The organism is Bacillus sp. FSL K6-2839 (assembly GCF_038003365.1).
Lineage (GTDB): Bacteria > Bacillota > Bacilli > Bacillales > Bacillaceae > Bacillus.
The window spans coordinates 173,015-634,387 of the sequence record NZ_JBBOOZ010000002.1 but is presented as its reverse complement, the minus strand read 5'-3'; the positions used below and the strand labels follow the sequence as shown (position 1 = coordinate 634,387).

Genomic DNA, 461,373 nt, shown 5'->3' with positions numbered 1-461,373 from the left:
TTTGTTTTTCTCCATTGGTTAAACGAACAGCCATCAGTTCATCTTCGTCACGAAGACTGAGTGCAATAAGACCGTTGTTTCGAATGTTAGCAAACTGAGACAATGTCGTCCGTTTTGATACACCGTGTCTTGTTGTAAAGAAGAGATACGAATTTTCATCAAATTCGCTTACTGGAATAATGGCGTTAATCCATTCTCCCTTTTCTACTTCAAGAAGGTTAATGATCGGAATCCCTTTCGCTGTCCGTCCGAATTCAGGAATCTCATACCCTTTCGCACGATAAACCTTCCCTTTATTAGAGAAGAAAAGAATCGTATCGTGGGTCGATGTTGAAATCAACTGTTCAACGAAATCATCTTCGTTGGTTCCCATTCCTTGGACACCTTTACCGCCTCTTTTTTGACTGCGGTATGTTGATGCAGGGAGACGCTTGATATAACCATTATGCGTCAGCGTAATCACGATGTTCTCAACAGGAATCAAATCTTCGTCTTCAATTGTTTCAATACCCGCTGTCACAATTTCAGTCCGGCGCGTATCATTGAAGCGTTCTTTAATTTCTGTTAATTCTTCTCTAATGATTTCAAGTACTTTCTCATTGTCTGCTAAAATGGCTTTTAATTCAGCAATCAAATCAACAAGTCCTTTATATTCATCTTCTATCTTTTCTCGTTCTAGGCCAGTCAAACGCTGAAGTCGCATATCAAGAATGGCCTGTGCCTGTTTTTCAGACAAGCTATAGTTTTCCATCAAACCATTTCTCGCAATTTCCGCAGTTTGAGAGCCTCTAATTAAAGCAATGACTTCATCTAAGTGATCAAGTGCAATTCTGAGGCCTTCTAAAATGTGTGCTCTTGCTTCTGCTTTACGCAGCTCATACGCCGTTCTTCTGCGAATGATCACTTTTTGATGCTCTAGATAATACTCAAGACATTGTTTGAGGGACAAGACTTTCGGCTGTCCATCAACAAGTGCTAATAAGTTGATACCAAATGACGTTTGAAGTGTCGTTTGTTTATAAAGATTGTTTAATAGAACATGGACGTTTGCGTCTCTTCGCAGTTCAATGACAATACGCATACCATTACGATCTGATTCATCACGCAAATCTGTAATGCCATCAATCTTTTTATCACGCACAAGATCAGCAATTTTTTCAATCAAACGGGCTTTGTTGACTTGGTACGGGATCTCATTGATAACAATGCGCTGTTTACCGCTAGATGTTTCCTCAATATTCGATTTTGCTCTTAATGTAATAGAGCCGCGCCCTGTTTCATACGCCTTTCGAATACCACTTCGGCCAATGATTTGACCTGCTGTTGGGAAATCTGGCCCTGGGATGATATCCATAAGCTCCTGTGTTGTCATTTCCGGGTTTTGACTGATGGCCAATACCCCATCAATCACTTCACCTAATTGGTGCGGCGGAATATTGGTCGCCATTCCTACAGCAATTCCTGTCGCTCCGTTGACCAATAAGTTCGGGAATCTTGCAGGCATCACCATTGGCTCTCTTTCACTGCCATCATAGTTATCTTGATAATCAATGGTATCCTTTGTGATATCACGGAGGATTTCCATAGAAATCTTCGATAGACGTGCCTCGGTATAACGCATCGCCGCTGCTCCGTCTCCATCGACTGAACCAAAGTTTCCATGACCATCAACTAACATATAACGATAGTTGAAGTCTTGCGCCATACGAACCATTGCTTCGTATACAGCGCTGTCACCGTGAGGGTGATACTTACCGATAACTTCCCCAACGATACGTGCAGATTTCTTAAATGGTTTATCACTTGTCATACCTAGGTCATTCATCGCATACAAAATTCTTCGATGCACGGGCTTTAATCCGTCTCGCACATCTGGTAATGCACGCGACACAATCACACTCATTGCATAATCTAAAAAGGACGTACGCATTTCTTGACTAATATTCACTTCGCGTACATTTGGTGTATGTTGTTCACTCACTATAAGAACCTCCCTTTACGTATCACATGAAATAAATTATGTGGGAGTAAAATATGTATTTATCTTCACAAGACTATTCTCCATTATATCAATAATCTCGTCTTTATACACATTTATTTACTAGAAAATCAACGAAAACACGGAAAAACAGGACATTGGTTATACGCCCCTATTTCTTGAAAAACAACCTTATTCCAAACAAGAAATAAGGTTGTTCTCAGTAAGGATCTATCTAAATATCGAGGTTTTTCACGTATTGCGCGTTTTCTTCGATAAAGTTTCTTCTCGGCTCTACTTTATCTCCCATGAGCATTTCAAATGTCTCATCAGCATCGATCGCATCCTCAAGTGTGACTTGAAGAAGTGTTCTCGCATCAGGGTCCATTGTTGTTTCCCAAAGCTGAGTAGCATTCATCTCTCCAAGACCTTTATAACGCTGAAGTCCAGGTTTTGGTGTTTGAGGAAGTGTTTTTAACAGCTCATCTAGCTGTTTGTCGTTATACACGTACTCAACACGTTTTCCTTGCTGCACTTTATATAAAGGCGGCTGTGCAATATACACATAACCGTTTTCAATAATTTCACGCATGTAGCGATAGAAGAATGTTAAAAGCAGCGTTCGAATGTGCGCTCCATCCACATCGGCATCCGTCATGATTACAACTTTGTGATAGCGAGCTTTCTCTAAAGTGAAGTCTTCTCCGATTCCAGTTCCTAATGCTGTAATCATTGAACGAACCTCGTTGTTCGATAGAATTTTATCTAGTCGCGCTTTTTCAACGTTTAGGATCTTCCCTCTTAACGGTAAGATCGCTTGGAAGTGACGATCACGGCCTTGCTTAGCAGATCCGCCCGCAGAATCTCCCTCTACGATATAGAGTTCAGAGATGGAAGGGTCTTTAGAAGAACAGTCCGCCAGTTTCCCCGGTAAGCTGGAAACTTCCAGTGCACTTTTACGTCTTGTCAGCTCACGTGCCTTTTTGGCAGCCATTCTTGCACGAGCTGCCATCACACCTTTCTCCACAATTTTCTTTGCAGCATCAGGATTCTCTAAGAGGAATTTCTCAAGTGCTTCAGAGAAAAGGGAGTCGGTAATGGTTCTTGCTTCTGAGTTCCCAAGCTTTGTCTTCGTTTGTCCTTCGAATTGAGGATCTGGATGTTTGATGGAGATAATGGCTGTTAAGCCTTCTCGCACATCTTCACCGCTCAAATTCGAGTCTCCATCTTTGAATACGCCATTCTTACGAGCATAATCATTGATAACACGCGTCAAACCTGTTTTAAAGCCTGCTTCGTGCGTTCCGCCTTCATACGTGTTGATATTGTTGGCGAAGGAATAGATGTTGCTTGTATAGGAATCGTTATATTGTAATGCCACTTCAATCGTGATTCCGTCTTTTTCACCTTCGATGTAAACGGGTTCTTCATGAACAACTTCTTTTGAGCGATTTAAATGTTCTACATAGCTCTTAATACCGCCTTCATAGCAGTATTCATTTCGTCGTTCTTTACCTTCACGTAAATCTTCAATAATGATGTTTACACCTTTTGTTAAGAAAGCTAACTCACGTACACGGTTGGCAAGTGTGTCGTAATCAAATTCAATGGTTTCAGTAAAAATTTCTGGATCTGGCACAAAATGAGTGGTTGTCCCTGTAACATCTGTTTCACCAATGATCTCTAAATCTCCAGCTGGAACACCGCGTTTGAATTGTTGATAATGAATTTTCCCGTCACGATATACGGTCACGTCTAAGGTCGTAGATAACGCATTAACAACAGATGCCCCTACGCCATGCAGACCGCCAGATACTTTATAACCGCTGCCGTCAAATTTACCGCCAGCGTGAAGAACAGTCATAATGACCTCTACAGCAGGACGCCCCATTTTCTCATGAATCCCAACCGGAATCCCGCGGCCATTATCTTTCACTGTAATGCTATTATCCTTTTCAATTTGCACCGTAATATCTGTGCAATATCCAGCTAAAGCCTCATCAATACTGTTGTCGACAATTTCCCATACAAGATGGTGAAGTCCTTTTGCACTGGTTGACCCGATGTACATTCCTGGACGTTTTCTAACAGCTTCTAGTCCTTCGAGCACCTGTATCTGATTTTCATCATAACTATTATGTTGCTGTTCCATTGCCACGTACATTCACCTACACTTTTCTTAAACGATATATTTATATGAATTGAGCTTTTAGACTTCAATTTCAATCACAAATGAAGCACGTTTTTTGAGCGTGCTTGAGGAAAGAGGAGAGTAATAAACAGATTCAGTTGTGACGACGATGGATTTGGGTGTTCCTTGTGATAACGAAATGATTTGTTCTTCTTGTTTTTGGAGAAACTCTTCTACAACAGAAGACGACCTCATTTTGTAATCAACAATTGCGACAATCTCTCGTGTAGAAACAACACAATCATCACCTAAATGAATATACAAGACTCACACCTCATTTATCAGTCAATTACTTTTCCACTGGCTACTCTGAAAATTTCCGCTTCTTTCAAGGTGGCGTGATCGATGCCTTCAACACTTGTTGTGGTGACGAAGGTCTGTACACGTCCCTGAATGGTATGGAGCAAATGAGACTGTCTGTAATCATCAAGTTCAGATAAAACATCATCGAGTAGAAGAATGGGATATTCTCCGATTTCTTCATGTATCAGGTCGATTTCTGCCAGCTTTAGTGAAAGAGCTGTTGTTCTTTGCTGCCCTTGAGAGCCATATGTCTGAACATCCCGACCATTCACAAAGAAAAGAAGGTCATCTCTGTGAGGCCCCCACAGTGTCACTCCTCGGTCTATTTCTCTGTCTCTTAGTTTCTGAAACGATTCATCATAGCTATTCTTTATTTTCGACAAGTCTGACGCTTCTGATACCTCTATCGCCGTCTGGTATTGGAGCGTGAGTGTTTCTAGCTCTCTAGAAATGCCAAAATGCAACGGCTGCGCCCATTTCTCGAGCTGTTTCGTAAAAGTCAGTCGTCTTTTGACAACTTTCGCTGCCGCATCAATCAACTGCTCTGTTAAAACCTCCAGCATCGCTTGATCCGTTTGCTTTCTTGTCTGCAATTGTTTCAAGTAATGATTCCGCTGAGAGAGGATTTTTTGATAGAGCGATAAATCATGCAAGTAGACAGCCGAAACTTGTCCAATCTCCATATCGAGGAATCTTCTGCGGATTTGCGGGCTGCCCTTCACAAGACTTAAGTCCTCTGGTGCAAACATGATGGTGTTTAACGCACCAACATAATGACTGAGCTTCTGTTGTTCAATGTGATTGACCTTTCCCTTTTTCCCTTTTTTTGAGATCACGAGCTGCATTGGGAGTGGACCATTTTTTTTGATGACTCTACCTTCTATTTTAGCATAGTCTTGGTCCCATCGGATAAGTTCTTTATCATTTGACGTACGATGCGACTTTGCCATCGACAATACATAGATCGCTTCCATCAAGTTCGTTTTACCTTGGGCATTCTCACCGATCATGACATTCACCTTGTTGTCGAATTGAAGCTCGGTGTGTTCATAGTTTCGGTATGAAGTTAACGCCAGACTTTGAATGTACATGTATTGTCACCCGTTTCTAATTCACAACTTGAAATGTGCCATAACCTTCTATCTCGACAACATCTCCTGGGTATAGTTTGCGTCCCCGTCTATTATCTGGCTCTTGATTAATGAACACCTCATGTTCACTTAAAAACCATTTCGCCATTCCGCCAGATTGGATGACTTCGGCTAATTTCAAAAACTGCCCTAATGTAATCATTTCTTTCTCAATGGTTATAAGATTAGGCATTATATCGACCTCTTTCAATATCACTAATATCTAATTGTACTAAAAAACAAGACAAGAAGGAAAGGGGGAAAGCGAACTAGGATGAAAGAAAGCATGGTAAACGAGAAGAAAAGCTGCTGTGCACTCACACAGCAGCTATTTTAGATTGGATTAATATGTTCTCACTGGGAGAATCAACTGCAAGATTGAATCATCATTTGGCGTGCGCAACAGGAACGGTCTCATGGCACCAGTGAAGCTTACATGAATTTCTGTTCCCTCTAATACTTTTAACGCATCCAGCATATATTTTGGACTGAAGGAGATTTTGAGGTCCTCCCCTTTAATGTCATCCGCTTGAACCGTTTCGACTACTTTACCGATTTCAGGTGAATTAGAAGAAATCTCAAGGCTTTGTTCAGGATCAGCTGACAGCTTTACAACATTATTGCGTCCTTCTCTTGCCAAAAGTGATGCACGGTCAATAGCTTGAAGGAATTCCTTCGTGTTGACCACGACATCCGTTTTACTTTCTTGCGGGATCAGGCGAGCTGTATCTGGATAATTACCATCCAGCAATCTTGAGAAGAACAACACGTTTTGTGCTTTAAAGAGAACTTGCGTTTCTGTAATCACGATGCTCACAAGATCTTGTCCGTCATCAAGGATTCTACTTAGCTCTGTTAAACTCTTCCCTGGAATTACGACATTGTATGAGCTTTCCTCGTCAATATCCAACTTCGCTTTTCTTAAAGCAAGACGGTGGCTATCCGTCGCTGTGCATATTAATTCACCTTTCTCTACCTTCCAGTTTACACCTGTCAAGATAGGTCGTGTTTCTGAGGTGGACACTGCAAAAACGGTTTGACGAATTAAGTTTTTAAGCAAATCTGTCGGGACTTGAAATGCATGATGCTCTTCAATTTGCGGCAGATGCGGATATTCCTCAGCATCTAAGCCGTTTAAGTTAAATTCCGCTGAACCAGAACGGATGATCGTGAGGTGATTTTGTTCTACTTCAATTTCGACAGTAGCCATTGGCAGTTTCTTCACAATTTCACTAAAGAAGCGGGCCTGAAGCACAATACTCCCTGGACGGTCAATCGTGATTACTTCTAAATCTCCATCTCTTTGAGGAATAAAGGATTCAATTGAGATATCAGAGTCGCTTCCTGTTAGAGAAACCCCCTCATCAGATGCAACAATTTTAATCCCTGTCAAAATAGGTATCGTTGTTCTAGAGGATACGGCCTTTAATACATCTTGGACACTTTCGACAAGACGATCTTTTTGAATCGTGAATTTCATAGTGGTCCTCCTAAATTTTCTTAATGACATGTATATATATTTTATTAATAAAAATCGTAGAAGTAATAGTAGGGCTTGTGAATATGTGGATAAGTCGGTAAAAAGAAAGGAAAGACAGCCTATCCACATGTGGACAGACTGTGTATGACTATGCTCTAGTTATTCACATTTTCCCGTACTTATTATATCAGCTTGGTTATTTTAATTGTTCTTTGATTTCTTTCACATGCTGCTGAAGCTGTTCATCCTCAACCATTAATTTCGAAATCTTCTCATGAGCATGAATGACAGTCGTATGATCACGACCTCCAAATTCTTCTCCTATTTTAGGCAGAGAGGAATCGGTCATTTCTCTAGAGAGATACATGGCAATTTGTCTTGGATAAGCAACTGACTTCGTACGTTTCTTCGCTTTGAAATCCTCTAAGCGAATATTAAATTGCTGCCCTACAATTCTTTGAATATCTTTAATTGTAATGACTCTTGGCTTCGATGAAGGAATGATGTCCTTTAGGGCCTCAGCTGCTAGATCCGCATTGATGTCTTTATTGATTAAAGAAGAGTAAGCAACGACACGAATCAAAGCACCCTCCAGTTCACGAATGTTGCTGTCGATTTGATTGGCAATATAAAGCATGACTTCATTCGGAATGTCTAAGCCTTCTGCTTTTGCCTTTTTTCGCAAAATTGCAATACGTGTTTCTAAATCTGGCGGGGTAATGTCTGTGATTAAGCCCCATTCGAATCGAGAGCGTAATCTGTCTTCAAGTGTCGGAATTTCTTTCGGCGGCCGGTCACTAGAAATGACGATTTGCTTACTTTCTTCGTGAAGTGTGTTGAATGTATGGAAAAACTCTTCTTGTGTTTGTTCTTTTCCTGCTAAAAATTGAATATCATCTATCAAAAGCACATCTACATTCCGATAGCGATTACGGAAATCGACAGCTTTGTTGTCTCGGATTGAGTTGATAAATTCATTTGTAAATTTTTCAGATGATAGATAGACCACTTTGGCTGATGGATTATGGTCGATGACATAATGACCAATCGCATGCATCAAGTGAGTCTTTCCTAAACCAACGCCCCCATAAATAAAGAGCGGGTTATATGCTTTTGCCGGTGCTTCCGCAACTGCAAGTGAAGCGGCATGCGCAAATCGGTTGCCTGAACCAATAACAAAAGTATCAAATGTATATTTTGGATTCAGCATATTTTGTGGAATATCAACGGCCTCTTCTTTAGACATTTTTTTAATTGGAGACTTTGGCATGGCTTCCACTTCATCCTGATTTTGAGGAATAATAAATTTAATGCTGAGCTCTTCACCTGTCAGTTCGTAGATGGTATCAGCAATTAAGTGGAGATATCTTGATTCCAGCCAGTCTCTAGCAAATTCATTAGGTGCCGTAATTGTAAGCGTATCGCCTTGAAGAGAATGGGCTTTTGTCGATTTCATCCATGTCTCAAAACTGGGTTTGCTCAACTTTGTCTCTATTTTTTGAAGTGCTTTATTCCACAGATCCAAAATATTTTCCATAAGGCTTCTCCCCCCTCCTTTTCTTTATAAAATGACCAATATCAAACTGTTATAGAACACGAAAAAGAGCAAATGGTCATCACCATTCGTGCACATACGTTGTTGAAAACAAATAATATAGTAGAAAAACGTCTTTTCGACAAATTACACAGTCTGTGGATAAATAATTCAACAGCCTGTGTAATATCTTTCCACAGCTTATCCACAATTTGTGGATAACGCAAATAGGTCAGATAAGTAATTAAGAGTTAAAACACAAATATAATATCAAAATAAACAAGATGGTGCAATGGGTGTCACAAACTTATCCACACACTTTACATCCTGTTGAAAAATAATTATCCACATCGGTTATTTGTGTGAAAAAAATGTCGATAATGGATGTGGATAGTCTAAATATGCCGGAAAAATATCCACACCCTTGTTTTGCAGGCCTTTTAGGAGGAAAAAAGAATAAAATGCTGGAAACTGAAAAAGAAGGTTTCTTCGTTTGATAAATTATGTTATGCTTATAAGGTTGATAATAAGAGTTTTATCATTGATATTGACAATCGATGGGTTACACAAATATAATGAGTTAGACTGTCTTAAACAGCTATTCCTCAGGGAGGTGTCATAAATGAAAAGAACGTTTCAACCAAATAACCGTAAGCGTAGTAAAGTTCATGGCTTCCGCAGCCGTATGAGTTCTAAAAACGGACGTCTAGTTTTAAAGCGACGCCGCAGCAAAGGTAGAAAAAAATTATCAGCTTAGGCCACTGAATAATGTCAGTGGTCTTTTTTACATAAAATCGTAAATGAACTGTCAGTTTTTATCGGAGTGGAAGAAAACATGAAGAAGCGAAACAGGCTAAAAAAAAATGAAGAGTTTCAAAAAGTGTTCAGAAAAGGTCAATCAATGGCGAATCGTCAATTCGTTATTTACCAGCTGGATCAACCAAATCAAGATGAACTGCGTTTGGGATTGTCTGTCAGTAAGAAGATTGGTAATGCAGTGATGAGAAATCGAATTAAACGACTGATCCGCCAGGTGTTTTTAGAGGAAGGTCATAAGTTAAAGCAAGAAAAAGACTACATTGTCATTGCAAGAAAACCAGCAAGTGAATTGACCTTTGAAGAAACAAAGAAGTCTCTCCAACATTTATTTAGAAAATCCGCTGTTTATCAACAACAACCGAAAAAGTCTTCGTAATAGAAACTTTCGTTGAATCAATTTTTAAAAGCGCTTCCTTCATCTAGTGAATTAAAATGAAACCACCACTTTGTAATGAAAAAATGTTACCATACTGATTAGGTGAGTCACTTTCGTAATCAATTCCAACTTAAATAAAGTTTGAAGTAATGGGAGGAATCTTGTTGAAAAGGCGATTATTACTAATATTTAGCTTGATTGGCGTGTTGGTTCTATTGGCAGGATGTACACAAATCAATGAACCAATCACATCAGATAGTAAGGGATTCTGGAATTCTTATATTGTTTACCCGCTATCTCAATTAATCACGTACATGGCAAATTTGACTGGTGAAAACTACGGGGTTGCGATCATTATTGTGACACTGTTAATCCGCTTGCTCATTTTACCATTAATGATTAAGCAGTTAAGAAGTACAAAAGCAATGCAAGCATTGCAGCCTGAATTGAAAAAGCTTCGTGAAAAATATAGCTCTAAAGACCAAAAAACTCAGCAGCAGCTTCAACAGGAAACAATGGCCCTTTTCCAAAAAAATGGCGTCAATCCATTGGCTGGATGTTTCCCGATTTTAATTCAGATGCCAATCCTAATTGGTTTTTATCATGCGATTATGAGAACAGCAGAAATTAAAAAGCATACATTCTTATGGTTTGACTTAGGCAGTCCAGATCCATTGTTCCTATTACCGATCATTGCGGGGGTAGCTACTTTCATTCAGCAAAAACTGATGATGGCTGGAAATCCTTCGGACAACCCTCAAATGGCTATCATGCTATGGGTTATGCCGATTATGATCATTGTATTTGCCATTAGTTTCCCAGCAGCACTTTCATTGTACTGGGTTGTAGGTAACATTTTCATGATCATCCAAACATTAGTGATTAAAACTCCTCAAGTAAAATTGGATACAAAAGAAAAAGCTGGCGGGAATAAAAAATGAAGGAAATAACTGCTGTCGGTCGCACAATCGAAGAAGCAGTAGATTCCGGACTTAAACAAATTCAACTTCTAAAAGAAGAAGTAGATATCACAATAGTTGATGAAGGAAATAAAGGTTTCTTAGGATTATTTGGCAAAAGACAAGCTGTAGTCAAGTTGATAGAAAAGAGAAATGCTCTTAAATTAGCTACACAGTATTTAGATAATATTGTTAAATCAATTGATCCTAAAGCGAAGATTGTTTCCAAAAAGGAACCGAAAAAGATTTCTTTCCACATTGATGGAGATAAAACGTCATTAATGATTGGAAAAAGAGGACAAACTTTGTACTCTTTAGAAACATTGGTACAGCTAGTATTTAATCGCTATTCTGATCATTATCATCATATTACCATTGATATTGGAGATTATAGGAAGAAGCGACAAGAAGCACTTGAACAATATGCCGTCAAGACAGCAAACAGAGTTTTAAAAACGAAGAGAAAGGTTCATTTAGAACCAATGCCTTCTAATGAACGAAAAGTAATTCATGATACGATCGCCGCATTTTCTAAAGAACTTGCAACGGCATCGGAAGATACAGGCAGCAAGCGTCATGTAGTGGTGCTGTATAAAAAATAACAGAAAGGCTAGAATTCAGCAAAGCTGGATTTTAGTCTTTTTTTATTGAAAAATTGTCTTTCTATAGAAGATTCATCCTTTATTTCTAAAAAATTAGTGTGTGATATGAGTGGAAAACGCCATTTTTACAAGTAAGCAAAGGGATCAGGGCGTTTAAATTTATTGGATTTCGGTGTAAGATGTGAAGATAAGTTTAGAACGTCGTTATTCACATGTGGATAAGTTAAGTGTTAAAATAGATAGGATGCAAAGCTGTGGATAATTAGATAGAGGATACTTTCACTTCGCTTTCATTTATGGTATCTTTAAATTTTGGATTAAGCGTTTTTGATATAGAGATGGACAACGTCCATATAATAGATAAAAGACTGTCTATTAAGTAGAGAAAGAGGTGATTGAGCGATGGATACAATTGCAGCCATTTCGACACCGATGGGTGAAGGAGCAATTGCGATTATTCGTTTAAGTGGGCCTGATGCGGTACAGATCGCTGATCGGATGTATAAAGGGCCTAAGGAGAAAAAACTTGTATCAGTGGATTCTCATACCATTCATTATGGTCATATTGTGGATGCAAGGACTAATCAAGTAATAGAAGAGGTCATGGTGTCAGTACTTCGAGCGCCAAAAACATTTACGAGAGAAGACGTTATTGAGATTAACTGCCATGGCGGAATTGTAACGGTCAATAAAGTATTGCAGCTTGCTTTAAGAGAAGGAGCAAGATTAGCGGAGCCAGGTGAGTTCACAAAACGTGCTTTCTTAAATGGAAGAATAGATCTTTCGCAAGCAGAGGCTGTCATGGACTTGATTCGGGCAAAGACTGATCGTGCGATGAACGTAGCAATCACTCAAATGGAGGGACGCCTCTCCGGTTTGGTTCAGCGACTGCGCGGCGAGATCCTAGAAACACTGGCGCATATTGAAGTCAATATTGACTACCCTGAGTATGACGATGTTGAAGAAATGACACATCGCGTCTTAGTGGAAAAAGCGACATCGGTCAAAAAAGAAATTGAGTCGCTGCTTTCGACTTCTCAGCAAGGGAAAATCCTTCGAGAGGGCTTATCCACTGTGATTATAGGAAGACCGAATGTTGGAAAGTCTTCCTTGCTGAATAGCCTTGTACAGGAAACAAAGGCGATTGTCACAGATATTCCTGGAACTACGAGAGATGTCATTGAGGAATATGTGAATGTAAGAGGTGTACCTCTTCGTCTAGTCGATACTGCGGGTATACGTGAGACTGAGGACATTGTTGAGCGTATAGGGGTTGAACGATCTAGACAGGTCTTAAAAGAAGCTGACCTGATTTTACTTGTGCTCAATTATAGCGAAGAATTATCAGAAGAAGATATGAAGCTTTTTGAGGCTGTCTCAGGTATGGATATCATCGTGATTGTGAATAAGACAGACCTTGAGCCTAAGCTTGATGTAGAAAAGGTCAAGCAGTTAGCGAAGGATCGTCCGATCGTCACCACATCATTATTACAAGAAAAGGGCATTGATGAGCTTGAAATGGCGATTCAATCACTGTTCTTCACTGGATCAATTGAAAGTGGAGATTTAACGTATGTAAGTAATACAAGGCATATTGCCCTCCTTCAGGCAGCAAAACAATCAATTGAGGATGCTCTTGAAGGCATTGAAATGGACGTACCGATCGACATTGTTCAAATAGATTTAACACGCTGCTGGGAACAGCTCGGTGAAATTATAGGAGATGCTGTTCATGAAAGCTTGATTGATCAGCTATTCTCTCAATTCTGTTTAGGAAAGTAAAGGGAGGAACATAAGAAATGGGTTATGAAGCTGGCAATTATGACGTAATCGTCGTGGGTGCCGGTCATGCTGGGGTTGAGGCTGCTCTTGCTTCTGCAAGACAGGGCGCCAAAACACTTGTATTGACTATCAACCTCGATATGGTTGCTTTTATGCCATGTAATCCGTCCGTAGGCGGTCCTGCAAAAGGGATTGTCGTTAGAGAAATTGATGCACTGGGCGGAGAAATGGCACGAAATATAGATAAGACGCATATCCAAATGCGCATGCTGAATACGGGGAAAGGACCTGCTGTCCGTGCGTTAAGAGCGCAAGCAGATAAGTTCCAATATCAGCATGAAATGAAAAAAACAATGGAAAATGAACCGAACCTGACAATGCTTCAAGGTATGGTGGATCATTTAATTGTAGAAGATGATGAATGTAAAGGTGTCGTTACCCAAACAGGAGCAAACTATCGTGCGAAGTCTGTTGTATTAACGACTGGGACTTTCTTAAAAGGCCGCATTATTTTAGGGGATCTATCGTATTCAAGTGGTCCTAATAACCAGCAGCCATCAATCAAATTATCGGATCACCTAGCAGAGTTAGGATTCGATTTGGTTCGCTTTAAAACAGGAACACCTCCTCGAGTGAATAGTCACTCGATTGACTATAGTAAAACAGAAATTCAACCAGGTGATGATGTTCCGCGGGCGTTCTCCTATGAAACGGTTGAATATATTACAGACCAACTGCCATGCTGGTTAACATATACGAGTTTAGAAACACATCAAATTATTGATGAGAATCTTCACCGTTCTCCAATGTATTCAGGTATGATTAAAGGAACTGGCCCTAGATACTGCCCTTCCATTGAAGATAAAGTGGTTCGTTTCAATGACAAACCGAGACATCAAATTTTCTTAGAGCCAGAAGGTCGTAATACGCAGGAAGTGTATGTTCAAGGGTTATCTACAAGTCTTCCAGAGGATGTACAGCAGCGCATGCTTTCCACCATCCCAGGGCTCGAAAATGTACAAATGATGAGAGCGGGTTATGCCATTGAGTATGATGCAATTGTGCCTACTCAGTTGTGGCCTACACTTGAGACGAAGAAAATTTCTGGATTATATACAGCCGGCCAAATTAATGGTACGTCTGGCTATGAGGAAGCAGCAGGTCAAGGAATTATGGCAGGTATTAATGCAGGAAGAAAAGCATTGGGTAAAGAAGAAGTCATTTTAAGCCGATCTGATGCATATATCGGTGTTCTCATTGATGACCTTGTCACAAAGGGAACAAATGAACCTTACCGTCTTTTAACATCCCGTGCAGAGTATCGTTTGCTTCTTCGTCATGACAATGCGGATTTAAGATTAACTGAACTTGGCTATCATATTGGATTAATTTCTCAAGAAAGATTCCAGACATTCCAGCAGAAAAAAGAAGCCATTGAAGCAGAGAAAAAACGTTTATATTCTGTCATCATCAAACCTACAGCAGAGACACAAGAATTTATTCGTTCACTTGGTGGAAGTGAGCTGAAGGACGGTATTCGTGCAAGTGATTTGATGAAGCGTCCAGAAATGAACTATGAATCTGTTGTGACGTTAGCTCCTGCTGAAACACCACTTCCTTCTGATGTGTGTGAACAGGTAGAGATTCAAATTAAATACGAAGGATATATTGAAAAGTCACTCCAACAAGTTGAAAAGCTGAAAAAGATGGAGAACAAAAAGATTCCTGATCGTATTGATTATGATGCCATCAAAGGGATTGCAACTGAAGCGAAACAAAAGCTGAAAGAAGTCCGACCGCTTTCTGTTGCACAGGCTTCTCGTATTTCAGGCGTTAACCCTGCTGATATTTCTATCCTTTTAGTATATTTAGAGCAGGGACGTATTGCGAAGATAGCAGAATAGAAAGGATGTCGGCATGAACATTGAACAATTTACAGCAGCACTAGAGGAGAAAGGGATGACTCTTTCTCCTGTGCAGCTTGAACAATTTGAAACTTACTTCCGCATGCTTGTAGAATGGAACGAGAAAATGAATTTAACGTCCATTACTGAAAAGGAAGAAGTGTATTTAAAGCATTTTTATGATTCAATTTCAGCAGCATTTTTTATTGATTTTCACAAAGTGACGACGATTTGCGATATTGGAGCTGGTGCTGGTTTCCCAAGCATTCCTCTTAAAATTTGCTTCCCTCATCTACATGTAACCATTGTTGATTCTCTTCAGAAACGAATTACGTTTCTCAATGAGTTAGCAAAAGGGTTAAACTTACAAGATACTACTTTTTATCATGATCGTGCGGAGACGTTTGGACAACGTAAGGAAAAGCGTGAAAGCTATGATCTTGTCACTGCTAGAGCGGTTGCGCGTTTATCCGTCTTGAGCGAACTATGTCTGCCCCTTGTAAAAAAGGAAGGATTGTTTGTTGCATTAAAAGCATCTGCCGCTGATGAAGAAATGCAAGCAGGGAAAAAAGCTGTTACTGTCCTCGGAGGAGAGGTTGTTGAAAAGCATTCCTTTGTTCTTCCTTTAGAAGAAAGCGAACGGAACATCATTGTCATTGAAAAGAAAAAGCAAACACCAAAAAAATATCCTAGAAAACCAGGAACACCTAATAAATCACCAATAGAAGGTTGATCATGTAAAAGGTCGGTTTTTCTTCAATATTTAAGATTTTACAGAAGGAAAAAACATGAGAAAATAGAATTATAAAAAGGTAGTTTTTAAAGGTGGTGTAGGTTCATGAAGCATTCACTCTCACGCTTCTTCGGGCTTGGTGACAAAGAACATCCTGAGCGTGAAACCGAAATAGAGGCAGAGATTGCTGAGCATGATACATTAAAGGAAGAGATACAGGAGCTCCCGGTCGACACAATTATGCCAAACCGTTTTCAGCCACGCACCATTTTTTCAGAAGAAAAGATACATGAGCTGGCCACGACGATTCATACCCATGGCATTATCCAACCTATTGTTGTCAGACCAACAGAAGAAGAAGGTAAATATGAACTGATCGCCGGCGAAAGACGTTGGAGAGCGGTACAGACTCTTCAATGGGAGAAAATCCCCGCTATTATAAAAGACTTTACTGATACGGAAACGGCATCTGTGGCTTTGATTGAAAATTTGCAAAGGGAAGAGCTGTCTGCTATTGAAGAGGCTCATGCTTATGCACGTCTTTTAGAGCTTCATGATTTAACACAGGAGGCGCTTGCTCAGCGTTTAGGCAAGGGACAATCAACTGTTGCAAACAAATTAAGACTTTTAAAGTTGCCCGAAGAGGTACAACAGGCCATTTTAGAGAAAAAAATCTCTGAAAGGCATGCACGTTCACTTGTACCCCTAAAGCTTCCAGAATTACAAATCGCGCTATTACAGGAAATCATCGAAAAGCAGCTGAATGTAAAACAGACTGAAGAGCGTGTAGTGAAAATGCTTGAACAAAAAACAGATCGCAAACCGAAGCCAAAACGTAAGGCGTTTAGTCGTGATACACGAATTGCGATGAATACCATTCGTCAGTCTCTCCATATGGTAGAAGACAGCGGGCTTAAAATAAATACCGAGGAAGAAGAGTTTGAGGAATATATCCAATTAACGATTCGGATTCCTAAATAGAAAAAAGCTGATGAGAGCTACTCGTCAGCTTTTTTTATTGGTTCCACATCATATTTACTTATTATTCATAAATTGGTAAAATATGATTTTCATAGAAGAAAGGAGGTGACATGACTCGATGAAAATGAAAAAGACGAAATTTGTTATTATTTGTTATTTACTATTTTCTTTTTCTCTTTTTACAAATGTAACAACCATATTTGCTGTGAATTCGCCAACGGCTCCTGCAGAAGAAAGCCCGCTGGCCAAAAAAGAACTGAACGTTCTGAAGAAACAAGGTGTTGTTTCTAAGGAGGTCACTTTACAGCAATTAAATCATGAGCATGAGTCTCAGGACGACACAATTGACTTGATTTCAGCTGAGGATGATTTGAAGGACTATGGCTTACAACAAAACAAGCAGGATGAGTTGGTAACGGATGAAAAGCCGCACACCATCAAGCACCTTTTAGGAAAGCCGTATCCTGGTACCGATATTATGCCTAAAAAAGGAGATATATTGGTGACAAGTACTGATGCTTTGAAGGGTATCGTTGGACATGCAGGTATCGTCATTAATGAGAAAAGCTTTGCTTCTATTCCAGGGTTTCGACAGCATCCTCAGCTTGATTCCATTCTTAACTGGTTTCGCTATAATGCCAATACAAAGGTAATTCGAATTAATCAAGAGGAAACAGCAGACCTGGCAGGGGAATGGGCGCACGATTATGTGAAAACTCATCCAAAGGCTCGATACTCCATCACCCTGTCAATTCAATCACTCGATCCGACGTATTGTTCAAAGATTGTGTGGCAGGCCTATGCCAAAACAGGTGACGCTTTGGGACATGCGACATATACCATTAAAACCCCCTACGGATTCTTAAAAAAGAGAAGCTATCATACAGTGACTCCTAAAGTCATTGTGAACGAAGGCCGTAAAATTGGTGGATTACATTTTTGACATGTGCCCCTCACTTTTGATGAAAGTGAGGGTTTTTTATGTTTGTCTTTTCCACCAAAAAGATATATTGATATATTTTTTAATGCGTTTTGGTTCGTCCTTTCATGTACGAAAATAGACATTTGCTGACGAATATATAATGGAGAAACAAAAAAAGCAAACGTTTCATACTTTTTTTGATAGAATAGGAAGTATGAATAAAATGAGAAACTTGTTAAGTTGAAAGTGGGTGACATCGTGGGAAAAATCATAGCGATTACCAACCAGAAGGGCGGCGTCGGGAAGACGACAACTTCTGTTAATTTGAGTGCGTGTTTAGCATACATAGGTAAACGAGTGTTGTTAGTTGATATTGATCCGCAGGGCAATGCCACGAGTGGTATTGGGATTGAGAAGGCCGACGTAGAGAAGTGTGTGTATGATATTTTAGTTGATGATGCAGATGTCCTTGATGTGATTAAGACGACAGAGGTCGAAAATCTTGATGTCATTCCTGCGACGATACAGCTTGCAGGGGCTGAAATAGAGCTTGTGCCTACGATTTCACGTGAAGTGAGATTGAAGAGAGCACTTGAATCTGTTAAGCAAAATTATGATTATATGATTATTGACTGCCCGCCATCACTCGGATTACTGACGATTAATGCGTTAACAGCATCCGATTCCGTTTTAATTCCGGTACAGTGTGAATATTATGCGCTTGAAGGATTGAGCCAATTGTTAAACACAGTTCGTCTCGTGCAGAAACATTTAAATACTGATCTTGCCATTGAAGGTGTCTTGCTGACAATGCTTGATGCACGAACAAATCTTGGGATTCAGGTCATCGAAGAAGTGAAGAAATACTTTAGAGATAAAGTCTATCAGACCGTAATTCCGCGAAATGTGAGACTGAGTGAAGCGCCTAGTCATGGGAAACCGATTATCTTGTATGATCCACGTTCACGAGGTGCAGATGTCTATTTAGACTTAGCAAAGGAAGTGGATGCGAATGGCTAAAGGTCTTGGAAAGGGTATTAATGCACTATTTAACCATGTAGACTCAAATGAAGAAACGGTCGAAGAAATCAAAATAAAGGATTTGCGTCCGAACCCGTATCAGCCAAGGAAAACGTTTGATGATGATGCATTGTCTGATCTGAAAGAATCAATTCAGCAGCACGGAGTTTTACAACCGATCATTGTCCGTAAATCGATTAAAGGATATGACATTGTAGCAGGCGAACGCCGTTTCCGTGCAGCACAACAAGCTGGTCTGACAACGATTCCTGCGATCGTCAGAGAATTTTCAGAAACGCTGATGAGAGAGATTGCCCTTTTAGAAAACCTGCAGCGCGAGGATTTATCTCCATTAGAAGAAGCGGAAGCCTATGCTTCCTTGCTAGATCACCTCAGTGTGACGCAAGAGGAATTAGCGAAGCGATTAGGGAAGAGCAGACCGCATATTGCGAACCATCTTCGTCTTTTGACTTTACCGGATGAAGTACAAAAGCTGATTGAAGATGGAACGTTGTCGATGGGACATGGAAGAACATTGCTTAGCTTGAAAAACAAAAATAAGCTAGCGCCATTGGTAAAGAAAATCGTGGATGAGGGGTTAAACGTACGCCAGGTTGAGAAACTTGTTCAGCAGTTAAACGAAAATGTTCCACGTGAAACAAAGAAAAAAGAAGCACCAAAGGATCGAGTGTTGAAAGAAAGAGAGTCTTTCTTACAAAACTACTTTGGCACTTCAGTGACGATCAAGAAACAGAAGAAAAAAGGAAAAATTGAGATTGAATTTCTCTCCAACGAAGATTTAGAAAGAATCCTCGAATTGCTTTCTACGAGAGAATCATCAGAGTGACCATCTTGATACGAGATGGTCTTTTTTATATTCTGCCGGTGATATTTTGAATAGGAGCGAAAAGGGACCGATTTTTTTCTCTTGTCCAATCCATTTGATCAATGTGAGATAGACTTTCAGAAAGTGTATTGGCCATAGACATGACAAGATGAAGACGTGTGTTTTGGAGAACGAAGTATTCCATAAAACCGCTCACATTGACGATTCCATTAATATGAATATCTCCTACCTCTGGCAGATCCTTTTGTACACCCGCCCCAGGCTTTAACGGGCCATCTCCAATTTGGAAGGAGCCTACACTTTTCACTCTTCCTAAACAGGCATCAATTGCTACAATAAACGGATGTTTATGAGCTTGTTCAATTTCAGCGAGCTTTTCTTTTAAATTGACCGCATGAACTGGGTCAGAGAGCGTTCCATATACATGAAGCTTTTTCAAATCCAGACCTGAAAGCTTTGTACCAACAAGTGGACCTAGAGAGTCGCCAGTTGAGCGGTCTGTTCCAATACAAACGATGGCAACGGGTCTTTTTCCTGCTTTCTGAAGATGCGAGAATAAAATACTTTTAAGCTGTTGAATGGCATTTGTATCCGTATGGGACACGTATTCTTTCACCCTATTTCTAAAAAAAAGACCGTTCTTGCTATTCATAGGTCTCACTTCCTTGTCATAGTAGTTAGTAACAGTATACGGAAACAAGCTTAATTCTATACCTATGAGGTGATGATTGTGTGGAAGGCTGGTTCAAGGTGGACGCTTTTAATTTTAGGAAGCTTAATAGGAGCGGGGTATGCTTCCGGCCAAGAAATTTGGCAGTTTTTTGGCATTGATAGCGGACTAGCCATTCTACTGTTTACATTGATGTTTATGCTGTCTACCTATGTGGTGTTGAAAATTAGTTATGAGGTACGTGCCGATCACTTTGTGCCAGTGCTAGAGCGGCTTGTCGGTCCATGGCTGGCTAAAGTGTATGACGTTTTAATTGTCCTTTATTTATTCACGACAACGACAGTCATGATTGCCGGTGGCGGGGTGACACTCGAGATGTATCATGTACCATTTTGGATTGGCATCGGTGCATTTTGTCTGTTTTCATTTATGATTTTTTTCTGGGATGTGAAAGGGCTCTTATCTGTGAATGCTTTCATTATACCAATTTTGGTGGCGGGGCTCATCTATGCGTTTGTTTTTTATTATATGAACCATGATCATATGTGGCGGATTGATTTTGGGCAGCAGTACAATTGGCCTGCCAGCATTGTCTTTGCCTCTTTGAATATATTATCTGTGGTGGCAGTGCTGTCTTCGGTTGGGAAAGAAATGAAGGGGCTTGGAGAGGCCAAAGTGGCGAGTATATTAAGCGGCCTGATTTTTGGGGTCATCTCGTACGTGTATAACGAAATACTGGTTGATATTTCTGGGAGTCTATCACCAGAAGGCATTCCTTTGTTTACAGTATTAGAAGGAGCACCGACATCATTGTTTGTGTTTATGACGGTTGTCCTTTGTCTAGCTATTTATACGACGACAGCTGCAGGTTTATTTGGTCTATCCAGCCGGATGCTCTCTTTTGTACCCTTGCCTCGCTGGCTGGTTGTGCTGGTGATGCTTCTTTTGATGGCGCCTTTAACATCTCTTGGGTTTGCCGATTTGATTGCTTTCTTGTATCCGATATATAGTTTGCTGAATCTTTATTTGCTTGTCTGTTTAATGCTATATCCGATTTTAAGTAAAAAGATATTTTCTCGCTCTAAAAATTATATTGATAAAATAAAATAAGCACCTCTCTTTGTCAGAGCGGTGCTTATTTTATCCGAATAGAATCAATGGCGTCTTTGATATCATCATAGACTGGCATTTGCTTGAGACGCTGAAGTCGTTCCTCTAATTCTGAAATGGCTTGTCCCTTTAAATGCTGGGAGATGTGTTGTTTGACAATGGTCGTCTGGTTGATCATGTCTTCTGTTTTAGACAATTGATACTCCAAGTGCACGCGAGTGTTTGCTAATTCGTCATGAAGCCGCATTTTGAGCAGCCGTTTTAGATCCTTTCGCTGTCCTTCTCTGCGTATGGCTCTAATTGCGGCCATTTCTTCGGGGGACTGCGTCTGTGTTTGCGGTGCCGATTGATTTTCAAATACAGACATGGAGCGGCGGGCACTCACATTTTGCAAGAAACGCTGGGCGTCACTAGGAGGTTTATTTTGATTGATCATGCGATGACTCCTTTCTTAATGAATACCCATTTGCATCGCAAGGCGTCTATCTGCCTTGGCGTAGTCATCACCCATTGTGTACATATGTCTTGAAAGGGTAGAAAGTTCTTGTTCGTAATCTCTCAGGGTGTACAAGGCATTCAGCTGTTTTTCGTGTGAATAAAAGGAGGAATGATGTTGTTCCATCCTCACTTCCTCTACTAGTGCTTCCACATCACTAGGACTTAGTAAATCATAGTGACCAAAGCCGACGAGTCCTTTGAGCTCCTGTTTTACATGCTGGACGGCGTCTTTTACACTTTCATCGATCCCATCGATTTTCTCAAATATAGTGTGTACTTCATGTTCAATCACACTTTGGAGATCGTAGGATGAATTTTTCAGTAAATGGGATTTTATGATAATTTCAAGGCCGCTTTGTGCATATGCACGTCCAGAATGGATTTCTTGCAACAGCATGGCTGTAAAACTTGTATTATGATCAAGCTGTTCATCTAAAATACGGGCAGACCCATCTGTGTGGAATGAATACCCATTTACTTTGTAACTCCCAGAAATAAGAGCTAAAAAAGCATTTGTATCAAAGGATTCGTTCCATTCTATATTCATAGAAGCAAATGCTGATTTTAAAAAGGTGTCAATTTCTCTTTTTTTGTATTTAACGAGTTCTTGGACGGCGTCTTGCTGCCGTGGCGGTACAGTATACTTGACTTGACCAACCCCATGATCATGACGATTGAGTAAACCTACATAATGACTAGGTTGAATATATTCAGTCAATATCCGTGTGTATTGACCTTGCTGTGCTTTCTGCTGAATCGCAGGCGACAGACTGCTCCATATATTTGGGCTATCAAAGGTGACGGCTTTTTTGACAGCTGGCTGTTCTGTTGCAACATAAGCACAAACAGCACCGGCAAGGGCTTGTCCAGTGAGATAGATACCTGCATTTGGATGCTGCTGACAGACTTGCTCTATGTATTCCTTTCCTTTAAAAAAGACATGATCTTGATTGCCATCAAGGGACTTCCTTTCAATGGGATAGGCATAATCCGTTTTGAGCAATGACTGTGCCGCGGTGTGTACATCTTGTGGCGAGGTCACCGGCATTTGATTTGGCTGCGGACAGTGAAAAGCGACGATGAACTCGTCTGATTGTTCCGGCTGCATCGTTAAACCATATAATTGATGATCGACCTTGAGAAAATCATGGACAGTGAGCGTTTGCTGACCTATTTCTATCGTATGGTGCTGCTGGTAATTGTCTATGTTTCCAGCATGATCGGATATGATTTTATATTCTTTATCAGTTAATCTATCCTTTCGATTGACCATCGTACCTGCTCCCTCACATAACATTTATGCAGATATCATAAATCAAAAAATATGGAAAAACCACAGCGTTCTACCAATAAAAACCTTTTGACCTACAGTGTTTGTGACAATATTGAAAAAAAGCGGAGTTTAAGTAACTATTGGTCACAAATAAAATGATCTAAAAGAAGGGTTTTTTCTATAAAAAAGAATAGGATGAATGATTGAAAGAGGTTCTTTGTTTTGTACATTGCTCTTCATCGCCGTTTTTTTGTACAATAGATTCAATGAAGTGAGCAAGAGAGGTGAAGGCTGATGGCAGACAAAGCGTTTGGGTTACATGACGTCGTTGAAATGAAGAAACCCCATCCATGTGGTGTCAATCGGTGGAAAGTTATTCGATTGGGCATGGATATTCGCATTAAATGTGAAGGCTGCGGGCACAGCGTGATGATCCCAAGAAGAGACTTTGAACGAAAAATGAAGAAAATTCTCGTCAAGCATGAGGAGCCAACTGCTTAAGTAGGCCTCATGCTTTTTTGATGAAATTCGTCTTTTGTATAGAAGAAGCAGGTGTAAATTCGCGTTTTAAAGCACTGATTAATCCTTTTTGGCAATGTTTCTTCTATTGATAATGCATAACGGTTAGCTTGTCTTTTCATGTAAACCTACTTATAATTGCTCTAGGTTCATATTACGCAGTATAACGAGCACGTTTGATATAGAGGAGATGAAAGAATGGCTTTAACAGCTGGTATTGTTGGCTTACCTAACGTCGGGAAGTCAACGCTATTTAATGCAATTACACAGGCTGGAGCGGAGTCTGCTAACTATCCGTTTTGTACCATTGATCCAAACGTCGGAATTGTAGAAGTTCCAGACGAGCGTTTGCAAAAACTAACAGAATTGGTGCAGCCGAAAAAGACAGTTCCGACTGCTTTTGAATTCACAGATATTGCCGGTATTGTCAAAGGGGCTTCTAAAGGTGAAGGTTTAGGGAATAAATTCCTTTCTCACATTCGTCAAGTAGATGCGATCTGTCACGTGGTGAGAGCTTTTGCAGATGATAACATCACACACGTATCAGGTAAGGTTGACCCTGTGTCAGATATCGAAACCATTAATTTAGAATTAATTTTGGCTGATTTAGAAACAGTTGAAAAGCGTTTGGCTCGTGTGAGTAAGCTTGCAAAACAAAAGGATAAGGAAGCGGTAGCTGAATTTGATATTTTGTCGAAGCTAATGGACGCATTTGAAGCTGGGAAATCGGCAAGATCTGTAGAATTTACAGATGAGCAGCAGAAGCTTGTGAAACAGCTTCATCTACTCACATCTAAACCAGTTCTTTATGTAGCAAATGTGAGTGAGGATGAAGTAGCGGATCATGACGGCAACGAATATGTGCAGCAAATCCGTGAGTTTGCTTCTGGTGAAAACGCTGAAGTCATCATCGTTTGTGCGAAGATCGAGTCTGAAATTGCAGAGCTTGAAGGAGAAGAGAAGCAGATGTTCCTTGAAGAGCTTGGCATCAAAGAGTCAGGTCTAGATCAGCTGATTCAAGCATCTTATTCGCTTCTTGGCTTAGCTACTTATTTCACAGCAGGTGAGCAGGAAGTACGCGCTTGGACGTTTAAAAAAGGAATGAAGGCACCGGAATGTGCTGGAATCATTCATACAGACTTCGAGCGTGGATTTATTCGTGCTGAAACGGTTGCATATGAGGATTTACTTGCTGGCGGAAGCATGTCTGCTGCAAAAGAGGCTGGAAAAGTCCGTCTAGAAGGTAAAGAATATGTAGTGAAAGATGGAGACGTCATTCATTTCCGTTTTAATGTATAGGTTCTTGTCATAGGCCAAGTAATTTGTTATAATATACAATTGTGAGTAATATAATTTATTGCTCCTTGCCCGTTTAGGGCCGCTTAGACCAAAAGGAGGTGCAATCAGATGAGAAAGTACGAAGTTATGTACATCATCCGCCCAACAGTTGACGATGAGGCTAAAAAAGCAGTTATCGAGCGTTTCAATAACGTGTTAACTTCTAACGGTGCGGAGATCACTGGAACAAAGGATTGGGGTAAACGTCGTCTTGCATACGAAATCAACGATTTCCGTGAAGGCTTCTACCAAATCGTAAACGTTCAATCTGACGCTGCAGCAGTTCAAGAATTTGACCGCTTAGCTAAGATCAGTGACGATATCATTCGCCACATTGTTGTTAAAGAAGAAGTATAAATCATTGAAATATATATTTAAAGGTGGTCTTTCAATATGCTAAACCGTGTTGTATTGGTCGGAAGACTAACAAAAGACCCTGAGCTTCGCTACACGCCTAATGGTGCGGCTGTAGCCACGTTTACTCTAGCTGTGAATCGTACGTTTACGAATCAATCTGGAGAGCGTGAAGCCGATTTCATTAACTGTGTTACTTGGAGAAGACAAGCCGAGAACGTGGCTAATTTCTTGAAAAAAGGAAGTCTTGCCGGTGTAGACGGTCGTTTGCAGACAAGAAACTATGAAAATCAGCAAGGACAGCGTGTCTTCGTGACAGAGGTTCAAGCTGAAAGTGTTCAATTTCTTGAGCCTAAGAGCGGCGGTGCTGGTTCAGGTGGATACAGCGGCGGTGGCAATAGCGGAGGCCAGTATTATGGCGGTAGCCAAAACGATCAGAATCCATTCGGAAATGAACCAAATCAAAATCCATATGGCAATCAGAGCAACCAACAAAATCGTAATCAGGGAAATAGCTTCAATGATGACCCATTTGCGAATGATGGTAAACCGATTGACATCTCCGATGATGATTTGCCATTCTAATTGATCTGAAAAATTGACTAAAGGAAAGGTGTGAAAACAAATGGCAGGTGGACGCAGAGGCGGTCGTGCGAAACGTCGTAAGGTATGTTTCTTTACTTCTAACGGTATCACGCACATCGATTACAAAGATGTTGATCTTCTTAGAAAGTTTGTTTCTGAGCGTGGTAAAATTTTACCTCGTCGTGTAACAGGAACTAGCGCTAAGTATCAACGTAAATTGACATTAGCGATTAAAAAATCACGTCAAATGGCATTACTTCCATACGTTACTGGTGAGTAAGTCGTTGACTTAAAAGCGGAGAGCCTCGAGCTCTTCGCTTTTTTTATTTGTCTCACTAAGAATCTCATCCGAATTGGCTAGAGCTGTTTTTGGCGGGCATCCTAGGGGAAGTATGTAAAAGAGAGAGAAAGTGACAGTTTGTTCTATACAAATACGGGGTCAATCTGTCATATTGATAGTCTAGAAAATAATTGCAGTCAGGGCGTGGGAAGATGATTGAATTTAAGAAGGTATCGATGCAATTTTCTGATGAGCGCTATGCCGTTCAATCGGTTGATTTAGAGATTCAGAAAGGTGAATTTTTTGTATTTATTGGACCTAGTGGAAGCGGGAAAACGACGACATTGAAAATGATCAATCGTCTCATTTCTTCTACAGAAGGTGAGATTTACATAAAAGGTCAAAAAATAAATGATTATGATATGTATGAGCTGCGCTGGGATATTGGGTATGTTCTGCAGCAAATTGCTCTTTTTCCTCATATGACCATTGAAGAAAATATCGCCGTGGTGCCAGAGCTCAAACAGTGGAGCCGGAAAAAGACCAATAAGCGGGTGGATGAATTGATGCAGATGGTTGGGCTTGATCCTGCTATGTATCGACATCGAAAGCCATCAGAGCTATCTGGTGGACAGCAGCAGCGTGTCGGTGTGGCACGTGCACTTGCAGCTGATCCTGAGATTGTCCTGATGGATGAACCCTTTAGTGCGTTAGATCCACTAACGAGGGAGAAATTGCAGGATGATCTGCTTGATTTGCAGCGCCGTATTCAAAAGACCATTGTCTTCGTGACGCATGATATGCAGGAAGCGATGAGGCTTGGTGATCGAATTTGTATCATGAAGGAAGGGAAAGTGGTGCAGATTGGTCGTCCAGAGGAATTGGTTCAACACCCAGTCAATGCCTTTGTTCGGGAGTTTGTGTCAGGGGCTGCTCGCCATGTGGAGCATCAAGCGTTTGAGCTAGAGGCCATGGCTAGACCAATGGCTCATGAGGCTCTTTTAGGCTATGAAGCGATCACAGCCCATGCCACGCTGGATGATGTCTTATCCCAATTGGCAAAGCATGAGGAATTGGCTGTTGAAAAGGATGGGGAGCGAATTGGACTAGTGAATCGTCAAGCGGTGATTCAGTTTTTAGCTGATTCTCCTAGAGAGAGGGGCGAGTCACATGAATGATTGGATCAGTGTGTTATTGGACCGAAAAGAACAATTGGGACACGCCTTACTTGAGCATATTCAAATTTCTTTTATTGCTTTATTTTTAGCGATTTTGATTGCCATTCCATTAGGTATCTATTTAACGAGGGTGCCAAAGCTTGCAGAGTGGGTGATTGGGGTGACGGCTGTTTTGCAAACAATTCCGTCGCTTGCGCTGCTTGGCTTGTTGATTCCTCTCGTTGGGATTGGGCAAGTGCCTGCCATTATTGCACTTGTCGTCTATGCCTTACTCCCTATTTTAAGAAATACATATACAGGCATTCAGGAGGTCGACCCTTCCCTGAGAGAAGCGGCGCTTGCCATGGGAATGAATCACCGCAAACGGTTATTAAAGGTGGAGCTGCCTTTGGCCATGCCAGTCATCATGGCAGGTATCCGAACTGGGATGGTTCTCATTGTGGGTACTGCCACTCTTGCCGCATTGATCGGAGCTGGGGGGTTAGGAAGTCTGATTTTGCTGGGAATTGATCGAAATGATATGTCGCTCATTGTCATTGGCGCTATACCAGCTGCCTTACTCGCACTCTTATTTGATGTGGTGCTGCGCACTTTTGAGAAAATCTCTTTTAAAAAGACTGTGATCTCTGTGACGGTTTTTGCTGTGATTGCAGGAGCAGTTGTCGCGGGCCCATTACTGTTTCAACAAGAAAAGAAAGAAATCACCATCGGTGGAAAGTTAGGATCAGAGCCTGAAATCCTGATCTCGATGTATAAGCTTTTAATTGAACAGGATACGGATATTCAAGTCAATCTTAAGCCTGGTCTTGGCAAGACGTCCTTTGTTTTTCAAGCTTTACGGTCTGGTGATATTGATATTTATCCTGAGTTTACCGGTACTGCGATTTCTGAGTTCCTCAAACAAACAGCGAAAAGCACAGATAAAGAAAAAGTGTATGAGCAAGCGCGGCGTGGATTGGAATCATCATTTCAGCTCCGCCTTCTTGAGCCGATGGCTTACAACAATACGTATGCTTTAGCCGTGCCTCAGTCGCTGGCTGATCAATATGATGTATCCAATATTTCAGATCTAGGCAAGATCAAGAATCGCATAAAGGCTGGCTTCACGTTGGAATTTTCTGATCGACAGGATGGGTATCTAGGTATTCAAAAGACCTATCAATTTTCCTTTGACGATGTGGTGACGATGGAACCGAAGCTTCGGTATCGAGCGATTCAAAAAGGAGATATCAATTTAGTCGATGCGTATTCGACAGACAGTGAATTGAGGGAATACAAATTAAAGGTGCTTGATGATGATCAGCATGTTTTCCCGCCATATCAAGGAGCACCGCTTCTAAGACAGGAGACATTAACTGAGTTCCCTGAGATCGAGACCTCTCTCAATAAGCTTGGTGGTCAAATCACAGATGATGAGATGAGAGAAATGAATTATGAAGTAAATGTGAAAGGTAAGGATGCATTTCAGGTTGCGAAAGCCTATTTAAAAAAGAAAAAATTACTGCAATAATCAAGGAAGAGCAGGTCTGTTATGTAAAAAGCAGACCTGCTTTTTTAAAAGGGAAAACAAAAACCGTTGACATTTATTTAAAAACATCATATCCTTAATTCGAGATAAATATATTTTTTTGATTTAATATCTCGAATTCGAGATAATATAAAGGCGTCAGTAAAGACATAATGAATAGAGGCTTGTACTTCATGATGAGGAGGTCATTAGAAGTGAAGAAAACAGAAGGAATTCACCATATCACAGCAATTGTAGGGCATCCTCAGGAGAACGTTGATTTTTATGCAGGTGTTTTAGGACTTCGTCTCGTGAAGAAGACCGTGAATTTTGATGATCCGGGTACGTACCATTTATATTTTGGAAATGAAGGAGGATCTCCGGGGACGATTATCACGTTTTTCCCATGGCCAGGTGCACAAAAGGGACAAATTGGCGCAGGTCAAGTGGGCGTGACGACATATGTCGTACCGCCAGGCGCTTTCTCTTTCTGGAAGGAACGTCTTGAGCAGTTTGATATTTCTTATGAAATGGTTGAACGTTTTGATGAAGCCTTTCTCTCATTTGAAGATCCACACGGCTTGTTGATTGAGCTAGTAGAACGTGCGGAGGGAAAACAAAATGAGTGGACTTTTAACGGGGTCACACCAGATGTCGCGATAAAAGGATTTGGCGGAGCTGTTTTGTTAACATCACAGCCGGAGCAAACGATGCAGCTGCTAGAACAAACAATGGGTTTTGAACGAGTTGGAGCAGAAGAGGACTATGTGAGATTCCGTTCGTTTGGTGAGATAGGCAATGTGATTGATGTGAACAAGACACCTGTTGCACGCGGACGTATGGGTGTTGGGGTTGTGCATCATATTGCATGGAGAGCGACAGATGATCAGGATCAATTAGATTGGCAAAGACATATTGCGCAAAGCGGGTATCAAGTGACACCTGTGCAAGATCGAAATTACTTCAATGCTATTTATTTTAGAGAGCTTGGCGGCATATTATTTGAAATTGCGACTGATCCTCCAGGGTTTGCACACGATGAATCAGTGGAAACAATGGGTGAAGCATTGAAACTGCCACCGCAATATGAGGCGCAGCGCAGTCAGATTGAACAAATTGTGCTGCCAATAGAAGTGAGAGAGATTAAAGGGAAAGGAGATTCATGATGAAGCATCTTTTTCGAAAAGGAAAGAATGAACAAAGACCTGTTTTGTTATTACTGCATGGTACTGGCGGGACGGAAGAAGATTTATTGCCGCTTGCCGATTTAGTAGATGCTGACGCATCCGTTCTTAGTGTGAGAGGAAATGTGTTGGAAAACGGTATGCCGCGCTTTTTCAGGCGTTTGGCAGAGGGTGTATTTGATGAGCAGGATTTAATTGAGCGTACAGAGGAACTATATACATTTATCGGAGAAGCAGCAGATGAATATGGGTTCGATCGTCACAATGTGGTGGCTATCGGATATTCTAATGGGGCAAACATTGCTGGAAGTCTTTTATTCCATTACGAGGATGCGTTAAAAGGAGCTATCCTGCATCATCCAATGATCCCAAGACGCGGGGTTTCATTGCCTTCATTAGCGGGGAAACAAGTCTTTATAGCAGCTGGTAAAAATGACCCAATGTGCCGTCCAGAGGAATCACAGGAGCTCGAGCAGTTGCTGCAAGGCGCAGGCGCTTCAGTTACGCTTCATTGGGAAAATCGCGGACATCAGCTAACGAGAGAAGAAGTCGATGCTGCGGCATTATGGTATCGTCGTCAATTTTAATGAAGGTGGGGAATACAGGTGGGATTTTTACAGAAGCTTTTTGGGCAAACCAAACAAAAGGAGATGGCACAAATGGAAAACGTAAAATTAGCGATTATTTATTATAGTTCAACAGGTACAAACTATCAGATGGCAAAATGGGCTGAAGCTGGAGCGAAAGAAGCTGGCGCAGAAGTGAAGGTATTAAAGGTTGCTGAATTGGCACCAGAATCAGTTGTGGCATCAAATCCAGCATGGAAAGCACACTTAGACGAAACAAAGGATGTCCCAGAGGTTCAATTAAGTGATTTAGAGTGGGCAGATGCCATCATCTTTAGCATGCCGACACGTTTCGGTAACTTACCGGCTCAAATGAAGCAATTCTTAGATACAACTGGCGGCTTATGGTTCCAAGGAAAATTGGCAAACAAAGCAGTGAGTGCGATGACCTCTGCACAAAACCCAAATGGCGGGCAGGAACAGACCATTCTTAGCCTTTACACAACGATGTTCCACTGGGGAGCGATTATTGCCGCTCCTGGATACACAGATGACTCATTATACGGTGCAGGGGGCAACCCTTACGGCGTGAGTGTCACTGTTGACCAAAATGGAAAGATCCAAGAGGATGCAGAAGCTGCTGCAAAACATCAGGCAAAACGTACGGTCAATGTAGCAGAATGGATCAAAAAAGGTCAAAACGCTTAATCGATGGATACAAAAAAAATGCAGCCTAGGCGCTGCATTCTTTTTTATTTAATAAGGATCTGAAGGTGTGCTGTTGTTAATCGCTTCGTTTACGGCTTGTGCGGCGCCTGTAGAGCCTATAGGTCCGCTTGGCTGTTCTTGTTTGAAGGCTTTTAAGCCGTCAGCGACACGCTTTCCGTAATCAGGGTCAGCCTTTGTAAAGTTTTCGATCATTTGCTCTTGAATGTTCTTTTGACAGGTCGCAAGGGTGTTGATTAAGTTCTTAATCAGTTCCTCACGTTCCCAATCATTGAAGCGGCGATACGTTTCTCCGGCTTGGCCAAAGTTGTTCGGGCGGTCAATGGCTTCTCGTTTGACGTCACCCTCTACAAAAGGCGTATGATCTTTTCCATCCTGCTTGGCTTCTTTTAATCCGCCGAGGATCGATGGTTCATAATTCACATGAGGGTTTTGCTCTTTGCCTTGATCGACATGGTATTCCATTTGCCCATCTCTTTGATTCGTGGCCACATGCTTTTTCGGTGCATTGATCGGCAGCTGTAAATAGTTTGGCCCCACACGATATCGCTGCGTGTCAGAATAGGAGAAGGTGCGCCCTTGAAGCAACTTATCATCTGAGAAATCCAAACCGTCTACGAGAACGCCAGTCCCAAAGGCGACCTGCTCGACTTCTGCGAAATAATTTTCTGGATTTTTGTTTAACACCATTCGTCCAATCGGTTTCCATGGATAGTCATCCTTGTACCAAAGCTTTGTCGGATCAAGTGGGTCAAAGTCAAGGTGAGGATGGGCATCATCTTCCATGATCTGCGCATATACCTCCCATTCAGGATGATCTCCTTGCTCAATGGCTTCATACAAATCCTGTGTGGCATGATTAAAGTTTTCTCCTTGAATCGCTTGAGCTTGTTCTTGCGTCAGGTTGCGAATGCCTTGCTTCGGTTCAAAGTGATATTTGACCAGCACTGCTTTTCCTTCATGGTTCACCCATTTGTAGGCATGGACACCTGAGCCTTGCATGTGCCGATAGGTTGCGGGGATGCCCCATGGTGAAAAGAGAAATGTCACCATATGCGTCGCTTCAGGTGATTGCGAGACGAAGTCAAAAATACGCTCGCCGTCTTGACGGTTGGTGACAGGATCAGGCTTAAAGGCATGAACCAAATCAGGGAATTTCAAAGCATCTCGGATAAAGAAAATTTTGAGGTTGTTCCCCACGAGATCCCAGTTGCCTTCTTCTGTATAAAATTTAATCGCAAATCCTCTAGGGTCACGCAATGTTTCTGGTGAATGACCGCCGTGAATCACAGAAGAAAAACGAACGAAAACAGGTGTCTTTTTTCCTTTTTCCTGAAATAATTTTGCCCTTGTATAAGTGGAAATGGGTTCGTCACCGAATGTGCCATAGGCTTCAAAATAACCGTGAGCTCCGGCCCCGCGCGCATGGACGACACGTTCAGGAATGCGTTCACGATCAAAATGACTAATTTTCTCTAGGAAATCGTAGTTTTCAAGCGTAGTTGGTCCTCTATTCCCAACGGTTCTCATATTTTGATTGTCTGTTACGGGATGACCTTGCCGATTTGTTAAAGTGTCTTCTGACTCTGAAGATGGTTTAGGGTGTTGTTCTTCTTTCAATTAAATCCCTCCTTCAATATTTCCCTAACAATATGGTCATCATGCTCCCTATTTCATACAAGGATTGATATAATGATTGAAAACTTTCACGAGGAGCGAACCTGATGATTCGATTACACTGCCTTCACGCCCATCCGTCCAATCAGTCATATATAGAAAATGTTTTTGGCGATACCGATATTGCGCTTTATCACACGGTCGATTCATCATTTATAGAACGCGCTACACAAGATCCCACTTTTGATCAACACAAGCAGCAAGCCTATGCTATCAACAGGCTGATGCAAGAGGGTGAAGCCGATCTCATTCTGCTCACGTGTACACAATACATTGCCGCTTTGGGAGATCAGCAGCATCTTTTTAAACAACCGATTGTTCCGATCGATGAACCGTTATTTGAGCTGATTTGTCAGGGAAAAGGGCCTCTTCAACTTGTGTTTTCAAACCCGGATACAGTGGAAGGGACGATGAAGCGGCTTAAATCATATGCAAAAGAGCACGGCAAACAGATTGATGCAGAAGTTATGGTGATGGAGGATGTCTTTCACCTTTGCCTAAATGGTGATATGCAGGCTTATGAGGAGCAAATCAAAAAGCAACTTAGAAGATGTATGAAAAAAAGCGGAGATATTTGCGTGATGCAGCTATCGATGGTCCATGCGGCACAGCAGATGGAAGAGGAGACAGGCGTTCCGATCATTCATCCGCTTTCTCCACTTAAACAGTTTGTCCATCAAACAATATCTGCTTTGAAAGAGTGAACCTGTCTGGTTCGCTCTTTTTGTATAGAAACGGAAATGGGATGACATGTTAAAAAAATAACCGAGCGCAAACTATTTTCCAAAGGCGCGCGTCTATCCATTGTAAGAAATAACCGATGCGCATTTAAGATAAAGGAGCTCTTTGTAAAATGAAGAAACGAAAGATTGAGGATCAATTTGCTGATTACGTAATGGAGCATAAACACAGTTTTTATCGATTGTCCTATAGTTATGTCAAAAACCCAGAGGATGCGATGGATGTCGTTCAAGAGGCGATTCATAAAGCACTCAAATCTGTTCACCGATTAGAGGATGCGACCAAGATGCATAGCTGGTTTTATAAAATCGTGGTGAACGCTGCCCTAGACTTTTTACGAAAGAAGAAGCGGGTGCAAGTGACAGATGATGACACACTCGAATTCTTGTCAAAGGGTGAGTCAGATGTCTATGAGGATCAAGATGTCAGACGAGCCCTAGAGGATTTGCCTGAGATGTACCGGGTTATCATCATTTTGAGATTCTTTGAAGATTTAAAATTAGAGGACATCGCCCATATTCTCGAAGAAAACGAAAACACCATCAAAACAAGATTATATAAGGCGTTGCGGCTTTTAAAAGTAGAATTATCGCAGGAGGAAATATAAATGGATAAGCATTTGGAACAGTTAAAAGAGGAATATTTAGAAATCCCTATTCCACCGGAATATGATGCTATGGTTGAACGGACATTGAAACGAAAAAATAAAAAACCTCATTTTCAGCAATGGACCATCGGACTTGTTGCTGCGGCTGCTCTATTTGTCACGACAGTTAATGTCAGTCCACAGGCGGCAAGAGCCATTTCAGAGGTGCCTGTCATTGGCGAGCTGGTGAAAGTCGTGACATTCACAGAATTTAAAAAGAGCGATCAAGGAACGAATATTGACCTTAAAACACCACACGTTTCAGGGCTTGGGGACGGAAAATTACAAGACAGCCTGAATCAAAAATATTTAGCTGAAAACAAAAAGCTGTATCAAGATTTTGAAAAGGAAACAAAGGGTTATAAAAATGGTCATTTAAGTGTAGAGAGCGGATATGAAGTGAGAACGAACAATGACCAAATTCTCTCACTAGGTCGATACAAGGTGACGACTCAAGCTTCTGCGGCAGAGGAAATGACGTATGATACGGTGGATAAGAAAAATCATGTACTGATTACATTACCAAGCTTGTTTAAAGATGACCGGTATATAGATGTCATTAGTGAAAATATTAAAGATCAAATGAAGAAACAAATGAAAGAGGATTCAAATAAGATTTACTGGATTGGCAAGCAAGATATGGCGGATCCATTTAAGAAAATTAAGCCGGATCAAAGCTTCTATATCAATTCAAAAGGCAAACTGGTGATTTCCTTTAATGAATATGATGTGGCACCTGGTTACATGGGTGTAGTTGAATTCACGATTCCAACAAGTGTGCTAAAGGATATTCTTGTCAGCGATATGTACATTCATTAAAAGAAGAAAAAAGACTGCTGAACATGTCAGCAGTCTTGTTGTATTGATTAAGAAAGTGCATCTGTTAGTGCAGGTACCACTTGTTTCTTTCTTGATACAACACCTTTTAGTAAAGCGGTGTTGTTTTCAAGTGTGACGTTAAATGCTTTTTCTACTTTTGCAGCTTCTGCACCGAGTGCAAGAGCAAGGGAGTCATTTTCTAAGATGTCTGTGATCACTAGAACGAATAGATCAAGACCTTTCGCTGCGATGACTTCATTGATTTTCGCTTCAATGTCAGCCTGTCTTGCTGTTACTTCCGCGATATCTACTGTATTAACTTGCGCAATTTCCACTTTGCTATTGCCTAGTGCAAATTCTTTTGCATCAATTGTAATTAATTCTTGAACCGTTTTTTGGCTTAGGTCAGCGCCAGCTTTCAGCATGTCTAGGCCGTAAACTTCTGGATCTACCCCTGCAATTTCAGCTAGCTCATGCGCAGCATCAATGTCTTGCTGTGTGCATGTTGGGGATTTGAATAGCAAGGAATCAGAAATGATTGCAGATAAAAGCAAACCAGCGATTTCTTTTTCAATCTTCACTTGGTTCTCTTTGTACATTTTGTTTAAGATTGTTGCTGTACAGCCAACAGGCTCAGCGCGATAGTAAAGAGGTTCACTTGTTTCAAAGTTGGCAATACGGTGATGATCAATAACCTCAGTCACTTGTACTTGATCAATATCGCTTACACTTTGTTGGAATTCGTTATGATCGACAAGAATGACTTGCTTTGTTTCGTTTGCAGCCGTTTCAATGAAACGAGGTGCTTCTTGTTTAAAGAAATCTAATGCGTATTGTGTTTCTCCATTGATTTCTCCAAGTCTGACCGCTTCTGCCTGAACGCCGATTTTGTTTTTCAGATCAGCGTAAGCGATAGCAGAGCAAATCGTGTCTGTGTCAGGGTTTTTGTGTCCGAATACGAGTGTTTTTCCCATGTGAATTCTCCTTCTTACATTTATTGATGATGTTTCTATTCTAACAGCTTTTGACCTTGAATTCAGGGTTTATAGCTAAGAATAATCTAAAAAATTGTAACATGCTGATTGAAAAGTTGCATGTACGAATCTATATTGGTGTTCCACGTGAAACTCTCCTAAGATAGCCTGCATTTTACTTGCGATTTGCCGCTATGGTAAAATAAAGGTTGGGGTAAGACATGGTGTAGCTTACATCGTACGTATACATAGAAGGACACATTGAGCAAGATATAGAAAAAGGATTGGATAGAGGTGAAGGTGTGAAACAAACAAAAGCGTTAGTAGAGGGCGCTATCATGATCAGTATTTTTTCTGTCATGATGCTGTTTTATTTGTATGTGCCGCTATTATCCATTATTTTCTTTCTAGCTGCTCCGATACCGATTATCCTCTATACAATCAGGCACGGCTTGAAAAAAGGAATTGCTGCTGGCGCTATTGGGATAGTGATCAGCTTTTTAATTGGGTCTCTTGCTGGACTCATGAGTGCGCCAATTCTGATTGCTGCCGGATTAGGCATGGGTGTTTTCTACAGCAGAAGGCAGCCTGGGAATGCCATCATTACAGGTGCGCTGATCTATTTATTCAGTTTTCTTATCTCCTTTATTGTCAGTGTTCAGCTTTTTCAAGTCGATATCATGGGTATCGCGAAAGAGTCGGTTGAACAAATGATTCCGATGTTAGAGAGTGTCTTAAAGCAATCCGGCGCTTCTGAGCAGAACATTGCGAAGCAGCTGAAGCAGTTCAGAGAGATGCAGGATGCTGCATTGAGTGCTTTGCCTGTAGCGCTGTTAATTGGTGTCACATTGCTGGCGTTCGTGAATCACTGGTTCGTGCAGCCTCTGATCAAACGGTTTGTCAAAGACATGCCGGTCTTGAAGAAATTTAAGGATATGCGGCTGCCAAAAAGCATGGTATGGTATTATTTACTCACACTGCTTTTGATGCTGATTCAGACGGAAAAAGGCAGCTTTTTATGGCTTGTTCAAACGAGTGCTTTTCAAATTTTATTTATACTGGTGCTTATTCAGGGATTTTCCTTTATCTTCTATTATTGCCACGAAAAAAGCATCTCAAAAGCGGTGCCCATTTTCGCTATCGTGTTAGGGGTTCTCTATCCGCCAGTCGGTGTGATTGTGCGTATTATAGGGATTGCTGACATAGGCTTTGATTTAAGAGAGAAAGTAAAAAACAAATAATTCACTCTGAATGTTGAGGAGTTGATATCAGTGCCAAGCTTCTATAGAAAACCTGTCATCAAGTATCCGATCATCGCTTTGATTGTCCTTGCGGTGGTCACAGTCCTCCTCAACCTTTATTATAATTGGATCATAGGAGCGGTTGGTCTTTTCGTTCTTGCAGGTGTGCTCTACTTCTTAAAGTGGGCAGATACGCAAGTGCAAAAAGAGATTGATTCATATATTTCAACATTATCCTATCGAGTCAAAAAGGTTGGAGAAGAAGCATTAATGGAAATGCCAATTGGTATTATGCTGTTTAATGACCAGTATTATATCGAATGGACAAATCCATTTCTCGCTTCGTGCTTTCATGAAAGCACGCTTGTCGGCAGATCCTTGTATGATACATTCGAGTCCGTTGTGCCTCTTATTAAACAAGAGGTCGAGACAGAAAATGTGACGCTGAATGACCGGAAATTCAAAGTCATTATTAAACGGTCAGAGCGCCTTTTATATTTCTTTGATGTCACGGAACAGGTGCAGATTGAAAGACAGTACGAAAATGAACGAACGGTGTTATCTTATATCTTTTTAGACAATTACGATGATGTCACGCAGGGTCTTGATGATCAGGTGCGCAGCACCATTAATAGTGAAGTGACGTCGCTGTTAAACAATTGGGCACAAGAATATGGCATTTTCCTGAAGCGAATTTCGTCTGAACGATTTATGGCGGTTCTAAATGAGAGCATCTTAGCAGAGCTTGAAGCGTCGAAGTTCTCCATTTTAGACGAGGTCCGTGAGAAAACAGGGGCGCATAGTGCGACACTTACTCTGAGTATCGGGATTGGAGCGTCCGTTCCTTCTTTAAAAGAGCTTGGGGCACTTGCGCAGTCGAGTCTTGATCTTGCCCTCGGACGAGGCGGGGATCAGGTAGCCATTAAGCAGCCAAATGGAAAAGTGAAATTCTACGGCGGGAAAACGAATCCAATGGAGAAACGGACACGTGTACGCGCACGAGTCATTTCTCATGCTTTAAAAGAAATTGTATCTGAAAGCGGAAATGTCATGATCATGGGGCATAAGTTCCCAGACATGGACTCGATCGGTGCATCGATTGGAATTTTAAAGGTCGCCCAGGCCAATGGGAAAGAAGGCTATATTGTCATTGATGCCAACCAAATTGGTGACAGTGTTCAACGCTTGATTAGTGAGATTAAGAATTATGAAGATCTTTGGTCACGTTTTATCACCCCAGAGGAAGCCATGGAGCTTGCAGAGGATGATACATTGCTTGTGGTCGTGGACACACATAAACCGTCTCTCGTCATGGAAGAACGACTGCTCAATAAGATTGAAAATGTCGTGGTCATTGACCATCATAGACGCGGCGAAGAGTTTATCCGTGATCCATTACTTGTCTATATGGAGCCGTATGCTTCATCCACAGCAGAGCTTGTGACAGAGCTTTTAGAGTATCAGCCGAAGAAATTGCGTATTAACATGATTGAAGCTACTGCGCTTCTCGCTGGGATCATCGTGGATACGAAGAGTTTCTCGCTGAGAACGGGATCAAGAACGTTTGATGCAGCATCCTATCTTCGTGCGAAGGGGGCAGATCCTGTCCTTGTGCAAAAATTCCTAAAAGAGACAGTTGATCATTACATCAAACGGGCAAAACTCATTCAGCATACAGATTTGTATCAAAATCAGGTGGCGATTGCTTCATTGCCGTCAGACAGCTCGGAGTATTATGATCAAATTACGATTGCCCAGACGGCTGATTCTCTGTTGTCAATGAGTGAGGTAGAAGCGTCATTTGCTGTCGCTAGACGAGATGACAACACGGTGTGCATTAGTGCGAGATCATTAGGAGATATCAACGTCCAAATTATCATGGAAGCGTTAGATGGCGGCGGTCATTTGACTAACGCTGCCACCCAAATGTATGGTATAACCATTGAAGAAGCGGTAGAGCAGTTAAAAGCTGCCATTGATGAATATTTCGAAGGAGGGGTTCAAAGATGAAAGTCATCTTTCTAAAAGACGTAAAAGGCAAAGGGAAAAAAGGCGAAGTCAAGAATGTAGCTGACGGATACGCTCACAACTTTCTCATCAAACAAGGGTTAGCGGTTGAAGCAAATCCAACGAACCTAAGCGCATTGGAAGGGCAGAAAAACAAAGAGAAAAAGAATGCCATCCAAGAGCTTGAACAAGCGAAGCAACTAAAAGAGACACTTGAGGCGTTAACAGTGGAGCTCACTGCAAAATCAGGTGAAGGCGGTCGTCTGTTTGGATCGATTACAAGCAAACAAATCGCTGATAAATTGCAAAAAGATCATCAAATCAAACTCGATAAGCGCAAAATCGAGCTGAATGACGCCATCCGTGCATTAGGTTACACAAATGTACCGGTGAAGCTTCATCCAGAGGTACAAGCAACGTTAAAGGTTCATGTGACAGAACAAGCATAAAGCAGAAAAGAACCCGTCTCACGAGGAGGCGGGTTCTTTTTTTATGATGGATCTGAAATATAGACGCTTCGTCCGGCTCGCATACCGGATAAAAACATGAAAAATAGGATGATGATAAAGATGATAATGGATGGCGTCCATGTATGTGTGAGATCAAAAAGGATACCGATCATGAACGGACCAACGGCGGCTAATAAATAACCGAGAGACTGCGCCATTCCGGAAAGGGCAGCGGCTTGCTCCATATTGGTCGTCCGTAATCCGATAAATGTGAGCGCCAGACTGATGCTGGCACCTTGTCCAATACCGATCAATAAAACAGAGATCACGAGAATAGGCGTCGATCCTCCGAGAAGAAGTCCGATCATGCCAAGTAAATACACAAGGACAAGTCCGAAGACAAGCGGTCTTTGTGTTTTTAATTTTTCTGCAAAAACAGGCGTTAAAAAGGTGGATGGCAGCCCAGCAAACTGCATAATGGACAGCATCCAGCCGGCTGTCGACAGGTTCATTCCATGTGATGTTAAAATATCAGGAAACCAGGCGATGCTGCTATAGAAAAGGAATGACTGCAACCCCATAAAAAAGGTCACCTGCCATGCGACACGTGAACGCCATATCGGCTGCTCTGTGAGCGAAATGCTTTTGACGGCCGCTGTGTTCTGATGAAGAAGCTGTGGCGCCCAGACCATCATCGCGAGAAGAGCAAGGCCAGCCCATACGAGGAATGATGTATTCCAGCCGCCAGGCATCGTATGACTGAGTGGAACACTGATACCTGATGCAAGTGCCGCAAAGACGGACATCGAGGTCGTATACACGCTCGTCATCAATCCAGCATGTGCAGGAAATTTATGCTTCACGAGCCCCGGTAAGAGCACATTACATATTGCAATCCCGACACCGACAAGCGCGGTTCCAATCATTAAGAAGGTGATCGTGCCAAACGAGCGAATCACAATCCCAAATAAAAGGACAGCAAGCCCAAGCCAAAGGGTTCGTTCATTGCCAAGACGTTTTCCGATTTTAGGTGCAATTGGAGAAAGCAATGCGAATGAGAGCAGTGGTAATGTTGTGAGAAAACCCGCAAGTCCATTTGAAAGCTGTAAATCGGAACGAATGGCGCCGATGAGAGGCCCCACGGACGTAATGGCAGGCCGTAGATTAAATGCAATGAGTAAAATCCCAGCAATCAGCAGGATGGTTTGTCCTTTACTGCGAGGATGTAATGTTGATTGTTCTAGATGTTGTTCCATGAATGTAAACTCCTTTATTTCTTTAAGAAGAACGATCTTTCTTCTGTTCAAGTTCTGCTAGTTTAGCGATTAAGATATGCTGCGGCATATGCATGATTTGTTCAATGGGTACATTGAGTGATGCCGCAAGTTTTTGTGCTGTATCGGCTGAGATTTGTAAAGGTCTCATGAGCAAATCCCTCCTCTTTCAATCTATACGTTCCAATATATCATATCGGCTTTGTACCATGTTGATAAAAAATTAGAGTTCTCTTTTATAAAACCACTTTATGGCCGATAAGAAATTTTTTTGAAATTGTTTCAGATGATGGCCCTCCCCTTGTTCGATGTGATATTGCAGCTGCCAATCCTGCATCCCTTTCTGTAATAAAAGGTCATGTAGTTGTTTGTTGAATAAAGGCATGTGCTGTTGAGCAGATGTTTTGCCTTTACCTTCTTCACTGCCTACAGATAAATAGACAAGGTGCTCCACACACTGAATGCTTTGTTGTTTAGCAAACGGTAGAAAATCTTGATACCAAAATGACCCAGAGATAGATGCGATGTTTTTAAAAAGGGCAGGGTGCATCAATAGGGTATAAATAGCAAATAGTCCACCTAATGAAGCACCTACGTGACTATGTTGATGACAGGTCTGCTTGACTGGATATTCTCTTTTGATATAAGGGAGCAAGTCATTTGCTAAAAATGACATATACGTCTGTGCCTCGCCATTAAAGTCAGGAAACTCAGAACGCAGTGATGACGCCTTCCATGGTGTATATTCATCAAGTCGATTGAAGGGGTGTATGCCGACAATGATGATTGGCGAGATGGTATTGGCTTCGATCATTCTTTCGATCTCTAGCAGGTGTGTTCTAAACAAAGAAGAGCCATCTTGTACAAAGACAGCTGGAACATCAATAGAGGTGTCCTGTGGAAGGTAAATATCAAGCTGACGCCCATTAAACTCGTCATATAGAAACGTTCCGTTCATGTGTATTCTCTCCTCAAGGTTTTCAACTACGCTGAAAAGAAGACAAAGAGCTAAAAATAAAGATCATTTTAGCCCTTTGTCAACAATCTGATCGCGCAAATTGGCGCTTCTTTTTTTAGTTGTTTTTCTCTAACCATTTGACAGCTTTATCAAGGAAGGTTGTTTTGCTTAGTGCTGTTCCTCCTTGAAGCATAGGATCAACGACATTTGCATTGATGTGCCCATTTTTCACAGCTTTTAGGCTTGTCCAAATTTTATTTTGCTCTAAGTCCTTCAATGCGTTTGGATTCGATGAGTTTTCCGCTTTAGAGAACTGAACAAAAATATAGTCAGGATTTAGTTCGCCCAGGCGCTCCATCGAAATCATCGCTTGTGCTTTGGCTTTTTTGATATCACTTGGTGCTGAAAATCCTAAGTCCCCATATAAGGTTGAGTTGAAGTATACGTCTTCAGGATACACGTACAGGTCGCCCTGTCTAATGCGCAAAATGACAGCTGTTTTGTTGTTGCTTTTGTCTTTCAGGGTTTCTTTCGCTTGTTTGAGATCTTTCTGATAATCAGAAATGATGTTTTTGGCTTCTTCACTCTTTCCAGTCAGTGTACCGAGCAATAAAAGATTGCTTTCCCAGTCAGAAGAGACATGGGATACTGGGATCGTCGTTTGGACTTTATCCAGTTTTTTAATTGTTGCAGGCGGGAACTTTGTTGATCCGAGTATCACGTCTGGTTTTAGTTTTAAGATTTTTTCTAGGTTTGGTTCTGTTTTTTCACCGATGCCTTCTGTTTTCGCTGTGATGTCTTTAAATAATTCAGGGAATGTGCCGCCTACGGTAGAAGCACCAATAGGTTGGATACCAAGTAATTTTGCATCTTCCATTGATTCTAGGCTTCCAGCAATGACGATTCGTTTCACTGGTGTTTTGAGCTTGTACGTTTGATCTAAGTAATTGATTTTTGTTTCTGTTGCTTCAGCTGACTTGCTTTTGGCTGTGTTTGAAGCAGGTTTATTTTCTGTAGCACCACAGGCTGCTGTGGTGATCGTCATGATACAAAGGGTAAGCAATGCTAACCATTTTTTCATTTGTTTTCTCCTTTAACTGATAATTGTTCTCAATTAAAGATTGTATTAGGCTTTCGTCCTTTTAGCCATAGACAATTCTCTATCAAATGATGGACTTTTTACGGAAAAAAAGATAAAAGGTCCTGAATGACTCGTTGATGACTGGCTGCTGTGTATTCACGCCAAGGGTCAGAAGCGAGTGGATAGACTGCTTGTTGACTCACAGCCTTGAGATTTTGCCAAGCCTCCTGTTGCTTTAACTTTTGATAAAATGCAATGGTTTTTGGCTCCTTATGCAAGAAGAGGAAGATGGCGTCTGGGTCTAGCTGTTGTATGGAGCGAATGCTGATTTTTTTTTCTATTAGCTGACCATCATTCTGAAAAGCTGGCAGAAGACCAATGTCATAAAAAATCACTTCTGACATGGTGCGATTTACAGACAAGTAGAGCTGATCTTGAAAGATACGAAGAGGCAGGACGGTTTTTGGTGGATGATCAACAAGGCATGCCTTTTTCGCTTGAATGACGATTTCCTCGTAATGAAGCAACCATTCTTCTGCTTCCTTCGCTTCGTTCAGGAACATAGCTGTTTGTCTGAATTGAGCGCGCCAATTCAATTGTGTGAATGGAACAAAGTGAACAGGACAGATGGTTTTCAACACTTGTTTTTCTTCCTCTGTCACATGATCATTGGCAATGATCAGCTCAGGTTTTGTTTCCTTTAATTGCTGTAAATTGGCTTCAGCGTGCTCGTTGATACGATGTGCACTCAGGTGAATCGGAATTTCTTCTGCATGATGCTCAAAATCATGTGCTGTCCATTTAGGATGAAGAGGGGCAGCATATGGGATGATATGAATTGGTGTGAGCTGACCGAGTATGGAATGACCATAGGCTGCAATTTTCCGCTGACGGCTTTTCATATAAGCAGAAGGGGTCATGCCAGTTTTTTTCTTAAAGATGCGGCTAAAGTAATAGGGATCTTGATAGCCGATTTCCAGTGCAATGTCTTTGAGCTTTGCATTGCTTTTTGCCATTAACTGTTTGGCTCTTGCCATCCTTTTCTTGGTGATATAATCAGTGACACTCACATCAAAATGCTTTTTAAATAGCTCACTGTAATGATTGGCGCTGATGCCAGCCATATGAGATAGACTTGTAAGGCTGAGGGGTTCTTCGGAATGTTGATCAATATATTGTTTTGTTTTGAAAAGGGCATGTGCCGTGTCACAAATATCTTCTTTATGCAGTGTGAAAAGCTGCATAATGAGCTGTTGAAAAAGAGTTTGGCTTCTAAAAAAGCTAATGGATTCAGGTCTTTTCCATTCCTCTGTCATTTCAGGCAGTAAAGAATGAATTTGTTCAATCGAGCTAATATCGATAAATTGCCATACATTCAGTAAAGAACGGGCATGTTCAGTTGATACTTCTCCTATGTTTTGATCTTGCAGTGTGTAGAGCTGAAAGCGAAACAGATAGAGCTCGTGTTTTCGATAAGGCTCTGTTTTCAACATAAATGTTTCCCCAGGCATGATCGTATAGAGTGTCAGATTTTTCAATCGCCATTTTTGATCGTTCAATGTGAGTAAACCGCTGCCGCTTATGCTGAAGAGGAGGCAGAATGTATCTGATAGCTGTTGCTCCGTATGCGGAAGCTCTGCATTATTTATTTTTTCAGTATATGTTAATCGATAGATGAATTGTTCGGCATTTGCCATTGTACGTAATTGATTGTTATTTCCCATAAAACCACCTGATCTCTTATTGATTGATAAACATTCTCAATTAAATTGTAGCAGAAAGGGCTGGAAAGATGGTGATGTTTATTCTGTCAAAAAAGCACCCTGAGTGAGATCAGGGTGCGATGATTTATTCCGTTTTTCCATGTGCTAGGGCAGGTTCTTTTGTTAAGCTTAAAGGCCGTAAGTCCTGCCAGTGTGTCTGGATGTAATCGATGCAGGCATTTCTAGTGTCTTCACCAAAGACCTTTTCCCATCCATCTGGTACGGGTGCAAATGATGGCCAAAGTGAATGCTGTCCTTGTTCATTGACAAGCACAAGAAAGACACCGTCTTCACGATCAAAGGGATTTGTCATTTGTCATCTCTCCTTTATTCTTAGTGCTTTTGTTTGACCCGATGCAGTGTGTTGTCTAAGATGACACCAATTTCTGCTAGGGGTTTAGGCTGGCACATGTCTTTGTGCCGGCAATGAATGTCGTGCTGTTCAATTTTTCCGTTGATATAAGGTGCCCATGCTTCGGGATCAATTGGTGTAAACCAATCTGGGATAATGGTAGATCTAAAGAATAATATGTCTCCATGATAAGTTTTTGGCTGATATTCTCCGAGCAATCGAACTGAATTGACATAGGTTTCTTTTAGATTTCTAATGGCATCTTCACTTAAGCTTGCTAGTGCACTGCCATCTTTTTTCAAGATGTCGACGGCACTTTTCATTGTGAGCGGTTCATCTGTTAAGGTATCTGGATCATAACCGCCGAGCGCAAGAAGAGCGATTAGTGCTTCTTCTTCATCAGGTGCTTCTTTAATCGGTAAGAAATGGTTCGGATAGGCATCCAGCATCGCAACGAGTGAGATTTCTTCACCTTGCTGCTGGAGCTGTGTAGCTATTGCCTGTACAACGTTTCCGCCTAGTGACCAGCCAAGAAGATGATAAGGGCCTTTTGGCTGAATCGTTTGGATGTGCTTGATATAATCCGCAGCCATATCATCTAGTGTGCGCGGGTAGTCATCTTTTCTTGCGATTCCTCGTGCCTGTAATCCATAAATAGGGAGGTCTTTCTCTAATGTATTCAAGAGACCTGCATAGCACCAGCTAAGACCACCTGCTGGGTGAACACAGAAGAGAGGATATCTTTCTCCATTTGTTCGTAGTGGCAGCAAGATTTCTAGTGCGTTTTCATCGCTTCCATTTTCTAGTTTCTCTGCCAAACTTGCAACATTTGGTGCTTCAAACAACGTTCCGATGCTTAGTTTGACACCAAGTGCATCACGAATGCGGCTGATTAAACGAACCGCAAGTAAGGAATGCCCGCCAATGTCAAAAAAGCGATCGTCAATGCTGATTTTTGGCAAATCAAGCACCTCTTCAAAGAGATGACATAGGATTTCCTCCTTCGGATTTCTTGGGCCGCGGCCATCCGTTTGCTTTATATGCAATTGAGGTGCCGGCAGTGATTTTTGATCAAGCTTCCCGTTTGCTGTAAGTGGCATGGTATCAATCTGTACATATGCCGCAGGCACCATGTAATCAGGAAGACTGGCTGCGGCAAAATGACGAAGGGTCTCTGTATCGAAACAGTCTTCTTCAGTTGTTACGATATATGCGACTAAGCGTTTGTCACCAGGCTGATCCTCTCGCATAATGACGGCAACTTGTGCAACTGCATCGTGGCGTGCCAGAACGGCTTCGATTTCTCCAAGTTCAATCCTAAACCCGCGTATTTTAATTTGATGATCAGCTCTGCCAATGTAATCAAGTGCCCCTTCTTCTGTCCAGCGTGCGAGGTCACCTGTACGATACATCCTTGTGCCAGGTGCTCCATAAGGGTCGGCAGGGAATCGATCTGAGGTCAGGTCAGGCCTGCTTAGATAACCTCTTGCCAAGCCAGCTCCAGCTACATACATTTCACCTGTCGTCCCAGGGGGAACAGGTTGTAGGTATTCATCTAGTACGTAAACGTGTAGATCAGGAATCGGTTCGCCTATTAAGCTACTGGATTTCTTTGCGATCATGTCTCGATTGAGTATATTGTACGTAACGTGTACGGTGGTTTCTGTAATGCCGTACATGTTAATTAGCTTTGGCTTACAGTCTGAGTGACGGCTGTACCAATCTTCTAATCTGCTAAGCTCTAATGCTTCACCGCCAAAGATGACATAGCGGAGTGATAATGCTTGACCAAGTGTTTGTTGTTCCTTGTCTATCTGCATGAGCTGATAGAAGGCAGAAGGTGTTTGATTAAGCACAGTCACACCTTCCTCGACTAGAAGCTGCAGCATCTCTTCTGGAGAGCGAGAGATGGTATGAGGTACAATGACAAGTCGACCTCCATATAAAAGTGGTCCCCATATTTCCCATACTGAAAAATCAAAGGCATACGAATGAAACATTGTCCAAACATCTTCTTCATCAAAATGGAACCAATGTGCAGTAGATGTCAGAAGACGGATGACATTTTGGTGTGGGATGACCACTCCTTTTGGTTTCCCTGTAGAACCGGATGTATAAATAATATAGGCCGGATGCAGAGAAGATAGTGGCTCAATTCTGTCTATATCAGCCGGATTGTGATTTGGCGTAGTCAGCAATTGATCGCTCGTTTCTTTTTCGTCTAACAAAATCAAATCGCAATCAGCAGGGAGATGCACTGCATCTGCTTTTGTTGTGATGCTGCAAACGGGTTTGGCATCTTGTATCATGTATGCCAGCCTGTCTGCTGGATAGTCAGGATCAAGCGGAACATAGGCTGCGCCTGCTTTATGAACGGCTAATAAGCTTACGAGCATATCGATTGATCTAGGCAGGGCAAGTGCAACGAACTGTTCTGGTCCAACGCCTCTTTCTATTAATAAATGAGCAAGTCGATTGGCTTTGTTGTTTAACTCTTCATAGGTAAGCTGTTGATTGCCATCCGTTACAGCCACTCGATCAGGGTATTGCTGCGCCGTTATTTCAAATAAGGCTGGGAGACTAGGTGCTTGGTCTAACTGAGCGAATGTCTTTTTGTCAGGGAGAAATGTTTGTCGTTCTTTATCCGACAAAATGTTCACTTGACCAATCGGCAGGTGTGGGCGCTCAGCTACTTCTGTTAAAAAGCGCTTCATTCTGTCAGCGATTGCTCGAATGGTGCTTTGTTTAAATACATCTGTACTGAATTCAAACAAACCTGTTAATCCTGCTGCTGATCCAGTTTCAGTTCTTTGTTCTGTCAATTCGATGGTCAGATCAAATTTAGCTGACCCTACTGGTTTCACGTAGAGATCTGAGTCAAGTTGTGTCAGCTTCATTTCCGCCTTCGGTGTATTTTGGAAGGCAAGCATGACCTGGAACAATGGATTGCGTGATCTGGATCGGGTTGGATTTAGGATTTCGACTAGCCGTTCAAATGGCAGATCCTGATGCTCATAGGCTGCTAAGTCAACGTCTCGAACTCGCTTCAATAGCTCACTAAAGGTTGGATTACCAGCTGTATTTGTACGTAATACTAGTGTGTTCACAAACAATCCCACAATGTCGTCAAGTGCATCGTCATTCCGTCCAGCAATTGGACTGCCAATTGGGATATCTGTCCCCGCCCCAAGGCGTGTCAGTAATGCTGCAAGTGATGCTTGAAGCACCATGAACAAACTCACTTGATGCTGCTTTGCAAGCTCAAGGAGCAGCTGGTGTAAAGCGGGCTCAATCGTAAAGTCTATCGTAGCACCGTTGAAGCTTCCTTCCTGTGGACGCGGGAAGTCATAGGGAAGCTCCAGTTCTTCTGGCAGGTCATGTAAGGCACCTGTCCAATAGCTTAGTTGCTTGGCAAATAGACTATCCGTCTCTTCTTCACTGCCCAACAGCTTCTGCTGCCAAATAGCATAGTCAGCATATTGAACAGGTTCGGCTGGCAAGGAGAGTGATTTCCCTTGTATACGTGCTTCGTAAGCAGCAGCTAAGTCTCGTGTCAATGGTGCAAGTGACCAGCCGTCACCAGCGATGTGATGCAGCAATAGAAGCAGTACGGATCGATTTGCATCAAGCATGAATAAATCTGCTCGCAGTGCGGGTTCTTCTTCAATCTTAAAGCTATAGCGAATGGCTTCGTTTAACTGATTCTCAATTTGTTGATCGCTTGAAGCTGTGACATGGAGTTCAGGCTGAACACTTTTTGGATGTAAAATGACCTGTCTTGGCATGCCGTTCTTATTTGGAAAAATGGTTCTAAGGGTTTCATGTTTTTCAGTGATATCTGCCAATGCACCAATTAGAGCTTTTTGATCTAGTGTACCTGTCAGCTGAATGACAAGTGGGATATTGTAAGTTGGACTTGGCCCTTCAAGGCAATGAAGGAACCAGAGCCGTTTTTGGGCAAAGGATAACGGAATCTCATCTGGCTTGTTTTCTACCTGAAGCGGCGGCCGAATGTCCTTCGCTTTGTCAATGTGCTGCGCAAGCTCAGCAACTCGAGGTGATTCAAAAATGGTACTCATGCTTAGGTCTGCACCAAGTGTATCGCGTATACGTCTAAGCAGACGAGCGGCGAGTAAGGAATGTCCGCCTAAGTCAAAGAAACTATCATCTATGCCAATTTGAGATAGGCCAAGGGTTTCTGCAAATAAACTACATAGCATGTCTTCTTGGGGTGTTCTAGGTGTACGCTCAGAACTAACTAAAGACATATTTGGTGCTGGTAATGCTTTGCGATCGATTTTGCCGTTTGGTGTAAGTGGAAGTTCTGGCAAAACGACAACAGCAGAAGGCACCATGTAATCAGGAAGTGATGCAGCCACAAACTGCCTGAGCTCTGAAGGGTGCAGAGAAGTGCCATCTGTCAGCACAACATACGCACAAAGCAGCTGTTGTCCAGGTTGATCCTCACGAACGATAACAGATGTATGCTTTATGGATTGGTGTTGCATAATCACGGTTTCGATTTCACCTAGTTCAATACGGAAGCCGCGGATTTTAATTTGATGATCGGCACGGCTGATATAATCAATTGAACCATCCTCACGCCATCTGGCTAAATCACCAGTACGATACATTCTCGTGCCTTTTGTACCGAATGGATCAGCCACAAAACGTTCAGCCGTTAAATCATATCGTCCAAGATATCCTCTGGATACTCCTTCACCTGCAATATAAAGTTCACCGATTGATCCTGCTGGGACAGGGTTTAGCCCTTCATCTAAAATGTAAATACTCGTATTCCAAATGGGTTTGCCAATTGGCGGCCCGCTGTTCTCTTGATGTGCTGTGACATTTTCCATCGTAGACCAGATCGTCGTTTCTGTAGGTCCGTACAAATTGGTAATGTCGCATTGAAGAGATTGCAATGTGTGCAAAAGGGAAGCAGGGAGTGCTTCTCCTCCAACAAGAACACGCATACCTGTTATCACGTCAGGGTATTCATCTGCCAATACCTGCCACAACGTTGGTGTTGCCTGCATGATTGTGACATGATGAGAACGAATCATGTCTGAAAGCTTTGCTGGCTCTTGTATGATTTCTTTTTTTGCCAATAAAAGAGCAGCCCCATGTAAGAGTGGGAGGAACATTTCTAGCCCGGAAATATCAAAGGCAATGGTCGTTACCGCTAAAAGCTGGTCTCCTTGATCTAATAAAAATGAATCTTGCATGGACAATATAAAGTTGATCACATTTCGTTTCGTTACAACAACACCCTTTGGTTTGCCTGTCGATCCTGACGTGTAGAGGATGTAAGCCGGGTGATGTGGAGAGCCTTCGCTCCAGGTCGGATTGAGATGCGGACTGCCTACGATCTCCTGATAAACAGTTGAATCATCCAGTTGAACGATGTGTGGATGGTCCAAACGGTCTGCTGTCTCTTTGACTGTGAGCAAGCACGCTGGTTTGGCATCATTTAGCATATAGGCGACACGATCGCTAGGGTAATCAGGGTCTAATGGCAGATATGCGGCTCCTGTTTTGACGACGGCCAACAGACTTACGACCATATCGATGGATCGAGGCAGAGCAATTGCGACAAATTGTTCTGGTCCAATGCCATGCCTTTTCAAATAATGAGCTAATTGATTTACCCGTTGATTTAACTCTTCGTAGGTCAAAGTGGTTCCTTCAAACTGTATTGCTTTTGCTTGTGGTGTTTTGCTGACATGTTTTTCAAATAGTTCCCGTAAAGATTCTTTTGGTAATTCTCGTTTTGTATCATTCCAGTGCTTGAGGATGTTCTCTTTTTCTTTAGACAAAAGAAGGTTGAATTGACTGATTGTCTGATCTTGTTCTAGTCCAGTTATTTCCTCGAGCAATTGAAGAAAACGATGCTGATGAGCGTCAACTGCTTGCTCTTTGTAAACGGCAGGGTTTGCATCAAAGTCGATTTGAAATCCGTTCCCGTCCGCGCGGTCGTATATGTTGATCGATAAATCATCTACGGGTCCTGCTGAAAGATTATGTGCTTGACCAATGCTCTGATCGAACATGAGATCATAATCAAATGGCATGATATTGATCTGTGGGCCGAATAATCGTTTATTTCTTCCGATGAGTTTAAAGTCTCTCCGCATATCTTCGTGACGATATCTTTGATGAGGCCGAATGGCTTTCAGTTCATCAGATACTTGGCGAACAAGTGCTGAGAGCGTCATTTCTGGTTTGCATGTTAAACGAAGCGGTACTAGGTTCATGACCATTCCGGGTGTTTGCAAGGCGCAAGATCCAAGGCGCATCATAACAGGCAATCCTAAAACAATATCGTGTGCACCAGTCATACGATGCATATATAGAGCGGATGCGGCAAGAATCATTTCATGCCAGGTACAACCGAAAGCTTGAGCAATTTTTTTCATTTTGCTTACCTTTTCGGCATCATAGCTAGCGGTTTTTCGGATAAAATCATCTGAAGTTCTTGGGGCAAGCTCAGCAAGGCTCACAATTTCAGGTTGATCAGCAAAGCGATTTTTCCAAAACGCTCGATCATCTTCATACTGATTGGACTGTTGATAGGTGATCTCCTCTTGGACTACGTCATGTAAGGCTCCAAATGTTTGAGGAGGCACAGGTGTCCCTTTCGATAGGGCTGAATAGACCTCAGCAACACGGCGTGCAATGAGCGAAATGGCGAATCCATCAATGGCAATGTGATGAATGCGCTGATACCAGATAAATCGGTCGTCAGCAAGTTGAAAAAGTACTTCACGGAATAATACATCTTTCTCTAAAGAGACTGGTGTTGAAAGATCTGCATTCATCCATGCTTTAGCCGCATCAAGCGGCTGTTTTTCATATTGTAAATTGATATATTGAAATGGAATCTCTTTCTTAGATGTAAACCATTGCTTTGGACCGTCAGTATCCTCAACGAAGCGCATATACAAGGAATCTGCTTCTAAGACAGTCTTTCTAATGGCTGCTTCAAAGTGTATGGGGTCAATATAACCTTTAATATCTATATACTCAGCTGTATTGAAAATGGGATTAGATGGATCAAGCTGCTGCGCATACCATATGCCTGATTGGGCACCGGTTAGTGGGAATGAATCGACTGACTGGATCGACAAGAGTCTATACCTCCTTTACATGTAATCGATATTTGGGATAGATGGCTGTTTTTCTGGGAAAAGAAGAGTTCGCCAATGAGTGAGCGTTGGATTTGCTGCAAGCTCAACGAAATTGACTGTCATTCCTTGCTGTCTCCACTTTTCCGCTAGGCTCATCATTCTAATAGAATCAAGCCCAAGGTAGACGAGATTCTCGTCAAGCGGTATTTCATTCGGCTCGATTTCGAGATACTCAGCTACTTGGTGAAGGATGGCCTCAAAAGATAGGTCATCGTCTGCTTCCTGTCCTGTTAAACGACTAATGATTTGGTTTGTCGTTGTGGTGACCGCACAGCGTTCAGCTGCATAGGTCATTGCCATTTTGTGATGCTTAAGTGAAAAGTCAGCAACGGCATCGGCGACAAAAAAGGTTTCAATATCGAGCATGAAAGCTTCTGCGGCTGTCAGCATACAGCCAATATGTGCATATACGCCAGTAATGATCAGTTGATCACGCCCGCCTTCTTGAAGAATATCTAAAAAATTGGATTTTTTGAATGCGCTATAACGCCATTTTGTCAGCATTGTATCTGCTTCAGATGGAGCAAGCTGATCAATGATTTTTGTCAATGCTTCATCATCACCAAGTCCAGGTCCCCAAAAATCTGTTAATAAGGCACGATCCTTCGGGTCTTGGTCACCAGGTTGAGCTGTATAGACGACTGGAATTCCAAGTTCATTGCATGTATTACGTAATTGTTCAATATGTTGAACTAACTCTGTGATTGGTGATGTATCTTGTTGAAATGCATTTAAAAAATATTGCTGCATGTCATGTATCAGCAGAACAGCACGTTTCGGATCCGGTATCCAGTTCACTTTATTTTCGGGTAAATCTTGTGTGCTCGGCATTGGATACGCAGGAATAGTAGGGATTGCCATGGTTTTCACTCCTCTTTTGTTATACGTTGGCAGTATGGATTGCAGCTAATTCTCTTAATGCTTTTTTACTGACTTTGCCTACACCTGTTTGTGGGAACGCATCGATCCATTCAATGCGGTCGGGAATTTTATAGGCAGCGAGCCCGCGTTCTCTTAGAAATGACTTTAAGGCGTGTGGTGCAGGCTTGTTGTTTCCTTTCGCAATAACAAAGGCACATGAGCGTTCGCCAAGAAACGGATCTGGCATGGACACCATGGCGGCATCATGAATGTCAGCATGCGCAAGTAAATGGTTTTCGACTTCTTCAGCGGCAACCTTTTCGCCACCACGATTGATTTGATCCTTGTCTCTGCCTTCTACAACAACATTTCCTTCTTTGGTTAATCGCACGATGTCACCTGTTCTGTAAAAGCCATCGGGTGTAAATGCTTTTTTGTTTTGTTCATCAGCTTTATAGTAGCCGCGAATCGTATAAGGTCCTCTTGTTAAAAGATGTCCAGCCACTTCATTCGGGACGGGCTTGTCCTCATCATCTACCACTAGTACCTCATCATATTCAGACATCGGGCGTCCTTGTGTATGAATAATCACATGTTCAGGATCATTTAGTCTGGTATAGTTGACCAGACCTTCTGCCATGCCAAAAACTTGCTGTAATTTACACCCAAGGGCAGGCATCACTCGTTTTGCTGCCTCAGCACTTAATTTAGCACCACCGACTTGTAAGACCTCAAGACTCGATAAGTCATCTGATCGATGAGGAGCGGCCTCTAGCCAAATCAATGCGATAGGTGGAACCACAGCGGTAATGGTCACTCGTTCTTTTTCAATGAGTGGAAAGACTACATCAGGGCTTGATCCAGGTGCAAGAACGACTCTTCCACCTGCGTATAACGTCCCAAGGACTCCAGGCGAGCTTAATGGATAGTTGTGTGCAACTGGAAGTGTAGCTAGATACACACCATCTTGTGTAAGCTCGCACACCTCATTGCTTTTCCAAAGACTATAAATATAGTCATCATGTGTGCGAGGAATGAGCTTTGAAAGGCCTGTGCTGCCTCCAGATAACTGAAGAAACGCAATTTCGCTTGCCTCTACATGAATTTGAGGATCAAGTGATGGGTCCTTGCGCAGATCATCCAAGTCAAGGAATTCCTCAGCTTCCCCTGCAACAATGACATGAGGTAATGAGGGAAGCTTTTCTTTCACTTGACGTGCGAGTGATCGATAATCAAAGCCGCCATCGATATCTGGTATGACATATGCGTCTGCTTCGGCAAACTCAATAAAATAAGTGATTTCGCTGCTTCTATGAGATGGTAGCGAGAAGACGGGTAAAGCACCGATTCGAAATAAAGCGAAAATGACTTCAAAAAAAGCAGGAATGTTAGGAAGCTGAACGACAACTCGACTTCCCTTTTGAATTCCAAGCTGATGAAAACCGGCGGCAAGACTGCTGACGCGCTCATCAAGTTCTTGGTAGCTCATGTGCGTATCAGCGTATGTAATTGCTGTTTTATTCCCTAACGATGCGGCGCGTTCACGAAGCATGCCGCTAAAGGTTTCCCCACGCCAACAGCCGTTTTCACGGTAGCGTTTTGCAAATTCTTCTGGCCATGTAGGTGGTTGAACAAACATGTTTTGTCATCTCCTATGTATTTTTATAACTGATGGATGCCCATCGCATGAAGCATCGTGTTGAATTTTGCAGATGTTTCGGCTAGCTCTTCTTCTGCCTTTGATCCTTTGACCACTCCTGCACCAGCAAAGAGGCGAAGGGAGTGTCCCTCAGCTTCTGCACAACGAATGGTGACAATCCAATCACCATCACCATTTGCATCTGACCAACCGATCATTCCTGTGAAAAATCCTCGATCGAAGGGTTCAATCGCTTGGATTGCTTCACGAGCATCTGCTGTAGGTGTTCCGCATACTGCGGGTGTTGGATGAAGGCTAAGCGCTAAATCAATTGAGGATACACCTGCATCTGCTAATTCACCTTTAACGACAGTAGATAAATGCCACATCGTTTCTGTTTGTATGACGGATGGTGATGCAGGCACATCTAGTGTATGACAGTAAGGAGCAAGCGCTTTAGTGACAGCATCGACAACCACTGCATGCTCGTGTAAATCCTTCGCTGAAGTAAGGAGTTCATCGTGACGACGCTGGTCTTCTACTGGATCTGAACTGCGTGGCCGAGAACCAGCAAGTGGATTGGAAATAACAGTTGAACCAGTTTTTGAAAGAAGCAGCTCAGGGCTTGCCCCAAGCAGTGTGCGCTTTTGGGAAGATTCCGGGTCAGCTACATTTGCAGCAAACGTATAGCCAGTCGTATTATGACGAGCAAGTCGTTCAAGTATTGCTTTCGTATTAATTTCTCGATTTGATTTGAGATGGAGAGATCTAGAGAGTACGATTTTGCTAAGCTCTCCTTTCTCAATTTTAGCTAACCCTTCGTTCACACCATTCATGTAGACATCTGGAGAGGGGACAGGTGTCACCTCATAGGATGGAGCTGCCACTTCCGACTCCTCATCTCCTTGATGAAATTCGAGTGGATCACTAAACTGTACATGGATTGGAACACTTAAACGAACGGGTTGCGCCGGATCAAACGGAACAGCACCAGCAACAATCGGTGTTCGAATACCAGCTTGTTTGGCAGCGTCAAATACGTGAGCTACCCTTGTGGATAGTTCATTTAGCTGATTGGTTTCAATATGCTGGAAAATCCCTTCTGCCAGTATCGTACGTTTAGGGGAAGCAAGGAAAAAAGCGCCTGGCTGATAGTCTTGAATCAACTGTACTTTTTCTTCTGACGACAATAATGAATGTTTCATGAAAAGGCCTCCTTTTTGATGAAATGCTAGATTCCGAGTGTTGCGCCACCATCAATCGTGAGATTCTGCATCGTAATATGACTGGATTGCTCAGATGCAAAGAAGATTACTGCATCAGCGATGTTTTGAGGATCAGCGATTTTTTGTAAAGGAATACCGGTTTTATACGTCTCTAATGAACCTTTAATCACCTGATCTGCTCCTTGTTCATCAGACCATAAAGCCCATTGCATAGGTGTTGCGGTAGAGCCAGGAGAGACGACATTGCATCTGATTCCATAGGCTGCTAGCTCTAATCCAAGCGTTTTTGTAAAGGAAGTAGCTGCGGCTTTTGATGCGGCATAGGCAGCCATATTCATTCTAGGGATGGCACCTGCGTTAGAGCTGACGGTCACAATGACCCCTTCTGATCTTTTCATCATGTATTTGGAGACAGCTTGAGATACGTAAAAGACACCATGTGTGTTGACTGCGAAGGTTTGGTGCCAGTCATCTGCACAAAGCTGGTCAATAGAACCGACTCGAAGAATGCCTGCTACATTGACTAGTAAATAAATGGATCCGAGCTGCTTTTCAATTTGATCGACAATGTGCTGAACAGAAGCTTGATCGGTAATGTCACCTGGATAGGCAAAGGCGCGTATGCCTTCATCATTCATTTGTTGGATGGTGCTTTGCAGCTGATCTTCATTTGCGTCAACTGCTGCAATGATCGCACCTTCTTCGGATAGTCTTTTTGCGACTGCTTGCCCAATACCTTGTCCTGCGCCTGTAATAAGGGCAATCTTTTGAGATAGACCACTATGTTTCATGTGTTCACTACCTTTCTTTCATGTCTGTGGTTGTTAAAGGATCATCATGATAGAGTGCAAAACGGAAAGCGTAATTCATCAGCACCGGTAAAACGGACGTATGTCCTTCTTCAGGGAACTCATGATAGGCCGTATGTAAGCCATATGAGGATAAAGGCAACATACGATTTGCTAGTGACTTTGCATGATCATTCATTTGACATGGATGATGTTTTTCTAGCTCACCTACACCTACAAACAGCCTTACATCCATAGGCACCTGACGTATACGGTTGGTGAATTGGTATTCTTTTTCTAGAAATAATTTTTTATTCCAGTGGATAGAAGGACTGCCCGCAATATATGTCTGATAAGCATCAGGGTGCTCAAATAGTGTGTGTAATACAAAAAGACCGCCAAGAGAATGCCCAAACAGTGTTTGACGACTCAGGTTGATCGGAAAGCGTTGCTCGATATAAGGCTTTACAGTCTTTTCTAAAAAAGAAAAGAAAGCAGAGGCCCCGCCATATGTATGGATGGAGAAGTCCTTTCTTTTGCCCCCAATGGAAGCATCAGGGCTGGTAAGAGTGAGATCATAATGCCTGAGCGGATGATAGGGCGCTTCTGTCTGATAGCCAATTCCAACAATGATGGCAGGTACGACACCTGTTTTTTCAGGTCTTCTTGACTGTAAACGAATGGATTCGACCATTGTGCCAAAAAGTGAATTCCCATCAAGCACGTACATGACTGGAAAACCAGCCGCTGGAGGAGTAGTATTCGGTTTAAATATAAAAAGTCTGTATGGGTGTGCTGTGATATCCAGTTGCTCCGTCCCAGGTATAAAAAAAGGACGGCTTTCTCCGAAAAGTGAATCCTCAGTACCCATTCCTTCAGGGCGTTTGGACATATGTAAAAAATCTCCTTCCTCAAATTCGACCCTCATACGATGATAAAAGCAGGCTTGCGGATATTGGATGAGTGTAGTAATTGAAGAATGGTTCCTCCAAATGAAAATGATTCTCAACTATCACGCAAGCAAATCAAATGATAATGGTTATCAATTATGAAGTCAAATGTTCATTAAGTTGTGTATTTGATATTTTAATCTTAATATTCAGAAAATAACGGACTAACTCACTAACAAATGATTTGATATAGGGAATACCGGACCTTGTCATTTAAAAAGAGGAGAAATGTCAAAAGACCTTGACTGCCTCGGAATATTTACCATTTTCTTCTGTTTGATTCAGGAATAAATATAGGTTTTTCTTCTCGAAATAATTTTGAGGAAAAATGAGTCTATAGACCCTCTTATATTTTTAGGCAAAAAGAGGAGGGTTTTGCAAAAAGCTGGTGATCATATCTCACAACTTATTCAATATCATGCGTAGCTGTTTTAAAAGTGGCGAAGTATAGCATCAAAAATGACACAATTAAAAAAGTAAGGGAATGTACCCTTACTTTTTGATCAATTGGTGAACATGTCTGTAAACACCATTAAATTAGAATCCATCTGTGACATCATATTCGTAACGGATATCGGCTTTGACATTGCTCATAGTAGATCTCGCTGTAGCTTTTGCGTTGTACTTAAAGTTCCATTTTTGAGCGACTTTTAATTCATCTTCAAGAGAAATACGGTAAGAACCGCTTGTTGCAGAAGAAAAAAGTGATGTGTACCAAATATTACTTTCACTAGCCATCAGTTTGTGTGTGACATTCCCTTGGTTGGGTGTTTGGGTACTAGTTGTCGTAATCGATTTAACTACAGCACGTTTAGGAACTGTGGAATTATTAGTTAAATCCATTGTAATGACTGAAGAATCAACTCCTAAAAAATTTAAAGAAGAATTCCCCAAGTTGGTAGAAGTCCCCGTAAAATTGAATGTCCCATTCCCAGATTTAATACGATCTTGAATGGAAACAGTAAAGTACATATTCCCTGTATATGTACCACGGGTCACTTTCACAAAATAAGTCTCTGAAGTTGATGTAACTTCACCAGTATTAGCAAAAATAAAAGGCGTTACTGAATCAGGATTAATAACTTCGGACCCTGTCCTAGAATATTTAGAATTATACACCTCGATATTCATCCCTGTATATTGCTTATTATAAGAACTTCTGACATAAACTCTTTCACCTTTATTGATCGTAAACTGATAATACGCTTCATTTTCACCTTCAGGTAAGATTGTTGTATCTGGACGACTATTTTTCCAATATCCCATTGAACTTGCTGTGTTAGGACTGTTATTCCCTGTAATAGCTGCTTCCGCAGAATTAGGTGCAAAAAAACTAGTAACAAGCACTAATACCAATGCAGGTAATAAAAAACGTTTGAAGATAGTATTTGTCATATTTTAACCCTCCTTGTAATAATTACTATATCGGATCAAAACTAACAAATTTTAACTGAATTGCCGATATATTTAATAATCACTATTTTTTTAAAAAGGAGAATCAAAATGAATATTAATACGTCATACACGGCAGGTGCTTCAAACAATCAGAACCGAATCGACTATAAAGGTCAATCAGCTATTAAAAGTGCAAATGAGGTGATGACCGAAGCTGATAGACGGATGAAAATACTAGATGAAAAATACGAAAAAATAAATGAACAAAATAAACGATTCAAAGATCCTCAAGACCATATATATAATAAGTATAGAAACCCTTATTCTTCTTATTTCAGAAGTGATCTAACAAAACCGGAAAGAGAAGCTGCTTACATTATGGAAATGAGTTGGGCAAGGAATAATAAAGGAGGTCAATATGACTTTAATGACGCCATCTTCCGTAATGAAAAACGGTACGATCCTACCCAAGAAAGCGTAGAGAAAAAAATATTCAATCGGCAAAAGGTCAACGAACAATTGCAAGATTTATTCTCTAAAAACGGTATAACCATTCCTAAAAACACAAATTTAACTTTTACCATTGACCCAAATCATTTCAAATTATTGGTGAGTGGTTCAACAGACGAATCGCTGACCAAACAAATAGAAGACCTATTAAATACAACCAACAATACAAGAGAATTATTTTTCCACATCATGAAAAGCAGATCTGACGATTCTACTCAATTCACGCCTGATTCTCTTGCCAAATTCCACCTTGTTAATCAAATCAAAACGGTCACAGGCTACAATTTAAAAGATTTAAGCATTGTAAACGGTCAATTTGTAACGGATAACGGGAAGAATATTTTTGATATATACAAAGAAGAACTCCTGAAAAATCCATACACAGCAGAAAATGCACGCATTGCCGCTTCACATTACGGAGCACAGTTATTTGATCTAGCCAAAAACGGGTTTGATTCAATTCCCGATTTGGTGCTATCTATTGGTTATCAAAACGGGTCTTTACAAGACATTGGGCAAAAAGAAAATTATGGAGTGAAGAAAACGATAGATTAAAAAAACGCATTCGAACATGCCATGTTGGAGCGTCGATCACATGTGTGAACTACAACAGATAAAAATCCGATACAGAAGGACTCTATAACAATTTATGTTACAGAGTCTTTTCTATTGAAATGCGTTGGTTGGCTGTTCAACGAAACATCCTCATGGTAATTTTGACTATAGTCGATGTTTTTCACTTTTTTATTGATGAAAATGTTAAAATGATGAGTAGCGTATTTTTTTATGAAAGGACGGTGCTTGGCATGACGGAACTTCTCGATGACCGGCTGCCGCCGCAAAATATAGAAGCCGAGCAGGCCGTATTAGGTGCTGTTTTTTTAGAACCATCTGCGCTCACGCTCGCTTCTGAGGTATTAATTCCAGAGGATTTCTATAGAATGTCGCATCAAAAGATTTACAATGCGATGCTTGTACTTGGTGATAGAGGGGAACCGGTCGATCTTGTCACGGTGACTTCTGAACTTGCCAATACAGATTTACTAGAAGAGGTAGGCGGGATTTCGTATTTAACCGATATTGCGAACTCTGTCCCAACTGCCGCAAACATTGAATACTATGCAAAAATTGTAGAAGAGAAATCAATTTTAAGACGTCTGATCCGTACGGCGACAACCATTGCACAGGATGGGTACACGCGTGAGGATGAAGTAGAGGATCTGTTGAGTGATGCTGAAAAGACCATTATGGAAGTGGCGCAGCGTAAAAACTCAGGAGCTTTCCAAAACATTAAGGACGTTCTTGTTCAGACATATGATAATATTGAACAGCTTCATAACCGAAAAGGCGATATCACAGGGATTCCAACAGGTTTCTCCGAGCTTGACCGGATGACAGCTGGATTTCAGCGAAATGACTTAATTATTGTCGCGGCTCGTCCATCAGTAGGGAAAACGGCTTTCGCATTGAACATCGCACAGAATGTTGCGACCAAAACGGACGAAAGTGTCGCCATCTTTAGTTTAGAAATGGGAGCTGAGCAGCTAGTTATGCGTATGCTTTGTGCAGAAGGGAATATCAATGCACAGAACCTAAGAACCGGTAATCTGACAGAAGAGGACTGGGGCAAGCTGACAATGGCGATGGGCTCGCTATCAAATAGTGGGATTTTCATTGATGATACACCAGGAATCAGAGTAAGTGAAATTCGCTCAAAATGCCGCCGTTTGAAGCAAGAAAACGGTCTTGGCATGATCTTGATTGACTACTTGCAGCTCATTCAAGGGAGCGGACGATCAAGCGATAACCGTCAGCAAGAGGTTTCTGAAATCTCTAGGGCATTGAAATCGCTGGCAAGGGAGCTTGAAGTTCCAGTTATTGCTTTGTCTCAGCTTTCACGTGGAGTAGAACAGCGTCAGGACAAACGTCCGATGATGTCTGATATTCGTGAATCAGGAAGTATCGAGCAGGATGCCGATATCGTGGCATTCCTTTATCGTGATGATTACTACGACAAAGAATCAGAGAATAAGAACATTATTGAAATCATCATTGCTAAACAGCGTAACGGCCCAGTTGGTACAGTATCACTGGCGTTCGTCAAAGAATATAACAAATTCGTCAACCTGGAAAGAAGATTTGACGATGCGGGTGTTCCGCCCGGTGCTTAAAGCCCAGCTCAAGAAGCTGGGCTTTTTTTTGATGGATCTACATCGAAAGAATGATTGAAAAACGATCGAAATGAGGAGGAGAGAAAGACAGAGAAATCGTATACTAAAAGAAGAAAAGGAGTGATGACTGATGAAATTTCAACAGTTCGAAGCCGCTCAATTACGCATCGCACGTCCAACCGTCAACATGGAAGAGGTTGTTTCTTTTTATGAAAAAGGCTTAGGGCTCAAACGAATAGGTTCATTTGATCAGCATGAAGGATACGATGGTGTGATGCTGGGGCTTCCTCATCAGCATGTTCATTTAGAAATCACCAAACATGAAGAAGAAGAGAGCCTGCCCGTTCCGCATCCAGAACAGCTGCTTGTTTTTTATATTCCTGATGAACAGGAGTTTCAGCAGATGAAAGAGAGACTGATCTCATTTGGCGGACGGCAAGTCACCTCTACGAACCCATACTGGGATCGAGGAGGGGCAACCATTGAAGATCCAGATGGATATCGCATTGTGCTCATGAACACAGATGGAATCACCCCCGTTTAAAAGGAAGACTCCCATGCCCGGGAGTCTTTTCTGTTATGAACGCGGCGTGACACGCAGCTTCAGCTCTTTCAGCCCATACATGCCGCTGTTTGTCATCGGCATATAGGAGAGGAGCTCTAGTGACTCATATCGGTCCAATAAGGCCTTGATGGCAGTACATGCTTCCAAGCGGGCAAGTGGTGCGCCAAGACAGAAATGGATACCGTGCCCGAAACCAATATGAGGATTAGGGTGGCGGTGTATATCAAATTCATGTGCGTTTAAAAATTGTCGCTCATCCCGGTTGGCAGAAGCAAGAAACACAATCACATTGTCTCCCTTTTTCAGCACTTTTCCCCCAAGCTCTGTGTCTTCTGTGACATAGCGGACGATCGTAGGAGCGGGTGCACGGAAACGGACGGCCTCCTCCACAGCACGCGGGATGAGCTCAGGTGATTGAGCGAGCGCTTCATACGCACCCGGCTGTTCTAACAAGCTGAAGATCAGATTGGAGATCAGGTTGGTGGTTGTTTCGTTGCCAGCTAAAAGAAGAAGATTACAGAATGGAATTAATTCATCCGCTGACAGTTTGTCTCCATTCTCCTCCGCTTGAATGAGGAGGGAAATCAAATCATCACCGAGGTTGTGACGTTTCGTTTCAATGATGTCTGCAAAAAACGCCATCATATCAGCCTCTCCTTGGTCCCGAATTTTCTGCCATTCAGCGACATCCTCCTCATCTTCACTTTTAGGCATACTGACGAGAATATCAGACCATTCTTTAAAGGATTGTTTATGCTCTGAGGGCACACCTAAAAGCTCTGCAATGACAATGACAGGAAGCGGATAAGAGATGGCTTGCACTAGGTCAATCTCGTTTTTTCCTTCTATTTGTGCCATGAGTTCCTCCATCAATTCTTGAATACGCGGCTCCCACAATTTCATGACTCGAGGTGTAAAGGCTTTGCTCACAATGGAGCGGATTCGAGTGTGTTTGGGAGGGTCCATCATCACCATTGTTTTCATCAGTGAATGCTTCCGCTGGTCTTTAGGAGGCTGACTAGAAAAGGTATCTTTATCGATTGTCACACGTTTTGCTTCCTCATAGGTGAATACACTCCATGTTCGGCTGGCTTCGTCAAAATGAACAGGTGATGTCTGACGCATGTTGGCATACCAATCAAATGGGTTATACGGATCCTGCTTGTTTTTTCCTCTTAATAACGCTTTTTGCACGGCAGTTGGTGTAGTTGTTTCCATGATCATCACTCCTTATAGGTTGTCAGATGCTTCCTTTTTTTCATTGTGTTAGATTAAAGTTAATTCATCAGCCTTGAGGATTCAACCAACAGAAAAGCGGAATCTGTTGAAGTTCATAGGAAGGGGAGAATGGCTTGTGGCGGACTGCTACAGAGGGGATAAGCGTGCAACGGAATCGAAGCAGCAATTAAGAAAAGCGTTATTTCAGTTATTAAGAGAAAAAGAGTGGGAGAAGATTTCTGTACAGGATTTGACGAAAGTGGCGGGCATCCACCGCACCACCTTTTATCAGCATTATGAGGATAAATTTGATCTTGCCCAGCAGGTGATGGATGAGATGTTTGATGTGATGAAATGTGCCATTTTTGCTCCTGTACAAGAAGATGATGTGAAAAAAGAGCATGCGGCATATGTGTATATTTTTCGATTTTATCAGCATTTGCAGGAGCATGAAGAGGAGTATCAAATTCTTTTGAAACGAGGACGAGAGCTCAATATTCATGAAACGGTTCGTGCTTTTTTTGAAGAAAGCTTTTCTATGGGGTTAGAGGAAATCGCAGGCTCAAAGCCTCATCCACATCTCGTTCCAATCGACATGCAGCAGCAATTCGTCATTTCTGCTTATGTTGGAACAGCAGAATGGTGGTTGAGGACAGGGAGACCGTACTCACCTGATTTTATGGCAAGCTCGATGATTCATTTAATTGAAAATCAATAGAAATTAGGAACCATCAAAATAGTTGTTTTTACTCAAAATCTCCCTTTTTAAGCGCTGAAGAAGTGATTAAAGCGCTTTTTCTCATAATTAAAACGAACAAAATTTGATTTCGAGATATTAATGTTCGGATTTCACGTTGACTTTTTCGTTTTGCATTGATAAAATAAATGTGTTTGAAAGAGATAACGTTTTGAAAGGTTAACGGAGGTGCACGATATGTCTTCAGTAGTCGTAGTAGGTACGCAGTGGGGTGACGAAGGGAAAGGGAAAATTACCGATTTCCTTTCAGAAAATGCAGAGGTGATTGCCCGTTATCAAGGGGGAAACAATGCAGGTCACACGATCAAATTTGATGGAGTGACTTACAAGCTACACCTCATTCCGTCCGGTATTTTTTATCAAGAGAAAACTTGTGTCATCGGTAATGGAATGGTGGTTGATCCTAAAGCGTTGGTCACTGAGCTTGCGTATCTTCACGAACGGAATGTGAGTACAGATAACCTCAGAATCAGCAATAGAGCCCATGTGATTCTGCCTTACCATTTAAAATTGGACGAGGTGGAAGAAGAGCGGAAAGGGGCTAACAAGATCGGTACGACGAAAAAAGGAATCGGACCAGCTTATATGGACAAAGCAGCTCGTATCGGTATCCGTGTCGCAGATCTATTAGATCGTGAAGTGTTTGAAGAGAAGCTTGCACGTAATCTAGAAGAGAAAAATCGTCTTTTAGAGAAAATGTACGACACAGAAGGCTTCAAGATTGAAGATATTTTAGACGAGTATTATGAATATGGCCAGCAAGTGAAAAAATATGTCGTGGACACATCTGTTGTCTTGAATGACGCACTAGATGAAGGCCGCCGTGTGCTATTTGAAGGAGCACAAGGCGTTATGCTTGATATCGATCAAGGGACATATCCATTTGTCACGTCATCTAACCCAGTAGCTGGAGGAGTGACGATTGGTTCTGGCGTAGGACCAACAAAAATTCAACATGTGGTCGGCGTGTCAAAAGCGTACACAACACGTGTTGGAGATGGCCCATTCCCGACAGAACTCCATGATGAAATTGGCGATCAAATCCGTGAGGTTGGCCGTGAATACGGTACAACAACTGGACGTCCGCGCCGTGTTGGCTGGTTTGACAGTGTCGTTGTCCGTCATGCTCGCCGTGTGAGCGGGATTACAGATCTATCTCTTAACTCAATTGATGTACTGACAGGGATTGAAACATTGAAAATCTGTGTCGCTTATAAATTGAACGGAGAAATCACAGAGGAATTCCCAGCAAGTCTAAATGAACTAGCGAAATGTGAGCCTGTCTACGAAGAAATGCCAGGATGGACAGAGGATATTACAGGCGTGAAGAATTTAAGCGAACTGCCTGAAAATGCCCGTCATTATTTAGAGCGCATTTCACAATTAACAGGTATTCCACTTTCCATTTTTTCAGTCGGACCAGATCGTTCCCAAACGAACGTTGTCCGCAGCGTGTACCGTCCATAATAATAGACTGATCAGACACCAGTAAAATTGCACATTTTACTGGTGTCTTTTTGTTTAAATATTTCTTAATTTCAGTAGAACAGGCTTCCGATCATTACCAAAATATGATAACTGTATAGGGGGAAGGAGCGTTCTAGTGAAAGAAAGAATAAGATTATTAGATATTTTACGAGGTTTTGCCATATTAGGCACATTGGGAACAAACGTCTGGTTTTTTGCGTATGCAGGGGATACCTTTGCGACAGATCAGATTGCAGATGAATATGAACATGGCAGTTTTCTAGAAAGCCTTGTCTTCATGTTTGTTTATGGGAAAATGCTCTCACTGCTCACAATCATGTTCGGTGTAGGGCTAGAGCTGAAATATCAGCAGGCCAAAAGAAAAAACACGCCTTGGCCGGGTACATATTTATGGATTCTTTTATTTTTATTTATCGAAGGCTTTGTCCATTTTGCACTTGTGATGGAATATGATGTGCTCATGAGTTACGCTGTGACCGGTTTGCTTGTGGCATTTATTGTACGAGGAGGGAGCAAGCGCATCAAAAGAGGCATGATCTTCTCTGGAGTCATTCATCTACTTTTTCTGTCCTGTCTGATGGTGTTCTCCCTCTCTGAAATGGAGACAGAATCGTATGATCAAAGCAGTGAACCGGCGCTGGAAGAGCAGCTGCCAGAGACATGGATCTCGCAGGTTCAAGAACGATTACAACACTTTTTCATGTACCGTGAAGAAGCGATCTTTATCATTCCAATGAACACATTTCTGTTTTTATTAGGTGTGCGGATGATGAGAGCCGGTGTTTTTTATGCAAATGAACGCGGGCAATCTCTACGGAAAATATTATTCCGAGTCGGTCTGTGGGTGGGTCTGCCGCTGAATGCACTTGTCTTCGTTCCGAACGAACTAGTGGAATTCGTTGTGCGCTATGCGTTTTCGCCATTCCTCTCTCTTTTCTATATCGCTGTCATTGCGAAGCTCCTGACTCACACGGAGTCATGGTTCATGTGGAATTGGTTTGAGTATGTAGGGAAAATGGCACTCAGCTGTTATATCCTGCAAAATATCATCTGCTCGATTCTTTTTTATAGCTGGGGATTGGGTCTTGGCGGACAAATCAATGCCCCTCTTATCGTATTGGCATGGCTGCTCATTTCACTTCTGCAAATCGCCATATCAGCATTTTGTCTAAAGGTTTGGAGAATGGGTCCAATGGAATATATTCGTTCGCGGGCACTTCGCCGGGTGACGATGAAGAAAGCAGGATAAAGGGGAATCGTTGCAATGTTTTTCAAAAAAAGTATGAAAAGAGATGAAAATAACACAAAAAGAGTGGCTGTGCTGGCATTTGTCTTTTATTTTTGCCTACATTGGCTATTCAACAAAAAATAACGAAAATAACCAATTTGAATCTCACACATTAATTAAGCTATGAAGAATAGGATAGCTGCACAGGAATTACATCTAATTGTATCTATCCTTTTTGTCCAGAATTTGTCCATCTTTATAATAATAAATTTCATCAAAAAATCACAAAAGGTTGCGCCTTTAACAGAAATACAAAGATAAAACCTCAGCCTTAAAATTCGCCATTTTGTTCTTTTACTAATGCATTCAATAATAAAAAAATTTATACAGATTTCCATTAATTATGTTTAAAGTTTATAATTGTAATTATAATATGGAGGAAATAAAATGACTAATATTGGGACATTAAATGATCAAGATATAATCGATTTTTGCAATGATGGAAAATTAATTACAGAAAATTTTTCTTTAAAAAATGTAAAACAAGCTTGCTATGAATTAACTGCTAGCAATATTTATTATGACATTTCTAACGCTCATCAAAAACACACTTTAAAAGAAAATGAATACATACTTATTAAACCTAAACAAATTGTAGTAATCCTAACAGCAGAATCCTTATACCTACCTAATGATATGTTAGGCAGAATATTAACAAAAGGAAAACTTTTTTCAGTGGGGCTTTTACCAGTCAACACTTATGCAGATCCAGGTTTTCAAGGGAAATTAGGAATTGTGTTTTCCAATATTTCAAATAATTATTTAAAGATTACTCAGGGAGATGCAATTGCTAAGATTGAATTTAACAAATTAGAAATGGCTGTTTCTAGACCTTACTCTGGACAACATGGATTTGAAACAGGAGTTTGGCCAGTTTTAACTGAATATATTCTGAATTCAGAAGAAATTAAATCTGATAAAAGAATTCAAAATACTTCAACAGAGATTGAACTCTCATATGGAAAAAAATTCACAAGTGTAATAAAAAGAATAGAGCAATACGAACGGAGATTTTTACTTGCTACAATCCTTTATTTAATTATTACATTAGTATTAATTGGAGTATTTTCTGGAACGGAATGGCTTAATACGATCGCAACAGTAGCAATCGGATTAGGAGTGAATATTATTTATGGTCTATTGGCATTTTTCTTAACTCAATTTAAGGAGTGAGTAGTTTGGATATTTCTAAAATAGTAGCTTTACAAAAAGAGTTTGATGAAAACCATGGATGGAGTCATAACAGCCCCTCTACATCTGAGAAAATAGATTTTATAAATAAGGACATAATAGGTTTAATTGGAGAAATTGGGGAGTTCTCAAACTTAATAAAAAAACTAAATTTATTAAATAATCGTTTCTCAGATGACGAATTAAATAAAAATTTTAATGAATTTTATCCCGACCTTCAAGAAGAATTAATAGATGCATTTATTTATGTTATTAGAATATCCTCACATCTCAATATGGATATAAGTAAAGAATATTTACGTAAATACAATATTAATAAAGTGAGATTTAAAAAATATGAGAATAAATAATTTAGATATGCCTAAAAATATTTCTTATGACTTTAAAGGGATCGAAATCCCTTCTCGTTTCTTTTTTGCTCCTATAAATACTGGATTATGCGAAAATGGTTCATTAAGTGAAGAGTTTTTTGATTTTTATAGAGAAAGATCGCACAGTTCAATAGGAATAAATTATATTGGTAATGTAGCAATTGATCCAAAGTATGTAACAAATCCCAATACTGCTTATTTTACTAAACAAACTGATCAGTGGGAGATGCTAGTAAAATCTATACGTAAACAAGGTTCTGTTCCAGGTATACAAATCGCCTGTCGAAATTCATCAATAATCCCTATTCGCAAAATGATTAACAATAATATAAAAGCTTATTTAAATACGGTAAGAAAAGATATAGTCAATATACCCAAAGAAGAAATACAGGATATTGTTAAGAAATTTATAGATGCAAGCATTAAAGCGAGTGATTTAGGGTTTGAAGTAATTCAGATTCACGCAGCACACGGCTATTTTTTGTCTCAACTTATTAGTAAAAGCTTAAATATAAGAGATGATGAATACAATGCTTCAGATTTATTTTTTTTAAAAACAATTATTAGTGGAATACGTGATAAAAAACCAAATATAGTTATAGATTTGAGAATCTCATTTCTAGAAGGTATTAAAAATGACATACAAGAAAAAGTAGATAAAGATGAATTGATTAATAAATTAATTGATTTAGATATTGATATTATCAGTTTTTCTAATGGTATATATGATATCAATAAACAGTTAATATATCCCCTTGAACAATGGGGGCATGCTTGCTTTTTAAATAATATATTAAAATACGCTGACCAATACCCAAATATATTATGGAATTACTCAGGTAATATATGGGATTTGGATGTGTTGCGATTAGAAGAAATTCCGAATAATTTAAGTTTTTCCCTAGGAAGAGCTTTAATAGCTGATCCATTATTTGTTGAGAAAAGTTTGAATAATAACAATGAATTAATTAATAGATGCGAATTTAAAAATAAATGCCATTACTATTCTCTCAATCTAAGTCATATAGGTTGCCCAATTTATGAATTGAATAAAAATGTGCATTTTTAACAAGCTCTCTAATTCATTGTAAATTAAAAAGAAATATTTTATTTTTGTGGAGTTGTTTATTATGAGGTCAAAAAAATAAAAAGTACATCTCTAATATATTAGTGATGTACTAACTACGGTATAATGTAAGTCCTCTTTTTATTTCACGCTTCTATATTGGCCTTTTAAGTTTTTGCGGATGTACTGAATGATTTTGCGCAGTTCGTTGGCATGCGGTCTGCCAAACGGACTTGTTTGTCTTTGCTGATAGAGGACTTGGCCCTTTTCATTTAATAAGAAATAGGCAGGTTCCCCGTGCACTCCGTGATCTTCATAAGGAGCATCTTCTCCGTGATAGTGGACTTCATATGCTTTTAATGAAGTAAGATCCTGGTCAGACATGATCGGGAAGGACAGCCCCTCTTTATCCGCAAAATCTTTCAAGTCATCAGGGTTATCCGTTGAAATCGTCATTAAGTGGATATCCTTGTCTTGAAAGTATGATTGCTGCTGTTCGAGCTCTTTCAATTCTTCTACACATACTGGGCACCATGAGCCTCTAAAGAAGACGATGAGGTGCCAGCTTTGATGCTCCTCTAAATGTTTGTGAAAATCAATATGTTCGCCCTGAATGGTTGGAAGTGAAAAATTGGGCATTTTATCTCCTAATTTAAATGAACTCATACTGCTTCCTCCTTTTTCAATCACAATGTCACTTGTTTCATGTATAACCATTTTTGAGCGGTCTAAAACGTTTCTATGTGTTTGAATAGGCAGTGGTCATGAAAAGGTGAATCAGAAATGAAGGCGGTTGCAAATAGAAGGGCTTTGGCAGGAGATTTCAAATCCGACACTTTTTTTAAAAAAATGTCGAAAAACGTATTGCCATATGTAATTACTCTATGATATTATAAATCTCGTTGTTGCAAAGGTCTCTGAAACTTGTTAGGATGCGATGTTCCAGCTTTTTTAAAGCGATTGGTTTGACGCAATACGGCTTCTTCAGATTCACTTTTCACAAACCGAGAGCCATTAGCTCAGTTGGTAGAGCATCTGACTTTTAATCAGAGGGTCGAAGGTTCGAGTCCTTCATGGCTCACCATGTATTGGCCCGTTGGTCAAGCGGTTAAGACACCGCCCTTTCACGGCGGTAACACGGGTTCGAATCCCGTACGGGTCATTGATTTACTTTAGCGTTAAGCTAATTTTTCCTCACTTGCTTGAAGGAGCACCACGATTGCTTTTTCGGGCAAGTTACTGAGGTCCGGTAGTTCAGTTGGTTAGAATGCCTGCCTGTCACGCAGGAGGTCGCGGGTTCGAGTCCCGTCCGGACCGCCATTTATACATATTCATCTTTTGATGATGGCTCGGTAGCTCAGTTGGTAGAGCAACGGACTGAAAATCCGTGTGTCGGCGGTTCGATTCCGTCCCGAGCCACTTCCAAACGCATCTGCAATCGCAGGTGCGTTTTTCTTATGAAAAGAAGGCATAAAAAGGGAGAAGCCGGGCCTAGGTAGGGCCCGGCTCCATAAGAAGAAGACGTTACATCTATATAGACGATTGGTGACTGGAAAAGTTTCGATAAAAAAGGAAAAAAGCCATCAATTTTTTTGAGAGGTGACTTCCTATTCAACGTTTACTAGAAAAGAAAGCCGTTATTATTTTTATCTTTGCCACGTAAAACGTTATAATAGACAGTGAGCCTTTTTTGCTCAAACGAAAAGGCCTGATGAGAGATGCAAAATGGAATGACATAGATGCTAAAAATGCAGGAGGAAATCACAATGGAAAAAAAGATTCTTGTCGTAGATGATGAAAAACCGATTGCTGATATATTGGAGTTTAACTTAAGAAAAGAGGGCTATGAGGTTCATTGTGCATATGACGGAAATGAAGCCCTTGAAATGGTAGAAGAAATCAAACCGGACATCATTCTGCTCGACATTATGCTGCCGAACAAAGATGGCGTTGAGGTATGCCGTGAAGTGAGAAAAAAATATGACATGCCGATTATCATGCTGACAGCAAAAGACTCTGAAATTGATAAAGTCATCGGTCTTGAGCTTGGCGCAGATGATTATGTGACGAAGCCATTTAGCACGCGCGAGCTGCTTGCCCGTGTGAAAGCGAATTTGAGAAGACAAATTGCTGCGCCGCAGACAGAGGAAGAATCTGAATCAAATGATATTGAAATTGGATCACTTGTCATTTATCCAGATGCATATGTGGTGTCTAAGCGTGAGGAAACAATTGAATTGACGCACCGTGAGTTCGAATTGCTTCATTACTTAGCGAAACATATCGGACAAGTTATGACACGTGAGCACTTGCTGCAAACCGTATGGGGCTACGATTATTTCGGGGATGTGCGTACAGTGGACGTCACAGTCCGCCGTCTTCGTGAGAAAATTGAAGACAATCCTAGCCACCCGAGCTGGATCGTGACACGACGAGGCGTTGGCTACTATTTAAGAAACCCAGAGCAGGACTAAGATTCTTATGAGTAAAGTAGGTTTTTTTCGCTCGATTCACTTCAAATTGACCTTAATTTACGTGCTGCTGATCATTGTCGCCATGCAGATCATTGGCGTGTACTTTGTGAAGCAGCTAGAGCAGTCCTTAATTAATTCCTATGATAATTCCTTGAATCAGCGAATCTACTCGTTATCGTATTACCTAGAACAAGATTCATCGAAAAGCAAGGCAGAATTAAAAGAGGATGCTCAAAAGATATTAAACGACTTTAACAACAAAGATGAGTCTAATGAAATTTCTGAAGTCAGCTATATTGACGAAAGCAGAGAGGTCATTGCCTCTGTGAATAATGGCAGTCAGGAGATTGCCGGGAAGAAAATCACTGATCAAATCATTAGCCGTATTTTTGCGGTCGGCAAAGACTATGAAAAGAAATTCTATGACCCAGAATCCAATAAACGGGTGCGTATTTCTGCGACAGCCGTGAAAAATGAAAACCAAGAAACCGTCGGTGTGATTTATGTTGTGTCTTCGATGGAAAGTGTGTTTAATCAAATGCGAACCATTAACACCATTTTGGCGACTGGCACACTGATCGCACTTGGGACGACCGCACTGCTTGGTATCTTCATCTTTAGAACAATCACTCATCCTATTTCGGATATGAGAAAGCAAGCGATCGAGCTTGCCAAAGGGAATTTTTCCAGGAAAGTCCGAAAGTATGGACATGACGAGATTGGTCAGCTTGCGACAACCTTTAACCATCTGACGAGAGAGCTGGAGGAAGCGCAGCTGATGACGGAGGGTGAGCGGAAAAAGCTTTCTTCTGTCATTGCCTATATGACGGATGGCGTCATCGCCACGAATCAAAACGGTGCGATTATTCTATTAAACAGCCCCGCATTAGAGCTGTTAAATGTTTCACGTGAAACAGCTCTAGAGATGCCGATTACGTCCTTACTGGGCCTCGAGGAGACGCATACATTTGAAGATTTAGTCGAAAATCAAGATTCCATGCTGATAGAAATTGAACGCGAAGATCAGCTGTCTGTTTTGCGTGTGAATTTCTCAGTCATTCAGAAAGAGCATGGGAAGATTGATGGTTTAATTGCGGTCATTTATGACGTCACAGAGCAGGAGAAAATTGATGCAGAACGCCGTGAATTCGTCGCAAACGTATCACATGAGCTACGCACACCGCTGACGACGATGCGAAGCTATCTTGAGGCACTGGCTGAAGGGGCAATTGGTGATAAAGAGCTTGCGCCAAGGTTCCTCAGTGTCACGCAAAATGAAACAGAGCGCATGATCCGGCTTGTTAATGACCTGCTGCAGCTGTCTAAGTTCGACAGCAAGGATTATCAATTCAACCGTGAGTGGACGAATTTTATCAGGTTTATCTCATTGGTCATTGATCGTTTTGAAATGACGAAAGAGCAGCATGTCGAGTTTATCCGCAATCTGCCGCAGCGTGAAATATACGTGGAAATTGATCAAGATAAAATCACACAGGTGCTCGATAATATCATTTCCAATGCCATGAAATACTCCCCAGAGGGTGGACATATCACGTTTACCGTTGATCTGGATGAGGAGAATGGCCTTGTGTTATTCAGCGTCAAAGATGAAGGGATCGGTATTCCGAAGAAGGATATGGATAAAATCTTTGAACGTTTTTATCGAGTGGATAAGGCGAGAACAAGAAAGCTTGGCGGAACCGGCCTAGGACTTGCGATTGCAAAAGAAATGGTTCAGGCTCATGGCGGAGATATTTGGGCTGACAGCATTGAAGGAAAAGGAACAACGGTGACCTTTACCCTTCCGTACAATGAAGAACAAGAGGATGATTGGGATGAAGCGTGAGACCTTTAAAACCATAATATTGACAATCCTAATTGCGATCAGTCTTGTGTTTACGTGGAATATTTGGATGTTCCAGCCAGTCATGCAGGACCAGGCAGATGCCGGCACAAAGGTCGTGGAAACGAAGAAGATTTCAAGCGACGAGCCTAGAAGTCTCATTGAGGTCGTGAAGCCGCGCGAGATGTTCATCCATTCAAATGGGGAGCATTTTAAAGTCGATCAAAAGGAACTCTTTCAAAACTTCTGGAATGATGTGAGCCTTTGGGATGTCAAAGAGATTTCGGATGTGTCGGATCAATATTCTGAGCAGAGATTTAAGAATTTCTTCTATGGAAGCGGAGGACAGGGGAAGACATTGGATCTTGTGTTCAATGACTCGATTCCGATTGATATTTTCCAAGCGCTGTTTAAATGGCCGAATAAGTCCATTGAATACAACTCGTTTGATCGGATGATTGTGCCGTTCTCCCAGCAGGACAAGGCCAATAAGAAAGTCTATTTGGTTTCATACAGCAAGGAAACGGTGCTTGAGCTGACAATAGAATCCGCTAACTATCGGAATCTAATGGACAGTATCGCAGCCGCTCAAAACGAGATGCCGCACTATGATCTCTATACATTCTCAGCGAATTCGAAACGAGATTTCCTCCTTCCGAGAAAGCAAAAGCAGCTTGAAGCAAAAATGTTCTTTATCGAAACGATTAAGACAAACAAATTCAAGGACGCTTTGTTTACGGATCCGAGTCTAGTCGGTGAGGAGTCTAATTTAAATCGGACAGTGTACACAGATGGCACAAGCCGTCTTGAAGCCAATCAAAAAGACCACCGCATCCAATATCAGCACCGCAATATCAATTCCAGCACCGTTTTCCAAACGGGGGATTTGATCAAGCGAAGTGTGAAGTATTTCAATGATACGGGGAGCTTTACCGATGACTATCAATACTTTGGCATCAACAGCAACCAGCAGCTTTCCTTTAATATGTTTATGGATGGTCTGCCGATCGTCAACAGTACAAAGCATCCATTTGGGATGACCTCTCTTGAAGTACAGTGGGCGAATGATGACATCTTGAATTACAAGCGTCCAAACTATATTCTAGGCAACAAAGCGAGTCAGAGTGAACAGGTCAAGCTGATGAACGGGACAGAGCTGAAGGACTTAATCGTCAAGCAGACGAAATATGATGACCTGGAGAAAATTGAACAAATTTTCCCAGCCTATCAAGCTGCTTCAACCGCATCAGATCAAGATCAAGCGATGTTTGTCTGGCTGGAGCCAGTATGGTGCATGAAATATAACGGCAAAACCGTGATACTATCGCATGATTTGTTGAAAGAGGGGAGCGAGAATAATGGAGTGGAATAAGACCAAAACGATCTTTATCCTAGCCTTTCTCGTTCTCGATATCTTTCTAGGTTTTCAATACTTTGAAAAACGATCTACCGATCATTTTGCGATTATCGAAAAAACGGATACGCTGGAAGAAATGAAGGCAGATGGGATCAAATATGGCAATCTATCAGATGAAGCGAAGATTGGATACCGCATTACAGCTGAAAAGAAGCAATATACGAAAAAGGATGTCGACGGATTAGCTGATCAAAAGGCGAAAAGCACATTCCCGAAAACAGACAAAGATGATCCTGTCACGTTGCTTGAAATGACCTTCAATAAACCCGTTGCCTTGCCGAAAAAAGATATGAAAACAGCGGCGTCAAACCTTGTGAACCAGCGTTTACTGGATGGGAAGAATTATAAGCTGTGGAGTATTGATGAAGAGACAGGGAAGATCGTCTTTTTCCAAACGTATAAAGGGAAATACATCTTCCAAGAAGGCCTTGATGACATCGAAACCATCGGAAAAATCACCCTGGATGTAAATGATAAAAACGAGGTCGTATCGTATCAGCAGTCGATGGTGACGTCGATTAATGAAGTGAGAAAAGAAACCCTTGTCCCAGCGCTTGAAACCGTGAAGGACTTATATACACAAAACATGCTGAGCCAAAACACGACCGTGAAAAAGGTAGAGCTTGGCTACTATACGCAATACCCGGGTGCAAGCACGCAGGTCATGGTGCCTGTATGGCGAGTCGAGCTTGAAGGCGTATCAGTTAGTTCAAAGAAAAAGACAGAAGAAGAATATTTGATCAATGCCATTGATGGCTCAACACTTGATCATATAGAGAAAGATGACAAATCTTCAATGGAGTGAGAGAACATGAGCTTGCAGTTCAGTGTACTAGCGAGCGGAAGTACGGGGAACGCTTTTTATTTAGAAACAGACGAGCATGCCTTTTTAGTGGATGCTGGATTAAGCGGCAAACAGATGGTCGAGCTGCTTGGTCAAATCGACCGCAAGCCTGAAGACTTGGACGGCATTTTTGTGACACACGAGCACTCAGATCATATTAAAGGGCTCGGTGTCATGGCAAGAAAGTACAAGCTCCCTGTCTATGCAAATGCGAAAACATGGAAGGCGATGGAGTCTCATATCGGGAAAATTGACACAGAGCAAAAATTCCACTTTGATATGGAAACCGTCCAATCCTTTGGCGGTCTCGATGTTGAGTCCTTTGGCGTCTCACATGATGCGGCTGAGCCCATGTTTTACGTGTTCCATTATGGAGGGCGTAAACTTGCCCTGATGACGGATACAGGCTATGTGAGTGACCGTATGAAAGGCATCATTCAGTCAGCCAATACGTTTGTATTTGAGAGCAATCATGATGTCGGTATGCTGCAAATGGGCCGATACCCGTGGAGCATTAAGCGCAGAATCTTGAGCGATGTCGGACATGTATCAAATGAAGATGCCGCTCTTGCGATGACAGATGTGATTGGAGATGCCACCTCACGCATTTATTTGGCTCACTTGAGTCAAGATAACAACATGAAGGATTTAGCCCGTATGGCGGTCCAGCAGACGCTTGAGATGAAGGGCTTTGTTGTCGGGGATGGCTTTGATTTATATGATACGGACCCGAAAAAAGCAACCCCGCTTTGCGCCGTATGATTTTTACAATCGTATGATTAAGATAAGAGCTTCTTACCAACACTATATACATCATCTATTCACTGAAAGGAAGGAAACATAGTGGATTATCGCGATGTAGAGTGGAAGCCGAGACGAAGCAGAAAAGGATATTTCCTATCTGGTCTGATCGGTGTATTGGTAGGAGCTTTTTTAATGGGATTCTTTTTCCCCTATGTGTCAGGACAGAGCGGCAGTCCCTTTGGGTGGCAGCAGAACGGAGATGAGCAATCAGCACAGGCCCCTTTAAAGACCGTCAATGTGAACGTCAATGATGCGGTCACGAAAGTCGTATCTAATATGTCGGATACGGTTGTCGGCGTCATTAATATCCAAAAGTCGAGCTTTTGGGAAGAAGGTGGGGAGGCAGGCAGCGGGTCAGGTGTGATTTATAAGAAAAAGGGTGATACCTTTTATATCGTGACCAACCACCACGTCATCAAAGGCGCCAACCAGCTTGAAGTGAGCCTTCAGGATGGGACAAGAATTGGTGCCAATCTTGTTGGCAGCGATCAGCTGATGGATTTAGCGGTTCTCACTGTCAAAAGTGATAAGATCAAGAAGACCGCCGCCTTTGGTAATTCAGATCATGTGAAGCCCGGTGAGCCAGTTATCGCCATTGGAAATCCATTAGGGCTTGAGTTTGCAGGTTCTGTCACACAAGGTGTCATTTCGGGAACGGAACGTGCGATTCCTGTAGACTCGAATGGGGACGGACAGGCGGATTGGAATGCGGAGGTACTGCAAACAGATGCCGCCATCAATCCAGGCAACAGCGGTGGTGCCTTGATCAATATGGACGGAAAAGTGATCGGCATCAACTCAATGAAGATTGCTGAATCAGAGGTAGAAGGCATCGGGCTGTCTATCCCGGCGAATCTAGTCATCCCTGTCATAGAAGATTTAGAGCGCTACGGAGAGGTGAAGCGTCCGTATCTAGGCGTTGGCATGAAATCATTAGCAGATATTGCGAGCTATCACTGGCAGGAAACGTTGAAGCTGCCATCTAAAGTCACATCAGGGGTTGTCGTGATGAGTGTCGAGTCTTTGTCTCCAGCAGGAAAAGCAGGACTAAAAGAGCTGGATGTCGTCACCTCCTTTGATGGCAAGGGTGTACAGAATATCGTAGATCTTCGTAAGTATTTATATCAAAAGAAAGTCGGCGACAAGGTAAAGATGGAGTTTTACCGAAGCGGAAAGAAAAAATCAGTAGAGATCAAACTTTCTCAAACCGACCGATTCGGCGGATGACCAGTTCCTTGATGGGACTGGTTTTTTTTGCATGCTCATCATATGATGGAGGAAAGGGGGCGATGCGATTGGTTACACTACAACCAATGTCACAAACGGATTACGATGTATTGATGGAGAAGGCCATTCAGCGGTACGCAGAAGAAAAGGTACTCGCAGGGACATGGGAAAAGGAAGAATCACTTGCGAACGCAGAAGAACAATTTGATCGGCTGCTTCCCGAAGGTCTGCAGACAGAGCATCATGAGCTATGGAATTTCTTGAACGGGGAAGAAGCGATTGGCTGGGTTTGGCTTTGTTATGACCCGAATCACCCTCAGCAGGAAGGATTCATTTATAACTTTATTTTATTTGAAGCTTATCGAGGAAAAGGCTTTGCAAAGCAGGCCATTGCTGCATTAGAGGAGCAGGCAAAGTCATTAGGAGTGCAAAAACTCTCGCTCCATGTCTTTGCTCACAATCAGATCGCCCGTTCACTGTACGAGAAGACGGGATTTGCAGAAACCGGAATCTATATGAGTAAACCTTTATAAAAAAGAAGAAGCACCGTGCGGATCGCGTACGGTACTTTTTTATGAGGTGCTCATGGCATCCTGAGCCGTGACTCTATATAAATCAACTTTGCATTTCACGAAAGCGCGGATGATCGATGGGACTTGGGCTTCTGAACGAATCAACAATGAGGTCTCGTCATCACTGATCACAAGATCTGTTCCAACAGTTTGTAAGTACTGCGTGAGAACAGGTTTCACCTCATCATCAATCCACGCATGCTTGAAGGTTGCACGTATGTTTGAGGATGTGATGGTTTTTTCTTGAGGATGAGTATGGGGGGACACTAATTTTCCTTCAGAAATGAATGCCGTTTTGGTACAAATACTATTTGTGAACCTTGGGCGGTCAGCCGTTAAAAAGACGGTTTTCCCTTCATGTTTTAACGTTTCAATGACCTGCTGAATGTGTAAGATCGAATCAGCATCAATATCGGCAAAAGGCTCGTCTAGTAAAATAAATTCGGGCCGATGGGCGATGGCCTGCGCCATTCCGAGCCGCTTCTTCATACCAGGTGTGAAGGTACCGACTTTTTCCTGATGATAGTGATCTAAACCGACAAATTCGAGCAGTTCTTCATAATCACTCGTTTTCTGGCGTGTCCCGGTGATTTTGGATAAGTAGGCAATATGTTCAAGTGCCGTGAGCCCTTCATATAAATCCGTATATTCAGGCAGAACACCGATATGCTGCCTCACCTTTTTTAATGAAGGCATATCCATCATCGTAAACGTACCAGAGGTTGGCCGGGAAATTCCCGTAATGATATTGAAAAACGTCGTCTTACCAGAACCCTTAGGTCCAATGAGTCCGAAGATATCGCCTTGATTGACATCAATGGTAATGTGATCTACCGCGACTTTTGTCCGATATTTTTTTGTGAGCTCTTTTGTATGCAGCATTTAGACATCCCTCCTTTGAAATAGGAGTGCTGTTCCAATGAGTAATACAACGGTTAATGCTGTATTCATGAGTACATAGGTCAGCGGTTCACTCAAGCGCGCATAATAATAAGGCGTCATATATTGGAACCAATGAATCAATCGTTCTGAAGAAAGAACAGATATCATACTGACGATCGGGAAAAGAAAGGAAAACAACATCCCAACAAACATTGATTTCTGCGGTGTTGGAAAGAGCATGGACAAAAATAAAGTACATGAGATACCAACACTGATAAAGGTTAAGATTTTAAACGCATCAGAGAACAGAAAACGATGTGAAATCACCATATTCAGTACGTATGTCGTCATAATGCAGCTAAGCCAAAACAGCATCAGCCCAAGATATTTTCCGATAATAATGTTCAAACGGGTTGTTTTACTGACTAGAAAACGAATGGTTTTTAAATGAATTTCGCGGCTCAAAATATCATGAGACAATAAAAAAATAAGGAAGAAACCAAATAACGACATCACCAGTTCATTCCCAATAGAATAAGGATCCTTTGCCTGCTCCCATTTGTCCTGATGAGCAGCAATAAACGGAAGAGTTGAAACAAAAGTAGATAAAATGAAAATAATAACAATTGTTAAAATGGATTTTGTGCTTTTGAAGAGCTGCTTAAACTCATTCATACAGATGGTCCACACACGCTGTACCTCCCTTCATCTTTATTATACAGCTAGAAAGGAAAGACACCATATCTCGCTCTTTAACATTTGTTTAAATTTTATAAAAAGAAGACTCTTCCAGCATCAGTTGACTCACTTTTGAAAATGTTCAGAAAAATATCTTGATTTATCAAAAAACATCATGTATGATAGCTTTAATTCAAGATAGTTAAACAGGCAATGACGAGAGAAAGTACAATCATCAATTTTTCCACAGAGAGCTTCGGCAGCTGAAAAGAAGCAAAAATAATGATTCGAAAAATGGTCTCTGAGCCTCGTGCTGAACATATCTATGATATTAGTAGGACACGACGAGAGTTGGTACTCGTTATCAAAACCACAGTATATGAGCCAGATTGGAGCTTTGTACTTGTAGAGGCTGTTTAGCGCGAGCAAACAGTAAATAAAGGTGGTACCACGAGACAAATACCTCGTCCTTATGATTCAAAGATAAGGATGGGGTATTTTTTATTGTCCACTTTTTTCATACAAATGTTCAAATGTTCCACGTGAAACACCACATCCATTTTTTCAAATGAAAGGGAGATTGACATGAGTGAACATGCATTGGTTTTACAATCAGATTTCGGCATTGATGATGGAGCAGTCAGCGCCATGTACGGAGTGGCAAATACGGTGAGCAGCAGCATCCGCCTTTTTGATTTAACACACAATATTCCGCAGTATGACATTTGGGAGGCATCTTACCGCCTGCTCCAAACCGTCACATACTGGCCGGAAGAGACGGTTTTCGTTTCCGTTGTTGATCCAGGCGTTGGGTCAGAAAGGAAGAGTCTTGTCGTCAAAACCACAAGCTCGCACTACATTATTACCCCAGATAACGGGACACTCACGCACGTCGCGCAGGATATTGGCATTGTGGAAGCCCGTTATTTAGATGAAACCATTAACCGGCTGCCCAAGTCGGGAAAATCACATACTTTCCATGGGAGAGATATTTACGCGTATACAGGGGCGAGAATCGCTTCAGGCGTGATTTCTTTTGAAGAGGTGGGACCAAAGGCGAATATTGATGATATTATTCACCTTCCAGTCGTACAGGCGTATGCGAAAGAAGAGGTCATCACAGGAACGATTGATATTTTAGATGTGAGGTTCGGAAACCTTTGGACAAACATTCATCACACGTTATTTGAACAGCTTTCAATCAATTATGGGGATGCAATAGAAGTTACCATTGCCAACGGGCCGAAAAATGTGTATAAAAATATCATGACCTATGGACGATCTTTTGCCGATTTAAAGGTAGGCGAACCACTCGTATATGTCAATTCACTCGACCATTTAGGCGTGGCGATCAATCAAGGGTCATTTGCAAAGGCTTATAACATCGGTACAGGCACAGGCTGGCGCCTTTCGATTCGCAAAGCTCCGCGCATTATATACGAATAAGAGGAGGATACATCATGGCAGGTAAACAACTTTCAACGAAAACTGTCGTTGCCATCGGAATTGGCGCAGCCGTCTTTGTCATTTTAGGACGCTTCGTCTCCATTCCAACTGGGATTCCGAATACACAAATTGAAACATCGTATGCATTCCTTGCATTAATGGCCGTTCTATTTGGTCCTGTTGCAGGCGCACTGATTGGGTTTATTGGTCATCTCATTAAAGATGCCACCACATTCGGCCCTTGGTGGAGCTGGATTATCGTTTCAGGTGTTGTTGGGTTATTGATCGGCTTCATTTCTAACCGTTTAAAAGTAGAAGAGGGCGACTTTGGCTGGAAGAAGATCACGCTTTTCAACGCCGTACAAGCAGGTGCGCAGGCATTAGGCTGGTTTGTCATTGCCCCGGTACTCGACATTGTGATCTATGCAGAACCTGCGAACAAAGTATTTGTTCAAGGCATCGTGGCAGGGATCTCGAACATCATCACAGTCGGTGTACTAGGAACCATCATCATTGCGGCTTATGCGAAAACGAGAAGCAAAAGCGGCAGTCTATCGAAAGAAACATCATGAAGCAAGGTGGAACACATAAATGAAGAAACCGATGATTCAATTCGAACATTTCGGATTCCAATATCGCAGTCAGGCAGAACCGACATTGAAAGATATCAACCTGACCATCTATGAAGGGGAAAAAGTCCTCATCGCAGGCCCGTCTGGATCGGGAAAAAGCACACTAGCCCATTGTATCAATGGGCTAGTTCCTGCGTCTTATAAAGGTTCTATGGAAGGAAGTCTTCACATCGGCGGGAAAAATGCAGAGAAAGAGAATATTTTCTCCCTCTCACAGCTCGTTGGAACGGTATTGCAGGACCCTGATGGACAATTTATCGGGCTGACCGTTGGAGAAGACATCGCGTTTACACTTGAAAATGATCAAGTCACACGCGAAGAAATGAAAACACGTGTCGAAGAAGCGGCAAAATTAACAGAGGTAGACGGCAAGCTGGCATCGTCCGTACATGAGCTGTCAGGCGGTCAAAAACAACGTGTCGCTATTGCGGGCGTACTTGTCAACGATGTCGACATTTTGCTGTTTGATGAACCACTTGCAAGCCTTGATCCGTCTACAGGCAAAGAAGTGATCGATCTTATTGATCGACTGCAAAAAGAAACGAAAAAAACGGTCGTGATGGTCGAGCACCGGTTAGAGGACGTCCTCTTCCGTCATGTGGACCGCATCATCGTCGTCAATGACGGAACGATTGCGGCGGATATGACACCAGATGAATTGCTCGCCTCAAATGTATTAGAAGCGGCATATTTGCGCGAGCCTTTATATGTAAAGGCCATGAAATATGCAGGCATTCCAGTTACACCGGGAGATCAGATAGCTAATTTACAGCATCTTACCTTAAATGAAGAGGCAAAAGTGAAAATCGAGCAGTGGATGGAAGCGTCTGAGCCGTCAGTCGAGCAGTTTGTATCGCAGGATTTGCTAGAGGTGCGTGAGCTGAGCTTTGACTATCCGACAAGACCAAACACGCTGAGCAACATCTCCTTTACCGTCAAAAAAGGAGAAATGATCAGCATCGCAGGAGCCAATGGCGCAGGCAAGACAACACTATCTAAGGTGCTCTGCGCATTTGAAAAGCCAACAAAAGGAACAATTCATCTAAATGGCGATGACATCACAGGAGACACAATCAAACAGCGCTCCGAACGAATCGGCGTCGTCATGCAAAATCCAAATCAAATGATTTCAAAACAAATGATCTTTGACGAAGTCGCACTTGGTCTCGTTTTAAGAGGGGTAAAGGAAGACGACATCAAGGAACGGGTGGAGCGGGTTCTGAAAGTGTGCGGCTTATATCCATTTCGGAACTGGCCGATTTCAGCTCTCAGCTTTGGTCAGAAAAAGCGCGTCACCATCGCATCAATTCTTGTATTAGAGCCAGAAATCATCATTTTAGATGAGCCAACCGCCGGACAGGATTTTAGACATTACACAGAGATGATGACGTTTTTAGAGCAATTAAATCAGCAGGGTGTCACGATCTTCATGATCACCCATGATATGCATTTGATGCTCGAATACACGACAAGAACCATTGTCATTTCAGATGGAGAAAAAATCGCAGATGATACCCCAGCCAAAGTGCTGACAGATCAGCTGCTTGTCCAAAAGGCGAGCTTAAAGGAAACGTCGCTGTATGAACTGGCGCTGAAAGCAGACTGGCCGAATCCAAATGAACTCGTGGATCGCTTCATTGAGGTTGACAGAAAGGAACGAATGACATGGCTGTAGACATGCTGTCCTATATCGATCGCCCGTCGCCGATTCATAGGCTGACAGGGGCAACCAAACTCATTTGCTTTATCCTCTGGTCATCCGCAGCGATGCTCACGTATGATACAGGCATTTTAGTCTTTATGCTAGCCGCCAGTATCGTATTCTTTCAGCTATCGAACGTGCGATTTCGTGATATCTCCTTCGTGGTGATCGTCCTTGCGATCTTCCTAGTGATTAACAACATCGCCATTTACATCTTTGCGCCCCAGCAAGGAGTCGCCATCTACGGAGCAAAGCATGAGCTGTTTCATATTGCAGGCTGGTACAACGTCACACTGGAACAGCTTTTCTATCAATTGAATATTACGCTGAAATATGTGACCGTCATGCCAGCAGCGCTTTTGTTTATCGTCACAACGAATCCAAGTGAATTTGCCTCATCGCTCAGCCGAATCGGGGTCAGCTACCGGATTTCCTATGCTGTCGCGATTGCCTTACGCTATATTCCAGATATTCAGCGGGATTTTCGAACGATCGCGATTTCTCAGCAAGCAAGAGGAATTGATTTATCGAAGAATGAAAAACTGGAGAAACGGATTAAAAATGCGCTGTCGATTGTGATGCCGCTGATTTTTTCCAGCCTAGAGCGGATTGAGACGATCAGCAATGCGATGGAGCTGCGCGGATTTGGAAAGCATAAAAAGCGCACATGGTTTACGGCGAAAGACTTTCAAAAAGCAGATTATGCCGCGTTAATATTTGTTGGTGTGGTGCTCATCGTGTCGCTTGTGATTACATTTGTTAGAGGAACGAGATTTTATAATCCATTTCTATAGAAAGAAGCCTTCACAGAAGTGGAGGCTTTTTCGTTTGGTTTGTGGATAAAAGGTGTGGAAAATGGTAAAAGACTATTAACATGTGAATAAATCGGTTATATTGAACAATGAGCAAAACACTTGTGAATAACCAGACAACATATTGGAGGAATAAGAAACTTATGAACAAAACATTATATGCTTGTGCAGAACACATAGAAACCGTATTAGACATGTACATAGATGATCACGAACTGCCACCAGAATTCAGAAAAATCGAACATACACACAGTTTATCCACAACCTGTGAATTGTGCGATGAACCAGCAATATATATAGTGGGGAACGAATGATCGGACACAAAATACACAAATTTTATCCACAATTGTTGATAACTTATATGAATAACTTGTTCTTAAGGTGGGGATGACCTGTGAATATATCAATTATCACAGTAGGAAAATTAAAAGAGAAATATTTAAAACAAGGCATAGCCGAATACACAAAGCGATTACAAGCCTATGCGAAAATCGACATCATTGAGCTCGCAGACGAAAAAGCACCCGAACACCTCAGCGATCAAGACATGAAAATCATCAAAGACAAAGAAGGCGAACGCATCCTAAGCAAAATCAACCCAGACGCCCACGTCATCGCCCTCGCCATCGAAGGAAAAATGAAAAGTTCCGAAGAATTAGCCGATACAATAGATAAGCTGGCAACATACGGAAAAAGCAAGGTATGTTTCGTCATAGGCGGATCCCTTGGCTTAAGCGACGCTGTCATGCAGCGTGCGAATGAGAAGCTTTCATTTTCGAAAATGACGTTCCCGCATCAGTTGATGAGGTTGGTGCTGGTGGAGCAGATTTATCGGGCGTTTCGGATTGTGCGGGGGGAGCCTTATCATAAGTAAGTGAGGAATGAGATGGGTAAATTTAGCTGAGGGTCGACTAAACAAGCAGCAAAAAAGTACTCTAATCCTTTCCCATCAAACACCTCCATTGCCAGCAGGAAAGAAGCTATAGGGGTTTTCTCACCACCCCGCAAAAAACCGCGATTAAGCCTAAAGCGGCGAGAATGACATAGGAAAATAGAAAGTTTTAAGGGATCTCAAACAATACATGTTGACATATCGTTATTTATCGATATAATGGTGTGTATGGAGCCGATAGAAGTTTTCAAAGCCTTATCCAATGAATCAAGACTGCAAATTTTACAATGGCTAAAGGAACCTGATCGTCATTTTACACCCCATGAAGGGATTGATATGAATACTACAGGGGTATGTGTTAGTCAAATAACAGATAAATTGAAAATGACGCAATCAACAGCATCTCAATACCTTTCAATTTTACTACGAGCTGGATTAATTACGACAGAGCGTATAGGTAAATACACGTATTATAAAAGAGATGAAAATGCCATAAAAAAAATTGCTAAGATTCTAGAAAAAAATATTTAATAAATGAACTGAATTCATACATCAGAATTCAGTTTCATTTATTAAATACAAATCGACTTATCGTAATATATTTTTTTGTTCATACATATTAACAATTCTAGATATGTAAATACATTATATATAAGGAGTGATCTACATTGTCAAACACTGTAAAGGTATACATTTTAGCTATTGTAAGTTTTTTAGTTGGTACATCAGAGTATATCATCTCTGGTATTTTGGATAATATTTCTGAATCATTAGGGATTACGATAGCTGCAGCTGGCCAGTTAATTACGATTTTTTCTCTTGTGTATGCCATCTTCACCCCAGTATTAATGGCTTTAACATCGGGAATGAATAAACGCAAGTTAATGTTATTTTCACTTAGCATTTTTATTCTAGGTAATATTCTTGCATTCGTCCTTCCTGGGTATAAATTATTTATTGTTTCAAGAATTATTATGGCTCTTGGGGCGGGGATGGTCGTCGTTACTGCATTAACAATTGCTGAAAAAATCGCACCAAAAGGTAAGCAAGGTAACGCTATTGCTACAGTAGTAATGGGATTTACAGCATCATTGATCATTGGAGTCCCACTGGGCAGAATGACTAGTGATTTCTTCGGTTGGAAAGCTGTATTTGGAGGAATAGCCTTACTCGGATTATTAGCAATGGTGATAATTTCTCTTACGATTCCAAAAATCCAAGGGGATAAACCTGTACCTTTAATTCAACAACTCGCTCTTTTTAAAAAACCAAAAGTAGTGTTGGGATTAGCCATCACCTTTTTCTGGCTTGGTGGTTATTCAATTGCCTATACCTACCTATCCCCTTACCTTTTAAATATATCAGGTGTAAGCAACAAATTGCTGAGTGGAGTTCTCCTCGTATTCGGGATTGCTAGTCTAGTTGGGTCAAAGTTTGGTGGATTTAGTACCGATCGATGGGGTGTGAATTTTACTCTGATTAGCGGAATGACATTACATGTCATCATGCTCATATTGCTCTCACTAGTTACGCATTCTTATATTGGAGTATTGCTCATTTTAATATTATGGTCATTTGCTGCATGGTCTTCTGGCCCGACTCAACAATATCACCTAGCTACAATGGAGCCAGAGTCATCAGGTATACTATTAGGTCTCAATCAGTCAATGATGCAATTGGCGATGGCTGCAGGTGCAGCTATTGGAGGTATCTTTGTAGAGAGAGTTTCTCTATCTTCCATTACTTGGGTAGGGGCTTTGGGTGTTGCAATCGCGATCATTGTAACAATATTGGCTTCACGTGCTACTTCGAGTAATGGAATTCGAATTAGTAAACCGCACTTATAATATTGAAGGACAAACCGCATCATAAACAGCGGAACGATGGTAAAAAACGTGATTCGATTTAAAATATAATTATAGAAAGGAGGAAGCTACCTATGCACTCAATTAAAAAAATAGGTCAGAATTTTTGGTACATCACACCTATATCGCTTACTGACCGCCCCATTCTAGGTATGGTTGTGGGCAGTAACAAGACATTAATGATTGATGCTGGTAACTCGAAAGAACATGCCAAGTACTTTATCAAAGAAACGTTAAAACATGAGAACTTGACTCCTGATATGGTTGTCCTCACGCATTGGCATTGGGATCATATCTTTGGTCTGCCAGCGCTGCCTGATTCGCTTTCGATTGCTTCTGCAAAGACAAGAAGTGAAATGGAGAAGCTGCTTCCGTTTTCGTGGTCAGATGAGGCGATTGATGAGCGGGTGAGGGAAGGAACGGAGATTGAGTTCTGTGCGAAGGCCATCAAGGAAGAATATCAGGATCATCGAGATATTAAAGTGGTTTTACCGGATGTGACATTTGACCGTCGGATGGAGATCGATCTTGGCGGGGTCACGTGTGTCGTGCAACTTGTTGGAGGCGATCATGCCGCAGATTCAGTCATCGTGTATGTGAAAGAAGAGAAAATCCTTTTTCTTGGTGATTGCATTTATCCGAAAATGTATGCCGAAAAAGTACATTATACGATGAAGGAAACATTGCGACTTTTAAATGAATTAGATGGTTTTGATGCTGATATGTATATTCCTTCACATCAAAGACCGTGGACAAAAGAGGAGTTTCGTCAGGAAACAAACAAGCTTAGGATGATTGCGAAATATACCGATCTTTGTGGTGGAGATAAGCAGAAAATCACGATAGAATATCAAAATTACGTGAACAGAGAACTGAAAGAAGATGAATTAGAAACCATTGCTTACTTTGTAAATGGTTATTAAATAATTGCTGAAACTAAACAAAAAAGTCTCATTTGAGTGATTTCCCTCAAACGAGACTTTTTTATTTTCTATGGCAAACCTACAACATATTCTGCATCACAAACTGTGACAGACATTTTTCATAGTTCCTCCTTTTATTCACTGATAACATTACTATACTTATCTAGTGATGCTTTGCGTGAGGGAATACCTATTTTCCAAGCCATTCTTACTTCCCTTATTAGCTTTAGCAAAAGGTGTTGTAGCAGAAGAAAAAATTAGTATATGTGATTAAACATATGAATCTCAGTTCCTTTATTCGATTACACACCAAAAAAGTCCCCTCCACTTAATTTCGAGGTGGCTTTTTTGGGTTAAACTTAGGCATTTAACCAAATGTAAATTGAAGATAACTTCTGATGTCATGTTCAGTTGGTAGATGATCGGAATAAGTCTTATATAATGATATTGAAGGGTGTGAAAAACATGATCAATATGAATTTGAAAAAAATGCGAAAAATACACAGGTTTACACAAGAAGAAGTGGCTGAGAAAATTGGTGTTTCAAGGCAAGCTGTTGCGAAATGGGAATCGGGAGAAACTGTGCCGGATATCAACAATTGTAAGGCTTTGGCTGAAATATACGGCGTTGCTTTGGATGATCTCGTGAATAATGTGGATGGTACAGAAGAGGCAGGGGTGAAACCAAAAGGAAAACACATATTTGGACTTGTAAAGGTTGGTGAACGCGGGCAAATTGTCATTCCTAAAAAAGCGAGGGAGATATTCAGCATCAGTCCTGGAGACAGCCTGTTGATTTTGGGTGATGAAGCTCAAGGAATCGCCATTGTAAAAAATGAGGCCTTCCTGCAGTTTGCTGACGATATATATAAGGCGCAGGAAGATCAGGAGGATGAGGAATGATTGCTATTCAAACAAAGAATCTAACTAAGAAATTCGAAGAAAAGATTGCAGTCGATTCTCTTAATCTTTCAATTGAACAAGGCGAGCTTTTTACTTTACTTGGAGTGAATGGTGCAGGTAAAACGACAACGATCAAGATGTTGACCTGTCTTAGCATCCCTACTACCGGTGATGCAACGATCCTTGGTAACAGTATTGTTTCTAATCCCTACGCAGTAAAAGAACAGATTAATGTTTCACCACAGGAAACGGCAGTAGCTCCTAATTTATCCGTTAAAGAAAATCTTGAATTAATCGCTCAAATATACGGGTTCCACAATAAAACGGTGGATATAAAAGTGGAGGAAATGCTTCATACGTTTAGTTTGACTGAGGTATCTAAAATGAAGGCTAAAACCTTATCTGGAGGAATGCAAAGAAGACTTAGTATTGCAATGGCACTCATTACAGACCCCAAAATCCTTTTTCTTGATGAACCTACTCTCGGTCTCGATGTCATCGCAAGGCGTGAGCTATGGAGTACTATTGAGAAATTAAAGGGGAGCATGACCATCATTCTCACGACACATTATATGGAGGAAGCAGCAGCCCTTTCGGATCGAATAGGGACGATGGCGAAAGGAAAATTAAAGGCAGTTGGAACAGCAGCTGAATTGATGGAAATTACCAACACCAAATCACTTGAGGATGCCTTTATTTCGTTAGCTACCAATGAGGAGGTCACCAGATGAAGTCACTAGCCTTTGCTGCACGTAATCGTAAAGAGATTTTGAGAGATCCTTTAAACTTAGCATTTGGTATAGGCTTCCCGTTAGTTATCTTATTTTTGCTTCATGCTATTCAAGCGAATGTTCCAACTGATTTATTTGTCATTGATAAACTAATTCCTGGCATAGCCGTCTTCGGGCTTTCTTTTATCTCACTATTCTCTGGAATGTTAATAGCTAAAGATCGAAGTACATCATTTTTGATGCGATTGTTTACTACACCTCTTTCTGCCTCAGACTACATTGTAGGGTATATTGTCCCACTCATACCGATAGCAATTGTTCAAGTTATCATTAGCTTTATCGCAGCACTTTTCTTAGGATTACCTTTTAATTCCAATGTTTTGTTATCCATTCTTGTCCTTTTGCCAACATCTTTACTATTTATCGGCATAGGGCTCTTAGTGGGGAGTATATTTAACGACAAGCAGGTTGGTGGTATTTGTGGAGCGCTACTAACGAATATGAGCGCAGGGTTAAGTGGTACATGGTTTGATTTGAATTTAGTTGGAGGCTGGTTCAAAGATATTGCGTACGCACTTCCATTTGCTCACGCAGTAGACGCTAGCAGAGCCGCACTTTCTGGAGACTATGCATCAATTTTACTGCATCTTTGGTGGGTGATTGGATATACAGGTGTTATTGTAGCTATCGCCATTTTTGCTTTTAAAAAGAAAATGAATGGGGAAAACGCTTAGTTTGATACAGTTTTTGGTGAAGAAATTTACAGCTGGGTTATCTGTGCCTTTTTCTGTATGATAAACTTTAATGAAGTTGTCATTTAGTAGAGGGAGGTACATATGAAACAGCTTTACATGAAGCAGAAAGTATTTAGTCTGAGCGGCAAGTTTACGGTAAAGGATCAGCAGGAGAACGATGTGTATGTGGTCGAGGGCAGCTTTATGAAGATGCCGAAGACGTTCACCATTCTGAATACAGAACGAGAAGAAATCGCCGTGATTACGAAGAAAATGTTTAGCTTTTTACCAAAGTTTTTAGTAGAAGTTGGTGGGCAAGAGGTATTGACGATCAAAAAAGAGTTTACGTTCTTTAAAGCAAAATATTCAATTGATGCTGCTGGTGTAGAAGTACAAGGCAACTGGTGGGATATGAATTTCCAAGTGCTGCAGAACGGCGAAGTGATCGGTCAGGTGAAGAAGGAATGGTTTACTTGGGGTGACAGCTATAAGGTTGATATTTTGAAAGAAGAGATGGAGCCTGTAATGATTGCGTTGGTTGTTGCGATTGATTGTGTGAAGGCTGATGAGGCAGCGTCTAGGTCTTCGTCGTCGGCAACGACGAATTAAGATCATCATTTTTTAGAAATAGATGAATAACAATGGAGGGTTTAAAAAGTTGGACAACCTAACCCGCATATTAAGATTAAGAGACGCAGAAATATGGGAGTATGAATTTCTCGATAAAAAAGAAATCACCATTTATTTCTCCATTACAGATTTAAATAGAAAAGCAACGACTCACGATAATCCCCTAGCTACCCAAGAAGAACTGGATGAAAGAGATAATTACATTTCAATTGATGTCCATAGTAATCTCGATCTCAAAAAAACGTTTGAAGAAGAAACATTCGATGATTTTATCACCACGATCTCTTCTTTAATAGAGCATATGCACTATTTTCACAATGCTCATGTTTTTATTAAAACTCATGTTCATGACAAAATGGACTTAACTGATTTTCAGTTAGAGGAAGATGAAGATGTGCATGGTGATGAAAAAGAACAACTAGACACGCATAAACGGTCATTGATTCAGGAAAAATGTTTTCAGTTGGTAGAAAGCCATTTAAATCGAAAGATCAAAGATATATCGAGCAGTAGGCTTTGCCAAGATTTAATGTGAGATTAACATATGAGATAAGCAAACTGATCACATTCCAATCCAAAGTATTTCTAACAGTCGTCGAATCCGGCAGTTTTAAAAGCCGAGGAGAAACTTGGGCTGACACAGTCTGGCGTGAGTCATAACATTGTGAAGCTCGTATCCGAATTAGGGATTGTATTGCTGCGGCGGAATCAAAACGCCTTCATTAACTGATGAGGTGAGCGGGTGATGCCTCATATTCGGCAAAACATTCATCATGCGACATTTCTTCATACGACAAAAAAGCTTCCTGATTGTCTCAGGAGGCTTTTTCCATCCATCACCCATAATAATTATTCGCTTGAATAAAAAACTGGGATTGCATGTAGTTATACGTGATTTTCGAGAAGTCGAAGGGCTGTCCGTTTGTAAGGTGAAAGACCGTCTCGACGCGGAGAGCGGGATCGTTTTGTTTGAGGCCGAGGTGTTTTGCTTCGGTTTCGTTTAGTTTGCCTACTTGTAAGTACATATCGGAAAAGCCTACTTTGAGTCCAAGACCTTCACTGATGAATTTAAAAACAGAATCGGCGGCAATTTCTGTGTTGAGATAGGGAATGATAGTTTTTCGATAATAGGATTCTTCTAAACATAAGGTTTCTCCATTGATGTAACGAATACGTTTGAGGTAAAAAACATCCTCTTCTTGTTCAATGTTCAAATTAAGCGAAGCTTCCTCGGGCGGTTTGATGGTGTCTAGCATTAAAACCTCTGATGTCAGTTGAAATTCCTCTAAATCTTTTTTAAACCCTTGGTTGGATAAAAGGCTGATGTAGCCCTTGCGCCGGTGTCTTCTAACAAAGATGCCGCTGCCCCTCACTTGATAGATAATTCCTTTTCTTTCGAGTAAGTCTAATGATTTGATAATTGTACTTTTGCTCACAGTAAATTGGCTCATGAGGGTTTCAAGTACAGGGAGTTTGTCCCCTTGCTGCAGCTCATGGGTGACAATATATTTTTCAATATCGCTCGCAATTTGTTGATACTTTAACATAGCCATTCCTCTTTGTTTTCACGATTTATTGTCTTTGATTATAGCACATACCGATTTTTCTTTGATATGCTAATCAAAATTATATATGTATTGATATATTGTACCGGTATAATTATAATATACATATACTAGTAGTGATAATGGGGGGTTTTATATGTCAAAAGTGAGGGATTATCAAAAGCTTGCAGAAGACATCTTAGAGGCAGTTGGCGGAGAAGAAAATGTGGTGAGTGCCGCAAGATGTGCCACGCGGCTGCGATTGGTACTAAAACGTTCAAATCCAAAGGCCAAGGAAGCAGTAAATGCGATGCATGGCGTCATTACCGTGGTGGAAAACGGCGGTCAATTTCAGGTCGTCATCGGCCAGCATGTTGGGGAGGTATACGAGCATTTTTCAAGCCTTGTTCAACTCCAATCGTCGGATGATGACCAGTCTAATGAAAACAAGGGAACGGTACTGAACCGTGTCATTGCGACCATGTCCGCTGTGTTTGCGCCTTTTGTGTATATTTTGGCTGCAGCTGGTATTTTACAAGGTGCACTTATCCTCATTAATTTGTTATTTCCAAGCTTTTCGAAAACGGGAACATATGAAGTCTTTAGTTTCATTTCATGGGCACCGTTTACATTTTTACCAATCTTTATTGCCATCACAGCAGCTAAGCATTTTAAAACGAATATGTATATCGCAGTAGCGTGTACAGCAGCGCTTGTCAGTCCAGCTTGGACAGAAATTGCTGGGCGTGTGGCTTCAGGTGAAGGCGTTACCTTTTTAGGCATTGCGTTATCTGAAACTGTTTATACGTCATCTGTTTTGCCTCCGCTGTTCTTGGTATGGATTCTTTCATATGTAGAGAGATTTTTAAATAAACGGATTCACGAGGTAGTAAAACCGTTATTTGTACCGTTTATCTGTATGGTCGTCATGGTTCCGTTAACCATTCTATTAATTGGTCCTCTTTCAACAGCAGGTGCAAATGGGATTGCAAACGGATACAATATCTTAGCAGAAAATGTACCGGCTTTAGCAGGCGCCATTATCGGTGGATTCTGGCAAGTACTTGTCATATTCGGCGTTCACTGGGGCATTACGCCAATGGTGCTCGCCAACTTTGAACAATATGGACGTGACTCCTTCCAGGCATATCAAACCATCGCTGTTATCGCTCAGGTCGGCGCAGTATTAGGAGTTATTTTAAAAGCAAGAAACCGTGAAACACGGAAAGTCGGAGTCTCAGCTGGAATCACGGGATTCTTCGGGATTACGGAGCCTGCGATTTACGGTGTTACCTTACGTTTTAAAAAGCCGTTTATTTTCGGATGTATTTCTGGAGCAGCCGGTGCCATCGTTGCTAGCTTCTTCACACCTTATTACTTTGCGTATGCAGGTTTGCCTGGTCCGCTGACAATTGTGAACGGAATTAGTGCAGATTATCCAACATCGATCATCGGTATTTTAATTGGTGTCGCAATTGCGCTGATCTTACCAGTTGTACTCATTCAAATGTTTGGTTATGGGGAAGATACAGTAGAACAGACAGCCGGTGCAACACCTGTCAAAGATCAAGATGGAGAAAAAATGAATGCTTCGATGAACAATGAGGAAACAATCACTGCACCACTTGCAGGAAAAGTGCTCACATTATCTGAAGTACCGGATGCCGTATTTAGCTCCGGGGCGATGGGCAAAGGCTTTGCCATTGAACCGACAGACAATAAGCTGTATGCACCGTTTGACGGCAGTGTTGTCATGCTCGCACCAACAAAGCATGCCGTTGGACTTCGTTCAGAATTTGGTGTGGAGTTACTTGTTCACGTAGGAATTGATACGGTTTCCTTAGATGGTTCAGCATTTACACTTAACATCAAAGAAGGTGACAAGGTGAAAAAGGGTGGCTTGTTGATGACATTTGATCAAGAAGCCATTGAAAGCAAAGGATTAAAAACAGTCACACCAGTCATCATCACCAATACACAAGCGTATGAAGATGTGATCGTAGAAGCACAATCGACATGTCAGCCAACGGACGTCATGATTACAATTGTAAAATAGGAGGAATCAATAATGACAATACCAAAAGATTTTCTATGGGGCGGAGCATTAGCTGCACATCAATTCGAAGGTGGATGGAATGAAGCAGGAAAAGGCCCAAGTGTTGTAGATGTGATGACAGCAGGTGCTCACGGAGTACCGAGACAAATTACTGAGACGATAGAAGACAGCAAATTTTATCCGAACCATGAAGCGATCGATTTCTACCATCGTTACAAGGAAGATATCGCGATGTTTGCCGAAATGGGTTTGAAATGCCTGCGTACATCCATCGGCTGGAGCCGAATTTTCCCAAATGGAGATGAAGCGGAACCGAATGAAGCTGGTTTACAATTCTATGATGATGTATTTGATGAACTGCTCAAGCATGGCATCGAGCCTGTGATTACACTGTCTCACTTTGAGATGCCGCTTCATTTGGCAAGAGAATACGGCGGGTTCCGAAGCCGAAAAGTCGCTGAGTATTTCGCGAAATTCGCAGAAGTGTGCTTCAATCGATACAAGGACAAAGTCACATACTGGATGACATTTAATGAAATCAATAACAAAATGGATGTCAACAACCCACTGTTCCTTTGGACAAATTCAGGGGTATCAGTCAAAGAAGGCGAAAATGCCAAAGAAATCATGTATCAAGCAGGACATCATGAATTACTTGCAAGTGCGTGGGCAGTAGCAAAAGGAAAAGAAATCAATCCTGCTTTTCAAATTGGAGCAATGGTTTCTCACGTACCAATCTATCCATATTCCTCAAATCCAGAGGATGTCATGCTTGCTGAAGAATATATGAGACAACGCTATTTCTTCCCAGATGTACAAGTTCGGGGCTACTATCCGAGCTATGCACTTAAAGAATTCGAACGCGAAGGCTACCATATTCCGTTTGAAGAAGGCGATGAAGAAAGCTTAAGAAAAGGGAAAGTAGATTATCTTGGCTTTAGCTACTACATGTCGACAACGGTTAAAAGTGATGCAGTGTCTGATAACAACGGAGATATTGTCAACGGAGCCCTGCCGCATGGTGTAGACAATCCTTATATCAAATCAAGCGACTGGGGCTGGTCCATTGACCCGACAGGCTTAAGATATACATTGAATCGTTTTTACGATCGCTATCAAATCCCGCTATTCATTGTAGAAAATGGATTTGGTGCCATAGATCAAGTGGAAGAAGACGGTTCTATTCACGATCCAGAACGTATTCAATATCTCGCTTCTCATATCGAAGCACTGAAAAAAGCCATTGAATACGACGGTGTTGACCTTATTGGCTACACACCTTGGGGCATCATTGATATCGTGTCATTCACAACAGGTGAAATGAAAAAACGCTACGGCATGATCTACGTTGACCGCGACAACGAAGGCAACGGCTCGATGAAGAGACTCAAAAAAGATTCTTTTACTTGGTACCAAAACGTCATTGCCACGAACGGTGAAGAAGTGTAACAAAGGAAAAGAGAAGCCCGGATGAGCGAAGTATGTGCTTGTTCGGGTTTTTACGTTCTTTGGGGAAAATTGGTTTGTATATCCTTTTGTTCACTAGATATAAGTCTTATAATTTAGTAAGAAAGAAGAAGATTGGAATGGGAGAGATCGTAAATGACGAAATGGTGGATGGTGCGTGCAGGCGACCAGAATGATTTAATTCCGATTTGGGAAGAGAAAGGATTAGCATCAATCGGGTGGCCTAAATTAGGTAATCCAAAACAATATCAAACAAAGCAAGAGATGAATGCTCGAGCTGATGTCATATACGCCGAGAACAAACCTTTTACGAGAAGAAGCTGGGTTAGTCAGGTATGGAGGTTTAGTAGAGAAATTCAAAAGGGAGATCGAATTATTACATACATAAAAGAAAGCCGTGAATATCGAGTTGGTACGGTGACTGCTCCACATTTTTTTGATGAAGCAGCAGGGGATAAAATGTATCCAAATCATATTCAAGTCAATTGGGAACCAATCCCAGTGAAACGAGATTCTCTTAGCCAATCAGCTAAGAACAGCCTCGGTTCTATATCAACTGTTTTTCGTGTAGATAATTGGGGGATAGAAATTGAACACCTACTTAAAAACCCTACTTCTATACCAGTATTCGAAGATGAGGCAGAAGAAGATGAAATCATTGAAGATTTAGTCAGCAAAGCAACTGTCATGATTGCAGATAAGGTGGATAAATTGGATCCGTGGAAGATGCAAGACTTAGTCGGAGGCTTACTGCAAGCTATGTCATACAATGTTCGTGTGAGCCCAAAAGGTCCTGACGGTGGTGTAGATGTATTAGCTTATAAAGATGCATTTGGATTTGAAAAGCCTATTATTAAAGTACAAGTCAAGCATCGAAAAAATTCAGCCAGTGCACCAGAAGTGCAGCAATTATTAGGAGCCAACCCCATGAATGCAAATAGTTTATTTGTTTCTACTGGCGGATTTACCTCTCATGCAAAAGCTGTTGCGAAGCATAATGAAGTTCATCTATTGGACTTAGAAGAACTCGTCAATCTTATTATACATTGGTATGAGGATATGCCCACTGAGACAAGATCTTTATTACCTTTGAAAAAAGTGTATGTGCCTGAGTAATTTTTATTGCTTAAATTTTATTAACGCCTGAATACATAGAAAAAAGAGGGTAATGGCGACAAAATAGTTCATTGGATTCTGAAAGATCTCAATGTTCAAGGATATTTGAAGAAGAATCCAAAGGCCGAATATCACCATAACAGCAGGAATGATTCTTTTATACACATTGATTCTCCTTATAAGAGTAGTCTATCTTTTAGTTGGCATTGTCTCATATCTTTGCAGAGGTTGAAAAGAGATAAAGATATTAATAGGTTCTATTACATGATTTGGTATAATTGATCTATAAAAACGATAAATGGTAGATAAAGTTTAGGAGTTGTTGAAATGAATCAAACTCTGCAAATGGGAGCCAATACCTTACTAAGTTCTCCAAAGGGACATGTATCCATCAGCTATGAAGTGTCATCTGCAATTGATATTTCTTTAACGGCGTTTCTTTTAACAGATTCAGATCAGGTTGAAGGAGATCATGGCATTATTTTTTACAATCAACCAGAGAGTGCTTCGGGTGCAGCGTCACTTTTACCAGCAGAGGTATCAGGTCAATTGAAAAGGCATCAATTGAATTTTGATATGAGCAAAGTGCCTGCTGGAATCACAAAGATGGCTATTACATTAACAGAAGATCAAGGAACGGGCTTTTCCCAAGTGAAGCATTTGCAAGCAGAAATTCGAACAGGCGACGAGGTGTTTTATCTAACACCAGTAAACGTTACAAATGAAAAGGGCATTGTCGTAGTAGAGCTATATATAAGAAATGGTGACACGAAAGCACGCTCAATTTGGCGTGGTTTCGATTCTGGACTGGTAGGTCTATGCAATCTTTATGGTGTGGAGGTTGAACCTGATGAACAAGATATTTCTACACATCAAATGGCTCCTGAAAAACAACCAATTAAAGACCCTGCTCAAACGAAGACAACTGCTAAAGAGAAAGTCGCTGCACCTATCAGTTTAGAGAAAGTTCAGGGTAAAATTAATCTAGACAAAGGTCATAAACCGATCATAATCGAGAAAACGCCTGAGATCACAGCTACAGTATCCTGGGAGTCCGGCACCGATTATGATATTTATGCATTGGTCTACACAAAGTCAGGAAAGCAAGTAGATGTGGCTATGTTTGGTGCGAAAGGAATTCCTGCTCTCAAAAGTTACGGCAGCGGAGCTGTTGAGCATATGGGAGATGTCGGTAGAGACCATGAATCAATGAAAACAGAAGTTATTAAACTACGGTTAAATGACGATATCCTTGCTGTCGTTCCGGTTGTTTATTCTGCCCAATCAAACGGAACAGGTTCCTTTTATAGATATAGAGTATCTATGAGTATAGATAATCACCAAGGAACGTCTGTGACGATTCATGCCAAACATGCCAATGACAATGATCGTATTTATTCTTGTGTGCCAGGTATACTTCAAAATACAAATGATGGTGTGATCATCCGCCCACTTGAGCTTTACAGCAAACCAAACTCTGAGCGCAGACCTAAATTAAAAATGAAGTCTTCTAATGAAATTGAGGTTTTGATGGATAAAGGACCTGTCAATGATTATAAATAAAATGAATGTATGGCTAGACAGAGCAAAGCGCATTGTCTAGCTTATTTTTTAGCCCGTTAAATAGCGAGTCTATCCCATTTTTTGTGTCAATTAGCCTATTTTTCCGTTTTGGTGGACACGGTAAAATAGACTTTATGATCAATAATGGAGGGAGTGACTTCTTCTGGGCAAGATACTTGATGCAAAAGCACTAACAAGTGCCACAGACACAAGGGCAAAACACTACCAGGAACTCCGTGAACAAATGGTAGATTTAAAAAAGGCACTACAAGGTGTGGCGAATCTCGGTGATGATTTCACTGGAAAAGGCGCCGACAACATTAAAAGCTTTTATAAAGAGCTGGCTGGAAATGTAGACATGTTTATCAGCTTCATTGATAAGCAAAAAGCCTTTCATGAAGGTGTTTCTGGGACACTCGATGATACAAACTTTGGCGGCGATACCTTCGTAGAAGAACACTTTTTAGACAACGCTGTACATATGGGCATCAAAAATGCCAAAAGCATTGTAAAAGATCAAAAAAAGGCACTCAAAACGATTTTTCAAGACATTGATGATCTCATTTCTCTAGAGGTATTTGATAGCCAAACCTTTGATGAAAAAATAGAAGATGCGGAAGATGAACGAAAAAAGACGGTCACAGACCTAAGAGAGCTTGATCAAAATTTAAAAGATGAATATGCTTTGTCAGAGACGGAGCAGCAAGCTACAATGGCATTGTATGCAGAAATGATGAATGCCACAAATGACGGAAAAGCGATTTCACCTATGAATTTTGACAAGAAAGCGTATCAAAATAGCGAAATCTACAAGGCAAAAATCGATATTGAGAAGCAAACTTCTGAATATCTCAAAATCAAAAAAGAACAAGAAGAAGCCCGCGAGATCGCAAAGGAACAAGAAGCCCTCGCCAACCGTCCTTGGTATGAAAAAGCACTCGACTATGGCGGAAATATCGTGAATGAACTGACTGGCGTGAACGATGCAAAACGCGCCGCAACAGGCGTTGACCCGATCACAGGCGAAGAGCTCACCGCAGGTCAGCGAGTCGCCGCAGGCGGCATGGCAGCGGCAGGCTACATTCCAATAGTCGGCTGGGCAGGGCGCATTTTCAAAGGCGGAAAGGCTGTCTATAAAACGACTCAAGCCACATCAGCCGCAGTCAAGGCAGTCGACGTCTACAAGACGTCACAAAAGTCCTTTGACGCCTTAAAAACATCACAAAAAGGTTTATATGGCATCACCGCCACTAACGGTTTCAGCGAAGCGATTACGGGGCGAGATATGTTTGGGAATAAGATCTCGAAAGAACAGCAGGAAGCGAGTATGAATGCGGCACTTGGAATGCTTTTGCCGTTTGGTAAAAAGAGTATCAATGGTAGTGTGGGGATTGGTGAACAAAAAGTTGCTGAGAAAGTAATAGCAGAAAGAACCAAGGGATTAGATTTAAGGAAGCACCCTATACAAAGAAAGCAGTTAAGCGCTAAGAAGATGAAAGAGCTGAAAGAAAAATTTGAGAATAGGACGATTACGAAATTAGAATATGAAAATTATAAATGGAATAAAAAGTTTGCTAAACATAGAAACACGGGTGTGAATGAGTTTTGGTATCAGGAACGTCAAAGGATATTGAATAAAGAGGATCCAACCAGGAACTGGGATAAGCAGCAATTAAATGATATTCTAAATGGTAAGAAGCCTAAAGTAGATGGAAAAACTGTGCAAGGGCACCATTCTTACAGTGCATCACAATATCCACATTTAGCGAACAAAGGTGAAATTATATATCCAGCTACACCAAATGAACATTTTAATGGTTGGCATGGAGGTAATTGGAAGAACAGTCTGCCTGGAGAAAGAATTAAACCTATTGACGATTTCTAATCTATGGAGGAGAAACTAAATGCCTAAAATGAAAATGCGAATAGAAAAAGATGATGAACAAATCAAATATATCACGATTCTAAGAAAACATACGGATAAAAGTATTTCTGAAATAAAAGAAGTAATGGATAAAAATGATTTTATTTTATCTTATAATCTATTAGATATTGATGAATTGAAAGAGATGAAAAACATTATAAGTTTACTAGAAAAAGCTGGAGCTAAAATGCATATTTATGAAGATAATCGAGAGGTTAGTGTCGAATTTTTAGATAATCTGATTGAATCTTATTTAGATACAGAAAGATATCTAGAAGAGGTTGATGAGCAAATAAATGAAGATTAAATTTTGAGGCTTTTGAAACAGATGACGAGCTGGACCGAAGTATAAATGATGCAATGCGTAAAATAGGAGGTGTTTGGTGCTAAAAGATCATCAGCCAGTTGTTCAAGATTTTTTCTCTTTTTTGAAGAATGATTTACTTGAGGTATTAGAGTGTTTATCTAATAGAGAACCATGGCAAGATCATATAATAGGGTATGAACTTCCAGAGCATTCAGAGGATATTGAATTTATACTGGGGTAATGATATTTATGAACACGGCGTCTTATCATGAAATCATAATGGACACTCCAGATTTCTATAGTGCTTGGAAGAGATTTGTATGGAGTATGTTGCTGAAATTCCAGAACAGAAGACTCAAGTTTATTTACTTATGGAAAAGGTAAAGACTATTCTGAATTTGTGAAAAACTTTTACTAACTGAGTAAACCTGCTATGAGATTAAAGTTAATTTATCTAATTAGCTCCGAAAAGCACTTAGTTGTTTATTAAGCAACAAGTGCTTTTTTGTTATAAACACGAAATTGGAAGATGTACAGTATACCACTATATAAAAAATAAGAAAACCAAGAAGGTGACCCCGTATGAGTGATAACCAAAAATCGAAACCTTAAAAAGAAAAAGCAGAAGAAAACACTTAATGAACGAATTAAGCTATATGACACTTCCAGAAAATCCATTTTTAGTATAGAAGAAAATCAATTATATTGTCAGAAGGTATTTACTTTCCTTCAATCGAGAGAAGATAAAATTCAAATACACGGAAACCACTATCGAGAGCATATTGAGAAGTCTACACACATGTTAAAGGAAATGGTCAGCCAGGTGAAAGTAACTCCTACACAAGGTAGATTAATATTTTTTCGAGAGCATGAAATTGAAGCGGTTTTATTGAACTTGAATGAAGTTTTTAGCCATTTAAACCAGCTTCTTGAGCAAACGAAATTTTTAAGTGGATACGGAGATTTTATTTTAGTCGCAGAGGATTTTCGTTTTGGTTTATGCATAGAGAGAACGGAATATTATTACGAGTTTAGTACGTGGGGGCTAATATCATGAATTTATTTATGATGCCTCCAAAACGACAATGATTAAAAACTATATCCATTATTAATAATCCCTCTGCATTTCCCAGGGAATATTCGCTACAGCATTCCCCTCAAATTTAAGCAATTCACTATCATTACCTTTCACATTCATATAAAATAAGAGCAGTGAAAAATTGAAGAAATGCTTGATACATGAAGGGCATGTAAGCTGTGAGCTGCATGACATGATGAGATGTATGAACGTGAAGGCTGCAAAGCTGTTCTTCCTCACATATGAGATCTTGTAAGCGTAACCATTATTTGTCACTTCATTGCGATGGTGTTGAGGGGTGTGTCAGGATGAGGAATCCGTATGTGAGAACGGCTTCTAGTCTTTATATCAATTATTTTTTATTAGGTATGGTCAATATTATTTTGGCTTCAAATATGCCATTTTTAATCAAACAGTTAGATACCAATAGTGCGGGAATTAGTTATATGATTTCGGCGCTCGGCATTGGCAGGGTGCTCACGTATGGTCTATCGGGCGTTCTGTCAGATCGTTTTGGGCGAAAGCCGGTCATTTTGGTTTCGGGTGTGCTGATGGCGGTGTTTCTCATCGGAATCCCATTGTCTCCGAATTATCAAATTGCGTTTGCGTTTGCGATTTTGGCAGGGGTGGCGAATTCGGCGATGGATGCAGGAACGTATCCAGCGTTAATGGAGGCTTTTCCTCAAAACTCGGGATCTGCGAATGTGATGGTGAAGGCCTTTATCTCGATTGGGGCAACCATTTTGCCACTGGCGATTTTCTTTTTAGCAGAGCATGATTTGTTTTATGGAATGGCATTTTTTGTTCCTGCTCTGATCTATCTTGTGAATGTCTTGATGCTGTGGAGCTTGCCATTTCCGAATCATCGCAAGGTGGAGCAAGTCCAGGTAACGGAGCATGACGGACTTCCGCGCTTCTCGACAGAGCCTACGTTTTGGAGAGAAGGGATTGCACTCATTGTGATCAGCTTTACGTCAAATGGGCTGTATGCGTTGCCGCAAATTTGGCTGCCTACTTACGGTGAGACCATATTGGGGATGGCTTCAGGGAGTGCTGTGAAGCTGCTTAGTTACTATAGCATGGGCGGGCTGCTGTCTGTCTTATTGCTCGCATTTCTTTTGCGACGTTTTGTCCGTCCAGTCACTGTGCTGCTGATCTATCCAATCATTACACTTGTCTCCATCTGTGTCCTATTGGTCGTGAAATCCCCAGTCATCGGAACCGTCAATGCCTTTGTATTGGGATTCTCCACAGCCGGTGTTTTTCAGCTGACGTTAACGGTGATGGCTGAATTCTTCTGGAAGAACAAAGGAACGATGACAGGGATTATCTCCACAGCCGGCGGGGTGTCGGCTATTGTCATTCCGGTCGTAACAGGTTTAATTGAAAGTCACTCGACCATTTTACAAATCTTTCTGTTCGATGCGGTGGTGGCAGTTGTCGCTATTATCGGTGCACTGTATATTCTGTATCGATACCGCCAAATCATGGTCTATGAATAAAAAAGACGACCTCCGCTCAGGAAGTCGTCTTTCTTTTGTTTAGAAACGGTCATTTTCAAAAAGAATTTGTTTCACTTGATCAACTGGCATATCTTCACCAGTAAAGAGTTTGTAAGCAAGTGCACCTTGCCATAGCATCATGCCAAGACCGTTAATGGTTTTGGCACCAGCTTCCTGTGCTTGCGCAAGGAGCTTTGTTTTTTGCGGGTTATATACGACGTCTGTCACGATTAAATCTTCACGCAGGACATCAAGCGTATCATCGATGATGCTGAGCTGATCTAGTGGTTTCATGCCAAGGCTTGTCCCATTTGCTAAGATTGCACTTTCAGCTACTTCACGGCGGAAAGCATCTTTGTCTTCAAGTGGGAAAATGTTCGCTTTGACACCAAATGATGTCATTTCGTTGTTGATGTAATTTACATTTTCTTCTGCTTGAACAAAGTATTGATCATTACGAGCAAAAATACTAATTTCACGAATACCTGATTGTGCAAGCTGAATGGCAATCGGTGTTGCAGCTCCGCCAGATCCGACTAGTGTGACCTTTTGTCCAGCTAATTCAACGCCATGTTCAATCAAGTTTCTCACGTAACCAAGACCATCTGTGTTGTAGCCAATCAGTTTGCCATCTTTGTTTACGACGGTGTTACTTGCACGTGTGTATTTTGCAGAATCATCTAGTTCATCTAAGTAGTCTAGCACTTTCATTTTGTTCGGCATAGAAACGTTAAACCCAGCTGCACCCATTGCTTTCATACCGTTGACAGCTGCTTCTAGTTCCTCATTCCCTACTTCAAATGCGAGGTAAGCGTAGTTGATCCCTGTGAGTGTATAGCCAAGGTTATGCATACGTGGTGACAGGCTGTGTCCGATTGGTGTAGCAAGAAGGCCTACTAATTTTGTTTTTCCATCAATATTACGTTCATGTATATTTGTCATGATTGACATCTCCTTTAATTATCTAAACAATTTTTTCATGCGTCCAAGAACAAAGACCGCTAACAATACGCTAATAACCGCAATGATCATATCGAAAAATAACGTCATTTTAATATCGTACGTGCTGACCAACCCGCTTGTAATGAGCGGCACAAGAATAAACGCTGAGCTTGCCGCAATGTTGACGTATGATGAAGCCGTTGCTTTGTTTGTAGGGAATAATTTCATCATAATACTCATCGCTAGCTGGAAGATCCCTGCTGTAAATAATCCTAAGAAAAAGGTGCTGACAATGACAATGCTATACGTTTCAATTTGAAATAGTGAAAGCATGGCAAGAAATGCTCCAACTGGATAAATGATTGCGACCATAATCGGCGAAATGAATTTATCTAATACAATTGAGAGCAGTAGAACTGACACAAGGGCACCAATACTAAAATAAGAAAGAAGCTGTGTCGCTTGTCCTGCGCCAAGCCCAATCAATTTCAATCCGAGCTGTGGAAGCCACGTTTGCCATACGACAAACAATGCAGTAGACGTGAATCCCATGAGCACGACGGCTAAGCCTTCACCCAACATTTTAGGTTCTTCCTTCATTTGTTCCTGCACTGGAAGGTCATCTTGTGAAGAGACTTGCTTATGGTTCGGGAACGGCATAAAGATCAAGTAAATCCCTACAAGTAAATAAAGAAGTCCTAGTCCAAAGAACGCCCAGCCCCAGAAGATGTCATGTGCAATAAGGAACGCCAAGATAAATGGAAGAACAGTCGCTCCAATTGAAACGGACGCCTTCACTAAAACAGAAGCTGAACTTGCCTTTTTAGGAAACGATTCTGTCAAAGCAGGATATGTTCCCGAATCAAGTAATGAGTTTGCAATCCCGGCTGAAATCGCAAAGATAAATGCCAATGTATAATTCGTTGTCGTTGGAATACCGATTAAGAATAATAAGTAAAGAAAGTTCCCTGTAATAATGACAGGCTTACGTCCCCAGCGGTCTGCTAACCGGCCAGAGAAAAAGAGAGCAATCAGTTTACCAATTCCGATCGCCGATACAAGCAAGCTGATTTTCGTAATATCCACATGGTAGCGTTCAGATAAGCTATCCATATTGGACGCTACAATGATATTGATCATGCCGAGCATGAAGTAATTTAAATACATGCCGAGTGACGATTTAATATAAGGATTTTCCATGTTCCCACTCCTATATTTGCAACCCTTTTAGGGTTAAATTCTTTGTATGTCGGTTGTTCTTTCTATGAATGTACATAAAGCCCATCACAACACCCCTTATGTGATTGATGAAAAAATAATGAATATTCATCTGTTCTTCAATTAAGTACATCGTTCTACTAAAATATAAAAATAAAAACAGCCTTGATAAGAAAGTGAATCTTCATAATTTGATCAGAATCAGAAAAGTCCACTTTTAACTGATGTTGAATAAAAAAAACGATACACAGAAATAGGTATAACGATATACTAAAAGAAGCAACGAGATAAATATACTCCTGTGTTTAAAATGTGTCAAGTTTATGACTTTGTGATTTAAAAAAAGAAAAATGAAACAAAGAAATGATTGACTTGCTCAATAAAAAAAGAGAATTGCTGTACACAATTCTCCTTTTCACGATGAGGTAGAGGTTTCTCTAATATGAAGTTGAGGCTTTAAGATCAATCGCTGCAGCTCTTCATCCTGCTCGTTCATTTTATGATATAAAAGGTTCGCTGCTTTTACCCCGATGGACCGTGGGAATGAAGAGACAGTGGTGAGCGGCGGGTGATACATTTCCGCTTCAGGGATGTTATCGAATCCAACTACATCGATATCTTCACCAGGCTTGATGTCACGTGATGACAGTCCTTGAATGACCCCAAACGCAACTAAGTCACTAAAACAAAAAATAGCAGTAGGAGGATCGGGCTGATCGATGACTTGGGCGAGTGCTTCTTTCCCGCCTTCACGAGTCGGTTCCATATCAATAATAAGAGATTCATCAATTGTTAGGTTTGCCTCGTCGTGGGCTCTTTTGAACCCTTTCATTCGGTCGATCCAAGTCGAGGAGGTCTTGATGCCGCCTAAAAAGGCAATGCGCCGATGTCCCTTTTGAAGAAGATGATGGACCGCCATCCAAGCGCCTTGTTCATAATCAGCACCGACATAGTCACAATGCACATCTGCTAATTCACGATTTGCCAGTACTTTTGGGGTGCGAATTTGATTTAATTGTTTGACCGTCCGAGCAGAGCTTTTCGAAGCTGGGTTTAAAATGATCCCGCCAACTCGGTGCTCTACCATGGTGGAAATGAGCCGTTCCTGCTTATCGACACTGTCAAAGGTTGTCCCAAGTAAAACGGTATAGCCCAGTGATTCAAGTGTGGTTTGCACGCCGATTAAAAACTCAGAAATAAACGTGTTTGAAATATCCGTGACAATCACACCTACAATATTTGAACTTTTTGACCGCATGTTAGCAGCGACGCGGTCATACACGTATCCTAATTCCTCCATAGATTGCAGGACCTTTTTTCGAGTGGCTTCAGAGATTCTTGGGTTATTTCGAACAACGAGTGAGGCCGTTGAAGTCGATACACCGGCATGACGGGCGACTTCCTGTAATGTGACACGCTGTTTGTTCATTTTTTTCATTTATCTTCACCAACTTCAATGGATTGCCTAACTTGCTTCATGGTCAGGATGGATTTCTCCATCAAACGAGCCGAACATCTTTTGATTTATTATACCTTAATGAGGGGTATTGATGAAGTGAAGTCAGCTAGAGTGACAGAAATCATAAAAGATTTCCATTGACAGCTTTCTTCTAGAGGCGTAAAATATGAAATTATTCAGAAATAGCAACATTTTAAGTAAATAACGAAGGCTATGATTGCTGTGGGTCACACTATGGCAGGAGCAGCTTCTGGAGAGACCGCATGTATGTGCGGCGCCGAAGGGTTCACAATCTCAGGCAAAAGGACAGAAGAGTACGAAATATTGTATTTGTAATGCATGGATGACGCCGTGTATTGCTTTTCTCTATTTTGCTATTCTTTTATGACCGTGAGATTGGAGCGCATCCAATCTCTTTTTTTATGGACTTTTTGAGGGTTCATTATTTCAGTATAAGATCGTGTCGTAGGAGGGCGTTAGCATTGGCACAACAAGAATTAAAACGAGATTTATCAAACCGCCATGTTCAGTTGATTGCAATTGGCGGAACCATTGGAACTGGGCTGTTTTTAGGCTCTGGAAAGGCCATTCAATTGGCAGGTCCATCGATCATTTTTGCTTATTTAATTGTCGGAATGGCGATCTTTTTTGTCATGAGGGCACTTGGTGAATTACTCTTATCGAAGGCGGGCTATCAGTCATTAACCGATATTGCAGAGGACTATCTCGGACCTTGGGCTTCCTTTGTGACAGGGTGGACGTATTGGTTTTGCTGGATTATGACAGCGATGGCAGATGTCATTGCTGTCGGAGTGTATGTGCAGTATTGGTTTGACATCCCGCAATGGATTCCTGCCATCATTTGTTTGTTGATTTTACTAGGGTTTAATTTATTAACGGTGAAGCTTTTCGGAGAAATGGAATTTTGGTTTGCACTCATTAAAGTGATTACGATTCTATTATTGATCGGCGTAGGAATTGTCCTTTTAATCATTGGTTTTCAAACAGATGCAGGTCCGGTGACGGTAACGAATCTTTGGTCACACGGCGGACTATTCCCGCATGGTGTCACAGGCTTCTTACTGTCATTCCAAATGGTAATCTTTGCGTATGTGGGAGTGGAATTGGTCGGTGTGTCCGCAGCAGAAACAGCCAATCCGCAAAAAAACATCCCGTCTGCGATTAATAAAATTCCTTTAAGAATTCTATTTTTCTATGTGGGTGCCATCTTTGTTTTACTATGTATCAACCCATGGACTGAGCTCAGTGCATCAGAAAGTCCTTTTGTAAAAACATTTGGGCTGATTGGGATACCAGTAGCAGCGGGACTTATTAATTTTGTTGTCTTAACGTCTGCGGCTTCAGCTTGTAATAGCGGTATGTTCTCAACAAGCCGTATTTTATATAATCTCAGTCATCAAAAACAGGGACCAGCTTCCTTTGGACGTCTGAACAAGCACGCTGTTCCAAGTAATGCACTTTTCGTTTCAACGATTGTGGTATCGGTCGGTGCTCTTTTAAGCAAGCTGATTCCCGAACAAGCCTTTGGTATTGTCACAACCATCAGCGCCATTTGTTTCATTTGGGTATGGAGTATTATTTTAATTTGCCATTTGAAATATAAAAAAACACGGCCTGAACTGCATGCGGCATCTACTTTTAAAGCACCGTTCACACCTTTTGTGAACATTTGTGTTCTTGTGCTCTTTGCTGCCATTCTTGTGATCATGCTGTTTGCGGATGCAACACGTCCGGCGCTCTTATTAACACCGGTTTGGTTTGGTTTCTTATTATTGATTTATGCACGAAAGAAACGCCGTGCGTCATAATGGACGGAAAAAAGCACAGACTTTGCATTAGGCTGTGCTTTTGTTCATTTAACGATTTCTAATCCTGAACATATAATTTGCATTCAAAATGATTAAAACAAGTCCAATCACCATGATTGAGAAGAGCTGAGAGTGATTGGCCCCAAGGGAATACACAATCAAAATAAACATGGCACCGATCAACAGGATATTCATCAATTGATATGTGTGAAACAGTCCGCCAAGCATCACATGCTTTTCACCTTCGTCAGAAATAGCGAGCAGCTTTTTACTATAATCTTTGTCAGATGGGCTTGGTAGGTTGCGATTAGGGTAGACAAGCTTTAGAACGGATATCGCTACATAAGAACTGATAATGGTGACGATAAATAAAGTAACATTGACCAGAATCAGCCAAATAGGCTGCTCGGTTACGATGGCCATACCGATGGCAATAATGGACAAAATGGTACTCACCGTATTGGCTAACGTCAAATCAGTAAAGGTTCGATACTGTTTTGCTTCCAGTTCATCCTCCTCATCACCAGATACCGAAAGTGATACTCTTTTTTTCATACGTGAAATCCCTGAAAAACAATAAATAATCAATAGAATCGTCAATCCGCTGATGACAAGAGTCGCTTCGAATGCAACATCAAGAAGTGTCATCTCAAATTCGGCTGCCAGCAGACAGTAAGCGCCGAGAAAGCCAAGGAGAGCACCTAAGAGCATTTTGTATACAGTTTTCATGTGAGTTCATCCTCCTCGAATAGAAAAATACGTTCAATGGGTTCCTGAAAAATTCGTGAAAGCTTAACAGCGAGCAAGAGAGACGGCATTAATTCATCTCGTTCCATCAAGCTGATGGTCTGACGAGAAACCTTTGCACGCTTTGCAAGCTCAGTTTGGTTCAACCCATCACGCGCACGAAGCTCTTTTAGCCGATTTTTCATTCTGTCACCTCAACTTTGATCGAAATCTTTCTTTAATTGTAAAGTATTGTATTCAATTTGACAAGTATAGTTGTCAAATTGATAAAAATAATTGTCAGAAAGATCATCTTTAATCAAAAGGTGAACCATGATACGCTAAAGGAAAGAGAAACAGAAAACAGGTGATGTCCGTGTTCATTGACCAATTAAAAAATGACTTACATCAATCACAACCGTTATTTATTGGAGAAGAGACAGCGTTCAAAGCTGCGGTCCTTGTCCCTTTGGTGCAAGTAAACGGGGAATGGCATATATTATTTGAGGTGCGATCGCTGACCATGAGAAAACAGCCGGGTGATATTAGCTTCCCTGGTGGCAAACTCGACGGCAGCGAAACAGCACAGGAAGCTGCATTGCGGGAAACATATGAGGAGCTGGGCATTCCGCCAGAATCGGTGGAGATTCTTGGACAGCTCAGTCCTTACATTGCTTCTCCATCCTTCGTGGTCTACCCATATGTCGGGATCATTGATGAACAAAAAGTGAAACACTCCTTCAATCAAGAAGAAGTAGAAGAGACCTTTACCGTGCCTCTATCATGGCTCAGCCAATATGAGCCGTACTTACATCATGTATCCGTTCAGCCAACACCAGGTGAGGATTTCCCTTATGAAAAAATCATGAATGGTGAGAAGTACCGCTGGGGGAGCCGATCGATAGAGGAATGGTTTTATGATTATGAAAACTACACCATTTGGGGATTAACAGCCCGCATATTAAAGCATTTTGTGACCGTTGCAAAAAGAAATTCCTAGAGATTCGCTCTCTAGGAATTTGTTGTTTTCAGCCGTTCTTTCGCTGTTTGTTTTCCTTTACCAATTGGAATAGGAGCTCTCGCTTGGCTCAGTCCGTAGGAAGGCATGTTCATATAGACGGATTCATACGAGCCGGCTTGAATTTGATAGGTTTCATGATAAATGCCCACTGCGTCATTGTTCTGAGCCTTCTGATGGAAGTTCTTCCAAGCCGCCAAATGTTTTTCCATCTTCGCATAGGCAAGGAGGTCATCTGTTGATTTCCAATATTGGATCATCGCTGTCGTGCGTAAGCCAAAGTAATTCTCTGTCCCGAGGAAACCAAGCTCATCTTGATGGGTATACAGCTCTTTGATCATGCCAGGCATCGCCATGAACACAGGCAGCCATTGATGAACTGCCCAGCGTTTGTTAATCCGCATGCCGATAATGAACACAACAATCGAGTCAGAATTCTCTGTTGTAAACCTGCCAGTACGTATGTCTTTTTTCATTCATTTACCCTTCCTTCTTCATCAAATGGGATGTTTCCACGCACCAATCAATTCCCGCTTGAGCCACTCTTTTTCCGTAATCTAAAGTAAACAGCCAATACTTCGCATCCGCTTCATCTGGATAAAGCTCTTGAATGTTTTCTTCAATCGAAACATAGGTCTCATAACGGATACGAAGCTGCCTTTCATAATCCTGTAGAAGCACCAGCTTTTTCTCAAACGAAAGATATTGTCCAAAGAATAACTTTAATAACACTTCATTTCGTTCTGTTGGTAACTGATCGAGCGGCTGCGCTAACCACTGCCTTAACGTCTTCAGCCCTTTTTCAGTCAAATGATATTCCCGCTTGTCTGAGCGGCCAGACGTAGAAGCGGGTGAAACCTTAGCAAGACCTTCCTCGACTATAAACTTTAAAGCTGGATAAATTTGTCCATAACTAATTTTCCAAAAATGATGCAAGCTCTTATCAATTAATTGCTTCACTTCGTACCCTGACTTACAATCTGTCGTTAAAATACCTAAAATTGCATACGTCGTATCATTGTATTTTTTCATATCAGCACACCTATCTAAAAGATATATCAATTAGATATATAATAAATTTGAAATGAATAAAAAGCAAGAAAATAATAATTGATAGATTTATATTTTTGAAATACAGGAGATAAATCATAAATATGGTAATATATACTTGATGTGTAAAGTGCTTGCGCATCTATTCATAAAAGAATGGAGGGTGTACAAATGAAGTTGAGGAACATAGGAATATTGTTCATGATTGTTGCACTATTGATTGGTGTTGGAAGTTTTGGAGGAAACAAAGCATCTGCTAAAAAAGAATCACTGAATCAATCTTATGCATATGCTTATAAAACAAAGGACAATGTCAGTTGGCTGAAGGTGACTGAAAAGAAAGGCAAGGTCACGGGTTACCTAAACGGTAAGGGTGTTAAGATTGATCCAATTGAACCTTTTATGGTGAAAACAAAATACAAACTAACCGGGAAAACCACCAAAAAAGGATACAAACTTAAAGTCCAACAAAAGAAGAAAACAATCGTATATGACATCTATTTTTCTGGAAAAGATCTCATGGTCAAAAAGCAAGGAGCAAAGAAAAGTAAACGCTATCAAGCTGTTGATGAGAAGAAATTAAAAGAATACAAAAAAGCCATAGATAAGCGCTATGATGAGTACGTCGATACAGCAGAAGACCGTTACTATGAGATCATAGGGAAATACACAGATAATTTAAATAAAGCCTACGGCTATCTGTATACAGCAAAAAACAATTCATATCAAATTTTCCTTGATATCGAAGAAGCCGTTTTTGAAGGGGATTTTTCAGGAGCTATTACAATCTCCAAAGCCACAGGGAAGAAAAGTAAGCCATTGAAAAAAGAAAAATATCAAGCAGTTGGAACCACAGGTTTTAAAAACTTTTGGGTATATCCCACACCAAAAATAAAGGGTGGCTTGTCTAAGATGATAGGGTCATCTGATGTAGAGGCTTCCTATATTGAGTTACCGATTTGGAAAAAGAATGAAAAAATGAAACTGAAAGCTGTGAATAAGAAACAATATCAAAAGCAAGAAGAAGCATTTAAAAATGCCGCAAAGAAAAAAGCAAAGAAAAAATAATGATAATAATTAAGTCAGATAGGACATTTGAGACTATCTGACTTTTTCGATTTAAATTTCCTCTAAAGTAAAATGAGGTCGTTTTGATGACATTAGACTTGTAAAAAAATATTTTTTAAATTCAAAAATATATGTTGACGCTTACATTAACTCAATATATACTAAAATCAAATCCAATATTGATAAATTAGACATGTGACTGGTCATGCAGGCAGGATCTAAAAACGATGAATTTCTTTAATTTGTCGTTTTAGGTCCTTTTTTTATTGCTGAAATATAGGTCTCATGTATGAGAAAAGGGGGAGAAAAAATGGATTACACACAGGTTGCCAAAGACGTTTTACAGCATGTAGGTGGCAAAGAAAACATTGCGCACCTTGAGCACTGTTCAACAAGACTTCGCTTCACACTGATTGATCAGAAGAAGGCAGATGTACCGGCTCTAGAAAAAACGCCAGGTGTCATAGCTGTCAGAATGTCAGGTCAATGCCAAGTGGTCATTGGGAATGACGTCATCGAAGTGTATCAAAAGTTAACAAGTTTAATAGGTAGCAGCTCATCAGGGAAAGACGCGCCTTCCAATCAACCAAAAGAAAAAAGAAAAGCAGGCACAGTTCTGTTAGATTTCATTGTAGGTGTCTTCCAGCCGCTTGTTCCAGCTATCGCAGGCGGAGGGATTTTAAAATCATTTCTTCTCCTTTTCTCTTTATTAGGCTGGATGGATGCAAAGGGCCAAACCTATCAAATATTGAACATGGTAGGGGACGCACCTCTTTACTTCCTCCCTTTACTAGTCGCTGTAACGACTGCCAATAAACTAAAAGTAAACCCACTGGTCGCATTATCAGCAGTCGGTGCGCTCCTTCTTCCGAACATGACGGCTATGCTTACTGAAGGTGCGCAATTGATGACATTCGACGTAAAAAATATAGCTTATGCGTATCAAGTGTTCCCAGCAATCCTTTCTGTATTGCTTTACGCTCAAATGGAAAAATTCTTTACACGATTTTCACCAAAACCAATTCGGATTTTCTTTGTCCCAATGATGTCATTGGTCATTACTGTACCAGTTACGTTACTTCTATTAGGACCGATTGGTTTTACAGCAGGACAAGGTTTTTCATCCATCATTCTTGCAATGTTTAATACAGTAGGCTGGGTAGCTGTCGCAATTTTAGCAGCAGTCCTCCCATTCATGGTCGCATCAGGTATGCACAAAGCAATGGTCCCTTATGCAGTCACAACAATGGGGACCCTTGGGAAAGAAGCGCTTTATTTACCTGCATCACTTGCACATAATATTGCTGAAAGTGGAGCGTGTTTCGCTGTGGCACTACGCACAAAAGACAAGGTACTCAGATCAACAGCTATTTCGGCAGGGATTTCAGCATTTTTTGGCATCACAGAGCCTGCTTTGTATGGTGTGACACTTCAAAATAAGCGGGTCCTTGGAAGTGTCATGATTGGTTCGTTTGTTGGCGGAATCTTCATTGGATTAGTTGGTATACAAGCCTTTGTACTTGTTGGCCCTGGATTAGCAAGTATGTCGATGTTTATCTCAGATGAGCTCCCGCGAAATCTGATGTTTGCTGTCATTGGAGCAGTCATTTCGTTTATTGTCGCCTTTATCGCTGCTTTTGTATTAGGTAAGGATAAAACAGGAGAAGAAAAGACAAATGATCAAGCTGCATTTGCTGAACAAATTGGGGCAGGTGAAACATTCAAAAGCCCTGTGATTGGTCAAATGATCTCTCTATCTGAAGTAAAAGATGATATTTTCTCTTCAAAGGTCATGGGTGAAGGAATTGCCATAGTACCTTCAAAAGGAGCGCTTTATGCACCAGTAGATGGCGAGGTGACCTTGCTGTTCGAAACAAATCACGCACTTGGTATGAAAACGGACCAAGGGGTTGAAGTATTATTCCACATTGGCATCGATACCGTTCAGCTGGAAGGACAGTATTTTCATCCAAAAGTGCAGGCAGGAGAACGTGTTCAAGCAGGAGATTTACTGATTGAATTTGATGTAGAAAAAATCATAGCAGCAGGATATGATCCAGTTACACTTGCTGTAATCACAAATACAGATCAATATGATATTAAGGTACAGCCATTACAAGAGGTCAATCGTCAAGATACATTGATGGTTGTCACACAATTAGGAGGCTAATCATATGACAACAATTAAAGGTTTTCCAAAAGGATTTTTATGGGGCGGCGCCATTGCCGCCAACCAGGCAGAAGGCGCCTGGAATATAGATGGAAAGGGACCATCAGTTGCAGATATTGCAATGTATCGTTCCAATTTAAGTGTAGAAGATTATGAAGGACATCTTGCTGTTACTTCTGAAAATATAGACCGTGCAATAAAAGATCCAGACGATAAAAAGTACCCAAAACGCAGAGGTATTGATTTCTATCATCACTATAAAGAGGATTTGGCTCTATTTGCTGAAATGGGCTTTAAAACACTTCGCATTTCTATTGCATGGAGCCGTATCTTCCCTACTGGAGAAGAAGCTGAACCGAATGAAAAAGGGCTGCAATTTTATGATCGTGTATTTGCCGAAATGAAAAAACTCAACATAGAACCGATTGTGACACTCTCTCATTATGAAATGCCTTTAGCCCTTAGTGTGAAATATAACGGCTGGGTTGAAAGAAAAGTGGTCGATCTCTTTGTGAAGTTCGCCAATGTTTGTTTCGAACGTTATCAACATGATGTGAAATATTGGCTCACTTTTAATGAAATTGATAGTATACACCGCCACTCATTCATTACTGCAGGAATTATTCCTGATCGTTGCCCAGAAGGAAAAGTAGAAGAGACGGTGTCTCAAGCGCTTCATCATCAATTTGTCGCATCTGCTCTTGTAACAGCAGATTGCCATCGTATTATCCCAGGCAGCCAGGTTGGGTGTATGCTGACAAAATTGACAACGTATCCGCATACATGTCATCCGAATGATGTGGAACAAGCCTTGAAACAAAACTTAGAAAACTACTTCTATGCAGATGTTCAGGTGTTTGGCGAATATCCGCCACTGATTACACGTATGCTTGAGAGAAAAAATATTCATATTCATATGGAAGCAGATGATCTAACCATTCTAAAAGAAAACACAGTAGATTTTATCTCATTTAGCTACTATATGTCTTTAACTGAATCAGCCCAAGAAGGATTAGAACAGACAGAAGGGAATACGATTCGTGGAGTCAAAAACCCTTATCTTCCTTCAACTGACTGGGGCTGGCAAATTGATCCGGTTGGTCTGAAAATTTCTTTAATCGAATTGTATGATCGCTATCAAAAACCTCTTATCATTGTCGAGAACGGAATGGGTGCAAAGGATGTAGTTGAAAGTGATGGCTCTATCCATGACGACTATCGTATTAACTATTTTAAAGAGCATTTCCGTCAGATGAGAGAAGCGATTGAAGAAGGCGTCGATCTCTTTGGATATACGAGCTGGGGCTCAATTGATATTATTAGTGCAGGTACATCACAAATGTCAAAACGCTATGGCTTCATTCACGTAGATCAAGATGATGATGGCAACGGAACCTTAAAACGATCTCGAAAAGACTCATTTTATTGGTACCAAAAAGTCATTGAGACAAATGGTGAATCGCTTGATTGAACACCACAATCATGAAAACAGGTGATGACGATGTTTAAAATCAAAAAAGTTTTAAACTCGAGTGTGGTCCTGGCTGAAGATCAGAACCACCAGGAGATGGTTTTGTTTGGCCGAGGGATTGGCTATGGACAGAAACCGGGTCAAATGATAGAAGAGAAAAAAGCGGACCAAGTCTTTATGTCAGTCGATAACATGAGAGCAAAAGAATTTCTTCAACTGTTAGATTCAATGCCTCAAGAGTTTATCGATTTAACTCAGCACATCGTCCAATATGCAGAAAAACGGTTAAATTCAAATCTAAATTCAGGTGTTTATTTTACCTTAATGGATCATTTGAATTTTGCTGTCGAACGACATAAAAAGAATATTAATATTACGAATCGCGTGTACTGGGAAATCAAAAATTACTATACTGAAGAATTTGAAGTAGGGAAGTACGCACTTGAGTTAGTCAATGGTACATTGGGCATACAATTACCAAAAGAAGAAGCCGCCAATATCGCCTTTCACTTAATTAATGCATTAGGTGAAGAATCTGATTCGAAAGATGGCATGAAATATGCCAAAATGATCGGGAGTATTGTCAATCTTGTGCGCTATACATTGAATATGAAAATGGACCAAGAGAATATTCATTACAGTCGGTTCATTACACATGTGAAGTTCTTTGTAGAAAGATTTTATGCAAATAAATTACTCTCAGATCAAGAAAATGAGTTGTTTGAACAAATTGCACACTTGTATCCTCAAGCGATGGATGTTGCTTTTAAAATCAAAGATTATATTAAACAGGTGCATAGTATCGTCATTCCTAATGATGAGCTTACTTATCTTGCGGTACATATACACCGCCTCATATCTTATCAGCAATTAAAATAATGGTGGAACCACTTGCCTTATGATCAGGCAAGTGGTTCTTTGCTATGACCAATTTTTATATTAAGTTCCGATAGGTCGTTCTGTTGTACCAGCATTCGTCTCATTTAACGAATTGAAAGACGCTGTTTGTCCAAAAACAACGATGGTTAAAGCGATGATCAATAAACTCATTTTTTTCATTAGAATTCCTCCAGTCAAGTATAGGATGGTTCCTGTGATAGGCTTCCTTTAAAAAGAGATAGGCTTGATGAATGTCACCCAATTCCTCAAAGTGTTTTGCAGCTAGAGCACTTAATTCACAGGCACCTTCAGCATCCTTTAATTCTTTTAGAATGCTGATTTCATCGAAACAGGCTTGAGCTTTTTGAGCCATATCTTCAGTAAAATATAGATGGTAAAGCAAATTCATTTTTGCTGTATAGATGGGGCATTTCTCTGATTCATGTTTTTGGTTGACCAATTCGAAGTAATAGAGAGCTTGTGTTCTTTCATCAATAGAGAGCAGCTCTTTGATTAACATAAACATGGAGTGATGGAAATAGCACGATGAGAGGTAGTTTCCATCACTTAGAGCCTTTTCTAGGGCATCGATACATTTTTTCGATTCTCCAGCTTCGGCATACAGAATACTGATATTATGAAAAAGCTGTGAAGTTAGAAAATGATCATTTAGACTGTCAGCGATGTGTATTGCTTTTTTGTAGTAGTTTTCTGCTCTTATGAAGTCGCCAATGTCCATATAATTAGCAGCGGCGATGACAAAGGCTGTCGCTAGTCTTCTTTCATATCCTTCATGACTTTTGAAAATATCTATAGCATTCTGAATATAGTGAAGAGAAATTAGGCTTTGACGAAGTAGCATATATAAGTTTGCGATTTTCGTATGAAATTCTGCTACTTCTATTTCATCCGGAATGTTTTGCAGTTTTTTCTCGGCAATTTTAAACAGTCCAATGGCTGATGCATAGTCCCTGTTATATGAAGCGTAAAGGGCTTTGTATAGGTAAAAATAGTATTCAATTAAATCGTTTGTTTTAGAGGGGCAATCTAGCTCTGTCTGTTCATTCAGTTTTTTACCTCTCCGTTCATATAACATGAGTTTATACTTGCCTTCTAGCAATGAATAATAAGTCAAGACCTCCTGATTCTCTTCCATTTCTTGAAGTAATTGCTTTAATTCTGTGTACATTGCGTTAGCACTGTGTACATCATGCTTGCGAATCGCAATTCGCCAATCATTTAAACGGTTCCCCACCTGTTCAGCAGAAATGATAGCCATGAAATTTCACCTCTTTAAGATCCTTTCACCTGTTTCACTAAAAAACAATATCGCAATTTTTGGAAGAATATAATCATTTCTGCGAGGTGATTGCCAAGAGGTAATAAAAAGGACCTAAGGTCATGTGATGTACGAAATTGTAATGGTGATTGAATGTTTTCACAAATGATTAAAATCTTTTTTTAGTCGTCTAAAAAAGGGATATATACATTGGGTTTTATAATTATGTTCGAAAATATCACTGGTATATTACAAATAAAGTGATTTTAGGTAAGGAATAGAGAAGTTGGAAGGTCGATCTATTAAAGAAAATCAGTTATGATGATGCTAGATCAAATTTGGAATAGAAACTGATAGAAGCAGACAAAAATAAATGCCAATCACAAACACTAGTCTATTAGAAAGGACGTTGATATGAAAAAAAGATTTCAAATCTTAAACTGGCAAATCACAGTGATCATGACGACGCTGTTACTCGTTTTAGTGACTCTGTATATGTCAAAGAGATACTTTTATAGCAAAGAAATAGAGTTGCTGACAGAATCTTGTCAACAAGTAGGCGGCAAAATCATATTAGAAACAAATCGTTTTTCGATGGATTATTCGTTTGAGTGCCAGAAAAAGTAGAACAGGCAGCTTTCTGCCTGTTTTTACTCCAATTACAAACCTAAATTTTGCAGCCATTGATTTAATCTAAATTCTCGATTCTCGGCAGTTGAGTCATCATATCTCCCTAAATGTAAGCTGGCTGTTATTTCTCCGTCATTCATAAACATGATTCTTTCAGAACGAAGAGCAACCTTTGGGTCATGTGTGACAAGCAGTAGTGTTGCTCCTTCAGAATGGATTTTCGAAAATATATTCATCACTTCCTTCGTTGCATTAGAGTTAAGAGCACCTGTTGGTTCATCAGCGAAAAGAATGTCTGGTTCATTCATAAGCGCTCGACAGATAGAGGCCCTTTGAAGCTGACCTCCTGATACTTCTGACAAATATCGATCTGCTAAATGATCAATATCAAGTTTTTCCATTAAATATCTAGCTCGTTCATTCACTTCTTTTCTTGGCTTTTTCTTTGTTAAGTAAGCGGCAGCAATGATGTTGTCAAATAGATTAAGATTTTTTAGTAAGTGGCTGTGTTGAAAGACAAATCCCATATCTGTTAAGCGCAGAGCAGTTAACTGTTTGTCTGTCATTTCTGATAGTAATCGGCCTTTATATTTGATCTCACCTGTTGAGGCTGTTTCTATCCCGCTAAGTTGATAAAGCAAGGAAGTTTTCCCGCATCCGGAAGGCCCCATAATGGTCACAAATTCCCCAGGCTTTATCGATAAATGGATATCTTTAAGAATGATTTGTTTCTGTCCTTTTAAAGAATCGATTTGCAAAGACAATCGCTTTGTTTCAATCAAGTGTTCCATGTGAAACATCTCCTTATGAAAGTGTATGACGTGTAGTTTGATTAGTAAAAAACGTCTTCAATAACGAAGCGGTTAAAGCTAAGCTGACAATCAACAGTGTGATTGGGTACACAACTGACACCCATTGTGGTGCCAGCCACTGTAGGCTTGATGCCCCTAGGGAGGCTCCACCTACACTCATCAAAGCTGGTCCAATCGTATGGACAGCGATCGTACCAATAAAGGTGCCCAAAGAGATAACGACGATAAAACTTGTGATATATTGTGCTGTTACATCTTTTTTAGAAAATCCAATCATTCTTAACATGTGGTTTCGACTTGAATCTTTCGTTTTTAACATGTGCAGAAACATGAATAGCATCAAACTGGCGGTTCCAAAAGCAGCTAATGTAGACAAAAATGCAACGATTTTTACTAAAGAGGCTGTGCTGCCGATTGTTTGATGAACGTATTCTTTCATATCTGTCACTTTTGCAGGAGATATCCCTTTTTCAAATACTGTCTTTTTCTCCGCAATTTCTACTCCTTGTTTTAGTTGGATTTGAATGGTTTTCCAAAGGGCTGATTGGGAAAATGGCTGTGATATTGCTTTTGCTGTTTTGCCGCCGTTGGTGACATCCTGATAAATGCCAGTCACTGTTTTTTGGATTTCATGCCCGTTTGTTACGAGAGTGATTTTTTCTCCCACCTTTTTCTGGAGTGAATCTGAACTGAGCACTGATAAGGCAATTTCTTTATTCTTTAAAGGTTGTCGCCCTTGTAAATAGGTGAGAGGAAATGCTGAGAGATTACCTGTTTCTAAATAGAGTGTTTCTAATGTATTCTCCTTTGCTTTTGCCTGAAGAGAAGTTGTTTCATATATGGCTGATGTATGAATATCCCGATCTTCACGAATTATTGATTTTATTTCATTTGTATTTTCCTCTAGATGATTTCCTTGTCGTATATCAATTCGAAGGTCACTTTGACCAGAGCCAAGATATGTGATGAAATCCGGCGATTGTAAGGTGTGCCATAGCTGAATAGGCAGCAGCATCAAAAATGTACAAAGCGCGATAATACAAGTAATCGTTGTGTACAACTTCTTTCGTGATAACAGATCTTTTAAACCAAGCCAAATATTGACCGGTATGAACCTGTTTTTCTTGAGATGTAGGGGTATTTGTTTTTTATCATTCGTTGAAATGGCGCCGCCTTGAAGTGCTTGAGCGGCTGATACTCGACCAAACTTTCTTAGGACAGCATAGCTGCAAGAAATGACGATCATTGCTATCACTATAGAAACACAAAGCGGGATGAACCAAGAAGTAAAAGAAGGCTGACTCCCCATGTATCGCTGAATATTGGCCGTAAACATATCACCAAATATAAGCGTTAACCCATATCCTGCTATACACCCTACACAAGCAAGCACGGCATACTTTCCAACGTATAATTGCTTGATTCTTGTTAAAGGAATCCCAAGCACCTTCAGTATTCCAATTTCACGTTCATCCTCTTCTATAGAAGCTGTCATAGCAAGATGGAGAGAGAGGAGGGCTATACCGATAAGTAGCATGCAAACAAGCAGGAGAATGGCAATCACCATTCCATCTGTCAATGCATTCAGCATACGGAGCAAAGGTAATGTGACAGCTGGACCTTGCTGTGGAAGCTGTGATGACTGGTAGATTGCTTGAAAGGCATCTGCCTGAGCGGCATCATGCAGTAAAAATTCAATTAAATATTCCTTTTTATGAAACACTTGATTCATTGCGTCCCAATCCTTGTGATGAAGAAGGAATCTTTTCGAACTAACAAGACTGGGGTTCATTTGTGCATCTCGCAAGAACGCTTTGATGCGGAAAGAGAATTGATTAGACCCTTTCCCAATCAGTAACGTTTCTCCTATCTTGAGATGATACTTTTGTTGAAAATAGATAGGGACAGCCACTTCACCTTTATTGACAGTGAGCTTTTCATTTTGTTCATTTAAAAGAAAATCAAAATGACGATTTTGTTTCACAAATAAATGATCCATCACACCTGCTTTGGCGGGTTCATGTCCGAACTTGATGTTTGCATGTTCAATTGGAATCATTGGGACGATTTGATGTGCTTTTACCATGGACTGCTTGTTTGAAAATGCTTCAATGTCTTTTTCATTTAGGCTGCCGTCATGCATTTGGACAAAATCTGGTGCCTTGGCTGAATGGAGCAGATTAGAAATGGAACCATTCAGCTGTACTGTCATTTGAGCGGCGTTTGTTGCGAGAAATGATGTCAACATAATACAAATGGTTAAACCGATGGAAATGAGACGGTGGCGGGTTAAGTCTTTCTTTATAAACGTCAGTCTCATGAGGCTGATTCTCCTTCATGTTGAAGCATATTTTTTGTTAAGTAGGCAAGGGCAAACATGAAAGTACTGACTATTAGTACTGTCACATACATGTTGGCTGAAAACGTGTTGAACAAGAACCCATACATCATTTGACCAAGCGGGGCAGCACATTGAGAAACCATTGTCAGGTTTGCCATCACTTTTCCTAATTGACTATTTGGCGTTTTCTTTTGAACATGTGAAATCACAACGATTGAGATCATTGTAAGCAGCATAGCAATTGGAAGACATCCTGCTAGAAAGAGAAAATAAGCTGGATAAGTGCCAAATTGAAGAGCTGTGTTGGATGTTGAGAATGCGACAGGTAGCAAGATGATCGCGATGACGATCAGCCAGCGATATAAAGTAGGTATCTGCCAATGCTTTGCTACAAGTCCAACTAGCAGAGCCCCTGCGATCACAGCGAACTCAATCAAGCCCATGCCTATTCCATACATGATGTCACTGCTTTTCATTGTGACCCTTAAAATGATTGGACCACCCACGATAAAAAATGGCGTGAGGATGAAATTTAACATTGCAGCAAGCAGCATGGCTCTTTTTAAAAATGGCTGACTGCCAATATAGGAAAATCCTTGTTTCATATCTTTTACGAGCACTTTGCCCATAGTTTCCGTTAGCGGGCTAGGTGAGAAGGATATGTTTAACCGTAAAAGCATGCATGCTGATAGAAAAAACACGATAGCACTGGCACCTATGATGGATTGACTTCCAATCAGTCCGTACAGAACCCCGCCGATAATAGGAGCGAGAACACCTGAAAGTGCCTGCACGCCATTGACGATTCCGTTTGCTTGTTCTAATTGTTCCTGTTTTACTAACTGTGGAATGCTGGACATCACAGCAGGAGCATAGAACGTACTCATCACACCAAGAAGCACCATGACTGCTCCGATCATATAGAGTGAATCATTTCCTGAGAATAACCAAAAATAAAAAGCCAGAATCATGATGCCGGTGAGAACATCAAATAAAATCATCAAGTTCCTTCTGTTAAACCGGTCAGCGATTGCGCCTGCTAAGGGAGAAAGAAGGAGCGGGACATTGGATAAAGCGAATAGTAAGGCATATAAGTCAACACGCTGCGTCATATCCAGTACGTGTAAAGATAGAACAAACCGAATTAAGGAAGAACCAAAAACGGAAATAATTTGTCCGAGAACGAGGTACATAAAGTGGGATGAACCTCTTTTGGATAATAAAGACATGGGTATCACTCTCCTTTTAGACCGACCGTCAGTCTATAATGTATGCAGGATTGGTATGGAAGTGACCAATCACTGATTCTTTTCATCCAGCTCTCCAGTTAATCGCTTTAGAAGAAAGGAGAAGCTTCCCTTTTCTGCATGTAATGAGGATTCGAGGATATCGATAAAAGCTAGAGCGCGTCGTATACTTTCTTCGGCTGTCCATTGAAAAAGGCCCTCATCAAATATGACCTGTGCAGAAGCAAGAAGGAATTCCACCGTTTCTTGCGGGAACTTTGTTTTGAATGTTCCTTCTTCCACCCCTTGCTGAATGACGTCTGCCAATACGGGTGATAGTTCTTTAATCGCTTTGATTAAGCTTTTTTGGTGCATCTCCGCATTAGAAGGCTGATGGAATTGTTCAATCATCCCCTGTTTATTGCTTCCTTGCTGAGGCGATTGTGCCATGATGATACGAAATAGTTTGTCGACGACTGGAAGGTCTGGCTCAGCCGCAATACGCTTTGCCACGATGATATCTGCTTTGATGATCCTGTCAATAATGGCATCCATCACTTCTTCTTTGGATGAAAAGTAATAATAAAAAGTGCCTTTTGCAATGCCAACAGCTCTCAGAATGTCGATAATCGTTGTTTGCTGATAGCCTTTGGTAGAAAAAAGCTCTTCTGCTGCATTTAAGATGTCATTTTTACGTTCTTCAGGATGTTTAACGGTTCTCATAAAGCCATCCTTTCTTTTGACTAGACTGTCGGTCGGTCTCTTGATTTGATTAAACACTTTTCAATGTACCTTTGTCAATGCCTCATTTTTAAACAGATTGCATTTATTGTGCAATGACACTATGATACATTGAATGAAAACACTTTCAGGAGAGATGCCTCATGCAATTTTTAACCACTGAATTGGCACAAGAAATGGTTGAACGTACGATGCGTATTTTAGATAAAAACATTAATGTGATGAATGCGGATGGTGTCATAATTGGTTCTGGTGAACGAAACAGGATTGGTCAGAAACATGATGGAGCACGACTTGTGCTGACAAGCGGGAACAGTATGGAAATTGACCACGAGGCGTCCTTGCGCTTAGTAGGAGTGAGACCTGGAATCAATTTGCCTATTTGCTTTCGTGAACAAGTAGTTGGTGTGATTGGCATTACTGGTGAGCCAGAGGACATTCGGCATCATGCCGAGCTGGTGAAAATGGCAGCTGAGCTTGTGTTAGAGCAGTCTTTTCTGCTTGAACGAATTCAGTGGCGGCAAAGAATAGAGAGTGAAATTGTCAATCAGTTAATTTCTGATTCGGACGTTGGTGATCATCAGCTAAAGAAACGAGCTGCATGGCTGGGAATGGATTTAGATAAGCGCCGAATGGTCATCGTTTTTCAGCCAGTTCCATCCTCGGAAGACGCTGTGCATAAAATGATGCATGCGATTCAATACGATAAGAATGCGGATGATTTGCTTGGCATGACCTTTCGTCATGAATTGGTTCTTTTAAGGCAGCCAATCCCTGATCATCGTTTAAAGCATGTGGCAGGGCAGCTGCAAAGAACAATGGAAAAAGCAGTAGGAGGTCAGGTGCTGGTGGGGATAGGGACTGTCGCCGACGACATAAGCCGGCTGTCATTGTCCTTTGAGCACGCAAGAGATTCCTTGCGGTTGGGGAAGGCTCTTCATCCGGAGGAAAGTATTTATTTTTTTAAATCTTATCAGTTGGAAAGGCTATTCCTCACTGCAGGAGCTGTTGAAGAGGAGATTAGATGGACTGACTTTTACAACCCATTAACACAGGAAGCGGAGCTCGCCCAAACATTAAGGATTTACATTGAAGAGGGCGGTGATTTACAAAGAATTGTTGATCGTTTATTTATTCACCGGAATACTTTGCGATATCGTTTAGATAAAATTCAAGCATTGACCGGGAAAAATCCCCGTCATGTGAAACAGTTGATGGAGCTTTATATGGCGCAGTTGATGAGTCAACTATCTTGATTGTGCATATGCACAATGGAATGAAGGGATAAATTAAAAAAATTCATCTAGATTCACAACCCGATCTCCACTAGTAAACGCTTACAATTGGAGAAAGACATTTTTGGGGGAGATCGAGGATGAGTGGAGATGTGACAGTAAGTACACTGGGAGCCGTGACGGCGCTTGTGATAGCGATTGTTCTTATTCTAAAAAAAGTATCACCTGCATATGGCATGCTGGCAGGTGCCTTCATAGGCGGCTTGGTAGGCGGTGTAGATATTGTTCAGACCGTCAACGTCATGATGGAAGGCGCTAAGGATATGATTCCGGCTGTCCTCAGAATTATGGCGGCAGGTGTACTAGCTGGCGTTTTGATTGAGTCGGGTGCAGCTTTAACTATCGCCGAGGCTATCGTGAAAAAGCTTGGAGAGGCGAGGGCGTTATTAGCACTCGCACTGGCAACCATGATTTTAACAACAGTGGGCGTTTTTGTAGATGTAGCTGTTATCACGGTAGCGCCCATTGCACTTGCCATTGCCAAACGGGCAAAGCTGTCGAAAACGGGGATTCTACTTGCCATGATTGGAGGCGGGAAGGCAGGGAATATCATGTCACCGAATCCGAATGCCATTGCCGCTTCTGATGCTTTTGGTGTACCGCTTACTTCAATGATGGCTGCGGGTGTCATCCCGGCTGTGTTTGGATTGGCTGTTACATATGTGTTAGCCAAAAAGCTTGCAAAAAAAGGGACACCTGTTCTTGAAGAGGAAACTGCGCAAAGCAAAGTTCAAGTGCCAGCTTTTTTTCAAGCACTTGCGGGTCCGCTTGTCACCATTTTATTGTTGGCTTTAAGACCGCTTTTTCAAATCAATATAGACCCAATGATCGCCTTACCGATCGGAGGCATTGTAGGCGCTCTTTTCATGAAAAAAGGGAAGTTTCTCAATGATTATGCGATGTCGGGGCTTCATAAAATGTCGGGTGTAGCGATTATGTTATTAGGGACAGGCACACTAGCAGGAATTGTATCGAATTCTTCCTTAAAAGATGTGTTTATTCAAGCACTCGATGCATCGGGATTACCTCCGTATTTACTTGCACCAGCTTCAGGGATATTTATGTCAGCCGCCACCGCTTCGACAACAGCAGGAACGGCGGTAGCGAGTGGCGTATTTAGCGGTACATTAATTGGCCTTGGCGTATCTGCTCTTTCAGGAGCAGCCATGATTCATGCTGGGGCAACAGTGCTAGATCATATGCCGCACGGGAGCTTTTTCCATGCCACAGCAGGAAGTGTTCACATGGACATCAAAGAGCGGTTGAAACTCATGCCATTTGAATCGTTAATTGGTTTGACATTAACCGTCGTATCGACCATTATATACGGCGTTTTCCAGTTGTTTGGCTGATGACATTTGATAAGAAACGAGGGGCTTTAGGATGAAAATTGTGATTGCGCCAGATTCATTTAAAGAAAGTTTATCTGCATATGAGACAGCATGTGCCATTGAACGAGGATTTCATGCGATTTTGCCAAACGCTGAATATATCAAACTTCCAATGGCAGATGGAGGAGAGGGAACTGTTCAATCGCTAGTTGATGCGACGGGCGGGCACATTGTCAATCAAGTGGTCACAGGCCCGCTTGGGGAGCCTGTTGATGCCTTTTTTGGCATGTTAGGGGACGGTCAGACTGCCGTCATAGAGATGGCCGCAGCCTCTGGGTTACACCTTGTTCCGCAAGAAAAACGCAATCCCTTATTCACGACATCGAGAGGAACAGGGGAATTAATGCTTGCGGCACTGGATCAAGGAGCGAAGCATGTCATCATTGGGCTTGGCGGAAGTGCAACAAATGATGGCGGCGTTGGGATGATGCAAGGATTAGGTGCGGCTTTTCTTGATAATGCAGGACAGGATCTGTCGCCAGGCGGTGGAGCCCTTCATCAATTAGCTTCTATTGATCTATCTGGACTTGACCCAAGACTGCAATCCGTTCGGCTGGAGGCAGCTTGTGATGTGGACAATCCTTTAACGGGTGAAAGAGGAGCATCTGCTGTATTTGGTCCTCAAAAGGGTGCTGATAAAGAAACGGTTCAAGTGTTAGATAAAAACTTAGCTCATTTTGCACAAGTAGCAGAAAAACAGTTCAATGTATTTTTTGAAGGTGTAGCAGGGGCAGGAGCGGCTGGAGGACTTGGTGCGAGTTTATTAGGCTTTTTACACGCCGATTTGCAACGAGGAATTGATATTGTGCTGAAGGCAGTTCATTTTGATGATGTCATCAAGGAGGCAGACCTAGTCATTACTGGGGAAGGCCGGATTGACCAGCAGACCATTTATGGAAAAACGCCAATTGGTGTAGCCAAAGCAGCAAAGCAGTATAACCTGCCTGTGATTGGTATTGCGGGCTCCCTCTCAAAAGACAGTGCAGTTGTACATGAGCATGGAATTGATGCACTTTTTAGTATCGTTCCAGGTGTAACTTCTCTTTCTGAGGCGATGAGAGATGGGGCTCTTCATGTAGAGAGAACCGCTCGGAATATTGCGGCTGCTATATCAATTGGAAGAAATAAGTAAACGTTGAAAAATGTTTCCTTTTCTATCACATTCCTTTCTATAGAAATGTGGTAAAATTGTATGAAATAAAATAGAAAGTTGGAGGAAACACAAATGTCTAATCTACCGAATTGTCCTACATGCAGTTCACTGTATACTTATGAGGATGGCAGTCTGCTGGTTTGTCCTGAATGTGCGCATGAATGGTCGCTAGAACAAGAAGAAGCGGCAGAGGAGCAGCTTGTTGTCAAAGATGCAAATGGAAATCTGTTAAGTGACGGGGACACGGTCTCTGTCATCAAAGATTTAAAAGTAAAAGGTTCTTCTTCCGTTTTAAAAATAGGGACGAAGGTCAAAGGCATTCGTTTAGTGGAAGGCGATCATAACATTGATTGTAAAATTCCTAGCTTTGGCGCAATGAAGTTAAAATCAGAGTTTGTGAAAAAGGTATAATAACGAAAGGAGGCTGTCAGTAAGAGGCCTCTTTTTATTTCTTTATTTATAGGTGAAAGGAATAATCTTAAACAGAATTCCATACATATATACCTGTTGAAAAAGGTTCATTTTTTAAAAAAATCAAGCCTCTTTTCACATAAAAAATTGCTGTTTTCTTAACCCTACCTTAAAAAAGGCAGATGATTCGCTAAATTTTGCCTAATCCCCTTCACAACTTTTGGGCATTGCTGTACCATATGGAAGTGTTCTTCTATTTTTAACGGATCATGGTGTTTATCAGGAAATAGATGATAGATGATACTTAGACAAAGAAGGAGAGGTAACGTGACGAACGTTTTAGAACTGCATAATGTATCTAGGCATATTCACGGGAAAAAGATCGTTCAAGACTTGAGCTTTTCTGTCCAAGCAGGCGAAGTCTTTGGCTTCTTAGGACCAAACGGCGCAGGGAAAACAACAACCATTCGTATGATGGTCGGTCTTTCTCCTATTACATCTGGCGACATTCTGATTAATGGTCATAGTATTCAATCCTCATATCAGCAGGCCATCCAAGATGTTGGTGCCATTATTGAAAACCCAGAAATGTATAATCACTTAACAGCCAGACAAAATCTTGTTCACTTTGCCAGAATGAATGGGAAAGTGGATGAAGGGCGAATTGATGAGCTGCTAGAGCTGGTCAGCTTACAGCACGTGAAACATAAGCGTGTCCGTACGTTTTCATTAGGAATGAAGCAGCGTTTAGGCATTGCGCAGGCTCTTATACATAGACCGAAACTGCTGATATTAGATGAGCCGACCAATGGACTTGATCCAGAGGGAATTCGCATGATACGAGATTACTTGAGAAGGCTGGCAAAGGAAGAAGGGCTGGCTGTTATTGTTTCAAGTCACCTCATGTCAGAAATGGAATTGATGTGTGATCGTTTTGCGATTATCCAAAAAGGAAAGCTGATTGCGATTGAGGATCAGCGTACAGAGACGAATCAAGACGAACTGGTCAATTATCGAATGAAGGTCGCATCCGGTGAGCTGGAAGAAGCGCAGAAGCTCATTGGTGTATTTGAGGAAGGCACGACTGTAAGAGAAGAGGAGCAGTATTTATTCTTCTCCTTGCCAGAAGAGAAAATGCCGGAATTGATTCGTCATTTGAGTGACGCGTCCATTCATTTGTACGAAATCAAAATAGAAAAACAAACCTTAGAAGATAAGTTCTTAAGCTTAACAGGTAAAAAGGAGGCAGACGTATGATTCGCCTCATTCAAAACGAGTGGATGAAGATCAGTTATCGTGTTGGAACTTGGATTATGGTTGGACTTCTTGTTTTGGGTATGATTGCCACACTGATCTTTGCACTTAAAACAAATGACGAAGATCAATCATCCGGAGCTTGGAAAGACCAACTAGAAATGATGAATACTGAGAACAAGAAGGAACTCAAAGAAACAGAAAATGGTTTCTTTAAAAGAAGCCTTGAAAAAGAGATCGCTATTAATGATTATCGAATCAAGCATAACTTACCGCCAGCTAATCAGTTTAGTGACAGTGTATGGGATTATGTGAAAACAAACGCCAATTTACTTCAGCTTGTAGGTGTGTTTGTGATCATTATTGCTTCCACCATTGTCTCGGCTGAATACAAGCATGGTACAATTAAATTATTATTGATTCGCCCACCATCAAGGCTAAAGATCCTAATATCTAAATATATTACGGTGCAGCTATATGCTCTTTTACTTGTTGTGGTACTGTTTATCTTGTCATTTATATTGGGTGCCATTTTCTTCGGCCTCAACACTGATTATGTGAATTTGGTCTATCAAAATGGTGAAGTGATTGAACGTTCGCAGTTTGCAAATATGGTCTTTTATTATCTTGCTCATTGTGCAATGTTTGTCGTACTGGGAACACTTTCGTTCGCCATTTCTACAGTATTTAGAAGTGAAGCTATCTCCATCGCTATTAGTGTGTTAGCTTATATTGTGGGTGGATCAATTACAGGTATTTTAATGCTCTTCTTTGATTGGGCAAAATATTTGTTATTTGCAAATGATCCATCTCAATATTTTATGGAAGAGGTTACTCTTATCGAAGGTATGTCTCTCGGATTCTCATTAACAGTCCTAGTCATCTATTGGGCTATTTTCTTGGCCATTGCCCTGATTGTCTTCCAAAAGCGAGAAGTGAAAACAGGCAGTTAATGTTAATTTAACTTTTTAGGAGGTTTACACATGATTAGACGTAAAGGTGAAAAAATTATGGGGATTATTAGTATTGTCCTCAATGTCATTGGAGTTGGATTTGGAGCATTAATTCTCTCCTTAGGTCCATCATTTTATGATGAAATCAATGAAGTGTTACAAGAGGAAGGAGAAACATTGCCGATTGAAACGCTTCAAGCTTCTGTCAATGCATTTGGTACGCAGTTCATGGTCGTTTCCGCAATTGCGGCTGTGCTATCGATTGTCGGTGTGATTTTCTTGAAAACAGACCGCCGTGCCGTGCTTTCAGGTATTCTTTTCTTGGTGTCTGCTGTGACTCTTTTAATTGGAACAGTCGGCCTTGCATTTGCTCCAATGGTTCTATTGTTTATCATTGGATTGATGTCTCTTATTAGAAAGCCGAAAACAGACATTCACACGAGTGAATATCCTTCATAAATACAAAGAAAAAGACATGCGTCGTTGTACGCATGTCTTTCTTTTTTAAATGATACCGATCAGCATCGCCACGAACAGAAGGATAATACTGAATCCCCACATCCAAAAGAAGGAGTAGCGGATATGTTTCCCCATATCGACTCCCGCAAGACCTATCGCAAGCCAAACGGCTGGAGCGAGTGGACTGACAAAGGTTCCGATGATGTTTCCAATCATCATGGCATACGCAGCGGAAGTGCCCGACACGCCAACCTCAGATGTAATCGATTCGACAATTGGAAGTAGAGCATAATAATAGGCGTCTGTGCTTGTCAGCATATCCAGCGGTACCCCAAACATCCCAACAATGATATGTAAAAATGGAAGCAGGAAAGCAGGTAGAATCTGAATGCTGTCCACAGCAATAGCTTTTAGCATGCCCGTTCCTTCGAGAATTCCTAAAAATGAACCTGCGGAGAAAATAACGGCAGCCATCATGAGTGCACTAGGTGCATGCGCCTTGATTCTCTCCATTTGTACATCCACTTTCGGATAGTTAATTAATAGTGCGAGAGAAAGACCAATCATAAACATATAACTAGCCGGAATCACGTTGAGCACAAGAAGGACAACAACGGCTACAAACAGAATGAAATTCACCCACATCAAGTGATAACGTTTTAAAGCGGCATCACCTGTCTCGCTAATGGATTGAATAGCCCGGTCCCAATCTGCGCCTTCTAATTGAACAGCAGCGATTTCATTTGCGGCGATTTTGACCCGAATGCGTTTTTCTTCTCTTTTTCCTAAAATAAATGCCATTCCTAATACGAGAACGACCCCAATGAGCTGAATGGGAATGAGCGGCACCCAAAGTTCAGATGGGTCCATATTAAGGACACTCGCTGCCCGTCCTGTGGGGCCAGCCCACGGCACCATATTCGTTAAGCCGGCACTTGTTCCGATCAATAACAGCAATAAGTACGGACTCATATGTAATTTTTTATAAAGTGGAAGCAGTGCAGGTACAGTTAATAAAAATGTAGTCGCTCCTGCTCCGTCTAAATGAGCGATGACTCCTATTAGAGCTGTTCCCATCGCAACCGTGACAACATTTCCCTTTGTCAGTTTAATCAGTGTTTTTATTACAGGTTCAAAGAACCCTGTATCTTGTAAAATACCAAAAAATAAAATGGCGAAGATGAACATGGTCGCCACTGGCAGTACTTTGATAATCCCCTCTTCAAAGAAAGATTGAATGTCATTGATTCCAAATCCTGCGATGAATGCCCCGATTAAAGGCACCATGACCATGGCAACAATTGGACTTGTTTTCCCCCAAATCAGCAATACAACAATCGTTAAAATAATCAATAATCCAACAAACGTTAACATAAGTCCCTCCCCCTACAATAAACCGTTTACATTTTCTTGCTCTTTTTATGACAATGCAGTCCCATATCTGCATTGAAAAAAAGGGTATCAAAAATATGAGTATTAGGCAACCGCTTTCATACCTATACAATGGTAAAAAAGGATGGTGAATCCATTCACGGCGCGGTATCAAACATGTCAAAAAATTTAGATAAAATATAACGATTCAAGGGCATTTCTACAAGTGAATATATTTATATAGGTGTTTAGAATCATTAAAATAAAAGAAGCGTCCAATGAATGAACGCTTCTTTCAAATTATTTTTTCAAGATGACGTACTCGTAAGGGTCAAGCTGAAGCTGGTCTGGCACCTGCTCTTCAGTCAGCATATTTTCATAGCTTTCCGCTGAATCTAGTGATATGTTCTGCAGCTCTTCTGTAAAATTCATCATAAATACATAGTCCTGCGACCCATCTGTTCGTTTTTGTACACTAACTCCCTCTGGAATCACAGATGATAGGACGGGCTGTATACCCATTCCTGCGATGAGATCCTCGTAAAACTCATCATAAAAAATCTGCTCATTTTCGGAAGCCATATAGTATGCTTTTCCATCTCCAAAAGGATGGACAGTAAGGGCTGGCTGTCCTTCATAGCAGCCATTCTCAAAATGCCCTAACACAGAAGCCGTTTCAGGATGAATGGATTCGCAATATTGCCCGACATGGTAGGTGCGTCCATTTCCTGTGGTTATTAACACATGTTCATCTGGCATCAATGTGTTGATTTCCTCAGCCCATATGCCAAGTACATGACGGAGAGGGCCGGGGAAACCACCGAGGAAACATAGGTCATTTTCGTCGACCATGCCGCTCCAATATGTCGCGATAAAAATACCGCCCTTTTTGACAAAGGCTTCGATTTTTTCTGCGACGCCTGGTTTGATCATGTAGAGCATTGGAGCAACCAGCACACGATAGGATGAGAAATCCTTTTCCATGCCGACAATGTCAACAGGGATGCCTTTTTTCCAAAAGCTTCGATAGTGAGTTTGACAAGCCTCTACATAGCGTTTGTTTGTATTATTTAAGCCTTGTGCATCATCAATGGCCCAGTGGTTTTCCCAATCGTATATGATGGCGACTTCTGGTTGTACGGACGTGCCCGCAATGGGCTGCAGCTGCTCCAATTGTTTCCCTAGATCAGCGACTTCTTGAAACACGCGCGTATGTTCATGCCCGGAATGATCGACTACGGCGCCATGGAATTTCTCGGAGGCACCTCGGCCTTGGCGCCACTGGAAGTAAAGCACGGAGTCTGATCCGTGGGCAATCGCCTGTATGGCAGAAAGGTGTGCCATTCCTTTGTGTTTGACCTTATTCACTTCATGCCAGTTCACAAGGCTCGGTGTACTCTCCATAACGAGAAATGGCTGACCGTCCTTTAATGAACGATATAAATCGTGAACGAAGGCGACGTTTGACGCTAATTCGGCGGTTGTTTCCCTGCCGCTATGCCATGCTGGATAGCTATCCCATGAAATCACGTCGACCTCTTTTGCAAATTGATGATAATCCAGCCCAAGGAATGGGCGCATATGCGGGTAGTCGCCCATAAAGTTGGTGGTCACCGGGATATGAGGCGTCAATTCCCGCAGCGGTTCAATTTCATTTTGATAAAAATTGATCGTTTGCGCTGTGACAAAGCGCTTCCAGTCTAGGTTCATCCCGTGAATCATGTGCTCCCCGTGCGGTGCAGGTGATTCGATTTGTGACCAGTCACTATACGTGTGGCTCCAAAAACCCGTCCACCATGCTTGATTCAAAGCTTCAAGGTCATGATTGTATTTATCTTTCAAATAGTCCCGAAATGCTTCCTGGCAAAGATCACAATGACATTCGCCGCCGTACTCATTCGAAATGTGCCACATGATCAGTGCTGGATGATCCTTGTAGCGTTCAGCCAGCAGCCGGTTGAGTGTATTCGTTTTTTCTCGATAAACCGGTGAGGTGAAGCAATGATTATGGCGCAGTCCATGTAAATTACGCTGACGGTTCGCTTCGACGCGCAATACCTCTGGATATGCTTGTGACAGCCAAGCAGGTCTTGCCCCGCTTGGCGTTGCGAGAATGGCGTGAGCCCCCTGAGCTGCCAAGCGGTCCATGATGTCATCCAGCCATGCAAAATCATACTGCCCTTCTTTTGGCTCTAGCTTACTCCATGCGAAAATGTTGATGGAGAATGTTTGACAGTGTGCAAGCTTCATTAATCGAAAATCTTCGTCAATGATCTCCGGCATATGGAGCCATTGATCTGGATTATAATCGCCACCATGCAAAAAGCCTTTCACATTTGGGTGAACGAGTGGGTAACGCTTTCCCATTTTGTCACGTCCTATCCTTTTAATTACGGTGTCATTTGTTTAAATACATCAAGAGAAGGCAGTGCTTTTCCGTTGAAATCAAACATCGCTTGATTTTCCCAAGCATTTCCGACTGTACCGGTTGTTTGGATATAAGCCAGCCCGTATTGACTAGACCACGGAGCGCCTTTCGCTGGAATCCAAAGCGGCTCCCAATAAAAGAACCCTTTTCCGCAATTGTTTTTCACTTGTGAAATTTTCTCTGATAGATCTCGTATAAAAGATGCCTGACCTTGAGGTGAAGCCGGGTAGCCGGCTGTTTTGACAGAGTCTTGATTAAATGAATTCTCTAGGTTGTCGCCATTTGCTGTCGTAAACCCATAGGCGGTTTCCACAACAATCACGTCTTTGTGATAGCGGGCACTAATATCATTCATATTAGACGTCAGACCATTAAATCCACCGTCCCAATACGGGTAATAAGATAGACCGATCGTATCGAATGAGACGCCTCGTTTTGTGATTTCATCAAACCACCAGCGGGACGCACCATTGTCCCCTCCGTGTGCAAGGTGAAGCATGATTTTGATGTTAGAATCGACAGAGCGGACAGCATTTGTGCCAGCCTTTAGCAAAGCGGCGAGCCGGTCAAATTCCCCGCCGCCTTCACCCCAGCTCTTTCCATTTGGCCACAGCATGCCTGAGTTCAGTTCATTCCCAACCTGAACCATGTTCGGAAGGGCATTTTGTGCTCTCATCGCTTTGAGTACATCCCCTGTGTAAGTGCCGACCGCTTTTACTAAATCGTTTTGTGAAAGAGATGCCCACACTTTCGGTTTGAACTGTTTACCAGGATCAGTCCAGAAATCACTGTAGTGAAAATCAAGCAGCACTTTCATATTTTGTGCTTTTGCACGTTTCGATAGAGCGATGGCTGTGTTTAAATCATTTGTCCCGCCGTTATAGGAACGGCCTTGGTTGTCGAATGGATGGTTCCACAGTCTAATGCGCACATAGTTGACGCCTTTTTCCTTTAATAGCTTGAGCGGGTCCACCTGTTTTCCGTTCTGGTCGAAGTATCTGCCGCCGCTTCTCTCTACTTCTGCAAGCATAGAGATATCGGCTCCTTTGATGAAATCACCTTGCAGTCCATTGATCGGCTGAACAGAAATCGTATCGGCTTTTGCTTCAGGCAAAATACCTAACCCCATAAAAAAGAAAACGACAACCGTGACGAGCATCCTTTTTTTCATCAAATCTCCCCTTATCCTTTTGTCCCGCCTTGTGTGAGGCCGGATACAAATTGTTTTTGTAAAACAAGAAACAATAAAGCGACTGGAATCGCAATGAGTAAAGCCCCGGCTGCAAAGGTCGTGTAGCTGGCCCCCATTTTGTCTGACACAAGATTGTACAGACCGATCGGGAGCGTATACATTTCGGGTGAGCGGACAATGACACTGGAGATGATGAAATCACCCAGTGGTCCTGTAAAAGAGTTGATGGCGACAACCGCCAAAATCGGCTTAGCAAGCGGCATAATAATTTGGATGAAAATCCGGAAATGCCCTGCGCCGTCCATTCTGGCTGATTCATCGAGATCCTTCGGAATCGCATCAAGATAGCCTTTCATTAAATACGTATTCATCGGAATTTGCCCGCCTGCATAAATCAAAATCAGTGCAAGGTGGCTGTTAATCAGTCCAAGCATTTGAGCCAAAACAAAAATCGCAATCAGCGCTGAAAATTGCGGAATCATTTGCAGCAGCAAAAAGAGCATCAGCCCATTTTTCCGTCCTTTGAAACGGAATCTGGAAAAGGCATAGCCTGTAAAGCTGACAAGAATTAACGTTAAGAGCATAGTCGTAATACTGATCTTCATTGAATTCCAATACCATTTTGCATAAAGTGCTCCCTGACCGAAAAAGAGCTCGGTAAAGTGGCTGAACGTTGGATTCTTCGGAAACATACTTGTACTCATGAGGCTGTTTCCAGGATTAAAGGAAGCACCGATTGTCCAAAGCAGTGGATATAGAATACAAATGGAGGCAATGAAAAGGATAAAATAAGTAATGCTCAGGCGAATGAGCTTGTTTTGTTGTGATCCCATATCACATCATGTCCTCCTCTTTGAATGAATTCGTTCTCTTAAACTGCCAGAGTGCAATGGCGATGACAAAGATTGAAAGTAAAATCGTGACAGCCGCAGCGAGTGCATATTGAGAGGACTGCATCGTAAGTTTATAAATCCAAGAAACCAAGATGTCCGTTCCTCCAGCGGTTGACCCCGCAACAGGCGGTCCCCCGCCATTAAATAAGTAGATAATATTAAAGTTGTTAAAGTTAAACGTATATTGTGTGATAAGGATGGGTGCAATGGAATAGAGAACAAGCGGTAACGTGATGGACCGGAATTTCTGAAAAAAATTGGCTCCATCGATGGTCGCAGCCTCATATAAATCCTCGGGAATCGCCTGCAAAACGCCTGTTGTCATAATGAAAACAAAAGGGAATCCAAGCCAAGTCTGCATCGCAATAAGGGCAATTTTGCTCCAAAATGGATCTGTGAGCCATGGTTTTGGATCAATCCCTATCGATGCAAAAAGTGTATTGTTAATGGCACCAAAGGTATCATTGAACAGTCCAGCAAACACCAAAATGGTCACAAAGCCCGGAACAGCCCAAGGAAGAATCAAAATCGTTCTAAAAAACCGTTTTCCCTTTAAATCCTTCTGATTGAGCAGAACCGCTAAAAAGATGCCGATGGCACATTGAAGGGTCGACGCAGCCAAAGTCCATACGACGGTCCAGCCAAGTACATCAATGAAGGTGTCTCTCCAAATATCAATGGAAAAGATATTTTGAAAGTTCTTGATTCCTACCCAGTCGATCAGATTGGCAGGAGGCGAGTGGTATAAATCATAGTTCGTAAAGGCAAGCGCAAAGCTGAACATAATAGGAAAGACAACAGAAAATAGAAGTAAAAAGAAAGCAGGAGTGCTCATTAAGTAAGGGAAGCCTTGATCGATGAGCTGATGATATTGAGCACGGATGGAATGAAGTGGTACCCCTTGATCCCGTTTCTTTCCATTCATAAAAGCATCACGCATCATGAGTACATAAAAGCCGATACCAAAACCAGCTGTTAACAGCGCAATAATCCCTTTGGCTAAAAGAAAAACAGAGTTGTCACGAGGCAGCATCGTCCCCAGTGTGAACAGTCCCCAAAAGCCAATATTGAATAAATCATAAAATACAATCAAAAAAGAGACGCCAAACAGGAAAAAGAGTGCCCCTATGCCGTATTGTTTGTTGTATATCTGCCCCATCCCGGGTATAAAGGAGAACATTAGCGCCCGTCTCCGGTGTGTCTTTGATTCCACTGTGTGTGTGCGGTCTAGTTCAAGGTTACCCGTCACGTCTAACACCTACTTCATATGAAATTAGATCAACTACGGGCAGCTTGATAGACTACCCGCATTTGATGGTTATTTGGAGTGATTTGCTTTAATTTGAGAGTCGATTTGATTGACCGCATCATCAAATGCCTTTTTCACATCTGTACGACCAGTTGCAATGAGACCTAATGCACTATCAATCGGCTTCCACACTTCTGCCATTTCAGGATTGTTCGGTGTCAGCGTGGCATATTTCGTTTGTTTTGAAACAGCATCCGCATTAGCGTTTTCCGTAATGATTGGATCTTTCATCAGTTTTTTCACTGGTGGAATTTCCTCTGTCAATTCAAAGCGCTTCTTCGAATTTTTTTCGTTCGTGATAAACTCAACAAATTTCTCAGCAAGTTCTTTATTTTTAGAATAAGAGGAGACGTTGTAGCTCTTTACACCTAAGAATGAGCTCATATGTTTTCCGTTAGGGAGTGTTAGCAGCTCGGCCACGCCATAGTCAATACCCGCCTCTTTATATGGACCAAATGACCATGGACCAGAAATGACAGCTGCCGCCTTTTTCTCTGTGAATAAGGAGTTGAGGACATTGATTCCTTGTTCACCAATGATGCCTTTCGGGAAAAGCCCTTCGCTAAAGAATTTTTGAATGTATTCTCCGCCTTGGATGGCGCCATCGTTGTTCAGACCAATGTCATTAACATCATAAGAGCCATCGCTTTTCTGCTTGAAAATATAGCCCCCAGATCCGCCTAAAACACTTTGCGCATAGTAAATTTCATCCCATTTCGCAACAAAGCCGTACTTTCCGTCTTTTGTCAGCTTTTTCGATAGATCATACCAGCCATCAAGTGTCGTTGGTGCCTTTTTGACAAGGTCTTTATTATAGAAAAGCACCGTCGTTTCAACGGATTTAGGAAGACCATACAGCTTGCCGTCTACCGTTTGTGATTGAATCGATTCGTCTGTGAAGGAGTTAATCACTTTTTGATCTGGTTTGATTTCCTGTAATAGCCCCTCAGTGACAGCTGATCCAATTTGATCGTGAGGCATCGTGATGACGTCTGGACCTGTCCCAGCTGCGCCATCTAGACGTAGAGCTTCAATTTGGTCGGCATAAGCTTTTTCGACCACTTTGATTTTCACATCATTTTGTTTTTCGAATTCTTTTACAGCGTCTTGAATCCCATCAGACTTTTTGACATCCTCCCACACTAGCAAGGTCTTTGTACCTGTAGATGCCGGCTGTGTACCGCTTGAATTGTCATCTCCCGGTCCGCAAGCTGAAAGCAGAAGCACAGCAGTACCAACGACTGCTGATAATGTCGCCCATTTTCCCTTTTTCATTGGTAATCCCCTCTCGTTCTATTTTCACAGATGATAAGAAAACGCTTTCTTAATGTGAGAATATCAACTTAAGTAAAAAATGTAAACATATTTCATTAAATTTATTAAGTAAAATTTTTTACTCATATAGAGAGAAAAGAAGCCCTCCACATTGGACGGGGCTTCTAGTTGTTTATATCGTACTTTTTCGAAAGACAGGTTCTGAGGCAATCAGCACAGTTTTAGGTAATGTTCTGCCGTCCACAAGTCTTTCTAACAGTAAATCGACAGCTGTTTCACAAAGTAAAGACGTGTGGATATGATACGTGGTGAGCGGTGGTGACACATATTGAGACACATGAATATCGTTGATACTAAAGACGCTCACGCGGTTCGGCAGAGAAAATCCGCGCTCGTTTAATGCTTGTAAGCAGCCGATGGCAAGAGGATCACTAGCGACACAAAAAGCGGTGGGCAGGTCATCACCAAGCTCATCAATCGCCTTCATCATCAGCGAATACCCTTCATCTACTGAGAAATGATGACCGACATAGACCAATCGCTCATCAAGGACATTGTGAGCCATCATATATTCACGGAAAGTCGTTTCGCGAATATCTGGAATATGCACATTCGTATTCAGGTCAAGGTCTGTGCCGCCAATGAATCCAATAGATGTGTGCTCTTTTTCAATAAAAGAATCGATGATCTTTTCAACAATTCGTTTCAGGTTTGGCTTTACAGAATCAAAACGGTCTTCATCCGGTGACGTATCAATAAAAACGATATGCTGGGTGATTGCATATAATTGATCAAGCTCTGACGTTTTAAATCGGCCGATGGCGATGATCCCTTCTGTAGAAGGATCAATGGAATGAAGCCCATCAGATGGATTGTAAGCGGTGACATTTAAACTCCGAGTATTGGTCAGTTCCTCAATGCCCAGTCGAATGGATTTAAAATAAATATCTTCAAGCTCTTCCTTTTCGGTCATCCAATAGAGAAAGGCGATTTTTTTTAATGAATGTTTGAATGTTTTCTTTTGATAGGACAAAGCTTCTGCGGCGGCGTATACTTTTTCGCGTGTTTGATCCGTGACAGATAGGTTGGGATCTTGGTTCAGTACGCGAGATACAGTCGCAATGGATAATCCAGCTTTTTCAGCAATGTCCTTTATTTTAGCTGCCAAATCAGCACCTCCTATAGAAAATATCTCCTCCTAGTATAGAGTCTTTAAAAAAGTTAGTAAATATTTTTATTAAATTGTTTTCAGTAAGCGCTTCTTTACGCACTGGGAAGGAATTAGTAAGATATATATATGAAAGGTTTTGGATTAAGATTTCTGATAGGAGAGGGACCGATGTATTACGATGCACTGAAGACATTTGTGACAGTTGTGGAAGAGAAAAACTTTACAAAAGCAGCCCAAAAGCTGCGGATTTCTCAGCCGAGTGTCAGTCTTCATATTAAGAACTTGGAGCAGGAATTCCAGACCGTTCTGCTGAATCGTTCGCCAAAGCAATTAACGGTTACACCAACTGGGGATATGCTGTACCATCGATCAAAACAAATTATTCGTTTATATGAACAGGCGAAGCAGGATATTTATGAGCATCATCATCTGGCAAGAGGGAAGCTGACAATCGGGGCGAGTTTCACCATTGGAGAGTACGTGCTGCCGCAAATATTGGCAGAGTTTCATCAGCTCTATCCGCATGTTGATATTGAGGTGGTCATTGATAACACAGAGGCGATCGCCAGACATGTCCGCTTATTCCATGTCGACATCGGTTTAATCGAAGGACAGACCAATGACAAAGAACTAACTGTCGAAACTTTTCTAGAAGACGAGCTCTATATTGTGGCGCCATTAGATCACCCCTTTGCTAAGAAAAAGGATGTCACGATTGATCAACTGCAGAACGAAACATGGATCACAAGAGAAGAGGGATCAGGTACCGGAGAATACTTACAGCACGTCCTGAAATCAAATGGACTGAAAGCACGGACCTTTGTGACATTTAGCAGCAATCAAGCGATTAAAGAAGCTGTGATCCACGGAATGGGGCTTTCCGTTTTATCTAAATATGTCCTCCAGCGAGGCAGCATTGGCGGTGAATTGGCTGTCATTTCTGTGAGAGGAATGGATTTCAAACGAAAATTCTCCTATGTCGAGTCACCCATGACAGGGGGAAATAAAAATAAAGAATTGCTCGTTGAATTGTTAAGGAAAGAGAGAAAAGACGCTTCTCCTCAGTAGGAGAAACGTCTTTTTTTATAATCCTTTGATTTTGATTTCATCAACTGGAAGGAAGATTTCACCTGTATCTGTGTATTTCATGGTGACCTGATCGCCTTCTTTTAAATAAATGACAAGAGGTTCTTTTTCAGATGACATGGTGTAGCTTTTCCCATCGTCTAGCAGGAAGGTGACGGTTGTATAATCACCGGTCTTTTCTTTATAGACTCGTTTGACTTTTCCTGTAGCTTCTTTCTTTTCCTGCTTAGATGAACTGTTGACGGTGCCGCCGCCTTTTTGAAGAGCTGTCTTATAGGCTCTCAATGCTTCGTTTGGTGTTGAAGCGTACGCAGCGATTTCAGGATTGGCTGCAGAAACGATAAAGTAGTTTTGCAGGAATCCATTTGAATCGAGAACCGGTGTGAGCCAGCTGGCTTCTCCATAGAAATTATAGAGAATGGGCATGCGCCCTTTCCATTTCTTCTCGATGAATCGTTTTTCAATAATTTGCAGAGCACCTTGAGAATCCATGTAGGACTCTTCAAGATTACCGGTATAGTAAGTCGCTTTTCCTGTCCGGGCATTTGTCAGGGCATACCCAAGCATCGAATCAACGCCCTCTTTCGGACTTGTGAAATCTGTGAAGTAATACATATCTCCTTTTGAATCAAACACTGGACTTACATTGGCTTCTGTTCCTTCATCTGAAGGTAGCTTCACATCTGATTTTCCAAACATACTGTTCCAGAACCCGTGAATATAGTTTCCGAAATAACTGTTTTGCAGACTGACCGCTTCTGGTGAAACAGCACCATCAATAAAAGCAGGTACTTGATCTAGAGCATATTTCTTCGTTGCACCTGTTTTGGCATCAACAACGACTACGCCGGAAGCTTTAAAGCCGTTTCGGGCAGAGATAAAATCTCCATACGTGCGAATGTAATAAGGCTTACCATCATCATTGATTTCCAGCTGGGTGTCGCCGTAGAAAATCAAATCAGGGTACTGAAGCCGGATATGCCGCTCAATTTCTTTGTTGAAATAAGAGGAAGGCGTATAAACCATCTCTGTTTTTACAAACTTTGGATTAGCAGATGAGTCGGTCGCACTTAATGTAAAGTAACCCGGCGTACTGCCCGAACGAATCCATTTAAAGAAGTCCGAGAATTCCACTGGGGCGATGTACACATACTCACCGTTGACCTTCTGGATTTGCAGGCTGCCAAGCTCATAGTAGCTTGTGTTCGGAACCTGTCCAAACGATTTCTTCATTTTGTTCCGAGCGAATTGAGGCGGTACACTTGCAGGTGTTTCCGTCTCATCAAACGCTTTGATTTCCACTTTTTGTTCCATTTTGGAGACATCAAATTTCTCATTCGCATTGAATAGAAAAGCTGTCGCCATATAAACCCCGAGCAGTAATAGAATAAGAAACAGCACGCCTTTGATCTTACGCTCCAATCCAACTGACAAAAAGGCGCCTGCTGCTGTCACAACAAGTCCAATCAACCATAGGGATGAAGGGTTACGATCTAAATTGGTGATGTAATAGAAAATAAAAATACCGACCATGAACAGCAAAGCAAGGCCTGCAATCCACACAAGCGGAACCTGCTGTTCTGTTCCTTTCTTTCTAACGAACAATCTGAGCGGTGTGAGCAAAAGGGTCAAAATCAGACCGATCACAACCGAAAATAACAAAATATATCCCACAAACAGATCTCCTTTCAAATCAATCACTCTTTTAGTATATACGAGTGAGACGGGGAAAAGATTCATAAGAATCATACAGATAAGGTTTATAAAAAAATGAGTTTAAAAGACACTTATATATCGGAAGTTTAGATGAAGTTTTCCTTGCGCTATATGATTAGATTATAGTGAATATTTTGTTATGTCATTCAAATATATCATTTTCCTTTTCTAATTATTTTTACTTTAATTGTATCGTTATTCTCACCGTCTGTAACATTCCATATTAATCGAGAGGCTTCTTCAAATGACAAAAGTGTACAAATTGGTTATAAAGGAGCCGATGCTGTATGGGGTCTTGTCATCCGCACTATTTTTGTAGACTAAAAAAGTTACAGTAAATAATAAAAAATTGTTATCGGAGTTAAAACAGATTGAAGGAGGGACTTGGAAAAAAGTATATAAAGATGGATATAAAGACGGAAAAAAGGTTTCTGTGCATTATTTTCAAAGTAAATCTGGTTTGGTGTATGATGTGAAAGGTTGGAGTGTGAAATGATTGATGAATAAAATTGAACTCAAATATTCTTCATATGAAGATTTAGATAGGATCATTGTTATAAATATTATTGGTGTAATAATATCGCTAAAAGAAGGATTAATCACTATAGAAGCGGAAAAGCTTATGTTCAGTTCGCGAACTATCGATATTTTAAAACAGAAAGGAATAAATGAAGAACTGATAAATATACTTCATTTGGGAACAGAACTTGAAGATGTAGAAAGTTTAATACCACATGAATTAAGTGATAGTTTAGAAGAAATAAGGGTAAAATGCTTAAAATTTCTAAAAAGAAATATAGAAAATGTAGTTGAAGATAATGTAATAGATTGCTGAGTTAAAGTGTGTAGTATAAAATTTGGAGGAAGCCAACTGATTTATTAATCAAAACGATGAATGCTTAGAAAAGAAGTCTGTGCAAACAGGCTTCTTTTTTATAAGATGGGAACATGAGGAAATGTATGCGTTCACATCAATAAGGGAGGAGTGAAGTCATTTGGCTTCTGTTAGTTTAAGTAGTATTGAAAAAATACGAGCAGCAAGCAGGGGATTGCCGCCAAAGCTGAAAGGAATTGCAGAACATATTACGAGTGAGCCCCGCGACATCATCCATTTGTCTATTGTAGAACTTGCGAAAAAGACAGCGAGCTCAGAGGCAACGATTTTTCGTCTTTGTAAAAGGCTTGGATTTGAGGGCTTTCAAGATTTGAAGATTGCTATTGCCCAGGAAATAGACCAAACAAAGCCTAATTATGTAGATGAAGAAATGAGTCTTGATGATGATACAGCGATTTTTATGCAAAAGGTTTTTCAGGCGAATATATCCGCTTTAAAGGATAGCTTTCAATTGTTGAATCCAGAGGATGTAGAAAAGGCCATACAAATCATACATGAAGCGAAACGCTTAGAGTTTTATGGGAGTGGTGGGTCTGGACTCATTGCAACAGACGCTTTTCATAAATTTATGAGGACAGGTATCAACTGTATTGTTCACACAGATTCTCACTTTCAAGCGATGTCTGCTGGTCTCCTTGACCAGCACAGTACAGTGATCGGTATATCTCATTCTGGACGTAATAAAGATTTACTCGATGCGATGAAAACAGCAAAGGGAAAAGGAGCCAAAACCATCGGCATTACAAGCTATCAGCGCTCTCCATTGAGTCAGCTTGCAGATGTCACGTTGTATACAGCGACGCAAGAAACGGCTTTTCGAACAGAAGCGATGTCTGCAAGACTTGCTCAGCTGACTGTCATTGACGTTCTATATTTTGCACTTGCTCACTTAAGGCAGCAGGAAACAATAACAAATTTAAAGCAAATGCGAGAAACCATATCACAAAAAAGGGTGTAATGATTCCAAAAATAAATTTTTCTGATGATGAAAAATGCTGCTATGGTAACGATTGTGAGCTTTTGGATGAAAATAATTTTCTTTTCGGTCGTTGAATGTCGAAAAAAATATTTTTATAATGGGATTTAACAGGTATATCAAAAACTACATATCTGATTTCAAATCAATGATTGGGCGTGATACAGATGAAGGGAAACCAGGCGGTAATTGGTTTGGATATTGGAACAACAAGTACAAAGGCGGTTCTGTTTGGACCACAGGGGAAAGTAATAACGAAGCATTCAGTACCTTATGATCTCATTCAGCCCCAGCCAGCATGGGTTGAGCAGGACCCTGAAAAGATATTAGAAGCCGTCATTGCGAGTGTAAGAGGTGCATTGACGACAGCAGCATTTGATGTAGCAAATCTCATTGGCATCGGGATTAGTACTGCGATGCATTCCTTAATTGTGATGGATGAGGATGGCAAGGCGTTAACGAACAGTATCATTTGGGCAGATAACAGAAGTGCAGAACAAGCGAAACGAATCTTATCAGATATGGATGGCTTCCACATTTATAAAAGGACAGGTACACCGATCCATCCAATGTCACCGCTTTCAAAAATACGTTGGATCAAGGAAATGACACCTGATCTCTTCAAGAAGGCAGCGAAATTTATTTCTATCAAAGAATATATTCTTTATCATTTCTTCGGTCAGTATGTCGTCGATTATTCAATCGCTTCAGCAACAGGTCTGTTCCATTTGGAAACGCTTCAATGGGATGAACAGGCGCTTCGTATTGCTGGAATTGAAGCCAGTCAACTGTCTGAACTTGTCCCAACGACGTATCAGCTGAGAGGACTTCAGCCTGAGATTGCACTGCGCATGGGCATTAAAGAAGATACACCATTTGTGATTGGTGCGAATGATGGCGTTCTAGCGAATTTAGGTGTTGGCGCGATTGGAAAAGGAGAGGTGGCTGTTACGATTGGGACAAGCGGTGCGGTCCGTACGGTTGTAGACAAACCAATCACAGATGAGCAATCAAGAACGTTCTGCTATGCGCTGACAGATAAACATTGGGTTGTGGGAGGACCGACCAATAATGGCGGAATCATGCTGAGATGGCTGAAGGATGAATTTGGATCTTCAGAGGTGGAGGTAGCAAAGCGCCTTGGTGTGGACCCTTACGATTTAATGATGGATATTGCGGAAAAGATTCCAGCAGGCTCAGAGGGACTGCTGTTTCTGCCATTTTTATCGGGTGAGCGTGCACCTTATTGGAATCCAAATGCGAGAGGCACCTTCTTTGGGATCGGTCTCCAGCATAAGCGGGAGCATTTTATTAGAGCTGTGTTAGAAGGCGTCATTATGAGTGTTTTCTCGATCGGTGTTGCTTTAAGAGATTTAACCGGTTCTGCAAAGGATGTCAGAGCTTCGGGCGGATTTGCACGATCTCCGCTGTGGCGGCAAATTTTAGCGGATACGATGGGCAGAGAAGTACTTGTTCCAGAAAGTTATGAAGCGTCAGCACTTGGGGCGGCTGTCCTCGCACTTCATAGTTTAGGTCATATGGAAGAGATAGAAGAGGTTCAAGAGTGGATTCGAATCTCTGCTCGTCATGAACCTAATATGAAGAACAATGAAACTTACATAGAGCTGTTTTATTTATATGAGCGTCTCTACGACAAACTGAAGGATGAATTTGATGTCATTAGTGCGCTGCAATTAAAACAAAATCGTTAAACATCAGGGAAAAGGTGGGAGAACATGCTTTTATTCATCGTGATTGCGGCGATTGTCCTTTTACTCATTCTCATTACAGTCGCTAAGCTGAATCCATTTGTGAGTTTAATTATTACTTCGATGCTAGTGGGCTTTGCTACTGGAATGGATTTGCAGGAAATCATTCAATCGATTAAAACGGGATTAGGCAATACGTTATCATTGCTGGCCATTGTTCTAGCGCTTGGTACAATGCTTGGGAAAATGATGGCTGAATCAGGGGGAGCAGAGCGGATAGCTCAAACTTTAATCGGCCGGTTTGGGACGAAAAATGTGCATTGGGCAATGATGTTTGTTGCCTTTATCGTGGGGATACCTGTCTTTTTCCAGGTCGGTTTCGTTCTTCTCATTCCTTTACTTTTTACAATTGCCATTGAAACAGGCATCTCACTCGTGACAATTGGGCTCTCGTTAATTGCTGGCTTGTCTGTCGTGCATGGACTAGTGCCGCCTCATCCAGCGGCAATGGCAGCCGTTGGCATCTATCATGCCAACGTGGGGAAAACCATTTTCTTTTCTATAATTGTCGGATTGCCGACAGCGATTATTGCTGGACCGCTGTATGGTAAGTGGATTGGAAAACGGATACATAAACCAGTTCCGGAGATGCTGAGGAAGCAATTCACTGAACGAAATGAAGATCGAAGGCTCCCCGGCTTTGCGAATACGATGTTTACCATATTGGTGCCGGTGATTCTGATGCTTCTTGCCACATTGGCGGACATTATCTTACCAGAGGACAATATGTGGTTCCAGGTATTCAAGTACATCGGGGATCCAATTACAGCACTGCTGATTGCAACGGTGTATTCTTTCTTCAGTCTTGGCTTTATGCAAGGAATGAGCCGTGACCGAGTGCTTTCATTTAGCAACGAGTGCTTAGGACCAATCGCTTCCATTTTGCTTGTCATTGGAGCAGGCGGGGCTTTCAATAATGTGCTCATTGATTCGGGCGTTGGTGATTATATTGCAGATGTAGCCAAACACTCGCCGATTTCACCGATTTTGCTAAGCTGGCTAATTGCTGCGGTGATTCGTGTAGCAACAGGATCTGCGACGGTCTCTATGATGACGGCAGCAGGTATTGTAGCCCCAATTGCTGCAACTATGCCGGATGTGAGCAGAGAGCTGCTTGTGTTAGCCACAGGAGCGGGTTCGTTAATTTTATCTCACGTCAATGACTCTGGTTTTTGGCTGATCAAGGAGTATTTTGGTATGACCATTAAAGAGACGTTTTTGACATGGACGGCTATGGAGACGATCATTTCCGTTAGTGCTATTGCATTTATTATGATCATTAATATGTTTATATAGCGAACAACAGCCTGGTTCTTTGGAATTGGGCTGTTTTTGCTTGTTGTGATACCACTTTCTTCAGATTGGGGTAAAATAATGATATTGAGATGTGGGAGGCGGACACGATCGAACCATTAAAACATGTGTACCATGAATTATTTATTCAAGAATTAGCGGAGAAACTTGTACAGGCTTCGACTGTATTTGATGCTGAGCAATTCCAGCGGCTCGTGCTTCAAGAGGATTGGCAGCAGCTTGAGTTAAAAGGACGGATGAGAAGAGTCACTGAATCGATGCATGCCTGTCTGCCTGAGGATTATAAGCAGGCAATTGAGGTACTGCGTCAGGCAGCCCCGCATTTTTCAGGGCTTAGTGCGCTCGTATTTCCAGACTATGTCGAGACATATGGCCTTGCACATTGGGATCTCTCGATCAAGGCGCTCGAATTCTTCACGCCTTTTTCCACTTCTGAATTTGCCGTTCGGCCATTTCTGATTCAAGATCAAGACAAAATGCTGGCGCAAATGCTCGTATGGTCTCAGGATCAAAATGAGCATATACGGAGGCTTGCTAGTGAAGGCTGCAGACCGCGTCTGCCATGGGGCTTATCTGTTCCTTCGCTTAAAAAAAATCCTTCGGTCACACTGCCGATTTTGGAAAATTTGAAGTCTGACTCGGCGCGGTATGTGCAAAAAAGTGTAGCGAACCATCTAAATGATATCTCAGCAATTCAGCCTGATCTGATGAAGCAGACAGTTCAAAACTGGTATGGAACTAACAAACATACGAACTGGATTGTCAAACATGCATCCCGTACTTTACTCAAAAAAGGAGATCCAGATATCATGGCTTTGTTTGGCTATGGAGACGATCCATCCGTTCAGGTAACGGATTTGAAGATAGTACAAGACCCTATTCGGATCGGTGAGAAAATGACTTTTCATTTTACACTTCAGGCCGATAAGCCGCTAAAGCTGCGTGTAGAGTATGCCATAGACTACGTCAAAGCTCGGGGGACCCGCAATCAGAAGGTATTTAAAATTACAGAGTTTGAAACAGGCTCAGCGTTACATAGAGAATTCGTCAGGTCACAGTCTTTTCAAAATATGACGACGAGAAAACATTATGAGGGAACCCATACTTTATCGATTATCATCAACGGTATCCCAAAAGCGTCGGTTGATTTTGAAGTGACAGAAGCCAGCAGCTCATGAAAAAAACCCGCCTCAATGGTGGGTTTTAGCGTTTAAGCCTTCTTTTTCATTAAGAATGAAGCAATGATGGCTGCGACTAAGAAACCGATGCTGATAATCGAGCTAGGCAAGTTTTCTGGTCTGAATAGAAACATCACAAAACTCACACTTAGTACAAGACCTGCAAATAAAGTCAAATACGGAAACAGCCACACCTTAAAATACGGCTCCTGTGGATATTTCGGGCGAAGTTTCAGATGTGCCATGCAAATGCTAATCCAAATGAGTGAAACAGCAAAACCAGGAATAGCCAGCATATAGCTGAAAATTTGCTCTGGATATAAGTAAGCAAAGAATGTTCCGATGAGAAGAAACAGAACGGTCACCCATAAACTCAAAATGGGTACGCCTCTTTTATTGACCTGTGCCAGCTTTTTCGGACCGCCATCTGATTTAGAAAGAGAATGCATCATTCTCGTCGTTCCATAAATGCCAGAATTGGCCGCAGATAAAACGGCTGTAATCAATACAAAATTAATGAAGTGAGAGGCGCCTTGCATACCGGCTGCTGAAAAGACTTGAACAAATGGGCTGTTATTTGGATCAATTTGATTCCAAGGAATGAGTCCGCAGATGATCAAAATCGGCAAAGTGTAAAATAAGATAATACGCCACATCATACTTTTAACAACACCAGGCAAGACCTTCTCGGCATCCTTTGTTTCTGTAATGGTCAGCCCGATCAATTCAGAGCCCCCGTAAGAGAAGATAACGACTAATAAAGATGCAAAGATCGCACCCCATCCGTTCGGGACGAAGTTTTGATAGTTGGTGAGTGCAGGTGTGCTTTGTTCGTTCGGAATGATCCCAAATAATAGGGCTGCACCAAGAATAATAAACACAATAATAACGAAAATCTTCATTCCAGCGAACCAAAACTCAATTTCACCAAAGTATTTTACATTATTTAAGTTAATTCCGATGACTAAGAGTGAGCAGAGTAAACATAGTGACCATAGCGGCACGTTCGGCATCCAGTATTGAAGCAAGCTGCCTGCCGCGATAATCTCAATGACACACACAGTGAGCCACATGAAACAGTAAACCCAGCCGACGACAAATGAAAAACGTTGACCAAGCGCAATCTGTATCAGGTCACGAAGGTTATTTCCCGGATAGACAATCGCCATTTCAGCTAAGGCTGCCATCACGATGAGCAATAATAATCCGGCAAATACATAGGAAAAGATGACCCCTGGACCTGCTAAACCGATTGTATCGGCACTTCCTTTAAAAATTCCTGTACCAATGACCCCGCCCAATGCAATCATGCGAATGTGACGCGGTGATAAAAGCTTTTTTAATTCTTGTTGTTCCTGATTCGCGCTCATGACGTTCTCCTTTTTTAAAAATGCTTATGTTCCATTTTCTTTTTTCGGGAAGTCAGTGTCAATATAAAAAAAGAGATTTTTTAGACAAAAAAGGCGGTTGTTTCTTTCAAACGAGCCGTTTTTTTCCATAAATCCTTTCCATCATCCATCACCAAAATATGAAACTTCGTGAAAAAATGAACATTTGCCTTCATTATGACATAAACAATTTTCAGTTTTTGTCGATATATCTTTTGTGATACTAAAGTCCTAATAAAGAATTGTTTATAACTGTAAAATATTTCAAAAATGTAGGAAGAAGTGAAAGGAGTTATGAAAGATGTTTATGAGAAAAGCGAATGATTCATCGTTGGGAACCCTTTTAAATGAAAGTAGTCAATTAGTAGAACGAATTGAGAAGGGAGACCTTTCAGCAAGAATAGATACTGCTGCATTCTCTTCAAGTCAAACGATTGAAGCAGTAGCCCAAATAAATGAAGCTTTGCAAAAGATGCAGGAAGTAAATGAAGATATTCAAATGCGGATGAATTTAGTGACAAAAGCCATTCAAGTTGGTTTATGGGATATGATCGTTGTCGCTGGAGATCCGGTCAATCCAAAAAATGAGTTCACATGGACGGATGATTTCCGCAAAATGATCGGCTTTCAAAATGAGCACGATTTTCCAAATGTATTAGACAGCTGGGCATCTCGAATCCATCCGGATGAACAAGAATATACCTTAAATGCATTCTCTTCGCATTTATTGGATCATTCGGGACGTACACCATATGATATCGAATATCGCTTGAAGTTGAAAAACGGAGATTATCGCTGGTTCAAAGCAACTGGCACGACCATTCGTGATCGAAATGGCGTCCCTCTTCGTGTAGCGGGAGCTCTTTTTGATATTCATGATCAGAAATTGAAAGAAGAAGAGCTGCAAGCATTCGTGACGAGATATGACTTGATCAACCGTGCGCTTGTGGAAGCTCCTTGGGACATGGTCGTAGAGGCCGGCGATCCAGTCAATCCGAATAACGAGTTCTGGTGGTCCCCGCAGTTCAGAAAAACGCTTGGTTTTACGGATGAAAAGGATTTCCCGAACGTGTTAAGCAGCTGGAGCGATCGCCTGCATCCTGAGGATCAAGAAAAGGCTCTCCAAGCTTTTGCAGATCATTTAAATGATCACTCTGGACGCACACCATTTGACATTGATTACAGATTGCAGAGCAAAAATGGCGAGTATCGCTGGTATCATGCTGGTGGTGAAACCATTCGTGATGAAAAAGGTGTTCCTCTTCGTGTGGCTGGAACCATTCGTGACATCACGTTAGAAAAAAACAAAGAGAAAACAGCGAATGAAATGGCTTCACAAGTAGAACAGCTTTCAAGTTCGATCAGCGAGATGGTATCAGGCATCAGCTCTGTGACAAACCAAGCGCAAGAGCTTGCTGTCGCACAAGAGCAGTCAACATCTGCTGCCAATCTAGCAAAAAATAGTGCAGATGAGACGAAAAATATTTCTGACTTGATCAAAGAAGTAGCGAACCAAACGAACCTGCTTGGTTTAAATGCTGCGATCGAGGCAGCGAGAGCTGGTGAGCAAGGAAGAGGATTCTCAGTCGTTGCAGATGAAGTGCGTAAGCTGGCGCTTCATAGTGCCAATGCAACGGAGAATATCGAATCTAGTTTAACGGAAATGAAAACGCAAATTGATGAAATTCTTGAAAATATTTCGAACATGACAGCTCTTACGCAAACACAGGCTGCTTTAACAGAGCAAGTAAATGCTTCAGTCGATGAAGTGAACCACATGTCTCAGCGCCTTGTGGCCTATTCAAAGAGTATTTAATCATCAAGAACCGCCCTCTCGCATAGAAGGCGGTTTTTTTGATTAAAATTGATCTGCTGGGAAAACAATACCTGCATCTTTTCTTGCAGCTTCAAGGACTTTCATTACGGAGAGACTTTCATCAAGCCATGCATAGCACTGTTCATAATTTTTTGTTTCAATGATGTGCTGAAAAGCTTCTGTTTCATAAAACAGACGGTTTGAATTTGTTTGTGCATTGAGTGAGGTCACCTGATCATTCACATGAAGTAACACTTCCTCGCAGCCATTCGCCCCATTTTTCACATGAATGAAGCCTTTTTCTCCTTGAATCAATGCAAAATTCATGCTGCTTGTATCCTTACTGCCGACACTTGTCGCAATGAAATCATTGTAGGTGATAGTCAAAACACCAGATGTATCGATGCCATTTGGGTGACGGTTTGCCTGGTAGCGGACCTGTTCTGGTGATCCGAAGAGGTTCATGATGAAATGGACATTATAGATATTAATATCCATCAACGCTCCTCCGGAGAATTCAGGGTTAAAGACATTTGGCGTTTCGCCGGCTAGCAGCTGATTATATTTGCTTGAATATTGACTATAGTTGCATTGAACCAGTTTGATTTTACCTAATTGATGAAGGTGCTTTTTAATCAAATGATAGTTTGGCATATGAACGGTCGTAATGGCTTCAAATAAGAGAAGCTGCTTTTCCTTTGCGAGTGCGATTAAGGCTTCCAGCTCTTTGACATTAGAGGTGAAAGGCTTTTCGCAAATCACATGTTTTCCGTGTTCCAATGCAGCTGCGGCATGCTCGCTATGTAAACGATTCGGTGATGCAATATAAACGGCTTCAATGTTCGGATCTTCTAGCATAGCCGTTAAGTCCGTATAAGTTGTTTTCACACCAAATTGGTCTGCGAGCTTCTTTGCCGTTGCTTCCTTTCTTGAATAGACGGCATGACAAGAAGCGCCTTCAAGCTGTTCAATCGCTTGCAAGAAGCTTTCCACAATCACACCTGTTCCAATGGTTGCAATGTTCATTCTACTCAAAACCCCTTCCACTCGTTTGATATCAAGTAAAGCTGTCTCTAGTATAACTGATGTTTGAATTACACGTGCACTTGAGGCCTGGGCGGAGAGGGGTGCCAGTGGCAAACACCGGCACATTTTTGGCAGCCCTTACAATTAGCTGATGTCCGCTAATGTTTGTTTTGTTAACAATTGAATGGCAGCCTTCCTCTTCTTTAACTCTTGAATGGAGTGTTGAATATCCTCAACTTTTTGTTCGAGCAGCTGTTCAGCTTCTGTTTTTGATTGTTTTTCAAATAGTGATTTGATAATTTCGCTAATTTCTTTGAGTGAGAAATCTAGCTTTCTTGCTTCTGTGATAAAGGAAAGCATGAGTACATATTTTTTATCATATAAACGATAGCCGTTATGTGCTCTCTTTGGTTCGGGGAGCACACCCTCATTTTCGTAAAAACGAATGGTTTCAATATGCACACCAGACAGTTTTGACAATTTACCTCTAGTAAACGTAATCATTCCCTGCACCTCCTTTCTTTGCTATCCATCATACAATTAGATTTGCTAGTTTCAAAATGTTCAGTCGTGAACATTTGTTTTCATTTTCCCATTGGAAAAGGGCACAAACTCTGTTTAAAGCAGGATGAATAGAATACGATATAATAGAGTAGGCAGATGACAATTTTGTTACAGGTGAGAACAAGTAGACAGCGTGATGAAAAAACGATAGGCTAAAATAGGTAAATAGTAATGATATAACCTGTCATCATATAGATGATGGCTCAAAATAGTGACAGCACGTTTTTTGCTGAGAAAAGGGGACCAGTGAATGTATAAATTAGTTGCAATTGATATGGATGGTACGTTATTAAATGATCAACATATGGTGACAGCTGAGGTGTTTGAGGCCATTCAACAGGCGAAGGCAGAGGGAGTTAAGATTGTATTATGTACAGGACGACCTATTGGTGGAGTGAATCGCTATCTAGATGATCTTCAGCTCAATCAAGAAGGAGACTATGTGATTGCCTACAATGGGGCGCTTGTCCAAAACAGTCATACAAATGAAGTGGTGTCAGAACTGACGTTATCCTATGATGATTTGACTTCTTTATATGAGCTGAGCCGTGAGCTCGATACACCGATGCATTATTTCGATTCCGCTCATTTGTACACACCGAATCGTGATATTAGTGAATACACAGTACTTGAATCTTATTTAACAAAGCTGCCGCTTAAATATTTACCTGTTGAAGAGGCAGATCCTTCAATGAGACTTCCGAAGATGATGTATATTGATCAGCCAGAACGGTTGGAAAAGACGATACAAGCCATTCCATCTGAAGTAAAAGACAAGTACATGATGGTGAAAAGCACAGATTTCTTCCTTGAAATCCTGCATCCTGAAGTCAGCAAAGGAAACGCCGTGAAGCTGCTGGCGAAAGAGCTGGGAATTGCTCGTGAAGAGGTCATGGCCATTGGTGACAATGGGAACGACGTATCGATGCTGGAATTTGCGGGCTGCGGCGTTGCCATGGGAAATGCCATTGATGATGTCAAAGCCGTAGCGGATGTTGTGACAAAATCTAATAATGAAGCCGGAGTAGCACATGTCCTGCATGAGTTAGTTTTAGGAAAATAAACAAAAAAGCGGTCTACCAGTGAGGTAGCCGCTTTTTTATATGTGAGAGAAAAAGTAAACAAGCATCCGTCTGCTGCTCAAATTTGTCTTTTGCAGCATCGCCTTCACATGATCATGGACGGTATGGGTTGAAATAAATAAAGTACTGGCGATTTCCTTTGTAGACTGTCCCTTTAATAAGCAGTCGAGGACGTTCATCTCTCTTTCTGTCAGCCGGTACGTTTTTGCCGCATAAGGAAGAATATCATTTGTTTGGGCTCTCTTGATGTGAATCATGACAGCCTCTTCCTGCCCGTCTGCCTGCGCTAATCGAAATGCTTGAAGAGAGAGGAACAGCCCCGTAGGCATTCTCGTCATGCTTGCCGCTGTTTGGTCGATACCTCCGTATAAAAGTTTAGCCCCTAATGCTCTGAACGGGCGCGGCATGGTCGCCTTGTCATGGATTTGTTCAAAGGCTTGAAATGTATGAAGCCAATGAAGCCCTGTCTCATTTCCATAAAGAAGATTGTAATCGTGTGAGAGAATGAGGAAACCTTGCTGCTCCGCTGCGTCATCCTCTTCAGTATCTCTTTTCTTGAAAAGTTCATCTCTTAGCTTGGCTGCGAGTCTGGGCGTCTGTTCGATGACCGCTCGGATATCTTGTTCTTGAAAAGGTTCCTTGTCCTTTAGACGATATAGGCTGGCAATACCCCAGCATTCTCCTTGAATCACAAGGGCTGCCCGCAATTCATCAGACCATCCTTTAGGCAACAAAATGTCTCTGTAGCGATCACTGTTGAGATATTCCCCGCTTTGGACTAAGCTCGCAGCATGAATAGGGCCTTTGGCTAGAGACTCATGTTGATGCACGTCCTTTTTTAAGAACTCATTTTGAAACAGCTGATCATGAATTTCTTCAATCGGTTCATCTGTGAAGGAACCTGTCGAGAGGAGAGTGGCTGGATCAATGGTCGTGATACAGGCGGCATCAAAATCAAGGACGGCAGCAAGCTCGTCCCGAATGTGTTGTCTCAGCTGCTGAAAATGAGTGGCTGGATTGGTCACATGATCTCCTCCTCAAACAAAAATCCCCACTTTTAGGGATCGTGTTTTTTGATGTCTCTTTTTACAATAAAGATGTCATACCGTTAGTGTACAGGAAACGATGTAAAGCGGAAAGGAACTGGAGGAGAAGGACATGAAAGGAACCCAGCATTGGCACGATCCCGTAGCTGAATCATACGCAGCCACGATTGCTCATAAAGTACCCGGCTATCAGCTATTGCATGAGTTGGCAATAGACGTATTAGAAACTGAAGTAAAGGGAGCGGCTTCTCGCATTTTGACTGTTGGAGCGGGCGGGGGCGAAGAGATCATCAACATGCTTCAAAGAAAAGAAGACTGGCTCATCACAGGAATCGATCCGTCACCTTCTATGCTGGATATGGCGAAACAGCGAGTTGGACAGCTTCAGATGGAGGCGCGTGTTACATGGCATGAGACCGTATTAGATAAGGTTTCTGCTGAACCTGTTTACGATGCAGCGATGAGTTTGCTTGTGATTCATTTTATAGAAAAGCGCCAGCCCTTTTTAGAGGAGATTGCCCGCAGGCTTCAACCAGATGCACCGCTTGTGTTGGCATTTATACAGGGAGAGATGAAGTCCCATACATTTCAACAGGAGCTTTTCATGCTTTCTCTTTTCATGCAGCGGCAGGGTCTAGAAAAAGAAGTGTTTACATCCTTTAAAAACAGGCTGGGACACGCGACACACCCTGTTCCTGAGGAAGAGATAAGAGAGCATTTAATCAAAGCGGGATTTGAAGACATCAGACCTTATTTTCAGGCAGGAATGATCAAAGGGCTTGTTTGCAAGCGAGGTCGAAGAGAGGCGGATGAGAAATGAGATCACAGGTGATGGTGATTGGCGGCTATGGACATGTTGGACAGCAAATATGTCTACAGTTAAGCGAAGTGTATCCCGGGCAAATTGTTGCGGCAGGCAGAAGCTATGAGAAGGCAGAGAAATTTTCACGCCACACAAAAGGGAAGGTTCGTCCTTATCAACTAGATGTCAGTGAGCCGTTATTTTCGGACTGGATGGATAAAACAAAGCTGGTGATCATGTGCCTTGATCAAGAAGAACCGTCATTTGCTGAAGCAGTTCTGCGGTCAGGCATTGATTATATAGATATCTCCGCAAAGGGAACGTACATGGAACAGGTGGCAAAGCTGGATCAGCGGCACATCGGTGCAACAGCTTTGCTCAGTGTCGGGCTTGCGCCTGGCCTTACGAATTTATTGGCAGCGAAAGCAGCATCTATGCTCTCATCAGTGAATCAAATAGATATAGGGATTATGCTTGGGTTGGGTGATCAGCATGGAAAAGCCGCTATTGAATGGACGCTTGATCAAGTCCATACTGACTATGTGCTTACTAAGCATCATCAGCGTAAAAGAGTCAAAAGCTTTACTGGAGGTAAACGGATAGACTTTGGTGGAAGTCTTGGAAAGCGGCATGCCTATCAGTTCCCCTTCTCTGATCAGCAGACATTGCCTTCGACGCTCCGCGTGCCTTCTGTGACGACAAGGCTCTGTTTTGATTCCCGCGCGGCAACGCGTGCATTTGCCTTCACAAGGAGTCTCGGAATGACGTCCCTTCTCACTGTGCCGAAAATCAAGAAACGAGCCATTTCCATGATTCAATCTGCTCAAATGGGAACAGATCAATATGCAGTGAAAGTGGAGGCTACAGGAATGGATGGGAACAAGATTCATCAAGCAGCGCTTGGAATAAAAGGGCGCGACGAGTCTCAAGCAACAGCTCAAGTCGCCATTGCAGCGGCTCTGCATTTATTGAACAGGCGGTTTCAGACAGGTGTTTTTCATATCGAAGAAGTATTTTCTCTAGCGTATGAGAACGGTGATTTTGCTTTGGTGGATCAAACAACGAAGGAAAAGCGGGTGTTAGCGGTTAGAGCCATCCTTTTGACGGAATAAAAGAAGACTAGCAGAATGCTAGTCTTTTTATGATGAAGATGACACATCTCCTTTTTTCTTGATGCTCGCTGTAATGAGATGTGTCAATGTGTCAGAGCCTTTTGTTGAAAGGTGAACACCATCAGGCTGAAAATAAGAGGGCTGTCCGGTAGCGGCTGAATGCCAATCGACAAGGGTCACATTGGAATGTTGATCGGCCACTCGCTGAATGACTGCATTCACATCATTTTCCCAAGACCTTGGGACTCTCGTGTTCACAAGGAAAATGTGCGCCTTTGAAAATTGCTGAATGAATGCTGTCAATGTGCCCTCAGTAAAATAGCCATTCGTGCCAAGTTCAATAATAACAGCGGCATCAGATTGATTAAATGAAGCATATTGAGGAGCGATGCTGACGGCTTCGTTCATTTGTCTGCCAACCTTTGCATCGATGGTGATTTGTGCATATGCCTTTTCAAGATTTGGCGCAATGTCCAGCATGACGGAATCACCAATAGCAAGAATTTGGTGAAACTGCTTCTGATCTGCTGCTTTCTTCTCGTGTTTTTCTTTCTTTTTATTAGCTTTTGGTTCCGCAGAGTCTCCTGCTTTTTTCGGTGCCGTCTTAATTTGTGTCACTTCCTTGGCATGTGGGGACGTATGGGACGAACTGGACATGCCAATGGTAAATAAGATCAAAAGAGCTGCTGCGATTCCAAGGAACACTTTATGAGACGTAGACCATTGTTTGAATCCCTTTTTCCAAATAGACCAAGAGGCAAAATATTGTCTGAAGCCAAGCCGGCGAATCGGCTGTTCGATGAAGCGGTAAGAGGCCTCTGCAATGAGTAAAATGGCCATGATCTGCAATGCGACACGCCCCATAGAAGGCTGTCCAATTTCAATGACAGGGGTGGTCAGCACGATGATGGGATAATGCCATAGATAAATACCATAAGAACGCTTTCCGAGCCAGACGAGCGGCTGATAGGAGAGCCATTTTCCCAAAAGACTTGCAGGGTGGCAGATGCACGCAATTAAAATCGCTGCATTTAGACAGAATAAAAGCATGCCGCCCTGATAGAGAAAGCCGTCAAATTCGTCCACTGCATAAACACACAAAAGAAAAACCGCAAACGAACCAAAACCAGCGATATGTAAAATACGTCTGCCAACAGGAAGTAACTTTTTGCTGGACAGTCTTTGCATGGGCCATACAAATGCCAGGCTGCACCCAATCAGGAGCGCAAATGCACGAGTATCTGTTCCGTAATAAACTCTGCTTGGATCGGTATCTGGTGAATAAAGAATCGCCATCCATAAGGCGGAAACAAGTGCAAGGCCAAAGGTGATCATTGGCAAATGGGATCTATTTTTCACCCATTTTAGTCCTGCAATCAATAGAACCGGCCAAATGATATAAAATTGCTCTTCTATCGCCAAAGACCACAAATTTTTCAGTGGAGATACAGCGTTGAAGCTATCAAAATAAGACAGCTGATGGAAGATGTACCACCAGTTACTGACATAAAAAAAGGACGATAAGGCATCGCCACGAATGGACAATAGTGCATTCGAACCCGCAATCGCACACCAGCTGACGGTTAAAAAAATCATCACGTAAGCAGCTGGAAGAAGCCTTCTGATCCGGCCCATCCAAAATGGTAAAAGCTCGTGATAGCTCAGATCCTGCTTATGTAACAAGATCGTCGTAATCAAGTACCCAGAAATCACAAAAAACAAATCAACGCCAAGAAACCCGCCGCTCGCAGGTCCGATATGTAAGTGATAAGCAATGACTGCCAATACAGCAACAGCCCGTAGCCCATCTAATCCTAATATATAACGTAAACGATTTTCCTTGCTATTCATGAAAGTGAATCCCCCATTTATGTCAAAACGCTTCTTTTTTGTTGTCACTCCAAAAGAACAACGATTCTTTTATTTTATATAAGATTAGACGAATCAGCATCACATTTTGTTGGCGAATTTCTGTCTTTTTTTAAAATTTTTATATAAAGAAAGAATTGATGGTCTGGAAGGCTGTTTTATTTCTATACTCAAAACCAAAATCCCTGTCATAATAAAAGAAGAAGGAAAGGGGATGTGTGGAATGAGAACGATTGAAAATGGTCAGTTATTGATTCAGGTCAATGAGAGAGGTGCTGAGGTCAGAGAGGTGCTTCACAAGGAAAGCGGACGTCACTATATGTGGTCTGGCGATCCTGCTTATTGGGGCAGGGTGTCGCCAGTCTTATTTCCAATTGTCGGACGATTAAAGAATGACCAATACAAGATAGGTGATCAAACCTATGAGCTCGCGCAGCATGGATTCTTGCGGGATGTTGATTTTGATTTATATGAAGAAACGAAACATACGGTGACCTTTCAATATGAATCAAAAGGCCGCCACATCGAGCAGTATCCTTATGAATTTACCGCCCGTATTCGATACGAGCTGTCGGAAAATGGTCTGACGATTTCCTGGGAAATTGATCATGACGGAGATGACACGATGTATTTCTCCATTGGAGGGCACCCCGCATTTCATGTCCCGCTTGTTGAAGGTGAGCGCACAGCAGATTACTACCTGACATTGACCCCTTCCACTGAGTATCTTCCTGTCCAATATGAACTAAAAAATTCACTTGTCAGGGAGAAAGAAAAAGGCATTCAACTTGAACCGATTCAGCTTCGACCAGAGCTTTTTCAGCATGATGCGATGATCTATAGTCATATCAATCGAGTGTCATTGATTTCTCAGGCAGGTCACGGGGTTGAGGTTGATCTCACTGGTTTTCCGTTTGTTGGTATTTGGTCACCTTATAATAAAGAAAAAGGCACAATGGCTCCATTTGTATGTATTGAGCCTTGGTACGGTATTGCCGATGTTGAAGGGGCGAATGGGCAGTACAAGGAAAAGTTCGGTATTCAAACTTTAGAGAAGAATGAAACCTTCCAAGCCGCCTATACGATTTTCTTCAAATGAACATTTGTGCATGATAAGATGAACATTTTGTTATGATAGAAGAAAAAAGGAGGCGTACGAATGGATCGGGAGAAACAACAACTGAGTATTGAAGCGGCAAGGCTTTATTATTTATCGGATTACAGCCAGCAGGAAATTGCCAAACAACTCGACCTGTCGAGACCAACTGTGTCTCGGCTGCTTCAATATGCGAAGGAGAAGGGGTACGTCCAGATAACGGTAATGGACCCATTTGAAGACTTAAATGAGCTATCTTCATTGCTCAAGGAAAAATATGACCTGCTCGAAGCTCATGTGGTGTTTTCGCCCAAAGATGATTATCCAACGATTACCGAATACTTGAGCCAATTTGGTGCCGAGTACTTGCAAGACACAGTGAAAGACGGTGATATCGTTGGTGTGAGCTGGGGAACCACCATGTATCAAATTGCCCAAAAGATGCAACCTAAACAGGTCAAAGGTGTGGAGGTTGTCCAGCTGAAGGGTGGGATCAGCCACTCCCATGTGAATACATATTCTGCGGAAACCATCCAGCTGTTTGCTGAGGCCTTTCAAACAGCACCGCGCTATTTGCCGCTTCCTGTCGTATTTGACAGTGCTGCCGTCAAGGAGATGGTTGAGCAGGACAGACATATTCAGCGCATCATTGAAATGGGGAAACAGGCGAATATTGCTGTGTTTACTGTTGGAACGGTAAGAGATGAAGCACTTTTGTTTAGACTTGGTTATTTCCGTGAAGAAGAAAAAGCGCTGCTCAAAGCATCCAGCGTCGGAGACATCTGTTCGCGCTTTTATGATCAGGAAGGGCGCATTTGCAGTGAAGCGATTAACAACCGCACTATTGGTGTGGAGCTTGATGATTTAAGGACAAAAGAACGCTCCATTCTTGTTGCTGGTGGACATCGCAAGGTTGCTTCTATCCACGGGGCACTAAGAGGAAAATATGCGAACGTATTGATTATTGATCAGCATACAGCAAAGGCTCTTTTAAATGTCACAAAATAGATGAACAAAATTTCATAACTATGTTTACAAATGTTCATTGGTCATATATGATGAAAGTATCATAATTAAAAGGAAGTGTAAGCATGACGATAGCAAAGCTCATTGATCATACAGCACTAAAACCAGATACATCTAGAGCTGCCATTATGCAGTTACTTGAAGAAGCAAAAACTCATCAATTTGCATCCGTATGTGTGAATCCAACTTGGGTATCTCTTGCAGCAAAGGAACTAGCAGGAACAGGCGTTGATGTATGTACAGTCATCGGTTTCCCGTTAGGTGCAAACACAACAGCAGTGAAAGCATTCGAAACAAATGATGCAATTGAAAACGGTGCAACTGAAGTGGACATGGTCATCAATATCGCGGCATTGAAAGACGGCGAATATGATGCAGTTGAACAAGATATTCGTGCAGTTGTAGACGCAGCAAAAGGCAAAGCCTTAGTGAAAGTCATCATTGAAACTTGTTTATTAACAGATGAAGAGAAAGTCAAAGCTTGTGAGCTTTCAGTAAAAGCTGGCGCTGATTTTGTGAAAACTTCGACTGGATTTAGTACAGGCGGTGCAACAGTTGAGGATATCGCATTAATGCGTAAAACAGTTGGACCTGACATTGGTGTAAAAGCATCAGGCGGCGTGAGAACAAAAGAAGACGTTGAAGCCATGACAGCTGCAGGCGCTACCCGTATTGGTGCCAGTGCAGGCGTTTCCATTATCAAAGGGGATCAATCAGCTCCTTCGAAAGACTATTAATTCATACGATCCTATGGTAGGATAACATTCGTGACTCATAAATGATGAAAAAGTCATAAGCGGAAGGATCTCACTTCTGGGAATTTCTTCCGCTCTTTGTTTACGAAATAGGGTTTGTTCCATACAATCGCATTAATGTAAACGAATTCATTCGAGGAGGAAAAACATGAAATACTTGATTGGTATCATCGGTTTGCTGGTGATTCTCGCCATTGCATGGCTGGCTAGTAACGGGAAAAAACGAGTAAAATTCCGTCCAGTATTTGTCATGATTGTACTGCAATTTATTTTAGGTTATATTCTGCTCAATACAGGTGTTGGAAACTTCCTAGTCGGCGGCTTTGCAAAAGGATTCCAAATGCTTCTAGGCTATGCCGGCGAAGGAATCAACTTCGTATTTGGCGGGTTAATGAATGATAATGCGTCAACTTTCTTCATCAACGTCTTACTGCCGATCGTCTTTATTTCGGCATTGATCGGTATTTTGCAGCATTGGCGTATCCTTCCGCTTATCGTACGCGGAATCGGTTATTTGCTTAGCAAAGTAAACGGTATGGGGAAACTAGAATCTTACAACGCAGTAGCGTCTGCGATTTTAGGACAATCAGAAGTGTTTATTTCTATTAAGAAGCAGCTTGGATTGTTACCTCAGCAGCGTCTTTATACATTATGTGCATCTGCGATGTCGACAGTATCGATGTCTATTGTCGGTGCGTACATGCAAATGATTAAACCAGAGTACGTGGTCACAGCACTTGTGCTGAACCTATTTGGTGGATTTATTATCGCGTCTATTATCAATCCATATGAAGTAGCTAAGGACGAAGACATGCTCGAAGTCGTTGAAGAAGAAAAGCAATCCTTCTTTGAAATGCTTGGCGAATATATTATGGATGGTTTCAAAGTAGCGATTGTTGTCGCTGCGATGTTGATTGGATTCGTTGCATTAATTGCGATGATTAATGGAATCTTTACAGCTGTCATCGGTGTTTCTTTCCAAGATGTACTTGGATATGTGTTTGCTCCATTTGCTTTCCTTATCGGTGTACCTTGGAGCGAAGCCGTACAAGCAGGAAGCATTATGGCAACGAAAATGGTATCTAACGAATTTGTGGCAATGCTTGCTCTAAATGGAGATAGTTTGCATTTCAGTGCTCGTACAGAAGCGATCATTTCTGTATTCCTTGTGTCATTTGCGAACTTCTCTTCTATCGGTATCATTGCTGGAGCAGTCAAAGGCTTAAACGAAAAACAAGGGAACGTTGTCGCACGCTTTGGATTAAAGCTGTTATTCGGTGCAACACTTGTCAGCTTCTTAACAGCAGGCGTTGTCGGTTTGATTTACTAATTTAAAAAAAGGAATGGTGAAAACAATGAGAATGGTAGATATCATTGCGAAAAAACGTGACGGAAAAGAATTATCTTCAGAGGAAATTTCTTTCTTTGTCAAAGAATATACGGACGGAACAATTCCTGACTACCAAGCAAGTGCCTTGGCTATGGCAATTTTCTTCCAAGATATGACGGATCAAGAACGTGCAGACTTAACGCTCGCTATGGCGAACTCAGGAGACACGATTGACCTGTCTGCCATTGAGGGCATTAAAGTAGACAAGCACTCAACAGGCGGTGTAGGTGATACAACAACGCTTGTACTCGCTCCTCTTGTGGCTGCACTGGATGTACCTGTTGCGAAAATGTCTGGCCGCGGCCTTGGACATACAGGCGGTACAGTGGACAAGCTTGAAGCGGTAAAAGGCTTCCACGTAGAAATTACAAAAGACGAATTCATCGAGCTCGTGAACCGTCATAAAGTAGCGGTCATTGGGCAATCAGGCAACCTGACACCAGCGGATAAAAAGCTTTATGCCCTTCGTGATGTGACAGGTACCGTTAACTCGATCCCGCTCATTGCAAGCTCTATTATGAGTAAGAAGATTGCTGCTGGTGCAGATGCAATCGTACTAGATGTGAAAACAGGCGCAGGTGCTTTCATGAAAACCCCTGAGGATTCTGAGAAACTTGCAAAAGCAATGGTTCGCATCGGAAACAACGTAGGCAGACAAACGATGGCTGTCATCTCTGATATGTCTCAGCCGCTAGGATTAGCGATTGGAAATTCCCTTGAGGTGAAAGAAGCGATTGATACACTCCGAGGCGAAGGTCCTGAAGACTTAAACGAGCTTGTGCTCACATTAGGAAGTCAAATGGTTGTTCTTGCGAAAAAAGCAGAGACACTTGATGAAGCAAGAGAAAAGCTAATTGAAGTCATGAAAAACGGCAAAGCACTTGAGAAATTCAAGGAATTCTTAGAAAATCAAGGTGGAGACGGCTCGATTGTGGATCAGCCGGAAAAACTGCCGCAAGCCCCTTACCAAATCGACGTTCCTGCAAAGGAATCAGGTGTGGTTGCTGAAATCGTCGCAGACGAAATCGGTGTTGCAGCGATGATTCTTGGAGCAGGACGTGCAACAAAAGAGGACGAGATCGACCTATCTGTCGGCATCATGCTGAACAAAAAAGTCGGCGATCGTGTTGAAAAAGGAGATTCACTCGTGACACTTCATGCAAATCGTGAAGATGTTGCGCATGTCATGGAAAAAATTTATGACAACATCCGCATCGCAGATCATGCTGATGCACCAACTCTCATTCACACTGTGATCACAGAATAAAGGAAAAAGGACAAAAGTGCTTCGTCGCTTTTGTCCTTTTTTTGTTCATTTCTTTTTCTATTGAGATAAAAAATTTCACTTTATGAAACAAACCTCTTGCAATCATCAAATAATGGGTGTATATTAGTTGACGAGTCAATGATTGATATATCAACTAATTGATCTGAATAGAAAAGAGGGGATGGCATTGACTGCATTTTGCTCTGAAGAAGCAGAGGTATTATACCGTTTGCAGTGCGTGAACCGTATGATGGGTGTGAAGTTCGAAGCATGCACGGGCATCAGCCAATCAAGACTAGAGTTGCTATCACTGTTATTCCAAGCCGACGAAATCAGCCAGTCAGATTTGCAGAAAAAAGTGAATATTGACAGTGCGGCTGTGACGCGTCACTTAAAACAGTTAGAAACAAAAGGAATGGTTACGCGCAGAAGAAAGCCAGAAGATAATCGAGTCACACTTGTTCGTCTGACAGAAGAAGGTAGAACGAGAATCGAAGCTTCTAAAAAAGAAAAAGAACGATTTATCTCAGAAATGCTTGAAAACGTAAGTGACGAAGAACGAAAGCTTCTCACTGATGTGCTCATGCGAATACAACAAAACATCGAAAAGATTCAAACAACCTAAAGGAGTGTTTCAACATGGCTACAACATTAAAAACAAACGATTTTATGGAAATTATGAAAGGGCGCCGCTCCATTCGTAACTATGACCCAGCTGTGAAAATCAGCAAAGAAGAAATGGCAGAAATTCTAGAAGAAGCAACAACGGCTCCATCATCAGTGAATGCACAGCCTTGGCGCTTCATGGTCATTGACAGCCCAGAAGGAAAAGAAAAGCTTGCACCACTTGCAAAATTTAACCAAACACAAGTGTCAACATCAGCAGCTGTCATTGCAGTATTTGCAGATATGAAAAGCAATGAATACTTAGATGAAATTTATTCAAAAGCAGTAGAGCATGGCTACATGCCGCAAGAAGTGAAAGAAAGACAAATTGCTGCACTAACTGCACACTTTGAGGTTCTTCCAGAGCAAGTGAATCGCGAAACAATCTTAATTGACGGTGGAATTGTGTCTATGCAGCTTATGCTTGCAGCACGGGCACACGGCTATGATACAAATCCAATTGGCGGATTTGATAAAGAAGTCATCGCTGAAACATTTGGCTGGGATAAAGAACGTTATGTACCAGTGATGTTGCTATCAATTGGGAAAGCTGCTGACGAAGGTTATGCATCTTACCGCTTACCGATTGAACGCATTACAGAGTGGAAATAATATCTTTTCAAAAGGAGACGATCATATGATTATTATTCATGCTGGGATGACGATCCATCCAGAAAAAGAAAACGTATTTCTAGAAGAAATCAACGCGTTAATGAAAGCTTCACAAGCGGAAGAAGGCAATGTATCCTACAAGCTGTTCAAGGATACAGAAAAGGAAAATACCTTTTTAATGGTAGAAGTGTGGAAAGATGACGCTGCGGTTCAGAGCCATAATGCAAGTGCACATTTCCAAGCTTTCGTAGCGAAGGCAAAAGAATTCTTAGCCGCTCCACTTGACGTTGTTGCCTTTCAAGGCCAGCAGCTTTCATAGTAAAACAACAAACACCCTAGGCGGTTATCGTCTAGGGTTCTTTTATTTTCGACACCTTGTTCCACCCATTTCATTCCCGTATTGTGCATTTTCCACAAAGTTTCTGAAAATAAAATGTTTTTCGACTTAAGTATATTGGAATATGCTAGAATGAGATATTATTTATTACCAAATTAGGGAGGAACTAATATGAAAAAAGGGAAATGGACGAGCATTGCACTAACGGCTGTCCTCAGTTTAGGCACATTGGCAGCTTTCAGCACCCCTCTATCTGCCCACACCACAGAGAAATCAACATCCTCAGATGGCGGTCATTATTCAGGTATTCCATTTGACGCAAGTGTCGTGAATGAAGACCGTCTCATCAAAGCCTTGAAAAAACAAGGAAAGATCAAAAAGAATGCCAATGAGGCAGAAACCCAAAAAGCATTAAAGAAATATCTAAAGAAAAAAGAAGAATCTGCCATGAAACAAAGTGCAAGCACCTTAACAGAAGAGCCTGGATTTCTGAAAGAATACAAACAAGAGGTACATAACAAATTAGCCAACAAGAAAAAGTTAAAGAAGCATAAAGGAAAAGAAGGGAATCATGTAAAACCGGTCAAAAAGGAAAAGTATAAAGGCGATGTTCGCAATGATAAGGTATTGGTTTTATTAGTAGATTTTAAAGATTATAAGCATAATAGTATTAAAAAAGAAGAGACTGATATGTACTATGACAAGTACAATCAACAGCACTATCAAGATATGCTTTTCGGAAAAAATGGCTACATCGGTCCAGATGGTAAACGCAAAGTATCCATGAAGCAATATTATGAAAAGCAGTCCGGCGGTAGTTACACAATCAGTGGAACAGTTGCAGGATGGTATACAGCTAAGCATGAAGCAGCCTATTACGGTGGAAACGTACCAGACGAATCAGGCAGTGACGGCAAACCGCGTGAATTGGTGAAAGAAGCACTCGAAGCAGCAGCAAAAGACCCGAACATTGATCTCGGTGAATATGATCAATGGGACCGCTATGATATGGATGGAGACGGCGTTTATAACGAACCAGACGGCATCATTGACCATCTGATGGTCGTTCATGCTGGCGTAGGTGAAGAAGCTGGCGGCGGACAACTTGGCTCTAATGCGATTTGGTCGCACCGCTGGTCACTTGGTGATGTATTTGAAATTCCAAACACTGAATCTGAAGTCGGGCAAGGCGGAAAATTAGGTGCGTTAGATTACACTATCGAGCCTGAAGATGGCGCGGCAGGCGTGTTCACACATGAATTCGGACATGACCTTGGTCTTCCTGATGAGTACGATACACAGTACACAGGCGGAGGCGAGCCTGTTTCATACTGGTCGATCATGTCAAGCGGAAGCTGGGCAGGTAAAGTCCCTGGAACGGAACCAACAGGCTTTAGTCCATATGCGAAAGAAATGCTTCAAAACTTGCATGGCGGTAACTGGCTTACTGGACAAACCATTGATGGTAAAACATTAAAGAAAAGCAAAACAGTGCTAATTGATGAAGCAGCAACAAAAGGAACGAACCATGATGCGGTTCGAGTGGATTTACCAGATAAAGAGATTGTGGTCACAAAACCTGCTCAAGGACAATATTCGTACTTCAGCGGAACGGGTGACAATTTGAATGCGACCATGACGACAACAGGTATCGATTTGTCGAAGGGGAGCAAAGCAGAGCTTACATTTAAAGCATGGTATGATATCGAAGAAGATTATGATTATGCGTATGTAGAAGTACGTGAAACAGGAACTGATCAGTGGAAGACCATTTCTGGTAACATCACGAATGATCGAAATGAAGCAGGTGCGAACGAAGGCAATGGAATTGACGGAAAATCGGACGGATGGGTAGATGCAGCCTTTGATCTTTCTGCTTATGCAGGGAAGAAAATCGACCTGCAATTCCGCTATACAACCGATGCAGGCTATTCACTGCCAGGCTTATTTGTAGATGATTTAAACATCACAGCAGATGGGACGAAAGTGTGGTCAGATGATGCCGAGGGCACGTCTAAGTTCACCTTTAACGGATTCTCAAAATCTAATGGAAAACAATATGCACCCCAATATTATTTGCTAGAGTGGCGCTCTTATGCTGACGTTGATAAAGGCTTAAAGCATATCAAACGTGGGGCAAGCCTCATGAGCTATAATAACGGTTTGGTCGTGTGGTATGTCGATCAATCCTATAGTGATAACTGGGTAGGAAATCACCCAGGGAACGGTTTCCTTGGGGTAGTAGATGCAGATCAGCAAGTATTGAAATGGAGTGACGGCTCCATTGCTGCCACAGGCTTCCAAGTACATGATGCAGCATTTTCTTTGAATCCAAGTACGAAGCTGAATATTGATTATACAGCGACAACAGGCTTAACGTTGGCAGATCGCTATATTCGCCCGACTCGTACATTTAGTGATAAAAAGAATTATGTGAATCCAAATAACCCAGATGCAGGACGTGATGTACCAACATATGGTCTATCCTTTAAAGTCGTTGGACAAAGTAAGGATCGTTCTGTTGGAAAGGTATTAATTTCTAAAAGTAACTAAACAGAAGGCCGGATTTTACCATTGAATCCGGCTTTTTGATATGGTAATAAACTGTTTTTGATGAAAAGGACGGCTTTTTGGTCGAATGTCTGTTCTCTTTTATTTTGATATCCGAATGAAACCATTATATAATAGAGACTGGAAGGTTTTTCTTTCATTCATGGTTCTTTTTTAGCTGTTAAAACAAAGGAAAGGATGAGCGTTACCAATGAGTTGTGTCACTGCTAAGCAATTAAAGGTGATTAGAGGGACGATGCAGACTTTTTGCAGCCATTTGGAGTATGATGGTCACGGTAAGCTTCATATCAATACCATCATGGCTTTTATTAAAAAGGAATTCGGTGTGAGAAAAATGAAAGACATTCCACAAAGCCGGTTTACTGAAGCGCTTGAATTAATACAAGACTTTGATTTATACACGGATAAAATAGAGATTCGTGATCGTCTATCAGAAAGGAATTAACTAAATTGAATATTTTAGCAATGATATTAGTAGGAATTGTCGCATTAGAACACATTGTCATTATGTTATTAGAAATGTTTTTTATGGAATCAAAGATGGCAAAGAGATCCTTTAAGCTGCCAGAACACTTGCAAAAGGATCCAAATGTAAAAGTGATGTTTGCCAATCAGGGGCTTTATAACGGGTTTTTAGCTGCAGGACTCATTTGGGGGCTCATTCTCGGATCGAATACTGTTGGATATATGATTCAGCTATTTTTCATTCTTTGTGTGATCATCGCTGCGGTATTTGGCGGTGTGACCTCTAATAAATCAATCATCATCAAGCAAGGAGTACCAGCGCTGCTTGCATTAATTGCGCTTATCCTGGCAATTTAACCATAAATAAAGCCGCCCTAGTGAGGGCGGCTTTTATCTTTTTCGAAGACCCATCAGACGAATAATGGATGTCAGACAAAGAGCAACGGCAACAGCCAAAATAATTTTTCCATACATGACCCCTGTTAGGTTCATCAAAAAGACGGCCAATATGATACAGAGCGTGATGATGATCATCACAATCGAATAGGTTTTCATCTCTTTTCCACTCCTTTTAAAGTCCCCTCACATCCGAGAGGTCTATCCATCTTACCTCATATGATATCACTCAATGACAATTTTACATGAAATGCCCTACCAATAGAATGTGACATATTGATTAGATTTGATGTCATGCCATATTTTTTAGAAAATCGGGTATACCATAAAGAGCTGCATTGAAGTTTAATTGCTTGATATTTAATTGTGCAAAATATAAAATAACCATATGATATATCGAAAGGATGATCAAGATGAGTAAGAAAGTGTTATTAGTATCGACAAGCAGTTCGGAAATGAACGGACATCCAACAGGCTTATGGCTAGAAGAATTGGCAGAGCCATTTCATATTTTTAAAGAAAATGAACTAGATGTCCAAATTGTCTCTATTCAAGGAGGCACTGTCCCTATTGATAAAAATTCCATTCCAGAAGGTGTTCCAGCGCAATATGAAGATGTATATGAATTACTTCAAGACACAAAGGCGCTTACAGATGTGAACCCAGCTGATTATGATGGCATCTTCTTTGCGGGAGGACACGGCCCAATGATCGACTTTGCATCTAATCAACTGGTAGCCGATGCAATCTTAGCCATTTCAGACAAAAATGGTGCAGTCGGAGCTGTTTGTCACGGCGTTTCAGCATTCGTTGATGTGAAGGATCAAAATGGCAAATCTTTTATCGAAGGCAAAAAAATCACAGGCTTCACAAACGAAGAAGAGGAAGCTGTTCAGCTGACATCAAAGGTTCCATTTTTATTGGAAACAAAACTTCGTGAGCAAGGGGCAGCGTTTGAAAAAGGAGATGCCTTTGCACCATTCGCTGTAGTTGACGGGCAAATCATTACTGGACAAAACCCAGGTTCCAGCGCAGAAACAGCACGCCTGTTTGTTAAAACCATTTCATAAAATGATCAAAAACCAGTCGTAATATATGCGGCTGGTTTTTTTGTCATAAAGATGTCCTAAAAAAGACCAAAACAATGAATAGAATAATGGTAAAATATTAACAGGGCAAAAAACCCAATTAAGGAAAAAGGGGATGTTCCTGTGAGAGCATTTTATGTGAAAATCACTGCAGCTTTATTGTCTATTTTACTTGTCACAACAGGTTTATTTTCACCAGCATTAAAAGCAGAAGAAGCACCGAAATCAGATGGGAAATTGTCACCACTGACGGAAAAAGCTATTCAGCAAGTGCAAGAGTCGTTTTTGAAGCAGGATGAAGGAACCGCTATCCAACAGAAGCAACTGAAAAAATCTTTTAAAGTAGATAAGAAAAATGGAATCAGTATCAAACGAAAAGCCGCTAAAGATGGCAAGATGCGTACATCTGCCATTCGCTCCATTGATGGACTAGCAATCAACCAATCTGTTGTCTTATCAGAGGACGACCCAGTTGATTTATGGTTTTTAAGCACATCTTCACCTCAGGCACTCATCAGCCGGATTACCTCTTCAAATCCCGATTATTTCGTTCAATTATTTGTTGTTGATTATGAAACAGGACAAGCGTACCCGACAGACCTGATTCAGCCCGCAGGCAGTCTCCTTGGTTTGACCAACTTACCAGCAGGTGACTACGCATTCGGTATCACAAGCGGTGGAGATTTCGGAGACTCTTACACGTTACAGGTGAATGCAAAAAACCCGCCCAATTTCACAGGGGCTGTATCCCTATCGTCAACCTTACAATACTTTGTAGCTGCGTATGCAAATGGGGATGTATTTGCAAATGGCGCAAAAGTATACAACAAGCAATCGAAGACAGCAGATTATGAATGGGAGCGTGTATTTTATTTCTCTTATGATGGTAAATACGAACAAAGAACCCACTCAATTTCAAGTGTAAAAGTGAAAAGCATTTCCGCTCCAGTGTCGTACTCAGCGCCTTATGCAAGCTCCTCAGAGGCCATTCTCGTCTACTTAGATGTGGAGACATTGTTTATGTACCATCAATCTTCATATGCAAGCGGTCAATATTACCACGATACCTTTGTAGATACACTTGGCAAGAAAACGCCAAGGTATTTAGATATTGATGATATGACAAATTACGGTGATCATATTTTAGCTGTTGATTTGAAAACAGGAAAGCCAATTGATTTCTTCAGTGTCCTTAATTTTTACTATGCCGCAGGGATCGAGAAGCTGCCAACGATCAAAACATTGAATTAAGAAAGGCGGTTGACATAAAATCACCACATGTGTAGAGTAAAGATAATTAAATGATATAAGTCCACTAGGGGAGTCATGTATGACTGAGACAAGAGGAAATCTTGGACCCTTTGAACCTGATCTAGTTCGTACTAGCGGAGGGAAGTGGAGCTGGACCTTGTCTTATTCATGATTGAATCGATAAGAAGGCCGCTCCATTTGGGGTGGCTTTTTCATTTATTCAACTGAAGAAGAGGAGGCTTTTTTATGACATTTTCAGCGCAATTAAGAAAAGAAACAGAACCATTATTTGAAGCCATTTATCAGCATCCGTTTGTCAGAGGCCTGGCAGCAGGAAAGCTGGAAAAGGAACAGATCATTCATTACGTCAAACAAGATGCAGAATACTTACATGCATTTATTAAAATTTATGCAGCGGCTCTAAGCAGATGTACAGACAAAGAAGATATTGCCTTTTTCCATCAACAGATTGCGTTTGTACTAGATAGTGAGACGCACCCTCATCAAAATCTTTGCCGAGTGGCAGGTGTATCGTATGATGAGCTCCAAGGAGCTTCATTGGCTCCGAGTGCTCATCACTATATTCATCACATGCTGCAAGTCGCCCAGGAAGGCACGCTTGGGGAAATCATTGCTGTCCTGCTTCCATGTCCTTGGACATATTGGGAAATTGGAAAACGAATGCTCTCAGACGTGCAGCCTGACCCGTCACATCCGTTTTATGAGTGGATCACGTTTTATGGAGGGTTAACCGACTCTATTACAGTGGAGCTTTGCAAGCGGCTCGATCAGCTGGCGGAAGGAGCAAGTGAGAAGGAAAAGGAAAAAATGAAACAGCACTTTATCTTAAGCTGTCAGCTTGAGTACAAGTTTTGGGAAATGGCGTTTACGGTGGAAGAGTGGCCAGTTCCATTGCAGGTGCATTCATCATGACATGGAAGATGAAAGAAGTCGTCCTTGCTGTCATTTTATCCGTTGCGTGCGGTGTCATCTATTTAGGATGGTCCACACTTTACTTACCAATTACAGCACTTGTTGGCCCAGCAGGAGGCAACATCATGTTTGGCATTTGGGTGATTGCCAGTCCAATCGTCGCGTATATCATCCAAAAGCCGGGAGCTGCCCTGATTGCAGAAACAGCCGCTGCCGCTGTGGAATTACTGACAGGCAGCCACTTTGGTCTTTCAGCCCTGCTGATTGGTGTATGCCAAGGGCTTGGGGCAGAAATCGCCTTTGCTCTTTTTGGTTATAAACGATATCGCATGTGGACACTGATGCTGTCAGGTGCCTTTGCAGCTGTTGGAGCAATGGCATATAGCCTCGTTGCAAATGGCTTTGGTTATTACACGCCTCAAGTTTTACTCATCACACTGATGACTCAAATCATCAGCGGGATGATACTGGGCGGATGCTTAGCGAAAGTTGTGGTGGACGCATTATCCAAAACCGGTGTACTGAATCAATATGCCATCATGAAAGAAAAACGAAATAAAGGTGAACAGCATGGATTCATTTCTCGCGTGCAATAATCTCACTGTCCGTTTTTATGAACAGCCTCAGCCTGTTTTGCATCAAATCTCTCTTTCCATTCAAAAAGGAGAAAAGGTGCTTATTTTAGGACCAAGCGGAAGCGGTAAATCCACACTCATTTCAGTTCTGGCTGGGATTATTCCAGAACATATGGAAGCTGACATGCAGGGCGAAGTGATATTGCAAAGACATACAGGCGTCATGTTTCAAGATCCTGATTCCCAGTTTTGTATGCACCGCGTCAATGAAGAAATTGCCTTTAGCTTAGAGAACCGTTCCGTCCCTCGTGAAGAGATGGATGACATCATTCAGCAGCTCATGCAAAAAGTCCAACTCGATGTCGATCCGGATACAGACATTCATACATTATCTGGCGGCATGAAGCAGCGATTGGCACTTGCTTGTTTACTAGCGTTAGAGCCAGATGTGCTGTTCTTTGATGAACCGACCGCACAGCTTGACCCAGCAGGCAGAATGGAGGTTTTCCAGCTGCTACAGCAGCTTGCAGGTGAGCAGCGACAAACCATGATTTTTGTAGAGCATGTGCTAGATGGTGTCATCGAATGGATGGACCGGGTGATTTTATTAGACGATCAAGGCAGCATTTTAGCAGAGGGGCCTCCAAAAGATGTGCTCGCGACATATGAAGAAGAAATGAAAGAGGCAGGGATTTGGCGGCCGAAATTATTTCCCGAGAAATGGTCCGCAATTATTCAAGACCCATTTCATCCAATGAGTCAAACGCTTATGCAAACCTTTGAAGCAAGAAAAGAGCAGCGTAAAAAAGTGCCGTCGACTGAGCGAGAGACCATCATTCGCACAGAAGATCTTCAATTAAGCTACGGGAAAAAAAGGATTATGAGTGACCTTCAGCTGGATATCAAAGCAGGGGATTGGGTGGCGATAATTGGGGAAAATGGAAGCGGGAAAAGCACATGTCTCAAACATTTAGTCCGTTTAGAGCCAACGAAAAAAGGCAGCATTTTCTTAAAAGAGACACCCCTCAAAAAGTGGTCTGACCGACGACTATATGAAAAAGCAGGCTTTGTGTTTCAAAATCCGGAGCTTCAATTCATACAAGATACAGTCTACGATGAAATCGCATTTGGTGGAAGACAGCGAAATTGGCCAGAATCCGTTGTGCAAGAAAAAACAGTTCAGCTATTGGAAGAGTTCGGTTTAGAGAAGCATGCAAAAGCGCATCCTTTCACCTTAAGCTTAGGTCAAAAAAGAAGATTGAGTGTGGCCACAATGCTCCTTTTTGATCAGGATGTACTATTGTTAGACGAACCGACTTTCGGGCAGGATGAAAGAACGGCGAAGGAATTAATGAGGCGTTTGAAAGAGCGTCAATGCCAAGGCACCACCATTTTGATGGTCACACATGATATGGACCTCGTCGATAAGTGTGCCGATCAAGTGCTTCTTTTTCACCAAGGAAAGCATGTGTATGATGGCACGCCTTATGATTTATTTTCAAATCAGGAACTTGTCGATGCTTATCAGCTGAGAGCCCCTTTGCATTATCGCTATGTGGCTGAAAGAAAGGACGTGCTGACGATTGCAAAGTAATCACTCCTTTCTTTCCACTGTGAATCCAGTCATCAAATTACTCGCTCATCTGCTTGCGATGTGTTGTCTCATGGCGATATCTGACCCTAAAACAACCTTCATCATCTGGCTGTTTGCACTTGGTATTGGACTTGTCTTAGGCGGATGGAATATGAAGTATCTTTTCACAAGACTTGTCCCTTATCTGCTCTTTTTTATTCTCGTATTTTGGATGATGGCGGCCTTTGGCAAGGGGGATCATACTGTTTGGAAGTGGGCATGGTTTCATATCACAGAGGAGAGTTTGAAAAATGGCCTTACCATTTCTTTCAGAATGCTTGGCTTTGTGACATTCGGTCTCCTTTTTACGTCCACAACAGATTTGACGGCCTTTATGATGAGCTTAATACATCAATGCCGAATGTCCCCAAAATGGGCATATGGGATGCTTGCCGGCTTCCGGTTTATCCCGTTATTTCAAAGTGAATTAAAGCAAATGAAGGCAGCACATAAAATCAGAGGCTATAAGCAAAAAAACAGCTGGAAAGCCTTTATGCGTTATGCACTTCCTCTTTTTACGCAGGGCGTACGAAAATCAGAGCGCTTAGCGATTGCGATGGAAGCACGAGGTTTCACGGGGGCGAGGGAGCGGACGTATTATCATGTCATCAGCACTTCGTGGATCGACTATATGTATCTTTTGCTCATCGGTATCAGTGTCTTGATGTGCATGTCCTTTTTTTAAAAATACCCACATTCTCTTGGTAGAATGTGGGCTTTTTATATGTATTAGGTCATTTGATTGATATTAGTGCACATTACAGGCTGTAATAGACCTTATAACGAACCGATAAAGAGGATGTACTGAGAAAAAGAGAGGATGAACGTGAGCGAATGTCACAGAGAATTGATAACATAATAGACGCTTTACCAATCATTGGACTAGCTATGAGAGAGCAACTAACCTTTTCTGTTTTAGGGAAAGAGAAGGTTCTTTATTATCAGCAACATGGGAACATTGACTTAGGGTTTAAAGCTGGGGACATAGTAGCTCCAGGGTTCGAAAACTTTTCTATGTTGAAAAATGGGAGAGAGCCATCGTTTATCCAAATTCCGAAAGAGGTATACGGGATTCCAATGGATATTGTAGCCGTTCCAATTAAAGATGAGACGGGTCAAGTAGTCGCTGCTTTCTGCGTGGCCTATGACCAGACCAATCAACAACGATTAGATCACATCATGACGGAGAGCAACCAAGCTTCCGAAAAACTAGTCGCAATGGTACAGCAAGTTGCCGCACATTCAGAGGAACTACAAGCGACAAGTGAACAAATTCTACAAAACACGAAAACCACTGTAGAAAATTCCTCTAAAATCAATCAAGTGTCCAATCTTATAAAAGGTATCTCTGATCAAACGAACTTACTTGGACTCAACGCATCAATTGAAGCTGCAAGAGTAGGTGAAGCAGGAGCAGGCTTCGGAGTGGTCGCAACGGAAGTGAGAAAGCTGTCAACTCACGCCAAACAAGCGACGACGGATATTGAAACAGCGCTAAAAGATGTGCAGGGATCGATTAAAGGAATGGAAGAAGAAATAGCACAAATTGTCGCTTCCTCTGAGCATCAAGCAGAGCTTGTAGGCACGTTCACAAAAATTATTGAAGGTCTTCATGAAACAAATGAAACGATGAAATCACTGGCAGAAGACTTAGTGAACTATCAAGTGAAATAAAAAATACCGACCAAAACCTCCAGATGAATCGGAGGTTTTTTTACGTTTTAAGGTGGGCAAGTTGTTCGGATAATGACCGATTTATCGCTGACAGGCAGGGTACACTTCTGTATGATAGAAAAGAGATACTAGTCTGGTCAGTAGACCTATTCATAAGGAGGAAGACCATCGTTACACAATCAGCGAAGCTGCAAGAAATAATAGCACCTTACCGTACAATGTTAGATCAAACTGAACAACCAATGATTCAATTACAGATGAAACTAGGAAAAACAGGACCATACGACAGCAAAATTGCAGGCGATCCTTACTTCCCAAAAAACGACGAATATCCAGTTGATGGTGAAGGACACCCTATGAAGCTTTTGGCACAAATAAATTTTGGACAGCTGCCGAAGCTGAAGGATTATCCAGAAACAGGACTTTTGCAAGTCTTTATTTCTGTGCATGATGATCTTTATGGGATGAATCTTGACCATAAAACAGAGCAAAAAGATTTTCGGATCAAATTTATTGAGGAACCTTTCTTGGCCGAAGAAGAGTTGTTGACTGATTTTTCTTTTGTGAAAATTCCAGACGACTTTTATTTTCCTGTGACGAAGGAAGGCGCAATTACAGGTGAACTGGCAAGCGAAACGGTCAGTGTAGGAGATTTTCGCTTTGAAAAAGTCACAGGTAAGCGAAGCTGGGACCTATTCGAAGATGTAAAAGGCATTGTTGGAAATGAAGCTGATGCCCTGCTGGATGAATTTTATGAGACAGAGAGTGGCTTTGGTCACAAATTGGGCGGATATCCAGGCTTTACACAAGAGGACCCGCGTACCTACGAAGACCAGGAACATACCGTTCTGTTATTACAAATCGACTCAGATGATGAAGTAGATCTGTTGTGGGGAGATTGCGGAATCGCCAACTTTTTTATCAAACCAGAAGACCTCAAACGAAAAAATTTCGAGAATGTCGTCTATAATTGGGATTGCTCCTGATTTTGTAAAATAGACTTTTTAAACACTCTTAATAGAGTGTTTTTTTGTATGTTTTTAGACTTTTTTGCCCCTATTTCGTCATTTTTGAGAGGTAATATGTCATTCTTTCTAGTTGACCGTATCAAAAAAAAATGTAAAATCATCTTAAAGTCCTCTTTTTTGAAAATAATAATAAAATGACATATCAATCAACGATAAATTGCTCGAAAAAGTGGAATGTACTGGGGGGTATCAATTGATCATTTCGAAAGTAATCAATAATAATGTGGTCAGTGCGTATGATGACGAGCAGCATGAGCTGGTCATTATGGGCAGAGGGATCGCTTTTCAAAAGAAAAGTGGAGATCCGATTGACGAAGAACGTATTGAAAAAGTATTTTCCATTCAAAATAAAGATATATCAGAAAAATTCAAAACCCTGCTTTATGATATTCCAATCGAGTATATGCAAGTGTGTGAGGCGATTATTGATCATGCGAGAACAACCCTTAATAAAAATTTGAATGACAGCATCTATGTGACGCTGACGGATCATATCACCTTTGCTATTGAACGTCATCAAAAAGGAATGGACATCAAAAATGCCTTGCTCTGGGAAATCAAACGGTTGTACAAAGAAGAGTTCATGTGTGGTGTAGAAGCGATCCGGATTATTCAGGACAAGCTTAACATTCATCTTCCTGAGGATGAAGCCGGTTTTATTGCCATGCATATTGTCAATGCAGAGCTCAATGAAGAAATGCCAAACGTGATTCAAATTACCAAACTCATTCAAGATATTTTAAATATCGTCAAGTATCACTTTCAAATTGATTTAGACGAGGAATCATTAAATTATTTCCGTTTTGTCACGCATTTGAAGTTTTTTGGACAGCGTCTGTTTAACGAAACACAAATGGAAAATCAAAATGAATTCCTGTATGAAGTAGTAAAAGAGAAAAACACCGCGGCTTTTCAATGTGCTGAGAAAATTAATGATTATGTTCAAAAAGAATACAACCGAAGTCTCATAGAAGATGAGATGCTATATTTAACTTTGCATATCGACAGAGTGGTAAAAAGAAAATAAATTCAAAAAGAAAGCGTTGACATCATAAAATTAACATGATAATTTATAACTATAAACAACATAACTCACAATCTTTTAGGATTGTTACTGGTCAAGCAGGCAAAACCTAAATCATTGTCCCTATCTTTGATAAGGCGTGATTTAGGTTTTTTTATATCTAAAGACTTATAAAAATTAAATAACGATCAATCGCTATGAAGGATTGTTACTGGTTAAGCAGGCAAAACCTAAATATCGATTAATGTCTGAATTGCTATTTCTCGGACATTAATGGATGTTTAGGTTTTTTCTATATCATGATTTAATCAACGATTGGAGGGTAATACAATGAACCACAAACAAACAGCAAAAGAAGTTCTAGAGCTTGTCGGCGGTGAAAAGAACGTCAAGCACGTCACGCATTGTATGACAAGACTTCGCTTCAACTTATACGATGAAGGCAAAGCGGATAAAGAGAAGCTGCAATCAACAGACGGCGTCATGGGTGTGAATCAAAGCGGAGGCCAATATCATGTCATTATCGGCAATGATGTTTCAAATGTCTATCAAGCGATGATTGCTGACTCAGGACTGTCAACAGATGTAAAGTCAGGCGGTACAGAAGAAGCATCAAAACAAAATGTGATATCAAAGCTTTTCGATTTTATCTCTGGTGTCTTCACGCCGATTCTTCCAGCCATCGCTGGAGCCGGTATGATCAAAGGAATATTGGCACTCATGCTTACGTTCCAGTGGATATCAGATAAAAGCAGTACGTATGCAATTTTAACAGCCATCGGAGACGGAGCCTTTTACTTCTTACCGATTCTACTAGCTGTAAGCGTAGCCAAAAAACTTGGCACAAATCAGTATATTGCCGCTGCCATTGCAGCAGCAGCACTGCACCCGCAGTTAACTGCTTTACTAGGCGCGGGAAATACAGAATTTCTAGGCTTGCCAGTGGTTGCCGTTGTGTACTCTTCATCGGTGATTCCAATTCTACTCACCATCTGGCTTGGCTCATATGTTGAAAGATTCGCAGAAAAATATAGTCCGAAATCATTAAAGATCATCCTTGTTCCAACGGTTACACTTCTTGTCGTTGTACCAATTATGCTCATCGCGGTTGGACCGCTTGGTGGGATTATCGGAAATGGTCTTTCAGGTGGAATTGATTTATTGTTTAAACATGCAGGTATTTTGGCCGGACTCTTGATCGGCGGTTTCATGTCACCATTGATCATTACGGGTATGCACTATGCACTACTTCCAATTATGATCAACAACATTACGTTAAACGGTTTTGACTACATTCTTCCAATGATGTTTGTAGCGAATATGGCACAAGCAGGCGCAGCATTCGGTGTCTTCTTAAGATCAAAAAACAAAACATTCAAATCATTGGCGATGTCTACAAGTATCACAGCATTAATGGGTATTACTGAACCTGCTATGTATGGTGTGAACATGCGATTGAAAAAACCGTTCTTTGCAGCCCTCATTGGTGCAGCAGCAGGCGGCGTGTTCATGTCCATCTTCAAAGTAAAATCATATGTGGTGTCTGGATCTGCAGGTATTCCAGGTATCCCAACATTCATTGGACCAACGTTTGTCTATTCAATCATCGGTTTAGTGATCGGCTTTATCGTAGCAACCATCATGACACTTGTTCTAGGGTTCAAAGATGTACCAGTGAAAGATGATACAAAGGCAGACAAACCAGAAGAAAAGAAAGATACAGCAACGCTTCAAAATGAAGTGGTACAAAGCCCGCTTGAAGGTCAACTAAAGCCGCTAAATCAAGTCAATGATGCAACATTCTCTAATGAAATCATGGGTAAAGGTGCAGCCATTGTCCCAACAGTTGGACGTGTTGTAGCACCGTTCAACGGTAAGGTTGAAACCATTTTTCAAACGAAACATGCCATTGGCTTAAAGAGTGACCAAGGCACAGAGCTTCTCATCCATGTTGGAATTGATACAGTGAAGCTTGGCGGAAAGCATTTCACCAGTCATGTGCAGTCAGGTGATCTTGTTCAAGCAGGAGATGTGCTCGTTGAATTTGATATCGAGGGCATTCAGCAAGAAGGCTATGATGTCACGACACCAATTATCGTCACCAATACAAATGATTTCGCACAAGTTGATGCGAAAACAGATGGCACGATTACAGTGAAAGAGACACTGCTCACAGTCAGTGTAGAAGAAAATGAGGAGGGCATTCAACATGAACAAGTTAGAAAAAACATTTCCTAAAGGTTTCTTATGGGGCGGCGCTGTTGCAGGCAACCAAATTGAAGGTGCTTATAATAAAGATGGAAAAGGCTTATCGACAGCTGATGTATCACCGCATGGTATTATGCATCCATTTGATGAATCAATGAAAGATCTTAATTTATATCATGATGCAATCGACTTCTATCATCGCTATAAAGAAGATATTGCACTCTTTGCAGAAATGGGATTCAAGTGCTTCAGACTATCCATTTCTTGGCCGCGTATTTTCCCAAATGGCGACGATGCTGAACCAAATGAAGCAGGCCTTGCTTTTTATGACAGAGTATTTGATGAACTGCATAAACATGGAATTGAACCAGTTGTCACGATTTCTCATTATGAAATGCCGCTTGCACTTGTGAAAAACTACGGCGGTTGGAGAAACCGTAAGCTTGTCGATCTTTATGAAACATATGCGAAAACGTTGTTTACTCGCTATAAAGACAAAGTGAAATATTGGATGACCTTTAATGAAATCAACGTCGTGTTACATGCGCCTTTCACTGGTGGCGGACTTGTATTTGAAGAGGGTGATGACGAGAAAAGCATTCAATATCAAGCAGCGCATCACCAATTTGTTGCAAGTGCTTTAGCTGTCAAAGCAGGACACGAAATCATTCCTGATGCGAAAATCGGCTGTATGATTGCAGCGATGACGACTTATCCGTACAGCTCAAGACCAGAAGATATGTTTGCTGCAATGGATCAGGATCGTAAAACATTGTTCTTCTCAGATGTACAGGCAAGAGGCTACTACCCAGGTTACATGAAACGATACTTCCGCGAAAATGGAATTCATATTGAGATCCAAGATGGTGATGAAGACATCCTAAGAAACCATACAGTGGACTATATTGGCTTCAGCTATTACATGAGCTTTGTGACAAGTACAGATCCAGAGATTCTTGGACAAGTGACTGGTGGTAACCTATTTGAAGGCGTGAAAAACCCTTATCTAGAAGCAAGTGATTGGGGCTGGCAAATTGATCCAAAAGGACTTCGTACAACACTAAACCAGTTATATGACCGTTACCAAAAACCATTGTTTATCGTAGAAAATGGATTGGGAGCTGTCGATCAAGTAGAAGAAGACGGGTCCATTCAAGACGATTACCGAATTGATTACCTCAGAAGCCATTTGCTAGAGGCGAAAGAAGCCATCGCAGACGGAGTGGACTTGATGGGTTATACAAGCTGGGGCCCAATTGACCTTGTCAGCGCATCAACAGCTGAAATGAAAAAACGCTACGGCTTCATTTATGTCGACCGTGATAATGAAGGAAACGGTACATTAGATAGAAAGAAAAAGAAAAGCTTTGATTGGTATAAACAAGTGATTGCTACGAATGGTGAGCATTTAGATGCTTAAAAGAAAAAGACAAACCGCTCATACTACGGTTTGTCTTTTTTTCGTCAAAGAGACTACGAAGTCCACACTTGATCCGCAATCTCAATTACATGACGAAGCTTTTCCCATTGCTGCTCTTCTGTTAACAGATTGCCTTCCTCCGTTGAGGCGAACCCGCATTGTGGACTCAAACAAATTTGATTAATGTCCACGTATTGAGCCGCTTCCTCGATCCGCTTTTTAATCTGTTCAACAGGCTCAAGCTCACCGTATTTTGAAGTGACAAGGCCTAGTACGATTTGTAGGTTAGGGTTCTTCACATAGCGAAGGGGTTCAAAACCGCCAGAACGATCGTCGTCGAACTCTAAAAAGAGACCATCCAGATCTAAGCCGGCAAAAATCGTTTCTGCCGCTGCTTCATAACCGCCTTCAGCTGCCCACGTCGATTTAAAGTTACCACGGCAAATGTGCATGGTGATCACCAAATCCTCTGGACGATCGGCAACCGCTTCATTGATTGTTTTCGCAAATGACTCACGAAGTTCATCTTCTTCTCGGCCAAAGGCTTTGATTTGTTCATGACCTTTTTCAGAAAAGAACACGGCCCATGCGGTATCATCGAGCTGTAGATAACGGCAGCCTGCATCATAAAAAGCACGGATGGCTTTCTTATACGCCTGTGCCACATCATGGTGGAATGCCTCTAGGCTGTCGTATACTCCTTCTTCAAGCTTTCCACGGAAAAAGAGCATATTCGGACTTGGAATCGTCATTTTAGCTGTATGATCACCAGCGATGCTGTGAAGGAAACGATAATCCTCCAGCATTGGATGATCTGTAAAATCAATCTTGCCTGTTACCTTGATGCCACGCGCTTTTGTCGTCGTATTGTGGAATTGAATACCTTGATCCGCTTCAAATCCTTCGACTCCATCTAATCCCTCAAGAAAGTCAAAATGCCACCATGCACGTCTGAATTCTCCATCTGTGACAACCTCTAATCCAATTTCTTTTTGCTTCTCCACAATGCGTGTAATTTCTTCATTTTCAATTTGTCGGAGCTGCTCGGCTGTCAGTGTGCCGTCTGCTTTTTGCTTGCGTGCTTCCTTGATACGTTCTGAACGAAGTAAACTGCCTACTTGATCTGCGCGAAATGGCGGTTTCGTTGTTTTCTTTCCAATGGTTTGTACTTGTGTCATGCTGAATCCCTTCTTTCTACAGGTTAAAAATCAAATAAAAAAGCTCTTCCTTGGATAAGGAAGAGCATCATATACTGAGAGAACTCTGCCTTATCTTCAAACAAGCATCTGCTTGCCTAAGGAATTAGCACCATTCTGTTCCTAGGAACAGCGGTTGCCGGGTTTCACAGGGCCAGTCCCTCCACCACTCTTAATAAGGTTACCTTTTGATTCAATTTTCTTAATATACACAATTATTCAACCTTTTCGAGAAAAAGTCAATGGTTTTTACTGTTTAATTTTCTACATAAACAAATAACGGTAAACAAACCCGATGTGAAAAAAGGAAGAATAATATGGAAATAGCGCTTCTTTTGGTTCTTTTGTCATGGTATACTCAATTGGTAATAGACAAAAATGGGGGTTTTTACTATGACGATGAAAAAAGGCCTAACGATCAGTCTGCTCATTTTTTCGCTGATTGTTTCGTTGTTTGCACCAGTTGGATCGGCGGATGCCAAACAAGCAAAAAAAGCAAAAGTAAGCACACACTATTATAAAAAGAAAAAAACGTTCAAATATGCACAGGTGAAAAACCTAAGCAAGGCGCATATGAAAACCATCAATCGTGATTTGAAAAAAGATATTTCCTTCTCCTATTCTACGTACTTGTTCTTAAAGGACGAAGCGAAAAAGGAAGGCTTTGGGAAGATCACGTACGAAAGATCGTTTAAAACGAAATTTAACAATGGGAAGAAGCTCAGTATCTTAAACTATGACTACATGAATGATGGTGGAATGCATGGGGATACGATGGTTTCCAGCATGAACTATGTGTTAACAAAGAAAAAGACAAAGCAGCTGTTCTTGACAGACGTTGTGAAAACAAAGAAAAAACGTACGAAAGTAAGAGATTATATTTATAACTACACAAAGAAACATAAAAGCAAATTCTATGCGAACCTGAAAAAAAGTGACATTGAAATCAACTACAACACGCAGTATTACTTCACGAAAAAGGGAATTGCTGTTGTCTTCCAGCCATATGAAATTTCACCTTATTATGTAGGAATTCCTATGATTCAAGTTCCTGCGAAGGTATATAAATAAAAAGAAAAACGGCCAATGAATCTGGTCGTTTTTTGTTATTTACTCAAACAAAAAGAGCCCCTCATGAGGCTCTCTCTTTAGATTTATACTTGTTTAGGTGCATCGTTTAGTGGATGACGGCGTTTTCCGTTGTAGTGGCGGCGCATACGAAAGATTTCAAACTCCGAAAGCTCTGCGCTTTTTCGTTTTGGTGTGCGGTTATCTTTTTTGAAAGAGAATAGTAAGTAGCAGCAAAGTGAAGCGATAATCAATAAAATCATCATATGACATTCCTCCAATTCATCCTATTCTTTAGTGTAGACAGGGTGAGTGATGTTTATAACTGAAAATAAGCAGCAGAATCGGTTTAGTTCTTAAGGTTTAGTTGATCTGCTAATTTAGGTCTAAAATACTGGTTGTTTTTAACTATTATATTTCCAGTTATTGCACTCGTCAAGAAGAATTTTTCTGGTGTTGTCTCTATTAGTACGAAAAAGTGTCATAAAAGTTTCAGAAAATTGTAAACTTTTATTAAAAAACCGTTCCCGAACAGGAACGGTTGTAAACATATCTATGCTTTTTCTTCAAATAAACGTGCGATTTCAACGATGACTTCTGTTGCTTTCACCATGTTCTCGACAGAAATAAATTCATATTTACCGTGGAAGTTTTCCCCGCCAGTAAAGATGTTTGGCGTTGGAAGACCTTTATATGAAAGCTGGGAGCCATCTGTACCGCCGCGGATGGGTTCGATCACAGGTGTCACTGAGCGGTTTTCCATTGCTTCATGGGCAATATCCACAATATGTTTCACCGGCTCAATTTTTTCTCTCATATTATAATATTGATCTTGAATGCTGAGATTTATGCTGTTTTCTCCGTAGATGGCTTTTAAGTCATTTGCTATTTTTTCAAATAGTGCTTTGCGATCGTTAAATTTGTCTTTATCAAAATCACGAATAATATATTGCAGCTCTGCTTCTTCGACTTCTCCTACAAACTTCGTGAGATGGAAAAAACCTTCGTAGCCTTCTGTATATTCCGGAGATTCATCAGAAGGAAGTTTGTTATGGAAGAGCATCCCAATCTTCGCAGCACTGACCATTTTGTCTTTTGCTGTCCCTGGGTGGACATTGTTTCCTTTAATTGATACTTTCGCACCTGCTGCGTTGAAGCTTTCATATTGCAGCTCCCCGAGCGGTCCTCCGTCAATTGTATAAGCATAGGAAGCGCCAAAGGCATCAACATCAAATTTGTGCGGCCCTCTGCCAATTTCTTCATCTGGTGTAAAGGCGACGCGAATTTTTCCATGCTTGATTTCTGGATGCTCAATCAAGTAATGCATAGCGGTCATAATTTCTGCGATACCTGCTTTGTTATCTGCACCAAGCAGGGTCGTGCCATCTGTTGTGATCAGCGTATGTCCTTGATACTTTTGTAAATTTGGAAACTGTGCTGGAGATAAAACGATATGTAGATTTTCATTTAAGGTGATGTCGCCGCCTTGATAGTTTTCATGAAGCTGCGGTTTCACATTCTTGCCGGTGAAGTCAGTGGCTGTGTCGATATGAGCCAGGAAGCCAATGGTCGGCACTTCTTTGTCAGTGTTAGACGGGATCGTTCCCATGACATAGCCGTTTTCATCCATTGTCACTTCTTGAATCCCGATGGACTTCATCTCTTCAACTAGCTGTCTCGCTAGGTTCAACTGTCCTTCAGTAGATGGGCAGCTTTCCTTTTCTGCATCTGACTGCGTATCTACCTTCACATAATTTGTGAAACGCTGAATCATTTCCTTTTTCATCTATACGTCACTCCTTTTGTAGAATACGTCCATTTTATCACGTCTTGAATGCGCTTCATAACAAGAAAGGTTTTCTCTGGAAATTAGAGAGGAAAAAGACCTACTTTCATTAGGCGGTGTGTTGAATGGTTCTTTAGGGTGATTTTTTTGGGTGTCTTTTTATTTATAATGAGGACATATAAAATCATCCATTTGTACGTTAAATTGGGAGAAAGGGGTGCGAAAGTTGGATTCTAGTCAAACGCTGGCACTCGCTCAAAAGTTTCAGGAAGCAGCTGATGAGATTCGGCAGTCAAAGCAGCTGCTGGAGAATCGGCTGAAGGCAGTAGGATCAGGCTGGCAGGGAGAAGCAAGGAATAAATTTGATCAAAGCTTTGAGGAAACAACGTCACGCTATGATCAATTTGAAAAGGACTTGCTTGAAACAAGTCAGGAACTGCGCGACGCAGCGGTCAAAATCGAGGAACGGAAAGCTGAAATTACCAGAATGGAAGAGCTTGAGCGAAAGAGACGAGAAGAACGGAGAGAAAGAAATCGAGAAGGGAGATGATGTGATGGCACGTGACATTGTGGTTGATCCAGATCAGCTGACAGGACTGGCGAATGATGTTGTAGGCGAATTGTCTGTCATTGAAACGAAGCACCGCGATTTACATAGTGAACTGGATGGTCTCATTTTAGGCTGTGATCCTCGGTATAGAAGCTGTTTTTCAGGTGTCGGGGATGCATGGGGAGCAGGACAAGCATTGATCAGTAAATTGAGCAGTGATGATATTGCGATTCGTCATGCAAAAGATAAAATGGTCGAAGCAGACGATATTTTACGGAAAATGTACAGCATCTATGATCAATATGGTACACTCACGAGCTTAGCTGGTATTGTGATGATGCAGGCGAAATACTACGGGCTTGGGATGACGACCTTCATTAAAGACAATGGCCGGTATGCAGCGCAGCATTCAAAGCTGCTGCTTGATCTGACCAGCCGGGTAGAAGGAACGAGATTTGACCGGCTAGCAAGGATTTGGCTGAGTAAAAAAGAATTATTAAAACGATCAAACTGGTCGATGGCTGACTTGGTCCATAAGAAATTCACAAAATTTTATCCTGACGATACGGTTGCCTTTACGAATAGCGTTCGTGATTTTACAAAAGGAAGTATCAATTGGAAGGACACGGCTGCTATCAAGTCTGTTCTGAAAAATGGGTCAAGATTCGCGAAAGGAAATGCCATCATTGCAACGGTTGTCACTGGTGCAACGGAAACGGTCGGCTGTGGTTTGAAAATTGCCGAGAACTATGCAGAATTCGGTGATCAGCCAGAAGTCCTCAAGCGTGAAAATGCGAAGGCTGTTGGAAATGCAGTGAACAATACGGTCTTTATCGCTGGCGGATCTGTCGCAGGTGCCGTTGTCGGAGGAGCTCTAGGAAGTTTTGCAGGACCGATTGGAACCGTTGTCGGAGGAGCCATTGGTTCAGCAGTCGGTGGATTTATAGGAGAAAAAGTCGCCAAGCTGACATCAGGCTTTGCTGAACAGGTTGCAGTGAAATTAAAGGACCCTATTCATGCGGTCGTCGATAAAGGGAAACAAGCATTCGAGCTGGCGGGTCAAGGTGTGAAAGCAGTCAATGACACCATTGATCAGGCAAATCAGGTGATACATAAAGGGATAGAAAAAACAAAAGAAACCGCTGATTCGCTCATAAAAGGTGCAGGCGATTTCTTTAAGGGTGCATTTTCTTTTGGATAAGGAGAGATCAAGTTGGATCAGCTAAGTCTAAGTATTGAGGAACTCATCTTTAGTTTTTACAGTGAAGGCTATTTTGAACAGGGCATGTCCTTAAAGGAAGCTTATTATCCTGATGTAGAGGACGAACGCCTTGGGTTTTTATTTGAAATTGCGTGCCGCTCTTTGCTCGCAAAAGGTGTACTTGAATTTCGAAACAGACAATACCGTTATAAAGGGGAATACCGTCATTTCATCCAGGCGATGAATGATGCATCTCACACCATCAAAGCGTCTCGATTTGCGGATGTAGATGAAGAAGTCAGTATCTCCTTGCATACGACACAGACGGGCGTATATGCGCACCACACGCTTTATGATCAACAAGTCCATCAGATTCAAAAACTGAAAGATGATCAGCTGGCAGAGGAGCAAGTGACTGCCTTTTTCAACATACAGATGAGTGATCACCCTGCACCTGTCATCACCCTGCAAGCAGAGGAATTTGAAAAGCTATTAGAGCAAGCAAGTGAGGCGAAAAATGAGTGGCCCTCTTTCCTTCATCGAGCAGAGAACGAAGAACTCATGCAGTCATTTGTTTCTGATGTACAGACGAGAAAAGGAAAGATGGACTCCCTGATGAAGGTCGTCTACGACAAAAATAATACGCCTGATGTGGAATCCATGTTATTTGTTATTCCGGGTGAGAAACAGTCGTGGCTTGTGTCGGGAATAAAAGAAAATGAATTTCGCGTGGAGACGGCTCACAGAGACGGATTACGTTCTATATTCTAATGGAGAAAAGGAGAATGACGCTTGAATCCAAGTGAAGTAATAGAAGTGAGGAGCAGGACCTTTTTAAGGGTATGGGCATTCTTAGCAACAGGCGGCTTCGGTATCATCGGTATTTGGTTGTTTTCAGAAGCTCTTACATTTGAATCGAATTATACATTGTTTTTATTTTTAGGCGGACTACTAGGCAGTGTTTATGGCTGGATCTCTTTCTTGATGATTTTACCGGCTTTTACGAAGAGAGGAAATGTGATTTTTCGCATTCAGCGCGGGAAGAATGGCGCGGTTTTACATCGCGGGCAAGCGATCCCTTTTCAAGACATTCAATCCATCGATATGCGCAGGCATCGGTACAGTGTACGGGGTTTTCTCTTCATGGATGTGTTGATTCGGAAAATAGACGGGAAATTGATCAAGATTCCAGCGTACAGTATTTTAGATGAAGAAGTATTCGAGCAAGCCGTCAAACAAGAGATCTACCCATATTTAAATCAGTCAGCCCAAGAGAACTGGAGACAGCAGCATGGTCAGGTCGAAGAGCAGATCGACTAGGATGTATTTTCCATGATTCCGAAGGATGAGGTGCCACTTTTTCGAAGAAATCGTGTATGATGTCAGTAAAGACTGAACACTCGGAGAGGTGATGAGAGATGGATAAAGAGATGGTAATCGACCTCGTCACAGAACAAATGGCACGGATTCGAAAAGAAAAGAATTATACGCAGGACCGCATGGCTGAGGTACTTGGTCTATCGAAACGGCATTTGCAGCAGGTTGAAAAAAATAGGCTGCGCCTCAACTGGACGCAAACTGCGGCCGTATGTGCATTATTCAGGGATAGTGACATTTTAAAAGGGACACTTGGGGATGATCCGCTTGAGATTCTGGAAGTCGTGGCACATGATGAATTGCATCTATCGGTGGAACGTACGATTGGCGGAAAGGTTTGGTGGCGGACGTCTATCAAAAAAGGCACATTTCGTCTTCAGCAAAATGTGCTTAGTCAGCATTACCGCATCTTAGATGATGAGAATTATCGCTATTATAGTTCGTTTAATAAAGATGAAGCGAAGCGGCGGTTAGAGGAATTAAGTCAGCTTTCTTCTCCTTATTCATAAGCAGCTGATAGGAAAAAGGAAAGAGAGGCACCCGATTGATAGGGGCCTCTCTTTTCTGTGTTTATACTTTTAGAGTGTTTTTCGCCCGAATAAAGGCAACAAGCTGTTTGATTTCTTCATCATTTAGGGGAACGCCGTCGACAAGGATGGTTCCTTCTTTTGCTTCCGTCAGTTCAATTTTGATATCAGAGATTTTGCGTTGTATCTCTGGCTCGTCCGTTCTACCAAGTAAAAAATCAATGGACGTATCATACAAATCAGCCAGCCGCTTCACTGCTTCAAGCGAAGGTCGTCGGTACCCAGATTCGTAACCGGCATAGGTGCTTTTGGCGATACCTAGGCGATCTGCCGTATGCTGGAGAGACCATTTTTTCTTTTTTCTAAGGGTGGTTAAACGATCGAGTATCATTACATGAACGCTCCTTTATATACAACAACAGTATATCATATTTTGACATGGAATGTACGCGTTATGCGTAATAATTTCTTGATTAATTCGCGTTATGTGACTATAATGGCAATGAAGGTACGCGTAAAGCGTATATTATAGAATAGCACAAGCTAGCTTATAATATGTGTGACAAACGAAGTAATTTTATTGAAAGAGGTGGACCTGTTGAAGAAATTATTGCTTTTAACCACTGGTGGGACGATTGCATCTGTAGAGAGTGAAAACGGTTTGGCTCCAGGTGTTAAAGCTGAGGACCTTTTAAGCTATTTAAACGAAATTAATGCAGAGTATACAATGGACACAAAGTCCCTAATGAGTATAGATAGTACAAATATGCAGCCTGAATACTGGGTGGATATTGCAACAGCCATTTATGAAAATTATGATCAATATGACGGTTTTGTTGTCACGCATGGTACAGACACGATGGCCTATACATCAGCAGCTCTTTCTTATATGCTGCAAAATCCGGATAAGCCAATTGTCATTACAGGCTCACAAATCCCGATTACGTTTAAGAAAACAGATGCGAAGAAAAACATCACCGATGCGATTCGCTTTGCATGTGACGGCGTAGGCGGCGTGTATGTTGTCTTTGATGGCAGAGTCATTCAAGGAACACGCGCAATCAAACTAAGAACGAAAAGCTATGATGCATTTGAAAGTATTAACTACCCATATATTGCATCGATTGAAAACCATCAAATTGAATACAATAGCAAAGTAAAAAGATCGTCAATGAAACCGCTTAAATTAGACGCATCTTTAAACACCGACGTTTGTCTCTTGAAATTGCACCCAGGTCTAAAGCCTGAGTTCTTAGATGCAATCAAAGGCGTCTACAAAGGAGTCGTGATCGAAAGCTACGGCAGCGGCGGTATTCCTTTCGAAGGAAGAAACCTTTTAGAGAAAATCAACGAATTGCTTGAAGAAGGAATTTCTGTTGTCATCACAACTCAGTGTCTTGAAGAAGGAGAAGACATGAGCGTGTATGAAGTAGGACGCAAAATCAATCAAGAACTGGTGGCACGTTCACGAAACATGAACACAGAAGCCATCGTGCCGAAACTTATGTGGGCATTAGGTAAAACAACAGACCCAAGAGAAGTGAAAAAGATTATGGAAACGCCAATCGCAGAAGATTTAGTGATTTAACTATTCTATAGAAAGCAGGTCATATCAGATGGTTCAAGCAACTTATCGCTATGAGAAGGATTTTCTTGGTGAAAAAGAAATTCCGGCAGACGTGTATTATGGGGTTCAAACCCTTCGTGCAAAAGAAAATTTCCCGATTACAGGATATCGCATGCACGAGGAACTGATCAGAGCCTTTGCCATCGTGAAAAAAGCAGCAGCTCAAGCCAATATGGAAGTTGGACGTTTATATAAAGGAATTGGAAATGCCATCGTACAAGCCTCTGATGAAGTTATTGAAGGCAAGCTGCATGAATACTTTATTGTAGACCCAATCCAAGGCGGCGCAGGAACGTCGATGAATATGAATGCCAATGAAGTGATTGGAAACAGAGCGCTAGAAATCATGGGGCATCAAAAGGGTGAATACATCCATTTAAGCCCAAACACACATGTAAACATGTCACAATCGACGAATGACTCGTTTCCAACAGCTATCCACATTGCTGTATTGAAGCAGTTAGACATTCTGCTTGAGACAATGCAAACGATGCAGGACGTATTCCAAAAGAAAGCAAAAGAATTTGATCATGTGATCAAAATGGGACGTACGCATCTGCAGGATGCTGTTCCAATTCGTTTAGGACAGGAATTTGAGGCATACAGCCGCGTGCTCAGCCGTGATATTAAACGGATCAACCAATCAAAGCAGCATTTATATGAAGTGAATATGGGTGCAACAGCTGTTGGGACAGGCTTAAACGCAGATCCTCGTTATATTGAGATCGTTGTGAAGAAGCTAGCAGATATTTCTGGTCTTCCGCTTGTAGGCGCAGAGCATCTCGTGGATGCGACGCAAAATACAGATGCTTACACAGAAGTGTCCGCCGCATTAAAAGTATGCATGATGAACATGTCTAAGATTGCCAATGACCTTCGCCTAATGGCTTCTGGACCGCGTGCAGGTCTTGCTGAAATTGCATTGCCAGCTCGTCAGCCAGGATCATCCATTATGCCTGGGAAAGTCAATCCAGTCATGGCAGAGCTCATTAACCAAATCGCATTCCAGGTCATTGGGAACGACCATACCATCTGTCTTGCTTCTGAAGCAGGCCAGCTTGAGTTAAATGTGATGGAGCCTGTTTTGGTCTTTAACTTGCTTCAATCTATTAGTATAATGAATAACGGATTCCGCTCATTCACAGATCATTGTTTAGTGGACATTGAAGCAAATGAAAAACGTTTGAAAGAATATGTGGAAAAAAGTGCAGGCGTCATTACTGCGGTAAACCCTCACTTAGGCTATGAAGCCGCGGCTAGAATCGCAAGGGAAGCCATTTTAAGTGGAGAATCCATTAGAGATCTTTGCTTGCAAAATGATGTGTTAACAGAAGAAGAACTTGATATTATTTTGAATCCATATGAGATGACAAAGCCTGGTATTGCAGGACAAGAACTGCTAGAACGGGAATAATATCAAAAATTTTATTTTATTAATATGTCGAATTGCCTGTGAAATAGAGAAAAACAGGCAATTCACTTTCTTTCGAATTGACACACTTTTTTCACAATATTTTGAAAACGCTTAACGCACTCACAAAGGGAGGAAACACAATGAAATCACCACGTCTGCCGTCTATGTTAGAAGTCGTGTCTGTACTTGGCTTATTTTTAGCAATTGTTTTATCTTTTACTCTTTATTTCAAATTAGATATTCAACTAGCATTGTTTATCTCATGGTTTATAGTTATCGCATTAGGTATTCGATTGGGGCATTCATATAAGGATCTTCAAAATGCGATCACAAAAGGGATATCGAATGGTCTAGAAGCCATTTTAATTTTAATTGCAGTAGGTGCACTTGTTGGTACATGGATTGCAGGTGGAGTTGTACCTACGTTAATTTACTACGGTCTAGAGTTTATTCATCCTAATATCTTCTTATTAGCTACACTTGTCATCTGTGCACTCATGTCCATTGCAACAGGAACCTCTTGGGGGACGGTTGGAACGGCAGGGATTGCGATGATCGCAATTGGTGAAGGGCTAGGTATTCCACTTCCGATCGTGGCAGGTGCCGTCTTATCTGGTGCTTATTTTGGAGATAAATTATCCCCATTATCAGATAGTACAGTGCTCGCTTCCTCTCTTTCAAAAGTGGACGTGCTGGCACATGTTCGAGCGATGATGGTTTTATCCATACCAGCCTTTGTCATTACGGCCATTATGTTTACGGTTACAGGCTTTATGTATGGTGGACGCAACATTGATCAAAATAAGGTAGAATTTTTGAAAAATGCCCTGCATGATACATTTACCATTAACATTTGGATGGTCATCCCAGCAGTAGTGGTTGTATTACTGCTCGTATTTAAGAAACCTTCAATGCCTGTCATTGCCATTGGTGCTCTTTTAGGATCTATTTGGGCGATGGCTTTCCAAGGAATGAATCCAGCAGATGCGATTGGTTCAGCATACAATGGCTTCTCTATTAATTCAGATGTAGATTTCTTAAATACGCTGTTAAATCGTGGTGGTATTGTGAATATGCTTGGATCTTTAGTGGTCATTATTCTCGGGCTTGGTTTTGGAGGCGTACTTGAATATCTCGGCGTCTTAAAAGTGATTGTCGCTACTTTCGAGAAGAAATTATATAATGCAGGAAATGTAACCTTATCTACACTTGTTGTTGCATTCTTCGCAAATATTTTTGGCTGTGCAATGTACGTTTCATTAATTCTTACACCGAAAATTATGGAAAAAAGCTACGATAAATTGAAAATAGACAGACGCGTTCTATCTAGAAACGCTGAGGTCGGTGGAACAATGACGTCTGGTATGGTTCCGTGGTCAGATAACGGAATTTACATGGCTGGAATTCTAGGCGTCTCGACATTCTCATATTTACCATTTATGTGGTTGAGCTTTGTTGCCATTGCTCTTGCCATTATCTACGGATATACAGGGAAATTCATTTGGTACGTCAAAAATCAACAAGACTCAGAAGAATCGGCTTCATAAGCCGTTTACAAAAGCCGCCTCAATTAGGCGGCTTTTGCTTGTCCTAGGACCGAGAGACTACATATGATATAAAGAAGATGATCGGGAGTTTAGACCCTTTATAAAAGAGGTCTAAAGAGGTAATGTGAAGCAGAGCGAAAGCATATTTATCCCATAAAAAGGGTACAAATCCCTATTCAAACATGAGTCTTTGAACCTTATAATAACAATATTGGAAAAAGTGCTATTCACCTTACGCTCGTTTAGAGGAACTCTAAGCAGCGTTTTTATTTTTTGACAGGAGGAGGAACCCATAATGAGCTTGTCGGATATGCTGTCTGCCCTAAACGGTGGCATTACAAGTAAAAAAGCAGAAATTGAAGAGAAAATCGCTCGACTTAAAAAGGCGAAAAGTAAGGTCGAACGTGAACAAGATGCGGCAGAAACAGACCTGAAGCAAATCAAGCAGCCAAAGCTTGGGGCCTCTTGGAAAGGTGAGCGAAGCAAGGATTTCAAATCAGAGCGGAATGAAGCACATGATGCGCTGCAAACAATCGTGAACGACAAATACCCACGCTACGTGAGCCGCATCGAATTCAAAATCAGTACATTAGAAGCTGAACAGGCTACGTTATCCTTTGCCAGTTCTTTAGCTGAAGACGCCGCACGTCTTGCTGAAAAAGGAGAAGACGCAGTAGAGGACGCCAAACGCTTGATCTCAAAAGCATGGAGCAGCTTGTAAAGCTGCTTTCATGCTGAACAAATCTGGAGGATATCACGATGGGACAAATTAAGTTAAACTACCAAACAGTTATGAATCAACTAGATGAAGTCTCCCAAGCAGTCGAAGATTTAATGATGAAAAAAGCAGCAGATAAAGCGGGTGAAAACAGCCTTGAATTTGTGACCAAGTGGACGGCACGTGAGGCAGAGGTGAACGAAATGGTCTCAAACTTTAAAGAAGCCTTAATCAAAAATGTCCAGGACACGCGCTCGAATGTGAAAACCTTAAAAGAACAGGACGAAGCGATTGCGGCAAAATAATTGGCATTCGGTTTCTTTGGGACTTAATGGAATTATATGAATTATAGATCTAAGTACCTATATATAATTCAGGATTTACGACCCTGTATTATTCCGTTTTTCTTCCAAACGCGTCACTAAAAGGACACCTTTTCCCTATTTAAGACTGAGGCTTTTCACCTTATACTATACTTAATGAAAGCGAAACGATAGAAATGTCAGGATTGGAAAAATCAAGAGAGTCGATAGCTTCCAAGGCTCTGACGCTGTGCTTTCGTATGAGGTCCGATAGAGGTGGATGACATGAGTTTATCCGAGATGCTACACCATCTGCATATGGGAATTGAAAACAGACGTGCAGAATTTGATGAAATGATCTCTCGGTTAAAGACAGCCAAAAGCAATATTCGAACAGAACAAGATCTTGCGCAGTCAGACATAAAGGAAATTAAGAAGCCTGCTCTAGATTCGTCATGGAAAGGTGAGAGAGGAACCGACTTTCATCGCCACCGAAAAGACGCCTACCATGTAATGCACGACATCGTGAACAATGAGTATGAAAAATATATAACCGAGCTTGATCAAAAAATCTTGCACTTTGAATTAAAAAAAATGGAGCTGGCTGTTGCCAGTAATTTTGCCGGAAGAGCCCAGGACGTGATGGAAAAGGGCGAGGATTTTGCAAAGGATGTTAAACATTTGATTGAACGGGGCTGGAAAGCTCTTTAAAATAAAATATAAAACAGCCGTCTTATAAGCGAGCGGCTGTTTTTTTGTTTAGTCACATCCACCACCGCTATCGCCTGAATCTCCCCCGCAGGAGGCATCAGAAGCGTGATGAGTATATGAATCAGTATAGGTACTTGTCGTTGAACTGTGATGTGAAGAACGCTTAGCAGATGTACGTTTATCCTTTGATGTGAACAGGTGGGCAATGATTGCTCCTAAAGAAGCCAATATGATCATAACAACAAACATAAAAGAACCCATGATGTATCCCTCCTCTTGTTTCATCATCATACGATTGAGCCATATTGAGGTTCCCGATTTGTAAGAAAAACTGGGCAAAGAGTTCTATTTTCGTTTATGATGATAGGCAAAAGTAAATGCCAAGGGAGGAGAGCCCATGCTATCTTTACGTCAGGAGGAGCTCCTGAAACGCTTGATGCAAGCGGAGCAGGAACTGACAAGTGAAGAAATTGCCCGCATGATTGGCGTCACATCACGAACCATCCGAACAGATATGAAAGCGCTTAAATCTATAATAGATGAACATGGAGCCGCACTACATATCAAACGCGGGGCAGGGTATTCATTGACCGTCGAGGATTATGGGGCATTTCGTACATTTTTGAAAAAGTCGCTGAGAGAAAGAAACGAAAAAAAGGAACAGGTCATTCCCAATCAGCCTAAAGACCGTGTGGCGTATCTATTGAAAAGGCTGCTTCTCTCTGAAGACTATATCAAATTAGATGGGTTGGCAGAGGAACTATTTGTGAGTGAATCGACAGTGAAGAATGATTTGAAAGCGGTCAGACATTTGTTTTCATTACATGGACTTTCTGTAGCACATCGCCCTAAATATGGATTGCGGCTGACAGGGGATGAAATGAAATTAAGATATTGTATGGCTGAGCATGTGTTTCAGCAAGAGCATGCGAACTCTGCGCTGTTACCTGAAGAAACGTATCAATTGGTTCAGGACATTGTGCGTTCACGTACAAAAGCAAACGGACTTCATCTGTCAGAGATCGGTTTAAGTAATTTAGTCACCCACATCGCCATTGCATGCAAACGAATTGAAGAGAAAAAACTAGTCATGATGCCAGAAGCGGAATTGAAAGACATTCAAGTGCAGCCTGTTTTTCAAGTGGCTCAACAAATGGCAGAAGATATTCGGCATGTATTAGCTATTGATTTTCCGTTATCTGAAATGGCGTACATTGCGATTCACTTGATGGGAGCCAAGATGATGGCATACGGAGATGCTGGTCATACATTATTTCATCTTCTAGAAGAGGATCATTTTCGCTTCACCCACCAATTGCTTGCTTATGTAGAAGAGCACATGTCACTTGATATTCAATTTGATAAAGAGTTAATCGTTGGATTAAGTCTTCATTTACGTTCCGCTATTCATCGTTTTAGGTACGATATGAACATTCGTAACCCCTATTTACCGGACATTAAAAGGCATTATCCCATTGCATTTGAAGCGGGTGTCTATATGGGCAGATGGCTGAAGGAAAAAGAGGGGGTCGAGATCCATGAGGATGAGATTGGGTATTTGGCGCTCCATATCGGTGCTGCAATCGAGCGGACAAAATCACAGCATGTGAGAAAGAGATGCCTTATTGTGTGTGCAACGGGTGTCGCCAGCAGTCAGCTCCTTCTTCATAAGCTGACGGCGGCTTTTAGCGGAAGGCTGGAGATCGCTGGAACTGCAAGTGTTGGGGATATTCCTTCGTATGATTTGAGAAGCATTGATTTTATTATTAGTACCATTCCGCTTCAGAACACATTGCCAGTGCCAGTGATTGATGTACATACGATTTTAAGTGACGATGATATTGTACGGCTGAAACGTTTTGTGCAGGATCGACAGGATACAGGGGTTTTGCGGTATGTCAGTCCGGCGCTGACATTTTTTCAGCAAGACCTTCAATCAAGAGAAGAGGTTCTTCAATTTTTCGTGAACGTGCTAAAGGAACAACATCGCATCCCGGACGAGTTTGAACAATTATTGCTGGAAAGAGAGCAAGTGTCCCCGACATCGTTCGGTCATTTGGTCGCGATTCCTCATCCGATGAAGCCGGCAACAGATGACACGTTTTGTGCGATCTGCACGTTGAAAAAACCGGTGCTGTGGGGTGAAGATCGAGTACAAGTCGTTTGTTTGTTGAGTATCCAGAAGACGTATCAAAAAGAATTACAGTCGCTTTATCAATTTCTTGTGCGGCTGACAGAGCGGAAGGAAGTGGTGGAACAACTCATCAAGGCCGCTTCATTTGAGGAACTGACGGCGGCGCTTCAAGTATTGGAGCATCCGAATGAAAAAACGGGACACCCATTTCCGCATCTGTGAGGAAAAAGATTAGATGTTAATGAAAACGCTTTTAAAATAACATCAAAAAGGAGGATGATCACGAGTTTTTGCAAAGGGGGAGACGGATCATGAGCTTCAAGGAGAAAGCGGCAGACGTCATGGGGAATGTGGCTTATCGCATCACGAATCAGAAATATATTATGGCGATTAAACAGGCATTTGTCACATTGATGCCAATCATCATTACAGGGGCTTTTGCTGTATTGGTGGCAAATATGATCATGAGCCCGGAAACAGGGCTTGCTCATTTTGAGATATTCAGATTTTTAGCGGAGCTTCAGCCAATTATGAAGGCAATCAATTATGCCACGCTGAACTTTTTAACGATTGGGGCTGTGTTCCTCATCGGGATAGAGCTTGGGAAAATCAACAGGCACAAGTCCCTGTTCCCAGGGCTGATGGCATTGATTTCATTTATATCTGTTATTCCAACGACACTTCTTCTTGAAGTTGATGGATCGATGCGTGAGGTTGTAGATGTACTGGCAAGGCAATTTTCTGATCCAAAAAGCTTATTTTTAGGGATGATCATTGCGATCATATCTGTGGAAATCTTTTGTAAGCTGACCGAGGTGAAATGGCTTCAAATCAAGATGCCAGATTCTGTTCCATCGAATGTTGCGACATCTTTTTCGTCACTTTTTCCTTCGATCATTACGATTACGATCATTAGTTCATTCGGCTTTGCATTTCACCGTTTGACAGGCATTTATTTGCATGAAGCAGTGTATAACGTGGTGCAGCGCCCGCTAGAAAGTGTTGTACAGGGTCTGCCGGGGATTTTAACGTTGATGTTTGTGGCGCAATTTTTCTGGGTGATCGGCATCCATGGCAACCAAATGATCAAACCGATCCGGGAGCCGCTCTTATTAGGGTCGATTGCAGTGAATATGACAGCATTTCAAGAGGGAAAAGAGATTCCGAATATCATCACGATGCCATTTTGGGATGTGTATATGAGTATCGGTGGTTCAGGTGTGACCATTGGGCTTTTGATTGCGATTTTTATTGCTGGAAGAAGGGAAGAGATGCGAAGCATTGCTAAGCTCTCATCTGGGCCGGGCCTCTTCAACATCAATGAACCCGTTATTTTTGGATTACCCGTTATGTTAAACCCTGTGATGGCAATCCCATTTATCGTCACACCGCTTGTGACAGGGACGATTGGTTACATTGCGACAGCTACAGGGTTTGCTGGAAAAGCAGTCGTGATGGTGCCGTGGACGACACCGCCGATTGTGAATGCATGGCTGTCAACCGCTGGCAGCATGGGAGCTGTCATTACACAGCTCATCTGTATTGTAGTAGCAGTCTTCATCTATTTGCCATTTGTTCTCTTGTCTAACCGCAAACCAGAAGCGGCACCAGATTCAGAATAAAAGGAGGGGCATGAATGAACATGCAATTTAGGTGGTACGGAGAGGACGATCCTGTTTCACTCGCACATATACGTCAAATTCCAGGCATGAAAGGCATTGTGAGTGCCGTCTATGATGTCCCAGCTGGTGACCTGTGGCCTGAGGAAAGGATTGCTCATGTAAAAGCACAGATTGAGAGACATGAACTTTCCTTTGAGGTCGTGGAAAGTCTTCCTGTCCATGAAGATATTAAACTTGGAAAGCCGAGCAGAGACGTCTATATCAAGCATTATCAAGAAAATATCCGACGATTAGCGAAGCACGGTGTGAAGGTCATTTGTTATAACTTCATGCCTGTCCTCGATTGGACACGAACGCAGCTAGACCTTCCATTAGCTGATCAATCCACGACCCTTGCCTATTTTCAGCATCAACTAGAACACATGGATATAGAGACAGATCCATTTTCGCTGCCAGGATGGGATATCTCTTATACACAGGAGGAAATGAAACAATTGATGACTGATTACAGGGAGCTTGGGGCAGAAAGGCTATTCGAGAACCTGTCTTATTTTCTACAACATATCATTCCGGTGGCAGCGGAAGAAAAGATCAACATGGCACTCCATCCAGATGACCCTCCTTGGGATATATTCGGACTGCCTCGTATTGTCAGTAATGAAAAACAGTTGGATCGTATTCTTGAGATCGATGGACGTTCTCAACATGGCCTCACCTTTTGCTCTGGTTCACTCGGCTGTGATGCGAAGAACGATGTTACGTCACTTGCGCGTAAATATGCGGAAAAAGGGCGCATCCACTTTGCCCATTTGCGAAATGTCATCGTGTATGAAAATGGTGATTTTGAAGAGTCAGCGCACCTTTCGTCAGCAGGAAGTCTCGATATGGGAGCTATTGTGAAGGCTTTGTTTGAAGAGGGATTTGCTGGCTATGTCCGCCCGGATCATGGACGTATGATCTTTGGCGAGACAGGCAGACCTGGCTACGGTTTATATGATCGGGCGCTTGGGGCTATGTATTTGCAAGGAATTTGGGAGGGGCTTCACGTTCAAACGAGGAAAGGGAAGATGGCGACATGAACAGAATCGAGATTCCAAGAGATTTTATCCTAGGTGCTGCGGCCTCTGCTTGGCAAACGGAGGGATGGAAGGGAAAGCAAGCGCATCAGGACTCGTACATCGATTTATGGTATAAGAACGGGTATCACGTATGGCACGAAGGATATGGCCCGGCTGGTGCGACGAACTTTTACGAGCGCTATCCAGAAGATGTAGCCCTCATGAAAGAAATCGGACTGACTCACTATAGGACATCGATCAATTGGTCGAGGTTTCTCATAGATTACGAGAAGGGGATTGTGGATGAGACCTATGCCCGTTACATTGATGACTTGATCAATGGATTAATTGCAGCAGGTGTAGAGCCGATGTTTTGCTTAGAGCATTATGAGCTTCCTGCCGTTTTGCTTGAGAAGTATGGCGGATGGTCATCAAAGCATGTCGTCGAGCTGTTTGTTCTCTATGCGGAAAAAGTGTTTGAGCGCTACGGGGACAGGGTCAAACATTGGTTTAGCTTTAATGAACCAATTGTTGTCCAAACACGTGTTTATCTAGATGCCATCCGTTATCCCTTTGAGCAAAATACGAAAAAATGGATGCAGTGGAACTATCATAAAGCGCTGGCAACAGCAAAAGTGGTGAAGCTGTTTCGGGAGATGGGATTGAAGGAATCGACAGGTGCAAAAATCGGGGTGATTCTCAATCCAGAAGTGACGTATGCAAGATCCTCTGCCCCGCATGATCAAGAAGCGGCACGGATGTATGATTTGTTTTTCAATCGAATGTTCTTAGATCCCTCCATCAAAGGGGAGTATCCAGAGGAATTGCTCGATGTGTTGAAAAAGCATGATATTCTTTTTGATGCGACAGAGGAAGAGCTTCAGGTCATCAAGAATCATACGGTCGATGTCGTCGGGCTCAACTTATACTATCCGCATCGTGTCAAGGCGCCGAGTAAGGCGTGGAACGAAGGGACGCCATTTCATCCGTCTTATTATTACGATATGTTTGAGCTTCCAGGGAGAAAAATGAATCCATTCAGAGGCTGGGAAATCTACCCAAACATTGTCTATGATATGGGGATGAGAATAAAAGAAGAATACGGAAATATCGAGTGGTTTGTAGCCGAAAACGGGATGGGTGTAGAAAAGGAAGAACGGTTTAAAAGTGAAGACGGTATCATTGATGATCAGTATCGCATTTCATTTATCAGCCAGCATTTGAAGCGGGCACTTCAAGCGAAAGCAGAAGGATCAAATTGCACGGGCTATATGCTGTGGGCTTTTACGGATAATGTCTCACCGATGAATGCCTTTAAAAACCGCTACGGATTAGTCGAAATCCAGCTGGAAAATGAACGGAATCGCCAGTTGAAAGCATCAGCGTATTGGTACCAGACATTAATCAAAACAAGGGAACTGAAGGGTGAAACAGAAGTCATCTATCGATAGGAGTGATGGAATATGAAACGAATCATTCTCGCTTGTGCCGCAGGAATGTCGACGTCCATTGTAGTGTCCAAAATGAAGGCTGCTGCAGAAGCTAAAGAGCTGGATTATGATATCTACGCCATACCTGAAGGGGCCATTGCAGATGAATTAGAAGAGCATGGAGGAGATGTTCAGGTGATTTTACTTGGACCGCAAGTAAGCTTTATGAAAAAGGCAGCAGAAAAAACCGCTGCACCTTATCAAATACCTGTCGATGTCATCAATGTGAGATTATACGGAACAGCGAACGGGGAAAAAATACTAGAGCATGCTCTGAAACTAGCAAATGAATCTTAAGTAATTGGAGGAGAAGCAGATGACGGTATTAGAGGAAATGCAGGGAGCAGCCTTTCAAATCATTGCTCATGCAGGCGAGGCAAGAAGTCATTATGTCGAAGCGATTCGTCTAGCAAGAGCAGATGATTTTGAAAAAGCACAGCAGTTGATTGAAAAAGGGGAGGAAGCGTTTCGAAGCATCCACAACCTGCACTTGTCGCTGATCCAAAAAGAGGCGGCAGGTGAGCAGCTTCCCTTTTCTTTACTGCTGATACACGCAGAAGATCAAATGCTCACAACAGAGACCATTCATCTGCTCGCCATCGAAATGATCGAAATGTGTAAAAAAATGAACGCCCTGTCAAAATAGATATCAGCTATTAACCAATTTCTGTTATAATCATTCGGTAGATAAAGAGAAAGCAGGATTGGTGGATGAAGAAAACATGTATGTTGATTGCAGTTGGTCTTTTGGCGCTGCTCATTTCGGGCTGTACGGGAATGAAGGAGCAAACGGAAGGAAACCAGCAAGTAGTCAAAGAGGAAAAGGGTCCATTACTAGCAAAAGAAACAGAAGAGATTCAGCAGACAAAAGAGGAAGTGATTGATACACAAAAATGGATTGAGCAAAAGGAGCCGATAGAGCTTCCAATTTTGATGTATCACAGCATCTCCAGCGGCAGCTCGCTGCGTGTACCAAAGAGCGAGTTTGCGGCTCATATGAAATGGCTGAAGGACAACGGCTATGTCACGCTGTCGCCAGAAGAAGCGTATCGCGTCTTCACAACAAATACGAGGCCAAGTGAAAAGTGTGTCCTCATTACATTCGATGATGGATATACCGATAACTATACTAAGGCATTCCCGATTTTAAAGCAGTATGGAATGAAGGCAACGATTTTCATGATTGCGCAATCCATTGGCCGCCCGAACCACTTAACGGATGATCAAATGGATGAAATGATAGCAAATGGGCTTTCGATTGAGAGTCATACAATTCATCATTTAGAGCTCAATCGTTTATCAAAGGAGCAGCAGAAAGAGGAATTAAAAGGATCAAAGGCATTCTTTGATCAACGATTTTCTCAGCATACGAGAATGGTCAGTTATCCTGTTGGGCGCTATAACGAAGACACGCTGAAGCTAGCGAAGGAAGCCGGTTATCAAATGGCTGTCACCACTGAACCAGGACATGCGAAAAAGGAACAAGGCATGATGTCCTTGCATCGTATCCGCGTGTCACCGGGACTTTCACCCGAAAGCTTTGGAAGACTTGTAGAAGGGAATTAACTATAAATGTTTCACATGAAACATTTTATGACAAGTTTCACGGTGATGATTAGTGAATCGACATTTGGGTGGTTCAAAGGCGAAACAGAACTTTCATGAAGATGGAAGTTCTGTTTTTTTATCATTCATCAAAAAATTCCATATGAGCTTTTTCTTGCTTGTAATAATCGATTCGATCTTTCATGGTCCCGGTATGAAACTCAAATTTATGTCCATCAGGGTCCGTAAAGTAGATCGACTGATGATCTTTTTCATCTCTCGGACGGCCTGGCAAGATGTTGACGTTCAAATGTTTTAGCTTGTTGTACATGTGATCTACATCCTCTTCATCAATTGAAAAAGCGATGTGCGTGTAAGAGTGCTGAATGTCTTGACGAGGAATGTCTTTTTCCACATTCAGGGCAAGCCATAGCCCGTTCAAATCAAAGTAAGCTGTCTTTTTTCCTTTTACTAATAAAGTGGCGTCAAATACGTTTGTGTAAAAATCAATAGAGGTTTCTAAATCAGAAACAGAAAATAACAAATGATTGATTCCTTTTATCGACATCACATTCACCTCAAAACATATTTGAAAAAAAGCCTGTAGATGGGGTCTACAAGCTTGTTTATTGATAAACAGGATAGCCCGTTATTTTGATATCTTTCCCTAGTGGTTCTACTGAGAGTTGATCCAATTCAATGGCATCACTCATGAGGCGTATGCCTTCGCCTCCAAAAAAGGAAGGGGACAGCCGACCGCCAATGAGTTTAGGTGCCATATAGATGACCAATTTATCTACAAGCTGCTGTTCTAAAAATGAGGCATTGACCTGGCCGCCGCCTTCAATCATGAGGGAGGAGACATTTCTTTCTCCCAGCACTTGAAGCACTTCTTGCAGGGGCACCCGTGTGTCGCTATCTGTTATAAAGACACTGACGCCAGCTGCTTCTAAAGCGGCTCGTTTTCCCTCATTGGCTTGCTTTGTCGTAAAGATCCATGTAGGTGCCGTCTGATCAGTGACGATCTTTGCTGTCAGCGGTGTTGACAGCTTAGAGTCTAAGACAATTCGAATCGGATGATGCCCATTTGGAATCCGTGCAGTTAGTGAAGGATCGTCATGAATAACGGTTTGAGCACCGACCAAAATCGCATCATTGATACTGCGGATATGATGAGCATCATAACGAGATGTTTCAGATGTAATCCATTTACTGTCAGACGTAGCAGAGGCAATTTTTCCGTCTAAGGTAATACCTGCCTTGAGCGTCACGAAAGGTGTTTTTTTCGTAATAAAATGATTAAATACTTCATTCATGAGAATGGATTCCTGTTCCAGTACGCCTGTAATCACTTGGATGCCAGCATCTTGTAAGATGGCAATCCCGCGGCCTGCGACAAGCGGGTTCGGGTCAAGCGCTGCCACGACAACGGTTTCGACGCCTGCTTTCACAAGTGCTTCCGCGCAAGGGCCTGTGCGGCCGTGATGGGAACAAGGCTCGAGAGTCACATAAATGGTGGCTCCTTTTGCCTTGTCTCCAGCCATTTTAAGTGCATGAATTTCAGCATGCGGTTCACCGGCTTTCATGTGAGCACCGACACCAACAATTTCATTCTCTCGCACAATCACAGCCCCGACGAGCGGGTTTGGAGAGGTCTGACCTTTCATTGCCTGTGCATTTTCAAGGGCTAGATTCATATATCGCTCATGATGTGGCAATCGTACGCACCTCTTGCTCCGCCTTCATGTGACCTGAGCGGTTGATTTTTGTCTGCAAGTATTTTTCATTAAACTCCGAGACATCACCCCAAAGCGGAATACGTCCAGAAAGAGATAGACCTGCATGGCTGATGGCATCTGTCTTTTTCGGATTATTGGTAATGAGTCTGACTGGCTTTGTACGAAGTGTTTGAAGAACCGCGATGGCTTCTTCATATTGACGCGTGTCATCTTCAAAACCGAGTGCTTCGTTCGCTTCTACTGTATCGTAGCCGTTTTCTTGAAGAATATAAGCCATGGCTTTACTGAAAAGTCCAATACCGCGGCCTTCATGATTGGCTAAATAGAACAGTGCACCTGCACCATTGTCTTCAATCATCCGCATGGACTGCTTCAATTGGAACCCGCAGTCGCAGCGCTTGCTTCCGAAAATATCACCAGTGTGGCAAATGGAATGCATGCGGATAAGGGCTTCGTCAGCGTGCTCGAACTCCCCATACACTAGCACGCTTGACTGCTGATGATCGGCAAGCTGGCGGGACGAGAGGCTTTCAATTAAAGCGTCATCTGACAATGGCTCTTTTCCATCGTCTTTTAACCATGAATACCAGTTGAACATCACGGTTCTGCCGTCTAAATTCACTGGCAATTTAATGGGTCCAGTGATATATATATACCCGTCTTCTTGCTGTACTCGTTTGATTTTATCTTTTAAAATGGCTGTTTTAAGATCTGTGTGTTTGTCCATATTCTGCACCTTCTTTTTTGTCTGTTTCTTCAATCTGTAAACGAACGAGAACGCCAAATGGATCAACAAATTCGTTACTTTTCCCTGTTGTTTTCACTTGAGTGCCTGCTTTTGTCAGACGCTCGACAACGGACTGTCTGTCTGCTTCTTGTGGGAATACCAGTGTATAGCTTCTAATTCCTGAAAAACGTGGATCAATGGCTCCTTTTCGTCCCCGTCCCCATGCATTAAAGGCAAGGTGATGGTGGTACACACCAGCGGCGATAAACAGGCTTGCTGGTGGAGCCATTCTGATGTGAAAACCGAGCGTATTGACATAAAAAGAATCAGCTTCTTCTGGGTTAAGATGGAAATGTAAGTGTCCCATAACTGTACCAGCGGGAAGTCCTTCCCAAGTTGTATCAGCGGCTTCTTGCAGGAGACCATCTCCATCAAGAGGTGCATTTCCGCCACCTTTCAGTTCTCCATGCTCACCTACCCAAACGTCCTCAGGGCGATCAGCATATATTTCTACGCCAATGCCGTCAGGGTCACTTAAATAAATGGCTTCACTGAAAAAGTGATCGCTTGCTCCAATTAAAGGATAGCCTTTTTTGATCACATGTGCCAGCCATGTGCCCAGGTTTTTTCTGGTAGGTAATAAAACAGCAAAATGATAAAGTCCTGGCTCATGATCAGGCTTCTCCTTGAGCTGTGCATCCTCTTTTAACAAAAGAATGGGTTCCTTTGCATTGCTTCCAAGAGTGACGGTGGATTCCGTCTGTTCTACTATTGTAAATCCTAAAATGTCTGTATAAAAAGGTAAAGAACGCTCAAAGCTGGACACATGTAACTCTGTTACACCCAATCTTAGCTCCTCAATTGTCTTCAAGCTCGGTCAGCTCCTTCATGATATATGCATCGGCATGTTCAAATGTTTTTGAAAATCTATAAAAATGAATACCTTGTTACTTAAAGTAACTAAACTATATAATAGTTAGTGACTTATTTCAAGTAATTAATTGTGCTATAATGAAAAAAAAGAGAGAAAAGCGGGAGGGAGTAAGGTATGGCTCAAGTAGATGGCTGTCCAATCACAGATGCCATGGAGATTCTAGGCAAGAAGTGGGTCATTCTCATCATCAATCAGCTTCTGACAGGCCCTAAGCGTTTCTGTCAGCTTGAAAATAAAATGGACATCAGCGGACGATTATTATCAGAAAGGCTGAAGGATTTAGAGGCTGAAGGACTCGTTGAGAAAAACGTATACCCTGACATTCCAGTACGGATTGAATACGAATTAACAGCGCAAGGGAAGAAAATTGAGCCGATTATTCGTGAAATGTATGCTTGGTCTTTAGAACGTAAAAACAGCAAAAAAGGGGAACATGTCCCTTCCTAATCGATTTCGATCAGTCTGTCTGGTCGAAATTTTTTTTGTGCGATTTTCCAGAAATCTAAGTCAATAGTATGAAAAATGATGTTGACAATAAATTCATTCATCATATAATATCAAGGAGAAGAGGGTTCTTTTCCCTGTAATGGAATGGAGGTTATGCCATGGTATCATGAATGGGACAGATTACCTAAAACACGTTTCAAACCATCATTTAGAAACAGACATCTTTGGCTTTTAGGAAGCAAAGATTTATTTTTTCAACTCAATTGATAATGATTATCATAATCATCTATAAGTGTGATCCAGCGCTTATGAAGGTTATTTTTTTTATTATCTATTGAGAATAATTATCAATATCATTTAGGAGGGTTCACATGAAAGCCATTCGTTCAGCATCACACGTATTATTGTTCTTTAGTTTTGTTCTATTATTTGCCCTAGCCCCAGTTAGCTCAGCCTCAGCAGCAGGCTTAGCAGATGGTCAACATTCAGCACAATATGTGGTATGGAAGGCAGATAGCGATTCGACTTCAACAGCGAATACGTATTTTGAAAAACCAGCCAAGCTTGTCGTGAAGAATGGAAAAATCAAAGCACAAGTCACGTTAACGAATAGCTCTTGGATCACAAGCTTTAAAACACTTGATCAAGGTGTGTACAAAGATGCGAAGGTGATCAGTACAAATACAGCTGCAAATAAGAGAACGGTTGAATTCAACGTGAACAGCCTGACAGAAGTCGTACCAGCAAAAGTGAGCGTGACTGTACCGGTCATCGGATATACAGGCAATTACGACATCCGCCTCAAGTTTGATGCAGCATCTGTTCAATAGAAAGGGAGGAAATTCGCTTGATGAAAAAAATGATGAGGCTATCAGTCTTCATGACCGCTTTATTATTGGCACTTATGCTGCCTTTTTCAAACGCACAGGCTGCCACGTTAAAGGATGGTACATACTCCGTCAACTATACTGTGCTGAAGGCTGAAGGAAATGCGGTTTCCATGGCAAATGATTACTGGCTGAAGCCAGCAAAAGTGATTGCAAAAAATGGGAAGCTGACTGTACAAATGACCATTAAAAATAGCAGCTGGGTGACGGAATTTAAAGTGCCGGGAAATGGCAGCTATGTCGATACAACGGTTCTCTCAACCAATAAAAAAGCCAACACAAGGCTTGTTCAGTTCCAAGCTCAGAGCTTGTCTAAGCCAATCAAGTCAAAAATTCATGTCACTGTTAAATCTGCTGATTATGATCATGATTATACCATTCAGCTGAAATTCGATGAGAGCAGCATGAAATCGCTTTCGTCTAACAGCACAAACAAATCAGCGGGTGCAGCAGAAGATCAGCAGCCATCAAAAGAATCAACTAAAACATCTGATTCATCCACGACAAAACAAGAAGAGAATCCTCAAACTGGTGATACAAACCAGACAGGGTGGCTCCTTGTGCTTGCTCTATGCTCAGGCGGGTTTTTAGCAAGAAAGTGGATCATCAAGCATTAAGGAAGGAAGTGTCACCATTTGAAACGTCTTTTTCATCTAAAGGCAGCCATTCTGCTCGTTTTATTCAGTTTATTGACTGCGTTTCAGATTCCTCAAGGAACGGCTCAAGCGGCATCATTTGTTGATGGTGAATACACGGCCGGATTCACCATTTTAAAGAATGGCAGCACAGAAGCGTCCATGATGGATACCTATACAGAAAAGCCAGCTAAGCTGATTGTGGAAAATGGCAAGACAACAGCCTATGTCACGCTGAAGCAAAGCAAAGAGATTACAGATTTCAAGGTTGAACAAAATGGTGCTCTTGTCACCACTGAAACCGTCAGTGAGGATGAAACAGCCAATACACGTGTGATCAAATTTGATGTTGCTGACTTATCTGCCAAATTAAACGGCTGGGTGAAAATTTACTGGGATTTAGGCGGCTTTATTTATGACGAAGCGTATGACGTACAGCTTGCATTCGATCAAAGCAGCCTAACACTCGTTACACCTGCAAAGCCAGACGATAACGAAACAAAACCGGATGACCAAAATGGCACAAAGCCAGACGATAACGAAACAAAACCAGATGACCAAAATGGCACAAAGCCAGACGATAACGAAACAAAACCGGATGATCAAAATGGGACAAAACCAGACGATCATCAGGCAACACCTGGCAATAACAATGGATCAAAACCAGATGATTCTGCGCAAAATCAATTAAAAGATGGCGAGTACCGCATCAATTACAGTGTGCTGAAAGGGGATGAGAACGAGGCATCTCGGATGAACCAATACTTCTCACATCCTGCATCCTTAACTATCAAAAATGGAAAACAAACCATTTCCTTTACGGTGAAGGATCATACGTCTGTCGCTTCCTTGAAAACAGAGAAAAACGGATCTTATCAAGAAGTGAAGACTGTCAGCACAGATAAAGCAAAGAACACAAGAGTTGTGTCATTTGATGTCGCTGATCTGAAAAAAGCGGTCAAAGGGAAAGTACACATCGTGGTAGCAGCTGCTAACTATGACCAAACCTACGATATTCGTTTTCAATTCGATGCAAAGAGTATCGCTCCACTTAAGAACGGGCAGGTAGAGGAAGAAACACCGGCTGCACCAGAAACACCAAAACCAAACACACCATCACCAGAAACAAATAACGGCGGAGCTGCTCAAGAGACGGCTAAGCTTAAAGATGGTGTATACAAGCTGCCTTTCTCAATGAAGAAAGCAGACAAGGATGAGCCTTCTCGTATGAACGATTACGTCGTGAGCCCTGCGACATTGGTCGTGAAAAATGGCCGCCATTTCGTTTCATATACAGTGAAGAACAGCTCAGCCATCACATCCTTCCAAGTAGGGACAGGCGGGAAATATGAAGAGACTCTTGTCGCTAAAACAGATCAAAAGGCAGACACACGAGTGATTCAATATGAAGCCAAAAGTTTAAGCACTGCTCAAGCAGCACGCGTAAAAATTGATATTCCGGCTGCGAATTATCATGAGCAGTACGATGTCAAACTTGTCTATGACACAAAAGGAATCACTCTTGGTGAAGGAAGCGGCATTGCTACGGTAATCGGAGACGATGAGAGTATCGGCTTTGTCAAAAATCCAAATGATCGCGATTCTCAAACAAATCAGCTTGAAAATCTAGCGCCAGAGGAAACAGGCGCAGAGCAGATGACATTTACTCCATCAGATGACCAAACCAAGTCTGAGACTGGACAGTTGAATCCGAAAACAGGAGATACCTCTCTTCTTTGGGTGTATATTCTTTTATTCGGCGGGTCATTATTCGTACTCGTAAGAAAGTATCAAACAAGAACAAGATAGATGGATTAGTTTAAGTGAGATGCGCAATTTCTCTCGGCGCATCCACTCTCTTTTTTCGAAAGGAGGCTTCTGTTTTTGAAGCATCGAATGATATGTACCCTGATCGCTGCTCTTAGTGTGTGCGTGATCTTATCGGGCTGCTCACAGTCAGCCGAAAGTTCAGCGAAAGGCAAAAAAAGCGCAGAATCAAGTGCGCGCATTGTGGCAACGACTGTTGCTGCTGTGGAGATGATGGATGCTTTAGAGGTGGATCTTGTCGGGGTGCCAACAAGTCAAAAATCCTTGCCAGCTCGTTATAAAGGACTGCCGGAAGTCGGTAATCCAATGAGCCCGGACATGGAAATCATCCAATCACTTCAACCGACAGATGTCCTGTCTGTCACAACCCTTCAATATGATTTAGAGACACCCTTTCAGCAAGCAGGTGTCCCTGCCACATACTTAAATCTCGAGAGCCTTGGCAGCATGGAGAAGGCGATCACGAAGCTCGGAGCTCAGTATGACAGAAAGAAACAAGCCGAGCGCATCGTGTCTGACTTTGAACAAAAAAAGAAAGACATACAAGAGAAAACGAAGGGAAAGCGCAAGCCGTCCGTTCTGATTTTGCTTGGTGTACCGGGCAGTTATTTGGTGGCAACAGAGAATTCATATATTGGTGATCTTGTACGTATCGCAGGCGGAAAGAACATTGTCCAAGGTGAGAAAATGGAGTATTTGGCATCTAATACGGAGTATTTACAAAAAGCCAATCCAGATATCATACTCCGGGCCGCACATGGGATGCCAGATGAAGTTGTCCGCATGTTTGATCAAGAATTTAAAACAAATGACATCTGGAAGCATTTTCATGCGGTCAAACAAGACCGGGTGTATGACCTCGAAGAAAGCTTATTCGGGACAACGGGCAATTTAAAGGCAGCAGAGGCATTAGATGAACTAACGCGTATGCTGTATCCGTCATAAGCGGCGAATCTTAATGATAAAAGGACGTTCAAGATGAAAAAAACAGGGATTTTATTTCTGATAGTCAGTCTCTTACTGGTGTGCGTGTTTATTTATTCCGCCATTACTGGGAGCATTCATGTCACCCCGATTGAATTATTGGAAGGGCTCATCACCGGTCAACATGCACAGGTAGACATCATTAAAGATTTGAGAATTCCCCGCATGCTCATCGCAATGTTTACAGGGGCCGCCTTATCTGTCTCCGGTGTACTGCTGCAGTCGGTCATGAGAAATCCATTAGCTGATGCCGGCGTCATTGGAATTTCATCAGGAGCCAGCTTCTTTTCTTTAATGGCGATTACAGCGCTTCCTCAATTTTATTTCTACTCTCCTTTATTTTCGGTATTAGGCGGAGCCATTGCATGTTTCCTCGTGTACGTTCTGTCTTGGAAGGGTGGCTTAAGCCCAATCCGTATGATTTTGGTTGGGATCGCCATCAATGCCATGTTTACTGGAATGGCTGAAGCATTTGTGACCATTTGCAGCTATTTCAATATCACGATCAATCAGTCAGGACAGTCAAATCTCACGATGAAAACGTGGGGAGATGTCCGTTTAATCGGAGTCTATGGCGTCGCCGGCCTTGTCGTAGCACTTTTCTTCAGCAGATGGTGTAACCTCTTGGCTCTTCAGGACAAGACAGCGAAAAATTTAGGGTTGCGTGTGACCAGAATGCGCCTTTTGATTTCCATCACAGCGGTATTACTCGCGGCGGTGACAGCTGCGGTAGCGGGCGTGATTGCCTTTGTCGGTTTGCTCATTCCGCACATTTCAAGAAGGCTTGTTGGCTCGGATCATCGGGTACTCATTCCATTTTCTGCGTTAAGCGGGGCTTTGCTGATTTTGACGGCTGATACGCTCGGCAGGACGCTTGTAGCGCCAAATGAGATTCCTGCCTCTACGATCATGGCCGTGATTGGCGGGCCGTTTCTGATCTTTTTATTAAGAAGGGGGGACCGTCTCCATGGACATTCGTGAGGTGTCATTCTCATATGACCAGCAGAAGGACATCGTTCAATCGGTCACAACACAGATTGAAAAGGGGAAAATCACAACCATTATCGGTCCAAATGGCTCGGGGAAATCCACACTGCTTTCCTTGATGGCGAATAATCATTGTCCAAACAAAGGGCAAATTCACTTAGATGGACAAGCGCTGAATGCATTTAAGCCAAAGGAGCTGGCAAAAAAGCTGGCTGTCGTCCATCAGCAAAATGAAGCGCCGCTTGATTTAACGATCGAACGGGTCGTGGCATTCGGTAGAACGCCGTACCAGACGATGCGCGGGGGTGACAAGGAAGAGGATGAGAGAGCGATAGAGTGGGCACTGTCCAGTACAAAGCTAACGGAAAAACGAAAGGTGCCGCTCGCCTCACTGTCAGGTGGTGAGCGTCAGCGTGTATGGATTGCGATGGCACTTGCGCAAAAAACACCGATCCTTTTCTTAGATGAACCGACAACCTATTTGGATATCTACTATCAATTTGACATTCTTGAGCTGATCCGTGAGCTCAATGTCGTGCATGGACTCACGATTGTCATGGTGCTGCACGACATGAATCAGGCTGTCCGCTACAGTGACGTCATCATTGCGATGAAGGATGGACGAATTATCAGTGAAGGACAGCCAAACGATGTGTTAACAGAAGAGAATGTGCGGCACATTTATGATGTGTCCGTCACGATTAGACAGGATGCAGAAACAGGAATGTACATCGTGCCTGTTGGCATATAAAAGCAGGTGAGACAGTGTGAAAAGAGGAAAACGGGTCTGGCAGCGTCTGGTGACGATCGTCTGTTTAGGAGTATTCATTTATAGCGGTACAGCCATTGGCTTAGAACTGTTCGGCTATTATCAAAATCGTCAGGTGCTTGCAAAGGCTCAGACGATGTATGGTCAAGAGCAAGGAATGACTGAAAGCCGGGAACCGGGAACCACCCGTACATCATTTGATGAGCTGCGGAAGGTGAACAACGACATTGTCGGCTGGATCAATATGAAGGACACGATGATTCAGTACCCAATCGTTCAATCTCGTGATAATGCATTCTACTTAACCCGTAATTACTTAAAAAATGACACCCGGGCAGGCAGTATCTTTATGGATTATCGCAATGACGTCTTGCATGAAAGCCCGAATACTGTGGTGTACGGGCATCGGATGAGGGATGGATCCATGTTCGCTGGACTCACAAACTATTTAAAAAAGGATTTCTTCCATGATCATCGGACATTTCAGTACGATACGCTGTATCAAAGCTATGAGGCGGAGATTTTTGCCGTGTATGAAACAACGGTGGATTTCGATTATATTCAAACCGATTTTCAAGATCTTGGCGAATATGCGCACTACTTGCAAGCTGTGCGGAAAAAATCAATCTATCAAACGAAGACAGACGTGTCCACAGATGACCTCATCCTCACTCTATCGACCTGTGATCATGTGCTTGCACCTAAAAATGGGCGTCTCGTGGTACAGGCAAAGCTAAAGAAAGTTTACTAGAAAAGGAGAGACAGACGGTTGAAATTTTCACATGTAATCTTCGCGGGACTCGTCTTGATGCTTCTCCTCGGCGGATGCAGTCAGGCAGCACCTGTAGAGAAAGGAAGCGGGCAAGGTGCGCTGAAGATAAAGGATTTTACTGGCAGAACGCTGTCGTTTGAAGAATCACCTCAGCGTATCGTCGCATTATCGACTGGAGACATGAGCATCCTGTATGCCTTAGGCGGTGAGGTAGTTGGCCGTCCGGCCGCCGAATTACCAGACAGCTTACAACAGGCAAAGTCCGTCCAAACGATTGGCACAACGCATCAATTTGATGTAGAGATCATCACAAGCTTAAAGCCCGATGTTGTGCTTGGGAATGAACAATTAAACAGTAAGGACATCTCTACAATAGAAGGAATTGGTTCACAGCTTCTTTTGACAAGTGCCAATTCAGTGAAGGATATTCAGCGTCAAATAACGTTATTCGGGGATTTGCTCGGAAAGCAGCAAAAGGCCAAAGCCCTCAATGAGCAAATCGATCAGAGGAAAAAGCAGGTCAAGCAGCCTCAGAAAAAAGTGAAGACACTCGTTGTATACGGGGCACCTGGCACATATATGGCGGCACTTCCTCAATCCTTAAGCGGAGATTTACTGCACATCGCAGGAGGGACGAACATCGCTGAGAATGAACCGGCACTCGAGAAATTCCCTCAATACGCTCAAATCAATGCAGAAAAGGTCATCGAAGCCGATCCTGATCTTATTCTGCTTATGACACACAGCAATCCTGAAGATGTGAAAGCGGGCTTTATGAGTGAAATGAAACAGAATGCCGCTTGGCACGATGTGTCAGCTGTGAAAAATGGACACGTCGAGATTCTGCCGAGTGATCTATTTGGGACGAACCCAGGCGCGGAAGTGATGAGAGCGATTGATGAGCTAGAGAAAAGATTGAAGCGATTGTCATCATGAAAATGAATGCAGAATTAGATTTTCAAAAAAGACAGTCGAGACGAAAATGGCTGATACCCGTACTATTTCTCTCGTTAGGTGTGGGCGCATGCCTAGGGCTTGCATTAGGTTCTGTTCAATTATCGCTGCCAGATTTGGTCGCTGCTTTGATGGGATCAGGCCAGCCTGTTCATGAGAAAATTGTGATGGATTTACGCCTGCCGCGAGTTCTAATAGGTTTCATCGTTGGGGCCTGTCTCGCAGCATCAGGGGCGATTTTACAAGGAGTCGTCCGAAATCCACTCGCTGACCCTGGCATCATCGGTGTGACTGCTGGCGGCGGATTGGCTGCTGTGCTCAGCATGATTGTGTTTCCGCAATTTACGTATTTGCTGCCAGCTGCTGCTTTCCTTGGCGCTTTATTAGCGGCACTTGTGGTGTATATGCTCTCATTTGATCAAGGTGTTTCACCGCTGAAATTGATTTTGGCGGGAGTGGCAGTCAATGCCCTCCTTGGGGCGGTTATGAATGGGTTTATGGTGCTTTATAGTGAGCGTGTGCAGGCTGTTCTGCCTTTTTTATCCGGAGGATTAAATGGACGGAGCTGGCATCATCTAAGCTTCGTGTCGCCATATGCGCTCGCTGGGTTGTGCCTTTGTTTTTTTGCCATCAAGCCGGCAAACCTTCTTTTGCTTGGTGATGAATCGGCGCAGTTACTCGGCCTTAGAGTAGAGCGCACCCGGTTTTTCTTAATTGCGCTGGCGGCGCTTTTAGCTGGTGCAGCTGTAAGTGTGAGCGGCTTAATTGGATTTGTCGGCCTGGTCGTTCCTCATTTTATCCGTCTTTTAATTGGAGATGACTACCGGTACCTGCTGCCGATCTCAATGCTGGGCGGAGGCGTACTTGTGGTTTTTGCAGATACAGCGGCACGGGTGTGGTTTACACCGGTTGAACTGCCTGTCGGTATCCTGCTTGCCTGCATCGGTGCACCTTTCTTCCTCTATTTATTAAAAAAGAAAGGGAGGGGTTAAGTTGGAAGTGATAGCTATGGATGACGTGAGTCTCAGTCAAGGAGGCTTTCGGCTGTCGTCTATTTCAGCAGCTGTTCCTAAAGGAAGTGTGACAGGAATTATTGGACCAAATGGATCAGGGAAGTCGACTTTTATTAAAGCAGCCGCACGTCTTACATCGATCGAAAGCGGCATCATATACATTCACGATATACCGCAAAAAGAGATGACAGCTCAGGAGATTGCAAAGGAAATCGCCGTCCTCATGCAGACGAGAACAGCCATTCCATCTATGACCGTACGGGAGCTGGTCGCACTTGGACGCAGTCCGCATCGTTCGATCTGGAAAAAGAGCTCGAAGACAGATCAAGAAGCGATTGAGTGGGCGCTTGATGTGACCAATAGCCGCATCAATGAAAACAGAATGCTCCATACATTGTCAGGCGGAGAAAGACAAAAGGCGTATATTGCGATGGCGCTCGCTCAGAAGACAGAGACCTTGATTCTGGATGAGCCGACGACTTACCTAGATATTGCACATCAGCTTGATTTACTAGAGCTGCTCAAACAGCTGAATAAGACGCATGGAATCACCCTTTTAATGGTTCTTCACGACCTGCAGCAGGCAGCAAAATATTGTGACCGCCTCATTGCGATGAAGGGTGGTCAGGTTTATCAAATAGGGACACCAAACGAAGTATTAACAGAAAGCTTTTTCAAAGAAGTCTTTGGGATTCAGGCTGAGGTTCACTTAGACGGTGAGCATCCGCTCATTATCCCAATCGCTTCAATCCAACAACAAAAGGGAGATGAACAAAACATGATCATTGTCAACAACCAGGTAAGAGTAGAAAAAGGCAGTGCCGACCACCTCGTCAAGCGCTTTAACAAGCAGGGACAAGTAGAATTCATGGAAGGATTTTTAGGCATGGAAGTATGGGTCACGCAGCAGACAACCGATTACGATGAAGTGACCATTCATACCCGCTGGAATCGAAAAGAAGACTTTGTGAACTGGACAAAATCTCAGGCATTTGGTGATGCGCACGCTCATGGGAAAGCGAAACCTGAAGGACTATTAAAAAACAAAATTACGTACTACGAAGTGCAAGTCACTAGACCAGCTTTACAGAAAAAAGCCTAAAAAAGAAACATAGCGCTGCGGTTCATGTGCAGCGCTATTTTTTTGCGTTTTTTTACTTTCTGTCACATATCTTTGACAAAGTATTCAAACAACTGACACAATACCATCCAATTTTTAGGTAAAATTTACTTTATTTTTGAAGCGCATGGGTGTAAAGTACAGGTATAAATAACTAACCGAATGAAAAGCAAGAGTAAAATTTCACCGATTAAACCAATTCAAACAGGCTATTATTTGTGAATCATTGAACAAATAGTGAATATTTTGTGAAGTGGTGAGCATAGATGTTTCGAATCATTCGGCATGTGAAAGTAAGGGAGGATGTAATGCTGTGAGTGAGCTGTTTTTAGCAAGATTTCAATTTGCTTCAACGACATTATTTCATTTTATTTTTGTTCCTATGTCAATAGGTTTGGTGTTTATCGTCGCCTTGATGCAGACCCTTTATGTCGTCAAGAAAAAAGAGATTTATAAAAAAATGGCGAAGTTTTGGGGTCATCTATTCTTACTCAATTTTGCAGTAGGTGTGGTGACAGGGATTTTGCAGGAATTCCAGTTTGGGATGAACTGGTCAGATTATTCAAGATTTGTCGGTGATGTGTTTGGTGCACCGCTTGCCATTGAAGCGCTGTTGGCCTTTTTCCTTGAATCTACATTTATTGGACTTTGGATATTCGGCTGGGATCGTCTGCCGAAGAAGATTCATTTATTGTGTATTTGGCTTGTTTCTCTTGGTACGATCTTTTCGGCGTTTTGGATTCTACTCGCCAACTCATTTATGCAAGAGCCAGTTGGATTTGTCATTAAAAATGGCCGCGCAGAAATGAATGATTTTGGCGCTCTTGTAACGAATCCGCAGCTTTGGGTTGAATTCCCGCACGTTCTGTTTGGTGCGCTGGCTACAGGTGCATTCTTTATTGCAGGAGTTAGTGCCTATAAAATGATCAAAAAACAAGAAATCGCCTTTTTCAAAAAATCATTCCAGATTGCCATGGTCCTCGCTTTAATTTCTGGCTTAGGTGTGGCGTTCTCTGGACATGATCAAGCGAAGCACTTAATGAAATCACAGCCGATGAAGATGGCAGCAAGTGAAGCCCTTTGGAAGGATAGTGGAGATCCAGCGGCTTGGACACTATTTGCCAATATTGACACAGATAAAAAAGAAAACTCTTCGGAGATCAATATTCCGTTTGCTTTAAGTTACTTGGCTTATCAGAAGTTCAGTGGAGATGTGCCAGGCATGCTGACACTTCAAAAAGAATATGAAGCAAAGTTTGGCCCTGGAGACTACATTCCGCCAGTGAAAACAACCTTCTGGAGCTTTAGAATCATGGTTGGTGCCGGAATGCTGATGATTTTTGCCAGTATGATTGGCTTGTACTTGAGCTTTAGAAAGAAACTCGAAACGAACAAATGGTTTTTACGCTTCATGGTAGGGATGATTGCGTTCCCGTTTATTGCGAACTCAGCTGGCTGGATCATGACTGAAATTGGGCGTCAGCCGTGGACTGTCTTTGGTATGATGACGACGGCTCAATCGATTTCGCCAAACGTATCGTATGGCATGCTGTTATTCTCAGTCATTAGCTTTACGACGATTTATCTGATCCTTGCCATCTTGCTTGCCTACCTATTCATTCGAGAAATTAAAAAAGGTGCACATTCGGAAGAGGATACAGATCAAAAGGATGAAACGGACCTGTCTACAGATCCATTTGATGGAGGCGCATATCATGGCATATCTTAACGAGATTTGGTTTATTCTTGTCGCAGTATTGTTTGTTGGATTTTTCTTCTTAGAGGGATTTGATTTTGGTGTTGGGATGTCCATGCAGCTGCTTGGAAAGGATGCGCACGAGCGCCGCATTTTAATTAATACGATTGGCCCTTTCTGGGATGCGAATGAGGTCTGGCTGATTACAGCTGGGGGCGCTATTTTCGCTGCTTTCCCTCACTGGTATGCCACGATGTTCAGTGGATACTATATACCATTTGCGGTTCTCCTCTTAGCGCTCATTGGGCGCGGAGTCGCCTTTGAATTCCGAGGGAAGGTTGAGAAAGCCTCTTGGATCAAAGCATGGGACTGGGTCATCTTCTTTGGCAGTCTGCTGCCGCCGTTTTTACTCGGTGTGCTATTCACAAGTATTTTACGCGGGATGCCAATTGATCAAGACATGAATATGTATGCTGGTTTTACGGATTTTGTGAACCTTTATTCAGTGATTGGCGGGTTAGCTGTGACGGTTCTTTGCCTTCTGCACGGATTGATTTTCGTCACACTACGTACAGAGGGTGATTTAAGAGATCGTGCAAGAAAGCTTGGCAAGCGTGTCCTGCTTATTGCGCTGCCAGTTCTTGTCCTATTTGTCGGTGTATCTATCATGGAAACAGACATTTATACGGTACGCCCGATCATCACCATTCCGTTAACTGTCCTGATTGTGGTTTGTTACGTCGCGGCTCTATTCTTTATGAGAAAAGAACGTGATGGCTGGACATTCTTATTCACAGGTGCAGGCATCATGGTGACAGTGACGATGCTTTTCACTGCATTGTTCCCGCGCGTCATGATTAGCTCAATCAACCATGCGTTTGATCTTACCATTCAAAACGCTGCATCCGGATCATATTCACTGACGGTGATGACGATTGTTGCCATTTCTTTGCTGCCCTTTGTGCTTGGGTATCAAATTTGGAGCTATTACGTCTTCCGTAAACGTGTAAGCGGTAAGGAGCCAATGACCTACTAATGGACAAACGTTTGCTTCAATTAAAAGGAATGAGGGGGCTTCTCGCCCTCTTAGGTATTGTGTCACTCATCCAAGGAGCAAGTATTATTTTCCAAGCACAGTGGCTGGCACATGCCATTACTACGCTGTTTGACGGGAAAAGCCTTTCGCAGGCAACGCCTTATGTCCTGCTGTTTCTTGCTGCCTTTCTGGTGCGGCACGGTCTCACCTTGATTCGGGAGAAGGTCATGTTTACCTACTCTTCCCGAATTGGAGCAGACGTCAGAAAACAGCTGTTAGACCAACTCTTTCGTTTAGGTCCAGCTTTCACAAAGAAAAAAGGTACAGGAAAGCTTGTCACATTAGCGATGGAGGGGATTGCTCAATATCGTCAGTATTTACAGCTATTTTTACCGAAAATGGTGAACATGGCAGTGATACCGGCTATGGTTCTCATCTATGTTTGGACATTAGACGAAACATCTGCCGTCATTTTAATCGTGACGCTGCCGATTTTAATTATTTTTATGATTTTGCTAGGCCTTGTCGCTCAGCGTAAAGCGGCCAAACAATGGAGATCGTATGAGAAATTATCCAATCATTTTACTGATTCTCTTCGCGGCCTTGAAACGCTTCGTTACTTAGGCATTAGCAAAAAACATTCCCGCAATATCGGGGAAGTGTCAAAGCGATATCGAAAGGCGACCATGAGTACGCTGAAGGTTGCATTTCTTTCATCATTTGCGCTTGATTTCTTTTCCATGCTGTCGATTGCAACTGTCGCTGTCTTTCTTGGCTTGCGATTAATTGAAGGAGAGCTTCTGTTATTGCCGGCTCTGACCGCGCTCATGCTGGCACCGGAATATTTCCTGCCAGTACGTGAAGTGGGAAATGATTATCATGCGACGCTAAATGGAAAAGAAGCGAATGAGGCGATGCAGGTCATTTTAGAAGAAAAGGGCTTCCGCGCGCAGGAGACACAATCCGTGCAACTAGATGAGTGGAATGAACAGTCTGCGCTCACCCTGCAAGATGTTAGTGTCCAGCATGATGAACATGCCCCTTATTCGATTCAGGATGTAGACCTCACTGTCAAAGGGAAGAAAAAAATCGGAATCATTGGTGCCAGTGGTTCAGGGAAATCGACGTTAACCGATGTGCTCGGCGGCTTTGTTGAACCGACCTCAGGTCAAATCACGTTAAACGGCAAGCCGCTTGTTCATTTACAGATGAAGGAATGGCAAAAGGAAGTCGTCTATATGCCGCAGCACCCTTATTTATTTCACATGACATTAAGAGAAAACATTCGTTTTTATGAACCGCATGCAACAGATGAAGAAGTGGAAAGAGCTGTCTGTGAAGCTGGATTATCTCAGCTCGTAGCGCAGCTGCCAAATGGTCTCGATGAGGTCATTGGAGAACAGGGAAGAGGGCTAAGCGGCGGACAGGCGCAAAGAATTGCGCTTGCGCGAACGGTGCTGGGCCAGCGGTCAATTATGCTGTTAGATGAACCAACGGCGCATCTCGATATTGAGACAGAGTATGAATTGAAGAAAACAATGCTTCCGCTGTTTGAAGATAAACTTGTGTTCTTAGCGACACATAGGCTTCATTGGATGCCAGACATGGATGAGATCATTGTCATGGATCAAGGAACGATTGCAGAAATGGGTACACATGAATCATTGATGCAAAGAAAAGGCGTGTATTATCAATTGGTACAGGAGCAAATGGGGGCGGTCACACATGGTCAGTAAAGGCTGGTTTATACCTTATATCAAGGAGAATCAAAAGCTGTTTGCGCTGGTTTTGTTTCTAGGGGCAATTGCAGTATTCTCTGCTTCTATGCTGATGTATACGTCAGGATTTCTCATTTCAAAAGCTGCCACAAGACCTGAGAATATACTTATGGTCTACGTTCCAATTGTAGCTGTACGGACCTTTGGTATTTCACGCTCAGCTGCCCGCTATGCAGAAAGACTGGCGAGCCACCAGCTCATTTTGACAATGATTGAAAAAATGCGTGTCCGTCTGTATGACATGGCTGAACGAAGTGCGAAACAGACAAAGCTGGGTACAGGTGAAATGCTTGGGCTCCTGTCAGATGATGTCGAGAGACTGCAGGACGCCTATTTAAAAACCATCTTTCCATCCATCGGGGCGCTGCTTTTATATGCCGCATCCATTGGGGCACTTGGTCTATTCTCGTGGCCTTTTGCTGGACTGATGCTGCTTTATATGGCACTTCTCGTATTTGTTTTCCCATACGTCACAGTGCTAGTGAACCGGGCGAGACAAATTCAAATGAAAAAAGGCAGAAATGAACTGTACAGCCATTTAACAGATGCAGTCATGGGCGTTAGTGACTGGCTGTTTAGCGGCAGGCAGAAAGATTTTGTTGATGAATATGAACAGAAAGAAGCGAAACTGTTAGCGCTTGAAGCAGCCAAGCACCGGTTTATCCGTCTGCGCCAGTTTTTTGCCCAGCTTATGATTGGAGGAGCTGTCGTGTTTGTCGTGTATTGGAGCGGTTCGGTCGTTCAGTCAGGCTCGATGTCACACACCCTGATTGCAGCCTTTGTGCTTGTGCTATTTCCGTTAACAGAAGCCTTTCTTCCACTCTCAGATGCAGCAGGTGATATTCCAGTCTATCAGCATGCTGTCAGCAGATTAAATCATTATGAAAAGCTTTCGTATGAAGGAGAATCTGAGCGCAAGACAGTGGATCAGTCAACCATTTCTCACGATCAAGCTGTCTGTTTTGAACAAGTATCCTTTGGGTATGATTCGCACCAACACGTGCTAAAGCATCTCTCATTTTCACTGAAGCAAGGTGAATCACTTGCTCTCTTAGGAAAAAGTGGTGCAGGAAAATCGACTATTTTGAAATTGTTAGAAGGAGCTGTCGTGCCAAATCAAGGAGCTGTCAGTATCCAGGGGAAACCAGTAGAAAGCATTCGAGAAACCATGTCCACCTATGTGTCAGTGCTCAATCAACAGCCGTATTTATTCGATACCTCTGTTTTAAACAATATTCGCTTAGGCTCTCCAGAGGCGACAGAAGAGCAAGTAAAAGAAGCAGCGAGACAAGTGCAGCTGCACGATATCATCGAATCCTTGCCAGAGGGTTATCACACCGGTGTGCAGGAGACAGGGATTCGTTTCTCAGGTGGAGAAAGACAACGGATGGCGTTAGCCCGGATTTTGCTGCAAAACACCCCGATTGTTGTATTAGATGAGCCCACCGTCGGACTTGATCCGCGCACAGAGCGTGAGCTGCTTGAAACCATCTTCCGTGTGTTAAAAGGAAAAACGGTCATTTGGATTACCCATCATCTCACTGGCTGTGAGGCATGTGACCGCATTATGTTTATTGAAGATGGACAAATTGAGATGCAGGGGGAGCATCAGGATTTACTGAAAGAAAACCCGCGCTATCAAAAATTGTATGAGATGGATCGTCCATTTTCTAAAATATAAATAAACGAAATAACAAGAACGTTCGGACAGAAATCTCTGCCCGAACGTTTTGTGGTTTTAAGGGTTTACCTTTCCAACACCAGCATTTGATACCACTTCTGATTTGACATTGTTTACGTTAAGCAAAGAGTAGTTATAAGGAGGGTTGTACGTAACTGTTGAAGACGTTGGCAGACTGCCTGTGCTGTTAATAAATGAGTTGTTGATGACATGCCATGTACCGACTTGACGGCTGTCCCAGCTGCCGATCGCATTATTTGTATTTTCAAATACGTTGTGCTCAATTCTCATCTTCGCGCCCATACGAGAGTTGATCGCTGTGGTATGAATGCCTTTATAGTAGTTGTTATACACATGACCTTCCCCGTAGCGCATAGACGGTACACGAGAATTCAGGTTTTCAAAACGGTTGTTATGGAACGTAATTTTTCGGTTGTAGTTGTCGTTATCAGAGCTGCCCATGAGCATCGTTTTCCAGCTGTCATGTACATAGTTCCATGAGAAGGTAATATAGTCGGAGTCTTTTTTCACATCAAATAATCCATCATAATCATCTTTCCCAGAGTTTAATGTGTTGTACAGCTCATTATGATCGACCCATACGTTTTTAGAAGCGCCTTCGATTCCGATGGCATCCTTGTCACCGATGTTACTGTGATGGATTTTCAGGTTGCGGATAATGACGTTATTGGAACGCCATACTTTGATACCAATTCCATTAAATTCACCTTTCGTGCCTTTGCCGACGATCGAGACATTGTTTGTATCTTTCACATCGATTTTATTGGCAGATGTATTAGAAGGGGCAATCGTCCCGTCGACAACAATTTTTAATTTTTCGTTTGTTCCTTTACTTTTGAGGGCAGCCAATAGTTCATTTCCAGTTTTGACTGTGACGGTTTTACCGCCTTCACCACCTGTTGTACCGCCATTTAATGTGGAGAATCCTTGTTGATTAAAATTGGCCATAATAGAAGGGCTTTCTGGATACTTGGCTGCCGCTTTTGCCTCCCCATTAGGTGCAAATAATGAAGTCACGAGACCAACCGCTAACACACCAGCTAACATTGGAACTTTTTTCTTCAAAGTCAACATCTCCATTCTATTTTGTTTTAATGTAAACGTTTCCAAAAATAAGCTGCAATTCAACTGCTCCCCCTTTCTTCGCCAGTATCGCCTTTTTCGGAATGTAGGAAGAGCATAGCACGCAAAAAGGTATCATCGGCTAAGAATTGGCGCTGTGTATTCCGTGATTTTCTAGGAAACTAAGGCCATGATTATTTTATTTTCATCTAAATGAGACAAGGATTATTGACGATAGGTATTGGGATGACCTAGTGATTATGAGGGAGAGGCTCTTCGCTTGATAGAAAATCAAGATGATTACGAACGCACCATTTTGTTAGGGACGAAAGAATGCCATAATCATTACATAAGAAAAAATTGGATATAAAATGAATCAAATACTGGATCAACAGGGAGAAAAGGAGCCAAGTTAAAAAATAAAGTCTATTTTGAACGATATCGTTATCCGTGTCGTCTCATGAATAAGAGAAGAAAAGGAAGGAGGGGTGTGTTTGGAGCAGACAGAAGAGACATTATTGATTCAGCGGGCAAAACAGGGAGATGATGCTGCATTTACAGCCCTTTATCGTCATCATTATTCCTTTCTTTACCGTTATATAATGAAGCTCACCCTTCAACAAGAGCTGGCAGAAGAAATCATGCAAGAAACGATGCTGAAAGCGTACATGAAACTTTCTTCATTTAGAGGAGATTCCTTATTTTCAACATGGCTCATTTCCATTGCATCTAGACAATTTTTAGATCACCAGAAGAAAAGAAAACGTGAACAATTAAGAGAAGGGAAGGCGAATCAAGAGACCATACGCCGCTTCAAATGGGACATTCAGCAAAAGGGCCACACATGGCATGAGATGTGGGATGCTTTAAACGAATTGAAGGCTCAGGAGAGAGCACCGATTATTTTGCACTATTATTATGGCTTTACTTATCCAGAGATTGCTTCAATGCTCGGTATGAGAGAAGGCACTGTGAAGTCGAGGGTTCATCATGGATTAAAGAAAATTCGAAAGGAGTGGTCTCAATGAAGGAAGATCAGTTCACCGAACGTTTAAAGGAAGAGTTACAGCAGCTAGATGAACAAATTGAAGTGAAAGAGCCAAGTGAACAGGCTGTCATGATGATGCTTAAGCAGGCAAAGGAACAAGAGAAAAGGCGTTTTAAACAAGAAGTACTGGCGTACGTTCTCATCAGTCTGACCATTCTGGCACTATTTGTCGCTGCCATCACCCATTTGCCTATCATCTTCATTCTTCTTCAAGTAGTGAGTGTGCCGCTCTGCGTCGTTGTCGGCATCAAGGAATATCAACACATTAAAGGAGGGTCTTCCTTATGAGTCAGACGGAGATGATCATCCTATTGTGCGCATTGCCGTTATTGTTTGCGCAGGGGCTTCTTTTATTTATGGATGCAAAGAAAAGAGGGCGCTATAAGTGGTTTTGGGGCATTGTCGGTTTAATTAATTTCCCATCGTCTTCTATTTTATATTGGCTTTGTGTCGTGTACCCTGATCGAAAGAAAGATGAGAAGATCCGAAAAGATTGAGCGGACGGCCTATAAAACTTTAGGCCTTTTTTTCGGGTTGAAGATCAACTAGAAATCATTCATGATTCATCTATTTGTCAAAGAGTGCGGGATATATAACGTCTAAATCATCATTTCTAGCACAATAGTCATTCTGCAAGAGATACTTTCTAAAAACGATTGCTGCGGCTGCTTGATCCATCTCAAATCGGCATCATTTTCATCTGTTATCAGTATTGATCAGATTTTACAAATGGTGTTAAATTAATCTCAATATGCGTTAGAAAATCTAACAGGATAAATGTGTGAAGATATACAAAGGAGGCAGAAGAGACATGTTGACCTTAGATCGAGCAGCACAAACAGCACAAAGCTACATCGACCGTGTGTTAGAGAAGGTGGAAAAACGAAATCCTGGTGAGGAGGAATTTCAGCAAGCCGTAAAAGAAATTCTAGAATCACTCGTTCCTGTTTTTGCAAAACACCCAGAGTATGAAAAACAGGGCATTTTAGAACGACTCATTGAGCCTGAGCGGCTTGTGGTATTTCGTGTACCTTGGGTAGATGATGAGGGGAAAGTACAAGTCAATCGGGGGTTCAGGGTTCAATTCAATAGTGCCATCGGTCCTTATAAAGGAGGCATTCGATTCCACCCATCTGTCAATGCAAGCATTATTAAGTTTTTAGGATTTGAACAAATCTTTAAAAACGCACTGACTGGTATGCCGATCGGCGGGGGAAAAGGTGGATCAGATTTTGACCCTAAAGGGAAATCTGATGGAGAAATCATGCGTTTCGTCCAAAGCTTTATGAGTGAACTCAGCCGATATATTGGACCTGATCAAGATGTACCAGCAGGTGATATTGGCGTAGGGGCACGCGAAATTGGCTATATGTTCGGACAGTACAAGAAAATGCGCGGTGCTTATGAGGCGGGTGTGCTCACAGGGAAAAGTCCTGGATTTGGAGGCAGCTTAGCGAGAAAAGAAGCGACAGGCTATGGACTGGTGTACTTTATGGAAGAAATGTTAAAAGCGCATGGACTGCAATTTGAAGGGCATTCAGTTGTTGTGTCTGGATCAGGGAATGTGTCTATTTATGCGATGGAAAAGGTCATGGAGCTAGGCGGTAAGGTCGTTGCTTGCAGTGATTCAAGCGGAGCGATTTATGATCCTCAAGGCATTTCACTTGAGACCGTGAAGCAGCTAAAGGAAGTGAGCAATCAACGGATTGGGGCATACATAGACATTCACCCGCATGCCGAATTGATTGAAGATTGTGAACAAATTTGGTCTGTTCCTTGTGATATTGCGCTTCCATGTGCAACGCAAAATGAAATATCTGAGATGCAAGCGCAGCAGCTCGTGGAAAATGGTGTCATTGCGGTAGGAGAAGGAGCTAATATGCCCTCTACTCTTCAGGCAGTCAAAGTGTTTGAACAGAATGATATTCTATTTGCGCCGGCAAAAGCGGCGAATGCTGGCGGGGTAGGTGTCTCAGCACTGGAAATGGCACAAAATAGTGCAAGAATGTCTTGGACATTTGAAGAAGTAGATGATCAGCTGAAACAAATGATGCAGACGATTTATCGTCGGTGTACAGAGACAGCAGATGAATATGGACACTCTGGAAACTTAATCGTAGGAGCAAATATTGCAGGATTTCGCAAAGTGGCAGATGCGATGATCGCACAAGGCGTGATTTAACTCCTGCTCTCCCGCACCTGTTTATTTCATGACAAGATGGGGAATCGTCCTTGTAAGAATGACAATAAGGAGGCGCGGGAGAAATGAAAAAATGGCTGAAACAAATTGTCAAATGGGCACCAGTGATTTATCCAGTGGTGAGGAAAATATTTAAAGAGCGAAAAGCATCTAAAAGTCGTAACGTATCAGCCGGATAATCCGGCTTTTTTTATGCAAGCATTACCGATTGTGCCCTGAACGAAAAAATAATAGATTTGAATGATCCAAGTCATGCCTCACTCCGTTAAGTACATAACAAACGGAAAGAGGAGGAAAAACAGATGAACATGAAAAAAGCGATTTTAACCATTCCACTTAGCGCAGCATTACTATTTCCGGCAGCTCATAGCGCAAGTGCACACGAAGGACATATGCATGGAGAGGCAAAGAAGACATCTTCGTCACAAGAGGTGTCAAACAAAGCAACCGATCTTCGAGCAGCACTAGACCAGTTATTTTCGGAGCATGCCTACTTAGCAGTCATCACAATGCAAAAGGGAATTGACGGTAGCAAAGATTTTAAACAAGCAGCGGCAGCGCTAAATGACAACACAAATGACTTATCGGAAGCCATCGCTTCTGTGTACGGAAAAAAAGCAGGGAAACAATTCAAAGACATTTGGTCAAGTCATATCGGCTACTTTGTTGATTATGTACAAGCAACGGCAAAGAAAGATGAAGCAGGTAAAAAGAAAGCAGTTAAGCAGCTTGACCAATATCACAAGAAACAAGCCGATATGCTCGATCAAGCAACAGACGGCAGATTGAAAGCTAGCGAACTAGAAGAAGGCTTAAAAATGCACGTCAATGAACTGTTAAAAGCCTTTGATAGCTACACTGAAAAGGATTTTGATACGACCTATGAAACGGTTAGAAAATCCATTCATCATATGTTTGAAGTCGGTAAAGGCGTATCGTGGGCGATCAAAGATCAATTTCCTGGGAAATTTGATCACAAATCAGTCGACACACCAGCAGCAGACCTTCGTGAAGATTTAAACTACTTGTTCTCAGAGCATTTGGCGCTTGCGGTCGTTGCTATGCAAAAAGGAAATGATGGCAGCAAGGACTTTGATCAAGCAGCGGCAGCTTTGAACGAAAACACAAATGATTTATCAGATGCGATTGCCTCTGTTTATGGCAAGGATGCAGGAAAACAATTCAAAGACATTTGGTCAAGCCATATCGGTTACTTAGTTGATTATGTCAAAGCGGATGCATCAGGAGATAAAGAAGCGAAAGAAAAAGCGGTGAAAAACTTAGATGCGTATCGAATGAAGCAAGCGAAATTTTTAGATCAAGCGACAAATGGACGTTTGAAGGCAGCAGATTTAGAGGCTGGCTTAAAAATGCATATTGATAAGCTGATCAAAACATATACGTCATACCATAAAGGCGAATATGATCAGCTTTATCCAACAGTGAGAGAGGCGTACGGTCATAAGTTCAAGGTCGGTCAAGATGTCACAGCAGCAATTGTTGATCAGCATCCTGAAATGTTCAAATCCAAGATGCCTAATGAAATGCCTAAAACAGGTATGGGAGGCACAGCCGGTCCTTTAGGTATGTCATATGAAGCATTTGCGGGAATGATCGCAAGTTTGATCCTAGCCGGCGGTGCAGCGGGTGCGTTCTTCCTTACTCGCCGTAAGACATAAAATTAAGCTCGTATAAAAAGGAAAGGGGAACGTGCACAATCGTGCCGTTCCTTTCTTTAAAAGGAGGCAGACTGACTTGAAAAGGTGGTTGTTTGGTCTTCTGATGCTTCTCATCATCACGGGCTGCGCATCACAATCTAAGGATGATTCGTCATCCTCTAAAACAACCTCATCTCCTGAAAAAATGACAACAAACCAAGCCGCAAAACAGTCTCATTCACAAGACATGTTAAAAGACGAACCGTCTGGTATTGTCCCGGCTGAAATTGCGATTCCGGCGATTGATGTCAAAGCAAAGTTGGAGAAAACAACTTTATCAAAGGATGGCAGTATGGGCGTCCCAAAAAATACGGACAACACAGCTTGGTTTAAAGATGGTCCAAAGCCAGGAGATAAAGGAAATGCCGTCATGAATGGCCATGTTGATAATAAATGGGGACCTTCTGTTTTTTATCGATTAAAGGAGCTAAAAAAGGGAAACAAGGTAATCGTGACGTCCTCGTCAGGAAAAAAGCGAACTTTTGAAGTGATCAAAGTGCAAAGCTATCCGCGTGAAGAAAAGCCGAATGCGTTTTTCGGGTACGCTTTTACACGGAATCTCAATTTCATTACGTGTACAGGGACATTTGATCATGCAGCAGGGACTCATGAAAAGAGACTGGTTGTCTTTACCCAGCTGATCCCTTCATAAAAAAGGCGATGACACGGAGGTGTAGCGCCTTTTTTGATGGTTTCTGCCAGAGTCCTACAAAAAGATTCATAGGTCATTAGATATGGTTTGTTGTATAAATAGGGGCGTTTGTCATATAAATGAATTGGCAATTTTTATTTCTTTTCAGTAGAATATGAGTAATGAAGAGAACTGCAAGCGTATACACCCTGTCCAGACAAGGCAGATTCTCCACCCTTACATAAGGAGGCCGATCTGATGCTGAGTAAAAGACTGGCGCACATCTTAAGTCAGCTCATGGCAGCGGAGACCCCGCTCACAAGCGCTGCGCTTTCTGTCAGCTTACAAGTGACAAGCCGCACCATTCGTACAGACATCAAGGAACTGAACGACCGTCTCGCTCCTTATCAAGCGGCTGTATCAGCTGTTCGAGGAGCTGGCTATGAGCTGTTGATCAACGATGAGAATGCCTTTCGCCGTTTTATGAAAGAGGAGGTCGAACAGGAAGAGCCACTGGCTGTTCTGCCGGAGGAGCGCGTTCGGTTTATTTTAAAGAAGCTGCTTCTAGCAGAGTCTTATGTGAAACTGGAAGACTTACAGGACCAGCTGTTTATTAGTAAATCGACGATGAGTAACGATATGAAATGGGTCAAACGCAAGCTTGAGCCCTTTGATCTGAAGCTGGATGCGAAGCCGAATAAAGGCTGCCGAATCAAAGGATCGGAGATGAAAATTCGTTATTGTATGTCAGAATATTTATTCAATGAACGCCGTTCCTACCAAACGATGCTGAACACAGCAGTCACCATTTTGCCAAAACATGAATTGGAATTGATTCAGAAAACAATGATTGATTATATCAATGAAGAAAGAATGAATCTATCAGACATTTGCATGAATAATTTAATCGTTCATGTTGCGATTGCCTGCAAACGGATTAGACACGGAAACTATGTATCTGTTTTGCCAGAGGAAATCAATGAGATACCACAGGCAAAGGAATATAAGGTCGCTAAAAAAATGGTGGAATGCCTTGAAGGACTGCTGGACGTCTCTTTTCCACAAGAGGAGATCGTCTATATCGCCATTCATTTATTAGGAACAGCCAAAATGGTACAGTCCTTTTCATCGAGTGGTCAAAAACAAATTGTGGATGATGACACGAGCCGTCTTGTTCAGCTTATGCTCCAAGCCATTGATCAAAAACTGCAGCTTGATTTAGCCGGCGATGCGGAATTAATGATTGGACTGAGTCTGCACTTAAAGCCAGCCATGACACGGTGTAAATATGGAATGAACTTAAGAAATCCGATGCTTGATGAAATAAAGGCGGGGTATCCACTTGCTTTTGAAGCAGGTATTATCGCCAGCAGGGTCCTAGAAGAAGAGGAGGGGCTGAGTATTCATGAGAATGAAATCGGATATATGGCGCTTCATTTTGGTGCGGCTTTAGAGCGGAGGAAAATGGAGATTCCGCCGAAGCGATGTCTCATTGTCTGTGCATCTGGTGCAGGGAGTGCAAGGCTGCTTCAGGATCGTTTGCGGTCACAATTTGGGTCAAAACTGACCATTTTAGGAACAGCAGAGCTTTATTCGCTTCCGCATGTGTCTTTACATGCCCTGGATTTGATTATTACAACGGTCCCGATTCAGATGGATTTACCGATTCCAGTCATACAAGTAAACACCATTTTAGGAGGCGGCGACTTTTTAAAAATTGAAGAAGCCCTGACGAGTGAAACAAGGGTGACATTGGCCTCTCAATATATGAAAAAGGAATTGGTCTTTACAAAATGCGCCTTTCAAACAAAGGAAGAGGTCATCACCTTTCTCACGGAAAAAATCATCGATATGGGTTTAGCACCAGCAGAGCTTACACCTTCTGTGATGGAAAGAGAAGAGGCTGCTCCTACATCCTTCGGGCATTATACAGCCATTCCGCACCCTATGACGCCGCTGACAGAAGAGACGTTTTGGGCGATATGTACATTAGAAAAACCGATCATATGGGGAGAGAAAAAAGTTCAATTTGTCTGCTTGCTTTGTGTCGAAAAAGAGAATGCCAAAGATTTAAAAGGGATGTACCGTCTGCTGGGCGAGCTTGTGCATAATGTGAAATTCATTCAGCATCTCATCGCCTGTGATACATTTGAAGACATGCTGGATACCATGTATAAAAAGGTCCCTTCGTACAAGAACTAACAGTGTGATCTTAACTTTTTCCGCTTCCTAAAGGAAAAAGTATAGGTGTTTATGAAAGCGGTTTCATAATATGATGAATGTGTAAAGAAAAGCTTCACAATTTCAAAAGGGGGCGTTTACACATGAACATCTTATTGGTTTGTGCAGCAGGTATGTCAACAAGCTTACTAGTCACAAAAATGGAGAAAAGCGCACAAGAACAAGGAAAAGACTATCGTATTTGGGCAGTATCTGGAGATTCAGCGAAAAGTCATATTGATCAAGCCGATGTGCTTTTATTAGGACCACAGGTTCGATATTTATTACCACAAATGAAAAAGCTCGGAGAAGAAAAAGGAATTCCAGTCGACGTCATTAATACCGTGCATTATGGCGTATGTAATGGGGCTGAGGTTTTAAAATCTGCTGAACAGTTAGTGAACGGATAAAGGGGGCGGAAGGGATGAATGGATTCAACCGATTTCTAGAAGAGAAGGTCATGCCGTTTGCAGGGAAGATTGCCGCTCAAAGACATTTACAAGCATTGCGTGACGGAATTGTTTTAACCATGCCTCTCATTATTGTCGGTTCACTGTTTCTCATTTTAGCCAACCTTCCGATCCCAGGATACAGCGATTTTATGGCAAGTATCTTTGGAGCTGAATGGGCCACGAAACTATCCTATCCTGTTAATGCAACCTTTGACATTATGGCACTTGTTGCCACCTTCGGGATTGCCTACAGGCTTGCTGAAAAGTATGCAGTGGATGCCCTATCATCTGGTGCGATCGCTGTTGCAGCTTTCCTTTTGGCGACACCATATCAAGTTCCTTTCACACCTGAAGGCTCAACAGAAGCCATCCTAGTAGGTGGGGGAATTCCAGTCACATTGATGGGCAGTAAAGGGTTATTCGTTGCCATGATTATTGCCATGCTTTCAACTGAAATTTACCGATTCATTGTCCAGCGGAATATCGTCATTAGGATGCCTGATGGTGTACCGCCAGCAGTGAGTAAATCGTTTATCGCACTTATTCCAGGTTTTGTGGTCATCACGCTGATCTGGGTCGTTAGACTTGTGATTGAGATGACACCATTTGAGAGTATTCATAATATCATCACGGTCTTAATTGGCACACCGCTTTCCATTCTTGGTGGAAGCTTAGGCGGAAGTATTGTCGCCATTGGTGTGCAAATGCTCCTCTGGGCATGTGGTATTCACGGAGCAACCATTGTCGGCGGCGTCATGGGCCCAATTTGGCTCGGTGCGATGGATGAGAACCGTCTCGCATTCCAAGCAGGAGAAGTGCTGCCAAATATCTTCACAGCGCAGTTCTTTGAAATCTTCATCAATGTCGGCGGAAGCGGTGCAACGCTTGCTTTAGTGCTGACGATGATCTTACGTGCCAGAAGTAAACAAATGAAACAGCTTGGCCGACTTGCCATTGGGCCAGCCATCTTTAACATCAACGAACCGATCATTTTTGGAATGCCGATTGTCATGAACCCAATGCTTCTCATTCCGTTTATCCTTACGCCAATCATGATGATCATCACCACGTATATCGGAATGAGCACAGGACTTGTAGCAAAACCGGCGGGGATTGCTGTCCCATGGACGATGCCGCCCATCATTTCAGGCTATCTCGCCACAGGAGGCAAAATCTCTGGTGCTGTCATGCAGCTGATTAACCTGGCGTTGTCATTCGCTTTATACTACCCATTCTTTAGAATGTGGGATAAGCAGAAATTAAAAGAAGAAAGTGAGCTAGAAACAAAAGCATCAACTGATGAAAATGTCGTCAGCATGTAATAGAGGAAATAAGGGGGATGCGGCCGATGGAAATGGAACAAATTGTGTTTCAACTCATCTTACATGGCGGGAATGGCAGAAGCTCTGCGATGGAGGCCATTACAAGTGCAAAGCAAGGAAACTTTGATGAGGCGAAGCAAAAATTGCAGGAAGCACAAGACGCGTTAAATGAGGCGCATCACGCACAGACAGAGCTGATCCAAGGAGAAATTAGAGGAGAAAAGACCGACATCAGTCTCTTAATGATCCATGCGCAGGATCATCTCATGAACGCAATGACCGTCAAGGAGCTCGCAGCGGAAATCATCGAGCTCCATGAAAAAATGAAGCAACTCGGAGGTGTCAATTCATGAAAGATGGAATCAAAATTGTCACAATAGGCGGAGGATCGAGCTATACGCCTGAGCTTGTCGAAGGGTTTATCAAACGATATCATGAATTGCCTGTAAAGGAATTATGGCTAGTGGATATTGAAGCGGGTCATGAAAAGTTAAACATCGTGGGCGCTCTTGCGAAACGCATGGTTGAAAAAGCCGGTCTGCCGATTGAGGTACACCTGACGCTTGACCGCCGGGAAGCCCTGAAGGACGCAGATTTCGTGACGACACAATTTCGTGTAGGACTGCTGGAAGCACGGGCAAAAGATGAGAGAATCCCGCTTAAATACGGCGTCATCGGTCAGGAAACGAACGGACCAGGCGGTTTATTTAAAGGTCTTCGGACCATCCCGGTCATTCTAGACATCGTGAAGGATATGGAAGAACTTTGTCCAGATGCATGGCTTGTGAACTTTACAAATCCGGCAGGCATGGTCACAGAAGCTGTGCTGCGCTACACAAATCTAAAAAAAGTAGTCGGTCTATGCAATGTACCAATTGGGATCAAAATGGGGATTGCCAAGGCGCTTGATGTGGATGTTGAACGGATCGAGGTACAGTTTGCGGGCCTCAATCACATGGTCTATGGATTAAACGTGTATTTAGACGGGGTCAGCATTATGGATCAAGTGCTCGATGAATTGGGAAATCCGAATAGTCAGTGGTCTATGAAGAACATTGAAGCGAAAAACTGGGAACCTTCTTTTGTAAAAGGCTTAGGGGTGATCCCATGTCCGTATCATCGCTATTACTATAAAACAAAAGATATGCTGGAAGAAGAGCAAAAAGCAGCCCAAGAAAAAGGAACAAGAGCAGAGGTTGTACAGCAAGTCGAGCAAGAATTATTTGAGCTTTATAAAGATCCTGATTTATCGATTAAACCACCGCAGCTCGAAAAAAGAGGCGGGGCGTATTACAGTGATGCGGCATGTAACTTAATCAGCTCCATCTATAATGATAAGCATGACATCCAACCTGTCAATACAGTGAACAGAGGGGCGATTGCCAGCATTCCGGCTGAATCAGCGGTTGAAGTGAACTGTATCATTACGAAGGACGGACCAAAACCAATTGCGACGGGCGATCTGCCTGTAGCTGTGAGAGGGCTCGTTCAACAAATCAAATCATTCGAGCGTGTGGCAGCAGAAGCGGCTGTAACAGGAGATTACGAGACGGCTCTTGTGGCGATGACGATTAATCCGCTTGTCCCATCTGATGAAATTGCAAAGCAAATTTTAGATGAAATGCTCGAAGCGCATCGTGAATATTTACCGCAATTCTTCAAATCAGTCAAAGCGTAAAACAAAATGGCCCCTTTATGGGGTCGTTTTTTATCATTGCCCCATATGGAAATTCGAGAAAGAAGTGTATGATAGAAAAAAACAGCATGTATGGCTTCAAAGAAAGGACTGTTTGAATATGGTTGCAATTGGTTTAATGCTTTACGGCTTTATCGTTCAACCACTGATGAGTTACGGCACAGTGGTCTTGTTTTTGTATGGCATCATTGCTTCATTTATTGGTCTTATTCGTCATAGACAGTATGTGTGGATTTATGTTCTCCGCCTGCTCGTTTGTTTTACCATTCCAGTGACCAACCTGTTGATGTATTTCGCAACGATTGGTGGAGATGAAAGAGACTTTGATTTCCAGCCCATGCCGCTTGTTTATTATCTTGTCTTTATCCTAGAAATCATCATCGTCTTTTTACCAGAGATCTTTTTACTGATCGAAAGAAAGCGGAGCATAAAAAGGAAACAGTGGATATATGCAGGGGCGATTGTGGGGGTATCGGTCTTGTTTTGGTGCACGATTTGATGGGCGGCTGACTGGACATCTGAGTCTATTTCGCCTTTTTGTTGTGTAGCCTCTTTCGTCTAACCTTTACAAAAGTAATGGAAAGAACAAGGATAAAAATCCCGAGAACCTTAAATAGAAACCGGGTGAGGAACGGTGAATCGTCGAAACCTGTAGCTATGATCATCGATCCGATGCAAATACCTAAGAACGCTAGTAGATAAGTAAAAAACATACCATCACTCCTTATACGTATGATTACCATTATAAGGTATATTGGAGGGGTAAATAAACAAAAAAAGAACCCTTCATGACTGAAAGGTTCTTTTACATGCTTATGCCTGCTTGACGACCGAGTCGACTTCTACTGTCCAGCCGAAGATATCTGGCTGTGTTCCTTTTTGAATACCGGTAATGGCCTCATACAATTTCTTCGATACTTCACCTGTTTGACCATCTTGAATCACATATGGCTGATCGTGATAAATTAATTCCCCGACAGGAGAGATGACGGCCGCCGTTCCAGTTCCAAAGATTTCTTCAAGCTCACCTGATTGATGTGCTTCAATTAACTCATCAATCGAAATTTTACGCTCTGTCACTGGAATACCCCAATGTTTTAACAGCTCAAGTACAGAGTTACGGGTGATGCCTTCTAAAATGCTGCCGTTCAATTCAGGCGTCACGATTTCTCCATTGATTTTAAAGAAGATATTCATACTCCCGACTTCTTCAATGTACTTTTTCTCGACTCCATCAAGCCAAAGAACCTGTGAAAAGCCTTTGGTTTCAGCGACTTGCTGTGCCTTGAGGCTTGAGGCGTAGTTTCCAGCTGTTTTGGCATTTCCTGTCCCGCCCTTAACGGCACGGACAAATTCGTTTTCAACTGCAATTTTGACCGGGTGGATGCCTTCTTTATAGTAAGATCCCACTGGAGATAAGATAATCAGCAGCTTATACGTGCTTGACGGCGCAACGCCTAAATACGGCTCAGTGGAAATAATGAATGGACGGATATACAAGGAAGTGCCCTCTGCATCAGGTACCCAATCCTTATCAATGCGAATGAGTTCATTTAAGCCCTCTAAAACCGTTTCTGTATCAATTTGCGGGATACACAGGCGGTCATTGGATCTGTTTAAGCGTTCCATGTTCTTTTCCGGACGGAATAAGAGAATTTTCTGATCCTCAGAAACATAAGCTTTTAAGCCTTCAAAAACAGATTGCCCATAATGGTAGACCATCGAAGCTGGGTCCATTGGAATGGCCTGATAAGGTATAATTCTGGGATCGTACCAGCCTTGATCAATGGAATAATCCATCACAAACATGTGATCTGTGAAGATTTTTCCGAATTCAAGTTGATCAGATTGAGGTTTTGGTTTTTTTGTTGAACTAAGTTCAACGCGGATGGGTTGTTTTGGCATCGTAAATCTCCTTGCTGTTTGATTATTTGAAAATTCTAATAATATGAAATAATTATGATTCTATTCTATACCTTCACAAAATATTAGCAATAGGTTTTCTGGAATTCAGATAAGAAAAATCTGTTAAAGCGCTTTCCTTCTCTCTGCCGTCAGTCTGCCTCATGTCACCCCTTTTTAATAAAGAAATAAAATCCAAATGCATTATTAACTGATTAATCTGACAATTTAAAAGCGGATGATTTTCCTGTAAGATATTCTTTCAACCATACACCTTTTGACTAGTACATTGCAAGGGGCATTCTCATATTTTAATCCCCTTTTTTTTAACCGATAAAGGAAGAAGAGAAGTGAAAGGAGCAAACAACAAGATGAAACGAGCGATACTAGGCATTTTACTTATTTTATTCATGACCGTGATCAGCTTCGGCTGTCAAGCGATGACAGAGGAGGCTGGCGCCAAGCAGGGAACTACCTATTACGTGGCGCCAAACGGAAACGACAAAAACCTGGGAACGAAGCAAAAACCTTTTCGCACGCTGAAAAAAGCGGCAAGTATGGCGAAAGCCGGGGCAACCATTTACATGAGAGGCGGCACATACAAAGAGAAATTGATTGTCCGCCATTCAGGTACAAAGAAAGCACCCGTTATCTTTCAAGCTTACGGAAAAGAAAAACCTGTCATTAGCGGGGCTTCTCTTAAGGGAAATCAAGCAGATGGCGGTCTTGTCACGATCGATCAAAAAAGCTACATCACCCTCAAAGGTCTGACGGTGGGACATCTCAAGACGAATAAGGAAGATGTGACACCAGTCGGTATTTTCATCAAAGGAAGCGGCAAAGGCGTCAAACTGCTCAACAACCGAGTGTATGACATTCAGACGACACACAAAAATGGGAATGCGCACGGTATTGCGGTCTATGGAACAAAAGCTCCTGCGGCCATTGAAGACATTGAAATCAAAGGAAACACTGTTGAAAAATTAAAGCTTGGCTTCAGTGAAGCGCTTGTGCTAAATGGGAACGTCAAAAAATTCCGTGTGACACATAACACGGTTCGCCACACAGATAATATAGGCATTGATTTAATTGGTTTTGAGAACGTAGCACCTTCTAAAAAGTACGATCAAGTCAGAAATGGTGTCGTATCTAAAAACAAAGTATATGAGATTACGAGTGCAGGGAATCCAGCCTATGGCAAAGACATCTCCGCTGGCGGAATTTATGTTGATGGCGGAAAGGACATTGTGATTGATCATAACATCACACATCACAATGACTTGGGGATTGAAGTCACAAGTGAACATAAAGGAAAAATGGCAGATCGCATTCGCATCGAACACAATCAAGTGTATTTGAACCGTTATACAGGTATTTCAATTGGCGGCTATGATAAAAAGCGAGGCGGAACAACAAATACGACGATCTCACATAATATTTTGTACAAAAATGACACAGCCGGCTTAGAAGGCGGTCAATTGTTGATGCAATATCAAGCGGTGAACAATCGAATCACGAATAATATTATGACAGCGAGTGCGTCGCATTACTTAGTCGTGAATCTTTATGGATTGAATCAAAAGAATACCTTCCAGAAGAACGTGTATGACGACCGAAAAGGTGCAAAGGCATCACAGTGGGTATGGCGCGGGAAATGGATGGAAGGCTACAAAACGTATCTCTTGAAAAGCGGCCAAGATAAAGGATCAGCACACCTCAATCCACAATTTGTGAATGAGAAAAAATATGACTTTCGCCTGAAGAAATCATCACCTGCTAAGAAAATCATCGGAAGTTAAGCATGTATGAACCACAAATGTATTGTTTTAAATTTTCAAAAAAATCATTGACATTGTTGTCACATCACATTAAGGTAAAGAAGACATTTTAACTAAAACAAAATTTCATAACGGATCTCTTATCAAGAGAGGCAGAGGGACTGGCCCTATGACGCCCGGCAACCGTTTCTACTATAGAAATTGGTGCTAATTCCTGCAAAGCTGTTACAGCTTTGACAGATAAGAGAGGAAGATTTCCCGATACATGTTTCATGCAACGGTGATCAAGCCTCTCTTTCCAGGAGAGGCTTTTTTCGTCTCTTTTTCAAATGAAAGAACAGTTTACTGGCGTTTTCCCACTGTTTTACCTAGTTTTCCGATGTGAAAAATAAAAACAACTTGAGGAGGAACAGCAATGAAGCGTAAGCATTTTACATCATGTCTTATATTATTAATGGTATTGACAATCCTATTAACGGGCTGCGGCACTGGATCAAGTGCAGGCTCAAAGGCAAATGCGAACGAAAAGGTCTCCTTTGACAATGTACCGAAGCGATTTGCAAAGGGACAGGGAGCAAAAATTAAAGTCATCCGTAAAATCGGAGGAGATGATCATACAGCGCAGTTTTTAGCTGGGACGAAGGCAGAAGGTGAAGCGCTTGGCTTTACGGTAGATGTCTACACCGCAAACGGGGATACAGCGAAATTCCATGATGCGATCTCTCAGGCGCTGGAAGAAAATTATGATGGCTTTATCATCTCTCATGGGGACGACGAGGCGACCGTCGCTGACGTGAAAAAGATCACAGCGAAGGGCATTCCAGTCGTAGCGTTTGATTCGAATCCTAAGCTGAAGGACATCAAAGGGGTCACAGTGACGTCTCAAGATGACGAACAATTAGCGAAAAAATCACTAGACGCACTCGTGTCTGATTTTAAAGGAAAAGCAAATATTGCATACCTCTGGGTAGATGGGTTCCCGCCAATGGTGAGACGAAACAAGGTCTATCAAGAAACGCTCAACCAACACAAAGGGATCAAGGAACTTGACCGCTTTGGCATTGCTTCCTCTGATACGTCTGTTCAAACGCAAAATGCAGTAGCAGCCATGCTGAATAAATATCCAAAGGGTAAACTTGACGCTATTTTTGCCACGTGGGATGCCTTTGCCATTGGCGCAGCAAGAGCGCTAAAGGAAGCAGGAAGAACAGAGGTGAAGATTTACGGGATTGATGTGTCAAATGCTGATCTTCAAGAAATGACAGCGAAAGAAAGTCCATGGAAGTACACAGCAGCGGTTGATCCGAAGCTCATCGGCGCTGTTGACGTGAGAATTCTTGCGAAGAAAATAGCGGGCGAGAAAACACCATCTTCCTATGACCTTGAGGCCTCTCTCATCTCGCAAAATCAGCTTCAACAAGCAGGAAAAGCCATCAATATGGTCAATCTTGCAGACGAAGTGAAGGGGTTCGGCTCATCGACTGCTTTTGAAGAAGATTGGATGAAGACCTTGAAGAAGCATTATACAAAATAAACGACGTGCACTCTCTTCCATAGAGGGTGTTTCGTTTTTCAGATGATGATCATGAGAAGGAGGACACCTATGACTTCACCGCTTGTTTGTATGAAACATATTTCGATTGAATTCCCAGGAGTAAAAGCGTTAGATCAAGTGAATTTTACATTAAAAAAAGGGACGGTTCATGCGCTGATTGGAGCGAATGGTGCTGGGAAGTCCACGTTAATGAAAGTTCTTTCTGGCGCTCATTCGCACTATGAAGGAAGCATCCATATCAATGGTCAGGCGGCATCCATTCAAACCCCAAAGGATGCGGCCTCATATGGTGTGCAGACGGTACATCAAGAAGTGGATACGGCGCTAGTTCCCTACTTAAGTGTTGGTGAGAATATGATGATGCATCAGATTGAGAAAAAAACATTTGTCGGCTGGAAAGAGCTGCACCGTAAGGCAGCTCAACTATTAAAAGAAATGGACATCGACATCTCCACAAAGCGCCTTGTGAGTGATCTGACCCTTGCAGAAAAACAGATGGTGCTCATTGCCAAGGCCGTTTCGATTAAATGCAGCATTTTAATCTTAGATGAACCAACGGCTCCTCTTAGTCATACAGAAACAAGCAAGTTATTCTCAATGATTGATCGGCTGAAACAGAATGGAACGGGCATTGTGTTTATCTCCCATCGCATGCCTGAAATTTTCACCATCTGTGATGAACTGACAGTGATGCGAAATGGAACCGATGTCGCAGCTCACCTCGTTCAAGATACAAATCCGCAGCAGATCATTGAAGAAATGCTAGGCGCGCCATTAGAGGAACAATTCCCGCTCCGTACACCTTTGAAGGATGCATCTATTGTGCTTGAAGTGAAGCAGCTAAACGACCAGCATAAATTACGCAACATTCATCTTCACGTGAAAAAGGGAGAAATTCTCGGAATTGCAGGCCTTGTCGGTGCTGGAAAAACGGAATTGTGTAAAGCCCTTTTCGGCGCCTCAGAAAAAAAGACGGGAACTGTGCAGCTTCATGGTCAAACCGTTCGCATCACATCGCCTCATCAAGCCGTGAGAGCTGGAATGGCCCTTGTGCCGGAAGAACGTAGAAAGGAAGGGGTTCTGACAGAAGAGAGCGTGGGATGGAACTTAACGGCTGCAAGTCTTCGTTCATTCTCACGGGTGTTCAGCTTCTTACATCGTTCGAAGGAAAAGCGGGAAGCAGACGTAATCGTCAAACGGCTTGGTGTCAAAACGCCTTCTCTTGAAGCAAAGGTGAAGCATCTATCCGGTGGAAATCAACAGAAGATTGCCATTGGAAAATGGCTGCTGGCTGAGGCGGATGTCTATCTCTTTGATGAACCAACAAAAGGCGTTGACGTTGGAGCGAAAAAAGATATTTTCACCCTGATTGCAGAGCTTGCCGCCCGCGGGAAATCTGTGATTTATGCGTCAAGTGAGCTGTCGGAGATTGCAGGTATCGCAGACCGAGTCTACGTGCTGTATGATGGCAGCATTGCCCGGGAAATGACTGCGCCAACGACTGAGGAAGAGCTTTTATATCATTCAACAGGAGGACAATCATGAGTGAACGACAAATTCCAGCCCCTGTGCAGCAAATGAAAAAACAGCGGCCATCCTTTCATCTATTTGATTTCTTTTATCGATATGGCACGATCTTAACCATTGTCGTATTGATTGTGGTATTTGCGGCAGCGAATCCAGCGTTTTTGCAATCAGGGAATATCATCAATATTTTACGGTCTATCTCCATTGTGACCATTATTGCGGTGGGCCTTACCATCTCATTGGCAGTAAACGGCTTTGATTTATCAGTCGGATCAGTCGCAACGTTATCGAATGCAATTGTTATTTCTATGTTCGTGTGGTTTTCGCAAAACCCGCTGATTGCGATCCTCTCTGCGCTAGCGGCTGCCCTTATTGTTGGTTTACTCAATGCCTTGATGATTGTCAAAATGAAAATTCCAGATATGCTCATGACATTAGCTATGATGTTTATCATTCAAGGACTGGCTCAAACGTATACGAAAGGGGCGACCATTTCTGAAAACATGGTGCTGCCTGACGGTACATTCTCAACGGGCACAATCCCCGCCTTTTTCAGCAAAATCGGCCAGGTGCCATATATCATTCTCTTAATGGCAGCCATTGTGCTATTTGCACATGTTTTCATGACCTACACAAAACACGGCCGATTCATGTACATCATTGGAGGGAATAAGGAAGCGGCTCGATTGTCCGGTATTCATGTAAACAAATATAAAATCGCAGCATATCTGCTCTCGGCTTTATTTGCAGCAATCGGTGGTATTGTGCTGGCATCAAGGGTGATGACAGCGGAAATAAATGCTGGCGCACCTTATTTAATGGATGGCGTAGCGGCAGCTTTTATCGGTTTTTCCGTCATGGGAGCAGGAAAGCCAAATGCATTTGGTACGTTTATTGGGGCTGTGCTCATCGGTATTTTGCAAAATGGACTTGTGATGATGTCTGTCCCTTATTACGCGATGGATATTGTGAAAGGCTCTGTACTCGCGCTTGCGCTTGCGTTAACGTATTACAAACAGCGAGGCTGACGACGTATTTTTTAAAACCTTTTGAGTCCTTTCTCCGTCTAGTAAACGGAAAGCGGTGCAGCCGCCGTTTCCCAAAAGGAGATGACAAAAAGAAATGAATATGTCAGCAACTCATGTAGAAGATTTGAAAAACGTCATGGAAGACTGGAAAAATGAATTATTAGTATATAAATTTGCATTAGATGAAATGGATACAAAGTTTTCAATTATCAGCCAGGAATATAATTTAATCCATGGACACAATCCAATAGAGCATACAAAATCACGAATCAAATCCTTTGAAAGCATTGTAAATAAATTAGCAAGAAAAGGATGCGACATCACAACACAATGTGCCAAGGAGTATATCCATGATATCGCAGGTGTCCGTATCATCTGCTCCTTTATTCAAGATATCTATAATATTATGGATGTATTGAGGCAAAGAGAGGATCTAAAAATCCTTGAAGTGAAGGATTACATTCAACATCCAAAACCAAATGGCTACAGAAGTCTTCATTTAATTGTGGAAATCCCTGTGTACTTAACGAATCGTGTGGAGCATGTGAAGGTTGAGATTCAGGTGCGGACCATAGCGATGGATTTTTGGGCGAGCCTTGAACATAAAATCTATTATAAACTGCAAAACGATGTCCCTCATCAGCTGACCGATGAATTGAAGGAAGCGGCAGATATCGCCCATTACTTAGATGAAAAAATGCAAAATATTAAACGAGAAATTGATTAGCGCATAGAAAAGAGCAGCTGTTATATTCACAGCTGCTCTTTTTCATTTTTAAGGGTTGGTGCCGCGGTCTCTCTTTTGAATGATATCTTGAGATTGTGCAGATTGGCTGTCTTTTTGGATTGAAGCGCCAATGGAAACACCTGTTATCAAGAGCGTCAAAATCGCACTTGTGATAAGCCATTTTTTCATCATACATCACTCCATATTCTTAACAAGTTTTTAAGGACAACGCCTTGTTCCAGAAATAAGTGGATTCTTCATGAAGTCCAAGATCCGTTAAGTAAGCAGCTGCATCCTGACAGATGGCTTCAAGATCGACAAGGAAATTCATAGATTCTAATTGATCACAATAAGGTTTGATTTGCTCCATCATGTTGTCTGGCTGAAGCATAAGTGTTTCTAAAATGGATAATTTAAGTGAAATGTTTCGTTGTTTTAAATTTTCTGCTTTTTGTAGTGAAAGCTGTACATAATAGTGGAACAAACCAGGCTTTTTCAGCTTGAATAGTGCTTTTGTATAGGCATACATGGCAAGTAAGTAGCCGCCTGGAGAAGACGTTTCAAATGTCTCGATCAATAAAGCTTTTTCTAGGAGCGGCACAGCTTCACTGTATTCATTTCTAAGACTTTTAATAAAAGCTGCATTGCAATACGCGTGACCAAGTAAATCTGGGTCTTCCATTTGTTCTAGTGAATGAATCACTTCTTCAAATAATGACTCTGCCTCATCATATTTCGATTGATCAGCATAATTCAAAGCGAGCATCATTTGACAGCTGATTGATTTTTTCACATAACATGGATCTGCGTCATAAATAGATGAAGCCATCTTTAAGTGGTGTATGGAGAGAAGCGTGGACCTTATATTATAGTAAAGACACCCTGTTTTATAATGAAATTCTGCTTTTTCAATGTCATCGTGCACGAGATCTAATTTATCCTCGGCCAATTTTAAAAGGTGAAATGCCGTATCCTGATTGCCTCTGCGCATTTCATACATCCCTTTAAAGAAATAGAAATAGTAACTGAGCATGTCATCTGTACGGATCGCATTTTCATCAACAAAAAGACTATGATCCAACGAAGCTGTATCTTCGATGAGATCCTTAAAACGGTACTCTAGCAATTGATAGTAAAGTAAGACGTCTTGATTCTCTTCCATTCGATCAAACGCTTGAAGAATCTCTTCTTTTAGCTGGATCGCGCCTTGTATTTCTCTTTTTTTCATCATGACATACCAGTCATTTAACATATTCGCTACATCAACGGACGACAAAACACCAGTTTCGGCCAATTTATATCCTCCTTTCTTCATCTATCCATCTAGTTCGATTTCCATTCATCTGAATTCACTTTCCATATTCAGTATCTTCTTATATTTTAAGCGCTCTCTTGCAATTTGTAAAACATGTTTTTTGATGTAAATTCAACCAGTTGTGAAAGAAATAGGGATCATCCACCTTTTTGTATGTGTTTACATATTTTTAGGTAAAAAGAGGGTTTTGGAAAAAATATATTACGATATCAATAGAGAGAAGAAGGTAATTCAAGAGTCTGTTTTCGTATGTTAGAAAAAACGGAGATTTTCAAGGTGATGTCTCGTTTTTTCGTAAGATTATCTCACATCATGATTGTGAATCACTCTTCTTTTAGAATAAAATGAGTTATTCGCAAAAAAGTAAAATTTAAAGAGACTATTGATCTAGTATTGTATGGATCTTTGGTATTGATAAAAAATATCACACGCTATAGATTTAGCGTGGTATAGTATTATTGGTATTGCGAATATTTAGACAAAACTGACAATAGGGGGTCGTGTTTTATGAAAAAATCGATGTTACTGATCATGGGACTCATTGTTGTGCTCGTCATGGCAGCCTGTGGATCAAAATCGGACAGCGGTTCGGGAGAAGGCAAAGGCACATATAAAATAGGGATAGATACAACATATCCGCCGTTTGAATTTGAAAAGGGCGGTAAATATGAAGGAATAGACGTTGATCTGATTAACGCAATCGCGAAAGACCAAGAGTTCAAAGTGAAACTTGAAGCTATGGACTTCTCAGGCATTATTCCAGCAATGCAGGCAGGCCAGCTTGATGTAGGAATGGGCGGGATGAGTATTACAGATGAACGTAAGAAGAAGGTAGATTTCTCAGATCCATACTTCGACGCTGGACTGACAGTTGTTGTGAAAAAGGACAGCAGCATTAAATCAATTGATGATTTAAAGGGGAAAAAGCTAGCTGTTAAAAATGGGACGACAGGTGCAAAATTTGCATCAGATAACGCAGATAAATATGGGTATGAAGTTGTTCAATTTAATGACAGCCCATCGATGTTCCAGGAAGTTTCAAACGGAAATGCAGATGCCTTAATTGAGGATTATCCTGTCATTACGTATGCAATCGCACAACAAGATTTAAAATTGAAAACAGTTGGAGACCGCTTGAATGGAGACCAGTATGGTATCTCTGTGATGAAGGGGAAAAACCAAGACCTATTGAAGAAGATCAATAAAGGTCTAGAGAACCTAAAGAAAAACGGTGAATATGACAAAATTATTGATAAATATTTGAAGTCATAACACAAGCGAGGCGCGCTCCGAGCGCGCTTTCTTTATGATGTGCCGTATGTGAATTAGGGAGGGAGAAACATGGACACGATTATTAATGCATTTCCATATTTAATGGATGGTTTGCAAACCACTTTATATATCTTTGTTGTTGCCATCATTTTAGGATTTATTATCGGTTTAATAGTGGCATTATTCCGTCTGTCACCTTTTAAAATCTTAAATTTCATCGCACTCGTCTTTGTCAATGCCATTCGAGGCACACCATTTATCGTTCAGCTATTCTTCATTTACTTTGGTTTGAATACACTTGAATTCATATCGCTTGATCGAGTGCCGGCAGGGATTATTACAGTAGCGATTAATGCAGGGGCTTATTTCTCAGAAATTATTCGTGCAGGAATTCAGTCCATTGATAAAGGACAAACAGAAGCTGCACGTTCCTTAGGTTTTACAGGGGGACAAAACATGCGCTTTATCGTCCTTCCGCAGGCATTCCGCCGCATGCTTCCAGCGATTACAAACCAAGCCATCATCAGCTTGAAGGACACGTCTCTCTTATCGATTATCGGAATCGCCGATATTATGCAGCGGGGACAAGTACAAGCATCGGCAACATTTGATCCTTTGAATGTCTGGCTCATTGTCGGTATCATTTATTTCGTGATCATTTATTTACTTTCTCTACTGGCTAGCTACGCAGAAAGGAGATTTGATATCAAATGAGTATGATTACGGTGAAAAATTTAAAGAAATCCTTTGGCGATCACGAAGTGTTAAAGGACATTAATGCAGTCATCGAGGAAAAGGAAGTAGTGTGTGTGATTGGTCCTTCTGGATCAGGCAAAAGCACGTTTCTAAGATGTCTCAATAAATTAGAAGATATTACGGCTGGCGAAGTCGTTGTCCATGGACATACGATTACAGATCCAAAGGTGAATATCAATAAAGTACGACAAGAAGTGGGGATGGTGTTTCAGCACTTTAATTTATTTCCTCATAAAACCGTTTTAGAAAACATCACGATCGCACCGATGAAGGTAAAAGGCGCCGACAAGAAGGCGGCAGTCGATAAAGCAATAGACCTGCTTGAAAAGGTCGGCTTAAAAGACAAAGCCAAAAGCTACCCTAACCAATTATCTGGTGGACAAAAACAGCGTGTCGCCATTGCAAGAGCCTTGGCAATGGACCCGAAAGTGTTATTATTCGATGAACCGACATCTGCTCTTGACCCTGAAGTCGTCGGGGATGTATTAGCAGTTATGAAACAATTAGCCGTCGAAGGCATGACAATGATTGTGGTCACACATGAAATGGGCTTTGCGAGAGAGGTAGGAGACCGCGTGATCTTTATGGATGGCGGATATATTGTCGAAGAAGACAAACCGGAGGCTCTCTTTGGAAACCCGCAGCATGAGCGGACAAAATCATTTCTTAGTAAGGTGTTATAAAAAAAGAGTAAGGGCATATGGATGGATGCTCTTACTCTTTTTCTTTTATGGAGCCTAAGAAATATCGCAGTTTATATGATGATAAAGGTAACCGGCCCCATTTCCTAGGAAATATTAGCGCTGGAAGAATTCGATCCATTCTTGGTCTGGGCCTCTGAAAAAGAAGTAGCAGTATCCATTTGGTAACGTCGTAATTTCTTCATCAATTAATTCAATTTGCAGCTTTTGAATACGATTGAATTCAGCATGAATATTGTCTGTTGTAAAGGCAAGATGGTGAACCTTTCCTTCGGATGGCAGGTCGCTGCTGTACCCTTGGATGAGCTCAATTTCCGTTTCTGTCTCATCTTTAAAGCCGAGAAATGCAAGTTCAATGACTCCGTTTGTATGAGTGATGCGATCCTTTAATTTCATGCCCACGACCTTTTCATAAAAATCAATGGACTGATCAATATTTGTGACCATAATACCTGTATGATCTAATCGTAATGTCGTCAAAAAAAGAGCCTCCTCTATGGTGTGTTGATATTTTTCTCCTCATCTTATCATAATAGAAGTAACGTATACATTCATATGATAGGATAGAGAGAGTCAATTTAGGATAAGGATGACACAAATGAAAAAAATCTCATTAAAACAAACATTTGCAGAACAAGTGAAAAAGGGATATCCGCTCATTTCCAAAGATGCTGTATCTCATGTAAGCGGTGTGAAAGAAGGCGAGCTGATTGAATGGGTGGATGAGCGAGGCGCCTTTTTAGGAAAAGGATATTATGGTGTACAAAATAAAGGAATCGGCTGGGTACTCACATTTGATGCCAACGAAAAAATAGACCAAGCCTTTTTTGTCTCCAAGCTTGAGCAGGCAGCGAAAAGCAGAACGCATTTATTTCGTGATGCGCAGACGACTGCTTTCCGTGTGTTCAACGGAGAGGGAGATGGCATTGGCGGCTTCACGATTGATCATTATGACGGTTTCTATCTCATCCAATGGTATAGCGAAGGAGTTTATACATTCAAGGCGGAAGTATTGGCTGCACTTGAGCACGTATATCCAGACTATAAAGGCATTTATGAAAAGAAACGATTTGATACGTCTGGACAGTATATAGAAGATGATGATTTTGTGAAGGGAGAGAAAGGTGAATTTCCTCTCATCGTGAAAGAAAATGGCATGAACGTAGCGGTTTACTTAAATGATGGTGCGATGACAGGCATTTTTCTTGATCAACGTCATGTGAGAAAAGCGATTCGAGATCGTTATGCAAAAGGAAAGACCGTGCTTAATACATTTTCTTACACAGGCGCTTTCTCCGTGGCAGCAGCGCTTGGCGGAGCGAGCCGGACGACAAGTGTAGATGTCGCAAACCGCAGTTTGAAAAAAACAGCTGAACAGTTTGAAATCAACGATATAGATGTGGACGGGCAGGATATGAAAGTCATGGACGTCTTTAAATATTTTCCGTTTGCAGCGAAAAAAGGATGGACTTATGATCTTGTCATCTTAGACCCGCCATCCTTTGCACGCACGAAAAAGCACACATTCAGTGCGGCGAAGGATTATAAGAAGCTATTAAAAGAAGCCATCCAAATCACAGCTGAGAACGGCGTCATTGTGGCATCAACGAATAGCAGTGCATTTGGTATGAAGAAATTAAAAGGATTTATTGCGCAGGCCTTTAAAGAAACAGGGCAAACCTATCGTATCCTTGAAGAATATACACTTCCTGAGGATTTCCGTACAACGAAGAATTATCCTGAAGGAAATTATTTAAAGGTTGTCTTTATCCAAGCATAAGAAAAAGCCATTTTCCGATAAAGGAAATGGCTTTTTTATAAGGCAAACGACATGAGGAGAGGCGCTGCACATAATGTAATAATAGCTGAAAGAATCATCGACACACTTGAGATCGTCCCTGAGACGGAGCTCATTTCAAATGCCTTCGATGTTCCTGCCCCGTGTGCACCTGTTCCAAGCAGGACGCCCATGGCAATGTCATTATCAATACGGAAATAACGAATGACCATTGGACCGATGATTGACCCAAACAGTGCGGTTAAAATGACGAATACAGCCGTAACGGACGGCATGCCGCCAATCATTTCTGACACACTCATCGCCACTGGTGTTGTGACCGACCTTGGGACAAGACTTTCAATAAGTCCTGTATCCAAATGAAACAACTTGGCGATAAATGCTGTTGATAGGATCGCAATGACAGAACCGCAAGCCACATTCAAAATAATTTCCACTGCATGCTTCTTCAGAATGTGAAAATACTTATATAAAGGAATGGCAAAAGCAACAGTCGCAGGCTGAAGCATATTCGTGAGCCATTTACCGCCTTGATTGTATGCATCGTAAGGAATGTTGACGATTAACAGCAAGACGACAAGGACAAGCGGCGTCACAAGTAATGGGGAGACATAGACCTTCGGATGCCGTTTATACACCGCTTTTGATCCGAGATATAAAAGAACCGTTAAGATCAGAAATAGTGCGCCAACTAACATAGCTTTTTTCGCTCCTTTCTTTTTGCAATCATTTGCGTCATGATACCAGTCGAGAGCATGACGACAAAGGTACTAAGTAAGACGACAAGTACAATACTTGTGCCAGATTGAGAAAGCAATGTTCCATAATCAATGACACCAACTGCTGACGGGATAAAGAATAGCAGCAGTTCTCCAAGCAGCCATACGGCGCCAAGTTCAATCCATTTTAATTGAATAATTTTAAAATGAAGTAATAAGAAAATGACCAGAATGCCTAAAATCGTGCCCGGAATTCTTAAATGCAAAAAGGCCGCGAGCACATTCATCAATTTCGCAAAAACAAACAAAGCCATAATCTGAAGGACAGCGATCAGCGGCGTTTTGAGCAATCTCACTTTCTGTTCACTCCTTTTTCTATATAAATTGTTCACTGTTTCACAAAAACATGACAACGTTCCAATTGATTAGCTTACTTTAAAGTGTACAGCACGTTCAGTTATAGGTAAAATACATATATCGAATAGTTAGTATTCCTTTTGTCTATAGGAAGGGTGAGTCATGTGGACATTAGACATTTAACATATTTCTTAGAAGTGGCGAGGTTAAAAAGCTTCACAAAAGCATCACAATCTCTTTATGTGTCGCAGCCTACCATTTCCAAGATGGTCAAAAATCTCGAGGATGAGCTGGGGGTGCAGTTGTTTTATCGAAATGGCCGGCAGGTTGAAATGACAGATGCTGGACAAACGATGTATACACAGGCGAGTGAAATCACACAATCATTTCAGAATTTAACGAGCGAGCTAAATGATTTAATGAATGTCAAAAAAGGACATATTCGCATCGGGCTGCCGCCGATGATTGGATCGAGTTTTTTCCCGAATGTCATGGGAGAATTCCGCCAACAGTATCCAGATGTCACATTTCAATTGGTGGAGCACGGCTCTATTAAAGTAGAGGAAGGGGTCGAAGATGGTTCGTTAGATATTGGTGTCATTGTTCTGCCTGCAAATGATAAAATTTTTCATACGTACACCATTATTAAAGAAGACATGAAGCTCGTGACGCATCCATTACATCCGATGGCAGGTCGTGATAAGGTTGATTTAGCTGATTTAAAGGAAGAGTCCTTTATTTTCTTTCGGGAAGACTTTGTTTTGCATAGCCGGATATTGAATGAATGTATGAATGCGGGCTTCCGGCCCAATGTCATTTATGAAACGTCTCAATGGGATTTCATTAGTGAGATGGTAGCCGAGAACTTGGGAATTGGTCTTCTGCCTGAGCGGATCTGCCGTGATCTTGATCCTGAAAAGGTGAAAGTCATTTCCTTAAACACGTCGATCCCGTGGCATTTAGGAGTCATTTGGCGAAAGGATCGCTATTTGTCGTTTGCGGCAAGAGAATGGTTAAAGCATACTAAATCCTATGTGTGGGGAGCAGAGTAAAAGGGAGGACGATACGGATGAAAACAAGCTGCGTGTCTCATTTATTGGAGAGGGTTCGAGCGGAAAATCCACTCGTTCATAATATTACCAATCAAGTCGTGACGAATTTTACAGCGAATGGTCTGCTTGCTTTAGGCGCTTCGCCAGTCATGGCAAATGCCAAAGAAGAAGTGGCTGAAATGGCGCAGTTGGCGGATGCACTTGTGCTCAATATCGGCACATTGACAAAGGACACGGTGGAGGCCATGGTTCTGGCTGGACAAGCTGCCAATGAAAATGGTGTACCTGTTCTATTAGATCCTGTCGGCGTCGGTGCGACAACGTTTCGAACGAAAGCGGCAAAACAGCTGTTAGAGCAAGTGAACATGACCGTTGTCAGAGGAAATGCTGCAGAAATGGCTCATTTACTTGGAGTAGATGGCTGGGAGTCAAAAGGCGTTGATGCGAAAGCAGCAAACGGAGATGTATCGGCACTAGCCAAACAAGCGGCAAGGACACTTCAGACCGTTGTGGTGATCACAGGAAAAGTCGATGTGGTGTCAGATGGAGAGGACGTGTTGTCTATTCATAATGGACATGAATGGCTCACCAAGGTGACGGGAACCGGCTGTTTACTGACGTCTGTCATCGGGGCATTTTGTGCAGCAGGTGAACGGCCGCTTCATGCGTCGGCAGCTGCACTACTGTTTTATGGTGTCGCAGCTGAAAGGGCAGCTCAGTACACAAAGGATAAAGGACCAGGAACTTTTCAAATGGAATTGTTAAATGCACTCTCACAAACAAATGGCGATGATGTGTTGACATTGGGGAGAATAGGGGGAATTTCACATGACAAAGGCTGATCAACAGCAAATCAAACAGCAATTATCGGTTTATTTTATTATGGGAACAGCGAATACAAGCAGACCGCCGCTTGATGTCGTAAAAGAAGCCATTCAAGGCGGAATCACCATGTTTCAATTTCGAGAAAAGGGCGAGGGAGCCTTGCAAGGAGGAGAGAAGAAACAATTGGCTCGTCAACTTCAAGTGCTTTGCCAAAAAGCAAATGTTCCTTTTATTGTGAATGATGATGTACAGCTGGCGATAGACCTTGATGCAGATGGCGTTCATGTTGGACAGGAAGACACAAATGCAGAAGACGTCAGACAACGGATCGGGAATAAAATATTAGGTGTGTCTACGCATAACCTAGATGAAGTGAAACAAGCCATGAAGGACGGCGCAGATTATGTCGGCATGGGCCCAGTTTATCCAACAGAAACGAAAAAGGATACACGCAGTGTCCAAGGAGTATCTTTGATCACTGAAGTACGTCGTCATGGTCTTCATATTCCAATTGTTGGCATCGGGGGTATCACATACGACAATGCTGCACCAGTCATCCAAGCAGGGGCAGATGGTATTAGCATCATTAGCGCCATTAGCCAGAGCGCTGATCCAAAAAAAGCAGCAGAAAAATTGAAAGCACTTGTTGCATCAGAAAAAGCATCTCTTTAACCTGTAGGAGACATGGATTGACTCAATTCATGTCTTTTCTGATTTCAGGGAAAATAGACAGGTGAGAAACAATTGTGTACAATTAAATTGTTCGATTATTTTCGAAATGACAGGTAAATAAAGGAGAATGAATAATGGAAGTGCTCGATACGTATTTTCGCCGATACGATGAAGCGGGAAAAGGGCAGGAGCAAATGAATGAATTGCTAGCATTGTTTTCTGACGATGTCATGATTGTCTTAAATGGTGCCGAGAAGCCTGGTATTCAAGCGTTTACACAGTTTTTAAACACATTTTTCCACGTGCATGAAGACATCAAGCATATGTGGGATGGATGGAAAAAAAGAGAAGACGGAAAGTATGAAACGAACTGGGCTGTTTGCGGGAAACTTTCGGATGGCCGTGTCTATACAGCAGAAGGAATTGACATTGCAGAACTGGACGACAAAGGAAAGATCATTTATTTAGAAAACGTTCCGAAAAATCCAGAGTTATTTCAGCGCTATTAAAAAGCCGGCTCACTGCCGGCTTTTCCTTATGAATCAGTATCCATATGCATGCCTGTATGTGCCTTTACTTGAATTTCCGTAAAGGTGTCTTCATCTGCTTTTTCAGAGGAGAATATCGTGCCTAAGTAAGCGGCAAGGAATCCGAGTGGGATCGAGATAATTCCAGGGTTCGACAGCGGGATGAGCGGGTCTCCTGTAAAGATGGCGGCTCCCGATGGGTCCCAGACGCTTGGGCTGAGCGAGACGATGATCAGTGCGCTCAGCAGTCCTACTAAGCTCCCTGCAATGGCACCCGTAGAATTAAATCGTTTCCAAAAGACAGTGAAGATAATCAATGGTAAATTTGCACTTGCTGCCACGGCGAAGGCAAGTGACACAAGAAAAGCGACGTTTAAGGATTGGGCAAATAATGCAAGAATGATGGAAAGAATGGCCACGCCGATGGAAGCAAAGCGTGCCGCCTTCACCTGTTCCCGTTCACTCGCTTTCCCTTTGCGGATGATCTGACTATAAAAGTCATGGGCAAAGGCAGACGCTGCGGATAAGACGAGACCAGTTACCACTGCCAAAATGGTCGCAAAGGCAATAGCGGAAACAAAGGCAAATAATAAATCACCTCCAAGGGCTTGTGCGAGCAGAGGAGCGGCCATATTTCCTGCTGCATCTGCTGCTGTGATCGCTTCTGTTCCAACAAAGGCAGCAGCACCGAAGCCAAGGAAAACCGTCATTAAATAAAAAATACCGATGATCCACGTAGCGGATAGAACAGATTTACGCGCAGAAATGGCATCCTTTACCGTATAAAACCGAATCAAAATGTGCGGCAAACCTGCTGTCCCAAGCACTAAAGCAAGGTTCAAAGACAGGGTCTCTAAAGGCACATCATATTTATTTCCCGGGTGAAGAAATGCCCCACCAAGCGGGGTCGCTGTTTTCATCTCCTCAAACATCTTCAGCAGACTAAAATCAAACTTTGCAAATACAAGCAGTGAAATAATCAGGGTCCCAAGCATGAGAAGCACAGCCTTTGTGATCTGTACCCAGCTGGTAGCGATCATGCCGCCAAACACTACATAAATGGTCATCAAGACACCTACGACCAGCACAGCAATCCAGTAATCAATGCCAAGAAGCAGTTTGATTAATGCACCTGCCCCAACAAGCTGTGCAATCATATAAAAAGTAGAGACTGTGATTGTGTTAAACGCGGCAACCCCTCGAATGGCAGGACGCTTAAATCGTGCAGCAATCATATCGGCCATCGTATATTTCCCTAGATTTCGAAGCGGTTCGGCCACAACGTAAAGAACGACAAGATACGCCACTAGAAAGCCAATGCTATAGAAAAATCCGTCAAATCCATTTAACGCGATCATTCCAGCGATCCCTAAAAATGATGCGGCAGACATATAGTCCCCGGCGATGGCAAGGCCGTTCTGAAACCCAGTCAAACCTCCGCCTGCCGTGTAAAAATCGCTCGCATTGCTCGTTTTTTTCGCAGCAAAATATGTGATGACCAATGTGAGCCCTACGATCGCTATGAATAAAATAAAAGCGGTCATGCTCATTCGTCATCACCTCTTGATTCAGTTTTTAAAGCGCTTACATATTTGTCGAACTGAGCTGCTTTCCTCGCATAAAGTCCACATAATACCCAGGTCATGACAAATTGTGTGAGGGCGAATAACCAAGCCCATGAGATCGCGCCAATTGCCGGCGTGTTCAAAAAGGTGAAGTAGGATGTAGCAACCGGAAGTGAAAAGTAAAAGAGAAAAAAGAAAATCGTCATCGGTACGATAAATCTGCGTTTTTCCTCGAGAAGTTTTCGAAAATCCTCTGAAGCGGCAACCTTCTTATAATGAACTTTTTTGTCTGCCATTGTTTCCTCCTTTGTACGAATTAGGGACAAGGTACTCCAATGCATATGAGACGATCTGGTTGTTTATGACAGTATATCATAAAAAAGGCACCCGAAAAGGGTGCTTTCTACCGATAATTCGCAAGAAATGTTTGTCTCGCCTTTTCATATGTTTCTGCATCAAAATGATCTCCGCATTTGTGGATACACCAAGGCTCTTCTTGCCTCGCAATTCCAACCTCATAGCCCTGCTGGACGAATTCAAAGGACTGCGAAACATCATAAAAATGAAAGCCATCAAAGAGATCCTCACGCCACTTCACATCATACTGCGTCGCCATGAAAAGACCATCAATCGCCGAAGCGTTGATATAATCTTGTGTTTCCGCCTGTTGTTGACGACCTCTTTCAAACGAAAGCAGCTGATAGGTGTCGTGACGATATTCAATGACTTTCCCCCTGCAATGAGAACTCTCCCACCAAATCCCATTGTCAGGCACGCTTTCTGCACCTATGACCCCAACCATCCCAAGTGATGGATGCTGTAAAAAAAGCGGGATCAACTCAAGCAGCATATGCTGTTTGACAATCAATGTATCTTGATGAAGATAAATTTTAAACTGAGCTGGATGGGTGATCGCTTCATTATAAGCAGAGGTCATACTGGATGCATGTCTAATCGGCAAAACCTCTACATGATATCCATGGGGAGCAGGAAGTGAAGCGAGCTGCCGAAAGCAAGCCTGAAACATGGACTCATCATTTACACATAAAACAAACAGGATGGTGGGGTTACTCATGAAGCTGAACCGCCTCAACCACATACTGATAGGCGGTAGCGGCCTCGTGAAAATCTGAACGAATGCCATGCTTCATGAGTAATTCATGTAAATCACTCATCACGCTTGCATAGGAAGGATGCTGTACGCGAATGGTTTCGAGTTCGCGAATACGAAAGCCTGCTGAATGAAAGAGTGCATGAATTTCATGAAGGGTGAAGAAACGTAAATGTGTTTGATCCATTAATCCTGCATCTGTATAAGTGAATCTGCCGGCTAGTAATTCTAAAACTGTTGATATGTGACCGATATTCGGAATGGATGACAGGATGGCTCCTTCTTTTTTAAGGAAGGGTTTGACCTTCTTTAAAACGGCCCACGGATCCAATAAATGTTCAAGGACATCTCCGAAAATGATGCAGTCAAAGTGTTCATGTTCGTAAGGGAGAGTCATCTGTTCAATATTTCCGCATAGAACATGATCTAGCTCTTGCTCAGCCTCTTTTGCTGCATCCTCAAACGATTCAATTCCATAAATGGTCCGGCCCTTTTGTTTCAGGACTTTTCCAAGTTTGCCTGTGCCGCATCCGATATCCAATAAAGACGTCCATTCCTCACGAATACGGCTGACAATGACCGGGTTCAAGCCATGATAATACTGATCCTTTTTTTGGTGATAATAGGAAAGGGAATCTGAACTCACGCTCTACCCACCTTTCTGCTTTCTCATTGTTTTCATGCTTAATATATGGGTGGGGAGCTTGGTTTTATAACGTGAGAATGACAATTTTCATGAATAGCGGCTATAAAGGGATCATATAAAGAACGGGAAACGGACTGTCCTCCTAATATAGAAAGACAGAACCCCATGAGTGGAAGGGATTGGTATGAAGGGGTGTTCAATTACTGTAGCGTATCGTCATGAAAGGATTTTCAAAAGGTCAATTGACAAGTCAGAACTTTTAGCCAAAGCAGTCTGAAAGACAAAGGATAACGGCGTTGATTTACGGTTTGTTTATCATCTTCTGATCACCGTTGGATGTTAAAAAAGCTTGTATTTCTTCGATGCCTAGTCCAATTTTTTTCGCTTCCTGAATCAAATAAACCCACTCTTCGTCAACTCTTCTTTTCACTTGCGTATCCATAATATCCTCCAGTTCAATAAGACATATTCATCTGCAACCAATGACTTGAACAAACCGTCTAGTAACTGTACGTGTGGATGAAAACAGCGCAAAATAGATTTTGTCGAAAAATGATGACATTTAACCTATTTTGTAAAATCTATCACCTACCACGTTCCTAAAAAAATGACTAAAAAACCCATAAATATTGATTTCTTACTTCTAATAATAAACAATTGTAAAGTCAGTTAAAAGATTATAAATTAAAATAATGAAAAAGACCTAAATCATTTGGCTTATATAAACCGATTAGGTTGACATTTGCCATCAAGTAGAACAAATTTCATCTGTGCAGGACGTACATATTGTTCGTTTGGGAAGTTCTTCTCAAGATGGTATTCTAAAAGAAACAGAAACCACCAAGAAGGAATGAAGAAAGACATGTATAGCCTTTTTCAAAAGTATCAAGAAGTTGTCATGTATCTTGTGATGGGTGTGTGTACAACCATTGTCAACATAGTCAGCTTCTACTTATTCGTTGAGATGTTTTCCATGGATTATAAAACAGCTACAGTTGTTTCATGGGTATTTGCTGTTCTCTTTGCTTATATCACCAATAAGAAGTATGTCTTCAAGCAAAAGGCTCGTGATACGAAAAGCCTTATGCGTGAGCTTTCTTCATTTTTTAGTGTTCGTCTCATGTCTCTAGGTGTAGATCTGGGGCTGATGATTTTATTTGTGAGCCAAATGGCGCTCAATGAAACCGTCGCAAAAATTCTTGTCAACTTTGTGATTGTGGTCGTGAATTATGTCGCCAGTAAATGGTTCGTCTTCAAGAAAACAAAAGAAGATGCGATTTAACACATGAAAAAAGATAGGTGATGTGAAATGAGCAGCAGGCCAGACGAATTATATGATGTCATATATCAGCAAACAGAAAAGCAGCATGAACAAGTGCTGAGGCTAGTCAAAGAAATGACCGCACATCCAGAAGCGTTTTCGGAACAAGAAAAGGAAAAGATCAACCGAATGGACATTGCGCTTCAAACGGCAACGGACATTTTAGAAAACTTAATGACACCTGACACGCAAATGACCATTGTTTTAAGACAAGGGAGAATTCATGTTGACCTGACGAAAGCGTAAAAGAAGCAGCCAATTGTGAAAGCGGCTGCTTTTTATTATGCATCGCTTGTTTCCCGCAGTTGCTTTGGAGACATGCCGATTTTCTTTCGAAAGACTTTATTCAAGTAATTCGCATTTCGGTAGCCGCACTGTATGGCGATTTCTTCAATCGAGTATTTTGTTGTTTTCAGTAACGTTTCCGCCTTTTCTAACCGGATATTGGTTAGATAGTGAATAGGTGTGAAGCCAGTGGCCTTTTTGAATTCCCTCGTAAAATGACTTTTGGATAAACGTGCCGCAGCTGCCATATCGTCCGGGCCAATTTCCTCGTGAAAATGATGGCTGGCAAACAAGGCAGCTTGAACGATGGGCTCGGGCCATTTCTCCATTTGTCCCTCAAGCTTTGGCAAATATGAATATAGTTCCATGACAAATTGATAAGCAAGGCTAGACCCCTCAAATGGATTGGTAATCCGTCTTTCACTGGCTTCATCATAAATGTTCTTGAGCAGGCGGATCGGTCTGGAATTTGGATGAAAACGCATGACCTGCTTTCCTTGGTCAATAAATTGGTCAAAGCAAAGATCGCAGGCTTCCCCGTAAAGCGTTAAATAAAGGAATTCCCAATGCTCACTGTCCTCTGGAAAATAATATTGATAGGCACTTGGGCTTTTCACGAGAAAGGCCTGACCCGGCAACACTTTGAAACGTTTCTCTCCGATTTCAATCATGCCATGTCCAGACAGTGTGAGCTGAAAGATGCACTTGCCCTGATCTTTCCGCTCCACGCCATTCCAGCTATATAACGAAGATGATTGTACTTCCCAGCCAACAGACCATATTTGCGCCGGCAATGTCACATCAGAATGGTGAAAACGAAATGCAAATGCTTCCTTCTTCAAATTGGAAACCCTCCTTCACAGCAAAAAACAACCTTTTTCTATTTAGAATCATGTTACACCTCATATCACATCGTACCATTCACAGCAAAAAAAGGGTATTTTTTAACGGTTTTTTTACCATTGAACTGATGCTGCTGGGACAACTAAAATAAAAGTATCAGAAGAGAAAAGGGGAATGGATATGATCGATACGTTACGCGCGGCATTTCACCAGCAATTTGGAGATAGAGAAGAACTTCGCTATTTTTTTGCCCCAGGAAGGGTGAACTTGATTGGTGAACATACAGATTACAATGGAGGCCATGTGTTTCCATGCGCACTTACTCTCGGAACGTATGCTGCTTGTGCAAAGCGTTCAGATGGCCGCGTGAGAATGTATTCCTTGAACTTTGATAGCGATGGTGTGAAAGAATTCAACCTTTATGAAATCGCTTACGCGGAATCGGATGGCTGGGCGAATTATCCGAAGGGTGTGTTCAATCAGTTTATAGAAGCAGGGATGAAGATAGAAGAAGGCTTTGACATTGTGTACAGCGGCAATATTCCAAATGGCGCAGGTCTGTCTTCCTCTGCCTCCATTGAGCTTGTCACCGCTGTTCTCATCAACGAATGGCATTCATTCAGCGTTTCAAATGCCCGTCTTGCCCTCCTTTCACAGCGTGCAGAAAATGAATTTATTGGCGTCAATTGCGGGATCATGGATCAGTTTTCGATTTCCCTTGGAAAAGAAGATCACGCCATTTTGCTCAATTGTGACACCCTTGCCTTTGAATACAGTCCGTTTCGGCAAGAGGGACTGGCGCTTGTCATCGCCAATACAAACAAAAAGCGGACACTGGCTGATTCCAAATACAATGAGCGCCGGGCAGAGTGTCAATCAGCTTTAAATGATCTTCGGAAAAAAATCGACATCACCCACTTATGTGAGCTCACTGCGGATGAATTTGCAGCACATGCCCACTTGATTGAAGATGACATATGCCTTAAACGGGCAAGACATGTCGTGACGGAAAACGAGCGGACGATGAAAGCAGTAAATTTTCTGAAAGATGATAAAATGGAAGAACTAGGTGGGCTCATGAAGGCTTCTCATCTTTCTTTAAAGAATGATTATGAAGTAACAGGACTTGAACTAGATGCACTGGCTGAAGCAGCTTGGGGGCACCCGGGGACGATTGGCTCCCGTATGACAGGTGCAGGCTTTGGCGGATGCACGATCAGCATTGTGAAAGAAGAGCTGCTGAGTTCATTTATAGAAGAAACTGGTGCGATATATCAAGAGAAAACAGGCATTCAAGCCTCTTTTTACACAGCTGGAATTGGAGGCGGCGCAAGAGAACTCACAAAGGGGGAAGGTTGATGACAATTTTAGTTTGTGGAGGAGCAGGGTACATAGGCAGTCATGCGGTGGCGGCTCTTCTAGCGAAAGGCGAACGAGTAGTGGTAGTGGATAATTTGCAGACAGGCCACAAAGAAGCTGTTTTGGAAGGAGCTGTCTTAGAAGAGGGAGATTTACGGGATCACGTCTTTTTAAGACAGGTTTTCAAAACGCATCAAATAGAAGCGGTCATGCACTTTGCGGCAGATTCACTTGTCGGGGAGAGTGTGACAGACCCGCTTAAGTACTATGACAACAACGTCGGCGGAGCAACCGCTTTACTACAAATAATGAATGAATTTGATGTGAAACACATCGTCTTTTCTTCAACTGCTGCTGCATACGGTGAACCGAAGCGCGTGCCGATCGTTGAAACGGATGAAACGAACCCAACGAATCCTTATGGAGAAACAAAACTAGCGATTGAAAAAATGCTGAAGTGGTCTGAGCAAGCGTATGGAATAGAATACGTAGTGCTTCGGTACTTTAATGTAGCTGGTGCCCATACAGAAGGACTTGTCGGAGAGGATCATCAGCCTGAGACACATCTCATTCCAATTATTCTGCAAGTTGCTTTAGGAAAACGGGATCAGATCATGATTTACGGTGATGATTATGAGACAGAGGACGGCACGTGTATTAGAGATTACATTCATGTGATGGACTTAGTAGAGGCACACATCTTAGCCGTTGATCGGCTGCGTGCTGGAAAAGGCAGTGCTACCTACAACTTAGGGAATGGAACAGGTTTCTCCGTGAAGCAGGTCGTAGAAGCTGTCAGAAAAGTCACGGGGCATGCCATCCCGGCACAAGTGGCAAAAAGACGCGCGGGAGATCCAGCAAAGCTGATTGCTTCTTCTGAAAAAGCGCTGCAAGAATTGGGATGGACACCTCAATATGCTGACCTTCACACGATCATTCAGAGCGCGTGGGATTGGTTTCAGAAGCATCCAGATGGCTACCAAAGTGAATAAAGCGTAACAGGCAGGCAAGAGAGGGGACAGAGGGAATGGCGATTGATATTTTTGAAAAATTGGAACAGCTGATTCAATACGGGATCAATAAAGAGCTGATGACATCACTAGATATCGATTATACGAGAAATCGGCTGCTTGAGGTGTTCGGGCTCGATGACGCTGAAGCAAGAACAGTCTCAGGAGAAGGAGACCTTGAAGACATTTTAATGCCGATGCTGGATTGGGCAGTAGAAACAGGCCTTATTCCTGAGGGGACGGATACGTATCGTGATTTACTAGATGCGAAAATCATGGGCTGCTTGGTGGCACCTCCAAGTGTCATCTATGCGAAGTTTGAAGAAAAACGCCAGCAGGGAGGACCGAAGGCAGCTACAAGCTGGTTCTATGCGATGCAGCAGCATGCCCACTATATTCATACAGGCAGGATCGCCAAAAATGTACAGTGGTTTACACCAACAGACGATGGTGTGCTGGAGATCACCATTAATCTATCAAAACCGGAAAAGGACCCCAAAGCCATCGCTGAAGCCAAGAAGCTCAGTCAAAAGCAATACCCTCTTTGTCTCCTTTGTAAAGAAAACGTTGGCTTCGAGGGGCGGATCAACCATCCAGCGAGACAGAATCATCGGATTATTCCTGTGACACTCTCAGGTGAATCGTGGTTTCTGCAATTTTCACCTTATGTGTATTACAACGAGCACTGCATAGTGTTCAAAGGTAAACATGAGCCAATGAGCATCACCAAAAAAACCTTTGAACGACTGCTTTCCTTCATATCTATATACCCGCACTATTTCATCGGGTCGAACGCCGACCTTCCGATTGTCGGAGGCAGTATATTAAGTCATGACCATTTTCAGGGCGGTGCACATGAATTTCCGATGGCGAAAGCAGAGATGGAAGAAGTCTTTTCTCTCAAAGCCTTTCCGGATGTGCGAGCTGGCATTGTGAAATGGCCGATGTCTGTGATCCGCCTTCGAAGCAGCGAGCGGCAGTCGCTCGCGGACGCAGCAGACTTTATCTTACATGAGTGGAAATTGTATTCAGATGAAGAGGTGGGGCTGATCGCTCATACAGGAGAGACTCCGCACAATACCATTACACCTATTGCGCGGCGCCACGGGGATGACTATGAATTAGATTTAGTGCTGCGTAATAACCGTACAGACAAGCGGCACCCAGACGGCATTTTCCATCCGCACGAAGAAGTCCACCATATTAAAAAAGAGAATATCGGATTAATTGAAGTCATGGGCCTTGCTGTCCTTCCTGGCAGATTAGCAGAGGAATTAAGCCAATTAAAAGAGGCATTGCTATCCGAAAGTCCTCTTGAAGAAATCAAAGCCCGTCCTGCTATCATGAAACACGAAACATGGGCAAAGCGACTGCTTGAAGAGAACACCTTTACAGAGGACAATACCGAAACCATTTTACAACAAGAAATTGGCTCTATTTTTTCTCGAATTCTCTCGCAGGCGGGTGTGTTTAAAAGAACTGAGCAAGGGAAAACAGCTTTTAACCGTTTCATTCAAACACTTCATATAGGCAGGTGATTAGATGATTGAACAAGTAAGAGAGCTAATGGAAGAAAAGCAGCTTGATGGTGTCTTGATTCAAAAGCGAAATAACTTCTCCTGGCTGACAGGCGGAAGAAGGAATCACATTGTGTTAAATACGCCAGAGGGCGTGTGCCAGCTGCTCGTCTTAAAAGACGACCTCGTCCTCATTGTGAATCAAATGGAAGAAAAGCGGATCATTGAAGAGGAAATGGCGTATGTCGATCATCCCTTTCAAGTGGTCACAATGGATTGGTATGAGGATGAGACCCCCTACATTCAAGAATTCACAAAAGGTAAACGAATTGGGGCGGACATTCAAATGGGTGGATTCGAATGGATCGAGCCGGATTTGTCACATGTTCGATCGATCCTTACTGTCTCGCAGCTCAGTCAATATGAAATCCTTTGTCATGAAACAGCGGTCATTGTAGAAAGTGTCTGTCAAGAAATCGTGCCAGGGCAGACCGAACACGAAATTGCTTCGCTTGTTGCTCAAAGAGCCATTGCACAAGGGATGACGATAGAAGTCCTGCTTGTGGCAACGGATGACCGGATCCATCAATACCGTCACCCGATTCCAACAGAGAAAGCACTTCAAAAGCACGCGCTTGTTGTCCTCTGTGCAGAACGGCACGGGCTCGTAGCGAATGTCACAAGGTCTGTTTACTTTGGTCAGCTTCCAAAGGAGCTTGAAGAGAACAAAGAGCGGCTTGCACGAATTGATACAGTTATGAATGCTGCCACACGTCCTGGTAAAACATTAGGAGATGTACTGAAAGCAGGTATTGCTCAGTATGAAAAAGAGGGCTTCCCTGATAGCTGGAAAAAGCTTCATCAAGGGGGAAAGACGGGATTTGTATCTAGGGAAATCATTGCCGTTCCCTCATCGAAGGAAGAAATTCAGCTGCATCAAGTGTTTACGTGGAATCCTTCGTTGCCTGGACTGAAATCAGAGGATACGATAGTAGTAGAAAAAGAGGGCAACCGCTTTTTAACCTATACAGGCAAGTGGACGTACATGGACATTGAACATGAAGGGGAGATCTATAGACGACCTGATATCTTAGTGAGAGATGAATAAATGCAGAGTGCCGGCGCTGAGCCGGTTTTTTGCTGGAAGTCTTTAGCGAGATTCCACTAATTCAGCATCATTACCAATTCTTACAGCGTATCGCAGAGAATCGATACTTTCTTTTCTTGTGAACTTGCGTTAAAATGAGTAAGGTTTTTGTTAAATGTGGGGATACCTATTTCAAAATTGTTTACCTAGATAAAATTTCATTAAGTTAAATTGAAATTCGACCAAACTTTTTTATTGTGGTAAACCTAAATTTGACAAAGTTCTTGATTGTTTGTCCTTTGCCTTCAACTCTCAACTTTTCAAAATCCTAGAAATTTATTGTGTGTGCAATAATATAAATTTATGTCGAATTTATGACATTTTAATAGAAATCTGTTGAAAAATAAATGAACTTTTGAAAAAAGGGAAGCTAACTCTAACAGATTTTGATAGCATTACAAAGGGAAGAAAAGTTTTCGAAGGCAGATGGCTTTTCACAATTATTCAGCAATTTATACATTATCTAAGGAAGGATGGTGATCTTCTTGTTCAGAGCCATTAAACCTATGCTTTTATTAGCGATGCTCGTGAGTGTTTTTTTATTAGGAGGTTGCAGCAATATCGCTGTTTTAGATCCTAAAGGACCTGTCGCAGCACAACAAAAAGACTTAATCCTTTTATCCATTGGATTCATGCTCTTTATCGTTGGTGCGGTATTTGTACTGTTTACCATCATTTTGGTTAAATACCGTGAGCGTAAGGACGTTGGAAACGCCTCTTATAACCCAGAACTACACGGGAATACGCTTCTAGAAGTTATCTGGACAGTGATCCCAATATTAATCGTTGCTGCCCTTTCGGTTCCAACTGTAAAAACAATTTACTCTTTGGAAGAGGCACCTCAAGCAACAAGCCATAAAGATCCACTTGTCGTTTATGCTACAGCTGTTGATTGGAAATGGATCTTTAGCTATCCAGAGGAAAATATTGAGACAGTGAACTACTTAAACATTCCAAAAGATCAGCCGGTTTTATTCAAAATCACTTCCGCTGATACAATGGCATCACTATGGATTCCTCAGCTAGGCGGGGAGAAGTATGCGATGGCTGGAATGGAGATGGAACAATATCTTCAAGCTGATCAAGTTGGCACATATGAAGGAAGAAACGCCAACTTCACAGGCGAGGGCTTTGCTCAGCAAAAATTCAAAGTCAATGCGATGACGCAGTCTGACTATGATAAATGGGTAAGCAAAACGAAGAAAGAAGCACCAAAGTTAACGAAGAAAACGTATGACTACTTGATGCTTCCGGATGCTGCAGATGTGCAGACATTCTCATCAACACATTTATCCTTTGCGAAGCATGGCGAGGATTCTGAATACGCACTCCAAGCACGCAAACGTTTAGGTTACCAATCAGTTTCTCCGCATTCCAAAACAGATCCTTTCGAGAATGTGAAGAACTATAAAAGAAAACTAGATAATGAATAAACTGACTAAGGAAAGGAGGAGGCCGTTATGCATTTGAAATGGGATGAGTTTTTTGTAACTGGAGACCCATTAATTCTTGGTGCGCAAATTTCTATCGCTCTTACTTCCATTGCTATCGTGTTTGTTTTAACCTACTTTAAAAAGTGGAAATGGCTCTGGAAAGAATGGCTAACATCAGTTGATCATAAAAAGCTTGGGATCATGTATATCCTTGCTGCTGTGATTATGTTCTTCCGCGGTGGGGTAGACGGACTGATGATGCGCGCACAGCTGGCGCTTCCTAATAATACGTTTTTAGATTCCAACCACTATAATGAAATTTTCACAACGCATGGTACGATCATGATTCTATTCATGGCGATGCCATTTTTAATTGGTTTAATCAACGTCGTTGTTCCTCTTCAAATTGGTGCACGTGACGTTGCATTCCCTTATTTGAACAACCTTAGCTTCTGGACATTCATGGTTGGAGCGATGCTGTTCAACATTTCCTTCGTCATTGGAGGATCACCAAGTGCAGGCTGGACGAGTTACATGCCGCTCGCCGGAAATGATTTCTCACCAGGTCCTGGACAGAACTATTACTTGCTCGGGCTCCAAATTGCAGGTATTGGTACACTTATGACTGGTATTAACTTCATGGTGACCATCTTAAAAATGCGTACAAAAGGTATGACGCTTATGCGTATGCCAATGTTTACATGGACAACATTGATTACGTCTGTCATCATCGTATTCGCATTCCCTGTATTAACAGTTGCTTTAGCACTTATGACATTTGATCGTTTATTCGGTTCCGCATTCTTTACACTCGAAGCAGGCGGTATGCCAATGCTTTGGGCGAACCTTTTCTGGATTTGGGGACATCCTGAGGTATATATCGTCATCCTGCCGGCTTTCGGTATTTTCTCAGAAATCTTTGCGACGTTCTCAAGAAAACAGCTGTTTGGTTACAAAGCGATGGTTGTATCGATTGTGGCAATCTCTGTTCTTAGTTTCCTTGTGTGGGTTCACCACTTCTTTACAATGGGGAACAGTGCAGCGGTTAACTCATTCTTCTCGATTACAACAATGGCGATTTCTGTACCAACAGGTGTGAAAATCTTTAACTGGCTCTTTACGATGTATCGAGGCCGTATCAGCTTTACTTCGCCAATGCTTTGGGCACTTGGTTTCATCCCGAACTTCGTTATCGGTGGTGTCACTGGGGTTATGCTTGCGATGGCAGCTGCGGATTACCAGTACCATAACACGTACTTCCTTGTATCCCACTTCCACTATGTATTAATCGCAGGTACTGTTTTTGCTTGTTTTGCTGGCCTTGTTTTCTGGTATCCAAAAATGTTTGGTTACAAGTTAAACGAAAGAATCGGCAAATGGTTCTTCTGGGTATTCATGATCGGATTTAACATCTGTTTCTTCCCGCAGTACTTCTTAGGACTGCAAGGAATGCCAAGACGTATTTATACGTATGGACCAGAAGATGGCTGGACTGCACTAAACTTTATTTCAACAATTGGTGCATTTATGATGGGTATCGGATTCATCATCCTTTGCTACAACATCTACTACAGCTGGAGACACGCGAAACGTGAAGTGTCTGGAGACAGCTGGGGAGATGGACGTACTCTTGACTGGGCGACATCTTCTGCAATTCCGCCGCATTATAACTTTGCAGCACTTCCAGAAGTGACAACACCAGATGCATTCCATCATTGGAAGCAAAACAACGTAGACGTTCATCCTGAAAAAGAATTCAAGAAAATTCACATGCCGCACAATTCAGGCAGACCACTCATCATGTCTGCATTCTTCGGACTTGGTGCATTCGGTCTTGTATTTGAATGGTACTGGATTGGCGTTATTGGCTTAATCGGTGTATTCGCAACAATGATTTTACGCTCATTTGAATATGACGATGGCTACTATATTCCTGTTGAAGAAGTGATTGAAACAGAGAAAAAGAATAAGGAGGCGCAGAAGTAATGGGACATAATGATAGCAGCTATGCAAATGCACCGCTTGAATATCAGTCTGAAACAGGACGTTTAAACATCCTTGGTTTCTGGATATTCCTTGGCGCGGAAATCGTGTTATTCTCAACACTTTTTGCGACCTACTTTGTTCTTCATGGCAGAACAGCTGGCGGCGTTTTACCAGCTGAACTGTTTGATATGAAGCTTGTGTTGATCATGACATTCCTGTTATTGGTTAGTTCATTTACATGCGGGATTGCTGTTCATGAAATGCGCCGTGGAAGTACAAAAGGGGTTGTCATTTGGACGATTCTGACACTGCTTCTAGGTGCAGGCTTCGTTGGCTTTGAGATTTTCGAGTTCTTCCATTATGTACATGAGGGTGCGAGCATCCATACAAGTGCGTATTGGTCTGCATTCTTTGTACTCTTAGGAACTCACGGACTACACGTATCCATCGGTATCTTCTGGATTACCGGGGTCTTGTTCCAAATTAAAAAACGTGGATTAACTCCACAAACAGCAGCGAAGATTTTTATCTCAAGTCTATACTGGCATTTCCTTGATGTTGTATGGATTTTCATCTTCACAGCTGTTTACTTGATCGGATTAGGGGGGCTTTTGTGATATGGCTGGAAAAACACATTCCTCAGCAGAGCACGAACACTTCCCTTGGAAACACGTAGTTGGCTTCATCCTATCCATTGTGCTAACAATCTTAGCATTCTGGATTGCCATTGGAGCTGAAATTGGCAGTTCTGCAAAACTATGGATTATCTTTGGTTTTGCCTTCATTCAAGCGTTCTTGCAGCTATTCATGTTTATGCACATGACAGAAAGCGAGAACGGAACTGTTCAAGTCGGAAATACATTGTTTGGTCTGTTTTGTGCGATTATCTTCGTTATCGGATCTGTTTGGATCTTTGCGGCTCACTACAGCCACGGAGAGAACAGCAAAGACGGTTATTCACCTTCTGCGCCAAAGCAGTCTGAGCATTCAGAGAAATAATAAAAAAACCACTCATCCCTCAAAGGTGAGTGGTTTTTATCATGATGTTGATTACGCCTCCAATAGGTGGTGCGTGATTTATCTGGTGCTGCTGAATCTTTTGCGAATGAATGGAAGTCCATAAATGAGAAACGCTGCAATGTGTGCCAAAATGACGTTAATGGCAAAGAATGCGATCATGAAGGTATGTCCTGCTGGAGATAAACTGCTCGTCATGTAAAGACCGAAGAAAATCCACATAATCATAATGGGTGGAATAGAAGCTAGTGCAATTTTTCTGTTTTCAAGCCATAAAAACAGGGGTGTAGCCGTTGCAATACATAGGTACGCAAAGAACATATCCATCGTATCCAACTCCTTTGTAAGTTGATATCCAAATCAAATGAGAGGTCAGGATGCAATTGTGTCTGTTTTTAGGAGATATTGTGAACATTTTGTTACAAGTATTATACCACAATTGACTTTGAAGTAAACTCAATAATTGGAAAATGGGCCTTATTCCGTAGAAAGTGGCTTTTTCCTTTTCTCTCCGTACAGCTTATGCTGGCTTGATAATTGCTTGTCATATCGCCACATAGGTCATTGAATTTTCCCCTTAATATCTGTAAAATAATCTTTTTAAAGGACTCATGATCGGATGAATGGAAAGAGTATAGAGGAATTTTTTCCTATTGTTAGAAAGAAAAGTATTTCATTTTTTGAAAAATGATTGGAACCTTTCGGATGTATCTTCCGTCATATTTAAGGTGAGTTGCTTTTGTGAAAAATTCAATCTAATATAAATAAGGGCTTTTATGTTTTGTAATAAGGGTGGTTAGTTCATGAACAAGCAGAATACATCTCCGTACTATCAAGGGGATTTAATTTTTATATTTTTAGCCTTCTTTGCCATCAGTGTCATTGCGATTTATGCTGCGGGTCAATTTGGACAGTATGGATCTAATGCATGGACGAGGCAGATTATTTACTACATGGTCGGAGTTATATGTATTGTAGCCATAAATTACTTTGATTTGGAGCAATTAGAGAAGCTAAGCCTCTATATTTTTATAGGTGGCATACTGTTGTTACTTTTTCTGAAAGTCGCTCCTGCACAAATCGGAGGTCATGATTTTGCTCCAATTAAAAATGGTGCGAAAAGCTGGTTTGTGATACCAGGGATTGGGACACTTCAGCCTTCAGAGTTTATGAAAATTGGTTTGATTATGATGCTTGCATCTGTCATCGGTAAGTCAAGCCCTAGAGGAAAACGGACATTAGAAGATGATATCTTCCTACTATTAAAAATTGCCGGTGTAGCAGCCGTTCCAGTTGGACTGATTTTCTTACAGGATGCAGGTACGGCAGCTGTCTGTATGTTTATTGTCGTTGTGATGGTGTTTTTATCAGGGGTCAATTGGAAGCTGATTTCTCTCATCGGTTCTGTGGTTGTGCTTTTAGTTGCCGCTGTGTTAGCCGTGATCATTCTCTTCCCTGATGTTGCGAAAACAATTGGCATTCAGCAGTATCAGATTAACCGGATTACCGCTTGGCTGCCTGATAGCTCTACGTCAGCCAACCAAGCGCAGACTCAGGATGCGTCTGGGTCTGATAAATATCAAGTAGACCAGGCCATTATGGCTATTGGTGCTGGACAGATTTTTGGGAATGGGGTTAAAAACTTAAAAGTCTATGTCCCAGAAGCACAAACAGATATGATTTTCTCCATTATAGGAGAAGCCTTTGGCTTTGTCGGATGTGCGTTTGTTGTGATCATGTTCTTCTTCTTGATCTACCGGCTTGTCGTGCTGATCGACCGTATCCATCCATATAGCCGGTTTGCGTCATTCTTCTGTGTAGGATATACAGCACTGATTGTGATCCATACGTTCCAGAACATTGGGATGAATATAGGCGTGATGCCTGTAACGGGGATTCCGCTCCTATTTATCAGCTTCGGAGGAAGCTCTGTCTTATCTGTCCTTATTGGATTCGGGATTGCTTATAACGCAAGTGTTCAATTAACGAAATATCAAAGTTATTTATTTAAATAAAACGGGTAAGGGCAGTCTAAGTATAGACTGTCTTTTTTCATGCGAGTTTTAATTTTTGAAAAGCCATATGTCTTTGTCATATGATAGTACAAGTGAAGGAGGTCTTCGAATTGAACAAAACGATAGAAACGATATTAAATCATCGGTCCATCCGTTCATTTACAGACGAGCGTTTGTCCGAAGAAGAGGTGCTGACACTCATTAAAAGTGCACAGGCTGCTTCGACATCAAGCTATGTACAGGCGTACAGTATTATTGGTGTGACAAATCAAGAGAAGAAGGCCAAGCTTGCTGAACTGGCCGGGAATCAGCCATACGTTAAGAAGAATGGGCATTTCTTTGTCTTCTGTGCAGACTTGAAACGCCATGATGATATTGCAAAAAAAGCAGGGGAAAATCATCAAGAGGCGCTTGAGAATACGGAAGCCTTTCTCATTAGCGTCATTGATACGGCGCTCGCTGCGCAAAATATGAGTGTAGCCGCAGAATCAATGGGACTTGGGATCTGCTATATTGGCGGTCTGCGTAATCAACTGAAAGAAGTGTCTGAATTACTTGAAACGCCATCTTATGTGCTGCCGTTATTTGGTCTGGCTGTCGGACATCCAGCGAGTCAATCGTCACAAAAGGAACGGCTGCCAGTTGAACTCATTTATCATGAAAATGCATATCAGCAAGATGAAGCGCATGTGGATCGTTATTTAAAAGAATACGATGATCGTATTTCATCATATTATGAAGAACGAACAAACGGAGAGAGAAAAGATACTTGGTCTAAGCAGATGCTTCGCGGCTTTAGTCAGCCAAAGCGTGCCTTCCTTGGAGAATTTGTTAAAGAGAAGGGCTTTAATCGAAAATAAATAAGACATCCCCCCTTTCGATTGAGAGAGGGGGATTTCTGTAAGAGGTGCAGCATGATGAAATTAAGTATACTGGATCAATCTCCTTTGATCGGAGATGCAACACCTGCTGAAGCATTGAAGCAAACGGTTGAATTGGCAAAGCAGGCAGAGAAGTGGGGCTATCACCGTTTTTGGGTATCAGAGCATCACTTTTCAAACCGGCTTGCAGGGTCGAGTCCAGAGGTGCTTCTCGGTCATTTATCAGCCGTTACGTCACATATACGTATTGGCTCAGGCGGTGTGATGCTGCCTCACTATAGTGCCTATAAAGTAGCAGAGAACTTCAGGGTTCTCGAAGCACTGGCTCCTGGCAGAATTGATCTTGGGATTGGACGTGCTCCTGGTGGTATGCCCATTTCCTCCATTGCCCTTCATCATGGTGAACGAAAACGACTAGGTGATCAATATCCTGAGCAGGTAGAAGAATTGAAGGTCTATTTACACGACCTAGCGGATGAATTTTACCCGCTGCCCCATTTAACCGCTTCTCCGAAGGTAGAGACTGCACCAAAGGTATGGATGCTTGGTTCCTCTGGAGGGAGTGCAAGACTTGCGGCGAAAGCAGGTGCAGGCTATACGTTTGCTCTATTTATCAATGGCGAAGGCGGAGAAGATTCTGTGGAGCAATACATCAACCGGTTCGAACCTTCAGCATTCGGTGATGAGCCGCGCGTCAGTCTTGCGGTCTTCGTTTTATGTGCTGAAACAGAGGAACAGGCAGAAAAACTGGCAGTCAGCTTAGATTTATCCTTACTCGCCAATGAACAGGGGCAAAACCTCGGGGGCTTTCCTTCATATGAAAAGGCACAAGCTTATTCCTACAGTCCATATGAACAAAAACGAGTGGCTGCCAATCGTCAAAGGATGGTGGTTGGAACGCCATCTTCTGTGAAAAAGCAGCTGACGGCACTAGCGAAAGCGTATCGTACAAATGAAGTAATCGCTGTGACGATCACTCACCACATGCAAGACCGGCTCACATCGTATCGTTTATTAAAAGAAGCCTTTGATGCATAACGTATGTATGTCTGTTTACCGTCCACGCAGCCAATAGAGGGGGAAAAGGAGCATCATGATGAAAATAAACGCGGCTGTCACCAGCAAACTAAGCGGGTAAATGAAGGACACATAGACCGTCAGCTCGCATGCTTGATGAAAAGGACGAGGATGTTTCGCGTGTAAAAGGGTGAAAAAATACACCAAAGTGATCGTTAGAAAAAAAGCAGTCAAAAAAGAAACGATCCATAGCAATATCAACATCAGACTCTCTTTCCTCCATATATAATCGAAAAGCCTTGATGAGCTAATCCGCTCATACAAGGCTTTTCTTGTGATTCACGTTTATTCAGGATAAATATCGAAGGGTTCCTTCGTTTGAACAGTGTCTGATTTCCCTTTCAAACTTGCATACGCAAGCATTGTATACTCACCAGGTTCCAGCTTTTGACCTTGATTGATCGTGCCATTCCATTTTACGCGGTGTTCTCCTTTATCAACATGTTGATAAACACCTGCTTCACCTATATACTCTCCATCTGTCGAGTAGACGAGAAATGCAAGGTTCTCAGCGCCACCAGGCAGATAGCTGCTAATGACATAGCTTCCAGCACGGTTATCCGGCTCGACGGAAACCGAAGTGACGCGCGGATAATCAGGCTCTTTTACAATCAATAAAGTAGGAATCTCTGTGACCTTTCTGCCATTTTCACGAAGGGTAATGCTGCCTTGGTACGTTCCTTTTTTGGTTTTACCGTATTTCACTTGTACCGCGGAAGTAAAGGACCCAGTGGAATTCCCTTTGACAGTGATTTTTTTCGTTCCGTTTGTGCTGATGCCGCTGCCATTGAATTTGTAATCAATGGTATACGTTTTCGGTGCTTTTGAAAGGTTTTCTACCTTGAATTTCTTCGTTTTGATTTGAACGCCTTTTTCTTTCAAGAAAGTGCCGTAAGAATAGCTGGCATCAGAAACGATAGATGACGCTTGGAGTGATTCGATGATTCGAACACTGCCTGTCCCTTGTGTGTTATGAGGGAATGGGCTGCCATTTGCATCAAATAGTTTTTCTGCTGTATTCATCATCAGTGCTTTGATCTGTTCAGTTGTGTACGATGGTTTTGCTTGCTTGATGATCGCTGCGACCCCTGCCACATGCGGTGAAGCCATGCTTGTTCCTTGCTTTGAGCCATATCCATAAGGCTGAGAAGGGTTATGCGTTGGAATCGTACTCACAATGCTGACGCCAGGTGCTGATAAATCAGGCTTAATCATCCAAGTATCCACAACTGGTCCGCGAGATGAGAAGTCAGCGACTTGCTCACTAAGTTCTTTGACAAATTGAATGGAGAAAGTTGTTGTATTGTTTCCAGCCTCAATGGCTTTGACAAGCGCCGTTCCTTCAGCTTTTGAAAGCTTAATCGTAGGAAGAGCGAGACCCGGTACATCGACTGGAATTTCTCCATCGGTGTTGTTATACATCACAACGCCGATTGCACCAGCAGCTTTTGCATTGTCTACTTTATCAACAAAGGCAATGGCTCCTCGTTCGATCACGGCAACCTTTCCTTTAACATCGATGTCTTCAAATGCTTTTTCGTCACCGATACCTGCATGGACGAGTGTGACTTGTTTTTGGTCAAGTGCTTTTAAATCACTCTCTTGGTAGTAGCCCATCACTTTTGCAGTAGAATAGTTCGGGAATTTCACACTATAAAGGCTGTACGGAAGTTGAGTTGCTCCGACAGAAATGGCATCTCTTGACGTGCCGGGAGAACCGACTGTCCAGCTGTTCGGTCCGCTGTTTCCATTCGATGTGACAGCGACAACGCCTTCAGACATGGCCCAATCGAGTGCGATGCTTGTGGCATAATCAGGGTTATTCACACTGTTTCCGAGAGAGAGGTTCATGACATCTGCTCCATCAGTAACAGCGCGGTCGATGCCTGCAAGAACGTTCTCAGTTGTCCCAGACCCGCCTGGTCCAAGTACACGGTACGCAAGAAGTGTGGCATCCTTTGCGACACCTTTAATTTGTCCATTGGCAGCAATTGTTCCTGCGACGTGTGTGCCATGGTCTGTCGATTCACCTCTAGGGTCTCCTTTAGGCGTCTCTTGCGGAGAATAATCGTTATCAACAAAATCATAGCCTTTATATAAACCAAAGTTTCCTTTTAAATCAGGGTGGGTATAGTCTACTCCAGTATCAATGACAGCGACTTTTACCCCTTTTCCAGAGTAGCCGGCATCCCAAGCTTTTGGTGCACCGATAAATGGAGCGCTTTTATCCATAAGAGGGGAGACATCTTCATTTGGAAGCTGAATGCTTTCCTTTTTCACTTCATCTGTTTTATATGTAACATCCGGATAAACGGCTTTTACTCCGTCAACTGCGAGCAGCTTCGGAATTTCGTTTGCAGGAAGTTTCATAGAGAAACCAGAGAAGACTTTTTCATATTCTTGACGAACACTCGCTTTATCAATTTCTTTGAGTGCTGCATTTTTTATTTTTGTTCGAGATTTTTTGAGGGAGGCCTTTGTTTGAGCTTTGCCTTCTTGCTTGGCTTCAACTAAGGATTTTTCCTTTAATTCAACAATGACAGTGGTGTGTTTTCTAGAGTTGACATTGATTTCACCGAAGATTTCTGCTTTTTCTAGTTCCACCTGTTTGTTCGATGGAGCGGCAGCAGCCTGTTGACCTGTAAAGAATGTGGATAAAATAAAAATAGTAGAGAACAATAGAACAGAAGAACGAGAGATGACCTTTTTCATTAATTTTCCCCTTTCTAGCTGTGTTTTTAGGGAGATAGCCTTTCTTTTTGTGGATAAATAGGAAAGATTCACTGCCCGTTATTAAGTATTCAATACGATGAAAACAATTCCTTTACTAAAATGGTCTTATTTTACATAGTTATAAAGAGCTATTTTGTTTATAAAGTCTCACTTATGCACAAACTCCTGTTGATAACTCAATTATTTAGATATATATATGGAAAATAAAAAAATCGCATACACAAAATCTAGTAATGGGGTGTTGATATGTGGATAAACTCTGTTGATAAGGTGTGCTTATCTTTTGGATAGTGTGTGTATAAAATTTTTATTCAAACATCATCGTACGTGATGATCTTCTGCACTTTTCAACAAAACTTCTGAAAACTAGTTTGTTTTTTCACCCAGATTGTGACAAACCTCTCTTTTTTCTCGGGATATGATAGGAGCAGTTGTTTTGCTAGAACTGCTAGATTCTAAGAAAAGCGGAGGGATGTTCAGTGAGGAAATTCAAAAACTGGTTGAGTGTATGGTTTGGTTTCATGATGAATGTGCTTGTGAATCCTAGTGTGATGATGAAGCAGCAACGTTTTCAGGCGGCCGCGGTGGATGATCGTTTCTTTCAAGTCGTGAAAGAGAGAGAGCTAGAGAAGCTGGCAGAAGAAAAGAAGAAGAAGCGCAGGTCAGAGAGAGCGTTTAAGCAAAGTCTGATGATGCTTGATGAGAAGACGGCGAGAGAGGCGCGTGCTGGTCCGCTCTTACCTTTACATGGGAGATGAAACAGGGTAAAATCCCACATAAGAAACGTTATCTGGTGGGAGAGGATACCCCTTGAAGATATATAAGATATTGAATAACAATGCAGTGATTGTAAAGGAAGGTGATCAGGAGAAAATTGTGATGGGGCCTGGAATTGCTTTTCAGAAGGGGAAAAATGACGTCGTTCCCGTTCAAAAAATAGAGAAAATCTTTGTTGTGCGTGAAGAAAATGAGAAATTCAAACAAATTCTTGCGACATTGCCAGAAGCGCATATTGAGGTGGCAGAGCATATCATCAGTTATGCAGAGGGTGAACTGATGATGCCGCTTAGTGATCATATTCATATATCACTGACTGACCATTTATCCTTTGCCATTGAGCGCATTCAAAAGGGCATTGTGCTATATAATAAATTGCTTGGTGAGATCAAAGTCTTATATAAGCAGGAATATGATATTGGAAAGTATGCCATTCGTTATGTAAAGGATCGGCTTGGGGTTGAACTGCCGGACGATGAGGCAGGATATGTGGCACTCCATATTCATACGGCCAAAATGAATACGGAGTCTATGAAAAAGACCGTGAAATATACAACGATGATCAAAGAAATGATCGAGCATATAGAAAGCTATTTTCAGCATTCAATTGATGAGGATAGTATTTCCTATCAGCGGCTTGTGACACATTTGAGGTATGCATTAGGCAGGTTGGAATCAAATGAGGCATTTCAAATCATGGACGATGACATGCTGAGTTTTATCCAAACAAAGTATGATTTGGCTTACCGGTGTGCACGTGGACTCGCTGATTTGTTGAAAAATGAATATGAACTTCATCTCCCTGAATCGGAGATCGGCTACATCACGCTGCATGTCCAGCGTCTGCAGGATGCCGAATTGGTTTAGTGGTTGTGCCTGCATGCAGGCTTTTTTTTATGCACACTACTCTTATTAGTGTATATGGGTCAATTGATTCGAAAAAAGAGGTTGACGCACGTCTCTCTCTTATACTATGATGAAAGCGTAATCAAAATTTGATATCGTGGGATTGTGACTGCCAGGCAGGCAAGACCTAAAATTTGCGTAACGAGGGGACGTGTATGTCCTTTTATCGTTGGTGAATTTTAGGTCTTTTTTGCTTTAAAAAGGAGGAGACAACATGGATTATCAAAAAACAGCCAAAGAATTAACAAAACGATTAGGCGGCAAAGAAAATGTCATCAGTGCCACGCATTGTGCAACAAGACTCAGATTGGTGATAAAAGATGAGGAACTGATTGACAAAGAAGCCATTGAGGAACTTGAAGGGGTGAAGGGGGCTTTCTCAAGCTCGGGACAATTCCAAATCATTTTTGGAACGGGGGCAGTCAACAAAGTATATGAACCATTTGCTCGTGAGACTGGTCTTGAGACAGGAGACGAGAAACAAAAGCCTGTCAGCCATGATGAAGCAGTGAAACAAAAAATGAATCCACTTGCACGTTTTGCAAAGACGTTATCAAATATTTTTGTACCGATCATTCCAGCAATTGTTGCAAGCGGTTTATTAATGGGCCTATTAGGCATGATGAAAGCCTTCAAATGGGCTGACCCAAGCTCTGCGATCTTCCAAATGCTTGATATGTTCTCAAGTGCAGCCTTTATCATTTTGCCGATTTTAATTGGGGTCAGTGCAGCGAAAGAGTTTGGTGGAAATCCGTATTTAGGAGCCGTTATTGGGGGGATTATGATTCACCCGAACCTGCTCAACCCGTGGGGGCTGACGGATGCGAAACCAGAGTATATGCATTTATTCAATTTTGATATTGCTCTTCTTGGTTACCAAGGAACAGTCATTCCAGTCTTATTGACTGTGTACATCATGTGTCTTGTTGAAAAGAATTTAAGAAAAGTGGTTCCGAACAGTATTGATTTACTTGTGACCCCGTTTGTGACGGTGATTGTGACTGGATTTGTGACGTTTATTGCAGTTGGACCGCTTGGAAGAATGCTCGGTACTGGAATTTCGAATGCATTGACATTTATTTATGATCATGCAGGCTTCTTAGCAGGACTCATTTTCGGAGGAGCCTACTCTCTCATTGTGCTCACAGGGGTTCATCATAGCTTCCATGCGATTGAAGCAGGACTGCTGAATGATATTGGGCGTAACTATTTGCTGCCAATTTGGGCCATGTCCAACGTAGCTCAAGGCGGGGCGGGATTGGCTGTCTTTTTCTTAGCGAAACGCGCGAAAACAAAAGAAATCGCACTTCCTGCAGCTTTCTCAGCTTTCCTAGGTATTACCGAGCCTGTCATATTCGGTGTCAACCTCCGCTATCGTAAGCCGTTTATTGCCGCGATGATCGGAGGCGCATTAGGCGGGGCATTTGTTGTCTTCACGAAGGTTGCAGCCAACGCCTATGGTTTAACGGGTATTCCGATGATTGCGATTGCCGCGCCATACGGTGTGCAGAATGTGGTGAATTATGTGATTGGTATGTTAATCGCTGTTGCTGTTTCATTTACTCTCACCATCATCTTTAAAGTAAAAGAAGTAGAAAAATAATCAAGGAGTGGTCACAGTCATGACAACAACTGACGCAGCACTTCGTCAAAATGTAGCAGACCGTATTCGAAACTATGAGCATTTGGTGAAAAAAGATGTGTACCGTCAGCATTTTCATTTAATGCCGCCAGTTGGTCTTTTAAATGACCCGAATGGGTTGATTCAGTGGAAAGGGGTTTACCACGTTTTTTATCAGTGGCAGCCATTCAAAACGGGACACGGCGCAAAATTTTGGGGCCATTACACATCGACAGATCTAGTGAATTGGCAGCACGAGGAAGCCGCCCTTGCCCCAAGTGATTGGTTTGATCAAAACGGCTGTTATTCTGGCAGCGCAGTCATTGACGATGGACAGATGTATGTGATGTACACTGGAAACGTTCGCGATGAACAAGGAAACCGTGAGACATATCAATGTTTAGCTGTTTCAGAAGATGGCATTCATTTTCAGAAAAAAGGTGTCGTGGCGACGCTGCCAGAAGGATTCACCGCCCATTTTCGTGATCCGAAAGTATGGAAGCGAAATGGCCAGTGGTACATGGTTCTTGGTGCACAAAGCCTGGACCTGAAAGGGAATCTCGTCTTGTTTACCTCTGATACTTTAGACAATTGGACGTTTCAAGGCATGATTGCTGGCAGTGGAAAAAATGGATTAGAGGATTTCGGTTATATGTGGGAATGTCCAGATCTATTTGAATTAGATGGCCGGGAAGTATTGATTGTGTCGCCGCAAGGGTTAAAGTCGGATGGCTTAAAATATCATAATACACATCAATCAGGCTATTTTGTTGGGAGATTGGATGATCATACCTATCAATATACGCACGGAGCGTTTGAGGAGCTGGACCGCGGCTTTGACTTCTATGCGCAGCAAACCTTTCTAGACGAATCAGGCAGACGTCTTTTAATCGGATGGATGGGGGTGCCTGATCAAGGAGAAGAGCATCATCCAACGATTTCGTATCAATGGATACACTGCCTCACGATCCCGAGAGAGCTGCGTTTAGATGATAACGGACATCTGATTCAAAAACCAGTCACTGAGCTCCAGGCGATGAGAACCAATGAACAAGAGAATGTTTTTCATATCAAACGCTCCGTCCAATCGATTCCTGTAGATGATATTACAAGCGCAGAGGTATTCATTGATCAAATTGACACACAAAAAGGGTTTGAATGCTGTATTCGAGCGGCAGCCCGTATCATTTATGATAAAGATGAAGGCAAATTAACATTAGAGCGAGATCGATTTGAAGATCGAACAAAAGAAGTTCGAGAAGTGGCAATAGAGGAATTACACGACCTTCACATCTTTATCGATGCATCGTCGATTGAGATTTTTGTAAACGGAGGCCGAGAAGTATTTACTGCACGTTACTTTCCTTCCCCGGGAAATAAATCAATCTCGATCAGTGGCAGAAATGAAACAAAGCTGAAACTGAAAACATGGCATTTACAAAGAAAAGCAGATCAATGATCTGCTTTTTCTAGTGAAATCCGCCTGTATCTTAGAACCTATAACATGTATATACAAGGGTGGTCTGAAGCGGTTTGATGACGTTTTACATATATGATAACAAGTGGAATTATGGTATCATTTTAAAATATATACAGCTGAGGCTGACGTTTATCCAAATGCGGAAGGACAAAAAGGGGTTGTTTACTTGAATTCAAAACAGCAGCCGACGACTAGAAAACGCTTGGAGACAATGGCAGATCATGTTGAAGATAAACGTGAAGAATATAAAGAATTGCTCATTCAAGTCCAATCTATTCTCGGTGAACCTTCTCTAGAGCAGGAAGAATTAAAAGAGAAGCTGTCAGATACGTATAAACAAATGAAAGAATATGCCTTATTTGTTGAATCCATTGAAGCCTTTATTCGAAAAATGGCGAAAGAATCTGATCAGCAAAAGTAACGAAATGTGATGTTTTGTTTCATTTTTATTTAAGTTATAGTGTGGAAAAAAATTATTTATAACTATCTTAGCCTGTGATTTATCATTAAGATTTTTCATTTTAGTTAGAAAAGAGAGAGAAAGCCCAATTCATAAAATTATATGATTTGGGCTTTTTTTACGAATATGTTAAAATTAATATTTACCTAAAATGGTAGGGAATAATTTGTAGTTTTGTTTTTCACTATTTTAAGAAAGAGGTAGTATTAATGAGAAAAAAAATAGCTGTCGTTCTTTTGTTTACTTTAATGATTTCTTTATTTGCACCTTCTGTTTATCTTAAAGAAAATGATGACTACTCGATGCCGCCATCAAAAATGGCTTTAGTTCTCGGTCAAGAAAATAGTCATTTGGAAATTGGCTATAAAGAAACTGACGCATTTTGGGTGTTAGTCGGTCGTTTAGTATTGCAAGGTGGCTCTAAATTAATTAAAGTAGGAACGAAAACGTTTAAAAAAGCACCTAAGTCAAAAGTTGTAAATAGTTTGAAAAATTATAAAGGTGCTACATATAAAGCAGGATCAAAAACGTATAAGATAACGAAGAGTGATATGAAGCATATGTTAGAAAGGCATCATCCTAAGTATTGGAATGGAACATCTAAAAAGACCCAAACTTTTTTTGATAGTCGACTTTCTGTTAAGGATATAGAACGTATAGCAATTAATGTGGCAAAACAAAATAGAACGAAGTTATCAAAAATAAAAGTTTCAGGACAAGTAGAAGGTAAAGTAGATGGAGTGAAATATGTCCTAGGCGTTTCTAATGGTCATATGCGTCAGTTATATCCTAAATCTTAATGTTAAAGGAGATTATAAGGTGAAAATTAAAACATATATTTATATAGAAAATGAAGAGAGATATGTATCAATTCGTGACATTGAGAGTATCAAGAAATTCGTTGCTAAGAAAGAAGATTTTATGGAACAAGGGTTTACTAATTTAGAAGGGACAATCACGTTCGATCATGGAAAAAAAGGAAGAATTGAGGATTTTGAAAATCCTGATTACATAGAAGAGTTGTGGCATTATTACACAAATATTTTTGAGGAATATGTGGAAGAAGGGTATGGAAAAATATATTATCCGAGTGTTCCATTAGAGATACAGTTAGAAAAAAAATCTGATCATGAAGTGATGTTATCGCTTGAAAATCAAATTTTGATTGCCGATTATAAAGAATTTGTGCGTCATTTCATTGATTCTGGTCGTGAGTTCATTCGCTTTCTAGAAAACATTGCACCACAGGTAGATCATTCTGGTTTCACCAATCAATTGAACGATCTAGAGAAAACATGTTAAAAACAAAACCCGATTCGCCCATTAACAAGGCGAATCGGGTTTTTCTGTTCTATTTGTCAACACGATGAGCAGAATGCTTTGTTGGTCCGATGTATTCGTTTAGCTGGAAAGAGCCTTTGATGGCAGCTGTGATGAATTCTTTTGCTGCATAAATGGCTTCTTTCACGTCTGAGCCGTTTGCTAGTTCAGCTGTGACTGCTGCTGAGAATGTGCAGCCTGCGCCGTGTGTGTATTCTGTGTCGATCTTATCTGTTTCAAGGCGTTCGAAGGTTTGTCCATCATAAAGCAAATCGATCGCTTTATCTTGGCTTAGCTTACCGCCTCCCGTGATGACCACATACTTGGCACCAAGTTCGTGAATGCGTTTTGCCGCTTCTTCCATTTGTTCAATCGTTTTGATCTCACCGATTCCGCTTAATTGACCTGCTTCGAAAAGGTTAGGCGTGATGACGGTTGCCAGTGGTGTGAGTTTTTCGCGCAGTGCTTCAGCGTGCTCTGGGTAAAGGACTTCGTTCGCACCCTTACAAACCATAACAGGATCAATGACGACATTTTTTAGGTCGTATGTTTTGATGGTGTCAGCTGCAAGTTCGATCACGTCGACCGTTGGGAGCATACCCGTTTTCAGTGCATCTACCCCAATGCCTTCTACAATGGTAGAGAGCTGCGCACGAATCGTCGCCGTATCAATTGGAAACACCTGATGATCCCAATGGTTATGAGGGTCCATTGCAACGACAACGGTTAAAGCTGTCATCCCGTAGACGTTTTTTTCTTGAAACGTTTTTAAATCTGCTTGGATACCTGCACCGCCGCTTGAATCCGACCCTGCGATGGTGAGTGCTTTATTCATAGACATAGTTGCTGAACCTCCAATGTGATGTGTAACAGTTACTGTTCTATCCCTTATTATAATCAGCTTTTCCATTTATCACAATGAAACGACATAAAAAAGCGTTCCACCCTAGGAGGAACGCCTTTCTCCTTACCTTTTACAAATCACCAATTTTCCTTTTTTCAGTTCGTCTAAAAGTGTTAAGGCTAATTCCTGATCCGCGCCAACCGACATCATTTTGGCCATGAGCTCGTATCCCGGGTGCGGATGACATTGGCGATTTGATCTAAAATCCCTTGATCGACCGCTGTCATGCTTTTGGCATTCGTATGCTCTGTGACGGTATCAGAGCGTTCTGGATCGTACGCAAAAACGAAAATATCATCCTTTGCTGAATGTATTTGTTCAATGGTCTGTTTGGCTTCTTTGCTATTTTCTACTGTGAAGTATTCCATCGTGATCACTCCTTTTCATCAAAAATTCCCATTTTCCCGTCACATCAAACCGCCTTTTATATCATGAGAAGAACGTCATTTTATGTTTTAATGGAAAAAGACGAATCTATTAAAGGAGTAAGCTGAATATGAAGATTTCCTTATTAATTGTGACACATAACCGGCTCAGCGCACTGTGTGAGCTGCTTGAATCCATTACGAGACAAACTGTACAGCCTTTTGAAATTGTGGTCGTGAATGATGCAGGAGAGCGAGTCGACATCATCCAGGAACTCTACTCTGAACTTCCGATCCGCTTGATCCATTTAGATGAGAATGTCCAGCATGTGAATGCTAGAAACGTGGGGGTGCGGGAGCTGACAGGCGATGTCATCATGCTGAGTGACGACGATGATTACTTTACACCTTGTCATATTGAACGTATGAGTAAGGCGCTGGAGGACGCCGATTTTGTCTTTTCTGATGCAGAAATTGTGTCATTTGAAGAAAAAGGCGCGACCCGCTTCCCGGTGTCGAGACGTTTATTTGCTTATACAGCAGCTATTGAGGATATGCGTGTTTTTTCTACCTATGTTCCTTCCGGCAGTATGTACAAACGCTGTATACACGATGAGATTGGCTACTTTGATCCAGCGATGCATCATTATTGGGACTGGGACTTCTTTTTGCGTGTATCACAGCATGCCCGTGTCAAACGAGTGCCAGCTGCCAGCGTGATCTATGCGTTTTTTGACGGCGGTGGGAATCAGTCTAGTGAGCTTGGTGAAACAAGGAAGAACTACTTAGATGATCTAAGTGAAAAGCATGAGCTGGGTGACCTGCCGACAGCTAACTTTGCTGTCTTATTAGAAGAACCAGCGATGAAAAAACGAGAATCAGAGAGTGATATTGTGTGGGACGGAAAACCGATGATCTCCAGACTAACGCAGCAAATAGAAGGAGGAGAACCCCAATGAAGCCATTTTTAAATGATAGCTGGTGGGCTGTGATGAAAAGTGAATTTGAACAGCCGTATTATCAGGAATTACGTGAATGGATGAAGGAAGAATATCGCACGCAGACCGTTTTTCCGAAACCGGATGACGTTTATCGTGCGCTTCATTTGACGTCTTATGAAGAGGTCAAAGTGGTGATTTTGGGACAAGACCCTTATCATGGCCCAGGTCAGGCACATGGATTAAGCTTTTCTGTTCAGCCTGGCGTGAAGCATCCGCCATCATTGAGAAATATTTTTCAGGAGCTAAAGGATGATCTTGGCTGTCCTGTTCCAAATCATGGCTCACTTGTGAGCTGGGCAGAGCAGGGTGTGCTGCTCTTAAACACTGTGCTGACCGTGAGAAAGGGCGAGGCGAACTCGCATAAAGGCAAGGGCTGGGAACGTGTGACAGACCGTGTCATTGATGTGCTGAATGAACGTGATCAGCCCGTCGTTTTTGTGTTATGGGGAAGACATGCTCAAAATAAGAAAGAACGCATTGATCAAAACAAGCATTACATCATTGAGTCACCTCATCCAAGTCCTTTTTCTGCAAGAAACGGCTTTTTTGGCAGTCGTCCGTTTTCAAAGGTAAACGCGTATTTAAAGCAAATGGGGATCGAAGAAATCAACTGGTGTATCCAAGGTATTGAGTGAAAAGAGGACGAGGGGAGAGCCCCTTCGTCCTGTTTATTTTAAAAATTTACGAACCAAGTCTAGTCCGTTTTTCGCATTTGGATAACGGAAGGAAAAATCGAAGCGATTGGTTTGGCGCAGGACGCTTTTTTCATGTGTAAAAGTAAAGAAGCTTTCTTTCCCGTGATATCGTCCCATGCCGCTTTCGCCCACGCCTCCGAATGGCAGGTAAGGAGTAGCGACATGCATGAGCGTGTCATTGATACATCCTCCGCCAAATGAGAGATGGTCTAGGATATAGGATTCTGTTTCTTTACTTGTTGTAAATAAGTAAAGAGCAAGCGGCTTCGGCCTTGTTTTGATCATATGCGCTGCCTCATGCAGAGAATCAAAGGTCATGACAGGCAGAATCGGTCCGAAAATTTCCTCCTGCATGACGGGATCTTCCCATGTGATGTGGTCTAAAATGGTCGGAGCGATTTTGAGCTCGTGTTCATTGCGCTGTCCACCCGTGACAATCGTTCCATTTGAGAGGAATTGTGAGAGTCTGTCAAAATGACGCTGGCTGACATTTTTCCCAAAGTGCGGATGTGTTTCAGGGTGTTCACTATAAAAGTCCCGGATACAAGCTGTCATTTCCCGCAAAAGGTCCTCTTTAATGGACTCATGAACGAGCAAATAGTCTGGCGCAATGCATGTTTGCCCTGCATTGGTGAATTTGCCGAAAGTGATTCGCTTCGCCGCTAGTTTGATGTCTGCATCAGGCATGACGATGCAAGGGCTTTTTCCGCCAAGCTCAAGTGTGACAGGTGTCAAATGCTTTGCGGCGGCTTCCATGACGATTTTGCCGACTGCCACACTTCCTGTAAAGAAGATATAATCAAAGGGCAGTTTAAGCAGCTCTGTACTGACATCTACACCGCCTTCTACGACAGCTGCATGGTCTTCTTGAAATACACGTTCCACCATTGCGCTGATTATTTGTGAGACTTGCGGCGTCAGCTCAGACGGTTTTAAGATGACGGCATTACCCGCAGCAATAGCTCCGACTAATGGAGAAAGAGCCAATTGGAAAGGATAGTTCCAAGGGGCAATGATGAGCACACTGCCGTAAGGTTCTTTGATGATCATGCTTTTCGATCCGATATGAGTCAGAGGTGTTCGCACGCGTGTTGGCTTTGCCCATTTGTGAAGATGCTTGATGGTATGATTGATTTCTTCATATACCATCCCAATCTCTGTTGTATAGGCTTCTTGTTCGGATTTATGTAAATCATGGGCTAAGGCTTGTAAAATATCCTTTTCATGCTGTTTGATTTCTGCTTTTAAGTCTTTAAGGAGGCGGATGCGTTCTTGAACCGGCGGCTTTTGAAAGACTTTTTGTTTCTGAAAAAGAGCAGTGAGTTTGTCCATTATTCAATCCTTTCATAGACGATTTTGTTCCTTTTATTATGTGTGAAGGGCTATGACGGGTCAAATAAGAGAGGCGGGAGCGCACTGCTTTGAAAAAATGAACCCATTTCGTTTGTTCATTTGGTAAAATAATGTTGAAAAGAGACTTTTTTAGATTGGAGGGTCTACCCTTGAATATTCATATATCAAGCCTGCTTCAAAAAATGGAGGAAGCGGTTCAAAAGGCGAAACAAAGTGGAAATGATGAAGAGGTGAAACGTCATGTGGCAGCGATTTCTTCACTATGTGAGGTCATTCTCGATGCACCATCACAGGTGCAAATGCCGCAGTCGCCGGTTATCTCTCCACCTTCTTCGATACAGACACCGTCTGCGCCGCCCGTATCCTCAGATCAAGCCATGCTTGAGAAACTGATGGGTGCGAGTGGTGCGAAGAAATTTCAGCATCAAGAAGAGGGGCAAAAAGAGAAGGATGGGAATGGCGACTCTATCTTTGATTTTTAATGGTTTTGTCACGACAAAGGGAAGGTGATCGGTTTGAAACTATTTTTGGGCGCCATTCAGTGGATGGCATTTTTTATCGCAGCTTCTATTGCCGTACCTATTGCGATTGCACAAGCGTTTGAATTGAACCAAGTGCAGTCAGCGGAGCTGATTCAAAGTACATTCTTTTCACTTGGTCTTGTGGCGATGGTGCAGTGTTTATGCGGCCATATGCTGCCGATCAATGAAAGTCCAGCAGGGCTTTGGTGGGGTGTGTATACCCTTTATGCAGGCATGACAGGAACAATTTTTGCGACGTATCCTGAAACCCTGCAAGCCTTACAGGGGGCTTTAATTTTTAGTGCCGCATTCTTTTTTATTTTTAGTTTATTTAAAATCATTAATTGGCTCGCGTCTTTATTTACGCCAGTCGTCACAGGCATTTACTTGCTGCTGCTAGTTGTGCAGTTAAGTCAGCCGATCATGAAAGGGCTGATGGGCATCGGCTATCGAGGAAATCAGGTGGACGGGCTTGTCTTTTGCTTATCGATCTTGATTATTATCCTTACCTTCATGATCAGCCGCTCAAAATGGCATTACTTAAGGCAGTTTTCTGTGTTATTTGCCCTTGCAGGAGGCTGGCTGTTATTCGCTCTACTCGGGTTGGCAAAGCCGGTTCGAATTCCAGAAAAAATCATCGAGTTTCCGAAGCTGTTCCCATTCGGCATGCCGGTCTTTGACAGTGGACTACTTGTCACGTCCTTTTTCATTACGATCTTACTCATTGTGAACATGCTGGCAAGTATTCGAATTGTGGAAAGTTCAGTGAAGGCATTTGGTGAACTGCGTGAGCGGAAGAGAGCTCGGCCGGCTGGTTTTGTCGCAGCATTTGGTCACTTACTGAGCGGATTGATCGGTGCCATTGCGCCTGTACCTATTTCCGGGGCAGCAGGATTTATACAGACAACGAAAATTCCATCGAGAAAGCCATTTTTCATAGGAAGTCTGCTCATTGTACTCATTAGTTTGTTCCCGCTGCTCATGAGCTTTTTCTCCGCACTGCCATCACCTGTGGGGCTTGCTGTAAACTTTGTGGTGTTCTCCTCGATGATTGGGATTGCGATGTCTGAGTTTGATCAGTATGAGAAAGAAGAAATTCCGCGGATTCGCTTTGTCCTAGGGATTGCCGTTTTAGCAGGTGTAGGGGCGATGTTTGTACCGCAGGGAGCCTTGAAAGGCATGCATCCTGTGCTCATTTCATTATTAAGCAATGGTCTAGTTCTAGGTACACTCATTGCGATCGCGGTCGATCAAGTCCTGTTACGAAAGAAAAAGAAATCCGACAATCTCGTGTCAACGTAAAGGGAAAGTTGAATGTCGTCTGTCACCCGCGCTATGATAAACATAATTGACGAGATAAGGAGAATGACGAATGAAACTATTTTTCATTTTAGGTGCGATTAATGCCATGCTAGCTGTTGGACTCGGAGCCTTCGGTGCGCACGGTCTGGAAGGGAAAATCCCTGAAAAGTATATAGACATATGGAACAAAGGGGTTCAATATCAGATGTTCCATGCGATTGGATTATTTATTGTCGCCTTTCTTGCAGATAAGCTGTCAGGTGTTTCTCTAGTTCCAACCGCTGGCTGGGTGATGCTTGCAGGTATCCTTTTCTTCTCAGGAAGCCTTTACGTGCTGGCATTGACACAGGTGAAGATTCTAGGTGCCATTACCCCAATTGGCGGAGTGGCGTTTATCGCTTCTTGGATCATGCTTGTCATTGCAGCAGCAAAAAATTTATAAGCCAAAAAACCGATGCTCTGAGAGGGGCATCGGTTTTTTTCTTAATTCCAGTAAGGGGCATAGTTTGGCGGTGCTTGATAATAAGGGATGTAGTGAGACGGAGGGACAGGATGCGTTTGTGCCTCCTCTTCTCTGTGGCAAAATGGTCCGATAAACACACTCGGCTTCACAGGCTGCGTCGCCTGCTTCCACTGTGTTTCGTTCATGCAATACGTATGTGCCATGATGTGAGGAGGGGTGAGGGTGAGAAGGTCTGAGCCTAGGATCACTTCTGGCGTAGATGCGTTAAAAATGGCTAACAAATGAGTTCTGTCTTGAAGGGCAACTTCGTAGTGCCACCAGCCTTGAGGTACGTTTGCCACCTGTCCAGGGGTGATGGTATAGGTGTGCAGTTTTTTTGTAAATGGATTCAGCATCGAGACGGCAGCAGAACCGGCTATACAATAAACAAGCTCTGCGGCATTTTGATGATAATGAGGCTCTACGACTTTGCTTTTACTCAAATATATATCCAGCAGGGATACTTGATCCAACGAGTTTAATTGTTTTTTTCCTAAAACATTAATCAGGTTATGCTGATCGTATTTCACAAGTGGGCTTTGATTCAGATCGTATGAATATTTAACATTCGGTGATGTATAATCCAGCTCAACAGTCATTGATTTCACCTCTAGGCGTTTGATAAAAACTACTAGGCATCTTATGACCAGCGCCCTAGAGGTGTGTCAAAAACCTAGTCAAAAAAAAGCAAGGGCGCCTGCTCCTTGCTTTTGCTATATGTGGCGTTATCTATCTCGGAGAATACGTGGACATAGAGTATGGATAGTCGTATTGAATTTCCCCATCAAACGTAATGTAATCAAGATAGATCGTTAATAGTAAGTATCGTGTTCCTGACTTGTTATCACTAATGATAATGTGGTCACGTCCTGCAGCTTCAATGACGCCTCTGAAAATCTTCGAGTTCCATTCCTTACTCGCCTCAAACGTCATGTAAATCGTGGCTACCTTCCCGCGGTTCAATCGTAAAATATTTTCAATATAGGACTGCTCGATTGGCAGCTGACCAGTGACATTCTGCTGATAAATCGGTCCAGAAGGAATTTGATACGGCTGGCCGCCGCCCTGCGTTCCTTGGCCTCCTTGTGAAGTGCCGGTAGATGGCATTGGTGAAAATCCCTGCTGCATTTGTCCTTGCATTTGACCCTGCATTTGGGGAGGGACTGAATAACCCATCTGCTGCGCAGGATACGGATTTGCTCCATATTGCTGCTGGCGAAAATCTTGACCTTCGAAACCCGAACCTTGCCCAAATTGATTTTTCAATTTCATAACGTTCCTCCTCTTTCCTCATGGTGTTCTAAACAGAAGGCGCTTAAGCACCTGTTGTTTCCATAGCATTCTTTCTCTCTTTCACACTATGAGACAGGAGGGCAGAATATGTACATTGAACGAAAAAAAGGAACTGCTGTGCAGTTCCTTAGGCGTGGGCAAACCCTCGCGTTCTTTGTCAGGTCTGCGTTTCGTTGCTCACGAATATGATGCTCAACCTTCCTTACATCATCCAATTTACAGCGCGCTGGACACCAAATAAAAGTGTAATGATAAGAAAACATGCCGCAAGCGGTGTGATCACAATGAGAAAGGCTTGCCATAATCTGAGCTTCATCACAGCGACAATGCCTAAAACAGTCATTCCAAATATCCACGTCTTTGCATAAGCCTCGATCAGTGTCAAAAGATCGAGATAATACCAAACCTCATAATGCTGATCTAAATAAGGTGAGATTTTGACAAACGTATACGGACCAAGCATTCCAATAGTGAAAATCCAACTGAGTGAAAATAAAGCAGAAGGGAAAAAGACCGTCAGCGTGCAGGCTTTGAGCACATCTCGATACGCCGGTTGACTGCCGAAAAAAAGACGCCCTAACCACTTTAGGATGAGTACACCGAAAAATAGAACCAGATTGCCTGCAAGAATACCATATCCCGCTCCTTGTAACAGAATAAAAGGGAACGGAATATGATTGCCCATATACTCGCTAAAATAACCTTCGTAGACCCAGCCTGTACCAGCAATACTTGCAAGGAGCATCATCAGCCAAATTGGAATAGAGGAACGTTGATATGAGCGAATAATCGTTTTTGTTGCGACGAAAATTTTAAAAAATCGAAAAAAACCTTTTGCTTCCTCTTCTTGGGAGTGATCATTCTTCATAGCTTCCAATGTTCTTTACTCCTTTAATACACATAAATGATTACTTATATTACCAAAAAGTTCGCAATTTTCAAAGGTAGATCGATAAAAAAATACAATTTTATAAAAAATAGGTCATTCTACAGTCTCTTTAAGAGGAGAAACATATGATAAACATAGTTTGAAAGAGACCGAGGTGAAAACTTTGACAAAAGTAACTGTCATTATGACGAGCTACAACAAGGCGGCTTACGTCGGCAGATCGATTGAAGCGGTCTTGCAGCAGACGCTGTCAGACTTTGAACTATTTATCATGGATGATGGTTCAAACGAAAAAACCCTTGCTGCGATTGAGCCCTTTCGCAAAGATCCCCGTGTTCATTTTATCCAAAGCGGTGTCAAATCACTGGAGGAGAGAACAGTGAAAACCCGATACGCCGTCCTGATTAATCAAGCATTAGAACTGGCAAAGGGCGAGTATATTTCCTATGCCACAGATGACAATGTCTATGCCCCGGACCGTTTAGAGAAGCTCACTCATTATCTAGATGCACGACCAGGTGAGGATATTGTCTATTCTGCATCGAAAGTAATCTATTTAAATAGCAAAAAAGAGCCAGTAAAGGAAACGATTCGACCTGCGCAAACGGTGCAATGGAATGCACCCTGTGCCATTGATCATTGCTCAGTCGTTCATCGTGCATCTATTTTATCAAAGATTCAAGCTGAATTTGGGTCTTACTGGGACGAGAGTCCGCATTTTTATCGAATAGGAGATGCCCGGTTCTTTTTTCGATTAAATCATTTTTATCCGTTCTATCCCTTTGATGAAGTTTTAGATACAAATTACATCACAGAACAGTCGATTCACTATCAGCTGGCAGAAGAAGAGAAAAGTGCCTTTATTCAAGCACTTCCTGAGCAGTCTACCTGCTGGGAGCTCCGCCACATATTAAAACAAAGACATGGGAGGTGACCTGAAGTGTCGCACTATATTCATCATTATTGGCAGGTGTACTTTGAGTATGTGAATCTCATGAAGGATTTGTCGTATAAACAAATTCCTCTTGGGTTGATCAGCAATTTCTATCAATATATCAGTCCTGAAGTGAGGGAACGCATGGAGGAGGAAGCACTCGGTCAAGAATTGACAACCGATTGTCCATTACCGGAAGAGATTCAGCCATTTTTTGATCAACATAAGCAGCAGATCAAGCGAATTGCTTATCGTCCGGCGAATGGAAAGGTATTGCTTCACTTTGAACATCTGCGTTTTACTGAACAAAATTACACGCGGTTCCATCCGAGTCAAACGGTGGTGCTCGCTCGCTGGAAGAAGGCAGATTATTTCGGTTTACCCGTCATCAGCAAGCCGGAATTAGCCGGAGAGGTTAATAAAGAAGCCCATGCTGAATATATTGAAAAAGCAAATGCTCTCCTTAAACCTTACGCAAAGCACCCCGTCTTTGGCAATGTCTTTTTTAGAGAAAAGCTTCGGAAGGACATTGTGCAATTTATTGATGTGATTGACCAGACAGAAGTTCTATTTCAGATGGAGCCAATTGCAGCCGTCATTGTGGGGACGACGGAGGATGCTTACAGCCGCGTACTGGCACTGCAAACAGTGAAACGCCAGCTCACGAGTATCTGTCTTCAGCACGGCGCACTTATGGGAGACGAAGCCTTTTTGCCGATTTTCACGACGTGCCATGGGGTGTTTGGAAAGTATGAAAAGGACTGGTATGTAGACAAAGGCTGTCAGCCGGAACAGGTGGAGATCACAGGTCATCCGAGGTTTGATTTGGTGAAGGATCGAACGCCGCTTCAACAGGAACTCATCTTTCGTAAATTGAACTTCAATCCTGCCAAAAAGACCGTGCTTGTGGCAACGCAGCCGTTCTCAGAAGCCTTCTATGGTGATGTTCTTAAAACGATTGCAAAACGGAAAGACATTCAGTTGATCATGAAGCCGCATCCGTGGGAAATTGCCCGAAACCGATTAAATGAGTATGTGTCCATTGAACGAGCTGGAAATCATGTGAGATTGATTAAAAAAGATATCGACTTATATGACCTGCTGCCATATATGGATATGGTCATTACGCTCACATCAACCGTCGGTCTTGAAGCAATGCTCTTTGAAAAGAGTGTGCTGATCGGGAAAATGACAGAAGGCAGAAGATACCCTTATTACGAGTCGCTTGGCAGCTATCATATGGAAAACCCTGTTGAACTGGCTGAGAAAGCCATTCGTATTTTGTCGGATGATCAAGAGATGAAGCTGGCAAAGCAGCAAGGAGCTCAATTCATTAAACAACATTATCCGCATGCGCGATCGACCGATGTTCTGCTTTCTCTGCTTAAAACAAAAACAGGTGTGGATTTTCAGAGATGAAGATAGGGGTGTGCAAGCGATATGGAAAAAAAGAGAGCGCAATTTCTTCCTTATGCCCTGCCGTTGATTGAGCAGGAAGAAATTGACGAAGTCATTGGAACATTAAAATCCGGCTGGCTGTCAACCGGACCAAAAGTAAGACAGTTTGAAGAAGAGTTTCGGCAGCTGACCGGTGCAAAACATGCGATCGCTGTCAATTCATGTACGGCTGCTTTATTTTTAGCCTTAAAGGCTAGAGGGATTGGGAATGGGGATGAGGTGATTACAACGCCTCTGACATTCTGCGCAACAGCCAATACGATCATTCATACAGGGGCAGCACCTGTATTTGTCGATATTGACCCAGCGACTCTCAATCTCGATGCAGAGAAACTAGAAGCGGCGATTACACCACATACAAAAGCGATTGTCCCTGTTCATTTTGCTGGTCAATCGTGCGATATGGACCGGATTTTAGCCATTGCCAAAAAGTACGATCTATTTGTGCTCGAGGATGCCGCTCATGCTCTGTATACAACGTACCATGGTCAGCCCATTGGAGCGATTGGTGATGCGACTGCCTTTAGTTTTTATGCGACGAAAAACATAGCGACTGGAGAAGGCGGCATGCTGACGACAAATGATGATGCACTTGCCGCACGAATCAGAAGACTAGCACTCCATGGGATGAGCAAGGGAGCGTGGAATCGTTATGGAGAAAAAGGAACATGGTACTACGAGGTCGAGGAACCTGGCTATAAAATGAACATGTTTGATGTGCAGGCATCGTTAGGGCTTGTCCAGCTAAGACGTCTGGATGATATGCAGGCACGGAGAGAACAAATTGCGAAAACATACAATCAGGCATTTCAAAAAGAAGCAGGGCTGATTTTGCCGCCTGTCCATCATGAGGGAAGACATGCATGGCATTTGTATGTACTGCAAGTGGATCCAAAAGAAGCATTCATCACACGCGATGAGCTGATTGATCAGCTGCAAAAGGAGTATAAAATCGGCACGAGTGTTCACTTTATCCCTGTTCATTTGCATCCATACTATCAACAAACCTACCACTATTCACCAGAGGATTTCCCTGAGTCACTCGCTTACTATAAGCGGACTCTCTCACTGCCTCTTTATCCAAGTATGACCGATGAAGATGTGCAGGATGTCATCACTGCGGTGTTGTCTATTTTAAAAGATCAGAAGGCATCTTCATGAAGGCCGTTCATGCAATAGACGATCAGGTGCTGTCCGCTTGGCTGGAGAAATACGGCCAACAAGCTGAACAAATGAAAGGCTTCAAGCAGTTTGGTCTTGTCAGTGGCGCCCAGCTCAAAGCGGTGCTGTTATTCGACTGGTCAAAATGGGAAAGCGGCATATTTGATCAGCATATTTTTCATGTGAAGTTTGCGGAAGCTGAGTCATCATCTGCTTTTCAAGAATTGATGGAGCGCTTCATCAATTGGATGAGAACAGAAAAATGCGATTTTTTCTTTTTACGTCTTGAAGCGGCTGATCTTGAAAAAAACCGGATCGTCCAAAGGCTGTCACATGTGTACTATGTAGGCGGTCTCACTCGGCTTGAGGCGCCGCCTGTTCACATGGAGATGCCATTAACAGGTGAAGATGTGGTGATAAGTCTGCCGGATGAAAAGGAATACGATGAGGCGGTTTCACTTGGTCATCAGGCTTTTGTGAAAAGCCGGTATGCACTCGATCCATTTTTAGACCAGAATGTCGTCCAGCATTTCTATCAAGAATGGATGAGAAACAATTTGCTCGGACGTGCAGATATCAATCTCGTGGCAAAGGTGAACGATGAAGTCGTGGGCTTGATACAAGGGATGACCAAGGGCGATGAGATGGCGCTTGAGCTGTTTGCGATTAGACCGGATGTACAAGGAAAAGGGATCGGGAAAAAACTGTTTATCGAGATGATGAAGGTCTCTTATGAGAGAGGGCATCGTTTTATTTCTGCCGGAACACAGCTGCATAACACAACCGCCATTCAGCTGTACGAAAAGATGGGCTTTAGAACAACAAATGCCTTCTTGTATTACCATGTATGGCCGAAAAAAGGAGAGAGATAAGATGGCGCATTTCTATATTGGAGATCGCAAAGTGGGGGATGGCGCGCCTGTTTTTATCATTGCAGAGGCAGGCATTAACCATGATGGAAAGCTGGATCAGGCGCTTGCTTTAATTGATGTGGCAAAAGAAGCAGGTGCCGATGCAGTGAAGTTTCAAATGTTTCAAGCTGATCGGATGTATCAAAAGGAACCGGGTTTATACGAAACAGCCAAGGGAGAAGAGGTATCCATTTTTTCTTTAGTCGAACAAATGGAGCTGCCGCCAGAATGGCTGCCAGCTTTATTGACGCGCTGTGAGGAAAAAGGGCTGATGTTTTTAAGCACAGTGTGTGACGAAGAATCTGCGGATCTATTGAATCAAACCGATCCGCCGGCTTTCAAACTGGCATCCTATGAAATCAATCATTTGCCTCTTTTGCGTCACACGGCTTCTTTTCAAAAGCCCATCATTTTCTCAACAGCCGGAGCCACTATTGCAGATGTTCATGAAGCATATGAGGCGATTACAAGCGAGCAAAACCATCAAGTCGCCATTATGCATTGCGTAGCAAAGTATCCAGCACCTAGAGCTTACACGAATCTTCGTGTGCTTCAAACCTTAGCCTCGGCTTTTCCTGAGGCAGTCATTGGCTTTTCTGATCATAGTGAGCATCCAACTGAAGCCCCTGTTGCCGCTGTGAAGCTTGGGGCAGCCATGATTGAAAAGCATTTCACGGTAGATAAGACGCTGCCTGGGGCCGATCATTCCTTTGCGCTCGATCCAGAAGAATTAAAGGAAATGGTTCAGCATATTCGAGCGGCGGAAAAGGACCGAAATCAATCAGAAACAGACGCTCATCCTCTGTCAGAGGAGATCCTTGGCAGTTCTTATAAAACGACAGCAGCCATTGAAGGGCAGATTCGTAAATTTGCGTATCGAGGGATTTTTACAACAAAAGGTATTGCAAAGGGCGAGACTTTGACAGCACAAAACATAGCCGTATTACGTCCAGGACAAAAAAGCCAAGGTCTGCATCCGCGGTACATGGAGATTTTACTTGGCACCAAGGCTGTGAGAGACATCCCAGCCCATACAGGCGTATCGTGGAAAGATGTGCTCATGCAGGAGTCCGAGCATGATCAATGATGTGCTCTTTGTCATACAAGCTAGAATGGGCTCAACAAGGCTGCCAAAAAAGGTGATGAAACCGATCGGCGGTATGGCACTGATCGATTTCATTGTTGAACGGGTAAAGCAATCAGATCATTACAATCACAAAACCCAGAACCTCATGATTGCCACAACAGTCGAGGCAGAGGATGATCTGTTGGCTCAATATTGTTTATCAAAGGGCTATAAGGTATTTCGCGGTAGTGAGATAGATGTACTGCAGCGATTTGCGCAGATTGTCCGTCATTTTGAACCGCAAACCATTGTCCGTTTAACGGGAGATAATCCATTTATAGATCCAGCGCTTTTGTCGAAAATGGTTGAAGAACATAGACAGAAGAAGGCTGATTACACGTATACGACTGGAACGCCACTCGGTATTTCCGGGGAAATGATCGACGCATCAATTTTACGTGAAATCGACAATTTTCCCCTTACGCAGCCGGAGCGTGAGCATGTCACTCTGTATATCCGAAAGCATCCTGAGCGATTTCAACTGCAATTATTCACACCGCCCAAAGAACTCGCATATCCTGCTTATCGATTCACGATTGATACAGAAGAAGATTATGTATTTGCCACCCGTTTACTTGAGAAAGCTGGTGGATCTATTGCTGTGCCTACGGCTGAGCTTATCTCCATTTGTGAACAAGATCCTGATATTGTTCGGTTGAATCAATTTGTGAGACAGAAGGATGCTGAATGAATAAAAAAATCATGATTGTTGTGTACGGTGGTTTTTTAAGAGGGATGGGGCATGTCGCCAGAATGAGACGGCTGGCAAAAGAATTGTTTCAAGAAGGAAACGACTTATATTTCTATACAAATGAACAGATTTGTGTAGAAATGCTCTCGCATCCAGCTTGGCACGTTCATTTAGTGCAGGAACCAAACGTAATCCTTCAAATGGAGCAGGATATAAAAGAGCTGAATCCTGATCTTCTGCTGATTGATGTGCTTGATTGTGACCTCCAGTTTCTTCGATCGATCAAAGCGTCCTCCGGCTCTGCAAAGCTGGTCTTATTTGAAGAAGAAAGAGCAGAAGCCTGCCAGCTTGCTGATGCTGTCGTGAACGGCATTTATGGTGGTCTGGACGAAAAGCGTCTGCAAGTAAATGGAACGGACTATTTTTATGGAACACCTTATTTATTGTTAGATCACGAGGTCAGCAGATTAAAAGACACATATGAGGTTCGAAAAGAATGCAAAAAGGTGGTTATCAGCCTTGGAGGCAGTGATCCAGGCGGATTGTTATCAAAGGCTGTATCAGCACTCTTCGAAGCTGGCCATTTACACATTCTAGCGGTTACAGGAAAAGCCTCTCGCATCGAAGAACAAATCGAGGCTGCGCATATTCAATTCATTCGCCATACGGATCAATTACCTGCCCGTCTTGCAGAAGCCGATCTGGCGATTGTTGCTGGCGGGATGACGTTATATGAGGCAGTTTGTATCGGGGTGCCCAGCATTGTCCTTTCGCAAGTAGACCACCAAGCAGTGACAGCCACTCGTTTTGCACAAAAGGGAGCCTGCCACCATCTTGGATTAGGTGACCTTGTGGATGAAAAGGATATATGGCGTGCTGTTGAAAGAATATCCGCCAGTTACTTTCTCCGCAGGAGCATTCATCTCAATGGACGGTCACTCATTGATGGAAAAGGAACCGAACGAGTGAAAAACATTCTTATACACCTCATGAACCATCACCAAAAAGAACATAAGGATGTGTAGATGTGAAGGGAGTTATTTTAGCAGGAGGAAAGGGATCACGACTGGCACCTTTAACGAAGATTTTCAATAAACATTTATTGCCGGTTGGTCCATATCCAATGATTTATTGGTCTTTGTTCAAACTGAAAGAAGCAGGGATTTTAGATGTGATGGTCATATCACAAGAAGAACAAATCCCGCTGTTTCAAAAGCTACTTGAAGGCGATCAGGAACTCGGGATGAATATTGTCTATCAGGTACAGCCTGAAGCTTCTGGAATTTCGGACGGTTTATCCTATGCAAAGCCCTTTGTAGAAGAGGAGAAATTTGTGCTGATGCTAGGTGATAATGTATTTGAGGATTCGCTAAGCCCTTTTGTTGAAGCCTTTCAGCAGCAAGAAAGCGGAGCGAAGGTTCTGTTGAAAGAAGTGGCAGATCCAAAGCGGTTTGGCATTGCAGAAATTGATGCCGCTCACCACCGGATATTATCAATTGAGGAAAAACCGGAGCATCCGCGTTCATCTTACTGCGTCACAGGCATCTATTTTTATGATCAAGAAGTCTTTCAATATATAGAGAAAATCTCGCCGTCAGATCGAGGCGAATTAGAGATTACAGATGTAAACAATCTCTATATCTCAAATAGCCAGCTGACCTATGATATGTTAAAAGGGTGGTGGATTGATGCAGGAACACATGAATCTCTCCACCAAGCATCTACGAAAATGTTTGAAACGATGAAGAAAAAAGAGGGATACGAATGACGAAGTCTTATTTAATTACAGGCGGAGCGGGATTTATTGGACTAAATTTTGTGAAGCTGCTGCTTCAGGAAACCGATGTCCGGCTCACTGTTTTTGACAAGTTAACATATGCCAGTCATCCAGAGGAGATGGATGAATTATTAAAGCTGTCTCATTTTCGTTTTATTCAAGGGGATATCACCCTTCAGCATGAGTTGGATCAAGCATTTGATGAAGTCTATGATGCCATCATTCATTTTGCAGCGGAATCCCATGTTGATCGCAGTATTGAATCGGCTGAGCCCTTTATTCAAACCAATGTGCTCGGCACCTATCGTATGCTGGAGGCAGTCTTAAAAGGAAAGGCGAAAAAACTCATTCATATTTCAACAGACGAAGTATATGGAGATTTGGAGCTGGATGATCCTGCTTTCACAGAACTAACACCACTTTCACCGAATAATCCTTATTCAGCAAGCAAGGCGAGTTCAGATCTGCTTGTGAAATCTTATATCCACACTCACCAATTACCCGCGATGATCACACGATGCAGCAACAACTACGGACCGTATCAGCATGAAGAAAAATTAATACCGACTATTATTAGAAAAGCGATCAATGGTGAAAAGGTCCCGATTTATGGAGACGGCCAGCAGATTCGCGATTGGCTGTATGTAGAGGATCATGCGAGAGCTGTAAAGCGGGTCCTTGAAAACGGAACAGCTGGGCAGGTGTACAATATTGGCGGCGGCAACGAGAAAACGAATCTCGATTTGACCAAGACCATTCTGACGCAGCTCGGGATCAGTCATGACCGTATTGCGTTTGTTCAAGATCGAAAAGGGCATGACAGACGGTATGCTATTGATGCCAGTAAGCTGAAACGGGAGCTCGGCTGGACGCAGGAGACGTCATTTGAAGCAGGTATTGAAAAAACGATCAATTGGTATTGTGCCAAATTTGATCAGGGCGAAGAAGGGTGACGGATGAAAGTTTTAATCACCGGTGCAGGCGGGCAACTAGGGAAAGAATTGAGCAGACAGCTCAAGGAAAAAGATATCACCGTCATTGCCTTAACGAGGAGTATGCTCAATATCGCAGACCAGCAAGCAGTCAGACACGCAATGAGACACTTTCAGCCTGATATTGTTGTCAGTGCAGCAGCATATACATCTGTTGATCAATGTGAAACAGAAACGGAAAAGGCGTATCTTGTCAATGGCATTGGCGCCTATTATACAGCGCTGGAGGCAAAGAACGTGGGGGCTGATGTGTTACATGTCAGTACAGATTATGTATTTGACGGGCAAGCAGACAGCCCTTACCAAGTCGATGCACAAGCAGATCCTCAAACCATTTATGGAAAAAGTAAAAAGCTTGGTGAGGAATTGATTCATCTCGTGTCAGACGAAGTGAAAATCATCCGTACATCGTGGCTATACGGACATGAGGGACATAACTTTGTGAATACCATTCTTAGGCTCGCAGAAACAAAGGATCATTTGCGCATCGTGAACGATCAAGTAGGATCACCTACTTATACAAAGGATGTCGCAGAGGCAATCATTCATTTGTTTGATCAAAAAGCAGGGATTTATCATGTCAGTAACCGAGACAGCTGTTCTTGGTTTGACTTTGCGTCAGAAATTGTCGCAAAAAGCGGCCTGTCTACGACCATTGAGCCAATTTCCACGGAAGAGTACGGCTTCCAAACGCCTCGTCCAGCCTATTCTGTGTTAGACCTTCAAGCGATTGAAGCCACAGGCTGGCAACCAAGACATTGGAAGGATGCACTTCACGAATATTTGCAGAAAGAAGGGAGATGGCATCAGCATGATTGATGGTGTACAAACGAAAAAACTCATGAAACATTGTGATGATCGCGGCTTTTTTGCAGAGCTCATTCGAGATGATGAGCCGATGCTGAAACGCTTTGGGCAGGCATCGTGGTCGAAAAGCTTTCCAGGAGTGATCAAAGCCTTTCATTATCATGAAAAGCAAGACGACGTTTGGTTTTTCCCAGCAGGTCATGCCCAGGTCGTTTTATACGATTTGCGTGAGGATTCTCCTACAAAGGGTGAAACCGACGTGTATTATATGGGGGAAGACAATCCAATGCTGCTCCTCATCCCAAAGGGTGTCGCACATGGCTACCGGGTACTAGGCGAGACGCCGCTGCAAATTGTGTATTTCACGACAGAATCCTATGACCCGAAAAACCCAGATGAAAAGAGAATCGCTTGGAATGATGAGACGATCGGATTTGATTGGGAAACGACATTTAAATAAAGAACAGAGGCCTTTCGCAGGAGAAAGGTCTTTTTTTGTTGAAATACATTCTATATGTGTCATTTTATGTATGTTTACTAAGTTGAGTAGAAAAGGGATGTGGATGAGTTTGTCTAAAAGAATTGCATTTGTCACAGGGGCAAGTACCGGGATTGGAAAGGCAATTGCTATAAAGCTTGCCGCCCAAGACCATGTAAAAGTCATCATCAATTCTAGAAATCAATCCTCACTAGAAGATGCGCAGCAGCACATTGGGCGTATGGCAGAAACAAAAGAGCCGGTGTCTCTTTTCTGTGGCGATATGTCCCATGAAGGAGTGCGAGCTGAGGCCTTTGCGGCAATAGAAAAAGAGTTTGGCAGACTGGATGTGTTGATTAATAACATTCCAGGAGGGAAGCCAGATACTTTTGATTCATGTGAAAGTGAGCAGATGCTGGCAGCATTTTCTCAGAAAGCCATTGCGTACATTGATACGATGAAACGTGCGGCAGCGATGATGAAAAGACATGAATACGGCCGGATCATTCAAATTGTCGGGAACCTCTGGAAGGAACCTGGTGACCAAATGTTTACGAACAGTATGATGAATGCAGCGATTATCAATGCTAGTAAAAATGCAGCCACACAGCTTGCGCCCTCAGGAATCACAGTAAATTGTTTAAACCCAGGATTTATTGCTACAGATCGGTATGAACAATTTATCGGAAACATGATGCGTCAACAGTCATTATCACGCGAAGAAGCTGTAAAAGCTGTTGCGTCAGGAATCCCGATGCAAAGAGTAGGTTCAGCGAGTGAAATGGCTTCATTAGCCGCTTTTATCGCATCAGAGGAAGCCTCCTATGTCACCGGACAGCAAATATCCGTCGATGGTGGTTCAATGAAAAGTATATAACATGAAAAACCCGCTATATGCGGGTTTTTTGATGAAAGCGAATCGGCAGTATATGGAGCCGATCGATAAAAAGGGCAAGCTGTTCAATTGACGCCACCATTGAGATGCGGACATGACGTCTTCCATGTGCTCCAAATACACCCCCAGGCGTCACGACGACATCTGCATGCTCGAGTAAATAGTCGGCAAAAGCATGAGAATCCTCGAAATCATCAGGGATCGAAGCCCATAAATAAAAGGCGCCGGCTGGACGTTCAATGGTCCAGCCAAGCTGCTTCTCCGCTTGACGGATGAAGAAATTCATTCGTTCAAGGTAGACTTCTTTCAAGGATTGAATATGACAGTCATCACTTTGTAAGGCAATGGTGGCGGCTTGTTGAAATCCGCCATACATACTGACAAACACATGATCTTGGAAGGCGTTTATGGCATGAATGATGTCCTCATTCCCTACAGCAAAAGCGACTCTCCATCCTGCCATATTGAATGTTTTGGATAAAGAATATAATTCCACGCCTACTTTTTTTCCAAGAGGTGCCTTTAGAAAGCTTACTGGTTTTTGCTCATAATGAAATGAACCATAGGCAAAATCATGAATCACATGCAGACCGTGAGCTGAGGCAAATTCCGCAGCTTCTTCAAAAAATGCTTCACTTGCCACAGCACCTGTAGGGTTATTCGGATAATTTAAGAAAAGAACCTTTGCCTTTTTTAACACGTCTGGATCAATTGACGGGAAATTCGGCAAATAGCCATTTTCCTCTTCCAGTCGGATGCAGTATGGCTTTGCGTCCGCCATCAAGATGCCTGAATGATATTCTGGGTATCCAGGATCGGGGACGAGGGCAATGTCCCCTGGATCAAGCAGGCACTGACTCATCACATAAAGGCCTGTTTTCCCTCCATTGAAAAGGGCAATCTCCTTCTGCGGGTCAACCTCAATGCCGAATTCCTTTCTGTAGAAATCTGCAATGGCTTGCTTGAAAAAGTCAAAGCCTCTAAAAGGAGCATATTGCTGAAATTGCAAAGTGCCTGCTGCCTCTTGAAGGGCACTCACAATATGGGCAGGAGTAGGAAGATCGGGATTTCCCTGACCAAGGTTCACAATGTTCGCTCCGTTTTGTGTTTTATGTGCAATTTTCTCAAATACGGTTCCAAATTTTTGTTCTGGCAGCCGTTCAATCATGTTAGATGGTAAGATCTTCACCACGTTACCCTCTCTTTCTATCCCTTCACTAGTTCATCCATTAACTGAATGGTTGCCTGCTTCTGAATGTTACGGATGGATGCGGCAACATCCTGAGAAGACGAGCCTTTTAATTCAAGAGACACGATGCCATTAAATGCTTCAAATAAAGATAGGTCCACAAAGGTCCCTTTAGGTGGGACGGATTCACTGATGATGACAGTATCTCCAACCAAAGTGTCCTGCTGAATATGCACATGATCAATGGTGATGTGTGTGACCTCAGGCGGAATGTGTCCGCTCTCTTTGAAATGCTGAGGGTATAAATGACAGTCTGCTAAATAATGCGTATGTCCAGAAAGCAGTTCTTTTGGCAAATCAGCCTTTTTTCCATCGACTAATACATCAATCAGCAGCTTGGCCATATCCACCCCAAAGACCTTTTTGATATTCGGAATCATATTCCAGCCAGCAAATCTAGCTGCTGATTCGATTAATCCGGTTTCTCGATTTTTCATGAGCTTGATTTCTGTATGAGTGGCACAGTTTTCAAGACCTAGCCCTTCATTTGCCTTCTTTGCTGCCTCAATGATGAGTTGCTGGGCTTCATTGTCTAGGATCGACGGAGTAATATGAGCCGTTTCTGTAAAACCGATTTGAGGGGTCTTATCATGAATGACAAAAGGGATATATTCACCCTCAACGACTAACCCTTCAACACTGACATAATCAGCGTAGCCGTCCTCTTGATACCAATCCTCGTAAGCACCCTCTAAGTATGTTTCAGCGACAAACGGAGCTTCATACGTCACAGCGTTTGGAACGGGAATGGTTTGCAAATAGGATTGTACGTTTAAAAAGAGATCATCACTGCCGGCTCGGTCATGAAAAAGGGTCACGCCAATGGAGCTTGCTAAATATGTAGGCTTTAAAATAAGCGGTGTCCCGATATGTTCAATGGCTTGCTGGAAATCAGCTAAAGTAGTGACAGGCTGAGTTTTTACTGCTTTGACCCCAGCCGCGTTGAATGCAGCCCTCATTTGACTTTTATCACGCGCTAATTCAGCTGCCTTTACCCCAGCGCCGCGCAGTCCAAGACGCTCAGCGGCTTTTGCCATTGGTGTAATGAATAATTCATTATTGGTGGTAATCGCATCCGCTTTGAAAAAGGAAGCCACACGAACTAGGTCGTCCACCACCTCTTCCTCGGATTTCAGATAATCGTCATGTGCCCAGTAAATAGAATCTGGGTGTTCAAAAGAAGGGTTTGTGTCAAAATAATCTCGATCTTTGATGACGGCAATGGAGTATTTTTCGATTAGCTCAGCGTGTCCCTTTGTAATAGCAAAGGGTCTCGGGATATAAGAAACGATATGATACGATGCTGCCACGCTTTCGTAAAACATATGGGGCGGGCATCCTCCCAGATCAGCAATGACAAGTACGGTTTTTTTACTCAATGAAAGCACTCCTTTTTATCTAGCGGTGTAACCGCCATCTGCTGTGACAACACTTCCAGTCATATAACTGGATAGATCAGAGGCGAGAAACAGCATGACGCCCGCAATTTCTTCGGGTTTTCCGAGACGAAGTAATGGGTTCACCTTTGCTTTTTCTTTTTTGACAACCTCAAGACTTTCTGAATGATTGTCTAAAAAGGATTTTTCATTTAATGGCGTATCAATAATGCCCGGGGCGATACAGTTCACCCTGATTTGATGGGCGGCATAGTCGACCGCCATGGATTTGGTTAGCTGGATGACACCGCCCTTTGTTGCGTTATAGGCAGGGATGTCAGGCCAGCCAACAAGACCCCCGACAGATCCAGTATTGATAATACTTCCGCTTTTCTTTTCAAGCATATGCGGCAAAGTATGCTTACTCATGAGAAATACACCCGTCAGGTTGACCTGTACAATGTGGTTCCAATCCTCCAGTGTCATCTCGTGAACGGGGGAGACAATTTCGATGCCTGCATTGTTAATCAAAACATCAATTGTTCCAAAATGGTTCAGCACGAACTGAACGGTTTTTTGACAGTCAGACTCATTCGTAATATCTGTTTTGAAAAACGCAAGATGCTCGTGCGGCAATGATTCGACGAGTTGTTTGCCGCTCTGTTCATTGATGTCAGCCACTGCTACTTTTGCTCCATGCTCAAGGAAAAGCTTGACTGCGGCAAGCCCAATCCCTGATGCACCTCCTGTAATCAGGACGACTTTTCCGTCGAGGTTCATTTCTTCACCTTAGACGCTTTTGGCTTCAACCGATTATAGCGGGGAGGGAAGAAGAGATTAATAGACTTTGATGCTTCCGGCTTTGGATTTATCGCACCATGATCTTCCTTTGGATCACAGAAATAAGTGGTGCCAAATTCCATTTTCTCTGTAAAGCCTTCAATGGTCATATCATAACCTCCGCTGATGCAAATGCCGATTTGTTCATTGCGGTGTTTATGAAAAGGCATTTCACCGCCATTTCCAGGAATGTTGGCAATCATGAGCTCCATCCAATCCTCAACAAAAAAGGTGACTTCCATGCCAGGGAGTAAATCCCGTGTTTTGAAAATATCTAAGAAATAAGTAGGAGGAGCCGTATATTCCTCGCCATCTTTTAATCTCTTAATATCAATGGCAATCACTTCTTCATCTGTCAGGTTAGATGCGCCGTGAGGGACAAAAGGTGGTGCGATATAGGCTGATTCTAAAGGGGTGAGCAATTGGGTCGATGGGCCGACCGTCATTTGAAGCTCGCCTTTTAATACGATGCCGATTTGTGCTTCGGGATGCTCGTGAGGTTCTATGATCGTGTGAGGAGGGACGTATGAAATTAACACTTCCGTATCACCTCTGACCGTGGAATATTGTGTGACACCATTCTCCCATTCTACTTTTTTGGCTTGAGGAAAATATCGTTCTTGCGTCTTTTGTTCAGTTTGCATATTATATCTCTCCTTTTCCGAATATGGACCAGCTCATTGGGATGCTTTTAAACGTTCGAATGAAGGTGAGGCCGTATGTGGCTCTGGCCACTTCATTGGTTAAAGCGAAATCAAATTCGCCGTCTCTTACTTTTTGTGCGGCAGTACTTGTAGAATTGACCAGCTCAAATTCAGCATTTTGGTGAATGAAATATTGAATCAAATTGACAGGTGCAGGGTGAGAGACAATTTTTAAATGGTGGAGCATTTGTTCTTGAAATGGGAAATCTGGTCTGACAGCCAAACCATACATGGGTGTGTCACATCTGAAAATTTGTAAAAGCTGCAGGTCAGGTCTCATGTAGAAGTGTTTGATTCCTTCGTATGCGTGTGGAACGAGAGTGTATTGGAGTGCGTTAGAGAGAGTATGTTCAATGCAAGTTTCGAACGTGTCGTAAAGGGATAGTTTCGTATGAGTGCCGAGTGTAGTGGTGGAATGAGAGATGAAATGTTTTGCTGCATATTCACTGCTTGTCCCCTCAGGGCCTAGTGTATTGACTGTAAACATCTTAGGTGAAACGATGGGCTCTTCTTTGAAATGAAAAACATCATTCTTTAAGATCATGTTTACCATCCAATCTTTTTCAAATTTTTACTAGATTATAAAAAATAAATTTGGCAATTGTCAACAAAATTTATAAAAAATGTATTTTACGATGATATTAAAAATTGATCTAAAAAACTGCACATACCGAGATGTGCAGTGAAATGAGCTTACGTTTCAAATGTGTTTTTATGTTTCTGCTGTAAGGTTCGTTCACGTTTATAGCTGGCGAAGCTAATGAGAAAACCAACAAGCGTAATGAGTGCACATACAAGCCCTACCGTATGATAGCCGAAATGGACATAGACAGGTCCCATAAGAGCGGAACCAAGCATAACGGCAAGATTGGACGCAAGGCTGTAAAAAGCCATCACTTTGCCTCGGTGGATTTGGGAGCAGTCGCTTAGGACAGTGCTCAAAAGCGTGACAGATAAACTTTGCATGGCACCCCAAATAAATAGGGCGAAAATCAGCAATGTCCATGAGAAAGGTGCATAAGGAAGTAAGGCGAGAACGAGCGTAATGCCGCCCAGCACAAAGAAAAGAGTACGTGTTTTGCCAAACCAGTCTGCTAATTTCCCTGTAAATACACTCATGGAAAAACCGACGCCGTAAGCCATGATCAGAAGTCCTGCCGTCGATTGCCCTCCAGAAAACAGACTTTGCAGATAAGCTCCTAAGAACGAGTACATGCCATAAAATCCTAGCATATTACAAAATGTCACGGTCAAATAGGCGGGGACACGATCAATTTTCAAAGCTCCCCATAAAGAGCCAGTTTTCCCCCTAGCTTGAGGTGTTCCTGTATTCGCTGTCGCGGTTTGTTTGCGTGATTCAAGGATGACGAGCAGCAGGACAACGAGACTCATGATGGCGAAGATCCAAAATGTCCAGCGCCAGTTCAAACTCTGACCGATAAAGGCGCCAATTGGTACACCAAGGACAAGAGAAAGAGACCAGCTCGACACAATGAGTCCCATCACCTTGCCTCGATATTCGTAAGGAACCCGGTCGCCTACAAGAGCATAGGCTGTTGGCACAAATACACCGGTCGCCAGCCCAGAAATGGCACGGCCGGCAAAAAACACTGCTAAATTCGGGGCAGCCGCACACATCACGGTTCCAATCAAAAAGAAAGAAAGCCCGATGATCAAACACAGTTCCCTTGAATACCGGTCCCCTAAAGGAACCAGCAGCGGGGCTCCAACCAGCACAGCTAACCCATAAATGCTGATGGAAAGGGCGAGAATATCAAGAGAGTGCTGAAAGGAGTTTGATAAATCAGGCAGCAGTGGTGAAATCACCAGTTCTTCCGATCCCGCCGCAAAGACGCCAAGTGTGAGCGCGATGGCAAGTGTGATGGGAAACGTTTTAGAAGCCTTGCTGTCTAAAGATTCTTTCATCAGGTGATCCCTCCATACTTGCTTTTTCATTCAATTCCGTTAAAATAAATTCTACCATTATTTAGTTTTATTTTACATTTCGAATCATAAGTATTATCATAAAATACTTTTCAAATGGAACGACTTTCGGATAGGAGAGGTACGAATGAAAATCACCGATGTTGATGTGCATATTTTAAATGAATTGAAAGAAGATGCCCGCTTGTCTATGAGGGAATTGTCCAAACGAGTCAATTTATCCGCACCTGCGGTAGCTGAAAGAGTACGTAAATTAGAGGATGCAGGAATTATTGAAGGGTATTCGGTTCAGGTTAACTATAAAAAATTAGGGCTTATGATTGACTGCCTGCTGGAAGTCACAGTGCTAAACGGGGAGTATCAACGTTTTGTGGCTTTTATGAATCAGCACCCACGCGCTTTTTTTGCTTATCGAGTGGCAGGACAGTCATGCTTTTTCATTAAGCTGTCAGTCGCTTCTCTTGAAGAAATTGAAGCCTTTATTCAGGCAGTGTCTGGGTTTACAAAAACCGTATCTCATATCGTCTTATCCGAGCACTCCTTTTCCCATCCAGTTCAGGAACGTGTGAAACAAATAGAAGAGCCAGAAATGACCGTGATGAAATAAAAAAGGACCTGACTCAGGTCCCTTTTGTTCGACTATCTGACTGATAGCTCATGATCGTAATGATGAGTCCAATGAAGGTTACAGCTGCAGCAAATAACGGTACAAGCTGCAAGACTGTCAAGCGCTGCACCGCCGGCATTCCCGATATTAAAGGCAGAATGGCTGAGGGCATATATAGAAAATAAAATTCTGTATTACAAGATATCTTAAACAGACTAAATGTATTTATAAAAATGTGAATTGTTAATAAGGTATTATTGCTGATGTGAGTTTGTTGATTGTAGGTTTATATTAATCTTTAAAATCTCTCAACCTATTGATATATATGCTTCGATAAGGTCTTTTATGATTTCCCTTATATTTTTTGTCTTTTTATTTTTATTGTTTATCTTTATATTAATTGTTTCTTTAATATATCTTGTTTATTACACATCATTGGCTTACTAATTAGCTTTCATTCATCAATTTATTTATTTAATTTGTTTCCAAAAAAATAACCTTTTTATGCTAAAATATTCGCAAAGTAATAATTTGAGATTAAAGGAGTTAATTCTTTTGAAGCTTTTAAAAGTAATAGATTACGCAGCATTAATGGATATGCACAGAACAAGAAGCAAAGAAAGTCACTATAATAATTTACCTATTGACGTAGGTAATAGGGATCGTTTTTTTAGTGCTCAGCCAATTGATTTAGAATTTCACATCGATAACCATACAGCAAACTTAAAAAGTGGGATATTTTCTTTTCATTCAAGCATCAGATCTGATGTAGATAAGAATGACAAGGTTTCTGGGGAAATGTTTTTGCGTAAAGAGTCTAAGCACAAGCCCAATGTAATCTTCGTACATGGATGGCGCATGGATTCATACGACAGAATTAAGAAGATTTATCACGATAAAATCGTTAAAAATTATGATTGGAATATGTATTACTACACGCTGCCTTATCATTTCGATAGGGAACCACAAAATTCAACATATTCTGGTGAACACATGATTAGCGCCAATATAAGTCGAACAGTGCAATCCTCCCAGCAAGCTATTGTTGAACTTAGAGGGCTGATTAAATGGATCAAGGAAAACGAAGGTGGAGAAATAATAGTAATTGGCATTAGTTTAGGAGGGTGGCTAACAAACTTATTAGCAACAGTCGAGAAAGACGTTAATATTGTTGTATCAGCTTTTTATGCGAATAATATTGCGCATTCCATCTGGAACACTCTTCCTGGGAAGTATATACGAAGAGATCTGGAGGAACATGGAACAACGTATGAAGAACTCGACAAAGCTTGGGATATTATGAACCCTAGTAAAGCAAAACTTCTCGTAGACAAAGAAAATGTACTCTTAATATCAGGAAAATATGACATGTATATCGACATAAACGATGCTGATACTCTGTGGAATAGCTGGAATCAACCTAAAAGGCACGTATACAGTTGTGGGCATGCTGGAATTGTTCTATCTAGAAATAGAATAGCAGCTGACACACTTCAATTTATTGAAAGTAGGCTAAAGAAATAAAATGATGTTCATCCTAACTGCATTGTTGTGGGCCATGAGTTTAGTTTTGTTTCTTACTTATCCTGAAAATGAAAAAACAAGATGGGGCAGTTTTATTGGTTTTTTTGGGGGATTTGGTGGTTTAAGTGTAATTTTATCTTATTACTTGGATGGTTCATCTAGCCAGCTACAGCTGATCCACTACATTACATCATCGATTGGACACTATGGAACAGCATATGCAATCATGATTTTCGGCCTTGTGTTTTCAGAAATAATCACAAGTAAAAAGCAAAGTTTCATTTGGAAAATAATTTTGTTCATACCCGTAATCATTATGCAAATTTACTTTACGGAATTCCCTCTATGGCAAACACATCATGTAGTTCTTTCATTATGGGTCGTACCATACGTCTTTATTTCTTTAGGATTGATGGTTTATGCAGCATATACAGAAAAGAGTATAACAAGCAAAAGACAAAAAATTTATACTTGTCTAGTTGTTGTACCAACACTCTTATTCGCGGTATTCACCAATATAATTTTAGAAGCCTTTGGAATATTCGGTGTATGGATGCTAAACCCTTGGGTAATAGCTATTGCTTTTGTACTATTTGTTTATTTTATAATTAAATATGGCTTCCTGGGAGTACAAATAAAGTTTGAAAAACAAAGAAGAGACTTAACTATGAAGGCAGTAACATCTGGTACTGCCTTATTAAATCATTCAATAAAAAATGAAGTAGCAAAAATAGATCTTCTTGCAAATGACCTCAAAGAGTCAAAATTTTGGGAAAATCAGGAATCAGTTGATATGATTCTTAAATCAGCCAATCACTTGTTTGAGTTGTCGAGCCGTATTCAAAGTAAACTTGATATTATGGAATTAAAGGAAACAGAATTTAATATTATAGATCTTGTTAATTCAAGTGTTGAACTACTTCAGCCACAGATCAGCACTGTACAATTAAAGAAATTATTTGAAGTGGATGCGAATATCTATGCAGATCCTATTCACTTGCAAGAAACGTTATTAAATTTAATGAAAAACGCGATGGAAGCAATGGAGGATAATAAGCAGATAAAGATCAGAGTCTACCAGGTGCGTCGTAAATTACATATTGATGTCGCTGATAATGGAAAGGGTGTTAATAAAGAAATGCAGGCCAAAATGTTAGACCCGTTTTTCTCTACAAAAAAGAAGGTTGGAAATTTTGGTCTTGGCTTAACATATTGTTATAACGTCATGACAAAACACAACGGTAGCATAAAAGTAAATAGCCAACTAGGAGAGGGAACAACTATAACCTTAACTATTCCCAGAAACAGAGTTATCAACTTAAAATCAAGTTCAAGTTCGAAAAAAGAAATTGTTGGTGAAAGTTATGGATAATAGGATCAAGGTAATGATTGTTGAGGATGATCCAGTGTGGATGAAGGGTATTAGCGACTTAATTTCGAAAGAAAAAGATATGGTTGTTGTAAAAAAAGCTCTCACAAAAAGTGAAGCCTTGCAGCTGGAGAATCATGAAGTTGATATTATACTTATGGATTTAACTTTATCTGAAGATGAGGAATTAGGCGGTTTAGATTTATCAAAAGAGTTGGTTGAAAGAGGTTTCCAGAAGATCATCATGCTTACTTCCTGGGAAGAGCCTGCAATCATTCTAGAATCATTTGATCAAGGGGCCATGAATTACATTAACAAGTCATCGTACAAAGATATCCCAAAATTTATTAGAGAAGCTTTTATAGATAAGGTTACATTAAATGCTGATGTTTCAAGCCTGTTAATTAATGAACTGCGTATAGAGAGAAAAGCTAGCATATTAACTCCGGCCGAAAGAGAGGTTTATAAATTAAAAGAAAAAGGGTTAACAAGAGGGCAGATCGCAGAACATTTGTTTAAATCGGTCGAAACAATAAAAAAACAGTTGAAGACGATAAAGAAGAAACTTAAATAAAAGGGGGGGTATAAAATTAACCCTCCCTTTTTGTTTTATCATCTTGTAAAGTAATATTCGTAATCGAATTTAAAAAATCCCTCAATAAGTCACGTTCCTTATCACTTAATTCGTTGAAGGATTGTATGAGGGGGGCAATATTATTCATAAGTGAAAGAACATTAGTTGATAAAAATGATTGGATAAACTCTATTTCGCCACCTGACATTTGATTAAGTACATGAATAAGCTTCCATTTTTCTGGGCACTATCATCAACTTCAGGGAAGAGAGATTTAGGCAGAACTCCATACAATGGAATATTTAAAGCTTTGCAAATTTTAATCAGTGTCTCGATGTTTGGTGAGGAAGTCCCCCTTTCAATTTTACTTATAGAGGATTGGGAGACTCCTGAAAGGCTAGAGAGTTCAGTAGATGATATCTTTAACGCTTGCCTGCTTTTGAGAATATTTCTTCCTATTTCATTTCGTAATTCGTTCATAAGATCCACACACACCAATGCTTGTTTTTATTTAATGATAGCAGAAAAAGGTAAGATATTTTAATTTCAACTTTAAGGAGGTGAAAACAATAAAGAACATCGTTAAAGAAAAGAGAAAAGAAAAAGGGTGGACCCAGTTTCAGTTGGCAGCAGTATCCGGGGTTTCGCAAGCAACCATCTCTAAGATTGAGAATGGAGACTATAATAAATCCTCCCTTGCTGTGATGATGAAAATTACGCAAACATTAGGAATAAAGACAGAGGATTTAACAGAAAATTTATAAACGGTGGTGCAACATCAAATATGAGACAGGCGCAAAAAATGTCAGAAGAAAAAATGGTAAGATTTGAATTTGTTGATCTTGCTAATAAAGTGACGATTAAGACCTTTAATAAAGAGATTTATGTTCTGAAATCAAGTTTATTTGTTCAAAATGTCCATAATAATCAAATCTTAAGATTTCATGAAATTTATTATGATATAAGAACAGTAAGAACAATTGAAGGCAAAGTTCTTGCTAAACGCAAGAATAGAAATAGTGAACTGGTTAAGGTTGGCAGGTCAAGATCAGTTAGTTATAGAGCAAGTTAAACTGTAATGATTATTAAAATGTTCCTTGAAAAAAAAATTATGCGTGGTGCTTGGTCGAAGATCACCAACCAAGTTAACTATACGACTAATCTAGTTAGTGGGGAGAAGCTTAAAATCCACTTGTGATACAATTCGTGACTGAGGTTTTCTATTTATGATAGGAAATCCAAGGTTGTTGGTACATGCCAAAAACCAACATTATAAAAAGAGATAATACGAATAAATATGGAAGTTACATTTCTTGTACCATATCATGTATTTTAAGTTGGTTTCCATATTTAATTGTAGCATCTAGAGTCTTTTATTACGGCATTCATTCTTAGAAAAAAATGACGATACTATAAAAGGGGATTTTACAATGAAAAAGAAAATTATTGCTGGCATTGCAGTAGCGACTATTGCTGTAACCGGTTTCGGTGGAGTTTATATATACAATAAACAAGCTGAAGCAAAAGAATCTAATCATTTTAATGAAGCTATTGCTGCTGTACGTAACTAAACAAAAATTTGAATGAAAAGAATTTATTGGCTGTTAAAGGGAAAACAGAGTTAGTCAGCGACAAAACGGCAAAAAAATCTTTACTTGCTGATATAGAGCAAGCAGAGAAAAAAATTAATTTCTCAAAAGAATTAAATAAAGTATCAAGCAAAAAGGGTGTTCTTAAACCAGGTGAAACAAAGAAACAAATTAGTTCCTTGGAAAAAGCACTTGCAGCTATCAATGATAAGAATTTTGTAAAGAAAGAAACTAAATTCTTAAAGAGCCTATCAGAACAGCAAAAAGTTCTCGGAAAATCAAATAAAGCATTAAAAGCTGGAGTGAAATCTCAAAAGGATATTGATCTTGCTAAAAAGGAGATCAGCAAAATTAAAAATCCAGAATTAAAGAAAGAAATGCAAAAGAAACTAGTGAAACTTGAAAAAAATTATGTCAAAACAAAAACTAAAGTTGAACAGAAAAACATTGTGACTAGCAATGAGAAAAGTAAATCAAGGCGTTACTAGTAAAACCGAAGAACAAACTCCTAGCAGCAATAAGAAAGTCCAAAATGGATACAGTTCAAATAAATCTAATAATAATTCCAATGTTTCTAGATCACTTAAACCAAACTATTCCAACAAGAAAAATAACAATATTAGTTCTGGTTCAACTACCCCAAAGAAGTCTTATGTAAAAAAAGAGACTCCAAAAAAATCGCCTAATAATTCTACCTCTAACGGTAAAAGAACTGGTGGTGGCAATATTAAAAATAATGGTGGTAACGGTGAATCTGGGAAAACGTATAACGAGTACACTTACGGTGAAGGTGAACTTGACGTGACATGGGATGAACTAAATAAATAGCAAGAAAAAAGAGTATTTCTTAAAAAGGAATACTCTTTTTTTATTAAAAAGGGTGAGGATACGTATATGAAATTATTATTAAGGCGTTTATTGATTGTTTTAAGTTTAATTGTTATTGCTTCTTTAATGCTTACCACAAATGATAATCCAACCACTAATTATACAGCCAAGGGGATAGAAACATTTGGGGTTAATAATGAGGGCTATTTAGAAATGGATGGGAAATTATTGTACATGTTAGTCAATGGAAAAAGGGAGAAGGCTTCGTTTGAAAAATTGATTAATCATGGTGAAAAAATCAAGAATTAGTTTTTGAAGAACAGATTGAAAGTAATGCATTTGAACTGTCATTTTTATTCAATCTTTTCAAGAAAAATACTGCGTATGCAGCTGCACCAAAAATTGAATATAAAGGGGCTATTAGATGATGAAGAGAAGAAAACATTGAAACGTGCTGAAGGAATCGGTACGGTGGCAACGCGCGATTCTATCATTGAGCTACTAATCAAACGTGGTTACATTGAACGTAAAGACAACAAGTTAATTTCAACGCAGCTGGGTAGAACATTAATTCAAATGATGCCGGATGATTATCTTCTTACTAATGTGCATGCAACAGCATATCTAGAGTCATTGCTGTCGGAAGTTGAAGCATGCAAAATGACGAAAGAAGACTTTTACATGGAATTGAGGTCTTTTATCAATAAAACTTGTTCTGACATTAAGAACAACATTAAGACAATAAATGTTGAACGAGAAGTAATAGCAACTTGTAAACAGTGCGGAAAACTTATTCTTGAAAATTCTAAGGCTTATAGTTTTTGTTTAAAAACAACTTGGAGAAATTGGGGGAGAAAAAAGTCACGCCAAAGGAAACGGCCAAATTACTCAATGAAACTAAAGTCAAGCAAGGGTAAAGCTTGGAGCCAATCGATGGTCTATAGCTTTGAAAATAAAAGAGTGGAATTTGCTGAGCAAAGATAGCCTCCTATTTAGGAGGTTTTTTCTTTCTTTACAATAGGAGGAGTCAATTTTGGTGAGGACAAATATCTTATTGAAACTACCTAACACCTGGAATGTCTTGTTTATTGTATTTGCCGTAATCGTAATGATAGGTGTTTGTTATCTTGTTGCAAGCTTTCTTTCAAAAAACAAAAACAAGAGCAAATTCGTAAAGTCTAGCATTAAGGATATTGACTATATGGATGGTTTTCAGTTTGAGCAATACCTCGCATATATGTTTAGGGCCAATGATTATAAGGTTCAGGTGACACCTGAAAGGAAGGATTTTGGGGCTGATCTCATCATAAAAAAATCAGGCACAAAGATCGTAGTGCAAGCAAAGCGTCAAAAAGCTAAGGTCGGTATAAAAGCGATTCAAGAAATAGTGGCCGCCAAAAATCACTATAAGGCTGAAGAGTCCTGGGTGATCACGAACAACTTTTATACAAAAGATGCGCGAGAACTGGCTGAAAGCAATGATGTTAAGCTTTTGGATAGATACAAACTCATTGAACTAATGACAGCACTCAATTTATCAGTAAGCATGACAGCTGGTGAATTCAAACAGAAAGTAAAGGCAAAGCCGATCAAGTGTGTTTGTGGAGCTCAAATGGTCCGTAAAAAAAATAGACATTCTGGCCGTTCGTTTTATGGTTGCACAACGTATCCCAAATGCTCACATACAAAGCCAATCCTGTGAATTTTCTTTCTGACTTCATGAGTATCAATGTCTGTTGCTATTCAAATGAAAACCCCATCTCTACGAGAAGGGGGGGATTAACCCATGTGGCCGCCAACTGCGACACCAAGTGCGTATCCGGTAATCAGCTGACCTGAAGCAGAAATAGATACATGGAGATCATTTGCGACGTTTGGCAAAAGCCCCATAATGACAAATTCAGTCATGCCAATCGAAAACGCACCGAGCGTTAAAGCAAAAATAGCGATGGGGAAGTTTTTCATGATGTGATCACCTTTCTAAACAAATACATAAAAAAGCTTCGGAAAGTTCCGAAGCCTTAAGTGTTTATCATACATGGAAATAAGACGCCAGCTGCTCGTTTGCTAATCGGTTTCCGACAAAGAAGGAACCAAATTCGCCGTAGCGTGCACTGACTTCATCAAAGCGCATTTCATAAACCAATTTTTTAAATTGAAGCACATCGTCAGAGAAAAGAGTGACGCCCCACTCATAATCATCAAAACCGACGGAGCCTGTAATGATCTGCTTTACTTTCCCGGCATAGCTGCGGCCAATTAAGCCGTGGCTTCTCATGAGTGATTTACGCTCATCCATAGAGAGCATGTACCAGTTGTCATTGCCGGAACGTCTCTTATCCATTGGATAGAAGCACACGTATTGAGAAGAAGGGAGCTCTGGGTATAGACGTGCACGTACATGCGGGTTCTCGTAAGGATCTCCGCCATCTCCGCCTCCTGCTAAGTAGTTGCTGAGTTCGACAACTGAAACGTACGAATAAGCTGGGATCGTAAACTCTGCTAGTCGTGTCTTGTTGAATTCAAGTTCAATTTCACCCAGTTCTTCCATGGTTGGACGCAAAATCATGAGCATAATATCTGCTTTTTGGCCGACAATACTATAGATTGTTTGGCTTCCAGCCTTATCGTGCTCAGCTGTTTTCCATTTTTCTAATAGACCTGTGAACTCATGAAGAATCGCTTGTCGCTCATCACTTGTCAGCAGCTTCCAAGCTGTCCAGTCAAAGGTTCTAAAATCATGCAGTGCATACCAGCCGTCTAGTGTTTGAGCTGCTTCATTGGTTGTATGTTGTTCGCTCATTTATTTCACTCCTATTTACAGTTTTCATCTGTTCCAACTATAACATAGTTTGTCCAAATGAAGATGTGATCAAAACTTGAACGACGAAAACAGCTTTTATGGAAATTGATTAAATTAGTTTGAAAAATAAGAATTTAATTTGTAAGCGCTATAATGTAAGTTGGTAGTTTGAATTTATGTAGAAGAAGAGTATGCTTAAAAGAGAACGCTTTTTTTGTAAAATCAAGGAGGGTATATAAGTGGCAGATATTTTTTCAACAGTTCAGGAAAAGGTTGCAGGTAAAGGAGTAAAGATCGTTTTTCCTGAGGGAATGGACGAACGCATTCTAACAGCCGTTCAAAAACTAGCAGATGGCAAAGTATTGCAGCCAATTGTTGTAGGTAAAAAACAAGAAGTTGAAGCAAAAGCAAAAGAATTAGGTCTTACACTTGATGGTGTCGACGTGTATGATCCTCATACATATGAAGGTTTTGAAGAGCTTGTACAAGCTTTCGTAGAAAGACGTAAAGGCAAAGCAACAGAAGAGCAAGCAAGAAAAGCATTACTAGATGAAAACTACTTCGGTACAATGCTTGTATATAAAGGTCTTGCAGACGGACTTGTAAGCGGTGCAGCACACTCAACTGCTGACACAGTGCGCCCAGCACTTCAAATCATTAAAACAAAAGAAGGCGTAAAGAAAACATCTGGCGTCTTCATCATGGCTCGCGGCGAAGAGCAATATGTGTTTGCTGATTGTGCGATCAACATTGCTCCAGACAGCCAAGATCTAGCTGAAATTGCGATCGAAAGTGCAAACACAGCCAAAATGTTTGACATCGAACCACGTGTGGCAATGCTTAGCTTCTCTACAAAAGGCTCAGCAAAATCAGACGAAACAGAAAAAGTATCTGAAGCAGTTCGTATTGCAAAAGAAAAGGCACCTGAGCTTGTACTTGATGGAGAATTCCAATTCGATGCAGCTTTCGTTCCTTCAGTAGCAGCGAAAAAAGCGCCAGATTCCGTCATCAAAGGCGATGCGAGCGTATTTGTTTTCCCTAGCCTAGAAGCTGGAAACATCGGCTACAAAATTGCACAGCGCTTAGGTAACTTTGAAGCTGTAGGTCCAATCCTGCAAGGCTTAAACCAGCCAGTAAACGATCTTTCAAGAGGCTGTAATGCCGAAGACGTTTACAACCTTGCGCTCATCACAGCAGCTCAAGCACGATAATAGTAACGATCAAAAAAGCTAGTTTCGTTTTCACACGAAGCTAGCTTTTTTTGCGCGTGTGAAATAGGTATAAAAACCCTACGATTCGTTTTTTGTTGAATTCGTTTTCAATCATATGCCTCTTGTGCTAGGAAACGGTAACATAACGGAGGACTATTTGAGGAATAGAGGTGTTTGACGATGTCTGGAGCTATCATCGGTTATACAACAGCCTTGTATTCGTTAAAGGCAGACATATCCATAAAAAAAGAACAAATCATAGAACTCAACATGTGTCGAAAAGAAATAAAAGAAGCAAAATCGGCTCTGGCAGATGCTAACAAGAAAATCACTCATCCTGATCTGACATCACATACATGGTTTGGCCGTCTTGCAGATACGTTTGATGACATTCGAGACGAGATGGCATCCGCCAGTCAAGAGATAAAAGGTGTACAGCTGACCAATTTAGTGAATCGAATTGATGAGAAAATCAGTGACCTAAAATCGGAGATCCATTCGTTAGAACATGAGATTCATTCTGTTGAAAGAAAAATAGAGAAAGAAAAGCAGAAACAATTGGAAGAAAAAAGAGGGAAGTCACATGAGTAGAGAAATCAAAATAGATGCCAGTGAAATCAATCGAGTTTTACAACATGCCAAACAATCAGGCGCTCAAATGAATGCAAAACTTCCAACAACCATCAAAGGGAGAAATCAGCTCCTAGCAGCAGACACATTAGAAAAAATCAACCAACAGTTGAACGAATTAAGTACATCCAACATAGGCATTCTTCAGAAACAGCTTGTACAAACAGAACAAGCGGTGAACACCATGATTGAAACGGACAAGGCGCTTGCCTCCAGCAGTAAAAGAAAATAAAGGAGAACGCAATGAAAACCCTTGACGCCTTTGCGCTAATAAACGGAGTTGACCAAACGCTGAATATATTAAAGCAGCAATCACAACAAATCAGCTCTTTAGAAAAACAAATTCATCATATCATTTCACTCGATGGTGCACTAAAGGGAGAGGCGGGACAAGCCATCCGCTCCTTTTATACAGAATGTCATATTCCCTTCCTGTAATTCTTTCAGGTCGTCATTGAGGAATACAGCACTGCGCTGAAAAGCACAAAACAGGCGCTTCATGCACTTGAATCAAATCAGCACGGCTTGATCTCACAATCATTTATTGAACACGAACTAGATCAAGGACTAAAAAAAGCGGAGCGCACGATATCTGAGATTGTAACGGATGTAAACCATGCCATCGGTAGCATTGGTCATATTGTTCATTTGCCAAATGTAGACGAATCAGCTTTTCAGCAAAACTATCAAAAAGCATGGCTCGAGACCTCAAGAACCATTGGCCTGCTTCATGCATTTGACAGAGAGCAGACAAGCGCTTTACAAGAAACAAAAAGCTCCCTTCAAACAATAAAACAATACATAAACACCTTGAGCACCATGTTCACCGGCCCAAAAATCGATATCACCACCTATCAAAAGGGGTCTATTTTCAAAGATAGAAAAGAAGAAAAAGTAAGCAGCACCATCAGTGGATTGAATGACAAAATAGATAACCCGAAAGACAATCCGATGACGCTCATGCTGAAGAAACTGAGTGAGAAAGAACGGGCGAATGTGGAGACGGTTGTCCACGAAAAGCCGTCTAGTAAAATCAATCAAACGACCGTGACCTTAAATGGAAAAGTATATCATATAAATGAGTACAAAAAGATCAACTTCGAAAATGCCAAAACGGTTGAGGTCATGCGAGACGGAATGCTGTATCGGTTACGAATATCTGAAAAGAACAAAGTAACAATTGAGAGCGTTAAACCGATGTCAGATGTAAAAACAGGCGATCAACCCCAAAACATCTTAAATACAGCGGTTGAATTTACAGGAATAAACGACGCCATTCGAGCGATTACAGGAAGAGATCCTGTAACAGGTGATAAAGTCGCTGATATGGATCGTTTAGTATCCGGGGTGTACATGGTTCCAAGTGCCAACATTGTTAAAGTGGGGAAATATGTTTTTAAAATTATTAAAGGGGAGAAGGTAGCTAAGAGGGTTGAGAAGAGTGCTGGAAGTGCGAGGAATGGGGCTAAAGATTTTGAAAAGTCGTTAGTGAAATTGCCTCCAGCAGAGCGCGTTGCAGCTGTAAAAATAAAAGTACAAGAAGTTGCTAAAAGTAATGGCTTAATAAAAGATTCAAAATTAAGTAAGATTAATAGTAGGGATGTATATAAAGACCCTAAAACTGGAGATTTATATTCAGTAGATACGCAGCATGGTCGTTTTGAAAAAACAAATAACAAGGGGAAGCATCAAGGAGAAGTTGATTTTGATTTCAAACAAACTAAACCTGCTGATGCATCTGGTGGTCACAATTTAAAAATTAAGTAGAGAGGATGTAATAGAAATGATTGGGAATGATTGGATATCTGTTCGTGAAATTGAAGACGATACTCGAATTTGGGCTGGAACTATAATCAGAGTTTTTAAGGAAGAAATAAATAAGGACAACATAGAAGATAATTTCTATGATTACATCGTTTCTTTTATTTATGATAACAATGAATATTTACAATTAACCTGCCTAACTCAAGGGGAGGGTGGAAATATTGTTTGTATATTGCAAACAGAACCAAATTCTAATTATTCATTAGGTAAGGAATTGAAAAGAATGATGGATGATGGTTCAAACTCTGTTTTTGTGAAATTTTCACCTGAATGTATCGTTAAATAAACCTCTAATATGAGTTGGACAGACCAGATTCTTTTCAAAATAAATGAGAATAAGTGATAGAAAAGGTGAGTTTACAGAGATGTCGCTCATCTTTTTTCTATCTAAGTTAGTTTTATGATGGCACAATACAAATCGATAAAGTGATTGGATATTTTGAAGGAACTGATACAGAAAAAATCAAATCCGCAGCTGCGGAAACGCCAAACGCATATTAGACGGAGAAGTCGTCTCAACCACCGAAAACATCATCCTAGAATACAGCGGCATCTACGATGGCTATCGAGCCGTCACAGGCAAAGACCCCGAAACCAGCCAAAACATCAGCAGCACAGACCAAGCTCTGTCCGCAGCTTCTATTATCCCAATCACGAAAATAGTGAAGGTTGGGAAATATGTTTTTAAGATAGATCAAGGGAAGAATGCGGTGAAAAGGGTTAAAACACCTACTTACGGTAAACAATCCGTACCAAAAGGACCGTATCGTGAAGTAAATGGTTTCCCTGCAAAAGTAAAATCAGGAGCTCAAGAAAAACATATTCCAGAAACACCAAATTACAAGCAAGAAGTAGCTAATGGAAAAAAGAAAAGCATTTTTTATGGAGATAATAAAAAGGCACAAGAATTACTTGATAAATATGCTGGATCAGGCAAAGAATTGGGTAAAAATAAAGAAAGGATAGACTTTGGCCAAGCGATAGGAAAATACTATGATATAAACACTGGAAAGTATGAAGAGACTACTAAGGGAATGATTCATTATGGAAAAGATGGAGCTCACATAGTACCAGCGAGACCATAAAATGATGAGGTGAGGTAAAAAATGAGTTATGATCCTTTGATTGGAACATTAATAAAGCATGAAACAAAAGATATGATATTAGAATGGAATAGTGGATTGAAAATATTGGGAAAATTAGATACAGTTTTTGAAACAAACAATATGTTAGATGAAGATGATATTCATTTTACAGAATATATTGCTGCCGCTTTCCAAGTAAATGATATACTATCTCATCCCGATGAAAACAGTGGAAGTGTATACGATTGGTTAATTCAAAGGAAAAGCTCTTTAGTTGAGATATCTCTTTATGATGATCCACCAAATAAGATTTTGGTAGATGGTCAAATAGTATGGAAATTGACAGATGAATAACAATTGACATCTTAGAATTTTAAATTCAAGCCCTCGTGTAAGAGGGCTTTTTTATATTTATGAGTTAGTGAAATACTCCAAGTTGACCATAGGCAAAACTGATTTCTGAAGGTTCATAACTGGGTCAGTTTAAGCTGAAATATGGTAACGTATATGTATCATCAACTTCCCATCAATATGAATCACAGTAAAGTACCATTGACTGATCTGAAAAGTAGGAGAGTTCAATGAACAAAAAAGAAGAGCTAATAAATCAAATTCAAACCCTAATAAACTTTTTAGAAAAAGAATATTCACAAGAGATAAATCAAGGTATTCTCCAATTAATATACAAAAGAAATAAAGATGCACAAATTTTTATTCAAAACAATGGAGATCTCCAAAAGATCTTAATCATTGGAGGGGTAAGAGCCTATTTGGATAGTTACAATGACTATTTAAATCCCTTTCTAGATGAATTGCATAAAGCGGAAATTTTACTAAAAGAAATGCTGTATTAGTTTGGACCGCTGTCTATAGTTCCAGATTATCGAATGTATAAAAGAATCATGAATATAGGAGGCTCTCAAACATGATCAATTTCCCTCAAAACTCAAACAGTTACATGAATGAACCAGCAAGTGACAAACACATCAAAGAGGCAGAATCCCAACTAAACATGGTGCTGCCTCATGATTATAAGGCCTTGCTAAAACAATCAAATGGATGTTCCATAGGCAGCAACCTGCTACTATACGGCACTGAGGACATCGCGGAACGCAATGCAACGTGGGAAGTCCAGCAATATGCAAGCGACTATGTGGCGATTGGCGACGATGGCGGCGGGCAAGTATTTCTCATGCGGCTGGCTGAAGAGGAGAAAAAGGTATGGATTGTGGATGCTGGTGTAATGGACCCTCAGCATGCTGAGTTGATGACTGGAAACTTGCTGAAATGGGTGAGTGAGGGATGTATCATTGAATGATCACACTGCTTGAATGCATGAATCACTGAAAAGTAAAACCAAATCATCCAACTGAAACGCTCTGTGACGCCAAATGTCATGGAGCTTTTTTGATGATCTCTCTCTCATTCTCCCTCCATTCATCCCATGTTATAATAAACACAGTTTATGAACGAGAGGATATGCAGGACATGAAAAATGAACCTATTGAGTTACTGACACAGCCGAAATGGCGAATCATAGATCAATCGAGCCTCGGTCTTTATGTGGACCCGAAGCAATCCTTTGCGATGGATGATACGCTTTGTGCGTCGGTTGGGAAGGGTCTCTCACCAGCGACAGCGCGTTCTTGGGTACATCACAATACGATTGTGCTTGGGATTCAGGATACAAGACTTCCATTTCTGCAAGATGGCGTGAAACTGCTTGAGGAAGAGGGCTATCGCGTCATTGTACGCAATTCAGGCGGCCTTGCTGTGGTGCTGGATGAAGGTGTCTTGAATGTGTCATTAATCTTTGCAGAACAAAAGAAGGGCATTGATATTGACCGCGGGTATGATGCGATGGTGGAATTGGTCCGCCGGATGCTGTCTAAGTATGAGGTGGACATTGAAGCTTATGAGATTGTCGGCTCTTATTGTCCGGGCAGTTATGATCTAAGCATCAATGGAAAGAAATTTGCAGGCATTTCTCAGCGTAGATTACGCGGTGGAGTCGCTGTGCAAATTTATTTGTGTGCAGATGGAAGCGGGCGGGAACGTGCCGACTTGATCCGCCGTTTTTATGACGCCGCCTTAAAGGACAAACGAGAAGAAGTGAAGGCTGTATTTCCTGATATACAGCCAGATACGATGGCGTCTTTATCAGAATTAACTGGAGAACCAATTGATTGCGCGCTTCTTATGCGTCTTTTGCTAGAAGAGCTTCAAAAGCTCAGTGATCAGCTGACAGCGTCAGGACTGAACGCAGAAGAACAACTGGAATTTGAGAAGAACATGACGCGGATGATTGAGCGGAATGAAAAGGTGTTTTCGTAAAAAGAAAGGAAGGGTTCTGGTGAAATCCAAAAACGGCGGTTACCTCTATTTACTATGGCTTCCTGTCATCATGGGAGCCGGCTACGGCATTTCGCTTTTGGTGCCGTTTCTTCAGCCTGTACTGACACTTGGCATCGCAGGTCTTTATCTTTTTATATTTGGTGATTTTCAGGTGAGACAAGTCAGGTATATTTTTATGTTCGTCTTTTTAATTAATGTCCTTTTTAGTGTGATGCTATTTTTGGGTATTTAAAAAGTGCTTCCCGCAGATGGGGAGCACTTTTGGTTATTCTGCCATTTTTTCGAGGTTGCCGTTCCGGTCCATTTTAAAGGTTGGAGCGGCAGTGTCGTCCTCTTCAAACAAAACTAGTTTTCTTGCACGGTTCATGATTTTGACGAGTGTTTCATAATCTTCTTGAATGGTGAGCTGATCCTTTTCAAGCTTTTTCACTTCCGCTTCTAGCTGCGTGACTTTATGTGAAAGTTCGTTATTTTCTCGTTTTAACCGGCTGTTTTCCATGCGTAAGGCAGATGATTGCTGTCCATCGCCTTCATAGCGGCGCAAGAAATCAATGACATCTTCGATGGTTAAATCCTGTTGCTGCCTAAAAGGGTTGGCTTCTGGCTTTTTCTCTACGACATGAGAAGCCTGTGACAATAAATGTGATAAACTAGCTAACTCTTCATTGTAGCTTTGATCCACAAACTGGAGCTGCTCGGCTGTTTCAGATGCTGGTGCAAACGTTTCTTCCTGCGCTGTTTCCAGCTCTTGTGAGAATTCCTCGTGCGTGACCGTTTCTTCTACTTGCGGCTGATAGAGTAATCGTTTCTTTGCAGGCTGGCCATTGCCGAGTGCGCGCATCCGTTGTTTTCGCTGCTTTTTGGCAAGGGCTAACGCTTTTTCATATTGATGCCTCACAACAGCATTCCATCTAAAACCGCATGCCGCTGAGGTACGGTTCAGCTTGTCTCCTACTTCTTCAAATGCATTCAGCTGTGTGCTGCCCTCTCTGACGTGACGTAAGACGGTTTCTGCCAAAAGAAGATCATCTTCCTCTGACCAAGCATCTTGTCTTTGTTTTGACATGTTTAAACCCCCATATGATTTGATGGTATTAGATTAGCCAAGTTCAAGAAAGTTTATACAAGTTTGCTAAAAGGATAGTGGAAAATACTAGCTTTTATGTAAGCGCGTATCGGCGGTTACAATGCGTCTTGCAAGTCCAGCCGCTTCGATGTACAATGTTGGGTGGTATATTATGACTCTTGGTTGTCCAACTGTTTCATATAGAATGAAGTTCATCATTGAAAGGAAGCGTAAGACCATGGCTAATGAGTTTCGCGTATGTGACGATTGTGATGCGACGAACCTAAAGACGTTGCTGCCTCGACTCAAATCGGTTGACCCTGATGCAAAAATTGAGATTGGCTGTCAATCCTATTGTGGTCCAGGACGAAAAAAGGCTTTTGCGTTTGTGAACAATCGCCCATTATCCGCACCAACAGAAGATGAGTTACTCGAAAAGGTTCAAAAAAAAGTCAAATAAATGTCACTGAATGTGTTCAGTCGACCTAAAAAGAGGTCCGTCCCTGTCAGGTCGGGCTTTTTACGTCCGTGCAATCTTTGAGAACACATTCACCAGCAAATTCAAGGATGTTTTCGGGGAAAGTTACCCGATATAATAGAAACACGTCTTAAAAAAAGAGGGACGAAACGATGGCGTATCCAAAAGGGAAATTATCTGAGGAAAAGGTATTTAAAGATCCTGTGCACCGTTATGTTCACGTACGGGACGCATTAATATGGGATTTAATAGGAACAAGAGAATTTCAGCGCCTGCGACGAATTAAACAGCTAGGAACCACTTACTTGACGTTTCATGGTGCAGAACACAGCCGTTTCAATCATTCACTCGGTGTATACGAGATTGTGAGACGGATTGTGGATGATGTATTCAAAGGTCGGCCGGAATGGGATGAGGGAGAACGCGAGCTTGTACTGAGTGCAGCCTTGCTTCATGACCTCGGACATGGTCCATTTTCTCATTCCTTTGAAAAGGTCTTCCACTTAGACCATGAATCGTTTACAAGAGATATTATTTTAGGGCAAACCGAAGTCAATGAAGTGCTTCGCCGGGTGAGTGATGATTTCCCGAAGCATGTGGCAGAAGTGATTGCCAAAACGTATCAAAACAAACAGGTGGTCAGTTTGATCTCAAGTCAAATTGATGCCGACCGTATGGACTATTTGCAGCGCGATGCCTACTATACAGGCGTCAGCTACGGCCATTTTGATATGGAACGTATTTTGCGCGTGATGCGTCCGAGAGAAGATCAGATTGTGATGAAGCAGAGCGGGATGCATGCGGTCGAGGATTATATTATGAGCCGCTATCAAATGTACTGGCAAGTTTATTTTCACCCAGTGACACGCAGTGCGGAAGTCATTTTAACGAAAATTCTCCATCGTGCAAAAGAGCTGCATGAAACGGGCTATATTTTCACACATGCCCCTGTTCATTTTTATTCGATCTTTGAGGGGAATGTCACCACAGAGGACTATATTAAGCTGGATGAATCCATTGTCTTATTTTATTTTCAGGCGTGGGAAGACGAAGAAGATCACGTGCTGGCTGATTTGTGCCGCCGTTTTATGAACCGCCGATTGTTCCAATATACAGAGTTTAATCCGAATGAAGAAATGACGAAATATTTCAAGCTGACCGCCTTGTTCAAGGAGGCAGGCATTGATCCTGACTATTATTTAGTCGTCGACTCTTCCTCTGACTTGCCCTACGACTTCTACAGACCAGGGGAGGAAGAAGAGAGACTGCCGATCCACCTTTTGACGCAAAGTGGTCATATTAAAGAGCTGTCGAGACAGTCAGATATTGTTGATGCCATTTCCGGTAAACGAAGAACCGATCATAAACTTTATTTCCCGATGGACTTAATTGTAGATATGTCGGAAAAAGCTGAAGAAAAGAAGGCGATCATGAAGCTGCTTGGATTGGGATAAGGAAGTACTGAAAAAGGAGATGTCGGGAATTTGTTGAAAGAGCATGCAAAGTTGATGAAGGTATTCTCTGAATCAGGGGAAATCGTTGGACGGAAGAAGCTGCAAAAGATGATTTACATAGCAAAAAAGCTAGATTTGCCTTTTTATGAGAAATACGATTTTCATTTTTATGGCCCCTATTCAGAGGAGTTGACGCTCAGAATTGAAGAGCTGTGCAACCTTGGATTCTTGGATGAAATGAAGGAAAAAAAGGGCGGATACTATCAATATCGCTATTCGCTGACGGACAACGGGAAAGAGTTTCTCGATCAGTGTGAAGTGGACATGCCTGACCTCAAAGTGCTGACGCAGCAGATGAACGAGCAGTCGTCTCGTTTCCTAGAGCTCGTCTCCACAATTTTATACTTTGATGACCTGCCAGAAGATGAGGTAAAGGAAAAGGTCTTCACCATTAAAAGCAAGCAGCGCTATACGGACGAAGAATTTGAGGATGCGCTTGCTTATATTGATCAATTGAAGGAATTGAACTAGTTTCGCAAAAGCCCAGCATTTAGGGCTTTTTTTGTTTTGTAAGACCCAGACCAAAAGCGCTATTTTTCGATGAAATGTGTGCTGAAATATCCGAAAAATTAGTGAATATGACGTATTTCGACTTTTTTCTGTGTATCCAATTCCCTGTTTTTGACTGAATAGAAGGAAAATGGTGAATTTTCAGTGAATATATAACCTTGTGAAAATCAAAGGAGGGATAGGAATGAAAAAGCGTTCAGTCTTTTTGTCATTTTTATTGGTAGGTAGTTTGTTACCGGGAGTAAGTTCAGCTTCAGCACCAGTCGCGAGTGCTGGTCATGGGCATGATCATGGTCATGCGCCGTTCGAAACACATATTAGTGAGGGGTTGCCAAAGGCAAACGATTTTAAAGATTTGACGAAAGCACCTCCAATTGAACGAGATGTGAAAACAAAGGTATTAGATGAGTCTGGTAAGCAGGTAGGCTCTAGAACCTTTAAGGCGAATACAGGAGATTCTATTTCAACAAAGGCAAGTACAGGCAGTCAGAAAGTAACGGTCTATGCTGTAGCAGATGCGCAGTATCGTGCGAAATATAGTGACTGGCAGACGCGGATTGTCAGCATCATTGAGCAAGCGGACGTCACCTTTAACCGTGACCATGATGTAGACTTTGTCGTACAAGCAGTAGGATCTTGGACATCTTCTGGATCAAATGCAGAGCAAATCTTGTCAAACCTTCAGCGAAGCTTTGATGGCAGAGGATACGATTTTGTCACAGGATTTACAGCAAATCCAAACTTTGATGCGGGCGGAATCGCATATGTATACAATAGTGCACCGAGCGGAAGTGCATTTGCCGTCAACCTTGATCAAGGAACAGCGAATACAGCAAAAGCGGCTACGCATGAATACGGCCATAACTTTGGCTTACCGCATGACCCTCAAGGCAGCGGCATTGTCTGCTTAATGAATTATGATTATTCCTACACAGTCGATTTCTTTGATGCGGCTCATAAAAATCAAGTGAACCGTAACAAAGCGTGGTACAGATAAAATAAGAGACAAAAGGACAAACACCCTATGTGCTTGTCCTTTTTTTATGCTTACAGGTCGCTGATTCGTTTTCCTGCTACGGCATAGTGTTCTTTTTTCATTTCTTCAATAATGACAGAGACTTTTTCTGCACCTGCGCCTGTTGCTTCAACAACAGCATCAGTGACTTTCTCCACAAGAGCTCTTTTCTGCTCGTCTGTTCTTCCTTCTAGCATTTGAACGGTGACAATCGGCAATGCGAAAACCTCCTTTTTCCTTTTCGTGCTACGCTTCCCTTTAGTTTAAGGGACTTCTTATAGTATACTGAATGGAGTAAATCATTGTATAGAAAGAAAGAGGGATTCATGCCTTTGGACCAATTTCTTGTGTATCCATTAGAACTTATTCCATATGTCGCTATTACGCTTGTTGTTGCATTTACGATGCACGAGCTGGCGCATGCATATGTTGCGTATCGCTTCGGAGACCCGACAGCTAAGAACCAAGGGAGACTCACGTTAAATCCACTGAAGCATCTCGATATATTCGGGACGATTTTAATCTTTGTCGCCGGGTTTGGCTGGGCGAGACCTGTACCGGTGAATCGTTATCATTTTAAAAAACCGCGCTTAGCAGGAATCTGCGTCTCTATTGCTGGCCCTTTAAGTAACTTGGTGTTGGCGTTTCTAGGCTTTTTCGTGTACGTGCTTCTTCAGAAATTTGGCGGGGAGTCGCTCATGCGCTTTGAGCCGGGAGTCGATAATTTCTTCTTAATCTTTATTAACTTGAACGTCATTTTGTTCCTATTTAACTTATTGCCAATTCCGCCGCTGGATGGGTATCGTATTATTGAGGACGTCGTCAGCCCTGGTATCCGGGCGAAAATGACGCAATTTGAACAATATGGGATCATCATTTTTCTCATATTCGTGATCACGCCGCTAGGACAGTTTGTTTTTGGTCCATTGATCGGAATGCGGGATCAAATCATATACTGGTTTAATCTTATTTTGAAACCGCTGCTTTAGGAGGTCTAATGAATGGAAGGTAAAAAAAAGAAACCAATTGGTTTTAACATCATTAAAAAAACAGATGCAACCGACGGACACGGGGGCTTTGGAGCGGGTGCGCTCAGCCTTGATAACATTTCGCCAGTGATCATTGACGTAGAGGAAAAGGAAGCTGTCATTGATATTGGTGCGATGCATGCAAGAAGTGCCGTGGAAAAAGGAATTAAATTCTTGAAAAGCAAAGAAGAGGTGCCGAACGGAAAGCCGTATTGGCTCGTATGGGTGACCATTGATCGCAGAGAAGATGGCCCTTATTATGCGGGTGTGACGGCTTGTGAAATGACCGTCGACCGTTCAATCCGCCGCGGGTATAAGTCGCTTCCAGAGCATGTGAATTTAATGGATAAATCGATGAAGCGAAAAATCGTCGTCAGTCATATGGATGACGTATCGAAAAAGGTGCTGGCTGATTTCTTGAAGAGTCATAATAAAGCACTATGGGAAGCATCCACAGATGAATTAAAAGAAGGATTGTCTGTCTCTGAATAATTGTGAAATTTTTGTGAAGAATGGCGGATCGCTACCAATTCCAGCTGTTTTTTGAGTAAACTGGTGTTAAAGCTAGGACATGGAGAATCCCGAGATGCAGATCTCGGGGTTTTTCATGTCCTTTTTTAACGTTTCAGCCACTTTTCCCACCATTTCTTTGGTTTTTGATCTTGAACCGGATCTTGTTCAGAGGCTTTGTCCTCAGCACCGTAGCAGACACCTGTCGGCTCCGTTCCTTCTATAAAATAGGTGAATACCTTTGATTCACATCCTGGGCCTGCGAGATCGCCGGTTTTTGGATTGATATACACACCTTTTACACCGTCTGGCGGCATGAAGGAGGAGGCTGGCTGCTTCGAGAGGGCTGATTCCATAAAGGATGCCCATATCTTTTTTGCATAGGCTGTTTCTTCGACCGAGTCAATGGTGCGCCCTTTATCATAGCCCGTCCACACACCTGTGACGAGCTGGGGAGAGAAGCCGATCATCCAGCTGTCGGCTCCTGTCGTTCCCGATTTTCCTCCGTATGTTCGTGTGAGATCCTTCATAATGGTGCGGCCAGTGACACTCGTATAGCCGTTTAACTGATCATTGAACATTCCTGACATCATATCGGTGGTAATAAATGCTGCTTTTTCATCTAGGACTTGCTCTCGTTTTTGTTTTTCTTCATAAAGCACGTTGCCTTTTGCGTCCGTTACTTTCGTAATAAAGGTTGGTTTGACGCGTTTTCCGCCGTTGACCAGCATGGCGTAAGCATTGGTCATTTCAATTGGTTTGACAGGGGACGTGCCAAGGGCAAGTGATGGCACTTGATCTAGTTTTTCGTTGATTCCAAATGTTTTGCCAGCACGTACAAGCTGCTCCATTCCTAAAAATAGATGGGTTTTCACGGCATAAATATTATCAGACAGCGCCAAGGCTTGAAGCATGGTAATGCCGTCATTGGCGTAATAGCCATGATAATTGCTTGGTGAATAAGCAGCACCGCTTCCTTGATCATCGAGCTCAAAAACCGTTTCTTCACTGCGCATGACGGTTGCTGGTGTAAACCCATTCTGCAAGGCAATGTAATAGAGGAGAGGTTTCATTGTTGAACCGGGCTGTCTTTTCGCCTGTGTCACCCGATTGAATGGACTTTTCTCATAATCTCTTCCCCCGATGAGGGCGAGTACATGACCTGTTTGGGGATGGATAGCGGTAAAGCCGATTTGGATGTCTGATTTCGAATATATTGTGTTTTTTAACGTCTTCTCTGCGATTTTCTGTAACTCTGGATTTAAAGTCGTTTGGATATGAAGTCCATAGGTTTCAATCTGTTCCTCAGTTAACCCCAAGCTTTGTTTCAACTCACGAATCACATCATCATAAAAATACGGGGCTTGCTTTGCTTGCAGCTGCTTCTGCTGCAAAGGGCGATAGGACAGTTTTTCTTTCGAAGCTTCAGCGGCTGCTTTTTTCGTAATCATGCCGTCCTCTTGCATTTGCCTCAGAATCATATTCTTTCTTGCGCCGGCTTTCTCTTCATTCACATAAGGGGAATAGAGAGAAGGGCCCTTTGGGATACCGGCAAGTAAGGCAGATTCGGCGAGGGTCAAATTCTTCGCTTTTTTCCCGAAATACAGACGGGACGCCGCTTCCACGCCGTACGCTCCGTGACCATAATAAATGGTGTTCAAGTATCCTTCTAAAATCTCATCTTTTGTATAGTTTTGCTCTAAGCGGATCGTGTAAAAGGCTTCATTCCACTTCCGCTTCCACGTTTTATCATGATCTAAATACAGGTTTCGTGCATATTGCTGGGTGATCGTGCTGGCTCCTTGTACCTTATCCATGGCACGAATATCAGCCACTGCAGCACCTGCCATCCGTTTCACATCAAAGCCATGATGCTCATAAAAAGTTTTATCCTCAACAGCTACAGCTGCCTGCCTGATATGAGAGGACATGTCCTTTAATGGCACCCAATATCTCTTTTCTCCAAAGCTGGATTCTCCAAGCTTTGAACCATCGGCTGCATAAATGGTCGTGGATTGGGGAACTTGAACAGAAGGGGCACCTTGCCATTTGGCAAGTAAAAGAATCGTCAAAAAGACAGTGCCTGCAAATAGAAAAGCGAGCAAGCCAATAAAAAAACAGGCTCGAATCGTTTTCACGGTCATGCGGATTTTTTTATTACTCATGATTGTGTCCATGCAAAGCCCCCATTTTGACGGTTTTTTATCAGTATGGAACAAAGAAAACCGTTTTAAACAAATGATTGCAAGAGCGTCCATTAAAATTGAAGAGAACTCATGCGGTTCTTTACAATTTGATATGAATCCACTATACTTTTTTCTTGGACAATCGATATAGTCATAGCCGATAAAGGCGCTAACAATAGATGTTTTTTTATTATTGGATGAGAGGAAGATGGACAATGAGCGAACTTTGGTATACAGAGAAGCAAACGAAGAATTTTGGTATTACATTGAAGGTGAACAAAACCCTTCACACAGAACAAACAGATTTTCAGCATTTAGAAATGGTGGAAACAGAAGAGTTTGGCAATATGCTGTTTTTAGACGGTATGGTGATGACATCTGAGAAAGATGAGTTTGTATACCACGAAATGGTGGCACATGTTCCTCTCTTCACTCATCCAAACCCGGAAAATGTTCTTGTCGTAGGCGGAGGAGACGGCGGTGTCATTCGTGAGATCCTCAAACACCCAAGTGTGAAGAAAGCGACACTTGTTGATATTGATGGAAAAGTCATCGAATACTCGAAGAAATTCCTTCCTTCTATTGCTGGGAAACTAGACGATTCTCGTGTAGATGTCAAAGTCGGAGACGGCTTTATGCACATTGCCGAAGCTGACAACGAATATGATGTCATCATGGTGGACTCAACTGAACCAGTTGGTCCAGCTGTGAATCTGTTCTCTAAAGGATTTTACGCAGGAATCTCAAAAGCACTTAAAGAAGACGGTATTTTCGTGGCACAAACGGACAACCCTTGGTTCACACCTGAGCTGATTACAAATGTACAGCGTGATGTGAAAGAAATTTTCCCAATCACGAAGCTTTACACAGCGAATATTCCAACGTATCCAAGTGGTCTTTGGACATTTACCATCGGTTCTAAAAAATATGATCCACTTGCTGTAGAAGACAGCCGTTTCTTTGATATTGAAACGAAATATTACACAAAAGAATTGCACAAAGCGGCATTCGTTCTGCCGAAATTTGTGAGCGACTTAATCAAATAAATCAAGCGGAATGGACATGCGCAAATGACGGTTTGCGCATTTTTTGAAGCGTAAAAGGAGGAATCTTGTTTGAGATTCGACGAGGCTTATTCAGGAAAAGTGTTTATTGGAAGTCATCCGACATGGGAAGATGCAAAAGTCATTTTATACGGTATGCCGATGGACTGGACCGTCAGTTACCGACCAGGCTCACGTTTTGGCCCAAACCGTATTCGTGAAGTTTCGATTGGTTTAGAGGAATACAGCCCTTATTTAGATCGTGAGCTGCACGAGGTGCCATTCTTTGATGCCGGTGACATTCCACTTCCTTTTGGAAATGCACAGAAAAGCTTAGATTTAATTGAAGAGTATGTCGACAGCATTTTAGAAAAAGGGAAGTTTCCATTAGGAATGGGCGGCGAGCATCTTGTATCTTGGCCGGTTTTCCGTGCGATGCATAAGAAATACCCTGATTTGGCGATCATCCATATGGACGCACATACGGATCTTCGTGAGGAATACGAGGGTGAGCCGCTGTCTCATTCAACACCGATTCGTAAAGTAGCAGGACTCATTGGACCTGAAAATGTGTTCTCTTTCGGGATTCGTTCTGGAATGAAAGAAGAATTCGAATGGGCAAAAGAAGCGGGCATGCACATTTCTAAATTTGAAGTGCTGGAGCCATTGAAGCAAGTATTGCCAAAGCTGAAGGGGCGTCCAGTTTATGTGACGATCGACATTGATGTATTAGACCCGGCTCATGCACCTGGTACAGGCACGGTGGATGCTGGCGGTATTACATCAAAAGAGCTGCTTGCATCTATTCATGCGATTGCAGGATCTGATGTCCAAGTAGTCGGTGCAGACCTTGTTGAGGTAGCACCTGTATATGATCATTCTGACCAAACAGCGAATACAGCGAGCAAGCTTTTACGTGAAATGCTGCTTGGATTTGTGAAATAACACCTTGATAGAGGAGCTTGTCATCTCATGTGGACAAGCTCTTTTTTTACATGGAAAAGGAGGCAGTTCATGTTTTCTTCTATATTGATGGTGCTTCTCGCTTTATGTGTGTTAGCGGCAGGCATTCTCACGCTGAAACGAGAGCTCAAAGCTGAGCCGCCCGTTTTTGCTTCGAAAAAGGAAGCAAAGGAAGAGGTGATGGGGCTGTTTCAGGATCGAGGCTTTTTCTATCTGACGGCCATTGCGTTATTCATGCAGGTGGTATGTAAGCAGACGCAAATCGTGCCATTTGATTTTTTTTAGGTATTTTTGGCAAGTTCAGGCGTACAAGCTCTTTTTTATTTAATCAACAGAAAAGACTTGGGCGTAAAGGCTGGATTGGTGGTATTAGTGAGTGTCCTGTTTCTTTTTTTCTAAAGGGATGGCGGAAGATCAAAAACGAGGTTTAATCGCCGTGAAGAAGAGAAATGATGGTATGATAGGCGATCATGAATATGGTATACTATTTTAGTTAAACGGGTCTTAGCAAAGGAAGTGCAAAATGACACAAAACCAAATTTCAATTCATGTCAAGTCAGTGATGAAACCAGAGACGGAGCCGGCTGAAACGATCGAATTCTGCACGACTGGAACGTATCAAGAGAAGAATGACAAAACGTATCTCACTTACCATGAAGAACATGAAATGGGTCAAGTAAAAACCGTTGTGAAAATGAGTGAAAAAGAAATTTTTGTCATGAGATCAGGTGCCATTCAAATGAAGCAGCGCTTTCTCATCGGAGAAACGACCGTCACACATTACACGATGCCCTTCGGTACACTACAGCTTGATGTACACACACATGGCATTGATTTCGATGTGGACAAGGGACTGCTGCACATTACGTACGATATGCTGACAGGGGAAGATCAAAAGCATTTACATACATTATCGATTTCGTATAAGGAGGATTTACGTTCATGAATATCGCAGAACAGGTCAAAGATGCGTTAAAAGAAGAAATCATTGCGGCAGTCATCAAAGCAGGACTTGCTGATGAAAGCCAGGTACCAGATGTCCTTTTAGAAGTGCCGAAAGACAAAACTCACGGTGATTACTCCACCAACATGGCGATGCAGCTTGCCCGCATTGCGAAAAAAGCACCTCGCCAAATCGCAGAGGACATTGTCAAAGCGTTTGATAAAGGGAAAGCTTCTATTGAAAAACTGGATATCGCAGGTCCAGGATTCATTAACTTTTATATGAACAATCAGTATTTAACAAAGCTCATCCCAGCTGTCCTTGAAGCAAAAGAGGCATATGGCGAAACGAATACAGGCGGCGGTCAAAAGGTGCAAGTCGAATTCGTCTCAGCCAACCCAACAGGTGACCTTCACCTTGGACATGCCCGCGGAGCAGCTGTAGGTGATTCCCTTTGCAACATCCTTGATAAAGCAGGGTTCGATGTGAGCCGTGAATACTATATCAACGATGCAGGGAATCAAATCAATAATCTCGCTTTATCTGTAGAAGTACGTTACTTTGAGGCACTCGGTCTTGAAAAAGAGATGCCTGAAGACGGCTACAGAGGAGAAGACATCAAAGGCATCGGGCAAAAGCTTGCGTATGAATTTGGTGACCGTTTCGTGCATGAGCCAGAAGAAGAGCGGATGAAGTTCTTCCGTGAATACGGATTAAAATACGAATTAGAGAAATTGCGTGTAGACCTTGAGAATTTCCGTGTTCCATTTGATGTATGGTATTCAGAAACCTCTTTATATGAAAACGGAAAAATCGAACCAGCGCTGGAAACACTTCGTGAAAAAGGCTATGTCTTTGAAGAAGACGGTGCAACGTGGCTACGTTCAACTGATTTTGGTGATGACAAGGACCGTGTGCTGATTAAAAAAGACGGCAGCTTCACTTACCTGCTTCCAGACATCGCATACCATAAAGACAAACTAGACAGAGGCTTTGACCAGCTCATTAACATTTGGGGAGCGGACCATCACGGCTATATCCCCCGAATGAAAGCGGCGATTCAAGCACTTGGATATCCAGCTGGCAAGCTCGAAGTAGAAATCATTCAACTCGTTCACCTTTACAAAAACGGTGAAAAGATGAAAATGAGTAAGCGTACAGGAAAAGCCGTCACGATGCGTGATCTGATTGAAGAAGTAGGCTTAGATGCTACTCGTTATTTCTTTGCAATGAGAAGTGCGGCGACACATATGGACTTTGACCTAGATTTAGCGATTTCTACGTCTAACGAAAACCCTGTGTACTACGCACAATATGCCCATGCGAGAATTTGCAGTATGCTGCGTCAAGGTGAAGAAAAAGGCTACGAGCCAAACCTTGAAAAAGCAGATTTCTCTCACATTCAATCGGAAAAAGAATACGATCTTCTCAAAATCATTGGCAGCTTCCCAGAAGTTGTAGCAGAAGCAGCTGAAAAGCGCATTCCGCACCGCGTGACGAACTATATTTATGACCTTGCATCAGCCCTTCACAGCTTCTACAATGCCGAGAAGGTTATTGATGTAGAAAACGAAACAAAAACAACAGCACGTCTTTCACTCATGAAAGCAACACAAATCACGCTTGCTAATGCATTAAAACTAATTGGTGTATCGGCTCCGGAAAAGATGTAATACAAAAAAGCCCCGCTCTACTATAGGAGTGGGGCTTTTTGATGTTCAACACCCGCTATCTTCTAAGGACAGCAGGTGTTGAACATTACCCAAGCGTATTAATAATGTTAGAAATAGAATCGAATAATTGACTAAGTACATCAGAGAACAAGTTGCCCCCTTCTCTCTTTTCTTTTTACATCTACTTAACGAAGGGGGAAAAGGGTTGGATCACTTTTTTCTAAAAAAATTTTATAAAAGATCGTGGCATAGAAAAAAGCACCGTTTATTTGGGTGCTTTTTTGGCTCTGTTTTATGATAGAATGCGCAGCTGCACGGCTCCATCTTTACACGCTAGCTTCACGTTTCCGCCAATCGGTAAGGTGAAGGCCGGCTGCGTATGTCCGATATCGACATCGTAGATCACTGGGATGTGTTTGAGCATTGGATGTTTATCTAAAATGAACCTCAAATGTTCCTCTGTCATCTCGGATTTCTTTTGGAAGCGTCCGATGATCAACCCTTTGATTGATTCTGCATGCTGCATGAGGGAGGTGAGGTCTCTGGCGAACATTTCAGGGAAGACCAACTCATCATCCTCTACAAATAAGATGGCATCCTTGATTTGAGGCATAAACGATGTCCCTTGCAGTAAGTTCAGTGTACAAAGGTTCCCCCCATACAAGGTGCCTTCAGCTGTTCCTTCCTGATATATTCCCCATTTCGTCGGATGAAACTGTCTGTTCGCTTGATCAAGATACCACGCATCATCACTCCACTTTGTCGAAGGGGTCACATCAAAAGACTCACTGCCATTCATCAAGCAGGCTTGAAACATAGCGGTCTGCTCCACTTGTCCCTGTTCCATTTGAAAGCTGGAGAAATGGGGTCCAGAGTAAGTCACCATCTCACATTTGGCAGTAATAGCGCTTGCGAGTGCGGTAATATCACTGTATCCGCAAAGAACTTTAGGGTGCTGACGGATCAAGTCGTAATCAATGTAAGGCAAAAGTTCATTGCAATTGAAGCCTCCAATAGCTGTCAAAATACCGTCGACTTCATCATCTGTGAACGCCTTATGCAAATCAGACAAGCGGTGTTCAATAGATGATGAGGAATGAAGATCACATTCAAACGCGTGCTGTCCAAAAGAGACAGTGAAACCTAACATCTCTAAACGCTTTTTTGCTTGAGCGATTCCTTCTTCTGATAAAATGCTGGCACTTCGGCTTGGGGCAATGACACGAATATGGCTGCCCTTTTTTAAAGGAGAGGGTGTATACATAAACAAATCTTCCTTTCCATCACATATTTATCCATTATATCGGATCAAATGGTCCAAGTCTGTAAAAGCTAGAAGAAAGGCATAGGTCGTGCGTTTCATACAAGCTGTGCAAAGGGTATGGAAGAGAAAAGACAGAAACGAATGAGGGCGGAGAATGTGAAAAAAAGAAGGCTGGAATTTTTATTTTTATATTTTATGATATTCGGGGCATATGTGGTGTATTGGTGGCAGGTTCCAACGTGGAGTGTTCAGCTGTACGCGGCAGTTTATATCGCCATTATTTTATTTAGTATCATCTCACTCATGCTAGAGAACCGTACATCACAGCACACGTTGTTATGGATGTATGTGCTGATCTTTTTCCCGATCATTGGCTATATGTTTTATTTGTTCTCAGGACAGCTCTATGTGAAAGGTCATTTATTCAAATCAAAGAGAATGTACAACCGTGAAAAACTACGTAGAATATCTGAGCTTGAGAGCAAGCCGGATGAATCGCGTCTAACCGAAAATCAGCGGACTTTTTTTCATTACACAGAAAAGGCAACAGGCATGCATGTGAACACAAATAGTGATATGGACATTTTAAAGAATGGGAAGGAGACGTTTCCCCGTATTTTTGAAGAATTAAAAAAGGCAAAATCGTTCATCCATATAGAATACTACATGTTCAAATCAGATTTCCTCGGGCACCGGATGATGGAGATTCTGATAGAAAAAGTGAAAGAAGGGGTGGAGGTTCGCTTCATCTATGATGCGGCTGGCAGCATTCGCTTCTCTCGAAAAGATATTAAACGCTTGAAGCAGGCGGGAGTCAAGGTCGCTCCTTTTCTGCCTTTAAAATATGGTTTTTTTAATCAAAAATTCAATTTCCGAAATCACCGCAAAATCGTGATAATTGATGGGAAGACAGGGTTTGTCGGCGGGTTAAATGTCGGAAAAGAATATGTCGGACGTGATGAAAATATCGGTTTTTGGCGTGATACGCATACCATGTTAAAGGGTGAGGCTGTTCAGACCCTTCACTCTGTTTTTATGCTCGACTGGGAGTATGTATCAGATGAAGTATTAATTGAGGATCCGAAGTATCATACGCCGCATCCTGTGACGGGAGAGGATGTGATTCAGGTTGTACCGACTGGACCCGATATGAAAGAAAGTATGAGTGATTTATATGATGCACTCATCTCAAATGCGAAACAATTTGTCTGGATTGCGACACCTTATTTTGTCCCAAATGAATCCCTTCGTACAGCATTAAAAATTGCTGCGACAAGAGGGGTGGACGTCCGGGTGATGGTACCGGAGATCAATGACGGCTTTCTCACACAATACGCCACACGATCCTATTTTTCTGAGCTCCTAAAAGAGGGCATCAAGGTGTATCACTATCAAAAGGGCTTCATGCATCAAAAAGTGATGATCGCAGATGGAGAACTTGCCTCTGTCGGTACCGCAAATGTGGATATGCGAAGCTTTCAGCTCAATTTTGAGGTCAATGTCTTTACAGCCGCGAAAAAGCCCATTGAGCAACTGATGGCTCATTATGAAGAAGATATGAAAGAATGTGAGCAAATGGGGCCTGTCCATTTTTATAAAAGAAGCTTAAAAGAGCGCTTAAAGGAATCCTTTGCCCGGTTGTTTTCTGGCGTGTTATGAGGATTTCAAGTCAAAGAAATCATTTCCTGATCTAGTATTTTGAAGAGGATTCCTCTATAATTGAAAATGATTATCAATTATAGAGGAAATGAGGTTCTTTTACATATGCTAAAACGCTTTTTCGCCTATTACAGGCCCTATCGAGGTCTGTTCTTTTTAGATTTCTTTTGCGCTGTCGCCGTTGGATTGATGGAACTGGGTTTCCCGCTTATCGTGAACTACTTCATTGATACATTATTGCCAACAGGAAACTGGTCGGTCATTGGCTGGACCGCACTTGCGCTGTTTGTCATTTATGCACTCAGCTCGGTTATGCAATTTATTGTATCGTACTGGGGGCATATGCTTGGAATTAATATTGAAACAGATATGAGGAAGAAGCTGTTTGATCACTTTCAGCGCCTATCCTTTAAATTCTTCGATAACAACAAAACGGGTAAGCTCATGTCACGGATGACAAACGACCTCATGTACATTGGAGAAGTGGCGCATCACGGACCTGAAGATTTGTTTATAGCGATTATGACGATTCTTGGCGCCTTTGCTGTCATGCTGATGATTAACTGGCAGCTTGCTATTTTAACCTTCCTGATCATGCCTGTCATCATCTGGCTAGCCCTTCATTTTAATAAGAAAATGACGCATGCGATTACACAGCTTAACAATGACATTGGAGACTTTCATGCAAGGGTTGAAAACAATATCGGGGGCATTCGACTTGTTCAAGCCTTTGCCAATGAACATTTCGAGAAAAAGCGTTTTGCTGAAAACAACAACCGTTTTCGGAAAGCGAAGCTTCTTTCCTATAAAATTATGTCGGTCAATGGATCAATCAGCTATATTCTGACACGTCTTGTGACACTGTTTGTCCTTCTCGCAGGTACATGGTTTGTCCTGCAAGGCCAATTAACAGCAGGTGGCTTTATCGCGTTTGTTCTGATTACAAATGTTTTATTTAGACCGATTGATAAAATCAACACGGTCATTGAAATGTATCCAAAAGGCATTGCGGGCTTTAAAAGCTATGTCGATTTACTAGAAACAGAGCCGGATGTGAAGGATACAGAGGGAGCACGTGATGTATACGGACTGAAAGGTGAAATTGAATATCGAAACGTGACATTTGGCTACGATGAACACAGCCATGTGCTAAAGGATATCGATTTAAAGATCAAACAAGGAGAAACGGTTGCGTTTGTCGGGCCTTCAGGAGCGGGGAAATCAACCATTTGCAGTCTACTGCCTCGTTTTTATGATGTGGATGAAGGGGAGATCACGATTGATGGTGTAAGCACAAAGTCTATGACATTGTCTTCTTTAAGGCAGCAGATCGGTATTGTGCAGCAGGATGTCTTTTTATTCTCGGGCACCATTCGTGAAAACATTGCGTACGGCAACCTAGAAGCCAGTGATGCAGAGATTTGGGAGGCTGTAAGAAGTGCGCATTTAGAGGAACTCGTTCAGCGTTTCCCAGAAGGGTTAAATACCGTGATAGGGGAGCGCGGCGTCAAACTGTCAGGTGGTCAAAAGCAGCGTCTGTCGATTGCGCGGATGTTCCTGAAAAACCCGTCCATTCTCATTCTAGATGAAGCCACATCAGCACTTGATACAGAAACAGAAAAAGCCATACAGGATGCACTGAGCGAACTAGCTGTCGGACGGACAACACTCGTCATTGCCCACCGCCTTGCGACAATTAAACACGCCGACCGTATCATCGTCGTGACAGAGGAAGGCATTCAAGAACAAGGCCGCCACCAAGACTTAATCCAAATGGGCGGCGTATACAGCAGACTGCACGAAGCGCAGTTTGGTCATTAAGAATAAAGAGAAAGCCCTTTTGATAAAGGGCTTTCAGCGTGTAGACAAACCCTCGCATTCGTTGTCAGTCCTGCGCTCTGGTGCTCACGAATGTTCAATTCGCTCCGCTCCAGTGCTCGTCCTTCCTAGACTGCAAAGGTTTCCTATCACGCTGAAAAAAGATAAAGGACTAAAATAAAGATCATTATAGCCCTTTGTCAAAAATCTGAAAGCCCTTTTGATAAAGGGCTTTTTTTGTTAGGATAGAAAAAACTCGTGTAGGAAGGATCTGATGGAATGAAGGGGCTTCGGCGATTACAAAAGGGAGATAAGATCGGTATTTTTTCACCTTCAAGTCCTGCATCAGCGACCTCGCCTCTTAGGTATCAGCGGGCGAAGAAGTGGCTTGAGCAAAAAGGATTCATTGTGGTACCAGGATCATTAACAGGGAAAGAGGATCACTACCGTTCAGGTACAATTCAAGAACGAGCCGATGAGCTGAATGAGCTAATGGCTAGAGAGGACTTGGCGTGTGTCATGTCAATGATTGGCGGGACAAATTCAAATAGTTTGCTGCCTTATCTTGATTTTGAGCTGCTGAATCAACATCCGAAAATCATGATCGGTTATTCAGATGCGACAGCGATTCTTTTAGCAGCCTACGAAAAAACGGGACTGCCTGTATTCTACGGACCGGCGCTTGTCCCATCTTTTGGAGAGTTTGAACCGTTCGTCGCTTATACATATCAGTCGTTCGAAGACATCCTGATGCAGCCTCAAACCATTCCTTATCAGGTCAAAAAACCACCTTTTTGGACGGATGAACGAATCAATTGGGAAGAAAAGACGCGTGATAAAAAGCAGCGTCCAAACGATTGGCTGTGCGTCATAGAGGGACAGGCAGAAGGTAGATTGATCGGCGGGAATCTGAATGCCATGTACGGCATATGGGGAAGTGAGTTCATGCCAGCCATTCAAAACGGAGACGTCCTCCTTATTGAAGATTGCATGAAAACCGCTTCGGTTGTAGAAAAAAACTTCTCTTTATTGAAAGTAAATGGAGTGTTTGAGCGGGTATCAGGTATTCTTTTGGGAAAACATGAGCTGTTTGATGATGAGGGAACGGGAAAAGAACCTTACGAGATTTTACTTGAGGTGCTTGGAGAGACAAAGAGACCGCTCATCGCAGATTTTGACTGTGCCCATACACACCCGATGCTTACGATGCCAATCGGGGCACAAGTGAAAATGGATGCAGCTTCAAAACAAGTTTGGTTGACAAAAGAGTGGATATAACAAAAGAGCGGCCTGAGGGCTGCTCTTTTTTATGAAACCTGCTCTTTTTCAAATGGCTGCAAGAGATCTTGCGCTTTTTTTCCCTCTACGACAATTAAGTAGTCAGACTCTAAATGAGTGAGCCTGAAGGTTTCAAGCTCTACGATGTTCTTGATGTTGCACATTGTTTTTTTAGAATACACATATAGACGATGTTGAGCCTGGTGGCATTTTTGATAAAGAGAAATAAGCTTATGTAAATTCAATGCTTTCGCAGCGATTTGGATTGAATAGATTTGAGACATCTTCATATCCTCCTGTTAATAACTTTCTCACAATAGCTTTGTTACCCTTGTTTGCATAGGGATAAACCTTTCTCTATGATTTCCACTCAAAGGTTCCTCCGCCCGTTCGCTTATTGCCTCTTATCGCAGACAGCTCTTCGACAAGTCGGAGCAGTGCCTGATCCTTTAACTTCGCCTCAATCATAAAATCTACATCACGCCCATACGGTTTTAATGCATGAAAAAGCGGTAAGACAAAGGACATATCTACACCATCTGCATGACTGCGTATGGCTTTTTCTGATTTAGGTGAGGATAAATGGATTTTAGGCGGAATGCCAGTGCTCGTCCAAGTGTCGAACATTCTTGGCAGAATGTCTTCAAGCGCGGCATCGTCATCTTTATTGGCCACGTGATGATGGTAATCAAAAACAAATGGAATACCGTGCTTTTCACATACACCAAGGGTTTCTAACGACGTATACGTTTTGTCATCATTCTCAAGCGTCATTCTCGCCTTGATATGCGCTGGAAGCTTTTTGATATTGTCATCAAAACGTTGAAGCGCCGATTCTTTATCACCGTACGCACCGCCCACATGAATGTTCATATAGCCTTCCTTTTCGAGCTTCATCGCCTCAAGCATTTGATAATGGTACGTCATATCGATCACGGCATTTTTTGTGATTGAAGGCTTTGGGCTAGTAAACAAGGTAAATTGATTAGGGTGAAAGCTCACACGGAGCCCATGCCGTTTCACCAACTCGCCAATTTCATGAAACTCCTTTTGAAAAGGTGTCACAAAGTCCCAGCGCACATCGGGATGGGTCGCGAGCGGGACGATCGAACTTGAAAAACGGTAAAGCGGGATATCATGGGCAATGGCGAAATAGAGCGTTCTTAATGTATTCACGAGATTGGCTTTCGTTGTTCGCAATAAAGCCTCTTCTCTCTCTTCCTTTGAGAGCTTACTGTATCTTGCAAAGGTCAGCGACTTGGCAGGAGAAGCTTCCCACAAGGTGACGGCATTGGATACATAACCAAATCGATAACGCATAGGTCATCTCCTTTATAAAAAGTACGAGAACATGGCGCCAACCCATTCCAGCGGACGTGACAAAAGCGGACGCTGGGTCAATTTCTCCTCTGTCATAAGCTCAGACACTTCCATGTGCTCCCGAATTTTTTCCTCTACGTGTGCAGTAAAGTCGGCATCATCAATGGCGACGTCTACTTCCTCATTTAGAAACAAGCTGCGTTTATCAAAATTTGCCGTGCTAATCATACAGCGTCTCTGGTCAATTAGAATGGCTTTCGCATGATAAAATCCTTTATAAAAACGATACACAAGGCAGCCAGAGGCAATGAGGTCCTTCAAATAATGAAATCCAGCCTCTTTGACAAGTGGATGATCCGCTTTCATTGGGATGATGATTTCAACCGTGACACCTCGCTCTCGTGCATCAAGCAGTGCACTCAGAAGAGGGGCAGATGGAATAAAGTAAGGCGTACAGATGATGATCTGCTTTCTCGCCTGCTGAATATCTTTGAGAAACAAAGCTTCTAAAGAAAAACCAGCAGTCGCGCGTGTTGTGCATTGTAGCGTTCCCGGTTCCAAAGCAGGAAAAACCTCATATTGCAGCTGATGAATGCCAGATGACCGGTATAAATCATTCAAAAACACATGCTGGAGATCTGCGACAACTTGCCCTGTCATGCGCAAATGATAATCTTTCCAAATGCCAAACTGGCCATTTTTTCCAACATATTCATCGCCAATATTAAACCCGCCAATATAGCCAATCTTTCCATCAATCACCGTAATTTTACGATGATTTCTCATGTTTAACCGATAAATCAAAAAAGGGAAACGAGGCTTATTTAAAAAGTAAAATTGGATGCCGCTTTTTTCTAGCATATCAATGGACTTTTGATCAAACGGATAGGACCCTAGTCGATCGGTCAGCAAAAAGACTGAAACCCCTTGTTCCGCTTTGGCTTTCAGTGCTTGAAAGACCCTTTGGCCAATCTTGTCGTTCTTTACAATAAAGAACATCATATGAATAGAAGAAGAGGCCTGTTGAATATCCACGAGCAGCTGATCAAAAAATGGTTCGCCATCATGATAAAAAGCTGCATCACCGCTTGTTTTGTCAAAAGACCGTTCAAAAGCGCGGGTAGAAAAATATTTCTTTCCCATATAAAGGTCTACCATCACGAGAAAAACGATGGCAATGAGTACGAGTAGGATGATCAATGCGATCATGAAGCTTCCTCCTTTTTTGCATATTTCAATAGTGTACCCAAACGTGTAAAAAATATTGACTGAATGCTCATTCATTATTTATGATAGAGGTACAACATAGAAACGGAACAAAGTGGTTTTTGGGGAATGAAAGGGGGAGCAAGATGAATAGCCTTTTAATAATGAACTTGATCGCATTTGCGGCGGTGACCGCTTACGCTGTGTATTTGTTTATTTATCTCATTCGAACACGAGCGGCGTATATTCGTCTTGGTAAAAAAGAAGAATTTCAACAAGACATGAAGAAACGCTTAGAGCGTGTTTGGGTCAATGTGTTTGGGCAAAAGAAGCTGTTAAAGGACAAGAAGAGCGGCATCATTCATGTGCTGTTTTTCTACGGGTTTATCCTTGTACAGTTCGGAGCCCTTGATTTTATTATGAAGGGACTCGTTCCGGGCAGCGGACTCCCTTTAGGTCCGCTTTACGGCTTCTTTACCTTTTTCCAAGAGGTGGTCACACTTCTCATTTTAGTAGCCGTTGTTTGGGCATTCCATAGAAGGTATGTGGAGAAGCTTGTCCGTTTAAAACGAGGCTTTAAATCAGGTCTAGTGCTTTTATTTATTGGCGGCTTGATGCTGACAGTCTTACTGGGGAACGGGATGAACATCATTTGGCATGGACACTCTCTATCACCAACTGAGCCAATCGCCTCCAGTATTGCTTTCTTGCTGGGCGGAATTTCACCTCTTGCAGCAACGGTCGTTTTTTATGTCGCATGGTGGGTGCATCTCCTTATTTTGCTGACATTCTTAGTATATGTCCCGCAGTCAAAGCACGCTCACCTCATTGCAGGACCGGTGAATGTATTTGCCAGCAGATTAGACCCGCCAGGCAAGCTGCAAAAAATTGATTTTGAAGATGAGACACAAGAGACCTTCGGTGTGGGAAAAATTGAAGACTTCCGTCAGTCACAGCTGATCGACCTTTACGCCTGTGTGGAATGCGGGCGCTGCACAAATATGTGCCCGGCAACAGGAACAGGGAAGATGCTGTCTCCAATGGATTTGATTTTAAGGTTAAGAGACCATTTAACAAATAAAGGGGCCGCCATTACATCGAAGACACCATGGGTCCCGCAGCTTGCCTTCAGGCAGACAACAGGAAATCAGCTGGCGCTGCAGGCGAGAGGAGCAGGTGCAGAGGAATCGGCGGCCAGCTCAATGTATCATCCTTCTCTCATTGGTGAGGTCATTACAGAAGAAGAAATTTGGGCATGTACGACGTGCCGAAACTGTGAAGACCAATGCCCTGTCATGAATGAACACGTCGACAAGATTATTGATATGCGCAGATATCTTGTGCTGACCGAAGGGAAAATGGATGCAGATGCACAGCGTGCCATGACAAGCATTGAGCGCCAAGGGAACCCGTGGGGATTGAACCGGAAAGAAAGAGAAAATTGGCGTGAACTGAGAGAAGATGTGCATGTGCCGACAGTAAAAGAGCTGAAAAAAGCAGATCAAACCTTCGATTATTTATTCTGGGTTGGTTCAATGGGGGCATATGACAATCGAAGCCAAAAAATTGCGCTTGCCTTTGCAAAGCTCCTCAACGAAGCAGGGGTCTCCTTTGCCATCCTAGGCAATAAAGAGAAAAACTCAGGCGATACACCAAGAAGACTTGGAAACGAATTTTTATTCCAAGAGCTTGCTGCAAAAAATATTGAAGAATTCCAGAAAAACGGGGTCACAAAGATCGTCACGATTGATCCGCACGCCTACAATTTATTTAAAAATGAGTATCCAGACTTCGGACTTGAGGCAGAAGTGTACCATCATACAGAATTACTGGCAGAGCTAGTGAAAGAAGGGAAAATAACGCCTGTACATGAAGTGAACGAAGTGATTACCTTCCACGACTCTTGCTACCTAGGCAGATATAACGAAGTGTATGATCCGCCGAGAGACATTTTAAAAGCCATCCCTGGTGTGACGCTGAGAGAAATGGAGCGTCATCGTGAAACCGGTATGTGCTGCGGTGCAGGCGGGGGCTTAATGTGGATGGAAGAAGAGACAGGTACCCGGATTAACACTGCCCGAACGGAGCAGGCGTTACAGGTGCAGCCGTCCATCATCAGCTCAGGCTGCCCTTATTGCCTCACCATGCTGGGAGATGGCACGAAGGCGAAGGAAGTAGAGGAGCAGGTAGGCACATTTGATGTCGCAGAACTTCTTGAAAAATCAGTGTTTGGTGAGGCTGGAAAGCAGGTTTCGTAAACAAAACAGGCCGATGAATAGGATATTCATCGGCTTATACATGGCGCTGTACATCAGCTGCCTAGATAATATGTAAGCGGTAACAAACGGGAGGGGACATACATGAGTAAGACGGTCATTGTATCTGGAGCAAGAACACCATTTGGAAAACTAGGCGGTGCTTTCAGTGGGTTGACTGCCGCAGAACTAGGCGGAATAGCGATCAAAGCTGCACTGGAAAGAGTGCCGAGTTCGCATCTTGTGGATGAGGTCATCATGGGAAGTGTTTTGCAGGGAGGACAAGGTCAGATTCCTTCAAGGCAAGCAGCAAGATATGCTGACCTTCCATGGTCCGTTCCGACGCAAACTATCAATAAAGTCTGTGCATCAGGAATGCGCAGTGTGAGCACAGCAGATCAAATCATTCGAGCTGGAGATGCTGAGGTCATCGTAGCGGGCGGTATGGAATCCATGTCACACGCCCCTTATTTGCTAAAAAAAGCGCGATGGGGCTACAAAATGGGAGATGGTGCGGTACAAGATGCGATGATTTTAGATGGATTAACCTGTTCATTTACAGGCGTTCATATGGGTGAGTATGGGAGCATGGCTGCAAAGGAGCTTGGTATCACGCGGGAAGAGCAAGACCTTTGGGCACTAAGAAGTCATGAACGGGCCATCGAAGCGCAGAAAAACGGCTTTTTTCAACAGGAAATCACCCCAGTCACCGTCAAGACGAAAACGGGAGAGCGGCTGATCACAGAAGATGAATCCCCGCGGCGTGATACGTCATATGAACGACTGTCAAAGCTCATGCCTGTTTTTGATCAAACGGGTACCATTACCGCTGGAAATGCACCAGGTGTCAATGATGGAGCAAGTGCGCTTCTTTTAATGAAAGACACATATGCGGAGCAGCATGACGTAAAGCCAATGGCAGTCGTGCTTGGGCATACGCAGGTAGCCGTAGAGGCAAAGGATTTTCCGAAAACACCAGCCTTTGCCATCGAGAAGATTTTACAGAAAACAGGCAAGCGTCTAGAGGATATCGATCTCTTTGAAATCAATGAGGCCTTCTCAGCTGTGGCGCTGGCATGTGAAAAAATAACCGGGCTGGACCGGCGGAAAATGAATATCAACGGTGGTGCAGTTGCGCTTGGTCATCCAATTGGGGCAAGCGGAACACGTATCATATTGACTTTGATTCATGCATTGAGACAAAGAGGCGGAGGCATTGGTATCGCGGCGATTTGCAGTGGAGGCGGTCAAGGAGATGCCATCATGATAAAGGTAGATTAAAAGGGAGGCGTTCATCGTCATGAGTACAGAAGAGACCGTCATGGTCGTTGGAGCAGGTCAAATGGGATCAGGCATTGCCCAAGTTTTTGCTCAGTCTGGCTACACAGTCCTGCTGCATGATGCATCTGAAAAGCAGATCCATCGAGCCATTTCCTCCATGACCAAACAACTGACGAAACGAGCAGAAAAAGGAAAGCTGGCCCATCAGGCAGTCCGAGATATTACGCAGCGGCTTGCCGTTTCCACAGATTTAAAGGACGTAAAGCAGGCTCATTTAGTGATTGAAGCTGCATCTGAACAAATGAGTGTGAAGAAACAAATCTTTGAAACACTTGATCAATTTGCAAAGGCGAAGACGATATTTGCAACAAACACATCTTCCTTGTCAATCACAGAATTAGCAGCTGTTACGGGGAGACCGGAGCAAGTGATTGGCATGCATTTTATGAATCCGGTGCCTGTCATGAAACTGGTTGAGGTCATTCGAGCGCTGCAAACGAGTGACGACACATATCAAATCGTTTATGAAACAGCAAAGACATTAAACAAAACCCCAATTGAAGTGGAAGACTTCCCAGGGTTTGTATCTAATCGCATATTGATGCCAATGATCAATGAAGCCATTTACACCCTTTATGAAGGCGTGGCAGATGCAGAGAGCATTGACGGTGTCATGACGCTTGGAATGAATCACCCAATGGGTCCGCTTCGTCTCGCTGATTTCATCGGACTAGATACATGTTTATTTATTATGAATACCCTTCATGAAGGACTTGGGGATAGCAAATACCGACCTTGTCCTCTTTTGAAAAAATACGTAAATGCAGGCTGGCTGGGCAAAAAGACAATGAGAGGTTTTTACACATACCACGACCACTCATAGGGGGAGTCAAGATGGATGTTTTGCTTACGGATCAACAGCGTCTCTGGAGAGAACAGGCAGCAGAATTTGCAAGACAGCGTGTATTCCCTGAAGTGGAAGCCATGGAACAAGGTCAGTTCCCAAGAACACTTTTAGCTGAAATGGGACGCCAAGGCTTTCTAGGAATTCCAATACCAGCTTCGTATCAAGGCTTAGGAGCAGATTTTACAACTTATATCATTGCGATTCATGAATTATCCAAAGTGAGTGCGACTATCGGTGTCATTGTGTCCGTTCATACATCTGTTGTGACGATGCCTATTTTGGCTTTTGGAACGAATGAGCAAAAAAAATCCTATGTTCCGCTGCTTGCATCCGGGCAGAAACTGGGGGCATTTTGCCTGACTGAACCCAAGGCTGGCTCAGATGCCTCCAGTATTCAGTTAAGAGCGGAGCGGGCAGGCGACCACTATGTGTTAAATGGTACGAAAATGTTTATTACAAGCGGCGGGGAAGCAGAACTGTATCTTGTCTTTGCAGTGACAGACCCTGCCTCTGCGAAAAAAAATATATCGGCGTTCATTGTCGAAAAAGATACACCAGGATTTACGATCGGAAAAGATGAGAAAAAGATGGGACTGCACGGGTCAAAAACAGTAACGCTTCATTTTGATGGTGTGCGGATTCCAAAGCAGCAGCTGCTCGGTGCAGAAGGAGAGGGCTTTCACATAGCCATGTCTAGTTTAAATGCGGGGAGAATCGGTATCTCGGCTCAAAGCCTTGGTATAGCAGAAGCCGCATTAGCGGAGGCAGTGACGTATTTAAAGCAGCACCCAGCAGGTCTAGAAACGACTATTCGTCTGGGTGATTTGGCGGCGAAGCTTGAAGCAGCCAAGCTGCTGGTCTATCAAGCGGCTTCTTATAAAGAGGCGAATCGTCCGGTCACAAAGGAAGCATCAATGGCAAAGCTATTTGCGTCAAAAACGGCAGTTGAGATCAGTACAGAAGTGATCCATTTGCTCGGCATGGATGGTTATACGAATCGCTATCAAACAGAACGTTACTTTCGTGATGCGAAAGTTTGTGAAATCTACGAAGGAACAAGTGAAATTCAAAGGCTGGTCATTTGTAAACAGCTAATATGAAACGAGGTGGCTCATGATGCAATTTCAATTAAGTGATGAACATGAAATGATCCGAAAAATGGTGAGAGATTTTGCGAAAAATGAAGTAGAGCCAACAGCAGCAGAGCGGGACGAGACTGAAACGTATGATCCAGCTATTTTTCGCCAGATGGCGGAGCTCGGTTTAACGGGTATCCCTTGGCCGGAAGAGGTCGGCGGGATCGGCAGTGACTATTTAGCCTACGTCATCGCAGTTGAGGAGCTTTCAAGAGTGTGCGCCTCTACAGGTGTCACCCTCTCCGCTCACACCTCTCTCGCCTCGTGGCCCATCTATACTTTCGGAACAGGTGAACAAAAGGAGACCTATTTAAAGCCGCTTGCAGAAGGACAGAAGGTAGGGGCATATGCACTCACTGAGAGCGGTTCAGGTTCAGATGCCGGTGGAATGAAGACAACGGTAGTAAAGGCAGGCAGTGAATACGTCCTGAACGGTGCGAAAATCTTTATTACAAATGGCGGCATTGCGGATTATTATATTGTGTTTGCCGTGACAGACCAAGAAGCTGCATCTCGAAATACAACCGCCTTTATTGTAGAAAAAGAGACCCCCGGGTTCTCGGTTGGCAAAAAGGAAAGCAAACTGGGCATCCGCTCATCGCCAACGACTGAAATTCGATTTGAAGATTGCCGGATTCATGAAAGGAACCGGCTCGGACAAGAAGGAGAAGGATTCAAAATAGCCATGATGACGCTCGATGGCGGTAGAAACGGTATTGCTGCTCAGGCTGTTGGGATTGCACAAGGCGCTCTTGATGCGGCGGTCCATTATGCGAAGGAGCGCAAGCAATTTGGCAAACCAATCATACAGCAGCAAGGGATCGCTTTTAAGCTGGCAGATATGGCAACTGCAATTGAAGCCTCCAGGCTGCTTACTTATCAGGCAGCATGGCTTGAAACGAAAGGGCTTCCGTATGGAAAGGAATCAGCTATGTCAAAGCTCTTTGCTGGAGATACAGCCATGAAAGTAACAACAGAAGCCGTTCAAATCTTCGGCGGCTACGGTTATACAAAGGATTACCCAGTCGAACGATACATGCGTGATGCGAAAATCACTCAAATTTATGAAGGCACACAAGAAATCCAGCGCCTAGTCATCTCGCGCAAACTGCTAGATATGTAGAAACCAAGCAAAGACCACCTGACGTGAGGTGGTCTGTTTTGGTGCGATAATCAGTTCTTAAATGTGAAATCATTTCCAATATTGTCCCATGCCACCTTATCAATATGATAAAATGTGCAAAAGTATCAATATGGAGGTTATCATAATGAACACAACATTTATGGGTATTTTAGGATTGGTCACGATGATCATATGGATTATGGTCTCCACAGAGCTTTCAAAGTCTCCAAAAAAGAAGGAAGAAAAAGAAAACAGCCGCAGAAAACTATTTGTCCTCATGCCTGCGGGAATGGTATGTACGATTGCTATCGTTATCTTATTCATTCAGAGAATCCAGTTTTAAAATAGAGATGAACAAACTAAAAGACAAAAAGCATACCGTACACAAAAGCCAGACCAATTTCACGCAGATGGTGCGCCCCATGAGAAAAAATCAAAAATTAACATGATTAAAGGTGGCATAAACTCCTCTAATTTGTTTATAATGAGAGGTATGGTTTGTCGTAAAAATAAGGGATAAACACTTATTATTTCACTGATAAATGGATACATACATGTAATAGAAAGGGAGTGTCTGACCTTGAGTTTGAAAGAATACTCACAGGAGCAGCTCAAGCACATGTCTTTAGTTGAACTTGCATATGAAATTTTCAGAGACAGCAAAACACCGATTACGTTTTCCGAGTTAATAGATGAAATGGTCCGTTTACAAGGGATACAAAAATCTGATCTTGATGATCGACTTGCTCAATTTTATACAGACTTAAATATAGATGGCCGCTTTATTTCGTTAGGTGATCAGAGATGGGGACTTCGCAGCTGGTATCCAGTTGATCAAATCGAAGAAGAAGTTCAGCCAGCTGTGAAAACAAAAGCGAAAAAGAAAAAAACAAAAGCAGCTGTCGTTGAAGAAGACTTCGATGAAATTGAAGAGGAAGAAGAAATCGAAGAGCTTGAAGAAGATCTTGATCTTGTTGAAGACGACGATGATCTCGATCTAGACGATGATGAGGAAATTGACGAAGATATAGAAGACTTCGACGAAGACGATGACGACGAAGATGATGACGGCTTAACAGAAATTGACGAAGACGATTTAGACGATAATAAGGAAGAAAAATAACCCTCACAAACCGGTCCTCAAAACAGGACAAAACCGTCTTGACTTTCGAGAGCGAACTATGTAGTATGTATTTTGGGCTCTCTAAAAAGAGTACGTAAAGATACGTTCATTTACGCTCCCTTTCATTTATTTGAAAGGGAGCTTTCTTATTTTTCAAGAGATTTAGGGATACACTCTAAAAAGGATGAAGCTGTGCATGTCTAGTCATGCAAGGGTAAAAAAGAGAGGAGCATACGAAATGACAAAGTATATTTTTGTAACAGGAGGAGTTGTTTCCTCACTTGGAAAAGGGATCACGGCTGCATCGTTAGGCCGCCTTCTGAAAAATAGAGGGATGGATGTTACCATTCAAAAATTCGATCCATATATCAACGTAGACCCAGGGACCATGAGTCCATATCAGCACGGTGAGGTCTTCGTCACAGATGACGGTGCTGAAACAGACCTTGACTTAGGTCACTACGAGCGCTTCATTGATATTAACTTAAATAAGTACAGCAACGTCACAACGGGTAAAATCTACTCTACTGTTCTGAAGAAAGAGCGCCGAGGCGACTATTTAGGCGGAACCGTACAGGTTATTCCCCATATTACAAATGAAATCAAAGATCGCGTGTACCGTGCCGGAAAAGAAACAGGTGCAGATGTGGTCATTACAGAAATCGGCGGAACAGTAGGAGACATCGAATCCCTTCCTTTCCTTGAAGCGATTCGTCAAATGAAGAGTGACATTGGCCGTGAAAACGTGATGTACATTCATTGTACCCTTGTTCCTTACATCCGAGCAGCAGGTGAACTGAAAACAAAACCAACACAGCATAGTGTAAAAGAACTTCGCAGCCTTGGTATCCAGCCAAACGTTATTGTGGTCAGAACTGAAATGCCAATGACCCAAGACATGAAGGACAAAATTGCGTTATTCTGTGATATTGATACAAAAGCTGTTATCGAATGTCAGGATGCAGACACGCTGTACTCTATTCCGCTTGATTTACAAAAACAAGGACTAGACAAGCTTGTATGTGAACATATGAAACTTGACTGCCAAGATGCAGACATGACGGAGTGGACAGCGCTAGTCGATAAAGTACAAAATCTCTCAAAACAAGTCACAATTGGTCTAGTAGGAAAATATGTTGAACTGCAAGATGCATACATTTCTGTCGTTGAGTCACTTCGCCATGCTGGTTATGCATTTGATGCAGACGTACAAATCAAATGGATCAATGCAGAAGAAGTGACAGCAGAAAATATGGCTGATTTCGCGCAAGATGTAGACGGCATCATCGTTCCTGGAGGCTTCGGAGACCGCGGAGTGGAAGGGAAAATCATTGCTACACAATATGCCCGTGAAAACAAAGTGCCATTCTTCGGAATCTGCTTAGGAATGCAAGTTGCGTCGATCGAATATGCGAGAAACGTACTAGGCCTTGAGGGAGCTCATTCAGCGGAAATTGATCCTGAAACAGCATTCCCAATCATTGACCTTCTCCCAGAACAGAAGGATGTAGATGATCTAGGCGGAACACTTCGTCTTGGTCTGTATCCATGTAAATTAAATGAAGACTCAAAAGCATTTGCTGCATACAATGACGAAGTGGTCTACGAACGCCACCGTCATCGCTATGAGTTTAATAATGAATTCAGACAGCAAATGGAAGCCGCAGGCTTTGTCTTCTCTGGTACAAGCCCAGACGGACGTCTTGTTGAAATTATCGAATTGAAGGATCATCCTTGGTTCCTTGCTTCTCAGTTCCACCCAGAATTCGTCTCAAGACCGACAAGACCACAGCCATTATTTAGAGATTTCGTTGGTGCTTCACTGCAAGCATCTGAATCAAAATAAATCAAAAACTGCCGAGAATATGATCTTCTCGGCAGTTTTTTTATTCATATTCCTCAACGATTTCTTTCACAGTAAACGATAGAGCGTGGTAGACGTATAAGCATGTCATTAAAGCAGGATAACCGAACCTTGATCCGTCATCAGCGGGCACAAGCGGTTTCTTGAGCAGAAAATCAATGTGGACATCACAATGCTCTTCAATCATGGACGGCTCCTTTTGTGCTGGACCGACACCAACAATGGGCGTACCTTGAGCGTGCAGCTCTTTTACAAGAGATTGAATCTCCTCGTCTTCTGGGTCTGAATAAAATAGCAGCACCCTGTCACTTGGATGAAGCAAGCTGAGCTCCGTTTGATCAAGCGGCAGTACTTTCGCACCTGGAAATGGCTCCTTGCTTTCAGTTGCCTCTAGGGCTACAGCAGCCAGTTCATTCTTTCCGTGAAAATAAACAGCATGTCCACTGACAACGGCTTGTGCAAGAAGGCGTGCACCATCCTCGATCGCTTCAGCCTGCTTTTCTCCAATACGTGAAAAAATACCTGATAACTGGGTCGTGAAAATTTTTAACAAGACTGATTTCCTCCTTCGGTCAGATCATTTTATAATAGAATATAAAGAGAATATTAGGAAAAATGCTCAGGAAATGTCGTAAAGTAAACTATTATAAATAAAGGAAATGTGAAAATCAAACAGAATTATTTAACAACAGCTCTTTTTATGGCGAAAAATGAAAGCAATGGGGTGTAACAGATGAATGAGAAAATTTTAATTGTCGATGATCAATACGGTATTAGAATATTATTGAATGAAGTGTTTCATAAAGAAGGCTATCAAACCTTCCAAGCAGCCAATGGACTTCAGGCGTTAGATATTGTGAAAAATCATAGACCAAACCTTGTCCTGCTTGATATGAAGATTCCCGGAATGGATGGTATTGAAATTTTAAAACGCATGAAATTAATTGATGAAGACATCCGTGTCATCATTATGACAGCCTATGGCGAATTAGACATGATCCAAGAATCAAAAGAACTCGGTGCATTGACGCACTTTGCGAAACCATTTGATATTGATGAAATCCGAGATGCTGTTAAAGAATACTTGCCGCTCGAAACAAATGGTTAGATGGAAATGATTGAATCGAGTCATTCTGTTGCCGATTTGTCGAATAATTGGTATCCTAGATAAGAAGAAGAAAGCGATCTGACTTTGAAAGTTTACATATGGCGAGAAATTCTGGTCATGCTAGGGTGGAGAGCTTTTTTTAGTAAGCAAATTAGCTACATAGGGAGGATTTTTCATCATGCCTTTAGTTTCAATGACAGAAATGTTGAAAGACGCAAAGGAAAAAGGTTACGCTGTTGGACAGTTTAACTTAAATAATTTAGAATTCACGCAAGCGATTTTACAAGCTGCTGAAGAAGAGAAATCTCCAGTTATCTTAGGAGTATCTGAAGGGGCAGGACGCTACATGGGCGGCTTCAAAACAGTTGTCGCAATGGTAAAAGCGTTAATCGAAGAATATAATGTAACAGTTCCTGTTGCGATTCATTTAGATCACGGTTCAAGCTTTGAATCTTGTGCAAAAGCCATTCATGCAGGATTTACTTCTGTCATGATCGACGCTTCTCACCACCCATTCGATGAGAACGTAGCAACAACTGCGAAAGTAGTTGAGCTTGCACATTTCCACGGTGTATCTGTAGAAGCTGAGCTTGGGACTGTTGGCGGACAAGAAGACGACGTCATCGCTGAGGGCGTTATTTATGCTGATCCAAAAGAATGCCAAGAGCTTGTAGAACGCACTGGCATTGACTGCCTTGCACCTGCACTAGGTTCAGTTCATGGTCCATACAAAGGTGAACCAAACCTTGGTTTCGCTGAAATGGAAGAAATCGGTAAAATGACAGGCCTTCCACTTGTTCTTCACGGCGGAACAGGTATCCCAACTGCTGACATCAAGCGTTCAATTTCACTTGGTACAGCAAAAATCAATGTAAACACTGAAAACCAAATTGCTTCTGCGAAAGCAGTACGCGAAACACTTGCTGCAAAAACAGAAGAGTATGATCCACGTAAATATCTTGGACCAGCTCGTGACGCAATTAAAGCGACTGTTATCGGCAAAATGCGCGAATTTGGTTCTTCTAACCAAGCATAATTTGATGAGAACCGAAAGCCGCCTGAGTCACAGGCGGTTTTCTCCATATCTTGAGAAAGCGCAATCAAAATTTACATTTCAGACAATTTATTGATAGGAGAGTGGCACGGTTATGTTATTTTTCGTAGATACAGCGAATATCGCAGACATCAAAGAGGCGCACGAGCTTGGCATTTTAGCAGGCGTCACAACAAACCCTAGTTTAGTAGCGAAAGAAAAGGACGTATCATTCCACGACCGTCTTCGCGAAATCACTGACGTCGTATCAGGTTCTGTCAGTGCAGAAGTGATTTCCCTTAAAGCAGAGGAAATGATTGAAGAAGGAAAAGAGCTTGCTGCCATCGCACCAAATATCACGGTCAAAGTACCGATGACAACAGATGGCCTTAAAGCTGTCAAAGCGTTAACAGACCTTGGTATTAAAACAAACGTCACTTTGATTTTTAGTGCAAACCAGGCATTGCTTGCAGCTAGAGCTGGTGCAACGTATGTCTCTCCATTCCTCGGCCGCTTAGATGACATTGGCCAAAATGGTCTCGATCTCATCAGCGAAGTGAAAACCATTTTTGATGTTCACGGATTAGATACACAAATCATTGCTGCATCCATTCGTCACCCGCAGCACGTGACAGAAGCTGCGCTTAGAGGTGCTCATATCGGCACAATGCCGCTGAAAGTCATCAAGCAGCTGACAAAACACCCGTTAACGGATGCAGGCATTGAGCAATTTTTAGCAGACTGGAATAAATAAGTGATTGTGGCAGACGGGATTGTCTCCCGTTTGCCGCAGTTTTCCTTAAAAACGCTAAGAAATGTTTTGTGCAAAGAAGAGAACATCACAGCCTCGCAAAGCTTCGATTATTTTTCTTCCGACAAATTTCGTTTAACCTGTATTCTTTCTCTTGATATTGGCTAAATTTTGGACAAGACCTTTTAAAGCGCGACATCCACAAACAGTATAACTCCAACAGTGATCTTCTTTAAGAAGGGAGACAAATATGGAAAAGTTAAACATTGCCGGCGGTGACCCTTTGCGCGGGACCGTACATATTAGTGGTGCGAAAAATAGTGCAGTGGCACTGATTCCTGCCACGATTCTCGCTGATTCTCCAGTAACCATTGAGGGCCTTCCGCATATTTCAGATATTGACACATTACGAGATCTGTTAGAAGAGATTGGCGGAAAGGTTACGTTTGAAAAAGGTGAAATGATCGTCAATCCTTCTTCCATGATCAGTATGCCGCTTCCTAATGGAAAGGTGAAGAAACTGCGTGCATCCTATTATTTAATGGGAGCCATGCTCGGCAGGTTCAAGCAGGCTGTCATCGGACTGCCAGGAGGATGTCACTTAGGACCTAGGCCGATCGATCAGCATATCAAAGGCTTTGAAGCACTTGGTGCCGAGGTGACAAACGAGCAGGGTGCGATTTATTTGCGCGCTGAAAAATTAGTCGGAGCTCGTATTTACCTTGATGTTGTCAGTGTAGGTGCGACCATCAATATCATGCTGGCAGCCGTACTGGCTGAAGGAAAAACGGTGATTGAAAATGCCGCAAAAGAACCCGAAATTATTGATGTAGCGACACTGCTTGCAAGCATGGGAGCCAAAATCAAAGGTGCGGGTACTGATGTGATTCGAATCGAAGGTGTAGAATCTCTTCATGGCTGTAAGCATTCCATCATCCCTGACCGCATAGAAGCAGGCACATTTTTAATTGCTGGTGCTGCGATGGGAGATGAAGTTGTTCTTGATAATGTGATCCCAACTCATTTAGAATCAATTACGGCGAAACTTAGAGAAATGGGGTTCACCATTGAAACGAGCAACGATCAGATGCTGATCGTTGGCAGAAACGAAGGACTCAAGCCTGTCGATATCAAAACCCTTGTGTATCCGGGCTTTCCGACTGACCTTCAGCAGCCGATGACGGCGCTGTTAACAAAGGCGAAAGGCACGAGTGTGGTCACAGATACGATCTACTCAGCCCGCTTTAAGCACATTGACGAATTGCGTCGAATGGGTGCAAACATGAAGGTCGAAGGTAGATCTGCCATTATAACTGGGCAAACGCAGCTTCAAGGAGCAAAGGTCAAAGCAAGTGACCTTCGTGCAGGTGCTTGTCTCGTCGTTGCAGGGTTAATGGCAGACGGTGTGACCGAAATCACAGGGCTTGAACATATAGACAGAGGATATAGTTTGCTTGAGAAGAAGCTTGAAGGCTTGGGTGCAACCATCTGGCGTGAAAAGCTGAATGACCAAGAAATAGAAGAACTTCAAAATTCGTAAGGCTTTGACTGTGAGAGGAGATTTGGACAAAAATGGAAAGAAGTTTATCGATGGAACTAGTACGGGTGACAGAAGCAGCCGCATTAAAATCTGCCCGTTGGATGGGAAGAGGATTAAAAGACGAAGCAGATGATGCTGCAACAAGTGCAATGCGTGATGTATTTGATACCATTCCGATGAAAGGAACAGTGGTCATTGGCGAGGGAGAAATGGACGAAGCACCAATGCTTTATATTGGGGAAAAGCTTGGGAACGGATACGGACCCCGCGTGGATGTTGCTGTTGATCCATTAGAAGGAACAAATATTGTGGCAAGCGGCGGCTGGAATGCCTTAGCTGTTATTGCGGTTGCAGATCATGGCAACCTGCTGAATGCACCTGATATGTACATGGATAAGATCGCAGTAGGTCCAGAAGCGGTAGGCTGCATCGACATCGAAGCGCCTGTCATTGATAATCTTCGCGCTGTGGCAAAAGCAAAAAACAAAGATATTGAAGATGTCGTTGCAACGATTTTAAACAGAGATCGACATGAGAAAATTATTGCTGAACTGAGAGAAGCAGGAGCAAGAATTAAACTGATCGATGATGGTGACGTTGCAGGAGCTATTAATACAGCATTTGATCACACAGGTGTTGATATTCTATTTGGTTCAGGCGGAGCGCCAGAAGGTGTTCTTTCTGCTGTTGCGTTAAAGGCACTTGGTGGTGAAATCCACGGAAAGCTTCTTCCTCAAAGTGAAGAAGAACTGAGACGCTGTGAGAAAATGGGGCTGGATGTTGGAAAAGTCCTAAGAATGGAAGACCTCGTGAAGGGCGACGACGCCATTTTTGCAGCGACTGGTGTAACAGACGGCGAGCTATTAAAAGGTGTTCAATTCAAAGGCTCTGTTGGAACAACACATAGTGTTGTTATGCGTGCGAAATCGGGTACAGTTCGTTTCGTAGACGGCAGACACAGCTTAAAGAAAAAACCGAATCTTGTCATTCGTCCGTAATCTGAAAGCGGGTATTCATTACCCGCTTTTCATATAGGTGTCAAATGTATATCATTTTCTTTTTAAAGTTGAATATTCTCTGCAAATGAGGTAAAACTAAAGAGTGCTGCGAAATTTTCTGCGAATTTACTTCTTTTAAGCTTCAACAAGTTTAAAACTGCCGCATCATGACGATATACTCATTATCCTTCTCTATGTTGACAAAGCTCAATTTCACATTGTTCCTATCTTTTACGATAAAACGAGTGGGAGCGTTACCATGAGAGCGAGGTCATTCCAACAAAACGGAATTAAAAGCTAATCAAATACAATGGTCATGCATTTGTAATGAAATACATTGACTAGAAAAGTGTGGTGTCCATATTGAAAGATGTTTCGATTTCATCTTTGGAAAATATGAAATTAAAAGAGCTGTATGAGTTAGCAAAAAAATACAAAATCTCTTATTACAGCAAACTAACAAAAAAAGAATTAATTTTTGCCATCTTAAAGGCGAACGCTGAGCAAGAGGATCTCTTATTTATGGAAGGGGTTCTTGAAATTATTCAGTCTGAGGGATTTGGTTTCTTAAGACCAATTAACTACTCTCCAAGTTCTGAAGACATTTATATTTCAGCTTCACAAATCAGACGCTTTGATTTGCGAAACGGAGATAAGGTGTCTGGAAAGGTACGACCTCCAAAAGAGAATGAACGCTACTATGGCCTCCTTCATGTAGAAGCAGTAAATGGGGACGACCCAGAATCAGCTAAGGAACGTGTTCACTTTCCTGCACTCACGCCGCTATTCCCTGATCGTCAAATGATTCTTGAAACACAGCCTAATCACCTGTCTACTAGAATTATGGATATGATGGCGCCAGTTGGATTTGGGCAGCGTGGTTTAATTGTTGCACCGCCTAAGGCTGGGAAAACCATATTGCTCAAAGAAATTGCCAACAGCATTTCTGAAAATCACCCAGAGTCAGAGCTGATTGTCCTTTTGATTGACGAACGCCCGGAGGAAGTAACAGATATCGAACGTTCTGTTGCAGGGGATGTTGTTAGTTCAACCTTTGACGAAGTACCGGAAAACCACATTAAAGTAGCAGAGCTTGTATTAGAGCGTGCCATGCGTCTTGTTGAACATAAGAAAGATGTCATCATCTTAATGGACAGCATCACAAGGCTTGCTCGTGCATACAACCTTGTCATCCCGCCAAGCGGCCGAACGCTTTCCGGCGGTATTGATCCAGCGGCTTTCCACCGTCCAAAACGCTTCTTTGGTGCTGCGCGTAACATTGAAGAAGGCGGAAGCTTGACGATTTTAGCCACTGCGCTTGTGGATACGGGTTCACGTATGGATGATGTGATTTATGAGGAGTTTAAAGGAACGGGGAACATGGAGCTCCATTTGGACCGCTCTCTTGCAGAAAGAAGAATTTTCCCAGCGATCGACATTCGTCGTTCTGGTACGAGAAAAGAAGAACTGCTTGTACCAAAAGAGCATCTTGACCGTCTATGGGCGATGAGAAAATCGATGTCAGATACACCTGACTTTGCTGAGAAGTTCATGCGCAAAATGAGAAAAACAAAGACAAACCAAGAATTTTTCGATATTTTAACGCAAGAATGGAAACAAGCGAACATGTCTGCATCAAGAAGATAGCTTGTTGAAAAAATACATTTGCAATCATAGACTCACACTGTTATAATTTCATCATGTGCGTTTCAGAATTTATTCTGAGATATTAACTCTGTTTCCGAATTGGATTCAGGGCGGAAGGAGATGACAGTAGATGAAAACAGGAATTCATCCTAACTACAAAAAAGCTACAGTCAAATGCGCTTGTGGAAATGAGTTTGAAACTGGATCAGTAAAAGAAGAGGTACGCATCGAGATTTGCTCTGAGTGCCATCCTTTCTATACAGGCCGTCAAAAATTCGCTTCTGCTGATGGACGTGTTGACCGCTTTAACAAAAAATACGGTCTTAAGTAATAATAGATACAATAAACAGGCAGGAATCCGTTCTTGCCTGTTTTTTTACGTGGATTGATGGAACTTTAAAACGGGGGAGAAGACCTTATGTATGTGATGAAACAAAGCGGTTGGCTTGAAGTCATCTGCGGAAGTATGTTTTCTGGAAAGTCGGAAGAATTGATTCGGAGAGCCAAAAGAGCCACCTTTGCCAAACAAGAAGTAAAAATATTCAAACCAGCGATTGATAACCGATATAGTACAAGCTCAGTTGTCTCACATAACGGTTCATCAGTCGATGGGATTGCAGTAGCCTCACCAAAAGACATAATAACGCACATATCAGAAAGAACCGATGTCATTGGCATTGATGAGGTGCAATTTTTTGATGAGACAATCATTGACATTGTCACTCAATTGGCTGATAAAGGTTACCGAGTCATTGTTGCAGGCCTTGATCAAGATTTCAGAGGAGAGCCATTTGGTGTTGTTCCGCATTTAATGGCATGTGCAGAGCTTGTAACAAAACTTCAAGCAGTTTGTTCGGTATGCGGCTCCCCAGCGAGTAGAACACAACGCTTGATCGACGGTAAACCCGCATCCTATGATGATCCTATTATTTTAGTAGGTGCGCAGGAATCATACGAAGCACGATGCAGACATCACCATGAAGTACCAAGACTTGACGTTGGTACAACACTTGACAATTAAAAAAATAGCAAATGCCGCTGTGTTTCGTTTTTCGAGATTTTGGCTGAACACCCATCATTTGTACTTAAATAAATTAAATAACGCTACGAAAAAATTATCTAATTTTCAACGCTTGCGTTTTAGCATAAGCAGGCATAAAATGACTAACTGTAGTGTAAAGCATTTTAACGAAAAGTTCGATTTCTTGTCATAATTTTTTTGATTAAGGATTTTCCTCCTTAATCGTTCTTTAAATTAATAGTTCACTTTATTTATATTTTAGAAAGAGGGTAGTTTTTGATGAACAACGTGAAGAAAACAAAAGAAGGGTACCTCGAAACCACTTTGACAGGTAAAGATGTATTATCGATTCCAACGTTGAACAAAGGCGTTGCTTTCTCTGAAGAAGAAAGACAAGAGCTTGGACTAGAAGGTTTACTTCCTCCAACTGTTCTCACTCTAGAACAACAAGCGGAGAGAGCGTATAAGCAATTTCTGGCACAGCCAGATCGTCTTCGTCAAAACGTATACTTAAGTGATTTGCAAAACCGTAACGAAGTATTGTTCTATAAGCTTCTAACAGACAAGCTTCGTGAAATGCTTCCTGTTGTGTACACACCAACTGTTGGTGAAGCGATTCAAGAATACAGCCATGAATACAGAAGACCTCATGGTGTCTATCTTTCAATCGACAACATTGACGGCATTGAGAAAGCATTTGAAAACTTACATGCAACAGCAGGAGATATTGACCTTATCGTTGCAACTGACTCTGAGAGCATTCTTGGAATTGGTGACTGGGGTGTTGGTGGTATCAACATCGCAATCGGTAAATTAGCTGTTTACACGGCTGCAGCAGGTATTGATCCAAGCCGCGTGATTCCAGTCGTATTAGATGTTGGCACAAACAATGAAAAATTATTGAATGATCCATTATACATCGGAAACCATCACAAACGTGTACAAGGTGAAAAATACGAAGAATTCATTGATGCTTATGTAAAAGCAGCGCTTAAATTCTTCCCGAAAGCCTTACTTCACTGGGAAGACCTTGGAAACAAAAATGCGCGTAACATCATGAAAAAATACAATGATAACATCTTAACGTTCAATGATGATATTCAAGGTACTGGTGCCATTACTTTAGCGGGTGTTCTTGCAGCTGTCAAGAAAACTGGTACTCAATTGAAAGATCACCGTGTTGTCATTTTCGGAGCTGGATCAGCTGGTATCGGAATCGCAGATCAAGTGCGTGACGCAATGGTCCTTGAAGGTCTAACGGAAGAAGAAGCAAACAATGCATTCTGGACATTAGACTACAGAGGTTTGCTAACAGATCAATTTGAAGATGAAGTGCTTGATTTCCAAAAACCATACCTTCGTTCTTCTGCTGAAGTAGAAGGCTGGGCACGCGATGAAAAAGGACAAATCTCATTTGCTGAAACTGTTCGCCAAGCGAAGCCAACAATCCTTATCGGTACATCAGGTCAAGGCGGTGCATTCACTGAAGAAATCATTAAAGAAATGGCAGCTCATACAGAGCGTCCAGTGATCATGCCAATGTCTAATCCAACACCACTTGCTGAAGCAGTGCCAGAGGATCTATTCAAATGGACAGACGGCCGTGCACTGATTGCGACAGGAAGCCCGTTCGAAAACGTTGAGTATAACGGAATCGAATATGAAATCGGACAATCAAACAATGCGTTCGTTTTCCCTGGACTTGGTCTTGGTTCGATCGTAACAGAATCAAAAATCATCACAAAAGCCATGTTCGTCGCTTCTGCGAATGCAATTGCTGAAATGGTTGATCATGAGAAACCAGGTGCTGGTCTACTGCCAAGCATTGATAAATTGCAAGAAGTGTCAATCCATGTGGCTGTTGAAGTAGCGAAAGCAGCTATTGAAGATGGTGTCGCAAGAAAAACGCCTGACAACATCGAACAAGCTGTGAAAGATGCAATGTGGATTCCTGAATATAAAAAAATTGTAAGAGCATAATAAAAAGTGTAACGCGGCATTGTTTCGAGTAATCTAAGCAATGCCGCAATAAATAAAATAAGAGACATGTAAAAGATTCAAGGAGGAATAGTAAGATGGACTTTTTAAATATTTTGATCCTCCTAGCACCGATTTTTTTCGTTATCGCGCTGGGTTGGTTCGCAGGGAACTTCGGCAGCTATGACGCTAAATCTGCAAAAGGTGTAAGTACACTTGTTACAAAGTATGCTTTGCCAGCGCACTTTATCGCCAGCATTCTGTCAACACCAAAAGATAAATTCTATAGTCAAATTCCATTTTTCATTGCATTGATTTTCGGAATCGTTGGTTTTTATATCATTATCCTTTTAGTTACGAAATTTGCTTTTAAATATGATTTAACAGATTCATCTGTTTTCTCGTTAAACTCAGCACAACCGACCTTTGCATTTATGGGGATTCCGGTCTTGGGCAGTTTATTTGGGGCTCAAGAAGTTGCAATTCCGATTGCTATTACCGGAATAGTTGTAAATGCATTGCTTGATCCAATTGCCATTATTGTGTCAACTGTCGGTGAAAAAACAAAAGGAAAAGCCAAAGACGGCGAAAGTTTCTTAAAAATGACAACAAAAGCGATTTTGCACGGTTTATCAGAGCCGCTTGCACTTGCACCGCTAGCAAGTATCATTCTTGTACTTTTAGGATTTAAACTTCCTGAAATCGGACATGAAATGTTAGAGGAAATCGGAAGTGTGACATCAGGGGTTGCACTATTCGCAGTCGGTGTCACTGTAGGTATTCGAAAAATTAAACTGAGTTTACCAGCATTTAGTATTGCACTATTAAAAGTAGCTGTACAACCGCTTCTTATGTATCTTATCGCCATTCTTATGGGTCTTTCGGCGGATGAAATTACAAAAGCTGTATTGCTTGTTGCCTTCCCAGGTTCAGCTGTTGCAGCGATGATCGCCACACGATTTGAGAAACAAGAGGCAGAAACTGCATCCGCATTTGTGATCAGTGCCATCATGTCACTCATTACATTACCGATCATTATTGCGCTTACCGTATAATATAGTAGAAGGCTGCCTCTTGAGGCAGCCTTTCTTAGCGAAATGAATGAAACAGAGGGAAGAGCACACGCTTTTTTTTGATGTCAGGGTGTGTGATTTCCTTTTTTTCTTCTATTTGAGAGGGTTGTTTCAAGCTCGCGGCAAGACGCTCAAGTTTAGTGGTGAGATCTTCAATTTCTCTGCGGTGCTGAAGCAGCTGGTAGGATACACCTTCATCTGCTTTTTTAGCCAGTTTCCGTTCGAGTTCTTGGAGTCGATTTTCTACATCAGTAGTGACATGCAATTGCTGCTGAATGAGCTGTTTCACTTGCTTTTCTAATGCTTCAATCCGCTTTGTGGAGGCATCAGTTTCTGCAGCAGGTGATAACTGTTGAACGGTTTCCTCGTGGATTGGCAGTCGAATGTCTTGGAGGATCACACCTTCACTCATTTGGTGTTTGACTTCTTTGAGCAGCTGTACAATATCTTCATGAAATTCATAATGTCCAAGTTCATTCCGGGCGACAGGGATGTTGAGCTGTTTAACCCAACGCTGAATCGTTTTTGAAGAAACACCAATTTCTTTTGCAACCTCATTTGTATTCAAACCAAATGCCCTCCCTTTTTTCAATTATAAGTACCATTCTCTTCAAGGAGGACTTGTTCCTTCACGTTAGACAAAACAAGTAACCAATCGCCAAAGATCGTGTTTTCTAGCGAAAAATTGCAGAAAATCAATTGTTTTGGAAATTTTTTTGACTGTCATACCCCGCTATACTATAATTAGACTGTTACGCACAAAACAGAGGTGAAGACCATGTTAGACCGTTTAAAATCAATTGAAGAACGCTATGAAAAGCTAAATGAATATTTAAGTGATCCTGAAGTGGTGAACGACCCTAATAAGCTTCGTGAATATTCGAAGGAACAATCTGATATTCAAGAAACTGTTGAGGTATATAGACAATATCGTGCGGCATACGACCAGTTGAGTGAAGCGAAAGCAATGCTGGAAGAGAAGCTGGATGCCGAGATGCGCGACATGGTCAAAGAAGAAATTTCAGAGCTCACAGAGGAAACGGAACGTTTAGAAGACGAGCTGAAAATCTTGCTGATCCCGAAAGATCCAAATGACAACAAAAACGTTATTGTGGAGGTTCGTGGTGCAGCGGGAGGAGAAGAGGCCGCGCTTTTTGCTGGAAATCTTTACCGTATGTACAGCCGTTATGCTGAAATGCAAGGCTGGAAAACGGAAGTGATGGAAGCGAGTGTCACTGGCACAGGCGGTTATAAGGAGATTATCTTTATGATCAGCGGGAAAGGCGCATACTCCAAACTAAAGTTTGAAAACGGCGCACACCGCGTGCAGCGTGTTCCGGAAACAGAATCAGGCGGACGGATTCATACATCAACAGCGACAGTTGCTGTCTTGCCTGAGGCTGAAGAAGTTGAAATTGATATCCATGAAAAAGACATCCGTGTAGATACTTTCACATCAAGCGGACCTGGCGGACAAAGTGTCAATACGACCATGTCTGCTGTTCGATTAACTCACCTTCCAACAGGTGTGGTTGTATCCTGTCAGGATGAGAAGTCGCAAATCAAAAACAAAGAAAAAGCCATGAAAGTGTTGCGTGCGAGAATTTATGATAAATTCCAGCGTGAAGCACAGGCTGAATATGATCAAACGCGTAAATCTGCTGTTGGAACAGGGGATCGTTCAGAGCGTATCCGTACGTACAATTTCCCGCAAAACCGTGTAACGGACCACCGCATCGGATTGACGATTCAAAAGCTTGATCAAATTTTAGAAGGAAAACTTGACGAGGTCATAGATGCATTAATTATGGAAGACCAAGCAAGAAAGCTTCAAAATGCAAAATAATCAGCGAACCATCTTTGAAGCCCTTAAATGGGCTTCTTCTTTGTTAACGGAAGCCGGTAGAGACCAAAACGCAGCAGAGCTCCTTTTGATGCATGTAATGTGCCTAAGCAGAAGTGAACTTCTTGCACGATTTCATGATCTGCTGCCAGAGGAGCAAGATCGGTTGTTCAGCGAGTTTGTCACGCAGCATAAGAGAGGCGTGCCTGTTCAGCATCTAACGGGTATTGAATTCTTTTACGGCCGTCCCTTCGAGGTGAACAAACATGTTCTCATTCCTCGTCCTGAAACGGAAGAGGTCGTTTTGGCGGCGCTGAATCTGGTGAGTGACGTCTTCCCGCACGATCAGCCGCTCAAAGCAGTGGACGTTGGCACAGGAAGCGGGGCAATTGCGATTACGCTGGCTCTTGAAAAAGAAACATTATCTGTCACAGCAACGGATATTTCACATGAAGCACTTGCGGTAGCAAAGCGGAATCAACAAGCGCTTGGTGCAGACGTCCATTTTTTACAAGGTGACTTACTCGAACCTATCATGGATCAAGGCATCAAAGTGGATCTGTTTATTTCCAATCCACCTTATATTGCAGCAGAAGAAATGGACAGTTTGTCAGAGGTGGTTACGAAGCATGAGCCAGTGAATGCGCTGACAGATGGACGTGATGGTCTGTGGTTTTACAAGCGTCTCATTCGTGATCTTCACTGTGTACTTCATGAGCAGGCGGTCGTTGTCTTTGAAATTGGACATACGCAAGGGCAAGATGTAAAAGCACATCTCTTGCAGTCATTTCCCGCGGCAGATGTCCGCATCGTCAAGGACATAAACGGGAAAGACCGAGCTGTTTGCGCACACATTCAAAACGGAAAGTCCGGCTGAAAAAAGTCGGACTATTTTATTATGTAAAGATGAAACTTATGGTAAAAGAGAAACGTATATATAGAAGAATGAACATTCTGATCATGATTTTTTTACATAAATTTGTTTTGAAGGAGCGAATGGTGTGAACAGAAGGTATGCGATGGTGTTGGTCATCGTCAGTGTACTATTGATTGTGAGTGCTTGTGGTAAACCGAGCTTTAAAAAAGAAGCAGCAGCATTTGGAGAAAGCTATAAAAAAGCACAATACACAGTGAATCGAACAGATGACCTAACTGACATGAAGGAGAAGCTGAAGTTTTATTTAACTGAGCATGAATATCAAGAATATACACAAGACAGCATGTTCCCGAGCGTGTTAGAAGCAGCAAAGGATCAAGATTGTCAAATTAAGCTGAAGAAAATTACGTTTACGCCTTCAGATGAAAGCGATGACAGAATTGAATTTGACTATGAAATGATGATTCAATTTATTGATCAAAAAGGAAAGGTTAAAAAAGAAATCAAGAAAAAAGGAGCAATGACTGTCATCAAAACAGAATCAGGGTTAAAAATCAGCCGAGATTGGGATGGGAGACTGTACCCTTCCGATTACCAATCCTCACTCCAAAGCCGTTCTTAATGGGACGGCTTTTTTTGATTTGACTTATAATCTATTAAAAAAATCATTTTGTCTGTTTATGAGATGGGTTTCCTGGACACAATGTTTGTAGCGAAGAGAAAAAGTGGGGGGAACACATCATGTTTAAAAGTAAAATGATGATTTGTCTTTATATGTTTCTATTATTATGCGGTGCTTTTGCAAACCTTGGAAGGGAGGAGACAGCGGCTGCTTCTGCAAATCAGCCTGTTGTAATACCAGACGAAGCGATCCGCTTACGCATTTTAGCAAATAGTGATCGTTCAGCGGATCAGGATGTGAAAAGAAGCATTCGTGACGAGGTCAATGCCAATATGACAGAGTGGGTTAAAGACCTCACGTCCATTGAAGAAGCAAGACGTGTAATTCGGACCAAGCTGCCAGAAATCAATCGTATTGCCAAAGCGAAATTGAAGGAACAGCACATTGATCAATCCGTCTCAGTCAGCTTTCAAAAAGCCTCATTTCCAACAAAGCTATATGGGAATTTCGTCTATCCTGCAGGGGAATATGAAGCCATTTTAATTACACTTGGAGAAGGGGATGGAGCCAATTGGTGGTGTGTGTTATTCCCGCCGCTCTGCTTTATCGATTTTTCAAATGGAGAAGCCATCGCATCGCCAGAGGGGGATGAGGATAACCAAGTGACAGCGCAGCAAACAGATGAGTCTGTTAATGAAGTGGTGAAAGAAGAGAAAGAAGAGACCGGTGAAGTGAAATTCTTTTTATTCGAATGGGTCTCTAGTCTTTTCTCCTAAAAAAGGTATAAATCTGTTTTTGCCTCATAGAGTTGAAGTAAGAGATCAAAAAGAGGTGAAAGCATGTATTATCAATTAAGAATAGCCACAGAAGAAGATGCCCCAGCGATCAATGCTTTTCTTGAAAAGGGACAAGCGAAAGGCGGCGTCACGCTTGCAGAGCGTACGACATTTGTTGTCATGGAAGATGCGGACGGTCAGCTGGCGGGGTGTTTAGGTCTTGAACAGCTTAGTGAACAAGAGGGCTTGCTGCGGTCCCTTGTCATATCAGATAAACTAGGTCAGGGACACATCGTGTCTTTGTTCCAAAGTGTTCAAACGCTCGGAGGAAAAATAGGTGTGGATACTTTTTATGTCGTCGCAAACCACTCCTCCTCACATGACTTTTTGGCATTGATGGGCTTCACGCCATTAGAGGACATTCCAGAAAGCATGTGGGTATCTGCACATGCAAAAGAGATATTGGCGAAAGAACAAGCTGTGGTTCTTCATAAAAAAGGAAGTTAATCACAACATACTGGACTTATACACATACTTATCCACTGTTAAACAAGCGTTATCCACAAATTGTGGACAACGCTTGTTTTATTGATCATCATCTTTTATACTTTCAAAAGGATAATTGAGATATATCAACAGTTTTATCTTTTTTAAAAGGAGTTTGTATGATGTTAAATACAAAAAGGTGGTCTGTGGATTTAGAAAAGAGTTTATCCACATACTATCCACAAATTGAACAGGCAGCTGTGTTATTGCAGCAAAACGAAGTGGTCGCTTTTCCGACTGAGACTGTTTACGGACTAGGGGCAAATGCGAAAGAGACAGAAGCTGTCATGAAAATATATGAAGCGAAAGGGCGTCCAAGTGATAATCCATTGATTGTCCACATTGCGGAGGTTCAGCAGCTTCACGAATTTGCGCAAATAGAAAGTGAAAAAGCAAAGGCGCTGATGGAAGCCTTTTGGCCGGGCGCTTTAACCATTGTTCTTCCATGTAAGCCGGGTGCTTTATCAAAGCAGGTCACAGCAGGTTTATCCACGGTCGGTGTGAGAATGCCTGACCATCCGATTGCGCTTGAGCTCATCCGAGCAGCTGGTCTGCCGATTGCCGCACCAAGTGCCAACCGTTCAGGCAAACCTTCACCGACACAAGCTGACCATGTAGCGAGTGATCTCGATGGAAGAATCGCTGGGATTGTCGATGGCGGTTCAACTGGAATTGGCGTTGAGTCAACGGTTGTATCCTGTGTCGACGAGATTCCAGTGATCTTAAGGCCTGGCGGGATTACAAAAGAAGCTTTAGAAGAGGTAGTTGGAGCGGTCAGTATCGACCCGGGGCTGACAAAAAAGGACGAAGCGCCTGTATCGCCAGGAATGAAATACACACACTATGCACCTGAAGCTCAAATGTATCTTTTTTCTGGAAGTGATGAAGAGATGCAGCATCACATTCAAACATACCAGGCAGAAGGTCTAAAAGTGGGCGTGCTGACAACAGAAGAAAAGAAATCGTTGTTTGTGGCAGATGTTGTTTTCAGCTGTGGATGGAGAGGGAAACCTGAAACGATTGCGGCAAACTTATATCGTGTACTGAGACAATTTGATGAGACAGATGTAGATGTCATTATTTCAGAAGCTTTTTCAGAGCAGGGAGTGGGTTCAGCGATTATGAACCGTCTGCAAAAAGCGGCAGGAGGGCGTACTCTCTCTTCATTCAAATAGTTCTAACCCTTCTTGGACAAACATAGGTTAAAGGAGAATGCGTGTCCAAGGGGGATTTACATGTACGAACTAGCTGGCGAATTGCTGACGCTCAGCATCATGGCTTTTGCACTGGGAATGGATGCTTTTTCGGTTGGACTTGGCATGGGGATGGTTCAGCTGAGGTTCCGCCAGATCATTTATATTGGACTTGTCATTGGGATATTTCATATGTTTATGCCGCTTTTTGGTATGCTGACAGGTCAGCTCCTATCAGGCTGGCTCGGTCTCCTTGCCACCTATATCGGCGGGGCGCTGCTTTTGGTGCTCGGGCTGCAAATGATCGTTGCGTCTATTCGCAAAGAGGATAAACCATTTATCGCACCTGTTGGGGCTGGTCTCGTTCTTTTTGCAACAAGTGTCAGCTTAGACAGTTTTTCCGTTGGTTTAAGTCTCGGAATTTACGGTTCTCACGTGTGGATGACCATTTTATTGTTTGGTTTTTTTAGTATGATCCTCACATGGCTTGGATTATTACTCGGTAAACAGGTTCGATCATGGGTTGGATCATATAGCGGGGCGCTTGGCGGAATCATTTTACTAGCCTTTGGTATCAAATTATTATTTCCGCTCTAGTCAGTCTCCTTACATAACATGTAGAATGAAATGCTATATAATAGAAGAAAAGGAGGGCGAAAGATGAAAATCTTATTTGTTTGTACGGGAAATACATGCAGAAGTCCGATGGCTCAAGCCCTTTTTGCTTCAATTGCATATGATAAAGGTTTAGAGGTCACTGTTAAATCAGCGGGCATTTTTGCCTCAGATGCTGGGAAGGCTTCTCCTCAAGCGGTCGAAGCATTATTTGAGAAAAGCATTCCACTGAATCACTCTTCATCAAAACTGACAGAGGATCTTCTGCGAGAAGCAGATTACGTCTTCACCATGACCATGCAGCATAAACAGTTGATTGTGGAGCAATATGCGCATGCAAAAGACAAGATCTTCACTCTAAAGGAATTTGCGACAGGAACAGAAGGCGATGTATCCGATCCGTTTGGAGGAAGTCTGTCTGTTTATCAGGAAACACGTGATGAACTTGAAGCATTGCTCTATCAACTGGCTGAGAAATTGAAAAAAGATCAGACATCCTCATAATGGACAACCTGTAAAACCGTTGCGTCAACGGTTTTTCTGCTTTTGTTTGCAAATGACTAGGCAGAGGTTAAAATATAACTGTAAATAAAGAATAAATGTAAGGCATGACAGATCAACTCACCCTTAGGAGGAATTGCCCGATGAAAGTAGCCATTGCATCCGATCACGGCGGAACGAATATTCGTGAAGAAATCAAACAACTGATGGATGAATTGAAGATTGAATACATTGATATGGGTTGTGAATGTGGATCAGGTTCTGTAGACTACCCAGATTATGCTTTTCCTGTAGCTAATATGGTGGCAAACGGAGAAGTCGACCGCGGCATTTTAATTTGCGGGACAGGCATCGGTATGAGCATCTCAGCAAACAAAGTGAAAGGAATTCGCTGTGCGCTGGCGCATGATACATTTAGTGCGAAAGCGACTAGAGAACATAATGATACAAACGTCCTTGCGATGGGAGAGCGAGTCATTGGACCTGGATTAGCACGTGAGATTGCGCACATTTGGTTGACAACAGAATTTACGGCAGGACGACATGCTGTGCGGATTGGTAAAATCGCTGATTACGAAGAAAAGCACCTATAAGGAGCGCTTAACATGAACATTGGTCAAGATTGGCTTGAAATGTTAAAAGAGTTTCATCAAATGGTCGAACTGCGTGCTGGGCAAATCTTAGTGATCGGCTGCAGTACATCAGAAGTGGCTGGTGAGCATATTGGGACAGCAGGAAGTGAGCAAATAGCTGCGTCTATCTATCAAGAATTGGATCAGCTAAGACGAGAGACTGGCATTGAGCTCGCTTTCCAGTGCTGTGAGCATCTGAATCGTGCTCTTGTTGTGGAAGAAGAAGTGGCTTTCCGGCTTAACCTAGAGATTGTAGCGGCAGTACCTGTCCGAAAGGCGGGTGGTTCGATGGCGGCTCATGCGTATCAGCACATGGAACATCCTGTGTTAGTTGAATCCATCGAGGCGCATGCTGGAATCGATATCGGTGACACATTAATTGGGATGCATCTAAAGAGAGTCGCTGTACCTGTTCGCCTCAGTCGTCATCAATTAGGACATGCACATGTGACGTTTGCGAAAACGCGTCCGAAGCTGATTGGCGGAGAACGAGCGGTTTATACAAGATCATAGCTTAGATATATTTCTAATATAATGTTGAATAATGAAGACGATTCACCGCTTGAATATTCGGTTTTTCGCAAAAAAAGAAGGCGATTTTCCAAAAAAACTTTTACATTTCACTCAAAAACCGTGTACAATGAGATGGTGAAAACATCGAATGGAAATAGATTGGAGAGGATTTCGCTGATGAAACATTTACCTGAGCAAGACGCACAAGTATTCAAGGCAATTCAACTAGAGCGGAAACGCCAGCAGGACAAAATCGAATTAATTGCATCAGAAAACTTTGTAAGCGAAGCAGTCATGGAAGCACAGGGCTCTGTATTAACAAACAAATATGCAGAGGGCTACCCTGGTAAACGCTACTATGGCGGCTGTGAACATGTAGACGTTGTAGAAGATATCGCACGTGACCGCGCAAAAGAAATTTTTGGCGCTGAGTATGTGAACGTACAGCCTCACTCAGGTGCTCAAGCGAATATGGCCGTATACTTTACCATTCTTGAGCATGGCGATACAGTGCTAGGCATGAACTTATCACATGGCGGGCATTTAACGCACGGAAGCCCTGTTAACTTTAGTGGTGTACAGTACAACTTTGTAGAATATGGTGTCGATAAAGAAACGCAGCATATCGACTATCAAGATGTACTTGAAAAAGCACGTGAACATAAGCCGAAGCTAATTGTTGCGGGTGCAAGTGCATACCCACGTCAAATTGATTTCAAAAAGTTCCGTGAGATTGCGGATGAAGTCGGTGCTTACTTTATGGTCGACATGGCTCACATTGCAGGTCTTGTTGCAGTAGGTCTTCATCCAAATCCAGTTCCTTATGCAGATTTTGTGACAACGACAACTCACAAAACATTGCGTGGACCTCGCGGCGGAATGATTCTATGCCGTGAAGAGTTTGGTAAAAAGATCGACAAATCGATCTTCCCTGGTATTCAAGGTGGACCACTGATGCATGTCATCTCTGCAAAAGCTGTTTCTTTCGGTGAAGTATTGAACGGAGATTTCAAAACATATGCACAAAACGTCATTGATAATGCAAAGCAGCTAGCTGAAACCCTGTTATCTGAAGATATTCAGCTTGTATCTGGTGGAACGGATAACCATCTTGTTCTCATCGACTTGCGTTCTCTTGGCATCACAGGAAAAATTGCAGAAAATGTTCTTGATGAAATCGGTATTACAGTGAACAAAAATGCGATTCCTTATGATCCAGAAAAACCTTTTGTCACAAGTGGTGTACGTGTTGGTACAGCAGCAGTGACAAGCCGCGGTTTCGATCAAGAGGCGATGAAAGAAGTCGGTTCCATTATTGCGCTTGCTCTAAAACATCATGAAAATGAAGCGAAATTAGAAGAAGCGAAAAAGCGAGTATCTGATCTGACAGCCCGCTTCCCTCTATATAACGAATTAAATTATTAAAAAGCAGACCCATTTGCCTATTTTTGGCATGTGGGTTTTTTTGTAGGATTTGCGAATCATATTGAAAGATGACGTCTTTTTATGTAGAATTGTAGGAAGTGTGCAAAGTTCACCGGAAGATGACAGAAAAGGAGTTGTAGCAAGCAATGGCAAAGGTTTATGTATTTGATCACCCGCTTATTCAGCACAAACTTACATATATTCGTGACGTTCATACAGGAACAAAAGAATTTAGGGAGCTAGTGGATGAAGTCGCAACATTAATGGCATTTGAAATCACAAGAGACTTACCGCTTGAAGAGGTAGATGTAGAAACACCTGTACAAGTAGCGAAATCAAACGTGATCTCAGGGAAGAAACTCGGTGTTGTGCCAATTTTAAGAGCAGGTCTTGGAATGGTGGACGGGATTTTGAAACTCATTCCAGCTGCTAAAGTGGGACATGTCGGTTTATACCGTGATCCGAAAACATTAAAGCCTGTTGAATATTATGTGAAGCTTCCATCTGATGTGGAAGAGCGTGAATTTATCGTAGTAGATCCAATGCTTGCAACTGGCGGTTCAGCAGTCGAAGCATTGAACAGCTTGAAAAAACGCGGGGCGAAAAACATTCGCTTCATGTGTCTGATCGCTGCCCCTGAAGGTGTAGAAGAAATGCAAAAGCATCATCCTGATGTTGATATCTACATTGCAGCATTAGATGAGAAATTGAACGAAAAAGGCTACATTATCCCAGGTCTTGGTGATGCTGGTGACCGTATGTATGGAACGAAATAACATGTTTTAATAAAAGCCCACATGCAAACGTGCATGTGGGCTTTTTGAAATATATGACAAACGATTGATATCGTTCTTAGAAAAATCAATGTATACTGAACATTAGCTGTTTTTTTGAATGAATGTCACGTGTCTCCTAAAGTTTGATGAAATTGTGAACATTTTGTGTGCTCTATCACTATAGAAAAGTTTTTTAACTTTCAACGGATTGACACATCATAGACGCTATTGTATGCTAAACGAGGGTATTATGGTAAGGTTTTCATAGCCTATAGCACTCTACTAATCCTCATTGTGAACCCTTTAATTATCAGGGTTTGTATCAGCGAATGAAGCAGCATCCCATAGATCTTTAGATTTCAAGTCTGATTGTGCAATTAGACCGATGGGTGATTGATTTTTTTCGAACAGGACTGCTTATCATAAGCGTCTTCTACGCAGTTTTCATCACCAATTATCACCTTTTTTACAATATTTTTCATCGGGAGTCAGATGAATGAACGATCCAAACGCGATTTTCCGCAGACAGAGTAAATATATGTTCTATCTATTGGCAATTTTTGTGTTTGGCTATGCCATGCCTGGTTTTAAACCACTGTTTCTTGGTTTCATTATCGGCACAATTTTTGCTTTCTTTAATTTATTCCTACTTATACGGAGAATGCACGCTTTTGATCGAGCGGTTAAAAAAGGAAAATCCATTCGTTCAATGGGAAGTACAGCCAGGTGGGCCAACGCAATTCTCGCAGTAGCGATTGCTTGGCGTTACCCTAATGAAGTTCATCTGGCAGGTGTTGTTATAGGATTAATGACAATATATCCTGTCATTATGATAGATTCCTTCATTCAACTTAAACGTTCTACTATGGAAGAGAGGTGAATACTCTTTGGGTCACAGTTCAAAAACTACAGAATTTTTAGGGTTAACGTTCAACTTATCCAATGTTCTCATGATTACGATTGCTAGTATCATCGTTCTTCTCATAGCGGTGCTGACTACTCGTGTTCTGTCTATTCGTCCGACAAAGGCGCAGAACTTTATGGAATGGATTGTTGATTTTGTTCGAAATATCATAGGTAGTTCGATGGACATGAAAACAGGAGCCCCATTTCTAGCGCTTGGCGTTACATTACTCATGTACATATTTGTTTCAAACATGCTTGGACTGCCATTCTCGATTACGGTCGATCACAACTTGTGGTGGAAATCACCAACAGCAGACCCTGCAATCACAATGACACTAGCGATTATGGTCATGGGATTGACACATTACTACGGTGTCAAGGCAAAAGGAGTCAAGGAATATACGAAAGACTACTTTAGACCAATTCCGCTTTTAGTACCATTGAAACTTATTGAAGAATTTGCAAACACGCTAACACTTGGTTTGCGTCTTTATGGAAACATTTTTGCTGGAGAGATTCTTCTTGGTTTGCTTGCAGGACTTGCGACCAATTTCTACACGCAAAACATTGCGCTTGGTATCGTTGGTACATTAGGTGCCATCGTGCCAATGATTGTATGGCAGGCATTCAGTTTGTTTGTCGGAACAATCCAAGCATTTATCTTCACCATGCTGACAATGGTGTACATTTCCCATAAAGTCAGCGATGAACACTAAAAAATTGAGAGTCCAAAAAGGACGTTATTTTAAAGGAGGAGCTTTTTAATGAATTTAATAGCAGCAGCAATTGCAATCGGTTTGGGAGCACTAGGAGCAGGTATTGGTAACGGTCTAATCGTATCTAAAACAGTTGAAGGAATCGCTCGTCAGCCAGAAGCTGGTAGAGAACTAAGAACACTTATGTTCATCGGGGTCGCTTTAGTTGAGGCACTTCCAATTATCGCTGTCGTTATCGCATTCTTGGCATTCTTTGGTTAATATGTGAGAAGCGTTCTAATATGAATTTTAATGGCGAAGATCAGATTAGTTCGAAACTTCGCCATTCCTTTATGTTTTGTTTCTTAACATATTATTTAAAGAAGGGAGTTGCCGTACTAAATGTCTCAGTTACCAGTGGTTTTAGGAGCAGGTGGCTTAAGTTTCAACGCCGGGGATATGTTATTCCAGCTTATCGCTATGCTCATCCTGCTTGCACTTTTAAAGAAATTTGCGCTTAAACCTTTATTAGGTATTATGAAGCAGCGTGAAGATTATATAGGAAATGAAATTTCAAGTGCTGAACAAAAGCACGTTCAAGCTGAAAAGCTTCTTGAAGAACAACGTGTCTTATTGAAAGAAGCACGCGAAGAATCACATACACTCATCGAAAATGCGAAAAAGATTGGTGAGAAACAAAAAGAAGAGATCATTCAAGCAGCACGTCAAGAGTCAGAGCGCTTGAAAGAGTCTGCTAGAACTGAAATCGTGAAAGAAAAAGAACAAGCTGTGGCTGCACTGCGCGAGCAGGTTGCATCACTATCTGTACTCATTGCATCTAAAGTGATTGAAAGAGAACTTGATGAGCAAGCACAAGAGAAATTGATTCAAGAGTATCTTAAAGAGGCAGGCGAAAGCCGATGAGCGTGACTATTGTCTCTAAGCGTTACGCTTCTGCTCTTTTTGACATCGTTCTTGCTTCTTCGGCAGTAGACGAAACTGAAAAAGAGCTGAATGAGATCAAAAAAGTTCTAAAGGCTGACCAAGAATTGAATGACTTTCTTGTTCATCCAAAGATTACGGCAGATAAAAAGAAACATTTGATTGCAGAAGCTTTCAAAGGTGTTTCGACACATGTATTGCACACAATGTATTTATTGATTGACCGCGGACGCACGAATATTTTCTCTGAAATGACGTCTGAGTTTGTGAAACTTGCAAACCGCACGAAACAAATAGACGATGCGGTCGTGTATTCAGTGAAACCGCTGAGCGGCGCTGAAATTCAATCTTTATCTGAAGTATTTGCCAAAAAAGCCGGAGTCACATCACTGCGTGTTGAAAATGTGATTGACAAGGATCTAATAGGCGGAGTGAAAATCCGTATCGGAAACCGCATTTATGACGGCAGTGTCAGCGGAAAGCTTTCCCGCATTGAACGTCAGCTTGCAGGCGAAAATCGTTAGAAGGGGTGAAACCTTAGTGAGTATCAAAGCTGAAGAGATTAGCGCGCTGATAAAGCAGCAAATCCAAAACTATCAATCTGAAATTGAAGTAAAAGATGTCGGTACAGTCATTCAAGTAGGGGACGGTATCGCGCGTGTACATGGCCTTGACAACATTATGGCAGGAGAGCTGGTTGAGTTCTCTAATGGTGTAATGGGTATGGCTCAAAACCTTGAGGAGTCTAACGTAGGTATCGTGATTTTAGGACCTTACAAAGATATCCGTGAAGGTGACGATGTAAAACGTACAGGTCGTATCATGGAGGTTCCAGTAGGTGAAGAATTAATCGGACGTATTGTGAACCCACTTGGTCAGCCTGTTGATGGACTAGGTCCAATCTTAACGAGCAAAACTCGTCCAATCGAAAGTGAAGCACCAGGCGTTATGGATCGTAAATCTGTACATGAGCCGCTTCAAACAGGGATTAAAGCAATTGATGCCTTGATTCCAATCGGACGCGGACAGCGTGAATTGATCATTGGTGACCGTCAAACAGGTAAAACATCTGTTGCAATTGATACGATCCTAAACCAAAAAGATCAAGACATGATCTGTATTTATGTAGCGATCGGACAAAAAGAATCAACGGTTCGTGGTGTTGTTGAAACACTTCGTAAGCATGGTGCGCTTGATTACACAATCGTAGTCACAGCTTCTGCATCACAGCCAGCCCCGCTTCTTTACCTTGCTCCTTATGCAGGTGTAACGATGGGTGAGGAATTCATGTATAACGGCAAGCACGTACTTGTTGTATATGATGACCTTTCTAAACAAGCGGCAGCTTACCGTGAGCTTTCATTATTGCTTCGCCGTCCTCCAGGTCGTGAGGCATTCCCTGGTGATGTTTTCTATCTTCACTCTCGTTTATTAGAGCGTGCAGCGAAGCTTAGTGACGAAAAGGGTGGCGGTTCTATCACAGCATTGCCTTTCGTAGAAACGCAAGCTGGCGATATCTCTGCATATATCCCAACAAACGTTATTTCAATCACAGATGGACAGATTTTCTTACAATCTGATCTCTTCTTCTCAGGCGTACGTCCAGCAGTAAACGCAGGATTGTCTGTATCTCGTGTAGGTGGTTCTGCACAAATCAAAGCGATGAAAAAGGTAGCAGGTACACTTCGTCTGGATCTTGCTTCTTATCGTGAGCTTGAAGCATTCGCTCAGTTTGGATCTGATCTAGACCAAGCGACTCAAGCAAAATTAAACCGTGGTGCTAGAACAGTTGAAGTCTTAAAACAAGACTTGAACAAACCGCTTAAAGTTGAAAAACAAGTAGCGATTCTTTATGCACTTACAAGAGGATACTTAGACGATGTCGCGATTGCTGATGTCAAACGTTTTGAAGCTGAGTTATTCATGTACATTGAAGAAAACCATAAAGACTTGTTTGACACCATCTCTCAAACAGGAAACATGCCTGCTGATGAAGAGTGGAATACAGCAATCGAAGGCTTTAAACGTACGTTTGCACCAAGCAACTAATTAGTAATCTTTCCGAGAGAAAAAGATTCTCTTTTTCTCTCTTTTCACGTAAATGAACACGGATTCCTGAAAAAAGGTGGTGAAATCTTTGGCCTCATTACGCGATATAAAGTCAAGGATCACGTCAACGAAAAAATCGAGTCAGATCACAAAAGCGATGCAAATGGTATCAGCTGCGAAACTGAATCGTGCTGAAAACAATGCGAAGTCTTTTGTTCCTTACATGGAGAAAATCCAGGAAGTGGTTGCTGCAATCGCAACTGGAACAAGTGCTAAGCACCCAATGCTTCTTTCAAGACCTGTCAAGAAAACAGGGTATCTCGTCATTACATCTGATCGGGGGCTTGCAGGACCTTTTAACAGCTCGATTTTGCGTGCCGCTTACCAAACCATTCAATCTCGTCATCAATCCGCTGATGAATATGCGGTGATTGTGATTGGTAAAATCGGACGCGACTTCTTCAAAAAGCGCGGTATTCCAGTTATTTCTGAAGTAACAGGGCTTGGAGACGAAGTAGCGTTTGCTGATATTAAAGAATTAGCAAGCAGTACAGTTCAAATGTTCTCTGATGAAGCGTTTGACGAACTTTACATGTTCTACAACCACTTTGTCAGTGCCATTTCACAAGAAGTAACAGAGAAGAAATTATTGCCGCTAACGGACCTTTCGGCCGCAGCGACACCAAATAAACGTTCCGCATCTTATGAGTTTGAGCCTTCTGAAGAAGAAATTCTTGAAGTTCTCCTTCCTCAATATGCAGAGAGTTTGATTTTCGGTGCGCTTCTTGACAGCAAAGCAAGTGAACATGCTGCAAGGATGACAGCAATGAAGAGTGCAACAGACAACGCAAAAGAATTGATCGACAACCTGACACTCTCTTATAACCGTGCTCGTCAAGCAGCGATTACACAAGAGATTACAGAAATTGTCGGCGGAGCAGCTGCCTTAGAATAGAAATAATTGTCAGGAGGGAATGCAATGAAAACAGGACGCATCAGTCAGATCATGGGACCAGTCGTAGACGTTCATTTTGAAGACGGTCACTTGCCTGAGATTTATAATGCGATCAGAGTTTCGCATAAAGCGGAAAGCGAAAGTGAAGTTACTATCGACTTAACTTTAGAAGTAGCACTACATTTAGGTGATAATACAGTCAGAACCATCGCAATGGCATCAACAGACGGTGTGAAGCGCGGTATGGAAGCTGTAGACCTTGGAAAACCAATTTCAGTACCAGTTGGTAACGTAACACTTGGACGTGTATTCAACGTACTGGGAGATAACATTGACTTAGATGAGCCACTTGGTGTGGAAGCCCAAAGAGATCCAATCCACAGACAAGCGCCTTCTTTTGATCAACTTTCTACAGAAGTTGAAATTCTTGAAACGGGTATTAAAGTTGTTGACCTTCTTGCTCCTTACATCAAGGGTGGAAAGATCGGTCTATTCGGTGGAGCCGGTGTAGGTAAAACCGTTCTGATTCAAGAATTGATCAACAACATCGCACAAGAACACGGCGGTATTTCTGTATTCGCTGGTGTTGGAGAGCGTACACGTGAAGGAAACGACCTTTACTACGAAATGAAAGATTCTGGCGTTATCGAAAAAACAGCCATGGTCTTCGGCCAAATGAACGAGCCACCAGGTGCACGTATGCGTGTTGCCCTAACTGGTTTGACAATGGCAGAGCATTTCCGTGATGAACTAGGTCAAGACGTATTGTTCTTCATCGATAACATCTATCGTTTTACCCAAGCAGGTTCTGAAGTATCAGCCCTTCTTGGACGTATGCCTTCAGCGGTAGGTTATCAGCCGACACTTGCAACAGAAATGGGTCAGCTGCAAGAGCGTATCACGTCTACAAACGTAGGATCGGTTACATCGATTCAAGCGATCTATGTACCTGCGGATGACTATACGGATCCAGCTCCAGCAACAACGTTCGCTCACCTTGATGCAACGACAAACCTTGAGCGTAAGCTGACTGAAATGGGTATTTACCCAGCGGTTGATCCTCTTGCTTCAACATCTCGTGCACTTGCACCAGAGATCGTTGGTGAAGAGCATTATGCCATTGCGCGTGAAGTGCAGCAAACATTGCAGCGTTATAAAGAACTACAAGATATCATTGCCATTTTAGGTATGGATGAATTATCTGAGGACGATAAGCTTGTGGTACACAGAGCACGTCGTGTTCAATTCTTCCTATCTCAAAACTTCCACGTAGCAGAGCAGTTCACTGGCCAAAAGGGTTCTTATGTGCCATTGAAAGAAACTGTTAAAGGCTTCAAGGAAATCTTATCTGGTAAATACGATCACCTTCCAGAAGATGCATTCCGCTTAGTTGGACGCATTGAAGAAGTGGTTGAAAAAGCCAAAGAGATGGGTGTAGAGGCCTAATCTGGTCCTTAGGAGGGTAAAAGCATGAAGACCGTTCAAGTCAATATCGTTACTCCCGACGGCCCAGTGTATGAAGCGGATGTGGAAATGGTCAGTGTCAGAGCAGAAAGCGGTGAGCTTGGTATTTTAGCTGGCCACGTTCCAATGGTTGCTCCGCTAAAAATCGGTGCAGTTCGCTTAAAACATAGTGGATCAACTGAATTGGTTGCAGTAAGTGGCGGATTTGTTGAAGTTCGCCCTGAACAAGTAACCATTCTTGCTCAGGCCGCTGAAACATCAGATAAAGTTGATGTCGATCGTGCTAAATCAGCGAAACAGCGTGCTGAAGAGCATTTGAACCACCCGAATGAAAGTGATGTACGCCGGGCGGAACTCGCATTAAAACGGGCGTTAAACCGTTTAAATGTAGCAGGGAAATAAAACAGAAAATCCTTCTTATCATTGTGATAAGAAGGATTTTTTTAGAATGACATGAGAGATTGGTACATCGACACATACGGGTGAGAATCCTGTTTTTCAAGATATAAGTGCTCGCAAAACTGCGTACTATGCCACGTTTTATTGTGCCGGCGCAAGCCAAGCGTATATTGATGCGGAGAGTCCATATAAGGCCGTACTACCCAGTCAGCATCTGAATGATGACGGAGGACAACCTCTCCCATATACACACTCATCATCGCTTCTAATGCATCTATTGGCATTTTCCACTCAGCAAACAGCTGCTTGGTAAATGCATCAAAGTATAGTGATTCTAACTGATACAGGCTTTCCTCAGAATAATCCAAAGAAATGTTATGAAAATGACACAATTGCGCTAATTCTTCTAGCTGTGTCTGTCTATAATCAAAGTAGAAAGCAATGGCCTCCCATTCATGATCAAATGAGGGAACCAGTTCTCCGTACAAATCAACAAAGTCAGGAAAAGAATCTTTCAATGTGTTCAGCTCCTTCCACACGCAGTATATCATCTCCTTGGCACCAGGATAAGAGGGGATTTACTCTAAATGTAGCTCTTTTTTCCAAATGATTCATCTTTCCGATTTTCGAGGATATAATGAAAGGGAGTTTTCCTTTACAGAAATAAATAAAAGGAGGATTCAACTGTATGGAAGACGTAGGACAACAAGCCATCGTGAGTATTGTGATCCACCTGTTTTTTATTGCGGTTACATGGTGGGCATTGCTTGCCGTAAATGTTGATCCACTGATTAAAAAAGGGAAAATCGTTCAGGCAAGATTGCTGATGATGCTCATTACCATTGCCATCGCATCTGCAGTCAGCAATTTCTTCCTTGATTACTTAAATTTCTCTAGACAAATTCCTTATATGTTCTAACATAAAAGGTTTGGTCACTGCCTTATGCGGGAACGTAAAAAGAAGCGTCAAAAGTATGGTCTTTGATGACTTTTCCACGTATGCATAGACCTCCTTGCGGCAACACTTGTAGCAAGGGGGAATGACAAGTGAGAAAGTATGTAAAAGGTTGGCCATTATTTGCGTTTATTCTTTTTTTTGTTCTGATGATTCAAGGTGTTCGTGCGGAAGAATCTTCTCCGCTCGCCCAAATAGCAGAAGGTCTGAAAAACCAGCAAATTGAAGTAGATGGATGGACCCTTCACGCCAAAACAAATGTAGACATTTCATCCGAACAATTTTCAAAAAAAGTGCAACGTTTGAAAGACGAACTACGACAGTATGAGTGGACCGAAAAAGAAGAGAAACATGTCACCAAAGTCACAGGAATTTACAAAGATGAAAAAAATGATACTTTATCGAAAATTTTACTCGTGAAGACCGACACAAAATCCAATCAAAAGTCGTATTTATTATATGAGCAAAAAGGTGCTCGCCCACTGAATACCTGGGAGCATACATATGATCAGTTCGTACGTCATGCAAAAAGCTTATTACAAGAGAAATTTGTAATTTTTACTTGTCTCGATGGTCATGTAAATGGTATGATGGATGTTGTTTTGCAAAAAAAAGCTGAAACGTTAGCAAATGAATTTCAAGCAAAACCAGTTGAGTATCTCGTTGAGTCTAATTTTGTGTCGCTTTCCGCTTACACAGATAAGTGGGAACAGTTCATTATGACTTCAAATGATAAAATGAATGTTCAAATTGCCATCAGAAGTTCGGAAATGAACGAAAATCATACGATTACGGTTGGCACACCAATCGTAACGACTGAATATTAATATAGAGAATTTGGGACGCGGAGGGGAAGACCTTGGAAAAAATCATCGTCCGCGGCGGTCAAAAGTTAAACGGCACAGTTAAAGTAGAAGGCGCAAAAAATGCCGTTTTACCAGTTATCGCTGCATCTTTGTTAGCAAGTACAGAAAAAAGCGTAATTTGTGATGTACCTACGCTCTCCGATGTATATACAATCAATGAAGTGTTACGTCATTTAGGAGCAGAAGTACATTTTGAAAATAACGAAGTATCAGTGGATGCATCTCATGCACTAGAAACTGAGGCTCCGTTTGAGTATGTCCGTAAAATGCGAGCGTCTGTGCTCGTCATGGGACCACTTTTAGCAAGAACAGGTCATGCAAGAGTTGCATTACCTGGAGGCTGTGCGATTGGTTCAAGACCAATTGACCAGCATTTAAAAGGCTTTGAAGCAATGGGAGCTAAAATTCAAGTAGGAAATGGTTTCATCGAGGCTGAAGTAAAAGGCCGTTTAAAAGGTGCGAAAATCTATTTGGATTTCCCAAGTGTCGGTGCAACTGAAAACATCATCATGGCAGCAGCATTAGCTGAAGGAACAACGATTTTAGAAAACGTAGCAAAAGAACCTGAAATTGTTGATTTGGCAAACTACATCAATGCCATGGGCGGTAAGGTTCGCGGAGCTGGTACTGGTACAATCAAAATCGAAGGTGTGGAAACACTTCACGGTGCAAAACACAACATCATCCCTGACAGAATTGAAGCAGGTACTTTCATGGTGGCAGCAGCTATTACAGAAGGAAATGTTCTTGTAAAGGGCGCAGTGCCAGAGCACATGACATCACTTGTAGCAAAAATGGAAGAAATGGGTATTCAGATCATTGAAGAAGAAGAAGGTTTAAGAGTCATTGGACCATCTGAGCTCAAGCCAATCGATCTAAAAACAATGCCACATCCTGGTTTCCCAACGGATATGCAATCTCAGATGATGGCGCTATTGCTTCGTGCGAACGGAACAAGCATGATTACAGAAACGGTGTTTGAAAACCGCTTTATGCATGCTGAAGAATTCCGCCGCATGAATGGCGATATTAAAATTGAGGGTCGCTCTGTGATTATCAACGGGCCGGTTCAACTTCAAGGTGCTGAAGTATCAGCGACTGATTTAAGAGCAGGAGCAGCACTTGTACTTGCTGGATTAGTAGCAGAAGGTCATACACGTGTCACTGAGTTGAAGCATATCGATCGTGGTTATGTGAACTTCCACCAGAAGCTTGCAGCAATCGGTGCAGATATTGAAAGAGTAAACGATGAAACAGCAGATGTGACACAAGAACAAGTTGTATCAGATCTGAACGCGTAATCATAAAGAAATCAGTGTGTCCATGGGGCATGCTGATTTTTTTTAGAATCATAGAATGCTTTATTTTTAAAGCTTATCATTAGTGTATCCAACCATCTTAAATTTTATTCATAAAGACGAACAGTAAAATCAGTTGATAAACAGCCTCATATCTTCATCAAAAGACTTGTCCACTGAATGAAAGAAGCTGTCATATTAGCTTGTCCCCGCCCATAGGATAAAAGAGATTCAATGACAAATGGGGGCAGCCAAATATGAAACCAATGATATGGACAATCGCAGGAATATGCATCATTATTTTAATGATTCCAACTTTACTTGTGTTGCCGACGTTTCAAGGGAAACCGGAGGTAAGCCAGCATGTATCAGCGGAGCCATCAGTTAAAAAAGAAGTGAAGGGTACAGTCAAATTGAAGCAATCACCCGTCGCTATCCCCGTCTATCGTTCAGCTCATCAGCAGGTAGAAAACATCCCCTTAGAAGAGTATGTGATCGGTGTCGTAGCGTCTGAAATGCCAGCTGATTTTGAAATGGAAGCACTCAAGGCACAGGCACTCGCTGCAAGAACGTATATCGTCAGACAAATGATCATCGATAAGACCGTCAAATCACCAAAGGGCTCTCTTGTAGATGACACCCAAATGTTCCAAGTTTATAAAAACAAGCAGGAACTCAAGAAAATTTGGGGGAAAGCGTACAATTGGAAGTTAAAAAAAGTCACAGAAGCTGTCGCCAGCACACAAGGAAAAGTGCTGACTTATGACGAGAAACCAATTGATGCCTCATTCTTTTCAACAAGTAACGGAAAAACGGAAAATGCTGAAGCTTATTGGAAAAACGAAATCCCATATTTGAAAAGTGTCTCAAGTAAATGGGACGAAAAATCGCCAAAATTTCAAAACAAGAAAACCATCCCAGTTAGTGAATTTCAGCAAAAATTAGGTGTGACGCTCACTCAGCAGGCTCAGGTAGGACAGATAGTAGAACGGACGCCAGGAAATCAAGTAGCGAAAGCCGTAATAAACGGTAAAACACTGACAGGCAGAGACATTCGAGAGTCACTAGGACTTCATTCAGCGGACTTTACATGGGAACGACAGGGCCAGCAAATTATCATTACGACAAAAGGGTATGGCCATGGGGTTGGAATGAGTCAGTATGGTGCGCACTATATGGCACAGTCAGGCAAAAAAGTAGAGGCTATCGTGAAACATTATTATAAAGGGATTCAAATTGAATCAGCTGAACGTTTTCTCAACACGTATATGGCTAAAAAATAAAGCAAAGGTGCCTCAGAAATGGGGCATCTTTTTTTGTGTTCCAAGAGGTTTGAACAGAATGTGTCAATTTGCGACTTAAGACGCACCTCAGGAAATCTTAAACATTTACGTCCCGACAAGAACCGATGGCCGATACAAAGCCCCTCGAAAGAAGGAGAAAACAAAAGAAAAAATGATGTGTTAGGTGAATATATCTAGACAACTGACAGATTTTTAGTGATTTTGATGAAAGAGAAAAAGGGACCGAGTCCTATACCATTCCAAGACAGAATATTTTACGATTAAGATGTTTCAATTAAATACATAAGGAGGAAGGAAAAATGATGTTGAAAAAAGTATTTACACTCGTAACCTTAGCTGTATTGACATTATCTATGTCAATCTCTTCACCAGTATTTGCAAAAGCATCTACAGTCAAAAAACATAACAAAGATGTAAGAGTTACTATCTTACTTGATGCAAGTGGAAGCATGGCAAGAAAAGTAGAGGGAGAACGCAAATTTGACCTCGCAAAACAAGAGGTATTTAAATTTGCTCAGTCACTTCCAAAAGACGCTAAAATTCGTATGAGCTTGTTTGGCTCTGAAGGAAACAACAAAAATTCAGGTAAAGCTCAATCATGTGAAGTCATTAGAGGCGTTTATGGCGTACAGCCTTACGAAAAAGAAAGCTTTGAAAACTCTTTAAACGGACTTGGACCAAATGGCTGGACACCGATTGCTCGTGCTCTTGAAAATGCAAAGCAAACGGATGAACAGCTTAATGGTGGAACAAAACATATTGTGTACCTAATCACTGATGGTGAAGAAACTTGTGGCGGAGATCCAGTAAAAGTAGCAAAAGAATTGCATAACTCAAAAGGATCGACTGTTGTTAATGTGATCGGATTAGACTTTAACGATGGCTATGAAGGTCAATTGAAGCAAGTAGCCAAAGCGGGTAAAGGCCAATACTACCAAGCAAGCACTGGTAAAGAAATGGGTTCTATCTTGTCGGCAGAATCATTAAAACTACACGAATAACTTGCTGAACAAAAGGGAAACGATTGATGTATGCTATCGTTTCTCTTTTTCTGTACAAATGTAAAAAGGGAGGTTTTTATGAATGAAACGAAATATTGTATTAACCATTTTGGCTAGTCTTGTCCTGCTTCTTTCTTCACCAGCTCATGCTGTGACAAAACAGGAGCCTGCTCATGTGGTGATATTACTTGATTTAAGCGGCAGCATGGCACAATCAGTTGAAGGCGAAAAGAAAATCGATATCGCCAAACGTTCTATTCAAAGCTTCGCAAGTATTTTATCAGAAGATACACAAGTCCTGCTACGTGTGTTTGGTCATGAAGGAACCAATAAAAATGCAGGAAAAGCAGTTTCTTGTGGAAGCTCTGAAGCCGTTTACGGATTTGGATCATATGAGCCATCAACATTTCAGCAAGCACTGAATGTGTATAAGCCGACCGGCTGGACACCACTTGCAAAAGCATTAACAGATACGAAACAAGATTTTGAAGATCACCAGGCTGAAGGAAAAAATATTGTCTATGTCGTCAGTGATGGTAAAGAAACTTGTGGAGGAAGCCCTTCACAAGCAGCAAAGGAATTACATGAAGACGGAATTGACACCATTGTCAATATCATCGGCTTTGACGTGAATGAAAAAGAAGCAAAAAGTCTAAAGTCTGTTGCAAAAGCGGGTGGTGGACAATATCAACCGGCTGCGAATGCCGAAGAATTGAATCACATTCTACAAAATGAAGCGAGCGCTTTTGGTCAGTAGGATATGAATGGGAGCTGGGGATTGTTTTCCCCAGCTGTTTTTTAGTTGAAGATCAATTCAAAGTAGTTTCTAATTCATCAATTCGTTTCTCCACGTAGTGCTGATCTTTTCTTGCATGAAAAGTTTCGGCTTTTTCTAATATTGCCGCCGTATTATACTCGGGAATCTGTGAGTAGCTCTCATACACACCCTTTGGAATTAAAACGTTCCCTTCAGGCCAATAAACAGCGATATTGCCACGTTTCAAATCCCCGAATTGAGCCACTCCTTGATAGGACCCATATTGATTAAACAAGACAACTGGATCACCTTCTTGGACATAAAGTTCTTTTGCATCTTCGTTATTCATCAAGATAGAATGACGCTTCCCACCATTAAAGGCATCCTTTTCACTATAGATCATGGAGTTGAATTGCTTTCCTCTTCTTGTCGTGATATTAAAATGTCCTTCCGTTTTTCGGTATTGAGGCAGCTGGGCAGGAAGAAGATGTCCTTTGCCGTCCGGTGTTGGACACTCCCCGTCTTCACATAGCCATGCGCCACCCCATTGAAAAACGTCTCCTTTATGACGCAAATGCTGGATGCCGTCATAGTTTCGATTTGCGACCGCAATCTCACGGCGAATGTCTTCAGCCGTTTCGAAATGAATCAGCTCAGCATCTTCTGGCCGGACTCTTTTTGCAAGATCAATATAAATGTCCCATTCTGCTCTGGCTTCCTCAATACGAGGTCCTTCAATTTCTGGACTGAAATATACCATGCGTTCCGTACTAGTTGATGTACCGCCGCCTGGCTGTTCATATCTTGTCATAGCAGGCAGAACAATTACCGTCTCTTCTGCCTCTACAAGTGTAGAGGTATTCAAAATGATATCTTGATGGACACGGAGTTCAAGCTCAGATAAAGCTTTTTCGATCGCATCTGGATTTGGCATCGTTTCTAAAAAGTTTCCGCCGCTCGTAAACAGCATTTTGAGTTTTTGCGGATGTTCTTTTGGGAGAGCCATTTTCTCAAAGGATTGCCCAATGGTGTCACCATGCCATTTCGGAATGTCAAACCCCCAAATTTTTTCGATTCTTTCAATATTCTCTTCATCAAAATCACTGCCCGGCAAAACGAATGGATCAGCACCCATTTCACCAGAACCTTGAACGCCGCTATGCCCTCGAATTGGCATGACACCACAATGTTTCCTGCCAATAAATCCACGTAACATAGCAAGGTTGGCGACCTGTGATATATTATCAGTTGCAAAGCGGTGCTGGGTAAGACCCATACTCCAAATAAAAACGCCTGAATTGGCATTGGCAAGGAGGATCGCAAATTCCTTCATTCTTTCTTTTGATAAGCCTGATGATGCTTCTAGGTCCTCCCACTTCAACTGTGCGGCATGCTGCTTTAAATCCTGTATGCCGGTAGTATGGGCTTGAATAAATTCATGATCAAGAGCGGAATGGGGAGCATGCTGCTCCATGTCAAACCAATGTTTGATGACGCCGTTCATAAACGCAATATCGCCGCCTATATTGACTTGATAGAAATCATCCGCGATTTTTGTGCCGAATAGAGCACTTTCTGGAATAGAGGGAACCCAGTACTTTTCCATGGCAGGCTCTTTGTACGGATTGATGACAATAATTTTGGTTCCTTTCTTTTTCGCCGCATACATATATTTAGTGGAAACGGGCTGATTGTTTGCTGCGACAGATCCCCAAAAAATTAAGACATCCGTTCCGATCCAATCGTTGTAATTACAGCTGGAGGCTCCTATACCAAGGGATCGTTTAAGAGCGGTTTTGCTCGGTGAATGACAAATGCGAGACGCATTATCAATATGATTTGTCCCGATAAAGCGAGCTGCCTTCGCAGCGGTATAATAGACTTCATTTGTAATTCCTCTAGCCGTTAAATAGAAAGCGAGCTGCCGTTTATCAATTGATTTGATTTTAGCTGCGATTTGATCTAATGCATCATCCCAGGAAATACGCGTAAAGGCATTGTCACCTTTTTTTCGAATCAGTGGATAAGGAATACGGCCAAGTTTGCGAAGAGAGGTGCTGTCCATTTGTTTGAGCTGTTGAATATCTTCGAACCATTTTGGATCAATAGCTGGCATTGTATTAAGACGAAGTACATTTAGTCTTGTGGTGCATATATGAGGTCCTGCGAGCGTTTGGTCATATAACCCTGAAACACCCAGGGCACAGCCATCACACACGCCCTGCGTTAAAATACGATATGCATAGGGGAGATTATCCTTGTTTTCCCATGCCACTTTCATCGTATCTCGAATGTGTTTCGGTTTTACTTTTCCAAGCCCCATAGGCGCAAAAGAGGCCCATAGCTTTGGTGAGGGTTTTTTATTAAGCTTAATAGGCCCCTTATGTTTTGTTTTCCCCATGATATCATCACCCTCCTATTACTTTATGAAGCGTTTTCATATCTAAAAATTACCTTTAGATTGTGATTCTGTCAAATTCAAATTAAGGTCGGGCTGAGACAGAAGAAGTAGCAGCAAGGTTTGTTTCTCTAAGCTGTTGAATATCTTTCCGTATGAGAAGAGATATGATAAAAGCGATGAAAAATAAGCCAGAGAACACCATCAGACTTTGCGTGTAGTTACCTGTTATATCTCGAATAAAGGATGAAAATAAAGGTCCAGCTAAACCAGCAGCGGCCCAGGCAGTCAGAATATAACCGTGTATGGCACCAAGTTGTTTCGTGCCAAATAAATCCCCAATATAGGCTGGAATTGAAGCAAACCCTCCTCCATAGCACGTATAAATGATCGCCATCACGATTGAAAAGACGAGCGGTTCTTTTAAATAGGGGAGTAAAGGAAAGGCAATGAGCTGGATACTAAAGAAGATTGTATACGTATTCGGCCTTCCGATATAATCTGAGAAGGATGCCCAGCCAATCCGCCCTAAACCATTAAAAGCACCTAAAATACCAACAAGGGTAGCTGCAGCACCTGCAGTGAATCCAACACTTTCTTGTGCAAGAGGCGATGCAACTGAAATAATGGCAATTCCGCATGTGATATTAATAAAGAGCATGAGCCACAAATAATAAAAACGTCGTGTTTTGATCGCTTCATTTGCTGTAAGCTGTGATAAATCCTGAGGGATTTTTCTTTGATTTGTTTTTAACACGTCAAACTGTTTGACGTCTTCAGATGTTGGTGGTGATAAATAAAGAGATGAGATCACCATGATCATAAAATAGGAAATTCCAAGAATGTAAAAGGTATTTGCGATGTTCACTTTTTCAATGAGATATTGGATAATTGGGCTGCAAATAAGAGACGCAAATCCAAAACCCATAATAGCTAAGCCGGTTGCAAGTCCTCTTCGGTCCGGAAACCATTTCACCAAAGTTGATACAGGTGCAATGTAGCCTACCCCTAATCCTATCCCAGCGAGCACACCATAAAATAAATAGAGGAGTGGGAGTGAGGACATGTGGACAGCGAATCCTGACCCTGTCATTCCAATACCGAAGAAAATAGCTGAGAAGAGCCCTGATGCCCTTGGACCATACCTTTCAACGAAATGCCCCATGAAAGCAGCAGATAATCCTAAAAATAAAATAGCAATACTGAAGGTCAAGCTTATTTCTGTCAATGACCACTGAAAGGCTTGATGCAAAGGGTTCGTAAAAACACTCCAAGCATAAACAGACCCAATAGATAAATGAATTCCTACAGCACTTGTTGCAATGAGCCAGCGATTTTTCGATTTGTTCATTTTGTTCCCCCCATATAAAGCAATCAAAAAGTTTGATAAGATAGGAATATGTTGCAATTTTATGACTTTTTAAAATAATATCATAATTTGATTGGATCATATAACTAAATTTGTGCTGAAAGGAAGATCATACAATGAATCCTTCTGTTAAAAAGAAACGAGTCATACACCAATACCGTGAAGGCCAATTTACTTGCAAAACAGATGAAGTTGTAGAAGAATTCCCTTTAACTGTGATCGTGAATGGAGAGGAATTTGTGACACTTGTTTGTTCACCAGATCATTTGAAAGAATTGGTTATCGGTTTTTTAGCTTCAGAAGGAGTCATTCGATTTGAAAATGAGATTAAAAGGTTTACAATAGATGAAAGTATGGGCTTTGCATATGTTGATTTAGTTCACCCAAGCGGATTTCAGTCATCAGATTTTACAAAGCGAGTGATTGGTTCTTGTTGTGGGAAAGGGAGACACTTTTATTTTCTCCAAGATGTGAAAACGGCAAAAACAGCCATTGATCGAATCAACATTTCTGCTGAAACCTGTATGCATCTAATGAAGTGTTTACAAGAAGAAAGCCAATTATTTCAACATACTGGTGGTGTTCATAATGCTGGACTGTGTGACACAGAGAAGCTATTCATCACTAGAACTGATATAGGAAGACATAATGCTTTAGATAAAATCTATGGATACTGTTTACTTCATCGAATTCCACTTAGAGATAAAATCCTTGTGTTTAGCGGCCGGATATCGTCAGAAGTTTTATTGAAGGCAGCAAAACTAGGAGTGTCGATCGTCATCTCAAAATCAGCACCTACTGAGCTGGCGCTTAATATGGCAGAAGAATTAAATATCACGACAGTTGGATTCGTCAGAGGAAAATCTTTTAATATCTACACTCACCATCAGCGTATTACAGAATAGGAGGCAAAGTATGGACAGTATATTGGATAAGAGACATCGACCATTGCGCGATTTAAGAATATCAGTAACAGATCGCTGTAACTTTAGATGTACGTACTGTATGCCTGCTGAAATTTTTGGACCAGATTATCCTTTTTTGAATAAAGAAGAACTGCTTAGTTTCGAAGAAATTGAACAGCTTGCTACCCTTTTTGCAAAGGACTTAGGTGTGGTGAAAATACGCATCACGGGTGGTGAACCTTTAATGCGAAAAGATTTGCCTATCTTAATAGAAAAGCTTTCAAAAATTCCAGGAATCGAAGACATTGCTATGACAACCAATGGAACGCTTTTACCTTTATATGCTGATAAGTTAAAGAAAGCAGGTCTTCAGAGAGTCACCATTAGTTTGGATTCATTAAATCCTGACCGTTTTATGCAAATGAACGGAAGGAATATTTCTATCCAAAAAGTGTTTGATGGGATTGAGGCTGCAAAAAAAGCTGGACTTGCTATTAAGATCAATATGGTTGTTCAAAAAGGTGTGAATGATCAGGATGTTTTACCAATGGCAGCTTACTTTAAAAAAGAAGGACATGTTCTCAGATTTATCGAGTTTATGGATGTTGGAAATACGAACAAATGGAATCTAGAGCATGTCATGACAAAGAAAGAAATCATTGGTCTAATTGATTCAACATTTCCTATCAAACCAGAACCTCCTCAATATCCAGGTGAAGTAGCCAACAGATTCTTTTATAAAGATGGTTCAGGAGAGATAGGCATTATTTCTTCTGTTTCAGATGCTTTTTGTGGAACATGTAACAGAGCGAGGCTTTCTGCTCGCGGTGAATTGTTTACATGTCTTTTTGCATCGTCGGGTTTTGATCTGAAACGGGTGATTCGCTCGGCTAAAGATAATGAAGATATAAAGAATATATTGAAGGAACTATGGTCGAATAGACAGGACCAATATTCAGCCGAGAGAGAACAGAAGAAAGATCAGAAAAAAGTTGAAATGTCATACATCGGTGGGTAGTGACAACAAAGTATCATGATCATGTATTTTTGAAAAGAATAGAAAAAGTCATAATCATTGTTGACAATCTTTTTTTGAAATAGGTCTATTCATCTTATGAATCCAGTCATTATAAAAAACCAGCAGAAACTCTGCTGGTTTTTAAAATGTTATTTTGTAGCTCAAAAAGGTTTAGATATGCCTGGAAAATAGAATTTTAAACATTTTTTGCTACTTTACTTTTATGAGAGCTGTGATAAGATCAATTCAATCTTTACCAGCTCGATTTTTTTACTCCTGGGATGTGGCCCTTATAGGCAAGCTCACGAAAAGCAATTCTAGACATTTTAAATTTTCGTAAGTAACCTCTAGGGCGGCCGGTTAATTCACAGCGGTTTTTTAAGCGGGTAGGGGAAGAGTCTCTAGGTAATTTCCGTAAAGCTTCATAGTCACCTTTTTCTTTTAACTCTTTTCTTAATTCTGCATATTTCAATACAAGCTGCTGCCTCTTTTTTTCTTTAGCAATCTTAGATTTCTTTGCCACTTAAAACCCTCCTTTTTTAATGTTGGATTTTCCATTGAAAGGGGTCTTCAAATGTAGTCCAATCTTGATCAAATTCTTCAGGTGTGAGTAAGCATTGATCTAGTGTGCGAATGATATCTGCTTTAGGCAAATCTACGCCGATAAACACAAGTTTTGTATGCCGATCACCAAATTCTGCGTCCCACTCGTCAAGAAGCTCTGGTTCTTGCTTTAATATCCGTGCCTTATCTTGCTCAGGCAAGGCAGCAATCCAGTATGCAATTGGTTCAATCGCAACAGATTTTCCGGCCTGTGAAATTAAAATGGTTAAATCATGATGTGTGGCCAGCCATGTAAATCCTTTAGCGCGAACTATTTGCTCAGGCATCTGATCTAACCAATTATTTAACCTGCCAGTATGAAAGGGGAGTCTTCTTTCATAAACAAAGGATGAGATTTGGTATTCTTCTGTTTCCGGCGTATGCTGAGAATGCCCGGCGTTGATTTCTTTGATCCAGCCAGCAGAAGCACTGGCTTTTTCAAAGTCGAATAAACCAGTATTCAAAATGTCACTTGGCTTTACTTGCCCTTTTGAGGTTCTGATGATAGATGCTTCTGGTTGAAGTGTGGTCAGCACGTGCTCAAGTCGGTCTAATTCTGAGTTTGATACTAGATCACACTTATTTATAATCAGCACGTCACAAAATTCAATTTGATCAATAAGTAAATCAGAAATTTCCCGTTCGTCATCATCGGAAACGGCTTGTTTACGGTCTAATAAACTTTCTCCTGACTGGAAGTCGGTCCAGAAACGGTTCGCATCTACAACAGTGACCATCGTGTCTAACCGGCAAAAGCGTGTCAAATCTATCCCCATTTCTTCATCAATATAAGAGAAAGTTTGCGCGACTGGAATTGGTTCACTAATACCTGTTGACTCAATGACAATATAATCGATATGACCAGTCTTACACAGGCGTTCTACTTCGATTAACAAATCTTCTCTCAATGTGCAGCAAATACAACCATTAGACAATTCAACTAGCTTCTCATCTGATCGAGAGAGCTCACCGCCTTGTTTGACTAGTTCTGCATCAATATTAATTTCGCTCATGTCATTGACAATCACAGCTACTTTTAACCCTTTACGATTTTGTAGGACATGATTTAATATTGTTGTTTTTCCTGCTCCTAAAAAACCGCTTAATACTGTAACAGGTATTCGCTTATTCATTTCTTTCTGTCCTTTTGACAATACTCATTTTGATTTCCGCCTCACTTAAAAAGTAATAATTACGATTTAAAGCCTAAAAAATTCATTTTGTTTCTCTATGAAGGGTATATTTCTTTAGCCGAGGAGAATATTTTTTTAACTCCAGTCGGTCCGGATTCGTTCTTTTATTCTTTGTTGTGATATAGTTTCTGTCACCTGTTTCAGTACAGGCTAAGGTAATTTTTACGCGCATCAGTAATGGATCCTCCTTTAATTCGTAATGGTTACGATTTGTATTTTAAAATGATCAAGGCGGAATGTCAAGCTTAGTAGGATGATCAATGCCAAATGATCAAACAAAAGGGGTATCGAATGTTCATTGATACCCCTCTCCATTAATAAAAGTCACCAAGCTCTTGTTCGTATTCACCTTCGTATTGCTGGACGTCACTAGGAATTTCTTGAAGAAAGGCTAGGCCACCTAATATCAGCATCAAGATAATGGCGATGAATGAGAGAATGACTGTGACAATACTTGATATGGCAAATAGCGTCTGCATTTTCATCATCTTAGCATATTGTTCTAATAACTCTTCATAAGAAGTATCAGGAGCTTGAATTAATTGTTCAGCTGCATTTACAGATTTTTGTACATGGAATCCCATCATAATGAGGAAGACGCCAAGGGCAGCAGGAAGAACAAGCCAAAAACCAATAAGAATAGCTAGGCCGCCTGAAATATAGAGAAATATACTACCAACTTTTCCCCACTTTGTGATCGAATGAAGAGATTGAATGATTTTCTCAGTTTGTTGCAATGGTGTTCACTCCTTTATGTATTCACTCTTTATCATACTTGAGCAAGTAGTACTTTAGGAAGAGTGAATGTAGAGCAATTAAAAAATATTTCTATCTTCACTTTACTATTATTTATGGATAAATAAATTATCTTCAAATAAGAAAAAAGTAACATTTACTATAAATTTTAACGACAATTTATGTCATAAATAAGATTAATAGTTAAAAATAATTAGTAAATTTATCAAAATATGTTGTTAGTTGTCTTGTAATTGGTTATTATTGTGTTGTATTACCATAAAAATTGGAAGGTGGAATTCATATGTTAGATCGTTTCTTAAACAAAATGACCAATGTTCAACCTGCAGCTTCAAGATGTATTTTGCAAAAATTAGTCACTTCATGCAAATCAGCGCCAACTTGTTTCCTTCAAGGTGTTGGAACTTTCCGTTACTACGTGGATCGTGATACAGGTGAGATTTGTACTAGCCAAGAACGCGTTAGATGTGGCTGCTAAATTCAAGGATTTTATTTAATAGGATGTGAACGCATGAGCATATCTTCAATTTCATTTTTAACAAATGCTGTGCAGACGTCAAACAGTCGTCAAGCGGGTCAAACATCAAATTCTTTTTTAAACCAAGCTGCGAAAATTGTTCAAGGCGACCATTCTCCAGAAGAGAGAAAGGCATTATTTCAACAACTGACTCTAGTTCAGCAAGGAAAAGATTTAGAGCTTCATGTGTCTAAATTAAAGGAACTAGAGAAAGAGCTTCAAAAAGAATCGTCTTCTTCGTCTGTTACTGTGAATCAGCATGGTGACCAAGTAGACATTTCAAATGAGGCTCGCAGTGAGTTTGAACAAGCTGAGGAACAAGCGACAGCTTCAAGTGAAGCGAGTGAAATCGCCGCAAGGGAAAAGGATCAGGATGTTCAGGCAGATCCACACCAATAAAAAAACGAGGCGTGTGTTTGTTGTCTTCACATGCCTCATTTATGTTTATTTTGCAGAAATCCTTGAATAAATACCATCCGGAAAAGGGGCTGCATATGAGATTGTTTCATCTTCTTCTACCAAGATGTAATATGGAAACTCTTCAATATGAAAGGCGCCTATCATTTGTTCGTCCACTGAGATAATTTGCATGTTGGTTTGGTTATCACGATATAATTCTTGATCCTTTTCTTGCCCATTCTTTAGCAAAACACTAAAAGAAATGTCTAATTGACGCTGCTTTTTCGTTTCTAGGAATTGTTCCAGTGATGGGATGCAGTGCGGACATGCTGTGTCAGTGAATATAAGCAGCTGTTGCTTGTGATTGGTTTGCAGCAAATCATTCATTTGAATAGGTGATGGTTTTTCAATTAGCGGATGAACAAGTTTTTGTCCGACATACTGGATCGGTAAGATGATTAATTCCATCTGGTGTTTTAAATAGATGATGATTCCGATCGTCAATAAAAGACTGCAAAGAATAAGAGTGAGCTGTAAAAGTAAGATTGAATTCATCGTTATCGTCCTCTCAGAATGAAGTTACGCAGAGCTATCATAATATAAATATCAAAAATATGTCAATTATACTAAATGGTGTAAGGTGGAGCGTTTGATGAGTACAGTGAACCATTGTTTATATGCAATCTCCTATACTTGGAAAAGAAGTCGATCATATCTGCTGTTAACTCTATTGATCCAAGTGATCGTTGGTTTTATGCCTTTGGCTAGTGTCTGGATTATTCAAACATTGATTAATGAAATTATTTTATTCATGACTTCTTCAGGAGACATTCAAAAGGTCTTAAGGTTATTTGGGTTGCAAATGGTCATTGTGGTTTTAGGATATGGGCTTCAATTCATTCTTCAACTTAGTCAGCAAAAAGCGACAAATTTGATTGGTTTGCATTTGAAGAGTGAATTGCTTCAAAAGGCAATCAGGCTGCCATATATTACATTTGAACATCCGTCTTTTTATAATGAAAGTCAACGTGTGATGAACAGTCATCAGCATGTTCTGAGTATGGTTAGAAGTATTTTTACAATCATGAGCGCATTGATTACTGTTGTATCACTTCTCATTTATATGATCGGTATCCATTGGGGTTTGGCGGTCATTCTGATCTTATTTACCCTGCCTGTCTTGTGGATTGAGCTCTTCTTTGGAGGCGCGCGGTATCAATTAAACCGCATGTTAACTGCTAACGATCGAAGAGAAATGTATGTGTCCGACCTTGTTGCACAGCGAGATTCATTGAAGGAAATCCGTTTATATGGAATAGGACATTATCTTCTTCAAAAATGGAAAGGTCATTATGTAAAAAGTGCAGATGAAAAATATAAATTACTAAAGCGGCAGGTTCGCTGGGAGATGGCGGGCGGATTGCTTATGACATTTGCCTATGTGTGCTGCGGTCTTTTTATTGTCTTTCTTATCTTTCAAAAGAAATTAGCAGCAGGTACGTTTGTCGCTGTGCTGCAAGCTGTGCAAAATATTCAAAGTGGTTTTCAGGACTTAACGAGGGAATGTTCTGGTTTATATGAAACGAGTCTCTATATTGATGAAATGAGAACTTTTCAAAAGAGAGAAGAAGAAATTGATGAACAGACAGAGAAAGGGGCATCGCTTCGGAGGATTGAGTGTATTCGGTCCATTACGCTAGAAAACCTCTCTTTTACCTATCCGAATATGAAAACGCCTGCTATTGAGCATATACATTTTCATATCAATAAAGGTGAACGCATTGCATTGGTGGGGGATAACGGATCAGGTAAGACGACCTTGATTAAATGTTTGACCGGTTTATATGATCCAGACAAGCCGAATATGCAAAAGGTCAATGGTGAGTCTATTTCGACCATTTATAAAAAATCATATCATGCGAGAATGGCTGTCCTTTTTCAAGATTTTATGAAGTACGAATTCACTGTGAAAGAAAACATTGGATTTGGCCGTATCGACGAAATAGATGAGGAAGAGCGCATGGTGTCAGCTGCGCGGCAAGCAGGCATAGAGAAAAGAATTCATCAAATGGAAGAAACATACGATGCGCAGCTTGGCCGGTTTTTTGAAGAAGGTCATGAACTGTCTGGCGGACAATGGCAAAAGCTTGCGATGGCGAGAACCTTCTTTAGAGAAAGTGATTTTATCATTTTAGATGAACCGACTTCTGCTCTTGATCCGCTATCGGAGATTTCACTCATTCGAAAGCTATTCGATCATACGCAGGATCAAGGGGTCTTGTTTATCACACACCGTATGGGAGCGGCCCGCTTAGCAGACCGCATTATCGTGATGAAAGATGGTGCTTTCGTTGAAGAGGGGAACCATGAAGAGCTGATGGCGCTAGGTGGAGAGTACAAAAGGCTTTATGAGGCACAATCTCAACTATTTCAACAAAAGGAGATGGCGTAAGGTGAGTGTCTTTTATTTTATAGGTGTCTATTTCTTAGGAATCATCTTTGCAGGTGCATGGCTTGATAAAGTGAGAAAACAAACGGCGCATATGCAACAGATGAATGCTTATCGGCTGCTGCCTTCTGCGCTCACGGCGCCAATGTTTTATTTGTTTTTGACTATTGAATTGGCTTGTACTGGTCTATTGTTCGTATGGAACATGTCTCTTGTACCTGCGATTGGTCTTACAGCACTTTTATTTACCTATACTGGAGCGGTCACTTTCAATTTATTGAGAGGACATCGTAACATTTCATGCGGCTGTGGAGGTTTACTTGAAAATGACCGTCTTCACTGGGGAGTTGTGATTCGTAATGTGTCGATGCTGGCTCTTGTGATTGGCTTGTTTTATGTGCATTCCTATGTAGAAACAATTCCATGGCAATTTCACATTATTTGTTTTCTGATTGCAGTGGCTGTCTGTTTCATTATAGCGGTGGGAAAAGACATCATGATGTTCAAAAGAAAGTGGAATCAATTTGAATCATTTATAGAAGGAGACCAAGTGAAATGACAGATATTCTACTGATTATTGTGTTATTCATTGTCATTGCTCAGCTGGCTGTGGTGTTTTTGCTTGCCCGCTTTATCGGAAAATTTATGAGTAAAATCAAAACCCTTGATGGGATTGAATTAAAGGAAGCGGATGTTGGTGATGCGGCGCCGTTATTTCGAAGCTATACACATTTAGGGGATAAGGTCATTTTAAAGGAATATTTGCAGAGCGGAAGAGCCGTGATGCTGTTATTTGTGAACTCTACTTGTATGACATGCAAAAGCATTTTGTCTGATATGAAGCAGCACATCTCTAGCGACGATACTCAATTCATTTTGATCAATGGAGATGAACAAGGAGATGATGCGTCGCTTCTTCAATTGCTGCCTGATCAAGCTGTGTATGTGCGCTCTTCGCAAATCATGGAGCTGTATGGGGTAACTGTTGTTCCGCAAGCGATTCTGATGGATGAACATGGCATCATCCTGCAAAGAAAATCTCTTCAAAATGCGAAACAGTTTGAACAGCTGTTACATGCTTCATAAAAAAGCGTCTCTTTGTTGGAGAGACGCTCGTTTTATAATTCTTTTCCTAGAATATCTAAATCGTATCTGCTGCCGTCCATTTCTGCGATACGTGGCAGGTGACCCCATGTCTCAAAGCCGTGCTTTTTAAATAATCGAATGCTGGCTTCGTTGTGCCCGAAAATAAAGGCAAGTAACGTTCGAATGCCTAATGAAGGTGCCAACTCAATGGCCTCTTGTAAGAAAAGTGACCCTAAGCCTTTCCCTCGATCGTCTTGGTTTAAGTAAATACTCATTTCAACGGTCCCGTTGTATGCAGGTCTTCCGTAAAACGTTTCAAAGCTGAGCCATCCGTAGATATGTCCATCCTCATCTGTTTTCACATAGAGAGGTCTTTTCTCTGAATGATTCAAAAACCATTGCCGGCGGTCTTCAACTGAAACTGGTTCTGTGTCGGCGGTTACTTCTCTTGAAGCAATGGTTGAATTGTAAATATCAACGATCGCTTTGAGATCATCTTCTGTTGCTATGCGGTTGAAAGTTTTCACAATAAAGTCCCCCGTCTTTTTTTCATTCATCATACATATTATTGGTGCGATTGCGCAAAATAAAAAGAAAAATGATTTCGTGTGTATATATTTTTTGAAAAGTGTTCAGAATGTTGCTGAGGTGATGAAAAATGAGAGAGGAAGAAAAGAAACGTACTTCCAAAATCACAAAAGTTCAGCAATTTTTCCGTAAGCGCTGGGTATTCCCTGCTATTTACTTGGTCAGCGCAGCGGTCGTGTTAACAGCTGTTCTTTGGTACCAAGCTGTATCAAAAGATGTGAAAGACCAACTATCTGATGGAAATCAAACAGGGCAAGAACAGCGTGATGATGCCGTTGAAGTTGGAAAGCCAATTGAAAATGTTGCAATGCCGGTCCAGAATTCTGATAATGTTTCTGTCGTGAAAAAGTTCTATGAAGCAGATGCTGATCAAAAAGAAAAAGAAGCAGCACTTGTAAACTATAATAACACCTATACCTTGAGCAAAGGTATTGATCTTGCAGATAAAGATGGCAAAGTGTTTGATGTCACAGCTGCTCTTAGTGGAACAGTGGTTCAAGCGAAAAAAGATCCAGTTCTCGGTCACGTCGTTGAAATTGAACATGAAGATGGATTATCGACTGTTTATCAATCGTTGTCACAAGTGAGTGTCAAAGAAGGCGATGAAGTGAAGCAGAATGATGTCATCGGTGCTTCTGGTAAAAATCTTTATGGTGCTGAAAGCGGCAACCATGTGCATTTTGAAATTCGTATGGAAGGTTTAGCGCTTAATCCACTTAGCTTCATTGACAAGCCTGTTTCGACTATTGAAAAGGCCGCGCAAGAAGTGACGGAAGAAGCAAAAGAACCTGCTCAGCCAAAAGCTGATGAAAAAACGAAGGAACCTGCTGCTGAAGATAAGGCCAAAGAGCCTGCTGGAGAAAAATCTGAAGAAAAGTCTGATGAGAAGGGGAAATCCTCTGATCAAGAAAAGTCTTCTGATTCCTCTAAAGACAGCAGTCAATCTGAAGAAACAAAACAATCTTAAAGCCTTGCAACCTCTGTGTATGAATTATGCAGAGGTTTTTTCCTATCTTAAAAAAATCCCCCGCACTTGGCAGAGGATGGTTTATAGGGCGGCAGGCCCTTCTTCACCTGTCCGAATGTTGATTGTATTTTCTATCTCATATATAAAAATTTTCCCATCCCCTGGTTCGCCTGTACGAAGTACCTTTTGAGCTGTTTCAACGACCAGTTCGACAGGTACTTTGCTTAGGACGATTTCAATCTTTAATCGTTCGTACACATTGCTTTCCTTTTTGACGCCGCGGTATAGCTCTGTATGTCCCTTTTGTAGGCCGCAGCCGTGCACATTCGAAAAGGTAATTGAGGTGACACCGATCTTTCCAAGCTCCACCTTTAATGTTTCAAAATTGGCTGGACGTGTGACAATCTCCACTTTATACATTTTGCTCATCGAGACACCCCTTTTTCTTTAATCTTGATAGGCTTTTTCACCGTGCATGGTTAAATCAAGGCCCACTGATTCTTCTTCTTCGGTTGCACGAATCTTGAAGAAGAGATTGACCACTTTGATGATCACGTATGTCACAACGGCTACAAAGGCGTAGGTGGCAACAATAGCGACTACTTGCTTCCAAAGTAAGCTGGCATCTCCGTAAAATAAGCCATTGGCTCCGCCGTCATTGACAGAGGTTGTTGCGAAAAGTCCAGTTGCAATACCTCCCCAAGTCCCGCCAATTCCGTGAAGCCCGAATGCATCCAGTGCATCATCATAGCCAAATTTGGCTTTGAGTGAGAAGACTCCCCAGAAACACACGATCCCGCCGATGATTCCGATGATAATAGAAGCAAATGGGGTGACAAAACCTGCGGCAGGTGTAATCGCGACAAGACCTGCGATGGCTCCAGAAATCGCGCCGAGCATAGTAGGCTTTTTGTTGATCATCCACTCTACTAACAGCCAGCCGATGATTCCTGCAGCAGCAGCTGTATTGGTGTTAATAAAGGCATACATCGCGACACTGTCTAATGTAAGGGCACTTCCAACGTTAAAGCCAAACCATCCAAACCAAATGACAGCTCCGCCAAGAAGGGTGTAGATCAAATTATGAGGAGAAGAGTTTGCTGCTTCTTTACGCTTCCCGAGCACAATCGCCACGACTAGACCCGCAACACCAGATGAAATGTGAACCACGTTTCCTCCGGCAAAGTCAAGTGCACCCATTTCGCCAATCCAACCGCCGCCCCATACCCAGTGTGCGACTGGCGCGTATACAAATGTGACCCAAAGGAGTGTAAACACGACGACCGCTGAGTAGCGAATTCGTTCAGCAAAGGCACCTGAGATGATGGCTGTTGTTAAGACGGCAAAGGTCATTTGGAACATCATGAACAATGAATGTGGAATGGTCTCACTGTAGGAACCAGGTTCAAAGCCAACGCCTTTTAGTCCAATCCAGTCTAAGCCTCCGATCCATGCATTGCCTGGCGCAAAAGCCAAGGAATAGCCAAACATGATCCATACGATGGAGACGATTGCTAGTGAAGTTAAGCTGTGCATGGTTGTACTTAAGACGTTTTTACTTCTCACGAGTCCTCCGTAGAATAAGGCTAAACCCGGTGTCATTAACCACACGAGTAGTGCGCAGAAGAACATAAATACTGTATCACCCATTTGCATGCTGCATTCCCCCTGAATCATTCAGAATTAATTGATTTCTTAATTCTTCATTATAGAGAGAAAAGTCATATATAACATAACCGTGTTAGTTAATCTTACATGGTTTTTGGTTATATTCAATATAAATGGATGAAAAGTTCGTAAAAAAAGAGAAAAAACGTGCATTGAGCACGAAAAATAAAGGGCGTTTGACCTATAAAATGGAGCTGAGAAACAGCTTGGTTCGTTCCTCTTGAGGAGAATCGAACAATTCTGATGGGGTGCCTTCTTCGACGATGCGGCCTTCGTGCATATAGACGACACGATCGGCGACTTCTTTCGCAAAGCCCATTTCATGTGTGACAATGACCATCGTCATGCCTTCTTTTGCGAGACTTTTCATTGTTTGCAGTACCTCGCCTACAAGCTCTGGATCGAGGGCAGACGTAGGTTCGTCAAATAACATGACATCTGGCTTCATGGCGAGAGCTCTTGCAATGGCCACACGCTGCTTTTGACCACCTGATAATTTAGAAGGATATACGTTGGCCTTATCCGCAAGTCCGACCTTTTCCAACAGGACGTTGGCTTCTGATACAGCTTGAGCCTTTTTTGTTTTTCTCACCATGACAGGCGCTTCGATGATGTTTTCAAGCACAGTTTTATGCGGGAAGAGATTAAAATGCTGAAACACCATGCCTATTTTTTGCCTCATCTCGTTTAATTGATCTCGTTTTGGATGTACTGGATTCCCATCAATGATGATCTGGCCATCATTTTTTATTTCTAAAAAGTTCATACAGCGGAGCAGGGTGCTTTTTCCAGAGCCACTGGCACCAATTAAGACGACCACATCATTTTCATAAACGGTGAGATCGATATCCTTTAAAACATGCAGCTCTCCGAAGTATTTATTGAGTTTTTCAACACGAATGAGTTCCTTTGATTCTGTCATGCTTCTCCTCCTAATGGTCACTGACTGATAGTTTCTTCTCAAAGGTTTGGACAGCGAATGTTAACAGCAGGACAAGAACTAAGTAATAGACGGCTACAACAAGTAAATAGGTCATATTGTCAAAGCTGTTGGAGCCTTGGGTCGTGGCGACGTTAAATAGTTCATTGACGCTGATAAAGGCGGCGAGTGATGAATCTTTTAAGCCGATAATGAACTGGTTGCCAAGAGGGGGGAGTGCGCGCCGCATTGCTTGCGGGAGAATGATGCGTCTCATTGTTAGGAAACGTCCCATGCCAAGAGAGCGTCCTGCCTCTTTTTGCCCCTGATCGATCGATTGGATGGCGCCTCTGAATATTTCTGCTATATATGCTCCATTATGAAAGGCGAGCGCAATGGAAGCAGCCCAGAAGTCGGGGATATTTAATTCCGTCAGTCCAAAATATAGGATGAAAATTTGAACAATCAGTGGTGTTCCGCGTACAAGGAAGATATAGGCGTTGGCGATATAACCGAAGACAGCCATGCGTGATATTTTCAATAAAGCAAAGAAGAGTCCGATGAACATGCCGATGAAGATGCTGATCACAGTGAGCTGTAAGGTGAGCAGCATTCCTTCTAAAAAAATACCTCTAGAATCAATCAGCGTCTGAAAAAAATGTGATAGAGTAGGCAAAACAATCATCTCCATTTGAAGAAAGTGCGCCTAAGAAAGGCGCACAATCGTGGTTTTAATTTTGTTTGACCGTGATGTCTTCGTCAAAGTATTTCTCGCTAATTTGTCTTAATGTTCCGTCTTTTTTTAGTGCGTCAATCGCATCGTTGATCTCTTCTATGAGCTGTTTATTTTCTTTTGATACAGCGATTGCCTGCTCGCTTTGTCCGAGTCTTTCCTGCGCTTCGATTTTTAATTTTTTCTTCATGGCTTCCGCACCTGTGGCGAAATCCGTCACGACTGCATCGTGTTTTCCGTTGGCCAGTGCTTCTAAAGCGACTACATCACTGTCGTAATATTTTGGTTCCTGCCCGCTATGTTCCTTTGCAATATCAGCGTAGGACGAGCCTTTTGATACAGCGATTTCTTTGTCTTTTAAGTCATCAGCATGTTGAATGTCTGCTCCAGGTCTTGTGAAAATTTGCGGACCAGAGTAGTAATAGGGCTTAGATAAAAGGACGTGTTTTTTTCGTTCCTCATTGATGGTATGACTTGCAACTGCCGCATCAAATTTTCCTGCTTTCACACCTTCGACGATGCCTGCGAATTTATATTTTTTCTGTATAGGCTCGAGGCCTAGTTTGTCACTAATCGCATTGCCTACATCGATATCAAAGCCTGACATCTGATTTCCATCCATGTAACTAAACGGGTGAAATTCACCTGATGCTGCAAATATAAATTTTCCATCCTCCAAAATTGGCGACCCTTTCGCTGTAGAATTACGTTTATCTCCGTTCCCATTTGTTTCATTTGAACCACACGAAGACAGAAGTAATACTGCAACCGAGAAAAGGGCTGGGACCCAAAACCGTCTTTTTTTAATAATAAGCTTCTCCTCCTTTTCAGCCGTTCTCCATATAAGGAGAAAGTAGGCTTTTAAATATGTGTAGCATCTTACCATTTGTTCCTCATATTCTCAATTTTATATGTGTTTTTCCAACACTCGCCCTTTTTAAAATGTATGTCTTGCTTTTCCGAGAGAGAACTTGAATTGATTAGGGTAAAAAAGGGAAATGAATCTCATAATAACGGAAGGATTGGCAAAAAACATGCCAGATCACAAAAAGGGGGTCGGTGTATGAACAAGTGGAGAGACAGCCGAAAGGTTTTTTTAACTGCTATTGCCTTTGGAACGATGTTAAATCCACTGAATTCCTCGATGATTTCTTTGGCCTTGCATCAAATTCAGCATGAATTCGGCTTGTCATTTACGACTGTATCTTGGCTTATTTCGTCTTTTTATTTAGCCAGTGCGGTGACGCAGCCGGTGAGCGGCCGGATTGGGGATCATGTGATGAGCCGGAGAACATTATTTTTATTCGGGCTAGGTCTTGTGGCGGTCTCAGCCATCTGTGCGCCGTTTGCCCCAACGTTTGCAGTGCTGATTGTGATCCGGCTGCTGCAGGCGATTGGGAGCAGTGCCATTTATCCTTCTGGTGTCGGACTCATTCGGGATCATATTCAGGAAAAGCAGGCTTCGGCGTTAGCGGTATTGTCCATTTTTGCTTCGGCGATGACGGCACTTGGACCGACGCTTGGCGGCTTTTTGATGACAATCGGCGGCTGGCCAGCTATCTTTTTAGTGAACCTGCCTTTTATTTTGATCAGCTTCTTTCTTGGACTAACTTTGTTTCCAAAGGAGCAGAAAAAGAGAAAGCTTCGTATAGGTGAAACGGTACGGAAGCTCGATTTGCCAGGGATGCTTCTTTTTACAGTTTGTATTGTCCTTCTGCTTTCGTTTTTATTATCACTAGGTGATGGGATTCAATATGTACAGGGGATTCTTTGTCTCGTGAGTGCAGGCGCTTTTATCTGGTGGGAGTATCAGGTGGATGAACCGTTTATTCAAATTCGAATGTTCAGACAGGAGCAGCGGCTGTCACTTGTGTATGTGCAATTTATCATTTTAAATATATTTTTCTATTGTCTTTTCTTTGGTTTGCCGAGCTATTTCCAGGATGAATTAGGCTGGCGTGTGGAAATGACGGGTCTTTTTATGCTGTGCATGTCTGGGGTGAGCATCATTGTGTCGCCGCTGACAGGAAAGTGGGTGGACCGCGGGGATGAACGTCATCCAGTATTAGCCAGTGCGGTATTGATGCTGGCTGGAGCATCTGCGATGACCTTCTTTTTTATTCCGGCACCATTATGGGGAAAAGGGGTGGTTCTAGCGCTGCTTGGACTGAGTTACGGGATTGGGAATGTTGCGCTGCAAGCGGCGATGCTCAAGGCAAGTCCTCAGCATATGATTGGCACGTCCTCCGGGCTTTTTCAAACATGCCGTTACCTTGGTTCCATTCTGTCGTCTGCTGTCCTCGGTATGCTGTTTGGGGATGAAATTGCTGGTCCTCATTTTGAGCAGTTAGGCTGGACGTTGATCATGATTTCCCTTACCGGCATCGGTGTCAGTCTTTATTTTTCGAACAAGGTCAGAGGAGGACAGCCAATAAAAAAAGCGGCGCGATAAGTGGAAGAAGATTCTTCATCACGTTATCGCAAGCCGCTTAAGAGTTAGACAGGTCAGAGCCCTGATCCTTTTGCTTCCTTCTGAATATTTTCCCTACAATTGTCTCATAGAAAGTGACAATGCGGTCAATTGGAGAGTCAAAGAACTTCCATAATTTATTCATGATAAAGACAACCACGATCGATACGACTAAGCTGCCTAAGACATCTAATGGATAATGGTGACCGACCCAAATGCGGGAGAATCCTGTGAGTAATCCAAAGACGAGCAAGATGTTGCCAAGCTTTTTATTACGAGATCTAATGGCAAGTGAAAGAGCCAGTGCACCTGTTGTATGGTCACTTGGGAAGGAAGCGTCTGCTGAGTGCGGAATGAGTGTGTCGACTTTATGCGCCACAAACGGCCGCTCTTCATAATGAAACAGTGTAATCGCAAAGTTGACGATGAGTGCCGCGATGCCCGTTACACCGGAAAAGAAGACATGCTTCTTAAATTTGTGATTACCTAAAAACCAGCAAATCAATAAGACAAGGGCATACACAAGAATGGCCTTTTTCGTAATGAAAATCATGGCTTGATCTAAAAACTCAGAATGATGAGCCATCCCGTGTATGACTTTAAACAATTCGTAATTCAAAACATCACCTATACCTTCGCTTAATGCCAACTATTTTTCAAATAAACGTCTATTTGAAATATCCTATATTTTAGCATGTTTCCGATGAAGTTTAAAATAGTATCCTATTCTGATAGGGAGACCTTCTGTGCTTTTGCTTCTTGTGGCTTTCGTTCGCTCCAATAAAAAACAATCATACTTAGCAACACAACAATACCTGCAATGAGATATACATTTGAAAAGTCTGTGAAGCTGACAAGAAGACCAAATACAAATGAGCCAGCAGCAATACCCGTATCATATAGGGTAAAGAAAGTAGCCGTCGCGTAGCCTGTACGGTGAGCTGGTGAGTGCTGAATGGCAAGTGTTTGTAAACATGGCACTAGAGATCCATATCCAAGACCAATAACAGCACCTGATAGAAGAAGCATTGTCGCTGAATGTGTAGCTGTCAGCATCCATAAACCAATCGCAAAAAGAGCAATGGAAGGATAGATCACAATGTGAGGTCCTACTCGGTCAAAAAGTCTGCCTGTAAATGGACGTGATCCAAGCATCGCTGCCGCAAACACAATAAAGAAATAACTGCTTGCACCCATCAAGTGAAGGGAATTGGCATAGACTGAAATAAATGAAATGATCGGCGAATAACAGAAGGAAATAATGATGCCGACTGCCGCTGTTTTTAATGCGCCTTTTTCAAACAGGTGAGAAAAAGTAAATCGGAAGACGACGCTTCCCCCGTTTTCAGGCTCCGGCTGTCTAATCAGCATGGTAAAAGCAGCCCCGATGGTAACGATAATGGAAAAGAGAAGGAATAAAGAATGGAATCCTACTTTTCCTACTTGATTCAGTGCGATAAATGGACCGATGACAACAGCAAGGTTCATCGACATGACAAAGTAGCCGAGTCCTTCCCCGCGTTTATGTTTCGGGATCATATCCGCTGCAATGGCACTGGCTACTGTCGTCAAAATGCTAAAAAAGATTCCCTGCATGAAACGCAATATGAGAAGCGTATGGAATTGATCAATCGGAATGTATAAATAAGTGAGTAAGGCAAATGCCGTTGATGAGAAAATCGCCATCCGTTTTTTGCCGAATTTCTCAATAATGGCTCCAGAAAACGGTCTTGTCACAATAGCAGACAATAAGAAGACCGTCACAAGGAGGCCGCCCTGTGATTCTGTTCCATTTAGTTCATCCATTGTGTAAATGGGCAGCAATGTCAAAAGGGCATAAAAAGAGGTGAACGTAAATAAATTCACCAGGACAATCATGATAAAGTCTCTCGTCCAAATGCGTTCGTTCATGATGTATGTCACTTCCTATTCAGTTGATAATTTGTGTAAAAGTGTATGGAGGAGTTGTTTTTCTTCGTAGGTGAAATCTGATAGACATTCTTCTTCAAATTGTTCCATCGTACGTTTGATTTCTTCAAATCGGGCCTTAGCATCATCTGTCATCACGATCAGATTTTCACGTTTGTCTTTTCCTTGTACACGTTTCACCCAGCCATTAGCTTCTAGACGGGTTACGGTTCGGGTAATGGTTGGGGCTTCGACGTTCAAATATGTCCAAATGTCTTTTTGGGTTTTCGGGCCGAATGTATCCAAACAAAAAAGTACAGTCCATTGGGACATGTACAAGTCATAAGCAACAAGCGCTTCGTTCGCCTTTTTAGACAGCAACCTGGCGCTTTGGTGTATTTGATGTAAACACTCTCTATTTAACGTATCCATATGCTCACCTTTTTTTAAATATTTAGCTAGGTAAATAAAATCACCTTTCCTATTTTACGTGCTCGACCCATTCTTGTAAAGTGAAAATTTTCGCCACTCGAAATGATTGCATTTTCTGATAAATCCCTTGTCCCATCTTCATTTTTAGCATATTCCCTATGCAATGCTAATACACTGTTACAAACCTGACAAAGAGAGTGTTTGAGGTGAGGGATCGTGTTTGGCATTTACTACCTAATGGATGAGAAATTAAGACGAACAAGCGCTGCTGAAAATGGATAATATTTATACGGATCTCATTTCACACTTCTCACATCCATTTTAGGGAGGTCGAGTGGTGTGCACGATTACATCAAAGAGCGAACAATCAAGATAGGAAAGTATATCGTGGAGACAAAGAAAACCGTTCGTGTAATTGCGAAAGAATTTGGAGTCTCCAAAAGTACTGTACACAAGGATCTAACAGAAAGACTGCCAGAAATTAATCCAGATCTGGCTAATGAAGTGAAGGAGATACTGGATTATCATAAATCAATCCGCCACTTGCGAGGAGGAGAAGCCACTAAATTAAAGTATAAAAAAGAAGAAATTTTAGAAGGCGAGCCTGTGAAACAGTAAGCTTAGTTCTTTGTTCATAAACATGACATATATATCTTCCTCATATCGGTAGTTTCTAACCACAAATTTTGTAAAGACTTTTGTAAAGAAATATCTTTTTTTCTGCAAATTATGATAGAATATATAATTAGGGCAGAATGTGGTATTTGCTATGGAAACAGATTTTCAAGGAGGATATATATAGATGTTTGCTAGGGATATTGGAATTGATCTTGGTACTGCTAATGTACTGATTCATGTCAAAGGAAAAGGAATTGTGTTAAATGAACCATCTGTTGTAGCTCTTGACAAAAACAGCGGGAAAGTTTTGGCTGTTGGAGAAGAGGCTAGACGTATGGTTGGACGTACGCCTGGGAATATTGTTGCGATTCGTCCATTAAAAGATGGCGTAATCGCTGATTTTGAAGTAACTGAAGCGATGCTCAAGCATTTTATTAATTCATTAAATGTGAAAGGGCTGTTCTCTAAGCCGCGTATGCTCATCTGCTGCCCGACAAACATTACATCTGTTGAGCAGAAGGCGATCAAAGAAGCTGCTGAAAAAAGCGGTGGTAAGCATGTATTTCTTGAAGAAGAGCCAAAAGTAGCAGCTATCGGTGCTGGTATGGATATTTTTCAGCCGAGTGGAAACATGGTCGTAGATATTGGAGGCGGAACGACAGATATCGCTGTCATCTCAATGGGTGACATTGTAACCGCCTCTTCTATTAAAATGGCTGGAGACAAATTTGATCTGGAAATTCTCAACTACATTAAAAAAGAGTACAAGCTGTTGATCGGTGAGCGCACGGCTGAGGATATTAAGATCCAAGTTGCAACGGTATTCCCAGACGCACGTCACGAAGAGATTTCAATTCGTGGACGAGACATGGTGACAGGATTACCAAGAACGATTACCGTCACAAGCAAAGAAGTAGAAGAAGCATTGCGTGAATCTGTATCTGCGATTGTTCAGGCTGCGAAGCAAGTTCTTGAGAGAACACCGCCTGAATTATCAGCTGATATTATTGATCGCGGCGTCATCATTACAGGTGGCGGAGCTCTTCTAAACGGGCTTGATCAATTGCTTGCAGAAGAGCTGAAAGTACCAGTTTTCGTTGCCGAGAATCCAATGGATTGTGTAGCTGTTGGTACTGGCGTCATGCTTGATAATATGGACAAGCTGCCAAAGCGTAAACTCAGCTAATGATGTCCCTCATTCTTTTTCGAAAGAATGGGGGATTTTTATTAAAGAACCCTGCAAATATGCCGATATATTTCATAGAAGATTGTGTTTAGGTCATGTGAAAGAATTTTAATGAGGTGAGCACGTGTTAAAAGGACTATACACCGCAACATCTGCCATGATCGCTCAAGAGCGGCGGACAGAAATGCTTTCAAATAATATCGCAAATGCGAATACGCCAGGTTATAAAGCGGATGAGGGGACCATGCGGGCATTTCCGGAAATGCTGCTAAGCCGAATGGAATCAGGACGTTTCCAAACATCCTCAGGCAAAGGTTTTAGTGTTCCTCAGCAAACGCCGATTGGCGGTATTAACACGGGGACATATATGCAGGAACTGATCCCTCAATTTACACAGGGAACTTTAAAAACAACAGATCAAACAACGGATGTCGCACTAGTCGAAAATAATGTGCCGATCAACCCGGAGACCAATCAGAAATCAGCGCTCTTTTATGCAGTTAATACACCAGAAGGCGTTCGTTATACGAAAAGCAGCTCCATTACATTGAATGCACAAAATCAGTTGACCATTGGTGGCCGTGCCCTTTTTTCCGTGACAGGTCAGCCGATTACGGTTCAGAGTGAGAATTTCAAAGTGAATGCAGATGGAACTGTGAGTGAAAATGGACAAAATCTCGGACAAATCGATGTACGTGTTGCGATGGATACAAGGAACTTAGCGAGAGAAGGAAATGATTTATACCGTACAGCTGATAACCAGCCACTGCCAAGTGCAGTCAATAATGGTCAAATGTCCTATACGTTAAGTCAAGGTGTATCGGAGCTGTCGAACGTGGATGTGACGAAATCATATACAGAAATGACAACCGCCTATCGAGCATTTGAAACAAACCAAAAAGTGGTTCAGGCGTATGATAAAAGCTTAGAAAAAGCAGTAAATGAAATTGGCAGAGTGTACTAATCAAGAAATGAAAAAGAAAGGAGGATTCTCATGCTTAGAACGATGATCAATGCAGCTGTATCGATGAACGAAGTGCAAAAGCAGCTTGATATAATCAGCAACAACATTGCGAACAGTGAAACAACAGGGTACCGCGCGAAAAATACCCGCTTTTCAGAGCTGATCAGACAACAGTTCAATCAGGTAGATGAAAAAAATGAGCAGGTGGCAAACAGTCGTCTGACACCTGATGGGCTAAGGCTTGGAACGGGTACTATGGTCAATGCGTCCATTAACTCGATGCAAGGTTCTATTAAAGAAACAGGACGTGATCTTGATGTTGCATTTGGAGCGCCATCTCAGTATATGCAGGTCAACGCCGGCGGTAATATCCGTTATACAAGAGATGGTTCTCTTTACTTACAGCCAGGCAATAATCGTAATCAAGTTCAGCTTGTCACTAGCGAAGGCTATCCGATTCTTGATGAAAACGGAAATGAAATTGTCTTAAATGCGAATTTCCGTGATATTTCAATAGATAAAAATGGACGTCTTACGGCTATTTCAAGAGATAATCAACCGAATCAGCAGGTGAATCTAGGTGTTGTACAAGTCAATAACTCTTCAGCACTCGTCTCTGAAGGAGATAATTTGTTCTCAGTTGACGATACTTATCAAGGCGCATTAACGGCACTAAATGGAGCAAACCGCCAAGCGATTCAGCTTCAGCAAGGTGCACTTGAAACGTCGAATGTGGACATGTCTAAAGAATTAACAGATCTCATGACAACACAGCGCTCCTATCAGATGAACTCAAGAACGATTACAATGGGTGATCAGATGCTGGGATTAGTGAATACAATTCGATAATGAGCAGGCTGACATCAGCCTCTCATGATAAAAAAGGCGGCTCGCTCAAAGTCGCCCTTTTTTTTATAAAAATCTGAGACATCGGCAAGCAGATCCTCAAGATCAATCCAAGCTTCTTTTCGTTCAAGACATGTGACGAGCCTTGCGATCTGCTCATCTGCCTTTGGCGTTTGGCTGTAGAGAAGAAATAAGATTTGGAACTTGATTCTTAAAATATCAAACTGAGAAGCAACGGCCTCTTTTAATCCTTTTTGAATATACTTCATTCCTTCATCGGTTAAATTTTCTTTATAACAGGAACGCACCGTTTCGTAGAGGCACGATACATAGGAGTGTGCTGCCTTCCGGTATGCTGGGAGACGAAGTGCTTTTTTAAAGTATTCCAGCGCTTTCTTGTGACGATTTTGTCTCGACTGAATAAAACCAGCGTCATAATAAACGATACCGAGCAATTCTTGATCATCAATGATGTTCACGTATTCGATGATCTCAATAAAAATAGCTTCTGCTTCCTCATATTTTTTTTGATCGCTATAATTAAGACCGAGCACAATTTTACAACGATAGAGGCTATGATCATCCCCATGCTTTGCAAAGATATCCATGGCTTTTTGAATATGACGAATTGATAACAACGAATAGCGGTTGTTATAATAAACACCACTTGTACGGAAATGGAACTCTGCTTCCTCCAGCTCATCGTTAAGGAATGACAGGCGTTCTTCCGCCTTTTCGAGATAGTAGATCGCATCATTTTGATCGCTGTTTAAAGCTTCGTAGAGCCCTAGAAAGAAGTAAAAGTAATAGGCCAGTTCTTCGTTCATATCATCTTTGTGCTGCATCAGTTCATGTTTGATTTTTTCTAGGTCCTCTGTCTGATTCATCCAGAGCTGATGGCGAAAAAGCATCAGCTGATAATGTAAATAGAGTTCCTGTTTTTTTGATATTTTACGTTTATGTTTTAATAGAGTTGTTTTGATTTCTTCAGCCTTCGAAAAATGTCGATGCTTCAGCATTGTATACCACGAATGGAGAAGTTTTTTAATGGATTTATCACTCATAAAATTCATTTTTACCCTCTTATTCAATCAATGATGTAATATATATTACCATATTTGTGAAAAAACAATGAGTGTAGTGTGGATTATATTTGATGACAATAGGTAATGATATATTCTATTTTTTACCATATATGCAGAGCGGACGTTGAAAAATACGAGCATTCATAATATACTTCTATAGGAATCAAATGAAGATCATCGATATAGAAAAAAGGAGAGATCAAGATATGCTTGATGCTCAGCAAATTCAAGACATTATTCCACACCGTTATCCATTCTTATTGGTCGACCGTATTTTAGAGGTTGAGGGAGAGAAAAGAGCGGTTGGGATTAAAAATGTCACAGTGAACGAAGAATTTTTTAATGGTCATTTCCCAGGATACCCAGTCATGCCGGGTGTGCTTATTGTAGAAGCACTTGCACAGGTGTTTGGGGTGATTATGTTAGGTAAAGAAGAAAACAAAGGGAAAATTGGTTTGTTTGCAGGAATTGACGGCTGCCGTTTCAAAAGACAGGTGAAGCCTGGCGATCAGCTTCGTTTAGAGGTAGAAGTGACGCGTCTCCGAGGTCCGGTTGCAAAAGGAAAAGCAGTAGCTACAGTAGATGGCGAAGTTGCATGTGAAGCAGAACTAACATTTTCTATCGGTCCTAAAGTATCATGATTTGCCTGGCGGTTCATCAAGGATGAATCGCTTTTTATATGGAAACGACCAGCCTGAACGGATCAGGACTTGCATTTTTGACAAAAAAACGTCATATTAGACAAAAAAAGATGAAGGTGATAAAAGATGCTGAAAGAATTTAGAGAATTTGCAGTCAAGGGAAATGTCATTGACTTGGCTGTAGGTGTCATCATTGGGGGAGCATTTGGCAAAATTGTCACTTCTCTTGTGAATGATTTGATCATGCCGCTCGTCGGTATTATTATTGGGGGACATGATTTTAGCAGTCTATCTATTAAGATCGGATCTGCACAAATTTTATATGGGAGCTTCATTCAAACAGTGATTGATTTCTTGATTATCTCGTTTTCCATTTTTATCTTTATTCGTTATTTGAATAAATTAAAACGGAAAAAGGTAGAGGAAGAAGAGGTTGTAGAAACGCCGGATCAAACGGAAGTTTTACTAACTGAAATTAGAGATCTATTGAAAAATCAAAGCCAATCGAAAGATGTGCAATAGAAAAAGAGCGGCTAATCCCGCTCTTTTTTATGTGTTTTGTTTAAATGCATCCAGCAGTTTTTCTCCGGAAAGCCCCTCTTTGACGAGGTCTTTTAGTACTTCTTCGGTTTCTGTTCTGTAACGGTTTGTAATCATTTTACCATCGAGCAGCACAGAAATGTTTTCTTCTAAAGCAACAATGTTTTTGACTTGGACAGATAGATGAACAGGGCGGTTGTTTTCTTTTGTGATCGTCACAAGAATCTTCACTTCAGTGTGCTGCTGAAAAAGCACCTCAAACACCTGTCTATGTTTCTTTGGAATGAGTGCCTCGATCATCCAGTGATTTTCACCATCTTCTTTATTAATGATTAAACCGTCACGAAGGGGAATGCTGGACATTTTATCTTGCTTTGGATCAAGTTCGATTTTTAAATCAATCAGCCTAAAGGTTTTCATATTTATCACCTCACAAGCGTTCATTATTCGTAAGTATTATTATAGCATACAACATCTGTATAAATGAAACCGCTGCCTGCTTAGAACGAGCTGTATATGAGTGAAAGGAGATGTTTTATGGAGTCCTATCAATTGCGAAACATACATATTGGCGAGGAGAAGGCAAAGAGCACAATGCGCGTTTATTCGTGGGGAGACATTCTTTCATTTTGTGATGTATACATGGAAGAAGGCGAGTCACTCACGTTTCAATACGTCACCGAGGATCAAATGGACTGCTTTGAATTTCAATTGTCGATTCATGACGGGCAGCTTTGTTTTTATTGGTTTGCGTGGGACGGTTCTGATTATATTCACATGCCTTCTAGTAATTGGATTCATTCAGACGTTTTTTATCAATTTATGAAAAATAAGTTTTTCATCAAACAAAACAAGATGATGTTTTATACTCAAGCAGTAAAAAACAGAAATTAAAGAGGAAATAGAGAATTTGAGAGATCATTTTGTCATTTTCATGTTTTGTCACATACGACCTTTCTCAGTAGACTAAGGGCAGTTGAAAGGAAAGGAGGTACGGTCTGAAACAAAAGGTAACGTCTAGCATCTGACAGCCCCCCTCTAGCTAAAGCTGATAGACGCTGCCTTGTGCATAAGAACACTGCGTAATAGAACCATAGCTTCTTTGTATAGGTCATGTGTCCCCTGTAAATCCCCTTGTGTGTATCCGGTCATGTAGCGTGGCCGGGTACCCTTTTATTCACTGATAAACCGATCACCTCTTGCAAATAGTGGATACTCATTTCATAATGATGATGGATTTTATCAGCGGTATGATAGCCGAAAATGGAGACAAAAAGGAGAGAACGATGACAAACATTCAATTGATCGCAACGGATTTAGACGGAACTTTATTGAACAGTGAACACAAAGTGAGTCGGGAAAATGAGCAGGCATTAAAGGAAGCAGCGGCGAATGGAATGGAAGTTGTCGTTTCAACAGGAAGAGCGTATTTTGATGTGAGGTCTATTTTTGATCAGCTTGGTATGAATACATGGGTGATTAGTGCCAATGGAGCTGTGATTCATGATCCGGCTGGACAAGTGTACCATTCAGCTGTTTTACACGAAGAAAAGGCCAAACATATATTGTCATGGCTTGAAGAACGTGACTATTATTATGAAGTTTTTACAAACGAAGCCATTTTCACACCGAATCGCGGCAGAGAGCTTCTTGCGATTGAAATGGACCGCTTAAAAAGTGCTAATCCAAAAACGGATCGAAATATTTTAAAACAAGCGGCAGAAGTTCAATACAGTCAGTCAGGTTTTTCTTATATTGATACATATAAAGAATTGTTCCGTGAGGATCGAAAGCTTTCATTCTACAATATCTTAGGTTTCTCTTTCTTTGAAGACAGATTGAAGGCAGGATGGGATATGTTTGGTGATGATTCAGATGTCACAATGGTTAGTTCAGCCGATCATAACTTTGAAATTGGTTCAAAGGAAGCATCTAAAGGGCAGGCATTAACAAGGCTGGCAGAACGACTTGGTATTCCTTTAAGCCAGACAGCGGCTGTAGGAGACAGTTTAAATGACGAATCGATGCTTCTAGCAGCTGGTGTTGGGGTTGCGATGGGCAATGCGAGACAGGATATGAAGGAAATCGCTGATCATGTCACGTTAACAAATGATGAACATGGTGTGGCGCATATGATTCGACACCTTTTGAAATAGATGAATCGTATGTCGTTGTATAAATCACATAGGATAAAGCGCATTCTACAAAAGAGGAATTCAGAACTACTTCTATTTACACCTGATGTGGAACATCATATAATTTAATTATGAACATAACCCGCTTGTAAGAAATTAAGGAGAGTAAACGAATGGCGCTGGAATCTTATAAGTCCGAAAATCTGCATTTAATCAAGGAAGCCTTAGATTATACTCAGGTTGGCCTGACGGTGACGGACCCGTCTTTACCTGATAATCCTTTAATATATGTGAACAAGGGCTTTTTAGATATGACAGGCTATCAAGAACCCGAGGTATTGGGGAAGAATTGTCGTTTCCTTCAAGGAAATGAAACCGAGCAAATCGCTCTCAATCAAATTAGAACAGCTATTGAGAACAAAGAGGCTGTCACTGTTCAGCTGAAAAATTATAAAAAATCTGGACAGATGTTTTGGAATGAGTTAAGTGTGGCTCCTCTTTGGATTGACGAAAATGAAGGAAAACGTCTTTATTTCGTTGGTCTGCAAAAAGATGTCACGAAAGAGAAGGAACAGCAGGAGCTTCTTGAGCAATCGATTGATGAAGTGCTGAATATTTCTGTTCCAATTGTTCCTGTGAAAGATGGTATTTCTGTGTTACCGATCATTGGTACGTTAACAGCGCCAAGATTTCATAAAATTATCTCAACAGTCTCCACCTATATCTCTCAATCCAAGGACGATTATTTTATTGTCGATCTGTCTGGTTTATTAGAAGTGGATTCATTTGTGGCAGATGCAATTTTTAAGCTGAACGATTTAATTTTAATGACTGGTACTGAACTCATTGTGACAGGAATTAAACCGAATCTTGCGATGAAAATGGGAGAAATGAGAGAGGACTTCCGTGAATTGAATACGTATATGAACGTGAAATCTGCATTGAAAAAGCTGCACATTTAACCTATGTTCATATGAAATGAAAAAAGAGGACTTTTCATCATGTTTGAGAAAAGTCCTCTTTTTGCTGGGTTTAAGATGATTGAGCGGCCGCACTTAATGTGAATAAATCTTCTAGTTCGTTCGTCGATAGCTCAGTAATCCAACTTTCACTTTGGATAATTTGATCATTTAACGTTTGTTTTGTTTCGAGCATTTGATCGATTTTTTCCTCAATCGTGCCCGTTGTGATCATCTTATGGACGTGAACAAATCGTTTTTGTCCGATCCGATAAGCACGGTCTGTCGCTTGGTTTTCCACAGCAGGATTCCACCATCTGTCGTAGTGAATGACATGGTTTGCGGCAGTTAGGTTAAGTCCTGTTCCTCCTGCTTTTAAAGAGAGAATTAAGATGTTGAATTCTTTCTTCTGGAAGCGATCCACCATTTTATCCCGCTCCTGTTTTGACAGGCTGCCATTTAAAAATTGAACTGGTTCTCCAAACATCTTTTCCGCCAGCTGCTTGATCATGTTCCCCATTCCAATATACTGCGTAAAGATGAGGCAGCTTTCTCCTTGCTCATGTATTGCTTTTAACAGCTCTGCGAGTTTATCCATTTTTAATGAACGTTTCAGCAGTTTCACATCTGTTCCACTCTCTTTTAAATAGAGAGCCGGGTGATCGCAAATCTGTTTGAGTCTGCCAAGCATACTTAAAATAATGGCTTTCCGCTGCATTCCTGTTAACGAAGCCATGTGTTCGAATGTATCCTTCACGAGCTGTTCATATAAAGAAGCCTGCTCAGCGGATAGCGGAATGAATTCTTTTTCTTCGAGTTTCTCAGGCAGGTTCAGGGCGACCTCTTCATCTTGCTTTGTTCTTCTTAATAGGAAGGGCTTTATCAGCTGCTGCAGCTGTTCAATTCTTTTTTCATCACGGTCTTTTTCAATCGGCAGGACGAACTTCTTATGAAAGCTCGTCAGGCTGCCGAGATATCCTTTGTTGACGAAGTCGAAAATGGACCAAAGCTCTGTCAAACGGTTTTCCATAGGTGTCCCGCTAAGGGCAATATGATGCTGCCCTTTGAGCTGTCTGATCGCTCTCGATTGTTTCGTATGGGCGTTTTTGATGTTTTGGGCTTCGTCTAAACAAATCGTATCCCACTTTGCTGACGTTAATTCATCACGATCAGAATGTGAGAGTCCATAAGACGTCAGGACAATATCTGTTGATTCGTATGCCTTTGTAAAGTGTTCCCCTTGAGGGCGCGATGGCCCGTAATGCAGAGCGACATTCAAATGTGGTGCGAAGGTTTCAAGCTCTCGCTGCCAGTTTCCTAAAACAGAGGTCGGCGCAATGATGAGAGATGGAGCGGCATTTTGCTTCTGCTCTTTCAGATATGTGAAATACGCAATCATTTGAATCGTTTTTCCAAGGCCCATATCATCTGCTAAACAAGCCCCGAATCCATGAGATCTTAAAAATAACAGCCAGTTGACACCATGCTGCTGATACGGCCTTAGTGTGCCTTTGAAGGACTCACTCATTTCGTAGGAAGGCAGCTCATGCGTATCATTTAACTGATGGACAAGCCCTCTTAATTGAGACGAAAGTTCAAATTGAATATGTGCAAATGCTGAGCTGTCTAGCAGTTCTGGTATCGATTCAGAGGATGCTTCTTGATCTGCCAGCTCGCGTGACAAAATATCAGACATGTGTAGCCCTTCATTTTCGGCGCGCTCCATCCATTTTTTCATTTGCTGGATGAAGGTTGGATCGATTTTGATCCATTGCCCTCGAATGTTGACAAGGCGCCGTTTACTTTGGACAAGCTCGTTGAACTCATCTTCTGTCAGCTCGATGCCGTTTGTAGCAAAGCGCCAATTAAAGTCCATCAAGGCATCCATTCCGACATGCGACTCGCCTCGCGGGGTAGAGGAAATCCTTGCTTTTAGCATCATGGTGCTTTCTTTGACGATTTGCCACCACGATGGGAGCAGGATTTCAATGCCCATATTCACAAGTGTTTCACTTGCTTCAGATAGGAAGAGCCATGCTTCGTCTTCTGACATGAGCGTGGTGCCAGATGTGAAAGAGAGCCAAGGTACAATTTGACTGAATCGCTCCAGCTCTCTTGAGATTTTATCTTGATACGGATGCCAAGACCTTTTCAATGAACGGATACCCTCAAAAAAGTGAAGGTCGCTGTTTTTCTTATCACGCAAAAACAATTCGATTTTCCAATCATCTCCGTCGAAATCCGGTTCATTTAAGCGCAAGCCGACAGTGAAAGGCGTCTCGTCATCAATCCAGCCAATCGTCTCCAAGAAATCCTGCTCATCTAAAAAATGTCCTTGGAAGGATGACAGCGCAGGCGATTGTGCTGTCATGCGGTTCCATTTGTGCTGCAAGGCATCATCATATTGAATGTAATCCTGTACGGCAAAGGAGAACCAATCAGCCGTATAGCCGTCTAATAGTCCTTCTTTGTCTTTAAACCGAAGCACACCTTCTGTCCACGCCTCGTAATCGGGAACGAAATCTTCGTCCTCGATGAATTCGTAAATGGTGGAGGCTGTCTTCATCAGTGGTTCCGTTTCATCCGTTAATGTCACATGACTAAAGGTATTAAATGAATTTTTTCCTAGCAATTCAACGGTCATCCAAGGGCTTAACAGGAAGGCAGGTGTGCCAATAAAGCTCACATCTTCTAAAAATGTTCCGTAAAAAGACGATTCGTGCCATTGGAAAAGCTGCCTCTTCATTTCATTAAGTGGAACAGGGTGTCCGTCCTCTGCTTGCGCTGAAATGGTGAAAGAGAAATCTTCTGTTTGTTCTGCATGAATGACAATTTGTTTATGGCGTGTCATCAATTAATTTTCCTTTCTTCATTTCCTCTTGGAACGCACGCAGCCGTTTCGTTGAATCCTGCAGCTGCTTTACATATCTTTCCCAAATCGCGGTTTTTTTCGTTTTATGATAAAGCGTGCGTAGTTTTTTTAGCATTTTCACAGATTCTCGATAAGCACTTCGATTCTTTTGATCGAGAAGCAGTGAGATTTCACGGTGGTACGATGGAATGAGCGCTTCAGGCTCCTCTTTTGCAATTTGTTTGATCAGATCCTTCTCCAGTTCACTGATAGAGAAACCAACAAGGCTGTGAATCTCAATCCATTCTGCATAACGCTGCTGTGCATATAATAGCTGACTATATTCAGTAAACGCATAGGGCATGCAGATTTGGAGGTAGCGTTCATATAAATGATGATCCTTTGTCTGCTTAAAGTATGCGTCTAAATAAAAGAAGAAATCACTGACGGCTCCTCGCAGTTCTCTATAGGAAAGGTCGAGCTGGCAATATTCCTCTAAAATATAGGTGATCTCATGATACCAGAGCTTGAGCCGCTTCCAGTCCTTGCGGTTTGTGAGATCCTTCAGCCAATTGAGCACATTTGGCAGCATATCTGCATTGAGCAGCTGTAATTGCTGAAAGAGGCTTTCGTCTTCTTTCTGTAAATAATCCATGTGCATCAGCCCGATGGTACGTTCAACCGTTTGTTCTTGCTGATGAGCGTTCTTCAGTAATTCTGTTTCTTTTTTAACCCATTTCCCTCTATTTAATATGGTGCCCCAAATCTCCATAAAGACCGCTACTCGTTCATGCTGGAAAGGTCCGTTAATTTGAAGAAGTGCCCGAACGGCAGTTGGTGTGTTTTCAAGAAACGGATCGAGGGAAAAGGAAAGGGCGTATGTCTTCAAGTGATCCACTGAATCGAAAATGGTGTTCATGAGCTGTTCTACATATGGATTCATGGAATAAAAGTCCTTCTCGGCATCAAGCCGGCCGAGGTCGATCAATTCATGAATCCTTAACCACACATCGATTGAGGTATGAATCGCATACAAACTCTTGAATTCAGGTGAATGAGGTGCGTGTTTTTTTAGGATTGATAAATAGCCGTAATACAAATGCTGCGGTGTTTGCTGGTGCTTTGGTGTCCGTTTCAGCCAGAGGTTAAATTCCTCTTGGAAAAAATTCAGCCAGCTTTGGAGTGATTGTTCGTCTGGGCGCTTCACTTGGAAGTGCTGGCGAATCAATTCTTTGCTGCGTTGTAATTCATCCTTTTCTGACCAATTTTCTGTAAATCCGGTCACACTCTCAACTTGAGCGTATAGCGAAAAGAAGACAGCGAGAATGTGTTTACAAAGTCCATCTGCCGGACATGAGCAGCTGCTTCTCACAGGAAACAGAACATGAAGGTGGACTCTTGCTGCCACGACATCATGTACATAAGCTGACCATTCCGTATCAGATTCTTGCTTGAGACGATATACACTGTCCTGTCTATAAGTAATCAATGCTTTTTTGATGAGTTGTTTGTTTTCATCTGTTGCAGGAAGAAGTTCTTTGATCTGTTCGGCTGTTTGTTTGATTTCTTCTTCGTTGATGTTGTGCTGAAGCATTTGATCCGCTCCTAACCAAGTAAAAGATTCCAATTCTTTTATTATAGCTCAATGGTGATTTATAAAAAAGTTTTTCATGAAAATGGTCATAAATTTCAAAAGCTGTCGAATGATGTATTAGAGTATTGCATAAACCAACCATACAGCATATAATAATGAAATTAGTGGAATCGAAAGGATACAGACATGGACAATAAGGGTTTAAATCAAGAAGAGTTTTTAAAAATTTTGATGTACGCTCATGATATTGGTGAGAATTCAAATGATGTCACCACAAAAGAAATGCTTGAAAATCTGATTGCTCATATTCGAAATGGTCTTGTTTCATAAAAGTGACCCCCTGCTAGTGATGGCAGGGGGTTTTTGTATGCTTTTATGAATGGAACGAAAGCTCCCGGCATACGATGTCATTACAAGCATAAGGCGTATGGGGAGCTGATGGTGTCATGAATATTGCAATTGCAGGCTGTGGATATGTGGGGCTGGTCACAGGTGTGTGTTTAGCGGAGGCAGGGCACAATGTGGCGTGTATTGATATTGACCGGAAAAAGGTCATGCAGCTGAAACAAGGACATCCACCTATGTATGAGCCAGGATTAAAAGAATTGCTGAAACGCAATCTTGAGCAAGGACGAATTCAATTTTACATAAATGGAGCGGCAGCCTACCCGCGGGCTGATGTGTTAATGATTGCGGTCGGCACCCCGCAGCAGGCAGACGGCCAAGCTGATTTACAGTATGTGTTTCAGGCTGCAAAGGAGATGGGCACAAAAGCGAAATCAGGTGCGGTTCTTGTGGTGAAAAGTACGGTGCCTGTCGGAACGGGTGATCAAATCGATCAGATGATACATCAAGAATTAGGACGGAATGAGCCGTTATCTATTGCATCTAACCCAGAATTTTTACGGGAAGGCTCTGCCATCTCAGATACTTTGAGGGCAGATCGGCTTGTCATTGGGGCTGAAACAAAAGCCGTATTAGACCAGCTAGAGGAGATGTATGCTGATTTCCACCTGCCAGTGGTCAAAACAGATCGAAAAAGTGCCGAAATGATCAAGTATGCATCAAATGCTTTTCTTGCGACTAAAATCAGCTTTATGAATGAGATTGCTTCCATTTGTGAAAAAACAGGTGCTGATGTTGAATGGGTTGCGCGGGGAATGGGGCTCGATCAGCGGATCGGTTCTTCATTTCTCAAGGCGGGAATTGGCTACGGAGGTTCTTGTTTTCCAAAGGATACAAATGCACTTGTCCAAATCGCAGGGCATGTGTCCCACGATTTTGAGCTGCTAAAGGCTGTCATTAAAGTAAACAATGAGCAGCGAGCTGGTTTTATCCGAAGCATTCAGGAGAGACTGGGGGCAAATCTTGAAGGGAAGCGAATTGCACTTCTTGGCCTTGCCTTTAAACCGAATACAGACGATATGAGGGAGGCGCCGTCGGTTCCGATTGCTCATGCACTCCATCAATTAGGGGCGGAGCTTGTAGCTTATGATCCTGTTGCCGCACGCCATGCCGCTCGTGAACTGCCGGATCAAGTCTTGTTTGCTCAAACGATTGAAGAAGCGATAAAGGATGTCCATGCAGTTTGTATATTAACAGAGTGGACGGAGATTCAGACGTTTCCGCTCACGTCCTACAAGGAATGGATGAGACAGCCGCTTATTTTTGATGGGCGAAACTGTCACACGCTTGAAGCGGCAGAACAAGCAGGGGTCGAGTATCATTCGATTGGGCGCAGACCGGTTTCTCCAATTTATATGTAAAAGAAAACCGATAACAGGCCATGTTATCGGTTTTTTAATGCGGCAGAATGAATCCGCCATATAAAAAGGCAGCCACAATGAGAAAGGCGGGGTGCATTTTGAATTTGGTCATAAAGAAAAAGGAGATCGCGGCAATGGCGAATGATTGCGTCCAGCCGATGGCTTTCACTGCATCTCCGCCGATTTCCCATGTTAATAAAAGCATCATCATCGCAATGACGGGCTGTACGGATAAGGTCATGCCTTTTACGGCAGGGGATTGGCGAAAGCGGTCAATCAACTTGAGCAATAAAATCAATCCAATGGCTGATGGCAGTACAGTTGCAAGCAATGCCACGATAAAGCCCGGCCAGCCCATGACGTCATAGCCTACATATGCCGCGATCTTCGTAGCAATTGGTCCTGGCAGTGCATTGGCTAATGCAAGCATATTGGAGAACCCTTCGTTCGTCATCCAATGAAAATGATTGACGATTTCTTCATAATTGAGCGGGATGGATGCAGGCCCTCCGCCATATCCTAATAGATTGGACAAGAAGAAAGCCCAGAATAAAAAGAGAATCAGCATCATGAAGACACTCCTTTCTCTTTATTTGTTCGATTCCAGCGTTGTTTCAGTTTGAAATGAAAGGCGCCATAGCATAAAAAGATGATGACAATGATTCCTGGATGAATGGACAGCACCTGCAGTCCGATAAAGGCAAGAAGGAATAGAGCGATACCGAAGATCATTCCGAAGCCTTTCAGCGTTTTTTGGCCAAACTCGTATGCCATGATCCCAAGCAGGACGGCAATAACTGGTGTTACGGCGCCAATCATATTTTGAATGATTTGTGAGGAGCTTAAGACGCTGACAAGTGTGACGAGTGCCACCATGGCGAGACATGTCGGTAAAATATGAGCAGCTGTTGCGACAATTGCGCCGGATACGCCCTTCAATCGATAGCCGAGATATGCCGACATTTTGGTCGCGATCGGACCTGGTAATGCATTGGCGATGGCGAGTGTTTCTCCAAACTCGTCATCATTGATCCAGTGATATTTCACCACCGCCTCATGGCGAATGAGCGGTATGACGGAAGGACCTCCGCCAAAACCGAGAATACCGGTTCGCATCATAGCAATGATGAGTTCGATATATGATTGCAAGTGCTTCAACTCCTGTCTACAATTTCATGCCCATTCGGCTTTTGTATCGTTTAATGAGCATTTGGCAGTCCACACTCACGACGCCTTCTAGCGGGTATAGCTTTTTTGTGAGGAATGTCTCCATTTCATGTTCATTTTGAAAAATGCCATGCATATGCAGCTTGCTTGGCCCTGTCATGTGATAAAGGCTTGTGACAGCTGTTTCCTGCTCAAGTTGAAGGGCTACTGCTTCTAAAAATTTCGGTTCCACTTCTACATTAAAGAAGACAGAGACGTGAATGCCGATCTTAGCAGGGTTAATCACTGTAGTGAATCGTTCAATGACGCCTGCTTCAATCAGCTGCTGAATGCGGGCTTGTACGGCAACACGTGAAAGACCGACTTGTTTCCCGAGATCTGTATAGGACATACGCCCGTCCTCGTGTAATAGGGATAAAATTTGTTTATCCCTTTCATCTAATGTTAGGTTCGGAATGCTATAGTCGTTTGACACCGTATAACCACCTTTCTTCTGTTGGTATTTTATCATATTTTATTACGTATAGAATGAAATAATTTCAATTTACTAACGAAATGAAATATCATGGAGTGATAAATAATCTTTTTGCATAAAAAGACACCCCGGAATCAACGGGGTGTCTTCATTTTATTGATCTGGGCTGCTTTCCGCACTGGCAATTTGTTGTGCAAGGTCAGCTCGATCAATGTCTGCTTGGAAGAATTCCTGCGTATTTGGCAGATGTAAATTCATATGACGTTTTTGAGAAATTCGGATGGTCACTTGATCAACGGTGTAATCAAATACGTGTCCGCCGACACTTCGATCATCATCAATGAAATGAAGATGATACCCACTCACCGCAATACCATGTGCGTACTGCGGTGTACGGAAACCAGCGATCGTTCCTTGAATATCCTCGAAATCGAAAATAGGCTGTGACTTGACTGCTTCCACCATCGGAACGTAAGGTTTTTCCTGTTTTTCGACCGTACGTGTTTGAACCTTTTTGAATGATCCATCAATGCGGATCGCATAAAAAACATTCTTACTAGGTAAAATGCGGTCGATTTCTTCTTCTAGCTCTTTGGACGTCATGGCTGCATCAATGCGATGAACGATATCTGTTTCAAAGAATGCTAGAGAGCAGAATGGTGAATAGTCTTGATCGGTAACCGGTGTCGCTGTTCCATCCGAGCGCAGTCGATAAAATGCGCCGTCAAAGCCGATCAGCTCTCCATCTAATTGATTGAATGTACCAATGCCGAAATCACCGTGCTTGGGAATATGTGCAAGGGAGAAATCTCCATCATATACGGCTTCCAGCAAAGAGGTCATCGTCGATACTTGATAAACCTCTTGCTGTTTGTCATGTTGTCTTGTGTCGTTCTGTTGATTCATTGGGTGCATCATACCCATATCCGCTCACTCCTTTGATGTAATGTATGGACATCTTATCTGACGTTCAATGTGTGTTTTTCACGAAAGACTTCTGGCCATTTTTGACTGGCGAGGTCTGGGTTGTCTTGATAGTCAATCGGAATATCAATAATAACGGGTCCTTCTATGTTTATACCCTTTTGAAGGACAGTTGAAAGCTCTTCAGGTGAGTTAACCCGTAATCCAGTCGCTCCAAAGCTTTCCGCATATTTCACTAAGTCGATCTGTCCGAATTCAACGCAGGATGTGCGGTCATATTTCATTTCCTGCTGAAACGCCACCATGTCGTATGTGCTGTCATTCCAAACAAGGTGAACGAGATTTGTTTTCATGCGGACGGCTGTTTCAAGCTCCATTGCAGAGAAGAGAAAACCGCCATCACCTGAGACCGAAATGATCTTTTCATCTGGATTCAGTATGGAAGCCGCAATTGCCCATGGTAAGGCGACGCCTAATGTTTGCATTCCGTTACTCACCAGGAATGTGTTCGGCTCATAGACGCGGAAGTGACGCGACATCCAAATCGCGTGAGATCCGATATCACACGTGACCTTCGTGTCATCAGAAATCAGGCGTCTTAATGTATGAATGACATTCAGCGGGTGAGATAGATGACTGTCTCTTTCTGGTGCTTTTTCAATGTCGCTTAACAGCTCCTGTAATTCAGTGACTAAATCAATTTGTTCTTTGCATAGAGAAAGTGGAACACTGTCATGGGCTAGATGTTTAACGGTTTCAGCTATATTGCCTACAAGCTCAAGCGCTGGCTCATAAAAATGATCAATATCTGCCTGCATGTCATCCACATGGATGATCTGGCGCTGCTGCGGCTGAATATTCCAATGCTTCGGATCATATTCGATTGGATCAAAGCCGATGGTCAAAAGGACATCTGCTTGTTCAATGAGTAGATCCCCCGGCTGATTCCGGAATAAGCCGATTCTGCCTACATATTGAGACTCAAGCTCTCTTGAGAGAACGCCGGCTCCTTGGTACGTTTCGACAAATGGAATCCCAAGTGTTTTCAATAATCTTCTAGTGGCGTTTGCAGCAGCTGGACGACTTGCTTTCATTCCCACAATCGCAACAGGTAAGTGTGCATTTTGAATTTTGGCGATGGCCGAACTGATGAGAGCATCCGGTGCAGGACCTAGTTCTGGAGAAGGGTGAGCAGACACTGGTGTTTGTGTGGTGTGTTCTGTCACGACATCTTGTGGAAAGCTGATAAATGCTGCTCCAGCCTGCCCCTTTTGTGCCGCGCGAAAAGCATTTGTTAAGGCTTCAGGTATATTATGAACGTCTTGTACTTCAACACTGTATTTTGTGACTGGTTTGAATAATGCCGCATTGTCGAGTGATTGATGTGTTCGTTTCAGCCGATCCGCACGAATGACGTTTCCAGCGATTGCGACAACAGGGTCACCTTCTGTATTGGCTGTTAATAGACCTGTTGCTAAATTAGATGCGCCAGGACCTGATGTGACGAGACAAACACCTGGTTTGCCGGTTAAGCGGCCGACAGCGGCTGCCATAAAGGCTGCATTTTGTTCGTGTCTGCATAGGACAAGTTCTGGACCTCTGTCTTTTAATACATCAAATACGGCATCAATTTTTGCACCTGGAATCGCAAAAACATGGGTCACACCTTGAGCAATCAGCGTATCGACAATCAATTCTGCTCCTCGTCTTGTTAGGGGTTGTGCTTGAGAATTCATTTACCCCGCACTCCTTTCGGCAAGTAAAATTTTTTATGAAAATATATTTTCATGATATGATTTACTATACATTTCAAAAAGAAAATTTTCCAATATATGTTTAACGTGATTTTAATATGTTTCACGAATAAGTGTGCGAGGAGTGAAAGGATGGAACTGAGACATTTGCAGTATTTTGTCACAGTAGCGGAGGAGCTGCATTTTGGCAGAGCAGCCGCACGGTTGAATATGACACAGCCTCCACTTAGTCAGCAAATTAAGCAGTTTGAAGAAGAATTGGGGTTTCCTTTGTTTCACCGGTCGAAGCGAGTGGTGGAGTTAACAGCTGCTGGAAAGGTCTTTTTACATGAGGTGCGTGGTGTGCTGCATCAGCTTGATAAAGCCGTTGATCATGCCCGGCATACAGCAAGAGGAGAGCTGGGGAAAATCATCATAGGGTTTGTTGGAACAGCGACGTATGATATTCTGCCGCCAGTTGTACGCGAATTCAGAGAGCTGTATCCCTCTGTCAGTATTGAGCTGAAGCAGCTTTCTGTTCCGCAGCAGCTAGGGGCGCTTTTAAATGGGGAGATTGATATCGGTTTTTTACATCCTACATCTCCGCATGAAGAACTTGTCAGCCGTTTGATGAAGCAAAGTGAATGTATTTTTGCGATTCCGAAAAATCATCCGCTGGCGAAAAAAGAGGCGGTCACGATCGAAGATATCCGTCATGAACCGATCATTTCTTTATCAAAGGAATCATGGCCGTCCCTTTATCAACACTTTGTCCTGCTATGTGAAAAGTACGGATTTTCTCCGAATATTGTGCAGGAAGCAGCGGAATATCAAATGGTTATTGGCCTTGTCACAGCTGGTATCGGTATTGCGGTCATTCCAAAATCAGCCCGGCGTTTATTTAATCTAGATGTTGTGTATCGGTCCATTGAAGGTGAACAGCTTCTGGCGGAATGGACGATTTCCTATAGACGAGAGAATCATAATCCTGCTTTATTTCATCTTGTCCACCATATCCTGCATCGCACCGAGCCGGAATCAGAGGCATAGAAAAAGGGGTATGGTATGATGTCGTTACACTAAAAGGAGGCGTGCCTGAATTGATTACGTTGCAAATGGATCAGCTGTCACGAAAAGAAGCATATAAATTATTATCTGGCTCTATTGTTCCAAGACCGATTGCGTTTATGACAAGTCTGTCTAAAGACGATGTCGTCAATGCCGCACCATTTAGTTTCTTTAATGTCATCAGCGGACATCCGCCGCTCATCGCAGTTTCCATCGGACGGCGTCAAGGAGAGATGAAAGATACAGCAAAACATATCATCGACAGGGAAGAATTTGTTGTCCATGTGAGTGATGAAGCGATGATTGAAGATATTAATGAAACAGCTGCTACTTTGCCAGAGGAAGAGAGTGAGCTGAATCGCACCGGTCTTCATCAAGTGAAGAGCAGTGTGGTCTCAGTGCCGGGAATCAAGGAAGCACGCATTCGCTTTGAATGTCAGCTCGAAAAGCATCTGACCTTTCAAAATGATGAAGGGGAGATCACAGTCGATCACATCATTGGCCGGGTTGTGTGTGCGCATTTAGATGAGGCTGTTTATGATGCGGAAAAAGGATATGTTTCTTCTCATGAATTGAAGCCAATCGCACGTTTAGCGGGAAATGATTATGCCCATTTAGGGACGTCATTTGTGCTGAAAAGACCAGAATAATAGGAAAAACCCCCGAGAGCTATCGGGGGTTTTGTGTTTATTTTTTCTGTTCTAGTTTCAGTGGAGCTGCGATGTTCTTTTCTACTTTTTTCCCTTTTAGGACGTCGTTTGCAGCGCCGACTGCCAGTTTTCCGATCAGCTCTGGCTGCTGGGCGACTGTGGCAGATAGTTTTCCTGCTTTGATCGAGTTGAGTGCATCTTCGTTTCCATCAAAGCCAACGACGAGAATGTCTTTTCCAGAGCTTTGGATCGCCTCTAATGCGCCAAGTGCCATTTCATCATTGTGGGCAAAAACGGCTTTGATGTCAGGGTTTCCTTGAAGGAGGTTTTCCATGACGTTGAGTCCTTTTGTTCGGTCGAAGTCAGCCGCTTGTTTGGCTGTCACTTTTAGATCTTTATCTGCTATTTGATGGAATCCTTTTCCGCGCTCACGTGTAGCAGAAGCGCCTGGTACACCTTCTAATTCAGCGACTTTTGCTCCTTTACCGACCTTGTCGATGATAAAGTTGGCTGCCATTTCGCCGCCTTTGACGTTATCTGAGGCGACCAGTGCTTCTACCTTACCGCTTTCTGCTGAACGGTCTAATGTGATGACAGGAATATCTGAAGCATTCGCTGATTCGACAGCGGTTGAGATAGCAGATGAATCAGCTGGATTGATGAGTAATGCGTCGACCCCTTGCTGAATTAAATCTTCTACATCACTTGTTTGTTTCGCTGAATCATTTTGTGCATCTGCAATGACCACTTCGATGCCGAGCTTTTTCGCTTCTTTCGTCACACCGTTTTTGAGAGAAACGAAAAATGGGTTGTTTAAGGTCGAGATCGAGAGCCCGATTTTGATGTCTTTTTTCTTTCCATCTTTTGTTGATTTGGCCCACTCTGGCGGTTCTAGCGAGCAGGCAGAAAGCATGAATAATGAGAGAGTCAGAATGAGAATGAGATATTTTTTCATAGCAGCTGCCTCCTTAAGCAGATTTCTTTCTGTCTAGTAGGACTGCAATCAAGATGACAATCCCTTTCACAACAGATTGATAGAATGATGATACACCAAGTAAGTTCATACCATTGTTCAAGACACCGATGATGAGCACCCCGATCAGTGTGCCGACAATTCGCCCTCTTCCGCCAGACAGGCTTGTCCCGCCAAGTACAACAGCAGCAATCGCATCAAGCTCATAGGATGTGCCAGCTGTTGGCTGAGCTGAGTTTAGGCGAGAGGTCAAAATGGCACCCGCTAAAGCAGACATGAAACCTGCCAATGAATAGATCATAATTTTTACGCGTGGTACTTTGATTCCTGAAATAAGCGCAGCTTTTTCATTTCCGCCGATGGCATACGTTCTTCTGCCGAAAGGTGTTTTATGAAGAAGCACCCAAAGTACGATAAAGGTGAGAAGCATCGTGATTGCTGGAACAGGAATGCCTAAGAAATATCCGCGGCCGAATAACTGAAAGGCGTAGTTCGAGCCGAGTCCTGTAATCGGGTTTCCGTCTGTATAAACAAGTGTTAACCCTCTAAAAATCGTCATCGTGGCAAGTGTTGCGATAAAAGGAGCCATTTTTCCTTTTGTAATTAAAAGACCGTTGACCATCCCAAGAATAGCGCCGATGATACTGCCAACGATAATAGCTAAAATCGGGTCCATACCAGACACGATAAATCCGGCAGTCAGCGCACTAGAAAGTGCTAAAATGGCACCGACAGACAAATCAATTCCTCCGGTTAAAATAACAAACGTCATTCCAAAGGCAATGAGGGCATTAATGGAGATTTGTCTCAGTAAGTTTAAGATGTTTAATGGCTCTAAAAAGGCTGGATTTAAAATAGAAACAATGGCGACAAGGATGATGAGTCCTAAGAATGGCCCAAGCTTTTGCATGATGTTGTCAAATCGTCCATTTGAAGTAAGTGGTTTCATGTTACTTCCCTCCTGTAGCTAGTGTCATAATTCGTTCTTGTGTTGCGTCTGCTTTATTTAATTCTCCGCTGATGGTTCCTTCATGAATGACAAGCACTCGATCGCTCATCCCTAGAATTTCTGGGAGCTCAGAGGAGACCATTAAAATGGCAACACCTCGATCAGTCAGTTCATTCATTAACTGGTAGATTTCTCGTTTCGCTCCGACATCGACACCTCTTGTCGGTTCATCTAAAATTAAGACCTTCGGCTGGATGCCGATCCATTTGGCGATGACGACTTTTTGCTGATTTCCACCAGAGAGACTTCGAGCAGAGATTTCAGAGGAAGCCGTTTTAATCGTCAGTCTTTTGATGAGCAGGTCGACAAAATCCTGTTCGTTTTTCTTATCAATCAGTCCTTTTGGAGAGAAGCTTTCTAAGTTTGGCAGACCAATGTTTTCTCGGATGGATGCATCCAGCATGAGTCCTTCATCTTTGCGATCCTCTGTGATAAAGCCGATGCCGAGCTTGACGGCATCACTTGGTTTTTTAATGACAGCCTTTTTCCCATGGACCCAGATTTCACCTTGATCAAGAGGATCAAGACCAAACAGCGACCGCATCATTTCGGTTCTGCCAGCGCCCATTAAGCCTGCAACACCGACGATTTCTCCAGCTTTGACTGAGAAACTGATATCATGAAATTGTCCTTTTCTTGTCGCTTGCTTCACCTCAAGGACAATATCTCCTAGAGAAGGCGATCTCTCAGGGTATCGATCTGTTAATTCGCGGCCGACCATTTTTTTGACGACCTCATGGAAATTCGTTTCAGGTATGGCTTTCGTATCGACTGTTTTCCCATCGCGCATGATGGTAATCCGGTCACAGATCGCAAAGATTTCCTCCATACGGTGAGAAATATAGACAATGGATACGCCTTCTTTTTTGAGAGATTCAATGACCTGAAAGAGCTTTTCAATCTCACGGTCTGTTAAAGCTGCTGTTGGCTCATCCATGATGATCACCTTCGCATCAGTCATTAATGCCTTTGCAATCTCAATCATCTGTTTTTGTCCAACAGAGCAGCTGCCTGCCTCTTGATCAAGCGAGAGGTTCACAGACAATCGGTCCAGCTGGCTTTGGGCAAGAACCTTCATTTTCTTTGTGTCTAGCAATCCAAACTTCGAATAGATTTCTTTCCCGATGAATAGGTTTTCCAAGACGGTCATATCCGGCCATATGTTGAGCTCCTGATGAATAAAGGCGATGCCGTGTTGTTCCGCTTCCTTCGGATTTTTGAAAGCGGTTTCTTTTCCGTCGATTTGAATCGTTCCTTGATCTAATGAATAAAGACCTGTGAGCAGGTTCATTAAAGTTGATTTTCCTGCGCCATTTTCGCCCATGAGCGCGTGGACCTCACCTGTGACGAGGTCAAAGGAGACCCCGGAAAGAACGGTGTTTTTTCCAAAGGCCTTATGGATGTTATGCATCTCAATGTTCATATCTGGCTCCTCCTTTTAAAAGATGACACCGGCATGAAGAATGCAGTTTGCGTATGGGGTGGCTTCACCCGTGCGAATGACTGCTTTTGCCTGTTTGGTCATGTTTTTGAACGTCTCGTGGTCTACATCATGTAATGGCTGTGAGAACGCTTTCTTTAGAAATAGATGATCTCGTTCATTGGCTTCTTTGATTTCACTAGCCACAGTAATGTGTTCAACCGCCATTTCCTGAAGAAGGAGGGAGGTGACCTCCTGAAAGGACGGTGTGCCGATTGATAACGCCAGGTCGATTTTGACTGGACCTTCTGGAATAGGAAGACCGCAGTCTGCGATGACGATTGTATCTGTATGACCAAGGTCAGCAAGTACCTTGGCGATATGACTGTTTAAGATGCCGTTTTTTTTCATTTCTTTTTCTCCAGTTCTTCTCTTGTTGGCATGCCGCCTTGTGCACCGAACTTTGTGACAGACATTGATGCTGCAAGGTTAGCGAAGGCAAGTGCGTCATAGAGAGATTTGCCTTCTGTTAAGGCGACAGCCAAGGCTCCGTTAAAGGTATCGCCTGCTCCTGTTGTATCAACTGCTTCAACAGGAAAGCCTGGAACTAGCACTTCTTTCAATCCGTCAAAAAATCGAACCCCATTTTTCCCTTCTGTGATGAGTAATTTGTTAGGGTATTGACGCAAGGCGTCTTCAATTGGGAGTCCATCAAACATGAGAACAGCTTCGTGCTCATTCGGTGTAATATAGGCAGCCTGGTCTAAAACCTGCTGCGATACTTTGCGGGCAGGTGCAGGGTTTAAAATCACAGGGATTTCTTTGTCACTGCAAATGGAGCAGACAGCTTCGACTGTTTCTTCAGGTATTTCCTGCTGAATGAGAACTATCCCAATATCATCTATTGTAGAAAGTGCCTCTCTAACATAGTCAGGAGTGACCTCGTCATTTGCTCCTTTGACCACGACAATGCTGTTATCACCTTCTGCTAAAATGATATGGGCGGTGCCGCTTTCCATTTCGGTAACCGGTTTCATATATGAGGTGCGGACCCCTTGATCTTGTAGATTGCTGACAATATCCTGACCATAAGCGTCATCACCGACCCGGCCGACCAAGTATACATCTGCACCGAGTCTGGCACTTGCGACTGCTTGATTGGCGCCTTTTCCGCCTGGGACGGTTTTAAATGATTCGCCTAAAACTGTTTCACCGGCATTTGGCCGTTTATCCGATGTGACGACTAAATCCATAGAACAGCTTCCTACTACGACAATATGACTCATTGTGAATCCACCTTTCTTGTGGTCTCTCGTTCAATAAAAGAGACGGGCATTTGGATAACTGGTTGATCTATAGGTTGTTTCTGAATCGCTTTGATTAACAGCTGTGCCGCTTCTTTCCCCATCTCATAGGCAGGCTGCCTAATCGTAGATAAGGAAGGGAAGAGCAGCTCGCTTTGCGGAATATCATCAAACCCAATGATTTGAACATCATCTGGAATGGCTTTTCCGATCCGAAGCGCTTCGTGTATGACCGCTGTTGCGACGATGTCATTGCTGGCAATGATGCCATCTGTTTCAGGGTACAGCTGGAAAAGAGCCTTGGCGCTCTTGCGGGCTTCTTGAAAGGAAAATGAAGCATTAGACATCACATGAAAGTCGACTCCTTTTTCCGTCAGTACATCGAGTGCGCCCTTGAATCGCTGCCTCGCTGTTTGAAGGTGGGCAGGTCCTTTTAGCAGTGTGATCTGCCGGCTGCCGCGTCTGATTAATTCCATTGCGGCCATTTTCCCGCCAGCTGCAGCATCTGCAAACACAGAAGGTGCATGTGGAACGGTTCGATCTAAGAACACAACCGGTAATTCATCATCATTGTATATATCTGATTCAGGTTCGTTTGTGACAGCGATGACACCGACCACTTGATTTTGTTTAAAGGTTTGTAAATAGGCCATTTCCTTCTCTCGATCTTCATCACTGTTTCCGAATAATAACCGAAAACCATGCGCATGAATTTCGTCCTCAACGCCTCTAGCGAGCTGAGGGAAGAAGGGATTCGTAATATCAGGTAAAATCAAACCGATTAAGCGTGATTCTCTTTTGAAAAGGGATCTAGCCACTTCATTGGGAAAGTAGTTCAGCTCCTGCATCGCTTGTGTCACGCGGGTTTTCGTATCTGTATGGACATATCCAGTATCGTTAAGCACGCGTGAAACAGTGGCAACAGACACTTGTGCAGCTTTTGCAACATCTTTAATTGTAGCCAATGGAGTGCCTCCCTTCATGAATGTGTAACCGTTTACACAGATAGATTATCATGAAAGCATTAAAATGACAATCTTAAAAAAATAAAAAAATAAAAGAAAGATGCTATCTTCCTTTTATTAACTAGTAATCCCTGTTTCTGTAATGTTCACTTTGATTTTTAGGATGATTTTTACATTTGGATAATCAGTTTTCCAATTCATTTTTACATATTCATCATAATTTTTAACGCGATACTTTCTTCCAAGACTTAACACGTCGGAGTTTGATTTCTGCAAAACAGAGATTACTTTTTCTGCTTCCTTTGTGAAAATAGCTGATAATCGTTTGTTTAGTTCATCGATCTTTTTCGTACTATCTAAATTGTCTTTCGGATATTCAACGACAGCTGTTTTGAATTCGAAATCTAGCCCAATTATCACGTTTCGATGATCAGAATTGAGAATACGAATATCTCGTTTTAAGTCGGTGACTTGGATGGTAATATAGTTATTTCCCTTCAACTCCATATCATTTCTGATCTTTTTAGTGAAATTTGCATATTTCCCGATTTTATTATTCATGAGATTGAGAAGCATGGCATCTTGACCATAAAGCTCACCAGTTTTTTTCTCATTATCGAATAAAGCCACACCTGCTACTTTGATTAGTTGTTTAGACTGATCAAATACAATTAAAGGCAGGGTAAAGTCTTCTCCTGTTTGGAGCATCTTTGAGCGTATGCTTTGAATATTTCCAGCGGTCACTTGTGAACCTTTTGATGCAGTTGTAATGAGATTGTTTAAATAGTCACTGACAATGAGCTGTTCTTTTAGTAATTTGTTGATTACATCAATACTTGAACCGCCTTTCACAACGGCTAAATTGGCAAGCAAAGGACTTTTCGGATCGCGATAGAACATGTCTAAGTAGGGAAGTAGTTGATTTTGAGAGAATTCATCACCGATCAGTAAAATCCTCATTTTTGACATATCAATCTTTTGGTCAACCATTCGGCCGAAGTCTGTTCCCGCTTTACGTAAAGTTGGAGCATTGGTTGTCAGTACAGTGGTTGAATAAGTACTTGAACTTCCTTGCTGCATACTTTGAGACTGTTGTACTTTTCGATAGGTAATAGATACTTTTGCGTTACCATCTTCCCCTTGATCAATGGCGGAAGTAAGGACAAGGGAGATGTTTTTTAATAGGTTTTGATCCCAGCAGCCAGGCATCATGGTGAGAGACACGCACATGAGGAGAGTCAGGACATATTTATGACGCATGTGATTTCACCTTCTTTTTACGTTGTTTGATAAAGATAATGATCGCCATGAATGCTGGAAGTGTGTAAATGAACGAATACTGAGCAATCGTTGTAAAATCATTGAAACGCTGAATGCGAAAGTTATCGACTGCCAAAAAACAGCTAGACGCATATATCAGAATGGCGAAACAATAAACATATTTTTTGTGATCCTTTTTCTTCAGTAAACTGGAAATGCCATTTGCACAAAAGTACAGATAGTTACTCAATGTGGCAAGAATAATAAACACCCAGAAGCTAAGAAAAATTAAATCTGTCCGCTCAATGATACCGAAGGAAATGGTTTTTAATAAGTAAAGAACAGGGTTGGGAATCACATCAAGCTCAATTGGACTAAAAAACATAAAACAAATCAATGTAATAAATAGGTAGTAAAGCGTCGTGCATATATTTGAAATGGTCATGATTTTATACCGTTCCTTAATAGTGCCTTTCATAAAGGGAGAAAGAATAAGGATCATCTCAAATCCATTCATCGATAGGACGACGTCCTTCAGCCCAAGCTGAAACTGAGAAATGTCTGTTTGAAAAAAAGGCATCAGATAATCGATATTGGTCCCTTTTAATGAATAGAACATCAGCAAGGAAAGCAAAAGGAGAAGGGGAGTTAAGATAAAGTTAAACCTGACAATGGCTGTAATTTGCTCCTTCGCAATATAAACAATGGAAGTAATGAGTAATAGATTGATGACCCAGTTTGGCGTCAGCGGCAGAACCCACATACCAATAATTCTGGTGAAAATGGATAAAACGACAATACAGACGGAGGCAAAATACAGTATATACAGTGCAATCAGTAATTTCCCAATCCATTGACCAAATACATCAATTAATGCTTGGAAGAATGATGTTTCTGGATATTTATGAATGATGTAAATGAAAATGGTATTGATGATTTGGATAAAAAAACAGGCGACAATGATCGCCATCCAGCCATCGTGTCCCATGTCTTTCATCAAAAAGTGGGGGAGCGATAAAATACCGACACCAATTTGAGATTGAATGAGAAAAAAGACAGCTTGAGGTGGAGATATTTTATTTTTCATTTTTCTTTTTCCATCCTCTCAAATGTTCAATTTGCTTTTTCTTTTGCGGATTTAAATAAACAGGGCGATTTTTGTACATCCACATTGGGAGGCGAATTACAGTATCTTTTAAATCCTGCCAGTTAAATGGAGCAACAGGTGATAAGTATGGCACCCCTAGTGATTCAAGGCGGCATAAATTCATGAGAATGATGGATAATCCAAATGAAATGCCAATAAAACCAAACATAGATGCCATGAACATGAGCGGGAAACGCAGCATCCTAATCGTGGCCGTCATTTCAAATGACGGAAGTACAAATGAAGCGACAGCGGTCACAGCGACTACAATGACAAGAACATTTGAGATGAGTCCTGCTTGTACAACAGCATCCCCAATGACCAAACCACCTACGATACCAATGGTTTGACCAATTGGTCTAGGCAGACGCACCCCTGCCTCACGAATGAGTTCAATGGTAATTTCCATTAGCATCGCTTCTATCAAAGGAGGAAATGGGATACCGATAATTGAATTTTTCATCGTTATGGCTAATTCATCTGGGACGACCTCATAATGAAAGCCAATGACAGCGATATAAAAAGATGGCAAAATGATTGCGATGATACAGGCAAGATAGCGGAGAACACGGATAAACGTAGCCGGAATCCAGCGGCTATTATAATCATCAGGTGATTGAAAGAAGCTAAAGAAGGTGACAGGAAGAATGATGGCCATCGGACTGCCATCCATCATCACCACAATTCGCCCTTCAAGGATTGCAGATCTCACCTTATCAGGGCGCTCTGTATCAATAAGCTGCGGGAAAATAGAAAATGAATCATCCTCAATCGCCTCAACAATAGAGCCAGGACTTAGCAGCGTGTCTACTTTAATAGAAGAAATCCGTTTGTTTACCTCTTCTACCTTTTCTTGATTAGCGATATCAGATATATAAACAGTCGCAAGCTTTGTTTCAGATTTTGTACCAATCTTATGATACTGAATGGCGAGCTTTCGATCATTTAAATGCGAACGCAGTAAGTAGATGTTGGTATCAAGACTTTCAACAAATCCGTCATGTGCTCCAGCAATAATACTTTCAGATGAAGGTTCAGAAATAGAGCGCAGCGGCGGCTGACCGACAGAAAACAATTTGATCTGTGAGGAATTTTCATCAAGAAACGCAATGCTTCCAGCAATAATACTGTCAGTGATCAGCGTCAAGTCACCTGTTTCGAGTGTGCTGAGAGATTTCGTATATTCCTGCTTTCCAGGAGGACCTAACAAGTTGCCGATAATGAAATCATTTAGTTTGCCTTCATCTACTCTTGTTTTAATAAAAAACAGGACAGATTTCGTTTCATTCACCATTAACTCTCGGTATTCAAAATCCCCGCTTTGCTGAAATGTCTTTTTCAGAATCCGGATTTTTTCCTCGAAGCTGCCTGATAAAAAATGCAAGCGTGTTTGCTCATTGGCGTTTGGCATCTTTAGCCTCCTCTCACAGTTTTTTTAACCATAGTGTAAGCGGAGAAGCTGATTTTATTCGTCATCTTTGGGGAAAGCATGACATGAATTGACAACTTTCAACTAAAATCATATTAAAAATGTTAAGAAATGATGAATCTTGATAAAAACAAATGAATAATGTTTCATTGTTTAGGTCATAAGGAGCGAATATCGTAAAAAGCAGGTATTCCGAAATGATCAATAGTTTACATCTTATCCCAATTTTTTGTGACCCGAAAATAAGCATATGACTTGATTTTTTTAGAGGTGACCTTTGTCATAGGTCAACGCGCAGCATTCTGACCGTTGAGGATGACTTTCTAACCTGTTCCTTCAAAAATCGAAAACATTCCAAAACACGCACTATTCATTTAAAGCGCTGATATGACTGATGTTATAGAGTTTAAAGGGCTATAAAACATTGATTCAAAATACATCTTAATAATTGTCAAAAAATTTAGGGAGAAAAGGACAAAAGATTTTCCGATGCTTGATGGTAACGCTTTCTCTTGATTGAAGCCGAAATTCATACCGATTTTTGTCCGCCTTTTGGCCTTTTCATTTAAAGAAGAGCTAGGCAAATCCGCCTTCTGATTAGAGGAATTTGGCATACGAGGAAGTGAAAGATTATGTTACATAATACCGATTGTGATTTTATGCTGAACCTATATACTGTTGATTGAATTTACATATCACACTCATAAAAAAAGGAGATGTAGATAAGCGATGTGGTTAATCGTTATAGCCTGTGTCATCATGTTAGGGATTGGCTTTATTGAAAAGAAGCGTCACCAGAAAAATATCGATGCCTTGCCGGTGCGCGTCAATATTAATGGTATTCGCGGAAAGTCTACCGTTACAAGATTGACAACCGGTATCTTAATGGAGGCAGGTTATAAAACTGTCGGCAAAACAACGGGAACAGATGCAAGAATGATTTATTGGGATACGCCAGAGGAGAAACCGATTAAAAGGAAACCGCAAGGACCGAATATCGGTGAGCAGAAGGAAGTTATGAGAGAAACCGTTGAAAGAGGAGCAAATGCCATCGTCAGTGAATGTATGGCAGTAAATCCAGATTACCAAATTATCTTTCAGGAAGAGCTGCTTCAAGCGAATATTGGCGTGATCGTAAACGTTCTTGAAGATCATATGGACGTAATGGGGCCGACACTTGATGAAATAGCAGAAGCCTTTACAGCGACAATTCCTTACAATGGACACTTGGTTATTACGGATAGTGAATATACGGAATTCTTTAAAGAGATTGCGAAAAAACGCAACACAGAAGTCATTGTTGCAGATAATTCCAAGATTTCTGATGAGTATTTACGGAAATTTGAGTACATGGTCTTCCCAGATAATGCCTCACTTGCACTTGGTGTTGCACAGGCATTAGGAATTGATGAAGATACGGCATTCAGAGGAATGTTAAATGCGCCACCTGATCCAGGAGCGATGAGAATTCTTCCATTAATGGACGCGAAAACACCTGGACACTTTGTAAATGGTTTTGCGGCAAATGACGCATCATCTACATTGAACATTTGGAAGCGTGTGAAAGAGATTGGATATCCAACAGATGAACCGATTATTATCATGAACTGCCGTGCGGATCGTGTAGATAGAACGATCCAGTTTGCGGAGGATGTACTTCCTTATATTGAAGCAAGTGATCTTGTCTTGATTGGTGAAACAACAGATCCAATTGTGAAGGCATATGAGGATGGGAAAATTCCGGCTGACCACTTACACAACCTTGAATATCAATCTACAGAAGAAATTATGAATATGCTTGAGAAAAAGCTTCATAATCGAGTGGTTTATGGAGTCGGCAATATTCATGGTGCCGCTGAACCGTTAATCGAAAAAATTCAAGAATACAAAATTAAGCAGCTTGTCAGCTAGGAGGAAATATAGAAAATGTTCGGATCAGATCTTTATATCTCGTTAATTTTAGGTGTTCTACTTAGTTTAATCTTTGCAGAAAAAACAGGAATCGTACCAGCTGGACTTGTTGTCCCAGGTTATCTGGCGCTTGTATTTAACCAGCCAGTCTTTATTTTAGTCGTCTTATCTGTCAGCTTGCTTACGTATGTCATCGTTCGCTTTGGTCTATCGAAATTTATGATTTTATACGGACGCAGAAAGTTTGCTGCGATGCTAATTACAGGGATCGCCTTAAAGCTTGTATTTGATTTCTTCTATCCAGTGGTTCCATTTGAAATAGCAGAATTCCGCGGAATCGGTATTATCGTTCCTGGATTGATTGCAAATACGATTCAAAAGCAAGGTCTTACGATTACCCTTGGAAGCACGTTACTTCTAAGTGGTGCAACATTTGCCATCATGTATGTTTACTATCTATTTTAAGATAAGGTGTGTCCAATGATGAATAAAAAATTGAGCTTTCAGGAAAAGCTGCTGAAAATCACAAAGAACCAAAAGAAAAAGACGAATAAACACGTACTGATTGCTTTACCGATTGTCATTGCTTGTACATTTCTATTTACGTTTATCGGGAAAGCACAAGTGCCAACTGTACAAAAGAATCCAGAAAACATCCTGACCGCTTCGTTTGTCGGTGACATTATGTTTGGAAGAAACGTAGAGAAAGTAACAGACCGTTATGGAAAACAGCATCTCTTTCGTTACGCCAAGCCATATTTTGATGTGTCAGATTATGTGACTGGTAACTTTGAGCATCCAGTCGCATCAGATAAAGAACAAGCGGCACAAAAGAATATTCATTTGAAAACAGACGAAGATTCTGTCAAAGCATTGAAGGATTTGAATTTCTCTGTATTAAACTTTGCGAATAACCATGCGGCAGACTATGGTGAAAAAGGGCTGAACAACACGATTGATGCCTTTGAACATGCTGGCATGGATTATACAGGCGCAGGCCGTAACCTTCAGGATGCGAAGCAGAACATTTCGTACAAAGAAGTAAATGGTGTCAAAATCGCTACACTTGGTTTTACTGATGTGTATGGGAAAGATTTTAAAGCAACGAATCGCCAGGCGGGTATCTTGCCAGCCGATCCATCTATCTTTATTCCGATGATCTCGCAGGCTGCTGAAAAGGCAGATATCGTCGTTGTTCATGCTCACTGGGGACAGGAGTACAACAATGAGGTAAACGATAGACAAAGAGAATTGGCAAGAGCGATGTCAAAAGCTGGCGCTGATATCATTATCGGTGCTCATCCGCACGTTCTTGAGCCAATGGAAGTCTATAACGGTACGGCGATCTTCTATAGCTTAGGGAACTTTATTTTTGACCAAGGCTGGTCAAGAACACGTGATTCTGCACTTGTTCAGTATCATCTGAATGAAGATGGAAAAGCGACATTTGAAGTTGTCCCAATGTACATCAAGGAAGCAACACCTGCTCCGGTTAAAGCAGGATCTTTTGAATCAAAATCCATTATCCGTATGCTGACAAATGGTACGAATGCGGATTGGAAAGAAAAAGACGGACACATTTTCTTTGAAGTAGATCACGCAGATAAAGTTAAACACTTAAAAGAAAACGGAGGGAAAGAGAAGAAATGAAATTCCTAAAAGCAAGCTGGCCGTTTGTTGCGTTAATTTTAGTCTTTGTCTTTATGTCTGCTTTTAAATTTAGTGACAGCCTCACAGATCATGAAAAACAAAAGATCTCGGTTGAAATGCAGAAAATCGAACAGCAAAAGCAGTCAAAAACGGAAGCAAGTAAATAATTTTAAAGAGCATAGAGGGCGCGCATTGCGTGCTCTTTTTTGTCGAAAAAAGGTGTAAAATGAAAGGTGTCATGCCGAAACTATAGAAGAAAGGAGGGGAAAGATCATGAAATGGAAAGAAATATTGATTGGTGGGTGTGCGCTCGTAGGGCTGATGTTCATGTCTCAATCAGAAGTATCTGCTCAAACAGCGTCTCCTTTGGAGCAAGCGGAAAAGCTGATCGGAACACCTTATCATAAAGGAGGAACCGATCCAAAAACGGGCTTTGACGCATCTGGATTGATTCAATATGTGTACAAGACATCAGAAGCATTTGATTTGCCGCGGAAGGTGATCGACCAATATCAGATTGGAAAAAAGGTATCATGGGACAAAGCCCAGCCCGGTGACCTTGTATATTTTCGCAGCCTTGAAGAAACAAAGGATATCCCGACACATGTGGCGTTGTACGCTGGTAACGATCAGATCATCCACATCACGCTCAGTCAAGGTGTGGTGAAAACAGATGTCAGCAAAAGCAAATACTGGACGGACCGATTTTATGCAGTCAAACGACTGCCCGGTACACCGGAAATCTCTGATGACCGTCTTGTGAAAGATGCGATGAAATATTTAGGTATTCCTTATGTATTTGGTGCAGCAGACCCTAAGGTTGGCTTTGATTGTTCAGGCTTTTTACAATATGTATTTGAAAAATCACTAGGGATTTATTTACCTCGAAGTGCTGAACAGCAGTGGATGGTTGGAGAAAAAGTGGCATTAGCGGATATACGTCCAGGGGATTTTGTCTTTTTTAGCAACACATATAAGCCAGGCATTTCTCATGTAGGGATGTATATTGGGGGCGACCGTTTTATTCATGCGAGCCGTTCGGAAAGTGTCACGATTTCTTATTTGTCTGAATCGTATTGGCGCGAGAAATGGACAGGTGCGAAACGATTAACGGACCTGAAATTATCAAAAGAAGATCCGGTTGTATCAAAAGCGGCAACGTATATTGGGGAAGTCCCTTATGTCAAAGGCGGGAAGAATCCAGAAGAGGGATTTGACACAGCAGGGTTCACACAATACGTGTATCGAGAAGTGCTCGGTATTGATCTGCCTCGCTATGCGTCAGGTCAAGTCAAGACAGGTACGCCTGTGAAACGTTCGGAGCTGAAGCCGGGAGATCTCGTTTTCTTTAGTGGAACGTCATTGATGCCGGCGATTTATGCAGGGTCAAATCAAGTCATTCATGTGACCGTCTCAAATGGTGTCGTGCTTACGAATATGAAAACAAGTACGTACTGGAAGGATAAGTATGAGACGGCTGTTAGAATCAAAAAATAAAGAAAAAGCCCGATCCACGTTCGTATCGGACTTCTAGACTTCTCTCTAGGCGCTGATCAGACTAGCGTCTTTTTTTCGTGGAATTGATTTTGTAAAAGCAGATCAATAAAGTAAGCAACACCGTCTTCATGATTGCCTTTTGTGATGTAAGTGCTCTTTTCTTTAATGACATCAACGGCATTCCCCATTGCAATGCGGTGGCCTGCTTCCTCAAACATGGATAGATCGTTGGGGCTGTCGCCAATCGCATAAATATGTGAGCGGTCTACGCCATAATGAGCTGCGAGCTTTTTGAGAGCATGTCCTTTCCCAGACTCTTTTGGCAGTACCTCAATGATATGTTTTCCAGAAGAGGTCAATGAAAGCTCAGGCATTTCCGCTAGAAGATTTCGTGCTTCCTGTAGTTTGTTCATATCAAATGAGAAGCAGAGTAATTTATAGGTCGCTTCATTCGACTCAAAAATCTGGCGAATATCATCCACTGGTTTGATGCCAAATTGTTTGAATTGAGTCATTGCCCCTTCCCATAAATCAGCTACATCCTCATTTGGGTTCGCACTTTTGATCACATCAAATTCTGCTTTCAGCTTCTCTTTTCCATCAAAAGGAGAGAGGAGCGCATCGTCCGTATAGACCTCAAAGTAAATGTTTCGTTCTACTAATGCCTTAGCCGCTCGTTTTCCTGCTTCTTGGTCAAGTGTGATACGGCTGAAAAGTTCGTATCCTTCGGTATGAACAGTTCCGCCGTTTGCTGCAATAATGGGGATGTCCAAATCGCCAAGCAGTTCCTTTACATCAAAAGTCGCCCGCCCGGTACAGATGGTGACAATATATCCCGCTTCCTTCGCACGAATCAATGCCTCCTGGTTTTGAACAGATATTTCACTTTTTGTATTTAAAAGTGTACCGTCTAAATCAATCGCAATCATTTTTTTCATCGCTGTCAAATCCTCCTTTATGCATGCAATAGCCTTTTTAAAGTATGTACGATTTCCTTCATTCTCATGAGCAATGGGATGCTTGTTCCTCTCTATCAAGGCTAAACAAAAATGATCGAATGATCAAGGGAATAAGCCAAAGGGTTAAAATCTACATCATCGTCAACAAGTAGAAAAGCGCCCCCTTAGGGACGCTTTCAGCGTGTAGACAAACCCTTGCATTCTTTGTCAGTCCTGCGCGCTGGTGCTCACGAATGTCAAATTCGCTCCGCGCCAGTGCTCGTCCTTCCTAGAATTCAAAGGTTTTCAATCACGCTGAAAAGAAGACAAAGAGCTAAAATAAAAATCATTTTAGCCCTTTGTCAACAAACAGAAAGCGCCCCCTTAGGGACGCTTTCTGTTTATGATAATTCAAGCTGTTTCTTCAATTCAGTCTTCACTTCGTTTAGCTGGTTTTGATCCAATTGGTAATAATAAACCCCGTTTGGCTGATAATCAGATCCTTTTAGCTGAATGGTATCAACCGATTTCAATGACGTCAGAAGCGGGAAAAGCCCGACTAGCTCTTTCATTGAAAGGTTGGTGGAGACGTTCTCACCAAGTGTATCAATGATATTGTCATATGACGGAATAGACGTTAACGATTTTGATTTATCAAAAATGGCTTTTAATACTTCCATTTGACGCTGTCCGCGCATTAAATCACTATCTGCTTTTCTTGTTCTCACATATGCGAGAGCTTGATCACCGTCTAGCGTATGAGTTCCTGTTTGAAGCTGTACCTTGCCCTTTGTATCTTTTAGAACTTGTTTGACAAGATATTCATCCTTGATGTTAATAGAAACCCCGTTGAGTTCATTGACGATCTCTTTAAATGCTTTGAAATTACTTTGGATCACAAAATCAACCGGAATATCTAGTAAATCTTCGACTGTACTCAAGGTTAAATCTGCACCGCCAAATGCATGTGCATGTGTAATTTTGTCATAGCCATGCCCTGGAATATTCACATATGAGTCCCTTGGAATGCTTAATAATTTAACGGTTTTATTTGTACGATTGACTGTTGCTAAGACCATTGCGTCGCTTCGTGCCTGTTTCACTGTTTCGCCCGGTCTGCTGTCAATGCCAAGCAGCAAGACAGAAAAGCTGTCTTTCCCGGGATCGAATGCTTCAATCCGTTTCACAGATTGTGCACCGCGATCTAGAGATACTTGCGCCTTTTTGGCAGCATTTGTCACTTTATAGTAGGCATAGCCTGTGACAGAAGCGGTTGTCAGTAAAAGAATACCGATGATAAACAGAGTGACTTTCACCCATGGCTTTAAACGCTTTTTTCCTTTGCGTTTCGTTCTTGATTGATCCATATATTTTAAACCCTCGCTATGATTTTTATAGTAAAGATGTCCTTCTTTTTGCTTACAAACTAAAACAAATATACCTTAAAACGGGATATAGTGCGACATTTTTTTCACTAACGCTTAATTGACGTTTCCTTATCTTAAAAAGTTTCAATGTTACTTCAAATGAAATATATTTGTCATAAAACATCGAAATGTTTGAAATGACAGGAAGTGAGGAAAATGATTTTCCATAGAGAAACATCCAGTACATACAGAACAAAAGAGGGGTTATGAACATGAAAAATCGGAATGGATGGCTTTATTTCTTCGGCGCACTTGGCGGCGCCTTATATGGCTATGATACAGGTGTCATTTCTGGCGCCATCTTATTTATGAAAGAGGATTTAGGGTTAAACGCGTTTACAGAGGGACTTGTTGTCAGCTCGATTTTAATCGGGGCGATGCTCGGTTCCTCTCTTTCTGGAAAGCTGACAGACCAATTCGGGCGGAAAAAAGCCATCATCGCCGCAGCGATTTTGTTTATTATCGGTGGATTTGGTACAGCCCTTGCTCCGAATACGGAAGTGATGGTCTTATTCCGAATTGTACTAGGGCTTGCTGTCGGTTGCTCGACAACGATTGTTCCATTATATTTATCTGAACTTGCTCCAAAGGAATCTCGAGGTGCACTGTCCTCATTAAACCAGCTCATGATCACATTTGGTATTCTTCTCGCCTATATTGTGAACTACGCTTTAGCGGATGCAGAGGCATGGCGCCTGATGCTTGGAATTGCGGTCGTACCTTCTGTGCTTTTATTATGTGGGATTTTGTTTATGCCGGAAAGTCCCCGCTGGCTGTTTGTCCATGGACAGGCAGACCGTGCGAAAGAGATATTATCTAAACTCAGAAAAAGTAAGCAAGAAGTTGAAGAAGAAATTTCAGATATTCAACAGGCAGAAAGTGAAGAAAAAGGCGGTTTTAAGGAATTATTTGAGCCATGGGTACGCCCAGCATTAATTGCTGGTGTTGGTCTTGCCTTTTTACAGCAGTTTATCGGAACTAATACAATTATTTACTATGCACCAAAAACATTCACAAGCGTTGGCTTTGGTAATTCAGCGGCAATTTTAGGAACCGTCGGAATTGGGGCAGTGAATGTCGTCATGACGTTTGTGGCGATTAAAATCATTGACCGTGTAGGGCGTAAAGCGCTGCTCTTATTTGGGAATGCTGGCATGGTCCTAAGTTTAATTGTCCTGTCAGTGGTCAATCGATTTTTCGAGGGGTCAACAGCTGCAGGATGGACAACCATTATTTGTTTAGGACTCTTCATCGTCATCTTTGCTGTCAGCTGGGGTCCAGTCGTTTGGGTGATGCTTCCAGAGCTGTTCCCAGTACATGTAAGAGGAATCGGTACAGGCGTCTCTACCTTCCTCCTTCATACAGGGAATTTAATCATCTCGCTTACATTCCCAGCTCTATTAAGCGCGATGGGTATCAGTAATCTTTTCCTCATTTACGCGGTCATCGGCGTAGGCGCCTTCTTGTTTGTGAAATATATGGTGACTGAAACGAAAGGGAAAAGTCTTGAAGAAATTGAAGAAGATTTAAAAAAGAGGAACCGTGCCGTCACAGGTGAGGAAGGAAAAACGGTGTGAACAACGACCAGCTGCCCGCATGCAGCTGGTTTTTCTTTGTTAAACAAACGTTTAATCAAGAAAGGACAATCTCTCATCTTCTGAACGTGCTGTATATGACATACATATGGAACAGGCGAGCGAAAGGTGGAAATAAGATGAAAGGGAAAACGAGCATTGTCATGCTGACGTACAATGAACTGCATTTAACGAAAAAATGTATCGACAGCATCAAGCAGCATACCCGAAGTGACCAATATGAACTCATCATCGTTGATAATGCGTCAACCGACGGTACGAAGGAATATGTGAGAGAGCTGAAAGATGTGATTTTCATTGAAAACGCAGAGAATCAAGGCTTTGCAAAGGGCTGTAATCAAGGAGCGAAAAAAGCGACAGGAGATAGCATTCTCTTTTTAAATAACGACACGATCGTAACGGAAAACTGGCTTTCTCCATTAAAAGAGGCGTTATTTGCATCAGAACGTATTGGGATGGTAGGACCAGTCTCCAATTATGTGAGCGGTCCTCAAATGGTCGAGCCATCGTATACAGATGTGAAGGAGCTCCCAGTATTTGCGAAGAATTATACGGCTGCGAAAAAAGGTCAGAGAACTTATGTACATCGACTTGTGGGGTTTTGTCTGCTTGTGAAAAGAGAGCTCATTGAAGAGGTGGGGTTATTTGATGAGCGGTTCGTGTATGGATCATTTGAGGATGACGATCTTTGTTTGAGATCCTTGCTAAAGGGATATCAGCTGCAAATCGTCCACGATTCATTTGTGCATCATCACGGTCATGCAACCTTTCGTGCGAATCAAGAAACGAACATCTCTACACTGTTTGCTGAGAACAGGCTTCGGTTTTTAGATAAATGGGGCATTGATCTCAATCTGATGACCCCCCATCCGTACTTTGCGGCTTTGCTGCCTGAAGACGCTGTATGTGTGCTTGATGTGGGATGCGGTGCAGGGGCCACAGGGCTTGAACTAATGAATCGGCAGTCTGTTGACATGTACGGGGTAGAGAAAGATCCATTAAAAGCAGCCATTGCAAAGGCATATTATGAAGAAGTCATCGAGGCAAAAGCAGATGAATACCCGTGGTTAGAGAAAAAAGCTTTTTTTGATGCGATTATTTTTTCTGATGTTTTAGAGCATGTGTCAGATCCTTGGCACATCATTGAACAAGCGCACGCATCTTTAAAACCTGGCGGTGTGGTCATTTGCTGCCTGCCAAACATGATGCATGCGGAGGTGCTTCTCCCGTTAATGACAGGGAATTTTACGTATCAAGATGCAGGGATTTTAGACCGAGGCCACCTGAGGTTCTTCACACTAAACACGATGCGTGCACTTTTCCCAGACTATTTGTTTGAACGGGTGATCGAGCAGCGGATCAATGTTCAGATTGATCAAAACGTCCAATTGTTTTTTGACGAGGTGGCGAGATTAGGAGCGTCACTTGGCTTTCAAACAAAAGCGTTGTCTGATCAAGTGACCCTATATCAGCTTTTAATTGTCGTGCGTAATAAAGGCGGCTCCCCTTCGGGATAACCGCCTTTTGCATTACCATTTGAAGCTTTTTGTTGCGCCTTCTGCCCCAAAGTTTAAAATGCTGACTTTGACATCATATTCGATATCCGCTTCTTGAAAGAGCGTATCCCACTCGTTTCGATGCTTTTCCCAATAGTCAGGGTATTTAATACGGAAATGCTTGCTTAAAAAGATAGGATCAACGCCTACTTCATTTTGCATATGACTCACTGCTTTTTGAATGTGTCCTTTAATTTTCTTAGAGAAAATCTGCTCAAATCGTTTGATGTACTGCTCATCGTATGAATTTTCAGGAGGGTATTGATCCTCTGATAATTTTCCATTTGTTTGTATGCAAATTTTAAAGGAAATTTTCCCATTGTTCAGATAGGGTTCAACCTTGGTTTTTGATTTCTTAATTTCATACGTGATCGGAAAGTCTTTGTAGGTGGCAGGTACAACACCGCCTGATATCCGATCCATCACCCAGTTTAAAGATTGGACATCCTTCGAAGGGATGAAGCCAATCAGTTTTCGTGTTTTTCCATCTATAATTCCTGCTCCATCATAAATAAGTTCACCGTTTATCGCATCTACACTTTGTACAAGGAAGCTAATGCCCATCTGAAAGTAATCGGACGCCCGGCCAATACGTGTTGGCAGCAAAATTTTCCCATTAAAGCTTCGGTTTTTAGATGTTTCAAAGATATTCTCAACCGGAACCTTTTGCTGAGATTTCAATTTTTGGTTGATCACTTTTGACGCATCATTTCGTGACACGAGAAGATAGCTGCTTCGCCGAACCTCATCATCTCGTATAAAGTGATTGAGCGTTCCTTGAATATCGTGATGCTCTGCCTGGTTTTTGCCGAACAAGAAGATTTTCAGATGATCACTATAGATCGGCGGGTCCTTTAAGGCGACATTACTGACAGCCTCCAGCACATTTTTCCCTTTTGAGACGACATTCACATAGCCAGGAGAATCGGCTTCTTGTGTTCCGCCTGTTTTCGGTACAAGGTTTTGGTAGGTCAGCTTAACTCCATTCTCATCTTCCTCATCAATACCAACACCGCGTACAAACGATAGTTTTTCAATATCCTTTAAATCCCAGCACCCTGATGATAAAAGGATAAGACAGCAGGATAAAAAGATGAACAATACACGCCTTCCTCTCATGCAGAACGACCTCCCCATTTTTTACGTATCATCAGCAGAACAGCTGTAATAAAAGGAATGGCTAAAACCGCGAACAATGCATAGCCGAGTAAAGTAGAGTAGTAAAAAACTTCATTGATATTTCTCGGAAATAAAGAGAGGGCAGAGGTAATCAAAAACAGCAGCCAAAGCAGTCTCGTTACATTGGTCGTCTTAAAGACCGTGTGGCACCCTTTAATGGCAAATTGGAAAAAGCCAAGCATGCAAATAAACTGCTGGCACGTCCAGATCGTCAGTAAAAAAATATCAAATCGTTCAATGAAGACCCCTTCAAGTTCTAGTGCTTGAATGAGGGAGACAGTGGGCCAGGTGAGGGATTTCGTTTCTCCAACGGTCATGGAACCAATCACAATAAAGAGCGTGAGAGAATAGATAAGTGAGGTAATGCCGACCCCGATCGCAGCGGCCCATTTCGCCTTCGACCATTTGTCTTTATAAATGAGTGGTACAACAAACAAAATGACCTCAAAGCCTGTAAATTGAATAAATGTTTGAGAGAACAAATTACTGAAATCTTTAAACCCGTTCGCCATCACCGGGCGTAAGTAATCAAAATCGAATATTTTCAAACTAAACAGCATGAGCCCAATATAAATGATCATCGTCATCGGATATATGTATGTCACCATTTTCACTATTGGAAAGATACCACTTTTCAAATGATAGATCGCCACAAGAAGAAAAATCATCACAATCACTGCCATAGGAGTCGATTCCAGCAGGAAAAATTGGACCACTTCCCCGAGGACACGCGCTTCAAAGCCGACAATGCCTAGTAAATAAGCGATCAGCATTAAATTAAAGATCGTGCCAAAGAATGCACCGGCTCCTTTTTTATTTGACTCAAAAATGGTGTCCGGCGCATTTTTTTCAGCAATCCATCCTAACAAAAAAGCAACGAAAGCAAAGATGACTCCCTGTATTAATACAATGATCCAGCCATCAGGGAACCCTGAATTGGCAGAACTGCGTGGAATGGTTAAAATTCCAGCGCCTATCATTGTAGAGCTGCACAGAATGGTGACTTGTAACAATGATAGCTTCTCAGCTCTGTACATCGTTTAATCTCCTTGTCTTTTGAGATTTTTTATTTTTGCTGTTTTCGGTCTCGATTTAAATAGCCCAATTGGTAAACGTACGTACGTATCCTTTAAATCTGAAAACGGTGAAGATAAAACAGGTGTGAAATAGTCAAAACCAAAGGTCTTTAATTGCATCAGGTGACAAAGCACAAATAAATAACACATGATCAAGCCGTATAACCCAAGCATCGCTGAACTGAAAATGGCCATAAAGCGCAAGATGCGCAGCGGGAAACTAAAGTCATACGAAGGGGCAGTGAAATCGGCCAATGCGGTCAGCGACACGATAATCACCATTAACGCACTGACGATATTGGCTTGGACAGCCGCCTGACCAATGATGACGCCGCCAATGAGCCCAATCGTCTGCCCGATGGCTCTAGGAAGCCGAAG

The 461,373-nt window shown here is 42.0% G+C and carries 463 protein-coding genes, 4 tRNA genes, 3 pseudogenes, 4 riboswitches and 1 other annotated feature (2 of these 475 only partly in view); of the genes and pseudogenes, 325 read left to right on the top strand and 145 right to left on the bottom strand.

All coding sequences use genetic code 11. From position 1 onward, the window contains the following. The 7 genes from gyrA to dnaA form a co-directional block, all read right to left on the bottom strand. A protein-coding gene (gene gyrA, locus MHH26_RS17295; RefSeq protein WP_066031458.1) for a DNA gyrase subunit A crosses the window boundary here: on the bottom strand, positions 1-1,981 show its 5' portion. It extends 524 nt beyond the left edge of the window; the window shows 1,981 of its 2,505 coding nt (coding positions 1-1,981); the start codon lies at positions 1,979-1,981; its stop codon lies beyond the left edge, outside the window. Positions 1,982-2,213: 232 nt separating this feature from the next. After that, positions 2,214-4,130, bottom strand: a complete 1,917-nt coding sequence (gene gyrB / locus MHH26_RS17290) for a DNA topoisomerase (ATP-hydrolyzing) subunit B (protein ID WP_034660746.1) — start codon at positions 4,128-4,130, stop codon at positions 2,214-2,216. Positions 4,131-4,187: 57 nt separating this feature from the next. Then, positions 4,188-4,433 (bottom strand): extracellular matrix regulator RemB, encoded by a 246-nt coding sequence (gene remB, locus MHH26_RS17285; protein ID WP_008360920.1) that lies wholly within the window; start codon positions 4,431-4,433, stop codon positions 4,188-4,190. A 17-nt stretch (positions 4,434-4,450) separates the two neighbouring features. Further along, complete coding sequence (gene recF / locus MHH26_RS17280) at positions 4,451-5,563, bottom strand: DNA replication/repair protein RecF (RefSeq protein WP_106031706.1); 1,113 nt, start codon at positions 5,561-5,563, stop codon at positions 4,451-4,453. A 16-nt stretch (positions 5,564-5,579) separates the two neighbouring features. Further along, the gene (gene yaaA / locus MHH26_RS17275) at positions 5,580-5,795 is read right to left on the bottom strand and encodes a S4 domain-containing protein YaaA (RefSeq protein ID WP_003215257.1); all 216 of its coding nucleotides are present in this window, start codon (positions 5,793-5,795) and stop codon (positions 5,580-5,582) included. Between the two features lie 150 nt (positions 5,796-5,945). Further along, on the bottom strand, positions 5,946-7,082 hold the full coding sequence (dnaN, locus tag MHH26_RS17270) for a DNA polymerase III subunit beta (RefSeq protein WP_034660670.1): 1,137 nt from the start codon (positions 7,080-7,082) through the stop codon (positions 5,946-5,948). Positions 7,083-7,278: 196 nt separating this feature from the next. Further along, positions 7,279-8,619: a chromosomal replication initiator protein DnaA gene (gene dnaA, locus MHH26_RS17265; RefSeq protein ID WP_034660669.1), complete on the bottom strand. Its 1,341-nt coding sequence runs from the start codon at positions 8,617-8,619 to the stop codon at positions 7,279-7,281. Positions 8,620-9,238: 619 nt separating this feature from the next. On the opposite strand from dnaA, the gene rpmH reads away from it, so the two are divergent. From rpmH to MHH26_RS17210, 11 genes are all read left to right on the top strand, one after another. Next, positions 9,239-9,373 carry a 50S ribosomal protein L34 gene (rpmH, locus tag MHH26_RS17260; protein ID WP_008360908.1) on the top strand — a complete coding sequence of 45 codons (135 nt, stop codon included), beginning with the start codon at positions 9,239-9,241 and terminating at the stop codon, positions 9,371-9,373. Positions 9,374-9,451: 78 nt separating this feature from the next. After that, positions 9,452-9,811 (top strand): ribonuclease P protein component, encoded by a 360-nt coding sequence (gene rnpA / locus MHH26_RS17255; RefSeq protein WP_034660668.1) that lies wholly within the window; start codon positions 9,452-9,454, stop codon positions 9,809-9,811. 158 nt (positions 9,812-9,969) lie between these two features. Further along, a complete protein-coding gene (spoIIIJ, locus tag MHH26_RS17250) occupies positions 9,970-10,752 on the top strand; it encodes a YidC family membrane integrase SpoIIIJ (RefSeq protein WP_095286180.1) in 783 nt (260 codons plus the stop codon). Further along, positions 10,749-11,372: an RNA-binding cell elongation regulator Jag/EloR gene (jag, locus tag MHH26_RS17245; protein ID WP_307500635.1), complete on the top strand. Its 624-nt coding sequence runs from the start codon at positions 10,749-10,751 to the stop codon at positions 11,370-11,372. The genes spoIIIJ and jag overlap by 4 nt, the downstream gene beginning before the upstream one ends. 402 nt (positions 11,373-11,774) lie before the next feature. Beyond that, positions 11,775-13,154, top strand: a complete 1,380-nt coding sequence (gene mnmE / locus MHH26_RS17240; protein ID WP_340974217.1) for a tRNA uridine-5-carboxymethylaminomethyl(34) synthesis GTPase MnmE — start codon at positions 11,775-11,777, stop codon at positions 13,152-13,154. 17 nt (positions 13,155-13,171) lie between these two features. After that, a complete protein-coding gene (gene mnmG / locus MHH26_RS17235; protein ID WP_066031461.1) occupies positions 13,172-15,058 on the top strand; it encodes a tRNA uridine-5-carboxymethylaminomethyl(34) synthesis enzyme MnmG in 1,887 nt (628 codons plus the stop codon). A 13-nt stretch (positions 15,059-15,071) separates the two neighbouring features. Continuing rightward, on the top strand, positions 15,072-15,791 hold the full coding sequence (gene rsmG, locus MHH26_RS17230; protein ID WP_034660662.1) for a 16S rRNA (guanine(527)-N(7))-methyltransferase RsmG: 720 nt from the start codon (positions 15,072-15,074) through the stop codon (positions 15,789-15,791). Between the two features lie 105 nt (positions 15,792-15,896). Next, positions 15,897-16,772 carry a nucleoid occlusion protein gene (noc, locus tag MHH26_RS17225; protein WP_034660661.1) on the top strand — a complete coding sequence of 292 codons (876 nt, stop codon included), beginning with the start codon at positions 15,897-15,899 and terminating at the stop codon, positions 16,770-16,772. Positions 16,773-16,890: 118 nt separating this feature from the next. Further along, positions 16,891-17,715, top strand: coding sequence for an orthopoxovirus pf05708 family protein (locus tag MHH26_RS17220; RefSeq protein ID WP_340974216.1), 825 nt, complete (start codon positions 16,891-16,893; stop codon positions 17,713-17,715). Positions 17,716-17,952: 237 nt separating this feature from the next. After that, positions 17,953-18,714 (top strand): sporulation initiation inhibitor protein Soj, encoded by a 762-nt coding sequence (gene soj, locus MHH26_RS17215; RefSeq protein ID WP_034620351.1) that lies wholly within the window; start codon positions 17,953-17,955, stop codon positions 18,712-18,714. Then, on the top strand, positions 18,707-19,561 hold the full coding sequence (locus tag MHH26_RS17210) for a ParB/RepB/Spo0J family partition protein (protein ID WP_282067633.1): 855 nt from the start codon (positions 18,707-18,709) through the stop codon (positions 19,559-19,561). The genes soj and MHH26_RS17210 overlap by 8 nt, the downstream gene beginning before the upstream one ends. 25 nt (positions 19,562-19,586) lie before the next feature. On the opposite strand, the gene yyaC is transcribed toward MHH26_RS17210, so the two are convergent. Continuing rightward, entirely contained in the window at positions 19,587-20,213 is a 627-nt protein-coding gene (gene yyaC / locus MHH26_RS17205; protein WP_334750670.1) for a spore protease YyaC, read from the bottom strand. Positions 20,214-20,285: 72 nt separating this feature from the next. On the opposite strand from yyaC, the gene MHH26_RS17200 reads away from it, so the two are divergent. Further along, positions 20,286-21,341, top strand: a complete 1,056-nt coding sequence (locus tag MHH26_RS17200; RefSeq protein WP_307500633.1) for a YkvI family membrane protein — start codon at positions 20,286-20,288, stop codon at positions 21,339-21,341. A 25-nt stretch (positions 21,342-21,366) separates the two neighbouring features. Here MHH26_RS17200 and MHH26_RS17195 read toward each other — a convergent pair whose 3' ends face one another. Together MHH26_RS17195 and MHH26_RS17190 are read right to left on the bottom strand one after the other, a co-directional pair. Beyond that, the gene (locus MHH26_RS17195) at positions 21,367-21,777 is read right to left on the bottom strand and encodes a hypothetical protein (protein ID WP_340974214.1); all 411 of its coding nucleotides are present in this window, start codon (positions 21,775-21,777) and stop codon (positions 21,367-21,369) included. A 15-nt stretch (positions 21,778-21,792) separates the two neighbouring features. Next, the gene (locus MHH26_RS17190) at positions 21,793-23,112 is read right to left on the bottom strand and encodes a hydrolase (RefSeq protein ID WP_340974212.1); all 1,320 of its coding nucleotides are present in this window, start codon (positions 23,110-23,112) and stop codon (positions 21,793-21,795) included. 294 nt (positions 23,113-23,406) lie between these two features. Between MHH26_RS17190 and MHH26_RS17185 the strand changes: the two genes are divergently transcribed. The 10 genes from MHH26_RS17185 to wrbA all read left to right on the top strand — a co-directional run bounded on the left by MHH26_RS17185 (position 23,407) and on the right by wrbA (position 31,331). After that, a complete protein-coding gene (locus MHH26_RS17185; protein WP_012011910.1) occupies positions 23,407-23,613 on the top strand; it encodes a DUF951 domain-containing protein in 207 nt (68 codons plus the stop codon). 216 nt (positions 23,614-23,829) lie between these two features. Continuing rightward, positions 23,830-24,930 (top strand): redox-regulated ATPase YchF, encoded by a 1,101-nt coding sequence (ychF, locus tag MHH26_RS17180; RefSeq protein WP_334750669.1) that lies wholly within the window; start codon positions 23,830-23,832, stop codon positions 24,928-24,930. 108 nt (positions 24,931-25,038) lie between these two features. Beyond that, on the top strand, positions 25,039-25,326 hold the full coding sequence (gene rpsF / locus MHH26_RS17175) for a 30S ribosomal protein S6 (RefSeq protein WP_003215073.1): 288 nt from the start codon (positions 25,039-25,041) through the stop codon (positions 25,324-25,326). A 36-nt stretch (positions 25,327-25,362) separates the two neighbouring features. Next, complete coding sequence (ssbA, locus tag MHH26_RS17170; protein WP_034660649.1) at positions 25,363-25,908, top strand: single-stranded DNA-binding protein SsbA; 546 nt, start codon at positions 25,363-25,365, stop codon at positions 25,906-25,908. A gap of 40 nt (positions 25,909-25,948) precedes the next feature. After that, a complete protein-coding gene (gene rpsR / locus MHH26_RS17165; RefSeq protein WP_008347556.1) occupies positions 25,949-26,188 on the top strand; it encodes a 30S ribosomal protein S18 in 240 nt (79 codons plus the stop codon). Between the two features lie 212 nt (positions 26,189-26,400). Then, positions 26,401-27,366: an ABC transporter ATP-binding protein gene (locus MHH26_RS17160; RefSeq protein ID WP_307500630.1), complete on the top strand. Its 966-nt coding sequence runs from the start codon at positions 26,401-26,403 to the stop codon at positions 27,364-27,366. After that, complete coding sequence (locus tag MHH26_RS17155; RefSeq protein WP_307500629.1) at positions 27,359-28,876, top strand: ABC transporter permease/substrate-binding protein; 1,518 nt, start codon at positions 27,359-27,361, stop codon at positions 28,874-28,876. Before MHH26_RS17160 ends, MHH26_RS17155 begins: the two co-directional genes overlap by 8 nt. 191 nt (positions 28,877-29,067) lie before the next feature. After that, positions 29,068-30,039 carry a ring-cleaving dioxygenase gene (locus MHH26_RS17150; RefSeq protein ID WP_045210176.1) on the top strand — a complete coding sequence of 324 codons (972 nt, stop codon included), beginning with the start codon at positions 29,068-29,070 and terminating at the stop codon, positions 30,037-30,039. After that, positions 30,036-30,644 carry an alpha/beta hydrolase gene (locus MHH26_RS17145; RefSeq protein ID WP_307500628.1) on the top strand — a complete coding sequence of 203 codons (609 nt, stop codon included), beginning with the start codon at positions 30,036-30,038 and terminating at the stop codon, positions 30,642-30,644. Before MHH26_RS17150 ends, MHH26_RS17145 begins: the two co-directional genes overlap by 4 nt. A gap of 72 nt (positions 30,645-30,716) precedes the next feature. Further along, entirely contained in the window at positions 30,717-31,331 is a 615-nt protein-coding gene (gene wrbA / locus MHH26_RS17140) for an NAD(P)H:quinone oxidoreductase (protein ID WP_189318274.1), read from the top strand. Positions 31,332-31,379: 48 nt separating this feature from the next. Here wrbA and katX read toward each other — a convergent pair whose 3' ends face one another. Beyond that, on the bottom strand, positions 31,380-32,879 hold the full coding sequence (gene katX, locus MHH26_RS17135) for a catalase KatX (protein ID WP_370876327.1): 1,500 nt from the start codon (positions 32,877-32,879) through the stop codon (positions 31,380-31,382). Between the two features lie 194 nt (positions 32,880-33,073). On the opposite strand from katX, the gene MHH26_RS17130 reads away from it, so the two are divergent. The 3 genes from MHH26_RS17130 (at position 33,074) to MHH26_RS17120 (ending at position 35,232) form a co-directional block, all read left to right on the top strand. Further along, positions 33,074-33,730 carry a hypothetical protein gene (locus MHH26_RS17130; RefSeq protein WP_307500626.1) on the top strand — a complete coding sequence of 219 codons (657 nt, stop codon included), beginning with the start codon at positions 33,074-33,076 and terminating at the stop codon, positions 33,728-33,730. A gap of 149 nt (positions 33,731-33,879) precedes the next feature. After that, positions 33,880-34,374 (top strand): RNA polymerase sigma factor, encoded by a 495-nt coding sequence (locus MHH26_RS17125; RefSeq protein WP_034660642.1) that lies wholly within the window; start codon positions 33,880-33,882, stop codon positions 34,372-34,374. After that, the gene (locus MHH26_RS17120) at positions 34,375-35,232 is read left to right on the top strand and encodes a DUF3298 and DUF4163 domain-containing protein (protein WP_106036341.1); all 858 of its coding nucleotides are present in this window, start codon (positions 34,375-34,377) and stop codon (positions 35,230-35,232) included. 47 nt (positions 35,233-35,279) lie between these two features. Here MHH26_RS17120 and MHH26_RS17115 read toward each other — a convergent pair whose 3' ends face one another. Further along, the gene (locus MHH26_RS17115) at positions 35,280-36,206 is read right to left on the bottom strand and encodes a manganese-dependent inorganic pyrophosphatase (RefSeq protein WP_307500625.1); all 927 of its coding nucleotides are present in this window, start codon (positions 36,204-36,206) and stop codon (positions 35,280-35,282) included. A gap of 302 nt (positions 36,207-36,508) precedes the next feature. On the opposite strand from MHH26_RS17115, the gene MHH26_RS17110 reads away from it, so the two are divergent. From MHH26_RS17110 to rplI, 3 genes are read left to right on the top strand one after another with little or no spacing between them, the layout of a single operon-like run. After that, the gene (locus MHH26_RS17110; RefSeq protein WP_034660744.1) at positions 36,509-37,447 is read left to right on the top strand and encodes a YybS family protein; all 939 of its coding nucleotides are present in this window, start codon (positions 36,509-36,511) and stop codon (positions 37,445-37,447) included. A gap of 30 nt (positions 37,448-37,477) precedes the next feature. Then, positions 37,478-39,457 carry a DHH family phosphoesterase gene (locus MHH26_RS17105; protein ID WP_060597693.1) on the top strand — a complete coding sequence of 660 codons (1,980 nt, stop codon included), beginning with the start codon at positions 37,478-37,480 and terminating at the stop codon, positions 39,455-39,457. Beyond that, positions 39,454-39,903, top strand: coding sequence for a 50S ribosomal protein L9 (gene rplI / locus MHH26_RS17100; RefSeq protein ID WP_034323903.1), 450 nt, complete (start codon positions 39,454-39,456; stop codon positions 39,901-39,903). The genes MHH26_RS17105 and rplI overlap by 4 nt, the downstream gene beginning before the upstream one ends. Positions 39,904-39,944: 41 nt before the next feature. Here the strand turns inward: rplI and MHH26_RS17095 are convergent, their stop codons facing one another. From MHH26_RS17095 to MHH26_RS17035, 13 genes are all read right to left on the bottom strand, one after another. Beyond that, positions 39,945-41,159 carry a CynX/NimT family MFS transporter gene (locus tag MHH26_RS17095; protein ID WP_095286170.1) on the bottom strand — a complete coding sequence of 405 codons (1,215 nt, stop codon included), beginning with the start codon at positions 41,157-41,159 and terminating at the stop codon, positions 39,945-39,947. A gap of 22 nt (positions 41,160-41,181) precedes the next feature. Then, a complete protein-coding gene (locus tag MHH26_RS17090) occupies positions 41,182-41,328 on the bottom strand; it encodes a YycC family protein (protein WP_003214589.1) in 147 nt (48 codons plus the stop codon). 72 nt (positions 41,329-41,400) lie between these two features. After that, the gene (locus MHH26_RS17085) at positions 41,401-42,135 is read right to left on the bottom strand and encodes an alpha/beta hydrolase (protein ID WP_060597691.1); all 735 of its coding nucleotides are present in this window, start codon (positions 42,133-42,135) and stop codon (positions 41,401-41,403) included. A 115-nt stretch (positions 42,136-42,250) separates the two neighbouring features. Further along, positions 42,251-43,216, bottom strand: coding sequence for an ABC transporter substrate-binding protein (locus MHH26_RS17080; protein ID WP_034660636.1), 966 nt, complete (start codon positions 43,214-43,216; stop codon positions 42,251-42,253). Between the two features lie 98 nt (positions 43,217-43,314). Continuing rightward, a complete protein-coding gene (locus MHH26_RS17075) occupies positions 43,315-44,940 on the bottom strand; it encodes an AraC family transcriptional regulator (protein ID WP_334750661.1) in 1,626 nt (541 codons plus the stop codon). A 124-nt stretch (positions 44,941-45,064) separates the two neighbouring features. Continuing rightward, a complete protein-coding gene (locus MHH26_RS17070) occupies positions 45,065-45,292 on the bottom strand; it encodes an MbtH family protein (protein ID WP_025093680.1) in 228 nt (75 codons plus the stop codon). Between the two features lie 20 nt (positions 45,293-45,312). Next, positions 45,313-52,461 (bottom strand): amino acid adenylation domain-containing protein, encoded by a 7,149-nt coding sequence (locus MHH26_RS17065; protein ID WP_340974204.1) that lies wholly within the window; start codon positions 52,459-52,461, stop codon positions 45,313-45,315. A 15-nt stretch (positions 52,462-52,476) separates the two neighbouring features. Continuing rightward, a complete protein-coding gene (locus tag MHH26_RS17060; protein ID WP_307500617.1) occupies positions 52,477-53,382 on the bottom strand; it encodes an isochorismatase family protein in 906 nt (301 codons plus the stop codon). A 19-nt stretch (positions 53,383-53,401) separates the two neighbouring features. Next, complete coding sequence (locus MHH26_RS17055; RefSeq protein WP_307500616.1) at positions 53,402-55,021, bottom strand: (2,3-dihydroxybenzoyl)adenylate synthase; 1,620 nt, start codon at positions 55,019-55,021, stop codon at positions 53,402-53,404. 23 nt (positions 55,022-55,044) lie between these two features. Further along, positions 55,045-56,226 (bottom strand): isochorismate synthase DhbC, encoded by a 1,182-nt coding sequence (dhbC, locus tag MHH26_RS17050; protein WP_334750658.1) that lies wholly within the window; start codon positions 56,224-56,226, stop codon positions 55,045-55,047. Positions 56,227-56,252: 26 nt separating this feature from the next. Then, on the bottom strand, positions 56,253-57,038 hold the full coding sequence (locus tag MHH26_RS17045; RefSeq protein ID WP_340974198.1) for a 2,3-dihydro-2,3-dihydroxybenzoate dehydrogenase: 786 nt from the start codon (positions 57,036-57,038) through the stop codon (positions 56,253-56,255). Between the two features lie 7 nt (positions 57,039-57,045). Beyond that, positions 57,046-57,927, bottom strand: a complete 882-nt coding sequence (locus MHH26_RS17040; protein ID WP_106073031.1) for an alpha/beta hydrolase — start codon at positions 57,925-57,927, stop codon at positions 57,046-57,048. Positions 57,928-58,522: 595 nt separating this feature from the next. Beyond that, entirely contained in the window at positions 58,523-59,380 is an 858-nt protein-coding gene (locus MHH26_RS17035; RefSeq protein ID WP_106031728.1) for a hypothetical protein, read from the bottom strand. Positions 59,381-59,488: 108 nt separating this feature from the next. Here MHH26_RS17035 and MHH26_RS17030 point away from each other — a divergent pair, with 108 nt between their 5' ends. The 3 genes from MHH26_RS17030 to MHH26_RS17020 all read left to right on the top strand — a co-directional run bounded on the left by MHH26_RS17030 (position 59,489) and on the right by MHH26_RS17020 (position 62,605). After that, positions 59,489-60,445: a DUF4885 family protein gene (locus MHH26_RS17030; protein WP_340974196.1), complete on the top strand. Its 957-nt coding sequence runs from the start codon at positions 59,489-59,491 to the stop codon at positions 60,443-60,445. Positions 60,446-60,696: 251 nt separating this feature from the next. After that, entirely contained in the window at positions 60,697-62,061 is a 1,365-nt protein-coding gene (dnaB, locus tag MHH26_RS17025) for a replicative DNA helicase (protein WP_003214779.1), read from the top strand. A 130-nt stretch (positions 62,062-62,191) separates the two neighbouring features. Next, entirely contained in the window at positions 62,192-62,605 is a 414-nt protein-coding gene (locus tag MHH26_RS17020; RefSeq protein ID WP_340974195.1) for a VOC family protein, read from the top strand. Between the two features lie 33 nt (positions 62,606-62,638). On the opposite strand, the gene MHH26_RS17015 is transcribed toward MHH26_RS17020, so the two are convergent. Then, on the bottom strand, positions 62,639-63,844 hold the full coding sequence (locus MHH26_RS17015) for a cytochrome P450 (protein WP_340974194.1): 1,206 nt from the start codon (positions 63,842-63,844) through the stop codon (positions 62,639-62,641). A 136-nt stretch (positions 63,845-63,980) separates the two neighbouring features. On the opposite strand from MHH26_RS17015, the gene MHH26_RS17010 reads away from it, so the two are divergent. From MHH26_RS17010 to MHH26_RS16985, 6 genes are all read left to right on the top strand, one after another. Continuing rightward, positions 63,981-64,562 (top strand): TetR/AcrR family transcriptional regulator, encoded by a 582-nt coding sequence (locus tag MHH26_RS17010; RefSeq protein WP_034660619.1) that lies wholly within the window; start codon positions 63,981-63,983, stop codon positions 64,560-64,562. Positions 64,563-64,778: 216 nt separating this feature from the next. Then, complete coding sequence (locus tag MHH26_RS17005) at positions 64,779-66,068, top strand: adenylosuccinate synthase (RefSeq protein ID WP_034660617.1); 1,290 nt, start codon at positions 64,779-64,781, stop codon at positions 66,066-66,068. Between the two features lie 136 nt (positions 66,069-66,204). Continuing rightward, the gene (locus MHH26_RS17000; RefSeq protein WP_340974193.1) at positions 66,205-67,338 is read left to right on the top strand and encodes a DUF418 domain-containing protein; all 1,134 of its coding nucleotides are present in this window, start codon (positions 66,205-66,207) and stop codon (positions 67,336-67,338) included. Between the two features lie 426 nt (positions 67,339-67,764). Continuing rightward, complete coding sequence (locus tag MHH26_RS16995; RefSeq protein WP_340974191.1) at positions 67,765-68,550, top strand: dCTP deaminase domain-containing protein; 786 nt, start codon at positions 67,765-67,767, stop codon at positions 68,548-68,550. Positions 68,551-68,555: 5 nt separating this feature from the next. Next, a complete protein-coding gene (locus tag MHH26_RS16990; protein WP_340974190.1) occupies positions 68,556-68,918 on the top strand; it encodes a hypothetical protein in 363 nt (120 codons plus the stop codon). Then, positions 68,905-70,008 (top strand): oxidoreductase, encoded by a 1,104-nt coding sequence (locus MHH26_RS16985; protein WP_340974188.1) that lies wholly within the window; start codon positions 68,905-68,907, stop codon positions 70,006-70,008. The genes MHH26_RS16990 and MHH26_RS16985 overlap by 14 nt, the downstream gene beginning before the upstream one ends. Positions 70,009-70,146: 138 nt before the next feature. Here the strand turns inward: MHH26_RS16985 and MHH26_RS16980 are convergent, their stop codons facing one another. Next, entirely contained in the window at positions 70,147-70,671 is a 525-nt protein-coding gene (locus tag MHH26_RS16980; RefSeq protein WP_340974186.1) for a peroxiredoxin family protein, read from the bottom strand. Between the two features lie 342 nt (positions 70,672-71,013). Between MHH26_RS16980 and MHH26_RS16975 the strand changes: the two genes are divergently transcribed. The 11 genes from MHH26_RS16975 (at position 71,014) to MHH26_RS16925 (ending at position 79,147) form a co-directional block, all read left to right on the top strand. Then, positions 71,014-71,089: transfer RNA gene (locus MHH26_RS16975), tRNA-Lys, on the top strand. 6 nt (positions 71,090-71,095) lie between these two features. Next, positions 71,096-71,167 (top strand) — tRNA-Glu (locus tag MHH26_RS16970). 81 nt (positions 71,168-71,248) lie between these two features. Beyond that, positions 71,249-71,325: transfer RNA gene (locus MHH26_RS16965), tRNA-Asp, on the top strand. A 26-nt stretch (positions 71,326-71,351) separates the two neighbouring features. Next, positions 71,352-71,424 (top strand) — tRNA-Phe (locus MHH26_RS16960). A gap of 347 nt (positions 71,425-71,771) precedes the next feature. Beyond that, positions 71,772-72,479, top strand: a complete 708-nt coding sequence (yycF, locus tag MHH26_RS16955; protein WP_034660610.1) for a response regulator YycF — start codon at positions 71,772-71,774, stop codon at positions 72,477-72,479. A gap of 7 nt (positions 72,480-72,486) precedes the next feature. Then, on the top strand, positions 72,487-74,325 hold the full coding sequence (gene walK / locus MHH26_RS16950) for a cell wall metabolism sensor histidine kinase WalK (protein WP_106042813.1): 1,839 nt from the start codon (positions 72,487-72,489) through the stop codon (positions 74,323-74,325). Beyond that, positions 74,315-75,694 (top strand): two-component system activity regulator YycH, encoded by a 1,380-nt coding sequence (gene yycH / locus MHH26_RS16945; protein ID WP_340974183.1) that lies wholly within the window; start codon positions 74,315-74,317, stop codon positions 75,692-75,694. The genes walK and yycH overlap by 11 nt, the downstream gene beginning before the upstream one ends. Further along, entirely contained in the window at positions 75,681-76,544 is an 864-nt protein-coding gene (locus tag MHH26_RS16940) for a two-component system regulatory protein YycI (protein WP_340974182.1), read from the top strand. The genes yycH and MHH26_RS16940 overlap by 14 nt, the downstream gene beginning before the upstream one ends. A 6-nt stretch (positions 76,545-76,550) precedes the next feature. Then, positions 76,551-77,345 (top strand): MBL fold metallo-hydrolase, encoded by a 795-nt coding sequence (locus MHH26_RS16935; protein ID WP_034660602.1) that lies wholly within the window; start codon positions 76,551-76,553, stop codon positions 77,343-77,345. Positions 77,346-77,423: 78 nt separating this feature from the next. Continuing rightward, complete coding sequence (locus MHH26_RS16930) at positions 77,424-78,614, top strand: S1C family serine protease (RefSeq protein WP_400559836.1); 1,191 nt, start codon at positions 77,424-77,426, stop codon at positions 78,612-78,614. A gap of 62 nt (positions 78,615-78,676) precedes the next feature. Beyond that, positions 78,677-79,147, top strand: coding sequence for a GNAT family N-acetyltransferase (locus tag MHH26_RS16925; protein ID WP_400559762.1), 471 nt, complete (start codon positions 78,677-78,679; stop codon positions 79,145-79,147). Between the two features lie 39 nt (positions 79,148-79,186). Here the strand turns inward: MHH26_RS16925 and MHH26_RS16920 are convergent, their stop codons facing one another. Together MHH26_RS16920 and MHH26_RS16915 are read right to left on the bottom strand one after the other, a co-directional pair. After that, positions 79,187-80,068, bottom strand: coding sequence for an ABC transporter ATP-binding protein (locus MHH26_RS16920; RefSeq protein WP_340974180.1), 882 nt, complete (start codon positions 80,066-80,068; stop codon positions 79,187-79,189). Then, complete coding sequence (locus MHH26_RS16915) at positions 80,069-80,758, bottom strand: ABC transporter permease subunit (protein ID WP_034660593.1); 690 nt, start codon at positions 80,756-80,758, stop codon at positions 80,069-80,071. 192 nt (positions 80,759-80,950) lie between these two features. Continuing rightward, positions 80,951-81,221 (top strand) — a binding site (T-box leader). 110 nt (positions 81,222-81,331) lie between these two features. Here MHH26_RS16915 and MHH26_RS16910 point away from each other — a divergent pair. The 15 genes from MHH26_RS16910 (at position 81,332) to MHH26_RS19275 (ending at position 92,746) form a co-directional block, all read left to right on the top strand. Beyond that, positions 81,332-82,192 carry an SAM hydrolase/SAM-dependent halogenase family protein gene (locus MHH26_RS16910; protein ID WP_012011872.1) on the top strand — a complete coding sequence of 287 codons (861 nt, stop codon included), beginning with the start codon at positions 81,332-81,334 and terminating at the stop codon, positions 82,190-82,192. A gap of 14 nt (positions 82,193-82,206) precedes the next feature. After that, the gene (locus MHH26_RS16905; protein WP_012011871.1) at positions 82,207-82,764 is read left to right on the top strand and encodes an ECF-type riboflavin transporter substrate-binding protein; all 558 of its coding nucleotides are present in this window, start codon (positions 82,207-82,209) and stop codon (positions 82,762-82,764) included. 19 nt (positions 82,765-82,783) lie between these two features. After that, a complete protein-coding gene (locus MHH26_RS16900; protein ID WP_340974177.1) occupies positions 82,784-84,499 on the top strand; it encodes an ABC transporter ATP-binding protein in 1,716 nt (571 codons plus the stop codon). Continuing rightward, on the top strand, positions 84,490-85,320 hold the full coding sequence (locus tag MHH26_RS16895) for an energy-coupling factor transporter transmembrane component T family protein (protein WP_307500593.1): 831 nt from the start codon (positions 84,490-84,492) through the stop codon (positions 85,318-85,320). The genes MHH26_RS16900 and MHH26_RS16895 overlap by 10 nt, the downstream gene beginning before the upstream one ends. Before the next feature lie 161 nt (positions 85,321-85,481). After that, entirely contained in the window at positions 85,482-85,652 is a 171-nt protein-coding gene (locus MHH26_RS16890; protein ID WP_080869563.1) for a CxxH/CxxC protein, read from the top strand. An 80-nt stretch (positions 85,653-85,732) separates the two neighbouring features. Continuing rightward, positions 85,733-86,212: a 23S rRNA (pseudouridine(1915)-N(3))-methyltransferase RlmH gene (rlmH, locus tag MHH26_RS16885; protein ID WP_034660583.1), complete on the top strand. Its 480-nt coding sequence runs from the start codon at positions 85,733-85,735 to the stop codon at positions 86,210-86,212. 246 nt (positions 86,213-86,458) lie between these two features. After that, positions 86,459-86,761 (top strand): ArsR/SmtB family transcription factor, encoded by a 303-nt coding sequence (locus tag MHH26_RS16880; RefSeq protein ID WP_045034889.1) that lies wholly within the window; start codon positions 86,459-86,461, stop codon positions 86,759-86,761. A 137-nt stretch (positions 86,762-86,898) separates the two neighbouring features. Further along, positions 86,899-88,077, top strand: a complete 1,179-nt coding sequence (locus MHH26_RS16875; RefSeq protein ID WP_034660579.1) for an MFS transporter — start codon at positions 86,899-86,901, stop codon at positions 88,075-88,077. A gap of 92 nt (positions 88,078-88,169) precedes the next feature. After that, a complete protein-coding gene (locus MHH26_RS16870; protein ID WP_307500586.1) occupies positions 88,170-89,018 on the top strand; it encodes an MBL fold metallo-hydrolase in 849 nt (282 codons plus the stop codon). A gap of 465 nt (positions 89,019-89,483) precedes the next feature. Beyond that, positions 89,484-89,921 carry a helix-turn-helix transcriptional regulator gene (locus MHH26_RS16865; protein ID WP_223260724.1) on the top strand — a complete coding sequence of 146 codons (438 nt, stop codon included), beginning with the start codon at positions 89,484-89,486 and terminating at the stop codon, positions 89,919-89,921. Continuing rightward, positions 89,918-90,652, top strand: coding sequence for an ABC transporter ATP-binding protein (locus MHH26_RS16860; RefSeq protein ID WP_187704260.1), 735 nt, complete (start codon positions 89,918-89,920; stop codon positions 90,650-90,652). The genes MHH26_RS16865 and MHH26_RS16860 overlap by 4 nt, the downstream gene beginning before the upstream one ends. Beyond that, positions 90,649-91,386 carry an ABC transporter permease gene (locus tag MHH26_RS16855; protein ID WP_340974173.1) on the top strand — a complete coding sequence of 246 codons (738 nt, stop codon included), beginning with the start codon at positions 90,649-90,651 and terminating at the stop codon, positions 91,384-91,386. Before MHH26_RS16860 ends, MHH26_RS16855 begins: the two co-directional genes overlap by 4 nt. A gap of 102 nt (positions 91,387-91,488) precedes the next feature. Continuing rightward, positions 91,489-91,995 (top strand): LURP-one-related/scramblase family protein, encoded by a 507-nt coding sequence (locus MHH26_RS16850; RefSeq protein WP_340974171.1) that lies wholly within the window; start codon positions 91,489-91,491, stop codon positions 91,993-91,995. 49 nt (positions 91,996-92,044) lie between these two features. Beyond that, a complete protein-coding gene (locus MHH26_RS16845; protein ID WP_340974169.1) occupies positions 92,045-92,551 on the top strand; it encodes a hypothetical protein in 507 nt (168 codons plus the stop codon). Positions 92,552-92,665: 114 nt separating this feature from the next. Then, complete coding sequence (locus tag MHH26_RS19275; protein WP_409482246.1) at positions 92,666-92,746, top strand: hypothetical protein; 81 nt, start codon at positions 92,666-92,668, stop codon at positions 92,744-92,746. Between the two features lie 106 nt (positions 92,747-92,852). Here the strand turns inward: MHH26_RS19275 and MHH26_RS16840 are convergent, their stop codons facing one another. Continuing rightward, the gene (locus tag MHH26_RS16840) at positions 92,853-93,563 is read right to left on the bottom strand and encodes a GntR family transcriptional regulator (protein ID WP_340974167.1); all 711 of its coding nucleotides are present in this window, start codon (positions 93,561-93,563) and stop codon (positions 92,853-92,855) included. 154 nt (positions 93,564-93,717) lie between these two features. Between MHH26_RS16840 and MHH26_RS16835 the strand changes: the two genes are divergently transcribed. The 3 genes from MHH26_RS16835 to MHH26_RS16825 all read left to right on the top strand — a co-directional run bounded on the left by MHH26_RS16835 (position 93,718) and on the right by MHH26_RS16825 (position 98,199). Continuing rightward, positions 93,718-95,616, top strand: a complete 1,899-nt coding sequence (locus MHH26_RS16835; RefSeq protein ID WP_340974166.1) for a beta-glucoside-specific PTS transporter subunit IIABC — start codon at positions 93,718-93,720, stop codon at positions 95,614-95,616. Positions 95,617-95,625: 9 nt separating this feature from the next. Beyond that, positions 95,626-97,065: a 6-phospho-beta-glucosidase BglA gene (gene bglA, locus MHH26_RS16830; RefSeq protein ID WP_340974426.1), complete on the top strand. Its 1,440-nt coding sequence runs from the start codon at positions 95,626-95,628 to the stop codon at positions 97,063-97,065. Positions 97,066-97,218: 153 nt separating this feature from the next. Then, positions 97,219-98,199, top strand: coding sequence for a restriction endonuclease (locus MHH26_RS16825; protein WP_334750631.1), 981 nt, complete (start codon positions 97,219-97,221; stop codon positions 98,197-98,199). 3 nt (positions 98,200-98,202) lie between these two features. On the opposite strand, the gene MHH26_RS16820 is transcribed toward MHH26_RS16825, so the two are convergent. After that, the gene (locus MHH26_RS16820; protein WP_334750630.1) at positions 98,203-98,364 is read right to left on the bottom strand and encodes a hypothetical protein; all 162 of its coding nucleotides are present in this window, start codon (positions 98,362-98,364) and stop codon (positions 98,203-98,205) included. Positions 98,365-98,526: 162 nt separating this feature from the next. On the opposite strand from MHH26_RS16820, the gene MHH26_RS16815 reads away from it, so the two are divergent. From MHH26_RS16815 to MHH26_RS16790, 6 genes are all read left to right on the top strand, one after another. Then, on the top strand, positions 98,527-99,762 hold the full coding sequence (locus tag MHH26_RS16815) for a TerD family protein (protein ID WP_334750629.1): 1,236 nt from the start codon (positions 98,527-98,529) through the stop codon (positions 99,760-99,762). A gap of 163 nt (positions 99,763-99,925) precedes the next feature. Beyond that, positions 99,926-101,647 carry a T7SS effector LXG polymorphic toxin gene (locus MHH26_RS16810; protein WP_340974425.1) on the top strand — a complete coding sequence of 574 codons (1,722 nt, stop codon included), beginning with the start codon at positions 99,926-99,928 and terminating at the stop codon, positions 101,645-101,647. Between the two features lie 19 nt (positions 101,648-101,666). Next, the gene (locus MHH26_RS16805) at positions 101,667-101,993 is read left to right on the top strand and encodes a hypothetical protein (protein WP_106030721.1); all 327 of its coding nucleotides are present in this window, start codon (positions 101,667-101,669) and stop codon (positions 101,991-101,993) included. Between the two features lie 76 nt (positions 101,994-102,069). Then, complete coding sequence (locus tag MHH26_RS16800; RefSeq protein WP_309415977.1) at positions 102,070-102,234, top strand: hypothetical protein; 165 nt, start codon at positions 102,070-102,072, stop codon at positions 102,232-102,234. Positions 102,235-102,579: 345 nt separating this feature from the next. Further along, positions 102,580-103,050 carry a YxiF family protein gene (locus tag MHH26_RS16795; protein WP_340974162.1) on the top strand — a complete coding sequence of 157 codons (471 nt, stop codon included), beginning with the start codon at positions 102,580-102,582 and terminating at the stop codon, positions 103,048-103,050. A 329-nt stretch (positions 103,051-103,379) separates the two neighbouring features. Then, on the top strand, positions 103,380-104,573 hold the full coding sequence (locus MHH26_RS16790; protein ID WP_340974160.1) for an MFS transporter: 1,194 nt from the start codon (positions 103,380-103,382) through the stop codon (positions 104,571-104,573). 39 nt (positions 104,574-104,612) lie between these two features. On the opposite strand, the gene MHH26_RS16785 is transcribed toward MHH26_RS16790, so the two are convergent. From MHH26_RS16785 to MHH26_RS16775, 3 genes are all read right to left on the bottom strand, one after another. Further along, complete coding sequence (locus MHH26_RS16785; protein ID WP_034660559.1) at positions 104,613-105,515, bottom strand: shikimate dehydrogenase; 903 nt, start codon at positions 105,513-105,515, stop codon at positions 104,613-104,615. 18 nt (positions 105,516-105,533) lie between these two features. Then, entirely contained in the window at positions 105,534-106,715 is a 1,182-nt protein-coding gene (locus MHH26_RS16780; RefSeq protein ID WP_340974157.1) for an MFS transporter, read from the bottom strand. 433 nt (positions 106,716-107,148) lie between these two features. After that, the gene (locus MHH26_RS16775) at positions 107,149-108,171 is read right to left on the bottom strand and encodes a LacI family DNA-binding transcriptional regulator (RefSeq protein ID WP_066031496.1); all 1,023 of its coding nucleotides are present in this window, start codon (positions 108,169-108,171) and stop codon (positions 107,149-107,151) included. Between the two features lie 261 nt (positions 108,172-108,432). Next, positions 108,433-108,512, top strand: a riboswitch (glycine riboswitch). A 162-nt stretch (positions 108,513-108,674) separates the two neighbouring features. On the opposite strand from MHH26_RS16775, the gene MHH26_RS16770 reads away from it, so the two are divergent. After that, the gene (locus MHH26_RS16770) at positions 108,675-110,021 is read left to right on the top strand and encodes an amino acid permease (protein WP_334750623.1); all 1,347 of its coding nucleotides are present in this window, start codon (positions 108,675-108,677) and stop codon (positions 110,019-110,021) included. A 48-nt stretch (positions 110,022-110,069) separates the two neighbouring features. Here the strand turns inward: MHH26_RS16770 and MHH26_RS16765 are convergent, their stop codons facing one another. Then, positions 110,070-110,750, bottom strand: coding sequence for a DUF3169 family protein (locus tag MHH26_RS16765; RefSeq protein ID WP_060597653.1), 681 nt, complete (start codon positions 110,748-110,750; stop codon positions 110,070-110,072). After that, the gene (locus tag MHH26_RS16760; RefSeq protein WP_034323321.1) at positions 110,747-110,953 is read right to left on the bottom strand and encodes a helix-turn-helix transcriptional regulator; all 207 of its coding nucleotides are present in this window, start codon (positions 110,951-110,953) and stop codon (positions 110,747-110,749) included. The genes MHH26_RS16765 and MHH26_RS16760 overlap by 4 nt, the downstream gene beginning before the upstream one ends. A gap of 170 nt (positions 110,954-111,123) precedes the next feature. On the opposite strand from MHH26_RS16760, the gene MHH26_RS16755 reads away from it, so the two are divergent. Beyond that, positions 111,124-111,747, top strand: a complete 624-nt coding sequence (locus MHH26_RS16755) for an NUDIX hydrolase (RefSeq protein ID WP_034660554.1) — start codon at positions 111,124-111,126, stop codon at positions 111,745-111,747. 11 nt (positions 111,748-111,758) lie between these two features. On the opposite strand, the gene MHH26_RS16750 is transcribed toward MHH26_RS16755, so the two are convergent. Together MHH26_RS16750 and MHH26_RS16745 are read right to left on the bottom strand one after the other, a co-directional pair. Next, on the bottom strand, positions 111,759-112,241 hold the full coding sequence (locus MHH26_RS16750) for a DUF4188 domain-containing protein (protein ID WP_340974152.1): 483 nt from the start codon (positions 112,239-112,241) through the stop codon (positions 111,759-111,761). 4 nt (positions 112,242-112,245) lie between these two features. Continuing rightward, positions 112,246-112,797 carry a PadR family transcriptional regulator gene (locus MHH26_RS16745; protein ID WP_340974149.1) on the bottom strand — a complete coding sequence of 184 codons (552 nt, stop codon included), beginning with the start codon at positions 112,795-112,797 and terminating at the stop codon, positions 112,246-112,248. Between the two features lie 189 nt (positions 112,798-112,986). On the opposite strand from MHH26_RS16745, the gene MHH26_RS16740 reads away from it, so the two are divergent. From MHH26_RS16740 to MHH26_RS16725, 4 genes are all read left to right on the top strand, one after another. Next, a complete protein-coding gene (locus tag MHH26_RS16740; RefSeq protein ID WP_340974147.1) occupies positions 112,987-113,883 on the top strand; it encodes a hypothetical protein in 897 nt (298 codons plus the stop codon). Positions 113,884-114,193: 310 nt separating this feature from the next. Further along, a complete protein-coding gene (locus MHH26_RS16735; RefSeq protein ID WP_060597648.1) occupies positions 114,194-116,053 on the top strand; it encodes a beta-glucoside-specific PTS transporter subunit IIABC in 1,860 nt (619 codons plus the stop codon). A 4-nt stretch (positions 116,054-116,057) separates the two neighbouring features. Then, entirely contained in the window at positions 116,058-117,524 is a 1,467-nt protein-coding gene (locus MHH26_RS16730) for a glycoside hydrolase family 1 protein (protein ID WP_340974145.1), read from the top strand. Between the two features lie 30 nt (positions 117,525-117,554). Next, on the top strand, positions 117,555-118,403 hold the full coding sequence (locus MHH26_RS16725; protein WP_307500557.1) for a PRD domain-containing protein: 849 nt from the start codon (positions 117,555-117,557) through the stop codon (positions 118,401-118,403). Positions 118,404-118,503: 100 nt separating this feature from the next. Here MHH26_RS16725 and MHH26_RS16720 read toward each other — a convergent pair whose 3' ends face one another. Then, the gene (locus MHH26_RS16720) at positions 118,504-119,682 is read right to left on the bottom strand and encodes a Rap family tetratricopeptide repeat protein (protein ID WP_340974143.1); all 1,179 of its coding nucleotides are present in this window, start codon (positions 119,680-119,682) and stop codon (positions 118,504-118,506) included. A gap of 414 nt (positions 119,683-120,096) precedes the next feature. Between MHH26_RS16720 and MHH26_RS16715 the strand changes: the two genes are divergently transcribed. After that, a complete protein-coding gene (locus tag MHH26_RS16715; RefSeq protein ID WP_066031504.1) occupies positions 120,097-120,309 on the top strand; it encodes a hypothetical protein in 213 nt (70 codons plus the stop codon). Positions 120,310-120,341: 32 nt separating this feature from the next. On the opposite strand, the gene MHH26_RS16710 is transcribed toward MHH26_RS16715, so the two are convergent. The 4 genes from MHH26_RS16710 to MHH26_RS16695 form a co-directional block, all read right to left on the bottom strand. Continuing rightward, positions 120,342-121,103 (bottom strand): ABC transporter ATP-binding protein, encoded by a 762-nt coding sequence (locus MHH26_RS16710; protein ID WP_060597643.1) that lies wholly within the window; start codon positions 121,101-121,103, stop codon positions 120,342-120,344. A gap of 13 nt (positions 121,104-121,116) precedes the next feature. Further along, entirely contained in the window at positions 121,117-123,444 is a 2,328-nt protein-coding gene (locus MHH26_RS16705; RefSeq protein ID WP_340974141.1) for an ABC transporter permease, read from the bottom strand. Continuing rightward, positions 123,441-124,694 (bottom strand): MFS transporter, encoded by a 1,254-nt coding sequence (locus tag MHH26_RS16700; protein WP_340974138.1) that lies wholly within the window; start codon positions 124,692-124,694, stop codon positions 123,441-123,443. The genes MHH26_RS16705 and MHH26_RS16700 overlap by 4 nt, the downstream gene beginning before the upstream one ends. Positions 124,695-124,763: 69 nt before the next feature. Continuing rightward, a complete protein-coding gene (locus tag MHH26_RS16695; protein WP_034660537.1) occupies positions 124,764-125,414 on the bottom strand; it encodes a TetR/AcrR family transcriptional regulator in 651 nt (216 codons plus the stop codon). A 161-nt stretch (positions 125,415-125,575) separates the two neighbouring features. On the opposite strand from MHH26_RS16695, the gene MHH26_RS16690 reads away from it, so the two are divergent. From MHH26_RS16690 to MHH26_RS16660, 7 genes are all read left to right on the top strand, one after another. Then, positions 125,576-126,688, top strand: coding sequence for a CdaR family transcriptional regulator (locus MHH26_RS16690; RefSeq protein WP_340974137.1), 1,113 nt, complete (start codon positions 125,576-125,578; stop codon positions 126,686-126,688). Between the two features lie 119 nt (positions 126,689-126,807). Then, positions 126,808-128,079, top strand: coding sequence for a GntP family permease (locus tag MHH26_RS16685; protein WP_340974136.1), 1,272 nt, complete (start codon positions 126,808-126,810; stop codon positions 128,077-128,079). 31 nt (positions 128,080-128,110) lie between these two features. Beyond that, complete coding sequence (locus MHH26_RS16680) at positions 128,111-129,250, top strand: glycerate kinase (RefSeq protein ID WP_034660534.1); 1,140 nt, start codon at positions 128,111-128,113, stop codon at positions 129,248-129,250. Positions 129,251-129,343: 93 nt separating this feature from the next. Then, complete coding sequence (locus MHH26_RS16675; protein WP_334750613.1) at positions 129,344-129,682, top strand: zinc ribbon domain-containing protein YjdM; 339 nt, start codon at positions 129,344-129,346, stop codon at positions 129,680-129,682. A 327-nt stretch (positions 129,683-130,009) separates the two neighbouring features. Then, positions 130,010-130,939, top strand: coding sequence for an ABC transporter ATP-binding protein (locus MHH26_RS16670; protein ID WP_340974133.1), 930 nt, complete (start codon positions 130,010-130,012; stop codon positions 130,937-130,939). Beyond that, positions 130,936-131,889, top strand: a complete 954-nt coding sequence (locus MHH26_RS16665; protein WP_034660531.1) for an ABC transporter permease — start codon at positions 130,936-130,938, stop codon at positions 131,887-131,889. The genes MHH26_RS16670 and MHH26_RS16665 overlap by 4 nt, the downstream gene beginning before the upstream one ends. A gap of 30 nt (positions 131,890-131,919) precedes the next feature. Then, on the top strand, positions 131,920-132,348 hold the full coding sequence (locus MHH26_RS16660; protein WP_340974130.1) for a DUF4064 domain-containing protein: 429 nt from the start codon (positions 131,920-131,922) through the stop codon (positions 132,346-132,348). A gap of 45 nt (positions 132,349-132,393) precedes the next feature. Here the strand turns inward: MHH26_RS16660 and MHH26_RS16655 are convergent, their stop codons facing one another. The 7 genes from MHH26_RS16655 to MHH26_RS16625 form a co-directional block, all read right to left on the bottom strand. Then, the gene (locus MHH26_RS16655; RefSeq protein ID WP_340974128.1) at positions 132,394-133,722 is read right to left on the bottom strand and encodes a CitMHS family transporter; all 1,329 of its coding nucleotides are present in this window, start codon (positions 133,720-133,722) and stop codon (positions 132,394-132,396) included. 297 nt (positions 133,723-134,019) lie between these two features. Further along, positions 134,020-136,086, bottom strand: coding sequence for a beta-galactosidase (locus MHH26_RS16650; RefSeq protein WP_340974126.1), 2,067 nt, complete (start codon positions 136,084-136,086; stop codon positions 134,020-134,022). Positions 136,087-136,109: 23 nt separating this feature from the next. Continuing rightward, positions 136,110-137,318: a glycoside hydrolase family 53 protein gene (locus MHH26_RS16645; protein ID WP_340974125.1), complete on the bottom strand. Its 1,209-nt coding sequence runs from the start codon at positions 137,316-137,318 to the stop codon at positions 136,110-136,112. Positions 137,319-137,329: 11 nt separating this feature from the next. Next, positions 137,330-138,172 (bottom strand): sugar ABC transporter permease, encoded by an 843-nt coding sequence (locus tag MHH26_RS16640; RefSeq protein ID WP_106048009.1) that lies wholly within the window; start codon positions 138,170-138,172, stop codon positions 137,330-137,332. Position 138,173: 1 nt separating this feature from the next. Further along, positions 138,174-139,412, bottom strand: a complete 1,239-nt coding sequence (locus tag MHH26_RS16635) for a carbohydrate ABC transporter permease (protein ID WP_340974423.1) — start codon at positions 139,410-139,412, stop codon at positions 138,174-138,176. A 138-nt stretch (positions 139,413-139,550) separates the two neighbouring features. Next, positions 139,551-140,816, bottom strand: coding sequence for an extracellular solute-binding protein (locus MHH26_RS16630; protein ID WP_340974122.1), 1,266 nt, complete (start codon positions 140,814-140,816; stop codon positions 139,551-139,553). 172 nt (positions 140,817-140,988) lie between these two features. Beyond that, positions 140,989-141,984, bottom strand: coding sequence for a LacI family DNA-binding transcriptional regulator (locus MHH26_RS16625; RefSeq protein ID WP_095285593.1), 996 nt, complete (start codon positions 141,982-141,984; stop codon positions 140,989-140,991). Between the two features lie 171 nt (positions 141,985-142,155). Here MHH26_RS16625 and MHH26_RS16620 point away from each other — a divergent pair, with 171 nt between their 5' ends. Further along, a complete protein-coding gene (locus MHH26_RS16620; RefSeq protein ID WP_034660520.1) occupies positions 142,156-143,055 on the top strand; it encodes a LysR family transcriptional regulator in 900 nt (299 codons plus the stop codon). 15 nt (positions 143,056-143,070) lie between these two features. On the opposite strand, the gene MHH26_RS16615 is transcribed toward MHH26_RS16620, so the two are convergent. After that, on the bottom strand, positions 143,071-144,747 hold the full coding sequence (locus MHH26_RS16615; RefSeq protein ID WP_334750603.1) for a hypothetical protein: 1,677 nt from the start codon (positions 144,745-144,747) through the stop codon (positions 143,071-143,073). A 541-nt stretch (positions 144,748-145,288) separates the two neighbouring features. On the opposite strand from MHH26_RS16615, the gene MHH26_RS16610 reads away from it, so the two are divergent. From MHH26_RS16610 to MHH26_RS16590, 5 genes are all read left to right on the top strand, one after another. Continuing rightward, positions 145,289-145,624, top strand: a complete 336-nt coding sequence (locus MHH26_RS16610; protein ID WP_334750602.1) for a DUF3969 family protein — start codon at positions 145,289-145,291, stop codon at positions 145,622-145,624. 160 nt (positions 145,625-145,784) lie between these two features. Continuing rightward, positions 145,785-146,642 (top strand): MurR/RpiR family transcriptional regulator, encoded by an 858-nt coding sequence (locus tag MHH26_RS16605; RefSeq protein ID WP_060597627.1) that lies wholly within the window; start codon positions 145,785-145,787, stop codon positions 146,640-146,642. Positions 146,643-146,827: 185 nt separating this feature from the next. Then, positions 146,828-148,372 (top strand): gluconokinase, encoded by a 1,545-nt coding sequence (gene gntK / locus MHH26_RS16600; RefSeq protein WP_034660516.1) that lies wholly within the window; start codon positions 146,828-146,830, stop codon positions 148,370-148,372. A 24-nt stretch (positions 148,373-148,396) separates the two neighbouring features. Further along, positions 148,397-149,725: a GntP family permease gene (locus MHH26_RS16595; RefSeq protein WP_113767919.1), complete on the top strand. Its 1,329-nt coding sequence runs from the start codon at positions 148,397-148,399 to the stop codon at positions 149,723-149,725. Between the two features lie 89 nt (positions 149,726-149,814). Further along, entirely contained in the window at positions 149,815-150,921 is a 1,107-nt protein-coding gene (locus MHH26_RS16590; protein WP_034660514.1) for a DNA alkylation repair protein, read from the top strand. Positions 150,922-150,953: 32 nt separating this feature from the next. On the opposite strand, the gene MHH26_RS16585 is transcribed toward MHH26_RS16590, so the two are convergent. Then, positions 150,954-152,291, bottom strand: coding sequence for an amino acid permease (locus MHH26_RS16585; protein ID WP_034660513.1), 1,338 nt, complete (start codon positions 152,289-152,291; stop codon positions 150,954-150,956). Between the two features lie 319 nt (positions 152,292-152,610). Here MHH26_RS16585 and MHH26_RS16580 point away from each other — a divergent pair, with 319 nt between their 5' ends. After that, entirely contained in the window at positions 152,611-154,125 is a 1,515-nt protein-coding gene (locus tag MHH26_RS16580; RefSeq protein ID WP_340974117.1) for a methyl-accepting chemotaxis protein, read from the top strand. A 42-nt stretch (positions 154,126-154,167) separates the two neighbouring features. Here MHH26_RS16580 and MHH26_RS16575 read toward each other — a convergent pair whose 3' ends face one another. Further along, positions 154,168-155,151 carry a Gfo/Idh/MocA family protein gene (locus MHH26_RS16575; protein ID WP_340974115.1) on the bottom strand — a complete coding sequence of 328 codons (984 nt, stop codon included), beginning with the start codon at positions 155,149-155,151 and terminating at the stop codon, positions 154,168-154,170. A gap of 144 nt (positions 155,152-155,295) precedes the next feature. Next, entirely contained in the window at positions 155,296-155,655 is a 360-nt protein-coding gene (locus MHH26_RS16570) for a MerR family transcriptional regulator (protein ID WP_340974114.1), read from the bottom strand. A gap of 310 nt (positions 155,656-155,965) precedes the next feature. On the opposite strand from MHH26_RS16570, the gene yidA reads away from it, so the two are divergent. Further along, positions 155,966-156,778, top strand: a complete 813-nt coding sequence (gene yidA / locus MHH26_RS16565) for a sugar-phosphatase (RefSeq protein ID WP_034660510.1) — start codon at positions 155,966-155,968, stop codon at positions 156,776-156,778. Positions 156,779-156,814: 36 nt separating this feature from the next. Here yidA and MHH26_RS16560 read toward each other — a convergent pair whose 3' ends face one another. Then, positions 156,815-157,822 carry a helix-turn-helix transcriptional regulator gene (locus MHH26_RS16560; protein WP_340974113.1) on the bottom strand — a complete coding sequence of 336 codons (1,008 nt, stop codon included), beginning with the start codon at positions 157,820-157,822 and terminating at the stop codon, positions 156,815-156,817. 133 nt (positions 157,823-157,955) lie between these two features. Here MHH26_RS16560 and MHH26_RS16555 point away from each other — a divergent pair, with 133 nt between their 5' ends. Next, the gene (locus tag MHH26_RS16555; protein WP_340974111.1) at positions 157,956-158,663 is read left to right on the top strand and encodes a class I SAM-dependent methyltransferase; all 708 of its coding nucleotides are present in this window, start codon (positions 157,956-157,958) and stop codon (positions 158,661-158,663) included. Beyond that, on the top strand, positions 158,660-159,757 hold the full coding sequence (locus MHH26_RS16550; RefSeq protein WP_340974110.1) for a saccharopine dehydrogenase family protein: 1,098 nt from the start codon (positions 158,660-158,662) through the stop codon (positions 159,755-159,757). The genes MHH26_RS16555 and MHH26_RS16550 overlap by 4 nt, the downstream gene beginning before the upstream one ends. Before the next feature lie 27 nt (positions 159,758-159,784). Here the strand turns inward: MHH26_RS16550 and MHH26_RS16545 are convergent, their stop codons facing one another. Continuing rightward, the gene (locus tag MHH26_RS16545) at positions 159,785-161,608 is read right to left on the bottom strand and encodes an acyltransferase family protein (protein ID WP_340974108.1); all 1,824 of its coding nucleotides are present in this window, start codon (positions 161,606-161,608) and stop codon (positions 159,785-159,787) included. Positions 161,609-161,849: 241 nt separating this feature from the next. Between MHH26_RS16545 and MHH26_RS16540 the strand changes: the two genes are divergently transcribed. From MHH26_RS16540 to MHH26_RS16490, 11 genes are all read left to right on the top strand, one after another. Further along, positions 161,850-162,725, top strand: a complete 876-nt coding sequence (locus MHH26_RS16540) for an aldose 1-epimerase family protein (protein WP_307500526.1) — start codon at positions 161,850-161,852, stop codon at positions 162,723-162,725. A gap of 60 nt (positions 162,726-162,785) precedes the next feature. After that, positions 162,786-163,730 (top strand): sugar-binding transcriptional regulator, encoded by a 945-nt coding sequence (locus tag MHH26_RS16535; RefSeq protein ID WP_034660503.1) that lies wholly within the window; start codon positions 162,786-162,788, stop codon positions 163,728-163,730. Positions 163,731-163,813: 83 nt separating this feature from the next. Further along, positions 163,814-164,485: a deoxyribose-phosphate aldolase gene (gene deoC / locus MHH26_RS16530; RefSeq protein ID WP_340974106.1), complete on the top strand. Its 672-nt coding sequence runs from the start codon at positions 163,814-163,816 to the stop codon at positions 164,483-164,485. Between the two features lie 166 nt (positions 164,486-164,651). Beyond that, positions 164,652-165,833 (top strand): NupC/NupG family nucleoside CNT transporter, encoded by a 1,182-nt coding sequence (locus MHH26_RS16525; protein WP_282067683.1) that lies wholly within the window; start codon positions 164,652-164,654, stop codon positions 165,831-165,833. Between the two features lie 25 nt (positions 165,834-165,858). Continuing rightward, positions 165,859-167,160, top strand: coding sequence for a pyrimidine-nucleoside phosphorylase (locus tag MHH26_RS16520; RefSeq protein WP_340974104.1), 1,302 nt, complete (start codon positions 165,859-165,861; stop codon positions 167,158-167,160). Between the two features lie 181 nt (positions 167,161-167,341). Further along, positions 167,342-167,785, top strand: coding sequence for a MarR family transcriptional regulator (locus tag MHH26_RS16515; protein WP_045210167.1), 444 nt, complete (start codon positions 167,342-167,344; stop codon positions 167,783-167,785). Between the two features lie 14 nt (positions 167,786-167,799). Continuing rightward, positions 167,800-168,438, top strand: a complete 639-nt coding sequence (locus MHH26_RS16510) for a nitroreductase family protein (protein WP_012011776.1) — start codon at positions 167,800-167,802, stop codon at positions 168,436-168,438. 25 nt (positions 168,439-168,463) lie between these two features. Next, positions 168,464-168,757, top strand: coding sequence for a putative quinol monooxygenase (locus MHH26_RS16505; protein ID WP_060597613.1), 294 nt, complete (start codon positions 168,464-168,466; stop codon positions 168,755-168,757). Between the two features lie 189 nt (positions 168,758-168,946). After that, the gene (locus tag MHH26_RS16500; RefSeq protein ID WP_307500522.1) at positions 168,947-171,328 is read left to right on the top strand and encodes an immune inhibitor A domain-containing protein; all 2,382 of its coding nucleotides are present in this window, start codon (positions 168,947-168,949) and stop codon (positions 171,326-171,328) included. Between the two features lie 208 nt (positions 171,329-171,536). Beyond that, the gene (locus MHH26_RS16495) at positions 171,537-171,791 is read left to right on the top strand and encodes an ORF6C domain-containing protein (protein ID WP_012011773.1); all 255 of its coding nucleotides are present in this window, start codon (positions 171,537-171,539) and stop codon (positions 171,789-171,791) included. Positions 171,792-171,796: 5 nt separating this feature from the next. After that, a complete protein-coding gene (locus tag MHH26_RS16490) occupies positions 171,797-172,168 on the top strand; it encodes a DUF1304 domain-containing protein (protein WP_034660494.1) in 372 nt (123 codons plus the stop codon). Positions 172,169-172,201: 33 nt separating this feature from the next. Here MHH26_RS16490 and MHH26_RS16485 read toward each other — a convergent pair whose 3' ends face one another. Further along, a complete protein-coding gene (locus MHH26_RS16485; protein WP_003214630.1) occupies positions 172,202-172,366 on the bottom strand; it encodes a hypothetical protein in 165 nt (54 codons plus the stop codon). A 254-nt stretch (positions 172,367-172,620) separates the two neighbouring features. On the opposite strand from MHH26_RS16485, the gene MHH26_RS16480 reads away from it, so the two are divergent. The 11 genes from MHH26_RS16480 (at position 172,621) to MHH26_RS16430 (ending at position 185,041) form a co-directional block, all read left to right on the top strand. Then, positions 172,621-173,277 (top strand): type 1 glutamine amidotransferase domain-containing protein, encoded by a 657-nt coding sequence (locus MHH26_RS16480; protein ID WP_034660493.1) that lies wholly within the window; start codon positions 172,621-172,623, stop codon positions 173,275-173,277. 141 nt (positions 173,278-173,418) lie between these two features. Further along, positions 173,419-174,546, top strand: coding sequence for a hypothetical protein (locus tag MHH26_RS16475; RefSeq protein ID WP_106030688.1), 1,128 nt, complete (start codon positions 173,419-173,421; stop codon positions 174,544-174,546). 56 nt (positions 174,547-174,602) lie between these two features. After that, a riboswitch (TPP riboswitch) is annotated at positions 174,603-174,706 on the top strand. An 86-nt stretch (positions 174,707-174,792) separates the two neighbouring features. After that, positions 174,793-175,479 (top strand): thiaminase II, encoded by a 687-nt coding sequence (tenA, locus tag MHH26_RS16470; RefSeq protein ID WP_034660490.1) that lies wholly within the window; start codon positions 174,793-174,795, stop codon positions 175,477-175,479. Next, positions 175,476-176,075 carry an ECF transporter S component gene (locus MHH26_RS16465; protein WP_034660488.1) on the top strand — a complete coding sequence of 200 codons (600 nt, stop codon included), beginning with the start codon at positions 175,476-175,478 and terminating at the stop codon, positions 176,073-176,075. Before tenA ends, MHH26_RS16465 begins: the two co-directional genes overlap by 4 nt. Further along, positions 176,050-177,648 (top strand): ABC transporter ATP-binding protein, encoded by a 1,599-nt coding sequence (locus tag MHH26_RS16460; RefSeq protein ID WP_334750591.1) that lies wholly within the window; start codon positions 176,050-176,052, stop codon positions 177,646-177,648. Before MHH26_RS16465 ends, MHH26_RS16460 begins: the two co-directional genes overlap by 26 nt. Then, the gene (locus MHH26_RS16455; RefSeq protein ID WP_034660485.1) at positions 177,638-178,372 is read left to right on the top strand and encodes an energy-coupling factor transporter transmembrane component T family protein; all 735 of its coding nucleotides are present in this window, start codon (positions 177,638-177,640) and stop codon (positions 178,370-178,372) included. Before MHH26_RS16460 ends, MHH26_RS16455 begins: the two co-directional genes overlap by 11 nt. Before the next feature lie 149 nt (positions 178,373-178,521). Next, entirely contained in the window at positions 178,522-179,361 is an 840-nt protein-coding gene (locus MHH26_RS16450) for a methyl-accepting chemotaxis protein (RefSeq protein WP_034660484.1), read from the top strand. A 218-nt stretch (positions 179,362-179,579) separates the two neighbouring features. Beyond that, positions 179,580-180,347, top strand: a complete 768-nt coding sequence (locus MHH26_RS16445) for a YwqG family protein (protein ID WP_334750590.1) — start codon at positions 179,580-179,582, stop codon at positions 180,345-180,347. A gap of 235 nt (positions 180,348-180,582) precedes the next feature. Further along, positions 180,583-181,416 (top strand): BglG family transcription antiterminator LicT, encoded by an 834-nt coding sequence (gene licT / locus MHH26_RS16440; protein WP_034660482.1) that lies wholly within the window; start codon positions 180,583-180,585, stop codon positions 181,414-181,416. A 327-nt stretch (positions 181,417-181,743) separates the two neighbouring features. Continuing rightward, entirely contained in the window at positions 181,744-183,651 is a 1,908-nt protein-coding gene (locus MHH26_RS16435; RefSeq protein ID WP_334750588.1) for a beta-glucoside-specific PTS transporter subunit IIABC, read from the top strand. Then, positions 183,623-185,041, top strand: a complete 1,419-nt coding sequence (locus MHH26_RS16430) for a glycoside hydrolase family 1 protein (protein ID WP_307500515.1) — start codon at positions 183,623-183,625, stop codon at positions 185,039-185,041. The genes MHH26_RS16435 and MHH26_RS16430 overlap by 29 nt, the downstream gene beginning before the upstream one ends. A gap of 53 nt (positions 185,042-185,094) precedes the next feature. On the opposite strand, the gene MHH26_RS16425 is transcribed toward MHH26_RS16430, so the two are convergent. Continuing rightward, positions 185,095-186,219: a 5-methyltetrahydropteroyltriglutamate--homocysteine S-methyltransferase gene (locus MHH26_RS16425; RefSeq protein ID WP_034660478.1), complete on the bottom strand. Its 1,125-nt coding sequence runs from the start codon at positions 186,217-186,219 to the stop codon at positions 185,095-185,097. An 87-nt stretch (positions 186,220-186,306) separates the two neighbouring features. Continuing rightward, a riboswitch (SAM riboswitch) is annotated at positions 186,307-186,419 on the bottom strand. Positions 186,420-186,630: 211 nt separating this feature from the next. Between MHH26_RS16425 and MHH26_RS16420 the strand changes: the two genes are divergently transcribed. Beyond that, positions 186,631-187,308, top strand: coding sequence for a DUF3298 and DUF4163 domain-containing protein (locus MHH26_RS16420; RefSeq protein ID WP_307500514.1), 678 nt, complete (start codon positions 186,631-186,633; stop codon positions 187,306-187,308). Between the two features lie 83 nt (positions 187,309-187,391). Here the strand turns inward: MHH26_RS16420 and MHH26_RS16415 are convergent, their stop codons facing one another. Together MHH26_RS16415 and pepT are read right to left on the bottom strand one after the other, a co-directional pair. Next, positions 187,392-187,571: a hypothetical protein gene (locus MHH26_RS16415; RefSeq protein WP_003215411.1), complete on the bottom strand. Its 180-nt coding sequence runs from the start codon at positions 187,569-187,571 to the stop codon at positions 187,392-187,394. A gap of 287 nt (positions 187,572-187,858) precedes the next feature. After that, positions 187,859-189,091: a peptidase T gene (gene pepT, locus MHH26_RS16410; RefSeq protein ID WP_106042949.1), complete on the bottom strand. Its 1,233-nt coding sequence runs from the start codon at positions 189,089-189,091 to the stop codon at positions 187,859-187,861. A gap of 226 nt (positions 189,092-189,317) precedes the next feature. Between pepT and MHH26_RS16405 the strand changes: the two genes are divergently transcribed. The 5 genes from MHH26_RS16405 (at position 189,318) to MHH26_RS16385 (ending at position 192,728) form a co-directional block, all read left to right on the top strand. Further along, entirely contained in the window at positions 189,318-189,641 is a 324-nt protein-coding gene (locus tag MHH26_RS16405) for a WXG100 family type VII secretion target (protein ID WP_307500512.1), read from the top strand. A gap of 4 nt (positions 189,642-189,645) precedes the next feature. Next, entirely contained in the window at positions 189,646-190,842 is a 1,197-nt protein-coding gene (locus tag MHH26_RS16400; RefSeq protein WP_034660741.1) for a DUF6861 domain-containing protein, read from the top strand. A 12-nt stretch (positions 190,843-190,854) separates the two neighbouring features. Then, complete coding sequence (locus tag MHH26_RS16395; protein ID WP_334750587.1) at positions 190,855-191,613, top strand: hypothetical protein; 759 nt, start codon at positions 190,855-190,857, stop codon at positions 191,611-191,613. Between the two features lie 21 nt (positions 191,614-191,634). After that, positions 191,635-192,162: a YfjD family protein gene (locus tag MHH26_RS16390; protein ID WP_334750586.1), complete on the top strand. Its 528-nt coding sequence runs from the start codon at positions 191,635-191,637 to the stop codon at positions 192,160-192,162. Between the two features lie 98 nt (positions 192,163-192,260). Further along, positions 192,261-192,728, top strand: a complete 468-nt coding sequence (locus MHH26_RS16385) for a helix-turn-helix domain-containing protein (protein WP_034660471.1) — start codon at positions 192,261-192,263, stop codon at positions 192,726-192,728. A gap of 61 nt (positions 192,729-192,789) precedes the next feature. Here MHH26_RS16385 and MHH26_RS16380 read toward each other — a convergent pair whose 3' ends face one another. Beyond that, positions 192,790-193,137 (bottom strand): helix-turn-helix domain-containing protein, encoded by a 348-nt coding sequence (locus tag MHH26_RS16380; RefSeq protein ID WP_003214932.1) that lies wholly within the window; start codon positions 193,135-193,137, stop codon positions 192,790-192,792. Positions 193,138-193,344: 207 nt separating this feature from the next. Between MHH26_RS16380 and MHH26_RS16375 the strand changes: the two genes are divergently transcribed. The 6 genes from MHH26_RS16375 (at position 193,345) to MHH26_RS16350 (ending at position 199,065) form a co-directional block, all read left to right on the top strand. Next, complete coding sequence (locus tag MHH26_RS16375; protein ID WP_003215391.1) at positions 193,345-194,334, top strand: asparaginase; 990 nt, start codon at positions 193,345-193,347, stop codon at positions 194,332-194,334. Positions 194,335-194,362: 28 nt separating this feature from the next. Beyond that, positions 194,363-195,787 (top strand): aspartate ammonia-lyase, encoded by a 1,425-nt coding sequence (gene aspA / locus MHH26_RS16370; RefSeq protein WP_307500510.1) that lies wholly within the window; start codon positions 194,363-194,365, stop codon positions 195,785-195,787. Between the two features lie 140 nt (positions 195,788-195,927). Continuing rightward, positions 195,928-197,334 (top strand): Na+/H+ antiporter NhaC, encoded by a 1,407-nt coding sequence (gene nhaC, locus MHH26_RS16365; RefSeq protein WP_106030679.1) that lies wholly within the window; start codon positions 195,928-195,930, stop codon positions 197,332-197,334. A gap of 295 nt (positions 197,335-197,629) precedes the next feature. Next, entirely contained in the window at positions 197,630-198,055 is a 426-nt protein-coding gene (locus tag MHH26_RS16360) for a YwqH-like family protein (protein ID WP_340974086.1), read from the top strand. A 38-nt stretch (positions 198,056-198,093) separates the two neighbouring features. Continuing rightward, positions 198,094-198,357: a YwqI/YxiC family protein gene (locus tag MHH26_RS16355; protein ID WP_334750584.1), complete on the top strand. Its 264-nt coding sequence runs from the start codon at positions 198,094-198,096 to the stop codon at positions 198,355-198,357. 282 nt (positions 198,358-198,639) lie between these two features. After that, positions 198,640-199,065 carry a YwqH-like family protein gene (locus MHH26_RS16350; RefSeq protein WP_034660466.1) on the top strand — a complete coding sequence of 142 codons (426 nt, stop codon included), beginning with the start codon at positions 198,640-198,642 and terminating at the stop codon, positions 199,063-199,065. 48 nt (positions 199,066-199,113) lie between these two features. Here the strand turns inward: MHH26_RS16350 and MHH26_RS16345 are convergent, their stop codons facing one another. Then, complete coding sequence (locus tag MHH26_RS16345; RefSeq protein ID WP_223250412.1) at positions 199,114-199,326, bottom strand: hypothetical protein; 213 nt, start codon at positions 199,324-199,326, stop codon at positions 199,114-199,116. A gap of 136 nt (positions 199,327-199,462) precedes the next feature. Here MHH26_RS16345 and MHH26_RS16340 point away from each other — a divergent pair, with 136 nt between their 5' ends. From MHH26_RS16340 to MHH26_RS16310, 7 genes are all read left to right on the top strand, one after another. Further along, on the top strand, positions 199,463-201,421 hold the full coding sequence (locus tag MHH26_RS16340) for a BglG family transcription antiterminator (protein ID WP_340974083.1): 1,959 nt from the start codon (positions 199,463-199,465) through the stop codon (positions 201,419-201,421). Between the two features lie 89 nt (positions 201,422-201,510). Continuing rightward, positions 201,511-202,821, top strand: a complete 1,311-nt coding sequence (locus MHH26_RS16335; RefSeq protein WP_307500504.1) for a PTS sugar transporter subunit IIC — start codon at positions 201,511-201,513, stop codon at positions 202,819-202,821. 14 nt (positions 202,822-202,835) lie between these two features. Then, a complete protein-coding gene (gene uxuA, locus MHH26_RS16330; RefSeq protein ID WP_106036384.1) occupies positions 202,836-203,900 on the top strand; it encodes a mannonate dehydratase in 1,065 nt (354 codons plus the stop codon). Next, positions 203,897-205,330 carry a glycoside hydrolase family 1 protein gene (locus MHH26_RS16325; protein ID WP_334750580.1) on the top strand — a complete coding sequence of 478 codons (1,434 nt, stop codon included), beginning with the start codon at positions 203,897-203,899 and terminating at the stop codon, positions 205,328-205,330. The genes uxuA and MHH26_RS16325 overlap by 4 nt, the downstream gene beginning before the upstream one ends. Positions 205,331-205,342: 12 nt before the next feature. Next, positions 205,343-205,666 (top strand): PTS sugar transporter subunit IIB, encoded by a 324-nt coding sequence (locus MHH26_RS16320; protein WP_060597591.1) that lies wholly within the window; start codon positions 205,343-205,345, stop codon positions 205,664-205,666. A 19-nt stretch (positions 205,667-205,685) separates the two neighbouring features. Further along, positions 205,686-206,015, top strand: coding sequence for a PTS lactose/cellobiose transporter subunit IIA (locus MHH26_RS16315; protein WP_034660460.1), 330 nt, complete (start codon positions 205,686-205,688; stop codon positions 206,013-206,015). Between the two features lie 65 nt (positions 206,016-206,080). Next, the gene (locus MHH26_RS16310) at positions 206,081-206,935 is read left to right on the top strand and encodes a polysaccharide deacetylase family protein (protein WP_307500502.1); all 855 of its coding nucleotides are present in this window, start codon (positions 206,081-206,083) and stop codon (positions 206,933-206,935) included. 121 nt (positions 206,936-207,056) lie between these two features. Here the strand turns inward: MHH26_RS16310 and fosM are convergent, their stop codons facing one another. Genes fosM through MHH26_RS16290 form a run of 4 tightly spaced genes read right to left on the bottom strand, consistent with a single transcriptional unit; the run spans position 207,057 to position 210,251 of the window. Further along, positions 207,057-207,482, bottom strand: coding sequence for a FosM family fosfomycin resistance protein (gene fosM, locus MHH26_RS16305; protein ID WP_034660458.1), 426 nt, complete (start codon positions 207,480-207,482; stop codon positions 207,057-207,059). Between the two features lie 58 nt (positions 207,483-207,540). After that, on the bottom strand, positions 207,541-208,632 hold the full coding sequence (ribD, locus tag MHH26_RS16300) for a bifunctional diaminohydroxyphosphoribosylaminopyrimidine deaminase/5-amino-6-(5-phosphoribosylamino)uracil reductase RibD (RefSeq protein WP_106030675.1): 1,092 nt from the start codon (positions 208,630-208,632) through the stop codon (positions 207,541-207,543). Then, entirely contained in the window at positions 208,619-209,380 is a 762-nt protein-coding gene (locus tag MHH26_RS16295; RefSeq protein ID WP_066031541.1) for a GTP cyclohydrolase II, read from the bottom strand. Before MHH26_RS16295 ends, ribD begins: the two co-directional genes overlap by 14 nt. After that, positions 209,358-210,251, bottom strand: coding sequence for a VOC family protein (locus MHH26_RS16290; RefSeq protein WP_034660455.1), 894 nt, complete (start codon positions 210,249-210,251; stop codon positions 209,358-209,360). Before MHH26_RS16290 ends, MHH26_RS16295 begins: the two co-directional genes overlap by 23 nt. Positions 210,252-210,428: 177 nt before the next feature. On the opposite strand from MHH26_RS16290, the gene MHH26_RS16285 reads away from it, so the two are divergent. The 15 genes from MHH26_RS16285 to cydC all read left to right on the top strand — a co-directional run bounded on the left by MHH26_RS16285 (position 210,429) and on the right by cydC (position 226,900). Further along, positions 210,429-210,761: a winged helix-turn-helix transcriptional regulator gene (locus MHH26_RS16285; RefSeq protein ID WP_340974075.1), complete on the top strand. Its 333-nt coding sequence runs from the start codon at positions 210,429-210,431 to the stop codon at positions 210,759-210,761. A 371-nt stretch (positions 210,762-211,132) separates the two neighbouring features. Beyond that, entirely contained in the window at positions 211,133-211,591 is a 459-nt protein-coding gene (locus tag MHH26_RS16280; protein WP_106030673.1) for an NEAT domain-containing protein, read from the top strand. Positions 211,592-211,611: 20 nt separating this feature from the next. Next, positions 211,612-212,265, top strand: a complete 654-nt coding sequence (gene isdC, locus MHH26_RS16275) for a heme uptake protein IsdC (protein ID WP_106030737.1) — start codon at positions 211,612-211,614, stop codon at positions 212,263-212,265. 18 nt (positions 212,266-212,283) lie between these two features. After that, on the top strand, positions 212,284-214,092 hold the full coding sequence (locus MHH26_RS16270; RefSeq protein ID WP_340974072.1) for an NEAT domain-containing protein: 1,809 nt from the start codon (positions 212,284-212,286) through the stop codon (positions 214,090-214,092). A gap of 75 nt (positions 214,093-214,167) precedes the next feature. Then, positions 214,168-215,055, top strand: a complete 888-nt coding sequence (gene isdE / locus MHH26_RS16265) for a heme ABC transporter substrate-binding protein IsdE (protein ID WP_106030671.1) — start codon at positions 214,168-214,170, stop codon at positions 215,053-215,055. A 33-nt stretch (positions 215,056-215,088) separates the two neighbouring features. Further along, on the top strand, positions 215,089-216,075 hold the full coding sequence (locus MHH26_RS16260) for a FecCD family ABC transporter permease (RefSeq protein WP_106030670.1): 987 nt from the start codon (positions 215,089-215,091) through the stop codon (positions 216,073-216,075). Continuing rightward, positions 216,062-216,832, top strand: a complete 771-nt coding sequence (locus MHH26_RS16255) for an ABC transporter ATP-binding protein (RefSeq protein ID WP_034660447.1) — start codon at positions 216,062-216,064, stop codon at positions 216,830-216,832. The genes MHH26_RS16260 and MHH26_RS16255 overlap by 14 nt, the downstream gene beginning before the upstream one ends. A 16-nt stretch (positions 216,833-216,848) precedes the next feature. Further along, positions 216,849-217,601, top strand: coding sequence for a class B sortase (srtB, locus tag MHH26_RS16250; RefSeq protein ID WP_340974070.1), 753 nt, complete (start codon positions 216,849-216,851; stop codon positions 217,599-217,601). Between the two features lie 18 nt (positions 217,602-217,619). Then, positions 217,620-218,558 (top strand): ABC transporter substrate-binding protein, encoded by a 939-nt coding sequence (locus tag MHH26_RS16245; protein ID WP_307500495.1) that lies wholly within the window; start codon positions 217,620-217,622, stop codon positions 218,556-218,558. Continuing rightward, entirely contained in the window at positions 218,555-219,568 is a 1,014-nt protein-coding gene (locus MHH26_RS16240) for a FecCD family ABC transporter permease (RefSeq protein WP_106030667.1), read from the top strand. Before MHH26_RS16245 ends, MHH26_RS16240 begins: the two co-directional genes overlap by 4 nt. A gap of 1 nt (position 219,569) precedes the next feature. Next, positions 219,570-220,691: a heme oxygenase gene (gene isdG / locus MHH26_RS16235; protein ID WP_340974067.1), complete on the top strand. Its 1,122-nt coding sequence runs from the start codon at positions 219,570-219,572 to the stop codon at positions 220,689-220,691. A 331-nt stretch (positions 220,692-221,022) separates the two neighbouring features. Further along, the gene (locus MHH26_RS16230) at positions 221,023-222,438 is read left to right on the top strand and encodes a cytochrome ubiquinol oxidase subunit I (RefSeq protein WP_034660442.1); all 1,416 of its coding nucleotides are present in this window, start codon (positions 221,023-221,025) and stop codon (positions 222,436-222,438) included. Further along, the gene (gene cydB, locus MHH26_RS16225; protein WP_060597575.1) at positions 222,425-223,441 is read left to right on the top strand and encodes a cytochrome d ubiquinol oxidase subunit II; all 1,017 of its coding nucleotides are present in this window, start codon (positions 222,425-222,427) and stop codon (positions 223,439-223,441) included. Before MHH26_RS16230 ends, cydB begins: the two co-directional genes overlap by 14 nt. After that, positions 223,441-225,177, top strand: a complete 1,737-nt coding sequence (cydD, locus tag MHH26_RS16220) for a thiol reductant ABC exporter subunit CydD (protein WP_307500489.1) — start codon at positions 223,441-223,443, stop codon at positions 225,175-225,177. Before cydB ends, cydD begins: the two co-directional genes overlap by 1 nt. After that, positions 225,167-226,900 carry a thiol reductant ABC exporter subunit CydC gene (gene cydC / locus MHH26_RS16215; protein WP_340974064.1) on the top strand — a complete coding sequence of 578 codons (1,734 nt, stop codon included), beginning with the start codon at positions 225,167-225,169 and terminating at the stop codon, positions 226,898-226,900. Before cydD ends, cydC begins: the two co-directional genes overlap by 11 nt. A gap of 57 nt (positions 226,901-226,957) precedes the next feature. Here the strand turns inward: cydC and MHH26_RS16210 are convergent, their stop codons facing one another. Beyond that, positions 226,958-227,995 (bottom strand): pectate lyase family protein, encoded by a 1,038-nt coding sequence (locus MHH26_RS16210; RefSeq protein ID WP_340974421.1) that lies wholly within the window; start codon positions 227,993-227,995, stop codon positions 226,958-226,960. 482 nt (positions 227,996-228,477) lie between these two features. On the opposite strand from MHH26_RS16210, the gene sigY reads away from it, so the two are divergent. The 13 genes from sigY to MHH26_RS16145 all read left to right on the top strand — a co-directional run bounded on the left by sigY (position 228,478) and on the right by MHH26_RS16145 (position 239,769). Further along, positions 228,478-229,011, top strand: a complete 534-nt coding sequence (gene sigY / locus MHH26_RS16205; RefSeq protein WP_106036395.1) for an RNA polymerase sigma factor SigY — start codon at positions 228,478-228,480, stop codon at positions 229,009-229,011. Further along, positions 229,008-229,319: a YxlC family protein gene (locus tag MHH26_RS16200; RefSeq protein WP_034660438.1), complete on the top strand. Its 312-nt coding sequence runs from the start codon at positions 229,008-229,010 to the stop codon at positions 229,317-229,319. The genes sigY and MHH26_RS16200 overlap by 4 nt, the downstream gene beginning before the upstream one ends. Then, on the top strand, positions 229,316-229,528 hold the full coding sequence (locus tag MHH26_RS16195) for a hypothetical protein (RefSeq protein WP_060597571.1): 213 nt from the start codon (positions 229,316-229,318) through the stop codon (positions 229,526-229,528). The genes MHH26_RS16200 and MHH26_RS16195 overlap by 4 nt, the downstream gene beginning before the upstream one ends. 314 nt (positions 229,529-229,842) lie before the next feature. Further along, complete coding sequence (gdhA, locus tag MHH26_RS16190) at positions 229,843-231,213, top strand: NADP-specific glutamate dehydrogenase (RefSeq protein WP_340974061.1); 1,371 nt, start codon at positions 229,843-229,845, stop codon at positions 231,211-231,213. Positions 231,214-231,296: 83 nt separating this feature from the next. Next, entirely contained in the window at positions 231,297-231,410 is a 114-nt protein-coding gene (locus tag MHH26_RS16185) for a hypothetical protein (protein ID WP_307500486.1), read from the top strand. 123 nt (positions 231,411-231,533) lie between these two features. Continuing rightward, entirely contained in the window at positions 231,534-232,910 is a 1,377-nt protein-coding gene (locus MHH26_RS16180; RefSeq protein WP_340974059.1) for a copper amine oxidase, read from the top strand. A gap of 76 nt (positions 232,911-232,986) precedes the next feature. After that, on the top strand, positions 232,987-233,601 hold the full coding sequence (locus tag MHH26_RS16175; RefSeq protein WP_307500484.1) for a class F sortase: 615 nt from the start codon (positions 232,987-232,989) through the stop codon (positions 233,599-233,601). A gap of 237 nt (positions 233,602-233,838) precedes the next feature. Then, positions 233,839-235,782: a BglG family transcription antiterminator gene (locus tag MHH26_RS16170; protein WP_106038927.1), complete on the top strand. Its 1,944-nt coding sequence runs from the start codon at positions 233,839-233,841 to the stop codon at positions 235,780-235,782. A 122-nt stretch (positions 235,783-235,904) separates the two neighbouring features. Then, on the top strand, positions 235,905-236,210 hold the full coding sequence (locus MHH26_RS16165) for a PTS sugar transporter subunit IIB (protein ID WP_034660433.1): 306 nt from the start codon (positions 235,905-235,907) through the stop codon (positions 236,208-236,210). Between the two features lie 14 nt (positions 236,211-236,224). Beyond that, the gene (gene celB, locus MHH26_RS16160) at positions 236,225-237,574 is read left to right on the top strand and encodes a PTS cellobiose transporter subunit IIC (protein WP_060597567.1); all 1,350 of its coding nucleotides are present in this window, start codon (positions 236,225-236,227) and stop codon (positions 237,572-237,574) included. A gap of 26 nt (positions 237,575-237,600) precedes the next feature. Then, a complete protein-coding gene (locus MHH26_RS16155) occupies positions 237,601-237,927 on the top strand; it encodes a PTS lactose/cellobiose transporter subunit IIA (RefSeq protein WP_034660431.1) in 327 nt (108 codons plus the stop codon). Next, entirely contained in the window at positions 237,924-239,252 is a 1,329-nt protein-coding gene (locus MHH26_RS16150; RefSeq protein WP_106030661.1) for a 6-phospho-beta-glucosidase, read from the top strand. The genes MHH26_RS16155 and MHH26_RS16150 overlap by 4 nt, the downstream gene beginning before the upstream one ends. Before the next feature lie 118 nt (positions 239,253-239,370). After that, the gene (locus tag MHH26_RS16145) at positions 239,371-239,769 is read left to right on the top strand and encodes a hypothetical protein (RefSeq protein WP_034660737.1); all 399 of its coding nucleotides are present in this window, start codon (positions 239,371-239,373) and stop codon (positions 239,767-239,769) included. Positions 239,770-240,083: 314 nt separating this feature from the next. On the opposite strand, the gene MHH26_RS16140 is transcribed toward MHH26_RS16145, so the two are convergent. Further along, positions 240,084-241,175: a branched-chain amino acid aminotransferase gene (locus tag MHH26_RS16140; RefSeq protein ID WP_003215056.1), complete on the bottom strand. Its 1,092-nt coding sequence runs from the start codon at positions 241,173-241,175 to the stop codon at positions 240,084-240,086. A gap of 368 nt (positions 241,176-241,543) precedes the next feature. Here MHH26_RS16140 and MHH26_RS16135 point away from each other — a divergent pair, with 368 nt between their 5' ends. From MHH26_RS16135 to MHH26_RS16115, 5 genes are all read left to right on the top strand, one after another. Beyond that, a complete protein-coding gene (locus MHH26_RS16135; protein WP_340974055.1) occupies positions 241,544-242,971 on the top strand; it encodes a right-handed parallel beta-helix repeat-containing protein in 1,428 nt (475 codons plus the stop codon). A gap of 116 nt (positions 242,972-243,087) precedes the next feature. Beyond that, positions 243,088-243,197: riboswitch (SAM riboswitch) on the top strand. 168 nt (positions 243,198-243,365) lie between these two features. Continuing rightward, the gene (locus MHH26_RS16130) at positions 243,366-244,484 is read left to right on the top strand and encodes a sugar ABC transporter substrate-binding protein (protein WP_106030659.1); all 1,119 of its coding nucleotides are present in this window, start codon (positions 243,366-243,368) and stop codon (positions 244,482-244,484) included. A 69-nt stretch (positions 244,485-244,553) separates the two neighbouring features. Further along, positions 244,554-246,050, top strand: a complete 1,497-nt coding sequence (locus tag MHH26_RS16125; protein ID WP_307500477.1) for a sugar ABC transporter ATP-binding protein — start codon at positions 244,554-244,556, stop codon at positions 246,048-246,050. Beyond that, positions 246,047-247,060: an ABC transporter permease gene (locus tag MHH26_RS16120; RefSeq protein ID WP_034660426.1), complete on the top strand. Its 1,014-nt coding sequence runs from the start codon at positions 246,047-246,049 to the stop codon at positions 247,058-247,060. The genes MHH26_RS16125 and MHH26_RS16120 overlap by 4 nt, the downstream gene beginning before the upstream one ends. 94 nt (positions 247,061-247,154) lie before the next feature. Then, the gene (locus MHH26_RS16115; RefSeq protein WP_003215004.1) at positions 247,155-247,787 is read left to right on the top strand and encodes a GTP pyrophosphokinase; all 633 of its coding nucleotides are present in this window, start codon (positions 247,155-247,157) and stop codon (positions 247,785-247,787) included. Between the two features lie 48 nt (positions 247,788-247,835). Here MHH26_RS16115 and MHH26_RS16110 read toward each other — a convergent pair whose 3' ends face one another. Then, complete coding sequence (locus MHH26_RS16110; protein WP_186300445.1) at positions 247,836-247,976, bottom strand: hypothetical protein; 141 nt, start codon at positions 247,974-247,976, stop codon at positions 247,836-247,838. A gap of 19 nt (positions 247,977-247,995) precedes the next feature. Continuing rightward, positions 247,996-249,081: a Rap family tetratricopeptide repeat protein gene (locus MHH26_RS16105; protein ID WP_334750567.1), complete on the bottom strand. Its 1,086-nt coding sequence runs from the start codon at positions 249,079-249,081 to the stop codon at positions 247,996-247,998. Positions 249,082-249,609: 528 nt separating this feature from the next. On the opposite strand from MHH26_RS16105, the gene MHH26_RS16100 reads away from it, so the two are divergent. From MHH26_RS16100 to MHH26_RS16090, 3 genes are all read left to right on the top strand, one after another. Beyond that, positions 249,610-250,374 (top strand): transporter substrate-binding domain-containing protein, encoded by a 765-nt coding sequence (locus MHH26_RS16100; protein WP_334750566.1) that lies wholly within the window; start codon positions 249,610-249,612, stop codon positions 250,372-250,374. A gap of 69 nt (positions 250,375-250,443) precedes the next feature. Next, complete coding sequence (locus MHH26_RS16095) at positions 250,444-251,088, top strand: amino acid ABC transporter permease (protein ID WP_003215015.1); 645 nt, start codon at positions 250,444-250,446, stop codon at positions 251,086-251,088. Beyond that, complete coding sequence (locus MHH26_RS16090; protein WP_106038309.1) at positions 251,085-251,813, top strand: amino acid ABC transporter ATP-binding protein; 729 nt, start codon at positions 251,085-251,087, stop codon at positions 251,811-251,813. The genes MHH26_RS16095 and MHH26_RS16090 overlap by 4 nt, the downstream gene beginning before the upstream one ends. A gap of 114 nt (positions 251,814-251,927) precedes the next feature. Here MHH26_RS16090 and MHH26_RS16085 read toward each other — a convergent pair whose 3' ends face one another. Beyond that, the gene (locus tag MHH26_RS16085; protein ID WP_034660421.1) at positions 251,928-252,311 is read right to left on the bottom strand and encodes a VOC family protein; all 384 of its coding nucleotides are present in this window, start codon (positions 252,309-252,311) and stop codon (positions 251,928-251,930) included. 118 nt (positions 252,312-252,429) lie between these two features. On the opposite strand from MHH26_RS16085, the gene MHH26_RS16080 reads away from it, so the two are divergent. Beyond that, positions 252,430-253,611: a class I SAM-dependent rRNA methyltransferase gene (locus MHH26_RS16080; protein WP_340974050.1), complete on the top strand. Its 1,182-nt coding sequence runs from the start codon at positions 252,430-252,432 to the stop codon at positions 253,609-253,611. Positions 253,612-253,646: 35 nt separating this feature from the next. On the opposite strand, the gene MHH26_RS16075 is transcribed toward MHH26_RS16080, so the two are convergent. Continuing rightward, the gene (locus MHH26_RS16075) at positions 253,647-254,327 is read right to left on the bottom strand and encodes a CidB/LrgB family autolysis modulator (protein ID WP_034660418.1); all 681 of its coding nucleotides are present in this window, start codon (positions 254,325-254,327) and stop codon (positions 253,647-253,649) included. After that, complete coding sequence (locus tag MHH26_RS16070) at positions 254,321-254,704, bottom strand: CidA/LrgA family holin-like protein (protein ID WP_080869561.1); 384 nt, start codon at positions 254,702-254,704, stop codon at positions 254,321-254,323. Before MHH26_RS16070 ends, MHH26_RS16075 begins: the two co-directional genes overlap by 7 nt. Before the next feature lie 165 nt (positions 254,705-254,869). Between MHH26_RS16070 and cidR the strand changes: the two genes are divergently transcribed. From cidR to MHH26_RS16050, 4 genes are all read left to right on the top strand, one after another. Continuing rightward, complete coding sequence (cidR, locus tag MHH26_RS16065; RefSeq protein WP_340974048.1) at positions 254,870-255,757, top strand: cidABC operon transcriptional activator CidR; 888 nt, start codon at positions 254,870-254,872, stop codon at positions 255,755-255,757. A gap of 17 nt (positions 255,758-255,774) precedes the next feature. Next, complete coding sequence (thiM, locus tag MHH26_RS16060) at positions 255,775-256,599, top strand: hydroxyethylthiazole kinase (RefSeq protein WP_340974046.1); 825 nt, start codon at positions 255,775-255,777, stop codon at positions 256,597-256,599. Then, positions 256,586-257,254, top strand: a complete 669-nt coding sequence (gene thiE / locus MHH26_RS16055) for a thiamine phosphate synthase (RefSeq protein WP_340974045.1) — start codon at positions 256,586-256,588, stop codon at positions 257,252-257,254. The genes thiM and thiE overlap by 14 nt, the downstream gene beginning before the upstream one ends. Positions 257,255-257,388: 134 nt before the next feature. Further along, entirely contained in the window at positions 257,389-257,763 is a 375-nt protein-coding gene (locus tag MHH26_RS16050) for a nuclear transport factor 2 family protein (RefSeq protein ID WP_334750563.1), read from the top strand. 26 nt (positions 257,764-257,789) lie between these two features. Here the strand turns inward: MHH26_RS16050 and MHH26_RS16045 are convergent, their stop codons facing one another. The 5 genes from MHH26_RS16045 to MHH26_RS16025 all read right to left on the bottom strand — a co-directional run bounded on the left by MHH26_RS16045 (position 257,790) and on the right by MHH26_RS16025 (position 261,545). Continuing rightward, a complete protein-coding gene (locus tag MHH26_RS16045) occupies positions 257,790-259,331 on the bottom strand; it encodes a solute symporter family protein (RefSeq protein ID WP_034660414.1) in 1,542 nt (513 codons plus the stop codon). Next, positions 259,328-259,642: a DUF485 domain-containing protein gene (locus MHH26_RS16040; protein WP_034660734.1), complete on the bottom strand. Its 315-nt coding sequence runs from the start codon at positions 259,640-259,642 to the stop codon at positions 259,328-259,330. The genes MHH26_RS16045 and MHH26_RS16040 overlap by 4 nt, the downstream gene beginning before the upstream one ends. Positions 259,643-259,749: 107 nt before the next feature. After that, the gene (locus MHH26_RS16035) at positions 259,750-260,421 is read right to left on the bottom strand and encodes a glycosyltransferase family protein (RefSeq protein ID WP_034660733.1); all 672 of its coding nucleotides are present in this window, start codon (positions 260,419-260,421) and stop codon (positions 259,750-259,752) included. Next, entirely contained in the window at positions 260,414-261,103 is a 690-nt protein-coding gene (locus MHH26_RS16030) for a class I SAM-dependent methyltransferase (protein ID WP_066031560.1), read from the bottom strand. The genes MHH26_RS16035 and MHH26_RS16030 overlap by 8 nt, the downstream gene beginning before the upstream one ends. A gap of 301 nt (positions 261,104-261,404) precedes the next feature. Continuing rightward, positions 261,405-261,545 carry an anti-repressor SinI family protein gene (locus tag MHH26_RS16025; protein ID WP_008345506.1) on the bottom strand — a complete coding sequence of 47 codons (141 nt, stop codon included), beginning with the start codon at positions 261,543-261,545 and terminating at the stop codon, positions 261,405-261,407. A gap of 456 nt (positions 261,546-262,001) precedes the next feature. On the opposite strand from MHH26_RS16025, the gene MHH26_RS16020 reads away from it, so the two are divergent. Together MHH26_RS16020 and MHH26_RS16015 are read left to right on the top strand one after the other, a co-directional pair. Beyond that, positions 262,002-262,385 carry a GtrA family protein gene (locus MHH26_RS16020; RefSeq protein ID WP_012011676.1) on the top strand — a complete coding sequence of 128 codons (384 nt, stop codon included), beginning with the start codon at positions 262,002-262,004 and terminating at the stop codon, positions 262,383-262,385. Between the two features lie 27 nt (positions 262,386-262,412). Continuing rightward, positions 262,413-262,670 carry a hypothetical protein gene (locus MHH26_RS16015; protein ID WP_003215318.1) on the top strand — a complete coding sequence of 86 codons (258 nt, stop codon included), beginning with the start codon at positions 262,413-262,415 and terminating at the stop codon, positions 262,668-262,670. Positions 262,671-262,705: 35 nt separating this feature from the next. Here the strand turns inward: MHH26_RS16015 and MHH26_RS16010 are convergent, their stop codons facing one another. Then, positions 262,706-263,551, bottom strand: coding sequence for an AraC family transcriptional regulator (locus MHH26_RS16010; RefSeq protein ID WP_034660412.1), 846 nt, complete (start codon positions 263,549-263,551; stop codon positions 262,706-262,708). Between the two features lie 181 nt (positions 263,552-263,732). Between MHH26_RS16010 and MHH26_RS16005 the strand changes: the two genes are divergently transcribed. The 8 genes from MHH26_RS16005 (at position 263,733) to qoxD (ending at position 273,003) form a co-directional block, all read left to right on the top strand. Continuing rightward, complete coding sequence (locus tag MHH26_RS16005) at positions 263,733-264,911, top strand: galactokinase (RefSeq protein WP_445661643.1); 1,179 nt, start codon at positions 263,733-263,735, stop codon at positions 264,909-264,911. Next, positions 264,911-265,903: a UDP-glucose 4-epimerase GalE gene (gene galE, locus MHH26_RS16000; RefSeq protein ID WP_334750562.1), complete on the top strand. Its 993-nt coding sequence runs from the start codon at positions 264,911-264,913 to the stop codon at positions 265,901-265,903. Before MHH26_RS16005 ends, galE begins: the two co-directional genes overlap by 1 nt. Before the next feature lie 35 nt (positions 265,904-265,938). After that, positions 265,939-267,459 carry a UDP-glucose--hexose-1-phosphate uridylyltransferase gene (galT, locus tag MHH26_RS15995; protein ID WP_340974040.1) on the top strand — a complete coding sequence of 507 codons (1,521 nt, stop codon included), beginning with the start codon at positions 265,939-265,941 and terminating at the stop codon, positions 267,457-267,459. 4 nt (positions 267,460-267,463) lie between these two features. After that, positions 267,464-268,546, top strand: a complete 1,083-nt coding sequence (locus tag MHH26_RS15990) for a M24 family metallopeptidase (RefSeq protein ID WP_307500462.1) — start codon at positions 267,464-267,466, stop codon at positions 268,544-268,546. A 515-nt stretch (positions 268,547-269,061) separates the two neighbouring features. After that, positions 269,062-270,018 (top strand): cytochrome aa3 quinol oxidase subunit II, encoded by a 957-nt coding sequence (gene qoxA / locus MHH26_RS15985; protein WP_095285740.1) that lies wholly within the window; start codon positions 269,062-269,064, stop codon positions 270,016-270,018. 27 nt (positions 270,019-270,045) lie between these two features. Beyond that, entirely contained in the window at positions 270,046-272,004 is a 1,959-nt protein-coding gene (gene qoxB, locus MHH26_RS15980) for a cytochrome aa3 quinol oxidase subunit I (protein ID WP_034660406.1), read from the top strand. Next, on the top strand, positions 272,004-272,621 hold the full coding sequence (gene qoxC / locus MHH26_RS15975; protein ID WP_007497820.1) for a cytochrome aa3 quinol oxidase subunit III: 618 nt from the start codon (positions 272,004-272,006) through the stop codon (positions 272,619-272,621). The genes qoxB and qoxC overlap by 1 nt, the downstream gene beginning before the upstream one ends. Before the next feature lies 1 nt (position 272,622). After that, the gene (gene qoxD, locus MHH26_RS15970) at positions 272,623-273,003 is read left to right on the top strand and encodes a cytochrome aa3 quinol oxidase subunit IV (RefSeq protein WP_007497818.1); all 381 of its coding nucleotides are present in this window, start codon (positions 272,623-272,625) and stop codon (positions 273,001-273,003) included. Positions 273,004-273,081: 78 nt separating this feature from the next. Here qoxD and MHH26_RS15965 read toward each other — a convergent pair whose 3' ends face one another. Then, entirely contained in the window at positions 273,082-273,348 is a 267-nt protein-coding gene (locus MHH26_RS15965) for a spore morphogenesis/germination protein YwcE (RefSeq protein ID WP_003215279.1), read from the bottom strand. Between the two features lie 476 nt (positions 273,349-273,824). Here MHH26_RS15965 and MHH26_RS15960 point away from each other — a divergent pair, with 476 nt between their 5' ends. The 3 genes from MHH26_RS15960 (at position 273,825) to MHH26_RS15950 (ending at position 276,955) form a co-directional block, all read left to right on the top strand. Continuing rightward, entirely contained in the window at positions 273,825-275,036 is a 1,212-nt protein-coding gene (locus tag MHH26_RS15960; protein ID WP_066031564.1) for an FtsW/RodA/SpoVE family cell cycle protein, read from the top strand. Positions 275,037-275,146: 110 nt separating this feature from the next. Further along, positions 275,147-275,896 carry an oxygen-insensitive NADPH nitroreductase gene (gene nfsA, locus MHH26_RS15955; RefSeq protein ID WP_066031565.1) on the top strand — a complete coding sequence of 250 codons (750 nt, stop codon included), beginning with the start codon at positions 275,147-275,149 and terminating at the stop codon, positions 275,894-275,896. Positions 275,897-275,950: 54 nt separating this feature from the next. Beyond that, complete coding sequence (locus MHH26_RS15950) at positions 275,951-276,955, top strand: LLM class flavin-dependent oxidoreductase (protein WP_334750560.1); 1,005 nt, start codon at positions 275,951-275,953, stop codon at positions 276,953-276,955. A 324-nt stretch (positions 276,956-277,279) separates the two neighbouring features. Here the strand turns inward: MHH26_RS15950 and MHH26_RS15945 are convergent, their stop codons facing one another. Continuing rightward, positions 277,280-279,706 carry a S8 family peptidase gene (locus MHH26_RS15945; protein WP_340974038.1) on the bottom strand — a complete coding sequence of 809 codons (2,427 nt, stop codon included), beginning with the start codon at positions 279,704-279,706 and terminating at the stop codon, positions 277,280-277,282. Positions 279,707-280,206: 500 nt separating this feature from the next. Here MHH26_RS15945 and MHH26_RS15940 point away from each other — a divergent pair, with 500 nt between their 5' ends. From MHH26_RS15940 to MHH26_RS15910, 7 genes are all read left to right on the top strand, one after another. Further along, positions 280,207-280,485: a hypothetical protein gene (locus tag MHH26_RS15940; protein WP_066031569.1), complete on the top strand. Its 279-nt coding sequence runs from the start codon at positions 280,207-280,209 to the stop codon at positions 280,483-280,485. A gap of 52 nt (positions 280,486-280,537) precedes the next feature. Then, positions 280,538-281,371, top strand: coding sequence for a PRD domain-containing protein (locus tag MHH26_RS15935; RefSeq protein ID WP_066031570.1), 834 nt, complete (start codon positions 280,538-280,540; stop codon positions 281,369-281,371). Between the two features lie 253 nt (positions 281,372-281,624). Next, positions 281,625-283,013, top strand: a complete 1,389-nt coding sequence (locus tag MHH26_RS15930) for a sucrose-specific PTS transporter subunit IIBC (protein ID WP_106030643.1) — start codon at positions 281,625-281,627, stop codon at positions 283,011-283,013. A gap of 19 nt (positions 283,014-283,032) precedes the next feature. Beyond that, positions 283,033-284,490 (top strand): sucrose-6-phosphate hydrolase, encoded by a 1,458-nt coding sequence (locus MHH26_RS15925; RefSeq protein WP_340974036.1) that lies wholly within the window; start codon positions 283,033-283,035, stop codon positions 284,488-284,490. A gap of 187 nt (positions 284,491-284,677) precedes the next feature. Beyond that, positions 284,678-284,932 (top strand): hypothetical protein, encoded by a 255-nt coding sequence (locus MHH26_RS15920; protein ID WP_008359596.1) that lies wholly within the window; start codon positions 284,678-284,680, stop codon positions 284,930-284,932. Positions 284,933-285,180: 248 nt separating this feature from the next. Next, positions 285,181-285,771, top strand: coding sequence for a hypothetical protein (locus tag MHH26_RS15915; protein ID WP_106030641.1), 591 nt, complete (start codon positions 285,181-285,183; stop codon positions 285,769-285,771). A 19-nt stretch (positions 285,772-285,790) separates the two neighbouring features. After that, positions 285,791-286,273: a hypothetical protein gene (locus tag MHH26_RS15910; RefSeq protein ID WP_106043034.1), complete on the top strand. Its 483-nt coding sequence runs from the start codon at positions 285,791-285,793 to the stop codon at positions 286,271-286,273. Positions 286,274-286,322: 49 nt separating this feature from the next. On the opposite strand, the gene MHH26_RS15905 is transcribed toward MHH26_RS15910, so the two are convergent. Together MHH26_RS15905 and MHH26_RS15900 are read right to left on the bottom strand one after the other, a co-directional pair. Next, positions 286,323-287,132 (bottom strand): bifunctional hydroxymethylpyrimidine kinase/phosphomethylpyrimidine kinase, encoded by an 810-nt coding sequence (locus MHH26_RS15905; protein WP_034660396.1) that lies wholly within the window; start codon positions 287,130-287,132, stop codon positions 286,323-286,325. 209 nt (positions 287,133-287,341) lie between these two features. After that, on the bottom strand, positions 287,342-287,563 hold the full coding sequence (locus MHH26_RS15900; RefSeq protein WP_340974035.1) for a general stress protein: 222 nt from the start codon (positions 287,561-287,563) through the stop codon (positions 287,342-287,344). Between the two features lie 128 nt (positions 287,564-287,691). Between MHH26_RS15900 and MHH26_RS15895 the strand changes: the two genes are divergently transcribed. Both MHH26_RS15895 and MHH26_RS15890 read left to right on the top strand, forming a co-directional pair. After that, the gene (locus MHH26_RS15895) at positions 287,692-288,519 is read left to right on the top strand and encodes a glycosyltransferase family 2 protein (RefSeq protein ID WP_340974033.1); all 828 of its coding nucleotides are present in this window, start codon (positions 287,692-287,694) and stop codon (positions 288,517-288,519) included. After that, complete coding sequence (locus tag MHH26_RS15890; protein WP_034660393.1) at positions 288,516-289,196, top strand: uracil-DNA glycosylase; 681 nt, start codon at positions 288,516-288,518, stop codon at positions 289,194-289,196. The genes MHH26_RS15895 and MHH26_RS15890 overlap by 4 nt, the downstream gene beginning before the upstream one ends. A 33-nt stretch (positions 289,197-289,229) precedes the next feature. Here the strand turns inward: MHH26_RS15890 and MHH26_RS15885 are convergent, their stop codons facing one another. Further along, positions 289,230-290,588, bottom strand: coding sequence for an aldehyde dehydrogenase (locus MHH26_RS15885; RefSeq protein WP_340974031.1), 1,359 nt, complete (start codon positions 290,586-290,588; stop codon positions 289,230-289,232). Between the two features lie 170 nt (positions 290,589-290,758). Here MHH26_RS15885 and MHH26_RS15880 point away from each other — a divergent pair, with 170 nt between their 5' ends. The 3 genes from MHH26_RS15880 to MHH26_RS15870 all read left to right on the top strand — a co-directional run bounded on the left by MHH26_RS15880 (position 290,759) and on the right by MHH26_RS15870 (position 292,874). After that, positions 290,759-291,091: a YwdI family protein gene (locus MHH26_RS15880; protein WP_034660391.1), complete on the top strand. Its 333-nt coding sequence runs from the start codon at positions 290,759-290,761 to the stop codon at positions 291,089-291,091. A 33-nt stretch (positions 291,092-291,124) separates the two neighbouring features. Beyond that, positions 291,125-292,432, top strand: a complete 1,308-nt coding sequence (locus MHH26_RS15875; RefSeq protein ID WP_034660390.1) for a purine/pyrimidine permease — start codon at positions 291,125-291,127, stop codon at positions 292,430-292,432. Positions 292,433-292,502: 70 nt separating this feature from the next. Continuing rightward, positions 292,503-292,874 carry a DUF423 domain-containing protein gene (locus tag MHH26_RS15870; protein WP_060597537.1) on the top strand — a complete coding sequence of 124 codons (372 nt, stop codon included), beginning with the start codon at positions 292,503-292,505 and terminating at the stop codon, positions 292,872-292,874. 41 nt (positions 292,875-292,915) lie between these two features. On the opposite strand, the gene MHH26_RS15865 is transcribed toward MHH26_RS15870, so the two are convergent. The 3 genes from MHH26_RS15865 to MHH26_RS15855 all read right to left on the bottom strand — a co-directional run bounded on the left by MHH26_RS15865 (position 292,916) and on the right by MHH26_RS15855 (position 295,104). Then, entirely contained in the window at positions 292,916-293,533 is a 618-nt protein-coding gene (locus MHH26_RS15865; protein WP_066031576.1) for a cupin domain-containing protein, read from the bottom strand. A 130-nt stretch (positions 293,534-293,663) separates the two neighbouring features. Continuing rightward, entirely contained in the window at positions 293,664-294,206 is a 543-nt protein-coding gene (gerQ, locus tag MHH26_RS15860; protein ID WP_066031577.1) for a spore coat protein GerQ, read from the bottom strand. Between the two features lie 223 nt (positions 294,207-294,429). After that, the gene (locus MHH26_RS15855; RefSeq protein WP_340974024.1) at positions 294,430-295,104 is read right to left on the bottom strand and encodes a YIP1 family protein; all 675 of its coding nucleotides are present in this window, start codon (positions 295,102-295,104) and stop codon (positions 294,430-294,432) included. Between the two features lie 175 nt (positions 295,105-295,279). On the opposite strand from MHH26_RS15855, the gene MHH26_RS15850 reads away from it, so the two are divergent. From MHH26_RS15850 to MHH26_RS15795, 12 genes are all read left to right on the top strand, one after another. Further along, positions 295,280-296,050, top strand: coding sequence for a glycosyltransferase family 2 protein (locus tag MHH26_RS15850; protein ID WP_066031799.1), 771 nt, complete (start codon positions 295,280-295,282; stop codon positions 296,048-296,050). A gap of 6 nt (positions 296,051-296,056) precedes the next feature. Next, entirely contained in the window at positions 296,057-297,469 is a 1,413-nt protein-coding gene (locus tag MHH26_RS15845; RefSeq protein ID WP_340974023.1) for a capsular polysaccharide export protein, LipB/KpsS family, read from the top strand. A 21-nt stretch (positions 297,470-297,490) separates the two neighbouring features. Next, positions 297,491-298,669: a DegT/DnrJ/EryC1/StrS family aminotransferase gene (locus MHH26_RS15840; RefSeq protein WP_307500448.1), complete on the top strand. Its 1,179-nt coding sequence runs from the start codon at positions 297,491-297,493 to the stop codon at positions 298,667-298,669. Then, a complete protein-coding gene (locus MHH26_RS15835) occupies positions 298,666-299,541 on the top strand; it encodes a GNAT family N-acetyltransferase (protein ID WP_307500447.1) in 876 nt (291 codons plus the stop codon). The genes MHH26_RS15840 and MHH26_RS15835 overlap by 4 nt, the downstream gene beginning before the upstream one ends. A gap of 1 nt (position 299,542) precedes the next feature. After that, the gene (locus MHH26_RS15830; protein WP_340974020.1) at positions 299,543-300,667 is read left to right on the top strand and encodes an N-acetylneuraminate synthase family protein; all 1,125 of its coding nucleotides are present in this window, start codon (positions 299,543-299,545) and stop codon (positions 300,665-300,667) included. Then, a complete protein-coding gene (locus MHH26_RS15825) occupies positions 300,657-301,397 on the top strand; it encodes a cytidylyltransferase domain-containing protein (RefSeq protein WP_034660381.1) in 741 nt (246 codons plus the stop codon). The genes MHH26_RS15830 and MHH26_RS15825 overlap by 11 nt, the downstream gene beginning before the upstream one ends. Then, positions 301,394-302,422, top strand: a complete 1,029-nt coding sequence (locus MHH26_RS15820) for a PseG/SpsG family protein (protein WP_340974018.1) — start codon at positions 301,394-301,396, stop codon at positions 302,420-302,422. Before MHH26_RS15825 ends, MHH26_RS15820 begins: the two co-directional genes overlap by 4 nt. 2 nt (positions 302,423-302,424) lie before the next feature. Further along, the gene (locus tag MHH26_RS15815; protein WP_034660377.1) at positions 302,425-303,165 is read left to right on the top strand and encodes a sugar phosphate nucleotidyltransferase; all 741 of its coding nucleotides are present in this window, start codon (positions 302,425-302,427) and stop codon (positions 303,163-303,165) included. After that, positions 303,162-304,127, top strand: a complete 966-nt coding sequence (gene rfbB / locus MHH26_RS15810) for a dTDP-glucose 4,6-dehydratase (RefSeq protein WP_066031584.1) — start codon at positions 303,162-303,164, stop codon at positions 304,125-304,127. The genes MHH26_RS15815 and rfbB overlap by 4 nt, the downstream gene beginning before the upstream one ends. Before the next feature lie 3 nt (positions 304,128-304,130). Then, positions 304,131-304,985 carry a dTDP-4-dehydrorhamnose reductase gene (gene rfbD / locus MHH26_RS15805; protein WP_060597528.1) on the top strand — a complete coding sequence of 285 codons (855 nt, stop codon included), beginning with the start codon at positions 304,131-304,133 and terminating at the stop codon, positions 304,983-304,985. Then, positions 304,978-305,433 (top strand): dTDP-4-dehydrorhamnose 3,5-epimerase family protein, encoded by a 456-nt coding sequence (locus MHH26_RS15800; protein ID WP_060597527.1) that lies wholly within the window; start codon positions 304,978-304,980, stop codon positions 305,431-305,433. The genes rfbD and MHH26_RS15800 overlap by 8 nt, the downstream gene beginning before the upstream one ends. Before the next feature lie 103 nt (positions 305,434-305,536). Beyond that, positions 305,537-306,328, top strand: coding sequence for an SDR family oxidoreductase (locus MHH26_RS15795; protein ID WP_269202091.1), 792 nt, complete (start codon positions 305,537-305,539; stop codon positions 306,326-306,328). A gap of 13 nt (positions 306,329-306,341) precedes the next feature. Here the strand turns inward: MHH26_RS15795 and MHH26_RS15790 are convergent, their stop codons facing one another. The 6 genes from MHH26_RS15790 to MHH26_RS15765 form a co-directional block, all read right to left on the bottom strand. Beyond that, complete coding sequence (locus tag MHH26_RS15790; RefSeq protein ID WP_196769768.1) at positions 306,342-307,535, bottom strand: aminotransferase class I/II-fold pyridoxal phosphate-dependent enzyme; 1,194 nt, start codon at positions 307,533-307,535, stop codon at positions 306,342-306,344. A 17-nt stretch (positions 307,536-307,552) separates the two neighbouring features. Then, entirely contained in the window at positions 307,553-308,974 is a 1,422-nt protein-coding gene (locus tag MHH26_RS15785) for an ATP-grasp domain-containing protein (RefSeq protein ID WP_066031587.1), read from the bottom strand. A 15-nt stretch (positions 308,975-308,989) separates the two neighbouring features. Next, positions 308,990-309,751, bottom strand: a complete 762-nt coding sequence (locus tag MHH26_RS15780) for an SDR family NAD(P)-dependent oxidoreductase (protein WP_066031588.1) — start codon at positions 309,749-309,751, stop codon at positions 308,990-308,992. Then, entirely contained in the window at positions 309,748-310,455 is a 708-nt protein-coding gene (locus MHH26_RS15775; RefSeq protein WP_066031589.1) for a cupin domain-containing protein, read from the bottom strand. The genes MHH26_RS15780 and MHH26_RS15775 overlap by 4 nt, the downstream gene beginning before the upstream one ends. Before the next feature lies 1 nt (position 310,456). Further along, a complete protein-coding gene (locus MHH26_RS15770; protein WP_034660365.1) occupies positions 310,457-311,059 on the bottom strand; it encodes a bacilysin biosynthesis protein BacA in 603 nt (200 codons plus the stop codon). A gap of 149 nt (positions 311,060-311,208) precedes the next feature. Beyond that, the gene (locus tag MHH26_RS15765) at positions 311,209-312,441 is read right to left on the bottom strand and encodes an MFS transporter (protein ID WP_340974011.1); all 1,233 of its coding nucleotides are present in this window, start codon (positions 312,439-312,441) and stop codon (positions 311,209-311,211) included. A 145-nt stretch (positions 312,442-312,586) separates the two neighbouring features. Here MHH26_RS15765 and MHH26_RS15760 point away from each other — a divergent pair, with 145 nt between their 5' ends. The 4 genes from MHH26_RS15760 to MHH26_RS15745 all read left to right on the top strand — a co-directional run bounded on the left by MHH26_RS15760 (position 312,587) and on the right by MHH26_RS15745 (position 316,533). Then, on the top strand, positions 312,587-313,066 hold the full coding sequence (locus MHH26_RS15760) for an Lrp/AsnC family transcriptional regulator (protein WP_041816025.1): 480 nt from the start codon (positions 312,587-312,589) through the stop codon (positions 313,064-313,066). 555 nt (positions 313,067-313,621) lie between these two features. Further along, positions 313,622-314,590, top strand: a complete 969-nt coding sequence (locus MHH26_RS15755; protein WP_340974009.1) for an alpha/beta hydrolase family protein — start codon at positions 313,622-313,624, stop codon at positions 314,588-314,590. A 46-nt stretch (positions 314,591-314,636) separates the two neighbouring features. Continuing rightward, the gene (locus tag MHH26_RS15750) at positions 314,637-315,962 is read left to right on the top strand and encodes a sensor histidine kinase (protein WP_226509266.1); all 1,326 of its coding nucleotides are present in this window, start codon (positions 314,637-314,639) and stop codon (positions 315,960-315,962) included. 13 nt (positions 315,963-315,975) lie between these two features. Continuing rightward, positions 315,976-316,533, top strand: coding sequence for a response regulator transcription factor (locus tag MHH26_RS15745; RefSeq protein WP_106038353.1), 558 nt, complete (start codon positions 315,976-315,978; stop codon positions 316,531-316,533). A 189-nt stretch (positions 316,534-316,722) separates the two neighbouring features. On the opposite strand, the gene MHH26_RS19270 is transcribed toward MHH26_RS15745, so the two are convergent. Then, positions 316,723-317,013, bottom strand: coding sequence for a helix-turn-helix domain-containing protein (locus tag MHH26_RS19270; protein WP_106072020.1), 291 nt, complete (start codon positions 317,011-317,013; stop codon positions 316,723-316,725). 143 nt (positions 317,014-317,156) lie between these two features. On the opposite strand from MHH26_RS19270, the gene MHH26_RS15740 reads away from it, so the two are divergent. From MHH26_RS15740 to MHH26_RS15705, 8 genes are all read left to right on the top strand, one after another. Continuing rightward, positions 317,157-317,297 carry a helix-turn-helix transcriptional regulator gene (locus MHH26_RS15740; protein WP_240667843.1) on the top strand — a complete coding sequence of 47 codons (141 nt, stop codon included), beginning with the start codon at positions 317,157-317,159 and terminating at the stop codon, positions 317,295-317,297. A gap of 20 nt (positions 317,298-317,317) precedes the next feature. Next, entirely contained in the window at positions 317,318-317,605 is a 288-nt protein-coding gene (locus MHH26_RS15735; protein ID WP_106072021.1) for a hypothetical protein, read from the top strand. A gap of 358 nt (positions 317,606-317,963) precedes the next feature. Beyond that, positions 317,964-318,104 (top strand): hypothetical protein, encoded by a 141-nt coding sequence (locus MHH26_RS15730; RefSeq protein ID WP_164847182.1) that lies wholly within the window; start codon positions 317,964-317,966, stop codon positions 318,102-318,104. Between the two features lie 26 nt (positions 318,105-318,130). Next, the gene (locus MHH26_RS15725; protein WP_226509264.1) at positions 318,131-318,610 is read left to right on the top strand and encodes a hypothetical protein; all 480 of its coding nucleotides are present in this window, start codon (positions 318,131-318,133) and stop codon (positions 318,608-318,610) included. Next, complete coding sequence (locus MHH26_RS15720; protein WP_106072023.1) at positions 318,582-318,950, top strand: hypothetical protein; 369 nt, start codon at positions 318,582-318,584, stop codon at positions 318,948-318,950. Before MHH26_RS15725 ends, MHH26_RS15720 begins: the two co-directional genes overlap by 29 nt. A gap of 66 nt (positions 318,951-319,016) precedes the next feature. Beyond that, positions 319,017-319,259, top strand: coding sequence for a hypothetical protein (locus MHH26_RS15715; RefSeq protein ID WP_340974003.1), 243 nt, complete (start codon positions 319,017-319,019; stop codon positions 319,257-319,259). A 24-nt stretch (positions 319,260-319,283) separates the two neighbouring features. After that, positions 319,284-319,934: a DNA topoisomerase gene (locus tag MHH26_RS15710; RefSeq protein WP_340974414.1), complete on the top strand. Its 651-nt coding sequence runs from the start codon at positions 319,284-319,286 to the stop codon at positions 319,932-319,934. Positions 319,935-319,986: 52 nt separating this feature from the next. Continuing rightward, positions 319,987-320,652, top strand: a complete 666-nt coding sequence (locus MHH26_RS15705) for a restriction endonuclease (RefSeq protein WP_127687226.1) — start codon at positions 319,987-319,989, stop codon at positions 320,650-320,652. Positions 320,653-320,741: 89 nt separating this feature from the next. Here the strand turns inward: MHH26_RS15705 and MHH26_RS15700 are convergent. Beyond that, positions 320,742-320,915, bottom strand: a pseudogene (locus tag MHH26_RS15700) (MFS transporter); the annotation flags it as partial. A 67-nt stretch (positions 320,916-320,982) separates the two neighbouring features. Further along, entirely contained in the window at positions 320,983-321,753 is a 771-nt protein-coding gene (gene hemQ / locus MHH26_RS15695) for a hydrogen peroxide-dependent heme synthase (protein WP_003215092.1), read from the bottom strand. Positions 321,754-321,992: 239 nt separating this feature from the next. Between hemQ and pta the strand changes: the two genes are divergently transcribed. The 11 genes and pseudogenes from pta to MHH26_RS15640 all read left to right on the top strand — a co-directional run bounded on the left by pta (position 321,993) and on the right by MHH26_RS15640 (position 329,090). Then, positions 321,993-322,964: a phosphate acetyltransferase gene (gene pta / locus MHH26_RS15690; RefSeq protein WP_034660357.1), complete on the top strand. Its 972-nt coding sequence runs from the start codon at positions 321,993-321,995 to the stop codon at positions 322,962-322,964. Positions 322,965-323,144: 180 nt separating this feature from the next. Then, a complete protein-coding gene (locus MHH26_RS15685; RefSeq protein ID WP_106030628.1) occupies positions 323,145-323,555 on the top strand; it encodes a YwqH-like family protein in 411 nt (136 codons plus the stop codon). Continuing rightward, a complete protein-coding gene (locus MHH26_RS15680; protein ID WP_334750549.1) occupies positions 323,548-323,826 on the top strand; it encodes a YwqI/YxiC family protein in 279 nt (92 codons plus the stop codon). The genes MHH26_RS15685 and MHH26_RS15680 overlap by 8 nt, the downstream gene beginning before the upstream one ends. Positions 323,827-323,837: 11 nt before the next feature. Next, positions 323,838-325,361, top strand: a pseudogene (locus MHH26_RS15675) (T7SS effector LXG polymorphic toxin). Positions 325,362-325,377: 16 nt separating this feature from the next. Next, positions 325,378-325,704: a hypothetical protein gene (locus MHH26_RS15670; protein WP_034660349.1), complete on the top strand. Its 327-nt coding sequence runs from the start codon at positions 325,378-325,380 to the stop codon at positions 325,702-325,704. A gap of 184 nt (positions 325,705-325,888) precedes the next feature. Next, positions 325,889-326,503: pseudogene (locus MHH26_RS15665) on the top strand (polymorphic toxin type 50 domain-containing protein); the annotation flags it as partial. 21 nt (positions 326,504-326,524) lie between these two features. Beyond that, positions 326,525-326,857, top strand: a complete 333-nt coding sequence (locus tag MHH26_RS15660; RefSeq protein ID WP_340974001.1) for a hypothetical protein — start codon at positions 326,525-326,527, stop codon at positions 326,855-326,857. 227 nt (positions 326,858-327,084) lie between these two features. Beyond that, positions 327,085-327,357, top strand: a complete 273-nt coding sequence (locus MHH26_RS15655; RefSeq protein WP_106030624.1) for a hypothetical protein — start codon at positions 327,085-327,087, stop codon at positions 327,355-327,357. A 71-nt stretch (positions 327,358-327,428) separates the two neighbouring features. Then, a complete protein-coding gene (locus MHH26_RS15650) occupies positions 327,429-327,821 on the top strand; it encodes an SMI1/KNR4 family protein (RefSeq protein WP_340974000.1) in 393 nt (130 codons plus the stop codon). Positions 327,822-327,991: 170 nt separating this feature from the next. After that, positions 327,992-328,837 (top strand): lipoate--protein ligase family protein, encoded by an 846-nt coding sequence (locus tag MHH26_RS15645; RefSeq protein WP_034660343.1) that lies wholly within the window; start codon positions 327,992-327,994, stop codon positions 328,835-328,837. Positions 328,838-328,856: 19 nt separating this feature from the next. Then, the gene (locus MHH26_RS15640) at positions 328,857-329,090 is read left to right on the top strand and encodes a DUF5970 family protein (protein WP_034660341.1); all 234 of its coding nucleotides are present in this window, start codon (positions 328,857-328,859) and stop codon (positions 329,088-329,090) included. Between the two features lie 33 nt (positions 329,091-329,123). Here the strand turns inward: MHH26_RS15640 and MHH26_RS15635 are convergent, their stop codons facing one another. Then, a complete protein-coding gene (locus MHH26_RS15635; protein WP_340973999.1) occupies positions 329,124-329,924 on the bottom strand; it encodes an RsfA family transcriptional regulator in 801 nt (266 codons plus the stop codon). Positions 329,925-330,162: 238 nt separating this feature from the next. Here MHH26_RS15635 and MHH26_RS15630 point away from each other — a divergent pair, with 238 nt between their 5' ends. From MHH26_RS15630 to MHH26_RS15615, 4 genes are all read left to right on the top strand, one after another. Next, positions 330,163-330,384 (top strand): DUF1450 domain-containing protein, encoded by a 222-nt coding sequence (locus MHH26_RS15630; RefSeq protein WP_003215259.1) that lies wholly within the window; start codon positions 330,163-330,165, stop codon positions 330,382-330,384. Positions 330,385-330,554: 170 nt separating this feature from the next. Further along, entirely contained in the window at positions 330,555-331,856 is a 1,302-nt protein-coding gene (locus tag MHH26_RS15625) for an HD domain-containing protein (RefSeq protein ID WP_007497716.1), read from the top strand. A 30-nt stretch (positions 331,857-331,886) separates the two neighbouring features. Beyond that, positions 331,887-332,387, top strand: coding sequence for a YwgA family protein (locus tag MHH26_RS15620; RefSeq protein ID WP_012011603.1), 501 nt, complete (start codon positions 331,887-331,889; stop codon positions 332,385-332,387). 223 nt (positions 332,388-332,610) lie between these two features. Then, complete coding sequence (locus tag MHH26_RS15615) at positions 332,611-333,423, top strand: zinc-dependent metalloprotease (protein WP_060597512.1); 813 nt, start codon at positions 332,611-332,613, stop codon at positions 333,421-333,423. Between the two features lie 50 nt (positions 333,424-333,473). Here the strand turns inward: MHH26_RS15615 and MHH26_RS15610 are convergent, their stop codons facing one another. After that, the gene (locus tag MHH26_RS15610) at positions 333,474-333,659 is read right to left on the bottom strand and encodes a 2-hydroxymuconate tautomerase (RefSeq protein WP_275718504.1); all 186 of its coding nucleotides are present in this window, start codon (positions 333,657-333,659) and stop codon (positions 333,474-333,476) included. A 114-nt stretch (positions 333,660-333,773) separates the two neighbouring features. Between MHH26_RS15610 and MHH26_RS15605 the strand changes: the two genes are divergently transcribed. Then, positions 333,774-334,430, top strand: a complete 657-nt coding sequence (locus MHH26_RS15605) for a site-2 protease family protein (RefSeq protein ID WP_334750689.1) — start codon at positions 333,774-333,776, stop codon at positions 334,428-334,430. A 12-nt stretch (positions 334,431-334,442) separates the two neighbouring features. Then, a complete protein-coding gene (locus MHH26_RS15600; protein WP_034660332.1) occupies positions 334,443-334,961 on the top strand; it encodes a YwhD family protein in 519 nt (172 codons plus the stop codon). Positions 334,962-335,086: 125 nt separating this feature from the next. On the opposite strand, the gene MHH26_RS15595 is transcribed toward MHH26_RS15600, so the two are convergent. Next, positions 335,087-337,156 (bottom strand): transglycosylase domain-containing protein, encoded by a 2,070-nt coding sequence (locus MHH26_RS15595; RefSeq protein ID WP_340973997.1) that lies wholly within the window; start codon positions 337,154-337,156, stop codon positions 335,087-335,089. Between the two features lie 224 nt (positions 337,157-337,380). Between MHH26_RS15595 and speE the strand changes: the two genes are divergently transcribed. The 5 genes from speE (at position 337,381) to argS (ending at position 341,787) form a co-directional block, all read left to right on the top strand. Beyond that, a complete protein-coding gene (gene speE / locus MHH26_RS15590) occupies positions 337,381-338,211 on the top strand; it encodes a spermidine synthase (protein WP_307500418.1) in 831 nt (276 codons plus the stop codon). A 69-nt stretch (positions 338,212-338,280) separates the two neighbouring features. Further along, positions 338,281-339,153, top strand: a complete 873-nt coding sequence (gene speB / locus MHH26_RS15585) for an agmatinase (RefSeq protein WP_088003052.1) — start codon at positions 338,281-338,283, stop codon at positions 339,151-339,153. Between the two features lie 69 nt (positions 339,154-339,222). Next, positions 339,223-339,456 carry a hypothetical protein gene (locus MHH26_RS15580; RefSeq protein WP_340973996.1) on the top strand — a complete coding sequence of 78 codons (234 nt, stop codon included), beginning with the start codon at positions 339,223-339,225 and terminating at the stop codon, positions 339,454-339,456. A 238-nt stretch (positions 339,457-339,694) separates the two neighbouring features. Then, entirely contained in the window at positions 339,695-340,117 is a 423-nt protein-coding gene (locus MHH26_RS15575) for a DUF1934 domain-containing protein (protein ID WP_340973994.1), read from the top strand. Further along, entirely contained in the window at positions 340,114-341,787 is a 1,674-nt protein-coding gene (gene argS / locus MHH26_RS15570) for an arginine--tRNA ligase (protein ID WP_066031602.1), read from the top strand. The genes MHH26_RS15575 and argS overlap by 4 nt, the downstream gene beginning before the upstream one ends. A 292-nt stretch (positions 341,788-342,079) precedes the next feature. Here argS and MHH26_RS15565 read toward each other — a convergent pair whose 3' ends face one another. Further along, positions 342,080-343,051, bottom strand: a complete 972-nt coding sequence (locus tag MHH26_RS15565; RefSeq protein ID WP_066031603.1) for a S66 family peptidase — start codon at positions 343,049-343,051, stop codon at positions 342,080-342,082. Between the two features lie 195 nt (positions 343,052-343,246). Here MHH26_RS15565 and cls (MHH26_RS15560) point away from each other — a divergent pair, with 195 nt between their 5' ends. The 3 genes from cls (MHH26_RS15560) (at position 343,247) to MHH26_RS15550 (ending at position 347,806) form a co-directional block, all read left to right on the top strand. Then, positions 343,247-344,710, top strand: a complete 1,464-nt coding sequence (gene cls / locus MHH26_RS15560; RefSeq protein WP_107314968.1) for a cardiolipin synthase — start codon at positions 343,247-343,249, stop codon at positions 344,708-344,710. Positions 344,711-344,815: 105 nt separating this feature from the next. Next, entirely contained in the window at positions 344,816-346,531 is a 1,716-nt protein-coding gene (locus tag MHH26_RS15555; RefSeq protein ID WP_106043109.1) for an ABC transporter ATP-binding protein, read from the top strand. 276 nt (positions 346,532-346,807) lie between these two features. Beyond that, entirely contained in the window at positions 346,808-347,806 is a 999-nt protein-coding gene (locus MHH26_RS15550; protein ID WP_066031605.1) for a S66 family peptidase, read from the top strand. 29 nt (positions 347,807-347,835) lie between these two features. Here MHH26_RS15550 and MHH26_RS15545 read toward each other — a convergent pair whose 3' ends face one another. From MHH26_RS15545 to cls (MHH26_RS15535), 3 genes are all read right to left on the bottom strand, one after another. Then, complete coding sequence (locus MHH26_RS15545; RefSeq protein ID WP_095285673.1) at positions 347,836-348,090, bottom strand: general stress protein; 255 nt, start codon at positions 348,088-348,090, stop codon at positions 347,836-347,838. A gap of 73 nt (positions 348,091-348,163) precedes the next feature. Beyond that, positions 348,164-349,126: a UV DNA damage repair endonuclease UvsE gene (gene uvsE / locus MHH26_RS15540; protein WP_340973989.1), complete on the bottom strand. Its 963-nt coding sequence runs from the start codon at positions 349,124-349,126 to the stop codon at positions 348,164-348,166. A gap of 12 nt (positions 349,127-349,138) precedes the next feature. Beyond that, entirely contained in the window at positions 349,139-350,335 is a 1,197-nt protein-coding gene (cls, locus tag MHH26_RS15535) for a cardiolipin synthase (RefSeq protein ID WP_340973987.1), read from the bottom strand. A 143-nt stretch (positions 350,336-350,478) separates the two neighbouring features. Between cls (MHH26_RS15535) and MHH26_RS15530 the strand changes: the two genes are divergently transcribed. From MHH26_RS15530 to pyrG, 8 genes are all read left to right on the top strand, one after another. Beyond that, positions 350,479-352,590: a heterodisulfide reductase-related iron-sulfur binding cluster gene (locus MHH26_RS15530; RefSeq protein ID WP_066031609.1), complete on the top strand. Its 2,112-nt coding sequence runs from the start codon at positions 350,479-350,481 to the stop codon at positions 352,588-352,590. A 102-nt stretch (positions 352,591-352,692) separates the two neighbouring features. Next, positions 352,693-353,868, top strand: coding sequence for an acetyl-CoA C-acetyltransferase (locus MHH26_RS15525; protein ID WP_066031610.1), 1,176 nt, complete (start codon positions 352,693-352,695; stop codon positions 353,866-353,868). A 19-nt stretch (positions 353,869-353,887) separates the two neighbouring features. Next, positions 353,888-354,751 (top strand): 3-hydroxybutyryl-CoA dehydrogenase, encoded by an 864-nt coding sequence (locus MHH26_RS15520; protein WP_340973985.1) that lies wholly within the window; start codon positions 353,888-353,890, stop codon positions 354,749-354,751. Between the two features lie 11 nt (positions 354,752-354,762). Then, entirely contained in the window at positions 354,763-355,875 is a 1,113-nt protein-coding gene (locus MHH26_RS15515) for an acyl-CoA dehydrogenase family protein (RefSeq protein WP_106038969.1), read from the top strand. Positions 355,876-355,891: 16 nt separating this feature from the next. After that, entirely contained in the window at positions 355,892-357,034 is a 1,143-nt protein-coding gene (locus tag MHH26_RS15510; protein WP_340973983.1) for an acyl-CoA dehydrogenase, read from the top strand. Positions 357,035-357,179: 145 nt separating this feature from the next. Beyond that, the gene (locus tag MHH26_RS15505; protein WP_034660309.1) at positions 357,180-357,377 is read left to right on the top strand and encodes a hypothetical protein; all 198 of its coding nucleotides are present in this window, start codon (positions 357,180-357,182) and stop codon (positions 357,375-357,377) included. Between the two features lie 237 nt (positions 357,378-357,614). Then, positions 357,615-358,157 carry a DNA-directed RNA polymerase subunit delta gene (gene rpoE / locus MHH26_RS15500; protein ID WP_034660308.1) on the top strand — a complete coding sequence of 181 codons (543 nt, stop codon included), beginning with the start codon at positions 357,615-357,617 and terminating at the stop codon, positions 358,155-358,157. A gap of 238 nt (positions 358,158-358,395) precedes the next feature. Next, positions 358,396-360,003, top strand: coding sequence for a glutamine hydrolyzing CTP synthase (gene pyrG, locus MHH26_RS15495; RefSeq protein WP_003215143.1), 1,608 nt, complete (start codon positions 358,396-358,398; stop codon positions 360,001-360,003). A 40-nt stretch (positions 360,004-360,043) separates the two neighbouring features. On the opposite strand, the gene MHH26_RS15490 is transcribed toward pyrG, so the two are convergent. Beyond that, the gene (locus MHH26_RS15490) at positions 360,044-360,574 is read right to left on the bottom strand and encodes a DUF2529 domain-containing protein (RefSeq protein WP_340973981.1); all 531 of its coding nucleotides are present in this window, start codon (positions 360,572-360,574) and stop codon (positions 360,044-360,046) included. 180 nt (positions 360,575-360,754) lie between these two features. Between MHH26_RS15490 and MHH26_RS15485 the strand changes: the two genes are divergently transcribed. From MHH26_RS15485 to MHH26_RS15440, 10 genes are all read left to right on the top strand, one after another. After that, positions 360,755-361,129: a response regulator gene (locus MHH26_RS15485; RefSeq protein WP_003214681.1), complete on the top strand. Its 375-nt coding sequence runs from the start codon at positions 360,755-360,757 to the stop codon at positions 361,127-361,129. Between the two features lie 178 nt (positions 361,130-361,307). Then, positions 361,308-362,165, top strand: a complete 858-nt coding sequence (locus tag MHH26_RS15480; RefSeq protein ID WP_034660304.1) for a class II fructose-bisphosphate aldolase — start codon at positions 361,308-361,310, stop codon at positions 362,163-362,165. A gap of 112 nt (positions 362,166-362,277) precedes the next feature. Beyond that, positions 362,278-362,916, top strand: a complete 639-nt coding sequence (fsa, locus tag MHH26_RS15475; protein ID WP_034660303.1) for a fructose-6-phosphate aldolase — start codon at positions 362,278-362,280, stop codon at positions 362,914-362,916. A 247-nt stretch (positions 362,917-363,163) separates the two neighbouring features. Continuing rightward, a complete protein-coding gene (locus tag MHH26_RS15470; RefSeq protein WP_034660302.1) occupies positions 363,164-364,453 on the top strand; it encodes a UDP-N-acetylglucosamine 1-carboxyvinyltransferase in 1,290 nt (429 codons plus the stop codon). Positions 364,454-364,485: 32 nt separating this feature from the next. Continuing rightward, positions 364,486-365,451: a class II fructose-bisphosphatase gene (gene glpX, locus MHH26_RS15465; protein ID WP_012011567.1), complete on the top strand. Its 966-nt coding sequence runs from the start codon at positions 364,486-364,488 to the stop codon at positions 365,449-365,451. Positions 365,452-365,814: 363 nt separating this feature from the next. Further along, positions 365,815-367,098 (top strand): transcription termination factor Rho, encoded by a 1,284-nt coding sequence (rho, locus tag MHH26_RS15460; RefSeq protein WP_003215202.1) that lies wholly within the window; start codon positions 365,815-365,817, stop codon positions 367,096-367,098. 130 nt (positions 367,099-367,228) lie between these two features. Beyond that, positions 367,229-367,429 (top strand): 50S ribosomal protein L31, encoded by a 201-nt coding sequence (gene rpmE / locus MHH26_RS15455; RefSeq protein ID WP_003215407.1) that lies wholly within the window; start codon positions 367,229-367,231, stop codon positions 367,427-367,429. A gap of 87 nt (positions 367,430-367,516) precedes the next feature. Then, positions 367,517-368,119, top strand: coding sequence for a thymidine kinase (locus tag MHH26_RS15450; RefSeq protein ID WP_003214626.1), 603 nt, complete (start codon positions 367,517-367,519; stop codon positions 368,117-368,119). A 279-nt stretch (positions 368,120-368,398) separates the two neighbouring features. Beyond that, positions 368,399-370,099 (top strand): oxaloacetate-decarboxylating malate dehydrogenase, encoded by a 1,701-nt coding sequence (malS, locus tag MHH26_RS15445; protein ID WP_066031615.1) that lies wholly within the window; start codon positions 368,399-368,401, stop codon positions 370,097-370,099. Positions 370,100-370,194: 95 nt separating this feature from the next. Continuing rightward, positions 370,195-371,151, top strand: coding sequence for an AEC family transporter (locus MHH26_RS15440; RefSeq protein WP_034666496.1), 957 nt, complete (start codon positions 370,195-370,197; stop codon positions 371,149-371,151). Between the two features lie 34 nt (positions 371,152-371,185). Here MHH26_RS15440 and racA read toward each other — a convergent pair whose 3' ends face one another. Beyond that, on the bottom strand, positions 371,186-371,737 hold the full coding sequence (gene racA / locus MHH26_RS15435; RefSeq protein WP_066031616.1) for a chromosome-anchoring protein RacA: 552 nt from the start codon (positions 371,735-371,737) through the stop codon (positions 371,186-371,188). A 210-nt stretch (positions 371,738-371,947) separates the two neighbouring features. Here racA and prfA point away from each other — a divergent pair, with 210 nt between their 5' ends. The 21 genes from prfA (at position 371,948) to MHH26_RS15330 (ending at position 388,901) form a co-directional block, all read left to right on the top strand. Continuing rightward, positions 371,948-373,015 carry a peptide chain release factor 1 gene (gene prfA / locus MHH26_RS15430; protein WP_340973976.1) on the top strand — a complete coding sequence of 356 codons (1,068 nt, stop codon included), beginning with the start codon at positions 371,948-371,950 and terminating at the stop codon, positions 373,013-373,015. Further along, positions 373,005-373,889 (top strand): peptide chain release factor N(5)-glutamine methyltransferase, encoded by an 885-nt coding sequence (gene prmC, locus MHH26_RS15425; RefSeq protein WP_340973975.1) that lies wholly within the window; start codon positions 373,005-373,007, stop codon positions 373,887-373,889. The genes prfA and prmC overlap by 11 nt, the downstream gene beginning before the upstream one ends. Positions 373,890-374,031: 142 nt before the next feature. Next, a complete protein-coding gene (locus tag MHH26_RS15420) occupies positions 374,032-374,511 on the top strand; it encodes a hypothetical protein (RefSeq protein WP_034660296.1) in 480 nt (159 codons plus the stop codon). A gap of 119 nt (positions 374,512-374,630) precedes the next feature. Further along, entirely contained in the window at positions 374,631-375,287 is a 657-nt protein-coding gene (gene spoIIR, locus MHH26_RS15415) for a stage II sporulation protein R (RefSeq protein ID WP_034660295.1), read from the top strand. A gap of 63 nt (positions 375,288-375,350) precedes the next feature. Then, positions 375,351-375,794 carry a GNAT family N-acetyltransferase gene (locus MHH26_RS15410; RefSeq protein WP_034660294.1) on the top strand — a complete coding sequence of 148 codons (444 nt, stop codon included), beginning with the start codon at positions 375,351-375,353 and terminating at the stop codon, positions 375,792-375,794. A gap of 161 nt (positions 375,795-375,955) precedes the next feature. Then, positions 375,956-377,008 carry an L-threonylcarbamoyladenylate synthase gene (locus MHH26_RS15405; RefSeq protein WP_340973972.1) on the top strand — a complete coding sequence of 351 codons (1,053 nt, stop codon included), beginning with the start codon at positions 375,956-375,958 and terminating at the stop codon, positions 377,006-377,008. 60 nt (positions 377,009-377,068) lie between these two features. After that, on the top strand, positions 377,069-377,623 hold the full coding sequence (locus tag MHH26_RS15400) for a manganese efflux pump MntP (protein ID WP_034660292.1): 555 nt from the start codon (positions 377,069-377,071) through the stop codon (positions 377,621-377,623). 63 nt (positions 377,624-377,686) lie between these two features. Beyond that, positions 377,687-378,145 carry a low molecular weight protein arginine phosphatase gene (locus MHH26_RS15395; RefSeq protein ID WP_106038975.1) on the top strand — a complete coding sequence of 153 codons (459 nt, stop codon included), beginning with the start codon at positions 377,687-377,689 and terminating at the stop codon, positions 378,143-378,145. A 140-nt stretch (positions 378,146-378,285) separates the two neighbouring features. Further along, positions 378,286-378,735: a ribose 5-phosphate isomerase B gene (gene rpiB, locus MHH26_RS15390; RefSeq protein ID WP_003214714.1), complete on the top strand. Its 450-nt coding sequence runs from the start codon at positions 378,286-378,288 to the stop codon at positions 378,733-378,735. Between the two features lie 12 nt (positions 378,736-378,747). Further along, positions 378,748-379,287 carry a TIGR01440 family protein gene (locus MHH26_RS15385; RefSeq protein ID WP_058013477.1) on the top strand — a complete coding sequence of 180 codons (540 nt, stop codon included), beginning with the start codon at positions 378,748-378,750 and terminating at the stop codon, positions 379,285-379,287. A 177-nt stretch (positions 379,288-379,464) separates the two neighbouring features. Continuing rightward, on the top strand, positions 379,465-380,712 hold the full coding sequence (glyA, locus tag MHH26_RS15380) for a serine hydroxymethyltransferase (RefSeq protein WP_340973971.1): 1,248 nt from the start codon (positions 379,465-379,467) through the stop codon (positions 380,710-380,712). A 146-nt stretch (positions 380,713-380,858) separates the two neighbouring features. Further along, complete coding sequence (upp, locus tag MHH26_RS15375) at positions 380,859-381,488, top strand: uracil phosphoribosyltransferase (protein WP_003214553.1); 630 nt, start codon at positions 380,859-380,861, stop codon at positions 381,486-381,488. A gap of 496 nt (positions 381,489-381,984) precedes the next feature. Continuing rightward, positions 381,985-382,368 (top strand): ATP synthase subunit I, encoded by a 384-nt coding sequence (locus tag MHH26_RS15370; protein WP_024423731.1) that lies wholly within the window; start codon positions 381,985-381,987, stop codon positions 382,366-382,368. Between the two features lie 7 nt (positions 382,369-382,375). Further along, the gene (gene atpB / locus MHH26_RS15365; RefSeq protein ID WP_003215198.1) at positions 382,376-383,110 is read left to right on the top strand and encodes a F0F1 ATP synthase subunit A; all 735 of its coding nucleotides are present in this window, start codon (positions 382,376-382,378) and stop codon (positions 383,108-383,110) included. A gap of 48 nt (positions 383,111-383,158) precedes the next feature. Beyond that, positions 383,159-383,371 carry a F0F1 ATP synthase subunit C gene (gene atpE / locus MHH26_RS15360; protein WP_003214968.1) on the top strand — a complete coding sequence of 71 codons (213 nt, stop codon included), beginning with the start codon at positions 383,159-383,161 and terminating at the stop codon, positions 383,369-383,371. A gap of 120 nt (positions 383,372-383,491) precedes the next feature. Beyond that, the gene (gene atpF, locus MHH26_RS15355; RefSeq protein ID WP_034660288.1) at positions 383,492-384,013 is read left to right on the top strand and encodes a F0F1 ATP synthase subunit B; all 522 of its coding nucleotides are present in this window, start codon (positions 383,492-383,494) and stop codon (positions 384,011-384,013) included. Beyond that, positions 384,010-384,555 (top strand): F0F1 ATP synthase subunit delta, encoded by a 546-nt coding sequence (locus MHH26_RS15350; protein WP_034660287.1) that lies wholly within the window; start codon positions 384,010-384,012, stop codon positions 384,553-384,555. Before atpF ends, MHH26_RS15350 begins: the two co-directional genes overlap by 4 nt. Positions 384,556-384,571: 16 nt before the next feature. Next, complete coding sequence (atpA, locus tag MHH26_RS15345; protein WP_034660286.1) at positions 384,572-386,080, top strand: F0F1 ATP synthase subunit alpha; 1,509 nt, start codon at positions 384,572-384,574, stop codon at positions 386,078-386,080. An 88-nt stretch (positions 386,081-386,168) separates the two neighbouring features. Next, on the top strand, positions 386,169-387,035 hold the full coding sequence (locus MHH26_RS15340; RefSeq protein ID WP_034660284.1) for a F0F1 ATP synthase subunit gamma: 867 nt from the start codon (positions 386,169-386,171) through the stop codon (positions 387,033-387,035). 24 nt (positions 387,036-387,059) lie between these two features. Continuing rightward, positions 387,060-388,481, top strand: coding sequence for a F0F1 ATP synthase subunit beta (atpD, locus tag MHH26_RS15335; protein WP_034660283.1), 1,422 nt, complete (start codon positions 387,060-387,062; stop codon positions 388,479-388,481). Between the two features lie 24 nt (positions 388,482-388,505). Next, complete coding sequence (locus tag MHH26_RS15330; protein ID WP_034660282.1) at positions 388,506-388,901, top strand: F0F1 ATP synthase subunit epsilon; 396 nt, start codon at positions 388,506-388,508, stop codon at positions 388,899-388,901. A 41-nt stretch (positions 388,902-388,942) separates the two neighbouring features. Here MHH26_RS15330 and MHH26_RS15325 read toward each other — a convergent pair whose 3' ends face one another. Further along, a complete protein-coding gene (locus MHH26_RS15325; RefSeq protein WP_374955720.1) occupies positions 388,943-389,449 on the bottom strand; it encodes a hypothetical protein in 507 nt (168 codons plus the stop codon). 137 nt (positions 389,450-389,586) lie between these two features. Between MHH26_RS15325 and MHH26_RS15320 the strand changes: the two genes are divergently transcribed. The 6 genes from MHH26_RS15320 (at position 389,587) to MHH26_RS15295 (ending at position 395,079) form a co-directional block, all read left to right on the top strand. Further along, positions 389,587-389,817: a DUF1146 family protein gene (locus MHH26_RS15320; RefSeq protein ID WP_340973969.1), complete on the top strand. Its 231-nt coding sequence runs from the start codon at positions 389,587-389,589 to the stop codon at positions 389,815-389,817. 128 nt (positions 389,818-389,945) lie between these two features. Next, positions 389,946-390,680 carry a YwmB family TATA-box binding protein gene (locus tag MHH26_RS15315; RefSeq protein ID WP_340973968.1) on the top strand — a complete coding sequence of 245 codons (735 nt, stop codon included), beginning with the start codon at positions 389,946-389,948 and terminating at the stop codon, positions 390,678-390,680. Positions 390,681-390,712: 32 nt separating this feature from the next. Beyond that, positions 390,713-392,020: a UDP-N-acetylglucosamine 1-carboxyvinyltransferase gene (murA, locus tag MHH26_RS15310; RefSeq protein ID WP_034660278.1), complete on the top strand. Its 1,308-nt coding sequence runs from the start codon at positions 390,713-390,715 to the stop codon at positions 392,018-392,020. Positions 392,021-392,274: 254 nt separating this feature from the next. Next, positions 392,275-393,300, top strand: a complete 1,026-nt coding sequence (gene spoIID / locus MHH26_RS15305) for a stage II sporulation protein D (RefSeq protein WP_106071343.1) — start codon at positions 392,275-392,277, stop codon at positions 393,298-393,300. Between the two features lie 323 nt (positions 393,301-393,623). Next, positions 393,624-394,322 (top strand): VWA domain-containing protein, encoded by a 699-nt coding sequence (locus tag MHH26_RS15300; RefSeq protein ID WP_080869567.1) that lies wholly within the window; start codon positions 393,624-393,626, stop codon positions 394,320-394,322. Between the two features lie 82 nt (positions 394,323-394,404). Beyond that, positions 394,405-395,079 (top strand): VWA domain-containing protein, encoded by a 675-nt coding sequence (locus MHH26_RS15295; RefSeq protein WP_034660275.1) that lies wholly within the window; start codon positions 394,405-394,407, stop codon positions 395,077-395,079. Positions 395,080-395,131: 52 nt separating this feature from the next. Here MHH26_RS15295 and MHH26_RS15290 read toward each other — a convergent pair whose 3' ends face one another. After that, complete coding sequence (locus MHH26_RS15290; RefSeq protein ID WP_066031620.1) at positions 395,132-397,480, bottom strand: FdhF/YdeP family oxidoreductase; 2,349 nt, start codon at positions 397,478-397,480, stop codon at positions 395,132-395,134. Positions 397,481-397,562: 82 nt separating this feature from the next. Next, on the bottom strand, positions 397,563-398,828 hold the full coding sequence (locus MHH26_RS15285) for an L-lactate MFS transporter (protein WP_340973966.1): 1,266 nt from the start codon (positions 398,826-398,828) through the stop codon (positions 397,563-397,565). A 134-nt stretch (positions 398,829-398,962) separates the two neighbouring features. Between MHH26_RS15285 and fdhD the strand changes: the two genes are divergently transcribed. Together fdhD and moaA are read left to right on the top strand one after the other, a co-directional pair. After that, complete coding sequence (gene fdhD, locus MHH26_RS15280) at positions 398,963-399,751, top strand: formate dehydrogenase accessory sulfurtransferase FdhD (protein ID WP_307500397.1); 789 nt, start codon at positions 398,963-398,965, stop codon at positions 399,749-399,751. A 10-nt stretch (positions 399,752-399,761) separates the two neighbouring features. Further along, positions 399,762-400,769: a GTP 3',8-cyclase MoaA gene (gene moaA, locus MHH26_RS15275; RefSeq protein ID WP_334750688.1), complete on the top strand. Its 1,008-nt coding sequence runs from the start codon at positions 399,762-399,764 to the stop codon at positions 400,767-400,769. 253 nt (positions 400,770-401,022) lie between these two features. Here moaA and rpsN read toward each other — a convergent pair whose 3' ends face one another. The 4 genes from rpsN to MHH26_RS15255 all read right to left on the bottom strand — a co-directional run bounded on the left by rpsN (position 401,023) and on the right by MHH26_RS15255 (position 403,302). Further along, a complete protein-coding gene (rpsN, locus tag MHH26_RS15270) occupies positions 401,023-401,292 on the bottom strand; it encodes a 30S ribosomal protein S14 (RefSeq protein WP_025093900.1) in 270 nt (89 codons plus the stop codon). 16 nt (positions 401,293-401,308) lie between these two features. After that, positions 401,309-402,505, bottom strand: coding sequence for a GTP-binding protein (locus MHH26_RS15265; RefSeq protein ID WP_307500396.1), 1,197 nt, complete (start codon positions 402,503-402,505; stop codon positions 401,309-401,311). Positions 402,506-402,587: 82 nt separating this feature from the next. Further along, entirely contained in the window at positions 402,588-402,737 is a 150-nt protein-coding gene (rpmG, locus tag MHH26_RS15260) for a 50S ribosomal protein L33 (protein WP_003214771.1), read from the bottom strand. A 142-nt stretch (positions 402,738-402,879) separates the two neighbouring features. After that, on the bottom strand, positions 402,880-403,302 hold the full coding sequence (locus MHH26_RS15255) for a DUF5362 family protein (RefSeq protein WP_340973962.1): 423 nt from the start codon (positions 403,300-403,302) through the stop codon (positions 402,880-402,882). 530 nt (positions 403,303-403,832) lie between these two features. On the opposite strand from MHH26_RS15255, the gene MHH26_RS15250 reads away from it, so the two are divergent. After that, positions 403,833-404,237, top strand: coding sequence for a hypothetical protein (locus MHH26_RS15250; protein ID WP_307500394.1), 405 nt, complete (start codon positions 403,833-403,835; stop codon positions 404,235-404,237). 45 nt (positions 404,238-404,282) lie between these two features. On the opposite strand, the gene MHH26_RS15245 is transcribed toward MHH26_RS15250, so the two are convergent. Continuing rightward, positions 404,283-404,792 (bottom strand): thiol:disulfide interchange protein, encoded by a 510-nt coding sequence (locus MHH26_RS15245; protein WP_307500392.1) that lies wholly within the window; start codon positions 404,790-404,792, stop codon positions 404,283-404,285. Between the two features lie 97 nt (positions 404,793-404,889). On the opposite strand from MHH26_RS15245, the gene MHH26_RS15240 reads away from it, so the two are divergent. Genes MHH26_RS15240 through MHH26_RS15230 form a run of 3 tightly spaced genes read left to right on the top strand, consistent with a single transcriptional unit; the run spans position 404,890 to position 407,772 of the window. Continuing rightward, positions 404,890-406,689, top strand: coding sequence for an ABC transporter ATP-binding protein (locus MHH26_RS15240; RefSeq protein ID WP_334750538.1), 1,800 nt, complete (start codon positions 404,890-404,892; stop codon positions 406,687-406,689). Position 406,690: 1 nt separating this feature from the next. Continuing rightward, entirely contained in the window at positions 406,691-407,245 is a 555-nt protein-coding gene (locus MHH26_RS15235; protein ID WP_340973960.1) for a MauE/DoxX family redox-associated membrane protein, read from the top strand. Further along, positions 407,242-407,772 carry a TlpA family protein disulfide reductase gene (locus MHH26_RS15230; RefSeq protein WP_282067843.1) on the top strand — a complete coding sequence of 177 codons (531 nt, stop codon included), beginning with the start codon at positions 407,242-407,244 and terminating at the stop codon, positions 407,770-407,772. Before MHH26_RS15235 ends, MHH26_RS15230 begins: the two co-directional genes overlap by 4 nt. A gap of 32 nt (positions 407,773-407,804) precedes the next feature. On the opposite strand, the gene MHH26_RS15225 is transcribed toward MHH26_RS15230, so the two are convergent. Beyond that, the gene (locus MHH26_RS15225) at positions 407,805-408,332 is read right to left on the bottom strand and encodes a GNAT family N-acetyltransferase (protein ID WP_307500389.1); all 528 of its coding nucleotides are present in this window, start codon (positions 408,330-408,332) and stop codon (positions 407,805-407,807) included. Between the two features lie 98 nt (positions 408,333-408,430). On the opposite strand from MHH26_RS15225, the gene MHH26_RS15220 reads away from it, so the two are divergent. Further along, positions 408,431-409,327 (top strand): peptidoglycan DD-metalloendopeptidase family protein, encoded by an 897-nt coding sequence (locus tag MHH26_RS15220; RefSeq protein ID WP_003214850.1) that lies wholly within the window; start codon positions 408,431-408,433, stop codon positions 409,325-409,327. An 81-nt stretch (positions 409,328-409,408) separates the two neighbouring features. Here MHH26_RS15220 and MHH26_RS15215 read toward each other — a convergent pair whose 3' ends face one another. The 5 genes from MHH26_RS15215 to MHH26_RS15195 all read right to left on the bottom strand — a co-directional run bounded on the left by MHH26_RS15215 (position 409,409) and on the right by MHH26_RS15195 (position 413,533). Next, positions 409,409-409,756, bottom strand: coding sequence for a P-II family nitrogen regulator (locus MHH26_RS15215; protein WP_034660252.1), 348 nt, complete (start codon positions 409,754-409,756; stop codon positions 409,409-409,411). An 18-nt stretch (positions 409,757-409,774) separates the two neighbouring features. Continuing rightward, positions 409,775-410,983 carry an ammonium transporter gene (locus tag MHH26_RS15210; RefSeq protein ID WP_060597474.1) on the bottom strand — a complete coding sequence of 403 codons (1,209 nt, stop codon included), beginning with the start codon at positions 410,981-410,983 and terminating at the stop codon, positions 409,775-409,777. 193 nt (positions 410,984-411,176) lie between these two features. Further along, positions 411,177-411,917, bottom strand: coding sequence for an amino acid ABC transporter ATP-binding protein (locus tag MHH26_RS15205; RefSeq protein ID WP_034660250.1), 741 nt, complete (start codon positions 411,915-411,917; stop codon positions 411,177-411,179). Positions 411,918-411,927: 10 nt separating this feature from the next. Continuing rightward, entirely contained in the window at positions 411,928-412,605 is a 678-nt protein-coding gene (locus tag MHH26_RS15200; protein ID WP_340973955.1) for an amino acid ABC transporter permease, read from the bottom strand. A gap of 40 nt (positions 412,606-412,645) precedes the next feature. Continuing rightward, on the bottom strand, positions 412,646-413,533 hold the full coding sequence (locus MHH26_RS15195; RefSeq protein ID WP_066031628.1) for a transporter substrate-binding domain-containing protein: 888 nt from the start codon (positions 413,531-413,533) through the stop codon (positions 412,646-412,648). 177 nt (positions 413,534-413,710) lie between these two features. On the opposite strand from MHH26_RS15195, the gene MHH26_RS15190 reads away from it, so the two are divergent. Then, a complete protein-coding gene (locus MHH26_RS15190; protein ID WP_034660246.1) occupies positions 413,711-415,099 on the top strand; it encodes an MFS transporter in 1,389 nt (462 codons plus the stop codon). A gap of 37 nt (positions 415,100-415,136) precedes the next feature. Here MHH26_RS15190 and MHH26_RS15185 read toward each other — a convergent pair whose 3' ends face one another. The 3 genes from MHH26_RS15185 to MHH26_RS15175 form a co-directional block, all read right to left on the bottom strand. Then, positions 415,137-415,736: an undecaprenyl-diphosphatase gene (locus MHH26_RS15185; protein ID WP_034660243.1), complete on the bottom strand. Its 600-nt coding sequence runs from the start codon at positions 415,734-415,736 to the stop codon at positions 415,137-415,139. A 104-nt stretch (positions 415,737-415,840) separates the two neighbouring features. Next, on the bottom strand, positions 415,841-417,028 hold the full coding sequence (locus tag MHH26_RS15180) for an MFS transporter (protein WP_334750535.1): 1,188 nt from the start codon (positions 417,026-417,028) through the stop codon (positions 415,841-415,843). A gap of 15 nt (positions 417,029-417,043) precedes the next feature. Further along, complete coding sequence (locus MHH26_RS15175; RefSeq protein ID WP_340973953.1) at positions 417,044-417,457, bottom strand: MarR family winged helix-turn-helix transcriptional regulator; 414 nt, start codon at positions 417,455-417,457, stop codon at positions 417,044-417,046. 339 nt (positions 417,458-417,796) lie between these two features. Between MHH26_RS15175 and spoIIID the strand changes: the two genes are divergently transcribed. The 4 genes from spoIIID (at position 417,797) to MHH26_RS15155 (ending at position 421,074) form a co-directional block, all read left to right on the top strand. After that, positions 417,797-418,075: a sporulation transcriptional regulator SpoIIID gene (gene spoIIID / locus MHH26_RS15170; protein WP_008343327.1), complete on the top strand. Its 279-nt coding sequence runs from the start codon at positions 417,797-417,799 to the stop codon at positions 418,073-418,075. A gap of 184 nt (positions 418,076-418,259) precedes the next feature. After that, positions 418,260-419,261, top strand: coding sequence for a cell shape-determining protein Mbl (gene mbl, locus MHH26_RS15165; RefSeq protein WP_012011515.1), 1,002 nt, complete (start codon positions 418,260-418,262; stop codon positions 419,259-419,261). 124 nt (positions 419,262-419,385) lie between these two features. After that, positions 419,386-420,225 carry a flagellar hook-basal body protein gene (locus MHH26_RS15160; RefSeq protein ID WP_340973952.1) on the top strand — a complete coding sequence of 280 codons (840 nt, stop codon included), beginning with the start codon at positions 419,386-419,388 and terminating at the stop codon, positions 420,223-420,225. Between the two features lie 30 nt (positions 420,226-420,255). Next, complete coding sequence (locus MHH26_RS15155) at positions 420,256-421,074, top strand: flagellar hook-basal body protein (protein WP_307500385.1); 819 nt, start codon at positions 420,256-420,258, stop codon at positions 421,072-421,074. Between the two features lie 14 nt (positions 421,075-421,088). On the opposite strand, the gene MHH26_RS15150 is transcribed toward MHH26_RS15155, so the two are convergent. Beyond that, the gene (locus MHH26_RS15150; RefSeq protein ID WP_034660235.1) at positions 421,089-422,144 is read right to left on the bottom strand and encodes a tetratricopeptide repeat protein; all 1,056 of its coding nucleotides are present in this window, start codon (positions 422,142-422,144) and stop codon (positions 421,089-421,091) included. A gap of 218 nt (positions 422,145-422,362) precedes the next feature. Here MHH26_RS15150 and fabZ point away from each other — a divergent pair, with 218 nt between their 5' ends. Both fabZ and mscL read left to right on the top strand, forming a co-directional pair. Further along, a complete protein-coding gene (gene fabZ / locus MHH26_RS15145) occupies positions 422,363-422,797 on the top strand; it encodes a 3-hydroxyacyl-ACP dehydratase FabZ (RefSeq protein WP_012011512.1) in 435 nt (144 codons plus the stop codon). 126 nt (positions 422,798-422,923) lie between these two features. Continuing rightward, a complete protein-coding gene (gene mscL / locus MHH26_RS15140) occupies positions 422,924-423,319 on the top strand; it encodes a large conductance mechanosensitive channel protein MscL (protein ID WP_034660234.1) in 396 nt (131 codons plus the stop codon). 27 nt (positions 423,320-423,346) lie between these two features. Here the strand turns inward: mscL and MHH26_RS15135 are convergent, their stop codons facing one another. After that, positions 423,347-423,757: a YwpF-like family protein gene (locus MHH26_RS15135; protein ID WP_003215215.1), complete on the bottom strand. Its 411-nt coding sequence runs from the start codon at positions 423,755-423,757 to the stop codon at positions 423,347-423,349. 117 nt (positions 423,758-423,874) lie between these two features. Here MHH26_RS15135 and MHH26_RS15130 point away from each other — a divergent pair, with 117 nt between their 5' ends. The 3 genes from MHH26_RS15130 (at position 423,875) to MHH26_RS15120 (ending at position 426,434) form a co-directional block, all read left to right on the top strand. Then, positions 423,875-424,231: a hypothetical protein gene (locus MHH26_RS15130; RefSeq protein WP_034660233.1), complete on the top strand. Its 357-nt coding sequence runs from the start codon at positions 423,875-423,877 to the stop codon at positions 424,229-424,231. A gap of 401 nt (positions 424,232-424,632) precedes the next feature. Then, entirely contained in the window at positions 424,633-425,493 is an 861-nt protein-coding gene (locus MHH26_RS15125) for a Cof-type HAD-IIB family hydrolase (protein ID WP_216454710.1), read from the top strand. Positions 425,494-425,645: 152 nt separating this feature from the next. Then, positions 425,646-426,434 carry a PAS domain-containing protein gene (locus tag MHH26_RS15120; RefSeq protein WP_034660232.1) on the top strand — a complete coding sequence of 263 codons (789 nt, stop codon included), beginning with the start codon at positions 425,646-425,648 and terminating at the stop codon, positions 426,432-426,434. 70 nt (positions 426,435-426,504) lie between these two features. On the opposite strand, the gene MHH26_RS15115 is transcribed toward MHH26_RS15120, so the two are convergent. Further along, positions 426,505-429,282: a DEAD/DEAH box helicase gene (locus tag MHH26_RS15115; RefSeq protein WP_187704201.1), complete on the bottom strand. Its 2,778-nt coding sequence runs from the start codon at positions 429,280-429,282 to the stop codon at positions 426,505-426,507. After that, a complete protein-coding gene (locus MHH26_RS15110; RefSeq protein WP_340973950.1) occupies positions 429,269-430,876 on the bottom strand; it encodes an SWIM zinc finger family protein in 1,608 nt (535 codons plus the stop codon). The genes MHH26_RS15115 and MHH26_RS15110 overlap by 14 nt, the downstream gene beginning before the upstream one ends. 186 nt (positions 430,877-431,062) lie before the next feature. On the opposite strand from MHH26_RS15110, the gene MHH26_RS15105 reads away from it, so the two are divergent. Continuing rightward, positions 431,063-431,206 carry a hypothetical protein gene (locus MHH26_RS15105; RefSeq protein WP_003214884.1) on the top strand — a complete coding sequence of 48 codons (144 nt, stop codon included), beginning with the start codon at positions 431,063-431,065 and terminating at the stop codon, positions 431,204-431,206. A gap of 116 nt (positions 431,207-431,322) precedes the next feature. After that, positions 431,323-432,642: a UDP-glucose dehydrogenase family protein gene (locus MHH26_RS15100; protein WP_340973949.1), complete on the top strand. Its 1,320-nt coding sequence runs from the start codon at positions 431,323-431,325 to the stop codon at positions 432,640-432,642. 34 nt (positions 432,643-432,676) lie between these two features. On the opposite strand, the gene MHH26_RS15095 is transcribed toward MHH26_RS15100, so the two are convergent. From MHH26_RS15095 to alsS, 5 genes are all read right to left on the bottom strand, one after another. Then, positions 432,677-433,210 carry a chromate transporter gene (locus MHH26_RS15095; RefSeq protein WP_340974411.1) on the bottom strand — a complete coding sequence of 178 codons (534 nt, stop codon included), beginning with the start codon at positions 433,208-433,210 and terminating at the stop codon, positions 432,677-432,679. Beyond that, entirely contained in the window at positions 433,210-433,800 is a 591-nt protein-coding gene (locus MHH26_RS15090; RefSeq protein WP_307500378.1) for a chromate transporter, read from the bottom strand. Before MHH26_RS15090 ends, MHH26_RS15095 begins: the two co-directional genes overlap by 1 nt. Before the next feature lie 7 nt (positions 433,801-433,807). Beyond that, positions 433,808-434,284: an Lrp/AsnC family transcriptional regulator gene (locus MHH26_RS15085; RefSeq protein ID WP_307500377.1), complete on the bottom strand. Its 477-nt coding sequence runs from the start codon at positions 434,282-434,284 to the stop codon at positions 433,808-433,810. Between the two features lie 153 nt (positions 434,285-434,437). After that, on the bottom strand, positions 434,438-435,208 hold the full coding sequence (gene budA, locus MHH26_RS15080) for an acetolactate decarboxylase (RefSeq protein WP_334750530.1): 771 nt from the start codon (positions 435,206-435,208) through the stop codon (positions 434,438-434,440). A 35-nt stretch (positions 435,209-435,243) separates the two neighbouring features. Further along, complete coding sequence (alsS, locus tag MHH26_RS15075) at positions 435,244-436,944, bottom strand: acetolactate synthase AlsS (protein ID WP_340973946.1); 1,701 nt, start codon at positions 436,942-436,944, stop codon at positions 435,244-435,246. Between the two features lie 150 nt (positions 436,945-437,094). Here alsS and alsR point away from each other — a divergent pair, with 150 nt between their 5' ends. Then, on the top strand, positions 437,095-437,991 hold the full coding sequence (gene alsR / locus MHH26_RS15070) for an acetoin biosynthesis transcriptional regulator AlsR (RefSeq protein WP_034660223.1): 897 nt from the start codon (positions 437,095-437,097) through the stop codon (positions 437,989-437,991). Between the two features lie 50 nt (positions 437,992-438,041). Continuing rightward, positions 438,042-438,659: a flavin reductase family protein gene (locus MHH26_RS15065; protein WP_095285699.1), complete on the top strand. Its 618-nt coding sequence runs from the start codon at positions 438,042-438,044 to the stop codon at positions 438,657-438,659. Positions 438,660-438,696: 37 nt separating this feature from the next. Here the strand turns inward: MHH26_RS15065 and rbsB are convergent, their stop codons facing one another. The 9 genes from rbsB to MHH26_RS15020 all read right to left on the bottom strand — a co-directional run bounded on the left by rbsB (position 438,697) and on the right by MHH26_RS15020 (position 448,148). After that, positions 438,697-439,614, bottom strand: coding sequence for a ribose ABC transporter substrate-binding protein RbsB (rbsB, locus tag MHH26_RS15060; protein WP_095285700.1), 918 nt, complete (start codon positions 439,612-439,614; stop codon positions 438,697-438,699). Between the two features lie 13 nt (positions 439,615-439,627). Next, positions 439,628-440,581 carry a ribose ABC transporter permease RbsC gene (gene rbsC / locus MHH26_RS15055; RefSeq protein WP_012011497.1) on the bottom strand — a complete coding sequence of 318 codons (954 nt, stop codon included), beginning with the start codon at positions 440,579-440,581 and terminating at the stop codon, positions 439,628-439,630. A 1-nt stretch (position 440,582) separates the two neighbouring features. Next, complete coding sequence (locus MHH26_RS15050; RefSeq protein ID WP_340973944.1) at positions 440,583-442,064, bottom strand: sugar ABC transporter ATP-binding protein; 1,482 nt, start codon at positions 442,062-442,064, stop codon at positions 440,583-440,585. A 15-nt stretch (positions 442,065-442,079) separates the two neighbouring features. Next, positions 442,080-442,472, bottom strand: a complete 393-nt coding sequence (rbsD, locus tag MHH26_RS15045; protein WP_060597455.1) for a D-ribose pyranase — start codon at positions 442,470-442,472, stop codon at positions 442,080-442,082. Next, on the bottom strand, positions 442,469-443,347 hold the full coding sequence (gene rbsK / locus MHH26_RS15040) for a ribokinase (RefSeq protein WP_340973942.1): 879 nt from the start codon (positions 443,345-443,347) through the stop codon (positions 442,469-442,471). Before rbsK ends, rbsD begins: the two co-directional genes overlap by 4 nt. Then, positions 443,344-444,330, bottom strand: a complete 987-nt coding sequence (locus MHH26_RS15035) for a LacI family DNA-binding transcriptional regulator (RefSeq protein WP_060597451.1) — start codon at positions 444,328-444,330, stop codon at positions 443,344-443,346. Before MHH26_RS15035 ends, rbsK begins: the two co-directional genes overlap by 4 nt. A gap of 117 nt (positions 444,331-444,447) precedes the next feature. Continuing rightward, the gene (locus MHH26_RS15030) at positions 444,448-445,590 is read right to left on the bottom strand and encodes a Ger(x)C family spore germination protein (RefSeq protein ID WP_340973941.1); all 1,143 of its coding nucleotides are present in this window, start codon (positions 445,588-445,590) and stop codon (positions 444,448-444,450) included. Continuing rightward, the gene (locus tag MHH26_RS15025; protein ID WP_034660213.1) at positions 445,580-446,677 is read right to left on the bottom strand and encodes a GerAB/ArcD/ProY family transporter; all 1,098 of its coding nucleotides are present in this window, start codon (positions 446,675-446,677) and stop codon (positions 445,580-445,582) included. The genes MHH26_RS15030 and MHH26_RS15025 overlap by 11 nt, the downstream gene beginning before the upstream one ends. Then, positions 446,667-448,148 carry a spore germination protein gene (locus tag MHH26_RS15020; protein WP_307500366.1) on the bottom strand — a complete coding sequence of 494 codons (1,482 nt, stop codon included), beginning with the start codon at positions 448,146-448,148 and terminating at the stop codon, positions 446,667-446,669. The genes MHH26_RS15025 and MHH26_RS15020 overlap by 11 nt, the downstream gene beginning before the upstream one ends. Positions 448,149-448,895: 747 nt before the next feature. On the opposite strand from MHH26_RS15020, the gene pgsB reads away from it, so the two are divergent. From pgsB to MHH26_RS14995, 5 genes are all read left to right on the top strand, one after another. Then, positions 448,896-450,077, top strand: a complete 1,182-nt coding sequence (pgsB, locus tag MHH26_RS15015) for a poly-gamma-glutamate synthase PgsB (protein ID WP_034660210.1) — start codon at positions 448,896-448,898, stop codon at positions 450,075-450,077. A gap of 15 nt (positions 450,078-450,092) precedes the next feature. Beyond that, positions 450,093-450,542, top strand: coding sequence for a poly-gamma-glutamate biosynthesis protein PgsC (gene pgsC, locus MHH26_RS15010; RefSeq protein WP_012011488.1), 450 nt, complete (start codon positions 450,093-450,095; stop codon positions 450,540-450,542). Between the two features lie 18 nt (positions 450,543-450,560). Next, on the top strand, positions 450,561-451,727 hold the full coding sequence (locus MHH26_RS15005; protein WP_034660209.1) for a CapA family protein: 1,167 nt from the start codon (positions 450,561-450,563) through the stop codon (positions 451,725-451,727). Beyond that, complete coding sequence (locus MHH26_RS15000; protein ID WP_003213661.1) at positions 451,724-451,894, top strand: hypothetical protein; 171 nt, start codon at positions 451,724-451,726, stop codon at positions 451,892-451,894. Before MHH26_RS15005 ends, MHH26_RS15000 begins: the two co-directional genes overlap by 4 nt. 106 nt (positions 451,895-452,000) lie before the next feature. Next, positions 452,001-453,224 (top strand): C40 family peptidase, encoded by a 1,224-nt coding sequence (locus MHH26_RS14995; RefSeq protein ID WP_307500365.1) that lies wholly within the window; start codon positions 452,001-452,003, stop codon positions 453,222-453,224. Between the two features lie 56 nt (positions 453,225-453,280). Here the strand turns inward: MHH26_RS14995 and MHH26_RS14990 are convergent, their stop codons facing one another. Both MHH26_RS14990 and MHH26_RS14985 read right to left on the bottom strand, forming a co-directional pair. Then, positions 453,281-454,162 carry a Cof-type HAD-IIB family hydrolase gene (locus MHH26_RS14990; RefSeq protein ID WP_340973940.1) on the bottom strand — a complete coding sequence of 294 codons (882 nt, stop codon included), beginning with the start codon at positions 454,160-454,162 and terminating at the stop codon, positions 453,281-453,283. A gap of 401 nt (positions 454,163-454,563) precedes the next feature. Next, a complete protein-coding gene (locus MHH26_RS14985; protein ID WP_307500363.1) occupies positions 454,564-455,529 on the bottom strand; it encodes an LCP family protein in 966 nt (321 codons plus the stop codon). A 272-nt stretch (positions 455,530-455,801) separates the two neighbouring features. On the opposite strand from MHH26_RS14985, the gene MHH26_RS14980 reads away from it, so the two are divergent. Both MHH26_RS14980 and MHH26_RS14975 read left to right on the top strand, forming a co-directional pair. Next, positions 455,802-457,166: a sugar porter family MFS transporter gene (locus MHH26_RS14980; RefSeq protein WP_095285705.1), complete on the top strand. Its 1,365-nt coding sequence runs from the start codon at positions 455,802-455,804 to the stop codon at positions 457,164-457,166. A 137-nt stretch (positions 457,167-457,303) separates the two neighbouring features. Beyond that, positions 457,304-458,701 (top strand): bifunctional glycosyltransferase family 2 protein/class I SAM-dependent methyltransferase, encoded by a 1,398-nt coding sequence (locus MHH26_RS14975; RefSeq protein WP_340973937.1) that lies wholly within the window; start codon positions 457,304-457,306, stop codon positions 458,699-458,701. Positions 458,702-458,713: 12 nt separating this feature from the next. On the opposite strand, the gene MHH26_RS14970 is transcribed toward MHH26_RS14975, so the two are convergent. The 3 genes in view from MHH26_RS14970 to MHH26_RS14960 are tightly spaced (at most 3 nt apart) and all read right to left on the bottom strand, a layout consistent with a single transcriptional unit that may run on beyond the window. Next, the gene (locus MHH26_RS14970) at positions 458,714-459,859 is read right to left on the bottom strand and encodes a Ger(x)C family spore germination protein (RefSeq protein ID WP_034660201.1); all 1,146 of its coding nucleotides are present in this window, start codon (positions 459,857-459,859) and stop codon (positions 458,714-458,716) included. Next, positions 459,856-460,956 carry a GerAB/ArcD/ProY family transporter gene (locus MHH26_RS14965; RefSeq protein WP_034660200.1) on the bottom strand — a complete coding sequence of 367 codons (1,101 nt, stop codon included), beginning with the start codon at positions 460,954-460,956 and terminating at the stop codon, positions 459,856-459,858. Before MHH26_RS14965 ends, MHH26_RS14970 begins: the two co-directional genes overlap by 4 nt. Before the next feature lie 3 nt (positions 460,957-460,959). Beyond that, positions 460,960-461,373: the 3' portion of a spore germination protein gene (locus tag MHH26_RS14960; RefSeq protein WP_034660198.1), read on the bottom strand. 1,053 nt of this gene lie beyond the right edge of the window; 414 of the gene's 1,467 nt are visible here — the last part of the coding sequence; the start codon falls outside the window, past its right edge; its stop codon occupies positions 460,960-460,962.

Bases quoted from the DNA above. Each gene is read 5' to 3' on its own strand.
- gyrB (WP_034660746.1), bottom strand. From the start codon at position 4,130: ATGGAACAGCAACATAATAGTTATGATGAAAATCAGATACAGGTGCTC.
- recF (WP_106031706.1), bottom strand. From the start codon at position 5,563: ATGTACATTCAAAGTCTGGCGTTAACTTCATACCGAAACTATGAACAC.
- yaaA (WP_003215257.1), bottom strand. From the start codon at position 5,795: ATGCCTAATCTTATAACCATTGAGAAAGAAATGATTACATTAGGGCAG.
- dnaN (WP_034660670.1), bottom strand. From the start codon at position 7,082: ATGAAATTCACGATTCAAAAAGATCGTCTTGTCGAAAGTGTCCAAGAT.
- dnaA (WP_034660669.1), bottom strand. From the start codon at position 8,619: ATGGAAAATATTTTGGATCTGTGGAATAAAGCACTTCAAAAAATAGAG.
- rpmH (WP_008360908.1), top strand. From the start codon at position 9,239: ATGAAAAGAACGTTTCAACCAAATAACCGTAAGCGTAGTAAAGTTCAT.
- rnpA (WP_034660668.1), top strand. From the start codon at position 9,452: ATGAAGAAGCGAAACAGGCTAAAAAAAAATGAAGAGTTTCAAAAAGTG.
- jag (WP_307500635.1), top strand. From the start codon at position 10,749: ATGAAGGAAATAACTGCTGTCGGTCGCACAATCGAAGAAGCAGTAGAT.
- mnmE (WP_340974217.1), top strand. From the start codon at position 11,775: ATGGATACAATTGCAGCCATTTCGACACCGATGGGTGAAGGAGCAATT.
- mnmG (WP_066031461.1), top strand. From the start codon at position 13,172: ATGGGTTATGAAGCTGGCAATTATGACGTAATCGTCGTGGGTGCCGGT.
- rsmG (WP_034660662.1), top strand. From the start codon at position 15,072: ATGAACATTGAACAATTTACAGCAGCACTAGAGGAGAAAGGGATGACT.
- noc (WP_034660661.1), top strand. From the start codon at position 15,897: ATGAAGCATTCACTCTCACGCTTCTTCGGGCTTGGTGACAAAGAACAT.
- MHH26_RS17220 (WP_340974216.1), top strand. From the start codon at position 16,891: ATGAAAATGAAAAAGACGAAATTTGTTATTATTTGTTATTTACTATTT.
- MHH26_RS17210 (WP_282067633.1), top strand. From the start codon at position 18,707: ATGGCTAAAGGTCTTGGAAAGGGTATTAATGCACTATTTAACCATGTA.
- yyaC (WP_334750670.1), bottom strand. From the start codon at position 20,213: ATGAATAGCAAGAACGGTCTTTTTTTTAGAAATAGGGTGAAAGAATAC.
- MHH26_RS17200 (WP_307500633.1), top strand. From the start codon at position 20,286: ATGATTGTGTGGAAGGCTGGTTCAAGGTGGACGCTTTTAATTTTAGGA.
- MHH26_RS17195 (WP_340974214.1), bottom strand. From the start codon at position 21,777: ATGATCAATCAAAATAAACCTCCTAGTGACGCCCAGCGTTTCTTGCAA.
- MHH26_RS17190 (WP_340974212.1), bottom strand. From the start codon at position 23,112: ATGGTCAATCGAAAGGATAGATTAACTGATAAAGAATATAAAATCATA.
- MHH26_RS17185 (WP_012011910.1), top strand. From the start codon at position 23,407: ATGGCAGACAAAGCGTTTGGGTTACATGACGTCGTTGAAATGAAGAAA.
- ychF (WP_334750669.1), top strand. From the start codon at position 23,830: ATGGCTTTAACAGCTGGTATTGTTGGCTTACCTAACGTCGGGAAGTCA.
- rpsF (WP_003215073.1), top strand. From the start codon at position 25,039: ATGAGAAAGTACGAAGTTATGTACATCATCCGCCCAACAGTTGACGAT.
- ssbA (WP_034660649.1), top strand. From the start codon at position 25,363: ATGCTAAACCGTGTTGTATTGGTCGGAAGACTAACAAAAGACCCTGAG.
- rpsR (WP_008347556.1), top strand. From the start codon at position 25,949: ATGGCAGGTGGACGCAGAGGCGGTCGTGCGAAACGTCGTAAGGTATGT.
- MHH26_RS17160 (WP_307500630.1), top strand. From the start codon at position 26,401: ATGATTGAATTTAAGAAGGTATCGATGCAATTTTCTGATGAGCGCTAT.
- MHH26_RS17155 (WP_307500629.1), top strand. From the start codon at position 27,359: ATGAATGATTGGATCAGTGTGTTATTGGACCGAAAAGAACAATTGGGA.
- MHH26_RS17150 (WP_045210176.1), top strand. From the start codon at position 29,068: ATGATGAGGAGGTCATTAGAAGTGAAGAAAACAGAAGGAATTCACCAT.
- MHH26_RS17145 (WP_307500628.1), top strand. From the start codon at position 30,036: ATGATGAAGCATCTTTTTCGAAAAGGAAAGAATGAACAAAGACCTGTT.
- wrbA (WP_189318274.1), top strand. From the start codon at position 30,717: ATGGAAAACGTAAAATTAGCGATTATTTATTATAGTTCAACAGGTACA.
- katX (WP_370876327.1), bottom strand. From the start codon at position 32,879: ATGAGAACCGTTGGGAATAGAGGACCAACTACGCTTGAAAACTACGAT.
- MHH26_RS17130 (WP_307500626.1), top strand. From the start codon at position 33,074: ATGATTCGATTACACTGCCTTCACGCCCATCCGTCCAATCAGTCATAT.
- MHH26_RS17125 (WP_034660642.1), top strand. From the start codon at position 33,880: ATGAAGAAACGAAAGATTGAGGATCAATTTGCTGATTACGTAATGGAG.
- MHH26_RS17120 (WP_106036341.1), top strand. From the start codon at position 34,375: ATGGATAAGCATTTGGAACAGTTAAAAGAGGAATATTTAGAAATCCCT.
- MHH26_RS17115 (WP_307500625.1), bottom strand. From the start codon at position 36,206: ATGGGAAAAACACTCGTATTCGGACACAAAAACCCTGACACAGACACG.
- rplI (WP_034323903.1), top strand. From the start codon at position 39,454: ATGAAAGTCATCTTTCTAAAAGACGTAAAAGGCAAAGGGAAAAAAGGC.
- MHH26_RS17095 (WP_095286170.1), bottom strand. From the start codon at position 41,159: ATGGAACAACATCTAGAACAATCAACATTACATCCTCGCAGTAAAGGA.
- MHH26_RS17090 (WP_003214589.1), bottom strand. From the start codon at position 41,328: ATGAGACCTTTACAAATCTCAGCCGATACAGCACAAAAACTTGCGGCA.
- MHH26_RS17085 (WP_060597691.1), bottom strand. From the start codon at position 42,135: ATGAACGGAACGTTTCTATATGACGAGTTTAATGGGCGTCAGCTTGAT.
- MHH26_RS17080 (WP_034660636.1), bottom strand. From the start codon at position 43,216: ATGAAAAAATGGTTAGCATTGCTTACCCTTTGTATCATGACGATCACC.
- MHH26_RS17075 (WP_334750661.1), bottom strand. From the start codon at position 44,940: ATGGGAAATAACAATCAATTACGTACAATGGCAAATGCCGAACAATTC.
- MHH26_RS17070 (WP_025093680.1), bottom strand. From the start codon at position 45,292: ATGACAAATCCCTTTGATCGTGAAGACGGTGTCTTTCTTGTGCTTGTC.
- MHH26_RS17060 (WP_307500617.1), bottom strand. From the start codon at position 53,382: ATGGCAATCCCTACTATTCCTGCGTATCCAATGCCGAGCACACAAGAT.
- MHH26_RS17055 (WP_307500616.1), bottom strand. From the start codon at position 55,021: ATGTTTGTTCAACCACCTACATGGCCAGAAGAATTTGCAAAACGCTAC.
- dhbC (WP_334750658.1), bottom strand. From the start codon at position 56,226: ATGAAACATTCATTATTGTCGTCAGAAGAAAAAGTACAGTTGATTCAA.
- MHH26_RS17045 (WP_340974198.1), bottom strand. From the start codon at position 57,038: ATGAAACATAGTGGTCTATCTCAAAAGATTGCCCTTATTACAGGCGCA.
- MHH26_RS17040 (WP_106073031.1), bottom strand. From the start codon at position 57,927: ATGTCCAAACGCCCTGAAGGAATGGGTACTGAGGATTCACTTTTCGGA.
- MHH26_RS17035 (WP_106031728.1), bottom strand. From the start codon at position 59,380: ATGACAAATACTATCTTCAAACGTTTTTTATTACCTGCATTGGTATTA.
- MHH26_RS17030 (WP_340974196.1), top strand. From the start codon at position 59,489: ATGAATATTAATACGTCATACACGGCAGGTGCTTCAAACAATCAGAAC.
- dnaB (WP_003214779.1), top strand. From the start codon at position 60,697: ATGACGGAACTTCTCGATGACCGGCTGCCGCCGCAAAATATAGAAGCC.
- MHH26_RS17020 (WP_340974195.1), top strand. From the start codon at position 62,192: ATGAAATTTCAACAGTTCGAAGCCGCTCAATTACGCATCGCACGTCCA.
- MHH26_RS17015 (WP_340974194.1), bottom strand. From the start codon at position 63,844: ATGGAAACAACTACACCAACTGCCGTGCAAAAAGCGTTATTAAGAGGA.
- MHH26_RS17005 (WP_034660617.1), top strand. From the start codon at position 64,779: ATGTCTTCAGTAGTCGTAGTAGGTACGCAGTGGGGTGACGAAGGGAAA.
- MHH26_RS16995 (WP_340974191.1), top strand. From the start codon at position 67,765: ATGACTAATATTGGGACATTAAATGATCAAGATATAATCGATTTTTGC.
- MHH26_RS16985 (WP_340974188.1), top strand. From the start codon at position 68,905: ATGAGAATAAATAATTTAGATATGCCTAAAAATATTTCTTATGACTTT.
- MHH26_RS16980 (WP_340974186.1), bottom strand. From the start codon at position 70,671: ATGAGTTCATTTAAATTAGGAGATAAAATGCCCAATTTTTCACTTCCA.
- yycF (WP_034660610.1), top strand. From the start codon at position 71,772: ATGGAAAAAAAGATTCTTGTCGTAGATGATGAAAAACCGATTGCTGAT.
- walK (WP_106042813.1), top strand. From the start codon at position 72,487: ATGAGTAAAGTAGGTTTTTTTCGCTCGATTCACTTCAAATTGACCTTA.
- yycH (WP_340974183.1), top strand. From the start codon at position 74,315: ATGAAGCGTGAGACCTTTAAAACCATAATATTGACAATCCTAATTGCG.
- MHH26_RS16940 (WP_340974182.1), top strand. From the start codon at position 75,681: ATGGAGTGGAATAAGACCAAAACGATCTTTATCCTAGCCTTTCTCGTT.
- MHH26_RS16935 (WP_034660602.1), top strand. From the start codon at position 76,551: ATGAGCTTGCAGTTCAGTGTACTAGCGAGCGGAAGTACGGGGAACGCT.
- MHH26_RS16925 (WP_400559762.1), top strand. From the start codon at position 78,677: ATGCGATTGGTTACACTACAACCAATGTCACAAACGGATTACGATGTA.
- MHH26_RS16920 (WP_340974180.1), bottom strand. From the start codon at position 80,068: ATGCTGCATACAAAAGAGCTCACAAAAAAATATCGGACAAAAGTCGCG.
- MHH26_RS16910 (WP_012011872.1), top strand. From the start codon at position 81,332: ATGAGTGAACATGCATTGGTTTTACAATCAGATTTCGGCATTGATGAT.
- MHH26_RS16905 (WP_012011871.1), top strand. From the start codon at position 82,207: ATGGCAGGTAAACAACTTTCAACGAAAACTGTCGTTGCCATCGGAATT.
- MHH26_RS16900 (WP_340974177.1), top strand. From the start codon at position 82,784: ATGAAGAAACCGATGATTCAATTCGAACATTTCGGATTCCAATATCGC.
- MHH26_RS16895 (WP_307500593.1), top strand. From the start codon at position 84,490: ATGGCTGTAGACATGCTGTCCTATATCGATCGCCCGTCGCCGATTCAT.
- MHH26_RS16890 (WP_080869563.1), top strand. From the start codon at position 85,482: ATGAACAAAACATTATATGCTTGTGCAGAACACATAGAAACCGTATTA.
- MHH26_RS16880 (WP_045034889.1), top strand. From the start codon at position 86,459: ATGGAGCCGATAGAAGTTTTCAAAGCCTTATCCAATGAATCAAGACTG.
- MHH26_RS16870 (WP_307500586.1), top strand. From the start codon at position 88,170: ATGCACTCAATTAAAAAAATAGGTCAGAATTTTTGGTACATCACACCT.
- MHH26_RS16865 (WP_223260724.1), top strand. From the start codon at position 89,484: ATGATCAATATGAATTTGAAAAAAATGCGAAAAATACACAGGTTTACA.
- MHH26_RS16860 (WP_187704260.1), top strand. From the start codon at position 89,918: ATGATTGCTATTCAAACAAAGAATCTAACTAAGAAATTCGAAGAAAAG.
- MHH26_RS16855 (WP_340974173.1), top strand. From the start codon at position 90,649: ATGAAGTCACTAGCCTTTGCTGCACGTAATCGTAAAGAGATTTTGAGA.
- MHH26_RS16850 (WP_340974171.1), top strand. From the start codon at position 91,489: ATGAAACAGCTTTACATGAAGCAGAAAGTATTTAGTCTGAGCGGCAAG.
- MHH26_RS16840 (WP_340974167.1), bottom strand. From the start codon at position 93,563: ATGTTAAAGTATCAACAAATTGCGAGCGATATTGAAAAATATATTGTC.
- MHH26_RS16835 (WP_340974166.1), top strand. From the start codon at position 93,718: ATGTCAAAAGTGAGGGATTATCAAAAGCTTGCAGAAGACATCTTAGAG.
- MHH26_RS16825 (WP_334750631.1), top strand. From the start codon at position 97,219: ATGACGAAATGGTGGATGGTGCGTGCAGGCGACCAGAATGATTTAATT.
- MHH26_RS16815 (WP_334750629.1), top strand. From the start codon at position 98,527: ATGAATCAAACTCTGCAAATGGGAGCCAATACCTTACTAAGTTCTCCA.
- MHH26_RS16805 (WP_106030721.1), top strand. From the start codon at position 101,667: ATGCCTAAAATGAAAATGCGAATAGAAAAAGATGATGAACAAATCAAA.
- MHH26_RS16790 (WP_340974160.1), top strand. From the start codon at position 103,380: ATGAGGAATCCGTATGTGAGAACGGCTTCTAGTCTTTATATCAATTAT.
- MHH26_RS16785 (WP_034660559.1), bottom strand. From the start codon at position 105,515: ATGACAAATATACATGAACGTAATATTGATGGAAAAACAAAATTAGTA.
- MHH26_RS16780 (WP_340974157.1), bottom strand. From the start codon at position 106,715: ATGGAAAATCCTTATATTAAATCGTCACTCGGCATGTATTTAAATTAC.
- MHH26_RS16775 (WP_066031496.1), bottom strand. From the start codon at position 108,171: ATGAAAAAAATGAACAAACAGCGTGTCACATTACAGGAAGTCGCCCGT.
- MHH26_RS16765 (WP_060597653.1), bottom strand. From the start codon at position 110,750: ATGAAAACTGTATACAAAATGCTCTTAGGTGCTCTCCTTGGCTTTCTC.
- MHH26_RS16760 (WP_034323321.1), bottom strand. From the start codon at position 110,953: ATGAAAAATCGGCTAAAAGAGCTTCGTGCGCGTGATGGGTTGAACCAA.
- MHH26_RS16750 (WP_340974152.1), bottom strand. From the start codon at position 112,241: ATGAAAAAAGACATACGTACTGGCAGGTTTACAACAGAGAATTCTGAC.
- MHH26_RS16745 (WP_340974149.1), bottom strand. From the start codon at position 112,797: ATGAAAAAATACAATGATACGACGTATGCAATTTTAGGTATTTTAACG.
- MHH26_RS16740 (WP_340974147.1), top strand. From the start codon at position 112,987: ATGAAGTTGAGGAACATAGGAATATTGTTCATGATTGTTGCACTATTG.
- MHH26_RS16735 (WP_060597648.1), top strand. From the start codon at position 114,194: ATGGATTACACACAGGTTGCCAAAGACGTTTTACAGCATGTAGGTGGC.
- MHH26_RS16730 (WP_340974145.1), top strand. From the start codon at position 116,058: ATGACAACAATTAAAGGTTTTCCAAAAGGATTTTTATGGGGCGGCGCC.
- MHH26_RS16725 (WP_307500557.1), top strand. From the start codon at position 117,555: ATGTTTAAAATCAAAAAAGTTTTAAACTCGAGTGTGGTCCTGGCTGAA.
- MHH26_RS16720 (WP_340974143.1), bottom strand. From the start codon at position 119,682: ATGGCTATCATTTCTGCTGAACAGGTGGGGAACCGTTTAAATGATTGG.
- MHH26_RS16715 (WP_066031504.1), top strand. From the start codon at position 120,097: ATGAAAAAAAGATTTCAAATCTTAAACTGGCAAATCACAGTGATCATG.
- MHH26_RS16710 (WP_060597643.1), bottom strand. From the start codon at position 121,103: ATGGAACACTTGATTGAAACAAAGCGATTGTCTTTGCAAATCGATTCT.
- MHH26_RS16705 (WP_340974141.1), bottom strand. From the start codon at position 123,444: ATGAGACTGACGTTTATAAAGAAAGACTTAACCCGCCACCGTCTCATT.
- MHH26_RS16700 (WP_340974138.1), bottom strand. From the start codon at position 124,694: ATGTCTTTATTATCCAAAAGAGGTTCATCCCACTTTATGTACCTCGTT.
- MHH26_RS16695 (WP_034660537.1), bottom strand. From the start codon at position 125,414: ATGAGAACCGTTAAACATCCTGAAGAACGTAAAAATGACATCTTAAAT.
- MHH26_RS16690 (WP_340974137.1), top strand. From the start codon at position 125,576: ATGCAATTTTTAACCACTGAATTGGCACAAGAAATGGTTGAACGTACG.
- MHH26_RS16685 (WP_340974136.1), top strand. From the start codon at position 126,808: ATGAGTGGAGATGTGACAGTAAGTACACTGGGAGCCGTGACGGCGCTT.
- MHH26_RS16680 (WP_034660534.1), top strand. From the start codon at position 128,111: ATGAAAATTGTGATTGCGCCAGATTCATTTAAAGAAAGTTTATCTGCA.
- MHH26_RS16675 (WP_334750613.1), top strand. From the start codon at position 129,344: ATGTCTAATCTACCGAATTGTCCTACATGCAGTTCACTGTATACTTAT.
- MHH26_RS16665 (WP_034660531.1), top strand. From the start codon at position 130,936: ATGATTCGCCTCATTCAAAACGAGTGGATGAAGATCAGTTATCGTGTT.
- MHH26_RS16660 (WP_340974130.1), top strand. From the start codon at position 131,920: ATGATTAGACGTAAAGGTGAAAAAATTATGGGGATTATTAGTATTGTC.
- MHH26_RS16655 (WP_340974128.1), bottom strand. From the start codon at position 133,722: ATGTTAACGTTTGTTGGATTATTGATTATTTTAACGATTGTTGTATTG.
- MHH26_RS16650 (WP_340974126.1), bottom strand. From the start codon at position 136,086: ATGGGAAAGCGTTACCCACTCGTTCACCCAAATGTGAAAGGCTTTTTG.
- MHH26_RS16645 (WP_340974125.1), bottom strand. From the start codon at position 137,318: ATGAAAAAAAGGATGCTCGTCACGGTTGTCGTTTTCTTTTTTATGGGG.
- MHH26_RS16640 (WP_106048009.1), bottom strand. From the start codon at position 138,172: ATGGGATCACAACAAAACAAGCTCATTCGCCTGAGCATTACTTATTTT.
- MHH26_RS16635 (WP_340974423.1), bottom strand. From the start codon at position 139,412: ATGTTCTCCTTTATACCCGGGATGGGGCAGATATACAACAAACAATAC.
- MHH26_RS16630 (WP_340974122.1), bottom strand. From the start codon at position 140,816: ATGAAAAAGGGAAAATGGGCGACATTATCAGCAGTCGTTGGTACTGCT.
- MHH26_RS16620 (WP_034660520.1), top strand. From the start codon at position 142,156: ATGTATTACGATGCACTGAAGACATTTGTGACAGTTGTGGAAGAGAAA.
- MHH26_RS16610 (WP_334750602.1), top strand. From the start codon at position 145,289: ATGAATAAAATTGAACTCAAATATTCTTCATATGAAGATTTAGATAGG.
- gntK (WP_034660516.1), top strand. From the start codon at position 146,828: ATGAAGGGAAACCAGGCGGTAATTGGTTTGGATATTGGAACAACAAGT.
- MHH26_RS16595 (WP_113767919.1), top strand. From the start codon at position 148,397: ATGCTTTTATTCATCGTGATTGCGGCGATTGTCCTTTTACTCATTCTC.
- MHH26_RS16590 (WP_034660514.1), top strand. From the start codon at position 149,815: ATGTGGGAGGCGGACACGATCGAACCATTAAAACATGTGTACCATGAA.
- MHH26_RS16585 (WP_034660513.1), bottom strand. From the start codon at position 152,291: ATGAGCGCGAATCAGGAACAACAAGAATTAAAAAAGCTTTTATCACCG.
- MHH26_RS16580 (WP_340974117.1), top strand. From the start codon at position 152,611: ATGTTTATGAGAAAAGCGAATGATTCATCGTTGGGAACCCTTTTAAAT.
- MHH26_RS16575 (WP_340974115.1), bottom strand. From the start codon at position 155,151: ATGAACATTGCAACCATTGGAACAGGTGTGATTGTGGAAAGCTTCTTG.
- MHH26_RS16570 (WP_340974114.1), bottom strand. From the start codon at position 155,655: ATGATTACGTTTACTAGAGGTAAATTGTCAAAACTGTCTGGTGTGCAT.
- yidA (WP_034660510.1), top strand. From the start codon at position 155,966: ATGTATAAATTAGTTGCAATTGATATGGATGGTACGTTATTAAATGAT.
- MHH26_RS16555 (WP_340974111.1), top strand. From the start codon at position 157,956: ATGAAAGGAACCCAGCATTGGCACGATCCCGTAGCTGAATCATACGCA.
- MHH26_RS16550 (WP_340974110.1), top strand. From the start codon at position 158,660: ATGAGATCACAGGTGATGGTGATTGGCGGCTATGGACATGTTGGACAG.
- MHH26_RS16545 (WP_340974108.1), bottom strand. From the start codon at position 161,608: ATGAATAGCAAGGAAAATCGTTTACGTTATATATTAGGATTAGATGGG.
- MHH26_RS16540 (WP_307500526.1), top strand. From the start codon at position 161,850: ATGAGAACGATTGAAAATGGTCAGTTATTGATTCAGGTCAATGAGAGA.
- MHH26_RS16535 (WP_034660503.1), top strand. From the start codon at position 162,786: ATGGATCGGGAGAAACAACAACTGAGTATTGAAGCGGCAAGGCTTTAT.
- deoC (WP_340974106.1), top strand. From the start codon at position 163,814: ATGACGATAGCAAAGCTCATTGATCATACAGCACTAAAACCAGATACA.
- MHH26_RS16525 (WP_282067683.1), top strand. From the start codon at position 164,652: ATGAAATACTTGATTGGTATCATCGGTTTGCTGGTGATTCTCGCCATT.
- MHH26_RS16520 (WP_340974104.1), top strand. From the start codon at position 165,859: ATGAGAATGGTAGATATCATTGCGAAAAAACGTGACGGAAAAGAATTA.
- MHH26_RS16515 (WP_045210167.1), top strand. From the start codon at position 167,342: ATGGCATTGACTGCATTTTGCTCTGAAGAAGCAGAGGTATTATACCGT.
- MHH26_RS16510 (WP_012011776.1), top strand. From the start codon at position 167,800: ATGGCTACAACATTAAAAACAAACGATTTTATGGAAATTATGAAAGGG.
- MHH26_RS16505 (WP_060597613.1), top strand. From the start codon at position 168,464: ATGATTATTATTCATGCTGGGATGACGATCCATCCAGAAAAAGAAAAC.
- MHH26_RS16500 (WP_307500522.1), top strand. From the start codon at position 168,947: ATGAAAAAAGGGAAATGGACGAGCATTGCACTAACGGCTGTCCTCAGT.
- MHH26_RS16495 (WP_012011773.1), top strand. From the start codon at position 171,537: ATGAGTTGTGTCACTGCTAAGCAATTAAAGGTGATTAGAGGGACGATG.
- MHH26_RS16485 (WP_003214630.1), bottom strand. From the start codon at position 172,366: ATGAAAACCTATTCGATTGTGATGATCATCATCACGCTCTGTATCATA.
- MHH26_RS16480 (WP_034660493.1), top strand. From the start codon at position 172,621: ATGAGTAAGAAAGTGTTATTAGTATCGACAAGCAGTTCGGAAATGAAC.
- tenA (WP_034660490.1), top strand. From the start codon at position 174,793: ATGACATTTTCAGCGCAATTAAGAAAAGAAACAGAACCATTATTTGAA.
- MHH26_RS16465 (WP_034660488.1), top strand. From the start codon at position 175,476: ATGACATGGAAGATGAAAGAAGTCGTCCTTGCTGTCATTTTATCCGTT.
- MHH26_RS16460 (WP_334750591.1), top strand. From the start codon at position 176,050: ATGGATTCATTTCTCGCGTGCAATAATCTCACTGTCCGTTTTTATGAA.
- MHH26_RS16450 (WP_034660484.1), top strand. From the start codon at position 178,522: ATGTCACAGAGAATTGATAACATAATAGACGCTTTACCAATCATTGGA.
- MHH26_RS16445 (WP_334750590.1), top strand. From the start codon at position 179,580: ATGTTAGATCAAACTGAACAACCAATGATTCAATTACAGATGAAACTA.
- MHH26_RS16435 (WP_334750588.1), top strand. From the start codon at position 181,744: ATGAACCACAAACAAACAGCAAAAGAAGTTCTAGAGCTTGTCGGCGGT.
- MHH26_RS16430 (WP_307500515.1), top strand. From the start codon at position 183,623: ATGAACAAGTTAGAAAAAACATTTCCTAAAGGTTTCTTATGGGGCGGC.
- MHH26_RS16425 (WP_034660478.1), bottom strand. From the start codon at position 186,219: ATGACACAAGTACAAACCATTGGAAAGAAAACAACGAAACCGCCATTT.
- MHH26_RS16420 (WP_307500514.1), top strand. From the start codon at position 186,631: ATGACGATGAAAAAAGGCCTAACGATCAGTCTGCTCATTTTTTCGCTG.
- MHH26_RS16415 (WP_003215411.1), bottom strand. From the start codon at position 187,571: ATGATGATTTTATTGATTATCGCTTCACTTTGCTGCTACTTACTATTC.
- pepT (WP_106042949.1), bottom strand. From the start codon at position 189,091: ATGAAAAAGGAAATGATTCAGCGTTTCACAAATTATGTGAAGGTAGAT.
- MHH26_RS16400 (WP_034660741.1), top strand. From the start codon at position 189,646: ATGGCACGTGACATTGTGGTTGATCCAGATCAGCTGACAGGACTGGCG.
- MHH26_RS16385 (WP_034660471.1), top strand. From the start codon at position 192,261: ATGGATAAAGAGATGGTAATCGACCTCGTCACAGAACAAATGGCACGG.
- MHH26_RS16380 (WP_003214932.1), bottom strand. From the start codon at position 193,137: ATGATACTCGATCGTTTAACCACCCTTAGAAAAAAGAAAAAATGGTCT.
- aspA (WP_307500510.1), top strand. From the start codon at position 194,363: ATGGTTCAAGCAACTTATCGCTATGAGAAGGATTTTCTTGGTGAAAAA.
- nhaC (WP_106030679.1), top strand. From the start codon at position 195,928: ATGAAATCACCACGTCTGCCGTCTATGTTAGAAGTCGTGTCTGTACTT.
- MHH26_RS16360 (WP_340974086.1), top strand. From the start codon at position 197,630: ATGAGCTTGTCGGATATGCTGTCTGCCCTAAACGGTGGCATTACAAGT.
- MHH26_RS16355 (WP_334750584.1), top strand. From the start codon at position 198,094: ATGGGACAAATTAAGTTAAACTACCAAACAGTTATGAATCAACTAGAT.
- MHH26_RS16350 (WP_034660466.1), top strand. From the start codon at position 198,640: ATGAGTTTATCCGAGATGCTACACCATCTGCATATGGGAATTGAAAAC.
- MHH26_RS16345 (WP_223250412.1), bottom strand. From the start codon at position 199,326: ATGGGTTCTTTTATGTTTGTTGTTATGATCATATTGGCTTCTTTAGGA.
- MHH26_RS16340 (WP_340974083.1), top strand. From the start codon at position 199,463: ATGCTATCTTTACGTCAGGAGGAGCTCCTGAAACGCTTGATGCAAGCG.
- MHH26_RS16335 (WP_307500504.1), top strand. From the start codon at position 201,511: ATGAGCTTCAAGGAGAAAGCGGCAGACGTCATGGGGAATGTGGCTTAT.
- uxuA (WP_106036384.1), top strand. From the start codon at position 202,836: ATGAACATGCAATTTAGGTGGTACGGAGAGGACGATCCTGTTTCACTC.
- MHH26_RS16325 (WP_334750580.1), top strand. From the start codon at position 203,897: ATGAACAGAATCGAGATTCCAAGAGATTTTATCCTAGGTGCTGCGGCC.
- MHH26_RS16320 (WP_060597591.1), top strand. From the start codon at position 205,343: ATGAAACGAATCATTCTCGCTTGTGCCGCAGGAATGTCGACGTCCATT.
- MHH26_RS16315 (WP_034660460.1), top strand. From the start codon at position 205,686: ATGACGGTATTAGAGGAAATGCAGGGAGCAGCCTTTCAAATCATTGCT.
- MHH26_RS16310 (WP_307500502.1), top strand. From the start codon at position 206,081: ATGAAGAAAACATGTATGTTGATTGCAGTTGGTCTTTTGGCGCTGCTC.
- fosM (WP_034660458.1), bottom strand. From the start codon at position 207,482: ATGTCGATAAAAGGAATCAATCATTTGTTATTTTCTGTTTCTGATTTA.
- MHH26_RS16295 (WP_066031541.1), bottom strand. From the start codon at position 209,380: ATGGACAAACACACAGATCTTAAAACAGCCATTTTAAAAGATAAAATC.
- MHH26_RS16285 (WP_340974075.1), top strand. From the start codon at position 210,429: ATGGCTCAAGTAGATGGCTGTCCAATCACAGATGCCATGGAGATTCTA.
- MHH26_RS16280 (WP_106030673.1), top strand. From the start codon at position 211,133: ATGAAAGCCATTCGTTCAGCATCACACGTATTATTGTTCTTTAGTTTT.
- isdC (WP_106030737.1), top strand. From the start codon at position 211,612: ATGAAAAAAATGATGAGGCTATCAGTCTTCATGACCGCTTTATTATTG.
- MHH26_RS16260 (WP_106030670.1), top strand. From the start codon at position 215,089: ATGAAAAAAACAGGGATTTTATTTCTGATAGTCAGTCTCTTACTGGTG.
- MHH26_RS16255 (WP_034660447.1), top strand. From the start codon at position 216,062: ATGGACATTCGTGAGGTGTCATTCTCATATGACCAGCAGAAGGACATC.
- MHH26_RS16240 (WP_106030667.1), top strand. From the start codon at position 218,555: ATGAAAATGAATGCAGAATTAGATTTTCAAAAAAGACAGTCGAGACGA.
- cydB (WP_060597575.1), top strand. From the start codon at position 222,425: ATGGCATATCTTAACGAGATTTGGTTTATTCTTGTCGCAGTATTGTTT.
- cydD (WP_307500489.1), top strand. From the start codon at position 223,441: ATGGACAAACGTTTGCTTCAATTAAAAGGAATGAGGGGGCTTCTCGCC.
- cydC (WP_340974064.1), top strand. From the start codon at position 225,167: ATGGTCAGTAAAGGCTGGTTTATACCTTATATCAAGGAGAATCAAAAG.
- MHH26_RS16210 (WP_340974421.1), bottom strand. From the start codon at position 227,995: ATGTTGACTTTGAAGAAAAAAGTTCCAATGTTAGCTGGTGTGTTAGCG.
- MHH26_RS16200 (WP_034660438.1), top strand. From the start codon at position 229,008: ATGAAGGAAGATCAGTTCACCGAACGTTTAAAGGAAGAGTTACAGCAG.
- MHH26_RS16195 (WP_060597571.1), top strand. From the start codon at position 229,316: ATGAGTCAGACGGAGATGATCATCCTATTGTGCGCATTGCCGTTATTG.
- gdhA (WP_340974061.1), top strand. From the start codon at position 229,843: ATGTTGACCTTAGATCGAGCAGCACAAACAGCACAAAGCTACATCGAC.
- MHH26_RS16185 (WP_307500486.1), top strand. From the start codon at position 231,297: ATGAAAAAATGGCTGAAACAAATTGTCAAATGGGCACCAGTGATTTAT.
- MHH26_RS16180 (WP_340974059.1), top strand. From the start codon at position 231,534: ATGAACATGAAAAAAGCGATTTTAACCATTCCACTTAGCGCAGCATTA.
- MHH26_RS16170 (WP_106038927.1), top strand. From the start codon at position 233,839: ATGCTGAGTAAAAGACTGGCGCACATCTTAAGTCAGCTCATGGCAGCG.
- MHH26_RS16165 (WP_034660433.1), top strand. From the start codon at position 235,905: ATGAACATCTTATTGGTTTGTGCAGCAGGTATGTCAACAAGCTTACTA.
- celB (WP_060597567.1), top strand. From the start codon at position 236,225: ATGAATGGATTCAACCGATTTCTAGAAGAGAAGGTCATGCCGTTTGCA.
- MHH26_RS16155 (WP_034660431.1), top strand. From the start codon at position 237,601: ATGGAAATGGAACAAATTGTGTTTCAACTCATCTTACATGGCGGGAAT.
- MHH26_RS16150 (WP_106030661.1), top strand. From the start codon at position 237,924: ATGAAAGATGGAATCAAAATTGTCACAATAGGCGGAGGATCGAGCTAT.
- MHH26_RS16145 (WP_034660737.1), top strand. From the start codon at position 239,371: ATGGTTGCAATTGGTTTAATGCTTTACGGCTTTATCGTTCAACCACTG.
- MHH26_RS16140 (WP_003215056.1), bottom strand. From the start codon at position 241,175: ATGCCAAAACAACCCATCCGCGTTGAACTTAGTTCAACAAAAAAACCA.
- MHH26_RS16135 (WP_340974055.1), top strand. From the start codon at position 241,544: ATGAAACGAGCGATACTAGGCATTTTACTTATTTTATTCATGACCGTG.
- MHH26_RS16130 (WP_106030659.1), top strand. From the start codon at position 243,366: ATGAAGCGTAAGCATTTTACATCATGTCTTATATTATTAATGGTATTG.
- MHH26_RS16125 (WP_307500477.1), top strand. From the start codon at position 244,554: ATGACTTCACCGCTTGTTTGTATGAAACATATTTCGATTGAATTCCCA.
- MHH26_RS16120 (WP_034660426.1), top strand. From the start codon at position 246,047: ATGAGTGAACGACAAATTCCAGCCCCTGTGCAGCAAATGAAAAAACAG.
- MHH26_RS16115 (WP_003215004.1), top strand. From the start codon at position 247,155: ATGAATATGTCAGCAACTCATGTAGAAGATTTGAAAAACGTCATGGAA.
- MHH26_RS16110 (WP_186300445.1), bottom strand. From the start codon at position 247,976: ATGAAAAAATGGCTTATCACAAGTGCGATTTTGACGCTCTTGATAACA.
- MHH26_RS16100 (WP_334750566.1), top strand. From the start codon at position 249,610: ATGAAAAAATCGATGTTACTGATCATGGGACTCATTGTTGTGCTCGTC.
- MHH26_RS16095 (WP_003215015.1), top strand. From the start codon at position 250,444: ATGGACACGATTATTAATGCATTTCCATATTTAATGGATGGTTTGCAA.
- MHH26_RS16090 (WP_106038309.1), top strand. From the start codon at position 251,085: ATGAGTATGATTACGGTGAAAAATTTAAAGAAATCCTTTGGCGATCAC.
- MHH26_RS16080 (WP_340974050.1), top strand. From the start codon at position 252,430: ATGAAAAAAATCTCATTAAAACAAACATTTGCAGAACAAGTGAAAAAG.
- MHH26_RS16075 (WP_034660418.1), bottom strand. From the start codon at position 254,327: ATGTTAGTTGGCGCACTATTTCTGATCTTAACGGTTCTTTTATATCTC.
- thiM (WP_340974046.1), top strand. From the start codon at position 255,775: ATGAAAACAAGCTGCGTGTCTCATTTATTGGAGAGGGTTCGAGCGGAA.
- thiE (WP_340974045.1), top strand. From the start codon at position 256,586: ATGACAAAGGCTGATCAACAGCAAATCAAACAGCAATTATCGGTTTAT.
- MHH26_RS16050 (WP_334750563.1), top strand. From the start codon at position 257,389: ATGGAAGTGCTCGATACGTATTTTCGCCGATACGATGAAGCGGGAAAA.
- MHH26_RS16045 (WP_034660414.1), bottom strand. From the start codon at position 259,331: ATGAGCATGACCGCTTTTATTTTATTCATAGCGATCGTAGGGCTCACA.
- MHH26_RS16040 (WP_034660734.1), bottom strand. From the start codon at position 259,642: ATGGCAGACAAAAAAGTTCATTATAAGAAGGTTGCCGCTTCAGAGGAT.
- MHH26_RS16035 (WP_034660733.1), bottom strand. From the start codon at position 260,421: ATGAGTAACCCCACCATCCTGTTTGTTTTATGTGTAAATGATGAGTCC.
- MHH26_RS16025 (WP_008345506.1), bottom strand. From the start codon at position 261,545: ATGGATACGCAAGTGAAAAGAAGAGTTGACGAAGAGTGGGTTTATTTG.
- MHH26_RS16020 (WP_012011676.1), top strand. From the start codon at position 262,002: ATGTATCTTGTGATGGGTGTGTGTACAACCATTGTCAACATAGTCAGC.
- MHH26_RS16015 (WP_003215318.1), top strand. From the start codon at position 262,413: ATGAGCAGCAGGCCAGACGAATTATATGATGTCATATATCAGCAAACA.
- MHH26_RS16005 (WP_445661643.1), top strand. From the start codon at position 263,733: ATGATCGATACGTTACGCGCGGCATTTCACCAGCAATTTGGAGATAGA.
- galE (WP_334750562.1), top strand. From the start codon at position 264,911: ATGACAATTTTAGTTTGTGGAGGAGCAGGGTACATAGGCAGTCATGCG.
- galT (WP_340974040.1), top strand. From the start codon at position 265,939: ATGGCGATTGATATTTTTGAAAAATTGGAACAGCTGATTCAATACGGG.
- MHH26_RS15990 (WP_307500462.1), top strand. From the start codon at position 267,464: ATGATTGAACAAGTAAGAGAGCTAATGGAAGAAAAGCAGCTTGATGGT.
- qoxB (WP_034660406.1), top strand. From the start codon at position 270,046: ATGCATTTGAAATGGGATGAGTTTTTTGTAACTGGAGACCCATTAATT.
- qoxC (WP_007497820.1), top strand. From the start codon at position 272,004: ATGGGACATAATGATAGCAGCTATGCAAATGCACCGCTTGAATATCAG.
- qoxD (WP_007497818.1), top strand. From the start codon at position 272,623: ATGGCTGGAAAAACACATTCCTCAGCAGAGCACGAACACTTCCCTTGG.
- MHH26_RS15965 (WP_003215279.1), bottom strand. From the start codon at position 273,348: ATGGATATGTTCTTTGCGTACCTATGTATTGCAACGGCTACACCCCTG.
- MHH26_RS15960 (WP_066031564.1), top strand. From the start codon at position 273,825: ATGAACAAGCAGAATACATCTCCGTACTATCAAGGGGATTTAATTTTT.
- MHH26_RS15950 (WP_334750560.1), top strand. From the start codon at position 275,951: ATGATGAAATTAAGTATACTGGATCAATCTCCTTTGATCGGAGATGCA.
- MHH26_RS15945 (WP_340974038.1), bottom strand. From the start codon at position 279,706: ATGAAAAAGGTCATCTCTCGTTCTTCTGTTCTATTGTTCTCTACTATT.
- MHH26_RS15930 (WP_106030643.1), top strand. From the start codon at position 281,625: ATGGATTATCAAAAAACAGCCAAAGAATTAACAAAACGATTAGGCGGC.
- MHH26_RS15925 (WP_340974036.1), top strand. From the start codon at position 283,033: ATGACAACAACTGACGCAGCACTTCGTCAAAATGTAGCAGACCGTATT.
- MHH26_RS15915 (WP_106030641.1), top strand. From the start codon at position 285,181: ATGAGAAAAAAAATAGCTGTCGTTCTTTTGTTTACTTTAATGATTTCT.
- MHH26_RS15905 (WP_034660396.1), bottom strand. From the start codon at position 287,132: ATGTCTATGAATAAAGCACTCACCATCGCAGGGTCGGATTCAAGCGGC.
- MHH26_RS15900 (WP_340974035.1), bottom strand. From the start codon at position 287,563: ATGGAATACTTCACAGTAGAAAATAGCAAAGAAGCCAAACAGACCATT.
- MHH26_RS15895 (WP_340974033.1), top strand. From the start codon at position 287,692: ATGAAGATTTCCTTATTAATTGTGACACATAACCGGCTCAGCGCACTG.
- MHH26_RS15890 (WP_034660393.1), top strand. From the start codon at position 288,516: ATGAAGCCATTTTTAAATGATAGCTGGTGGGCTGTGATGAAAAGTGAA.
- MHH26_RS15885 (WP_340974031.1), bottom strand. From the start codon at position 290,588: ATGGACAAACTCACTGCTCTTTTTCAGAAACAAAAAGTCTTTCAAAAG.
- MHH26_RS15870 (WP_060597537.1), top strand. From the start codon at position 292,503: ATGAAACTATTTTTCATTTTAGGTGCGATTAATGCCATGCTAGCTGTT.
- MHH26_RS15865 (WP_066031576.1), bottom strand. From the start codon at position 293,533: ATGACTGTTGAGCTGGATTATACATCACCGAATGTTAAATATTCATAC.
- gerQ (WP_066031577.1), bottom strand. From the start codon at position 294,206: ATGAAATTGAAAAATCAATTTGGGCAAGGTTCGGGTTTCGAAGGTCAA.
- MHH26_RS15840 (WP_307500448.1), top strand. From the start codon at position 297,491: ATGGAAAAAAAGAGAGCGCAATTTCTTCCTTATGCCCTGCCGTTGATT.
- MHH26_RS15835 (WP_307500447.1), top strand. From the start codon at position 298,666: ATGAAGGCCGTTCATGCAATAGACGATCAGGTGCTGTCCGCTTGGCTG.
- MHH26_RS15830 (WP_340974020.1), top strand. From the start codon at position 299,543: ATGGCGCATTTCTATATTGGAGATCGCAAAGTGGGGGATGGCGCGCCT.
- MHH26_RS15825 (WP_034660381.1), top strand. From the start codon at position 300,657: ATGATCAATGATGTGCTCTTTGTCATACAAGCTAGAATGGGCTCAACA.
- MHH26_RS15820 (WP_340974018.1), top strand. From the start codon at position 301,394: ATGAATAAAAAAATCATGATTGTTGTGTACGGTGGTTTTTTAAGAGGG.
- rfbB (WP_066031584.1), top strand. From the start codon at position 303,162: ATGACGAAGTCTTATTTAATTACAGGCGGAGCGGGATTTATTGGACTA.
- rfbD (WP_060597528.1), top strand. From the start codon at position 304,131: ATGAAAGTTTTAATCACCGGTGCAGGCGGGCAACTAGGGAAAGAATTG.
- MHH26_RS15800 (WP_060597527.1), top strand. From the start codon at position 304,978: ATGATTGATGGTGTACAAACGAAAAAACTCATGAAACATTGTGATGAT.
- MHH26_RS15795 (WP_269202091.1), top strand. From the start codon at position 305,537: ATGAGTTTGTCTAAAAGAATTGCATTTGTCACAGGGGCAAGTACCGGG.
- MHH26_RS15780 (WP_066031588.1), bottom strand. From the start codon at position 309,751: ATGAACCTCGACGGAAAAGTCGTCCTGATTACAGGAGGTGCATCAGGG.
- MHH26_RS15775 (WP_066031589.1), bottom strand. From the start codon at position 310,455: ATGCAAACTGAACAAAAGACGCAAGAACGATATTTTCCTCAAGCCAAA.
- MHH26_RS15770 (WP_034660365.1), bottom strand. From the start codon at position 311,059: ATGATCTTAAAGAATGATGTTTTTCATTTCAAAGAAGAGCCCATCGTT.
- MHH26_RS15765 (WP_340974011.1), bottom strand. From the start codon at position 312,441: ATGAAAGAATCTTTAGACAGCAAGGCTTCTAAAACGTTTCCCATCACA.
- MHH26_RS15760 (WP_041816025.1), top strand. From the start codon at position 312,587: ATGAAAATCACCGATGTTGATGTGCATATTTTAAATGAATTGAAAGAA.
- MHH26_RS15745 (WP_106038353.1), top strand. From the start codon at position 315,976: ATGATTGTTGAGGATGATCCAGTGTGGATGAAGGGTATTAGCGACTTA.
- MHH26_RS19270 (WP_106072020.1), bottom strand. From the start codon at position 317,013: ATGAACGAATTACGAAATGAAATAGGAAGAAATATTCTCAAAAGCAGG.
- MHH26_RS15735 (WP_106072021.1), top strand. From the start codon at position 317,318: ATGAGACAGGCGCAAAAAATGTCAGAAGAAAAAATGGTAAGATTTGAA.
- MHH26_RS15730 (WP_164847182.1), top strand. From the start codon at position 317,964: ATGAAAAAGAAAATTATTGCTGGCATTGCAGTAGCGACTATTGCTGTA.
- MHH26_RS15720 (WP_106072023.1), top strand. From the start codon at position 318,582: ATGAGAAAAGTAAATCAAGGCGTTACTAGTAAAACCGAAGAACAAACT.
- MHH26_RS15715 (WP_340974003.1), top strand. From the start codon at position 319,017: ATGAAATTATTATTAAGGCGTTTATTGATTGTTTTAAGTTTAATTGTT.
- MHH26_RS15710 (WP_340974414.1), top strand. From the start codon at position 319,284: ATGCATTTGAACTGTCATTTTTATTCAATCTTTTCAAGAAAAATACTG.
- hemQ (WP_003215092.1), bottom strand. From the start codon at position 321,753: ATGAGCGAACAACATACAACCAATGAAGCAGCTCAAACACTAGACGGC.
- MHH26_RS15685 (WP_106030628.1), top strand. From the start codon at position 323,145: ATGTCTGGAGCTATCATCGGTTATACAACAGCCTTGTATTCGTTAAAG.
- MHH26_RS15680 (WP_334750549.1), top strand. From the start codon at position 323,548: ATGAGTAGAGAAATCAAAATAGATGCCAGTGAAATCAATCGAGTTTTA.
- MHH26_RS15670 (WP_034660349.1), top strand. From the start codon at position 325,378: ATGATTGGGAATGATTGGATATCTGTTCGTGAAATTGAAGACGATACT.
- MHH26_RS15660 (WP_340974001.1), top strand. From the start codon at position 326,525: ATGAGTTATGATCCTTTGATTGGAACATTAATAAAGCATGAAACAAAA.
- MHH26_RS15655 (WP_106030624.1), top strand. From the start codon at position 327,085: ATGAACAAAAAAGAAGAGCTAATAAATCAAATTCAAACCCTAATAAAC.
- MHH26_RS15650 (WP_340974000.1), top strand. From the start codon at position 327,429: ATGATCAATTTCCCTCAAAACTCAAACAGTTACATGAATGAACCAGCA.
- MHH26_RS15645 (WP_034660343.1), top strand. From the start codon at position 327,992: ATGAAAAATGAACCTATTGAGTTACTGACACAGCCGAAATGGCGAATC.
- MHH26_RS15635 (WP_340973999.1), bottom strand. From the start codon at position 329,924: ATGTCAAAACAAAGACAAGATGCTTGGTCAGAGGAAGATGATCTTCTT.
- MHH26_RS15630 (WP_003215259.1), top strand. From the start codon at position 330,163: ATGGCTAATGAGTTTCGCGTATGTGACGATTGTGATGCGACGAACCTA.
- MHH26_RS15625 (WP_007497716.1), top strand. From the start codon at position 330,555: ATGGCGTATCCAAAAGGGAAATTATCTGAGGAAAAGGTATTTAAAGAT.
- MHH26_RS15615 (WP_060597512.1), top strand. From the start codon at position 332,611: ATGAAAAAGCGTTCAGTCTTTTTGTCATTTTTATTGGTAGGTAGTTTG.
- MHH26_RS15600 (WP_034660332.1), top strand. From the start codon at position 334,443: ATGGAAGGTAAAAAAAAGAAACCAATTGGTTTTAACATCATTAAAAAA.
- MHH26_RS15595 (WP_340973997.1), bottom strand. From the start codon at position 337,156: ATGGACACAATCATGAGTAATAAAAAAATCCGCATGACCGTGAAAACG.
- speE (WP_307500418.1), top strand. From the start codon at position 337,381: ATGAGCGAACTTTGGTATACAGAGAAGCAAACGAAGAATTTTGGTATT.
- MHH26_RS15580 (WP_340973996.1), top strand. From the start codon at position 339,223: ATGTTTTCTTCTATATTGATGGTGCTTCTCGCTTTATGTGTGTTAGCG.
- MHH26_RS15575 (WP_340973994.1), top strand. From the start codon at position 339,695: ATGACACAAAACCAAATTTCAATTCATGTCAAGTCAGTGATGAAACCA.
- argS (WP_066031602.1), top strand. From the start codon at position 340,114: ATGAATATCGCAGAACAGGTCAAAGATGCGTTAAAAGAAGAAATCATT.
- MHH26_RS15565 (WP_066031603.1), bottom strand. From the start codon at position 343,051: ATGTATACACCCTCTCCTTTAAAAAAGGGCAGCCATATTCGTGTCATT.
- cls (WP_107314968.1), top strand. From the start codon at position 343,247: ATGATATTCGGGGCATATGTGGTGTATTGGTGGCAGGTTCCAACGTGG.
- MHH26_RS15555 (WP_106043109.1), top strand. From the start codon at position 344,816: ATGCTAAAACGCTTTTTCGCCTATTACAGGCCCTATCGAGGTCTGTTC.
- MHH26_RS15550 (WP_066031605.1), top strand. From the start codon at position 346,808: ATGAAGGGGCTTCGGCGATTACAAAAGGGAGATAAGATCGGTATTTTT.
- MHH26_RS15545 (WP_095285673.1), bottom strand. From the start codon at position 348,090: ATGTCTCAAATCTATTCAATCCAAATCGCTGCGAAAGCATTGAATTTA.
- uvsE (WP_340973989.1), bottom strand. From the start codon at position 349,126: ATGCGTTATCGATTTGGTTATGTATCCAATGCCGTCACCTTGTGGGAA.
- cls (WP_340973987.1), bottom strand. From the start codon at position 350,335: ATGATCGCATTGATCATCCTACTCGTACTCATTGCCATCGTTTTTCTC.
- MHH26_RS15530 (WP_066031609.1), top strand. From the start codon at position 350,479: ATGAATAGCCTTTTAATAATGAACTTGATCGCATTTGCGGCGGTGACC.
- MHH26_RS15525 (WP_066031610.1), top strand. From the start codon at position 352,693: ATGAGTAAGACGGTCATTGTATCTGGAGCAAGAACACCATTTGGAAAA.
- MHH26_RS15520 (WP_340973985.1), top strand. From the start codon at position 353,888: ATGAGTACAGAAGAGACCGTCATGGTCGTTGGAGCAGGTCAAATGGGA.
- MHH26_RS15515 (WP_106038969.1), top strand. From the start codon at position 354,763: ATGGATGTTTTGCTTACGGATCAACAGCGTCTCTGGAGAGAACAGGCA.
- MHH26_RS15510 (WP_340973983.1), top strand. From the start codon at position 355,892: ATGCAATTTCAATTAAGTGATGAACATGAAATGATCCGAAAAATGGTG.
- MHH26_RS15505 (WP_034660309.1), top strand. From the start codon at position 357,180: ATGAACACAACATTTATGGGTATTTTAGGATTGGTCACGATGATCATA.
- pyrG (WP_003215143.1), top strand. From the start codon at position 358,396: ATGACAAAGTATATTTTTGTAACAGGAGGAGTTGTTTCCTCACTTGGA.
- MHH26_RS15485 (WP_003214681.1), top strand. From the start codon at position 360,755: ATGAATGAGAAAATTTTAATTGTCGATGATCAATACGGTATTAGAATA.
- MHH26_RS15480 (WP_034660304.1), top strand. From the start codon at position 361,308: ATGCCTTTAGTTTCAATGACAGAAATGTTGAAAGACGCAAAGGAAAAA.
- fsa (WP_034660303.1), top strand. From the start codon at position 362,278: ATGTTATTTTTCGTAGATACAGCGAATATCGCAGACATCAAAGAGGCG.
- MHH26_RS15470 (WP_034660302.1), top strand. From the start codon at position 363,164: ATGGAAAAGTTAAACATTGCCGGCGGTGACCCTTTGCGCGGGACCGTA.
- glpX (WP_012011567.1), top strand. From the start codon at position 364,486: ATGGAAAGAAGTTTATCGATGGAACTAGTACGGGTGACAGAAGCAGCC.
- rpmE (WP_003215407.1), top strand. From the start codon at position 367,229: ATGAAAACAGGAATTCATCCTAACTACAAAAAAGCTACAGTCAAATGC.
- MHH26_RS15450 (WP_003214626.1), top strand. From the start codon at position 367,517: ATGTATGTGATGAAACAAAGCGGTTGGCTTGAAGTCATCTGCGGAAGT.
- malS (WP_066031615.1), top strand. From the start codon at position 368,399: ATGAACAACGTGAAGAAAACAAAAGAAGGGTACCTCGAAACCACTTTG.
- MHH26_RS15440 (WP_034666496.1), top strand. From the start codon at position 370,195: ATGGACTTTTTAAATATTTTGATCCTCCTAGCACCGATTTTTTTCGTT.
- prfA (WP_340973976.1), top strand. From the start codon at position 371,948: ATGTTAGACCGTTTAAAATCAATTGAAGAACGCTATGAAAAGCTAAAT.
- prmC (WP_340973975.1), top strand. From the start codon at position 373,005: ATGCAAAATAATCAGCGAACCATCTTTGAAGCCCTTAAATGGGCTTCT.
- MHH26_RS15420 (WP_034660296.1), top strand. From the start codon at position 374,032: ATGGTGTTGGTCATCGTCAGTGTACTATTGATTGTGAGTGCTTGTGGT.
- spoIIR (WP_034660295.1), top strand. From the start codon at position 374,631: ATGTTTAAAAGTAAAATGATGATTTGTCTTTATATGTTTCTATTATTA.
- MHH26_RS15410 (WP_034660294.1), top strand. From the start codon at position 375,351: ATGTATTATCAATTAAGAATAGCCACAGAAGAAGATGCCCCAGCGATC.
- MHH26_RS15405 (WP_340973972.1), top strand. From the start codon at position 375,956: ATGTTAAATACAAAAAGGTGGTCTGTGGATTTAGAAAAGAGTTTATCC.
- MHH26_RS15400 (WP_034660292.1), top strand. From the start codon at position 377,069: ATGTACGAACTAGCTGGCGAATTGCTGACGCTCAGCATCATGGCTTTT.
- MHH26_RS15395 (WP_106038975.1), top strand. From the start codon at position 377,687: ATGAAAATCTTATTTGTTTGTACGGGAAATACATGCAGAAGTCCGATG.
- rpiB (WP_003214714.1), top strand. From the start codon at position 378,286: ATGAAAGTAGCCATTGCATCCGATCACGGCGGAACGAATATTCGTGAA.
- MHH26_RS15385 (WP_058013477.1), top strand. From the start codon at position 378,748: ATGAACATTGGTCAAGATTGGCTTGAAATGTTAAAAGAGTTTCATCAA.
- glyA (WP_340973971.1), top strand. From the start codon at position 379,465: ATGAAACATTTACCTGAGCAAGACGCACAAGTATTCAAGGCAATTCAA.
- upp (WP_003214553.1), top strand. From the start codon at position 380,859: ATGGCAAAGGTTTATGTATTTGATCACCCGCTTATTCAGCACAAACTT.
- MHH26_RS15370 (WP_024423731.1), top strand. From the start codon at position 381,985: ATGAACGATCCAAACGCGATTTTCCGCAGACAGAGTAAATATATGTTC.
- atpE (WP_003214968.1), top strand. From the start codon at position 383,159: ATGAATTTAATAGCAGCAGCAATTGCAATCGGTTTGGGAGCACTAGGA.
- atpF (WP_034660288.1), top strand. From the start codon at position 383,492: ATGTCTCAGTTACCAGTGGTTTTAGGAGCAGGTGGCTTAAGTTTCAAC.
- MHH26_RS15350 (WP_034660287.1), top strand. From the start codon at position 384,010: ATGAGCGTGACTATTGTCTCTAAGCGTTACGCTTCTGCTCTTTTTGAC.
- atpD (WP_034660283.1), top strand. From the start codon at position 387,060: ATGAAAACAGGACGCATCAGTCAGATCATGGGACCAGTCGTAGACGTT.
- MHH26_RS15330 (WP_034660282.1), top strand. From the start codon at position 388,506: ATGAAGACCGTTCAAGTCAATATCGTTACTCCCGACGGCCCAGTGTAT.
- MHH26_RS15325 (WP_374955720.1), bottom strand. From the start codon at position 389,449: ATGATATACTGCGTGTGGAAGGAGCTGAACACATTGAAAGATTCTTTT.
- MHH26_RS15320 (WP_340973969.1), top strand. From the start codon at position 389,587: ATGGAAGACGTAGGACAACAAGCCATCGTGAGTATTGTGATCCACCTG.
- spoIID (WP_106071343.1), top strand. From the start codon at position 392,275: ATGAAACCAATGATATGGACAATCGCAGGAATATGCATCATTATTTTA.
- MHH26_RS15300 (WP_080869567.1), top strand. From the start codon at position 393,624: ATGTTGAAAAAAGTATTTACACTCGTAACCTTAGCTGTATTGACATTA.
- MHH26_RS15295 (WP_034660275.1), top strand. From the start codon at position 394,405: ATGAAACGAAATATTGTATTAACCATTTTGGCTAGTCTTGTCCTGCTT.
- MHH26_RS15290 (WP_066031620.1), bottom strand. From the start codon at position 397,480: ATGGGGAAAACAAAACATAAGGGGCCTATTAAGCTTAATAAAAAACCC.
- MHH26_RS15285 (WP_340973966.1), bottom strand. From the start codon at position 398,828: ATGAACAAATCGAAAAATCGCTGGCTCATTGCAACAAGTGCTGTAGGA.
- fdhD (WP_307500397.1), top strand. From the start codon at position 398,963: ATGAATCCTTCTGTTAAAAAGAAACGAGTCATACACCAATACCGTGAA.
- moaA (WP_334750688.1), top strand. From the start codon at position 399,762: ATGGACAGTATATTGGATAAGAGACATCGACCATTGCGCGATTTAAGA.
- MHH26_RS15265 (WP_307500396.1), bottom strand. From the start codon at position 402,505: ATGAATAAGCGAATACCTGTTACAGTATTAAGCGGTTTTTTAGGAGCA.
- rpmG (WP_003214771.1), bottom strand. From the start codon at position 402,737: ATGCGCGTAAAAATTACCTTAGCCTGTACTGAAACAGGTGACAGAAAC.
- MHH26_RS15250 (WP_307500394.1), top strand. From the start codon at position 403,833: ATGAGCATATCTTCAATTTCATTTTTAACAAATGCTGTGCAGACGTCA.
- MHH26_RS15245 (WP_307500392.1), bottom strand. From the start codon at position 404,792: ATGAATTCAATCTTACTTTTACAGCTCACTCTTATTCTTTGCAGTCTT.
- MHH26_RS15240 (WP_334750538.1), top strand. From the start codon at position 404,890: ATGAGTACAGTGAACCATTGTTTATATGCAATCTCCTATACTTGGAAA.
- MHH26_RS15230 (WP_282067843.1), top strand. From the start codon at position 407,242: ATGACAGATATTCTACTGATTATTGTGTTATTCATTGTCATTGCTCAG.
- MHH26_RS15225 (WP_307500389.1), bottom strand. From the start codon at position 408,332: ATGATGAATGAAAAAAAGACGGGGGACTTTATTGTGAAAACTTTCAAC.
- MHH26_RS15220 (WP_003214850.1), top strand. From the start codon at position 408,431: ATGAGAGAGGAAGAAAAGAAACGTACTTCCAAAATCACAAAAGTTCAG.
- MHH26_RS15215 (WP_034660252.1), bottom strand. From the start codon at position 409,756: ATGAGCAAAATGTATAAAGTGGAGATTGTCACACGTCCAGCCAATTTT.
- MHH26_RS15210 (WP_060597474.1), bottom strand. From the start codon at position 410,983: ATGCAAATGGGTGATACAGTATTTATGTTCTTCTGCGCACTACTCGTG.
- MHH26_RS15205 (WP_034660250.1), bottom strand. From the start codon at position 411,917: ATGACAGAATCAAAGGAACTCATTCGTGTTGAAAAACTCAATAAATAC.
- MHH26_RS15200 (WP_340973955.1), bottom strand. From the start codon at position 412,605: ATGGAGATGATTGTTTTGCCTACTCTATCACATTTTTTTCAGACGCTG.
- MHH26_RS15195 (WP_066031628.1), bottom strand. From the start codon at position 413,533: ATGGTAAGATGCTACACATATTTAAAAGCCTACTTTCTCCTTATATGG.
- MHH26_RS15190 (WP_034660246.1), top strand. From the start codon at position 413,711: ATGAACAAGTGGAGAGACAGCCGAAAGGTTTTTTTAACTGCTATTGCC.
- MHH26_RS15180 (WP_334750535.1), bottom strand. From the start codon at position 417,028: ATGAACGAACGCATTTGGACGAGAGACTTTATCATGATTGTCCTGGTG.
- MHH26_RS15175 (WP_340973953.1), bottom strand. From the start codon at position 417,457: ATGGATACGTTAAATAGAGAGTGTTTACATCAAATACACCAAAGCGCC.
- mbl (WP_012011515.1), top strand. From the start codon at position 418,260: ATGTTTGCTAGGGATATTGGAATTGATCTTGGTACTGCTAATGTACTG.
- MHH26_RS15155 (WP_307500385.1), top strand. From the start codon at position 420,256: ATGCTTAGAACGATGATCAATGCAGCTGTATCGATGAACGAAGTGCAA.
- MHH26_RS15150 (WP_034660235.1), bottom strand. From the start codon at position 422,144: ATGAATTTTATGAGTGATAAATCCATTAAAAAACTTCTCCATTCGTGG.
- fabZ (WP_012011512.1), top strand. From the start codon at position 422,363: ATGCTTGATGCTCAGCAAATTCAAGACATTATTCCACACCGTTATCCA.
- mscL (WP_034660234.1), top strand. From the start codon at position 422,924: ATGCTGAAAGAATTTAGAGAATTTGCAGTCAAGGGAAATGTCATTGAC.
- MHH26_RS15135 (WP_003215215.1), bottom strand. From the start codon at position 423,757: ATGAAAACCTTTAGGCTGATTGATTTAAAAATCGAACTTGATCCAAAG.
- MHH26_RS15130 (WP_034660233.1), top strand. From the start codon at position 423,875: ATGGAGTCCTATCAATTGCGAAACATACATATTGGCGAGGAGAAGGCA.
- MHH26_RS15120 (WP_034660232.1), top strand. From the start codon at position 425,646: ATGGCGCTGGAATCTTATAAGTCCGAAAATCTGCATTTAATCAAGGAA.
- MHH26_RS15115 (WP_187704201.1), bottom strand. From the start codon at position 429,282: ATGACACGCCATAAACAAATTGTCATTCATGCAGAACAAACAGAAGAT.
- MHH26_RS15110 (WP_340973950.1), bottom strand. From the start codon at position 430,876: ATGCTTCAGCACAACATCAACGAAGAAGAAATCAAACAAACAGCCGAA.
- MHH26_RS15105 (WP_003214884.1), top strand. From the start codon at position 431,063: ATGGACAATAAGGGTTTAAATCAAGAAGAGTTTTTAAAAATTTTGATG.
- MHH26_RS15100 (WP_340973949.1), top strand. From the start codon at position 431,323: ATGAATATTGCAATTGCAGGCTGTGGATATGTGGGGCTGGTCACAGGT.
- MHH26_RS15095 (WP_340974411.1), bottom strand. From the start codon at position 433,210: ATGCTGATTCTCTTTTTATTCTGGGCTTTCTTCTTGTCCAATCTATTA.
- budA (WP_334750530.1), bottom strand. From the start codon at position 435,208: ATGGGTATGATGCACCCAATGAATCAACAGAACGACACAAGACAACAT.
- alsS (WP_340973946.1), bottom strand. From the start codon at position 436,944: ATGAATTCTCAAGCACAACCCCTAACAAGACGAGGAGCAGAATTGATT.
- alsR (WP_034660223.1), top strand. From the start codon at position 437,095: ATGGAACTGAGACATTTGCAGTATTTTGTCACAGTAGCGGAGGAGCTG.
- rbsB (WP_095285700.1), bottom strand. From the start codon at position 439,614: ATGAAAAAATATCTCATTCTCATTCTGACTCTCTCATTATTCATGCTT.
- rbsC (WP_012011497.1), bottom strand. From the start codon at position 440,581: ATGAAACCACTTACTTCAAATGGACGATTTGACAACATCATGCAAAAG.
- MHH26_RS15050 (WP_340973944.1), bottom strand. From the start codon at position 442,064: ATGAACATTGAGATGCATAACATCCATAAGGCCTTTGGAAAAAACACC.
- rbsD (WP_060597455.1), bottom strand. From the start codon at position 442,472: ATGAAAAAAAACGGCATCTTAAACAGTCATATCGCCAAGGTACTTGCT.
- rbsK (WP_340973942.1), bottom strand. From the start codon at position 443,347: ATGAGTCATATTGTCGTAGTAGGAAGCTGTTCTATGGATTTAGTCGTC.
- MHH26_RS15030 (WP_340973941.1), bottom strand. From the start codon at position 445,590: ATGCGTCATAAATATGTCCTGACTCTCCTCATGTGCGTGTCTCTCACC.
- MHH26_RS15025 (WP_034660213.1), bottom strand. From the start codon at position 446,677: ATGAAAAATAAAATATCTCCACCTCAAGCTGTCTTTTTTCTCATTCAA.
- MHH26_RS15020 (WP_307500366.1), bottom strand. From the start codon at position 448,148: ATGCCAAACGCCAATGAGCAAACACGCTTGCATTTTTTATCAGGCAGC.
- pgsB (WP_034660210.1), top strand. From the start codon at position 448,896: ATGTGGTTAATCGTTATAGCCTGTGTCATCATGTTAGGGATTGGCTTT.
- pgsC (WP_012011488.1), top strand. From the start codon at position 450,093: ATGTTCGGATCAGATCTTTATATCTCGTTAATTTTAGGTGTTCTACTT.
- MHH26_RS15005 (WP_034660209.1), top strand. From the start codon at position 450,561: ATGAATAAAAAATTGAGCTTTCAGGAAAAGCTGCTGAAAATCACAAAG.
- MHH26_RS15000 (WP_003213661.1), top strand. From the start codon at position 451,724: ATGAAATTCCTAAAAGCAAGCTGGCCGTTTGTTGCGTTAATTTTAGTC.
- MHH26_RS14995 (WP_307500365.1), top strand. From the start codon at position 452,001: ATGAAATGGAAAGAAATATTGATTGGTGGGTGTGCGCTCGTAGGGCTG.
- MHH26_RS14990 (WP_340973940.1), bottom strand. From the start codon at position 454,162: ATGAAAAAAATGATTGCGATTGATTTAGACGGTACACTTTTAAATACA.
- MHH26_RS14985 (WP_307500363.1), bottom strand. From the start codon at position 455,529: ATGGATCAATCAAGAACGAAACGCAAAGGAAAAAAGCGTTTAAAGCCA.
- MHH26_RS14980 (WP_095285705.1), top strand. From the start codon at position 455,802: ATGAAAAATCGGAATGGATGGCTTTATTTCTTCGGCGCACTTGGCGGC.
- MHH26_RS14975 (WP_340973937.1), top strand. From the start codon at position 457,304: ATGAAAGGGAAAACGAGCATTGTCATGCTGACGTACAATGAACTGCAT.
- MHH26_RS14970 (WP_034660201.1), bottom strand. From the start codon at position 459,859: ATGAGAGGAAGGCGTGTATTGTTCATCTTTTTATCCTGCTGTCTTATC.
- MHH26_RS14965 (WP_034660200.1), bottom strand. From the start codon at position 460,956: ATGTACAGAGCTGAGAAGCTATCATTGTTACAAGTCACCATTCTGTGC.